Here is a 412625-nt window from a genome sequence, read left to right on the forward strand (position 1 = left end):
CCCCCGGCTGGGTCCCCGCGCCGCTTCTACCCCTGGGGCGCGGGCCGCGGCGTCCCCCCCCCCCCCCTCCCCCTCCCCCCCGCCCGCCGCGGCCGCCCCCCCCCCCGGCTGCCTTCAGCCCTGGATAAACGCCAGCAAATCGGCGTTCAAACGCTCCTTGTGCGTGTCGGTCAGGCCATGGGGCGCGCCCGGGTACACCAGCAGCTGGGCGCCCTTGACCAGGCGCGCCGAGGCGATACCGGCGGTTTCGATGGGCACGATCTGGTCGTCGTCACCGTGCACCACCAGGGTCGGGATATCGAACTTGAGCAAGTCTTCGGTGAAGTCGGTCTCGGAAAACGCCTGGATGCAGTCGTAGGCATTTTTATGCCCGGCAAGCATGCCCTGCATCCAGAACCAGTCGATGCGGCCCTGGGACACCTCGGCCCCCGGCCGGTTGAAACCGAAAAACGGCCCGCTGGCGAGGTCACGGTAGAGCTGCGAACGGTCCGCCAGCGAACCCTGGCGCAAGCCGTCGAAGACCTCGCGCGGCACGCCCTTGGGGTTGGCCTCGGTCTTGAGCATCAGCGGCGGCACCGAAGAAATCAGCCCGGCCTTGGCTACCCGCGCCGTACCGTGACGACCGATGTAACGCGCCACCTCGCCACCGCCGGTGGAGAAGCCCAGCAGCACGGCGTCCTGCAGGTCCAGCAGTTCGATCAGTTGCGCCAGATCGTCGGCATAGGTGTCCATGTCGTTGCCGTCCCACGGTTGGCTGGAGCGACCGTGGCCCCGGCGGTCGTGGGCGATCACCCGGTAGCCTCGGGACGCCAGGAACAGCATCTGCGCCTCCCAGCTGTCGGCGTTCAGGGGCCAGCCGTGGCTGAAGACCACGGGTTGGCCGCTGCCCCAATCCTTGTAGTAGATCTCGCTGCCATCGCGGGTGGTAAAGGTGCTCATGGTGGGATTCCTCGTGGGTGGGTCGGGCGAACAACAATCGGCGCCGAGCGCCGGGTCAATCGGGATCAGGCCGCAGGCGCACGGCAATCTGCGCCACGCGTTGGCCGAGGCAGGCCGCGGTGCGTCGGTCGGCCAGCGCCAGCGCCGCCTGGAGCGAGTGTTCGGGCAACGACTGGGCCATGGCGCCCAGGGAACAGCCTAGTCGGTTCAGGGACGAGCCTTCGCCGCCGGTGCCAGGCAGCAGGCCCAGGCCGACCCAGATCATCCCGTGCTGAGAGGCAAACACCGCCAGTTGCAGCAGGCTGTTGAGGGTGTCGCCGCTGAGGCTGTCGGCATGGGTGAACCCGGCCGCCAGCTTGTCGCGCCAGGGCTGGGCCAGATAGAAGGCGGCGGTGGCGTCCATAAACCCGCGAAACGGCGCCGACAGGCTGCCCATGCAGGTGGGCGCGCCGAAGATAATCGCGTCGGCGCGGTGCAGCTCGTCCCAGTGCTCCTGCACCTGCTCCACCGCGATCAGGCAGCCATGGCTCCCGGGCTGGCTCTCGACACCGGCCAACACCGCTTCGGCCAGGCTGCGGGTCCGGCCGTACGCGCTGTGATAGACAATCGCCACCCTGCTCATCCTGGCATCCTCGATGGCTGGCCCTGCCGGTTCCGGGCGCCCGGGCGACTCCGTGGCACGGCCTCTAATCCGCCAATGGTTGGGCTTGGGCCCGCGTCAACACGAGTTAAACGTTGTTAATTTTCTGGCCCCTGCGCCGCCAGCAGACGATCGGCAATGCCCCGTAAATCCGGCGCGCAACCGCTCTGCGACGCGCCCTGGAGGAAAATCGCCGGCGTGCAGCGGGCGCGGTCCTCGTTGCGCAGCGGGTAAAACCTGAGGAATATGCTCAGGTTCATCGCCAGTCAGCGCACTGCCCGCCTGGGTCGGGTGTGGCCGTGGGCTTCGCGAGCCGAAAAAGAGACCGCCCCATGAGTCAGTACAAGCCCCTTGCCAGCGACCAGGCCGTGCATTTCGGCCCCTATCGCATCCACCCGCAACAGCGCCTGGTGCTGGAATCCGGGCGTCCGCTGCGCCTGGGCAAGCGGGCGGTCGATATCCTGCTGATCCTGCTGGAACACGCGGGCAATGTGGTGAGCAAACAGGAACTGATCGCCCGTGTCTGGCCTAAAAGCGTCGTCGAGGACGGCAACCTGCGGGTGCACATGGCGGCCTTGCGCAAGGCCCTGGGCGATGGCCAGGCCGGCCAGCGCTACATCGTCACCGTGGCTCAGCGCGGCTACAGTTTTGTCGCCCCCCTGAGCATCGAACCGGCGCCCTGCCACAGCGCCCCCCTGCCCCATGCCAGCCTCGGCCACAACCTGCCGCTGCGACGCACGCGGATGATCGGGCGCCAGGCCTTGATCGACAGCCTGGTGCAACAGCTGCCGCAACAGCGTTTTATCACCCTGACCGGCGCCGGCGGCATCGGCAAGACCACCGTCGCCCTGCGCGTCGCCGAGTTGCTGATCGGCCATTACCGCGACGGCATCCGCCTGCTGGACCTGGCGCCGCTCAACGACCCGGCGCTGATCGTGCCCAACCTCGCGGCCCTGCTCGACCTCACCCCCCGTGACCAGGATCCGCTGGGAGGCATTGCCGAGCAGTTGCGCGAGCGGCAGATGCTGCTGGTGATCGACAATTGCGAGCACCTGCTCGATGCCATCGCCCTGATCAGCGAGACCCTGCTGCGCAGCGCCCCGCAATTGCACATCCTGACCACCAGCCGCGAAAGCCTGCGGGCCGAGGGCGAGTCTGTGCAGCGTCTGGATTCCCTGGCCTGCCCGCCGGCGACCGAACCCCCGGACCGCGCCCGGGCCCTCGGCTACCCGGCCCTGCAATTGCTGCTGGAACGGGCGCTGTCGAACCAGGAAACCTTCGAACTGAGCGACGCCGAGCTGCCCCTGGCCATCGAGGTCTGCCGTCGTCTGGACGGCATTCCCCTGGCCCTGGAACTGGCGGCGGCACAAATCGCCCGCTTTGGCCTGCCCGGGCTCCTGACCCAGTTGCAGGGGCGCTTTCGCCTGCTGACCCGTGGCCGCGACTGCAGCCTGCCGCGCCAGCAGACCTTGCGCGCCACCCTGGACTGGAGCTTCGCCCTGCTCACCCCCTGCGAACAGATCTGCCTACGGCGCCTGGCGCTGTTTCGCGGCAGCTTTACCCTGGAGTCGGCGGCGGCGGTGATTGGCGGCGAACACATCGCCCCCGGCGAGGTGCTGGGTTCGGTGACGCAGTTGGTGGCCAAGTCGTTGCTGAACGTGGAAGCCGGCGACGACGAGGTGGCGTACCGCCTGCTGGACACCACCCGCAGCTACGCCCGGGAGAAACTCGCCGCTGCCGCCGAGTTGTTCGCCACCCGCGAACGCCACGCCGCACGCTGCCTGGCCCTGATGAAACAGGCCGAACATGACTGGGAGCTGCTCCCCAGCGCACAGTGGATCAGCCGCTATGCACCACACCGCGAAGACATCCGCGCCGCGCTCGATTGGGGCCTGGGCCCCCACGGCCCGCAGATCCTGGCCATCCGCCTGACCGCCAGTGCCATGCCGCTGTGGCAGGAACTATCGTTGCTCAAGGAGCACGGGCTGTACGTGAGCAAGGCCCTGGCCCTGCTGGAGCAGTTCGCCACGCCCTGCCCGCGCCTGAACATCAGCCTGCAGCTGGCCATGGGCAGTTTTTCGTACCACACCCGCGGCGCCACCGCGCACACCCTTCAGGCCTTTGTCAGTGCCCGGGAATTGGCCGAACACTGCGCCGACCTGCTCGGCCAGCTCAAGGCCGTCTCGGGGCTGATGGCGGTCAACCTGTGCTGCGGCAACTACCGGCAGGCCCAGGAGCAGAGCCGGCACTTCGAGCGCCTGGGGCCCCACGAGGAACCGGTGCTGGCCCTCAGCGCCCAGCGCTTGCAGGTGCTGGCGCAGCATTTTGTCGGGGACCAGGTGCTGGCCCGGCACAACGCCGAACAGGTGATCCAGCGCATGGCCCAGAGTGGCCACCTCAATCGCTTTACCCACGGTTTTGGCGTGCAGTACGACCAGAGCGTGGCGTCCCTGACCATCCTCGCGCGGATCCTGTGGCTGCAAGGTTTTCCGGAGCAGGCCTGGCGCACCGCCAGCCAGGCGCTGGAACTGGCGTTGCAGATCAACCATGGCACCTCGATCTGCTACACCCTGGCCCTGTCCGGCTGCGTCATCGCCCATTACAACGGCGACGCGCCGACGGCCCGGGCCTTGCTCGAACTGCTGCTGCAACAGGCGCAGAAACACTCGGTGCGGCTGTTCCACACCTGGGGCCGGCACTATGCCCAGGTGCTGGAAGCAACCCCCGGCGGCGCCGACCCCGAAACTGCCGAGGGCGACGGGCTGATCCGCGACATCATGCTGACCCTGCGCCCCGAGGTGGTGGACGACGCCCTGCTGCAACGCGCCAACAGCGGTGCCGCCGGCTGGAGCGCACCGGAGATTCTGCGGGTACGGGCCGACAACCTGCTGAGCCAGGATTGCCCGCAACAGACCCGCAGCGCCGAAGGGGTATTGCTCGAGGCGCTGGCCGTGGCTCGGCGCCAGGGCGCCCTGGCCTGGGAGCTGCGCAGCGCCACCTCACTGGCGCGGCTGTGGCAGCAGCAGGGTCGCTACCAGCAGGCACGGGATGTGCTGGAGCCGATCTACGCGCGCTTCACTGAAGGTTTCGCCACCCCCGACCTGATGCAGGTGCGGCGCCTACTCGACGACCTGCAACGCCAGCTCGCGGCCTGAGACCCAACTCGGGCAGCCGATGTAATGGGCATAACGCTGCTGCAAATGCTGCAACTGCAACGGGTCATCGAGTTTGTCGCGGGCGTAGGCGCGGGTAGTGTTGAGCAACCGATAGCGCAGGGCACCCGGTCGCGGTTCCAGGCTCAACAGGGACTTGGCCGCCAGGCGGCTCAACAGGTGACTCAGGTCGGCGTGCTCCAGGGCGCTGCCGACCACGCTGCGCCTGACCGCTGCCGGGCTGAAGCCGCCGGGAAACAACGCCAGGTGCTGGAACAGCCACTGCTCGGGCAGGCTCAGGCGTTCATAACTCCAGTCCAGGGCGGCCTTCAGGGTCTGATGCCGCTCCACGGCCGTGCGCCGGCCCTTGCCCAACACCTGCAAGCCGTTCTCCAGCTGGGCCTGCAAGCCGTGGATGCCCAGCGCCGCGACCTGGGCCGCCGCCAATTCCAGGGCCAGGGGCAGGCCATCCAGACGCCGGCAGATATCGCGCAGGGCCAGCAGGTCCTGCTCGCGCAGGCAAAAGCCCTGCTGCCCGGCACGGGCCCGACTGACAAACAGCTGCACCGCCGGATAGGCCAGTGCCTGGTTCACGCTGCGCAGCGCCGACAGCGGTGGCAGCGCCAGCACCGGCACCGCCTGTGCCCACTCGGCGGCTATCCGCAGCGGCTCGCGGCTGCTCAGCAGCAGTGACACCTGGGGCGCCGCCTGCAACAGCGCCAGCACCAGGGCCCGGCACGGCGCCAGCAGGTGCTCGCAGCCGTCCAGCACCAACAGCATCTGCCGCGGGGCCAGTTGCCGGCACAGATCGCTCAGCGAACCTTCGGGTTCCAGGCTCAGCCCCAGGCCGTGCGCCAGGTGTTTGATCAGCGCCGCCGGTTCGCGCAGCGCTCCCAGGTCGACCCGCCAGGCGCCATCGCGACAGCGTGGCAAACGCAATTCGGCCAGGCGCAGGGCCAGGGTGCTCTTGCCGACCCCGGCCGGGCCGACCAGCGTCACCAGGCGCTGCCCCGACAGCCGCCGCAGCAGGCTGCCCAGCAGTTCCTCACGACCGATCACCGGGCTCAGCCGCGCCGGCAGGTTGTGCCGTGGGCCCGAAGGCGTCGGGTCGCTGGCCAGACTTTCGCCCGGGGCGCGGCCATACACCGGGGCCACAAAACAGTAGCCGCGCTGCGGCAGGTTGATGATGTAGTGCTGGCCGTCGCGGCCATCGGCCAGGGCCCGGCGCAACGCGGCGATGTGCACCCGCAGGTTGATCTCCTCGACCACGCTGTGCGGCCAGACCCGGGCGATCAGGGTGTCCTTGCTGACGAACTGGCCGGCGCACTCCACCAGCACCAGGAGAAGTTCCAGGGCCCGTCCGCCCAACGGCAGCGGCCGCCCCGCTTCACTGACCAGGCGTTGCTGGCGCTGCAGGGTGAAAGGCCCGAAACGCAGCACCGCGTCGGGGTCATGGGGTTCAAGGCGGTTCATGTCATGCACTGTGGCGCGAAATGACCTGGCCAGGCACAGCGTCCTCAATCGGCGGACGGGCCAGGCCAAGCTCTGCGCATCCTTTTCCAGAGGGCTCGACGCTATCTTGGCAGGCGCACATGGCAGGGCAATGCTGGCACGGGGAGCGACACGGACATCACGGTGCCCTGCACGGCCATCCGCTCCTCAACTGAACTGCTGGCGGTACTGGGTCGGGGTCAGGCCGAGTTTTTCACCGAACAGAAAGCGCATGTGCCGCACGCTGCCAAAGCCACTGCGAAAGGCCACCGTCTTCAGCGGCAGGTCGCTGCTTTCCAGCAGGCTGCGGGCGCGGTCGATGCGCGCGCTCTGCAAAAACTCCATGGGCGTCATCTGCACCTCGCGTGCAAAGACCCGGGCAAAATGCCGCGCGCTCATGGCCGCCAGGCTGGCCATGCGCTCGATGCTGAAGGCTTCTTCCAGGTGCTCCAGGACATGGTTCTGCACCCGGGTAATCGGCGAGTCCTGGGCCGCTACGGCCGCCACCAGCGGGCTGAACTGTGCCTGGCTGCCCTGGCGTTTCATCACCACCAGCAACACTTTGGCCACTTCCAGGGCGACCTTCTTGCCATGGTCCTGAGCGACGATGGACAGCGCCAGGTCGATGCCCGCCGTGACCCCGCCGGAGGTGATCAGCCGACGGTCCTGGAGGTAAATGTGATCGGTCTCGACCAGGGCCTTGGGGAAGCTTTTGCCCAGGCGTTCGGTGTAGTGCCAGTGGGTGGTCACGCGGTGGCCGTCGAGCAACCCGGCATGCCCCAGGATAAAGGCCCCGGTGCAGATCGAACCGTAGCGCCGGGCACGCTGCGGCGCCGATTCGAGCCAGGCCAGCAACGGCAGGTGCCGCTGGTTGTAGGCCCCCGGCCCGCCCGGCACCAGCAGCAGGTCATAGCTGTCCAGGGACTGCTCCAAAGGGTGGTCGGCATGCACCAGCACCCCGTTCGAGGCGCGCAGCGCCGTCCGCTCGGTGCCGATGGTCGAAATCCGGTAATGGTCGGCGTCGGGCAGGTAACGGTTGGCGATGGAAAACACCTCCAGGGGCCCGGCCATATCGAGCAGGAGGAAGTCCGGAAACAGCACCATAGCCACGGTTTTGATCACAAAGAAGGCACTCGTCGGAGGCAAAGCTTGCAGGCCTGGAATCAGGCCCGCGCATTATGGCGAAGGTCTCGCCCCGGGTGGAATATTCCGCAACTCGGGGGTAAATACCGCTCACCCACTGTCAACCCAAAAGCGACAGTCATTCAACTTTCAGGCGCTTTTTGAGCCGACCGGTAACCATTAACCTTCTTCTCAACGCCGGAGCCCTGCATCTCGCAGCCCCGCTCCCCTTCAGGAGAAGACCTTATGCTGACCCTTCGCAAAGCCTCGGACCGCGGCGCCGCCAACCATGGCTGGTTGAAGTCGTTCCACACGTTTTCCTTCGCCAACTACTGGAACCCAAAGGAACAGGGTTTTTCCGACCTGCTGGTGATCAATGACGACCGGGTCGCCGCCGGCAAGGGTTTCGGCCAGCACCCGCACCGCGACATGGAGATTTTCTCCTATGTGCTCGAAGGCGCCCTGGAACACAAGGACACCCTGGGCACCGGTTCGGTGATCCGTCCCGGCGATGTGCAATTGATGAGTGCCGGCAGCGGCGTGGCCCACAGCGAGTTCAACCACAGCTCGACCCGGCCGGTGCACTTCCTGCAGATCTGGATCGTGCCCCAGGTCAGCGGCGCCGAACCGCGTTATCAGCAGGAGCACTTCAGCGCGCAGCAAAAACGCGGACGCTTGCAGCTGATCATCTCCCCAGACGGGGCCAAGGGTTCGCTGCATGTGCGCCAGGACGCGCGGGTCTACGCCGGTCTGTTCGACGGCGCCGAAGCCGCCAGCCTGACCCTGGACGCCGAGCGCTACGCCTACATCCACGTGGCGCGCGGCAGTCTGACGGTCAATGGCCAGCGGTTGCAGGAAGGCGACGGCGCGCGGTTGCGCAATGAGCGGGAAATCCACCTCGACCAGGGCGAGGATGCCGAAGTCCTGGTATTCGACCTGCGACCTCAGGACCTGCCGCAATTGCCATGACCCACAGCAACCCGGCACGGGCGACGTCCCCTGCCGGGTTGCGTTGTGGCGTGGATCAGATCAGGCGCTGGATCTTCTGATGCTGCCAGACCCGTTTGTAGTAGGCGCTCTGCAACGCCAGCATGCACAAGTAGGTCACCGGGAAAGCCATCCACACACCCTCAAGGCCGAAGTGCGCGCTGAACAGATAGGCCGCCGGCACCTCGATCGCCAGAATGCAGAAAATCGAAATCGTCACCGGCATCAGCACCGTGCCGCTGGCGCGCATGATGCCGCCCACCACCGCCTGGAAGCCGAACACCAGCATGCTCCAGAGCATGATGTGCAACAGGTGCTGGGCCTGGGCCTGGGTTGCCGGGTCGGTGATGAACAGCCCAAGCAGCCAGTGGGACAACAGGTAACCCAGGAGCACCAGGCCGCCGGTCAGCCAGACGTTGATCAGCAACCCGGTGCGCAGGATCGGCCCGATACGTTCCAGGCGCCCGGCACCAATCGCCTGGGCGCCGAGGATCGAGGCGGTAATGGCAATCGACAACGCCGGGAACTGCACGTAGTTGACGATCTGCGTCACCGCACCATAGGCCGCCGTGGCCTGGGAACCGTGCTGGTTGACCAGGGCCAGGATCACCAGCTCCGACAGCGAGATCACCACCATCTGCAAGCCGGTCGGCAGGCCGATGCGCAGCACCTTGCCGAGGATGTTCAGGTCCAGGCGCATGGCCGCGAACAGCCCACGGTCCAGCGCCAGCACATGTCGCTTGCGGTTCAGGCGCCAGGCCAGGACCGCCATGGCCGCGATATTGCCCGCCAGGCCGGCCAACGCCGCACTCTGGATGCCCATGCTCGGCAACCCCAGCCAGCCGCGAATCAGCGCCGGGGTCAGGAGCAGGCCGACGCAGGTCGACACCACCAGGGCCAGCAGCGGCGACAGCGTGTCACTGACCCCACGCAGCAGTTGGGTGAACAGCACAAACACCAGCAGCAGCGGCATGGTCAGCATCATCACCCGGGCATAGGACACCGCGTCCTCCAGCACATCCGCCGGGGTGCCCAGGCCCTGCAAGGCTTCCCGGGCAAACAGGCTGCCCACCACCGCCGCCAGCAAACCGATGATCGCCCCCAGCAACAGGGTCGCACCGGCAATCGCCTTGACCGTGCCCGGCTCCCGCGCGCCCCAGGCCTGGCCGATCAGCACGCCGGCCCCGGCGCCAAGGCCGATCACCAGGGCAATAAAGAAAAACACGATGGGGAACATCCCCGAGACCGCCGCCAAGGCCTGGGTGCCGAGCATCTGGCCGATGTAAATGCTGTTCAGGGTGCCCGACATCGATTGCAGGAAGTTGGACAGCACCATCGGCGCGAGAAACGCCAGGTAGATCTTCCATAGCGGGCGTTGTGTGGGGGTTTGCATGGAGGGGGCAGGTCTCGGCGGCAAATGAGGGGCAGGCAGGAAGATTCTACGTCATGGGCGGTCAAGGGGCGGGACGAAACAGCCGGCAGCGGCACGTCCAGGGGGGACGGGCCACGGCTCGACTCAAGCCAGGCAGACGCGGCGCCTGGCGCAGCCCTCAGTGGTTATCCTGATACGCCGCCAGTGCCTGGCAAGTGCGACAGCGGAACAGGTAGGCCGTCGGGCCCTGGTGTTTATCCAGGGCATTGAAAAAACCTTCCCATTGCGGGCCGTTGGGCAGGCCGGTGGAATCCTGCACCGCGAGGATCGCTTCGGCCCCCAGTTCCAGCAGTTCGGCGTGACCGGCCTTGCCCAGAAACTGCGCACCGTCGCCGCAATGGGTCAGCCACTGCTCCTGCTGCCAGCCATTGAAGCCGGGGGTGCGCTGGCTGATTTCGTCCCGGACCTGTTCGTCGAGGTCATCGTCGTCGGGGCCGATGCTGTCTTCGTCGGTAAAGGTCACGGCGAATTTTTCATGGGCGCTGCCATCGGCAATGCACCAAGGGCAGAAGCTCTCTTCATACTCTTCCACCGCGAACACCGGGCCCACGTAGATCAAGCCTCGGGGCCGCTCACAACAGATGCAGCTGGCCTCGGACGGCTCGACGGAACCGCTGGCGACCGGGTCGGGGTGGTAATTGAAATGGGGCAGATTCATCTGGACAGCTCCTGGCTCAGGCGATTTCGCCCTGAAGCCTGCCATCAGTCGACGCAAGAGTCACTCGCCATCTTGTCCTGTACCGCTCACCGCGTTGTAGCTACCGCGCAGGCACGAGGCTGCGCTGACCGGCATGGGCGCTGTGTTGGGTCAGGTGCAGGTGCAGTGTTCCAGAGGGCCAGCGCAGCCTGCGGCAGCGGCTACAAGGGTGGGTGGAGGTCGGTGAGGTAGGCGATGGCGTTGCGGTATTTTTCCAGGCGCTGGAAGTCTTTTTCGGTGGGGTTGTGCAGGCGCGCCAGGTCGCTGTTTTCGGCCAGGTCCGCCAGTTTTACCACCCGTGCGATGGGGTCGCGGCCGGCACGTTCGACGAACAGCGGGTAGTCTTCGCCCTCGCGCTTGGTCAGGGCGTCAATGGCTGCCAGCACCGCCTGACTGAAGCCCTGTTCGCGCAATTCGTCGAGGGTCACCGGGGTGTCTTCCACCACGTCGTGCAACACCGCGGCCATGCGTTCCTCAAGCGTCGAGACACGCATCATGACCTTGAGCGGATGCAGGATATAGGGCGAACCGCCCTTGTCGAACTGGCCCTCGTGGGCCTGGGCGGCAATGGCGATGGCTCGCTCCAGTGTGCTCATGGGCTGACCCTTGCTGCGCGGGGCCGATGGCCGTGGGTGAGTACTGTGCCGGTGTTGTTCATGGATACCTCCTGTGATCCGCGGTGCTCGATCTTAAGCGCCCCGAGCCGTCTGCCGCTATCAATTGCGCGCCAGGGCCAGCAACAGATCGCCTTTGGCGCCCGCAGTTCCACCTGCTACATAAATTGTCTGCCCGCCCTACCGGTGATCGGATCCGTCGAGCCGCCCACGCAAGGCTTGACCCTGATCAAGTGCCGCCCGCGCCACAGGCGTAAATGATCAGCAACCCTTTCACTTTTCAGAGACTCGACCATGCCCAGCACCTCAAGCCTGCGCCCTGCCCCGCTGTCATTTCCGGCCCAACAGGGCCAGCACTGGATCGATCGCCTGAACGACGGCAGCCCGGTGCTGATCCGTCCGTTGCGCGCCCAGGACCGCGAGCGTGAAAAAGCCTTTATCGAAAACCTCTCGCCGCTGACCCGGCATCAGCGCTTTCTGGGTGAAGTGAAGGAAGTCGACGGCCGCCTGCTGGACCAGTTGATGGATGTCGGCACCCGGGAGCGAGTGGCCTTTGTCGCGCTGGTCCACGACAACGGCAGCCTGCGGGAGATCGGCATCAGCCGTTATGCCCAGGCCGGGGATGGCGCGGATGTCTGCGAGATCGCGGTGACCGTGGCCGATGACTGGCAACAACGCGGCCTCGGCGCGCTGTTGTTGCAGCACCTGATCGACGAAGCCCGCAGCAATGGTTTCAAACACCTGTACTCGGTGGACAGCGCCGCCAACCGCAGCATCCGCGAGCTGACCAGCGCCCTGGGCTTCAGCCACAGGACCGACCCGGACGACGCCACCCAGGTGATCCACAGCCTGGACCTGTAAGCCCCTGGAACCAGGGGCGCGGCTCAATGGATGCTCAGGTGGCGCACTTCGCAGGTGTCGACATCGATATGGCACAGGCGCCCCTCGCGGTCGAACAGCAGCCAGTGGGAATCACCCATGCGCAGGTGGGCGATGCTCTGTTGCGGCCAGGTCATGGTCGCCGCCAGGCGGTCGTCGCTGCGGCTGATAAAGTGCCAGCGCTGCTCGTGCTCGCCGACCAGGTAATCGATCAATAGCCACTTCTGGCTGGCAAACACCTGGGGCGGATGAAACAGGTCTTCGCCCAGGCCCGGCAGGTACCAGCTCTTGCGACTGCCGCCCATGGCCAGCACCAGGGTCGACTCGGCGCTGTCGCCGTCCTTGATCGAGCCCTGCAACACATCCCCGGAGGCCGTCAGCACCTGGAACTGGCCGACCTCGGTCAGCGGCGGCACATCATCGCGACCCTGCAAGCGTCGCCCCGGCAACCGGTAATGCCAGCGCTCGCTGCCGCGCTCCCCGGCATCCAGCAACAGGTACTCGTGTTCGGCGTCGCCGTTGATCCCCAACAGGCTGCCCGGCAGGTCGCTGACGTGCCACAAGGTCTCGAACCCGCGATCGACATCCACCACCCGCACCTGGCGCTCGGCGCCTATGGTCCAGGCGCAGCCATCGAAACTTCGGGAAAAATGCTCCATCACCAGCACCCCGAGGTCGATCACCCGACGCTGCACCAGGTCCAGCTTGCTCACGCGCCACACCGCATCGCGCCGGGCCAGCACCAGGGCCACCTGCCGGCTATGGCCCAGCACAATGTGCCAGGCCGGGGCCGCCAGACTGAACAGGGGCGCGCCGTGGCGATCGACCACCAGCGTCCCGGCTTCGCCCAAGGCCAGCAGGTAGCGCTCGTCGTCCAGCAGCACCGCATCGAAAATCACCCGGCTGCCGCTCTCCCCGGCCACCCATTCCAGGGTCGACAGGACCGAGTGCAGCGGTGTCGGTTTGGAGCGCTGCAACAGTTGGGTCGGCAGGTCAACGCGCAGCAGCTTGTCGCTGCTCAACTTGACCAGCAACTGCACCTGATGGGCGAGCAACGGGCCAAGGCCTTGCGCCACGTCGGCCAGCACTGCATGCACAATGGCCCCCGCCAGCCAGGCCAGGGAACCGCCATGGCTGCGGTGCTGCAACAGCGCCCGGACCAGCACCGCGCGCTCCTCGCAGCGCTGCGGGTCATCGCGCAGTTGCTGCACATAGTCGCGGTAGGTCTCCAGGGTGTCGGGCAGCAGGATCGCGCGCTTGACCAGGGCCGCTGCCGCCAGCCCGCCACCGGCGGCTTCGGCATCGAGCAACCAGCGGGCTGCGCGCTCCCGTTCATCCGGCAGGTTCCAGATCACCTCCACCGCCTGCAACCACAGGCCCTTGCTGGTCAGCGCCTCGGCCCATTCCAGGCGCAGTTTGTTGGCGATTTCCGGCCATTTGCCCTGAAGCATCAACACCGCTTCGTTGAAGGCATCGTCCCGGCGCGCCACCTGCAATGCCCGTGGCCAGTCATCGGCCAGGCACAGCAGGCGCACGATCAGTGGCGCCGACATGTCCCAGGCCAGGGCCAGTTCGGCGGCCTGGGTAAAGCGCTGGTGGCGCTCCAGATAATCCAGGGCCTCCTGGCGGGCGTGCAGCAGCTCGGCGAGCACAAACACCGCCTCTTCGATCCGCCCTTCCCGATCCAGGCGGGTAAAACTTTGCCGATACAGCTGCCGCAGATGGGCTTGCATGTCATCGGGAAACAACATCGCCCGACTCGCCCCACGGGCCTCCCCGAGCTTGAGTTCCTGGCGCCGTTCGGGGGTGCCGAAAGCCTGCTCGCCGGAGGGCTCGCCCCCCAGGGGGATCGCGTGACGCAGGGCTTCTTGCAAGTCGCCGCGCTCGAACATGTCGAGCATGCGCCGCAGATAGGCCGCCTGGCGCTTGCCGTACAGATCCCGCAGGCGCGAACCCAGGGTCAGGCGGCTCAGCCAGCGCCGCCACTGGGCCGGTTTGGCGCGCCCGGCCTGGGCCCGCTGGCGGATGCCCGGGGCGGCCGGCGCGGCGGCACTGGCCGGCGCCGACGGCGCCCAGCCCTGGCTGTTACGCCGCAGCAGCTTGCCCAGCAGCGCGAGCATGGCGGTGAACAGGATGGCACTGAGCACCAGGGCCAGGATCCAGCCGCCGAAATCGCCCGCCGACTTCAGCGGCTCCGGGCTCGCCGCGCTCGGCAGGCTGCTGGACCGATCGCGGATCCAGGGCTTGAGCCACGCCAACAGCCCCGCCAGGACCAGGCCCGCCAGCAGCAGTTTTTCCCAGAGCCCACCGATGCCGCCGATACCGCTGCCCGTCCGTGCGCCAGGACTGGCACCGGTGTTCGCGGGGCTCGCGGGGGCCTGCCGCCCCTCGCGCTGTTGTTGCTGCTGGCGCTCGATCATCGCCTGCATCACCGCGGCGCGCTCCGGGTCCGGCGCCGCCAGCGCAGGCCCGAGCACCTGCCGCAGGTCGGTTTCCACGGCGATGGGCTGCAATACCGGAGCCGGCAGCGCGACCACACAATCGAAGGTGTCGAGCAGCGGGTAGTCACCGACCTCCAGCCAGCGCCCGGGTTCGATCAACTGCCCGTCGCCAAGGTGCAAGGCCAGGACCTGGCTGCCGCGCACCAGCCACAGGTCGGCCGCCGGCAGCCGAGCGATTTCCCCGGCATCCAGCTGCGCCGAACACAGGGCTCGGCCGTGACGAATCAGGGGCCAGCCCAGCAGTGCCTCGCACAGCACCGATTGGGGGGCGGCAAAGCGCAGCAGATCGCCCTGGGCAAAGCGGTAGAGCCGCGCCCCGGCCTGCCAGTGGCTGAGGATCAGGCGCCGACGCTCGGGTTCCGGGCAGCGTTCGGCACTGAACCACAGGCCTTCGATGCGCTGCCGGCCACGCAACAGCGGATGGCGTATCGGCTCCAGGCCTGGCTCATGCATGGGCTGCATCCTTCTCGGGCGCCAGGTTACAGAACAGCTGCAGGCGCATTTTGCGCTGGCGCACCGAGTACACCAGCAGCTCGCGGGCGCCGGTCAGTACCGCGAGCAACCCGCTGATCGGGCAGAAACTGCTTTTGACCACCGGGTGGCTGGTGCTGAACAGCACCTCCTGGCGGCCCTCGAAGTACAGGGCAAAGGTCTGCTGGTCGGGGCCCATCAGCAGCATCGAACAGCTCTCGTCCTTGCGCACCAGGCCCAGCCCGCGCCAGCCCGGGGCCAGGCTGATCTGCTCGTGCGGGGCCGGGTAACTGGCCGGGGTCAGCAGGCGCCAGCTTTCACTGCCATTGTTCACCGTCAGCAAGGCACAGGCCCCGAAGCCGTGGCGCCAGGCGAAACCGGCGGCGATCAGCACCTGGCTGACGCCCTCGGCAGCGCCCACCACGAAGCGGTCAAGCCCGCCGCCATTGACCCCGGCGGTGTGGGCCTGCAACTGGCCACGCTCATTGCGGACATACACCAGGGTTTCGTGCTCGACCTTGGCCATGCCCAGCACCCGGTCGGCGAGGAAATGGGTCTTGCCCAGCTCTTGATCGGCGCGCAGCGGGTAGACCCGCATGGTCCAGAACGCCAAATGGCCTTGGGTATCGAGCAGGTACAGACGCCCGGCGTCGCGGCTGCGCAGCCAGGCGGTGGGCAGCAGGCTGGCGGTGCCCGGCGGGATCTTCAGCTGCTCGATACCCGGCCGTGGCACATTCACCAGCCCGGACATTTTCCAGAACACCAACTGCTGCTCATCGCTGAGCACCGCGCCAAAGGTGCGACTGAGAAAGGCCATGCTCAGCGGACTGCGACCGGCCGCCCAGAGGTGGCGACGGATCTCGATTTTCTTCTTCTGCTGCTCGGTGGGCAGCTTGATCACCACTGCGCCGGGCTGGCCCAGCAGCGCCAGGGCCACATAGTTGCCGGCACTGGAGATCACCGGTGGCAGGGTCAGGGCCACCCGTGGCGCGGCCTCGTCATGACGCACCGGGGCGGCTTGCACGCTGTCGAATTCGCCCCGCAGCAAACCCATGGCTGCTGCGTTGTCGGGCATTGGCAACTGCAACCGGGCACGCCCGGAACCCAGCACCTCGAAACTCAGGGCGCTGCCATCCAGGTCCCGCTGCACCTGTACCCGGTGGCTGCACAGCGGGTCGTTGGCGTCGATCGGCAGGCGTTGCCCCACCGCCCAGCATTCGCCCGCCGCCAGCTCCTGCTGCCCCAGCCATTCACTCCAGGCCTGCCAGTGCGCGGCGCTGACGCAGGCAAACACCCGCTGGTCCAGCAGGCGCTTGATCTGCGCCACCGAGTCCAGCTCGTACAGGCGCGGCGTGGCTTGCAGGATGCCCCAGCGAAACTGCGCGCCGGCTTCCCGCGCCCGACGCGCCAGGAGGATCAGCAGTGCCACATGCACCAGGCGCGAGGCACCCAGTTGCAATGGACCGGCATCAAACAGCACCACAATCAGCGCGTTGGCCTGATGCGCGCGGTACTGCGGGGCGACAAACAGATGCTCGCCACCGGCGGCCCGCCGCAGAAACTCATCGGGCACTTCCTCCGCCAGCAGCCATTCGCTGGACAACAGCCGCTCGTAGGGCCCTCGGCGTTGCAAGTCGCCCAAGCCGTCGGGCTCGGGCACACCATTTTGCTGGCGACCACGCAACGGCCCGAGCACCGGGTTGATCCGTCCCAGCAAATCGGCGAACCCGGGCAGCAGTTCGGGAGCGAACCAGCCTAGCCATTCGCTCCAGGGTTCCAGCGCTTGAGGTAATTGCATGTCAGGGCTCCGCCCAGTAGGCGGCGATTCGCGCCAGGTGTTGCGCGCTGACCGGCAGTTGTCGGTGCAGGGGGATCAGCGCCTTCGGCTGGTGCCAGAGCAGCAGCGGCGTCGATGAACAACGCGCCAGCAACGCCTGAGCCAGCAACGCTGGCGGCACGTCGGGCTGGTAGTGGGTCGGCAGCCAGAGCTGCGGAGCCTCAGGGTCGGGCGCGGCGTATTGCAGGCCTTCGATCCACGGCAGATCGGCCTCTTCGCCCAGCACCAGCAGTACCTGGGCATTGGCCGTCGCTTGCAGCCGCGCGGCCTGGGAGGCCGGCAGCTGTTGCAGTCGGGCGTGCAGGCGCCGGGCGACATCGCCCCAGGCCACCGCCGCGCGGGCGACAACCGGCTCGGCCCGGGGCTGCCAGTTCCAGCTCAATCCAGGCGCTTGCGTCATGCGCCGCCAGACAACTGGCTGGCCAATTGGCCCCGCAGGCCTTGCAACGGCTCGGGCAAGGTGGCGCTGTCGAAATTGGCGTCGATTTCCCGCAGCAGGCTTTCCACGGCGGCGTGATCGGCCAGCGGGCGCTGCAACAGTTCGAGGGCGGTTTCCTGCAGACGATTGACCCGCGACAGCGGCTGCAAGGTCGCCTCCTCCACCGCGCTGAACAGATGGCTGTTGCTCGACGCGGCAAACAGCTCGCGCAGCACTTCGCGCCCGCGTTGCTGGGTTTCCTGGGTCGGCAGCACGTAGAGCAGCGGCCACAGGTCGGCGTCGGTGGCCTGGGTGCGGCCGCTCAACAGCGCGGCGGCGGCGATCAGGCGCTGGGACTTGACGATGCGCCGGTCGGACAGGGCAATGCCCGCTTCGCGCAGACGGCGGATAGCCGTGGCCAGCAGTGGCCGCGCCTGGTCGAGGTCGACGCTTTTCAGCGCCTGGCTCAGGGTGTCGAGCTGGCTCAGCCCCAGCAATTGCTGAACCGGACGCTGCTCGGACTGCCAACCGCCGCTGAGCATGGCTTCGAGCTGGTTGTCCGGCACCGACTCGACAAACAGGTGCAGCAGGAAGCGGTCGCCGAACGCGGCCAGGGCCTCGTCGTCCGGCAGGCCGTTGGCGGCGCCGACACAGACCCGCAACGGGCACTGGATCTGGGTGTGGCCACGGCGGAAACGCCGCTCGTTGAGCACCCCGAGCAGGGTGTTGAGAATGGCCGTGGAGCCGAGGAACACCTCATCGAGAAACACGATATCGGCCTCGGGCAGCATGCCGCTGACATCGGTCTCGACCGTACCTTCACGCAGTTTTTTCAGGTCGACCGCGCCAAACAGCTCCGAAGGCTCGGTGAACCGGCCCAGCAGGTATTCGAAGTAGCGCCCGCCCATGGACTGGGCAACACGCCGCACCACGGCGCTTTTCGCAGTGCCCGGCGGGCCGATCACCAGCAGGTGCTCCTGGGCGACGGCGGCCAGCACAATCAGCTCGGCCAGTTGCTCACGGCCTACCAGGCCTTCAGTGGCGACCCGGACCGCGCTTCGAACCTGCGCCGCGGCGCTCTGCAATGAGGCGATCATCACTGTCTTCCCTGAAATCAAAGCGCAGGATTCTGCCTGATCCGCCCCTGATCGCAAAGCGCGCATTGCGCCGGGGCGTCGGGCGGCGCCTTATTCCAGATGGGCCCAGGTCATGCGGAACGAGGCACCGCCCCACTCCGAATCACCGACTTCGACATGCCCGCCATGGGATTGCGAGACCCGCCGCACCAGAGCCAGGCCCAGGCCAAAGCCGCCGGTGCGCCGATCGCGGCTGGCATCGAGGCGGGAAAAGGGTTCAAAGACCTTCTCCCGCCCATCGATCGGCACCCCGGGCCCGTCGTCGTTGACCCGCACTTCATAACCGTCGCCCTGGCGCACCAGCGACACCTCGACCCGCTGTTCGGCATAGCGAATCGCGTTGCGCAGCAGGTTGATCACGGCCCGCGCCATAAACCGTGGCTCGATGCGGATCGAATCGACCTGGCAGGTGCGAACCCGCAGTTGCACCCCGGCCGCCTCGGCCTCCAGGGCAACACTGCCCACCACACTGTCGAGCCAACTGTGGGCCTGGATATCTTCGCGCTTGATCACCGTGGCCCCGCGTTCGAGGCTGGCATAGGTCAGCAGCTCGGAGACCATTTCCTCCAGTTCGCCGAGGTCCGAGTACATATCGGCGATCAGCTCGCGGTTTTCCCGGGGGTCGGGTTGCTGCCGGAGCTGGTCGAGTTCAAAGGACAACCGGGCAATCGGCGTGCGCAGCTCGTGGGACACCGCGTTGGTCAGCTCGCGCTGGTTGGCGATCAGGCCCTCGATGCGCCCGGCCATGCGGTTGAAGTGCTCGGCCAGGTCACGGATGTTCGAGCGCCGCGACAGGTGCAGGCGCGTGCCCAGGTCGTTGTTGCCAAAACGCTCGGCGGCCAGCCGCAGCTGCTCCAGGTCCCGCCAGTGCGGGCGCACCCAGAAGTACAGGACGATGCCCACCAACGCGCCGAGCAAGGCATAGGCGGCGATGGTGTAGAGGATGGTCAGCGAGGGTTCTTCCGGCAGCTTGATGCTCAGCAGCTGCGGGCCGCCGTCAATGTTGGCGATGAACTCGGTGAAGGTCTGGCGCACCACCAGCTGGTTGCTGTCCAGCAGCGCCTGCTCCCGGGGGCTGAGGCCCAGTTCAGCGGCCTGCACCAGCTTCAATTGCAAGCCATAGTGCGGCTTGAGCTGTTCCAGTTGCTGCTCGCGCCCCTGGCTGTCGTAGGGCCGCAGTTTCTCCGTCAGGCTGTAGGCCGGGCCGCGCACCGCATCACGGTTATAGGCTTCCAGCGGGTCACTGAGCACCGTGGTGAAGATATGGTCGACCGCCGTGATGGCCCCGGCAAAACCAATGGCCAGGACAATGTACAAGCCCAGGAAAAGCCGCAGCATCTAAAGCTCCCACGCGAACGGATTGAACAGATAGCCCTTGCCCCAGATGGTCTTGATGCACAGCGGCTCGCGCGGGTTGTCCTTGAGCTTGGCCCGCAGCTTGCTGATATAGACGTCGACGCTGCGGTTGAGGCCGTCGAAGGCGATCCCGCGCATGCGGTTGAGAATGTCGTCCCGCGACAGGATCTTGCCCGCCGAGCTGGCCAGCAGCCACAGCAGTTCGAACTCCATGGTGGTCAGCTCGATCCCTTCGCCTTCAAGGCGCACTTCGCGGCAACTGCGATCGATGCTCAGGCTGCCGAACTCCAAGTTGCCGCGCGCCGGCGCCTCGGGCACCTGGCGCCGTTGCAGGGCGCGCAGGCGAGCCAGCAGCACCGGCGGCTTGATCGGCTTGATCACATAATCGTCGGCGCCGGACTCCAGCCCCAGGATGTGGTCCAGGTCATCTTCCTTGGCAGTGAGGATCACGATCGGGGTGTCGGACACCGCGCGGATTTCCCTGCACACGTGCAGCCCGCTCTGCCCCGGCAGCATCAGGTCGAGGACGACGATTTTCGGCTTGAACTCAAGGAACGCGGCCAACGCCACGTCGCCGCGATGCACGGTGCGGACTTCAAATCCGTGCTGGCACAGGAAGTGCGCGATCAGCCCGGCGAGCTTTTCGTCATCCTCCACCAGCAATACTTTGCCAAGACCCAGGTTATCCATAAGTACCCGTCTGCGACCCGCCCATTTTCAGTGCGCGCATTATAGGGCCCAACAGGTGAATCCACGGCTACGCCAATACGCAAAAACCGGCCATTGCGGCCGGCTTTGCGCGAACTTTCATTCTTTTAAGAGTTTTTTACAATTTGCCTGTTTTTTTACACGGACCCGATCCGTTTTACAGAGTAGGCACGCCGCTGTGGAAGCGGAACTCGACGTCCGGCGACTCGATCAGTTCCTGCTCCGCCGCGCGCACCCGCTCGATGACCTGGGCGATGTCCTTGGCGTCACCGTACTGGTAGGCCAGCTTCAGGTAACCCTGGAAGTGCCGGGCCTCGCTCTTGAGCAGGCCGAAATAGAACGTGCCCAACTCTTCGTCCAGGTGCGGCACCAGGGCCTCGAAACGCTCGCAGCTGCGAGCTTCGATAAAGGCCCCGACCACCAGGGTGTCCACCAGCTTTACCGGCTCGTGGCTGCGCACCACCTTGCGCAGGCCCGAGGCATAACGCCCGGCCGACAGCTGGCGCAGCTCGATCTTGCGCTTTTTCATCAGGCGCATGACCTGCTCGTGGTGCACCAGCTCTTCACGCGCCAGGCGCGACATCAGGTTGATCAGGTCGACATGGGAGTGGTACTTGGCGATCAGGCTCAGGGCGGTGCTGGCGGCCTTGAACTCGCAGTTCTTGTGGTCGATGAGCAGGGTTTCCTGATCCGCCAGCGCGGCCTGGACCCAGCCATCCGGGGTGCGGCAGCCGAGGAACTCGTGAATTTCCGGCAGGCTCATGGCTGCACTTCCAGCGGGGCAAAGGACTCACAAAGCAGGGCGGCGGCAATATCACGGGTCAATAACATGAGGCTCACGGACAAAAGGTTCACGGCGAAGGTCGCCGATTATACCGGCCGCGCCACAGACCACCAGTCGCGCCGCTTGATGTGCATCAACATCCTGCCCGGTGCGCAGCAACTATAGTTGTGCAGGCACGCCCTCATCCCTTCTGGAGATCCCGACATGCAAGCCATCCGCAGCATCCTGGTGGTTATCGAGCCCGAGCATTCCGAAAGCCTCGCGCTCAAGCGCGCCAAGCTGATCGCCGGGGTGACCCAGGCCCACCTGCACCTGCTGGTCTGCGATAAAAAGCACGAGCATTCGGCGCTGCTCAGCGTGCTCAAGAGCAGCCTGTCGAGCGAGGGCTACAGCGTGACCACCGAGCAGGCCTGGAATGACAGCCTGCACCAGACCATCATCGACGTGCAGCAGGCCGAGGGCTGTGGCCTGGTGATCAAGCAGCACTTTGCCGACAACCCGCTGAAAAAGGCCCTGCTCACCCCTGCCGACTGGAAGCTGCTGCGCTACTGCCCGACCCCGGTGCTGCTGGTCAAGACCTCCAAGCCCTGGGCCGGCCAAGTGATCCTGGCGGCCATCGACGTCGGCAACACCGACGGCGAACACCGCGCCCTGCACAACAGCATCGTCGACCACGGCTTCGACATCGCCAGCCTGGCCAAGGCCCGGCTGCATGTGATCAGCGCCCACCCCTCGCCCATGCTGTCGGCGGCCGACCCGGTGTTCCAGCTCAAGGAAACCATCGAGGCGCGCTACCGCGAGCAGTGCAAGGCGTTCCAGGCCGAATTCGATATCGACGACGCGCACCTGCATATCGAAGAAGGCCCGGCGGATGTGCTGATCCCCCACACCGCCCATCAGCTGCAGGCGGCGGTGACCATCATTGGCACCGTGGCGCGCACCGGGCTGTCGGGCGCCCTGATCGGCAATACCGCGGAAGTGGTGCTCGACTCTCTGGAAAGCGACGTGCTGGTGCTCAAGCCGCAGGAAATGATGGACCACCTGGAGGAGTTGGCGGCCAAGGGCTGAAAAGCCTGTTAGCGCGGGCACTGCGCTCTTGTGGCGAGGGAGCTTGCTCCCGCTCGGGCGCGCAGCGGCCGTAAATGAGGGCGCGGCGGTGGGTCAGGCAGCTTGACGTGACAGGGTTGGGGCCTGTTGCACAGGCCAGCGGGAGCAAGCTCCCTCGCCACAGCCCCCCCTCGCCACAGGTGTTCACTCAGGCGCCAAATGCGTCCTTGAGAAACCCCGGTGCGATGTAGCGCTGGTAGTGGGCTTCCGACAGCAGGAAGAATTCCCGATCAATGGCATCGCGCAGTTCCGGCAGGCTCCAGTCGCGGAACTCCGGCAGCAACACCATCCCGTAGGCATCCAGCTGGCTGATGACCCGCGCCCCACGGGCGATCAACTGGTAGGCCCAGCAGTATTGCGACTGGTGCGGCACAAAGCGGATCTTGCGCGCCTCCAGCTGCCCGCGCAGGCGCTGGGCGTCGAAAATCTCCAGTTTGCCGGCCATCACCTGCACCAGCAGCTGTTCCAGACGCAGCCACACCGCGCGTTTTTCTTCCTCGTTGTAGCCATTCCAGTGAATCACTTCATGGTGGAAGCGCTTGCAGCCACGGCACACCAAATCACCGTAGACAGTGGAGCAGAGGCCGACGCAGGGGGTCTTGATAGTCTGATTGGGCATAGGTAGGGAGTACGCGGAAAAGCAAAACAGGAGCGCATGTTAGCCCTTTGTCTAACATTGATCACCCCTCAAACTTCGGGGCCTAACTTACCTTTAAATTTTTTTTCCCGTAGAATCAGCCAGCCTTTTTAGGCGCCAATGTCCGTTTGAAGCTGTTTTCAAAGCGTCACGAGCACAGTCGTTCCTTCAGAACGGTGTTGGCGAAGGGTTTTTCCAGCGGGGAAAAGCCCAACGCCAACCCTCATCAGCTCCCCGTTCTGCAGGCGTAAAACTTTGAAAGCAGCTTCTGTAAGGAATTGTCGGTAATTCTGGCTAAGTGGCCCACAACGCCACGCAGCGCATGAGTACGGCAATTTCGGGATGAGCGTCCCGGACACCCATTTGGGACCACTGATGAGGGTAATACTGTGCTTGAAGCCTACCGCAAACATATCGAAGAGCGTGCAGCCCTGGGTATCGTTCCCCAGCCGCTTAACGCCGAACAAACCGCAGGCCTGGTCGAGCTGCTGAAAAATCCTCCGGCTGGCGAAGAAGAATTCCTCGTTGACCTGATCACCAACCGCATTCCACCAGGCGTTGACGAAGCTGCTTACGTCAAGGCCGGTTTCCTGTCTGCCCTGGCCAAGGGCGAAGCCACTTCCCCTCTGATCGACAAGAAACGCGCTGTTGAACTGCTCGGCACCATGCAAGGCGGCTACAACATCGTGACCCTGGTCGAACTGCTGGACGACGCCGAGCTGGCGCCGGTCGCTGCCGCCCAACTCAAGCACACCCTGCTGATGTTCGATGCGTTCCACGACGTGGCTGAAAAAGCCAAGGCCGGCAACCAGCACGCCAAAGCCGTGATCCAGTCCTGGGCCGACGGCGAGTGGTTCAAGAACCGCCCAACCCTGGCCGACAAGATCAGCCTGCGCGTGTTCAAGGTCACCGGCGAAACCAACACCGACGACCTGTCCCCTGCCCCGGATGCCTGGTCCCGCCCTGACATCCCGCTGCACGCCCTGGCCATGCTGAAAATGGCTCGCGAAGGCATCGTGCCGGACGAGCAAGGCAAGACCGGCCCGATGAAGCAGATCGAAGAAATGCGCGGCCAAGGCTTCCCGATCGCCTACGTCGGTGACGTGGTCGGTACCGGTTCGTCGCGTAAGTCGGCCACCAACTCCGTACTGTGGTTCTTCGGCGACGACGTTCCTTACGTGCCGAACAAACGCGCTGGCGGCTTCTGCTTCGGCAGCAAGATCGCTCCCATCTTCTACAACACCATGGAAGATGCCGGCGCACTGCCTATCGAGTTCGACGTTACCAACATGAACATGGGCGACGTGATCGACCTGTACCCCCATGCTGGCAAAGTCTGCAAACACGGCACCGATGAAGTCCTGACCACCTTCGAAATGAAGACCCCGGTCCTGTTGGACGAAGTTCGTGCCGGCGGCCGTATCCCGCTGATCATCGGCCGTGGCCTGACCGAGAAAGCCCGTACCGAACTGGGTCTGCCACCGTCGGACCTGTTCAAGAAGCCTGAAGCACCGGCTGAAAGCACCAAGGGTTTCACCCTGGCGCAGAAAATGGTCGGCAAGGCTTGCGGCGTAGCAGGCGTTCGTCCTGGTACTTACTGCGAACCGAAAATGACCACCGTCGGCTCCCAGGACACCACCGGTCCAATGACCCGTGACGAACTGAAAGACCTGGCGTGCCTGGGCTTCTCCACCGATCTGGTGATGCAGTCGTTCTGCCACACCGCGGCCTATCCAAAGCCGATCGACGTGACCACCCACCACACCCTGCCTGACTTCATCATGACTCGTGGCGGTGTATCGCTACGTCCAGGCGACGGCATCATCCACAGCTGGCTGAACCGCATGCTGCTGCCGGACACCGTCGGCACCGGTGGTGACTCCCACACCCGTTTCCCGATGGGCATCTCGTTCCCGGCCGGTTCCGGCCTGGTAGCGTTCGCCGCCGCCACGGGTGTTATGCCACTGGACATGCCGGAATCGATCCTGGTGCGCTTCAAGGGCGAAATGCAACCGGGTATCACCCTGCGTGACCTGGTTCACGCCATTCCTTACTACGCGATCCAGGCTGGCCTGCTGACCGTAGAAAAGAAAGGCAAGAAGAACGCCTTCTCCGGCCGCATCCTGGAAATCGAAGGCCTGGACAACCTGAGCATCGAACAAGCCTTCGAGCTGTCCGACGCCTCGGCCGAACGTTCGGCTGCCGGTTGCACCATCAAGCTGTCGAAAGAGTCGATCACCGAGTACCTGAGCTCCAACATCACCCTGCTGCGCTGGATGATCGGCGAAGGCTACGGCGATGCGCGGACCCTGGAACGTCGTGCTCAAGCGATGGAAGCCTGGATCGCCAACCCTGAGCTGATGGTGGCTGATGCCGACGCCGAATACGCCGAAGTCATCGAAATCGACCTGGCTGAAATCAAGGAGCCTGTGCTCTGCGCGCCGAACGACCCGGACGACGCCCGTCTGCTGTCCAGCGTTGCTGGCGAGAAGATCGACGAAGTGTTCATCGGTTCGTGCATGACCAACATCGGTCACTTCCGCGCTGCCGGTAAGCTGCTGGATCAGGTCAAGGGCCAGCTGCCAACCCGTCTGTGGCTGTCGCCGCCGACCAAGATGGACGCTCACCAACTGACCGAAGAAGGCTACTACGGCATCTACGGCAAGGCTGGCGCGCGCATGGAAATGCCGGGCTGCTCGCTGTGCATGGGTAACCAGGCACGCGTAGAGCCGAACTCGACCGTTGTGTCGACTTCGACCCGTAACTTCCCGAACCGTCTGGGTGATGGCGCGAACGTCTACCTGGCTTCGGCCGAGCTGGCGTCGGTGGCTTCGATCCTGGGTCGCCTGCCGACCGTCGAGGAGTACATGGAATACGCCGCTCAGATCAACACCATGGCCAGCGATGTGTATCGCTACCTGAGTTTTGACCAGATCGCCGAATTCCGTGAGGCTGCCGCGAATGCCAACATTCCGGTGATCCAAGCCTAACGTTGTAAAGCACTGAAGAACGCCGCGTATTCCACGATACGCGGCGTTTTTTTATGCCTGGGATTTGTCTTCAGCGGGCCGGATATTGAGCGCCGCCTGCACCGTGTCATCGACACTGGTGCCGCTGATCAGCACCCCGAGGGCCTCGGTCGAAGGCAGCGCAAGCAAGGCGGCCCGCGCCCTGTGCTTGACCCGGGCCAGGGCCAGGCCCTTGTGTTCCTGGCTGACCCGCAGAAAGAAATCGTCCAGGACCTCGATACTGGTGCCGTCCAGGTTGGGGGATTCCTCCAGGCTCAGCACCACGGTGTGCACCGGCGCCTCGGCATGCCGGATCAGCCGTAGCGCACCGCCCAGGATCCGTTCCGCGTTGGCAAAGAACAACGCCTCGCTCGGCCGCAGGATCAACACCCCGGGGACTTGCCGGGCCTGGGGATGGCGATTGAGGTCGACAAAATCATGCCCGCTGCCCAACTGCCCGAGAATCTGGATATCCGCCCCCGAAAGCTGGCGCAGCATCAGCACGATACTCACCCCGACCGCCATCAGCAGGCCGTCCAGCACCCCCAGCACCAACACCGCGGCCACCGCGCAGATCACCAGCAGCCGGTCGCGACGCCAGATGAAATAACGCCCCAGGGGCTCCAGACTCAGGCCTCGGCCCAGGGCGTGAATCACGATTGCCGCCAGCACCGGTTCCGGGGTCAGGGCGATATAGGGCAATACCGTCAGCACGATCACCAGCATCACCAGCGCCGCCGTCAGCCCCGCCAGACGCGAGGTGGCGCCGGCGGCTTCGTTGGCCGAGGTCGCGGAATAACCGGCGCCGACCGGCATCCCGTGAAACAGCCCCGAGAGCAGGTTGGACGCACCCAGGGCCAGCAGGTCGCGGTTGGACGACACCCGGTCGCCGTGCTTCAGGGCAAATGAGCTGATGGAGCCATAGGACTCGGCATACAGGATCATCACCATGGCAAAGCCCAGCTCCCCCAGGCGCAACCAGTCGGCAAACGGCAGCACCGGCAGGTTCGGCACTTCCAGCTTGAGTTCAATCACCCCGATCAGCTTGACCCCGTGGGCCTCGAGGTCCAGCCACTGCCCGGCGGCGATGCCGAGGATTACCACCAGCAACCCGCCCGGCAGGTAGCGAATCCGCCCGCACAGCCAAAGCACCAGCAACGCCGTGAGCGCCACGGCGCCGCCGGCCCAGTTCCACTGCGGCAGCTGCTCCAGCAACTGCGGCAGGAACCGCACCAGGTTGGGGTCCGTGAGGTGGACCCCGACCACGCTGGCCACCTGCTTCATGACGATGGTCAGGGCCAGGCCGAAGGCAAAACCGCGCAGCACCGGCTTGGCGATAAAGGCCGTGACCCCGCCCAGGCGGAACAATCCGGCCAGGACGAAGAAGCCGCCGGTCAACAGCACCAGCGCAAACGCCAGGCTCATGCGCAAGGCACTGTCACCGCCGGCCAGGGACAGGGTCGCCGCTGCCAGCACAGCCGCGGAAGAAGAGGTCGCGGAGACAATCGCAAACCGGCTGTTACCCAGCAGGCCATAACACAGCAGGCCGGCAAACAGGGCAATCACCCCAGCCTGGGGCGGCAAGGCGGCGATGCTCGAATAGGCAACCGCCTCGGGCAGTAACAGGCCGGCAATGGACAGGCCGGCCAGCAGGTCACGGGAGCGTTCCGGACGCTGGACAACAGGGAGTTCGGGAGACGGCAAGGCGATGCAATCCTGGAGGTCGATCGTGGCCCCCAAGCTTAGTCGCTATCGCGGCAAGACTCTTGATATCAATCAGATATCTCGGCGAGCGTGCCCATGTCGCGCCTTGTTCCGGGCAAAAAAAACCGCCCCGGGCGGCAACCCGGGGCGGTCAGTAGAGCGCGGCAGATCAGACGCTCAGGGAATACACCAGCGCCGAGATCGCCACCAGGCCGACCAGGGTCACGAAGACATTGGAAGCCTGACCGCGATAACGAGCCATGGCCGGCACCTTGTGGATGGCGTACATCGGCATCAGGAACAGGATCGTCGCGATCACCGGGCCGCCCATGGTCTCGATCATCGTCAGGATGCTCGGGTTGAGGGTCGCCACGGCCCAGCAGATCACCAGCATGAAAGCGGCGGTGACCCGGTCCAGGGTTTTCGATCCCGGGCGCCGGCCGCTCTTGCCGATCAGGCCCTTGAGGCCTTCACTGGCACCGATGTAGTGGCCGAGGAAGGACTTGGCAATGGCCACGAACGCAATCAACGGCGCGGCGAATTCGATGGTCGGGTTGTTGAAGTGGTTGGCCAGGTAGGACAGGATCGACAGGTTCTGGACCTTGGCTTCGGCCAGTTGCGCCGGCGACAGGGTCAGCACGCAACTGAAGACGAAGAACAGCACCATGCCCACCATCAACAGGTGGGCGCGGGACAGGATCTGCGAGCTGCGCTGTTCGGCGTGTTCGCCATAGCGGCGCTTCTGGTCCACGGCAAAGGCCGAGATGATCGGCGAATGGTTGAACGAGAACACCATCACCGGAATCGCCAGCCACAGGGTATGCAGGAAGGCCGAAGGCGCCGGGACATCGCTGACGGTGGCGAGGATGCCGCCATTCCAGTGCGGGATCAGGAACACCGCCAGGAACAGCAAGGCAACGATGAACGGATAGACCATCAGGCTCATGGCCTTGACGATCACCTGCTCGCCACAGCGCACCACCGCCAGCAGGCCGAAAATCAGCAGCAGGGCCAGGATCGCCCGGGGCGGCGGCGCGATGTGCAGCTGGTGGGTCATGAAGCTGTCGACGGTATTGGTCAGGGCCACGCTGTAGATCAGCAGGATCGGGAAGATCGCGAGGAAGTACAGGAGAGTGATCAATGCGCCGGCGGTGAGCCCGAAATGCTCTTCCACCACGTCAGTGATGTCCGCACCGTCACGCCCGGAAAGCACGAAGCGGGTCAGGCCCCGGTGGGCGTAGAAAGTCATGGGGAATGCCAGCAGCGCCAGGATCAGCAGCGGCCAGAAACCGCCCAGGCCCGCGTTGATGGGCAGAAACAGGGTACCCGCACCGATGGCGGTGCCGAACAGGCCCAGCATCCAGGTGGTGTCATGGCGATCCCAGCGACTGAGGGTCGTTGGGGCTGTCGCTTCAAAGCGTTGATCAACGCTATTGGCCTGATCATTCATCCGGTCGGATCTCCGCATTCCGGTCATTTGCCACTCGGCCAGGACGAGTCGGAAAACCCGACAGGCAGCGCCCTGGTCGAAACAGGGGCGCGATTGTCCGGGATTCGGTAACAGAAGCAAAGACTTAGCTGAGGAACGGTGTATTTGCCGGCATGGCTGTAGCCGCTGCCGACGGCTCGGCCCGCGTTCGGACGCTGGCCATCAGCAGCTACGTGTCCATACCTGACACCCCACGGCGCCCGCTCCGGCCAGCGCAGCCTCACGGGCTCGGCAGCGGCTACAGGGGCAGTGTGAATGGCGCGCGCGACGTTGACAGCCCTGGGGCGACGACGGCATGATCGGACCCCATGAATATTTACGCGCTCAACCCCACCTCCACCACCACGACTGCCTTCGGCGGGTCGGATGGTGGCTGCGAGAGTTGAATACAGCGCAGTGACACCAAGGCCCCGCCAGCGATGGACGGGGCCTTTTGTTTCTCCGTCCAGCTGGCTTTCAAGGAGAAACACCATGCCATCAGCCCAAGCCAAGCGCCCCGCCCTGCTGGTCGTCGACATGCAAGTCGGACTGTTCAACGGCCCGGACAAACCTTTCGAACGCGAACGCGTACTGGAAAACATCAACCAACTGATCCGCCGCGCCCGCCAGGCCGGCGTGCCGATCTTCGCCGTGCGCCACACCGGCCCGGCCGAGTCGCCCATTCATGCCGGCAGCCCATTGTGGCAGTTGCTGCCGACACTGGAGCTGGATGAGCAACACGACACCCTGTTCGACAAGACCCGCCCCAACTGCTTCTTCGGCACCGAACTGGCCGAGCGCCTGCACGCTGCCGACATCGGCCAACTGGTGATCGTCGGCATGAAGACTCAATACTGCATCGACAGCACCTGCCGCGCCGCCGCAGACCTGGGTTTTGCGCCCGTGCTGGTAGCCGATGCCCACACTTGCATGGACACTCCCGTGCTGACGGCCAAGGCGATCATCGATCACCACAACGCCACCCTCAACGGTGCCTTCGTACGCCTGGAAAACACCGTGGATATCGCGTTCTGACGTCACCCTGATCAGCCCGCCGCCCTGGCGGGCTTTTCCCCAAGACCTGATTGCGAGGCCTCTGGCCTGAACCTTTGCGCACCGACGGCGATTGCCAAAAGCCCCTCCAACCAGCACTCTTGAGCGCCCTGTCCTCCGCCTCAGGAACCCGCCATGCCCGCCACTGTTCTGGTCCTGGTTGAAACTATCAACGAATACTTGCCAATTCTCGAAGCCCAAGGCTTTCACCTGATCCTCGCACCCACGCCCAGTGAGCGCGCCCAAGCCATCAAGACCCATGCCGGGCAGATCAACGCCGTGCTGACCCGTGGTCCGCTGGGCCTGCATGCCGAAGAAATCGCCGCCTTGCCGCACCTGGAAATCATCTGCGTGATCGGTGCCGGTTATGAACAGGTCGACCTGCAGGCCGCCAGCAACCGCGGGATTGCCGTGACCAATGGCGCCGGAGTCAACGCCTCGTCGGTGGCCGACCATGCCCTGGCGCTGCTGCTGAGCCTGGTACGTGACATTCCCCGGGCCGATGCCGCTGTGCGCCGTGGCGAATGGCCCAAGGTCATGCGCCCGTCCCTGGCCGGCAAACGCCTGGGGATTCTCGGCCTGGGCGCGGTGGGCCTGGCCATCGCCAAACGCTGCGCCCTGGGCTTTGACATGAGCGTGAGCTACCACAACCGCCGGCCGCGCACCGACCTGCCCTACCACTATTGCGAAACCCCGGCCGAGCTGGCGCGCCAATCGGATTACCTGGTCATCGCCACCCCGGGCGGCACCGACACCCGGCAGTTGATCGACAAACAGGTGCTGGCGGCCCTCGGGCCCGATGGTTTTCTGGTGAACATCGCCCGCGCCAGCGTGGTCGATACCGCCGCCCTGCTGCACGCCCTGGAGCAGCGCAGCATCGCCGGCGCGGCCCTCGATGTGTTCGATCACGAGCCCCAGGTTCCCGAGGAGTTGAAGGTGCTGCACAACGTGGTGCTGACGCCCCATGTCTCCGGCCATTCGCCGGAAGCCGCCCGCGACACCGTGGAAATGGTCGGTAAAAACCTGCGGGCCTACTTCTCCGGCCAACCCTTGCTGACGCCCCTCACCCTGCCTGCGCCGAACTGAACTAGAGTCAGGCCTGGGGTTTTCAAACGCTTGTATCAAAAGCAATGATTGCCCGGCAACACGCTCACCTATAAAGGCCCGCCACGATTGTGGCGGCCCGGTGTGCGCATTAGATTAGCCAATAATCTCTGGCCTCCAGAATAAGCAGAAGGGATAAGCATGGCGCTTACTGACCAGTCCACCCGTACTCGTTCCGGCGAAGAACTTGATGCCAACCTGATCGATCCGTACCTCAAGGCGCATATTCCAGGCCTTAGCGGTACGCCGCAGATCAGCCAGTTTCCGGGCGGCGCTTCGAACCTCACCTACTTGCTGGAATACCCGGAACAGGAGTTCGTCCTGCGCCGCCCGCCCTTCGGCCACAAGGCCAAGTCGGCCCATGACATGGGCCGCGAGTACCGCATTCTCAATCAGCTCAAAGACGGTTTTCCCTACTGCCCAAAAGCCTATGTGCACTGCACCGATGAGTCGCTGATCGGCGCCGAGTTCTATGTGATGGAACGGGTCAAGGGCATCATCCTGCGCTCGGACCTGCCGCCGGAGCTGGGCCTGGACGCGAACCAGACCCAAGCCCTGTGCAAGAGCTTTATCGACAAGTTCGTCGAACTGCATCGCGTGGACTACAACGCCTGCGGCCTGGCCGACCTGGGCAAGCCCGAAGGCTATGTCAAACGCCAGATCGGCGGCTGGAGCGACCGCTACGAGAAAGCCCTGACCCCGGACGCGCCGAAATGGGAAGCGGTGAAAGCCTGGCTCAACGACAAGATGCCGGCCGACCACCCGACCTCGAGCATCGTGCATAACGACTACCGCTTCGACAACGTGATCCTCGACCCCGCCAACCCGATGCAGATCATCGGCGTGCTCGACTGGGAGCTGACCACCCTCGGCGATCCGCTGATGGACCTGGGCAACACCCTGGCCTACTGGATCGAAGCCGGCGACCCACCAGCAGTGCAACTGATGCGCCGGCAACCGAGCAACGCACCGGGCATGCTGACCCGCCAGCAGTTCGTCGATTACTACGCTGAGCGCTCAGGCATCGAGATCGGCAACTTCGACTTCTATTACACCTACGGCCTGTTCCGCCTGGCGGGCATCGTGCAGCAGATCTACTACCGCTTCTTCCACGGTCAGACCCAGGACAAACGCTTCGCGCAGTTCATTCACATGAACAAACTGCTGGAGCAGATGAGCCTGCAAGTCATCCAGAAATCCAGCCTCTGATGGCGCCCCTCGCCTACAACAAGGAATAACCATGTCCAAGACCCAGTTGTTCGACCTCGATGGCAAGATCGCTTTCGTTTCCGGCGCCAGCCGCGGTATCGGTGAAGCCATCGCCAAGCTTCTGGCCCAGCAAGGTGCCCACGTGATTGTGTCGAGCCGCAAGCTCGAAGGTTGCCAGCACGTGGCCGACGCCATCATTGCCGACGGCGGCAAGGCCACGGCGATTGCCTGCCATATCGGGGAAATGGAGCAGATCAGCCAGGTTTTCGCCGGCATTCGCGAGCAATTCGGGCGCCTGGACATCCTGGTCAACAACGCGGCCACCAACCCGCAGTTCTGCAACGTGCTGGACACCGACCTGGGCGCGTTCCAGAAAACCGTCGACGTGAACATTCGCGGCTATTTCTTCATGTCGGTGGAAGCCGGCAAGCTGATGCGCGACAACGGTGGCGGCAGCATCATCAACGTGGCGTCGATCAATGGCATATCGCCGGGGATCTTCCAGGGCATCTATTCGGTGACCAAGGCTGCGGTGATCAACATGACCAAGGTCTTCGCCAAGGAGTGCGCGCAGTTCGGCATCCGTTGCAACGCCCTGCTGCCGGGCCTGACCGACACCAAATTCGCCTCGGCCCTGGTTAAGAATGACGCCATCCTCAAGACCGCACTGGCGCAAATCCCCCTCAAGCGCGTGGCCGACCCCAGCGAAATGGCCGGCGCCGTGCTGTACCTGGCCAGCGATGCCTCCAGCTACACCACCGGCGTGGCCTTGAATGTGGATGGCGGGTTCCTTTCCTGAGTTCGTCTGCTGTCGGACGACACGACTCCATCTGAAAGACCATGGAGCCCGTTCCAGCCAGCGCAACCTAGCACTTGTAACCGCTGCCGCTAGGCTGCGCTGGCCTTCCCGAACAACCCAATCACACTGAACTGCAATGGCGCCTGTTGCGACCAGCGCAGCCTCGCGGGCTCGGCAGCGGTTACTGGCGCGTGTGAATTTTTATTCCACGGATTGCAATTAGCGAATATTTATTCCATAAATAGCCCTTCTTAAAATAAAAATTCTGAAGGGCGCGGCTATGCATGAGCTTGGAATTGGTCTGATCGGCACCGGCTTTATGGGCCGGGCCCACGCCTTGGCGTTTCGTCATGTAAGCGCGGTGTTCGAATTGCCCATGCGTCTGCACCTGGCCGCCCTGGCCGATGCCGATTGCCAGCGGGCCGAGCACTGCGCGGCGGCCTGGGGTTTTGAGCGGGCCCACGGCGACTGGCAGCAGTTGATCGCCAACCCCAAGGTGCACCTGGTGGCCATCACCACCCCCAACCACCTGCACTTCCCCATGGCGATGGCTGCGCTGGCGGCCGGCAAGGCGGTGTATTGCGAAAAGCCGCTGGCAGTCAGCGTCGAGCAGGCCGAACAGATGCAGCAGGCGGCCAAGGCTGCTGGCGTGGTGACTCGGGTCGGCTACAACTACCAGCACAACCCGATGATCGTCCGCGCTCGCGAGCTGATCGAGGGCGGCGAACTGGGGCAGTTGCTCAGCTTCCAGGGTGAGTTCAGCGAAGACTTCATGGCCGACCCGGCTTCGCCCTGGTCCTGGCGCTGCGACCCGCAGCACGCCGGCGGCGCCCTGGCCGACCTCGGCAGCCATCTGCTGGCCATGGCCCGCTACCTGATGGGCCCGGTCAGCGCCGTATGCGCCGACACCCAGACCGTGCACCGCCAGCGCCCGGCCAGCAACGGCAGCCAGGAACAACGGCCGATTGCCGTGGACGATCAGGCCCACGCCCTGTTGCGTTTCGCCAACGGCGCCCGGGGGACGTTCAGCAGCAGTTGGCTCAAGCATGGCTACAAAAACCACCTGAGCTTCGAGATCAGCGGCACTCGCGGCACCCTGGCCTTCGACCAGGAACGACTCAACGAACTGCGGCTGTACCGTGCCGGCGAAGCAGGGTTCCAGCGCCTGCTGGCCGGCCCCGACCTGCCCGGCTACGCCGCCTTCAGCCCCGCTCCCGGCCACCAGTTGGGTTACAACGAACTGAAGACCCTGGAGGTTCACGAGCTGCTGATGGCCGTGGCCGGCCAGGGCCTGGGCGGCACCGATTTCCAGGAGGCCTGGGAAGTCGAGCGCCTGGCCACGGCCATCCGCCTGGCGGCCCTGGAACAACGCTGGGTCAGCCTGCCATAGCGACCAACGTGGCTGCGGCTACAGGGGCAGCGCGGCCAGGCGTGCCGCCAGGTGCTTGGCCTGCAGGGCGACGTCGGTCACGGCGGTACTTTCCCACCACAGACCACGCAGTGGCGGACCCATGGCGAACAGGCGACTGGACACCTGCCCCTGGGCATCCAGCACCGCGCCACCGGGGTCGGCGGCAATCCCCAGGGCCAGCGGGCCGGGCTGGATCAGGCCCCGGGCCAGCAATTGCCGGGGCAGCGCGCGCGCCACCCGGCGCCAGTCGTATTCGATACCGCTGGAGTTGATCAGCGCATCACCCGGCACCTGGGTGGTGTGCGACTCCCCACGGCGGCGGATGCGAATTGCCAGGCGCCCATCCGCTCCAGGCTCCAGGCCCTGGAACGACGCCGCGTGGATCCGCAACCGGCCCTGCTCATGCAGGCGCGCCACCAGCTCGGCGCTCAAGGGTGGCGAGCGATGGTGATGGCTCTCCCACCAGGGCCGTACATGGCGCACGAACTGGCGGCGCTGGCGGTCGCTGGCCTGGCTCCACAGGCGGCCGATATGGGCACGCACCGTGTCCAAAGGTGCCTGCCAGTCAATCCCCTGGGCAATTGCCGCCCTACATTGACGGCGCAGCTCGCGCAGCAATTGCCGGGGGCTGCGAATACCCGGATCCCGGGCCAGGAAGTCTTCCCACACCGGCGGCTGGCGACGGACATGGGGCAACAGGCCATGGCGGGAAAACACCTCGATCGGCCCGCGATGCCCGGCCTGTTCCAGGGACACCACGGCATCGACCATGGTCAACCCGGAGCCGATGATCAGTACCCTCGCTTGCGGGTCCAGCCGGGCCATGGCCTGCACATCCCAGGGGTCCAGCGCCGCTGCATTCAAGCCACTGGATTCGGTCTGCGGCGTGCGCGCGGCGGGAAACATGCCGGTGGCCAGCACCCCATAGGCGCCTCGCAGTTGGCGTCCATCGGCCAGGGTCAGCAGCGTGCCGTCGGCATCGATCTCAAGGTCCACCACTTCGCCTCGGACATGGCGCACGGTCGATCCCTCGCGCGCGCCGAGCGCTTCGGCCTGGGCCAGCCATTGCTGGGCATACAGGCCGAAAAGGCCCCGTGGCGGAAACAACTCGCTGATCGGCACCCCTTGCTCGTGCGCCTCGGGCCAGCCGCCGTCCGCCAGGTAGCGGGTCAGCCATTGGGTCAGGTCATCGGCGTTGTCCGGGTCGACACTCATGCGCGCAGCATTGCCGTTCAGGGTATGGCCCAACTCCACCGCGCTGTAGGCCTCGCCGCGCCCCAGCTCGCTGCGCGACTCGAGCACCACCACCCGGCGCCGTCCCGGCAAGCGCAACAGCTGCCCGGCGAGCAAGGCTCCGCTGAGCCCGCCACCGACAATCAGGATATCGGCGCTGCCGGTCTCGGGGTGGGCCTGGGCGTTGTGTGGTTCGCTCATGGGGTTCTCACGTTCAGTGTTTACCTAGGTAGAAGTCATGCAGGTCGCCACGGGCCAGCAACTCGTCGGCGCTGCCCGACAGCACCACGCGCCCGGTGTCGAGCACGTAGGCGCTGGAAGCATATTTGAGCGCCACATTAATGTTTTGCTCGGCGATCAGAAAGCTCACCTGCGCCTCGCGATTGAGCTGGGCGACGATCTGGAAAATCTCCTGGACGATAATAGGCGCCAAACCCATGGACGGTTCGTCGAGCAGTACCAAAGTAGGACGGGTCATCAGCGCGCGGCCGATGGCGACCATCTGCTGTTCGCCGCCGGAGGTCAGGCCGGCCTGGGTCTTGCGTTTGGTTTTCAGGCGCGGGAACCAGGCGTAGATCCGCTCCAGGTCCTGGGCCAGTTCGCGCCGGCTCAGGCCCCGGACAAACCCGCCGCTGCGCAAGTTGTCTTCCACCGTCAACTGCGGGAACACATGGCGCCCCTCCAGCACATGGACCATGCCCTGGCGCACCCGGTGGCTGGGGTCGACGCCCGCAGTGTCGCGGCCGAGAAACTCGATGCTGCCCCGGCTGACCTCCGCGCGCTCGGCCCGCACCAGCCCGGAGATGGCCTTGAGCGTGGTGCTCTTGCCCGCGCCGTTGGCCCCGAGCAAGGCAACGATGCCGCCCCTGGGCACACTCAGGGAGACCCCGGCCACGGCCAGAATCGCGCCGTCGTAGATCACTTCAATGTCCCGGACCTGTAACAGCGGGTCGCTCGAAACGGCGCTGGCGGCGTGGCTCATGGCTTATTCATCCCCGGTGCAGGTGCGCGGCGTGAGGTTTTTTTCCTTGGCGAAGGCGGCCGACTTTTCGTCGATCAGCGGCCGCAGCAAAGCGCGATCGGCGGCGATCCATTCGCTGACCAGGGTCCACTGGCTGCCGTCCCACTGCTGCACCCGGGCCGAACCGCCGCCTTCGTGGTCACGGCAAGAGAGCTTGAGGTTCTGCATCAGACCCAGGTAACCCATGGCCTTGAGTCGCGCATCGTCGATATTCAGATGTTCCAGGCCCCAGCGCCCTTCCTCGCCGTTGAGTGGGCGCTTGCCGAACTTGCCCTGGGCGGTGCGGATCGCCTCCACCGCCACGGCGGCATTCACCAGCCCGGAGTTGTAGTAGACGCTGCCGAAGTTTTTCAGGTCCTTGAGATCACTCTTGCCCGGGTCGAGGATGGACTGCTTGAGGCGCTTGTGGATCTCGAAATCGCTGCCCGCCGGGTACGGGGTCAAGGCCAGGTAGCCCTTGGCCGCCGCGCCGGCCGGCAGTACGTCTTCGCTGGAACTGGCCCAGATATCGCCGACGATATGGTCCACCGGAAAGCCGAAGCGCGCCGCGGTCTTCACCGCCACCGGGGTCGACACGCCCCAGGTACGCAGGAACACCCAGTCCGGGTTCAACTGACGGACCTGCCGCCATTGCGCCGACTGCTCGTTGCCCGGATCGGCCACCGGGATCTGGATATTCTCGAAGCCGTATTTCTGCGCCAGCAATTTCAGCGGGCCGAGGGTTTCGCGGCCATAGGCCGAGTCGTGGTAGACGGTGGCGATCTTCTTGCCCTTGAGCTTGTCAAAGCCCCCTTCGCGCTGGGCGATGTAGTTCACCAGGGTCGAGGCTTCGCTGTAGAAGGTCAGCATCACCGGGAAGTTATAGGGGAACACCGTGCCGTCGGTGGCCTCGGTGCGCCCATAACCGAGGGTGATCAGCGGGATCTTGTCGACCTCCGCGCGCTCACTCAAGGCATAGGCCGCCGGTGCGCCGTTGGGCTGGTAGACCGCGACCGGCGCCCCATCCAGGCCTTTCTTGAAGCGCTCATAACATTCGATGCCCTTCTCTGCCGTCCATTCGGTCTCGCATTCCTGCCAGACCAGCTTGACCCCGTTGATCCCGCCTTCGACCTGATTGATGTAGTTCAGGTAGTCGATCATCCCCGCCCACACCTGCACGCCGCTGGAGGCATACGCCCCGACCCGGTAGGTGGCCAGGGGGAAAAACTGCTGGTCCGGCCCGGCCTGGGCCGCAGGCACCACACTGGCAAACGCCGCGAGCGCCAGGGCGGCGCGGGCCAGGCTGATTTTCAGGAAAGTCGCTCTCAAGGATGCACGCATAGTGGCTCTCTAACGAAATAGGGGTTGAACGGGGTGGGGTCAGAAGCGCAGCGGCCAGTGCGCCAGCCGTTGCCTGAAGTTGCCGAGCAGGCGGATCAGGCCCTCGGGCTCCTTGATCAGGAACACGATGATCAGCACGCCGAAGATGATTTTCTGCAGGTTCTGCAACTGCCCGGCATCCACCGCGCCGCCAAACAGCGCCTGCCCGGCGTGGCTGAGAAAGATCGGCAGCAGACTGATAAAGGCCGCGCCGACGAAGTTGCCGGCGAGACTGCCCATGCCGCCGATAATGATGATGAACAGGATCTGGAATGAGCGATTGATATCGAAGCTGCCGGCGCTGGCCGTGCCCAGGTAGGCAAAGGCCCAGAGCGCGCCGGCGATCCCCAGGTAGAACGAGCTGACGGCAAACGCCAGGCGCTTGTAGCGCACCACGCCGATGCCGATGACCGCGGCGGCGGTGTCCATGTCGCGGATCGCCATCCAGTTGCGGCCGATCTGGCTGTTCACCAGGTTGCGCGCCACCCAGGTCAGCAGCAGCACCGTGACCAAGGTCAGCAGGTAGCGCCCGACCGGAGTGTTGAGGTCATGGCCGAACAGGCTCAGGCTCGGCGCCGAGATGGTCCCCGATGAACCGTAGTTGTAGAACCAGGGGAATTTGACGAACAGCCACTCCAGGAAAAACTGCGCCGCCAGGGTGGTGACCATCAGGTAAAAACCCTTGATCCGCGAACTCGGCAGGCCGAACAACACCCCCACCACGGCGCTGATCAGGCCACCGCCCAGCAGCGCCAGCGGCAGCCCCAGCTCCGGCAGGCGCAGCAGGAAGCCGTAGGTGGCAAAGGCCCCGACCGCCATGAAACCCGCGGCCCCGACCGACGTCTGGCCGGTGTAGCCGGTGAGCAGGTTGAGCCCCAGGCCAGCCAGGGACAGCACCAGGAACGGAATCAGGATCGCGTTCAGCCAATAGTCGTTGCCCAGCAGCGGCACCGCGCCAAAGGCCAGCAGCAACAGGCCGATCAGGCCCCAGGGCAGGCGGCGCCGGACCAGCAGCACCGGCGCCGACGAATGCAACAGAGTCAGGGACATGAGTTCACACTCGCTCGATGGCGCGTTCGCCGAACAGGCCGGCGGGACGGATATAAAGGAAGGCCAGGGCCAGCGCGTAAGCGAACCAGGGGGTGATGCCGCCGCCGATCAGCGGGCCGATATAGACTTCGGCCAGGTTCTCGGCGGCGCCGACGATCAGCCCGCCGACAATCGCCCCGCCGATGGAGGTGAAGCCGCCGATGATCAGCACCGGCAAGGCCTTGAGCACCACCAGCGACAGCGAGAATTGCACCCCCTGGCGCGCGCCCCAGAGCAAGCCGGCCACCAGCCCGACCACCCCGGCCACCGCCCAGACGATCTGCCAGATGCGGTTGAGGTTGATGCCGATGGACAAGGCTGCGGTGGTGTCGTCGGCCACCGCCCGCAGCGACACGCCGATGCGGGTCTTGTTGAACAACAGCGCCAGCACGGTCACCAGCACGAGGGCGGTCGCCGCCGCGATCAGGTCGAACTGGCTGACCATCAACGGCCCGAGAAACAGCGGCACGTCGTCGATGCCCAGGTCCAGGGCCCGGACCTGTGAGCCCATCAGCCCCTGGGCCAGGCCCTCGATGATGAACGACAGGCCGAGGGTCGCCATGAACAGGGTGATCTGCGAACGGTTGACCAGCGGCCGCAGCACCAGGCGCTCGATCAGCAGGGCGCCGACAACCATCACCAGCACCGTCAGCAGCAAGGCCACGGCAAAGGGCACGCCCTGTTCGTGGAGGCTGACAAAGGTCAGCGCGGCGAACAGCAGCATGGCGCCCTGGGCGAAATTGAACACTCCGCTGGCCTTGTAGATCAGCACGAAGCCGATGGCCACCAGGGAATACATGGTGCCGGCCAGCAGGCCGCCGAGCAGGGTTTCGAGAAAGAAATTCATCAGTGCACCACTCCCAGGTAGGCCGCGATCACCTCCGGATTGGCCTGCACCTGGGCCGGGGTGCCGTCGCCGACCTTGCGTCCGTAATCGAGCACCACCACATGGTCGGACAGACCCATGACCACGCTCATGTCGTGCTCGATCAGGACCACGGTGGTGCCCAGGTCGCGGTTGATATCGGCGATAAAGCGCGCCATTTCCTGCTTCTCCTCGGCGTTCATCCCGGCCATGGGCTCATCAAGCAGCAACAGGCTGGGCTCGGCGATCAGCGCCCGCCCCAGCTCCACGCGCTTTTGCAGGCCGTAGGACAGGTTGCCCACCAGCACATCGCGCTGGGCCTGCAGTTCAAGAAATTCGAGGATGCCCTGGGCCCGCTGGCGGAACGCCTCGGCCTCGCGCCGCGCCCGGGGCAGTCCCAGGGCCTGCTCGATAAAGCTGACGCGCATGTGTCGCGAAAGCCCGGTGAGGATGTTGTCGATCACGCTCATCTTCTTGAACAGCGCGTTGTTTTGAAAGGTGCGGCCAATGCCACGGCGCGCGGCGCTCAGCGGGTCGATGCGCTTGAACGCCTGCTGGTTGAAGACGATGGCCCCGGCGTCGAAGCGGTACACGCCGTTCAACACATTGAGCAGGGAGCTTTTGCCGGCGCCGTTGGGGCCGATCAGGGCGCAGATCTCTCCCCGCCGGACGTCGAAGGACAGTTCATTGATCGCCTTGACCCCCTTGAACGACAGGGAAATGGCGCTGACCTGCAAGATGCAATCGGTTGGGCTCATGCGATGTTCCGTTTGAATTCGGCCAGCCAGGTCGGCGCCGAGGCTCGCGCGGCGTGGCTCGGGGCTTGCCAGATAAAGTCCAGGCGCTGGAAGCCGAGCAGGCGCCGCACGCGGTTTTTCAACAGCCGGGCCAGGCGGTGCTCGGGGTGGGCCAGCGCCCATTCGCAGAGTTGCCGGCGCCAGCTGAGGGGCGGCGCCAGGCGGTTTTCGACGTCGTCGGCCAGGTGTTGCAGGCGTTCGGCGGACAGCAGCAAGCCGCTGGGGGCCACGTCGCGGCGGTCGCGGCCGGCACTGCCACGGCTTTCGGGGAACGCCAGGCTGTGGCCACTGCTCAACCATTGTTCGAGCACCACCTTGAGCCCGTCCTGCCACTGGGTGCCCTCCTCGCTCCACAACTGCGCGGCGGCCACCGGCTGACGCCAGTAGACCTGGCGTTGCGGGGCTTCGCTGGCGCCGAGCAATGCAGCGAACTCCACCAGCGGTTGCGGTGCATCTGCCGGCAGGCGCGGCACCTGCTGGTTGCTGATCAGCACCAGTGGCGTTGGGGCGTGCTGCACCGCGGCCAGCCATTGCCGCAATTGCTGGCGCGAATGCACAAAGGCATGGCTCGGTTGCAAGCGCCACAAGGCCTGGCGCAGGGCCTCGGGGCCGAGCTCGTCGCCCAGGCTCAAGACCTGGGCGCCGATGCTCTGGGCCGCCAGGGCCAGCAGCAACAGGTTGGGTTCGAATGCACCGCTCAGGGCCAGCCGCGACTGCTCGCTGAAGCCCTGCTGGCGCAGGCCGTCGGCCAGGCGCTCGACATCGCGCAAGGCGTCGATCCAGCGCCAGGCATACCACTGGCCGTGACGCTTGTGGCGCAGCGCGGTTTGCAACGGGCTGACCTGGGCCCAGTGCCGCAGTTGCTCCAAGGCCTGGGGTAGGCTCAGCCGCCCGTCAGCGGCCAACGGCTCGGCAACGGGCGGACGTTTCAGTTCATGCACGCTCATGGGCTTACCTCGTATGGCTAAAGCGTGCGGTGGTCCGCTGGCTGGGGGTTGGGTGAATCAAAATCTGTGGCCGCTGCCCCTCAAGAGCAACGACCATCCGCCTGCTGCAGCCCTATGTGTTTTCTGCCGAGGCTCCTCAGGCAGTTTTTTGCGCGGCGGCGCGTTGGCCACCCAGGTCACGCCAGGCGCTGCCGGGGTGGATCTCGGGCAGGCGCGGGCCGGCGCCGAAGAGTTTTTCGCGCAGGGTGCCGGGGGCGTATTCGGTCTTGTACACGCCGCGCTTCTGCAACTCTGGCACCAGCAATTCCACGGCGTCGACAAAGGTCTCGTGGGTCAGGGCATATGCCAGGTTGAAGCCATCGACATCGGTGTCTTCGACCCATTCCTGCAACAGGTCGGCGACGGTCTCCGGGCTGCCGACGAACAACGGGCCAAAACCACCAATCCCCACCCAGTCCGCCAACTCATGGGGGGTCCAGACCTTGTTCGGGTCCGCCGTGGAAAACGCCTCGACCGCCGACTGGATGGCGTTGGTGTGCACATGTTTAAGCGGTTCATCGGGCTTGAACTGGCTGAAATCGATACCGGTCCAGCCCGAGATCAGGGCCATCGCCCCCTCATAGCTGACCCAGGATTTGTACTCTTCGAACTTGGCCTTGGCCTTGGCATCGGTCTCGCCGAGGATCACCGTCTGCAGGTTGAAAATCAGGATCTTCGACGGATCACGCCCGGCCTCGGCGGCGCGGCGGCGAATATCGGCCACGGTCTTTTTCAGCAGCACCTTGGACGGTGCGGCAACAAATACGCATTCGGCGTGCTCGGCGGCAAACTGCTTGCCCCGGCTCGACGCCCCGGCCTGGTACAGCACCGGCGTGCGCTGCGGCGAGGGCTCGCACAGGTGGATACCGGGAACCTGGAAGTGTTTCCCAAAATGCTGGATCTCGTGGATCTTGCTCGGGTCGCTGAAAATCCGCCGCTCGCGGTCACGCAGGATCGCCCCGTCTTCCCAACTTCCCTCCCAGAGCTTGTAGCAGACCTCCAGGTATTCTTCGGCAAAGTCATAACGCGCGTCGTGCTCGGTCTGGGTCTTCTGCCCCAGGTTCTTGGCCCCGCTTTCCAGGTAGGAGGTGACGATGTTCCAGCCGGCACGGCCCTTGGTCAGGTGGTCCAGGGTCGACAGACGCCGGGCGAAGGGATACGGGTGCTCGAACGACAGGGACGCGGTCAGGCCAAAACCCAGGTGCTCGGTCACCAGCGCCATCGGCGGGATCAGTTGCAACGGGTCGTTCACCGGAACCTGGGTCGCCTGGCGGATCGCCGCGTCACCGTTGCCGTTGTAGACGTCATAGATGCCCAGCACGTCGGCGATAAACAGACCGTCGAACTTGCCGCGTTCGAGAATCCTCGCCAGGTCGGTCCAGTATTCAAGGTCCTTGTATTGCCACGAGCGGTCGCGCGGGTGCGCCCACAGGCCCGGGGATTGATGGCCGACGCAGTTCATGTCGAAGGCGTTGAGGCGAATTTCACGGGACATCAAACAGCACTCCTGAGGCTCGGTGGCAGCACGCCATTGAGGCGGTAGTTGCCGATCAACTGATATTTCCAGCGCAGCGGATCGTTCAGAGCCGCCAACTGCGGGCTGCGTTGCCCGGTCAATTCGAATTCGGCGTTACTTGCGGCCAGCAGCGCTTCGGCACTGGCAATCGCCGCCTCGGCCTGGGCCACGCTGACCTCGGCCGGGTCCTGGGCGGCGTTGCGCAGGGCTTCGGCCCGTTCGTGCAAGGCCGCCGCGACTTCGATGCGGATCTGCAAGTCGCCGAAACGACTGATCACATAGGGGTCGTCGCTGGCCTTGGCCAGGCCGCTGCCAGCCCAGGGCTGGGCCTGCTCGCGGACGAACAGCAGGGTCTGCTGCAACAGCTGCCGGGCGCGTTCCAGGTCATTGCCGCTGCGGGCCAGGGACGGCTGGGCGGCAGCGGTTTGGGTCAGTGCATTCATGAGCGAAGTCCTTTTAATTCCAGGCGTGACGGGCTGGCTTGACGCCGTTGAGCAGGAAGTTGCCGATCAGGTGGTATTTCCAGCGCGCCGGGTCATGCAGGGTGTGGGTGCGCGCGTTGCGCCAGTAACGGTCGAGGTTGTATTTGCCGAGCACCGAGCGGGTCCCGGCCAGTTCGAATAACTTGCTGCTGGTGAGCAAGGCGCTTTCGGCCGACAGCACCTTGGCCTGGGCCACCACCACCGAGGCGTGAGCCACGCTGTCTTCATTGGGGTTGAGCAAGGCCTGGTCGATGGCGCGCCCGGCTTTTTCGAGGATCGCCTCGGTGCCGTGGACGCGCCATTCCAGGTCGCCGATGGCGGCGATGGTGAAAGGGTCCTGCCAGCCATGGTCCAGGCCGCTGTCGATCCAGGGCCGTGACTGGCGGGCGTAATGTTTGGTTTCTTCAAGGGCGCCGACGGCGATGCCGGTGTCCACGGCGGCCTGGATAATCTGCGAAATCGGCCCGTCGGCCGTGGGCTCATCGAAGGCGCGATGGGCCGGGATCACCGCGCTCAGCGGCACCCGTACCGCGTTCAGGGTCACGCCGCCGCTGGCGGTGGTGCGCTGGCCGAAGCCGTCCCAGCTGTCGATCACTGTCAGCCCGGGGTTGTCGCGCTCGATAAAGGCGATAAACGCCTGGTTCTGCTCGTTCACCGCCACCGCCGGCACGATATGGGCGAACAGCGCGCCGGTGCAGTAGAACTTCTCGCCGTCGATCTGCGCGCTGTCACCGTCGAAGCGGATCGTGGTTTCAAAGGCCCCGGCGTTTTTGCTCTTGGCTTCGGAGAAGGCATTGCCGAAGCGAACGCCCTGCAGCACCTTGCCGAAGTAGTAGCGCTTCTGCTCTTCGCTGGCGGTTTGCAGCAGGATGTCGAGCACGCCCAGGTGGTTCTGCGGGATCTGCCCCAGGGACGAGTCGACCGCGGAAATGATCTTGATCACTTCGGCCACCGTGACGTAGGACACCCCCGCGCCGCCGTATTCCCTGGGTATGGTGATGCCCCACAAGCCGCTCGCGGAAAACTCGTCGAGTTCGGCGACCGGCAGGCGCCGCTCGCGATCACGCACGCTGGCATCGACCGCAAAGCGCTCGGCCAGCTCCCGGGCGATGCTGATCGCCTCGGCGTCGGTGCGAATGATATGGGCGGTTCGAGTGGGTTGGGCAGAGGCTGTCATGGGCCGACTCCAAGTCCTGGATGAATGCGCCAGGCCCGTGGCGGACCTGTGTTTCAGGACTTATTGCAGAAGTCGTGCCGAAGTTTAAAAGCCTTGTTTATCAGCCTCTTAATCAACAATCAGAGAACTGGCATCAATTCAAAACAGGCAAAGTGTTCAAGCACTGTTGGCTGGCCAACAGTTGCCCTGGCGTCAGTTCAGACCACCACATTGCGCACGAAGCGCGTGGCCAGCGGGCCGTCGTTGCGATAGGCATGGGGCACGTGGCTGGCGAACATGAAGAACTCGCCGGTCTCGATCCGCCGCTCCGTATCACCCAGCACCAGGGTCAGGCAGCCTTCGAACACATAGATCTGTTCGCTCCAGCCTTCGGCATCGCATTGCGACTGATAGAGCTCGCCCGGCTCCAGACGCCACTCCCAGAGTTCCACCTCGCGGGTGGCCACGGCCTTGGCCAGCAACATCGCCGTGCTGCCGGGGATGGTCCCGGCCCAGGCCAGCTCATTGATACGGCTGGGGTCGTGCACTTCCGGGGCCTGGATCAGGTCGCTGAACGCGACCCCCAGGGCCGCGGCCACCCGGTCGAGGGTGCCCAGGCTGACGTTTTTCTCGCCGGCCTCGATGGCCACCAGCATCCGCCGGCTGACATCGGACTGTTCCGCGAGGACGCTCTGGCTCAGCCCGGCGGCGTGGCGCAGGCGGCGCACATTGAGGCTGACATGTTGCAGGACCGAAGCCCGCTGGCCGAATTCTTTGTGCACTATATTGCTCACTTAGAAGGATTGCGCAGTATACTGCCCGCATTTCGGCGCATTGTGCGTTCCACTCCCCCTGTACGCAAGGTCATGACTCCGGTGAACTCCCGCAAAACCTTCCTCAAGCTGAGCAAAGCCGAATGCGTGCTGGTGCTGATCACCATGATCTGGGGCGGCACCTTCCTGATGGTGCAGCACGCCATGACCGTGAGCGGGCCGATGTTTTTCGTCGGCCTGCGCTTTGCCGCTGGCGCAATCATCGTCGCGCTGTTTTCGGCCCGCAGCCTGCGGGGCCTGACCTGGTTCGAACTCAAGGCCGGGACTTTCATCGGCACCGCGATCATGCTCGGCTACGGCCTGCAAACCATCGGCCTGCAGACCATTCCCAGCAGCCAGTCGGCCTTTATCACCGCGCTCTACGTGCCCTTTGTACCGCTGCTGCAATGGCTGTTCATGGGCAAGCGCCCGGGGCTGATGCCGAGCATCGGCATCATGCTGGCCTTTACCGGGCTGATGCTGCTGTCGGGGCCCAACGGCGCTTCGCTGGATTTCAGCCCCGGGGAAATCGCCACCCTGATCAGCACCGTGGCCATTGCCGCAGAAATCATCCTGATCAGCAGCTACGCCGGCCAGGTCGATGTGCGCCGGGTCACCGTGGTGCAACTGGCGGCGACCTCATTGCTGGCGTTCCTGATGGTGGTGCCGACCCAGGAAAGCCTGCCGTCGTTTTCCTGGCTGCTGCTGGCCAGCGCCCTGGGCCTGGGCGCCGCCAGTGCGGCGATCCAGGTGGCGATGAACTGGGCACAGAAAAGCGTCTCGCCGACCCGCGCCACCCTGATCTACGCCGGCGAACCGGTCTGGGCCGGGCTGGTCGGACGCATCGCCGGCGAACGGCTGCCGGCCCTGGCCCTGGTCGGTGGTGCGCTGATCGTGGCGGCGGTGATCATCAGCGAGCTGAAAACCAGGGGCCGTGCCGAACCGGTGCCTGAGGCGGATGAGCAGGAGCAGACGCTGGAATCACGCCAGTAAGCACCCGGCTACTTGGGCAGGGAGCGCAGGATGGCGGTCAGGTCCTGGCGCGTGACCTGGCCGGCGCGCACGGCCTGGACGATATCGTCGCGGGTCATCGGGGGGCGCGGGATGGGTGCGTCCGGGTTGTCCAGGTCAACGTTGTACAGCCAGGTGGGCGCCCCCAGAGTGGGGCCGTGTTCCAGGTCCGCCGGCACCTCTTCATGGGCAAACGCGCCCTTGTGATAGAAGTACGCCAGGTAGCGGACGTGCCCTTCGGCAAAGCCGGTGTCCAGAAACAGCAGCGTGCCCGGCGGCATCGCATACACGTTGTCATCCTCCAGGGGCCCTTCGATCAGCAAGGGTTCAAGGGTCTTGATCTTCCGCATCCCCATGCTCGGCGAACTGGCGATAAAGCCGAACCACAGGTTGACGAGCAACCCCAGGATGATGACCAGCAGCACGATGATCAGGGTCTTGTGGCGCAAGGTAGTGGAAGTCATGGGGAGTCTGCAGGGTCCTTTGCAAGCCAGGGGTCGGCGCGGGCGCCACGATAACATTTGGCGATGGCCGCAGGTCACTGGCGGTGTCGGGTAAATGGCCACGGTTTTTGGGCAGGTGTCGGGTTTGTCCCCTACTTTGAAACCTGATGTAACTAGTTTTGTAGGATCCTGGCACAGCTTGACGTTTGGTGATCCGGGGTCCGGCACGTATCATTCGTCAGAATTCTCCGCAGATTAGAAGCCTATGTCCCTGATAGTTCTATTGCTTCTACCTTTTATTGGAAGCTGTGTAGCGGCCTTGTTGCCGCACAACGCACGTAACACCGAATCCCTGTTGGCCGGCCTTGTTGCCTTGGCCGGGACCATTCAAGTAGCCCTTTTATATCCCCAGATCGCCCATGGCGGCGTGATCCGCGAGGAGTTCATGTGGCTGCCCAGCCTGGGCCTGAACTTCGTCCTGCGCATGGACGGCTTTGCCTGGCTGTTCTCCATTCTGGTATTGGGCATCGGCACCCTGGTGTCGCTGTACGCCCGTTACTACATGTCGCCGGAAGACCCGGTGCCGCGCTTCTTTGCGTTTTTCCTGGCGTTCATGGGCGCCATGCTGGGCCTGGTGATTTCCGGCAACCTGATCCAGATCGTGTTCTTCTGGGAGCTGACCAGCCTCTTCTCGTTCCTGCTGATCGGCTATTGGCACCACCGCTCCGACGCCCGCCGTGGCGCCTACATGGCGCTGATGGTGACCGGCGCGGGCGGCTTGTGCCTGCTGGCGGGGGTCATGCTGCTCGGCCATGTCGTCGGCAGCTACGACCTGGATCAGGTACTGGCCGCCGGCGACCTGATTCGGGGCCATGCCCTGTACCCCATCCTATTGCCGCTTATCCTGATCGGCGCCCTGAGCAAAAGCGCACAATTCCCCTTCCACTTCTGGCTGCCCCACGCCATGGCCGCACCGACCCCGGTCTCGGCCTACCTGCACTCCGCGACCATGGTCAAGGCCGGGGTGTTCCTGCTGGCCAGGCTCTGGCCCGCGCTTTCCGGCAGTGAAGAATGGTTCTGGATCGTCGGCGGCGCCGGTGCCTGCACCCTGGTGCTGGGCGCGTATTGCGCGATGTTCCAGAACGATCTCAAGGGCCTGCTGGCCTACTCCACCATCAGCCACCTGGGCCTGATCACCCTGCTGCTGGGCCTGAACAGCCCGCTGGCCGCCGTGGCAGCGGTATTCCACATCCTTAACCACGCCACCTTCAAGGCCTCGCTGTTCATGGCCGCAGGGATCATCGACCACGAGAGCGGCACGCGGGATATCCGCAAGCTCAACGGCCTGGTCAAGCTGATGCCGTTCACCGCGACCCTGGCCATGGTGGCCAGCGCCTCCATGGCCGGTGTACCGCTGCTCAACGGTTTCCTGTCCAAGGAAATGTTCTTCGCCGAAACCGTGTTCATCAACTCCACCGCCTGGGTAGAAGCCGCCCTGCCGGTGATCGCCACCATCGCCGGGACCTTCAGCGTCGCCTATGCCCTGCGCTTTACCGTCGACGTGTTCTTCGGCGAGCCGGCCACCGACCTGCCCCACACCCCGCACGAGCCGCCGCGCTGGATGCGCGCGCCGGTGGAACTGCTGGTGTTCACCTGCCTGCTGGTGGGGATTTTCCCGGCGCAGATCGTCGGTCCGCTGCTGGCCGCTGCGGCCTTGCCGGTGGTGGGCGGGGTCCTGCCCGAGTACAGCCTGGCGATCTGGCACGGCCTGAATGCGCCGATGATCATGAGCCTGATCGCCATGTCCGGCGGCATCGTGCTTTACCTGCTGCTGCGCAAGCAGCTGCACCTGGGACGCTTCGCCTACCCGCCGCTGACCGGCGCGCTCAACGGCAAGCGCCTGTTCGAACGCAGCCTGGTGAGCATGATGCGCCTGGCCCGACGCCTGGAGCGGTGGATCAGCACCCGGCGCCTGCAGACCCAATTGTTCCTGCTGGTTTTGACCGCCGTGCTGCTGGGCCTGATCCCGATGCTCAACAGCAGCCTGACCTGGGGCGATCGGCCGAAGATCCCGGGCTCGATCGTGTTCGTCACCCTGTGGCTGCTGGCAATTGCCTGCGCCCTGGGCGCCGCCTGGCAAGCCAAGTATCACCGGCTGGCGGCCCTGACCATGGTCAGCGTCTGCGGCCTGATGACCTGCGTGACCTTCGTCTGGTTCTCGGCGCCGGACCTGGCCCTGACTCAACTGGTGGTCGAAGTGGTGACCACGGTCCTGATCCTGCTCGGCCTGCGCTGGCTGCCGCGGCGGATCGAAGACGTCTCGCCACTGCCCAGCAGCGTGCCCAAGGCGCGCATCCGCCGCCTGCGCGACCTGGCGCTGTCGACCGCCGTCGGCCTCGGCATGGCGGTGCTCTCCTACGCCATGCTGACGCGCCAGACACCGAATGACATTTCCTCGTTCTACCTCAGCCGCGCCTTGCCCGAGGGCGGTGGCAGCAATGTGGTGAACGTGATGCTGGTGGACTTCCGGGGCTTCGACACCCTGGGTGAAATCACCGTGCTGGTAGCCGTGGCCCTGACCGTGTTCGCCCTGCTGCGACGCTTCCGCCCGCCCAAGGAAAGCATGCAACTGCCGGCCCAGCAGCGCCTGCTGGCACCGGACGTGGTCACCGATCTGGTCAACCCGCGCCAGGCCAGCGATACCGCCCTGGGCTTCATGATGGTGCCGGCGGTACTGGTGCGCCTGCTGCTACCGGTGGCCCTTGTGGTGTCGTTCTACCTGTTCATGCGCGGGCACAATCAGCCGGGCGGCGGTTTCGTCGCCGGCCTGGTGATGTCGGTGGCGTTCATCCTGCAATACATGGTCGCCGGCACCCAATGGGTCGAGGCGCAGATGAGCCTGCGACCGTTGCGCTGGATGGGCACCGGGCTGCTGTTCGCCACGGTTACCGGCCTCGGGGCCATGGCCTTCGGCTATCCGTTCCTGACTACCCATACCCTGCACCTGAGCGTGCCGGTACTGGGTGATATCCATATCGCCAGCGCGCTGTTCTTCGACATCGGGGTCTACGCGGTGGTGGTCGGTTCGACCCTGCTGATCCTCACTGCCCTGGCGCACCAATCGGTGCGGGCCCACAAGCCGAGCCAGATCAAAGCCCTGCCCAAGCCTGGAGCCGCCTGATGGAAGAAGTCATCGCAATCGCCATCGGCGTCCTGGCCGCCTCCGGAGTCTGGCTGGTACTGCGCCCGCGGACCTTCCAGGTGGTGATGGGCCTGTGCCTGCTGTCCTACGGGGTCAACCTGTTTATCTTCAGCATGGGCAGCCTGTTCATCGGCAAGGAGCCGATCATCAAGGACGGCGTGCCCCAGGACCTGCTGCACTACACCGACCCGCTGCCCCAGGCGCTGGTCCTCACCGCTATCGTCATCAGTTTCGCCATGACCGCGCTGTTCCTGGTGGTGCTCCTGGCGTCGCGAGGCCTGACCGGCACCGACCACGTGGATGGCCGGGAGCCTAAAGAATGAACCTGATGCCGCACCTGATAGCCGCCCCCATCCTGCTGCCGTTGCTGACGGCCGCGATCATGCTGATGCTTGGCGAGAAACATCGCCCGCTCAAGGCCCGGATTAACCTGTTTTCAAGCATGGTCGGCCTGGGTATTTCCGTGCTCCTGCTGTACTGGACCCAGCAACAAGGCGTGCCCGGCTCGATCGGCGTGTACCTGCCGGGCAACTGGCAGGTGCCGTTCGGCATCGTGCTGGTGGTCGATCGCCTGTCAGCACTGATGCTGGTGCTGACCGGAATCATCGGCGTCAGCGCCCTGCTGTTCGCCATGGCTCGCTGGGACCGCGCCGGGGCCAGCTTCCACGCACTGTTCCAGATCCAGCTGATGGGCCTCTACGGGGCCTTCCTGACCGCCGACCTGTTCAACCTGTTCGTGTTTTTCGAAGTGCTGCTGGCGGCCTCCTACGGCTTGATGCTGCACGGTTCGGGGCGCGCCCGGGTCTCGTCGGGCTTGCACTACATCGCGATCAACCTCCTGGCGTCGTCGCTGTTCCTGATCGGCGCGGCGCTGATCTACGGCGTCACCGGAACCCTGAACATGGCCGACCTGGCGCTGAAGATCCCGCTGGTGCCGGAGGCCGACCGTGGCCTGCTGCATGCCGGCGCGGCAATCCTCGCCACCGCGTTCCTGGCCAAGGCCGGGATGTGGCCGCTGAACTTCTGGCTGGTGCCGGCCTACTCCTCGGCCAGCGCGCCGGTGGCGGCAATGTTCGCGATCATGACCAAGGTCGGCGTCTACACCCTGCTGCGCCTGTGGACCCTGCTGTTTTCCGGGCAGGCCGGCGCGTCGGCCTACTTTGGCGGCGAGTGGCTGATCTACGGCGGCATGGCGACAATTGCCTGCGCGGCCCTGGCGATTCTCGCCGCCCAGCGCCTGGAGCGCATGGCCAGCCTGAGCATCCTGGTCTCGGCCGGGATCCTGCTGTCGGCCGTAGGGTTCGCCCAGCCACAATTGATCGCCGGGGCGCTGGTGTACCTGGTCAGCTCCACCCTGGCCCTGAGTGCGCTGTTCCTGCTGGCGGAGTTGATCGAACGCTCGCGTTCGGCCAATGAAATCCCCCTGGAGGATGAAGTCGAAGTCCTGCCACGACCGCTGGAATCCCTGCAACCGCCACGGGGCACCAACCTCGATGATGAGCAAAAAGCCGTGGTCGGCCAGGTCATCCCCTGGACCATGGCCTTCCTCGGCCTGAGCTTTATCGCCTGCGCCCTGCTGATTATCGGCATGCCGCCACTGTCGGGGTTTATCGGCAAGCTCAGCCTGATCAGCGCCCTGCTCAACCCACAAGGCCTGGGCGTTGCCAGCGAGCAGCCGATCAGCCTCGCGGCCTGGGGCTTGCTGACGTTGCTGATTCTCTCGGGGCTGGCCTCGCTGATCGCCTTTTCCCGGGTTGGCATCCAGCGCTTCTGGACTCCCGAGGAGCGGCCTTCGCCCCTGCTGCGTCGTTTTGAATGCGTGCCGATCATCGCCCTGCTAGGGCTGAGCGTGCTGCTGACGTTCAAGGCCGAGCCGCTGCTGCGCTTCACCCAGGCCACCGCCGACAGCCTCAACAACCCGCAGCAATACGTGATGGCGGTGTTGGGCACCCGCGCCGTGCCCAGCCCTGAAGCCCGAGCCGCAGCGCTGGAGGTGCAGCCATGAAGCGCATCTTCCCCGCCCCCTGGCTGTCCCTGGCGCTGTGGCTGCTGTGGCTGCTGCTCAACCTGTCCCTGAGTCCGGGCAACCTGTTGCTGGGGGCGATCCTGGGTTTCGCCGCCCCCCTGCTGATGCGCCCGTTGCGGCCATTGCCAATCCGCATTCGCCGGCCCATGACCATCCTGCGCCTGTTCCTGCTGGTGGGCCGCGATGTGGTGCTGTCCAACCTGGCGGTGGCCTGGAGCGTGCTGAATGCAGGACGCCGGCCGCCACGCTCGAAGTTCGTCAAGATCCCCCTGGACCTGCGCGATGCCAACGGCCTGGCGGCGCTGTCGACCATCACCACGGTGGTGCCGGGCACGGTCTGGTCGGAGTTGTCCCTGGACCGCAGCATCCTGCTGCTGCACGTGTTCGACCTGGACGACGAAGAGCAATTCATCGAGCACTTCAAGACCGCCTATGAGCGGCCACTGATGGAGATCTTCGAATGAGCGCCCTCCTCTCCAATGCAATCCTGCTCAGCCTGTTCCTGTTTTCGGTGGCCATGGTCCTGACCCTGGTCCGCCTGTTCAAGGGCCCTTCGGCCCAGGACCGGGTCCTGGCCCTGGACTACCTGTACATCCTGGCGATGCTGATGATGCTGGTGCTGGGCATTCGCTACGCCAGTGATACCTACTTCGAGGCGGCGCTGCTGATCGCGCTGCTCGGGTTTGTCGGCTCCTTCGCCCTGGCGAAATTCCTTCTGCGTGGCGAGGTGATCGAATGAATGGCCTGGTTGAATTGTCGCCCTGGGTCGAGATCCCCGTGGCGATCCTGCTGGTGCTCAGCAGTCTGTTCGCCCTGATCGGCGCGGTGGGCATGCTGCGCATGAAGGACTATTTCCAGCGCATGCACCCCCCGGCGCTGGCCACCACTCTGGGCTCCTGGGCCGTGGCGCTGGCGTCGATCATCTACTTTTCGGCGCTCAAGTCCGGCCCGGTATTGCATGCCTGGCTGATCCCGATCCTGCTGGCGATCACCGTGCCGGTGACCACCCTGCTGCTGGCTCGCGCCGCGCTGTTTCGCAAGCGCATGGCCGGGCACGATGTACCGGCCGAAGTCAGCAGCAAGCGCAGCGAGAGCGGCAACTGAAGAGCGGTGGTGGCGCAACGGCAACCCCGCTGCCTCAGTTCCACGCCACCACCAGCAGGCCGGCCCCCAGCGCCACGCACAGCGGCGAATAGACCAGGCTGTCGAGCCGTGCGAAGCGCGACGGGCTGGGCTCCTTGAAGAAACCCACCAGGCTCGAATCGCCAATGGCCCGGGCGAACATCAACAGCGCAATTGCACTGATCAACCACTGCAACCACGGCTGGCCCAGCAGCGGCAGAAACAGCCCGACCCGCAGGCACACCAGCAGCGCAATCAACAACAACCCAAGGGCCACCAGCGCAGTGATCCATGCCGTCGGCCGGAACGCCGGCTGCCACTGGCCCGGTGCCGCACCCGCCACCTGGGGCACCACCGCCTCGCTGCCAAGCCGCCCGCCCAGGGCCCAGTACAGATGAACCAAGGCAATCAGGATCAAAACCGTGGCTGTTCCTTGCGCGACCAAAAGGCTCATGCTCAGACATCCCTGACAAAAATGTCGCTGAAGAATGGACCGCCCCGGACGTTTTTGTAAGTGCTTTCAGTCGCACCGATGGTAAAGTGCCGCCCCATGAAACTTGCCCGAACCGACCGCTCACTGCTGGCCTGGATGCTCTATTGCTGCGTCCTGTTCAACGTGTTCGCCTGCAGCATCGGTCACGGGCAAATGGTCGGCATGCAGCTCAACGGCATCGGCGGCCAGTTCTGTGCGGTCGACCCGCAGACCCAGGCACCGAGCCCCGTGAGCCCCGGCGATGAGTCGCTGCCGACCCTGTCCAAGGCCTTCGGTTGTCCGCTGTGCTCCAGTGGCGGCATGGGCCCGGCACTCAACTCCAGCCTGACCCTGGCGATCCTGCCGGAGCAGCACAGCCCGCCCCCGGCGCCGATCGCCAGCGCTGAAATCCCCACCCGTTTCCTCTGGCCCACGGCCCACCCGCGCGCCCCACCTGTCGCCTGACTCTTTCGCTCGACCACCTGCCCACCGCGCCAACGCGTGGCGTTCGGCCGTGGGCTGATTCCTAGCCAAGAATTCAGGATACATCGATGAAACACCTTCCTTTGCTGGCCGGCCTGTTCGGCTGCCTGTCCGCCAACGCCTGGGCGCAAGCCAGCCTCGACCTGGCCCCGATCACCATCGACGGCGAACAGGAGGCCGAACCGGGCCTGGCCCTCGACCAAGCCGGGGGCATCGCTTCGCGACTGGGCCTGAGCCTGCGGCAGACCCCGGCCTCGGTGGCCGTGGCCAATCGCAGCGATATGCAGCGCCACGGCGCGCGGACCTTCCAGGACGCGGCCAACAGCCTGCCCGGGGTCAATGCCAGCGCTCCGCCGGGCTTTGGCGGGTTTGTCTCCTACCGGGGTTTCAGCAACAGCCAGATCACCCAGATGTTCAACGGCATCAACGTCTCCAGCGGCCTGGCGCGGCCGGTGGATGCCTGGATCTACGACCGGGTCGAGTTGCTCGGTGGCCCGGCCTCCCTGGTCAATGGCGCAGGCTCGGTGGGCGGCTCGCTGAACTACGTGAGCAAACTGGCCAACCGCCAGGAACAGGCGGCCGAGGGCCGGATCAGCTACGCCACCTACGACACGACCCAGACCGCCTTCGGCCTCAACCATGCCCTCAGCGACGCGGGCGCCGAGGTCCAGCACTACGCGCGCCTGGACCTCAGCCACAACACCAGCAATGGCTATATCGACCGCCAGCAGGGCGATGCCTGGAGCCTGGCGTTTTCCCTGCTCAGCGACCTGACCCCGGACCTGTCCCACACCCTGGCCCTGGAGTACCAGGACGAGCATCAGGACAGCCCCTACTGGGGCACCCCGGTGCTCAACCCCAAGGCCGGCGAACTGAAGATCGACAAGCACAACCGCTTCAACAACTACAACGTCGCGGACGGCCGCTACGAGCAGCGCACGATCTGGGTGCGGTCGATCATCGACTACCGGATCAACGACAGCACCAGCCTGCGCAACACCCTCTACCACCTGGACAGCCAGCGCGATTACCGCAACCTCGAGACCTACCAATACAACGCCGACAACAGCCGGGTGAATCGCTCCACCGCCTATCAGGTGCGGCACCAGGGCGAGCAGAACGGCAACCAGTTCCAATTGCGCCACGAGGGCCAGCTGTTCGGCCTCGACAGCACCTGGTCCGGCGGCTTCGAGTACAAGGTCAACCGCACCACCAGTTCGCCGCTCAACGTCAAGGCCGCCAACAGTGTCGATCCCGATAACTACTTGCCCGGGCACTTCTATGACCTGCCACAGACCCGCCAGGGCTTTGTCGCCGACAAGACCAATGAGGTCACGACCCGGGCGCTGTTCGCCGAGAACCGCCTGGCGCTGACCGAACGCCTGGCGCTGGTGAGCGGCCTGCGCTACGACGCGATCGAACTGGACCTGACCAACCACCGTGAAGTCACGCCCAGCAACCCGCGTCATCTCACGCGACGCTGGGAGCCGGTCACCGGGCGCCTCGGCCTGACCTACCAGTTCATCCCCAGCGCCAACGTCTACGTGCTGTACAGCACGGCCGCCGAACAGCCCAATGGCACCCAGAACTTCGATGTGTCGACCGGCAAGCAATGGGAGATCGGCAGCAAATTCGACTACCTGGACGGCCGGGGCTCGGCCACGCTGGCGGCCTACCGCATCGAGCGCCAGGACTTTTCGGTGACCGACCCGCAGGATCCAAGCAACAGCATTGCGGTAGGCCAGCAGCGTTCGCGGGGCGTGGAACTGGCCAGCTCGCTGCACTTGAGCCCCAACCTGCTGCTGGAGGGCAACTTCGCCTGGGTCGATGCCCGGTATGACGAGTTCAACGAGAAAGATGCCGCCGGCAACGTGGTCTCGCGCAAGGGCAATACCCCGGTCAACGTGCCGGACCGGGTGGGAAACCTGTGGCTGACCTATGACCTGACAGCGCGCTGGCAAACCGGGGTCGATGCGCGTTACGTGGCCTCGGTGTTCGCCGACAACGCCAACACCCTTACCGTGCCGTCCTACACGCTGTATGGGAGCTTCCTGACCTACAAGGTCGACTCACATACCAGCGTCACCGGCCGCATACGCAACCTCACCAACCAGGTCTACGCCGAATACGCCCACGTCTCACCGGCCTACTACCTGGGCACCCCACGCACCTTTGAGCTGGCGGTGCAGACCCGCTTCTGAGCCACCACCGCCCTCTCACCGACCCGCCGCCGGCCTACAGCGCGGCGGCAACCTTGTCGGCAATGTCCTTGGGCAGCCAGGCGCGCCACAGGTCCGGGTGTTGCTTTAGGAACGCCTGGGCTGCCTGGCGCGGATCGCCGTGCTTTTCACTCATCTCGGCCAGGGCCTTGTTCAGGGGCTCGATGGGCAGGGTGACCTTGCTGAAGGTCTCGGCAATCTGCGGGTACTGCTGTTTGAAGGGCGCAGACACCCCAATCGACAGTTTCGAGGCCAGGGAACGGGTGGGCTTGGGATGGGGGTTGTCGGCGTCGGTCAGGGTCTTCCAGGCCTCGGCGTCGAAAGCCGGCTCTTCCAGCTGCACCAGCTTGAAGCGACCGATCAGTGGGGTCGGCGACCAGTAGTAGAACAGCACCGGTTTGCCACGGCGGATCGACGAGCTGATTTCCGCATCCAGGGCCGCGCCGGAGCCGCTGCGAAAATTCACATAGCTGTCGGCCAGGCCGTAAGCCTTGAGCTTCTGCTGGTTGACCACTTCCGAGGTCCAGCCGATGGGGCTATTGAGAAAGCGCCCCTTGTCCGGGCTCTCCGGGTCCTTGAACACGTCCTTGTAGCGCGGCAGGTCACTGACGCTGCGCAGGTCCGGCGCCAGAGGCTTGATGCCGCGGGCCGGGTCGCCCTTGATCACGTACTCCGGCACCCACCAGCCTTCGGTGGCCCCCTTGACCGTGTCGCCCAGGGCCAGGACCTTGCCCTCAGCCTCGGCCTTGACCCATACCGGGCTGCGTCCGGCCCACTCTTCGCCGATGACCTGGATATCGTTATTGGCCAGGGCGGTTTCCAGGGTAATGGTGGTGCCCGGCAGGGTGTCGGTGGGCAGGCCGTACCCGGTCTCGACCAGGGTGCGCAGGATCTCGGTGATCAGGCTGCCGCTTTCCCAGTTCAGGTCGGCGAAATGGATCGGCGCCTGCGCGGCCGTGGCTGGCAGCCCCAGCGTCGAGCCGAATGTGAACAACGTACCGACCAGCAGTGCTCGAAGTCCCTTCATGCCTGTGCACCCCGTGCTTTCACAGCATTAGCAGAATGGTCTTCCAGCACAGAGCCGGAAGCCTCTGAATATTCAGTCAACAGACTGTAGTAGAGGTTCCGGTTTTCGAAGCCTGGCGGCTATTTTTCGGCGGGGGCCTGCAACTGCTGGAGTTCCCGACGCACCATGCTGGCGTAGGGCGCCGGACGCAGGTTGTACAGTTGTGCCGCCACCCAGTTCAGCCAGGCGCCTTGCAGCACGGCCTTTTGCGCGAACAGGCGCTGGGCTTCGGCGCGGGCGAGTTCCTGGTGCTGCTGATGAAACTCGGCGCGACTGGCGCTCGTCACTCGCTGGCCTTGAAGGTCACCAGTTCACCCTTGCGCCATTTGGCGGCCTTGCCGGTCACGGCCTTCAGGGTCTTGGTCAGGCCTTCTTGCAGTTGTTCGTGGGCGGCGAACACCATGACCACGGTGTGACCTTCCTTGAACAGGATCCCGTGCCCGTCGGCGCTGGTCACAAAGGCGTATTCGCCCAGCCCGTAGACGGTGATCTTGATTTCACGAAACTTGATCTCGAACTTGCCGCCTTCGCGACTGGGCAACACCGCCGCGCGAAAATGATCGCCGACCTTGAGTTCCAGGCGCTGTTTATCGTCAACCACCAGGGCGGATTCGGTGTCGATTTCGGCAATGTAAATGCCTTCGGCGGTTTGCTCGGTGATGTACACAAAACGGGACTGAAACTGCTTCACCAGCTTTGCGCGCAAATCACCCAACACGAACAAAGCATGCATCTCAAGATTACTTACTGCCAAGGAAAGCTCCCCAACGCAAAAGATAAAGTGCCCCGCAGGAAAAACGGGCAGCACAAAAAAAGGCCAGAGCGGCGCTCTCGCCACAATGGTTCACACAAAAACCCGAGGTAGGCCGGACACGCCTTCAGCACCTGTCTGGATACAGACACGCCTGAAACACTGAAGGAGGTGACACTGAAGACCGGTAAACAGCACAGGCTCACAAAGGCGGTAAATAAGGCGATATCGCCTGGTGCCACGCCGATGGGAAGGCCCGGATCAAGCACTGATCACTGACCACAGGGGCAATTCTAGAGCAACTTTATGCCTTGCGACCATTCAAAGCGGCGGCAAAGGCCTGATCAAGGTATTAAAACGATCACCGGGTACGATTATTCAGGCCGCAGTACAAAGTGCCAAAACAATCAGTGGCGGGATTCTAACCATTGACCACGGCATCTGCATACATCCCTTGTCCTGGAAAGGTACTTGGAACATTCCCAAATCAAAGTAGGAGGATTCAACGCGAAACGACACTGAGTTAACTCAGCACTCCTGCGACAACAACTGCCATACTGCGCCGTTAACGAAAAACCAGCCAGCACGGCAAAGCTCCACCCGCACAATAATCTCCAAAGGAAGGCTCATCAGTGACGGAATTAGATATAGGCGAGTTCTTCATCCGTGGGGAATCCCGGGAAGTCGAAGGCGAGTTTCAAGCGGTTATCGTGATGCGTGCCAAACCCCCATTGACCACCGTGACCTTCCATCAGGTCGAGAAGGACCGCTGGTTCAAGACCTCGGAAACCGCCGCCGTTGCCGCCGTCGAGGCCGCCAGGGCATTGAAGCTGGCAGTCGACCAGGGAGCGCTGAAGTCCTGAGTGCAGCACACAGCCATCAAGGATCTGGCTGAACCACCGATACCCCGGCGAGCATCCATTTAAGAGCATCATGATGATCAACTTGAATCCACAGGCTCGCCTGCCCGCCCTGGCGCCGGCACCCGCCGCCAGCACCGCCGCCGCCCAAGCCGAAGACGATGAGCGCTCAGGCAACCTGTTTGGCACCCGGGCCAGCGCCGGCAATGAGCTGGACAACCTGCTGCTGGCGAAAAAAAAAGCACCTGCTGCGCCTGAAAAAACAGATCGAGCAACTGCAACAGAAACTGCGGCGGGCCACTGCCCGGCTGGCAATGGTCAAGGCTGCCCGATCCGGTTCCGAAGCCGGGCGGGCGATGCTGGTGTCCGCCGCCCGCGCTCAGGTCCTGGCCTTGACCAGCGCGCTGTCCATGGCCCAGACCGCCCTGTTTCAAGCTGAAAGCGCGATGATCGGCTCGGTCGACACCAGCGCCTGAATCGGCGCATCCAAACCTGCGGCCCTCACCGATCGAACTCCTGGCGCCCACCCGCCTCAGATGCACTGAATGCCTCTCGCCCGACCTAGGGCACTTTCAGCGCAAGGAGATCATCTATGGATACGCCAACCCACGACCTCACAGGATTGTTCGATCAACTCGGGCTGGACTCCGCACCCGCCGCCATCGACGGCTTCATCGCCCAGCACTCGCCCCTGGCCGAGGATCAGAAGCTGATCGACGCGCCCTTCTGGACCCCGCAACAGGCGGCATTTCTCAAGGAACAACTGCGTGAAGACGCCGACTGGGCCCGGGTGGTGGATGAGCTGAATCTGCGCCTGCACCAGCACAGCTGAGGCGCGGTCGATCAGCGCAGGCCCCGGCAGCTCATGCCGCCGGGGCGACTGCGGGGCTAAATCACGGTGACGGCGATGCTGTCGTTCTGCACCGTGATGTTCAGCGTGGAGTCCCAATCGCGCACCTCCACGGTGATGCTGATCTGCGTCGGCGCGGTGGTTTTGTACACCGTCAACGTCTGCAGACCACTGGCCACTGGCAGCGGCGCACCGAAGTTCGCCGCACCATTGAGCCCCCAGCGGGCCAGACCGAGTGTTACCGCCGTGGTGTTTTGCGCTTGTGCACCGCCGACAATATTGACTGTCACATTAGCAACCATCTTCAGTTCTCCATTGATAGTTAAAAAGCCACTCAGTTAATTCTGTACAACACTGTTTGGAGCTTGATCAATCACTCGCTAAAAACATTCAAGCTCTACGAATTGCTCAGTTCCAACTGCAAGCCGTCCTGACTCGCCTGAACTTCCCACTTCAGCGGCCAGTCACTGTCCTGGGTGACATAACTATTCCCCGGATAGACCACATTGAGCACAGTCGTCTGCGCAGTCACTCCGTTGCAGATCAAATCCAGAACTACATTGCCAGCCACGGGTACCGTATAAAGAACCACATTGGTTTGAGCGTTTATATTCACTGTAGCCAGAATGGCTGGCTGGTTGTGGAGCTTGATATCAACCCGCTGCGCGGCGGCAGTCGAATTTCTTGCTTCTATCACAATAACCATTTGATTTTCCTTGCAAATAGTCCATGAGCACGGCTTGTCCCGCCAGACAAAGGCTGCCGCTCGGGAGCCGCAGCGCTAGTCATGGCCGTGACCCACGCTAGCCATAATGTCGTTCCGCCACCATTACACGACATTACGCCTCTGTTACTTCACATCGCCCTGCTCATCCACGGCGGGAAACTGCAATTGATGTAATCGTTTGTAATTGCCGATAACAATGCCCGAAAGATACTTTCCTTTGGCGAACAACAGTTCCATCTCGAATAACAAACCCATGACTTCGAGACAAACTTCACGTTCTGCACACCTATAAGACTGGCCTGCTCATTGCAGGATCCATTCACAACACTGGCAGTTAAAACTCAAACTCAAAGGGCATTGAAATGAGCACTATCTACACCATCAACGTGACCAACAACTCGCAAACTGCGCAGAACTTTTTCTTCTTCCAATCACCCGCGGTCTATACCGGCGGTGGACTTGTCTATTCCAACAGCCTGTTCCAGTCACAACTGCAGCCCTACAGCACCTCCGGCTCGGTCCTGACGTTTCAAATGAACCAGCAATACTTTGCCGGCGCCCAGACCCAGACCACTCCCCCCACCATCGGTCATGTTTCCGGCGGGACCACCTCCAGCCAACCGATCAACCTCACACCTGCAAACACTCCCCCAGTCGGTAACGCCACCAACCTGAGCGTTTCACCGCTGGGCCTGACTCCTGCCTTCACCCAGACAGGCGTGCAGCCAGGTGCATTTCGCATCGTCGCACCGACCTACAACCCCAATACCACCGGCAACTTCAACATCGGCTCGGCCATCCAGAACGCCGCGGGCGGCCCCGCTACCGTGTCGAACTTTGTGGTGGCCCAGCCCAACCAGTTCGTCGATTGCCAGCCCATCCTGGTGTTCTACGTGCAGACCGGCAGCTACCAGGCCGGGACAGTGATCAACTTCTCCAGCGCCTCCACTCTCTCGGCCGCCTGCGACACCACCACCGGGCATACCACCTTCAACGTGACCTATAACATCGACGGCACCTGGACCATCAATCCTCAGTAAAACCACGCGCCTTCCGTTGGCGGCGTCCAGCAGCCCTGGCGCGCTCAAGCTGCTGGACTGCCCGCCAACACCGAGGAACAACCCTGGGTTATCCACCGATCGCCCGACCCGCTGTCAGGGTCAAACGCCAAGGAACGATCAATGAGCGCTGTGCAATACGCAATCTGGTTCATCAACAACTCGTCATCCAGCGGCAACGCGTGTGTGTATCAGGACTCGGCCAACGTCACGCTCAATAACGGTGATGGGTTTCAGACCCTGGCCTGGATGGTGATGGGGGCCAACCCGGGAACGCAGATCAAGTTCGTCTGGAGCCTGAGCTACGACTTGGTCTGGTTCGACTATGACAGCCCCCTGACCCAGCAAATCATTGCCGCGCCTCCCGGCAACCAGGTCACCCTCAGCCAGAACCAGTACGGCTATACGTTCTCCAAACCTAGCTCGGGAACCGCCGGGGCCCTGGTGATCAAGGCCGATGCGACGGTCGCACCGGTCAACAATGTGATCTGCGGCATCGGTCTGGATGGCGCCGGGACCTTTGGCGTAAAACCCCAACCCAATCAGGCGGGCACCTTCACCCCCTGCACCGGCCCGCTGACGTACTGGATCAGCTTCGGTTACAACGGTGCAACCAACGACGTCATCGTCCCTGAAGCCCTGAACCTGTCCCAACAGATCACCTTCCCCGCCGGCATCTACAACATGACCGCGTTCTATAACATCGACGGCACCTGGACCTTGAAAAGCGGCAGCCCGAGCCAGCCCGCCAGCATGGCCAAGGGTCAGCAGACCGGCCCGATCATTTACAACCCGGCCGAACAGGCGCGCCCCAATACCATGCAGGCCTAATGCCATATTTCCGCCATTTCAGATAAATCCTTACAACGCACAGAATTTTCTGAAACAGATTTGCAGCGGCTGAACTTCCATGGATACTCCGCTCGGGAACTTGTCTAAGCAGGGAGCTGAGCCATGGCCATTTTGTTGAATTCGTCGACGGGCGCATTGCACGCGCTCAAGTCTTGTCATGTATTCGGCCGACTCGCCCAGCGCTGTGACAGCCCACTGACCGCCATCGATATTTCCCTGCTGCACGCCACCGTTCGCTGGAGCTCCCAGCAGTGGTTGCTGACCGACCAGAGCCGCAACGGCTGCCTGCTCAACGAACAGCCCCTGACCCGACACCAACCGGTAGCCATCAAGCTCGGCGACGAAATCCGTTTCGGCATGCTCGATGCCACGCCCTGGCGTGTGGTCGACCTGGCTCCGCCCGCCGACCTGCTGATCCCCCTCGCGCCCCACGTGGAACCGCTCACCCTGCACAACTTCCTGGTGCTGTCCGACGAGGGGCCGCCCTACAGCTGCATTTACCGCACCCCCGACGGTTGCTGGATGCAGGAAACCAGCGACGGCGCGGTCCCGTTGCGCGATGGCGAGCTGCTGCATTTCGATCATCAGGACTGGCGCCTGTCGTACTCCAGCGAAGAGCAGAACACCCTGGTCAGCGCGCCGTCGTCCCTCAGCAGTTGCATGCGTTTCAAGACCAGCCTCGACGAAGAGCATGTGCAACTGACCCTGTTTCGCGGCGCGCAGAGCCTGGAGCTGGGGGAAAGGACCCATCATTACCTGCTGCTGTTGCTTGCCCGCCAGCGCCTGGCCGACGCCGCCCGGGGCTTCGACCTCCATACCCAGGGCTGGCTGGAGCTCGATGACCTGGTGGGCATGCTGGGCCTGGACAAGGCGCACCTGAACATCCAGGTGTTCCGCCTGCGCAAGCAGTTCCAGCAAGCGGTGTCCCAGGGGCTGATCGGCCAGGACTTTATCGAAAGGAGGCGCGGCGGCGTGCGCCTGGGCAGCGTGGCGATCGAGGTCTGGCGGGGCTCATCGCTCGAAGGTCGCTGGCAGCCGGCGACGAGCATGCACCTCCCCCCGACCTCGATGAGCATGTTCGGCCATGAACTCGATATCCCGGTCCTTTGATCTACCCGGCTATGAACTCACCGGCCTGCTCGGCAGCGGAGGCATGGCCTCGGTTTTCCGGGCGCGGCAGAACAGCACCGGGCAGTGGGTCGCGATCAAGCTGCTGCAACTGGACCCCGATGCCGCCGGCAGCCTGAGCGCCCCTCGGCTGACCCGCTTCGATCGCGAAACCGCACTTTGCGCGCGTCTGCACCACCCCCACATCGTGCGCCTGCTGGACAAGGGCACGCTGAATCGACACCTGTATTACGCGGTCTATGAATACCTGCCCGGTGAAACCCTGCGCGAATACATCCTGCGCCAGGGTGCGCTGTCGGCCGCCGAGGCGACCCAGATCATGCTGCAGGTCCTCGACGCCCTGGCCTGCGCCCACGCCCAGGGCATCGTGCACCGTGACCTGAAACCGCAGAACATCATGATCGATGCCGCCAACGCCAGGCCCAGCGCCACGCTGTTTGACTTCGGCATCGGCCTGGCCCTGGATGACGTACCCGCGCCGCTCGACGCCACGGACATCACGGGCACCCCCTCCTATAGCGCTCCGGAACAACTGCGGGGCGAGCCGGCCACGGCAAAGACCGACCTCTATGCCTGGGGCCTGCTGTTTATCGAATGCCTGACCGGGCGCTCGGCCTTTCACGGCGCGACGCTGGCCGAGATCTACCATGCCCAGCTCACGCCCCAGGACCTGCCCCTGCCGCCCGGGCTGGCGGGCCATCCCTGCAGGAGGTGTTGCGTGCGGCGCTGGCCAAGCAACCCCGAATTCGTGCCGGGGATGCCATCGGGCTTTACCAGCGCCTGGCGTCGGTCAACGTCGACAATCTGCTGCGCCCGATGACCCTGGCCGAACATGATCAGCCCGCTGCTCCCGATCACGAACGGACCTGGATCAACCCCAGCAGCCCCTCGCGCGCGCCCTTCGAAAAACGCCAGGTCACCGCCCTCTATTGCAGCCTCAGCCTGGGCCGCACCGGCTCGACCACGATTGACCTGGAGACGCTCGAAGCCCTGCAGCGTGAGCACCTTTCCACCTCGCTGGACATCGTCCAGCGCCTGGGTGGCCACGCCATGGGCGCGCTGGCCGCGGCCATGCTGTTTTACTTCGGCTACCCCAGGGTCAGCGACCGCAGTGGCCAGCACGCCGCTCGCGCCGCCCTCGAACTGATCGGCCAGACCCGGCGCCGGGCCCAGGCGCTGCGTGCGCAACACGGTGTGGTGCTGGAGATGTCGATCGCCATCCATGTCGGCGACGTGCTGCTGTGCGCCGACATGCAGCCCAGCCAGACCGCCGCCCGGGCCCAGGAGCTGCAACGCCGGGCCGCTCCCGGGCAGATCCGCCTCAGCCAGGATGCCCGGCTGGCCCTGGCCAGGTTTGTCGAGTGCAGCCAAGTGATGCCTCAGATGGCAAGCGACGCGCCGACCTACCTGCTGGTCAGGGAGCACGCCAGCGATGGTTTTTCCTTCCTCGATCACGGCATCGAGGCCATGGCCGGGCGCCAGGTTGAACTGCAGGCGCTGCAGGCCCTGTGGCGCAACACCCTGGCCGACGGCGGGCGGGCCATGCTGCTGTGTGGAGAAGCCGGCGTCGGTAAATCCAGGCTGCTGTTCGAATGGGCCGCCCTCGATGACGGCCTTATTCTGTCGAGCCTGTGCGAGCCGGAACAGCAACATGCGGCGCTGTATCCGGTGCTGCGCTGGGTGCGCCAGTATCTCGAACGCGGCACCAGCGCCCAGCCCCAAGACCGCGTCCAGCGCCTGCACCGCCATCTGGAGGAACTGGGCCTGGATGCCGATCACCTGAGCGTGCTGCTGTGCTCCTGGCTGGGCATCGGCGGCGCGCCCCAGCGGCCGGGTTTCTGGGAAAAACATTCGCCCGAACTGCAAAAGCAGATGCTGCTCGATGCCCTCGAACGCCTGCTGCTGTCCATCGGCGAGCGCCAGCCCCTGCGTCTGCTGCTGGAAGATACGCACTGGATCGACCCCAGCAGCGCGGCCTTCCTCGACCAGTTGCTGCCCAAGCTGCAAGGCACCGCCATCTGCCTGGTGATGACCGCGCGAACCGAGGAATCGCCGTGGATCCCCAGGGTCCCGAGCCTGCCCCTGAGCGGCCTGGATCGCGCCACCCTGGAACAGTTGCTGAGCCCCCTGCTGGGTGGCAAACAGATCGACGCCCAGGCCCTGCACAGCATCCATGAACACACGGCGGGGATTCCGCTCTACGTGCAGGAACTGGTGGCCTTCCTGCGCAGTCGCGGCGACCTGGTGCTGAACGGTGACACTTACCAGTTGGCCACTGCGCACCTGCGCGAGCTGTTGCCGGTGAGCCTGCGCGAGACCCTCGGCCACAGCCTGCACCGAGTCGGCGCGGCCAAGCACACCGCGCAACTGGCCGCCGCGCTGGGGCGTGAGTTCGACCCCGAGTTGCTGGCGCAGATTGCCCCGTGCGACGACGTGACCCTGCATGCCCACCTGCAGACTCTGCTCAGCGTGGGCCTGGTCTCGCGCTGCCGCCAGGTGGGCGATGCGCACTACATTTTCAAGCACGCGCTGCTGCGCACCGCGGCCTACGACAGCATGCCGCGCGCGGCCCGGGAACAGGCCCACGGGCGGATCGCCGCCGCTCTCGAAGCTCGCCTGTGCGCCAGTGGCCAGGGCGAACAGGGCGTGCTGGCGCACCATCACGCTGCCGCCGCCCAATATGAGCAGGCTCTGCACTGGAGCGGACAAGCCACCGAGCAAACCCTGCAACGGGCCTTGTATGACGCGGCCCTGGACCTGATCGCCGAGGCCGAACCCTGGCTCGAACAGCTGCCACGCTCCCGGCGCCAGGGCCCGGAACTGCGCCTCTATCGCCTCAAGATCAGCGCCTTGATGGCCCGCCATGGCTGGGCCAACGAGCGGGTGCGCAACACCGCGAACCGCGCCCATCAGTTGGCCCTGCGCTCGACCAACGCCGAGCACACCCCCGCCCTGCTCTGGTCGCTGGCGACCTACCACCATGTGGCCAGCCACCGCCGCGAAGTCCGGCAGATCGTCGCCCAGTTGTATAACCGCCAAAGCGCCTCCAGCGAGGAGCGCATCGCCGCCCTGGTGCTGGCCGGCAGCGCGGCCTGGATCGACGGCCACTACGGCCTGGCGCGCGAGCACCTGCAACAGGCCGTGGCGCTGCCCCGGTCATCCCAGCGCGTGGAACAGACCCTGTTGTACGGCCTGGACTGCGGCATCTGGGCGCAATCGGTGCTGGCCTGCGTCACCTGGTTTACCCACACCGACGACAGCCTGGCCCACGGTCTGGCCGCGGATGCCGTGCGCCAGGCCCGCGAGCTCGATCATGTGCCTTCCCTGGGCCTGGCCCTGATGTACCAGGCCTATATCCACCAGTACGCCGGCGACCTGCAGCAGACCGCACAGGTCTGCGGACAACTGGTGGAGCTGGCCACGACCTATGGCTTGCCGGCATACGGGGCCTACGGCGAATTGATTCAAAGCTGGACCCAGGCCTCCTTCGCCAGGGCCAGCCGCACCATCGACCAGTTGCGGCAACTGGGCTGCCTGCTGGGGCATACCTACTTCCACGGCTTGATGGCCGATATCCAGTCCCTCCAGGGCCACCAGGCCGAGGCCCTGAGCCTGTGCAACAGCGGCCTGGCGCTGTGCGACGAACTGGGCGAACGCTACTACCAGCCCGAACTGCTGCGTCTGAAAGCCCGGGTGCTGTCGCGCCAGGGGGCCCAGCGCAATGCCACGGAGATTGCCGACACCCTGCAACAGGCCTGCGCCCTGGCCGAACAGATGCAGATGTCGCGTTCCCGGCGCGATGCACAAAAGGACATGAGCAATTTGTTTCACTAACCGCGCTGCAAACAAGGAGTTGTCATGGAGCACAAGGTCTCAACGTCGGTATACGACGAATTTTTGCTGTACCGCGCCCAAGTCATTCGCGCCGTGGCCCTGGCCTGGCAGGACGAGGGCTTCAAGGCCGCACTCCGGGAAAACCCCCGGGCGGCGGTGCGCCAGTACCTGAACTATGAAATCCCCTTCGCCCTGGAAATCGACGTGATCTTCGACAACGCCGAGTTCCGTCCGGAAACCGTGGTCGACTGGCTGGTGAAGAAAACCGACCGCCTGCAACTGCACCTGCCCCCGGCGCCACCGGCGAATCAGCAGGCCGAGGCCCTGGCGGCCTACAACCTGCAGTTCCTGACCTTCCTGCAACCCCAGACCCGCTGAAGGAGCCACGCCATGCCACGCCTCAACGAAGTACCCAGCCAGGAAGTGCTGCTTGAATTCTCCGAAGTCTATTTGCGCGCCGTGGCCCTGTCCTGGGGTGACAACGACATCAGCGTGGCTTTCCGCCAGCTGTTTATCGAATCGCCGAAACAGGCCCTGATCGACTACTTCGGCTATATCGTGCCGTGGAACATCGACCTGGTGATTACCCCCTGCGACCCCAGCCAGGGCTGGAACGGCCGGGAGTGGTTGCTGCCGCCCAACCGCATGACCTTCAGCATCCCCGAGACGCCTGCGCTTGAGGAGCAGGCCATTGCGCTGGCGGCCTACAACGACGCCGGACCGATCTACCTGTTTACCTGCTGCTGAGGACCTTGCGTCATGCCGGATCAGATACGCCCGCAGGCACCACAGCCCTGCCCCAGAATCGCGCCAGGCTTTGCCTTGCATCGGCTGGACGACGACAGCCTGGTGGTGGTGAGTGAGTCCAGGCGCGCCCTGATCCGGCTCAAGGGTCTGGGGCTGGTAGCCCCCCTGATCGATGGGGGGCATACCGGCTCGCAGATCATTGATCAATTGGCGGGGCGTCTCGACGGCCCGCAAGTAGAAAGCATCCTGCAAGCACTGGCGCGCGCCGCCTACATCCAGCTGCACGCCCCGCCACAGAGCGACGAGGCCCGCGCCGAACAGGCCTTCTGGCGCCAGGCTTCGGGGCGGGATGGGGCGGCGCCACCGCTGAGCCAGGTCGATCTGGTGCGCACCGCCAGCGTCAGCCTGGAACGCCTCGAGCGGTGCCGGCAGGCCCTGCAATTGGCCGGGATCGAGGTGCAGGCAGACGCTGCACTGAAGCTGGTGCTGTGCGATGACTACCGCTGCCCCGAACTGCACAGGTTGTGCCGGCAGGCGCAACAGCAAGGCCGCCCCGTGCTACTGGCCAGGCCCAATGGCCTGACGCCAAGCATCGGGCCCTTTATCGAACTGCCGCAGAGCGCCTGCATCGATTGCCTGCGGTTCTGGATCGGCACCCAGAAGCCCCTGGAGACCTGGCTGGAACAGCAAGGGTCGCCGACCTATGCCCGCCCGCCGCTGACCTGCGGGCCGGCCAGTGAAATGGCGTGCCACGGGCTGTTGACCATGGCCATCGAACACTGGTTCAGCCAACAGGACGGCAGCCCCCGGCAGGCCTGGGACATCCTGTCGCTGGACACCCGAACCCTGCAGACACAGGCCCACACCCTGGTCAAACGCCCCCAGTGCCCAGGCTGCGGAACGCCCGACCTGATGACTCTCCAGGCCTGGCGCCAGCCTTGCCTGGAGGCCGCGCCCGGCCAGCGGCTCGAAGGCGGCTACCGCCATCAGCGCGCGCAGCGGACCTATGAGCGCTACCGGCATCTGGTCAGCCCCCTGACCGGGCCGATCTGCTACCTGCACACCATGCCCCGGCGGCATGACGGCCTGCGCCAGGTCTATGTGTCCGGCTACATGGTGCGCCCCGACCCACAGGCCCCGGGGCTGGCCATCGACAAGGTCTGCGCCGGCAAAGGCGCGACCGCCGAACAGGCCCGTACCAGCGCCCTGTGTGAGGCTCTGGAACGATTCAGCGGGGTCTATCAGGGCGATGAGGCCCGTACCCGGGCGCGCCAGGTGGACCTTGCCGAACCCAGCCTGGGCTTCAATCCGTTGCAGCAATTCAGTGAGCGGCAATTCGCCCGGCGCCAGCAAATCAACGCCGGCACCCGCGATGTCCGGCAACAGGTGCCCCTGCCCTGGGATCCCCGGACCGCCATCGACTGGACCCCGGCCTGGTCCCTGAGCCAGCAGCGCTGGTGCCAGGTGCCCCTGGCCTACTGCTATGCCCAGGCCCCGGAAGAGTCCGGGCTGGCGTTCGGCATCCACAACCCCAATGGCACCGCGGCCGGCACCAGTGTGGCGGAGGCGTTGCTCCAGGGCACCCTGGAGTTGGTGGAGCGGGATGCGACGGCCATCTGGTGGTACAACCGGCTGCAACGCCCGGGGCTCGACCTGGCCAGCTTCAACGACCCGTATTTCAACCAACTGGCGGCGGACTACGCGGGGCTCGGCTGGCAGCTCTGGGTCCTGGACCTGACCCACGACCTGGAAATACCGGTGTGCGCCGCCGTGGCCTGGCATCCCGAGGAAGACCGCCACGCCCTGGGCTTCGGCTGCCACCTCGATCCGCACCTGGCGGTGCAGCGCGCGCTGACCGAGGTCAACCAGCTGTTCGATCCGCTGGTGCGCGGTCCCGATCCCTGGAATCGCCAACTGCTGGCAGACGCCAGTTTTCTGCAACCCGTCGGCAGCCGTTCGGCCCGGGACTTCACCCAGACAGCAGCGCAATCCCTGGAACAGGCCTTGGACCACTGCCAGCGCGTGTTCGAACGGCAAGGCCTGGAATGGCTGATGGTGGACAAGACCCGTCCCGATCTCGGCTTGAATGTGGTGCAGGCCATCGTGCCCGGGCTGCGCCATTTCTGGCCGCGCTTCGCAGCCGGGCGCCTGTATGACGTGCCCTGCACCCTGGGTTGGCGAACCGCACCCATCGACGAGAGCGAGCTCAACCCGGCGCCGCTGTTTCTATAGCAGCGTCAAGGGCGGTTCGGCGACAGGATCAATGCAGGCGGGCAGGCTCGGCCGCTGCAAGTTGCGCCTGCCAGGCGGCGCGGCATTCCTCGGCCTCATCGCGGCTGGCGAACGCCGTACCGCGCTGCTCACCGTTGAGCAGGACCACCCAGCACACACTGCGCCCCAGGGCACGCAGGCTGGGCGGTACACCGCTGCCAATCATGACGGCGACATCGACTCTGCTGTGCATCGCATTCCCTCCGGAAGTAGTTAGCAGGCTAACGATGTTGGCCATGCTAATCATTTCCGGTCCCGGGAAACAGCCGCGTCCTGCACAGCTTTGTTGCAGCCGCGGCAACAATTACCGGCGCGGTGCGGCCTGCTCGGGTTTGTAGCCCAGGCGCAGGCCACCCCAGTGCCGCCCCTTGACCATGATCGGCACCGACAGGTCGTGCATCAGTTCGCCGGTGTCGCGGGTGTAGGTCTGTAGCAGCAGCGCCTGCTGATGGCTGCCACAGCGGATGCCGGTGCGGTCCTCGAACTTGCGCTTGGTGCGGTTATGCAGGGTGTCGACCTGGGGGTCGCCGGTCAGTGGCTGGGAAAACACCTGGTTGTGGGTGGGCACATAACCCTGAGGGGTGCAGGCGATGGCAAACACCAGACCGTCGTGGCGGGTCAGCAATGACTCCTGGATCGCCGGCAGCACCTGGTCGGTGTAGCGGTCGAAACGGGTCTGGTACTTGGCCGGTGCCGTGTTGGGGATCAGTTGGTAGCTGCGGTCGAACAAATCGTCGAGGGCAACCCGGTTGTGCTCCACATCGGTCTCGAACTGCTGCGCGATGCGGTTCGCCCCCTCCCGGGCCAGGTCGTAGACCCGCTGGTGATAATCGTCCAGGCCGACCTCGGCCAGGCGCTCGCTGATGGTTTCGGCCTGGCCTTCCATCTGCACCGCGGCGTCGGCCAGGCTGCGGGTCTGCTGGTCGCTGATGGCCAGGTCGCTGCGCATCTGCTCCACCGCATGGAACAGGCTGTCCAGCTGTTCGCGGTTGGTTTGCGCACCCCGGGCAATCTCGCTGACCTGGCCTTCGACCCCGGCCGCCAGGCGCGCGATGTCTTCCAGGTGTTGGCCGGTGTGCTCAACCTGCTCCACCCCAATGGTGAGGTCGGCGGACAGCTGGCGGATCTGCTCCACCACCTGGGCCGTGCGCTGTTGGATATCCGCCACCATCACCCCGACCTCGTCGGTGGCCGTAGCCGTGCGTCCGGCCAGGCCGCGCACTTCATCGGCCACCACCGCAAAGCCGCGGCCATGCTCGCCGGCCCGCGCCGCTTCGATGGCGGCGTTGAGCGCCAACAGATTGGTCTGGCTGGCAATCGACTGGATGACCAGGGTCACGCGCTGGATCTCTTCGCTGCGCTGGCTCAGGGCTTCGATCAATTCGCGGCTGGCATTGGCGCGCTGGCTGAGCTGGTGCATGCGGGTGATGGACTCGGCCAGCACGCTGCGGCCTTCGGCACTGCGCTCGTGGGCCTGACTGGCGGCGCCCAGGGCCTCGCGGCTGAGCTGAGAGGTGGCCTGCTCGGTCTGGATCATGACCTCGGCACTGCTGACAATCCGCGCCGCCGAATCGAGCTGGGATTGCAGTTTGCCTGCCAGCTGCTTCACCGAAAACGCCACGCCGGCGGCGGACAACGCGTTATGGCTGGTGCTGTAGGACAGGTCGCGGGTCAGCGCGGCCATGTCGCCCTGCTCGGCAGACACACTGGCCACGGGCACCTTGCGCGAGCGCAGGCGCGGCAACCAGATCACCAGCACCGCCAGTGGCAGGCACAGGTACAGCGGCCAGCCCCACAGGGCCAGGCCACTTAACAGCAGCATCAGGGCGATGCTCTGCAGAGTCGGCGCCCACCAGCGGCTGGCGGTGTCGGGTAGTTGAGCCGGTTGCGCAGCGGCAACCGATAGAGATCCGTCCCTTGTCACATTGATTACCCCGAGCAGTTTCTAATTGTTTGCAAGCATTAGACGATACTAGAACGCCATTATCCATGGTCCCTTAGTCGGGGGGGGTGCAGCAGGTCAATGGATGGGGTCAGTCAGTTGGCGGGGATTTTCGATGTCAGCAGCAATATCAAAATGATCCTATAACCGCTGCCGTCGGGCTGCGCTGACCCTGAGTGCGCTGTGGCGTGTCGGATACATGAGGAGGTTTGTGTAGCCGCTGCCGAGGCACGAGGCTGCGCTGACCCTGAGTGCGCTGTAGCGTGTCGGATACATGAGGAGGTTTGTGTAGCCGCTACCGAGGCACGAGGCTGCGCCGGCCGGGATGGACGCCGTGAGGGAGTCAGGTAAATGTGCGGTGTTTGGACGGGCCCGTGCAGCCTGCGGCAGCGGCCACAGGCCAAAGGCAAAAATCTGGGACTTGGCGCCGCCGGCGTAGCGGCGGCGCTGATGGCATCAGGCTTGGCGCTGGTGCTTGTCGATCTGCTCGTGGCGCTCTTGGGCTTCGATGCAGTACTTGGTGGTCGGGCTGATCAGCAGGCGCTTGAGGCCGATGGCCTCGCCGCTGTCGTCGCACCAGCCGAAGCTGTCGTCACCGATCCGACCCAGGGCCTGTTCGAGCTGCGGCAGCATGCGCTGGTCGCGGTCGATGGAGTTGACCAGCCAGGTGCGCTCTTCTTCGACCGAAGCGGCGTCGGCCGGGTCAGCCGGGGTGTCCAGGCTTTCAATGGCGATCCGGTTCTGCTCGATGCGCTCGTGGGTTTCCACCTTCATGGCTTGCAGCAGCTCAGTGAAAAAAGCCAGTTGCTCGGCATTCATGTAGTCATCCGCCGGCATGGCCAGCAACTTTTCCTTTGTCATTGATTTCTCTATAAAAAATACGTGCATTAAGGCGAATTAGGGAGCGTTCCGGTCGACCCTCTGGGGTCTCTGGAAAGGCGCCATACATTCCAAGCGCCACCCGGCACTCAATTTACGAGGGGCGGCAGTCTAAGGCCGGTTTGAGGCCTCAGCAACTGAAATGAGAGTCAATCTGTCCGACAAAGCGCCGAAAGCCCGCTATTGCGGGCTTTGTCGGTACAGATCGGAGTGCGTTTATAACAAAAAATTCCATCCTGAGGGGTCTTTTAGAAGACAAACGGCAGTGCCATTCGAGAAAAACCGGGCACTGCCCCCTGAAAAACCGCTTTTTCAGAACACCGTTTCGACCTTGACCCCGCCGATGACTGCCGAATCCACTTCGCGCACGCCGCCCGGATTTTTCACGTATTGCAGGTTCGGCCGTACCGTCAGCCACTGGGTGACGTGGACCCCGTAGTACAACTCCGAACTGTATTCACTGCGCTGCAACGGGATATAGCCGGGGTTGTCGTAATCGCCGATGCCGTTGACCTGGTTCTGCAACTGGGCGCGCTCGCGATAATCGCTGTTGGTGTGCACCCGGGCCACGCCAAAACCGATGGCGTCCTTCGGCCGTGCATCGAACGGCCCGTTGTACACCAGCCCGGCCTGGATGAAGTGGTCGACCTGATTGGTGTCCTTGTCATGCAGGGTCAGGTTGGCGAACAACGACAAGCCACGGCTGGCGTCCCCGGCATGCCGAGTCACCTGCTGCTGGGCCACCAGCCAGTAGCCGGACTTGCTGCCATGGGTGCGCAGGTCATTGCCGGTCAGAGGTTGCGGCTGGCCGTTGAGGTCCTTGAGCACGTCGTTGGCCTTGGCCGTGCTGTAGTAGTAACCGGCGCGGTACTCGCCGGGCAGACCGTTGACCTTGGGCGACCACACCACCTCCACCGGCAGGAGCGTGCCCTGGGTGCCACTGCCGTCGAGCTTGAAGCCATTGCCGGTCTCCAGGTTCGACGGGTTCTGGTTGTAGGCGCCGATCTGCACGAACCACTGCGGGTTGATGCTGTACCTGACCCGCCCGGCCAATTGGCTGACCGGCCAGTTGTACCAGATGCCCCCCGCCCAGTTGCCGACCTGGGAACCGCAGAAGGTCAGGCTCTGGAAGTCGCAGGGAAAGCTGTTGAAGTCTTCTCCGGGGCCGAAGCGACCGAGCTTCACGTCCAGCGCCCCGTCCTGCAAAAAGCCCTTGCTGAACCACAGCTGGGTCAAGCGCCAGGTCTGCCCACGACCATAGACTTCCTGGGACGAGGTGTAGCCGCCAACCCGCGGGTCGGCGATGCGGTCGTTGGTCAGGCTGCGGCCGTCGCGCTCGGTGATCGCCAGTTTGAACTGGGCATTCTCCAGGCCCATGGCCTTTTGCAGATCGACCTTGAGACCGAACACGAACTGCTCGGTCCAGCGCGCGGTCCGGTCGTCGTTGTAACCGCCCTTGAGGTTGCTGGCGAACTCGCCACCGTGCTCGAGCTGGACGTCGTAGCCTTTATTCAGCCACTCGGTTCGCAGGCCGCCCCAGTCGCCGGTCAGCCATTTCGAGTCGGCAGCGAACGCGTCCGCCGCCTGGCCGTGGTCGGCAAAACCGATGGCTGCCAGCAACAGGCAGGGGGAAAGGTAACGCGGGTCTTTTCTTGCGCCCATGGCAAAGCTCACCTCTATTTATTGTTGTTAAGGTTTTTTTGATGCGGGTTGTGGGGGTGCTGCGGGTATTGGCAGGTCTTCGGTCAGCCCGGGTCGATCGTGGCCGGACCGTGACCGGGGCCGGTGGCGACAAGGCGCGACACCGGCCCCGGCCCTTGCTGCACAGGGGCTGGTAAGCCAGCCGCGGTGCCTGTGGTCAAGGGCGCGATGTGAGCATCAGCGCTTGAGCTTGCGCTTGTTGCGGTACTGGTCGATGACCACCGCCACCACAATGATCAGGCCCTTGATGATGTCCTGGATGTAGGCATCGACCCCGACAAAGGTAAAGCCGCTGGCCATGACCCCGAGGATCAACGCGCCGATCACGGTGCCGGTGATGCGCCCGACCCCGCCGGCCAGGCTGGTGCCGCCGATCACTGCCGCGGCGATGGCGTCCAGTTCATAGGACATGCCCATCCCCGCCTGCCCGGTGGCGGCCCGTGCCGAGGCCACCACCCCGGCCAGGCCCGCCAGCAGCCCGGCGATGCTGTAGACGATCACCAGGTGACGCTTGACGTTGATCCCCGAGGTCCGCGCCGCCTGCATATTGCCGCCGATGGCGTAGGTGTACTTGCCGTACTTGGTGTAGCGCAGGGCGATGTGGAAGATCACCGCCACCACCAGGAAAATCACCACCGGCATCGCCCCGTGGCCGATGGCGGTGTAGGAGTCCGAGAGCATGCTCACCGGCTGGCCTTCGGTGTAGTAGCGGGCCAGGCCCCGGGCCGAAACCATCATGCCGAGGGTGGCAATAAAGGGAGGGATACCGGTGATGGCGATGATGCTGCCGTTGATCGCCCCCGCCAGCAGCCCGACCCCCAGCCCGGCGATCACCGGGATCCACACCGGCAGGTCGGTCAATGAGGGGAACACCGCCCGGGCAAAGTCCGAGGTCTGCGCCAGGCTGGCGGCGATCATCGCCGACAGCGCCAGCACCGAGCCGGACGACAGGTCGATGCCGGTGGTGATGATCACCTGGGTCACGCCGATGGCCAGCAGGCCGATGATCGACACCTGCAAGATCATCAGCACCAGGCGCTGGGAGTTCATCAGGAAGCTTTGATCACGCACGATCCAGCCGAACACTTCGAAGACCAGACCGATGCCGATCAGCACCAGGAAAATACTCAGCTCGGTCGGCAACCGACGACGCGCTCGGGTCGGCGCCGTGGCAGGTTTGTTTTCCAGTATCGCGTTCATAACCATTCACCTTTTATGTCCGTGGCCGACGGCGAACCACTGCGCCCTCGACCTCAATGCCTGTAAGAACTAGTGGACCAGGGCCATGCCCGAGGCCAGTTGCATGACACGTTCCTGAGTCGCTTCGGCACGGTCGAGGGTGCCCATCAGCTCGCCTTCGTGCATGACCATGACCCGGTCACTCATGCCCAGCACTTCGGGGAGTTCCGAGGAAATCATGATCACCGCCATGCCCTCGCTGGCGAGGAACGAGATCAGCCGATAGATCTCGGCCTTGGCCCCGACGTCGATGCCGCGGGTCGGCTCGTCGAGGATCAGGATCCGCGGGTTGGTCATCAGCCAGCGCGCCAGCAGGGCCTTTTGCTGATTGCCGCCCGACAGGGTGTCGATGCACTGCTCCAGCGACGGGGTCTTGACCCGCAGCTTCTGGCACATGTCCTCGCACAGGGCGCGCAAGGCCTTTTGCTGGACGAAACCACCGCCGGCGTAATGGGGCAGCACCGCCACCTCCATGTTTTCCAGGACCGACAGGCAGGGGAACAGGCCACTGAGCTTGCGATCCTCGGTCAGCAGGGCAAAGCCCTTCTCGATGGCCAGGTGCGGGTTGCCGATGCGCAATGGCTGGCCGTCGAGGCGGATTTCGCCGCCGTCGCTGGGGGTGATGCCGAACAGGGTTTCGGCGACGTTGGTCCGCCCCGAGCCCATCAGCCCGGCGATGCCGAGAATCTCCCCGGCGTGCAGGTCGAACGACACCCCGGCGAAGATCCCGTCCAGGCGCAGGTCGCGCACCGACAGCAGCAGATCGCCGATGGGCTTTTCCCGCACTGGGAACAACTGGCTCAGCTCGCGCCCGACCATCATCGAGATCAGGCTGTCGCCGTCCATGCTGTCGGCGCGTTGCAGGCCGATGTAGGCTCCGTCGCGAAACACCGCGACTTCATCGGCGATGGCGAACACTTCATTCATTTTGTGGGTGATATAGATGATGCCCTTACCCTGGGCCTTGAGGTCGGCAATGATCGAGAACAGGTGCGCCACCTCCTTGTCGGTGATGGCCGAGGTCGGCTCATCCATGATCAGCACATCGGAGTCGTAGGACACCGCCTTGGCAATCTCGACCATCTGCCGTTCGGCGATGCTCAGGTTGCCCACCTGCTCCTCGGGGTCGAGGTCGATGCGCAGGCGCTCCAGCAGCCGGGCGGTGCAGCGGTGCATCTCGCGGTGATCGATCATGTGCAGGCCGTTGAGTTGCTCACGGCCGATCCAGATATTTTCGGCGATGCTCATGTGCGGCATCAGGTTGAGTTCCTGGTGGATCATCGCGATCCCCGCCTGCAACGCCGCAAGCGGCGTGTCGAACACCACGGGCCGGCCCTTGAGCCGCAGCTCGCCGGCATCGGGCTGGTAAATGCCGGCGATGATTTTCATCAGGGTCGACTTGCCCGCACCGTTCTCGCCCATCAGCGCCAGCACCGTGCCCGGGCGCACCCGCAGCTGCACATCGGACAGGGCAATCACACCGGGAAAGCCCTTGCTGACGTTGATCACTTCCAGCAGGTAGGGTTCGTCCGTGGCCAGGGCGCCAGGCGGGATCGCCAGCGGCGCAGTGCTCACAGCAGTCGCGCGAGAGAACATGATCAGGTACTCCATCAGCCAGGCGGCCCGAGGCTGCCTGGCCGCTTATTGTTGTTATTGAACGGACGATGACGGTATCGATGCCCCGCCGCTCTGGCGCCGGGGCGAGGTCAGCGGCATTACTTGAACTGGTCGACGTTGTCCGGGGTGATCAGGCGATAAGGCACCCAGACAGCTTGTTCCACCGGCTCATGCTTGATCATCTTCACCGCGGTATCGATCGAGCCATCGGCCTGGCCCTTGGCATCCTGGAACACCGAGACCGTCAGGTCGCCCTTCTTCACCGCACGCAGGCCGTCGGGCGTACCGTCGACCCCGGCGATCAGCACGCTGCCCTTCTCCACCCCGGCCTGCTTGAGGGCCATGGAGGCGCCGATGGCCATTTCGTCGTTGTTGGAAACGATGGCGTCGAACTTGCGGCCCTGGGTCAGCCAGTCGTTGACCAGAGTCATGCCTTTATCCCGCAGCCAGATGCCGGTCTGTTCCTGGTCGACCTTGATCCCCGGGTACTTGGCCAGCACTTCCTTGACGCCCTTGGTGCGGTTGGTGGTGGAGTTGTTCGCCAGGTCGCCGAGGAGGATCACGATGTCGCCCTTGCCGCCCATCTTCTCGGCCAGGTACTGCATCTGCATCTGCCCCGCTTCCAGGTCGTTGGAGGCCACGGTGACCACGCCCTTGGGCAGCTTCAGGTCATCCGGGCGGCGGTTGACGTAGACCAGGGGAATGCCGGCCTTGACCGCCGCTTCGGTGATTTTCCGGGTGGCGGCGGTATCCACCGGGTTGACCACGATGGCATCGACTTTCTGGCTGATAAAACTTTCGACCTGGCTCAGTTGCTTGACCACGTCGCTGCGGGCGTCCTCGAACTGCAACTTGACCCCATCGGGCAGGGACTTGGCCTTGTGGTCCATGGACTCGCGCAGGTAGGTCAGCCAGGTGTCATCGAACTGCGACATGCTCACGCCGATCTTCAGGTCGGCAAAGGCCGCGCCGCTGCTCAGCATCAGTGACAGGGCCAGCGTGGCGAAACGGGTCTTGGTCTTCATGAAAGGTCTTTCTCCACATTCTTGTAGGTTTTATGGATAAGGCGCAGAAGCAACTCAGTGCGGCAGGCGCACGATGGGCGCGCCGGGAATGCAGCACACCAGCGCACCGTTGTGCTCGATGCACAACAGGCCGAAAAAATACTGGAACACAGAAAGGTGCACGGCCCGGGGCAGTTCGGGGTCGCTCGGAACATGGCTGGAGCGTGGCTGGGACGTGGAAGGCAGAACGTGCGACGCACTGTTGGAGGTTTTCATCGACGGCACCTGATTTGTTTTTGTTGGCAGGCTCTCCAGGAAATCAAGCAGTGCTTGAAGCCCATCGGAGCCTTCGATAGTCGGCAACCTGGAAATGACTTTATTGGAAAATAATTTCTATATCAACTCATTTTAGAATTTTATTCTAATTTTGTTCCGGGCTGGAAACCGTTGCCAATTCCACCACCTGGCGCCGCAGCCAGCTTAGTCGCGCGGCGTCCAGCACCTGGGTGGTGGCCAGCGCATCGGCGGGGTCCACGGGCAGTGCTGTCCCCTGTTCCAGCGCTTGCAACAGCTGCTGATAGAACTGATTCCAGGCCCCGCGTTCGGAGGTGATGCGCTCGCGTTCCTGGCCCTGCTCGAACCAGCCCCAGCGCCGATGCTCTTCGACACCCCAGCGCTCGCCTTCGGTTTTCGGCGAAAGACCGGCCACCAGCGCCTGTTCCTGGCCATCCAGGCCATCGACCGTGTAACAGCCGGCCGTGCCATTGACCCGAAAACGCGGCCCCTGGCTGTTTTGCAGGCAACTGCCGGCCAGATGGGAGACCACCCCGTTGACGTGGCTCAGGGACACAAAAAAGCCGTGGTCGACCTCCGGCTCCTCGGGGGTGTAGTGCAGCTCGGCATACACCCGCGCCACCGGCCCGAACAGTTGCAGCGCCTGATCCACCAGGTGGCTGCCCAGGTCCCGAAGGAAGCCGCCGCCACTGTCATTGCCCAGCGACTGCGGCGCGTAGCGTTCGACCTTGGATTCGAAGCGAGTGATCCGGCCCAGGGTTCCGGACTCGATCAGTTTGCGCACCGTGAGAAAGTCCGAGTCCCAGCGCCGGTTCATGTAAACGCTGAGGGGCACCTGGCGCGCGGCGGCGCTGTCGATCAGCAACGCCGCCTGTGGTGCATCGGTCGCGAAAGGCTTGTCACTGACCACCGCGATGCCGCGTTCGATCGCCTCCAGCACCAGCGCCGGGCGCCCTGCCAGCGGCGTCGAGACCACCAGCACATCGACTCCGGCCTCGGCCAGTTGGCCGATGCTGTCGAACGCCGCCAGGCCCGGGTGATCCTGGGCCAGCAACTGCCGGCGCTCGGCCGAACGGGTGACGACCCCGACAAACTGCGCGCCGGGCAAGCTGGCAATCAGCGGCGCATGAAAGTGACGACCGCCATGGCCGTATCCGACAAGACCTATACGCATACATCCTCCTGCTGGTGGGGCGGCGCGCCAGGGCCGCAAGAGCACATGCGGCCTGGCGCCTGCCGTTGGGTAGGGGTTGCGGTTTAGCGGCACAGCTCACTTTTGACGCGCTCAAGCATCATCAGGCTGGACTGATCGGGGCGGTCTTCCCAGGCGAACACCGAGACCGTGGCAATGCCATCAAAGCGGATCTCGCGCAGGGTGGAGAAGAAGGTTTCCCAATCCACTTCGCCCTGGCCGATGTCCAGGTGCTGGTGCACGGTAGCGTGCACGCCCGGGGGGTTGACGATGTAGCGCTGGCCCGACGAGGCCCGGTGGTTATAGGTGTCGGCAATGATCAGGTGCGCCAGTTTGTCGCCGGCGTACTTGAGCATCGGCGCGATATCGCCTTTGCCGTCGTCATAGAAGAAGGTGTGCGGCGCGGCGTAGACGTAGTTGATCCAGTCCCGGTCCAGGCCACGGATGATGTCCACCGCCTCATTGTTGCGCTCGCAGAAATCGTAGGGGTGCGCCTGGATATTGAGTTTGACGCCCTCACGTTCGAACTCCGGCATCAGCTCGTCCATGGAGCGCATGAACTGGTTCTCGCACACCAGGGCCTTGTCCGACTGGCCGGTGAACTCGCTGTTGACCAGCTCGCAGTCCATCTCGACGGCGATCTGGATCGCGCGTTTCCAGTTGCGCACCGCCGCCACCCGCAAGCCTTCATCGGCGCTGGCCCAGTGGTACATGGGCAACAGCGAGGAGAGCTTGACCCCGCTGTCGCTCAAGGCCTTGCGAAACTCCTTGATCCGCGCCCGGTCGACCCGTGGCGCCTTGTAGAACGGCATGAAGTCTTCCCGGGGCGACAGTTCGATGTACTCGTAGCCCAGTTCCGCTGCCTTGTCGGTCATCTGGTTCAAGGGCAGATGGCGATACATATATGGATCGAGTGCAATACGCATAGGGTGTTACTCCCTCAAAAATTGGCTCAACGGGCCCTGAATCCTCGGGCCGCGCGGACGCTGGCCATCCGCAGCGCCTTGCTGACACCTGACACTCCTACGGCGCCCACTCGGGCCTCGCGGAGCTCGACAGCGGCTACAGGGTGTGGGATTCGAGCTCCAGGGGTTCGTTTGGGATCGGGTATCAGCCATAAAACGCCGGGCGGTCCGGCAGGGTGATGTTGACGATTGCGCCGCTGCCCTGAGCCTCGACACAGGCATCGGCGGCCACCGCCGCGGCAAAGCCGTCCCAGGCCGAAGGGCCGCCGACCTTGCCGGCGCGCACGCCGTCGATAAAGGCCTGCAACTCGACGTCATAGGCGGCGATAAACCGGTCTTTCCAGTCCATCAGAATCGCGTTGGACAGTTTGGCGCCGCTGCGCAGTTGCACCTGGGACGGCTCCGGCAGGCGGGCGATACCGCTCTCCCCCACCACTTCGCACTGGATGTCGTAGCCGTACTGGCAGTTGACGAACACCTCGACGTCGATGCGCGTGCCTTTGGCGGTTTCCAACAACACGATCTGCGGGTCCTTGAGGTGCGCATGGGCCTTGCTGGTCTTGCGCGGGAACACCACCTGCACCGACACATAATCGTCGGCCAGCAACCAGCGCAGTACGTCCAGCTCGTGGATCAGGGTGTCGGTAATGGCCATGTCGGTCTTGTAGTTCTCGCCCACAGTCGGGTTGCGGTGGGCGCAGTGCAGCATCAACGGTTCGCCGATCTGGCCGCTGTCGATCACCGCCTTGAGTGCACGGTAACCCTGGTCATAAGGGCGCATGAAACCGACCTGCACCAGGCGCTTGCCGTGGGCCACCTCGGCTTCGACGATGCGGCGGCAGCCTGCCGCGGTCACCGCCAGCGGCTTCTCGCAGAACACTGGCTTGCCCGCGGCGATGGCCGCCAGCACGAACTCTTCATGGCTGGGGCCCCAGGAGGTCACCAGCAACGCCTCGACCTCCGGCGCGTTGATCAACCGGTGACCGTCGGGGTAGACCTCGGCGCCCAGGCCCAGGTCGGCCACGACCTTGGCCGCCTGCTGCAAATTGATGTCGGTGACGGCCACCACCTGGCTGTTGAGCAGGGTCTGGCTGCAACGGCGAATGTGATCCTGGCCAATGGCACCGGTGCCGATAACGCCCAGTTTTAACGAATGAGACGACGAAGACATGGCTACACTCCTGCGGTTGTTCAGTTCAGGGCAATCAGTACTGCCGGGCCTTGGCCAGGCGTTCGTTGAGGGTCTTGGCCACCGCGTCGGTGCGGGCGCTGGTGGAGACCTGGGCCACCCCTACCCGCCACCAGGACAGGTACTTGTGGATCATGGTCTTGGGCAGGACCTTGATATCGATCAGGGTCGACACAGTCTGGGTCAGGGCATCCGCCAGGGCCGCCTGCAATTGCTCCTCGGTGCTGACCTTGTAGGTCTTGCAGCCATAGGCCGCGGCGCTCATGGCAAAGTCCACCGGCACGAAGCCGCCGTCGAGCTTGCCGGTGTCCGGGTTGCGGAAACGGAACTCGGTGCCGAAGCTGTCCATGCCGTGTTCCATCTGCAGGTTGTTGATGCAACCGAAGGTCATGTTGTCCAGCAGCACCACATTGATCTTGTGCCGCTCCTGGATCGAGGTGACCAGCTCCGAGTGCAGCATCAGGTACGAGCCATCCCCCACCAGCGCATAGACCTCACGTTCGGGCTCGGCCAGCTTGACCCCCAGCGCCGCGCTGACCTCGTAGCCCATGCACGAATAGCCGTACTCCACGTGGTAGGTGTTGACCCCCTTGCTGCGCCAGCTGCGCTGCAGGTCGCCGGGCAAACTGCCGGCGGCGGCGACAATCACCGCATCGTCGGCCAGGGCCTGGTTGAGCACCCCCAGCACCCGGCTCTGGGTCAGGCAGGAGCCGGTCAGTTCGATAAATTCCCGCAGCACCGCCGGGTCCAGGTGGTCGTTGATTTCCGGGACGAAGCCGTCACTTTGGTAGTGCACCTGATAGACCCGATCCACCTCGGCCTCCAGTTGCGCCCTGGCGTCCTCGATCTGCCCGCCCCAGGCCGCCTGATAGTCGCTGCGCCCCAGGGCCTCGCTCAGTGCCTGCAAGCCGATCCGGGCATCGGCCAGCAGCTGCACGCCGTCCAGTTTCAGGGCATCGCAGGGGCTGATATTGAGGTTCAGAAACTGCACCTGAGGCTGCTTGAACAGGGATTTGGAGGCGGTGGTGAAGTCGCTGTAGCGGGTGCCGATGCCGATGATCAGGTCGGCTTCCGGCGCCAGCAGGTTGGCCGCCAGGCAGCCGGTCTCGCCGATGCCGCCGAGGTTCAGCGGGTGGCTGGAAAGCAGCGCGCTCTTGCCGGCCTGGGTCTCGGCGAATGGAATCCCGAAGCGCTCGGCAAATGCCTGCAAGGCCTGGTTGGCACCGGCGTACTTGACCCCGCCGCCACAGATGATCAGCGGCTTGCGCTTGCCCTGAAACACCGCCACGGCGTCGGCCAGCATGGCCTCGGTGGGCGGCCGGCGGTCGATGCGGTGCACGCGTTTTTGCAGGAAGTAGTCCGGGTAATCGTAGGCCTCGGCCTGCACATCCTGGGGCAAGGCCAGGGTCACCGCACCGGTTTCGGCGGGGTCGGTGAGCACGCGCATGGCGTGGATCGCCGCGCTCATCAACTGCTCGGGGCGGTTGATCCGGTCCCAATATTTGCTCACGGCCTTGAACGCATCGTTGGTGCTGATGCTCAGGTCATGGAACTGCTCGATCTGCTGCAACACCGGGTCCGGCTGGCGGCTGGCGTAGACATCCCCCGGGAGCAGCAGCAAGGGAATGCGGTTGGCGGTGGCCGTGGCGGCGGCGGTCAGCATATTGGCCGCGCCCGGGCCCACCGACGAACTGCAGGCATAGATCTTGCGCCGTAGGTGCTGCTTGGCAAAACCGATGGCGGCATGGGCCATGCCCTGCTCGTTGCGCCCCTGATGCACCAGCAGATCGCCGCTGTCCTGCTCCAGGGCCTGGCCCAGGCCGAGCACATTACCGTGGCCGAAAATGGTGAAGATCCCGGCGACGAACTTGCTCTGCACCCCATCGACCTCGACGTACTGGTTGTCGAGGAATTTCACCAGGGCCTGGGCCATGGTCAATCGTGTCGTACTCATGTCCGTTCCTTCCAAAGAAACCGAAAACCTGCTGTGTACGGTGCTCGGCCCGGCTCAGGCCAGGGCTTGGCGCAAATGGGTGATGCTGGCGCCGATGGCCTGCCGGATATCCGCCAGGCCATGCACGCTGTCGGCGAACGGTTCAAACGACAGGTAGCCGCGATAACCGCTGCTGAGCAGGGTGTCGATCTGCGCCGCGTTGCCGAGGATGTCCGCCTCGCCCACCAGCACCCGATGACCGTCGCGGATGCTGTTCAGCGGCGCCTGGGCATCCTCGACCCCGGAGATATGCACCAGCCCGGTCAGCTCGGGGAAGAACTCATGCTCGCTGGCCAAGTGATGGTGGAAGGTGTCGTGCACCAGGCGGAACACATCCAGGCCACCGATGGCGCGGATCGCGTCCACCGCCACCCGCTTGCGCCGCAGCGCGCACTCTTCAAAACCCAGGGGCTCGATAAAACCCAGCAGCCGGTGTTCCCGCAGGATCGGCGCCAGCTGGGTCAAGGCGGTGCGCAGGCCGGCGCTGCGTTCGGCCTCGCTACGCGGGTCGGCCGGGTCATTCAACGGGCACATCACCAGGCCTTCGGCGCCGCAATCGCGGGCATAGGCCGCCAGTTTCAGCACCTGTTCCCGGCGCTGGTCATTCCACACATCAAAGGGGTACAGGGCGTTGATCGACAGCACCTTGATGCCCTGGGCCGCGCACAGCTCGCGCACCTCCTGCGGCGGCGTGCCGTCTTCAATCTCGACCCCCTTGAGGTCATTGCGGATTTCGATCGCGTCGGCCTTGAGGCTGACCGCGAGGTTGATGAATTCAGGCAGGGACAAACGGGGTGCAACCATACGGTTCAAGGCGAAACGCAGGGGCTGGCTCATTCTTGTTCTCCGCAACGCAACGGTTTGATGTGAATTATTGGGCAGTCGGCATGCTGAATTCAGGGCCTTTGGCGATGCTGTCGGGCCAACGCTGCATCACACTTTTGTAGCGGCTGTAGAAGCGCATGCCTTCTTCGCCATAGGCATGGTGGTCGCCGAACAGCGAACGCTTCCAGCCGCCAAAGGAGTGCCAGGCCATGGGCACCGGAATCGGCACGTTGATGCCGACCATGCCGACCTTGATCGTGCGTGCAAAGGCCCGGGCCACACCGCCGTCGCGGGTGAAGCAGGACACGCCGTTGCCGAACTCGTGGGCATTGATCAAGGCCACCGCGCTGGCGAAATCCGCGACGCGGACGATGCCCAGCACCGGGCCGAAGATTTCCTCCTGGTAGATGCTCATCTGCGGGGTCACCCCATCGAACAGGGTGGCGCCGACGAAAAAGCCCTGCTCCGCCCCCGGCACCTTGAACTGGCGCCCGTCCACCAACAGCTGCGCGCCCTGGGCCACGCCCTGGTCGATAAAACCTTCAACCTTGGCCTTGTGCTGCGCAGTGACCAGCGGCCCCATGTCGCTGTCGCCCTGCATTCCGTTGCCGACCTTGAGCCGATCGATGCGCGGCAGCAGTTTGGCGATCAGCGCGTCGCCTACCTCGCCCACCGCCACCGCGATCGAAATCGCCATGCAGCGCTCGCCGGCCGAGCCGAACGCCGCACCGATCAGGGCGTCCGCCGCCAGGTCAAGGTCGGCGTCGGGCATCACGATCATGTGGTTCTTGGCCCCGCCCAGGGCCTGCACGCGCTTGCCTCGGGCACTGGCCTGCTGGTGGATGTACTCGGCAATCGGGGTCGAACCGACAAAGGAGATCGCCTCGATGTCCGGGTGTTGCAGCAGGCCATCCACCGCGGCCTTGTCGCCCTGCACCACATTGAATACGCCATCGGGCAAGCCGGCTTCAGTCAGCAGGCGAGCCATCAGCAGGCTGGCGGACGGGTCGCGTTCGGAGGGCTTGAGGATGAAGCAGTTACCCGTGACCAGGGCCATGGGGATCATCCACAGCGGCACCATCACCGGGAAGTTGAACGGGGTGACCCCGGCGCATACGCCCAGGGGCTGGCGCAGGTTCCAGTTATCGATACCGCCGCCGATGTTGTCGCTGAAATCGGTCTTGAGCAGGCTCGGTGCGCCACAGGCGTATTCGACAATCTCGATGCCACGGGTGACTTCGCCCATGGCGTCGGACAGCACCTTGCCGTGCTCGCGGGTGATGATCTGCGCCAGCTCGTGATGGTGACGGTCCAGCAGTTCCTTGAACTTGAACATCACCCGCGAACGGCGCAGTGCCGATTGCTCGGACCAGGCCGGGAACGCCCGGCGCGCCGACGCCACCGCCTGCTCCACGGTCTGCAGGCTGGCCAGGGCCACCTGGGCCTGGACCTCGCCGGTGGCCGGGTTGAACACCGGGCTCGAACGCTCGCCCTGGGTGTGAACCTGGCCGTCGATGTAATGACCTACTACCGGGGTATCGCTCATTGTTCTTGTGCTCCCTCAAGGGTTGAAAGGTTGGGCTCAGAGGTCCAGCAGCCAGCTGTGCCGGGGGTCGTTATGGAACTGCCAGACACGCTTGGGCCCGGCCATGACGTTGAGGTAATAGGACTCGTAGCCGTAGGGCACGCTGACCGGGTGATAACCCTTGGGCACCACCACCAGGTCGCTGTTTTCCACGGCCATGGCCTGGTCGATACTGCGGTCGTCGGTGTACACCCGCTGGAACACGAAGCCCTGGGGCGGATTGACCTGGTGGTAGTAGGTTTCCTCGAGAAAGCTCTGGTGCGGCAGGTCATCGGTGTCGTGCTTGTGCGGCGGGTAGCTGGAGGAATGCCCGGACGGCGTGCGCACCTCCACCACCAGCAGCGAGTGAGCCGGCTCGGTGTCCGGCAGGATGTCGCACACATAACGGGTGTTGGCACCCTTGCCACGCACGCTGCGCTTGCACTGTTCGGGACGAATCAGGCGCGGGGCAAAACGCTTGTCCGAGGCACCGGGGGCGGCGCAGACGGCGATCTGCACATCGCTCAGGGCGGTGACCTGGGCCTGGCTGCCGGGCGGCAGGTAGGCGGCGAACGGCGACTTGTCTTCAAATACCGACTGCCGATCCCCCAGGTTCTCCCAGGCGAACCCGCCCTGCCCTGGCGCTTCGCCCCGGATATCCACCCGGCCGCCGAGCAGCACCAGGCACAGCTCCTTGTCCCCGGCGCTGACCGGCAGGGTTTCGCCGAGGCTCAGGCGATAGGCGGCAAAACCGACGTAGGTCAGTTCGCCCTCCTGCAACTGGACCATGGTCCGGCCCTTGGCAGCACTCTTGACCAGCAGGCTCATCGCGCCACCCCCCGGCTGTGCTGCGCCGTGCCGAGCAAATGGCGCAGGGTTTCGTAGCCCTTCTTGGCGTAGGCATAGCTGGGGGCCACCGCCGGGTCCTGTTCCGCCTCGACCACCAGCCAGCCCTGGTAGTCGGCGTCCAGCAACACCTCCAGCAGCGCGGCAAAGTCGATGTCGCCATCGCCGGGCACGGTAAAGGTGCCGTTGATGATGCAGTCCGGGAAACTCCAGAGGTTATTGCGCGCCAACTGCACCACCGGCTTGCGCACGTCCTTGAAATGCACGTGGCACACGCGGTCGATGTGTTTGCGCAGCACCTCCAGCGGTTCGCCGCCGCCCATGTAGCAGTGGCCCGAATCGAACAGCAGGCCAACTTCACGGCCGGTCAGTTGCATCAACTGATCGATGTCGGCCGGGGATTCGACGTAGGCCCCCATATGGTGGTGATAGGCCAGGCGCACGCCCCGGGACAGGGTGAAGCGCGCCAGCTCGGTGAGCTTGTCGGCGTAGGCCTGCCAGGCCTGCTGGCTGTGAAAGCGCGGGCGCTCGACCAGGGCAATGCGCTGGCCCTGGATCGAGTCGGCGACTTCGCCATAGACCAGGACCTTGGCCCCGTTCTGCGCCAGCAGCTCGACATGGCTGGCAATGGCGTCGATCTCCTCGGCCGCCGAGCGCCGGGCCAACTGGCTTGAATACCAGCCCGAAACCAGCGCCAGGCCGTAGGGCCGCAGCACATCAGCGACGCCCTTGGCGTCCCTGGGGAACTTGCCGTTGAGCTCGAAGCCTTCGTAGCCGATCTCGCGGCCTTCGCTCAAGGCCGTGCTCAGCGGCGTTTCACCGCCCAGGGACGGCAAGTCGTCGTTGCTCCAGGAGATCGGGTTGATGCCAATTCTGATACTGGGCATGGCGCTACCTTTTATTGTTGTTCGTCAAAAAACGTTGAGCGGTTGGGCTGGAAATCGTCGTCCGTGGATCTGGAAAACAGCGCTGTTCATGCTGGCCAGCGCAGCCTTCGGCAGCGGCTACAGGGTTGGCTGATCAGGCGCTGCCGAGGAGCGAGGCTGCGCTGGCCCGAATGATCGCCGTTGATGCACCTGAAGCACTGGCGGTGTTCATCAGTCAGTCACGGGCCTGGCGCCAGGCGTCGATCAGTTCGACGAAGGTGGCCTGGACTTGCCGGATCAAGGTTTCATCGTCGATTTCCTGCGCCAGCCAGGCCCGGCTCGGCTCCTGGAAGATCGTGCGGCCCACGGCAAAACCACGGCAGGTGCGGCTCTGGCTGGCCTGGCGAAAGCCTTCGGCAAGGGTGGCCGCCGGGGCATTGAGGCCCAGGAGCACCACGCCACGGCAGTACGGGTCGCGTTCCTCGATCAGTTCGTCGAGCTGCTGCCACTGTTCGCGGCTCTGGGCTTCGATCTTCCACCAGGCGGGGAAGATGCCCAGGTTGTACAAGCGCTTGAGCGAGCGGTAGAGCACGTCCGGGTGGGCCGAAGGGTGGTCCTTGGGCGGGATCACTTCCAGCAGCAGTTCATGCCCGCTGACTTGCGCCGCCTGGTACAGGCCCTTGAGCTGGGCCTCCTGCTCCAGGCGCAGCAGCGGCTCGTCATCCGGGTGGTATTGCACCAGGCATTTGATGATCTGCTCCTGGGGCCAGGCAATGAGGTTGCTGCCAATCGAACGCCCGTGTTCAAAGGCCAGTGGCCGCGACCCCTGGACCTCCACCGGGCGCGCCACCCACCAGCCGCGACCGGTGGCGGCGTTCAGCGAATCCTGGCCGAAGCGCTGGTCGGCCAGCAGCCCGACATCGGCCTCGACGCCCTGCTCGCGCAGGTCGCTTTCAACCCGTTGCACGGCCTGGATAAACAACAGTTTCAGCTGGCTGATGGCGGCCGAGTCGCGGCCGTCTTTTTGCGCCAGCTCCAGCAACTGCCAGCGGTGATCGAAGGCGAAGATAAACAGCTGCTTCCAGTGTTTGCGCGGCACGCTGACCTGATGCAGGCGTTGCAGCACCGGGTCGCGGTCCGGCCGGGTAATCGGCACCGGGCTGTTGAACAGGTATTCCAGCTCGACCGGGGTTGGCATCGCCGGGGCGCAGGCATGGCGCGACACCACCAGGCCGCCGCAGGCATTGGCCAACTGCGAACAGCGCTCGTCGCTGGCATCCGCCAGCCAACCGCTGAGGAAGCCGGACATAAAGGCATCGCCGGCGCCGAGCACGTTCAGCACTTCCACCCGCACCCCGGGGTAGATCGCGCCGTCTTCCAGGCGCGCCGGGATCGCCCCGTGAATCACCGTGCAGCCTTGGGGGCCGAGCTTGAGCACCAGGGTCGCGGCGGTCAGGGAGCGCACGGTGCGCAGTGCCGTCAGCAGGTCTTCGCTGCCGCCGGCAATCAGGAACTCTTCTTCAGTGCCGACGATCAGGTCGAAGCGCGGCAGGATTTGCTGCACGTGCTGGCTGACCTGGTGGTCGGCGACAAACCGGGTTTCACCGTCGGCCTTGCCGGCCAGGCCCCAGAGCACCGGGCGATAGTCGATATCCAGTACCCGCTGGACCTGGTGTTTGTGCGCGTAATCCAGGGCCCGGACGCTGGCCTGGTACACGCCGTCGGTGGAGAAGTGGGTGCCGGTGATCAACAGCGCCTTGCTCGACGCGATAAAGGCTTCATCGATGTCTTCGGCGCGCAACGCCATGTCGGCGCAGTTCTCGCGGTAGAACACCAGGGGGAAGGTCTCGCGGTCCTTGAGGCCCAGCAGGACCATGGCGGTCAGGCGTTGCGGATCGACCTTGATCGCGCTGACATCACAGCCCTCGCGGGCCAGGGACTCCACCAGGAAACGCCCCATGTGGTCGTCCCCCACCCGGCTCAACATCGCCGATTTGAGGCCCAGGCGCGCGGTGCCGAAGGCGATGTTCGCCGACGAGCCGCCCAGGTACTTGGCGAAACTGCTGACATCCTCCAGCCGTGCACCCACCTGCTGTGCATAGAGGTCGACGCCCAGGCGTCCGAGGCAGATCAGATCCAATTGACGCCCACTGGCAAAACGAGTCTGGCCCATGCTGGCTCCTGTTATTTTTATCAGCCTGTGTTCGCCCTCTTGCCGGCACCGAACACTCTTGGTGGATGCAGACTAAAACGTCTGTCGGCGCCAATCAATATTTTTTCTATAAATTTTTTACATGGAATATTTTTTCCAATAAACTTTTCAAGCACCGCTCCAGAGGCCGTGCATCGATTCAGCAATCGGCCCGACGCCATCAGCCTCAAGATTTTCTGCGTGCCTAACCTGTAGACTGCGCACAGCCCACCTATTGTCAGGGGACGGATGCCCATGCCGGCCCTATAAGAACAAGCCAGAAGGATTTTCTATGTCCCGCACCGATCAGCCGGCGACTTCCGAGAGCGCGCCAGAGAGCGACCTCACCAGCCCACCGATCAATGCCGAGCGCCTGCTGCAGCTGATCACCAATGAATACGAAAGCCTGCCGCGCCAGCTCAAACGCATCGCCAGCTACATGAGCCAGCAGAGCGACCGGATCATGGTCGACCGCATCAGCGACATTGCCCGCGAGTGCGAAGTGCACCCGTCGGCCATCGTGCGTTTCTCCCAGCGCTTCGGCTTCAGTGGCTTCAGTGAAATGCAGGCACTGTTTCGCGAGGCCTACACCCACAAGACCACCCCGGTGCAGAACTACCAGCAGCGCATCCGCAGCATGATCGCCAACAAGTCGCAGAAGGCCAGTGGCGGCGACCTGGCGCGTGAATGCGTGAATGCCACCCTGTCCGGGATCGAGCGCCTGGGGCTGGAGCTCGACGATGCGGCGTTCGACAAGGCCGTGGACCTGGTGGTGAATGCCGACAACATCTACGTAGTCGGGGTGCGGCGCTCGTTCGCCGTGGCCGACTACCTGGTGTACAACCTGCAACACACCAACAAACGCATCCACCTGGTGTCGGGCCTGGGCGGCAGCTACCGCGAACAGATGCGCAGCATCCGCCCCAACGACCTGGTGATCGCCATCAGCTTCACCCCGTACGGCAAAGAGACCCAGCATTGCCTGCGCATTGCCCAGCACCACCAGGCCAAGACCCTGATCATCACCGACAGCAACCTCTCGCCCCTGGCCAAGCGCGCCAACGCGGTGTTGCTGGTGAATGAGGGCAGCTCGTTCGCCTTCCGCTCCCTGAGCGCCACCCTGTGCCTGTGCCAGGCGCTGTTTATCGCCGTGGCCTATCGCCTGGAATTGAAGGTGGATGAAATTCACGAACAGGTCGGCTTCGACGACTAGTACCGCTTTTTAGGGACCAACATGGACCTGCAACACAGCAAGGACGCCCTCACCCCGCAGGATATTGCCCAGGTCGAAGCACAGATCGGCTGCGAACTGCCGGCGCAACTGCGGGCGTTTTACCTGCAACACAACGGCGGGCACTGCCAGACCAACCTGTTTATGGATGAGGACGAGGGCTACAAGATCAACGAGTTCCTGCCCCTCAAATACGGGCGAAACACCCTGGAATCCACCTACCTGGGGGCCTTCCTCGACAACCCGCTGATGCCGCAGAACCTGGTGCCCTTCGCCGGCGATGCAGGCGGCGACTACTTCTGCTTCGCCACCGATGACGCGCAGGCGGGCGCGATCATTTTTTTCGAGTCCGAGTACTACGATGAGCCTGAACGCGCCCGGGTGTTCCTGGCGCCGTCGTTTTCAGCCTTTGTCGCGCAACTGATCGTCGACCCCGACTGAAACCGGCCCCGACTTACTGGGCACTGGCGATCATCGCGGCCCATTGCAGGTCGCTCAAGGCTCGCCCCTGAGCCGCCCCGCGCCCGCGAACCTGGCTCAGGGCCTGCTCGAAAAACACGCCGCGAATCGCCCCCTCCGAGGCAATGAACAGGCACGCCTCCTCCTGGGCCTGGCTCCATTTGATCTGTTTTTCGTCGCTGCTCAGGTCGCTGGTGTAGATGATGCTCAGCGCAGGCAAGGCCATGGTGATGGAAAACGCCTGTTCAAAGCCGTTGGGCTTACTCGCGGTTTCGGCCCAGGTCCCCAGGCTGACACCCAGCCACAACGCGGCCAGGGCCAAGGCGTTCAACTGCATAGTGCCTCCCAGTCAGTGGCTGCGTGATTGCGCCGCTTCGGCCAGCAGCATAGTCGTTCGCGCAATGTCAGCCGGGCCTGTCGACGCCTACTCGTAGATTTTCCCGCAGTACAAAAACACCGCGAAACGCTGCCAGGGCGACGCCTCGGCCAGGCCCTGGGAGGCGCCGACCCCGGTGGCCCGAGCCCAGGCGTTGGCGCCTTCGAGAAAGTCCGCAATGCTCAGGTTCTCCCAGGCCGGTGGCTGGCCCTGGGCCGCTGCCGCCGCATCCTGGAGCCGGTCTTGCAACAGCGCATCGACGAAGGCCATGAAGCTCTGTTCGTCGCACACCGCCTGTAAATACTCTTCAATCCCCATCACCACCCGCCTTGTCAGTTGTTCGGCTGCAACTCCAGCCCCTTGCGCAGCAACTCTTTGCGCAGCACCGGTCGATCCAGCACACGCACACCGTCCTGCGCCGGGCAATCTACCAGCAGCGCGAGTTTCTGCGAACTGCCGGCGCTGCCGGTCAGCAGGTAGCTCTTGTGCTCGCGAAGGCTGATCAGGTTGAGCAACCAGTCCTGGCCCTGGCGCCCCAGCACCTGCTCGATCTGCCGCCGTTGGAGCAGCAGTTGGCCAGCGTCCCACACCGTGAGCTGGGCGAAGGTGCGCGGCAGGTTGCTGATGGGGGCCATGATTTTCAGGTCCTTGAGCAACGCCTGCTCCAGCTGACCCTCAATCGCCTGTTGGCATTCGCCGAAATAGCTTCGCGCCCACTGCGAGTCGAGGCCGGCCAGCGCGGCCAGGGCGGCGTAGGCTTCGCGGTCGGCTTCGGTGCAGCTGTGGCCGGTAAAATTCAGGGTGTTGTCGAGGATCCCGGCAGCCAGCAAGGTGGCGCTCGCCGGGCTGATCGAGGCCAGCAGACCCGAGGCTTGCCAACGCTGGAACACCTGGGTGCAGGCGGCGCCGATCTGGCGGATATCGGCGCGCTGCGCCAGGCGCCGGTCCCAGAACTCCTCGAAGCCCGGGTGATGGTCGATGACCTCCACCACCCGCTCCAGGGCAACGATCGGGTCCAGGTGCAGGTGATTGGAAATATCCACCAGCACAAACTCGTCTTCAGGCCCGGGCACGTACGGGTCGAGCCCGGGGCCCAGGGTCCGCAGGCTGGCGGCCACACTTTCGTTGAGTGGCGCACTGCTCACCGCCCGGGCCGGCTGGCCCTGGAGGTTGAGCAATTCGGCGTAGGCAATGCAGCAGGCGTAGGCATCGATATCCAGATAGGCCGAGCCGGAAGTGACAATGATCATGACGTCCTTGTGGCGCAAACAGCCCGCGGGCCGGGCCGCCCACCCTGCCAGCCGCCCATGACAGTTTGATGACCTGTACCGCCTGGTATGCCTGACGGGTTTTGTGGTGTGGCGCAGGGGCAGCGCAAAGGCGCCGGGGATTGTCGGCAAGTGCCGCAAAATTTTCTCGGCCTGCCATGGCCAATCCCGGGCGCGAGCCGCTAAATTACCCGGCGGTCTCCCTCCCAGCGTTGTTTCGCACAAGGAAAATGCTCGATGAAACTGATCGGAATGCTCGACTCGCCCTACGTTCGCCGTGTCGCCATCAGCCTCAAGTGCCTGGATCTGCCCTTCGAACATGCCGCCGTGTCGGTATTCAGTACCTTCGAGCAGTTCCAGAAGATCAACCCGGTGGTCAAGGCGCCGACCCTGGTCTGCGACAACGGTGAAGTGCTGATGGATTCGACCCTGATCCTCGATTACCTCGAAGCCCTGGCCGGCCCGGAGCACAGCCTGATGCCGGCAGCCCTGGAGCCGCGTATCTCAGCGTTGCGGGTGATTGGCCTGGCGCTGGCGGCCTGCGAAAAATCGGTGCAGATCGTCTATGAAAAACAACTGCGCCCCGCCGACAAGCAGCACGCGCCCTGGCTGGAACGGGTGGGCGGCCAGTTGCAGGCCGCCTACCGCGAACTGGAGCAGGAGCTGCACAAACACCCCCTGCCCCAGGATGGCCAGCTCGATCAGGCGGGCATCACCCTGGCCGTGGCATGGGGTTTCACCCAGATGATGGTCGCCGATCAGCTCGACGCCTCCCAGTTTCCCAAGGTCCAGGCCTTCAGTGCCTACGCCGAGCAATTGCCGGCGTTCCTCAGCACCCCGGCCATCTGAGGCCTTCGTCGCCAGCAGCGGAAAAACCGCGCTGGCGAACCTCCCCTACTCCTGAGGCCTCAGGCCAGGACGGCCTCGGGCTGCGGCTCAGGTTGCAGATCAGGTTGCAGCTCGAAGCGGTCGGCCAGGAACGGCGTGATATCCAGCGGCAGCGGCTCGTCGTTCACCAGTTTGTCCAGCAGCACCCCAGTGATGGCCGAGGTCAGAATGCCGGTGCGAAAGTGCCCGCAGGCATTGAGGTAACCCTGGACCCCAGCCATCGGCCCGAGGATCGGCAGCTCATCCGGCGAACCCGGGCGCAAGCCGGCCCAGCAGCGTTTCAGGTTGACCTGGGCCAACTCCGGAATGCAGCGCACCGCCCCCTGCACCAGGCCGTTGATTTCCGGGTAGGTGGTAGTGACGTCGAAGCCTTTGTCTTCAGTGGTGCTGCCGATCAGGATCTCGCCGTTGTCCTTTTGCGCCATGTAGCAATCGCTGGTGGTCAAGCAGCCATTGAGCAACTTGGGCATGCGCTCGGTGAGCAGGATCTGGCCTTTCACCGGCTTGACCGGAATGCTCAGGCCCGTGGCCATCCGGCTCAGCTCGGCGGCCCAGGCACCGGTGGCGTTGATCAGGGTGTCGCAGTTGAACACCCCGGCCTCGTCGGTGCGCACGCCCCGGACCCGGGTGCCCTGGTGCAGCACGCCGGTGACGTTGGTGTTGAAGTACAGGTCGACGCCGTTCTGCCGCGCGCCCTCGGTGTAGGCATCGGCCAGGCGGAAGGGGTTGACCTGGTGATCGCAGAGAAACTCCAGGGCGCCCTGGGCCTCCAGGCTGACATTGGGCTCGGCCGCCCGCAGTGCCGCCTGGTCCAGCCAGCGCACCTGGTCGGCCAGGTGCGGGATGCAGCCGACGATGTGCTCGGCGTAGAGCCGGTCTTCATCGTCGTAGATCACGAACTTGAGGCCGGTCTCCTCGAACTTGAAATCCATCCCGTGCAAGCCCTTGAGCTCGCGGTGCAGCTGCGGGTACAGGGCGTTGGATTGCAGGGCAAAGTCGAAGAACGACTGCGGCAGGATATGCGGTGTACTGGAGTCGACCACCACCGCCGAGCCCGCGGCTTCGCGCTTGCGGTTGGCCGACATCATGCGAAAGAAAATCACCCCGCAGCCCAGCCCCACCGACTCGCCGATGGCCCACAGGCCGCCGGCCGAGGCGCGGGTCGCGTTACCCGGGCGCTTGGCGTCGATCAGCGCGACCTTGAGGTGCTTGCGCTTGGACAGTTGGTAGGCGCAGGAGGCGCCGATCACACCACCGCCGGCAATAATCACGTCGTAGAACTTACTCATGAGTCGAAGCATCCTTGCCAGATTGGGAAAACGCCGAGAACGGGATCGGGTCCAGGGGGAAGCGCGGGCGCAGCCAACCGACATCCTGGCGGCCGGTGGCCTGGCGCAGGCGGTCGCTGCAATAGCCGACGCACATCCGCCCCTGGCAATCACCCATGCTGACCCGGGTGCGCATTTTCAGGCTGGCCATGTCCTGCACGCCCTGGGACAGCGCCAGGTCGATGTCGCCCCGGGTCGCATGTTCGCAGCGGCAGATCACGGTATCGGCTGCGGGCAGGCTGGTCTGGCCACTGCCACGCTCGGTGTAGCGGTCGACGGCTACGCGAAACCGCACAATCGCCGCTAGTTTGTTGAGCAACACCTGGCGCCGCTGCAAGGCGGCTTCGGTGCCCAGCACGTCGCGCTGGACCAGGATCGACACCGCCGCAATCCGCCCGGCGAGCATGGCCGCCTCGCCACCGCGAATCCCGCCCATATCACCGGCCAGGTGAATGTGCTGTTCGCTGCTCTGCTGCCAGATATCGGCCGTGGCCCGCAGGTAGCCGTCATCGCTGAAGCCATGTTCCAGGCCCATCTGCTGACTGAGCTGGGTGCGCGGGATAAAACCGTAGCCCACCGCCAGGGTCTGGGCGGCCACCGCCTCGGCCCGGGCCAGGTCCGGCTGCCAATCGGCCGAATACGGCGCGACCAGCACGCTGCTCACCCCGCCCTCGCCCCGCGCTTCGACCACGCCCCATCCATAGCGCAGGCTGATGCGGTGCAGCTTGAGGTAGGCCAGCATGCTCAGGCCGTCGAGAAACAGCTGGGGCTTGTTCAGCAGGGCCAGGCTCTGCTTGGCGATCTTGCCGAAGGCGCTGGCCTCGTAGACCCCCGCCACCGCCACCCCGGCGGCATGCAGCTGGCAGGCCACCAGCGGCAGCAACGGACCGGTTCCGGCGATCACCACCGGCCCCTGGGGTTTGACCACACCGCTTTTGATCTGCAATTGCAAGCCGCCCAGCAACATCACCCCGGGCAGGGTCCAGCCGGGGAACGGCACGCTGCGCTCATGGCACCCGGCGGCCAGCAGCAATTGCGGGTAGGCCAGTTCGTACAGTTGCTCGTCGGCATCGAGCACCATCAATGAGCGTGTGGACTCAGCGCCGATCACCCGGCTGTTGAGGCGCACTTCGATCAGCGGCGCCTGGCGGGCAAAATCACCGTGCAACCGAGCCAGCACTTCGCAGTAGCGCGGGCCCAGGTAGTCCAGTTGCACCCCATCGCGCAGCGGGCCGCGATAGACCACCCCGCCCAGGCGCGACGCCTCGTCGATCAGGATGCTGCGCACCCCATGCTCCGCCAGCTCGATGGCCGCTGCCATGCCTGCCGGGCCACCGCCGACAATTACCGGGCACAGGCTCATAGCGCGTGCTCCGGCTGGTCGATACGGTTGACTGCGGTCTGCACCTGCATCCCCGGCCTGACCAGGGTCTGGCAGGCGCGGCGCTTGTGCCGGCCATCGATCTGCACCAGGCAGCAGTGGCACACGCCCATGCCGCAGTAGGCGCCGGCCAGTTGCCCATGATCGTTGCGCGCCACCTGGCGCAGGCCCAGCGACTGGATCACGCTGAGCACGGTTTCACCAATGGCCGCGCTTACCGGCTGGCCATTGAGGCTGATAGTCATGTCCGCCTGTGGCAGCGGCTGAATGTCGAAGGTGCGGTCTGTTGGACCCATGGGCGCGTTCATCCATGAAAATTAAAGGGGGATTGCCAGCCTCATGCCGTGCAATATCCTGCAGCTGCTCGCCCCAGCCGGCTTGCGGTCAGGATTCGCCAATGCGTCGCCGCTGAACATGCAGGGCTGAAGCGCACCCAATCTAGGAGGTTTTGCCCACACAAGTATTGATCTGCGCCAAGACACGGCGTTGCGAATCTGACGCATCTCCGACCATCCGTCGCCTCCCTGTAGCCGCTGCCAAGACTCGGGCCGCATTTGGACGCTGCCCGAATGGGCGCCGTGGAGTGTCAAGTGTCCCCAGAAGCCTTTCCCCACAAACAACAAGGCCGCAACTACGAAGGTAGCTGCGGCCCTGTTATCAGGCGGGTCAGGCCATCAGTGCATGAAGATGGCGATCAGGATAATCACCGGGATCGGCACACCGAGGAACCACAAGAGTAATGAGCGCATGGGAATTCTCCTTCAATCAGCGAACAGGGGTGGTCAGGTAGGCGTCGGTTTCGAGGTACACCACTGCATCCCGGCGGCGACCGCCAAAAGTGGCAGCCAGGCTGGCGAAGAAAGCACCGCACAGCAGGGCGACAAACATCCACAGCGACGTCCAGGCCGCGACTTTGGTGGCGGTGTCAGCTGCCTGCTTGGCGGCCAGCTTGGCTTCGTCCACGGCCGCACGGGTCTTGGCGAACACCTCGTCCACGCGGCGCTCGGCATCAGCCTGGGTCAGGTTGGTGCGCTGGGCCACCAGTTGCGCCAGGTAGCTGCGATCCTCAGGAGCCAGCTGCCCGTCGTTGCCCAAGGTGCGGACGAAGATCCGGGTCACGGTGCCACGGGCTGCGTCATCGCTGACGGCCACCGGGCGATCATCGCGGAACAGGCTGTCGACGAAATAGCCATAGTCATCGCCACTGGTTTTGCTGGCTGCACTGCCGGCTGCCTGAGTGGCCGCGCTGGCCGCTCCTGAAGCCACGCTGGCACCGGCCTGCACGCCACCGCTGACGATGCTGCTGACCGAACCGACCACCAGGGTCGCGGTCACCAGAGTGGCCACGGCCCAGGCCAGGAAGCCATGGGCGGTGTCACGGAAGTAGACCTCGTCACCGTGCATGTTGGCCCACTTCACCCGCAGGCGACCGGCGATGTAACCACCAAGGCCCGAGGCGAGGATCTGGGTCAACGCCAGCCAGACAATCGTGGAGATCCCCAGGCCCTTGGCACTGATGCCATGGTTGGCCCAGGGCGACACGGCCGAAAAGCCCAGGCCGAAGCCCAGCAGGATCAGAATCAGCGACAGGGCCGCAGCGGCCGCCGCACCGGCGAATATCGCGCCCCAGGACACACCCGAGCGGCTGCTCGACTCATCCACGGCAGGCAGATAGGTATCAGAGGATCTATTCATTGTTGTTCGGCTCCAGGCAGAAAAATGGTGTTACAAGTCTCGAAGGGAGAATTGCAGCCACCGTGCCAACCGAACCAACAAATAAAATTCTTTAAAAACAATTAGTTATAAAAAAAATGTTGGGCTGGAACCGTGCAATTTGCCGACCGCTGCGTTTACCGGCGGGCGTTCTGCACGGTGCCGCCCATTCATTTGGTCCGGTAATAGCGGTAGACATCGCGCAGCTTGCACCAGGCCAGCCACAGCATCAGCGCCAGGAACCATAGCATCAGCAACAGGCTACTCAGGGCGGTGGCTGGAGGGAGGTCCATGAAAACCAGAATGCCGATCAGCATGGCGCCGTAGGCGGAGCGGCGAAAGTTGAACTTCAACAGCAACGCCGGCAGCAAGACGGCGGCCACGCTTGTGATGAGGATTTTCATGATGAGGGTGATCAGCATCCTCTGGCCGATCGAGCTGCTCAGGTGCACGTGCTTCACGATGTAAGGCAGGAGCAACGAGAGGTGTACCGCCGCATTCAGCACCAGGCACACCAATAACAACAACCCGAGACTTTTTATCCATGGCCACACTTTCATCGGTTCAACCTTGAACGAGAGAAAAAAACCCGCGAATCATAACAGCCCCCTCCCCCGCTGGCCGGGATGAACGACGTGGAGTGCCAGGTAAATGCACGGCATTGCAGATCTGTAGCCGCTGCCGAGCTCCGCGAGGCTGCACTGGCCCGGGTGGGCGCCGTAGGAGTGCCAGGTGTAAGCACGGTGTCGCGGATGGCCAGCGGCCGAACGCGGCCCGGCCTGCGGCGGCTGCAGTGTCTTTGGCGCGTTGGGCTGGGCGGTAGCGGCAAGGGCCCTGCTGCCAACATGAAAGTTTTTTTAGGAACCTGGGCGCCGTTTCTTGGCAAAATGCCGGCCTGTGTCATGAATTCCTTATCAGGTAAGCCCAATGACCCGCATTCTGACCATCGAAGACGATGCCGTAACCGCCCGTGAGATCGTGGCCGAACTGAGCAGCCACGGGCTCGACGTGGATTGGGTCGACAACGGCCGCGAAGGCCTGGTGCGCGCGGTCAGCGGCGACTACGACCTGATCACCCTGGACCGCATGCTGCCCGAGCTCGACGGCCTGGCCATCGTCACCACCCTGCGCACCATTGGCGTGTCGACGCCGATCCTGATGATCAGCGCCCTCTCCGATGTCGACGAACGGGTACGCGGTCTACGCGCCGGCGGCGATGACTACCTGACCAAACCCTTCGCCTCGGACGAAATGGCGGCCCGGGTCGAAGTCCTGCTGCGGCGCAAAAGCACGGTTCGCGAATTCGAAACCTGCCTGCGGGTGGCTGACCTGGAGCTGAACCTGATCAGCCGCGAAGCCACCCGGGCCGAGCAACTGCTGAGCCTGTTGCCCACCGAATACAAACTGCTGGAATTCCTGATGCGCAACACCGGGCAGATCCTGTCGCGGATGATGATTTTCGAAGAGGTCTGGGGCTATCACTTCGACCCCGGCACCAACCTGATCGACGTGCACATCGGCCGCCTGCGTAAAAAGATCGATCCGCCCGGCATGACTCCGCTGATCCGCACGGTGCGAGGTTCGGGCTATGTCATTGCTGAACCCCTCTAAAGGCTGGCGCTCCTCCAGCAGCCGCCTGCTGGCGCTCTACAGCACGCTGTTCGTGGCCTGGAGCTGCCTGCTGCTGGGGGTCATGTACTACGAAGTCTCCGGCTACCTCGAAACCCTGGCCAAGCATTCGCTGATGCAGCGCCAGCATCTGTTCTCGCGTTTCCAGGGTGACCAGTTGGTGGAGGCCCTGACCACCAGCATGACCTTCGACATGCGCGCCATCGACGCCTATGGCCTGTTCGACGAACAACGCGGGCACTTGAGCGGGCCGATCCGCGAGATCCCCGACGACCTGCCGCTGGACGGGCAGATCCACGAACTCAAAGGCTGCATCGACTCCGACGACCCCGACCTGCCCCGCGACAGTTGCGATGCGGTGGCCACCCATACCCAGGACGGCCGCTGGCTGATCCTGGTGCGCGACAACGGCTCGTTGTTCGCGGTGAACCGGATCATCCTCCATGCGCTGCTCTGGGGCGTGTCACTGACCATCATTCCCGGCGTCGCCGGCTGGCACCTGCTGCGGCGGCGTCCGCTGCGCCGGATCCGCCAATTGCAGGCCAGCGCCGAAGCCATAGTCGCCGGCGACCTGACCCACCGCCTGCCCCTGTCCAACCGTCGCGACGAACTGGACATGCTGGCCGCCATCGTCAACGCCATGCTCGAACGCATCGAGCGCCTGATGCATGAGGTCAAAGGCGTGTGCGACAACATCGCCCATGACCTGCGCACCCCACTGACCCGCCTGCGTGCCCAGCTGTACCGGATCCAGCAGCAGGCCGCCGACGGCTCGCCCGAGGCATTGCAGATGGATCAGGTGCTGGCCGAGACCGATACGCTGATGGCGCGCTTTCGCGGGTTGCTGCGGATTTCCGAGCTGGAGGATCAGCAACGCCGATCCGGGTTCCTGGTGCTGGACCCGGTGCCGCTGCTGCATGAGCTGCACGATTTCTACCTGCCCCTGGCCGAGGAAGGCCAACTGACCCTGACCCTCGACGTGCCCGACAGCCTGCCTCGGCTGACCGGCGACCGCGCCCTGCTGTTCGAGGCCCTGGCCAACCTGCTGAGCAACTCGATCAAATTCACCCCGCCGGGGGGCGAGGTGATCCTGCGTGGCCTCGACGACGGCGGCAGCCCGCGCCTGGAGGTGCTCGACTCTGGCCCGGGTATTCCCCAGGCGGAGCGCAGCGCGGTGTTCCGGCGGTTCTACCGGGTCGACGACAGCAACACCCACGGCGGTTTCGGCCTTGGGCTGTCGATCGTCGCGGCCATCGTCAACCTGCACGGCTTCAAGCTCGAAGTCGGCAGCAGCGAACGCGGCGGTGCCCGCCTGTCCCTGGACTGCCGCCCCAACCTGATTGCCGACACCTGATCCGCCAGGGCCGCCCTGGCCGTGCCGAGACGGGTCGTACCTAAACTGGCGCAGCAGCTTCCCTGCCGGCTACAGGGTGCCGTCTTCGCAAGCACTGGCCAGGGCGGGTCGCTGGCCGAGGTGGTTGCTGTTCAGCTCGTAGCGCAACTCCTCGATCAGCGCCGCCACCTGCTCGGCGGTTCTCAGGTTCTGTAACTTGAGGCCGCTGACCACCAGGTCGACACGGCCGCTTTCACGGTCGTATAACCGCACGGTCAGCGAGGCTTCGCCATTGAGGCTGCAATCACAGGCCAGGGGCTGGAAATTGAGTTCCAGCTGCGCGCGCAACTGGCTGAGGCTGGTCATGTTCGACAACCTCAACGGCGTCGCAACAGCAGGCCGGCGAGAATGCCGAGCCCGGCCATGATGGCGAGGGTCGCCAGGGGTTTTTCCCGGACAAAATCCGTCGCGTGGTCCAGCGCCTCGCCATAGCTTTGCTGCATCTGGCCCACGACCTGACGCGTCGCGCCTGCGGCCTCCATCTGCGGATCGTCCATCAGTTCACCGACCGCGCCCTGGGCCCTGCCCGCGAGTTTGTCCACTGCACCTTTGATCTGTTCGCTGCGCATCTTGCATTCCTTTCGCTGTGAGAGGGGCAATGCCCGGAGGCATCGCTGACATACAGACTAAGAAACGCCGACCCGGCGCAGAAGCTCAATTTGCACCGGGCTAACTAGTGCATTTGCACCGGTCGCCTAGCCCTTGCGCCGCCGCTCTCCGGCGAACAGCCCGCGTTCGCGGGCCCAGACAATCGCCTCGCTGCGGCTGTGCACCGCCAGCTTGGAGTACACCGTGGCCACGTGATTGCGCACGGTGTTGGGCGCCAGTTGCAGGCGCGCGGCGATCTCCTTGTCGGCCAGGCCTTCGCAGATCAGCCCCAGCACATCGCGCTCGCGGGCCGTAAGGTCGGTGAAGGAGGCGCTGGCCCGCTGCGCCGGGCTGGTGCTTTTCATATTGGCCAGTTTTTCGATCAGGGTCTGGCTGAACCAGGAGGCGTCCTGCATCACTTCCTCGATCGCTGCGACCAGTTCCAGCTCGGTGCGCTTGCGCTCGGTGATGTCCATCAACACCAGCAGGTAACACGGGCTGTCCTGGATAATCACGGTGTCGGCCGAGACCACGCAATCGATCAGCTCCGCACCTTTCTTGCGCACCTTGAGCTCCAGCCCGGCGACGCTGCCGGCCTTTTCCAGGGCCGCGAACAGCTCGGCACAGGCCTTTCTGCCCTCGATAAAGCCGATCTCTTCCACGGTCTTGCCCAACAGTTCTTCGCTGGGATAACCGCTGGTGTCGAGGAAAGCTTCGTTGACATCCACCACCAGTTGGCTGTCGGCGCTGCAGACCATCGTCGGCACCGGCGTCAGGCGGAACGACTTGGCGAAGCGCTCCTCACTCTGGCGCAGCGCCACTTCGGCCTTGCGCCGCGGCTCCAGGTCCATGAAGGAAAACAGCATGCAGTCTTCGTCGTTGATATCCAGCGGTTGCCCGGCCACGATCACCAGCTTGCTGCCGCCTTCGGGCAGGCGCAGCTCGGCCTGCATCTGCGGGATGGTCGCGCCCTGGTTCAGGCGTTCGATGGCCAGGTCCTTGTTGTCGGCCTCTTCCAGCACATCCAGCTGGTACACGGAGCGCCCGATCACCTGTTCGCGAGCGTAGCCGGTCATCTCCAGGAAGCCCTGGTTGACCTTGATATAGCGCAGGTCGCTGAGGCGGCAGATCACTGCCGGCGCCGGGTTGGCATTGAAGGTTTTTTCAAAGCGCTGCTCGGCGCTGGCCCAGTCGGTGGCATCGCTGAGGATCAGCACCAGCGACTCCGGCGCTCCGGCCCGGTCGGTGAGAATCATGCTGCGGATGCGATGCACCCAGTGCCTCTCCTCGCCATCGATTTCGGTCCTGACCTCCACCACCACATCGCTGAACGTCTCGCCGGCGGCGACCCGGTTGATCGGGTAACTGTCTGCCGCCACCGGGTGGTTGTTGCGGTAGCGCAGGGCATAGCGCTCAGCATATTCGGCGGCATTGGCCCCCAGTTGACTGACGTCGCTGACCCCGTGCATGGCCAGGGCGGCCTGGTTGGCCCAGAGAATGGTCTGGTCGACCTCGATCAGAATCACCCCATCGGACAACCCGGAAATGATCTGCTGCAACTGGCGTCGGTTGGTTTCGGTGGCAAGTACGGCTTGGCTCATAGGGTCGTCTCCGGAAGTGAGCGGCGCGACGTCAGGGCGGGCCGGGACAGGATGCAAGATACGACCACAGCCCAACGCCATCGTGCCCAAAAAACCGCCCCTGTAGCCGCTGCCGAGCTGCGCTGGCCCTGATCGATGCCGTGGAGTGTCAGGTGCAATCGCGGCGCAGCAGCGGCTACGCCGGGGGCAGGCCCAGGGCTTTCAGGCGGCGGTAGAGGGTGCGTTCGCTCAGGCCCAGGCTCTGGGCCAGTTCGCTGCGCGGGCCGTCGAAGACTTCCAGGGCGTGGGCCAGGCGTTCCAAGTCCTTGCTGCGGCGTCGGCGGCTGATGGCTTCGGCGGGAGCCTGGGGCGGCGCAAGCGTGTCGCTGCGCAGTTCGCCGGGCAGGTCCTGGACGCGGATCACCCCGTCATCGCTGAACAGGCTCGCGCGCTCCAGGATATTGCGCAGCTCGCGGATATTGCCCGGGTAGGCATACACCCGCAGGCGCTCCATGGCCTGGGCGTCGACCCGTGGCACCGCGCCCGGGGCCAGGCGTTGCAGCAGGCTGTCGATCAGCAGCGGCAGGTCATCCCGACGCTCGCGCAGGGCCGGCAGACGAATCGGAAAGGCGCTGATGCGGTAATACAGATCCTGGCGAAAGGTCCCGGCGGCCACCATGTCCTTGAGCGGCTTGTGGGTCGCCGCCACCAGGCGAAAATCCGAATGCACGGTGCGCAAACTGCCCACCGGACGGAAGCTGCCGGACTCGATCAGCCGCAGCAACTTGACCTGCATCGCCAGCGGCACCTCGCCGATTTCATCGAGGAACAAGGTCCCGCCATGGGCCGCTTCGGCCAGGCCGATCTTGCGCTGCAAGGCCCCGGTGAACGCGCCCTTCTCGTAGCCGAACAGCTCGCTCTCCAGCAACGATTCGGTGAGTCCGGTGCAATCGACCACCACCAGCGGCCCGCTGGCGCGCGGGCTGCCGTCATGCAGGGCACGGGCGAACAGCTCTTTGCCGGTGCCCGACTCGCCCTGCAGCAACACCGGGATCGGCGCCGGCGCCGCCCGCAGCAACGCGCTCAAGGCCTCGTTGAAGGCCGGCGAACGCCCCACCAGCCCCTTGCGCTGGGGTTGCACCGAAGCCACGGCCAACGAATTGAGGCGCTCGACATAGGCCACCACCGCCCCGCTCTCACCAATGATCGGCCGCAACTCCACCTCCACGTGCTCCGGCCCCCGTGGCGTGTGGTGCACGTGCAGCATGCGCTCCGGCACCCGGCTGTCGTGGGCCTTGCGCATCGGGCAATGTTCGCCGGCCTGATCGCAGGGCACGGCAAATTGATGGGACACCCGGTAGCACTTGGCGCCGACATGGGGCCGCCCCTCCACGCCGAACTGGCGCTGGTAGGCGGTATTGGCGGCAATGATGTTGTACTGGGTATCGAGCACGATGGTCGGCTGCGGATCGTGCTCCAGGTAAGACACCAGGGCCGACATCCGGCTGCTGGCGAGGTCGCGGGGCGAGGTGGACATGGCAACTCCTGCGGGGGTGCGGCAGCTTAAAACACCGGGGCGGTTTCTGCCACTCACTGCCATCGACTGCCACCCAACTGCCAAAATAACTGGCAGTGACAGCTCGAAACGCCCTCCGTCTATGCTGCAAGCCATTGAATTGAATGAAACGGCGTGCCCATTCGGCCCTGGACGTTGGCACGGTTATTGACACCCCAAGGGACGACTGCCCGTTCCGGCCGGCGTCACTTCATCGTCTGGAGAGCAGCATGATCATCGGCACCACCCTGCGTGTAGAAGCCTTTTTCGACCGCGACACCTGGACCATCAGCTACCTGGTGATGGACCAGACGACCCGGCGCTGCGCCTTGATCGACAGCGTGCTCGACTACGACCCCAAGTCCGGGCGCACTCGCACCGAATCCGCCGACCGCCTGATCGAGCGGGTCCGCGAACTGGACGCCGAGGTCGAGTGGATCCTGGAAACCCACGTCCACGCCGACCACCTGTCTGCTGCGGCTTACCTCAAGCAGCGCCTGGGGGCCAAGGTCGCCATCGGCCAGCACATCACCCAGGTGCAGAAGGTGTTCGCCAGCCTGTTCAACGAGGGCCCGGCGTTCGCCCGCGATGGCAGCCAGTTCGACGTGCTGCTGGCCGACGGCGCCGAGTTCGCCATCGGCGGCCTCAGCGCCCGCGCCCTGCACACGCCGGGGCATACCCCGGCGTGCATGACCTACCTGGTGCAGGTCGGCGACGAGACCGTGGCCTTTGTTGGCGACACCCTGTTCATGCCCGACTACGGCACCGCACGCTGCGACTTCCCCGGGGCCGATGCGCGGACCCTGTACCGCTCCATCGGCAAGATCCTCGCCCTCCCGCCGCAGACCCGCCTGTTCATGTGCCACGACTACCTGCCCAACGGCCGCGAGTTGCAGTACATGACCACCGTGGCCGAGCAGCGCGCGCACAACATCCATATCCACCAGGGCATCGATGAAGAGTCCTTTGTCAGGATGCGCGAGGCCCGCGACGCCACCCTCGACATGCCGGTGCTGATCCTGCCCTCGGTGCAGGTCAACATGCGCAGCGGCCAACTGCCGGAGCCCGAGGACAACGGTGTGCGCTACCTGAAGATCCCGCTCAATTCCCTATAACTATTCCACTCCCCACGGAGACCTTGCCATGCGCCCTATTTCCACCCTGCAGCGGGCCGTCGACGGCAGCCACCAGGTACTGATCGTCGGCGGCGGTGCAGCGGGCATCGCCGCCGCATCGAGCCTGATGGCGCGCGACGCACAGCTTGACGTGGCGATCATCGACCCCGCCCCGCAGCACTATTACCAGCCCGGCTGGACCCTGGTCGGCGCCGGGGTGTTCAGCGCCCGGTCCACGGTGCGCAGCATGGCCTCGCTCATCCCCAAGGGGGTCAAGTGGATCCAGGCCGCGGTCAGCACCTTCGAGCCCGAGGCCAATGCCCTGGTGCTGGACAACGGCCAGGCCCTGGCTTACGACCAGTTGATCGTGTGCCCCGGCCTGAAGCTCGACTGGGACGCCATCGACGGTCTGAGCGCCACCCTGGGCAGCAACGGCGTGACCTCCAACTATCGCTACGACCTGGCGCCCTACACCTGGCAGCTGGTGCAACAACTCAAGCAGGGCCAGGCCCTGTTCACCCAGCCGCCGATGCCGATCAAGTGCGCCGGCGCGCCGCAAAAAGCCATGTACCTGTCGTGCGACCACTGGTTGCGCAACGGCCATCTGCCACGGATCAACACCCGCTTCATGAACGCCGGCGCGGTGCTGTTCGGGGTGCCGGACTACGTGCCGGCCCTGATGGAGTACGTGCACAAGTACGCGATCGACCTGGATTTCGGGCATAACCTGGTGGCGGTGGACGGCCCCGCCAAGCGCGCGACCTTTGTCCGAACCCTGGCCGATGGGCGCCAGGAACACCTGGAGCGCCGCTTTGACCTGTTGCATGTGGTGCCGCCGCAGACCGCCCCGGACTTTATCCGCAGCAGCCCCCTGGCCGATGCCGCGGGCTGGGTCGATGTCGACCCCTACAGCCTGCGCCACACGCGTTTTGCCAATATCCACGGCCTGGGCGATGCCACCAACACCAGCAACGCCAAAACCGCGGCCGCCGCGCGCAAGCAGGCGCCGGTGGTGGCCAACAACGTGCTGGTGGCCCTCAAGCGCCTGCAGCGCCTGGCGCAGTACGACGGTTATGGTTCCTGCCCACTGACGGTGGAACGGGGCAAGATCGTCCTCGCCGAATTCACCTACGGCGGCAAGCTCGCACCGAGCTTCGCCCCCTGGTTGCTGGATGGGCGCAAAGCCACGCGCCGCGCCTGGTGGTTGAAAGAGCGGATCCTGCCGCCGCTGTATTGGCGCGGCATGCTCAAGGGCCATGAATGGCTGGCCCGTCCGACCCTGAACACGGACACCCCGCCGGCATGAATGAAGTGACCTTGATCGGAGCCGGCCTGGGGCTGGTGATTGGCGCGATCCTGGCCTTGACCGGGGCTGGTGGCGGGATTCTTGCGGTGCCGTTGCTGGTGTTCGGCCTGGGCCTGAGCATGGTCGAGGCGGCGCCGGTCGGCCTGCTGGCGGTAGGCCTGGCGGCCAGCGTCGGCGCCCTGCTCGGCCTGCGCCAGGGCATCGTGCGTTATCGCGCGGCGGGGTTTGTCGCCGGCATCGGCATCCTGCTGACCCCCCTGGGGCTGTGGTTGGCCCATCGCTTGCCGAACGCCCCCCTGGCGCTGCTGTTTAGCCTGGTGCTGCTGTACGCCTGCGGGCGGATGTTGCTCAAGGCCAGCCGTGAACTGAAACACGGCCAGGCCGCACCGCGCCCGGCCTTTTTGCCCTGCGTGCTCAACCCGCAGCAAGGTCGCCTGCGCTGGACCCTGCCCTGTGCCCGCGCCCTGACGCTGACCGGGATGCTGTCGGGCCTGCTCTCCGGTTTGCTCGGGGTGGGCGGCGGGTTTGTGATCGTCCCGGCCCTGGGCCGCTACACCAACCTGGACAGCAAAAGCATCGTCGCCACCTCGCTGGCAGTGATCGCCCTGGTGTCGCTGGGCAGCGTGGTGACCGCCAGCGTCAGCGGGGTCATGCACTGGGCCGTGGGCGCGCCCTTTGCCTTGGGCGCGGTAGTGGGACTGGTCATGGGCCGACAAATGGCCAGCCATCTGGCCGGCCCGCGCCTGCAACAACTGTTCGCCATTACCGGCATGCTGGCGGCGCTGCTGCTGGCCTTCGGAGCCCTGGGGCTGTTGCCCCGTTGAGCCTATTTCGCCGGCAAGCCGGCGCCTACAAGGGAAATATTGACCTCTGCCGCTCGGGCACGCAGCCGACGACCATGGCCTGAACCTGGCTGCCGGGCGGCTGGCGGACTGGGTCGGCAGCGAGCAGAACTGAACAAGGGGCACGCGCCGCGGCTAGGCTACGGCCTTGCTGCTCACTCGACTCACCAGCACACGGAACAGCCCGCACAGCTTGCCGCCAGCTTCACCGCGCTTGCGTGTCCAGTGCATAAAACTCCTGCAGCTTGGCCTGCAGCAGTTTCTTGTCCGGCAGTTGGGTCCGATACTCGGCAATCAACGCCGGCGAAAGCGAACGGTTGAGGGCATATTCCACCACCTCGTCGTCCTTGCTGGCACAGAGCAACACTGCCAGGGCCGGGTTTTCGTGGGGTTTGCGCACTTGGCGATCCAGGGCCTCCAGGTAGAAATCCAGCTTGCCCAGATACTCCGGTTCGAAGCGCCCGACCTTGAGTTCAACGGCCACCAGGCAATTCAACCCACGATGGAACAGCAACAGATCCAGGGCAAAATCCCGCCCGCCAACCTGTAATGGATAGCCTGACGCGACAAAGCAGAAGTCCCGCCCCATCTCGATCAGAAAATCCTTGAGCTGGCGAACCAGCCCCTGATGCAGATCGGCTTCGCCATGCCCCTGGGCCAGATCGAGAAACTCCACCATGTAGGCATCCTTGAACACCTTCAGGGCCTCGGGATGAGTGTCTCTCAACGCGGCCGAGACGCTTGCCGGGCGGGTCAGCGTGCGTTCGAACAGGGCCGATTTGATCTGCCGTTCCAACTCTCGGGTCGACCACTGCTCCTGAAGTGCCATACGCAGATAAAACTCGCGCTCTTGCGCACATTTGCCTTGGGCAAGAATGATCAGGTTCTGGGTCCAGGGTAATTGTGTCAGCACTGCTGACACTTTCTCCTCCCCTCGATAGACCTCATAGAACTGACGCATGCGGAACAGGTTGCGCCGGGTAAAACCCCGCAGGCCCGGCTGTTGCCGCGCCAGGTAATCCGCCAAGTGCTGGACGACGCCATCCCCCCACTCCGCCGCCTCGATCTTGCGGCTGATATAGGCCCCGACCTGCCAATACAGTTCCACCAGTTCAGTGTTCACCGCTCGCACCGCCCGCTGCCGCGCGGCGGCGATCATCTGCGCCACTTCACCAAATGCCACATCGGTGGAGGTCATTGCCGCTTCAGTCTCTTGATTCATAACGCACGCCCGGTTTCAGGACACAGGCCCCTATCATCCAGTGGACCGCCATGAACTTGTAGTCAGCCTTGTCTATTTTCACTGAGCGAAATGTCCTGATTTCGGCGACGCAATCAGACCTGTCAGCCCGGCATGCACGCGAAGTCATGGGTACTGGCCACCTGCTTGCCCATGGCGTCATACAAGCGCGCCGACACCTCGGTCCCCAGGGACGATTCCACCAGCTTGTAATGCTCGCCGGCCTTGAAGCCGCTGTAGCTGATATGGCCGTCGCAGTCTTGCTGGTTGGAATCACCGACGTTCTCTTCAAACAGGGTCACGTCCAGGCGGTGGGTGCCGGGCTTGACCTGGAAATAGCGCCCATCGTCGATCTTCTGCCCATCCACGCGCTCGGCCAGCAGGTCATTGGGCGCCTCTTCTTGCAGGCCGATCCAGGCCTCGCTGGGGTCGGGCTGGGGCATGGGCCCGGCACACGCCGCCAACAACGCCACCAGGCTCAACATCGGGATCAGCAACAACGGTCTACGGGACATCACTAAACACCTCATCAATCATGGGCGCCGGCGCGAGCTGCGTCGGCTTCTGCGGCACGGCTACAGGCAGCTGAAGTCCGCGCTATGGGCCAGGGGCCGGCCCTGGGCATCCATCAATACGGCGCTGACTTCCTGGCCCTGGCTCGACTCCAGCAACTGGTAATGCTCGCCAGCCTTGAAGCCCGAGTAGTCCAGGCGCCCCTCGCATTCCGGCTGCGCCGAGTTGCCGTTGGCGCCTTGCAACAGCGCCATTTGCAGGCGGTGCGCGCCCGGACTCACCTGAAAGTAACGCCCATCCTCCAGGCGTTTGCCGTCGACACTGTCGGCCAGCAGATCGTTCGGCGACTCCTGGGCCAGCCCGATCCAGGCCTGGCTCGGATCGGCCTTGGGCAGCGGCCCGGCGCAAGCCGAAAGCAGGCCCACCAGGCCCAGCCCCGGCAGCAGCAACAGCGGTTTGAATGACATGACGCAACACCTCGCAAGTGAAAAAACAGTGCCCGGGACGAGCCGGATAACACGCCTCGCCGGATGCCTATCCAGCTTGTGGGCGTGCCCTGCCCTGAACAAATGAATCCACATGAAAGGATTTTCAGGCCGCGCTTAAATCTTCCTTCATCTTCACGAAAGCCGCGTGTTAGGTGGGTCGCCGCAGTCTGCCGAGGTTTGCAATCCCACTCCCTCGGAGGTTTTCGGCATGCTCGGGCTGGTCAAGACCGCACTGCTCAAGCCCTACACGTTTATCGTGCTGGCAATTTTCATCTGCATCATCGGGCCCATGGCGGCCCTGCGTACGCCCACCGATGTCTTCCCCGATATCGGCATCCCGGTAGTGGCGGTGGTCTGGCAGTACAACGGCCTGTCGCCCGAGGCCATGGCCGGGCGCGTGATCTACACCTACGAGCGCTCCCTGAGCACCACGGTCAACGACATCGAGCACATCGAATCCCAGTCCCTGCCGGGCATGGGTATCGTCAAGATCTTCTTCCAGCCCGGGGTGGATATCCGTACCGCCAATGCCCAGGTGACGGCGGTGTCACAAACCGTGCTCAAGCAGATGCCGCCGGGCATCACCCCGCCGCTGATCCTCAATTACAGCGCCTCGACGGTGCCGATCCTGCAAATGGCGTTTTCCAGCCCGACCCTGTCCGAGGCGAAGATCCGCGACCTGGTGCAGAACAATATCCGCCTGCCCCTCAGCTCCCTGCCCGGCCTGGCCATGCCCACGCCCATGGGCGGCAAGCAGCGCCAGATCACCCTCGACCTGGACCCCCAAGCCCTGGCGGCCAGAGGCCTGTCGGCGCAGGACGTGGGCAACGCCCTGGCGGCGCAGAACCAGATCATCCCGGTGGGCACCGCCAAACTGGGGAGCGATGAATACACGGTGCTGCTCAATAACAGCCCGCAAGCCATCGAGGAACTCAACGACCTGCCGATCAAGACCGTGGACGGCGCCCTGATCACCATCGGCCAGGTGGCCCACGTGCGCGACGGCTCGCCGCCGCAGACCAATATCGTGCGCGTGGATGGCCGGCGCGCCGTGCTGATGCCGGCCCTGAAGAATGGCAATATCTCCACCCTGTCGATTGTCGACGGCATTCGCGGGATGCTGCCGCGCATCAATGAAACCCTGCCGCCCTCGCTCAAGACTTCGCTGCTGGGGGACGCCTCGGTGTTCGTCAAACAGTCGGTGGGCAGCGTGGCCCAGGAAGGCATCATTGCCGCCCTGCTGACCAGCGCGATGATCCTGCTGTTTCTCGGCAGCTGGCGCTCGACCCTGATCATCGCCGCCTCGATTCCCCTGGCGGTGCTGGCGGCCATTGCCCTGCTGGCCCTCAGCGGCCAGACCCTGAATGTGATGACCCTGGGCGGCCTGGCCCTAGCGGTGGGGATCCTGGTGGACGATGCCACGGTGACCATCGAAAACATCAACTGGCACCTGGAACAGGGCAAGGCAGTCAAGGTGGCGATCCTCGACGGCGCCAGGCAGATCGTCGGCCCGGCCTTCGTCTCGCTGCTGTGCATCTGCATCGTTTTCGTACCGATGTTCCTGCTGCAAGGCATTGCCGGCTACCTGTTCCGGCCCATGGCCCTGGCGGTGATTTTCGCCATGGCCAGCTCGTTCATCCTCTCGCGGACCCTGGTGCCGACCCTGGCCATGTACCTGCTCAAGCCGCACACGCCGGAAGCAGGCCCCGGGCATCATCCGGAAGATGCTTTCATCAACCATCACGAAGGCGAGCAGCACGCCAAGCCGCGCAACGCCCTGGTGCGTGCCTTGCTGGCTTTCCAGCAGGGTTTCGAGCGGCGCTTCTCCAACGTGCGCGACACCTACCACGGCCTGCTGCACCTGGCCCTGGGCCGGCGCAAGACCTTCATCCTCGGCTTCCTCGCCTGTGTGCTGGCCTCGTTCGCCCTGTTGCCGAGCCTGGGCCAGGACTTCTTTCCGGCCACCGACGCCGGCGCCCTGGCGGTGCATGTGCGACTGCCCCTGGGCACGCGGATCGAGGAAAGCGCGGCGGCCTTCGACCGCATCGAAGCGCGGATCCGCGAAGTGATCCCGGCCGAGCAACTGGACAGCATCATCGACAACATCGGCATCCCTCTGAGCGGCATCGACATGGCCTACAGCAACAGCGGCACCATCGGCCCCCAGGACGGCGATATCCAGGTCACCCTCAAGCCCGGCCACGGCCCCACCGCCGACTACGTCAAACAGCTGCGCGAAGCCCTGCCGGAAAGCTTCCCCGGCAGCCACTTCGCCTTTTTGCCGGCGGACATCAGCAGCCAGATCCTCAACTTCGGCGCCCCGGCACCGCTGGACGTGAAAGTCTCCGGGCCCGACAACGCGGCCAATCGCGCCTTCGCCGTGGAACTGGAGCGGCGCCTGCAGCATGTGCCGGGCATTGCCGACCTGCGGATCCAGCAGTCCACCGGCTACCCGTCACTGCAAGTCAAGGTTGACCGCCTGCGGGCCAATGGCCTGGGGATCACCGAACGGGACGTGACCAACAGCATGGTGGCCTCCTTGGCCGGCAGTTCCCAGGTGGCGCCGACCTTCTGGCTCAACCCGAAAAATGGCGTGTCCTACTCCATCGTCGCCGCCACCCCGCAGTACCGCCTGGACAGCCTGCCGGCCCTGGAGGCGCTGCCGGTCACCGGCAGCAATGGCCAGTCGCAGATCCTCGGCGGCCTGGCGGATATCTCCCGGGTCGAGAGCCCGGCGGTGGTCAGCCACTACAACATCCAGCCGACCCTGGATCTGTATGCGAATGTCCAGGGCCGTGACCTCGGCGCCGTGGCCCATGACATGCAAAAGGTTCTGGACGACGCCGCCAGCCTGCGGCCCAAAGGTGCCACCGTCAGCCTGCACGGGCAGATCGACGCCCTGCACGAAGCCTTCAGCGGCCTGAGCCTGGGCCTGCTGGGGGCGGTGGTGCTGATCTACCTGCTGATCGTGGTCAACTTCCAGTCCTGGGTCGATCCGTTCGTGATCATCACCGCGCTGCCGGCGGCCCTGGCCGGGATCGTGTGGATGCTATTTCTCAGCGGCACCTCGTTGTCAGTGCCAGCCCTGACCGGCGCCATCCTGTGCATGGGGGTGGCCACCGCCAACTCGATCCTGGTGGTGAGCTTCTGCCGCGAGCGCCTGGCGGAGCACGGCGATGCCCTCAAGGCCGCCCTGGAAGCCGGCTACACGCGGTTTCGCCCGGTGTGCATGACCGCCCTGGCGATGATTATCGGCATGCTGCCCCTGGCCCTTTCCGAGGAACAGAACGCGCCCCTGGGCCGCGCGGTAATCGGCGGGCTGATCCTCGCCACCGTCGCCACCCTGATCTTTGTCCCCGTGGTCTTCAGCCTGGTCCACGGACGTCTCTCCCATCCCGCTGTTGCTGGAGAAAACACCCATGTCGCCTGAGCACACCCCTTCGCGCAAACGCCTGATGCTGCTGGGCATCGGCGGCCTGACCCTGGTCGCCCTGCTGGTGGCCAACGGTCTGGCCGCGCGCACCCGGCACGAGCAGGCCGTGACCGCCTGGACTGAAACCGCGGCTGTGCCGCAGGTGCTGGTATTGCAGCCGCAGCAGAATGTGCTCGGCGACACCCTGCGCCTGCCGGCGCACCTGGAAGCCTGGAGCAAGGCGCCGATCCACGCCCGGGTCAGCGGCTACCTGAAAGACTGGACCCAGGACATCGGAGCCAAGGTCACCGCCGGCCAGGTGCTGGCCCATATCGACAGCCCCGACCTGGACCAGCAAGTGGCTCAGACCCGGGCGCGGATGATCCAGGAACAGGCCAATGCGCGCCTGGCCCAGACCACCGCCGAGCGCTGGCAAAACCTCTTGGCCAGCCACTCGGTGTCGCGCCAGGAGGCCGATGAAAAGCGCTCCAATGCCGCAGCCGCCAAGGCCAACGCCGAGGCGGCCGGCGCCGACTATGCACGGCTTTCGGCACTGGAGGACTACAAGACCATCCGCGCACCGTTCGCCGGCACCATCACCGCGCGCCACACCGACATTGGCCAGTTGATCAAGGCCGACAACGACAGCGACCCGGAACTGTTCGACCTGGCCGACACCCACAAGCTGCGGCTGTATGTGCCGATCCCGCAGAACTACGCCAGCGTGATTCACCCCGGGCTGGTGGCCCAACTGACCGTGCCCGAGCACCCGGGCCAGCACTTCAGCGCACAACTGGTGGGCGACTCCACCGCCATCGATCCGCGCTCCGGCACCCTGCTGGCGCAGTTTGTCGCGGCCAACCCTGAAGGCGCCCTGATGCCCGGCGACTATGCCGAGGCGACCCTGGCGATCCCGGCCGACACCCATGGCGTCAGCATCCCGGCCAGCGCCCTGATCTTCCGCGCCGCGGGCACCCAGGTGGCGCTGATCGACAGCGCCCGGCACGTGCATCTGCGCAGCATCCATATCGGCCTCGACCTTGGGGAGCGCCTGGTGATCGACCAGGGCCTGACGCCCTTCGACCAGGTCATCGACAACCCGCCGGACGCCCTGCGTGAAGGCGATCTGGTGCAACTGGCGGACGCCGGAGGTACCCATGCGCCCAAGGCTTAAGCCCCTGGCTGTGCTGCTGTTGCTGGGGTTGCACGGCTGCTCGCTGGCGCCCCACTACCAGACGCCCACCGTCGACCTGCCGGCGCAGTTTCGCGAACAGACCGCGGACGGGCCCTGGCACCCGGCCCATGCGCCCCAGGCGCTGGCCGAACCCTGGTGGCGGCTGTACCAGGACCCGCGCCTGGACAACCTGCAGCAGCGCCTGCTCAAGGCCAACCCGGACCTCGCCGCCGCCCTCGCCCACTACGACGGCGCCCAGGCCTATGCCAGCCAACTGCATGCCGGATTGTTCCCGCAGATCAGCGCCAGTGCCCAACCCTTGCGCCAGCGTCAGTCCGACAGCCGACCGCTGCGGGGCAGCACCCAGCCGTCGATCTACAACAGCAACACGGCGGGGTTTTCCCTGAACTTCGACCTCGACCTGTGGGGGCGGATTCGCAATCAGGCCGCGGCCGGCGATGCCCAGGCCCAGGCCTCCGGCGATGACCTGGCGGCCGCGCGCCTGAGCCTGCAACAACAGTTGGCGAACCTCTATGTGCAGCTCGACGGCCTGGATGCCCAGAGCCGGATCTTGAGCAGCTCCCTCGAAGATTACGCCCAGGCCTTGCAACTGACCCGCGACCGCTACCAGGGGCAGATCGCCTCGGAACTGGACCTGACCCGGGCCCAGAGCCAACTGGCCAGCGCCGAGGCCGAACGGGACGAAGTGCGGGCGCAACGCAACCTCACCGAACACGCCATCGGTGAGCTGGTGGGCGAACCGGCCAGCACCTTCAGCCTCGCCCCCTCGTCACAATGGCTGAGCCTGCCGGCCATTCCCGCGCAACTGCCCAGCACCTTGTTGCAACGGCGGCCGGACATCGCGGCGGCAGAACGTCGGGTGTATGCGGCCAATGCCGGTATCGGCGTGGCGCGCGCGGCGTGGTACCCGGACTTCAGCCTGACCGGGCTGCTCGGTGGCCAGACCCAGGGCGTGGGGAATCTGCTGGCGGCGGGCAATCGTTACTGGGCGTTGGGGCCGTTGATCAACCTGCCGATCTTCGATGGCGGGCGGCTCAGCGCCAATGAGCGATTGGCCCATGCCGAGTTTGAAGAAGCGGCGGCTCATTACCGGAGCCGAGTGCTCGGGGCGGTGCGCGAGGTGGAGGACAACCTGGGACAATTGCGCGATTTGCGCCAGGAGGCGCTGGATCAGCAGGCGGCGGTCAATGCGGCCCAGCACACGCAGTTACTGGCCATGAACAGCTATCAAGCGGGGGCCGTCAGCTACCTGGATGTAGTGACAGCGCAGACCGCAGCCTTGCAGGCGCAACGGGGGTTGCAGGCGGTGCAAACGCGAGAGTTGCAGGCTAGCGTTGGATTGGTGGTGGCGTTGGGTGGCGGGTGGAAAAGCGGCTGAACCCAGCAGGGGTTATGTGTGCTGAGGAAGCTTTTTGTGGCGAGGGAGCTTGCTCCCGCCGGGCCGGGCTGGCGCTCCAGCGCGTAGCGGCCCCAAGACCTAGCGCCTCGGTTTTATGGGTGTACATATCCATTACTGCGGGCGTGGCGGCTATGGGTTCCGTTCTTACAGCGGGTCACTTTGGAACAGCCGGAATGCCGGCCCAGCCCAAAGTAACCAAAGGGCTCTTGCCCCACCACTCGGTGCCTCGCCTAGGCTCGGCATGCCCTCCGGCCGGCCTGGACTGGCACCTGCGCGTCCCCGCCCCTCCCCTAAATCACCGCGCCTTCACTGGCCAGCGCAGCCTGTGCCTCGGCAGCGGCCACAGGACTTGCCTGCCTTGCTTTTGCTTTTGCTTTTGCTTTGGCTGTTGACCTTGCTTTTGATCTTGATCCACCCGCCCCTTCGGCAGGCCGAGTGGAGGTGTTCATCAGGGGATTGGCGCGCAGCGCCCTTCGACGCAGTCGAAGACGTCGCTGGAAGCGATGCCCCCTGAGGGACGCCGGAACGAGGGAACCCGAGCGCAGCGAGTGGCCGTACGCTTGGGGCGAGACCTTTTGGGTACTTTTGGGGCGTTTGCCAAAAGTACCTCGCCGTAAGGGCGAAACCCTAAGCCGCCATCACCGCAGCAACGGATAAGCCCCCAAACCACCGGAAAGGCTAGGCCGACACAACCACTAAAACATCACGCCCAACACCCGGTTGCACCGCCCTGACAACCCCCCTATAGTTCGCCCTCGCGGCAAAATCCGCGAACGACCTTGGCCGGTCGAATATAGGAACGCATCAGCGTCCAAAACATCATTGCAGGCGCTTTTTTTGTGCCTGCAATTTTGTCTCATGGCGGCTGTGCGTGGGACACCTTCGGGTGTGCCGGTTTCCTATAGCCGGTCGGCCAACCCGCGTACAGTTGCCACCCTTAATTCGCTTGGCCGCGAAAGGTGGTAGCTCAATTTATAGGAGCTACACAGATGACTGACCATCACCCCTCCCATTTCACCCCCGTCGACACCCACGACACCGAACACCCAGTGTTCTACATCAACACCCAGGCCCCCCTGAGCGACCTCGCCAGCAGCGCCGCCCACCGCTTTACCGTAGTGCGCGACCTGATGGACAGCCTCTCCACCCTGCCATTAACAGACATCTCCGACTGCGACCTGACCCGCATCACCCGCAGCGTGCACCTGCTAACCCGGGAAGGTTGCGCAGTGCTGGAAATCATCCAATGGCGAGCAGCACAAGAAAGCTGACCCTCGACAAAAAAGCCCATCACCGCGCCTGTACCGGCCAGCGCAGCCGCCTACCTCGCCAGCGGCTACAGCACATATCAAAGCGCTTTAGGACTCCAGAGTTGCACCGCCCGCGCATCCACAGGCTTGGGCAAAAGTTTTTCCTGATAGAAAGCATCAGCAATTTTCTGCTGCTCACCCAAAGCATCAGGCTTCACCACTTCCACCTTGTAAGTGCGCCGACTGTTGGCCAACTCCACAGTCGGCGCATCAAGGTTGCCCCACAGCGGCCCCAGCAATTTCGCCGCGTCCGCCGGGTGCGCCTTGACCCAACTGCCGGTCTTCTGCAACTCGGCAAACACCTGGTTCAGCACCTCGGGATGGGCCTTGGCGTAATCATTGGAAGCCAGGTAATAGCGGCGATAACTGGCCAGGCCCTGGCCATCGTGCAGCACCCGCGCGCCCTGCTGGCGTTCGGCGCTGGCGACGAAGGGCTCCCAGGTGACCCAGGCGTCGACCTTGTGGGTCTCCAGGGCCGCGCGGCCATCGGCCGGAGTCAGGTACACCGGTTGAATATCGGCGAATGTCAGGCCAACGCTGCGCAGCGCCGCGATCAGCAGGTAATGGCTGCCCGCAGCCTTGGTCACCGCAATGCGCTTGCCCTTGAGTTCGGCCAGTGTCTTGAGGGTCGAGTCCTTGGGCACCACGATCGACTGCGCGGCCGGCGATGGGGTTTCGCTGGCGAAGTACGTGAGGTTGGCCCCCGCCGCCTGGGCGAATACCGGCACCGTGTCGGCAACGTCGGCGGAGATGTCGACGTTGCCCACGTTCAGCGATTCCGCCAGGGGTAAGCCGCTGGTGAACTCATGCCAGGTGACATTGACGCCCTGAGCCGCCAGTTGTTTTTCCAGGGTGCCCTGGGCCTTGAGCACCGCCAACAAGGTCGAGGATTTCTGGTAACCGATGCGCAGGTCGCTATCGGCCTGAGCATTGAGAGCCATGCCCAGCGCCAGGCCGGCCAGAGCGGTGATCGACAAACTACGACGCAAAGCAAAGGGCAGACGCATGGGGGCGGACCTTCTGGAGGACAGGAAAGTCGCTAAAAGCTAATCGATCTAACAAACGGAAAATAAATACTTTTTAAGAATTAGCTTAGGTTCGTGTGGCTGACGGGACCTAGCGATCACAGGGCGCCGAACCACCGTACTGAGTTTGCCGCAGGCAGAAGTAGCCATTTTTCTTCAGGGTCAGCGGAGCCACGGCACAGGGCAGCACCGCCTGATTGACCTCGATCGACACGCGCTCGCCCTGCAGCTCGTGCGCGTCCAGCCGGAGCTCGCAGCTGCCGGCCTGGTCGCCGCCCAAGTAGCCGATGGTGTTGATCACCCGGTTGTCCAACTTGATCACCAAGGGGTTCTGCGCCGCCGAACACGCGGTGATGCTGGGGTAACTGGCCTTGATGCGCAGATGGTTGTCATCGCCGGTGGCCGCAGGGACCAGGGGAATGAACAGCAGCGACATCAGATGGTGGGACGGCGCGGACGTCACCTTCACATAGAGCGGCTCGGGCCCGCAGGCCAGCTTGAACGAAGTGCCCTCGTTGTACTTGCCGGTGCTCGCGTCCTGCCAACCGCCGAGGCTGTCGGCCTTCCAGTCGTGGCCCCATTTGTAATCGATACAGCCACTCAGGCTCAGGGCCAGGGTCAGCCAAAGCGCCATCCTGTGCATAGTCGGCATCCAGTGCGGGAAATTTTGCCAGTGTACGGCAACCTGAAATATGTCGCCGCTGCCGATAGCCACGGATTGTTGAGGGCCTCGCGAGTTCGGCAGCGGCTACAGGTCAACCAACTGACACACCAAGGCGCTAATCATCACACCTTGGCGAGCCACCGAATTTCGTATTGCGCACGCAGAAATAGCGGCTCTTCTTCAGGGTTGCCGGGGCCACGGCGCAGGGCAGCACGGCGTGATTGACCTCGATCGACAACCGTTCACCCTGCGTCTCTTGCGGCAATATCAGGGCACACCGGTTATCACCGTACCCGGGTTCCAAGCGGATATCGCGAACCACACGGTTGTCCATCTTCAGGACCAAGGGGCTTTGTGTGAGCGAAGTGCAGGCTTTCAAATCAGGGTGCGTAACGCTGATTTGTACACGGTCGTCGCTGCTTGAGTTGGGAAGAAAGGGGATCATAAATATCGCGAAGATCAACCCTGAATCATTACGCCGCACGGATACGAGCAAAGGGCTGGATCCGCAGGATGCCTTGAGTGTGGCGCTTTCATCCGTATTCGGTAGGGTCGAGTCGGTCCAGCCGCCCGGCTGCTCGACTTTCCAACTGTGTCCCCACTTGTAATCAGTACAGCCACCCAGGCTCAACACCAGGGCAAACCCGATCGCCATCCTGCGCATATTCGGCATCCATTGCGAAAAATTTTGCCAGTGTACGGCAACCTGAAATATGTCGTCGCTGCCCGTCGCCATGGGCAGTGTTCGGAGGCTGGATTTCAGCGATTGAGGGCCAGCGCAGCCTTACGCGCTCGGCAGCGGCTACAGGTGAGTGCTGTAGCCGCTGCCGAAGGCTGCGCTGGCCATTGGCGGCGCCGTGGTGGGTCGGACGCCGTTGAGTGGTTGCATGGCGCTAGCCGCGGGTGCCGGCGATGGTGGCGGAGGCCGCCAGCATCGCGCGCAGCAGCACGGCGCAGCCGGCCGCAAGGTCATCAGGGGCAGCGTTTTCGATTTCGTTGTGGCTGATGCCGCCTTCGCAGGGCACGAAGATCATCCCCGCCGGACCCAGTTCGGCGACGAAGATCGCGTCGTGCCCGGCACCGCTGACGATGTCCATATGGGACAGGCCCAAGCCCTGGGCCGCGCCGCGTACCGCTTCGATGCAGTCCGGGTTGAAGTACAGCGGCGGGAAGTCGGCGGTGGGCGTCAGTTCAAAGCTCAGGCCATGCTCCTCGCAGGTGCTGTCGATCACTTGCCGCACCTGGTCGATCATCGAGTCCAGGCGCGCCGGTTCCAGGTGGCGGAAATCCAGGGTCATGCGCACCTCACCCGGGATCACGTTGCGCGAGCCGGGATAGGCTTGCAGGCAACCGACGGTGCCGCAGGCATGAGGTTGGTGCCCCAGGGCTGCGCGGTTGACGGCCGCAACCACCGCCGCCGCGCCGACCAGGGCGTCCTTGCGCAGGTGCATCGGGGTCGGTCCGGCGTGGGCTTCCACCCCGCGCAGCTTGAGGTCGAACCACTTCTGGCCGAGGGCGCCCATGACCACGCCGATGGTCTTGCGCTCGTCCTCGAGGATCGGCCCCTGCTCAATATGGGCCTCGAAATAGGCGCCCACCGGGTGCCCGCTGACCTTGCGCTGGCCGGCGTAGCCGATTGCGTTCAGGGCCTCACCGACGCTGACCCCGTCGACGTCGGTCTTGGCCAGGGTGTCCTCCAGGGTGAATTTCTCGGCGAACACCCCGGACCCCATCATGCACGGCGGGAAGCGCGAGCCTTCTTCGTTGGTCCACACCACCACTTCCAGCGGTGCCTCGGTTTCCAGCTTGAGGTCGTTGAGGGTGCGCAGCACTTCCACCCCGGCCAGCACACCGAAGCAGCCGTCGAACTTGCCGCCGGTGGGCTGGGTGTCGATATGGCTGCCGGTCATCACCGGGGGCAGCCCCGGGTTACGCCCGGGACGGCGGGCGAAGATGTTGCCGATGCCGTCCACCGTGACCGTGCAACCGGCCTCCTCGCACCATTTCACGAACAGGTCCCGGGCCTGGCGATCGAGGTCGGTCAGGGCCAGGCGACAGACCCCGCCCTTGACCGTGGCCCCGAGCCTGGCCAGTTCCATGAGCGACTGCCACAGGCGGTCGCGGTTGATGTGCTGATGGCTGGATTGCAGAACGTCGACGGCAGCGTTCATGGTGATCTCCTCAGGCTTTTTTCTGATTGTGTGGGGCGACCCGAACCCGGGCCGCCTGGGCTTCATGCATCACCGCGAGCCAACAGGTGCAGGCTCAAACCGGGGTCTTGGCGGCCACCACCTGGGCATTGCGCAGGCTGCACAGGCCGTAGTAGAGGATGCCGCCCAGGGCCGAACCGGTGAACCAGCCGTAGCTGTAGAACCAGCTGAATGCGTCGCTGCCCAGGGACAGCAGGGTCAGCACCACCGGCACGGCAAAGGCGATAAACCCGTTCCAGTTCCAGGCCGGGTACACGTCATCGCGGTACAGGCCGGCCAGGTCCAGGCGTTGTTTCTTGATGATGAAATAGTCCACCACCATGATCCCGGCAATCGGCCCCAGCAGGCTGGAATAGCCCAGCAGCCAATTGGAGTACACGGTTTCCAGACTGACGTCGGAGATCAGCAGGCCCAGCTTTTTCAGCAGTTCATGGGCCATCAGGGCCAGGCCCACCAGGCCGGTGAGCAGCACCGCCTTGGTGCGCCCGATCAGCTTCGGCGCCAGGTTCTGGAAGTCATTAGTCGGCGAGACGATGTTGGCCGCGGTGTTGGTGGACAAGGTGGCGATGATGATCAGCGCCATGGCCAGGGCCACCCAGCCCGGGCTCTGGATATGGCCGATCAGGCTCACCGGATCGGACACGGTCACGCCCACCAGTTTCACCGAGGCGGCGGTCATCACCACGCCCAGGGCGGCGAACAGGAACATGGTCAGCGGCAGGCCGAAAATCTGCCCGAGGATCTGGTCTTTCTGGCTTTTGGCGTAGCGGCTGAAGTCGGGAATGTTCAGCGACAGCGTGGCCCAGAACCCGACCATCGCCGTGAGCCCGGCCATGAAGTAACTGGTGACGCTGGCGCCTTCGGGACGCTTGGGCGGGATCGCCAGCAATTCGCTCAACGACACATTGGGCAGGGCCCACACCAGCAGGCCGATGCCCACCGCCACCAGCAGTGGCGCGGACAGGGTTTCCAGCCACTTGATCGACTCGGCCCCGCGCAGCACCACCCACAGGTTGAGGGTCCAGAAAATCATGAAGCCGATCACCTCGCCGGTGCCGCCCAGGGCCTTCCAGCCTTCGAAGATCGACCCCAGGAACAGGTGGATCGCCAACCCGCCGAACATGGTCTGGATGCCGAACCAGCCGCAGGCCACCAGGGCCCGGATCAGGCATGGCACGTTGGAGCCGATGATGCCGAACGACGAGCGCAGCAACACCGGGAACGGAATGCCGTACTTGGTGCCGGCGAAGGCGTTGAGGGTCAGGGGGATCAGCACGATGATGTTGGCCAGCAGGATCGCCAGCAGTGCCTCGCCGACGCTGAGGCCGAAATAGGCGGTCAGTACCCCGCCCAGGGTGTAGGTCGGCACGCAGATCGACATGCCGATCCACAGCGCGGTGATGTGCCATTTGTTCCAGGTGCGTTCATGGACCTTGGTCGGGGCGATGTCGTGGTTATAACGGGGGCTGTCGAGTACGTCGCTGCCGGCGTCCAGCTCATACAAGCCTGCGCGCTCGGTCACTTGGGATCTGTTCTGTTGCATGGCCGCTCCACTGTTCTTTTGATTATTTTTGCTCATCAGGCAGCTGGCGGACGGGACCGCAAGCCGGACGATGGCCGGAGAACTTACGACTTTTAGCGACCGGCCAACCTGTCAGCGGCGGCACTCAATAAGCGTGCCGGATTGTCCATTGACGGTGTTTGGCGACCGTTAAAATCCATGTAAACAACTGATGTTCATCAGTTTTATTCTTATTAACTATCACGTCCCGGGTACTTGCCTGTTCACTCAGGCTAACTGTTCGGCAAGTTGACCGCAGCGTCAGGACTCAAACTGGTGCACTGAAACTTATTGCACACTTTTGTTCAGGCCATAAGCCCCCTTCAAGCAGCTGATTTCACATAGGAAATCTTGACCATATTTCGATCCTGTCAAGTGCGTCAAAATGGTGAGGGGCTGCACCATTTTGCAGTTATTTGAATTTATTCGTTTAATTTCAATAACTTAATAGTGATATAAGCTTATAAAAAATAATCTTGCTCATTCCAGGAACACCAGCTAGTTTCTATTCCTGACACCGCTGACAGGAATAAACTTGCGCAGCACGGTCGATATAAAACACTTAGAACCGACATAAGTCGGTCATGCCTGCGAGGAACTCGGAATGTCTCTGTTGATCCGTGGCGCCACCGTTATTACCCATGATGAAAGTTATAAAGCCGATGTCTTGTGCGCCGACGGCGTGATCAAGGCCATCGGTAATAACCTGGATATTCCCGCCGGCGTCGACGTGCTCGACGGCAGCGGCCAATACTTGATGCCCGGCGGCATCGACCCCCACACCCACATGCAATTGCCCTTTATGGGCACCGTGGCCAGCGAAGACTTTTTCAGCGGCACGGCGGCGGGTCTGGCGGGGGGTACCACTTCGATCATCGACTTCGTGATTCCCAACCCCCAGCAGTCGTTGCTCGAAGCGTTCCATCAGTGGCGTGGCTGGGCCGAGAAGTCGGCATCCGACTACGGGTTTCACGTGGCCATTACCTGGTGGAGCGAACAGGTGCGCGAAGAAATGGCTGAGTTGGTGAGCCGGCACGGGGTCAACAGCTTCAAGCATTTCATGGCTTACAAGAACGCGATCATGGCTGCCGACGACACCCTGGTGGCGAGCTTCGAACGCTGCCTGGAACTGGGTGCGGTACCCACCGTGCATGCCGAGAACGGCGAGCTGGTGTATCACCTGCAACGCAAGCTGATGGCCCAGGGCATTACCGGCCCGGAAGCGCACCCGCTGTCGCGGCCCTCGCAGGTCGAAGGCGAAGCCGCCAGCCGCGCCATTCGCATCGCCGAAACCCTGGGCACGCCGCTGTACCTGGTGCACGTTTCGACCAAGGAAGCCCTCGACGAGATCACCTATGCCCGCAGCAAAGGCCAGCCGGTCTACGGTGAAGTGCTGGCCGGGCACCTGTTGCTCGACGACAGCGTGTACCGGCACCCAGACTGGCAGACCGCTGCCGGCTACGTGATGAGCCCGCCCTTCCGCCCTCGCGGCCACCAGGAGGCGCTGTGGCATGGGCTGCAATCGGGCAACCTGCATACCACCGCCACCGACCACTGCTGCTTCTGCGCCGAACAAAAGGCCGCCGGGCGCGACGACTTCAGCAAGATCCCCAACGGCACCGCCGGTATCGAAGACCGCATGGCCGTGCTCTGGGACGAAGGGGTCAATACCGGCCGCCTGTCGATGCAGGACTTTGTGGCCCTGACCTCCACCAACACCGCGAAAATCTTCAACCTCTACCCACGCAAGGGCGCGATCCGTGTCGGTGCCGATGCCGACCTGGTGCTCTGGGACCCGCAAGGCACCCGCACCATTTCCGCCAAGACCCACCACCAGCAGGTCGACTTCAACATCTTCGAAGGCAAGACCGTGCGCGGCGTGCCGAGCCACACCATCAGCCAGGGCAAGTTGCTGTGGGTCGACGGCGATCTGCGGGCCGAACGCGGCGCCGGGCGCTACGTGGAACGCCCACCCTACCCGGCGGTGTTCGACCTGTTGAGCAAGCGCGCCGAAGCCAGCAAGGCGACGGCCGTAGAGCGCTGAGGTCGCGCTGTGGTGGGGGGCCGTTGCTATTGCGGTTGCCGCGCAACCGAGCGGGAGCAAGCTCCCTCGCCACGGCGGCGCCCTCGCCACGATGAACGCGCTGACTACAGTGCGTTCGCCGGCCACTAAAAGCGTCTTTGCCACAGCGCTGTGAAAAAACAATGCCCGTCAGAGGCAATCGAGAAAAAACCGTGAGGCCTTAACCGTGATCAAGACCTTGAACCACTTGCCCCACCCCATCGCAGACAACGCCACCCTGGCCAGTCATTTCACCGACCTGGCGCCGCCGCTGAACGCGCGCCAGGCCCATCTGGAGGCGTCGCGCTGCCTGTATTGCTACGACGCACCTTGCGTCAATGCGTGCCCCAGCGAGATCGATATCCCGTCGTTCATCCGCAATATCCACACCGATAACGTCCAGGGTGCGGCGCAGAAAATCCTCTCGGCCAATATCCTCGGCGGCAGCTGCGCCCGGGTCTGCCCGACGGAAATCCTCTGCCAGCAGGCCTGCGTGCGCAACAACGCCCAGGAGTGCGCGCCGGTGCTGATCGGCCTGCTGCAACGCTATGCCGTGGACAACGCGCACTTCAGCCAGCACCCGTTCCAGCGCGCCGCGTCTACCGGCAAGCGCATTGCCGTGGTCGGCGCCGGCCCGGCGGGTCTGGCCTGCGCCCACCGCAGCGCCCTGCATGGGCACGAGGTGGTGATTTTCGAGGCCCGGGAAAAAGCCGGTGGCCTCAATGAATACGGAATCGCCAAATACAAGCTGGTGGATGACTTTGCCCAGCAGGAGCTGGAGTTTTTGCTGGGCATCGGCGGCATCGAAATCCGCCATGGGCACACGCTCGGTGACAACCTGAGCCTGACCGAGCTGCACCAGCAGTTCGACTCGGTGTTTCTCGGCCTGGGCCTGGCCGCCAGCAAACAGCTGGGGCTGGCCCATGAAGACGCGCCAGGCATGCTCGCCGCCACCGACTACATCCGCGAATTGCGCCAGGCCGATGACCTCGGCCAATTGCCGGTGGCTGACCGCTGCATCGTGCTCGGCGCCGGCAACACCGCCATCGATATGGCGGTGCAGATGGCGCGCCTCGGCGCGCGGGATGTGAACCTGGTGTATCGCCGTGGCCTCGAGGAAATGGGCGCCACCGAACACGAGCAGGACATCGCCAAGGCCAATCAGGTGCGTCTGCTGACCTGGGCCGCGCCGCAGGAGGTGCTGCTGGATGAACAGGGGCAAGTACGCGGCATGCGCTTCGCCCGTACCCGACTGGTGGAGGGCCGGTTGCAGACCACCGGCGAGACCTTTGAACTGGCCGCCGACGGGATTTTCAAGGCCATCGGCCAGGCCTTCGACGGCGCAGCCCTGAGCGACCCGCTGGCCCGGGAACTGAAGCGCGCGGGCGAGCGCATCCAGGTCGACGCCCAACTGCGCACCAGCATCCCCGGGGTCTATGCCGGCGGCGACTGCGTCAGCCTCGGCCAGGACCTCACCGTGCAGGCGGTGCAACACGGCAAGCTGGCCGCAGAAGCCATGCATGCCCAACTCATGCTCAATGTGGAGGCTGCGTAAATGGCCGATCTCTCGATTGTCTTCGCCGGCATCAAAGCCCCCAACCCATTCTGGCTGGCCTCGGCGCCCCCCACCGACAAGGCCTATAACGTGGTGCGCGCGTTCGAAGCCGGCTGGGGTGGCGTGGTCTGGAAAACCCTCGGGGAAGACCCGGCGGCGGTCAACGTCTCGTCGCGCTACTCGGCGCATTTCGGGCCCAACCGCGAGGTGATGGGCATCAACAATATCGAGCTGATCACTGACCGTTCCCTGGAAATCAACCTGCGGGAAATCACCCAGGTGAAAAAGGACTGGCCGGACCGGGCGCTGATTGTGTCGCTGATGGTGCCCTGCGTTGAAGAGTCGTGGAAACACATCCTGCCCCTGGTGGAGGCTACCGGCGCCGATGGCATCGAGCTGAATTTCGGCTGCCCCCACGGCATGCCGGAACGGGGCATGGGCGCGGCCGTGGGCCAGGTGCCGGAATACGTCGAGCAGGTGACCCGCTGGTGCAAGACCTATTGCTCGCTGCCGGTGATCGTCAAGCTCACGCCGAACATCACTGACATCCGACTCGCGGCGCGGGCGGCCCACCGTGGAGGAGCGGATGCGGTGTCGTTGATCAACACCATCAACTCCATCACCAGCGTCGACCTGGAACGCATGGTGGCCCACCCCATGGTCGGCAGCCAGAGCACCCACGGCGGCTATTGCGGTTCGGCGGTCAAGCCGATTGCGCTGAACATGGTCGCGGAAATTGCCCGTGACCCGCAGACCCGGGGGCTGCCGATCTGCGGCATTGGCGGCATTGGCAACTGGCGCGATGCGGCGGAATTTGTGGCCCTGGGCTGCGGGGCGGTGCAGGTGTGCACCGCGGCGATGCTGCATGGGTTTCGGATTGTCGAAGAGATGAAGGACGGACTGTCGCGGTGGATGGACAGCCAGGGCTACAGCAGCCTGCAGGAGTTCTCGGGCAAGGCCGTGGGCAACACCACTGACTGGAAGTACCTGGATATCAACTACCAGGTGATCGCCAAGATCGACCAGGCGGCGTGCATCGGTTGCGGGCGCTGCCACATCGCCTGCGAAGACACCTCGCACCAGGCCATCGCCAGCATCCGGCAGGCGGACGGCACCCATAAATATGAAGTGATCGACGACGAATGCGTGGGCTGCAACCTGTGCCAGATCACCTGCCCGGTGCAGGACTGCATCGAAATGGCCCCCCAGGAAACCGGCAAACCCTTCCTCGACTGGCTGCATGACCCGCGCAACCCGTATTGCGAAGCGGTGTGAGTATGCCAGCCTGAATCCACCTGACCCTCCACAGCGCCCACGCCGGCCAGTGCAACCTCGCAAGCTCGGCAGCGGCTACAACTGTAGCCGCTGCCGGAGGCTCGGGCCGCGTTCGGACGCTGGGCGTCAAAACCGTCCGACATCCACCTGATACTCCACGGCGCTCACACCGGCCAGCGCAACCTCGCGGGCTCGGCAGCGGCTACGGAGGCTTCAGGGTTCCAGGCCGATGCCGCGCAGGATGACGCTGGTGACGGTTTGCAGGGCGCGTTCGAATTGCATGTCGGAGAGTGGCTGGTGATCGTTGAGGATCATCACCTGGTGGTCGAAGTCGGCGTAGTGCTGGGTCGAGGCCCAGATCATGTACAGCAGGCTTGAAGGCTCCACCGGCAGGATGCGTTTGTCTTCGACCCACTGGCGGATTTTCGCTTCTTTCATTTTTGCCCAGTCATACAGGCTGGCATCCAGCGCTTCGCCGAGGGTCGGTGCGCCGTGGATGATTTCGTTGGCCCAGACTTTCGATCCGTAGGGCCGACTGCGGGAGTGGTTCATCTTGGCGCGGATGTAGCTGCTGAGGACCACCCGCGGGTCATCGAACATCTCGAAGCACAGGGCATCCTGTTTCCACACCTCCAGCAGGTCGAACAGCACTGCGCTGTACAGCTCGCTCTTGGTGCTGAAGTAGTAATGCAGGTTGGAGCGCGGCAGTTGCACCTCTTCGGCGATGTCGGCCATGGCCGTGCCGCCATAGCCCTTTTCAGCGAAGACTTTCTCGGCGGCGAGGAGGATTTTTTCAACGTTACTGCGGCGGATTTCGATCTTGTGATTGCCCATGAGGGCTCCCTGAAGACAACGTGGCTCAAGACTAGCATCCGCTCCAGAGCGGGGCGAGGTCTGCTCGGCCACGCAGCCGCCCCTCTCGCCACAACAGGCGAGATTGGGTAGGATCGCCCTCCCATTCATTGGCAGACGCTGCCGCAGTGCCCCGTCCAGACGTTAATTCGCGACCCGGGCACCCGCTCCTTCTGCACGAATGCCGGCCCTGCCCTGTCGCCGGCCATCTGTCCTGTTACCGATGGAACACTCATGACTATCCGCCCACGCAACGCTGCCGACGACCAGCCGCTTGCCGACCTGTGGCAGCGTTCGGTACGCGCCACCCACGACTTCCTCAGCGAAGACGATATCCAGTTGCTCTACCCCCTGGTGCGCGACGCCTACCTGCCAGCCCTCAAGACCTGGCTCTGGCAACACCCCGATGGCAGCCCGGGTGGTTTTATCGCCACCGCGGGTGACAAGGTGGAGATGCTGTTTATCGAACCGGCACAACGCGGCCAGGGCATCGGCCGCCAGTTGCTGGATTACGTGCGCGCCCGGCACCCGAGCCTCAGTGTCGACGTCAACCAGCAGAACCCCCAGGCTCACGGCTTTTATCGGCACTACGGTTTCGAAGAGATCGGCTGCTCGCCGACCGATGGCGAGGGCCGGCCCTTTCCGATCATCCATATGCGCCTGGCGCAGCGTTGAAAATCCACTGGCCGGCGTTTCATTCGCCGGCCGCTTCGTGCTCTATTGAGCACCCGTCGTCTTCCTCGAAGGTATCCCACGATGCTCCTGAAAAAACTCCTCACCACCAGCGCCCTGCTGGCTTCCCTGTTGGCCGCTTCCTCGGTGTTCGCCCACGCCCATCTACAAGCCAGCACCCCGGCCGCTGATAGTGTGGTGACGTCACCGCAGGCCTTGCGCCTGGTGTTCTCCGAAGGCGTCGAGGCCAGCTTCACCCAGGTCAGCCTGAGCCGGGACGGCGCGCCGGTGGCGCTCAATGGCCTGGCCACCGAAGGCGCGGACAAGAAGACCCTGGTGGTGACCCCGGCCGCCCCGCTGGCGGCAGGCACCTACAAGGTCGACTGGCACGCAGTGTCGGTCGACACCCATAAAAGCGCAGGCAGCTACAGCTTCAAGGTCGGTCAGTAATTCATGTCGAGCCTGCTGGTGCTGTGCCGGTTTGTGCACTTCACGATGGTGTTGATGCTGTTCGGGGCCTGGGTCTTTGGCCCCCTGCTGCTGGGCCGTGGTGATAGCCACCCGGTGCTGCATCGGCGCCTCGCTCGCATCAGCACCGGGCTGGCGACCCTGGCGCTGCTCAGTGGGGTCTGCTGGCTGCTGCTGATCACCGCCAGCATGGCCGATTCCTGGTCGGCGGCGCTGGACCCGGCAACCGTGCAATTGGTGCTGGGCAAGACCTTCTTTGGCCAGGTCTGGTCCTGGCACCTGCTGTTCAATGCCCTGCTGCTAGGGGTGCTGCTGAGCTCCCTGCGCACTCGTCTGCCGCTCAAGCTGAGCCTCGCCGCGCTGCTGTTGGCAACCCTGGCCCCGGTGGGCCACGGCGCCATGCTCGATGGGCTGGCGGGCCAGTTGCTGATCCTCAATCAGATCGTGCATTTGAGTTGCGTCGGGGTCTGGCTCGGCGGGCTGATGCTGTTGTCGTTACTGTTGCTGCAGCCGAACCCCACCGCGATGGAAGGGGTTCTAAGACGCTTCAGCGGCGTGGGTTACGCCCTGGTGGCGGGCTTGCTGCTCAGTGGCCTGATCAATGTCCGGGTGTTGACCGGGCACTGGTGGCCGACGCCGCTGTTCAGCGGCTTTGCCCTGATTCTGCTGATCAAGGCACTGCTGGTGTCGGCCATGCTGGGCCTGGCGCTGCTGCACCGCCTGCGCCTGCCTGGCTGCGACCAGCGCCTGGGGGCGTTGCGCAATAGCGTGCTGCTGGAGTGGCTGCTGGGGGTGGCGGCCGTGGCCGCCGTTTCCCTGTTGGGCACCCTGCCGCCGATGCAGGCGGTGTAGGCCGCGCAACCTGTTCACGCTCCCGGGGAGCTTTTAACGCTCCATGGGCCACGCGCAAACAGGTTCTCAGGGCGTGACCGAGGTATCGATACTCACCACCACCGACATCCCCGGGCGCAGGCGCTGGCTTTCGGCCTGGTCCGGGTCGACGGTGATGCGCACCGGCACCCGCTGGGCGATCTTGACGAAGTTGCCGGTGGCGTTATCGGCTTGCAGCAGGCTGAACTCCGAGCCGGTGGCTGGGGAAATCCGCTGCACCCGGCCGGTGAATTTGCGGTGGTTCAAGGCGTCCACGGTGAAACTCGCCGGCTGGCCGATGCGCACGCTGTCCATCTGGGTCTCTTTCATGTTGGCGATGATCCACAGCTGGTTCGGCACCAGCGCCATCAACTGCGCGCCGGAATTGACGTAGGCCCCCAGGCGCACGCCGATCTGGCCCAACTGGCCGTCGCGCGGCGCGAGGATCCGGGTGTTGGACAAGTCGATCCGCGCCAGTTGCACCGCCGCTTCGGCGCTGGCGACCGCCGCCTCCAGCGAGCCACGGTTGACGATCACCGTCTGCAGGTCCTGGCGCGCGATTTCCAGGGATGCCTGGGCCTGGGCCACGGCGGCGATGGTCTGGGCGTTGGCGGCGCGGGTCACGTCCAGCTCGCGCTGGGACACTGAGCCGTCGCTGACCAACGCCTGGTTGCGCCGCAGGTCGGCCGCGCTTTTTTGCGCCTGGGCCTGGCTGTCGGCCAGGGCCGCCTGGCGCAGCTTGATGGTGGCCTCGGCGCTGTTGCGCTGCTGCACCACATTGGCCAGGGCGGCTTTCTGCACCGCCAGTTGGGCCAGAGACTGATCCAGGCGCTGCTGGTAGATGCGGTCATCCAGGCGCACCAGCAGGTCGCCAGCCTTGACAAACTGGAAGTCCTGCACCGGCACTTCGAACACATAGCCGCTCAACTGCGGGCCGATGATGGTCACCTGACCACGCACCAGGGCGTTCTCGGTGGTTTCCACGGCGCTGCCGAACGGTGGCAACTGCCAGGCATAGAGCACGATCGCCACGCCGACAATGGCGATGGCGGCAAAGCCCAGGGACGAGATGATCCGCACCCGCAACGAGCGCGGCTCGGTCGCAGGGGTCGGGGTCGACGGCGGCGCCGTGCCTTCCGGGGTCGAGGCGATGGCATTGGTGGTCGTGGTGGTCGGTTCGCTCATGAAGAAGGGGCACCGTTGGGTTGAACGGGAGCCGGGCCGGCAGGCGCGGCGGCTTTGGTGGTGCTCATCAGCCACAGGCTGCGAATGAAGATCCAGATCATGGTCAGCACGGCAATCACCGCGATCAGCATGAACACATCGTTATAGGCCAGCACATTGGCTTCGCGGGTGGCGGCGGTGGCCAGGCTGCGAATGCCCTGCAGGGTGCGCTGGTCGGGATCGGCGATCACCCCGCCGACCGCCGAGCCGCCGCTTTGCACCCGTGCCAGGACCCGGGGGTCGAGCAGGGTCAGGTGCTCGACGATATGGCTGGAGTGGAACTTCTCGCGCACGATCTGGAAGGTGCCGAGCAAGGCGGCGCCAATCAGCCCGCCGAGGTTCTGGCAGATGCCGAACAGCACCGAGAAACTCACCAGGTTGCGCGGGTTGGTCAGCACGTTGCGGGTGCCCAGGACCATGGTCGGACCGAGGAAAAACGTGCCGCCGAAGGCCAGCAGGAACTGGCTGAAGTACATGTTGGCCGGGCGCGTCAGGTTGTTGGAGAAGCTGTCCATCACCGACCCCGTGGCCATCAGCGCCAGGGAAATGATCAGCGGCATCAGCAGATGCGCCGGGTTGATAGTCAGGGCGCTGGTGGCCAGCCCGGCGATGCTGCCCAGCAGCATCACGCCGTAGAGCATGCGCATCTGCTGGCTGCTCATGTTCAGCGCCTGCAGAAAGCCCACGGCACCGGTGGACTGCTCCGACAGCACCATGCGGATCAGTATCACCGCCAGGGCCAGGCGGATAATCGCCCCGCTGCCCAACCAGCGGGTCATCAGCATCGGGTTGCTGCGGTTATGTTCGATGCACAGGCCGGCCATGATCAGCACGATGGAACCGGCCGAGGCGACGCCGATCCACGGCGCTTCCAGCCACCAGTCAATGCGCCCCAGGGACAGCACCGCACACAGCAGCGCCACACCACTGGCCAGCAGGGCAAAGGTCAGGAAATCGAGTTTTTCAAAGGTCTTGAAGCGGTCGCCCGGCGGCAGTTTGAGCAGCAGCACACAGCCCAGTGACGTCAGGGCCAGGCCCAGTTCGAACAGGTACAACCCGCGCCATTCGGCAATTTGCAGCAAGTCTTCGGAAAACAGCCGGGCCAGGGGCAAGGCCAGTTGCGAAGTGCCCAGGCCCAGGACCAGGGCTTTGAGGCGCCACTTCGCGGGGAAGGCCTGGATCATGTAGTACAGGCCCAGGGAACTCAGGGCCGCGCCGACCATGCCGTGGGCCGCGCGCACGGCGATGGCCGAGTTCAGGTCGTTGACGAATAGATGGCCGAAGGTCACCAGGGCGTAGAGCACCAGGAACACCTCGGTAAAGGCCCGCAGACCGAATTGCTGGCGAAATTTCACCAGCAGCAGGTTCATCGAGACGTTGGTCATGACGTAGGCCGCGGGCAGCCAGGCCATTTCAGCGGTGGTCGCCCCGAGGGCGCCTTGCAGGTACGGCAGGTTGGCGATCACCAGGGAGTTGCCCAGGCCACCGGTCAGCGCCACCAGCAAGCCGACCAGGGCATACGCCAGGCGCTTGCGGTTGGAGTGCAGCGGTGTCGAGGGCGAGCCGGGCAAGCTGGGCTTTTCGTGGGGCTGCCAGTTGCGCGGGACGTAGTGATCCATTCAATGACCTTGTGCGGGCGTACGGTGACTCGATCAAGCCGGAAACTGCCAGGCAGTGTGCCGCAAAAGCACCGCGGGCTGGCAAGTACCTCGGCGTTTTTTTGTGGGGAGCGCTACAGATCGGCGCGTAGCCGCTGCCAAGGCACGAGGCTGCGCTGGCCATGGGTAGCGGCACTCCTTCAGGCACCCCTGCGAAACTCGGATTGGCCGTTGACAAGCCGCCACAGCGCCGTAAATAATCCGCCCATGTCGTACGACAACGTATGACAATGCCAACAATAACAATAAAACGGAGCCTCACCTGTGACGACACTCGCCCGTCTGTTTGCCCGTTCGCCCACGCCCCAGACCCTCGCCCTGTACAGCTGCGCCGCCCTGACCCTGGCCATGCCCCTGTGCAGCCAGGCTGAAGGTTTTCTCGATGACACCAAGGCCACGCTGAACCTGCGCAACGCCTACTTCAATCGCAACTTCACCAACCCCGCGTACCCCCAGGGCAAGGCCGAGGAATGGACCCAGAGCTTCATCCTCGACGCCAAGTCCGGGTTTACCCAGGGCACCGTCGGCTTCGGCCTGGACGTACTGGGGATGTACTCGGTCAAGCTCGACGGCGGCAAAGGCACCGGCGGCACCCAGTTGCTGCCCCTGGACCGTGACGGGCGTCCGGCCGACAACTTCGGCCGCCTGGGCGTGGCGCTCAAGGCCAAGCTGTCGCAAACCGAATTGAAGGTCGGGGAATGGATGCCGGTGTTGCCGATCCTGCGCTCCGACGATGGTCGCTCACTGCCGCAGACCTTCCGCGGCGGCCAGGTCACCTCCAGGGAAATCGACGGCCTGACGCTCTACGGCGGCCAGTTCCGCGGCAACAGCCCGCGCAACGACTCGAGCATGGAAGACATGTTCATGCAGGGTAAAACCGCTTTCACCTCGGACCGCTTCAACTTCGGCGGCGGCGAATACACCTTCAACGACAAGCGCACCCAGGTCGGCCTGTGGTATGCCGAGCTGACTGATATCTATCAGCAGCAGTACCTCAATCTGACCCACACCCAGCCCCTGGGCGACTGGACCCTGGGTGCCAACCTCGGTTACTTCATCGGCAAGGAAGACGGCAGTGCCCTGGCCGGCGACCTCGACAACAAGACCGCGTTCGCCCTGCTCTCGGCCAAATACGGCGGCAGCACCTTGTATGTCGGCCTGCAAAAGCTCACCGGCGACAGCGCCTGGATGCGGGTCAACGGCACCAGCGGCGGCACTCTGGCCAACGACAGTTACAACGCCAGTTACGACAACGCCCGGGAGAAATCCTGGCAACTGCGCCACGACTACAACTTCGCCGCCCTCGGCGTGCCCGGCCTGACCCTGATGAACCGCTACATCAGCGGCGACAACGTGCACACCGGGGCCATCACCGACGGCAAGGAATGGGGCCGCGAGTCGGAACTGGCCTACACCGTGCAGAGCGGTGCCTTGAAGAACCTCAACCTGAAATGGCGCAACGCAAGCATCCGCCGCGACTACAGCACCAACGAGTTCGACGAGAATCGGATATTCATCAGTTATCCGCTCTCCCTGCTCTAAAGCGCGGAAAGGTCGAGAAGAACAGCTGTAGCCACTACCGAGGAACGAGGCTGCGCTGGCCCTTGAGTACGCCGTCTTACATCCGGAAGAAATGCGGCGATTTCGAAGGCCAGCGTCCGAACGCAGCCCGAGCCTGCGGCAGCGGCTACAGCGGCGACCGGTAACAAAAGGCCACAGCTTTTTCGCGATCAGGCGTTGACAAAGGCCCCTTCAGATAACGAAACTCCGAAAAAGTCATACGACAACCTACAACAATTTCAAGCAACGATCATTGATCAGGGTTTTCCATGAACAGCACCCCCTCCCCGCGCAAACCCTTCAATCGCCTGCTACTCACCGGCGCCGCCGGCGGCCTGGGCAAGGTCCTGCGCGATAGCCTGCGGCCTTACGCTGAAGTCCTGCGGCTGTCGGACATCGGCGAAATGGCCCCGGCCGCCGGCCCCCAGGAAGAAGTGGTGCACTGCGACCTAGCAGACAAGCAGGCCGTGCATCAGTTGGTCGAAGGCGTCGACGCGATTCTGCACTTTGGCGGGGTCTCGGTGGAGCGGCCGTTCGAGGAGATTCTCGGGGCCAACATCTGCGGGGTCTTTCACATCTATGAAGCGGCGCGCCGCCATGGGGTGAAGCGCGTGATCTTCGCCAGTTCCAACCACGTGATCGGTTTCTACCAGCAGGACCAGAAGATCGACGCCCACTCCCCGCGCCGCCCGGACAGCTACTACGGCCTGTCCAAGTCCTATGGCGAAGACATGGCGAGTTTCTACTTCGACCGCTACGGCATCGAGACCGTAAGCATCCGCATCGGCTCCTCGTTCGCCGAACCGCAGAACCGCCGGATGATGAGCACCTGGCTCAGCTTCGGCGACCTCACCCAACTCCTCGAATGCGCGCTGTACACGCCGAATGTCGGCCACACCGTGGTCTATGGCGTGTCCGACAACCACAACGTCTGGTGGGACAACCACCTGGCCAGCGCCCTGGGGTACGCCCCCCGCGACAGCTCCGAAGTGTTCCGGGCCAAAGTCGAGGCCCTGCCGCTGCCGGCGGCCGACGACCCGGCGCGGATCTACCAGGGTGGCGCATTTGTCGCGTCCGGCCCGTTCGACGACTGATCCACAGCGCCACGCATTGCCCATAACGTCATCAAGGGAACTGAGCCGTCATGCAAGCAGAGTTGATTGTCGATGCACGCAATGCCGTGGGTGAAAGCCCGGTCTGGGTCGCCGAGGAACAGGCGCTGTACTGGGTGGATATTGCCGCCGGCGGCCTGCAACGCTGGAGCGCCCACAGCGGCCATGTCGATACCTGGACCGCCCCGCAAATGCTCGCCTGCATCGCCCGCCACAGCGACGGCGGCTGGGTGGCGGGGATGCAGAGCGGGTTCTTTCACCTGCACCCCCATAACGACGGCAGTCTCGACAGCGAGCCCTTGCCGAGCGTGGCCCACGCTCGCCCGGACATGCGCCTGAACGATGGGCGCTGTGATCGCCAGGGGCGCTTCTGGGCCGGGAGCATGGTCCTGGACATGGGCGCCAATGCCGCCGATGGCGCGCTGTATCGCTACCAGGCCGGTCAGGCAGGCCCGCTGGCAGCGCAACTGCAAGGCTTTATCGTGCCCAACGGCCTGGCCTTCAGCCCTGACGGGCAGACCATGTACCTCTCCGATTCCCATCCTTTAGTGCAAAAGATCTGGGCCTTCGATTACGACACCGACAGTGGCACCCCCTCCAATCGCCGGCTGTTCGTCGACATGCAGCGCTTTCTCGGGCGCCCGGATGGCGCGGCGGTGGACGCCGAAGGCTGTTACTGGATCTGCGCCAACGACGCCGGGCTGATTCACCGCTTTACCCCCGACGGCCGCCTGGATCGCTCCCTTACCGTACCGGTGAAGAAACCCAGCATGTGCGCCTTTGGTGGCAGCCGCCTGGACACCCTGTTCGTGACCTCGATCCGCCCCGGCAACGAGCCGGACCCACAGTCCCTGGCCGGAGGCGTGTTTGCCTTGAACCCGGGTGTCACGGGCCTGGTCGAGCCGCTGTTCAAGGGCCTGGCCGGCTGAACCCGGGCCAGGCACCGCACCCTCTTTTCCGCATCGCTGCTCTTTGAATAAAAACAACAAAACGGAGATCCACCATGAATTTCAAACGCACCTTGCTCGTCGTCGCCCTCCCCCTGGCCTTCAGCGTCTCGACCCTGGCCCAGGCCCTGGAAATCAAGTTCGCCGATATCCACCCCGCCGGCTACCCGACCGTGGTCGCTGAAGAAAACATGGGCAAGACCCTGGTCAAGGAGAGCAATGGCCAACTGACTTTCAAGATGTTCGCCGGCGGCGTGCTCGGCTCCGAGAAGGAAGTGATCGAACAGGCCCAGGTCGGGGCGATCCAGATGGCCCGGGTCAGCCTCGGCATCGTCGGCCCGGTGGTGCCGGACGTGAATGTGTTCAACATGCCGTTCGTGTTCCGCGACCAGGCCCATATGCGCAAGATCATCGACGGCGAGATCGGCCAGGAAATCCTCGACAAGATCACCCAGTCCGAATTCAACCTGGTGGCCCTGGCCTGGATGGACGGCGGCACGCGCAACCTCTACACCAAGAAGCCGGTGCGCAGCCTGGCCGACCTCAAGGGCATGAAGATCCGCGTGCAGGGCAACCCGATGTTCATCGAAACCATCAATGCCATGGGCGGCAACGGCATTGCCATGGACACCGGCGAGATCTTCAGCGCCCTGCAGACCGGGGTCATCGACGGCGCAGAAAACAACCCGCCCACCATGCTGGAACACAACCACTATCAGAATGCCAAGTTCTACAGCCTGACCGGGCACCTGATCCTCCCGGAACCCCTGGTGATGTCCAAGACCACCTGGAACAAGCTCACCCCCGAGCAGCAGACCCTGGTGACCAAGGCCGCCAAGGCCGCGCAGTTTGAAGAGCGCCAACTGTGGGATGCCAAGTCCGCCAGCAGCGAAGCCAAGCTCAAGGCCGCCGGGGTGGAATTTATCGTGGTCGACAAAAAGCCCTTCTATGACGCCACCGCCGACATTCGCCAGAAGTACGGCGCGCCCTACGCCGAGCTGATGACCCGCATCGAAGCCGTCGAATAACCCTGCGTCTCCTCTCATAGAAGGCCCTGTCTGCCCGTGGCCCAGCGCCCCGGGCCGGCCCGGTTACGGTGAAACCCGATGAAGAATCTGTTGCTGCGCCTCAATGACAAGCTCTATATGGCCTGCATCTGGGTCGCCGGGCTGTCGATCCTGGCGATCTCCCTGATCATCCCCTGGGGCGTGTTCGCCCGTTACATCCTCGGCACGGGCGCCAGCTGGCCGGAACCCACCGCCATCCTGCTGATGATGGTGTTCACTTTTATCGGCGCCGCTGCCAGTTATCGCGCCGGCGCCCATATGGCGGTGGCGATGCTCACCGACCGCCTGCCGACCGCGGTCAAGTCCGCGGCCTCGATCGTCGCGCAACTGTTGATGGCCACCATGTGCCTGTTCATGGCCATCTGGGGCACCAAGCTCTGCCTGTCGACCTGGAACCAGTTCATGAGCGCCCTGCCGACCCTGCGGGTGGGTATTACCTATATGCCGATCCCGGTGGGCGGGTTCCTGACCCTGATCTTTGTCCTGGAAAAACTCCTGTTGGGTGACCAGAGCCAGCGCCGCGTGGTGCGTTTCGACCTGGTCGAAGAAAACGAAGGGGCTGCATAAATGGACGCTCTGATCCTGTTGGGCAGTTTTATCGGCTTGATCCTGATCGGCATGCCGGTCGCCTATGCGTTGGGGCTGTCGGCGCTGATCGGCGCCTGGTGGATCGATATTCCGTTCCAGGCCCTGATGATCCAGGTGGCCGGGGGCGTCAACAAATTCTCGCTGCTGGCCATTCCATTCTTCGTCCTGGCCGGGGCGATCATGGCCGAGGGCGGTATGTCGCGGCGGCTGGTGGCGTTCGCCGGGGTGCTGGTGGGGTTCGTGCGTGGCGGGCTGTCGCTGGTCAACATCATGGCCTCGACCTTTTTCGGCGCGATCTCCGGCTCTTCGGTGGCCGACACCGCGTCGGTGGGCTCGGTGCTGATTCCGGAAATGGAGCGCCAGGGCTACCCCCGGGACTTCTCCACCGCCGTCACGGTCAGCGGTTCGGTGCAGGCCCTGCTGACCCCGCCCAGCCATAACTCGGTGCTCTACTCCCTGGCGGCCGGCGGCACGGTATCGATTGCGTCGCTGTTCATGGCCGGTATCGTGCCGGGGCTGCTGATGAGCGCGAGCCTGATGGTGCTGTGCCTGATCTTCGCCAAGAAGCGCAACTACCCCAAGGGCCAGGTGATCCCCCTCAGGCAGGCGCTGAAAATCTGCGGTGAAGCCCTGTGGGGCATGATGGCGATGGTGATCATCCTCGGCGGGATTCTGTCCGGGATCTTCACCGCCACCGAATCGGCGGCGATCGCTGTGCTGTGGGCGTTTTTCGTCACCATGTTCATCTACCGCGACTACAAATGGCGCGACCTGCCCAAGCTGATGCACCGCACGGTGCGCACCATTTCCATCGTGATGATCCTGATCGCCTTCGCCGCGAGCTTCGGCTACATCATGACCCTGATGCAGATCCCGGCGAAGATCACCACCGCGTTCCTGACCCTGTCGGACAACCGCTACGTGATCCTGATGTGCATCAACGTGATGTTGCTGCTGATCGGCACGGTGATGGACATGGCGCCGCTGATCCTGATCCTGACCCCGATTTTGCTGCCGGTGATTGTCGGTATCGGCGTCGACCCGGTGCAGTTCGGCATGATCATGCTGGTCAACCTGGGCATCGGCCTGATCACGCCGCCGGTGGGCTCGGTGCTGTTCGTCGGCTCGGCGGTGGGCAAGGTCAGTATCGAAAGCACGGTCAAGGCGCTGCTACCGTTCTACGGCATGCTGTTTCTGGTGCTGATGGCCGTGACCTACATCCCTGCGCTGTCGCTGTGGCTGCCAAGCCTGGTGCTGTAAACCACGGTCGCCGCCCGTCGAGGACGGGCGGCATTTGACCCTCAAACCCTTTGCCCTGGTGCCGCTGATGCTCCCCACCCTGCTCACCCTTGACGATGGAATCACCCGCCTGACCCTGGCTCCGGACATCGGCGCCAGCCTGGTCAACTGGAGCGTGTCTGCCAGCGGCCAGGCCCTGCTGCGCCACAGCGATGAAGCGGCACTGGCCAGTGGCCTGCCGGGCAAGCTCGGTGGCTACGCCCTGGCGCCCTGGTCGAACCGCATTGCCGAGGGCGGCTTCCAATGCCCCGACGGCTGGCTGGCCCTGGAGGCCAACACCCTGACCGACCCGCGGCCGATTCACGGCAGCGCCTGGCAGCAGCCCTGGCAGGTGCTGGAACAGCGGCCCGACCACGTGCTGCTGCAACTGGACAGCAGCACCCCCTTCGCCTACCGCGCCCGGCAGCGGATCCGTCTCGACCAGGGGCGCCTGAGCATCGAGCTGCAGGTCACCCACCTGGCTCCACAGCCCGCCTGGCATGGGCTGGGCCTGCACCCCTATTTCCCCCGCAGCGCCCATAGCCGCCTGCAGGCCCGGGCGCAGCAAGTGTGGCATTGCGATGAGTCGCGCCTGCCCACGCAATTGGCCGATCTGCCCGCATCCTGGGATTTTCGGCAGCCCCAGGGCCTGCCCGGGTCACTGGTGGACAACGGGTTCAGCGGCTGGGACGGCGAATGCCTGATCATCGAGCCAGAGGCAGGTTATCAACTGCACTGCCGGGCCAGCGGCTGTGATTACTTCCTGCTGTACTGCCCGCCCGGCAAGGATTTTTTCTGCTTCGAACCGGTCAGCCACCCGGTCAACGCCCACCACCTGCCCGGGCACCCGGGGCTGCGCCTGCTGGAGCAGGGGCAATCCATCGAACTGGGGTTCAGCCTGCACTATCAAACGCTGTAAACCATCGATGCCTTGACGCCATCGCCTCATGCACGGCAAATAGCGCTCTGGCCGCAACCCGGCGCAACCCGTGCACCTTGAGGAACCCCGCGCCATGAAGCCTTTGAGCTTTCGAAAAATGCATGCCAACGGCGATGACTTCGTGCTCCTCGACCTTCGCGGACGCCACCAGCCGATCAGCGCCGAGGTCGCCCGCCAGCTCGGCGACCGCCACCGTGGTATCGGCTTCAACCAATTGGCGGTGCTCAGCGACTGCGTTGAGGCCGACGCCCGACTGACCTTCTGGAATGCCGACGGCACCCCGCTCAGCACCTGCGGCAGTGCCACCCGCGGCGCGGCGGACCTGTTGATGCGGGAAACCGGCGCCACCTCCATCGAGCTGCAAACCGAACGCGGCCTCCAGCATTGTGAGCGCCTGGCCGATTATTCGGTGTCGGTGGAGATGGGCGTGCCCCTGTTCGACTGGCAGGACGTGCCCCTGGCGACCGAGCACGACACCCTGGCGCTGCCCATCGAAGGCACGCCAGCGGCGTGCAGCATGGGCAACCCCCATTGCAGCTTTTTTGTGAACGAGGTCGAGCAGATCGACCTGGCCCGCTTCGGCCCGCCCATGGAGCGGCATCCGCTGTTCCCGCAGAAGACCAATGTGCACCTGGTGCAGGTCATCGACCGCCAGACCATCCGCCTGCGCATCTGGGAGCGCAACGGCGCGATTCCATTGGGCTCGGGCTCGTGTTCCTGCGCGGCGGCGGTCAACGGCATCCGCCGCGGCTTGCTCGACAGCCCGGTCAAGGTGCTGTGCGATGGCGGGCCGGTGAGCGTGACCTGGGATGGCCAGGGCAAGGTGCAACTGGCGGGGGCGGTGGAGAGCGTGTTTTTCGGCACCCTGCTGCTGAATGCCCGGGAGCCGGCGTAATCCCGTTGAAGGCGGCAGGCCTTGACCTGCCGCCCGCCCGAGCGGCCTACATCCAGCCGAGCCACTTCCACCAGGTGGCGGCGAACACCAGCATCAGCAGGTAGCCGAGCAGGGTCACGATCAAGCCGACCTTGGCGAACTGGCGCGCGTTGAAGGTCTCGGTGCCCAGGCACACCATGTTCTGCGGGGCGTTGATCGGCAGGATAAACCCGTAGCTGACCACAAAGCCCAGGAGCATGGTCATGCCCAGGCGGTTGAACTCGCCGGGCAGGGTCTGCAACACCGCGATCAGGATCGGCAGCAGCGCCGAGGTCAGGGCCGTGGCACTGGCAAAGCCCAGGTGAATCAGGATCAGGAACGCGGCAAGAATCGCGAACACCGCCAGCGCGCCCACCTGATCGAGCCCGGTATGGGTCACCACCTGCCCGCCCAGCCATTGCCCGGCGTGGGTGGTGAGCAGCGCCGAACCCAGGCTGATGCCGACCCCGAACACAATCACCGTGCCCCAGGGAATCCGCGACTGCACGTCCTTCCAGGTCATGATGCCGATCCGTGGCAGCAGCAGGATCACCAGCCCGGCATAGGTGGTGGAGGTGGTGTCGAAACTGTGCAGCTTGCCCTCGGTGGCCCAGGCCAGCAGCAACAGCAGCGACACGCTCAGCAGGCGTTTCTGCGGGCCGGTCATGGGGCCGATGTCTACCAGGGACTGGGCCACCGCTTCCTTGCCACCGGGGATGCTGTCGGTTTCCGGCGGCAGCAGCTTGAGCACCACCCACACCAGCACCACGGACATGATCAGCGCCCAGGGCGCCCCGGCGATCAGCCAGTCGAGCCAGCTCACCCGCTCGCCGAGCATCTTGTCCATAAAGCCCACGGTCAGCAGGTTCTGTGCGGCGGCGGTCTGGATCCCGACGTTCCAGATACTGGTGCCCTGGGCCACCACGATCATCAGGCCGGCGGCGATATTGGAGCGCTTGTCGACGCCGAACGCGGCGATCACTCCCATCATGATCGGCACCACGCAGGCACTGCGCGCCGTGGCGCTGGGCACCAGCAGGCTGAGGAGGATGGTCACAGCGACCGCGCCCACCAGGATCAGCCGGGTGCTGGTGCCGACCCGGGTCAGGGTGATCAGGGCGATGCGCCGGTCGAGGCCGGTGTGGGTCATGGCGGCGGCAATGAACAGTGCGCCGGTGACCAGCGCCAGCGCCGAGTTGGAAAACCCGGTCAGCGCCAGGCTGATGGCCGCCGAACTGCCGTAGATCTGCGTCGGGTCCTGCAGGGTCGGCGCGGTGCCGATCAGGAATGCCATCAGCGAAGTGATCATGATTGCGCTGGCTTCGTACGACACCGCTTCGCTGATCCACACCACCACCGCGAAGGCGAGGATCGCCAGCATCCGCTGCCCCGCCACCGGCAGGTCGGCCGGCAGGGGCAGCAGCAACACCGTGACCATCGCCACCAGCGCGATCAACAGCCCAACCGGCAAGCGCACCGGGGTCTCGGGGGCTTGGGCAACAGGCGCATTCATGGGCGGGTCCTTTTCGAAATTGACAGCTTTACAGCATGCCTGAGCCGTCGGCGCAGGGCTTTGATAAAGGTCAAGCGCAAGGAAATGATCGGGCTTTAGGATCGAATAAAGCGCCCTTGACTGTCGCTTCGTTGAACGGACGCAAACGGAGAAATATTTTTTTACATATCTACAGATTTTTCACTTATTTGAGATCACAGTGACATCAGCACGACAAGGAGTCGAAAGCAGCGGTATCACTCCAACCAGCAGGTGCGTTTATGGTGACAAGAAATATTAGGCTGACTTCAAGGGCGCTGCTGAGCTTTGGCGCCATCTGTATGTTGTTGATCGGTATGGGGGCAATTGCACTGTGGAAGATGGGGCAGATACACGACGCAGCGGTCGACTTGCAATCCAACTGGCTGCCCAGCGTCAGGCAGGCCACGAAAATCGAATCGGCCACCCTGCGCGTGCGCCTGGAAACCCTGCACTACGTCACTGAAAATCCGGACCAGAAAGGCGCCTCGCGGGGCAAGCTCGACAGCCTCAAATCAACCCTGACCCAGGCCATCCGGGACTACGAGCCACTGGTCTCCAGCCCCGAAGAAAAAGCCAGCTACGAACGCGTCAAGCAAGGGGCCCAGGGCTACCTCGACAAACTCTCGATATTGATTGATTCCGGCACCCTCAACAGCGCCGAACAGGCCACCGCCTATGTCAACCAGGTCACGGTGCCGCTGGCCCTCGCCCTGCAAACCGCGGTCGATGAGCTGATTCAGGTCAACGAACGTGGGGCCGACCTCTCGGCAACCCTGGCCGGCGATCAGTTCAACACCGGCATCACCCTGACGGCAGCAATCATTATCGTCGCGATCCTGATGACCATCCTGATTGCCACCCTGTTCACCAAAAGCATCACCCACCCGGTGCGCCTGTTGCTGGCGACCACCCAGAAAATCGCCGAAGGCGACCTGCGTGCCCAGGTCGAGGTCAGCGGCCAGGATGAACTCACCGATTTGCAGAACTCGACCCAGGCCATGCTCGACAGCCTGAAATCGACCATCCGCCATATCGCCGACTCTTCGACCCAACTGGCCTCCGCAGCCGAGGAAATGAGCGCCATCACCCGCGAATCGAACGCCGGTATCCAGCAACAGAGCATGGAGACCGAACAGGCCGCCACCGCGGTCAACGAGATGACCGCCGCGGTCGAGGAAGTCGCCCGCAACGCGGTCTCCGCCTCACGCTCGACCCAGGACTCGGAACGCTCGGCAGGCCTGGGCAAGGAACGGGTCGACCAGACCATCCGCTCGATCGAAAAACTCACGGTTACCGTCGAAGGCACCCGGGTCGAGATGGCCGGCCTGGCGCAGCAGGCCCAGGACATCACCAAGGTGCTGGACGTGATTCGCGCCATTGCCGAACAGACCAACCTCCTGGCCCTCAACGCTGCGATCGAAGCCGCACGGGCCGGCGAACAGGGCCGCGGCTTCGCCGTGGTGGCGGATGAAGTGCGGGCCCTGGCCCATCGCACCCAGCTCTCGACCCAGGAAATCGAGCAAATGATCCAGGGCATCCAGGCCGGGTCGAGCAAAGCCATGCTGTCGATGCAGCAAAGCAGCCAGGACGCCAGCGAGACCCTGACCATTGCTCACGAGGCCGGCACCGCGATCACCCATATCGCCCATGCCATCAGCGAGATCAACGAACGCAACCTGATGATCGCCACCGCCTCGGAGGAACAGGCACAGGTGGCACGCTCGGTGGACCAGAACCTGATGAGCATCCGCGACCTCTCGATGCAGAGTTCGTCGGCTGCCAGCCAGACCTCGATCGCCAGCAGCGAGCTGTCCGGCCTGGCGGTCGGGCTAAACAAACTGGTGACACGGTTTTCCCTGTAATCCGCCGCGAAGGAGTCGCCGCGCAGTAAATTTTCCAGGGACAAGAACGACCTGCAGCTTTAGCAGTCAGTGATCAGGTGCCGGCCCTATACCCGGCGCCTGACGCTGGATGAAGGTGGGGGACGCACCATGCTCAAACTCATATCGATCTCGCAGTTGCAGATGGGCATGTACATCCATCAGTTCTGCGGCTCATGGCTCGACCACTCGTTCTGGAAGGCCGGTTTCGTACTCGACAGCCCCCAGGATTACCAACGCCTGCAACACTCGAACCTGACGCGCCTGTGGATCGACTCGGCCAAGGGCCGCGACCTGCTGGAGCAGCCTCCCCAGACGAGCCCGGACAGCCTGCCCCCCGGCACAGGGCCGGACTCCGCGCCAGCCACGACCCGGGTGGCCATGGGCGAGGAAATCCAGCGCGCCCTCAAGCTCTGCGCCCATTCGAAAAAAGCGGTGATGGCGATGTTCCAGGAAGTGCGCCTGGGCAATGCCATTGAAATGCAGCAGGCCGAGGCGCTGGTGAACAGTATCTCCGACTCCCTGCTGCGCCACCCCAATGCCCTGATCAGCCTGGCGCGCCTGAAAAGCGCCGATGATTACACCTACATGCACTCGGTGGCGGTGTGCGCGCTGATGATTGCCGTCTCGCGCCAACTGCAACTGCCTGCGGAACAGATTCGCCAGGCCGGTATCGCCGGCCTGCTGCACGATGTCGGCAAGCTGACCATCCCCGACAGCATCCTCAACAAGCCGGCCAAGCTCTCGGACAGCGAATTCGACCGGGTCAAGAATCACCCTGAAGCCGGGGGCCTGATCCTGCGTCAGTGCAACAGCGTCGATGCCCTGGTGCTCGACGTGTGCCTGCACCACCACGAAAAGATCGACGGCAGCGGGTATCCGCACCGCCTGGCGGGCGACCAGATCAGCCTGTTCGCCCAGATGGGCGCGGTGTGCGACGTGTATGACGCGGTGACCTCGAACCGCCCCTACAACCGGGGCTGGAACCCGGCCGAGGCGATCCACCGGATGTCGGGCTGGACCGGGCATTTCGACCAGCGGGTGTTCCAGGCTTTTGTCAAAAGTGTCGGTATCTACCCGGTGGGTTCCCTGGTGCGCCTGCAAAGCGGGAGGCTGGGGATTGTCCTGGAGCAGCATCCGAGCGCGCTGCTGACGCCGAAGATCAAGGTGTTCTTCTCCACCCGCTCGAACCTGCCGATTCCCCAGACCATCGTCGACCTGGCCCGGGCCCAGGGCCAGGAACGCATCATCGGCCGCGAAGCCCCCGAGGACTGGGACTTCAAGGACATCGACCAGCTCTGGACCGGGGTCAGCGCCTGACGCGGCTCAGGCCAGGGTCAGGCCGTTGGCCGGCAGCGGCAGCGCAGTTTTGTAGCGCACCTGCTTGAGGGCAAAGCTGGAGCGAATATTGGCCACGCCAGGGACTTTGGTCAGGAAGTCCATCATGAAGCGCTCCAGGGCCTGGATGGTCGGGACCAACACCCGGATCAGGTAGTCCGGGTCGCCGGCCATCAAGTAGCACTCCATCACCTCGGGGCGGTCGGAGATCGCCTCCTCGAACTGCTGCAGCGCCTCCTCCACCTGCTTCTCCAGGCTGACGTGGATAAACACATTGACGTGCAGCCCCAGCAGGTCGGCATCGAGCAGGGTCACTTGCTCGCGGATCAGCCCCAGCTCTTCCATGGCCTTGACCCGGTTGAAGCAGGGAGTCGGCGACAGGTTGACCGAACGGGCGAGGTCGGCGTTGGTAATGCGGGCATTCTCCTGAAGGCTGTTGAGAATGCCGATATCGGTACGATCCAGTTTACGCATGAGACAAAACAACCTGTTTTTTGTGGTTATGCAGATTTTTTATCTGCAAATAACCTAAAGCGCAATGAAACACAGATAAATATTCTCTTTGTCCCGGCCTATGATGTTTGTAGGACAAGATTTCCCCTACCCGGGGAATGACCGTCAGCTAGCGCGCCCAATACAAGAAATCCACAAGATCGAGCGTAGAAAGCCATGACCCAAGCGTATGAACCGCTACGCCTGCACGTTCCTGAACCCTCAGGCCGTCCCGGCTGCAAGACCGACTTCACCTACCTGCGCCTGAACGACGCAGGCCTGATGCGCAAACCCCCCATCGACGTAGAACCTGCCGAAACCGCGGACCTGGCCCGTGGCCTGATTCGTGTGCTCGACGATCAGGGCAACGCCCTGGGCGAATGGGCCCAGAACGTACCCGTGGAGATCCTGCGCAAGGGCATGCGTGCCATGCTCATGACGCGGATCTTCGATAACCGCATGGTGGTTGCCCAGCGCCAGAAAAAAATGTCGTTCTACATGCAGAGCCTTGGCGAGGAAGCCATCGGCAGCGCCCAGGCCCTGGCCCTGAACATCGACGACATGTGCTTCCCCACCTATCGCCAGCAAAGCATCCTGATGGCCCGCGAAGTACCTCTGGTGGACCTGATCTGCCAGCTGCTGTCCAACGAGCGCGATCCGCTCAAGGGCCGCCAGTTGCCGATCATGTACTCGGTACGCGATCACGGTTTCTTCACCATTTCCGGCAACCTGGCCACCCAGTTCGTTCAGGGCGTGGGCTGGGGCATGGCCTCGGCGATCAAGGGCGACACTAAAATCGCCTCGGCCTGGATCGGCGACGGCGCCACAGCTGAATCCGACTTCCACACCGCCTTGACCTTCGCCCACGTGTACCGCGCGCCGGTGATCCTCAACGTGGTCAACAACCAGTGGGCGATCTCGACCTTCCAGGCCATTGCCGGTGGCGAAGCGACCACCTTTGCCGGACGCGGCGTGGGTTGCGGCATCGCCTCCCTGCGGGTCGACGGCAACGATTTCATCGCGGTCTACGCCGCCTCCGCCTGGGCTGCCGAGCGCGCCCGGCGCAACCTCGGCCCGACCTTGATCGAGTGGGTCACCTACCGTGCCGGCCCGCACTCCACTTCCGATGATCCGTCCAAGTACCGGCCGGCCGATGACTGGAGCCACTTCCCCCTGGGCGACCCGATCGTGCGTCTCAAGCAGCACCTGATCCGCATCGGCCAGTGGTCGGAAGAAGAACACAGCGCCGTCAGCGCCGAACTGGAAGCCCAGGTGATCGCCGCGCAGAAAGAAGCCGAGCAGTACGGCACCCTCGCCGGCGGGCAGACGCCCAGCGCCGCGACCATGTTCGAGGATGTCTACAAGGACATGCCCGAGCACCTCAAGCGCCAACGCCAGCAACTGGGGATCTGACATGAACGATCACAACACCTCTATCCAGTTGGAAACCGCCATGACCACGACCACCATGACCATGATCCAGGCCCTGCGCTCGGCCATGGATGTGATGCTTGAGCGTGACGACAACGTCGTGGTGTTCGGCCAGGACGTGGGCTACTTCGGTGGCGTGTTCCGTTGCACCGAAGGCCTGCAGAACAAATACGGCACCTCGCGGGTGTTCGACGCCCCGATCTCCGAAAGCGGGATTGTCGGCGTGGCGGTGGGCATGGGTGCCTACGGCCTGCGTCCGGTGGCGGAAATCCAGTTTGCCGACTATGTGTACCCGGCCTCGGACCAGATCATCTCCGAAGCGGCGCGCCTGCGTTATCGCTCGGCCGGTGAGTTCACCGCGCCCCTGACCCTGCGCATGCCTTGCGGCGGCGGCATCTACGGCGGCCAGACCCACAGCCAGAGTATCGAGGCGGTGTTCACCCAGGTCTGCGGCCTGCGCACCGTGATGCCGTCCAACCCGTACGACGCCAAGGGCCTGTTGATCGCCTCGATCGAAAACGATGACCCGGTGATATTCCTCGAGCCCAAGCGCCTGTACAACGGTCCGTTCGACGGCCACCACGACCGCCCGGTAACCCCCTGGTCGAAACACCCGGCCGCGCAAGTCCCGGACGGCTACTACACGGTGCCGCTGGACGTCGCCGCCATCACCCGCCCAGGCAAGGATGTGACCATCCTCACCTACGGCACCACGGTCTATGTGTCGCAAGTGGCGGCCGAGGAAAGCGGGGTCGACGCTGAAGTCATCGACCTGCGCAGCCTGTGGCCGCTGGACCTGGAAACCATCGTCAATTCGGTGAAGAAAACCCGCCGCTGCGTGATCGTCCACGAAGCCACCCGCACCTGCGGTTTTGGTGCCGAGCTGGTGGCCCTGGTGCAGGAACACTGCTTCCACTACCTGGAAGCGCCGATCGAACGCGTCACCGGTTGGGACACCCCCTACCCGCACGCGCAAGAGTGGGCGTATTTCCCTGGCCCGTCCCGAGTGGGCGCGGCTTTGCATCGGGTCATGGAGGTCTGAATGGGCACGCACGTTATCAAGATGCCGGACATTGGCGAAGGCATCGCAGAAGTTGAACTCTCGGTCTGGCACGTGAAGGTGGGCGACCTGGTGGTCGAAGACCAGGTCCTGGCCGATGTCATGACCGACAAGGCGATGGTCGACATCCCCTCCCCGGTCCACGGCAAGGTGATTTCCCTGGGCGGTGTGCCCGGCGAAGTGATGGCGGTCGGCAGTATCCTGATCAGCATCGAAGTCGAGGGCGCGGGCAACTTCAAGGAGTCCAGCCAACCCGCGGTGCCTGCCAAGGCGCCAGCGGCTGAACAACCGGCGCCCCAGGCGGCGGCCCCTCAGGTGCAGGCCAAGCCAGCACCAGCACCCGCCAGTGCTGCCGTCAGCCGTGCCGCCGCCCCGGCACCGGTGGCCCGGGATGCCGACGAACGTCCGCTGGCTTCGCCGGCAGTGCGCAAACACGCGCTCGATGCCGGGATCCAGCTGCGCCTGGTCCAGGGCAGCGGCCCTGCCGGGCGCATCCTGCATGAAGACCTGGACGCCTATCTGGCCCAGGGTTCCCGTGCGGCCTCGACGCCGGCGGCGTATGCCCAGCGCCACGATGAAGAGCAGATCCCGGTGATCGGCATGCGCCGCAAGATCGCCCAGCGCATGCAGGACGCCACTCAGCGTGCCGCCCACTTCAGTTATGTCGAGGAAATCGACGTCACCGCCGTGGAAGAGCTGCGCGCCCACCTCAATGAAAAACACGGCGCCAGCCGCGGCAAGCTGACCTTGCTGCCGTTCCTGGTGCGAGCCATGGTCGTGGCCCTGCGTGACTTCCCGCAGATCAATGCGCGCTACGACGACGACGCCCAGGTCATCACCCGCCTCGGCGCGGTGCATGTCGGGGTCGCCACTCAGAGCGACATCGGCTTGATGGTGCCGGTGGTCAAGCATGCCGAGGCTCGCAGCCTGTGGGACAGCGCCGCGGAAATCGCGCGCCTGGCCAACGCCGCGCGCACCGGCAAGGCCGCCCGCGATGAGTTGTCCGGTTCGACCATTACCCTGACCAGCCTCGGCGCGTTGGGCGGAATTGTCAGCACACCGGTGCTGAACCTGCCGGAAGTGGCGATTGTCGGGGTCAACAAAATCGTTGAACGGCCCATGGTCATCAAGGGCCAGGTGGTGATTCGCAAGATGATGAACCTCTCCAGCTCGTTCGATCACCGGGTGGTCGACGGCATGGACGCGGCGCAATTCATCCAGGCCATTCGTGGCCTGCTCGAACAACCCGCCACCCTGTTTGTGGAGTAAGCAATGCAACAGACTCTAAACACCCGGCTGCTGATTATCGGCGGCGGCCCTGGCGGTTATGTGGCGGCGATTCGTGCCGGGCAGCTGGGCATATCGACCATCCTGGTCGAAGGCCAGGCGCTTGGCGGCACCTGCCTGAACATCGGTTGCATCCCGTCCAAGGCGCTGATTCATGTCGCCGAACAGTTCCACCAGACCCTGCACCACAGCCAGGGCTCGGCCCTGGGGATCAAGGTCGCGACGCCGACCCTGGACATCGGCCAGAGCGTGGAATGGAAAGACGGCATCGTCGATCGCCTGACCACCGGCGTCGCGGCCCTGCTGAAAAAGCACAAGGTGCAGGTGATCCAGGGCTGGGCCAAGGTGATCGACGGCAAGACCGTGGAGATCGAAGGCGCCAATACCCGTATCCAGTGCGAGCACCTGCTGCTGGCCACCGGCTCGAAAAGCGTCAATCTGCCGATGCTGCCGATCGGCGGGCCGATCATTTCCTCCACCGAAGCCCTGGCGCCCAAGGCGCTGCCCAAGCACCTGATCGTGGTCGGCGGCGGCTATATCGGCCTTGAACTGGGGATCGCCTACCGCAAGCTGGGCGCCGAGGTCAGCGTGGTCGAAGCCCAGGATCGGATCCTGCCGGCCTATGACACGGAACTGACCCAGCCGGTGGCCGACTCCCTGAAAAAGCTGGGGCTCAAGCTGTACCTCAAGCACAGCGTCGAAGGCTTCGATGCTGCGAAAAACACCCTGCAAGTGCGCGACCCGAATGGCGAAACCCTGCACCTGGACACCGACCAGGTACTGGTGGCGGTCGGCCGCAAACCCAACACCCAAGGCTGGAACCTGGAGGCGCTGAACCTGGAGATGAACGGCTCGTCGGTCAAGATCGACAACCGCTGCCAGACCAGCATGCGCAACGTCTGGGCCATCGGCGACCTCAGCGGCGAGCCGATGCTGGCCCACCGCGCCATGGCCCAGGGCGAAATGGTTGCCGAGCTGATTGCCGGTGAACACCGGGAATTCAACCCGGCCGCGATCCCGGCGGTGTGCTTCACCGATCCGGAACTGGTGGTGGTCGGCAAGACCCCGGACGAAGCCAAGGCCGCTGGCCTGGATTGCATCGTCTCGAGCTTCCCGTTCGCGGCCAACGGTCGGGCCATGACCCTGGAATCGAAAAGCGGCTTCGTGCGGGTGGTGGCGCGGCGCGACAATCACCTGATTCTCGGCTGGCAAGCGGTGGGCGTCGGCGTGTCCGAGCTGTCCACGGCCTTCGGCCAGTCCCTGGAAATGGGCGCGCGCCTGGAAGACATCGCCGGCACCATCCACGCCCACCCGACCCTGGGCGAGGCGGTGCAGGAAGCGGCGCTGCGGGCTTTGGGACATGCGCTGCATATGTAAGGGGCAGCGCTGCGCCGATTGAACACCGCACAGCACGCTGACATTCCTGTGGCGCCTATCCTGGCCAGCGCAGCCTGACGGCAGCGGCTAGGGGTCGGGATGGCCCAGGGCGGGAATTTGCTCCCGTATTCCGGACAATGGCGAAACGATTCATGAGCAAGCTACGTTTTTTTGCTCCCCTCCCATCGTCCGGGATGCGGTACACCCCCGGAATGCAGTATTGTTGTGCCCATCCAAAAAAACGTCAGAAACCTTGAGCCGTTCCGACGGTCGTCAAGTGATAGAGGGTGTCATGGGTAACGAAAGCATCAATTGGGACAAGCTGGGTTTTGACTACATCAAGACAGACAAGCGCTATCTGTCGCACTGGCGCAATGGCGAGTGGGACGCAGGCACCCTGACCGAAGATAACGTGCTGCACATCAGCGAAGGCTCCACAGCCCTTCACTATGGCCAGCAATGCTTCGAAGGCCTGAAGGCCTACCGCTGCAAGGACGGCTCGATCAACCTGTTCCGTCCCGACCAGAACGCCCTGCGCATGCAGCGCAGCTGCGCCCGTCTGCTGATGCCGCATGTTTCCACCGAACAGTTCGTCGAAGCCTGCAAGGCCGTGGTCAAGGCCAACGAGCGTTTCATTCCGCCTTACGGCACCGGCGGCGCGCTGTACCTGCGCCCGTTCGTGATCGGCGTGGGTGACAACATCGGCGTGCGCACTGCACCCGAGTTCATCTTCTCGATCTTCGCCATTCCGGTCGGCGCCTACTTCAAGGGCGGCCTGACCCCGCACAACTTCCTGATCTCCAGCTTCGACCGTGCGGCGCCTCAAGGCACTGGTGCGGCCAAGGTCGGTGGCAACTACGCCGCCAGCCTGATGCCAGGTTCGGAAGCCAAGAAGAAAAGCTTCGCCGACTGCATCTACCTGGACCCGATGACCCACTCCAAGATCGAAGAAGTCGGCTCGGCCAACTTCTTCGGGATCACCCACGACAACAAGTTCGTCACGCCGAAGTCGCCTTCGGTGCTGCCAGGCATCACCCGCCTGTCGCTGATCGAACTGGCCAAGAGCCGTCTGGGCCTGGAAGTGGTCGAGGGCGATGTGCTGATCGACAAACTGGCTGACTTCAAGGAAGCCGGTGCCTGCGGTACCGCCGCGGTGATCACGCCGATCGGAGGCATCGAATACAAAGACCAGCTGCACGTGTTCTACAGCGAAAGCGAAGTCGGCCCTGTGACCCAGAAGCTCTACAAAGAGCTGACCGGCGTGCAGACCGGCGACGTTGAAGCGCCAGAAGGCTGGATCGTCAAGGTCTGATTTGACGCTGTACCCAACAGGCCCGCCCTTCATCACTGAACGGCGGGCCTTTTTGGTTTTTGTTGCGGGGCAATGGCAACGATCTATATGATAAGCATTATCATTCATGACCTCCCCTGCCCCGGTATCTCCCCGCCATGCCTTCAAGCGCCCAAGTCAGTGCCTGCGATGTGACCGAGCTGTATCGGCAACAGCACCAATGGTTGAAAAACTGGCTACGCCTGCGGTTGAACTGCTCCCACAGCGCGGCGGACCTGGCCCAGGACACCTTCCTGCGCTTGTTGAACAAGCCTGAGCCGGTGGAGATCCAGGCCCCGCGCAGCTTTCTGGCCAAGGTCGCGAAAAGCGTGCTGAGCAATCACTACCGGCGGCAGAAACTGGAACGTGCCTATCTGCAAGCCTTGCAGGCGGTCCCGGAACAGTTGGTCCCCGATCTGGAAACCCAGGCCATCCTCCTCGAAACCCTGTTAGAACTGGACGCCGTGCTCGAACGCCTGGAGCTGCCGGTGCGCAAGGCGTTCCTCTGGTGCCAGCTCGATGGCCTGAGCCTTGGGGAAATTGCCGAGCGCCTGGAGGTTTCCGTGACGACGGTGAAGCGCTACATCGTCAAGGCGGGAGCCCTGTGCATCATGCTCGACGACAGCCTGGACCTGGTTTGAGCCCGCCGCTGCCCACCCGCGCCGGCGCCGAGGCCCAGCCGATTACCGCGGCCATCGCGGAACAGGCGATGCAATGGCAGCTCGACCTGCAGCAGCCGCCCATCAGCGAGGCCACCCTGACCGCCTGGCGCAACTGGCGCCAGGCCCATCCGCTGCACGAAAAAGCCTGGCTGCGGGCCGAAGCCTTTGCCCAGCGCATGGACCAGGTGCGCCAGCAAGGCCACAGCGCCCTGGCCAGCGCCACCCTGGGCCCGAGCCTGCGCCCCACCCTCAGCCGCCGCACTGCGCTCAAGCAATTGGGGGTGCTGCTGGCCGTCGGGGCCGGGGCCTGGAATGCCCGGGACCTGGCGCTGGTGCAGGACTGGAGCGCCGACTACAGCACCCGCGTCGGCCAGCAACGCCGCCTGACACTGGTCGACCAGACCCGGGTCCAGCTCAACACCGACAGCGCCATCAAGCTGCGCTTCGACCAGGACCTGCGCCGCATCAGCCTGCTGCGTGGGGAAATGCTGGTGACCCTCGACCGCCAGTCCGGCCTGCCGCCCCTCAGCGTGGACACCGCCGAGGGCCGCATCGAAACCGTGGCGGCTCGCTTCAATGTGCGCCAGGCCGCCGGCGTCACCCTGCTCGGGGTCTATGAGGGCAGCGTGCAGGTGCAACCGCGCAACCCGGGGCAGCCGGCCCTGACCCTGAACGCGGGCGAGCAGCTGCGCTTCGATCGCCAGGGCCTGCTCTCGCGGCAACCCCAGGGTGCGTCGCAGCCGGCCTGGAGCCAGGGCATGCTGGCGGCCCAGGGCCAACGCCTGGCGGACTTTCTCGAAGAACTGGGGCGCTATCGCCCCGGCCACCTGGGGTGCGATTCGAGTCTGGCCGACCTGCCGGTCTCGGGCACCTTTCCCCTGGCCGATACCGACCGTGTCCTGAATGCGGTGGCCGAGACCCTGCACCTGGAAGTCCGCCCCTTCACCCGCTATTGGGTGACCCTCAAGCCCCGCACCCTGGCCGGCTGACATTTATTTTGCTCAAGGGTGGTCCGATTTGCTCGCTCGCGAGACTTAACCCCCAGAACACTGACATTCATGGGGATCCACACATGCAACTCGTCGTACGCAAGGGCCGGGGCTGGCACGTTTCACTCAAGCAAAACCTGGCGGGCGCGGTCGCCCAGGGCCTGGCCTGCATGACCACCGCCAGCGTGGTGCTGCTGGCACCGACCTGGGTCCAGGCTGCCGAACAGGCGCAACAGGATTTCGACATCCCCGCCGGCAGCCTGGCGAGTGCCCTGACCCGCTTTGGCCAGACCGCCCATATCCTGCTGTCGTACCCCACGACCCTGACCGACGGCCAGCAGAGCGCCGGACTCAAAGGGCGTTTTGACATCGACTCAGGGCTGGCCCTGCTGCTCGCCGGCACCGGCCTGCAAGCGACTCGCGACGCCACGGGCAACTACTCGTTGCAGGCGCGCAAAGCCGGCGACAGCAGCCTGGAACTGGGCGCGGTGTCGATTTCCGGCAAGGCGCCGGGGTCGACCACCGAAGGCACCGGCGAGTACACCACCTACTCTTCCAGTAGCTCCACGCGCCTGAACCTGACACCCCGGGAAACCCCGCAATCGATCACGGTCATGACCCGCCAGCGCCTTGACGACCAGAACCTCAGCACCCTGACCGACACCCTGGAAGCCACCCCCGGGATCATCGTCACCCGCGACGGCCTGGGGGCGGAAACCGACAGCTACTGGTCCCGCGGCTTCGCCATCCAGAACTACGAGATCGACGGCGTGCCGACCAACACCCGCCTCGACAACTACTCCCAGAGCATGGCCATGTACGACCGGGTCGAAGTGGTGCGTGGCGCCACCGGCCTGATCAGCGGCATGGGCAACCCGTCGGCGACCATCAACCTGATCCGCAAGCGCCCGACCCGCGAGGCCCAGGCCAGCATCAGCGGCCAGGCCGGGACCTGGGATCGCTACGGCGGCGGCCTCGACGTCTCCGGTCCGCTCACCGACAGCGGCAATGTGCGCGGGCGCCTGGTGGCCGACTACAAGACCGAAAGCGCCTGGGTCGACCGCTTCAAGCAGCAGACACAACTGATGTACGGCATCAGCGAGTTCGACCTCAGCGAAGACACCCTGCTGACCCTGGGCTTCAGCTACCAGCGCACCGATGTCGACTCGCCGCTGCGCACCGGCCTGCCGACGCGCTTCAGCAGTGGCGAACGCACCGACTTCAGTCGCTCGACCAACACCTCGCCGACCTGGTCCTACAACGACCACCAGCAGACCAGCTACTTCGCCTCCATCGAACAGCAACTGGGCAACGGCTGGAGCGGCAAGGTGGAGTTCACCCACGCCGAGAACCAGTTCGACGAGCTGTTCAACTTCGCCATGGGTTCGGTCAACAAGGACGGCAGCGGCCTGACCCAACTGCCGGTGCGTTTCTCCGGCACCCCGCGCCAGGACAACCTCGACCTGTACCTCACCGGCCCCTTCAGCCTGTTCGGCCGCGAGCACGAGTTGATCGGCGGCGTGACCTTGTCCCAGTACAAGGAAAGCACCCCGAGCTGGGGCGGCTGGCGCTATGACTACGCCGGCTCACCGGCCGGCCCCATCGACAATCTGTTCGACTGGGATGGCCACTCGCCCAAGCCCAGCCAGAGCGTAAGCGGCAAGTCTTCGATCGATGAAAACCAGTACGCCGCCTACCTGACCTCGCGCCTGCGCCTGACCGATGACCTGAGCCTGATCCTCGGCAGCCGGGTGATCAATTGGAGCAGCGACACCTCCGACCGTCCATACGGCGGCGACGAAACCAAGGTCAAGCGCGAAGAAAACGGCGTGTTCATCCCTTACGCCGGGGTGGTCTACGACCTCGATGACACCTGGTCGGTGTACGCCAGCTACACCAGCATCTTCAACCCCCAGGCGTCCTGGGTGCGCAGCGAAGACAACAAGCCACTGGAGCCGATGCAAGGCAAGGGGTATGAGATCGGCGTCAAGGGCAGCCACTTCGACGGCCGCCTGAACTCCAGCCTGGCGCTGTACAAACTGCAGCAGGACAACCTGGCGATCTGGCAGCACGACAACGTCTACAGCGCCGAGCAGGACACCACCTCCAGGGGCGTGGAACTGGAGTTCAACGGCGAACTGGCCGAAGGCTGGCAGGCCTCCGCCGGCTACACCTACTCGGTCACCACCGACGCCGACGACCAGCGGATCGTCACCGGCCTGCCGCGCAACAGCTTCAAGACCTTCACCAGCTATCGCCTGCAAGGCCCGCTGGACAAGCTGACCGTGGGCGGCGGGGTCAACTGGCAGAGCAAGGTCGGCGGCGACCTGCACACCTTCACCCAGGGCAGCTACGCGGTGACCAACCTGATGGCGCGCTACGACATCAGCCGCAACCTCAGTGCCTCCCTTAACGTCAACAACCTGTTCGACCGCACCTACTACAGCAACGCCGGTTCCTACGGTAACTACGGCGCGCCGCGCAACCTGATGACCAGCTTCAAGTACAACTTCTGACCCGCAACGATCGGCAGCGCGCCCAGCGCGCCACCGGCCATTAAAAACCCGCCTTTCGCAGCTGCGATCGGCGGGTTTTTTATGCCGGCGTGGTCTCAGACCACGGTCAGTTGATGGTTGGCGAGCAAGGTGGCCAGGTCCGTGTGCACGTTCTGCAAGGTGGCCAGGGTGGCGCTGCTGTAGGTGCTGGCGCTGCCATCGCGGTCGATGCTGATCACGGTATTGGCCCCGCTCTGGGTCACTTGCAGGTAGTTGCCGATATTGCCGGCACCGGCGCCCAGGGTGGCGACGCCGCCCTGGTAGCTGGCGCTGCCATCGCCGCTGTAGCCCACCAGCAACGCATGCACGTCCAGGCGTTGGGTGCCGGCGGTGCCCTCCCAGGTGCCGACCTTGAAGCCATTGACGATATCGCTGCCATTGCCCCCGGTGTTGTTCGCCGAAGCCCCGGCCAGCACGTTGTACAGCAGGGTGTCGTGGCCGCCGTGGGTCAGGTTGAAGGTGTCGTTGCCACCCCGGCCCTCGAAGGTGTTGTCGCTGCCGCTGTCGGTGAAGGTGTCGTTGCCCGAGCCCCCGGCCAGGCCTTCGATGTTCTTGAAGGTGGCGGTGTTGAAGCCGGTGTTCTGCGCGGCCGCGTTGCTCAGGTCGATGGTCAGCGCAGTGCTGCCGGCCAGCTTGTAGTCGACGATGTCGGTGCCCAGCGTACTGTTCCAGACCGGGGTGCCGGCGATGGTTTCCCAACCGCCCGAGCCGCTGTAGGTGTTGGTGCCGGGCCCGGCAAAGAACGTGTCGTCATAGCCGCTGCCGACAAAGGTGCCGGTGGTGCTGTCGGTGCTGGCGTCGGCGGTCAATACATAGGCGTGGGTCGCCGCGCCAGGGGTCAGGCCGGTCCAGGTGCTGTTGACCGTGGTGCCCCCACCCAGCCCGGCGACCCCGGTGACGCTGCCCTCGCCGCCGTCGATGCCGACAATCGCCGCCTTGACCAGTACTGCGGTGTAGGTCATGGCCGGGTTCAGGCCATAGAAGTCGACGATGCCGCGGTCATCGGTGGTGCCGTAGCCGTACTGGCCATTGAGGATCCGCGTCTCCACCAGGGTGCCGCTGCTGTCGTAGAGGTTGACGGTCTGCGAGACGTAGGTGTTGTGCCCCGCCGGGTCTTCGATCTTCAGGTGCAGGCTGGTGCCGGCGGCGATCACGTTGGGGTTGACCACCAGTACGTCCTGGCCATTGGCGTTGATCAGCAGGTCCTGGGAGCCGTCGTAGTTGAAATCCGCGGCTACCGCACCGGTGATCGAGGTCGCCGTGGCGACGCTGCTCACACTCAGCAGGGTGCGGCTAAAGGTCGGCGCGGCGCCAATGCTGGCCGTGGTGTTCTGCCAGTACTCGTAGCTGGTCTGCAGTTTCAGAGTCGTACTGTCGGTCAGGTTGTCCTGGAACTCGAACACATCGAGCTTGCCGTCGCCATTCCAGTCGGTATTGAGGGTGACACCGCCGGCCAGGGTGCTGCTGGACAAGGTAGTGGCCAGGGTGAAGTTGCCCGCGCCGTCGCTGGTGTACACGCTGCTGGCGGTGCCCGCGGTACTGGTCTGCCCCAGGAACAGGTCGAGTTTGCCGTCACCGTTGAAATCGGCGACGTCCATGCTCTGGGTGCCGGGCGGGTAACTGGAGGTGTTACCGGCCGATGCGTTCACGTGGTAGAGCACGTTGGTGATGGTTTTCAGAGTGCCCGCCGCCGTGCTCGCGGCCAATGCCGAAACCAGGCCATTGCTGCTGGTCAGCAACACCGTGAGGTTGGTCACCGCACCGCCGAAGCCGCCCCAGAATTGCCCCAGCAGATCGACCCGGCCGTCGCCGTTAAGGTCGAACGCCCCTATGTCCTCGTTGATGTTGCCGTTGCTGGTGCTCCCGCTCAGCGGGTCGCTGGTACTCCCCAGGTCATAGCTGGTGAAGGTGCCGTTCTTGTTGTTGAGCTCGTAGACCCCGGAGTTGTCGGTGTACTTGTCGCCGCTGACGAGGTCGATGTAGCCGTCGTTGTTCAAATCGATACCGACCTGCCCGCCCCAAGAGATCAAGGTGCCATAGCTGTAGTTGAGCAGTGTGTAGCTGGCGCCGTTACCGTTGTTGATGAAGTCGTTGTTGCCCTGGGAGGTATTGGCTTGCTCGGTCATCACCGACAGGTTGCCGCTGCGGTTGATATCCAGCAGTTGCACGCTGCTGACCTTGCCCAGTTGCCCGGTGCCCGAGCCTTCGGTGTACAGCAGGGTGCCCCTGAAATTATTGATGTTGCTGCCATTGCTGGCGAGCTGGGTGTAGATGCTGGTGGCATTGAAGTAGTCGAACAGGCCGTCGTTATTGACGTCGCCCACGGCCATGCCCATGGCACTGATGTTCGAGGTTTCGCCGGTGACCGTGGTGGTGCCGGTGGGCGGCGACAATACCGTCAGTTCATTGGTGCTGTGGTCCTGGACCGCCACCGAGCCGTCACTGTTGAATATCGCCGCGACCACCTCATAGGTGCCGCTGGTCAGGGCATTGGCGTTGGGCACCTGGACGTACCAGGTGTTGTTGGTTGGGTCGACCACCACCGCCCCCGTGGCCGAGCTGTAGATGACGCCGTTGAGCATCACCTCCAGGTGCATGCCGCTGGCGAGCGCATAGGGGATGGTGCCGCTGATGATCGGCGTGCTGTCGAGGATGCTCTGGGTGTTGACCCCCACCGAGGCACCGGCACTCGAGGACGCCAGGAGCAACTGGTCGTTGCCCAGCAAGGTGGCAAGGTCGGTGACCACGCCGCTGAGGGTCAGCAGGATATTGGAGGCGCCGAAGGTGCCGCTGCCGGTCAGGTCGACCGACACATAACTGTTGCTCCCATCATTGCTGACGCTCAGGTAATTGTTCAGTGCTTGGGAGGCCGCATCGAGCACGAATTTGCCGCTGATGGCGTCCTTGTAGACATAGGCGGTGCCGATGTAGCCGGACAGCAGACCACTGAGGTCGATCACATCGGCGGTGGCGCTACTGACCAGATTACCGACCACAAAACCGCTGGCCAGGTCGCTGCCATTGCCGCCGGTGGCATTGCCGCCGGTGGCATTGCCGCTGTTGAGCAGGTTGTAGACCAGGGTGGCATGGCCGCCGGTGCTGCCGAGGACGAAGCTGTCGTTGCCGCCACGGCCCTCGAACAGGTTATTGACCAGGGCCGTGGTGCTGGCGGTGAAGGTGTCGTTACCTGAGCCGCCGCGAAGGCCCTCGATGCTGGTGAAGGTTGCGGTGTTGAAGCCGGTGCCCTGGGCCGTCAGGGTATTGAGGTTGACGTTGATTGCGGTACTGCCGGCCAGCATGAAGTCGACCACGTCCTCGCCACCGGTGGCGCTCCATACCGGCGTGCCGAAGCGCCCATTGCTCCAGCCGCCGGAGCCGTTGTAGCTATCGGTGCCGGCGGTGGCAAAAAAGGTGTCGTTGTAGCCGGTGCCGACGAAGTTGCCGTTGGCGTTGTTGCTGCCGGTCTCGGCCGACAGGACATAGGCGCTGGTGGCCGCGCCCGCGACCAGCCCGGTCCAGCTGGCGTTGACGCTCTCGATGCTGTTCCCTCCTTCGCTTGCCAGCCCGCCGACATCGGCCGATACGCCGCCCAGGTTGCGCAGCAGTACCAGGGTGTAGGTCTGGCTGGCGCTCAGGCCATAGAAGTTGACGATCGACGAGCTGTCATTGGTGTTGCTGCCCGACTGCGGGTTGATCATTTGCGTACCCACCAGCTTGCCGCTGGAGTCGTACAACTGCACGGTGTTGCCGTAGTAGGCGGTCAGGCCGTTGGCATCGAGGAGGCGTAGATGCAGGCTGGTGCCGTACTGCACCACGTTGGTGTTCTGAATCCAGCGGGCGCTGGTGTTGCCGGTGCTGAAGTAGAGCAGGTCCACCGCGCCATCCCAGTTGTAGTCGGCGGCAACCGCACCGCTGACGTTGCTGATGGCGGTGGCCAGGATGCTGGTGGCAAAGGCGGTACCGCTGCCGTTGTTGGTGTAGAGGTTGATCGACGACGAGGCTGCACCGATGTTCGGCAACTCGATCACGTCCATGGCGCCATCGTGGTTCCAGTCCACCGCCAGCGAGGCGCCACCGTTGAGGTTGTCGCCAAAGCCCAGGGGGCTGGCGCTCAGGCTGCCGGCCTGGTTGTTGAAGTACAGGCGGCTTTCGTTGGCGGTGGCCGTGGTGCCGTCCGAGCCGATCAGGCCGGAGTTGAGGTACAGATCCATGTAGCCGTCGCCATTGAAGTCGGCCCAGGTCATGGAAATGGTCTGGGAGTTCTCCACCGGGCTGGCAAACACACCGGCCAGGGTCGCGGTGACGCTGAGGCTGCCGGTGCCGCTGTTGCTCAGCACCACCAGGGTGTTGTTGCTGGCGTAGGCCGGGTTGTTCTGGTGGAACACCAGGTCGACCGTGCCGTTGTTGTTGATATCGACCCCCGACAGTTGCGAATACGGCTGGCCGGTAGTCGAAGAGGCGCCGCCGGTGGCTGGGGTCTGCACAAAGTTGCTGTCCTTGATCAGCACCCCGGCGTTGTTGACCAGCAGTTGCGAGTCGATGCCGCCGGACGCATTGGCATCCCCCGGAAGGGAGGAATCGCCATAGGCCAGGTCGATGTACCCGTCGCCGGTCTTATCATAGGCCACCACCGTACCGTGCCCGTCATAGACGCCGCCGCTGGCGCCACTGATCTGGAACGCGGTGTAGCTGCTGCCGTTGTAGGTCCAGGACTGCTGACCGTCGGTGTAATTGAAGTCGACGCCCAGCACATCCATGAAGCCGTCGCGGTTGTAGTCAACAAAGGTCACGTTGTTGACCGAGGTGGCGGTGGTGCCGCTGGCCAGGGAGGTGGCGCTGTAGCTGGTCAGCCCCGTGGAGTTGTACACCGACAGGTTGCTGTAGAACTCCCACAGGCCATTGGTACCCAGGGTATAGGCGGTGCCCTTATTTTCAGTGTCACCCGCGGTATTAGCGCCGCCCCAACCGGTGTTGGCCAGGGGCGCATGATCATTGGCGCTGACCACATCGACCTCGGTAGTGGCGCTCAAGCGCGAACGGTTGCCGGCCGCGTCCACCTGCATCAGGGCCAGGTGATAAGAGCCGGTCGCCAGGCCGCTGGCACTCAGGCTCCAGCTGCCATCGGCAGCCACCGTGGCGCTGCCGATCAGGCTGTCGATGCCTTCGGAGTAGACCCCGTCATTGTTTACGTCGTTGACCAGCAGCACCGTGTCGCCCGCACTGCCGGTGTGGCTTTGCGCGCTGGTAAAGGTCATGGATGTGTTGGTGGTGACATGGTCACCCGGCACCCCGCTGTCATAGGCACTGCCCAATGCGGGTGCCAGCAGGCTCTGCACCGGCGCGACGGTATCCACCGTGACCAGTTGCGAGGCGGTGACGCTGCCGATGTTGCCGGCCAGGTTGAAACTGCGCAGTTGATAGGTGACGGAACTGGCGTGGCTGATGGGGTCGAGGTAGCTCCAGGTATGGGTGCCGGTGTTGACCGTGGTGCTGTTCCAGGTGCTGCCGCCGTCGCTGCTGATCTGCAACACGTCGCTGGCCAGCAGCGTGCCGCTGTAGGTACCGGATACGGTAAGCGAGGTGTCGCGGGTCACCAGGTCACTGTTGGTGCCGCTGTTGGTGGTGCTGGCGGTGCCTGCGGCCAGCGCCGAGTTGGTGTCGGTACTGACACTGGACACGGCCAGGGCGGTGACGGCCGGGCCGGTGGTGGAAATCAGCACCGCCTGGGTTCCGGCGCTGCTGGCGTTGCCCGCGCTGTCGACCACCCGCGCCTCAAAGGTGTAGCTGCCGGCCGCCAGGGTATTGCCGGTGTTGTCCAACTGGTAGGTCGTGCCGCTGACCAGGGTTGCGTTCTGCCAGGTGCTGCCGCCGTTGAGCGAGATCTGCAGCGCCTCGCCACTGCCCAGGGTGCCGCTGAGCGTGGCGTTGACCAGCAAGGTCTGGTCATTGGTGATGAAGTCGCTGGCACTGGTGCCGGCATCCTGGCTGATGGCGCTGATGGTCGCGGTGGCGGTTGGCGCGACACTGTCGATCACCAGGCTTTGGGTCGCCAGGTTGCCGATATTGCCCGCAGCGTCGATCACCCGAGCCTGCACGCTGTAAGTGCCGTCGGCCATGCTGTTGGCGCTGTTGTTGAAGGTCCAGTTGGTGCCGGTGGTACTTGCGGCCTGCCAGGTGCTGCCGCCGTCGAGGCTGATCTGCACGCTTTCATTGGCCCCCAGGACCGCGCCCAGGCTGCCGTTGAACACCAGGCTGTGGCTGGCGGTGACAAAGTCGCTGCTGCTGGTGCCGCTGTCCGGGCTGACCGAGGTAATGAGAATGCTCTGGGCCGGCGCGCTGGTGTCGATGACCAGCGTCTGGTTGGCGGTCAGGCCAATGTTGCCGGCGGTATCGAACACCCGCACCTTGATGTTGTAGTTGCCATCGGGCAACGCGCTGCCGGTGTAGTCGTAGCTCCAGGTGGTGCCGGAAACGCTGGCCACCAGGTAGGTGCTGCCGCCATCGATACTGAACTGCACGCCCTCGCCCGCCGCCAGGGGCGCGCTGAGGGTGCCCTGGAACACCAGGGTGTTGTCGCGGGTGATGAAGTCGCTGGCACTGGCGCCGGTGTCGTTGGTGATCGACACGATGCTGGGGCTGGCAGTGGGCGCCACGGGGTCGACGATGACCGTCTGGCTGGCGCTGTTGCCCAGGTTGCCGGCGCTGTCGATGACCTGGGCAATCACGCTGTAGCTGCCGCTGGCCAGGCTGCTGGCGCTGTTGTCGTAACTCCAGGTGTTGCCGCTGACCAGCGCAGTGCGCCAGGTGCTGCCGCCATCCAGGCTGATGCGCACGCTTTCGCCACTGCCCAGGGCCGCGCCCAGGGTACCGCTGAACACCAGGGTGGTGTCGCTGGTGTTGAAGTCGCTGCTGCTGGTGCCGGTGTCCTGGTTGATGCTGACGATGGCGATGCTTTCGGTTGGCGCAATGGTGTCCACCACCAGCACCTGATTGGCAGTGGCGCCCTGGTTGCCGGCGCCGTCCACCACCCGTGCCTTGAGGTTGTAGACCCCATCGGCCAGCACGCTGGCGCTGTTGTCGTAACTCCAGGTGCTGCCGCTGACCGTGGTATTGAGCCAGGTGCTGCCGCCGTCCAGGCTGACCTGGGCAATATCGCCACTGGCCAGGGTGCTGCCCAGGGTGCCGCTGAGCACCAGGGTGTTGTCGCTGGTAATGAAGTCGCCGCTGGTGCCGGTGTCGCTGCTGACTGCGACGATGCTGATGGTTTCACTGGCCGCCGGCGCAGTGGTGTCCACCACCAGGGCGAAGCTGCCCGAGGTGGTGCCCTTGTTGCCGGCGCTGTCGGTAATCGCGGCGGTGTAGCTGTAGGCGCCTTCGGCCAGGGTGCCGAGCTGATAGGACCAGGTACTGCCGCTGACGCTGGCGTTGCCGAGCAAGGTGGCGCCCTGGTAGATCTGCACCAGGTCGCCGGCCTGCAGCCCGCTGACCACACCGTTGAGCTGCGGCGTGGTGTCGTTGGTGCTGCTGCCGCTGCCGAAGTTGCCGACTTGTTGCAGCACGTTATCGGTGTAATTGCTGATGGCAACGCTGTTGCCGCTGGTGGGCGCGCTGGTGTCGATCACCACCACCTGGGCGTTGCTCAGGCCGGGATTACCCGCCGTGTCCAGCACCCGGGCCTGGAAGCTGTAGCTGCCATCGGCCAGGACACTGGCGCTGTTGTCGTACTGGTAGGTGCTGCCACTGACCAGGCTCGCGGTGTGCCAGGTGCTGCCGTTGTCCAGAGAGATCTGCAGCGACTCGCCACTGCCCAGGCTGCCATTGAGGGTGGCGTTGACCAGCAGGGTGTTGTCGTTGGTGATGAAGTCGCTGGCGCTGGAGCCGCTGTCGTTGCTGATCGCGGTCACCGTGGCCGTGGCACTGGGCGCACTGGTGTCGATTTGCAGCCCGTGGCTGACCGGCACGCTGCTATTGCCGGCGCTGTCGATGATGCGCGCCTGCACCGTGTAGCTGCCGTCGGCCAGGACGCTGGCGCTGTTGTCGTAACTCCAGGTGCTGCCGCTGACCGTGGCGCCGACCCAGGTGCTGCCGCCATCCAGGCTCAGTTGCACGCCCTCGCCGCTGGCCAGGGCACTGCCCAGGGTGCCGCCAAAGTTCAGGCGGTTGGCCGAGGTAATGAAGTCGCTGCCGCTGACGCCGGTATCAGGGCTGAGGCTGTTCAGGGTGATGCTCTCGACCGGGGCCGTGCTGTCGATAACCACCGCCTGGCTGCTGGAGGTTCCGGGATTACCGGCGGCGTCCACCACCCGCGCCTGGAAGCTGTAGCTGCCATCGGCCAGGCTGACGCCGCTGTTGTCGTAGCGATAGGTGTTGCCGCTGAGCAGGCTCGCGGTGTGCCAGGTGCTGCCGTTGTCGGTGGAGATCTGCAACTGATCGCCGCTGCCCAGGGTCCCGGAGAGGTTGGCGTTGATCAGCAACGTGTGGTCGCTGGTGAGGTAGTCGCTGGAGCTGGAGCCCGTGTCGCTGGTGATTGCACTGATGCTGGCGGTGGCGCTGGGGGCCGTGGTGTCGATCACTACATTCTGGCTGCTGATCGCACCGATGTTGCCAGCCGCGTCGACGACGCGGGTCTGGAAGCTGTAGCTGCCATCCGTCAGGCTGGTGCCCGTGGCATCGTACTCATAGGTACTGCCGCTGAGCAGGCCACTGTTGTGCCAGGTCGCGCCGCCATCAATGGAAATCTGCAGCGATTCTCCAACCCCCAGGGTGCCGCTCAATGTGGCATCGACCAGCAGGGTGCTGTCGTTGGTGATGAAGTCCGTGGCGCTGCTGCCGCTGTCGTGGCTGATGGCACTGATGCTGCTGGTGGCGCTGGGCGCGCTGCTGTCGATCAGCAGGTTCTGACTGGCCTCCTGGCCGATATTGCCGGCGGTGTCCACCACCCGGGCGAGCAAGGTGTAGCTGCCATCGGCCATGGCATTGCCGCTGTTGTCATAACTCCAGCCTGTGCCGCTGACACTGGTACTGACCCAGGTCCCCCCGCCGTCGAGGCTCAATTGCACGCCCTCGCCCGCAGCCAATGCCGTGCCCAGGGTGCCACTGAAGACCAGGGTGTGATCGCTGGTAATGAAGTCGCTGGCGCTGCTGCCGGTGTCGCTGCTGACGGAGGTGATAGCGAGGGTTTCGCTGGCCGCCGGGGCCGTGGTGTCGATACGCAGGGTGTCGCTGGTGGTCTGCTCGACGTTGCCAAAATCGTCAATGATCCGGGCTTGCATGGCATAGCTGCCATCGGCCAGGGTCTGGGCCGTGTTGTCGTAGCTCCAACTGGTGCCGAGGCTGGTGCCGGTGTGCCAACTGGTTCCGCCGTCCAGGCTGACCTCCACATGCTGGTTGGCCGCCAGGGGCGAACCCAGGTCGCCGGAAATGATCAGCGTCGGGTCGTTGGTCACGAAGTCCTGATTGCTCAAGCCACTGTCATTGCTGATGGTGAGGATTTCGATCAGGTTGCCGCTGGCCGCGCTGCTGTCGATGACCACGGTCTGGGCCGCCAGGCTGCCGACGTTGCCGGCGGCGTCGATGACCCGGACAAATACGGTGTAGGTGTCGTCAGGCAACACATTGGCGGTGTTGTCGTAGGTCCAGCCCGCGCCATTGACCTCGGTAGCGTGCCAGGTGCTGCCGCCGTCGAGGCTGATCTGCACGCTCTCACCGGTGGGCAGGTTGGTGCTGAGGGTGCCGAAGAACATCAGCGTGCTGTCGTTGGTCTGGAAGTCGTTGCCGCTGATCCCGCTGTCCTGGGAGATCGAATCGATACTGACCAGCGCGGTCGGCGCGGTGGTGTCGACCACCAGGTTGTGGTTGGCAACCTGGCCGACGTTTCCGGCGGCATCCACCACCCGGGCCTGCAGGGTGTAGCTGCCATCGGCCAGGGTGCTGGCACTGTTGTCGTAGCTCCAGCTGCTGCCGCTGACGCTGGCGTTGAACCAGGTGCTGCCGCCATCCAGGCTCAGTTGCACGCCCTCGCCGCTGGCCAGGGGGGTGCCCAGGCTGCCGCTGATCAGCAAGGTGTTGTCGCTGGTGACAAAGTCGCTGCCACTGCTGCCGGTGTCGCCGCTGATGGCGGTAATTGCCAGGGTTTCACTGGCGCTTGGCGCCGTGGTGTCCAGGGTCAGACTGAAGTTGCCAGAAGCCGTACCGAGGTTGCCGGCGCTGTCGACGATCACCGCGTGATAGGTCGTGCTGCCTTCGGTCAGGCCGCTCAGTTGGTAGGTCCAGGTGCCAGCGCTGATGCTGGCGGTGCCGAGCAGGGTGCTGCCTTGGTAGACCTGCACGCTGTCGCCGCTGTTCAAGCCGCTGACCGTACCGTTGAGCAACGGCGTGCTGTCGTTGGTAAAGGTGCCGTCGCCGAAGCTGCCGACCTGGGGCGCAACATTGTCGGTGTAACTGACAATGGCCAGGCTGTTGCCGCTGGTAGGCGGCGTGGTATCGACCACCAGGGTCTGGCTGGCCAGGCTGCCGATATTGCCGGCCAGGTCTATCACCCGCGCCTGCAAGGCGTGGTTGCCATCGGCCAGGACATTGCCGGTGTTGTCGTAGCTCCACTGGGTGCCGCTGCTGCTGGCCGCCAGCCAGGTGCTGCCGCCGTCGAGGCTGATCTGTACCGACTCGCCGCTGCCCAGCGCCGAGCCCAGAGTGCCGCCGAGCACCAGGGTCGGGTCATTGGTGATGAAGTCACTGGCGCTGAGGCCCGTGTCCTGACTGACGGTGTCGATGCTGATACTGGCCGTCGGCACGCTGGTGTCGATCAGCACATCCTGGCTGCTGACCGGGCCTTTGTTGCCGGCGGCATCCAGGACCCAGGCCTGGGCATGGTAGGTGCCGTCGGCCAGGGCCGTGCCGGTCAGGTCCAGGCTCCAGGTGGTGCCGACCACAGTGGCGGTGGCCGGGTTGAGCCCGCCATTGAGCGCCAGTTGCACGGTCTCGCCAACGCCCAGAGGGGCACTCAGGGTGCCGCTGATCAGCAGCGTGTTGTCGTCGGTGATGAAGTCGCTGGCACTGGCCCCGGTGTCGCTGCTGATGCTGCCGATCACCAGCCCCTGGGTCGGCGCGCTGGTGTCCACCGTCAGGCTGAAGCTCGACGATTGGGTGCCGAGGTTGCCCGCCGCATCGCTGATGGCCGCGTGCAAGCTGTAGCTGCCCTGGGCCAGGGTCGGCAGGCCATAGGTCCAGACGCCACCGGTGACCGTGGCATTGCCCAGCAGCGTGGCGCCTTGATAGATCTGCACGCTGTCGCCGCTGTTCAGTCCGCTGACCGTGCCGTTGAGCAGCGGCGTGGTGTCGTTGGTGCTGCTGCCATCGCCGAAGTTGCCGACCTGGGGCGCTACGTCGTCGGTGTAACTGCTGATGCTGACGCTGTTGCCGGTCAATGGCGCGCCTGTGTCGATCACCACGGTCTGGCTGGCCAGCGGGCTGGTGTTGCCGGCGAGGTCGGTGACCCGTGCGGCAAACTGATAGGTACCGTCAGACAGGACCTGGCTGCTGTTGTCCAGGGCATAAGTGCTGCCGCTCACCAGGCTCGCCGTCTGCCAGGTGCTGCCGCCGTCCAGGCTGATCTGCACCTGTTCGTTGCTGGCCAGGGTACCGTTGAGGTGGGCGTTGATCACCAGGGTGTTGTCGGCGGTGATGAAATCGCTGGCACTGCTCCCGGTGTCGCCGCTGATGGCCGTGATGCTGGCCGTGGCGGTCGGCGCCAGGCTGTCGATCTGCACCAACTGGCTGGCGCTCTGGCCGATATTGCCGGCGCTGTCGATCACCTGCACCTGAATGCTGTAGCTGCCATCGGCCAGGTTCTGCGCGGTGTTGTCATAGCTCCAGTTGGTGCCACTGACGGTGGCGCTGCTCCAACTGACGCCACCGTCCAGGCTGATCCGTACCCCCTCTCCCGCCGTCAGTGGCGCCCCCAGGCTGCCGTTGAACAGCAGCAGGTGGTCATTGGTGATGAAGTCATTGCCGTTGTCGCCGCTGTCGCGGGTAATCGCCAGGATCGAAATGCTTTCACTGGCCGCTGGCGGCGTGGTGTCGACCACCAGGGTCTGGCTGGTGATTTGGCCGATATTGCCGGCCGTGTCGATCACCTGAACCTGCACTGCGTAAGTGCCATCGGCCAGGGTGTTGGCGCTGTTGTCATAACTCCAGGTGCTGCCGCTGGTGTTGGCGGTGACCCAGGTCACGCCGTTATCGAGGCTGATCTGCACCGATTCGTTGCTGGCCAGCGGCGCGCCGAGGCTGCCGTTGAACACCAGGGTTGGATCACTGGTATTGAAGTCTGTGGCACTGGCGCCGGTGTCGCTGTTGATCGCGGTGATGAGCACGGTTTCGCTGGCGCTGGGCGCGCTGCTGTCGATCACCAGGGCCTGGCTGGCGCTCTGACCGATATTGCCCGCCAGGTCGATCACCCGTACCTGCACCGTGTAATTGCCATCGGGCAACGATTGCCCGGTGCCGTCGTAACTCCAGCTGGTGCCGGAGACCTGGGCGTCATGCCAGGTGGCGCCGCCATCGGTACTCAGTTGCACGCCCTCGCCGTTGGGCAGTGTCAGGCCCAGGCTGCCGCGATACAGCAGGGTGTGATCGCTGGTGATGAAGTCGCTGGCGCTGGCGCCGGTATCGCGCGCGATCGAATCGATGCTCAGGGTCTCTCCCGCCAGCGGCGCGGTGCTGTCGATGACCACGCTCTGGCTGGCGCTCTGCCCGAGGTTGCCGGCGCTGTCGATCACCTGCACCTGCACACTGTAGGTGCCATCGGCCAGGGCATTGGCACTGTTGTCAAAACTCCACTGGGTGCCGCTGACACTGGCGCTCTGCCACGTGGCGCCACCGTCCAGGCTGATGCGCACGCCCTCGCCCACCGCCAGCGCCGTGCCCAGGTTGCCGTTGAACACCAGGCTATTGTCGCTGGTGATGAAGTCGCTATTGCTGATGCCGCTGTCGGTGGTGATCGAGGCCAGGGTGATGGTTTCACTGGCCAGCGGCGCGCGGGTATCGACCACCAGGCTCTGGCTGGCGGTCTGGCCGATATTGCCGGCGGTATCGATCACTTGGACCTGCACGCTGTACGTGCCATCGGCCAGGTTGTTCGCCGTATTGTCGTAGCTCCAGGAGTTGCCGCTGACCGTTGCGTCATGCCAGGTGCTGCCGCCGTCCAGGCTCAGGCGCACGCCCTCGCCCGCCGCCAGGCTGCTGCCGAGGTTGCCGTTGAACAACAGGGTGCTGTCGTTGGTGATGAAGTCGCTGCTACTGCTGCCGCTGTCGCTGCTGATCGAGGCGATGGTGATGGTCTCACCGGCCGCCGGTGGCGTGCTGTCGATCAGCACATTCTGGCTGGCGCGCTGGCCGATATTGCCGGCGCTATCGATGACCTGCACCTGCACGTTGTAGGTGCCGTCGGCCAGGGTATTGGCGCTGTTATCAAAACTCCAGGCGGTGCCACTGACGGCCGCCGCGTGCCAGGTGACGCCGCCGTCCAGGCTGATGCGCACCGACTCATCCGGACTCAGGGCCGCGCCCAGGCCACCGTTGAACACCAGGCTACTGTCGCTGGTGATGAAGTCGGAGGCACTGGCACCGGTGTCCGTGACGATCGAGATAATGGTGACCGTCTCGCTGGACGCCGGTGGCGTGGTGTCGATCACCAGCGCCTGGCTCGCGCTTTGACCGATATTGCCTGCCGTATCAACCACCTGAACCTGCACGGTGTAAGTGCCATCGGCCAGGGTGCTGGCGCTGTTGTCGTAGCTCCAGTTCGTGCCGCTGACCGTTGCGACTTGCCAGGAGGTTCCGCCATCCAGGCTGATACGCACGCCTTCATCCACCGCCAGGGCCGTGCCCAGGGTGCCGCTGAATATCAAGGTGTTGTCGCCGGTGATGAAGTCGCTGCTACTGCTCCCGGTATCGCTGGTAATCGATGCGATGGCGATGGTTTCACTGGCCGCCGGGGCGCTGCTGTCGATCACCAGGGGCTGGCTAGCGGTCTGGCCGATATTGCCGGCGCTGTCGATCACCCGCAGCTCAATGGTATAGGTGCCGTCAGGCAGCGGCTGGCCGATACCGTCATAGCTCCAACTGGCGCCGGAGAGCGTCGCGTCGTTCCAGGTGACGCCACCATCGACGCTCAGTTGCACACCCTCGCCACTGGGCAGCGCCGTGGCGAGATTGCCGAAGTAAAACAGACCGTGGTCGCTGGTAATGAAATCGCTGGCGCCGATCCCGGTGTCGAGGAAAATCCCGGCGATACTCACCGTCTCGCTGGCCGCTGGCGCCTGGGTATCGACCACCACCGTCTGGCTGGCGCTTTGGCCAAGGTTGCCGGCACTGTCGACCACCTGCACCAGCAGGTGGTAGGTGCCATCGGCAACCGCAATGGCGCTGTTGTCATAACTCCACTGGGTGCCACTGACAGCGGCCGCGTGCCAGGTCAGGCCGTTATCCAGGCTGAGGTAAACCCCCTCGCCCGCCGCCAGGGCCGTACCGAGGCTGCCACTGAGCACCAGGGTGTTATCACCGGTGATGAAGTCGCTGCTGCTGGCGCCGGTGTCGGTGGTGATGGCATCGATGCTGATGGTTTCACTGGCGACCGGAGGCGTGCTGTCGATCTGCACATTTTGGCTCGCACTCTGGCCGATATTGCCGGCGGTATCGATCACCTGCACCTGCACCGCATAAATGCCATCGGCCAGGGTGTTGCTGGTGTTGTCGTAGCTCCAGGCGGTGCCGCTGACCGCCGCGTCATGCCAGGTAGCGCCGCCGTCCAGGCTGATACGCACGCCCTCGCCCGCTGCCAGGGCAGTGCCCAGGGTGCCGTTGAGCACCAAGGTGTTGTCGCTGGTAATGAAGTCGCTGCTGCTGGCGCCGCTGTCGGTGGTGATGGCGTCGAGGCTGATGGTTTCACTGGCGCTGGGGGTCGAGGTGTCGATCACCACGGCCTGGGTGCCGGCCGGGCTGGGGTTGCCTGCCGCGTTGATGACCCGGGCTTCGAACAGGTAGCTGCCGTCGGCCAGGGGGCTGGCGGTATTGTCGAAGGCAAAGGTACTGCCGCTGACCAGCGCCGCGTCGTGCCAGGTGGCGCCGCCGTCCACCGAGATCTGCACCTTGTCGCCCAGGCCGGGGTTGAGTGTTCCGGTCAGGGTCGCGCTGACCACCAGGCTGGAGTCGCTGGTCAGGTAATCGCTGGTGCTGCTGCCGGTGTCCGAAGTCACGGCACTGATGGCGGCGGTCGCCGTCGGCAGCAAGGTGTCGACATAGGGTGCGCTGGTGGACGCGCTGCTATTGCCGGCGGCATCGGTGGCGATGGCGCTCAGGCTGCCGCTGATCTGCGGTGTGCCCGAGGTGGTGGTGTAATGCCCGGTCCCGTCGACCAGCGCGGTGCTGGTGCTGCCGTCGGGGTAAGTGATGGTCACCGAACTGCCCGCCTCCGCCGTGCCGGAAACGCTCAAGGTGCCGTCAGGATTGGCGCTGACACTCTGGCTCGGCGCCAGGGGTGGCGCAGTGTCGGTGTAGCCGGAGGTGGTGGAGGCACTGGTATTGCCTGCGGCATCGGTGGCACTGACCGCCACACTGCCGCTGGTTTGCGGCGTGCCCGAGGTGGTGCTGTAGTGGCCCGTGGCATCGACCAGGGCCGTGCCCGAGGTGCCATCGGGGTAGGTGACGCTGACCGTACTGCCGGGTTCCGCCGTACCGCTGACTGTCAGCGTGCCGTCCGGGTTGCTGGAGATACTTTCGACCGGTGCTAGTGGCGCGGTGGTATCGATATAGCTACTGGCGTCCGCGGCACTGGTATTACCCGCGGCATCGGTCGCGGTGACGCTTACCGTGCCGCTGGTCTGCACGGTACTGGAGCTGGTGCTGTAGTGCCCCGAGGCATCGACCAGCGCCGTGCCCGAGGTGCCATCGGGGTAAGTAACGTTTATCGTGCTGCCCGGTTCGCCGCTGCCGGCCACCGTCAGCGTGCCATCAGGATGGGTGGTGAGGGTCTGGCTGGGCGCTTGCGGCGCCGTGGTATCGGTATAGGCGCTGGTGGTCGGCGGGCTGGTATTGCCCGCCACATCGGTGGCGCTGACCGACACATTGCCGCTGCTTTGCGCCGTGGTCGAGGTGGCGCTGTAGTGCCCGGTGGCATCGACCAGCGCTGTACCCGAAGTGCCATCGGGGTAGGTGACGCTGACCGTGCTCCCAGCTTCCGCCGTACCGCTGACTGTCAGCGTGCCGTCCGGGTTGCTGGAGACGCCCTCGCTCGGTGCCTGTGGCGCAGTGGTGTCGGTATAGGTACTGACCGCTGCCGCGCTGGTATTACCGGCAGCATCGGTTGCGGTGACGCTCACCGCGCCGCTGGTCTGCACGGTACTGGAGCCGGTGCTGTAATGCCCGCTGGCATCGGCAACCACGGTGCTTGAACTGCCATCGGCGTAGGTCACCGTGACCGTACTGCCCGGCTCGGCGCTGCCGGAAACCGTCAGCGTGCCATCAGGATTGGTGGTGAGGGTCTGGCTAGGCATTTGTGGAGCGTTGGTATCGGTATAGACGCCGGTGCTCGGCGCACTGGCATTGCCCGCCGCATCTGTCGCGATAACGCTCACGCCACCGCTGCTCTGTACCGTGCTAGAGCTGGTGCTGTAATGCCCGGACGTATCGGCGACCACGCTGCTTGAGCTGCCATCGGCGTAGGTCACCGTCACTGTGCTGCCCGGCTCCGCAGTGCCGGTGATCGCCAGCGTGCCGTCGGGATTGGCCGTGATGGTTTGAGTCGGAGATTGCGGGGCCGTGGTGTCGGTATAGACGCTGGTGGTCGCGGCGCTGGTATTGCCCGCCGCATCCGTTGCTGTGGCGCTGACGCTGCCGCTGCTCTGCGCCGTGCTGGAACCGGTGCTGTAGTGCCCCGAGGCGTCGGCGACAACGGTGCTTGTACTGCCGTCGGCATAGGTCACCGTCACCGTGCTGCCCGGTTCCGCCGTGCCGCTTACCGTCAGCGTGCCGTCGGGGTTGGCCGTGACGGTTTCAGCCGGAGATTGCGGGGCGTTGGTATCGGTATAGACGCCGGTGCTCGGCCCACTGGCATTGCCCGCCGCATCTGTCGCGATAACGCTCACGCCACCGCTGCTCTGTACCGTGCTGGAGCTGGTGCTGTAGTGCCCGGACGTATCGGCAACCACGGTGCTTGAGCTGCCATCGGCGTAGGTCACCGTCACCGTGCTGCCCGGCTCCGCAGTGCCGGTCACCGCCAGCGTGCCGTCGGGGTTGGCAGCGATGGTTTGAGTCGGAACTTGCGGTGCGCTGGTATCGGTATAGGTGCTGACGTCCGTTGCGCTGGTATTGCCCGCCACATCGGTGGCACTGACCGACACATTGCCGCTGCTTTGCGGGGTGCTCGAGGTGGTGCTGTAGTGCCCCGAGGCATCGACCAGTGCCGTGCCCGACGTGCCATCGGGGTAGGTGACGTTTATCGTGCTGCCCGGTTCCCCGGTACCACTGACCGTCAGCGTGCCGTCCGGGTTGCTGGAAACGCTTTCAATCGGTGCTTGTGGCGCGGTGGTATCGGCATAGGTGCTGGCATCCGCTGCGCTGGTATTACCTGCGGCATCGGTCGCGGTGACACTCACCGTGCCGCTGGTCTGCACGGTACTGGAGCCGGTGCTGTAGTGCCCGGTGGCGTCGGCGACCACGGTGCTGGAACTGCCATCGGCATAGGTCACCGTCACCGTACTGCCCGGCTCGGCGCTGCCGGAAACCGTCAGCGTGCCATCAGGATGGGTGGTGAGGGTCTGGCTGGGCGCTTGCGGCGCCGTGGTGTCGACATAGGTACTGGTAGTCGCCGTGCTGCTATTGCCCGCCGCATCAGTCGCGGTGACGCTCACGCTGCCACTGCCTTGGACCGTGCTGGAACTGGTGCTGTAGTGCCCCGCCGCATCGGCGACCACGCTGCTTGAGCTGCCATCGGCGTAAGTCACCGTCACCGTGCTGCCCGGTTCTGCCGTGCCCATGACCGTCAGCGTGCCATCGGGGTTGGCCGTGAAAGTTTGAGTCGGAGATTGCGGGGCGCTGGTGTCGGTATAGGTGCCGGTGGTCGCGGTGCTGGTATTACCTGCCGCATCGGTACTGGTGGTGGTGACGCTGCCATTGCCTTGTACCGTACTGGAGCTGGCGCTGTAGTGCCCCGAGGCATCGGCAACCACGGTGCTTGAGCTGCCATCGGGGTAGGTCACCACCACTGTGCTGCCCGGTTCCGCGTGGCCGGTTACCGTCAGCGTGCCATTAGGGTTGGCCGTCACGGTTTCAGTCGCAGGTTGCGGAGCGACCGTGTCAGTGAAGACGCTGGTGGTCGCGGTGCTGGCGTTGCCCGACACATCGGTCGCGGTGACGCTCACGTTGCCGCTGCTTTGGACCGTGCTGGAACTGGTGCTGTAGTGCCCCGTGGCATCGGCGACCACGGTGCTTGAGCTGCCGTCGGCGTAGGTCACTTTCACCGTACTGCCAGGTTCTGCCGTGCCCGTGACCGTCAACGTGCCATCGGGGTTGGCGCTGACGGTTTGAGTGGGTGGTTGCGGCGCCGAGGTATCGACATAACCGGTGGTGGCCGAAGTGCTGCTATGGCCACTGCTGTCCGTGCTCTGCGCACTGACCGGGCCCGACGGCTGATTGGGCCCGGAGGTAACGCTGAAGTGGCCATCGCTGCCCACCAGCACGCTACTGGAACTGCCATCCGGGTAGGTCACCCGTACTGTGCTGCCGGCGGGCGCCGTACCAGCCACGGTCAACCCGCCGTCGGCATTGCCTTCCACACTGAACACAGGCGCCGCAAGGGGCTCCGGGCCCTGCGCTGCCGGGTGTTTGTTGCTGCTGGCATTACGCCCCGCGAGCGCGGCGGCACCGGCCCCGGCCAATGCCAGCCCACCGACGATCCAGGCCAGGGTCGACAGGTCGAAATGGGCGTAGACCAGCAACGGATCAATCGAGTCGATGGGCACAAATCGCGCGCTCACCAGGCCATCGTCGACCGACTCCATCTGCAACAACTGCTTGCCGTCCTGCAGCACCAGTTGGTTTTGCTGAGGCCCCTGGGTCGGGAAAAACCCGTGAACCTTGATCACCGCTCCGGATGCCAGGGTCAAGTTCAGGCTGTCGCCTTCACGCACCACTTGGTGCAGCTCACTGCGTTTGCCTGTCAGGCGGATAACCGACGGCCCGTGCAACGACACTTCCTGCCCGACCACCGACAGCTGTTTTTGAGTGGCTTTATCGATAATGGAAATTGACATGTCCACTGGATCTACCTCGTTGCAATAAGGGCTTAACAGCACTTGAAGTTGAGGTAAACGTAGCAACGGCGGCTGCACTATCACGGCGTACGTGACAATTGTTCACAAACAGGAAAACATCATGAAAGTTCGACAACTCCAACAACACCCGTCTTTTTTATACGAATCGACCATAAACTAAAGTTATCGAACAATAACCCATTCAAATAGATATAACCCAGCAGAACAACCCTCTTAAAAACACCAACAACAAAAAATAAATCAATAAAATTCAAATAGTTAATAAAATCAATCCGACCGGCATAACTCCACCGGATCAATTGTCAACAATTGACACACAACCCCATGCACGCTCAAACGAGGTGCTAGCCTCGGTCCGGCACATAAACCCACCGATCACTTACGAACCACGCTGAACATGCCGCTTCTCCAGGATACAAATACCGTAAATATCCGGACAACCTATTGAAAGTTATCTATTCCGCACCGTACCAAATCGATCACTTTCCTTATTAGCCGGCACCCGCAAGTGCATGTTTAGTTATTGACCAGGACATCGGAGCATATGCCCAGACTGCACTACTGGCCCCTCGGCTTATTACTCGCTAGTGTCTGCGATACGCCTGCCCAGGCAATACAAGCCAACCTGCCATGGTTGTCGCAGGGTCCCTCGAGGACGGTCCAGACACCAGGCGCGCAGGCGCTGGCGACCGAGCTGGGACAAGACGCCCCTGCCCTCCAACCCTTGACCTTCAACACGCTGCCAGCGGCGACCCTGGGCCTGTTCGAAGCTGTCGCCATCGCCGTCAGCCGTCACCCTTCGATCATTTCCGCGGTCAGTGCCATCGAGCAGCAGCAAGGCCAGGTCGATGTGGCCAGGGCCGGTTACTACCCCAAGGTCAATGCCGGGATGAACTCCGGGCGCGTCAACACCTATGGCTATGGCCAGGTGGCGACGGTGTCGCTGTCGCAGATGCTGCATGACTTCGGCAAGGTCGAGGGCTCGGTGACCCAGGCCCAGGGCCAGGTGTTCAAACAACAGGCGCTGCTGCTCAAGCAGGTCGACAGCATCGCCGGGCAGACCGCCGAGGCCATCCTTGAAGTGCATCGGCAACAGAGCCTGCTGCAGATCGCCCGGGACCAGGTGGTCGCGGTCGAGGATGTGCTGCAGCGGGTCAAGCTGCGGGCCGACTCCGGGCTGACGCCGCAGTCGGACTTCATCCAGGCCACCACGCGCCTGCAAAGCGCCCAGGCCAACAGCCAGCAAGTGGGCACCTCGCTCAATCAATGGCGGGCGCGCCTGAAAACCCTGGTTGGCGCCGCGCTGCCGGCCAGGGTCGCCGATTTGCCGCCGGACCTGGAGCGCCTGGCCCAACTCGACACCTCACCCGACTACGGCTTGCTGCCCGATGTGCTGGCCGCCGAGGCGGATCGCCGCTCGGCCTACGGGCAACTGCAAAACGCCAAGGCCCAGCGCTATCCAACCCTGGCCCTGGAGGCCACGGCGAACCAGGCCCTCAGCGGCACCAACCCGAACAACGGGATCCGCCACGGCAGCTACAACACCCTGACCCTGACCGGCTCCATGGCGTTATACGAAGGGGGGGCGATCTCGGCTCAGGTCCGAGGCGCCAACGCCGCCATCGAGCATGCCGAATCCACCATCAACGAAAGCCGCCTGACGGCCGAAGACGCCCTCCTGCGCGCCCATGAACTGGCAATCGGGGCCCGGGCCAGGCTCGGCATCCTCGCGCAACGCATGGCCAGCATGAGTGAAACCCGTGCGCTGTACCGCGAGCAGTACAGCGTCGGCACGCGCTCGGTGCTCGACCTGCTCAACGCCGAGCAGGAGGTCTACCAGGCCGCCGCCGACCAGGAAACCGCGCGCCATGATTTCTGGCTGGGCCTGATCACCTACATCGGCGCGGCTGGCCGCAGTCGCCAGGCCTATGGCCTGGACACCCCACCTACCGCACAGGGCGAAAACCACCCATGAACAACGCCGCAGCCTACCAACCCTGGCTCGAAGCCATGCTCAACATCGCCCGGTTCTACCGCATGGACGTCTCCGAAGAAACCGTGCGCGTCTCCCTCGCCTGGGAGCATGGCAACGACCCGGATGCGGTGCTGCGGCGCATGGCCGGGCAAATGGGTCTGATCTTGCGATTCGAGGCGTTCTCCGAGGCGGCGCTCGACCCCTGGCGCCTGCCACTGGCGGTGGAACTCGAGGACGGGCAGGTGGCGATCATCGACAAGGCCGACACCGCGGGCAATATCAGCGTGCTGAAAAGCGGCGAACAGGGTCTGTTCATCAACCTGCGGCTCGGCCAGTTGCGCGAGCGCGCCGTGCGGGTGGCGATCCTGCGCCCGGAATCGTCGGTTGACGACGCCCGGGTCGACGACTACATCAAGCCCTACCGCCCCGACTGGTTCTGGCGCATCGCCCTGCGTGACTGGAAGCGTTACGGCGACGTGCTGCTGGCGGCAACTGTGGCCAACATCCTGGCCCTGGCCGGGGTGATTTTTTCCATGCAGGTCTACGACCGCGTCATACCCGCCCAATCGGAACCGACCTTGTGGGTCCTGTTTATCGGGGTGCTGCTGGCGATCGGCTTCGAGTTCCTGTTGCGCATGGCCCGTTCGAAGGTCGCCGACATGATCGGCAAGCGCGCCGACCTGAAAATCACCGACCAGGTCTTCGGCCATGCCCTGCGCCTGCGCAACGATGTCCGCTCCAAGTCCACCGGGACCTTCATCGCGCAGATTCGCGAGCTGGAACAAGTGCGCGAACTGATCACCTCGACCACCCTCGGCGCCATCACCGACCTGCCCTTTGTCCTGTTGTTTTTGGTGATCCTCTACCTCACCGGCGGGCCCTTGGTGTACGTGGCCCTGGCCGCTCTGCCGCTGCTGATCCTGCCCGGGCTGCTGGTGCAGAAACCCCTGGCCCGGCTCTCGGCCGAGGGCATGCGCGAGGCGGCGCTGCGCAACGCCTTGCTGGTGGAAGCGGTGCAAGGCATCGAAGACATCAAGCTGCTGCGCGCCGAACCGCGCTTTCAGAATCAGTGGAACCAGATGCACGCCGTCGCAGCGGATATCGCCATCAAGCAACGGCACCTGACTAACATGCTGCTGACCTGGACCCAGGAGCTGCAAAGCCTGGTCTACGTCACGGTGCTGCTGGCGGGCTGCTACCTGGTGATGCGCGGCGAAATGACCACCGGCGCCCTGGTCGGTTCTTCGATCCTGGCCTCACGGATGATGGCGCCCCTGGCGCAGATTTCCGGGATCTTTGCCCGCTGGCAACAGGCCCGCGTCGCCCGCCAGGGCCTGGACGAACTGATGAAACGTCCGGTGGACCAGCCCGAACGCTCGCGGCGGGTGCACCGTCCCTTGCTGCGTGGGCGCTTCACCCTCAAGGACGTGCAGTTTCGCTACAGCGAAAAGGACAAGCAGCCGGCACTGGATATCCAGCACCTGAATATTCACGCCGGCGAGCGCGTGGCGATTCTCGGGCGCAATGGCGCCGGCAAATCGAGCCTGCTGCAATTGCTCGCCGGCCTGCACCTGCCGCAACAGGGGAACGTGGTCCTGGACGGCCTGGAACTGACCCAGATCGACCCGGCAGACGTACGCCGCGATATCGGCCTGCTGACCCAGAACTCGCGGCTGTTCTTTGGCTCGATCCGCGACAACCTGACCCTCGGCCGGCCCATGGCCAGCGACGCCGAAATCCTCCAGGCCCTGACCCTGAGCGGCGCCCTGGCACTGGTGCAATCCCAGGAAGGCGGCCTGGACTACCTGATCCTCGAAGGGGGCATCGGCCTTTCCGGTGGCCAGAAACAAGCCCTGCTCCTGGCCCGGACGCTGCTGCGCGAACCCAACACGCTGCTGCTCGACGAACCCACCGCGACCCTCGACGAAGTCAGCGAGCGCCAGGTACTGGAACAACTGAAGCCCTGGCTCGACGGCCGCACGCTGGTGGTGGCCACCCATCGCCTGGCGGTGCTGCAGTGGGTCGATCGGGTGCTGGTGATCGATGCCGGGCGCATCGTCATGGACGGCACCAAGGAACAGGTGCTGGCCCACTTCGGCAATCAATGACTGTCTTAACTTTCCCTGTGTGAGCGAACCTCTGCCATGCCTCATTCAATGCCGATCGGACCGCATCAGGTCGATCCCCCCAAACCCTTCCCACACGTCACCGACACCCTGCCGGCGGACGGCTTCAACCACTCCGAACAGGAGCTGCCGGGGGCTTCACGGTTGATCGCCTGCCTGGCGCTGGCGGTCCTGGCTTTCGGCCTGTGGGCCTGGTACTTCGAGATCGACGAGGTGTCCAGCGGCACCGGCAAAGTGATCGCCTCTTCCAAGGAGCAACTGATCCAGTCCCTGGAAGGCGGTGTGCTCGCCAGCTTGAGCGTGCAAGAGGGGCAGATCGTCAGCAAGGGCCAGGTACTGGCGCGCCTGGACCCGATCCGGGTCGAGTCGGCCGTGGAGGAAAGTGCCTCCCGCGGTCGCGCCGCCCAGGCCACCGCCGCGCGCCTGATGGCCGAGGTCAACGGCACGCCCTTGCAGTTCCCGCCGGAGGTCGTGGCCGACCCCAGCCTGGTCGCCGCCGAAACCGCGCTCTATCACTCGCGCCGCGAAAGCCTGGACAAATCCCTGGAGGGGCTCGACGAGGCCATGCACCTGATTCGCAGCGAACTGCAACTGACCGCGCCCCTGGTCGCCCAGGGAGCCGCCAGCGCTGTGGAGGTGCTGCGCCTGAAACGCCAACTCAACGAACTGCAAAACCACTACACCGACACCCAGAGCCAGTATCTGGTCAAGGCCCGCGAGGAACTGGCCAAGGCCAACGCCGAGATCGACGCCCAGGAATCAGTGACCCGCGGGCGCACCGACTCGCTGACCCGCCTGACCTTCACTTCGCCAGTGCGCGGGGTGATCAAAGACATCGAGATCAATACCATCGGCGGGGTCATCCCGCCCAATGGCCAGTTGATGCGGATCGTGCCCCTGGATGAACGCCTGCAAGTTGAAGTGCGCATTTCGCCCCGAGACATCGCGTATATCCATCCAGGGCAAGTGGCCAGCGTCAAAGTCTCGGCTTATGACTATTCGATTTATGGCGGGCTATCGGGAAAGGTCATATTTATCTCACCTGATACTTTGCAGGACGATGTACACCGCGATGTCTATTACTACCGGGTACACATATTGACCGACAGCGACTCCTTATTGGACAAGGCTGGCAGACCCTTACCCATAGTGCCCGGGATGATTGCCACGGTGGACATTCGTACCGGCAGGAAAAGCGTGCTCTCTTACTTGATCAAACCTTTCAACAAGGCCAAGGAGGCATTAAGGGAGCGCTAGGAATTTCAAACTTTTTGACATTTAACAGCAAGTAATTCTGAGCAATTGTCAACTTGCATAACAGCTGAAACGCAAACACATAACATGGAGTTAACCCCCTTAATACAGCGAACTCAAAAATGTTGGTCGAGGGTCAGTTCTGGCGAGTCCTGAAGATATTCATGCTGCAGACAGCCCATATCACGCATCACCTTGGAAATGCCTTATCCCCTCTCAAGCATGGTGTGCTTATCAGCTCACCGCCCCCTGTCACCGATGCCGAATTTGGGCCGCAACCGCGGGTTCCCGCCTTGGGCCCAGGCAATCCGCTGACGCTCGCGCCGTTACTTTCAACTCGCTGCGGCACCCACTCCAACCAGATCATCACCGGCTATGCCGGGCGCATGGGGCCGCCGCGACGTGAGGAAATGGGACCGATAAAACGTGAGCTGGAAGCCGCCAGGATACTCGCCCGCTCACCCGCTGCCGCCAACCTGCTCAACGTCCGTAAACAGGTGTGCGACGACGCCTTGAACCCTCCTTCAGCAACAAGCCGCCTGGCAGCGCCGCGCACGCCAAAACCCTGAAAAACATGACCTTTCAGGCATTGAGCGCTTCGAGCCGATAGCCGTAGCCATAGACCGTACTCAGTACCCAACCGTGCTCGGCCGTCAGCTTCAGTTTGCTGCGCACGCGGTAGATATGGGTATCGAGGGTCCGGGACGACAACACTTCATCGCGCATCCACAGGTGTTCATACAGATAGCTGCGCGACAAGGGCCGGCCCTGGTTACGAAACAGCAGCAACGCCAGGTTGAACTCGCGCAGGGTCAAGGCCACCGGGGTCCTGCCAACGCAGACCTGCCCCTCATGCACGTTGAAACGCAGATTGCCGAAGACCACCGCCCCCTCATCTCGGCCCTTGTCGCCCTGGCGCTGGCGCAACACGTTATTCAAGCGCGCGAGCAGCTCGGCCTGGCGGAAGGGTTTACTGATGTACTCGTCGGCGCCGGCGTTCAGGGCCTGGACCACGTCACGCTCAGCGCTGCGTGAGGTCACCATGATCACCGGGGGCTCGGGCCGCAGATGCTCCTTGATCCACAGCAGCACCTGCAAACCGCTGACTTCGGTGGCCTGCCAATCGAGGATGACCAGGTCAAAGGTCTCGCGCTTGAGCCGGCGCAGCAGATCCGGACTGTTGGAAAACGCGGTACAGAGTGGGGAACTACCGTCAGACAAACTGTAGGAACTCAGCGCCTCGCACAACCGCTCAAGCTCCAGCGGTTGATTATCGAGAATGGCAATGCGCATGACGTAATACTCCGGGTCGACAGAGTGGCACCAACTCAAGCTCGGACTAGTTAGAAATGCACTAACAATCGGTGAATGACTGACAACTAAAAACCGAACATGCCACTTATTAATCAATAAGACTTGTCTTATCAAGAGCTAAGATAGTTCTTATTCTTAATCCGCTAGTTGGTTACGGACAGCCCACGCACGATTAAATTATTATTTTCCCAATCAAGGCGAGGGGTGTTTTCATCATGCCAACTCAATGTCGCAGCGTAAACTTAAAGTTCAAAAACCACCAAAATCAACATAAGAAAACGGACTAACACGCCATTACACGACCCTTCAAAAACCGCACTAAGCCAACTTGCAAAAGGTGCTATTGCAGGAGTTAAAACCTGCCTGAATATCGGAACCCAGCGACCGAATCACGGTCTCAAACGCTGACCTGAAACAACGCCAGCACCTGCCTGAAACCCTCCACCAGCAACACCGCTGCCTTGGATACCGTCAGGGTGTAGACGAAGCTGGCGATCAACACGCACAGCTCGAACCAGACGAACATCCCCCAATTGCTGGCCCGCATCGGCCGCTGTGTCATCACCCATTCGACCTGGGCCCGTGGCAGCCGATAGACCAGCTCGAGGATGTTCAACTCGCGAAAATTCCTCAATACCGCGATCACCAGGGCCAACAGGATTGCCATGGCAAACACGCTAAAAAATACCTGTTCAAGGGGCCCGGCCCCCTGGCCATTGAAGCTGCGCAGGACTTCCAGGAAAAACACGCTGCCGATCGCCGACACCACCGGCACTACCACCCCGATGTAAATCAGCAACCCCAGGCACGCCACGGCAACGCTGGTGCCGTTGACACAAATCCTGATCACGGCCGCAAGAAAGCCCGGCGAAAACTTGGAATAGGCGCGGTGCGTCTCGATTACCAACAGTGGAATCAACGCCGTCAGCACCGCGACGCTGATATCCAGCACCTGCAAGCCGGTCTTGGGCAGCAACAGCGCCGCCAGGAAGGTGATGCCCCGACTGCCCACCCGCCACAGCATCTTGGCGTCATCACTCACCTGTTGCGACCAGAACGCCTCGGTAATGCCCTTGCCATCATCCATCGTCAATGCTGCTCCTGGTCCGTTTCAAAGGGTGTCTGGTTGCGCTGGGCCGATACGTTTACCCGGACGATTCGCCACCTGGCTGGCCTGCCCGTCGCGCTGCTTGCCGTGGCGCGCTTCGCTGATCAGCGAAGGGATCAACGGGCCTTCCGGCAGATTCTTCCAGAACCGCGCTGGCAAGTGACCCTGCATGACCTTGGGGTTGAGCCGCGCAGGATTGAAAATATGGCTGTAGTAGGCCAGCCACATTTCACCGCCGGGGTCTTGCACGCCTTGCGCCAGTTGCTGCCAGGCCACGGGACAGCGGCGCTGGTGAATCAGCGTCTGGCCGTCGTAATAGACGCCGTCCCGGGGGGTGGCGATCATCCAGCGATGGCGGCCCATGCGCCCGATAAAATGCTCGCTGGCGCTGGCCAGGATGTCATGGGCAGGCTCATGCCAGGCCACGTACTGCGGCTGTTCGGCAGTCGCCCCCTGCGCGCCCTCCGGCCCTGGCGGCACCTCGACAAATCGTACAAAGGCATGCAGGTGATGGGCCTCGCGGTCCACCTGCTTGATCCGCCGCTGCAATTCGCTGCCCAGGCGGTCGCCACTGAGCATGGCCGTGCGATCGCCGTGGCTGACCCGCCACAGCACCTCATACAGCAGGCTCCAGCGCTGCTCGCCGTGATAGCGCGCGGCGTGTTCCAGCAAGCCGAGCAAGGCCTTGGGTATACGCGCCTGCACCGGTCCCATGTGTGGCGGGTACGCTTCATCGGTGGCGAACAGGTCGGCCACTTGGGTCCCACACCAACTGACCCGGCTCGGGTCAATGCCGTGGCTGAGCAACCAGCGCGCTTGCTGGCGCCAGGTTTCGAACAGCTCGTCGCAGTCGAGGCAGATCATCCCCACAAGCCCATCTGTTGAGGTTGCGGACGCTCCCGCAACTGCTGGTAAAGCAGCGCGCTGCTGCTTTCGGCTTGCTGCGGGTGATAGTCGCTGGTGATAAAAAACGGCTTGGCCTTGCTCAGCACGCAGCGCATGCGCGCCAGGTCTTCGTAACGGATCCGCCGCTCGCGGCGCAACTCCACCAGGCGCTGGGTGGTGCGCAGGCCGATGCCGGGGATCCTGGCGATCAGCGCCGGCTCGGCGCGGTTCAGGTCCAGGGGGAACACGCTGCGGTGTTCCAGGGCCCAGGCCAGTTTCGGGTCCATGTCCAGCGCCAGGTGCCCCGGCCCCTTGAACAACTCATCGGCGCTAAAGCCGTAACTGCGCAACAGGAAGTCGGCCTGATACAGACGGTGCTCGCGCATCAGTGGCGGCGCGGCCAGGGGCACGCTTTTCGGGCTGTTGGGAATGGGGCTGAAAGCCGAGTAATACACCCGGCGCAAACGGAAATTGCCGTACAGCGCTTCGGCGCTGTGGAGGATGGTGCTGTCGTCGGTATCGTCGGCGCCGACGATCATCTGGGTGCTCTGCCCTGCCGGTGCGAAACGCGGCGCCCGGGGTTCGTTGAGCACCGTCTGCTCGCCGGTGTAGATGGTCTGCATGGCCTGCTTGATCGAGCCCAGCTGCTTCTCCGGAGCCAGGGTCTGCAGGCTCAGGTCGGTCGGCAACTCGATGTTCACGCTGAGACGATCGGCGTAGCGCCCGGCTTCGGCGATCAACAGCGGGTCGGCCTCGGGGATGGTTTTCAAATGGATATAACCGCGAAACTCGTGCTCTTCGCGCAGCAGCTTGGCCACCCGCACCAACTGCTCCATGGTGTAGTCCGCCGAGCGAATGATCCCCGAGCTGAGGAACAGCCCGCTCACGCAATTGCGCCGATAAAAGTCCAGGGTCAGGGTCACCACTTCCTCGGGGCTGAACCGCGCCCGGGGCACGTCGCTGGAACGACGGTTGACGCAGTACTGGCAGTCATAGAGGCAGAAATTGGTCAGCAGGATCTTCAACAGCGAAACGCAGCGCCCGTCCGGGGTATAGCTGTGGCAGATGCCCATGCCATTGGTCGAGCCCAGCCCTTCCTTGCCGGCGGAACTGCGCTTGGGCGCACCACTGCTGGCGCAGGACGCGTCGTACTTGGCGGCGTCGGCGAGGATGCTCAGCTTGTCGATCAGCTGCATGGCTAAACCCTATACTGTTTGCATATACAGTACAGAGTTGAACCTGTCCCGTTCAAGAGGCACGTGGACCTGGCTCGAAATAAACTGCGACCGATACCGGGAAAGCCCTGGAACCGGCCATGAATTTACTTAAGATACGCAGCCCCCCCAGAAAGGATTCCCTCAATGCGCTCCGCCCATCGCCTCTGGCTACTGGCTATTACGCTGTTCTCGGCCTTGCACGCCAACGCCGATCAAGACCCGCTCAAGCTCAGCGCCAGCCTTGCGGCCCGGGTCCAGGCCAACGCCGCCTGGCAGGCCCAGGCCAAAAAATGCCCGGCCGAATCCATGCCGGCGCGCGCCACCCTCCAGCCACTGCGAGCCGATCCCTGCCAGGGCCCGGGGCGCATGGAAAGCTGCCTGGCCCACTGCGAAACCGGCGACGCCAATGCCTGCTACTGGCTGGCCAATGGTTTGCAACCGGCCGGTGGCGCCAACGAGGGTTATGAGCCGCTGTACCAGCGGGCATGCAGCCTGGGCTTGGTCTCCGGGTGCACCAACCGCGCCGCCGGCATGCTCGCGGCGGATGCCGACAGCCCCGAGGCTCGCCAATGTGCAGTCCAGACCTTTGCTGGAGCCTGTGACCTCGACGACCCCTGGGCCTGCACCATGTACGGCTTCCACCTCAGTCGCGGGATCGGGGTCAAGGCCGACCTTGAGCTGGCGCTCAAGGTGCTACAAAAATCCTGCCGCTTCGGCCCGCAGGATCCGGCCTGCAGTGGCGCAGAAAAACTGCGCGAGGAGATTCTCCAGGCCCGGCGCGCTGCCGAATCCTGAACCGGCACCAGGTGCCGGCTGATACAGAACTGCCTGCGCCTGCTGACCGCCAGTGCAGTGTTGATGAAGGCGGTACTGGTTTTGCGGGCACGGTTCACGATAAGCGCCGTCGTTGATGGCTCAGGCTCCGCCCAAACTTGGCCACCCAGCCCCGGCTGCTACAACCGGCCCTGGCCCGCCAATGCGCGGCGAGCCAGGCGCTGCTGCAACCACTCATAACCGCTGACCAGCACGAGCCCCGCCAACACCAGCAACGAACCGAGAATAAAGTTCGACTCCAGGGGTTCGTCCAGCAGCCACACACCAAAGCCGACGCCAAACAGGGGGGTCATGAACGACAGCACCCCAAGGCGCGAGGCCAGGTAGCGACGCAACAGGCTGAACCACACCAGGAAACTGGCGAACGACACCAGCAGCACCTGGAAGGTCAGGCTGGCGAACACCATGGGCGTGAAATGCAGGGTGGTCTGCCCGGTCCACAGGGCCGCCAGCGACAGCCAGACAAAGGCGCCGAGCAACTGGTATTGCAGGGTCCGGGTCACGGGGCTGGCCGCCAGGCGCGAGCAGCGCACCACCACCGTGGTCGCGCCCCAGGCCACGCCGGCCAGCACCGCCAGCAAATCCCCGAGCCAGGTACTGGCGCCCTGGGCCGGGCCGGAGTGTCCGCTGAATGCCACCACCACCCCGGCGAAAGCCACGCCGATGCCCAGCCATTGCACGGCCTGGAGCCGCTCGGCAGGGAGTTTCCAGTGCAACCCGAGGGCGGCGAAGATCGGCGCGGTGTAGAGGAAAATCACCATGTGCGAGGCCGTGGTGTAGCGCAGGCCCTCGCCCACCAGCAGAAACTCCAGGGCGAACAGCCCCCCCACCAGCAACCCCGGGCGCCAGTGGCCCTCGCCCACGGCCAGGGTTTCCCCGCGCCAGCGCATCAAGGCCCCGACCAGCAACGCAGCGAGACCGGAGCGCAGGGCAATCTGCAGGATCGGCGCGATGTCGGGCGCCATGGCTTTCAACGAGACCTGCTGAAAACCCCAGACCGCGCACAGGCCGACCATCAACAGAGTGGCATTGGCATCGAGCGCTTGGCGATTGGCCATGGGGCGTCCTTGATTGGGGGGGAAGTGAGCTGGCATTGTCCGACTGACAGATTTGATTGATATAGTCTTTATCCGACAATCCATAACACTTATCCGCCAAGCAGGTGTTCCATGCGCCACACCGCCCAGCATTTGCGCATCCCACCCTTTACCGAGTCGCTGCCGGCGCCGATCTTCTTTCGCACCGAGTGCATGCCGGCCCAGGCCACCTACCCGCGTCACAGCCATGCCTGGGGTGAGTTCGTCTACTCCTACAGCGGCGTGATGGAAATCGAACTGGGCGATCACCATTACCTGGCGCCGCCCCAATACGGCATCTGGCTGCCGCCGAACGTCGAGCACGTCGGCTTCAACCGCCATGCGGCGTGCCATTGCTCGCTGTACCTGAGCGCCGAGCTGTGCGGCGCCCTGCCCAGCCGCCACTGCGCGCTGACCCTGAGCCCGCTGATCCTGGCGCTGCTCAACGACCTGCGCCGCGACCCGCCGAGCCAGCCCCAGACCGAGGAGCAGCAACGCCTGTTGCAGGTGCTGGTGGATAAACTGGCCCGAGCCTCATGCGCCGGCAGTTACCTGCCATCCTCCGACGACCCGCTGCTGGGCCCGGTGTTGCGTGCGCTGAAAGCCGCCCCTGGCGATCCGCGCTCGCTGCCACAGCTGGCCCGCGCCGCCAACACCACCGAGCGCACCTTGATGCGCCGTGCCCATCGCGACCTGGGCATGTCGCTGATCGAGTGGCGCCAACGCCTGAAAGTGGTGGAAGCCCTGGCCCTGCTGGAACAAGGCCAGACCGTGGAAACCATCGGCCTGGACCTGGGCTACAGCAGCGCCTCGGCCTTTATCAGCATGTTCCGCAAGATGATGGGCGCGACCCCGGACGAGTACCGAAAAAGCTACCTGCCGCCCTCATGAGGTGCGCCATGGCGGCGGTTTTTCTTATACTGCCCGCCCCCTTGATGCACAGGACTGCCCATGACTTCCAGCACGGATACGGTGGAGCGTTTTATCGCTTCCGGCCAAGACAGCTTCGATCAGGAACTGAGCTACAACGAGTATTACAACCAGCATCACCCGGCTATCACTCCACTCAGTCGCAAGCCGCCCCGGGACCTGCCCGAGGCCACCCTGCAGGCGTTTTATTACCACCTGCTGCTCAATGGCCTGACCCCGCCTGTGAGCAAGGACGCCCATTGGCCACTGCTGACCCAGGCCGCCGGGCAGGCCGCCGAGGTTCTGGAGCAACACGGATTTCCGCGCTGCCGCCTGAACCGCTGGGTCATGCGCCTGTTGTTTACCGGCGACGTGTCGTTGACGGGGTATACGCGCAAGCTGGCGCTGCTGACACAACTGCGGCGCTTCTCCCATCAGCCCGGGATGCTGAGCAAAAAAGCCAAGCTCAAGACCGAGTTCGCCGACGATCCCTGGCTGCATGGAGAAATCGCCGCCCTGCTACGCAGCCTGCCCCTGGCCGAGGTGGCCTTTGACAACCCGATGCTGAGCTGGAACCTGGACCTGATCGGCCTGGTGTTCGTGTTCCTGCTGGGGGCCGACGCCGATGCCCAGCGCCTGCTGGAGCAATGGTTCACCCAGCGTGCCGAGAGCATCGTTGATGTCCCCGGCTACCGGACCCGCGATCAGTTGCTGCGGCCGCTGGTGTGGACCCTGTTCCGCGTCAGCGAAACCGCCGACAGCGAGCAACTGACCCAGGCCCTGCTCAGCCGCTACGGCGACGCCTGGTGCCGGGACTACCAGCATCCCGGCTCCAACTGACGCCCAGGCTCGCTCCTGGGTGGCCCTTACCGCTGCACCTGCACCATCGAGCTGACCTGGACCCGCGCCTGCATGCGCTCGGCGCCGCCGCCACGGCGCATGCCGCGCACCGGACAGGCGTCGAGGTAGTCCAGGCCGAGCGCCAGTTTCAGATGGCGTTCGGGCCGGGTCAGGCGGTTGGTCACGTCGAAGCTGTACCAGCCATCGTCGAGCCAGGCCTCGGCCCAGGCGTGGCTGGCCAGGTGGCTTTCATCCTCGGTGCACAGGTAGCCCGAGACATAGCGCGCCGGGATTCCCAGGCTGCGAGCACAGGCGAGAAACGCATGGGTGTGGTCCTGGCACACCCCGACCCCGCCGGCAAAGGACTCGGCGGCGGTGCTGTCGACCGCCGTGGCCCCTGGGCTGTAAGGCATGTGGTCGGCCAGGGCGTGCATCAGGTCGGTGAGCGCCGCGCGATCACGGCGCGCACCGCAATGCTGCACAGCAAAGGCGCTCAAGGCGGTGTCGCACTGGGTCAGGTGGCTGCTGCGCAAAAACGGCAGCGGCGACTGGCTGTCAGGCTCGACCTCCCGGGAGCGGTCGATTTCCACTTCGCCATAGGCAGTGAGCACGATGGCGCCGTGGGGTTCGTCCAGGGTCAGCACATGCAGGATGTTGCCGTAGGGGTCGATCTGGCTGCGCACCAGGCGCGGCAATTCCAGGTGCCATTGCAGGATGCGTTGGCGCTGACTGTCCTGGGGCGTCAGGCGCAAAAACTGGATGCTGGTGCAGACCTCGTCGGCGTAGCTGTAGGTGGTGTCGTGACGGATGGACAGTTTCATACAACCTCCAGATAAGACTCGTGCACGGTCTGCCCCAGGTGGCGAACCCGGGCGATGAAATCGCTCAGCCACAGGTGCAGCCCCGAGGCCAGGATTTCGTCGATCCCGGTATAGCGCAGGCGTGCATTCAGCTCCGCCGCCAGGCGCTGGGCCGGGCGCCCGTTGGTGCCGGGCAGGCTGGCGAGAATGTGGTCCAGCTCTTCGATACAGGCGTGCAGCGAACGCGGCACATCGGCACGCAACAGCAGCATTTCCGAGACCTGTTCGGCATTCGGCGCATTGCGGTAGATCTCGTTGAACGCCTCGAACGACGACAGGGCTCGCAACAGGGCGCTCCACTGGTAATAGCCGCGGGCCGAGTTGTCGCTGACCTCCTCGGACTCTTCGCCGAACATTTCGTAGCGCGCGTCCAGCAGGCGCAAGGTGTTGTCGGCCCGCTCCAGGAAAGTCCCGAGGCGAATGAAGCAGTAGGCATCGTTGCGCATGATGGTGCCCGAGGTGGCGCCGCGAAACAGGTGCGAGCGTTCCTTGACCCACTCGCAGAAATGGCTGATGCCGTAGCGCCCCAGACCGTTGCTGGCGATGTTGCGCATTTCCAGCCAGGTGGCGTTGATGTTTTCCCACATGTCGGCGGTGATCCGCCCGCGCACCGCATGGGCGTTGCTGCGTGCCGCCCGCAGGCAGCTGAAGATGCTGCCGGGGTTGGTTTCATCGAGGGCAAAAAAATGCAGCATGCGCTCGGTATTGAGCTCACCGTAACGCTCGTTGTAATCGTCCAGAGTGCCGGCAGCCAGCAGCGACATCGCCAGTTCGGCGTGGCCGTCGCTGCGCCCGGCCTGGGGCATCAGCGAAAGCGAGTAACTGACCTCGAGCATGCGCGCCAGGTTCTCCGCGCGTTCCAGGTAACGGGACATCCAGTACAGATCGGAAGCGGTTCTTGAAAGCATGTGTCAGTCCTCCACTACCCAGGTGTCTTTGGTGCCGCCGCCCTGGGACGAGTTCACCACCAGCGAGCCTTCGCGCAAGGCCACGCGCGTCAGGCCACCGGGCACCAAACGGGTTTCGCTGCCCGACAGCACAAAGGGACGCAGGTCGATATGCCGCGGCGCGATGCCGTTTTCGACAAAGGTCGGGCAGGTCGACAGGCACAGGGTCGGCTGGGCGATATAGGCATGCGGGCGCGCCTTGAGCCGGGCGCGAAAATCCTCGATTTCCGCCGCCGTGGCCGCCGGCCCGACAAGCATGCCGTAGCCGCCGGAGCCCTGGGTTTCCTTGACCACCAGGTCCGGCAGGTTGGCCAGCACATGGGACAGTTCCGCCGGCTTGCGGCATTGCCAGGTGGGCACGTTCTTCAGCACCGGCTCTTCGCTGAGGTAGAAGCGGATCATCTCGTCGACATAGGGGTAGATCGACTTGTCGTCGGCGACCCCGGTGCCCACAGCATTGGCCAGCACCACATTGCCCGAGCGGTAGGCGGCGATCAGCCCGGGCACGCCGAGCATCGAATCGGGGTTGAACGACAACGGGTCGAGGAAGGCGTCGTCGAGGCGGCGGTAGATCACATCCACTGCCTGGGCGCCGGAGGTGGTGCGCATGAATACCCGGTCGTCACGCACAAACAGATCGGCGCCTTCCACCAGCTCCACGCCCATCTCGCGGGCCAGGAATGCATGCTCGAAATAGGCACTGTTGAAGCGCCCGGGGGTCAGCACGACCACCGTGGGGTTGTCCAGCGGGCAGGAGCTTTTCAGGGTTTCGAGCAGCAGGTTCGGGTAATGGTCGATGGGCGCCACCCGCTGCGCGGCGAACAGCTCCGGAAACAGGCGCATCATCATCTTGCGGTCTTCAAGCATGTAGCTGACGCCGCTGGGGGTGCGCAGGTTGTCTTCGAGCACGTAGTAACTGCCGTCGCCATCACGCACCAGGTCGACCCCGGAAATATGCGAATAGATATTGCGATGCAGATCCAGGCCCTGCATCGCCACCTGGTAACCCTCGTTGGCCAGGACTTGCTCGGCCGGGATGATGCCCTCCTTGAGAATGTGTTGCCCGTGATAGATATCGGCCAGGAACATGTTCAGCGCCTGGACCCGCTGGATACAGCCGCGCTCGACCGTCTGCCATTCACTGGCCTTGATGCTGCGCGGAATGATGTCGAACGGAATCAGCCGTTCGGTGCCCTGCTCGTCCCCGTACAAAGTGAAGGTGATGCCGGCGCGATGGAACAACAGGTCGGCTTCGCGCCGACGCTGGTCCAGCAACTCCAAGGGAGTGTCCGCCAGCCAGCGGGCAAACTCCTGATAATGTGGGCGGCAGCCACCACTCGCGTCATACATTTCATTAAAAAAAGCACGGGACATACCCCACTCCTCGCCGTGGTTTAAACGGCTTTTTATTTACGCTCTCTATTTCGATAAATCGGGCCTTGCGCTGTGCGGTCAGTACTGGGTTGTAAAGCACCTCATTGTGCGTTGCAGCTATCCGGGGACGATGCACACGCAGCACGGCGACGCGTGACGCGAACGTTGCGCTGGACTGTGTGCAGTTTTTTCGGCAAGGGCGGCAGCGCCAGGACAGGCAATGACGTCGTGACCTTGCTGATGGGTAAGAGGGGAATTTAAAGAAGACAACGGACCGGCACTCAGGCATTGGCATGCCCCCGGTCTCTTCAGGGCTTTTGCAATCGCTATGCCCAAATGCCGTGCCTTGGGGATTTTGCCGAGACGGCCCGCAATATCATCTATAAAGCGACATTTTTATTCACATATGAGACATGAACACCGATCTTCACTGAATCGGTTGAGCCGGCAACATCATCCCCACGGATCGCCCACCCCTGGAGCGACCGAAAAAAGTGCAGAAAGCGCGGCTGACGGTTTTTTTGCCCCTTAACCGGGACTTTTTTACCCAACTTGCCTGACCACCCGACGTAACCCTGGGCGCCCGGTGCTGAAAACAGCGGTACTGCACGCACCATCTGCGTCCGAAAAAGCGCAGCACCGCGGCAGTCACCGCTCTTTTCGCCCGTATCCCGGGCAAATGCGCTGTAACTGACTGAGCCGTGGCTACCCTCGTTGATACTGCTGCGTGGCCCCTATGGAGTTGGGGTATTGGCCGGGGGATCATCGGCGAAACGGCGGGCAATCTGCCGGTAACGGGTCACGGCAGAACAGCCAGCCAACACCGCTTCCATCCTGAAAAAGCCCTGTTGGCGCCCCCTGTACAGCGCGTGTTGAAACAGCTTGCAACATACCGCTTCACTGACCGGCGGCGAGCTGCTCGAGGATCAGTTGCACTGCCTCTTCCGGTAACAACTGGGCGCTGTCCAGACGCAATGGCGGCACAGTCCAGGGCTGGTAGTCATGCTCGCACACCGACTGCCAGCTCGCCGGCACCAGCCCCGGCACATCCAACTCCCGGCCTTGCACCCGGCGCCGGTGTTCATCGAGGTCGGAGCACAGCACCTCGATATCCAGCAGCCCTACTCCCTCGCCATCGGCGATCGCGCGCCAGGCCTCACGACTCTCGGCCAGCGGATTGACGCAGTCGGCGATCACCTGATTGCCCAGGGCCAGGTTGCTGCGGGCCAGGGCATTGGCAATGTCATAGCCAGTCTTGCCCACCTCGCGCATACCGTTGTCACGCAGCGCCTGCTCGATGTTGTCGATACGCAGGTAAGTGGCGCCCAGGCGCACGGCCAGCAAGCGGGCGATGGTGGTTTTACCAGTGCCGGGCAGGCCGCTGAAGACAATAAGCATGGGGGTTGCTCCTGGGACGGCTAAGCAGCATACGCAAACTAAAAGTGTCCATCACCCAGAGAGACGGCTGCCGGGGTGTCGCAGCGCCACCTGACGCTTTCTGCTCACGGCGCCGTCCGCGACTCACGATCCATCTCGGCCGGCCACTTCACCTTCGGTGCCAGGCGCAGGGCCAAGTTGTACCAGGGCACATCGTTAGGGTCGCGCGGTGGTCCTGGCGGTGGCAGGGCCGAGGGACCTTGCTGCATGTAAGTGCAGATATAGGCCCAGGCAAACTCATCGGCGCCCATGGTGCTTAGTGGAAAACGGTCGATGACTTTATTGGTGCCGGGCTCGACGATGGACAGGACCACGCCCCATTTGATGATGAGCGCGCCTTGGGCAGTGGCGCCGCGTTTTTTCCAGCGTTCGGCGCGGACTTGTGACCAGTCGTAGGCCACGGGGATAACGCGCCAACGTTCGAAAGGGTTCCACCAGCGGTAGTTGAAGTTGTAGGCGTAGATGCGTTGGCGGGCTCGGTTGAAACGCAGTGGTAGATCACGTGGTATTGATAAATCTAGCCTAATGGCTAGTAGAGAAATCCAAAAAGATACTAGGGTAGAAACTATGCCAATCAATAAAATTGATGGTTTTGTAGAGTGAATAAAAGAGAATGGCCCTATGGTTAACGTCACCAACCATAACAACATAATTAGCCCCATCCACAACATAATCCCTCTTGCCCGGAACGAGGCCCTAGGCAGTTCTAAATAATAATCACTCAAGTGATTGGACCCATTATTATCAAGTGAGGCTATGGCAGGCGGAGGTGCGTTTGGCAGTGGAAGATCCTCTTGCCAGCCAGAGCAAGGAGGGTTGAGATTAGGTGCGGTCAATTTCATATGTCCTTGCTTAATAGTCCAGTTTGTCATCTGTCAATTTCAAATGAGCAACGCCGAGCTCATCATTTTTTTCGGGCCAGTAAGAAACCTTTAGCAAAATCGCATGGATGCTGTGATTTACATTTAGTGCAATAGCTCCGCTGATTTCAAATGTTTGCGATACAGTATTTTGATTCAGTGCAGGAGTCGTCGTTTGCGGGTTGTAGTCCAAATTTCGTGAAGAGGACGACGGTAATAGTGGCCCATTTGACCCACCAGTCTGTCCGCATGCAATGGTACTTCCGCTATCGTCGCCAGGGCGATAGACCTCCAACTCCCACTGGTAGCGCGATGCGTTAGTATCATGGCCCGGAAGTCTAATTTTGTAGTCTAAATAGATACCAGATGGAATGTTCTCGCTATCGTAAACAACTCCAGTCTGGCCCGCTGCTTGTAGATCACTTTGTCTTTGAAAACGCACACTTATCGCTGCTTCAGCCGTCATGCCGAGCACTGCGGCATTTAAGGTGCCGATGGCATAATCCATATCATGAGGATGTTTCCATCGGCGATGCGTTTCGGGTAAACCCCATGTTGAATATCGTGCCCATAACTCAAGTGGTTGCGACTCAAGTTGTTTTGCCCATGTTGCAAGAGCGTATGCGGTTAGCCCAAGCGCAAGAGCTATGCCAATCGGGCCAAGTAGCGTTGCTTCAACTGCGAGTGCACCCATTGTGCCGGCTATTGCCGAACCAAAGGCCAAACTACTAGCAACTCCGTAGATTTGTGCTGCTTCACTGTCACCTCTTGATGAAGTCCGAAGTAATGCAAATATATATTGCGTTCCATCCATCACCCCCGCGACCGCAGCAATCGCCCCCCCATACTGCGCAATTCGCACCCCCATCATCACCGTCTGCACCTGACCTGCCACCCGCACCGTGGTCGTCAGCCCCGGCCGCAATAGCTGAGTCCCTACACCCGCAATCTCGACCCCCACCCCCATTACCCCGATGGACGACGACCACACCGCCGCCAGCGCCTCGGGATTGCCGCTGCCCGGGGTGTTGAGGAAGGTCTCAAAGTTTTTGCGCAGGCTGTCTTGCTGGAACCAGAGGCTGCCCAGGCCCAGCAGCAGGTCGGCGCCGGCAGGGGCTGCGGAGATAGCGGTATTGCGCATCCGTTGCATGGCGCCTCTGGCCAGCGCTTGGGCGTCGTCCATGCTGATAGCCAGCGTATGCAGCAGCCGGGTGCTGCCGCTGTGGAGCGTGGCGGCGCCGATGCTGATGCTGCGCAGCGCCTCTGTAACGTTGGTGCTGGCATTGGCCCGCAGTTTTTCCAGGCGGGCTTGCAGGTCTTGGGCGCTTTCCAGGGACCAGAGCATGACGTCGACCAATTTGCCGTGGTTGCCGGAGACGGCGATGGCAATGGCGCCGCTCACCACCATGGCGCGGATCTTTCGCTCTGCGGGTTTGCGAAATTTCTGGTCGAGTTGGGTGATGAATTGATCGGTGCGCTCTTGCATCGCCTCGTTGAGCAGGGATAGGTATTCGCCAAGCCTCAGGGACACCACAACCTGGGTCACCTGCTGGCCGGCGTAGCGCAGAAAGGCCGCGCTGTGCACATGGCCAATCAGCGTCTGGGTCTGTGCCGACAGCTGTTGCGTCAGGGCGTTACTGGCATTGGTGGTGGCCGCCAGTATCTGGCCGATGGCGTGCTTGACCGGCGCGATCATCAGCTCCTTGCCTTCGTGGGTGGCAATGATGCTTTTCAGGGTGTCGTAGAGCTTGCCCAGATCATCGCCCGCCAGCGCTGTTTTCAATTGGTCGAACAGTGCCTGGTCCTTGGCCAGCAAGGCCTGATAAAGCAGGCTCTGGCGGTCTTCGAGCAGGGTTTTCCAGAGGCGCTGGGTCGCGCCCAGGGTCTCGGTGTCTGGATGGATGACTTCGCTGGGGCCGCCCACTAGGCACAGGCTCATCATGCGAATAAAACCTTCTACGGAGCGTGTGGAGGTCACGCTGTAGTCATACCGGGCGGCGAGCTGGAATGGCGCGGCCTGGTATTCCCGGGCGTACAGCTCGCCCTCGCGGTCGATGGCCTGCTGCCAGGCCTTTTGCTCGGCCAGGTAGGCCCGTTCGAAACTCGCCCGTTGGGCTTCGTCGTACCGCTCTTCGAGCCGCTCGCGGGCCTCGGTCTGCTTGAGTCGGGTCCCGCGTTGGGTTTCGGCCTCGACATCGATGGGCGGCAGCGGTGCCCTGAGCCCTGCCGCGCTGTTGTTCCAACGGCGATGGTGTTCGTCCAGGGCCTTGGCCTCTTCGCTGGCCTCGGCAACCGCCCAGGCATCGCGCAGCTCCTTGATGCCGAGCAGTGCCTGGGAGGTGAAGAACTCGAAACGCCGCTTCGGCTCGGCGCGCCACTCCTGCAGGGCCCTGACCCCGCTTACCCGCTGGGCATTGCATTCCTGCACCCGGCCAATCGGGTCGGGCAGCACCACCGCCAGCACTCCCCCCTCCTGCAGGTTTTCCCGCTGAACCAAGTTCCGCACATGGCGTAAAAAGAGCCCACCTCGGTGATGGCGGCTGTAGAAGCCGTGGACGCTGACGAAGTCCCCGGGGTTGGCCTCCGAGTACTCCAGCACTTGAGTGATCTCGAGGTGTTGCTCGGTCATCACGGTGCCGACGCTGCTCGGGTTGTCGCGCGCCGCCTTCAGATCGAGCTTGTGGAATCGGCCGTCCAGCGCCGTACCGTCATCCGCCGTGCCACGCCGGTACTGATCCAGCACGCTCTCTGGCCATGGATCGTTGGCGAACGCAATCCACGCAGTCGAGTAGGTGTCGGCGTCGATATTGATAAAGGACGCACTGAAGTCGTGGTCCTGGGCGATGCAGGAAGGGCTCAGCGACCTCGGTTGTTCGCGCGGGACCTGGTAAGGGCGGAACTGGCGCAACGCACCTTCCGGCGTCACCTGGTAGGCCTGCCATTCTTTTTGGTCCAGCAGCACGTAGAGGTAGCCCTGACGAAGTATCCGCGGCTGGTCGAGGATCATCGGGATCGACGCCGGCCCCGAGCCGGACACGGGCGTCTTCTTGTGCATGGCAAAACGCGTTGGCGCATAGGCCGCCCGCAGCGGCAGGATCGGCAGGCCGGTGCGCTGGCAGGCATTGCAGGCCCCGGTGGGATTGGGCGCGGCTTCATTGATGGCAATGCCGAGGGCGGTGCTGGTGCTCATGAGTAGTTCTCCGCGCGGGGCAGGGAGGTCGCGATGTGGGTCCAGGCCGCGTCGTCATAGGCTTGGGCGATGCCGTGCTGGACGCCCGGGGCGCAGGGTTTTCTCGAGTGCGGGAATTTAGGAGGGAGAACACGCGGGGGGCTATAAGGGGAGTCTGAAACTCACCCTGGTCGGGAAGACAATGAACGGATGATGGGAGCGGCCCCTGGTTATCGCACCAGGGACCGCCCGCTGGCGCTTCATGGCCTCGTCGGCGATTCGCCGTGCATTTCCGACAAGGCCAAGCCCGCCTCGGGCAGTTGCAGGGCGAAGCGTGTCGACAGCTGCTTGCGCCCCTTGGTAGTCAGGGTCAGGGCGCGGCTGTCCAGGTCCTGGCTCAGCCACTGACATTGCAGTGCGTGTTGCAACAAGGCCGCGCCCAGGGCCCCACCCAGGTGCGGGCGGCGCATGCTCCAGTCCAGGCACGGGCAGGCAAAGCGTCGGCGCAAGGTCTTGAGCCCTTCGACCTCGATCCCCAGCCCCGCAAAGAACGCCTCGCCGGACGCGCTTAGGTGGTACTGCCGCGCGCTGTCTTGCAACTCCTGCAACCAACCGGCTTCGCACATCCGATCATGCAGCAGCACAGCCAGGGTGCCGGCCATGTGGTCGTAGCAGGTGCGGGCAAATTGCAGGCGGTCCGGGGTGCGCGGGCTGAAGCGCGGAGCGCTGTTGTGACCGATCACCATCAGGGCTTCCAGGGCCTGGGCCACGCGCGGGTCGGCCAGGCTGTAGTAACGGTGGCGGCCCTGCACTTGCAGGCGTACCAGCGACAGCTCCTTGAGCTTGCCCAGGTGCGCGCTGGCGGTGGAGGCGCTGACATCGGCCAGTGCCGCCAACTCGGTGCTGGTACGGGCATGGCCATCCATCAGCGCACAGAGCATTTTGGTGCGTGCCGGTTCGGCGATGGCTGCGGCCACCTGGGATACCGCGCTGTCGTGTTGTTGCGCACTCATGGTTCGCTCCGGAACGAAGGGTGATCGGCATCGGGAAGTGGATAGTAGCAAGGCGCGGTTTCCGTAGCCGCAGTTGCAGCCCCCCACTGAGAGCGCTGGGGGGAGGATGAGGTCTGGCTGCAACGGTGTCTGCCGAGGAACGGGTCATGAGCGCACTTCCAGGCAGATAGAAGCTCCACGGCCTAGCGGCGGATCCTGTCGAACATTGGTCTGGGATGTGCGCAAATCGGCTGAAAAAATGCACTTTCAGCCCATTCTGTCGGGGTGGCCTGTTTATGATGGGCCGCTGCCATCGACTAACCCTCAAGGAGGACAGGCCCCATGCCCTTTCAGGTTCGCGACGCGCTTTACGCCGACAGCCCGCGCATCAGCCAGATCGCCGCCCAGACCTTTGCCCTGGCCTGCCCGGCCAATACGCCGCCCGCGGAGATCACGGCCTTTATCCAGGACCAGTTGCAGGTAGAGCATTTCAATGCGGCCCTAGATGACCCGGAGCAACAGCTGCGGGTGTTGGTGCACCAGGGCCAGGTCATCGGCTACAGCCTGGTCAAACTGAGTCCGCAGGCCCTGGGTATCGCCGAGGCAGACCAGGTGCCAGAGTTGACCCGCTGCTACCTGGCGGCGGATTTTCACGGCAGCGGCGGCGCCCAGTACCTGTTGCAACAGACGCTGGAATCGCTCACCCAGCCCATTCGGCTGACGGTCAGCGAAGCCAACGCACGGGCGATCCGTTTCTACCAGCGCAATGGCTTTATCAACGTCGGTGAAACCACCTTCCAATGCGGCGCCGACCTACACCGCGACTGGGTCATGCTGCGCCAGCCACCCGCCACGGTCTGATCCGGCGCCAGGCGCGCACTGCGCCTACACCGGGGGCAGGTAATTGAGGTCGATGCCGGCGAGACTTGGCAGGTCGCCGATCAGGAAATCCCGCAGGCGGAGGATTTTCTCCCGGCGCGGGCCGGCCTTGGGCCAGACCAGGTAATAACCGTCCCCCGAGGCCACAGCGCTGTCGAATGGCAAGCCGACCTGGCCGTCACGAATGTCGTCGGCCACCAGGTGCAGGTCACCGATCGATACCCCGTGGCCGCGCATGGCCGCGCTGATGCCCTGATCGAGGGTGTCGAATACCTTGCCGCGATCCAGCCGTACCTGCTCCAGCCACCCTTGCGCTGCGAGCCAGCGCCGCCAATCGCGGCGGTCTGGCGAGGGATGGATCAATTGCGCTTCCTGCAAGCGCTGCAGGTTCCAGGGCGTGGTTGGCGCGGCTTCGGGGGCGCAGATCGGGATCAGCCATTCATCGAACAGCTTGCAGCCATCAACCCCGGCGCCGAACTGCCCGTTGCCCAGCAAAATCGCGCAATCGTAGGGCTCGGCCTGGAAATCCACCGCGTCCACATCCATCCACACACTGGCCAGTTGCACTTCCAGCTCAGGCTCGGCCTGCCTGAGGGTCTCCAGGGCGCGCAACAACCAGCGCATGGTCAGGGTCGACGGCGCCTTGAGCCGCAGTTGCAGGGCGTTGCCGCGAAACGGCAGGCAGGCCTCTTCGATAATCCGAAAACCCACCTTGAGTTCCTGGGCCAGGCGCTGGCCGGCATCGGTGAGCGTCACCTTGGGTCCCTTGCGCTCGAACAGGCGGCAATCGAGGGCGCTTTCCAGAGTGCGGATATGGCGGCTGATCGCGCTCTGGGTCAGTGCCAACTCGGCCCCGGCCTGGGTAAAGGAGCAGGTCCGGGCCGCCACCTCAAAGGCGCGCAGGGCATAAAGCGGAGGAATACGTTCGGCCATCAGCGGCTCCGACAATGATAAATACTCATGCAAGGTTACAGCTTTATCGGTTTTTAAACCCGCCGTCAGCCGGTCAAGCTGTGCCGGACCATGACGCATCGGCCGTTCGATGCACCTCTCACTCGTTACAAGGCGGGCCGTTCGTGCAACTCCAACTTTCCCTGGTGGGGCTTTATGTATTCAGCGTGCTGCTGCTGGTGGCGACACCGGGGCCGGTGGTGGCGCTGATCGTCAACACCAGCCTGCGGGCCGGTCCACGGCGCGCCGTGCTGACCGCCCTGGGCACCAACGCTGCGTCCTTGCTGCTGGCCCTGGTGGCGGTGCTGATTCTAGGCGGCAGCCTGAAGCTGGCGCCGTCCCTGCTCAACTGGGTGAGCCTGCTGGGCTGCTGTTTTATCGGTTACCTGGCATGGCAGGGGCTGCGCAGCCTGCGGGCGCCAGAGCGCTCCGCCAGCCCCGAGGGATCACGGCCGCAGCGGGCAGGCGGGAATCTGCTGCAAGGTTTTCTCGTGGGGGTTTCCAACCCCAAGGACATCCTGTTCTTTGTCTCGTTCTTTCCTCGGTTCATCCAGGTCAGCCCGTCGTTCAGCACCAGCGTGAGCGTGCTGATCGGGCTGTGGGTGGTGATCGATTTCGCGGTGCTGGCGGGCTATATCCTGCTTTCGCGTCACGCCCTCACGCTCAAGTACCAGCGGGCCGTGACCTGGGCTTCCAGCCTGGTGCTGCTGGTGGTGGCGCTGAGCGGGATCGCCTACTCGGCCCACGGGCTGTTGGCGCCCGACAATGCCTGAGGGCGCCGGGCGCGATTACAGGCTGCGGTACTCCAGGGTCAGGTGCGCCAACTCGTGCACCGCGGCCAGGCGCTGGCGCAACGCCTCGGCACTCAGCGACGGCTGGGCCAGGACGCTGACAATGGCCGCCCGCGCCTGGGGCCCGACCTGCCACACATGCAAATCGGTGATGCTGGCGTCCCCGCTCGACTCCACCAATTGCCGAATCTCTGCGGCCACCTGCTCGTCGCTGGCGTCGAGCAGCACGGCGGCGCTGGTCTTCATCAGGCTGTAGGCCCAGCGGGCGATCACCACCGCGCCGACGAGGCCCATCAGCGGGTCAAGCCAGACCCAACCCAGGTAACGCCCCGCAAGCAACGCGGCAATCGCCAGCACCGAAGTCAGGGCATCGGCCAGCACATGCACATAGGCCGAACGCAGGTTGTTGTCGTGATGGGCGTGGGCGTGTTCATGGGGATGGTCATGGGCATGTTCATGCCCGTGTCCGTGCTCCGCGTGCTGCCCATGCCCATGCTGGGTGTGATGGCCGCCCAGCAGCCAGGCGCTGAGGATATTCACCGCCAGCCCCGCCACCGCAATCAGTGTGGCCTCGGTAAAGGCCACCTGGGTCGGCTGGAACAGGCGCAGCAGCGACTCGGCAGCAATGCCCAGCGCCACCAGGCCCAGGATCATCGCCGAGGCAAAGCCTGCCAGGTCGCCGACCTTGCCGGTGCCGAAACTGAAACGCGCGCTGCCTGCATGGCGTCGGGCATAGCCGTAGGCCGCCGCCGCAATGCCCAGGGCGCCGGCGTGGGTCGCCATGTGCAGGCCATCGGCCAACAGGGCCATGGAGCCGGTGATATAGCCGGCGGCAATTTCGCCGACCATCATCACCAGGGTCAGCGCCACCACCCACAGGGTTCGGCGCGCGTTATCGTCGTGGCCGGCGCCGAGAAACAGGTGAGGATGAGAAAAATGCCGGGCTTGGGCTGCAATGCTCATGCGGGAGTCCCCTGTCAGGAATAGCGGCGGATGGCTTCGAGCAACTCGTCGACGCCCTTGGCCCGCTCTGCATCGCTGAGCTCGGGGTTGGCCACATGCTCCAGGGCATGGGCCTCGATGATCTCGCCCATCAACCCATTGATGGCGCCACGGGTCGCGGCCACCAGGTGCAGGGTCTTGGCGCATTCGGCGCCGGACTCCAGCGCCCGTTCCACGGCCTGGACCTGCCCGAGAATGCGCCGGACCCGTTTCAGCAGTTCATCTTTCTGTGCATGCGTGTGCGACATACCTATACCCCCTACCCCTATGTGGCGAGCATCTTCACCCCTGGCCGGCCAGCCTGGCAAGCATGCCGCCAAACATTTGGATGGGTGGCAACGCCTGCCCGTTATAGAGCAGCACGGCAATGGCAGGGTGGCCCACGGGCAATAGCCGCCCGGGCCACGGAGTGGAGGTAACTGCGGGTCGGATCAGTCGTCGCGGGTCAGCACTTCCAGCAATTCGATCTCGAAGATCAGATTGGAATGGGGCTTGATATGGGCCCCCATGGAGCGTTCACCGTAGGCCAGGTGCGCCGGTACCAGCAGCTTGCGCTGGCCGCCGACTTTCATCCCCATCAGGCCCTGGTCCCAGCCCTTGATCACCCGCCCGGTACCAATCACGCACTGGAATGGCTTGCCGCGCTCGTAGGAGGAATCGAAGCTCGTGCCATCTTCCAGAAAGCCCCGGTACTGGGTGGTGATCAACGCCCCCTTGACCACGGCCTTGCCGTCGCCCAACTGGGTATCGATCACCTGTAATTGGTCGCTCATCTGCTCGTTCATCATTGCCCCTCGTTCAACGCTCCCCGCCGCCGGGGAATGCGCGCAGGGTTTTCGCAGAATTGCTCGCGCTTGGCAAACCCCGCGACGCGCTGGCGACGTCCGGCCAGTGCCTCAGCGCTTGACCGGCGCCATGTCGAGGATCTTGCCGCTGGTGATTTCCACCAGCACGTATTGGTCCTTGATCTGCACCCACTGGCTTTGCTCCTGGGGTGCCTTCAGGCCTTTTTTCTTCCAGTCGTGGATGGCCGAAACCTCACGCTGATACAAGTCCGGGGCACGGTCGCCGACCACCAGTTCGCGCCCGTTGAAGGTCGAGGACACGCTTTTATCGGCGGCCTCCTGGGCCTGGGCCAGGGCACCATGGCAGACAGGCAGGCGGTCAGGGACAGGCAGGCAATCAGTGGTTTGACGATCATGAGGCACTCCAGAATTCAAGGCATACCCTGGGTCGGACCGCGGCGCGGGGAAATCATTCACAGCCCTTGCCGATGGACGTCGGGGCCAGCGCTCCGACGGCAAAAAGCGATCCCCAGGCGACCAACGCGGCGCGTGAAGAGAAAAAATTCGGTTACCATGCGCCCCACAAAAACCACCTGGATAAGGACATCACCATGGCTATTTCCACCCTCGTCGCCTTGGCCATTCTGGCCGTGCTGGTGATCGGTGCCATCAGCATCTACAACACCCTGGTCAACCGCCGCAATCGCTATCAGAACGCCTTCGCCCAGATCGAAGTCCAGCTCAAGCGCCGCTATGACCTGATCCCCAACCTGGTGGAAACCGCCAAGGGCTATCTCCAGCACGAGCGCGAAACCCTCGAAGCGGTGATCGCCGCGCGCAACACCGCCCTCGCCGGCCTCAAGGCGGTCGCGGCGCAACCGGGCAGCGCCCAGAGCATGGCGCAACTGGGCCAGGCCGAAGGGGCCCTGACCAGCGCCATGGGCCGCCTGAACGTGACCATGGAAGCCTACCCGGACCTCAAGGCCTCGCAGAACATGCAGCAATTGAGCGAAGAGCTGAGCAGCACCGAAAACAAACTGGCCTTCGCCCGCCAGGCCTACAACGACTCGGTCATGGCCTACAACAGCTATCGCCAGAGCTTCCCGCCGGTGCTGCTGGCCGGGGTCCTGGGCCATGGCAGCGACGCCAGCCTGCTGGAATTCGCCGACAGCGCGGCGATCCAGCAAGCGCCCAAGGTTGCGTTCTAACCCGCTTTCACCACGGACGGTCCGATGAATTTTTTTGAACACCAGGCCCGTGCCAAACGGCGCACCCTGCAGCTGGTACTGCTGATGACCCTGGCGGTGATCTCGCTGATCGCCGTCACCAGCGTGGTGCTGATCGTGGGTATGCAGCAGCTCCAGCAGGAAATGAAAATCGAGGCAGGCATCAACTGGCAAATGGTGCCGAGCATCGCCGCTCTGGTACTGGTGGTGGTCATCGGTGCCAGCCTGAGCAAGCACGCGCAATTGCGCGCCGGCGGCAAGGTGGTGGCCGAGCGGCTCGGCGGCCGCTTGATCAACCTCGAACCCCGGGGGCTGGAGGAGCAGCGACTGCTTAACGTGGTCGAAGAAATGGCCCTGGCGTCCGGCACCGCAGTGCCCCAGGTGTACGTGCTGCCGGATGCCGGGATCAACGCCTTCGCCGCCGGGCTCACGCCCCAGGACGCTGTGGTCGGGGTCACCCACGGGGCGATCATGGTCCTCAACCGCGATGAACTGCAGGGGGTCATCGCCCATGAATTCAGCCACATCTATAACGGCGACATGCGCCTCAATACCCGGCTGGTGGCGATCGTCCACGGCATCCTGGTGATCGGCCTGGTAGGCAATGTGATTGCCAGCGGCTCCAGCGCTCTCAATAGCAAGTCCGGGCGCAACCAGGCGGGGACCGTGGGATTGTTTATCGGCATGGCCCTGGTCCTGCTGGGGTCGGTGGGCACGTTTTTCGGCAATCGAATCAAGGGCGCCATCAGCCGCGAACGCGAGTTCCTCGCCGACGCCTCGGCGGTGCAGTTCACCCGCAACCCGACCGGCATCCTCGGCGCCCTGAAAAAGATCGGCGGCTACTCCGCCAGCTCCAAACTGGACGCCGCCCACGCCGCCGAATTCAGCCATCTCTACTTCAGCGAAGGCGCGACGCTATCCGCCAGCGGTGGCTCGGCGACCCACCCACCCCTGGGCGAACGCATTCGCCGGATCGAGCCGAGCTGGGACGGCAACTTCCCCAGCGTGGCCCTGGTCGAGCTGCCCGCCGCCAGCGGCAGCAGCGACCTCGATTTTTCCGAAGTGCTCAGCTCCCTGCCCAGCGTCGCCCCTGCGCCGGCGGCACTGGTGTTTGACCTGGCCGCCGTGCAGGCCTCGATTGCCACCATCGGCGCGCCGCAACAGGGCCACCTGCACGCGGCGCAACAGACCCTGGCCAGCCTCGACCCACGGCTCAAGGACAGCGCCCGCAGCAGCACCGGGGCCCAGGCCCTGGTCTACGGCCTGCTGCTGTCGCCAATCGCAACGGTCCGCGACCTGCAACGGCAACAGCTGGCCGGCAGCACCGACGCTGCGCTACGGGGCGCCGTCGACTCCCTGAGCCCGGCTCTGGAGCAGCTTGATCCGGGCCTGCGCCTGCCATTGCTGGACCTGGTCATCCCGGCCCTCAAGCAACTGGACAAGGGCGCACTGCAGGTCTTCATGGACAACCTCCGGCACCTGATCGAGGCCGACGCCAAGGTCGAGCTGCTGGAGTGGACCCTGTTGCGCATCGTGCAGCGCAATGTCGAAGGCCTGCCGGCCGCCGAGTCCAAATGGACCCTGGCCCAGTGCAGCGCTGAACTGGCGGTATTGCTCGGGGCCCTGGCCAACGCCGGCCAGGCCGCCCCGGAGCAGGCACGCCTGGCCCTGACCTGTGCCTGGGCCGAGCTGCCATTCGAGCGCCCGCAAGCAACTGAAACCGACCTTGAACACCTGGACCAGGCCCTGCTCCGCCTGCGCCAGCTGACACTGGAACAACGCCCGACGCTGCTCGGCGCCATGGCCCGCTGCATCGGATACGACGGCGAAGTGACAGTGGCCGAAGCCGAGCTGATGCGCACGGTGGCCGACCTGCTGGATTGCCCGATGCCACCCCTGCTCGCCCAGGCCCCGGCGCCCCATACTGCCGCTGCCCCCCAGGCCACGGCGTGAGCGGCCAACACTGCCGCACCTCCGGTGCCGAACGCCAGGCCCTCGACCTGCAACGACTGCGCAGCCTGATCGGCAAGCGCCTGGCCGGGCTGGACAACGAGCACTATTTTTTTGCCGGCGAGCGGGTCATGGATGACTGCGGCGACCTGCAATGGCGCTGCAGCGATGCCAGCCTGCTGTCGATGTTCCTGCTCAGCGACGGCGAAAGCGTCGGCACCGACCATCAGCCCCTGCACCTGACGCCCGCCTTCGAGCTGGACCCGGGGCAACGCTGCGAATGGCGTGCCGAAGACCTGCTGGCCACCCTCGGCGCCGGCCATCTGGCGGGTCAACTGATCACCGATGTTGCCGCGCTGTTCGATACATGGCCGCACCTGGACACAAGCATTCTCAGCGGCTTCATGGTCTGCTTTGAACACGGCGACTTCCTGGTCTATTACAACCAGGGCGACAACGCGGTGGCCCTGCTGAACCGCCTGCCGCCGGCGGCCGCAGAATTTACCAGTACCTGGCGCAGCCAGTTGTGACGCCAGCGGCCATCGATCGGTCGTAACCTTATCCCCCTATCCTGGGTCGCGCCCTGCTGGCCAAGGTCAACCAGCGCTGCCCATCCCCCGGAGTAAGCCCATGCCCCATGAAGGCAACCTGTTACAAGCCGCCGTCGTGTTTCTGTTCGCGGCGGTGCTGACCGTGCCCCTGGCCAAGCGCCTGCAACTGGGGGCGGTCCTGGGCTATCTGTTTGCCGGGGTGATCATCGGCCCGTCGGTGCTGGGGCTGATCGGCAATCCGCAGAGCGTCAGCCATATTTCCGAACTGGGGGTGGTGCTGCTGCTGTTCATCATTGGCCTGGAGCTGTCGCCGCGACGGCTATGGGTGATGCGCAAGGCGGTGTTCGGCGTCGGCCTGGCCCAGGTGCTGCTGACCGGGGTGGTGATCGGCAGCATGGCCCTGCTGGTGTTCGGCCAACCCCTGAACAGCGCCATCGTCCTCGGCCTGGGGCTGGCGTTGTCCTCCACTGCCTTCGGCCTGCAAAGCCTGGCCGAACGCAAGGAACTCAACAGCCCCCACGGGCGCCTGGCGTTTGCCATTCTGCTGTTCCAGGACATTGCCGCCATCCCGCTGATCGCCCTGGTACCGGCCCTGGCCGGCGGCGACCACCACACCAGCACCGCCCAGGACATCACCCACGGCCTGCAGGTGCTGGGCAGCATTGCAGTTGTGGTGGTTGGCGGGCGTTATCTGCTGCGCCCGGTGTTTCGCGTGGTGGCCGCCACCGGGCTGCCCGAGGTGTCCACCGCCACCGCGCTGCTGGTGGTCATCGGCACCGCCTGGCTGATGGATCTGGCCGGGGTGTCCATGGCCCTGGGCGCGTTCCTCGCCGGCCTGCTGCTGGCCGACTCGGAATACCGCCACGAACTGGAAGCCCAGATCGAACCGTTCAAAGGCTTGCTGCTGGGGCTGTTTTTCATCAGCGTCGGCATGGGGGCCAATATCAGCCTGCTGTTCAGCGCACCGCTGGCGGTGCTCGGGCTGACCCTGTTGCTGATCGGCCTCAAGCTGCCGTTGCTGTACGTGGTCGGGCGCCTGGCCGGGGGGCTCGGGCGCTTGAGCGCCGTGCGCCTGGGGGTGGTGCTGGCGGCGGGCGGCGAATTTGCGTTCGTGGTGTTCAAGATCGGCCGTGACCAGGGCCTGTTCGAGGCGCGGCTGTATGACCTGCTGGTGCTGACCATTACCTTGTCGATGGCCATGACCCCGTTGCTGTTGCTGGCCTGCTCGCGTCTGCTGGTGCCCAAGAGCAAGCCGGTGGAAGTGCCGGCGCACCTGCGGGACATCGACAGCGACGCGCCGCGGGTGGTGATCGCCGGCATGGGCCGCATGGGGCAAATTGTGGCGCGGATTCTCAAGGCGCAGAAAGTGCCGTTCGTGGCCCTCGACACTTCGGTGGAAACCATCGAACTGACCCGCAGCTTCGGCGGTATGCCGGTGTTCTACGGCGACCCGATGCGCCCCGAGATCCTCAATGCGGCCAAGGTCGGCGAGGCCGAGTTTTTCGTGATCGCCACCGATGACCCGGACACCAACATCCAGACCGCCGCCCTGGTGCGCAAGCTGTACCCGCACATGAAAATCATCGCCCGTGCCCGCAACCGCCAGCACGTGCACAAGCTGGTGGACCTGGGCGCCGAAGCGGTGCGCGAAACCTATTATTCGAGCCTGGAAATGAGCCGACGGACCCTGGTCGGCCTCGGTTTGAGCCAGGCCCAGGCCGACTCGCGCATCCAGCGTTTTACCCGCCACGACGAACAAGTGCTGCAAGCCCAGCACGCGGTGTACGACGACGCGGCCAAGGTACTGCAGACCGCCCAGGAGGCGCGCAATGAACTGGCGCGGCTGTTTGCCGCCGACCAGTTGGACGAGCAGGTCGAAAGCCCATTGCCGCCACCGCGTTAAACGCCCTGGCGTTGACTCCCGGGCAGCGCGGTGTCCGGGTTTGCAAGGGCTACGCCGCGCCACCTCTCTCCAGCCTGCGGCTCCTGACATAAACTGTCAGGGCCCTGCTGTAGAGTGCCCGGGCCTTGCCACTGAACGGATCTGCCGATGACCACCGCCGAGCAAAGCGCACCTGCGCTGAAAGAAATCTTCAACCAGCAACGCCTGGAACATATCGCCGACGAAATGCTGGCGGTGTATCCGGGGTTCGATCGCCGGGGGTTTCTCAAGCACGCGAGCCAGGGCCTGGCCGAGTTATCGGTGATGCAGCGCCTGGCCCGGGTCAGTGACAGCCTGCACAGCGTGCTGGCGCTGGACTACGAAACCAGCCTGGGGTTGCTGGAAGCCCTGGCGCCGCGCCTGGACAGCCGGTTTGTGTGCATGTTCCTGCCGCACTACGTGGCCAGTCATGGCACCCATGCCTTCGAGCGCTCGATGCAGGCGCTGAAGTTTTTCACCGGGTTCGGCTCCTCGGAATTTGCCATACGGCCTTTTCTGCGCAGCGACCCGCAGCGCACCCTGGCGCTGATGCAGCAGTGGGCGCTGGACCCGGATGAGCATGTGCGGCGCCTGGCCAGTGAAGGCAGCCGCCCGCGCCTGCCCTGGTCCTTTCGCCTGGAGCAGATCCAGGCCGACCCGACGCTGGCCGCGCCGATCCTCGACGCGCTCAAGGCCGACCCCAGCCTGTACGTGCGCAAATCGGTGGCCAACCACCTCAATGACATCACCAAGGATCACCCGAGCTGGGTCCTGGACCTGATCGAAGGCTGGCCCCTGGACAACCGCCACACCGCGTGGATTGCCCGGCATGCCCTGCGCAGCCTGATCAAGCAGGGCGACCGCCGGGCCCTGGCAATCATCGGCGCCGGTGCCCGGGCCGAGGTCGAGCTGCTGGACCTGCGGATCGAACCGCCGACCATTCGCCTGGGGGAGCGGGTGAATCTGTCCTTCACCCTGGCCTCGACGGCTGCCGCCAGCCAGAAGCTGGTGGTCGACTACGCCATCGATTACGTCAAGGCCTCGGACGCCACGTCGGCCAAGGTGTTCAAGCTCAAGGCGCTGACCCTCGCTGCCCATGCCCGCGAAACCCTGAGCCGCGCCCAGCACATCCGCGAACTGAGCACCCGCCGGCATTACGCCGGCAGCCACCGGGTGCACATCCTGGTCAATGGCGAATGCCTGGGCAGCACGCAATTTGAGTTGTTGGGGGAGGACTGAGCCGTGCGAGAACGTACGAACACCTGACACTCTGCGGCGTTTTAGAGGGCCCGCCAGCCTCGCGGGCTCGGCAGCGGCTACAGAGGTGGGGGCCAGGCGCGACGCAAGCGGTCAAAGGCGGGGTTGCCGGTGCGACGCGAGGGCACCGACTCCAGCGCCAAAGGGTGCAGGGTGCGCTTGACCATAGAGGTCGCCAGGTCCTGGCAAGGCCCCGCCTCGGGAAAGTTGCGCTCCAGGGTTGCAACCCGGTACCCGGCTCTTCGATCCCACTGGCTGAAGCGGACCACGGTACTCCCCTCGATAATCACCGCGCCTTCCCTGCGCTCATCATCAATAAAATAAAACGCCAGGGCGCCCTGGTTCGGTTGCTCCAGACCCCTGAGCCGTAGGTAGCACGCCAGCAGCGAAGTCAGGCGCAGGCCCTTGCCCAGTTCCAGGCCGGAGCCAAGGCGGCGCTCGGCATCAAAGTAGACCTTCAACAGCACACCCAGCTCACGCCCCTTGTGGGTGAGCACCGCCGGCTTTTCGTAAAGATGAAACTCCAGGGGTTCCCCCACCCGATCAAAGCCCCGGGCAAGCAGCTGTGTCGGGCTCAGCGCGGCAAGCTTCAGCAATCTGGGGCCAGCGTCGAATGCCCCTTGCACCAGGCCGGCGAACAGCGATTCAAACTCCATCTCAAGCCTCCTGCGCCAGGGTCATGGGCCGAGCCTCGCGCACGGCCCCGGCGTCGACACTCGACATCGCGCCCGAGTCGGCTCGGCAGACCCGGAACCCGCTCGCCCTCTCAAGGCGATCGGGCAAGCCGCGATGACGACTCATCCGCCATCCGCCGAGAGTTCCACCAGGTTGTCGTCACTCTCACCGCAGCCAAACCCGACAATCGAGTCACCCGTCCAGTGCACCTCGGTCATCGCCACGCAACTGTTGTAGAACTGCCCCTCCAGAGTCCCGTCGGCCCTGAACACCCGTACATAGCCACCGGTGTTGTACAACGACTGCGCGCCATCACCGGGCATGCCGATGCTGGGGATCCAGCGGCTCCAGCTGAACAGCCGGTACTTCTGGTAGTAGAACGCCTTGTTCGGGCTGTAGTCCGGCTTCTGATAGGTGTAGCCGTAATAGAAGGCGTAGTACCCCTGAAACGCCAGGAACACAGCGACCACGGCGCAGAGAATGCGGGTGCGTTTTTTCATCGAGCAGGTAAGTCCTTTTACAGAAAATGACTGGGCCTAAGCCCTGGGTACACCGAGCATGCGCAAGCAGGATTGGATGATGACGTCGGCCAGGGCCTGGCTGTCACCTTGACGGGCGGCGATCACATCGTCAGTGGCGCCATGCACCCCGGCATAGATCAGCGAGGCCACGATGCCGGGGTGCGACAGCGACCAGGTGCCGGCCTGCTGCCCACCTTCAAGGATGCCCTGCAGTTGGGTGAGGATCGCGCCCTTGTCCGGGTTGTCGCGGTCATGGTGGTGATGGTTGGTGTAGACGATGTCGTGAATCCGGTAGGTCGCCAGGTACGTGTCGACGCTGGCGCGGATCCAGCTCGACAGGCGTGCCACCCAATCGTCGGCGGCGCAGGCCTCGACCGCCTGCTCCAGGCGCTGGAGAAAATGCGCGGTGTAGCGCTCGCCAAGGGCCACCAGCATCTCGTTCTTCGAAGCAAAGTAGTGATAGAAGGTGCCCTTGGCGACCTGGGCCCGCTCGACGATTTCACTGATGGTGGTGGCTTCCACACCCTGGCTCAGGAACAGGCTTTCGGCGGCTGCCATCAGTTCGTCCAGGCGCACTTCGGCAGGTTTGGTTCGGGGGCGCGGCAGGTCTGGCGCCTGCTGTTCATCCCTGGTGCGTTTCACGGTCATCGGCGGGTCCGGCCTGGCAGACAAAGGTCGACAGTTTAGGGGAATCGCCGTGCGCTAGCGACAGCAGCGCACTTCATAACCAATTGACCGACGGTCAGTCGAATACTTATGATGCCGTCACTCACTTCCCTTCCCCCCTCCGGGAGTTGTCTCATGCAGCGTTATCGCCGCCCGGCCCTGGTGGCCGCCGCCTACCTCGGCACCTTCCTCGCGACACTGGATATCAGCATTGTCAACGTTGCCCTGCCGACCTTGCAGCACGCGCTGAACACCGACCTTGCCGGGTTGCAGTGGGTGGTCAATGCCTACGCCATCTGCCTGTCGGCCTTCATGCTGTCAGCCGGCCCCCTGGGCGATCGCTACGGTCACAAGCGCTGCTGGCTGATCGGCGTGGGGTTGTTCAGCATTGGCTCGGCACTCTGCGCCTGGGCCGGCGACCTGCCGCAATTGCTGGCCGGGCGCGCAGTGCAAGGGCTGGCCGGGGCGCTACTGATCCCCGGGGCGATGCCGATTCTCAGCCATGCCTTCCCCGACCCGAAGCAGCGCGCCCACGTGATTGGCGGCTGGTCGGCGTTCACTGCCATGGCCCTGATCCTGGGGCCGCTGGTGGGCGGCGTGCTGCTGGACTCGCTGGGCTGGCCGAGCATTTTCCTGATCAACCTGCCGCTCGGCTTGCTGGCCATCGTCCTGGGTTCCTGGGGTATCAGCGAACGCAAACACCCCGAGCACGCAGCACTCGATCCAGCCGGCCAGGTGCTCAGCGTGCTATGGCTGGGGGCGCTGACCTATGGCCTGATCGTCGCCGGAGATGAGGGCTTCAGCGGACCCACAGCCCTCACGGCCCTGGTCCTGGCTGGCGTGCTGCTGGTGCTGTTCGTGCTGGTGGAGCGCCGGGTCAAACGCCCTCTGGTGCCGGTGCAACTGCTGCGCCAGGGCCCGTTTGCCGTGGCCAACCTGGCCTCGTTCATGCTGGGGTTCTCCAGCTACAGCAGCCTGTTTTTCTTTTCGATTTTCCTGCAGCAGATCCAGGGCTGGTCGGCCTCGGAAACCGGGGTGCGCATGCTCCCGCAATTTATCGTCACCGGTTGTGTGTCGATGCTTTTCGGCCGCCTGGCGGGGCGCCTGCCGGTGCCGCAATTGATGATCATCGGCTATGGCCTGATTGGCCTGTCGATGTGCGCCATGAGCAGCTTCGACGCCCACACGCCCTACGGGTGGGTGGGCTCGCTGTTTGCGGTATTGGGCCTGGGCATGGGCCTGGCGGTCCCGGCGACCGGGCTCAGCGTGATGGCCACGGCGCCCGCGGAACGCGCGGGGATCGCCTCGGCCACCATGAACGCCCTGCGCCAGACCGGAATGAGCGTGGGCATTGCCCTTCTGGGCAGCCTGATGAGCGCCCAGGCGGTACGCCGGCTCAGTGAGTCGGCTCGGGCCAACGGCTTTACCGACGCCTTGCCGATGGCCCGGGCAGCGGTCAACCAGCACTATTTCCCCAGCCATTGCGGGTTGTTTGCCGAGCTCTACAGCAGCGCCATGAGCAGCGGATTTCGCCTGGCCATGCTGCTCGCCGGCGCCAGCAGCCTGATCGCCATGGGCCTGCTGCTGCACACCCACCGCCGCCAAGAACGACGTCCAACCTCCCCGTAGCCGCTGCGGCCAGGCACGGGCCGCGTGCAGACGCGGGCCCCAACCCGAGCCCGACAACCCAGCGCCGCCGCTGGCCCATTCAGCGCAACCTCCAGGTCAAAACCGGCAGCAGAAAGTCTGTGATTTAAACCACACAGCCACCGAGCGAAAGCTACCCTTGCAGGGCAACGCAACGAATCAGGACGATTCACCACAACAAGAATCCACACGAGGTCATGGATGCTGCCTGCCTTTGATCAATACGACTACATCGTGGTCGGTGCCGGCCCTGCCGGCTGCCTGCTGGCCAATCGCCTGTCGGCCAACCCGCAACACCGGGTCCTGCTGCTGGAAGCCGGTGGGCGCGATAACTACGCCTGGATCCATATCCCCGTCGGCTATCTGTTCTGCATCGGCAACCCGCGCACCGACTGGTGCTTCAAGACCGAGGCCGAACCCGGCCTGCAAGGGCGCAGCCTGAGCTACCCACGGGGCAAAGTGCTGGGCGGCTGTTCATCGATCAACGGCATGATTTACATGCGCGGCCAGGCCGGTGACTACGATGGCTGGGCAGCCGACGGCAACCCGGGCTGGAGCTGGCAGGAGGTGCTACCGCTGTTCAAGAAGAGCGAAAACCACTTCGCCGGGGCCTCGCCCTTGCACGGCGCCAGCGGTGAGTGGCGGGTCGAGCGCCAGCGCCTGTCGTGGCCGATACTCGACGCCTTTCGCGACGCCGCCGAGCAAAGCGGCATTCCTCGCATCGATGATTTCAACGGCGGCGACAATCAGGGCTGCGGCTACTTCCAGGTCAACCAGAAAGCCGGGGTGCGCTGGAACGCCGCCAAGGCCTTTCTCAAGCCGATTCGCCAGCGCCCCAACCTCACCGTGCTCACCGATATCGAGGTAGAACGGGTGCTGCTGGAAAACGGCCGTGCGGTGGCCGTCCGGGCACGATGCCAGGGCCGGCTGCACAACTTCAAGGCGCGCCGCGAGATCATCCTCTGTGCCGGTTCGATCGGTTCGCCATGCATTCTCCAGCGCTCGGGCATTGGCCCCGCGCCGCTCCTGCAACGCCTCGGCCTGGGGGTGGCCCACGAGCTGCCCGGGGTCGGTGCCAACCTGCAGGATCACCTGCAACTGCGGCTGATCTACAAGCTGGAAAACGCCCGCACCCTGAACCAGATCGCCGGCACGCTGTGGGGCAAGATGGGCATGGGCCTGCGCTACCTGTACGACCGCAGTGGCCCGCTGTCCATGGCCCCGAGCCAGCTTGGCGCGTTTGCCCGCTCCGGGCCGGAACAGACCTCGGCCAACCTCGAATACCACGTGCAACCGCTATCCCTGGAGCGCTTCGGCGAACCGCTGCATGCCTTCCCGGCGTTCACCGCCTCGGTCTGCGACCTGCGCCCGCAGAGTCGCGGCCAGGTGGCAATCAGCTCCCTGGACGCCGGCGCGGCCCCCGTGATCCAGCCCAATTACCTGAGCCATCCGCAAGACCTGCGAGTGGCAGCCGACGCCATCCGCCTGACCCGACGCATCGTCGCCGCTCCGGCCCTGCAAGCGTTCAAACCCAGCGAATACCTGCCCGGCGCCGAGCTGCAAAGCCAGGAGCAACTGCAGGAAGCCGCGGCGCGCATCGGCACCACCATCTTCCATCCGGTGGGCACCTGCCGCATGGGCCAGGATCGCCAGGCGGTGGTGGATGCCGAACTGCGGGTGCATGGCATCCCGGGGCTGCGCGTCGCCGACGCCTCGATCATGCCGCGCATCACCTCGGGCAACACCTGTTCACCCACCCTGATGATTGCCGAAAAAGCCGCCGAGCTAATTCTGGCCCCGGCCACCCGGAACATCAGCCAACAGCCGCAACTTGCCTGACCCGTACCAGCGGCTGACCGGCGAGCACGACCCGAAGCATGGAGCCCGGGCCGTGGAACAAATCGCCGGCACGCCGGCTCCTACCAAGAAGCTGTGACGCGCTAACCGCGCCGATACTGGCGTTGGCAGTGGAACAACAAAAATAATCACTGTGAGGGACACCTGTATGTCAGACCACGCTCAGCCCCTGAACCCGCCCCTGGCCGCCGCCACTGGCAAAGGCAGCCGCAAAGTCATCTTCGCCTCGTCCCTGGGGACGGTATTCGAGTGGTACGACTTTTTCCTGTATGGCGCCCTCGCGGCCGTCATCAGCAAGCAGTTCTTCGCCGGGGTCAACGACACTACGGCCTTTATCTTCGCGCTCATGGCGTTTGCCGCCGGCTTCGTGGTGCGCCCGTTCGGCGCGCTGGTGTTCGGGCGCCTGGGGGACATGATCGGGCGCAAATACACCTTCCTGGTCACCATCATCCTCATGGGGGTAGCGACCTTCGCCGTGGGCCTGCTCCCGACCTATTCGAGCATCGGCATCGCCGCACCGATCATCCTGGTGCTGCTGCGCATGCTCCAGGGCCTGGCATTGGGCGGTGAGTACGGCGGCGCCGCGACCTACGTCGCCGAGCACGCGCCGGCCGGCAAGCGCGGCTTTCACACCAGTTGGATTCAGTCCACCGCGACCCTCGGCCTGTTGCTGTCGCTGCTGGTGGTGCTGGGTTGCCGCTACTTCACCGGCGATCAGTTCGAAGTCTGGGGCTGGCGCCTGCCATTCCTGCTGTCGATCGTGCTGCTGGGGATTTCCACATGGATCCGCATGAGCCTGCACGAGTCGCCGGCCTTCCTCAGAATGAAAGAGCAAGGCCGCGCCAGCAAGGCGCCGATCCGCGAATCCTTCGGCAAATGGGAAAACCTCAAAGTGGTGCTGATCGCCCTGTTCAGCATCAATGCCGGGCAAGCGGTGACCTTCTACGCCGCACAGTTCTACGTGCTGTTCTTCCTCACCCAGTTCCTCAAGATGGACCCGGCCCTGGCCAATATGCTGTTGATCATCAGCGTGGTGATCGGCGCGCCGTTCTTCATCTTTTTCGGCTGGCTGTCGGACAAGGTCGGACGCAAGCCGGTGCTGATGGTCGGCCTGTTGCTGGCCACTGCGCTGTACTTTCCGATCTTCAAATCCCTGGCGCACTACGCCAACCCGGCCATCGACCAGGCCAGCCGCCAGGCACCGATCAGCGTGATCGCCGATCCGGCCACCTGCACCTTCCAGTTCGACCCGGTGGGCAAGGCCAAATTCGACAGCCCGTGCGACAAGGTCAAGACCTTCCTGGTCAAACAGGGCCTGCCCTACAGCAGCGTCGCCGCCCCGGCCGGGAGCTCGGTACAGGTCAGCGTCGGTGAGTTGAAGCTCGACGGTTTCGACGAAGCGGCCCTGCGCGGCGCGGTGACCCTGGCCGGCTACCCGCAACAGGCTGACGCACAGAACGTCAACAAAACCATGGTGGTGGTGCTGATCGTGGCTCTGATCCTGATCGCGGCCATGTGCTACGGGCCGCTGGCAGCGCTGATGGTCGAGCTGTTCCCGACCCGCATCCGCTACACCTCCATGTCCCTGCCCTATCACATCGGCAACGGCTGGTTCGGCGGCTTCCTGCCCACTGTGTCCTTTGCCCTGGTGGTCTACACCGGCGATATTTTCTACGGTCTGTGGTACCCGGTGCTGGTCACCGGGGTCAGCCTGGTCGTAGGGCTGATCTGCCTGCGGGAAACCAAGGATGTCGATATCGACAATAACTGAGGCCGTTTTGACGCCGCACCGGGCCAGGAGAACCTTGGCCTGGCCCGGCGTTTTTTTGCCTAGTACTTGGCCCTGAGGGCGAGGTTGAAGTTGCGCGGCTCGCCGTAGAAGTTCCAGTAATTGGTGTTGCCGGTGGTCTGGATGTACTTCTTGTCGAAGACGTTATCCAGGTTGTACTGCACTTCCAGATTCTGGTTGATCTCGTACACCGCGTGCAGGTTGGTGAGGGTGTAGGGATCCTGCTGGATCTTGAAGGACCTGCCGGCCTCGGTATAGGTCATGCTGCTCTGGGCATAGAAGCTGCCACCAACCCGGGCCTTGTTCAACACCCCCGGCAGGCGGTAGTCGGTGCTGACCTTGAACAGGTGACGTGGCGATGAGGCCGAAGAGTCCTCACCTTTCTGACTGCCGCCGATGTACTTGGACTGGGTGTAGGTGTAGCCGGCGGACAGGTTCCAATCAGCGCTCAAGGCTCCGTTCAGCTCCAGATCCAGGCCACGGCTGCGGACTTTGTCCGAAGCACGGTAGCAGCCGTTGGGCAAGGCCGGACACAGGGTTGCCGCTTCATTACCGTCAATCGCTTCGGCGCGGCCGGTCTGGTCGGTCTGGAACAGCGCCAGCGCCGAGGTCAGGCGCTTATCGAGGAATTCACCCTTGAGGCCGATCTCATAGTTGCTGCCGGTCATGGGGTCGAGGATCGAACCATCCACCCCGAGGTTGTTCTGCGGCTTGAAGATTTCGGTGTAGCTGGCGTAGGCCGAGAACTGTTGGTTGAGCTCCTGAACCAGGCCGGCATAGGGCGTGAACTGACGGTTTTTCGCGTAGTCGCTCTTGTTGCGTGTGGTGACCTGGGTCAGGTTTTCGCTCTTGAACCAGCTGACCCGGCTGCCGAGGATCAAGCGTGTGGAATCGCTCAGGCTGAAACGGCCGGCAGCGTATACCCCCTGCTGTTCCTGGGTGATGTTGTACTTCCATTTATTGACGCTCAGGGCCGTAGGCGCCGGCGGGTTGAAGGCACCCGGGTCGTTGACGTCAAAGACGTAGTTGTAGGTCAGGTCGTTGCCGCCGTGGTAGTCGAAGTCGTCGATCCGCGCATTGCTGCCCAGGATCAGTTCGTGCTGTTTGCCGAACAACTGAAACGGGCCGGTCAGGTAGCTGTCGACGCTGGTCTGGGTGTCGTTGTAGCGGAAATGACGGGGTTGCAGGCGAAAGCTGCTGTCGGTGTTGGCGACCTTGGTCGTGAAGTTGCCGAGGAAGTCGGACTTGGCCCAGGTCTGGTTGGCGGCCAACACCAGCTTCCAGTCGTTATCGAAGTCATGCTGGATATCACCGAACACCGTGGTGTTGCGCTTGTCGAGGTGGTTCCACTTGCCGGTCAGGGAAGTGGAGCGGGACAAGGGGTAAAACGCACCGTTTTCCTGGGTCGGCAGGCCGGACCAGTCGTAGCCGGAGTTGCGATCCTTCTGGTAGGTGAAACCCAGCGTCGCCATTGTCGAATCCGACAGGTCGGCTTCGACGATGGCGTAGAACACCTGGTTTTCTTTCTGCGCGGTGTCCAGGTAACTGTTGGCGTTGTTGTAACTGATCACCGTCCGCCCGCGCAGGGTGCCCGGCTCGTTGAGCGGCGACGACAGATCGAGCAGGGTGCGGTAGTCATCCCAGGAACCGACCGAGGTTTCCACCAGCACCTGAGGTTCGACAGTCGGGCGCTTGCGCACCAGGTTGATTGCCGCCGATGGGTTACCCGCCCCCTCCATCAGCCCCGTGGCGCCCCGCACGATCTCGACCCGATCGTAGATCTCGGTGGTCGGTTTGGCGATCGCATCCATCGAGTAAGCGTTGCTGATATTGGTGGGGATGCCGTCGATCTGCAGGGTCTCTACCAACTGCCCGCGGGCCATGTACATCGAACGCTCGGCGCCGTTCTTGAGCACGGTGATACCGGTGGCGTTCTGCAGCACGTCATCGAGGTTTTTCATGCCTTGGTCATCCATCCGCTGGCGGGTGACCACGGTGACCGACTGCGGGGTTTCACGCAGCGACAACGGCAGTTTGGTTGCGGTCGCCGAGCGCCCCGTGGTGTAGGAGTGGGTACCCTCGGTAGTCGCCCCCAAGGCACTGCCGTTGACCTGGGTCGCCTCCAGTTGCACGGCCCCGGCCGGCAGCGCCTGCAAGAACCAGGTGCCCTGGCTGCCGAGACTGGCCATCAGGCCGCTGCCGCTCAACAGGCGCTGGAGCGCCGAATCGACGGCAAATTGCCCCTGCAAAGCTGCCGTGCGCTTGTTTCTGACCAGCGCCGGATCAAACGACAAACTGATGGCCGCCTGCTCGGCAAACCGGTTCAAGCTGTCTTCAAGGCTGCCGGCTGGAACATCATAGGGGCGGGCCTGCACCGCATCAGCCGCCTGGACACAGAACGGGGCCGCCAGCAACACGGCGCCCGGGGTGAACAGAGCCACGCGCAGGGCGATTGCCAGGTGACTGCGGCGGGTTTTAATCGGGGTTACAGAACGGGACTTCAATGCAGCGCTCCTTACGATTGGCAGGTGTTATTCCTGTTTGTCGAAGGAGCGGAAAAAAGCCGTAAGTCTTTTTGATAATTATTCCTGTCTGCCTCTGTCGCGTCCGCTCAAGCCGCAACAATGCGCACCCAATAGCGAGTCCGGCGCTCGATACGCACCGGCAGCGACTGGCTCAACCCAGCCAGGGCGCGGTCGATGTCCTCAAGCTGGAACACCCCGGAAATGCGCAAATCGGCCACCGCCCCATCACACAGCAACCACCCCGTGCGATAGCGCCCCAACTCCTCGACCAACTGCTGCAGGCGCATCTGCCGCGCCACCACCGCACCTCGAGTCCAGGCACTGGCCTGCAACACGCTGCCCTGGACCTGCTCGACCCTGCCCGCACGGATCAGGCACTCGTTGCCAGCCGTGATCAGCGGCCCCCGGCCACTGGCCAGATGCACCGCCACTGTGCCCTCCTCCACGCTCAAGCGCGTGCATCCGGGCTCCTGGCGCACGTTGAACGCGGTACCGATCGCCTCCAGACGCGCCTCTGCAGTCTGAACGTAGAACGGCCGACGCCCCTGGAGCCCGTCGGTGTCGGCGCCGGTCCGGATGAATATCTCGCCTTCACGCAGGATAATCAGACGCCGCTCGGCACTGAACTCAGCGTCGGCGCGGCTATGGGTATTGAGTTGCAGCAGCGTGCCGTCGACCAGTTGAAAACGCTGGCGCTCGCCGGTACGGGTGACGTAGTCGGCGCTGGCCCCGCGCCAGGTCTGCTGGATCGCCACAGCCCCCAGCCCGCTGGCGCAGATCCCCAGCCCCAACAGCTTCAAGGCCTGGCGGCGGCTGTGGCTCGCCGCCGCGTTGGCCAGGGTGTCGCGCGCGAGCCCAGCAGTCAGTTGCGCGGCTAACCGAAAGCGCTGCTCGTTGACTTGCAAGGCTTGCCAGGCATTTTCGTGAGTGGGTTGCGCACGCCGCCACTGTTCGCAAGCGGCGTGCATGGCCGGGTCGGCCGCACCGGATTGCAGGCGCACCAGCCATTGGATCGCCTGGTCGAGCACCGCTTCGGGAATATCGTCCCGTGGCAATCCGCTCACATCAGGCCCCGAGCCAGATAGCAATGTCGGATCGCAGTGGCCATGTATTTCTCCACCGAACTTTGACTCACACCCAGGCGCTCGGCGATCTCCCGATACCCCAGGCCTTCAAGGCGCGAGAGCAGGAAGGCGGTACGCACTTTGGGGCTGAGGCCGTCGAGCAACGCGTCGATCTGGGTCAGGGTTTCCAGCAGGATCAGGCGCTCTTCAGGCGACGGATGTTCGGGCTCGGGGAGCAAGGCGATGGCATTGAGGTAGGCGCGCTCGATCTTCTGCCGCCGGAATCGATCAACCATCAAGCCCTGGGCAATACTGCTGAGCCAGGCTCTGGGCTGACGCAGTTCCGCGACCCGGTCGGGTTTGCCGAGCACGTAGAGAAAAGTGTCCTGGGCCATGTCCGCGGCGTTGTCGGTGTCGCGCAAGCGGCGGCGCAGCCAGGCGAACAGCCAGCCGTGATGATCGTGGTAAAGACGGCCGATGTCCTGATGCAACCTAAGCGGGCCGGGGGAAGATGGCGGCACTGGAACCCTCAGCTCATGGCAAGCGCGAAAATGCGGATAAGAATTGATCGCAATCATAGGCACTCGCCGCTGCGGACTCAAGGCATGTGTGTACCGATGCTGCCCATGCACAGGGCCCGACCTCTTGAACAATCCCGCCAGTTGCGCCACTGTCAGCGCACTTTTTTGGCTGATGGATCGCCTGCATGCCGTTTATTCTCCCTGCTGTCCTTGGACTGGTGCTGCTGGCGATGCTTTGGCGGCGCCAGAAAGCCCTGACTGCGCTGCGCCGCGAAGCCTATATCCGCAGTTTCACCTTGCCGCCCAGGTTGTTCGAACCGCTGCGCGCGCAGCACCCGCACCTGGACCTCAAGCACTGCCAGCTGGTGGCCCAGGGCTTGCGCCAGTTCTTCATGGCCTACCTCAAGAGCGGCCAGCGCTATGTGTCGATGCCGTCCCAGGTGGTCGACGATCTGTGGCATGAGTTCATCCTCCACACCCGGGACTACCAGGAATTCTGCGACAAGGCCTTCGGCCAATTCCTGCATCACACGCCGGCGGCGGTACTGGGCCAGGGCGCCGAGAAAAAAAGTGACATCGGTTTGCGCCGCTGTTGGTGGTTCGCCTGCCACGACGAGAACATCAACCCGAGCAAGGCCACGCGCCTGCCGTTGTTGTTCGCCCTCGATGCCAAGCTGAAAATCGCCAACGGCTTTCACTACGTGGTCGATTGCCAGTCGCTGCAGCGCGTGACCGAGAGCGGCGCCCAGACCACGATTGTCCATTGCGGCAGCGAGCTGTACAGCGTCAGCAGCGACAGCGATTCCGGCTCCAGCTTCGGCAGTGACGACTCCCGATTCGATGGTGACTCCGGCAGCAGTGATGGCGGAGGCGACAGCGGTGGTTGCGGAGGGGGCGGTTGCGGGGGCGGCGGCGGTGATTGAGCAATGGCCGCTGCAGTTTGATGAACGAACACCCAACGTGGCACGCGCTACGCTTTGAGAATCCATCTGCGCCCAAGGAGTCTTGCGATGAAAAAAATCCTTTCCCTCGTCACCCTGTTGCTTGTAGCCGGTGGTGCCCATGCCGAAGGCGTTCCCGCATTCAACGTCGACTGCCCGGGCAATCTGGCGGTCAGCGCCGACCAGGGCGGGCCGGTGTTGATCAATGGCAAGGAAGCCAAGACCCGTACCGTCAACGAGCGTTTTTTTGAAGCCAAGGCGGCGGACGTGACGATTTCCATCAGCCTCTCCGACGATGACTCGGTGATCGTGAGCTACACCGGCAAGCACGGCGCCAATGGCATCTGCACCTCGGTCGATGACTGACCCCTTTCCCCTCCACACCTGAACAGATGAGTGATCGATGGATATTGCTGGCATCCCTTTTGGCACCACCGACTGGTCCCATATCGAGCCCACCGAGCACCGCGGCGAGACCGGCTGCGCCTACTGGCGCACCCGGCAGTTTGGTGCGATCCGGGTGCGCATGATCGAGTACAGCGCGGGTTACCTTGCCGATCACTGGTGCTCCAAGGGCCATATCCTGTTTTGCCTGGAGGGCGAGTTGCACACTGAACTGGAGGACGGCCGGCAGTTTGTACTCAGCCCGGGCATGAGCTACCAGGTGGCCGACAACGCCGAACCCCATCGCTCGTTCACCGCGGTCGGCGCCAAGCTGTTCGTGGTCGACTGAGGCCTAGAACAACCCCAACTGCCCGCCGATCAGGGTGCTGAAATCATCCTGCACAAAGGGCAGGATCGCATCCGCCACCGGCTGCAATTGCCGGGTCACGTAGTGGTCGTAATCGATGGCGGCCTGGCGATTCTCCAGGGGCTCGGGGCCGGCCAGGGTGATCACGTAGCTGATCGAACCGCCATTCTGGTACTGCCGTGGACGGCCGTGCAGGTCGTTGTATTCATCCGCCAGGCGCGCGGCCCGCACATGGGGCGGGACGTTGCGTTCGTAGTCGTCGAGCCGGCGGCGCAGGCGCTTGCGATAGACCAACTGCTGATCCAGCTCGCCGGCCAGGGTACGCCGCACATAGTCGCGCACATAATCCTGATACGGCTGGCGGTGGAAGATCCGCTGGTAGAGCTCCTTCTGGAACTCCTGAGCCAGGGGCGACCAATCGGTGCGCACGGTTTCCAGGCCCTTGTACACCATCTCCTCGCGACCGTCGGCGTGCAGCACCAGGCCGGCGTAGCGCTTCTTGCTGCCCTCCTCGGCCCCACGGATGGTCGGCATCAGAAAGCGACTGAAGTGGGTTTCGAACTGCAACTCCAGGGCACTCTCCAGCCCGTACTCCTCACGCAGGTGATCGCACCACCACTGGTTGACCTGCTGCACCAGACCGCGGCCGATGCGCGTCGCGTCCTCCTCGGCATGGGCATGACCGAGCCAGACGAAGGTCGAGTCGGTGTCGCCGTAGATCACGGTGTGGCCCTGGGCCTCGATCAGTTCGCGGGTGCGGCGCATGATTTCGTGGCCGCGCAAGGTGATCGAAGACGCCAGCCGCGGATCGAAAAACCGGCAACCACTGGAGCCGAGCACGCCGTAGAAAGCGTTCATGATGATTTTCAGCGCCTGGGACAACGGCTGGTTGTGCTCGCGCTTGGCCTGCTCGCGGCCTTCGGAAACCCGGGTGACGATGGCCGGCAGGCAATGCCTTGAACGGGAGAACCGCGCGCCGCGAAATCCCGGCACCGACTCGTTGTCCCCGGGGTGGCGCAAGCCGTCCACCAGGCCCACCGGGTCGATCAGGAAACTGCGGATGATCGATGGGTACAGGCTCTTGTAGTCCAGCACCAGCACCGACTCGTAAAGCCCCGGCCGCGAGTCCATGACAAAGCCGCCGGGGCTGGCCTCCGGCGGGCGCTCACCCAGGTTCGGCGCAACAAATCCCTGGCGGTGCATCAGCGGCATGTACAGGTGGGTAAAGGCGGCGACCGAGCCGCCATTGCGGTCGGCGGGCAAACCGGTAACGGTGGCGCGCTCCAGGAGAAAAGTCAGCAGCTCGGTCTTGGCGAAAATCCGCGTCACCAACTCGCAGTCCTTGAGGTTGTAGCGGGCCAGGGCCGGTTTGTCCTCGGCGAACATGCGGTTGATTTCATCCATGCGCTGGTAGGGCGTGGAAATCGCCTTGCCCTCACCCAGCAGGGTCTGGGCCACGTTCTCCAAGCTGAAGGACGGAAAACTCCAGGTGGCCGAGCGCAGGGCCTCGATCCCATCGATGATCAGGCGCCCCGCCGCCGAAGCGAAGTAATGGGTGCGCGTACCGTGCTCGCGCCATTGCATCTCCTCGCCCCCACGCCCCAGGCGCAGCGGCACCGCCAGGCGCCGGGCATGTTCGTGCAGCACCCGCAGGTCGAACTGCACCAGGTTCCAGCCAATGATCGCGTCCGGGTCGTGCCGGGCCAGCCACTGGTTGAGCCGCTCGAGCAATTGCACGCGGTTGTCGCAAAACTCAAGGTCGAAGTCCACAGCGCTGTCGCTGTCCGTGGCACGCCCGAGCATGTACACCTGGCGCTGGCCACAGCCTTCGAGGGCGATGGAATACAGCTCGCCCTGCTCGCTGGTCTCGATGTCCAGGGACACCAGCTTCAGCGTCGGCCGGTATTGCGGGGCGGGTTTCATCTGCGCCTCGAGCAACAGGCCATTGGCGTCCGCCTGGCCGCCGAACCATACCGGCGCCGTAATGAAACGCTCCATCAGGTAGCGCTCCGGCGGACGGATATCGGCCTCGAACACATCGACACCGGCACGCCGCAGGGTCTTGTCGAGACGAATCAACTGATTGTGCTGCGGGCAATACAGGCCGAGCACCGGACGGTGCTGGAAGTCGCACAGCTCCAGGGGGCGCAACTCGACATCGGGGTCATCGACCAGCAGGCGCTGGGCCTGCTCACGCTGCTGCGCGGCAATGAACGCCACGGAATTCTGCACGGGCAGGCGGATCTGTCGGGGACCGTTGTCGGTCGCCAACCAGAATTCGACTTGCGTGCCTGCCGGCGTGTCACGCCAGTGCCGGGTCAGGACGAAGCCCTGCTGTAAATCCACCGCTGCAACCTCGAGAAGACGTTTTCAAGGGCGCGATTCTACCTGTCATCGCCTGCGATAGCCCGCGCCGGTGATGGCATTCCAGCTTTGTCGGACAATATGTAGTGCTCTAAAATTTTCACTACAAAACCGTTGACGAGGGGAATTTGCCCTTGCATGATGCAGACGTCTCCCCGATCGGGAGACGCGGCAAAGGTGTTATGAGCAAGCTCGTCTGACCGCCGAGCTGTGACCCGGATGTGTACTGCCCACAAGGCAGATTGATGAAACTGACCTGGCATGAACGTCCAGTACAAGGACGAGACGCTAGCGAGAACTCTTCAAGATGCTTGTGGCCGATGGCGGAAATATCGGCAGCTTCATCCAGGTTTGCGCTGCTTCTCCTCGTTGTGACGCTATTGCGTAGCAGTTAATCAAGGCAACTACACGCATCAGGCTCTGGGCCTTATCTGTATCCGACAGACACCCTCTGTCGCCCTGTTTCCGGTATCAGGGTTCAACTTACCGACGTAGCAACATGAATTAGCGACTCAACTAGATAGATCGATAAATGGTCAAGGGGCTTATAAAATGAATCTGAACAACCAACCCACTATTGATGAACTGGCTCACCTCTTTGCTAAGCAGAAGGACAGCCTGGACAGCCATATTCTGTGGATAGCCAAGTCAGGTCAGGTGCATATCGACTGCCTGTCGCCCCACACCCATGAACAAGAGTTCGACCAGCACCAACAGGACCTGGCGGCCCGCCTGAAGATGTACCGTCGCGGCCAGGGTTATGTCGGCAAGAAAGCTGCAGCAGACAAAGACTTCATCGGGCAGGTACTTGAAACCCTGAAGACTGAATGGCAATCGCTGCAGAACAAGTCGGAAGTTCGGGTTATCGATCGTTTCTGTTAAGTACAACTATCGAGCCTTTCCAGGCTGATATGACAAGGGGCCACTCGGCAAATGAGTGGCCCCTTTTTAATGGCTTGATTGTTTTTTAAGCACGTATCGAAGTTGCAGTCGTCACCCCGCCATCAACAGCGTTATCCGCTGCCTCCACCGCCCAACACCACATAAACCCACCTCGGCTTTGCTGAAAAATTCCCGGGCTGTTCGCTCGGTGCCTGATGGACTTGGTCACGACCTTGCCTGCCAACGCATAGGGCTCATTTCCCCACAGAATGGAAAGCTCGCCATGCAACGTTTTTCCCTCAATACCCTGGCCCTCGCCATGACCCTGGCCACCGCGTGCGGCACCTTGAACGCCGCCCCGCTGTTGGACCCCAGTCCACAGCTCGCGCCCTCCGCCACCCATGCGAACCCGGCCAACAGCTGGCTGGAGATCGACCAGGCCGCCTTCGAAGGCAACATCGCCAAACTCCAGCAGCGTCTCGCCGGCCGCAGCCAGCTGTGCGCGGTGATGAAAGCCGACGCCTATGGCACCGGCATCGGGTTATTGATTCCCTCGGCGATCCGCATGGGGGTGTCCTGCATCGGTATCGCCAGCAACGAAGAAGCCAGGGTCGCGCGGGCCCAGGGTTTTACCGGGCGCCTGATGCGCCTGCGCAGCGCCACCCTGGAAGAGATGGAAGGCGCCCTGAGCTACAACCTCGAAGAACTGGTGGGCAACCTGGAGGCGGCGAGGCAGATGAACGCCCTGGCCAATCGGCACGGGACAAAGCTGTCGGTGCACCTGGCCCTGAACTCGGCCGGCATGAGCCGCAACGGCCTGGAAATGAGCACGGTCGAGGGTAAGCGCCAGGCCGTGGCCATGACCCGGCTGGACCGGCTCCAGGTGGTGGGGATCATGACCCACTTCCCGGTCGAGGAACGAGAGGACGTGCTGCATGGCCTGGCGCTGTTCAAGGAGCAGTCGGCCTGGTTGATCGAGCACGCCCAACTGGACCGCAACCGCCTGACCCTGCATTGCGCCAATACCTTCACCACCCTTGAAGTGCCCGAAGGCTGGCTCGACATGGTGCGCCCGGGTGCCGCGCTGTACGGCTACCCGGTGGGTGGCCACCAGGAGTTCCAGCGGGTCATGCAGTTCAAGTCGCGGGTGGCGGCGGTCAACCCCTACCCGGCCGGCAGCACCATCAGCTACGACCGGACCTACACCCTGAGCAAGGACTCGCAGATCGCCAACATCCCGGTCGGTTATTCGGACGGCTACCGCCGAGGTTTTTCCAACAGGGCCTCGGTGCTGATCCATGGCCAACGCGCGCCGGTGATCGGCAAGATCACCATGAACACCCTGATGGTCGATGTCAGTGCCATCAAGGGCGTCCGGCCCGGCGACGAAGTGGTGCTGTATGGCAAGCAGGGTGATGAGGAAATCACCCAGGGCGAATTGGAGACCATCAACGGCGCCCTGCTGGCCGACCTGTACACGGTCTGGGGCAACTCCAACCCGAAAGTGCTGAAAGGACGCTAGGCAAAGTGCACCCTCGCGCCCCCTGCACAGTACCTTGACCCGCAGGGGCTGCGAGGGCGTGCTGGGGCACCATCAGCCCACGGGCCGCGCTTGCAGCCATTGGCTGAATAAGCGGGTCACGCGGGGCATGAACACATACACCACCAACAGCACGATGCTCAGGGTGATCAGCACATTGGCCTGGACATAACCACCCAGCCACGGCCACCCGGCGAACAGCGGTTTCCACAGCAGCGGCACAAGGAAGGTCAGCGGCAGGATCACCAGGAAGGTGACACAGGCCTGCTTCCAGCGCGGTGGCGGAGTCGGTGCACCGGATTCAGGCGGAGTGAACCAGAACTCGCGTTCGGCGTTGATCTCAGTCTGGTCGCCATCGGCCAGCAACGGCCGGGCCTGCTGCACCAGGTCGCGGCGATCGTCGGAATCCAGCCAATGCTGCAACTGCCCGGTGCTGGCAAAACGCAGCACACTGGTGAACAGCGCCAGCCCGGCGTGGTGTCCGCGCACCACATCAATGCCCAGGTGGCCCGGGTAGGTGTGGGCCTTGGCGATGATCTGGCGCAACCAGGTTTCGTACTCCTGGTCGCGGCCCTGCTTGATCCGGTGCCGCACCAGCAGCGTGACCACGCCATCGGCAAGTTCGATATCCATGAAAGACTCCAGCGGTAGATGACACTGCACACGCGTTTGGGCGCCACCCGGGCGCCCATCGCGGCCTGGCCTTACTTGACCTGACGCTGCGGCGCGCCGTGGACCATGGTGTAGGCGTAGTCCACGCCCATGCCGTAGGCGCCGCTGTGTTCCAGCACCAGGCCCATGACCGCGTCGTAGGTTTCCTTGTGCGCCCAGTCACGCTGGTATTCGAGCAACACTTGCTGCCAGGTCACCGGCACCGCGCCGGCCTGAATCATGCGCTGCACCGACATGTCGTGGGCTTCCTTGGTGGTACCGCCGGAAGCGTCGGTGACGATGTACACCTCATAGCCTTCGGCCAGGGCTTCCAGGGCCGGGAAGTTCAGGCAGACCTCGGTCCACAGCGCGGCCATGATCAGCTTCTTGCGCCCGGTGGCTTTCACCGCCTCGACCAGCGCCTTGTCTTCCCAGGAGTTCATCGAGGTGCGCTCGATGGGCTGCTGGTCCGGGAACACCGCCAGCAGTTCCGGCCAGATGTAGCCGCTGAAGCTCTGGGTTTCCACCGAGGTCAGGATGGTCGGCACGTTGAAGATCTTCGCCGCCTTGGCCAGGGCCACGGTGTTGTTTTTCAGGGTCTGGCGATCGATCGATTGCACGCCGAAGGACATCTGCGGCTGGTGGTCGATCAGGATCAGGGTGGAGTTGGACGGGTTGAGCAATTCACGAATGGACATGGCGCGTTCCTTTTGATGTCGGTGTGTTCGGTTCGATGAGTGAGCCGCGGCGTGCTTCGTGGAAGACTGTTTGCTGCCGGCTTGGTGGCTAATTTAGGCGCTCGACAAAAAAGGGACAATCCCACAAAATCGAGAATCATTGATTCTAAATAAGGGACAATCATGGACCGCATCGAATGCATGCGCGCCTTTGTCGTCACCGTCGGTGAAAACGGCTTTGCCGCTGCGGCCCGGGCGATGGACGTGCCGCGCTCGAAAGTCAGCAAGCAGATCCAGGCGCTGGAAGACGCCATCGGCGTGCAGTTGTTGCAGCGCACCACCCGCAGCCTGCACCTGACTGAAGCCGGCGCCGAGTACTACGACGCGGCACGCGAAGTCCTGGCCTCGCTGGATGAAGCCGAGCAGCGTGCCCGCGACGGCATCGGCGAATTGCGCGGCGTGCTGCGGGTCAACGCGCCAATGTCCTTTGGCTTGCGCCGGCTCGGGCGCCTGGTGCCGCTGTTCCATCAATTGCACCCGAACATCGAACTGCAACTGGTGCTCAGCGACCAACAGGTGGACCCGGTACGCGGCGGCTTCGATGTGACCATCCGCATCGCCAGCCTGCCGGACTCTTCGATGGTTGCCCGGCTGCTGGCGCCGGCGCCGAGGATCATGGTCGCCGCGCCGGCCTACCTGGCCCGCGCCGGCGTCCCCCAGGTGCCCCGCGACCTCAGCCAGCACCAGTGCCTGAACTATGGCTACCTGCAAAGCGGAGTCAGCCTGCAACTGAGCAACGGCAAGGACACCCAGCGCGTGACCGTGACCGGCCCGCTGCACGCCAATAACGGCGATCTGCTGGCCCAGGCCGCCGAGGCCGGAATGGGCATTGCGCTGTTGCCCAACTTTATCGTCGAGGACGCCCTGGCCGCCGGACGCCTGGTGCCCGTGCTGTGCGAATGGCAGGCACCGCCGATCACCATCAACGCGGTCTACCCTTCGGCGCGCCGGGTGCCGCAAAAGACCCGGGCCTTTATTGATTTCCTGGTGGAGCAGCTCGCGGAAAAACAGCCGGTGCCCTGACCGGCGATGAAATTCCGATCGGCAGCGAACGGCCTCCTACACTGAACAAGTAGCCCTCGCGAAACAGGAGCGCCGTGATGAAAATCTCCCCCAGGCTGGCTGTTTTCACTGTGCTCGGCACCCTGCTTTACCTGGGGTTGGCGATCATTGGCAGGGGCGGGTTTGCTGCATTCTTCGCCCACCCGGCGTTGTGGGTGTTGGTGCTGGCCACCCTGGCGATGACCGGCGCGACGTTTTTCAGCGAGGGCAACCTCAGCTCCGGCGAACGCGAAGACACCGGCAACCGCTGGGTGCTGCCCGCCTTTGCCGTGATCGGCCTGCTGCAGGCGTTCGTTCCCGCCTACAGCGACCGGCTGCACCTGTGGACATTCAATGAGGGCGATGTGCGCTGGGTAGGCGTGGTGCTGTTCGTCGCCGGTGGCGTTCTGCGGCTGTGGCCGGTGTTTGTGCTGGGCAAGCGTTTCAGCGGCCTGGTGGCGATCCAGCCCGGGCACCAGTTGGTGACCACCGGTCTCTACGCCACCCTGCGCAACCCCAGTTACCTCGGGCTGCTGATCAACTCCATCGGCTGGGCCCTGGCGTTTCGCTCCAGCCTCGGCCTGCTGCTGACCGCGCTGATGCTGGTGCCTCTGGTGGCCCGTATCCATGCCGAAGAGGCACTGCTGCGCCAGACATTCGGCAAGCGCTACAACGCTTATTGCGCCCACACCTGGCGCCTGATTCCGTGGGTCTACTGAACGCACCCGGCACACCGGCAAGCCGGATATTTCACCCTCTCCCCCTTGGCAGCACGGCCCGGCCCCGGTAAAACGGTGTGCCTGTGTTCAGCATTCCCCGACCTGAACCGACCACGAGACGCCTCGGCTGATGCAGCCCTGCCCCCTGCGAGACGCACCGCAAACCTTCGTGCAACTGGCCCAGCCCAGTGGTCGCAGCGTGGGCGTCGGGCTTGGCATCAAGAGTCGCCTGCTGGTCAACCTGCCCATGGCCCTGTGCCGTTCCCGCCTGCGTCATTCCTCGCGCCCTCCGGATCATCCGCAACACGCCTGATCGCCCTCCCGCGCCTCCTGTCTGGCAGCTCCCGTTACCCATTGGTCACGGTCGACGCCGATTGTCGCGGATAGCGCCTCAGGCCTGATTCGGCGGCCGGTTGCCCTGGGCATCGGTCGATTCCCTGTATTGCCGAGGATCACCCATGACTGCTATCCAGAACCCGCTGGCCGCCAGCCAGCGTTGCCCGTCCTACTACAGCGCCACCCTGAATGACCCCACCGCCTACCCCACCCTGCAAGGCCAGGTCGCGGTGGATGTCGTCATCATCGGCGGCGGTTTCACCGGAGTCGCCAGCGCCGTGGAGCTGGCGGAAAAAGGCCTGAAGGTCGCCATCGTCGAAAGCCACCGGATCGGCTGGGGCGCCAGCGGACGCAACGGCGGCCAGGTCACCGGCAGCCTTTCGGGCGACCAGGCGATGCGCAAACAGATGCGCGCCAAACTCGGTGCCGAGGTCGACGATTTCATCTGGCACCTGCGCTGGCGCGGGCACCAGATCATCCAGCAGCGAGTGGACAAATACGCCATCGCCTGCGACCTCAAGCACGGTCACCTGCACGCTGCCTACAAGCCCAGCCACCTGCCCGAGCTGCGGGCCGATCACGAGGAAGCCGTACGCCGCGGCCTGGGTGACCAGGTCAGCCTGCTGGACCGCGAGCAAGTGCGCAGCCTGCTTGGCAGCGAGCTGTACCACGGCGCATTGAAGAACACCCGCAACATGCACCTGCACCCGCTGAACCTGTGCCTGGGCGAGGCGCGCGCAGCCCACAGCCTGGGGGCGCTGATTTTCGAACACAGCCCGGTGCTGGAAATCATCCACGGTGCCCAGCCGGCAGTGATTACCGCACAGGGTCGGATCGACGCCAAGCAGGTGCTGCTGGCCGGCGACGTCTACCACAAACTGGAGCCGGGCCAGCTCAAGGGCAAGATCTTCCCCGCCATGGGCGGCATCGTCACCACCGAGCCCCTGGGCGACCTGGCGCAACGCCTGAACCCCGAGGACCTGGCGGTGTACGACTGCCGCTTCGTCCTCGACTACTACCGCATGACCGCCGACGGGCGCCTGCTGTTCGGCGGCGGCGCCAACTACAGCGGCAAGGACTCGCGGGACATCGCCGGCGAACTACGACCCTGCATCGAGCGCACCTTCCCGGCGCTCAAGGGCGTGGGCATCGATTTCCAGTGGAGCTGCGCCATGGGCATCGTGATCAACCGCATCCCGCAACTGGGCAAGCTCTCGGACAGCGTCTGGTACTGCCAGGGCTACTCCGGGCATGGCATCGCCACCAGCCACATAATGGGCGAGATCATGGCCCAGGCGATCACCGGGCAATTGGAGCACTACGACACCTTCGCCGCCTGCCGCCACATCCGCGTGCCCTTCGGCGACCAGTTGGGCAACCCGATGCTGGCCGCTGGCATGTGGTACTACCAGATGCTCGAACGCCTGCGCTGACGACGCGCTGCCCCCAGGGCCGGAGTCATCAAGCCGGGATCGCAGACGCTGCTTGATGACTCGCCCTGTTTTTCAGTAGGCTGCGCCCCGTCAAAGGCATGGATCGCCCCCACTGACGGGAGGTTCAGGCGCACCCTTCAACCTGCACCCGCCACTGGCCGGTGCCAAGCGAGCTCCCCCGTGACCCGAACCCTGGACCAGGCAACCATCGAGCGCATCAATCAGCACCTGATGCGGACCAGAAGGGGTGACGCGCTGGGCGCCTGGTTCAACTTGATCTTTTACCTGCCCCCCTGCCTGTTCGGTATTTACCTGCTCGACGGACCGCTGTTTGCCAAGGTAATCCTGGGTGGTTTTATCTGTTTCCTGGCCGTCGCCTGGTGCCTGGTCAAGCGCACGAACAATCAACAGCGGCCAGCCAGTGATGTCAGCGGCATCGAGGTGCAACAACTGGAGGGTTACTTTGACCGCCAGAGGGTCCGTACCAGCACGGGCCTCGATTACAAGTACAGCTTCGGCAACTACACCCTGCACTTGCTGACCTTGCCCGGGAGTTTTTTCAGCGGCGACGACCAGTTGAAACTCAACCGCCGCTACCGGGTCGATGCGCTGTATCTCACTGAACCGGTCGCCTACGAAAGCGGCTACTACCTGCTGCGGGAAACCTTTCAGGAAATCACCGACGACAGCGACCTTTCAGCCGAACAAAAAGCACAGGTCGCCGAGCGTGAAACGCGCATCAACCAACAACTCGAAGCCCAATACAAGCGCCTCTACCGTATCTACCAAAACCCTCAGGGCGAATTGGAAGCCATAGGCGAAGGTTTCAACTTCGCGGCGTTTTTTCTCGGCGTGTTGTGGTCGTTCTCCGCACGCGTCGACAGAGCCACCTGGATAGCCCTCGCGGCACTGGGCCTGGCCCTGTTCGCCGCGTGGGCTGACGACAACTACCACTGGTTAACCCTCTGCCTGTTTATCATCGCCGCAGTCTTTGGCGCGTGTGGCAACCTGTGGCGAGAAAAACAGGCCCGAGACAAAGGCTTTGTCGAGGTCGACAGCGTGCTGTCCTGCAACCCGGATCAGGCCAAGGTCGCCTATAAACGCAAGATCGAAGAAGCCCAGTGGCACGTGACCGACCTCACTCCCGAAGGGAGCCCACAAAAGCCCGAGGCTTGCACTCAATGAGCAGCCCCGTGACCCGAACCCTGGACGCGGCAACCATCGAGCGCATCAACAAGCAATTGCTGCGCAACAATTACACTGATGTGGGGGAAGTCGGGGTGGTGTCGACCATCGTCCTGATCCCCTGCCTGATCCTTTTATCGCTGATGGACGGGCCACTGTTTGCCAAGGTCATCCTCATCGCATTTCTCTGCGCCCTGGCCGGCGCCTGGTACCTGGTCAAGCGGGCCGAAGCCCAGGAGCGGCCAGCGCCTGATGTCAGCGGCCTCGAGGTGCAACAACTGGAGGGTTATTTTGACTGGCAGCTCGCACGTCTAGGCGGCAGGCCCATTTTCAAATACAACTTCGGCCCCCACCACCTGCATATGGAGACCTCGGCCGCGAGTTTCTTCCATGGCGACGAGCAGTTGAAACTCAACCGCCGCTATCGGGTCGATGCGGTGTTTATCACCGGCCGGAGCTGGTACGACACCGGCTACTACCTGCTGCGGGAAACCTTCCAGGAAATCACCGACGACAGCGATCTTTCAGCCAAGGAGAAAGGGCTGGTCGCCGCGCGTGAAAAACGCCTCAACAGCATGCTCGAGGCTCGATACAAGCGCCTCCACCGTGTCTATCAAAAACCCCAGGGCCAACTGGAAGCGATTGGCGACGGCATCAACTTCGCGGCGTGCCTGTTTGGCGTGTTCTGGTTGTTTTTCGTCGGTCTCTACGGTCTCGCCTGCATTGCCCTGATGGTGCTGGGGGTGGCCCTGTTCGCGGTGATAGCTGACCCTGACAGCCACTGGTTTGCCCTCGGCATGCTCAGCATCGCCGTCATCTTTGGCGCGTGTGGCAACCTGTGCCGAAAAATGCAGGTGCGGCGCAAGGGGTTCGTCGAAGTCGACAGCATCGTCTCCTGCAACCCGGATGAGGCCAAGGTCGCCTATAAACGCAAGATCGAAGAAGCCCAGTGGCACGCGCCCGTCCACAACCCCGAAGGAAATTCGCAATGAGCGCATCGACTTACCACGGCGGTTGCCTGTGTGGACGCATCCGATTCCAGGCCCGGGGGCCTGCCGAGAACCCGCACACCTGCTCCTGCAAATACTGCCAACGGCACACCGGTTCGCTGACCGCATCCTGGGTCGAGTTCCCCCGTGAGCGGGTAAGCTGGACCGGCCCGGGCGGCGCGCCCTCCACCTTCAGGTCATCGGACTACTCGAGCCGGGCTTTCTGCGCGAGCTGCGGCAGTTCCCTGGGTGCGATCGACGATGCGCCGACCATCGCCCTGCTGCTGGGCTGTTTCGATGACAACCAGCACCCGGCGCTGATGCCGACGGCTCACTCCTACAGCGATGAGCGCCCTACCTGGTGGCATGTCGGGGACAGGCCATGAGCGAAACCGGCCTGGAATCCGCAGAAAAAATCGCCTCGCTGATCTGGACCTGGTACGGCCAGGACGAGTGGCGAAAAATCATTCTGGTGGGTGAACTGGCGCCGACCCTGGTGTTTTTGAGCAGCGATGCCAACGCCCAGCAGCAAGACATCGGCTGTTGCGCCGAATGCAACCTGTGGTCGCACTTCCTCGAATACCTCGACACCTTTGTGCAACGCTTTCCCGCGCACCTGCAACCGCAGTTGTACCTGCTGCTGCGCAGGTTATTGAGCGCCTGCGAAGCCTTGAGCCCGGCCGCCTACGGCACCCTCGAGAGCAATGGCTTCGAAGACCCGCAATGGGCGCCGTTGCGCGAAATGGCCAGCGAAGCGCTCGAGCAGATGGGCTGGCCGGAGCTGGCCGAACACCTGCCCGCCCTGCGCAAATGGCCGGACTGAAACGCACCTTTTGATCGCCGGAGCCTGACATGAGCACACCCCAAGAACGCCTCTTCGCCCTGGCGCTGTACCACATGCGCCAGCAGCTGTCGCACAAGTTCGGCGCCTGCACCGACGGCGACCTGGGGGTCAGCCTCGCCGCCAACCTGGCGTATGCCCTGCACAACAACGCACTGGATGTACTCGAAGGCCGGGCCTTTGATATCGAACAGGCGCTGGAAAGAATCGAAGGCATCGACCGCCTCCTGGGCACCCGCGACTGCCGCCAACTGGCCGAGCAGATCCGCACCGACCTCGCCGCCCAAAAACCCGACACCCTGTAGCGTTGCGTAGCCGCTGCCGAGCAGCGCGAGGCGGCGCTGGCCCTCGAGGACGCCGTGGGGTGTCAGGTACATGAGGCGGTGTTGGTGAGGGCCAGCGTCCGAACGCGGCCCGAGCCTTCGGCAGCCGCTACAAACTGCTGTTCGGCGTGCGTGGCAGTTCGCGTTTGTGGGCGGTGTTGCGGTAGGCGGTTTCGATGAGGGTGCGGCTTGGTTCGGTCACCGGGCGTCCCATCAGGTAGGCATCGATCTCCTCGTAAGTGCAGCCGTAGGCCTGCTCATCGAGTTTGCCGGGGGCCAGTTCCTCGAGGTCGGCGGTCGGCGCCTTGCGCACCAGTTGCGTAGGCGCGCCGAGTGCATCGGCCAGCAACCGCACCTGGGTCTTGGTCAGGCCGGACAGCGGCGCCAGGTCACAGGCACCGTCCCCGAACTTGGTGAAGAACCCCATCAACGCCTCCGCCCCATGGTCAGTCCCCACCACCAGGCCCTGGCTGAAGTTGGCGATGGCGTACTGCGCCAGCATCCGTGCCCGGGCCTTGACGTTGCCCTTGGCGAAATCCGTCAGCTCAGCACTGGGCCGCAAGCCCTCGATCTGAATGCTCGCCATCAGCCCATCGACACAGGCCGCAATGTTGCTGGTGGTGATCAGGTCCGGCTGGATAAAGTCCAGGGACGCCTGGGCATCGCGCTCATCGGCCTGGGTCTTGTACGGCAGGCGCACCGCGATAAACCGAGCCTCGCCGCCCTCCCCACGCAGCTGCTCCACCGCCAGTTGGCACAGGCGCCCGGCGGTCAGCGAGTCCACCCCGCCGCTGATGCCCAGCACCAGCGCCTTGCAGCCGGAGCCGCGCAACACCGACTTGATAAACTCCACTCGCCGGCTGATTTCCTCCTGCTCGCCGCCCGCCACCAGTTGCCGATCGATGCCCAGCTCCAGGGCAATCCTGTCTTGCAATTGCGTGCTCATATCCAGCTCCCGTTACTGATTGTTCAGATCGACGTTGAACACCTGCGCCGCATAGCGCAGGAACGACACGTCCTCACAGACGTTCTTGATCGGGTCATCGGAGAACTTCACCACCGGCTCGCCGTGTACCCTCACCAGCTTCATCACGATGCTCAGCGGCTCGACGCCATCGACGTCGCAGGCCAGGCTGGTGCCCATGCCGAAACCGAACCGGGCCTTGCCCCGCACGTGACGCAGGATCGGCAGGCATTTCTCGAAGTTCAGGCCGTCGGAGAACATCAGGTCCTTGGTCCTGGCGTCGATACCCAGCTCTGCATAGCGCCCCAGCACTTTGTCGGCCCAGACGATGGGGTCTCCCGAATCCTGGCGCAAACCGTCGTACAGCTTGGCAAAGTACAGGTCGAAATCCTTGAGGAAAAAGTCGGTGCTGATGCAGTCGGTCAAGGCAATCCCCAAGCGGCCGCGGTACTCGTGCACCCAGTTCTCCAGCGCCGCATTCTGGCTCTCCCGCAAGCGGCCCAGTTGCTGGTGCACCATCAGCCATTGGTGAGCCATGGTGCCAATCAACGGCAGGTCGAACTCATAGGCCAGGTGCGCGTTGCTGGTGCCGACGAACACCCCGGGGAAGTCGCTGCGCATCACATTGACTACTTCGCGCTGGGCCCGGAACGACAGGCGCCGACGGGTCGAGAAATCCGAAACCCGCAACTCGGCGAGTTCTTCGCGGCTGGCGTTTTTTTCCAGCCATTCGAATTTCTGGTACAGCTTGCGGGTGACATCGGCCAGCTCCACATCCGGGTATTTGTCCCGGTTGCGCAACTCGCTGACCATCGCCAGCACCGGCTGCTCGAACATGATGCAGTGCAGCATCGGCCCGCGAACCCGGATATTCAGCTGGCCGTCGACCTCCGAGACATGGATGTAGCGCAGGTTGAAGCGAAACAGACCGAGGAACTGTTCGAAGTCCGGCGTCAGGTACTCGCGAAAGCGCTTGTTGAACAGAAAGCGTTGCTCACCTTCGCGCATCTGCAGGCCGGCGAGCTTTTCCAGCTCTTCGCGGATCTCCGGGATCAAGTGCCCGAGCCGCTCCTTGGAGCGCACGATAAACAGGTACTCGACTTCGACATTGGGGTGCTGGTGCAACACTGCCTGCATCATGGTGAAGGTGTAGTAATCAGTGTCCAGCAGGCTCTGGATGACGCCGTTGCTGCGATCGAATGCACTTTCCATGGTGGTTCCTTATGCGCTTGCCAGTTCGGCGGTCTGTTCACGGGTCTCGCCCATCGAGATACCCGCTTGCTGCATGTCACGAATGGCCTGTTCGGCGCCCGGCTCGCTGATGGCGCGACAGGCCGGCAAGTGGATGATCACCTTGAACCCGGCGGCGGCCAGTTGCAGGGCGGTGGTCTTGACGCAGAAGTCCAGGGCCAGGCCGCCGACTATCACCTGGGCCACACCCTGGCTGCGCAGGTACTCGATGACCCCGGTGGACAGCTTGCCGTGCAGGTCGTGGTAGCAGGCGCCGTAGGGGTGCAGGTCGGGTTCCACGCCCTTCCACACGAAGTAGTCGTAGTCATAGGGCGTCGGCAGCTCGTCCAGCAGGGTGAACCCCTCGGTGCCGGGAACACAGTGGCTGACCCAGGTAATGTCGGCATGTTCCAGGCCAGTGGGCTGGAGCATCTGCGAGTGCTCGGCCACGACCCACGGTGCTTGCGGGCTGTGGGCATCCTTGCTGCCGACCCGCAGGCCGGCCAGGCTCGCCATGAAGTTCAGTTCGCCGCCGATGCGATCGCCACCGGCTACCGGCAGCTCGTCAGGGCACAGCGGGGTGAAGCTCTTTTGTGCATCGACATCGAAGGAAGCGGTTTTCAGGGTTGAAGCGTTCATGGCGGGTCTCTCCTCTGCATGGAACATAAGGTACACGTCATGTACTTTCATATCAACAGTTCGCGCCAACTATTTTTCATGCCGCTCACAACCGAGCATTGATTATCCAATACATGGGGCAACCTGAGGCATATCCCTTTGCAAAATTCGATGCTAAGGTACACGTCATGTACCAGCAGAGAGAGAGCCCACGATGTACGAGATAGCCCTTTATGGCGGTGCGTTCAATCCGCCCCATGCCGGCCATGCCCAAGTCATGGTCCAAGCCTCGCATCAGGCACGCCGGGTGCTGGTGGCGCCCAGCTTCCGCCATCCTTACGGCAAGCGCATGGCCGATTTCGAGCTGCGCATGAATTGGCTGCAAGCCATCGTGGCCCATGTGCAAAGCCGTTGTGCTGCCGAGGTCAGGGTGAGCCGCATCGAGCAACAGCTGGCGCGCGACGTTGAAGGCGCGATCTACAGCTACACCCTGCTCGATCGCCTGGCCGCCGGCCTCGACATCCCCGACAAGCAGATCGCGCTGGTGGTGGGCGAAGACGTGCAGGCCCTGTTGCCCAGCTTCTACCGCGGCGCCGAATTGCTGCAGCGGTTTTCCGTGCTCTGCGTCGGGGAACAGATCGGCGTACGCAGCACCGCCATGCGTGAACGCCTGGCCCAGGGTGAAAGCTTGCCCAGCCACTGGATGGCACCGGGCATGGATCCGCTAAACTACGGCCTCTACGCCGCCCACGGGAACTGACATGCAAGACCGCACCACCAAACAAAGCGCCTACCTGCACACCATCGACCTGTGTGTATTGCGCTACTGCCGGGACACCCAGGCGCTGGAAATCCTCCTCAACAAACGTGATGGCGAACCCTTCGCCGGGCACTGGGCCCTGCCCGGGATCGTGGTCAACGGCGACGTCGTCGACCTGAGCCTGGAGGACGCCGTGGAACGCCTGCGCGCCTCGAGCAAAGTCGACATGCCCCTGGCCTGGATCGAACAGGTCGGCACTGTCGGCGACGCCTTTCGCGACCCCCGCTGCTGGTCGTCCTCGACCTTTTACCTGGCCATCGTCAGCGACCCGGTGCCGCTGGCCGAGCACCAGGTATTCCAGCCCCTGAACGAGGTGGCCAGCGCCAGCTTCAAACTGCCCTTCGACCACAACCGCCTGGTGGCCGCGGTGCAGGAACGCCTGCTGTCGAAGTCGCTCTACAGCAGCCTGCCACTGATGTTTCTCGGCAACGAGTTCAGCGCCCCGGAAGCAGTGAGCATCTTTTCCCTGGTGCTGGCTCGCCCGGTACTGAAAACCAGCATCCGCCAACGCTTGCTGAAGATGAGTGAAGCCGGCCACCTGGCAGAAACCGGACGCAAGAAAAGCGGCGACGGTGGCCGCCCGCAAGCCACCCTGGCCAACCTCAAGCCTGCCCAGCTGTACCTTTTTGATCGCTGCTTTCTGGAGTAATACCGCGCATGAAGCCCGCTGACGAAACCCTGCTGCAAACCCCGTATTTCAAGGTCGTGCGTGAAAACGGCTACTTCATCATCAAGGAACCCCAGGCGGTGAATGGCGTGGTCGCCGTGCCGACCCTGGCCGATGGCCGCCTGATGCTGGCCCACCTCAAGCGCCGGGCCATCGGCGGCATGTCCCTGGAGTTTCCCCGGGGCGCCATCGACCCGGGCGAAAGCCCGCGTGACGCCGCCGTCCGCGAACTGCTGGAAGAAACCGGTTGGCAGGCCCGGGAGGTCAAGGACCTGGGTCTGTTGCACAGCAACACCTCGCTGATCGCCAGTGCGGTCGCGGTGTGCCAGGTGTTGATCGACGACCAGACTGCCGGCGACACCGACGGCGAAGTGGATGAGTTGCTGTGGGTGACCCGCCAGGAGCTGATGCGCCTGATTGCCAGCGGCAAGATCACCGACGGCCATACCCTGTCGGCGGCCATGCTGCTGCTCGCCAGCGAGTCGGTCCAAGAACCTGTTCACGATCGAGCGAGCGACGCTCAAGGAAGCCATCTTTAACGCCCCATGAGCCAAGTGCAGCGGATCGTGAACCGGTGCTAAGGCGCCCTACCCCACTTCTCTAGGGCAAACTCGACGAAACTGCGCAGCTTGGGCAACCGGTAGCGGTCCTGGGCGTACAGCAGGTGGGTCGCGCGCCGGGGCAGTTGGTAGCCCTGCAGCACCGCCACCAGCCGTCCCTGCTCCAGGTCTTCCTGGACCAGGGCGTCGGGCAGCATCACCACCCCCAGCCCGGCGCGGGCCGCCTGATACAAGCCGGCCGACGAGTTGATCACCAGCGAGCCGGACACCGGCACCAGCACCTCGCCTTCGGGTCCGCTCAGCGGCCACTGGCGGGCTGTGGAACTCCACTCATCCCCGGCCGGATAGGCGAATGCCAGGCAATTGTGCTGCTGCAGATCGCCAGGCGTCTGCGGCGTACCGCAGCGTCGCAGGTAGTCCGGGGCGGCGCAAATGGTCAGGGTGTAGTCCTGCAGCGGCCGGGCGATCAGCGCCGATGGCTCGAGATTGCCCAGGCGGATCGCCACGTCGAAGCCACTGTCGATCAAATCGTGGCGCTGGTTGGCCAGCACCACGTCGACCTTGACCTGCGGGCAGCGCTGCAAGAACTCGCTGAGGGCCGGCGCCAGGCGTTCGGTGCCGAAGGTCAGTGGCGCGGTGATGCGCAAGATCCCCGCCGGCTCGCCCTGGGCCTGCTCGGCCAGGCGTTCGGAGTCGGCCACCAGCCCCAGCACCGCGAGGCAGCGCTGGTAGTAATCGGCGCCGAACTCGGTAAGCCGTTGGCGGCGTGTGGTGCGGTTGAGCAGGCTGACGCCCAGGCGCTCTTCCAGTGCCCGCACGTGGTTGCCGACCATGGTCGTCGACAGCCCGCACTCATTCGCAGCAGCCGTCATGCTGCCGCTCTCCACTACCTTGACGTACACCGACATCGCCAGGAACACATCCATTATCAAGCCCTGATTGAAGATCATTAAAGGTTTAGCGCGTTTATCCATCACTGGTGGCCAAAGATACTGGAAAACCCCCACCCGAGATGGAGTTTCAGCCCATGCCCGCCACCAGCCTGATGCACACCTACCAACCCCAGCCCCTGAGTTTCATCAGAGGGCTGGGCACCCGTCTCTGGGATCAGGCCGGCCGCGAATACCTGGATGCGGTGGCGGGCGTCGCGGTGACCGGTGTCGGCCACTCCCACCCGAAGCTGGTCCAGGCCATCAGCGAACAGGCCGGCTTGCTGCTGCACACCTCCAACCTCTACACCATCGACTGGCAGCAACAACTGGCGCAAAAGCTCACCGCCCTGGCCGGCATGGAGCGCGCGTTCTTCAACAATTCCGGGGCCGAGGCCAATGAAACCGCGCTCAAGCTGGCGCGCCTGCACGCCTGGAACAAAGGCATCCAGCAGCCCCTGGTGGTGGTCATGGAAAACGCCTTCCACGGGCGCACCCTGGGCACCCTGTCAGCCAGCGACGGGCCTGCGGTGCGCCTGGGGTTCGGCTGCCTTCCGGGGGATTTCATCAAGGTGCGGTTCGGCGACATCGTCGCCCTGGAACACATCGCCAGCGAATACGGGCAACGCATCAGCGCCGTGCTGATGGAGCCGATCCAGGGTGAAAGCGGTGTGCAACTGCCGCCGCCGGGTTACCTCAAGGCGGTCCGCGCTTTGTGCCATCGGCGCGACTGGTTGCTGATGCTGGATGAGATCCAGACCGGTATCGGTCGCACCGGCCACTGGTTCGCCTGCCAGCATGAACAGGTGGTGCCGGATGTGATGACTCTGGCCAAGGGCCTGGGCAACGGCATTCCCATCGGCGCCTGCCTGGCCCGGGGCAAGGCCGCGCAACTGTTCACCCCCGGCAGCCACGGCAGCACCTTTGGCGGCAATCCCCTGGCGTGCCGGGTGGCCTGCACCGTACTGCAGATCATCGAGGAACAGGGCCTGCTGGCCAACGCCCGGCGCCAGGGCGAGCAACTGCTGCAACGCTTGCGCAATGAACTCAGGACCCATCCGGAGGTGCTTGAGGTGCGCGGCCTGGGGCTGATGATCGGCATCGAACTCAAGCGCCCGCAGCCTGACCTGGTGGGGCTCGCGGCCCGCGAACAAGGCCTGCTGATCAATGTCACCCGGGGCCAGACCATCCGTTTGCTGCCGCCCCTGGTGATCGATGCCGACGAGGTGGAACTGATCGTCCAGGGCCTGTGCCGGGCTCTGGGTCGAGCCTGAGCACGGCGCCTTACCTGGATTGCAGCACCGCCTCCCCGGCCTTGGCCGGCAGGCGCAAAGTGCCCAGCAACGCCAGCAAGGCGATCAGCGCAACCCACAGAAAGCTCAGCTGAAAATCCGCCGTGGCGGCCTGCCCATCATTGCCATGGGCAGTCATCGCCAGACGCAGCAGCAAGGCACCGATGGCCACCCCCAGGCCCATGCTCAGCTGGAAAAACATACTGAACAGGGTCGAGGCATCGCTCATCTGCACCTTGGGCACATCGGCAAATCCCAGGGTGTTGAACGCGGTGAACTGCATCGAGCGGGACAAGCCGCCGACAAACAGGATCAACATAATCAGCGGCCACCCCATGCGCGGCTCCAGCCAGGCGCAGGCGGCAATCGCCAAGGCGCCGAGAATGCCGTTGACCAGCAGCACCGGACGAAACCCCCAGCGCTGCATCACCGCCGTGGTGAAGGGTTTCATCGCCAGGTTGCCGGCAAACACCGCCAGCACCAGCAGCCCGGCATCCAGCGCCGAAAGGCCGAACCCGAGCTGGAACATCAGCGGCAACAGAAACGGCAAGGTGCTGATGGCGATGCGAAACAGCGAACCGCTGAACAGGCTGACACCAAAGGTGCGCACCCCGATCACCGCCAGGTGCAACAGCGGCTCTTCACGGCGGCGCATATGGGCCCAGGCCAGGGCCGCCAGCAGCAGCCCGGCACCGGCCAGGATCAGCCCCGGCCACCACTGGGCGCGCCCCAGGCCGAGCAGCTCGACCCCATACAGAATCGCCGCACAGGCGCCGCCCACCAGCACAAAGCCAGCCAGGTCGAAGCGGCGCGAACGAAGCTCGTCGCGCCTGGGCAACAGCACCAGGGCGGCGATCAGGGCCAGCAGGCCGAGGGGCAGATTGAGGTAAAAGATCCAGGGCCAGGAGGCATGGGTGACGATCAACCCGCCCAGCGGCGGCCCCAGGATCGGCGCCACCAGTCCCGGCCAGGTAATGAATGAAATCGCCCGCACCAGGTCCTTCTTTTCAGTGACCCGCAACACCGCCAGGCGCCCCACCGGGACCATCATCGCGCCGCTGATGCCTTGCAGCACCCGGGCCGCGACAAAGGTCTGCAGGCTGTCGCTCAAGCCACACAGCAGGGACGAGACACTGAACAGGACGATGGCCGAACCGAAAACCCAGCGCGAACCAAAGCGATCGGCCAGCCAGCCACTGATGGGGATAAACACCGCGAGCGCCAGCATGTAGGCGCTCATGCCGATGTTCAGGTCCACGGCGGCCACGCCAAAGGTGCGGGCCATGTCCGGCAGAGCGGTGGCGATCACCGTGGCGTCGAGGTTTTCCATGAAAAAGGTTACCGCCACCAGCAGGGCGATCAGGGTGGAGCGGCTTGAAGACATGGGAGGCGGTACCCGGCCAGAGAAACGAGTGGCCTAAGGTACCCGATGGGGTTGGTTGCCGGTCAAGGGGCGCACGGCCTCGCCCCTGCCCGCGTTTGGCGTTCAGTCATCCAGGGGCTTGGCCGGGCCCGCCGGTTTCGCGGCCTTGCCCGCCTTGCCGGCGTGGGTCGGCTTGGCTTCGGGTTCCGGCGCTGGCGCGGGGGCAGCGGCTTCTTTTTCCGCCATGGGCATCTGGTCGATGGTGGCGAAGACTTCCTTGAGTTCAATGGCGCCGGAGTGTTCGAGCTTCTTCTCGCCGTCCTTGCCCACCAGGATCACCTTGGTCTGGGCCCCCGCCCCAAGCTTGAGGCTGCGGATCAGGGCCATGGTGGATTGCGGATCGAGGTCCTTGCCGTCGCGCTGGCCCATGGTGTTGATCACCGTGTAGAGCACCATGTTGCGTTCGGTAAAGGCCTGGCGATTGGCCGGCTCGTCCAGCGACTTCTTCAGGCTCATCAGTGTCGGATCGACGCTGCTGGGGGCGATGACTATCAGCGGGCGCGCCTTGCCCAACTCCTGGGCCAGCGGGCCGTCATTGTCGGCGGCCAGCAGGGGACCGGCGACAGCAAGCAGGGTTGCGAGGGTCAATGACCGAATGAACATGCGTCTCTCCTGTTGATTTTCCACGTTCTAATGATTGCGCATTGCGGGAAAAGGTCCAGGCCGCGACTCAAAATCTGACATTTTAATCGGCCAAAAGCGCCTTCCCGGCCTGAATCGACGGCAGCGCCTGGCCCACGAAATCGATAAACGCGCGCACTGCCGGGGCCATCTGCCGCTGGCTGAAGTAATACAGATAGAACCCGGGAAACGCCGGCGTCCAGTCGGCCAGCAGGTGCACCAGCCGCCCCTGCTCCACCAGGGCCTGGACCTGATGGGCGAATACATAGGCGATACCGGCCCCCGCCAGCACGATCGGGGTCAGCAGTTGCGGATCACTGACCACCAGGGCGCCCTCCACCGCCACTTGCAATGAGCGGCCACGCTTTTCGAACTCCCAGCGATAGACGCTGTTATCGGTCGGCCAGCGGTAGGACAGGCACTGATGCCCGCGCAGGTCCTGGGGAGTGCGCGGTGTGCCATGGCGCTGCAGATAGCCGGGGGCGGCCACCACCATCATCCGCAGCTCACCGCTCAGGCTCAGGGCGTGCATGTCCTGCTCCAGGCACTCGCCCAGGCGGATGCCGATATCAAAGCCGCCGGCGACGATGTCCACCAGGCGATCGTCGACCTCCACATCCAGGCTGATCAGCGGATGGGCCTGCATAAACCCGGCCAGCAGCGGCGCCAGGTAATGCACCGCGGCGTCCCGGGTGCTGTTGATTCGCACCCTGCCGGCCGGCACAGCGTGGGCTGCGCCCATGGCCGTCGCTACCGCCGCATCGATATCGGCCAGGGCCGGCCGCAGCCGATCCAGCAGGCCACTGCCGATCTCGGTCAGGCTCACGCTGCGCGTGGTTCGGTTCAACAGACGGGCGCCGAGACGCTCCTCCAGATGACGGATGGTCTGGCTCAGCGCCGAGGCCGAAACGCCCAGATGGGCCGCCGCACGGGCGAAGTTGCCCTGCTCGGCGACTGCGACGAATGCCCGCAGCTCGGCATGTTCACTGCCACGCATTATGTATCTCCAGCTTAATAAGCCATGGCGATACTACGGCATTCTCTAATCAATCCAAGGGTGAAATCCTGGCGCTTCCGCTATCTATCGAGGAGCTCCAGGACCATGGGCAGGTTTGAAGGGAAACGCATTCTGATTACCGGCGGCACCCGCGGCATGGGCCACGCCGCCGCCCAAAGCATCATTGCCGAAGACGGAGAAGCCTGGGTCACCGGGGTCGATCCACAGCGGGTGGAAGCCGTTGCCGCAACCTTGGGCGCCCATGGCCGAGCCCTGCGCAACGACGCCGCAGCCGCCGACACCGGCCAGGCACTGGCGAACTGGGTGGCCGGCGCCGGCTTGCTCGACGGCCTGTGGCTGAATGCCGGTTACGCCGAACTGGGGCCGCTGGAACAGGTTGACGCCCAGGCGTTCGACCGCATGCTGGCGACCAATGTACGCGGCCCGGCCTTGCAGTTGGCGGCCCTGTTGCCGCTGCTCAAGCCAGGGGCGTCGGTACTGGTAAGCGCCTCCAGCTCCGCCTACGAAGCCGCCGCCATGGCCAGCCTGTACGCCGCCAGCAAAGGCGCGCTGGTGTCCATGGCTCGCTGCTGGGCCAGTGCCTTGAGCACACGGCGGATTCGGGTGAACGTACTGCTGCCAGGGCCCATCGCCACCGGCTTTCGTGATTTTCTCGGTCCCCAGGCGCAGCAGGACTTTGATCGACACATCACCCGCCAGGTGCCGCTCGGACGCATGGGCAGCGCCGATGAAGCGGCAGCGGTGGCGTTGTTCCTGCTGTCCGATGCCGCCTCGTTCGTCACCGGCAGCCAGTACCCGGTGGATGGCGGGCTGATGATGCGCTGAGCGCCCGTTACTGCAACTGCCACTCCAGCCCTTTGAAGCCGGTCAACCGGTATTCACCGGCCTGCGGCTTGAGGGTGCGCAGCAACTCGTCGAGGCTCGCCGGCGTCAGGGTCAGGGTCAGCAACTGGTCTTCGATCTGCAACTGGTCCTGTTCCCCGGCCACGAAACGCAGTTGCCAGTCGGCCCCCGCCACCAGGAACGGCTTGCCGAATGGCAGGCGCAATGGCAACAGGGCCAGCAGTTCATCGGCTTGGCGCGCCGCCAGGGTGATGCGGGTCTGGGTCGAGCGCAGCAGGCGTTCCTGCTGGGTCACTTGCAGCAGGTCGGTGTACAGGTAGCCGCTGGCGGATCCGTCGCGGCTCAGGCCTTCGGCAATCTGCTGGCGAACCTGGCCCCGGTCGAGCAGCGACTCACGCTCAAGATCGGTGATCCAGAGCGGCATATAAGGCAGCAGAACATCCAGTAGCTTGTGGGTTCGCCAGCGCTTGGCGGCCTGCTCTTCGTCATCGGTCAGGCCCACCACCTGCAGGAACTTCAGGCTGCCATTGGCGGTGTCCAACTCGGGCAATTGCGGGTCGCTGATAAAAGCCATGGAGCAGATCTGCGTCGGCTGGTCGCGAGCAATCGGACCGTTGGCCGGCATCCAGTCGCCATCACGGAACACATTGCCGCTGCCGAATACGTAGCGCGCCAGGTTCTGCAAAAAGTTCATCGCCCAGGTCGGCGGATGGGCTTCATCCGCGGTGCAGGCCAAGCGAAAGGTCAGCTCGAAACCAAAGCCGCTGGTCTGCGCATTATCGTTTTCCTTGGCGTACAGCTCGGAAAAGCCGTAGGTGATGAAGTGCCAATGGGGCAGCGGCTCTAGGTTCTTGTAGACGCTGATGCCGTCCAACGGATCATTGCCGCCGAGGCTATAGGAAATGATGGTGCCGAAATGCTGGGGTTCCTGGCCGGGATACAGCGCTTCCAGGCGCTGGGAAATCCCGTCCCAGCCCACGGTCGATGGCAGCTCGTCTTGCTCGAGGGGGGTGTCGGACATCATGTCGCTCCTTGGGGTCGATCGTACGGGTCCGCCTATTGACGGCATCGACGGTGAAAAGTGCCGGCAATCTTAACCTGCGGCCCCAGGGTCGAGCACGGGCGTGTCCCAACAACTCGCGCATATCGACCCGAACCCGGCCACCCATAAAGTAAACAATTGCATTACCCGAGCACCACAAGAGTGCAACACAACTGTGCAACGCCCATGAACAACTCACGAACGGTAATTGCCAACAATTGCCAGGGAAAGTTGCTGTTCAATCAATAAAGACTGACTCAGCTCAATCGCTTCATTTCAAACTTTTGTTAATCGAAGTTCCTCCTCCAGTGCCAGCCGCCAATTGCCTGACGCCAGAGAATACGCACCATTCACACGCCTGACCCGACACTTGCGGCGCGGAATAAACCACGCGACTAAACAAGCCGATTGGCACTCCTTATATAAGCCCGATACAGCGTCAAACTGGCTTGTTCTATAAGCATCGGCCGCTCTATAGTGCGCGCTGCATAAAAAAACCCGTTCAAGAAGTGGCCGCGCAAGGACCGCACTGCACTTCCTGAAACAGTCCGCGGCTGCCTGGATATTTCGCAATGAAACCTGCCTCCCCATGATCCCGTTATTGGTCTGTGATGATTCGAGCATGGCCAGGAAGCAGGTGCTGCGAACCCTGCCCAGCGAATGGCGAGTGTCCGTCACCCAGGCCTGCAACGGCCAGGAGGGGCTTGAGGCATTGCGCCAGGGGCTGGGCCAGGTGGTGCTGCTGGACCTGACCATGCCGGTGATGGATGGCTATCAGTTGTTGAGCGCGGTCCAGGCCGAAGGCATCGAGGCGCAGATCATTGTGATCTCCGGTGATGTGCAGGAAGAAGCCATTCGCCGGGCCCGCGAACTGGGCGCCCGGGCCTTCCTGAAAAAGCCCTTCGACCCGGACCAGTTGCGCGCGCTGCTCAGCGAACTGCGCCTGCTCGACGGCACGGTCCAGGTCCCGGCCCTGGCGCCCTCCCCAGCCCCGCAAGTGACCTTTCGCGACGCGTTCCGCGAAACGGTCAACGTATCCATGGGCTACGCCGCGGCGCTGATCGCCAAGGTGCTCGAAGTGTTCGTGCACCTGCCGATTCCCCACGTCAATGTGCTCGAAGCCGGCGAGCTGCAGATGCTGCTGGCCGACGCCAACCGCGCCCAGCAACTGACCGCCATTTGCCAGAGCTACATCGGCAGTGGCATCGCCGGCGAGGCCTTGCTGATGTTCTATGACTCGGAGGTCGCCGACATCGCCAAGCTGATGGAACACGGCACCGCCGAGTACCAGGAAATGGAAGTGCTGATCGACCTCTCCAGCGTCCTGATCGGCGCCTGCCTGAGCAGCATCGCCGACCAGCTGGATGTGTTCTTTTCCGTCGGCCACCCGCAGGTGCTGGGGGAGCAGACCTCGATCGATGAATTGATCCGCCTCAATCAGCAACGCTGGGCCAAGACCCAGGCCGTGGAAATCAGCTACAGCCTCGAAGAACAGAACATCCACTTCGACCTGTTGCTGCTGTTCACCGAAGGCTCCATGGAGCTGCTGGAGCAAAAACTTTCCTACCTGATGAGCTGAGCCCATGCGCAACCGAATGGATTTTAGTGAGCTGCACTGGCTGCTGGCGATCGTCCAGAGCATTGACGTCGGCATCGTGGTCCTGGACCTCGAATGCCAGGTCCAGGTGTGGAACAGCTTTATGGAGAACCGCTCCGGGGTGCAGTCCAAGGACGCCATCGACCGCTCGTTCTTCGAGCTGTTTCCCGAGGTCGACCAGGAGTGGTTCAGCCGCAAGCTCGGCCGGGTGGTGGCCCTGGGTACCCCGGCCTTCACCATCTGGAAGCAGCGTCCGTACCTGGTGCGATTCAAGAACTACCAGCCAATCACCGGCCAGGGCGAGTTCATGTTCCAGAACACCACCCTGCTGCCGCTGCGCTCGTCCAACAGCGAAATCCACCACGTGTGCCTGGTGATCTATGACGTCACCGATGTGGCGATCAACAGCCAGGCCCTGCAAGGCGCCAATGCCCAGTTGCAGCACCTGTCGCGTACCGACCACCTGACCCAGCTCTACAACCGTGGACACTGGGAGCAGAGCGTGGAGTTGGCCTACCAGCGGCAGAGCCACGGCATGTCCCTGGTGATGCTCGACATCGATCACTTCAAGTCGATCAATGATCGCTACGGCCACCCCGCCGGCGACGCCGTGATCCGCCAGGTCTCGACCCTGATCCGCCAGCACGTGCGCGCAGGTGACGTGGCCGGGCGCTATGGTGGCGAAGAGTTCGCCCTGCTCCTGCCCCACACCGACCATGACGGCGCCTGCAAACTGGCCGAGCGCCTGCGCCAGGCGGTCGAGCACCAGGAAGTCATCCATCAGGGCCAGAGCATCCGCTTCACCATCAGCCTCGGTGTCGCCAGCCTCGACCGCCCGACCCAGGACCACCGCTGCCTGATCGGCTGGGCCGACCAGGCGCTGTACGCCTCGAAACATGCCGGACGCAATCGGGTGTCCAGCTACACGGGCTGACTCCGGGCGCCAAGTGCGGCGCCGGGCTAAAAAAAAGCCCGGGCTGCGGATATAGTGCGCCAGCTCGCGGTCCACATTGGCTGCATCAATGCGACCTCTCCCCTGAATTGCCGGAACAAGGAGTCCTCTGGCCATGGCCGATCCTCGAACAGCCTCCCCTCAACAGCAGTGGCACAACGCCGTACTGCAATACACCCGCGCCATCAACCAATACGTGCAAGACGGCATGGCCCAAGGCTGGGACGGGCTCGAAGAGCCGACACTGCCGGAAACCGAACACCTGCTGAATGCCTGGCAAGCCGCCCTCGAAACCCTCAACCAGCAACCCCGGGATGCCGCCGCATTCGCCGCCTGGCGTGAAGAGTGGCCGCCGGCGCACTTCCCGCTGCATTCGCGCCTGGAGCAGGAGGGCCGCTCGATCCCGGCCCTGGCACTGCTGGACGACGGCACCCTGCTGGCACGCATCGGCGCGCCCTATGAAGGCGGGCATGTGGTGCATATCGACGGGCAGCACATTGAAAAGGTCAGCCAGGGCGAGTTCTTCGGACGTTGCCCGCAGCGCCGATTCTTTGCCTGGTCGGTACCCAGCGGCGTGCGTGTCACCGACGGCTGGAATGGCCCGCAAGTGGCCGAATTTCCCTGGCCCACCGGGCGTGAAGGCTTGCCGGACAGCCTGGTACTGGAAGAAGAGGCGCAAATACTGCCCAGCGCGCTGATCCCCTTCCCCGATGGCCAGCGGGTGCTGCTGGTGAGTTCGGACGGGATCTTCGTGCTGCACGCCGAAGGCGCCACCCGGGTCCTGCGGCGCCCGGAAGAACTCGACAAAGACCTGGCCGACGGTGTCGCCCCCGATGACCTGGCCGTGGGCCTGTCCATGGAGCACGGGGCGATCTCCCCTGACGGCCAGTGGATCGCCATCGGCGAACAGTGCGGGCATCACCTGGTGCTCAACGCCCAGCTGGAGGTGGTGGCCGAGGTCGGCCCGGCCGGTGAATACCCGCACTTCGCGATGTTCAACCAGGCCGGCGACCGACTGATCCTCAACGCCTGCCACTTCTACAACGGCGGCACCCTGGGGGTGGCGGTGGCTGATCTGCCGGGCCTGCGCACCGACTTTTACAGCGATGACCCCCGTACCCCGGTGTTGCAGGAAGGTGCCCGGGTCTATGCCGGCGCGGCCCGCCACGATGAGCTCATCGTCGGCGACGCCTACGGCTACCTGCGCGCCTTCAGTGAAACCGGCGAGGAGCGCTGGCAGCACTATGTCGGCTCGTCCTTTAGCGCGATGGACATCAGCCCCGACGGCAAGACCCTGGTGGCGGCCACCTGCGCCGGGATCATCGTGCAGATCGACCTGGACGCCGGGCGCCCGCAATGGCAGATCGGCACCGGCGATCACCACGAAGTGCGGCGCTGGATGTTCTGGAAGAGTTTCGCCAAACCCCTGGTCTGCTAAGCCTCGGCCGGCGCGCGGGGGTTGCCGCCCGCGTGCCGGAACAAGGGCGCCCTACAGGGTGTAGGCAATCCCCATCTGCACCGTACGCGGCGCGCCCGGGTAGGCGTAGACGTTGCCGAAGGCACCTTCGTCATAGTCGGCGTTGAACAGGTTCTTCACGTCCAGGTTCAGGCGCACGTGCTGGTTGAGCTTGTAGTAGCTGAGCAGGTCGAACACCCGGTAGCTGTCCATGCTGAAGGCGTTGGCCGCGGTCTGCCCGGCGCGCTCGGCGACGTACTTGGCTCCCAGCCCCAGGCCCAGGCCCTTGAGCCCGCCGTCCTGAAACTCGTAGACATTGAGCAGGCTGAAGCTGTTGCGCGGAATGTTCAGCAGGCGGGTTCCCGAGGCCAGGCGGTTGTCTTTGGTGACCTCGGCGTCGACATAGGCGTAGCCACCGATCATCCGCCACTCCGGGGTCAGGTTGCCGGCCACGTTCAGGTCCAGGCCACGACTGCGCACTTCGCCGGCGGCGACGCTGAACGTCGAATCCACCGGATCGGCCGTGAGCACGTTGCGCTTTTCAATCTGGTAGAGCGCCGCATCCACACTCAACTGGCGCTCCAGGGCTTCCCACTTGACCCCCACTTCATAAGACTTGCCCTCCTCCGGCTTGAAGCCGCCACCGGTACGCGCCGCGCCGGTGTTCGGCTTGAAGGAACGCGCGGCGTCGGCATACACCGCCACGGTCGGCGTCAGGTTGTAGAGCAGGCCGGCGCGCGGGGTCACCGCGTTGTCGCTGTTGGTCCAGCTCGGCGTGCCGGCCAGGTAGCTGTCGTAGTCATGTTCGAAACGCTCGAAACGCGCCCCCACCAGCGCCTTGAGGTTCTCGGTCAGGCTCACTTGGTCCTGGATGAAGGCGGCGTAGGTCTTGAGGTTTTCCTGGTCATGGGTGGTGGTGCGGGTCAGCGCCGGACGGGCCTGGCCGTAGACCGGATCGAAGATATCGATGGGGTAACTGATGCCGCCCGCGGAGCGCTGGATGATCGACTGGTAATCGTAGTCTTCGTACTCGACGCCAGTGAGCAGGGTGTGCTCGAAACCCGCCAGGGAGAAATGCCCGGTGAGGTTCAACTGGTAGTCGCGGTCACGCCACTCCAGCTTGCGGTAGTTGAAGTTGCGCCCCAGGGTGCGCCCGTCGGCGGCAATGCCATTGGCCTCGATGCCGTTGCCGGCCAGCGAGCCGTCGAGGATCTGCGCACCGCCACCCAGGGTCCAGTCGTCGTTGAGGAAATGCTCGAAGCGCAGCTGGCCCATATTGTTGTCGTTGTGCAGCTTGCCGATGTCCTTCTCGCCAAAGAAGGTCTCGCGCGAGGCCACGCCGATCTGCGCCGGATAGCGGGTGACGCCGCGATCCAGGGGCGCATTGTTGCGCATGAAGTCCCCCTCGAAGGTGATTTTGGTGCGGTCGTCGACCTGCCAGCTGAGCACCGGGGTCACGCCGTAACGCTCGGTCTCCACATGATCGCGGAAGGTGTCGCCGCCCTCGCCGATGACATTCAGGCGGTAAGCGAAACGCCCTTCCTGGTCCAGCGGCCCCGAGGCGTCCAGGGTGCCACGACGCATGCCCTGGTCGCTGAGCTGGCTGCCCAGGGTCACCGCCGTCTCTTTCAGCGGCTGCTTGGATACCACATTGAAGGTGCCGCCCGGGTCGCCACGACCATAGAGCATGGTGGCCGGGCCGCGCAGCACTTCCAGGCGCTCGATGGTGTTGGCGTCGGGCATGTTCGGGTAGCCGCGGTTGATCGGGAAGCCGTTGCGGTAGAACTCGCCGGTGGTAAAGCCGCGCACAGTGAAGGTGGTCAGGCCCTGGCCGCCGAAATTGTTCGCCCGGCCCACGCCGCCGGCGTAGTCCAGGGCATCCTGCAGGCGCGTGGCGCCGAGGTCTTCCACGGCGTCGCGGGTGACCACGCTGATGGACTGCGGGGTTTCATGAATCGAGGTGTCGGTGCGGGTGGCGCTGGCGGAACGGGTGGCGCGATAACCCTGGACCGGACCCTGGGCCTGCTCTTCGGTGGTGCCGTTGATATCAATCGCCTGCAGCTCGATTGTCGACCTATCAGTGGCTGCCGATTCAGCCCAGGCGGCCTGGGAAATGGCTTGGATCACACACAGAGAAACCAGAGTTCGACGCATCAACGGACTGCCCTTAAAGAGATGCCGGGCACAACAGGAGCCCGACAAGAATTGGTATCGAATATTATCAATACTCATTCTCAGTTGATACTTTTTATGGTTACTTTGTCCTACAAAAATACCGTTGTGCCATCACTCGAACCCTGATATCGCGCGCCTGCCAAGACCGCTGGCGAGCGTGTCTTGCGCGGCGTCTCAGGCGTTCCCGGCAGAGAACCAGGCCTCGATTTTGAGGTTTTCCGGATCGTTGATGGCGGCCAGGTACTCGTCGAGGGTGACTTCACCGACACAGGCCCGGGCCCCGGGTTGCGGCACGTAGCCGTCGAGCAGTTTGCGGGTCAGGGCCACGGCGGCGCAGCTGGGAATCTGCGGTCCCTTGTCGTTGGCGGCGGTCAGTTGTGCGGTCATGGACAGGGGTTGGCCGTCGACGCCCTGCCCCTGAACGTCGATATACATCGCGCTCTGGCCGTCGCCGAGTTTTTCGAACCACAGGCCGCACCGGTAGAGCCGGGCCGCCCAGGCTTGGGTCGAACGCACCAGCCCGAACCGCACCGCCTGGGCCAGCAGCGCATTGGCCAGGCCGGCGATCTTCAGCCCGGCGCCGGCCTTGAACACCAGGGTGTGGGCGCCGTAGCGCTCGGCGAACAGGTCCAGGTCCGGCACGTCGACGTTGGCCAGCAAGCGGCTGCCCAGGTACGGCATCTTGCGCAGGGTCAGGCCCTGCCAGGCGATCACCGGGTACGGTCGGCCGTCCTTGAGTTGCTGGATCGGCTTGCCGGCATAGGCCAACACGCCTTCGATGGTCGACAGGCCGGGCATTTTCGCCGAGGAGGAAATACCGTGTTCGATGCGTTCGATACGGGCAAAGCGCGCCCGATGCTGGTCGATGATCGCCGCCGCCAGGGTCGGCACCGAGCTGCAGCCGCTGAGCAGCGTGACCCCGGCCTCGCGCGCCGCCTGGTCCAGCACGCCGATGCCGCCGACAAAGGTCCGGCAGTCGGCCAGGTCGCAGTAATTGACCCCGGCCTCGATACAGCCCCGAGCCACGGTGTAGGGCTGGCCCTGGAAGGGCCCGCCGGTATGGATCACCAGCTCGATGCCCAGGCTGCCCAGGGCCGCCGTGAACTGGGGCCCCATGGCATCGCCGCACCAGCTGCTGCAATCCTGGGCGCCTTGCTCGCGCAGTTCGTCGAGCTGTTGCGCTAGCTTTTGCCGGTTGCGCCCCGCACTCACCAGGCTCACGCCCGGCATCTGGCCCAGATGACGGCAGACGATGCTGCCGAAATTTCCGTAACCACCGATCACCATTACCTTCAACATCATCTATGACTTCCTTGCATCAGTGGCTCAGACGGTCCCTTTTCTGGCTTGGGGGCCGGCGCGCGGGAGCTTCCCCGATTTATCCGGCAGGGGCAAGCACAGTAGCCCTCCCGGGCCGGAAAGTGCCCGTTTTTAGCCCGGAAAAATCCGACTGACCTACAAACCAAGAAAAAAATCCAATGCCGCTGCGGCATAATGCTATGCAAACTCGTCATCATCCCGACTTTAAGAGCGTGATAGCCTTCCGCTCCTCTGTGGCTTCGTACAACAAACCTGCCTGTTCGCTTCGAACACCCGCGCAGGATAAAGAAGCCTTGTACATGCTTGCTTCGATCTTCTCTGCCCAGCTCAGCGTTTCACTCTGGGTCTATCCACTACAGACCTTCAGGAAAACCGACAGCAAATATTGACTCGGCCCTAGTGTCGGCACCTTTTCGTTTCAAATTCGGAGCTGTTATGTCCAGGCTTTCCCATCAAGATCTGCGCCGCGCCTTCCGTGAACTCATGGCCTCCAACGCCTGCTACCACACCGCTTCAGTCTTCGACCCGATGTCCGCGCGAATCGCCGCCGACCTGGGTTTTGAAGTGGGGATTCTCGGTGGTTCGGTCGCCTCGCTGCAGGTCCTGGCCGCACCCGACTTTGCCCTGATCACCCTCAGCGAATTTGCCGAACAGGCCACCCGCATCGGCCGCGTCGCCCAACTGCCGGTACTCGCCGACGCCGACCACGGCTATGGCAACGCCCTCAACGTGATGCGCACCGTGGTGGAACTGGAGCGTGCCGGCATCGCCGCCCTGACCATCGAAGACACCCTGCTGCCGGCCCAATTCGGCCGTAAGTCCACCGACCTGATCTCGGTCGCCGAGGGCGTGGGCAAGATCCGTGCGGCACTGGAAGCCCGGGTCGACCCGGAGCTGTCGATCATCGCCCGGACCAACGCGGCGATCCTGCCGATCCAGGAAATCATCAGCCGCACCCAGCATTACCAACGGGCAGGCGCGGATGCCATCTGCATGGTCGGCGTGCGTGACTTCGAACAACTGGAGCAGATCAGCGAACACCTGACTGTGCCGCTGATGCTGGTGACCTACGGCAACCCGGCCCTGCGCGACGACGCACGCCTGGCCGAACTCGGTGTGCGCATTGCAGTCGACGGCCACGCCGCCTACTTCGCCGCGATCAAGGCCACTTACGATTGCCTGCGCGAACAGCGCCAGATCTTCACCCAGGCCTCGGACCTGAGCGCAACGGAACTGGCGCACACCTACACCCAGCCCGAGGACTACATCGTCTGGGCCAAGGAGTACATGAGCGTCAAGGAGTAATCAGCGGGCCATTGCCTTGCCGAGTGCACCCTCGACACAATCGACAATCTGGCCAATGGTCCAGGGCTTGCGGATAAACGTCACCGGCTGACGAACCCCGGAACTCTCCGGCGTTTCGTAGCCGGACATCACCACCACCGGCATCGCCGGCCAGTGTTCCCCCACCAGGTTGGCCAGGCTCGCACCGTTGAGCCGGCCGGGCATGGTGATATCCGTCAGCAGCAGGCACACGTCATCGGCGTGCTGTTGAAGAAAATCCCACGCCAGGTCGGCACTGGCGCACGCCTGGGTGGCAAACCCTTCGTCCTGCAGAATCTCGCACAGGAACTCCAGCACCGTCGGCTCGTCCTCCACGATCAGGATCAATCGGCGGGCGGTATCGGCGCGGGTGGACGAGGCTGGATTCATGAGGTTGTTGCTCCCTGACTGCATGGACGACTGAGCGGATGAACGACGCTATCTGCTCTTATGAGCCACGACCGGCGCAGAAATTCATTCTTGATTGTCTGGATTGATACGGCACTGACCAGCGCCCAATGATGCCATTGTGCCATTTAGCCGGCAAAGGCTTCAGCACCCGCGCTTCGCCGCCCTCTCTTCTGGCACACTGCGTGCCGCGGCGCATTTCCCTTCCCGGCGAAAAACGCTATACCGAAGTGAGATCCGCCGCGCGACAGATCCCGCGCCGAAGTTTGCTTTCGCGCACCGCCACCGGAGAAAATCCCCGGTGCACGCGGTCAGATTGGATGTGCAACTTTTTTCGCCATCGGCCCCAGCCGGCCCGGTGGCTCCGCTTTCAGGGAATTTTAGAATGCCCCCAAGACAAGTCATCAACGCCTCGGTCAGCCCCAAAGGCAGCCTGGAAACACTCTCCCAACGCGAAGTCCAGCAATTGAGCGCAGCGGGTTCAGGCAGTATCTACACCCTTTTTCGCCAGTGCGCCCTGGCCATCCTCAATACCGGCGCCCACGTCGACAACGCCAAGACCATCCTCGACGCCTATCACGATTTTGAAGTGCGTATTCACCAGCAGGATCGCGGTGTGCGCCTGGAGCTGCTGAACGCGCCCGCCGATGCATTCGTCGACGGCGAAATGATTGCCAGCACCCGGGAAATGCTGTTCAGCGCCCTGCGCGACATCGTCTACACCGAGAACGAACTGGACAGCCAGCGCATCGACCTGAGCGACTCCCAGGGCATCACCGACTACGTGTTCCACCTGCTGCGCAACGCGCGCACCCTGCGTCCCGGCGTCGAGCCGAAGATGGTGGTGTGCTGGGGCGGCCACTCGATCAATACCGACGAATACAAGTACACCAAGAAGGTCGGCCACGAACTGGGCCTGCGCAAACTGGACATCTGCACCGGCTGCGGCCCGGGCGTGATGAAGGGCCCGATGAAGGGCGCCACCATCGCCCACGCCAAGCAGCGCATGAGCGGCGGCCGCTATCTGGGCCTGACCGAGCCGGGCATCATCGCTGCCGAGGCACCGAACCCGATCGTCAATGAACTGGTGATCCTGCCGGATATCGAGAAGCGCCTGGAAGCCTTCGTCCGCGTCGGACACGGCATCATCATCTTCCCCGGTGGCGCCGGCACCGCTGAAGAGTTCCTGTACCTGCTGGGCATCCTGATGCACCCGGACAACCGCGACCTGCCGTTCCCGGTCATCCTCACCGGCCCGAAAAGCGCCGCAGCCTACCTCGAACAACTGCACGCCTTCGTCGGCGCGACCCTGGGCGATGCCGCCCAGCGCCACTATGAAATCATCATCGACAACCCGGCCGAAGTGGCCCGGCAGATGACCGAAGGGCTCAAGCAGGTCAAACAGTTCCGTCGCGAGCGCAACGATGCGTTCCACTTCAACTGGTTGCTGAAGATCGACGAAAGCCTGCAACGTCCCTTCGACCCGACCCACGCCAACATGGCCGAACTGCAACTGAGCCTTGATCTGCCGCCCCATGAACTGGCAGCCAACCTGCGCCGCGCGTTTTCCGGGATTGTCGCCGGCAACGTCAAGGACAAAGGCATCCGCCTGATTGAGGAGCAAGGCCCGTACAGCATCCACGGCGACCCTGCGATCATGCAGCCGCTGGACAGACTGCTTAAAGCCTTCGTCGAGCAGCACCGGATGAAACTGCCCGGCGGCGCGGCGTATGTGCCGTGCTATCGAGTGGTGAGCTGAGACTGACTGCGCGCTGCCCCTGACCGGGCCAGCGAATCAACAGAGACGCCATGCCCTTTAAGCGGGACATGGCGTTTTTTACCTTGTGGCGAGGGGCAGTGCTGACCCGGTCCCCGCGCCAAACCACCCCTCTTTCACCTGCAACCTCCCGCACGCCCCGGCTCACCCTGTATATTCGCCGCGGCGCTGACGCCAGGGACCCGGATCAGAAAAAAAGGAGTCACGATGTTCTTCCGATTTGCCGCCGATGGGCTGGTGCTGTTTCACCTGCTGTTCATTCTGTTCGTGCTGTTCGGCGGGCTGCTGGTGCTCAAGTGGCGCGGCGTGATGTGGCTGCATTTGCCGGCGGCGGCCTGGGGTGTGGCGGTGGAGGTGTTTCACCTGACTTGCCCGCTGACCCGCTGGGAAAACCTGCTGCGCCATTACGCCGGGCAGGAGGGGTATGCCGATGGGTTTATCGAGCACTACCTGATCCCGCTGATTTACCCGGCCGGGCTGACCAATGGCATGCAGTTGGTGATGGGCAGCGTGGTGCTGCTGATCAACCTGCTGGTCTACCTGCGCCTGGCTCGCCAGTGGCAACTGCACAGAGCGGCTTAGGCCTCGACAGTGACCTGGCCGGCACTGGCACGCTCGTAGGCTTCGCCCATGATGCGCCAGGTCGCCGGGTCGGCAGGAATCAGGTGCTCGATACGCAAGGAGGCCACGGTGATATCCAGCGGCATGCCAAAGGTGGTGAAGGTCGACAGAAAGCGCAACTCGCCCACTGTCGACGCCACTCGGGTCAGCAACAGCGGAGCCGACGGGCTGGCGCTCGAAGCCGGATCGACCTCGGCAGCCGAAGGCAGGCTCGTCAGCAGCGCAGCCAGGGCCGGACAATTGAGCGCCTCGCGGGATGCACGCTGCCAGGCGACCTGACGGATTTCATCGGCATTGAGCAAGTGGTCACCCAGGCCGCCGGGCTCAAGCAACGTGCGCAGCAGGTTGAACTCGCCCGGGGCCGCACTCGCGGGCAACCCCACCAACCCGAACAGCACCCCGGTCGCGGCATTCGCCGCCAGCACCTGCCAGGCGCTGTCGAGCACAATGGCCGGGGCCGGATTGTTGGCGTGCAGCAAGTGCATCAGCGCGCTGTGCACCGCCTGCATATTCGGATCAGCCAGGGGCAAGGCCTCGTAGCGCGGCGCATAGCCGGCGGCGAGAAAGGCCGCGTTGCACTCTTCCAGGGGCGTGTCCAGGGCGGTCAGCAGGGCATGCAGCATCGCCGGGCTGGGCTTGGCGCGGCCAGTTTCGACGCAGCTTAAATGCCGCTGGGAAATTCCCGATTGCAGGGCCAGCTCCAGCTGGCTGAGGCGCGCCCGCTGGCGCAGGCGGCGCAGTTGCGCACCGACCGGTTGCTGAGGATCAAGGAGTTTTAGCATGGCGCGACTCTGGCAGCTGGTCGCGGGCGTGTCTATGACCTGGGAGGTCATTGAGTGTCGGCGCGCACCCCGGCTAGCCTGTGCTCACCCTTCGCCACGCCAGCCTTGAACCATGAAGAACCTCGTATTCATCACCTGCCTGAGCCTGTTCTTCGGCCATGAACTGGACGCCGTCAGCCAGGCCGAATGGCGACTGTTGTATGGCTTGCGCGAGCTGCAGGCAGACAGCGCCCGGGAACTGTTCGTGGCGCTGCATGTGCCCTTACTGGGCCTGGTGCTGTGGCTGGGCTGGCACCCGGCAAGGCGCTGGCGCGAATCCAGCCGCAGGCTGCTGGCCGGTTTTGCCGTGGTGCACGCTGGCCTGCACTTCAACCTGCGCCTGCACCCGCTCTACAGCTTCGATTCAGTGCTGTCGCAACTGCTGATTTTCGGCTGCGCGGCCATGGCAGCGCTGTACCTGCTGCTGACTCTCATGGATCGCCTCTCGACCCACCGCCGCCCCCTGACCGCACAAGGAAAGTGAAATGCGCCGCCCCACCCTCGCCCTCGTCACCCTGCTGGCCTTCAGCGCCTACACCCTCTTCACCCTGGCAACCGCCGAGCAGTCGCTGCTGCAATTCGGCCTGCAGCTGATGTCACGCCCCGACACCGCCCAGGTGGTGATCGACCTGTACCTGATGGCGCTGCTGGCCGGCATATGGATGCTGCGCGATGCCCGGGCCCGGGGCCGCTCAATGAGCAGCGTGCTGCCGTACCTGGCGCTGACGGCGCTGTTCGTGTCCATCGGCCCGTTGCTGTACCTGGTGGTCAATGGCGGGCACAAGGGACGCTGAAAACCCGGCGTGGCGAATCAAGGTGCTGCGCAGTTACCATGGGCGCCCTTACAGCGCCACGCACGGATGCAGCTTGTGCGGCAGGCGATTCATTGATTGATCTGCACGAGCGCCCCGACCTTGTCCCACCTATTGGCAAAAGCCGCCGAGAGCGGCAACCTTCCTGCCCTGCTGCGCCTGCTCGAAGGCGGCGCGGACCTTGAATGGACCCACAAGGGCACCGGCCGCACGGCCTTGCTCAGCGCAGTCATCGCCGAGCAATGGGAAGCGACCGTGGCCCTGCTCGATCGCGGCGCCCATATCGACCATCAATGCACAGCCCTGGGCTACAGCGCCCTGGCCTGGGCCAGCCATGCAGGCAACGCCTCCCTGGCCACGCTGCTGATCGAACGCGGCGCCGCCCTCGACCTGGCGTCCCCGGAACTCAAACGCACGGCGCTGATGTGCGCCGCGCAGGCCGGCCATCCCGCCTTGGTCGCGCTGCTGCTGGATGCCGGCGCCAATCCGCAGCTGCTGGATTTCAAGCAGCAAAGCGCCTGGTCCCTGGCCCAGGACAAAGGCCACCAGGCGGTGCTGCAACGCCTGGAGCAAGCCGGGCTTGGCGCGCCGCCTGCGCCTGCGCCCACCCCGGTCCTGCCGTGGCCGGACCCGGTCGATGACCGCACCGATCCGATCAGCGTCGTGCGCGGCTACACCCTGGCCATGCACGCCTGGGAACAACGGGGCAACGCCCTGAGCGCAGCCGACCCCGGGCATGGCAGCGATGGCAGTTTCTGGGCCGCACAGGAGCAGATCGTCGAGCGTTTTTGCACCCAGCGCCAGCGTGTCTACAAACATCATTCCCACGGCTGGCCCACCACCTACGCGCCCGAGGATCAGTTGCTGGCGTGTGACCCGCTGTCGGCCAACCAGACGGCGGTCATCATCCGCGATCCGGCCGAACGCAGCCTGTGCTACGAGCACCGCTTCCTGCTCAAGCGCACGGCCGGGCAATGGCGCATCGACAGCGTGAAACGCCGCCTGGCCGGCACCGAGAAATGGCAATCGAGCATTCTGTAGCGCCCTGCGCGCCCCTTTCCCCCCAGGACCTGAAACATGAAATATGACGACGCCGCCTGGCACTACGAAGGCGATTATCCCAAGGACCTGCCGGACACCGCAGCCGCGACCCATATCGGTATGTTCCTGGCCTGGATGCTGCTCAACGGTTTGGCCAGCGAGGAATTGCTGGAGGATGCCGACAGTGACATCGACGACCTGCAGGCGCGGCGCATCAGCGGGCCGGCCTTTGTACGACGGGTATTGGACGAGAAGCTCACCGATCAGGAATTCAGCGAGCAAGGCAACGCCTTTACCCTTGCCTATTACAAAGGCCTGGATAATGACAGCCGCTACATCGACGACTACTTCCAGGTGTTCGAGGTCGACGAGGCGTCGCTGTATGGCGTCGAAGACAGTTGGGAAAACTACGAGCGCCTGGCACCGCTGATGGATGCCCGCTTCGCGGCCTGGAAGGCGCAAGGCCAGCCGCTGTATATCGTTTGAAAGCCCGCGTTCGAATCAAGCCCCGGCGCCTTTGACAGCGTCGGGGCATCAACCCTGCGGCGGCGGGTCAGACCGCGCTCAAGTGCTCATAGAGAATGGTGCCGCCGACGATCATCAACACGATCCCGCCAAGGATCTCGGCGCGCTTGCCCACCAGGCTGCCCAGTACACGCCCGAGCAGGGTGCCCAGGGTCACCATCACCATGGTTGCCAGGCCGATGGCCGCAGCGGCCACCAGGATATTGACCTCGACAAAGGCCAGGCCCACGCCCACCGCCAATGCGTCGATGCTGGTGGCCACGGCGGTGACGGCCAGTACCCAGAACGAGTGCTGGGTCGACTTTTCGACTTCCTGTTCGTCGTCAGGCTTGAGGCCGGCATAGATCATGTGCAGGCCCAGACCCAGCAGCAGGACGAAGGCGATCCAGTGATCCCACTCGGTGACATAGCTGCTGGCGGCCTGGCCGATGGCCCAGCCGATCACGGGGGTGATGGCTTCGATCACACCGAAGATCAGGCCGGTGCGCAGGGCTTCGCTGAAACGGGGTTTGTTGAGGCTGGAGCCTTTGCCGATGGCCGCCGCAAACGCGTCGGTGGACATGGCAAACGCCAGGAAGATAAGGGCTACTGCATTCACGGTTATGTACCAGTCGGGCGTGAGTCAACGACATAGCCCTGCGCGCCCGACTTCAGCACAGGTATGTCGTTGGTCTCGCCAATCCCGACGGATGCTGTGGCCACGGCAGGTTGCCGAGAATGTTGACCAACAGCGCCATCACTCACGTGACGGCCGGCTACTCCCCAAAGAGGTTGCGGAGAATACCAGCCATGCGTGAAAAAAACGTGAAAGTGTTTTTCAGGCTGTTGCAGGCTCGCCCAGAGGGCTGGCGAACCGGGTCACCGGCCCTGCCCTACTGCAGCCCCTGCCCCGGGTTTGGCTCGGCGGCGAGGCCCAGGTGCTCCTGGACAAAACGGGCAGCCTGGCGGGTCATCTGATCCAGTTGCCGATCGCGTTTTTTCTCGGCCTCGAGCATGGCCTTCCTGCCGTGCTGCGCCAGCAGGTAACTGTGAATCTGCCGCACCTCCAGCGAGCTGTAGATCGGCGCCACGTCCAGCACCGGCAGCAAGCCTTCAGTGCTGTGGTCGCGGGTATTCATCAACACCTGGGGGCCGCGGGTGCCCAGCACCTGAAACCCCAGCGCCTCGAAATACGGAACCTTGGCAACGCTGCAGGCCAGCTCCGCGTGGGGGTAGCGCGCGAGCATCTGCGCCAGCATGGCCCGGGCAATACCCTGGCGCCGATGGCGGGCGTGCACGGCCATATAGGGCACTGCGCAAGCCTGCGGATCGTCCTTGACCGGCAGGCACAGCAGGAAGCCCAGCACCGTCTCGGGCTGCTCCGGGTCCAGGGCCACGATCAGCTCGACGGCCATGCCGCGCGAGCCGTCCATGGCCGCCAGGTACAGGTGTACCTCGTAGCCGACGCCGTATTGATACAGGTTGTAGAGGGGGTTGCTGGGGGTGATGGCGAGCAGGCTGATATCGCTCAGGTAGTCCACCACCATTTGCAGGATCTGGCTGTTGACCGACTCGGGAGGCGGGGCTTGGAAAAGGCTGATAGTGCACATCGAACGTCTGACTCCGGGGGTTGAGGCGTGCCCGCCGCCACAAGGGGCGGCGCCGGGCCGGCCCATCATAACCCGAGCGCGGCCCAGGGCATGCCGCGGCAATCGGTTCGCGGCTTGCAGGCATTTGTGCAAAAGCGCTTTGCATTCCTGGCGATAACCTCGGCCGCGAGGGCGTCTTAGACTGGCCGCCGGTGCAATTCGCACCGTCTCCGGGAGCGACAGGTGCAGCACATTTTCGACATCAACTGGGCCCTTTGGCTTTCGACCATGGCCCCACTGACCCTCAGCGCCGGCCCCGGCAACCTGATGGTCGCGACCTCCGGCGCGCAGAGTGGCGCACGCCGCTCCCTGGGTTTTATCGCCGGGCTCGACCTGTGTTATTTCCTGCTGGCACTGCTGGTGGGGCTGGGGCTGTCCCACAGCCTGATGAACCAGCCGCAGTTGCTGTGGCTGCTGCGGGTCGCGGGCAGCCTGTACATCCTCTGGCTCGGCCTGCGCTTGTTGTGGCGTGCACTGCCCGCTCCGGGGGCCGAGGCCCGGCAACTGCGCTGGCGTGACGGAGTCATGGTGCAGCTAGGCAATGTGCAGGGCATGGTCATGCTGCTGGTGATGTTCTCGACCTTCATGCCCAGCGGTGACAGCCGCAGCATCGCCCTGGTGCTGGCCCTCAGCGCGGCGCTGATCAGCCTCAACTTCTGCGCGCACCTGATTTGGGTCTCCATGGGCTCGAGCGTGCAACGCCTGCTGCGCACCCGGCCGCGATTGCTGGTGGCCCAGAACAGGCTATTCGGTCTGATGCTGATGGCAGTGGCGGTCTGGATCTTTATGCGCAGCGGGACCCACTGAGGGGCACGATCAAGGCCGCGGCGCCAGGCTGCGCTGGAACTGCGCCACCAGGTGCTCCACCACCCGGTCCACACGCTCCAGGCCCTGGGTCGCCAGGTTGCGCAGCAACCAGATATCGGCGCCCTGGGGCGGCAGGTCATCCAATACCGGATGCAAGCCCTCGCCCTGCCCGACATAGGCCGGCAACGCCGCGATGCCGAGGTTGGCCTGCACCGCCTTGAGCTGGGCCGTGAGGTTGGCGGTGCGCATCCAGGGTGTCTGCCCGCCGCTGATCTGCTCCAGCCATTGCGCCAGCGGCATATGGGCCATGGCCGTGCTCCAGCCGATCAGCGAGTGCTGCGCCAACTCGGCCGCCGAACCCGGCACCCCGTGCCGCGCGGCATAGGCCGGGGAACAGAACAACCCCTGGGCCAGCCACCCCACCCGGCGCAGGGTGAAGTTGCCCTGGTCCGGACGGTGCAGGCGCACGATGACATCGCTGTGGCTTTGCGTGAGTTTTGCCGAGGACGCGCTGTTGCTGAAGTCGAAACTGATCTGCGGGTACTGCTGACGAAACTCATCGAGCCCCGGAATGATCAGGTGGGTGCCCATCAACTCCGGACAATCGATACGCACCTGCCCGGCCAGGCCCGCGCCGGGTTGCGCCAGCTGGCGCTCGATCAGGCGAAAACGCTCCTCGGTCTCCAGGGCCAGGGGCACCAGCGCCGCCCCGGCTTCGCTGAGGAAATAACCATTGGTTTTCTTCACGAACAGGGTGCGGCCCAGGGCCTGTTCGAGGGCGGCGATCCTGCGCGCAACGGTCGAGGCCGAGACCTTGAGCATCGCTCCCGCGTCGGTGAGGCTGCCGGATTGTGCAACGGCAATGAAACACTTCAGATCATCCCAGTTCACTGTTTTACACGCCCCAAAACCCATCCTGTGGCGGGCGATCTTATGCGAATTCACCCAATGACCCAGCAGCTTTTTCCACGGCCCCTCAGCGGCTGGGCCGGGCACGGTGCCCACATCCGCCGTCATGGCGTGCGAAGGCCTTCTATGCTGTGTGCTCGAACTTATGGATCGCTGCCTCCCTCCCTACAGGATCGCCACCGATGAAAACCTTGGGTTATGCCGCACAAAACGCCGGGGCGCCGCTTGCGCCCTTCAACTTCCAGCGCCGCGCACTGCGGCCCAACGATGTGGCGATGCAGATCCTGTATTGCGGGGTCTGCCATTCCGATCTGCACCAGGCCCGCAACGATTGGGGCGCCAGCCGCTACCCCATGGTCCCGGGTCACGAGATTGTCGGTCGGGTGACGGCGGTCGGGGCCGAGGTCACGCGCTACAAGGTCGGTGATGCGGTCGCCGTAGGCTGCATGGTCGACTCTTGCCAGGAGTGCGACCAATGCCGCAAGGGCGAAGAGCAAATGTGCCGCGAGCACAACACCCAGACCTACAACGGCGTTGACCGCATCAGCAAGGAAGCGACCCAGGGCGGCTACTCCAAGCACCTGGTGGTCCGCGAAGAGTTTGTGCTGCGGGTGCCGGATGGCCTGGACCTGTCCAAGGCCGCGCCGCTGTTGTGCGCCGGGATCACTACCTACTCGCCGCTGCGCACCTGGAATGTCGGCCCCGGCAGCCGGGTCGGCGTCATCGGCCTCGGCGGCCTGGGGCATATGGCGGTCAAGCTGGCCGTGGGCCTGGGGGCGATTGTCAGCGTGCTCAGCCGCAGTGCCGACAAGACCGCCGACGCCCTGGCCCTGGGCGCCGACCGCTTGATCGTGTCCAGCGATCCGGCGGCCATGGCCAAGGCCCAGTCGAGCTTCGACCTGATCATCGACACCATCCCGGTACGCCACGACGTATCGCCGTACATGCCGCTGCTGGACGTGGACTGCACCCTGGTGATCGTCGGCCAGGTCGGCCCGATCGATGAACAACTGACCCTGCCCATGCTGCTGGGTCGGCGGCGGCTGGCCGGGTCGCCCATCGGCGGGATCGCCCAGACCCAGGAAATGCTCGATTTCTGCGCGCGCAAAAACATCCTGCCGGACTGCGAGATGATCGCCATGCAAGACATCAACCACGCCTTCGAACGCATGGAGCGCGCCGATGTGCGCTACCGCTTCGTGATCGACATGGCGTCCCTGGCGGCCCCGGCCGAAGCCTGAGTCGCTGGCCTCAAGCCGCCCGTCGCTTGCGCGCCGGGCGGCTTTTTTGCGCCTGACGACCCCATGAGCAGTCAAAAATCTTCGCCGATCACGAGCCGAAAAACCCTGAAACCTATGCCTTGAAGGCCTGCGAGGACAGATCGGCGATCATCTGCGGTCCGGGTCAAGTACCTGGCTAATAACGCGACTGAAGGTCGCCTTGACAATGTACGATTACTTTCGTACAAATGGAGGCCAACATGGAAAGAGGCTTCAGACAAGCAAAGCGCGACCTGATCGCGGCATTGCAAACCGGCAACTATCTGCACGCGGTGCGTGGTTCGATTGAGGTCAAGAACCTGCTGACCACCGCCTAAGTCTCGGTGCCGGAGCTGATCGAGATCATCGAGCAATGCACGGGCCGGCATCACAGCAGCAGCCCGCACCATGCAGCGCCGCAAATCGAGGTCCATGTGCTGGCCAGAAGGCCGTGGTACATCAAGTTCTATTTCATCGAACCGGATGCCTGGTTTATCAGCGTCCACCAGTGAGGGCAGCCCATGAAACTTCTCTTCGAAGGCGATCACGGCCAGGCGCTGTGCGAGCCATGCCAACAACTGGTCGCCACGACCTATGTCCGTCGTGACGTGCCATTCAGTGACGGCCATGGCGAGGCCAAGGATATTCTGGTGGGGGTCTGCCAGGTGTGTGACACGGTGGTGGCCATCCCTGCCCAGTCCACGCCGGCGATCAAGGAGTCACGCAAACTGCCGCAGACCTCGATCGAGGCGCGCCTGCCGGCGATCTACCTCGATGCCCTGGATGCCGCGATGCATTCGGTCACCGCAGAGGCCGGCGTGCATATTCGCAAGCTGTTCTTCAGCTACTACTTCCACGAACTGGCAGGGCACGTGGCCACCGCCGCCGCGAACTTGCAACGGGTGCACGAAGCCTTCAGCCAAGCCCTCGCCGAGCAGCTCGGCGCACGCCAGCTGCCGCCTTCGCCGTCGATGAAGCGCTTGTCGATGAAGGTCAATCCCCATGTGGCCGAGGACTTTACCCGGCTGTTGCAGGCCACCCGCATGAGCCAGACCGAGTTGCTCAAATCGGTGATCTCGCAGATCCAGGCCGACGTACTCGAAGCCAGAAATCCCAGCGTCATCGACGCGTTGCAACGGCTGACCCGGGTCGCCCTGTAACCATCAGGGCCCAATCGGCCGGGGTGTTGTTGGCCCTTGGCCGACTCGCCCAGTCACGTTCACACGCCTGCGCCAGCCCGCGCTTCGCGAACAAAATACTGCTCGATCACCGGCCCGCCCCACTGCTGGCCCGTCTCTTCACGGGCCAGGGTAAACCCGCAGTCTTCATAGAGTTTGCGCGCCACATCCAGGCCCTTGAAGGTCCACAGGCGAGTCCGGGCGAACCCCCAGCCGTCACAAAAATCCATGGCCTCTGCCAGCAGGCGTTTGCCGGCGCCCCGCCCTCGCGCCGCTTCGTCGAGAATAAAACAGCGCAACGTCGCCTGGTTGTCTTCGCCTTCACCGTCGATGGCGATCGAGCCGACAATCCTTTCGCCGTCCATCGCCGCCCAGACCTGGTTGCGCGGGTTGTGCAGACGCCCCATCAACTCGGCCATATCGGTGGCCACCAGGCTTTCAAATGGCTGGCCGAACCGAGCATGGTCGGCGTAATAGCGGGCGTGCATTTCAACGATGCGGCCGATGATCCCGGGCTGATAGCCCGCAACAATCCGCAGAGGCGCCAGCACCGCTGCCGAGGCGCCCAGGCGCTGGGTTTGCAGAGCGCTGGCATAGTGGGCCAGGCCTGCACCGACGGTTTGTTGCTGCTCCGGGCCCAGGTGGGCGATGGCGTTGCCCACCTGCCCGGCAGCAAAGCGATCGATGGCGCGCACGGTCTTGCGCCCCCGCGCCGTGAGCCGCAATGGCTTGGCGCGCCCGTCCTGGGTGCTGGTCAGTTCCTCGATCTCGCCGGCGTCGATCAGTTTGCGCACCATGCGGCTGACGCTGGATTTTTCCAGGCCCAGCAATTGCGCCAGCTCCGCACCGGTCAGGGCCCCGTGCTGGCCCAACTCCACCAGGCTGTGCACCGCCGAGGGCGGATAGTCGGTGGCGGCCAGGGTCGCATTCATAAAGCCAAGCTCACGCACCATCAGGCGTGAGGCCGAACGAATCTGCTGAATCAGCGCAACGGGAGATGAGCTCATGGCCAGGCCCTCGAAATCCGCGAAAACATAGTTGTATCGCGCAACCATAATCCCGTCAATCGGCGCTTGACCCGCTGCGCCTCGACCTCAGTCCGAAAACACCTCGAACATCAATTGCCGCAGCCAGCGATTGGCCGGGGCCTTGGGATATTTGGCGGGCCAGAACAGGTTGATGACAATTTCCGGCAACGCCACCGGCGTGTGGCAGCCCGGCGTGATCGGCGTGCTGGCGATGCTGGTGTTCAGCGGGGCTTTTGTTTTCGCCGGCCAAGGCGATTAATATCGCGGCCGGTCCAGGCCCGGTTCGCGGGCTGGTGGCCGACCTGATTGATCACCCCTTTGCCCAAGAGGCCCAATGCAACTGATTCCCTGGTCTTACGCCTGCCCTGAAGGTTTTACCCTGCGCGGCTGGCGTTGCCCGCCTTCGGGCAAACCGCTGTTGCACTTTCTCCACGGCAACGGCTTTTGCTCCCTGGCCTACCGGCCGATGCTGGCGCTCCTGGCCGAGTCCTTCGACCTGTGGCTGTGCGATATCCAGGGCCATGGCGAAACCGAACATGGCGGCCGCTTTGTTGGCTGGAACCGCAGCGCCGAGCTGGCCGCCGACGCGTTCGAAGCCGGCATCGCGGCCTATGGCGATGTGCCGCGCCATGCCTTGGGCCACAGCTTCGGCGGTGTGCTGACCTGCCTGATCGTGGCGCAGCGACCGCAGCTGTTTGCCAGGGCGGTGATGCTCGATCCGGTGATCTTCCCGCCGTCGATGCTGCGCATGCTCGGCGCGCTGTCGCTGGTGGGCCTCAACCGCCGTCACGCCCTGGCGCGCAAGGCCGCGGCGCGCCGTCACAGCTGGCCGGACCGCGCCACCGCAAGCACCGCACTGGCCAATCGGGGGATCTTCAAGGGCTGGTGCGACGAAGCGCTGCAGGCTTATGTCGAGCACGGGCTGAAAGACGTTGCCCACGGCGTGACCTTGAGGTGCCTGCCGGAACGGGAGGTCGATATCTACAGCTCGTTCCCACGCCGGCTGTGGCAGTCCCTGCGTGCCGTGCAGACCCCGAGCCTGGTGCTGCACGGCCGCGACAGCTACCCCTATGTGGCGCATTCGGTCAGGCGCTGGGCCGCGCTCAACCCGCACCTGCGGACCCAGGTCATCGACGGGCAGCACTGCTTCATGCAGGAAAACCCGGCAGCCAGCGCCCAGGCCGTCAGGCACTTTCTGCTCGAAGAGAACGCCTGACGCCGCCAGCGCAAAGCCCCATCAGGCGTCCTGGATCACGCCCTTGAGCACATTTTTGAAATGCTCGATCTGCCCCGGGGCGAACTGACTGAAGACCTTGTCCTGCTGCTCCTGGGCAATGCTCCACAAGCCTTCGGTTTCATCGATGCCTTTGGCCGTCAGGCGCACCCGGCCGCCGTCGTCACTCACCAGGCCCTTGCGCCGCAGGTTGGCCACCGCCTCCTCGATCTCGCGAATCGGCATGGCGACTTCCCGTTGCAGGTCGGCCAGGTCCAGCCCGGCATCGCTCTCCAGCACCATCAACATGCGCGCCTCGCTGGTGCGCAGGCCGGTGGACAATTGCCGAGGCTGGTAACTGGCCTGGTAGGCCCGCAGCGCCTGGGTCATCAGGTAATACAAGTTGTGGCTCAGGCGCCCCTGGAAGTGGCTGCTGGGCAACTGCCCTTCTTCGCGCCGGGTCATGCGGGTGTGGGGCAATACCATGGAGTAGGCGCCCTGGTGATAGAGCAACGGCGAGCGGCCGAAATCATCAAAGGCCACCACCTTGCCGATCATGATCCAGTGATCGCCGCTATCGACCTGCTGGTACTTTTCACAGTGAAAACGCGCTGCGCAATCGGCCAGCACCGGCGCGCCACCGGCACCGGCGTCGAATGCGATCTCGGCAAAGCGGTCTTCCCGGGGCCGGGCGAAGTTGTTCGAGGTGTCGATCTGGTCGGCCGCCAGCACGTTCACCGCAAAATGGCTGGCGGCCTCGAACACCTCATGGCTGCTGGAGCGCTTGTCGATGCTCCACAACACCAGGGGTGGGTCCAGGGACACCGAATTGAAGCTGTTGGCGGTCACCCCGACCCGGCGCCCATCTTCGGCCGCGGCCGTGACCACGGTAACGCCGGTGGCAAAGTTGCCCAGGGCCCGGCGAAAGGCGCGGGTGTCGAAGGCGATTTCAGAAAGGTCAGGCATGCAAGACTCCTGGGCCGGCGCAGTGGTCGGCCTCGATTTGTTGTTATGTGCAAGGGCTGCCCGCAGCGGGGCGGATCAAACCATGGTCGGGTCGGGCTCCAGGCCCATCAGCTCGCGACCGAGAATTTGCGCGCACACGTCATAGTCGGTGTAGGCATGGGCACCGGTCAGGTGGGCGTCGCGAAACAGCCGTTGCAGCTCGTTGCTCTCGAACCAGGCACCGCCACCCGCCGCTTCCATCAACCGATCCACGGCCTGGATGCACATCTTGGTCGCGTAGCCCTGGTTGGTGCGCCAGAAGGCCAGGGTCTCGCGGCTCGGGTACTCATGGCGCGCGCTGTGGTCGGCGTGTTCTTCCCAGGTCTTTTCCAGGAAGGCCCGCGCCGCCGCCACCTGGTGGGTGGACTCGGCGAGGCGCATCAGGGCCGGCGTCGCGGCCCCCACGGCAGCGCCGGTGTAGGCGCGCACGCGGTTGCGGGTTTTCTCGCGGAACACCTCGAGCATGCGCTCGGCCACCCCCAGGCTGACGGTGGAGAAGCCGCTGGCGAAATAAGGGCGATACGGTGAATAGAAAATCTTGCTGTCGGGGTACAGGCCAAAGCCGCCGGAGGTGCCCTCCATCATGTCCCGGGCTTTCTGGATGCGGTGCTCGGGAACAAACGCCTGGTCGATGATCAGGGTCTTGCTGCCGCTGCCGCGCATGCCCACCGCGTACCAGTCATCGCGGATCTGGTAGTCGCTGCGCGGCAGCACGGCAAAGCAATAGTCCTGGGTGCCTTCGGCGTTCTTGCGCCGGAATCCGACAATCGCCCACTCGGCGTGGTCGCAACCGCTGCTCCAGCCCATCTCGCCACTGAATGTCACCCCACCCTCGACTTCCTCGGTACGGCCGAAGGGCGCGATGCTGCTGCTGGCCGTGGCGTCGGGGTCGTCGCCCCAGATTTCCTGCTGGGTTCTGGCCGGGAACATCGCCAACTGATGGCTGTGGGTGCAGAGCAGGCTCATGGCCCAGGAGGTGCTGGCGCAGGAGCCCGCCAGCAGGGCGATGCAGTCGGCGAACTGAGGCAGGGAAATTTCCATCCCGCCGAATTTCTTCGGCTGGAAGGCGCGGTGCATGCCGATGCTTTTCAGCAGCGCGATGTTCTCGGCGGGCAGCGTGCGGTCCTGTTCCGCCCGAAAGGCGTTGGCGGCAATGGCGGGCAAGATCGACTTCAGGTCTTCAAGCAGCGGGTTGGGCTTTTTCATGGACTGACTCTTTTATTATTGGCGTCTGCTGATCTCGCCTCAGCGCGTCGTGCAAGGCAGCCGACAGCGGAGCAATGGCGAAGATCAATGATCTGTGCCGAGTCAGTATGGGTAAGCGCAGGGCGATGAAAAATGCACGTTCCACCTGGAAGATTGCACTTTTCATAGGCAGGAGCCTGGCGCGAGCCGCCGTCCATTGCAGACGGCGGCCGAGGTCGAAAAGGACCTCAGGCCTGCTCCCCCGAAGCGTTGCGCAGTTGCTCTGCAGGCCTTACTCCACGTAGCGCAGCCACAGGTACGTCCGCCCGAGCACGGCCTGGGCCACGGTGTCTGCCAGCCCTTCGCGCTGCTCATCGGTGACGTTGTACAGCGCGCAAAAATCCGCGGCGACGGCGCGGGCGGTCTCCGGGTCGGCAGCGGTGGCCCGAAGAAACCCGAGGTAGGCCGCGCCGACCCCGATCAGTTGATAACCATGGTGCTGCGCCAGATGGCGCGCCACCGCGAAGTTGTGCACCGGCCCCAGGTCGCAGCTGAAGTATCCGTTGGGAAAGGCCGCCAGGGCCTCGCAGGCTTGCGCGACCGGCACCACCAGGGCCGAAAGCGGTTGATCGAGCAGCGCCAGCGGCTCCTGCTGATAGCCGACCCACTCCGCCAGCCCCTGGGCATCCAGGGTCAAGCCATGGCTACAGGCGTCGCTGAACGACGCCCCGGCGGTGAGTGCGGCGAAGTTGCGCACACAGATCGGGAACTCGGCCTTGGTGGTCATAAAGCCCACGTACTCGCCGTCCTCAAAGCACTCGGGCGGCAGGCCCGCGAGGTCGAGTTCGGTCACCTGGTCGAGGTCGATACTCTGGCGCGCATGGCCCGAGGTGTAACGGGCCTGGGGCAAATCATCCAGCGACACCAGCGGCCGGCAGCCCGGGTGCCTGGCGAGGATCTGTGCGCAGGCCGCGAACAGCTCGTCGATATGGGTCATGGTGCTCAAGCGGTACTCGTCGCACAGCCCTTCGGAGGGGTTGCCCGGGGCGGCATTGCCGCAAAACTGCATGTCCATCGGATCGTCCTGTTCTCAATGTGATCGCCCACTCGGGGCTGGAGGGTGATACCGGCGCGCTTCAGCCGCGCAACAGGCGCTTGCGCGCCAAACGTTGCTGCCAGTTGCCGGCGTTGGACCGGGCGCATTGCTCTTCGTTGTCGAACTGCACATGGGCGGCCACCGCACTGACCTGCACCTGGGCCGCATCCAGGGCCTGGGCCGTCAGCTCGACCAGCCGTGCGCCCTGCCCGTCGGCCAGGGCCTGGTCCTGGCTGGCCTGGGTGTCGAACACCCACAGCACCAGCAGGCTGGAGGCGAATGCCGCGTAATCGACCTTGTGGGTCAACCAGCAAAAACCCGGCACTTCAGCCTTGGCGGTTTCGCAGGCCTCGGTCAGGGTCGCTGCCAGGTGCCGTTCGGTGCGGGCCTGCTCGCGCTTGCTCAAGAGCATGGGTCGGTCCTTGAAGGGCAAAAAAAGACGCCAATCATACCCGAGCTTCCGACCATGGCGACGCCAGAGGCCGATTGCGGAGGTGATCCCGGGCCGGTTACTATTGCGAACGATTCACACTCACACCTGGAAAGCCAACCGGTGCAACCAACTTCAACCAGCAAGCTGGGGTTCTTTTTCAGCGACCATCACCGGTGGCTGCTGAAGCATATCCACAAGCGCCTGCGCAACCGCGCGGACGCCGAGGACACGGCTGCCGATACCTTCTGCCAACTGCTGGCGGCCCAGGTCGACCCCGATAGCATCGAGCAGCCGCGGGCCTACCTGTCGACCATCGCGCGCCGGCTGATGTTCGATCGGCACCGGCGGCGGCAGCTGGAGCTGGCCTACCTGGAGCGCCTGTCACTGCTGCCCGAGCCGCTGGCGCCCTCCCCCGAGGAACAACTGCTGCTGCTCGAAGCCCTGGTGACCATCGACCGCGTCCTCGACGGCTTGCCGCACGTGGTCAAGGCCACTTTCCTCTACAGCCAACTGGACGGCCTGAGCTACGTGGCCATCGCGCAAAAGCTCGGGCTCTCGGAGCGCACCGTCAGCCGCTATATGAAGCAGGCCCTGTGCCAGTGCTACCTCAGCGAACTGACGCCATGAGCAAGGTGCGCCTGGACCCGGCCGCCGAACAAGCCATTGACTGGATGGTGCGCCTGCGCGCTGGCACCGCCGACAGTCGGCTGCAGGAGCGCTTCACCCTGTGGCTGAACGCCGACCCGAGCCATGCCCAGGCCTGGGAACGCTTGCAGCAGCGACTCGGCGGCGCCTATCAGACGGTGCGCAGCCTGGATCGGCGCCTGCCGGGCCAGGCCGGTGAGGCGCGCCAGGTCCTGCTCCAGCCCCAGGGTTCACGACGCGACGTGCTGCGCGCAATGGCCGGCCTGGGGCTGCTCGGGGGTGGCCTGTGGCTGGGGGCTCGCAGCCCGCTGGGCGACTCATTGCTGGCCGATTTGCACGCCGGCCGCGGCCAGCGCCAGGACTTCACCCTGGCCGACGGCAGCCGCCTGAGCCTGAATGCCGACAGTGCCGTGGACCTGCGTTTCGACGCCCGGCAACGGCTGGTGATCCTGCGCCATGGCGAACTGGTGATCCAGGTCGCGCCCGACCCGCAACGGCCCCTGCGGGTACGCACCGCCCAAGGCGAAGTGCAGGCCCTGGGCACACGTTTTCTGGTCAACCAGGAAGCCGCGGCCAGCCGCGTGGTGGTGCTTGAGCACTCGGTGCGTGTGCAGTTGTTCGGTGGCGCCGAACGCACGCTGCAACAAGGCCAGGCGGCCCTGCTCTACCCGGACCGCATCGCTCCCCTGAACGACGACCAGCGCTACCGCGCCGACTGGCTCAGCGGTCGGCTCAACGTGCTGGATGACTCCCTGGACCACGTGGTGGAGGCCTTGCGTCCCTACAGCCGAGGGTTTGTCCGGGTCGCCCCCGAGGTGCGCAACCTGCGGGTGCAAGGGGTATTCCCGCTCAACGATCCGGATCGGGCGCTGTTGGCCATGACCGAGACCCTGCCGATCCGGGTCGATCGCTACGGTCCGTGGCTGACCCTGATTCGCGGTAAGTGACGCGAAAACTATTTTTTGAAAATCTTTCTTATTTGTGTCTGGTTTTCATTTCTCGTCCCACCTATCTCCTGACGAGTTCAAACAATCAGGAGAATGCCGTGCTCAACCCTTGGCCTAAAGCCCTTTGCGTCGCCGTTGCCCTGGCGACCCTGGTCAGCCCTGCCCTGGCGCAGGAACAACGCTTGCCGTTCAACCTGCCGGCCGGCCCGCTGGCGGCCACGCTGAATGCCATCGCCAGCCAGAGCGGGCGCATTGTGTCCCTGGAACCGGCGCTGGTGCAGGGCAAGCAGGCCTCGGCCGTGATCGGCCAGATGAGCCCCGACCAGGCCATGCACACCGCACTGACGGGCACTGGGCTGCAACTACGGGTGACCGAACAGGGCAACTTCAGTGTCGAACCGGCTGCCGACAGCGCTACCAGCCTGCAACTGGGGGCGACCCACATCGTCGAACACAGCGTGGACGACCCCAGCATCACCGAAGGCTCGGGTTCCTATGCGGCCAAGGCCGTGACCATCGGCAAGGGCAGCCATAGCCTCAAGGAAATCCCGCAGTCGATCAGCGTCATGACCCGCAAGCAAATGGATGACCAGGGCCTGACCGACCTCAAGGACGCGGCCAACCAGACCACCGGCCTGGTGGGCGTGCAGGGCATCGGCAAGGGCATGATCCTGACCTCCCGCGGCTTCCAGATCGATGATTGGCAATACGACGGCGTGCCGATCCCGCGCAATATCTACGCCCTGGGCAACTGGGCGACCCAGGACCTGATTTTCTTCGACCGCATGGAAGTCCTGCGCGGCGCCTCGGGCCTGCTGCAAGGCACTGGCAGCCCAGGCGGCGCGATCAACCTGGTGCGCAAGCGCGGCCAGGCCAAGCCCACCGTGACCCTCACCGGCAAGGCCGGCTCCTGGGACCACTACGGCCTGCAACTGGACGCCGGCGGCCCGTTGAACGACAGCGGCACCGTACGCGGCCGCATGGTGGCCGATGAAGACCAGAGCCATTCGTTTATCGACTACGAGTGGAGCAAGACCCACTCGCTGTACGGCTCGCTGGACTTCGACCTGAGCGACGCCACCACCCTGGGCCTGGCCGTCAGCCGCACCGAGGCCGAGGCTCGGCCCATGGTGCGTGGCCTGCCGCGCTTTACCGACGGCAGCCCGTTGAACCTGCCGCGTTCCACCTACAGCGGCGCCACCTGGAACCATTCGCAGATCAATGTCACCACGCTGCAGGCCGATATCGAGCATCACTTCAACGACGACTGGGCCCTCAAGGTCGGTGCCGTGCGCATGAGCGAAGACAATGAATCGACCCACCAGCGAGTGCAATCCACGGCTCAAGGACTCAAGGCGGACGGCACCGGCATGACCTATGCCGACTGGTACACCGATTTCAACCACGAGAAGTTTGGCCTCGACATGAACCTCACCGGTCGCTTCGAAGCCTTGTCCATGGCCCAGGAAATCACCCTGGGCGGCAACTACTCCAAGCTGACTACCGACGACCGTTACGCCAGGACCTTCAACAACAGCAGCGATAGCGTCTTCGACATCGACCACCACCGCCCCGCAGTCAGTTTCGGCGGGCTGCTGGAAACCGCGGGCGGCCGCGCCACTTACGCCGAGTACGAAGTCCGGCAGAAAGGCCTGTACGGCAGCTGGCGGGTCAAGCCCATCGATCGCCTGACCCTGGTCCTGGGTTCGCGGGTCAGCTGGTTTGACTACTCCTACAAAGACGCCAACGAGCAGGCCATCACCCACGCCTACACCGTCAACGAACCGAGCACCATGACCGAAACCGGCGAGGTCACCCCCTACGCCGGCGTGGTCTACGACCTGAGCCAGGAATGGGCGGTATACGCCAGCTACACCGACGTTTTCGAGCCACAGACCGCGCGTACCGCCAGCGGCACCGCACTCAAGCCGGTGATCGGCAGTAACTATGAAGTCGGCCTCAAGGGCGAGCTGCTGGATGGCCGGGTCAACACCTCGGTGGCGCTGTTTCGCTACGACCAGGAAAACCGCGCCATCGAAGACCCCAACACCAATGGCGCCTGCGGCGGCGGCAACTGCTCCGTGGCGTCGGGCAAGGTCCGCAGCCAGGGGGTGGAAGCGGAGATCAGCGGCGAGGTGCTCGATGGCCTGCAACTGTCCGCCGGCTACACCTACAACACCACCAAGTACCTCGCAGACCCGCAAAACAAAGGCAAGGTGTTCAGCACCTGGACGCCCAAGCACATGCTGCGGGTCTGGGGCGACTATCAGTTCAGCGGCGACTGGAGCCGGGTCAGCACCGGCCTGGGCTTTACCAGCCAGAGCCACACCCTGGGTTATGAACGCACCTTCGACGTGCCGGGCAGCACCCTTTGGAACGCCCGCCTGGCCTACCAGTTGAGCCCGGAAGTGGGCCTGGCGCTGAACGCCAACAACCTGTTCGACAAGCACTACTACGTACCCGGCTACAACCAGCTCAATGGCAGCAACAGCTTCGGCGACCCGCGCAATTTCATGCTCAGCGTGAAGTACACCCCGCAGTTCTAAGCATCTGTTCACGCTCTGACGGGCGAGGCTCAGGCATTGTTGACGCCCCATGAGCCAAGCGCAGCAGAGCGTGAACAGGCTCCAGGCCCTCGCCCCCGGCCGGGGTAATGGCAGGCGTCGAGTCGCCCCGGTCCTGTGGTGCGCGCGTGATCTGAACGCGCGAGCACCACTTCCCGTCGAAAGGATCGTGCCGACCCCGTAGACTTGCACGCCCTGATCGTCGCCGAGCGACGTCGCCACTGGCCTGGAGTGCCCATGATTGACCCCGCCGAAACCCTGCTCGAACTCATCACCAGCCATGGCCTGGAGTGCGCCACCGAGGACGAGTGGGTCCTGCCCTATGGCGAGCTGCCCGCGATCCGCGCCAATTGGTATCCCCAGGAGACCCTAGGGCGCCTGTCGATCGATGTGCTAGTTGAAGCCGGCGTGCTGATCAATGAAAGTTTTGCAGGCCTGGGCGAGGGCGAAAAAGGCCTGGCCGATGCCTGGGCCAACTTTATGCGCAACTCGTTGCATGTGTTGCTGTCAGCCTTCTGGGACCAGACCGATGAAGAGCAGGTGCAACGTGCGGACATCACGGTCGCCGGCCAACCCCATCGGCTGTACCTGGGCAACATTGGCGTGCGGACCTCAGCCGGGGTCGAGGTCTCGCCGCCCCCAATGCTGTTCGACCTGATCCAGCGCACCCTTGAACAGCAGACCAGCGCCAGCCGGGTAACGGCGTGCCGGGTGCTCTATGTCAATGTGAAGGGCGAGCCGACGTACGAGGCGCTGCTCAACAACCAGCCGTGGCCCCAGGCCCTGGAGGCGCTGCAACAGGCGCAGTGGCCGGAAACCGAAGGCTTCTACAGCTTCCGCCATTTTGCGCTGTGCATTGCACAATGATCTGAGCCAGCACGGTAGCCGCTGCCGAGCAAGGCGAGGCTGCGCTGACCGTCCCCAGCGCAGCCCCTGCCCCTGATATGCCCCGACGCCCTCGGCGGACCAGCGTCCAGCCTGCGCCAGCGGCTACGCCGGTTCGCAGGCCCTGGGCGATTAAGCTGGTAATGATAGGGATTCTCATTAGAATACCGCCGGTCATGCAGATGACGCATCAGGTCATGGGGGCAGAGGGTCATGGACACCGGGGACAATCAGCAAGAACTCAGCGTGCTGTTTATCGATCAGCGCGGGGCGTTGATTCGCATGCTGTCGCGGGTGGTCGGCTGCGCCAGCCTGGCCGAGGACCTGGCCCAGGAAACCTACCTCAAGGTGGCCAAGGCCCTGGGCACCCGGCCCATCGAACACCTGCGGCCGTTTCTGTACCAGACCGCCCAGTACCTGGCGTTCGACCACCTGCGCAACCAGCGCAGCAAGCGCCGCTTCGAATGCTCCTACAGCGATGAAGATCGGGTTGCCGAAGTTCCCACCACGGCTCCGGGCCCGGAAAGCCACGCCCAGGGCCAGCAGCAATTACAGCGTTTCCAGCAGGTGCTCGGGACCCTGCCCAAACGCCAGCAACAAATCCTCGTTTTGCATAAACTCCAGGGCCTGGCGCAAAGCGAGATTGCCCAGCGCCTGCAGGTTTCCCTGAGCACCGTGGAAAAAGACCTGCGCCACGCCCTTGAGGCCTGCCTCAAAGCCACCGACCTGCAGAGCCCCCATGACTGAACAGCGCCCCCATGCCCCGCCCAGCGCAGCGCTGCGAGCACAGGCCAGCCACTGGTTCAGCCAACGCGAGGCCATGGCCCACAACCCGCTGCTGCGTCAACGCTTCGAACAGTGGCACGCAGCCGACCCGCAACATGCCGCGGCCTATGCCGAGCTGCAAGCCCTGTGGAATGCCAGCGCGTTCGAGCAGGCCCTGCAACACCTGGCCCTCGACCTGGAACTGCCTCCGGCCCGCCCCCGGGTGCGCCACCACCGCCGTTGGCTGGCCAGCGCAGCGACGCTGGTGTTGATGCTGGGCGCCGGCTGGATGGCCGATGTGCCCCTGCGCCTGCAAGCCGATCACCTGACCGCCGTGGCCCAGGTGCAGCGCCTGGAGCTGGCCGACGGCTCCCATGTCGTGCTCGGGGGCGACAGCGCCATCAGCACCGAGATCAACGACAGACAGCGCCACATCCGCCTGTTGCGCGGCGAGTTGTACGTCGAAGCCTTCCACGACACCACGCGCCCGCTGACCATCGAGGCCGGCGAATCCACAGTGACCGTGGTCGGCACCCAGTTCAGCGTCAGTCGTCGTGAACAAGGGGTGACGGTGGCGGTGCGTGAAGGCCGGGTGCGCTTTGCCAATCACGGCGGCCAGCAGGCGCTGTTGCAGGCCGGCAACTGGCAGCAACTCAGGGACGGGCAGCTGCAAGCCTTGAACCTTGAGGGCGGCGAACGGCAGATGGCCTGGGTCAATGGCCGCCTGTCCTTCCAGGACCGGCCCCTGGCCGAGGTGCTGGGGGAGCTGCGGCACTATTACCCGGCGCCGATCCTGGTGCTCGACGACCGCGTAGCCCAGAGCCGGGTCAGCGGCAATTACCAGCTGGACGACCCGCTGGCGGTCGCCCAGGCCTTGAGCAAGGTGGCCTCGGCTCAACTCACCCGCCTGCCGGGTGGAATCCTGGTGATCCGCTGAAAAAGCCGGTCGTGAAATTCCTGAAAAAAGTTTTACGGCTTTGGTGATGCCAACCCGTCAAGGAGTTTGCTTTTGCAAATAATTCTTATTAGCACGGTGTCCGCATGCACTTCCCAACACTCAAGCCCAGCTACGCCACCTCCACTTTGGCCCTGGCCATCTGCCTGGCCTGCGCCCAGGCTGCGGCCGTCGAGCCGGCGACCGCCACCTCGGACGATCAGGTGCTCAGCACCCATGCCTTCGCCATTGCCCGCCAGCCGCTGGCCAATGCCCTCGACCAGTTGAGCGAGCAGAGCGGGCTGCAGATTGCCTATGCGTCAGGCATGGCCCAGGGCATCGAGTCGCCGGGGGTCAATGGCCGCATGAGCACCCAGCAGGCCCTGCAAGAACTGCTGGCCGGCAGCCGCCTGGGCTTTGAGCGCAATGGCCCGAATGCGGTGCTGCTGACCCCCCTGCCCGAAGGCAGCGGCAGCCTGGAACTGGGCGCCACCAACATCGTCAGCAACCAGCTGGGCACCGTCACCGAGGGCAGCGGCTCCTACACCCCCGGCACCATCGCCACCGCCACCCGGCTGGTGCTCACGCCCCGGCAAACCCCGCAGTCGATCACCGTGATCACCCGTCAGCACATGGACGACTTCGGCCTCAACAACGTCGACGACGTGATGCGCCACACCCCGGGCATCACCGTCTCGGCCTTCGACAGCGACCGCACCAACTACTACGCCCGCGGTTTCTCGATCAACAATTTCCAGTACGACGGGATTCCTTCCACCGTGCGCAACGTGGCCTACTCGGCGGGCAACACCCTGAGCGACATGGCGATCTACGACCGGGTCGAGGTGCTCAAGGGCGCCACCGGCCTGCTCAGCGGCGCTGGCTCCCTGGGCGCCACCATCAACCTGGTGCGCAAGAAGCCCAGTGCCGATTTCCAGGGCCACGCCACCCTGGGCATGGGCTCCTGGGACAACTACCGCAGCGAGCTGGACCTGGGCGGCCCCCTGACCGAAACCGGCAATGTCCGCGGGCGTGCCGTGGCGGCCTATCAGGACAAGAACTCGTTCATGGACCACTACTCGCGCAACAGCTCGGTGTACTACGGCATCCTTGAATTCGACCTCTCGCCCGACACCCTGCTGACCGTCGGCGGCGACTACCAGGACACCAACCCCAAGGGCTCCAGCTGGTCCGGCAGCTTCCCGCTGATCAACTCCAGCGGCGGGCACAACGAAGTCTCGCGCTCGTTCAACAACGCCACCGACTGGAGCCGCTGGGAGCAATACACTCGCACCGCCTTCGCCACCCTGGAGCACGACCTGGGCGATGGCTGGATCACCAAGCTGCAACTGGACCACAAGATCAACGGCTACCACGCGGTGCTCGGCTCGATCCAGGGCGACCTGCCCAATGCCGACGGCACGGCCAAGATCACCCCGGGCAAATACATCGGCGAAACCACCAGCGACTCCGGCGACCTGTATGTCAGCGGCCCGTTCACCCTGTTCGGACGCGAACACGAACTGGTGCTCGGTGGCTCCATCGGCACCTCGCACTGGACCGGCAAGAGCTACTGGGACGTCACCTACCAAAACGGCAACGTGGTGGATTTCAACCACTGGAACGGCAAACTCGCGGAGCCGGACTGGGGCCCGCTGCAATACCGCATCGACGAAGTGGTGCGCCAGACCGGGGCCTACATGAGCACCCGGCTCAACCTCAGCGACGACCTGAAACTGCTGCTGGGCGGGCGCGTGGTCAATTACCACCTGACCGGCCTGACCCCGTCCTACCGCGAGTCGGGGCGCTTCGTGCCTTACGTCGGTGCGGTCTATGACCTCAACGACACCTATTCGCTGTATGCCAGCTACACCGACATCTTCATGCCCCAGGAAAGCTGGAACAAAGACCGCAACGACAAGATCCTCGAGCCCGACGAAGGGCAGAACTACGAACTGGGCCTCAAGGGCGAGTATTTCGAAGGCCGCCTCAACACCAGCCTGGCCTATTTCGAGATCCACGAAACCAACCGCGCGATGCCCGACGACGACTACAACAACCTGCGGCCCCAGCCGACCAACTACGCGTTCAAGGGCACCAAGGCCACGACCAAGGGCTATGAGCTGGAGCTTTCCGGCGAACTGACCCCGAACTGGCAGGTCCAGGCCGGCTACACCCACAAGGTCGTGCGCGACGAGAACGACGCCAAGATTTCCACCTTCGAACCAGAAGACCAGGTCAGCCTCTACACCAGCTACAAATTGCGCGGCCGCCTGGACGGCTTGACCGTGGGCGGTGGCGTGCGCTGGCAGAGCGTGGGCTGGCAGCCGATCTACAACGCGCCACTGGGCAAGTACGAAGATGTGTCCCAGGACGCCTACTGGCTGGTGGACCTGATGACCCGCTACCAGATCAGCAAAAACCTCTCGGCGACCCTCAACGTCAACAACATCTTCGACAAGTCGTACTACACCAACATCGGCTTCTATAACTCCGCCGCCTACGGCGAGCCGCGCAATTTCATGCTCAGCACCCGCTGGGACTTCTGAAGGCCCGGCTCGCCCTCAGCGACTCCACGCCTGCCGCTGCAAACGGTACAGCCGCACCGGCCGGGCGTGGAATTCCAGCGCCTCGAACTCGCTGAAACCGACCTTCTCGGCCACCCGCTGCGAGGCGCCGTGGGCCGGCTCGATAATCGCCACCAAGGACTCGACCTGCCCGGCGGCAAACACGTGATCGATCACGCCCCGCGCCGCCTCGGACGCCAGCCCCCGGTTCCAGTAGCGGGTGGCCAGGCGATAACCCAGCCCGGCCTCCTCGACCCCGGCCACGGTTTCCGGGGCCACTCCGCAAAATCCCACCAACTCGGTGCTTGCCTTGTCTTCCAGGGCCCAGGGGCCCATGCCATGGCTCGCATAACACCCCAGGCACCAATCGATAAACTGCGCCGTGGCCTGCTCATCGCACACGCCACGGATCGAATACTGCATCACCTGCGGGTCACTCAGAATCGCGGTCAATGCCGGCAGGTCATGGTGCGACAGCGAGCGGACGATCAATCTCGGGGTTTCAAAAACAGGCACAGTGGGCTCCTTGTGCACCAGGTCGGTGGGGGGCAAAGACTAGCAACTTCAGGCTGCATTGGCCGACCCCGGCGTTGCACAAACAGCCAGGCCCGTCGGTATCCGGCGCCCGGCCCGCTCAGTGCCAGTCGCGCAGGCAATGCATGCATTGCCGGGCGCGCCAGGTTCGCAACGGCCCGGCGCAAAATGCGCAGAAGGCGACTTTGACCCGGCAGGTGGGCTGCATGCGATGGTCGTAGTACTGGGTCAGGGTCGGCAAATCCACCCCTTCCCATTCGATAATCTTGGCCAGCACCGCGTCCCGGCCCTGGTCCAGAAAAGCGCCGATGGCGGAAAACGTCTGCACCGAAGGGCAGTAAGCGGTGATCTGCTGGCCGCAGCGATCGCAGGTACGCTGGCCGTAATCGCGGGTCATCCCGCCTTGTCCGACGCCTGGTAACACCGCCTCGCCCTCACTGCAAACCGTAGGAATAGATCCCGAGGTCGTTGCTGTTGTACCAGTTGCCCTTGGCCCAGATCACCCGGTCCTCGGCCCCCTGGAAACCCAGGGTGCCCAGATAGCCGTCGATGGCCAAACGCTGCCAGGACTGACCCCAATCCTTGGAGTAGAAGGTCGCGCTGGCGGAAATGCTGGCGTCCGACCACCCGTAAAGCCAGCGCGGCGGCCGGTGTTCGCTCCAGGTGTTGACCACCAGGCTGTTGCGTCCGACCCAGAAGTTGCCGCCCCGCAGGTGACTGTCCGAGGCCAGGGGCGCAAACACACTGGGCAGCTCGCTCAGCACGCGCCAGGCAAAGGTGGTGGTGTCCAGCTCGGCCACCCGATCGCGGCTCCCGGTCCCCTGGTCGATCACGCCGACGATCCGGCCGGCGCCGTTATCTTCCAGGGCGTCGACGTACAGGCCGTCTTCGCGCTGCAGCGACGTCACCTGCCAGTGCCCGCCGCTGCGTTGTAACTGGGCGCGGGTGGTGACAGTGGCCGCGATGTGGTCGCTGACGCCGTCCGGGTGGCTGCCCCAGAAACGTTGGGAAACCCAGAGCACCGCGCGCTGGGCATCGAGCTGCACGACATGGTTGCGGATCTCGCCATAGGGGTCGCCGCTGTGCCACTCCCGCACTTCGGGCCGCGTACCGTGGGCGTACTCGGCGGGCACCAGCAGCGACTCGGCGGCGACGATGGGCGTGCTGCTGGCCCCGCGATCGGCCGAGTAGAACAGCCCGGTGGCAATGGCACCGGGGCGGTCGGTGCCATCTTCGTTGTCCAGGCCGCTGGGGGTGCCCAGGGCCCAGATCTCATCCGGGCCATGGAAATACGGCCTGAGGTTCTCAGCCAGTGATTCGACCTGGGGAAACAGCCCCTGGCGCAGCCAGGTCCAGCTTTTGCCCTGATCGTCGCTGCGCAGGACCACGGTCTGGCTGATTGCATCGTCGCGGCCAGCGGTCTGCGGCCGTTTCAGGCCGGTCAGCAGAAACACACTGCTGCCGTCCGGGCTGGCCACCAGGCACGCCACCTCGCCGACCTGGGCAATTCGCTGAAACTGCCCGTTGGCGTCGAGCCGGGAGATAAAGGAAACCTCCTTTTCGCGGGGCTGCATCAAACTCGCAAAAGCCCCCGAGCCCTCCTCTTCCTGGGGCTCGCCGACCTTGCCGTAGACCAGCGCATCCAGGTCGAGCGCCTCGGGTGCAGCCGGCAACAGGTTGGAGCGCGCCTCAACCCGCCCCACCAGCCAGGTGCCCTGGGGCGTGGCGACCACGCCGGTGCAGTACTGGGTCATGGCGCGCTGCTGGGGGTCCTGCACGCGGCCCAGGGTTTGCCGGTCGGGGCTGGCGCCGCCCAGCTCAAGCCTGGCGCTGACGAGCATCCACACGTACCACAGCGCCGCGGCGCCGATCAGCACGACAGACAGGGTGACCAACAGTTTTGATCGAGGCATGGGGCGTCCGTATCCAGGGGGGGGATGCCGAGGGTGGGGTCTCGGTCGAGTCAGGGCCGGTCAATATTCACGGCGCATCGGATGATAGGCCCCAAGCGCCACGGACGCGATCTGTCTTCAGCGAAATTGCGACCTGCTCGCCGATTCCCCGCGCGGATTCGTGGCGCAATCAGCCGGTAGGCTGGCGGGCCGCCTGTCCGCCGCGCTGATTATTTGCAGGCATGGGCAGCGCCAGGCCAATCGAACAATTATCATCCCCGACTCAAGGGCGCTCAGCGCGAACGCGCGACTCGCCGGCCCCGGCTCAAGGCCGAGGCAACCCTTTCCAAAAACAACAAGGTGCATCCATGGACGATCTCCCCCTGCAAGACAGCGCCGCGCCTGAAGGCGTCTGCTACGGCTGCGGCAGCAGCAACCCCCACGGGCTGCACATCAAGAGCCACTGGCACGAGGACGGGGTGCACGTGCTGGCCGAACATACCCCCGAAGCCAAATATTGCGGCTGGCCCGACCTGGTGTATGGCGGGCTGATTGCGATGCTGGTGGACTGCCATTCGAACTGGACCGCCATGGCTTACCACTACCGTGCGCAAAACCGTGAGCCCGGCAGCCTGCCGCGCATCGACTGCGTCACCGGCAACCTGGGCATCAAGTTCATCAAGCCGACGCCGATGGGCGTCGCCCTGACCTTGCGCGCCCGGGTCGACGGCCCGGTCGGGCGCAAGAGCCGGGTGATCTGCGAGGTCTACGCCGGCGACGTGCTGACGGCCATCGGCGACTCGGTGTTCGTGCGGGTCGATACCAACCAGTTGGCGGCAAACGCCCATGGCCGGGAGGAGTGAGGCGCGGTCAGTGCCGGCTCACCAGTCGCGCGGGCTGATCAGCTCTTCAATGTCGGCATCGAAACCGTAGGCCGTGGCAATCGCCGCGACGTCGGCGCCGATGCACTCACGGGCGACGGTTTCGATCTCACTGCCTTGCTCGTCGAACGCTTCGGCGAGGCTGTTGAACTGCTCGGTGGTGGCGTGAGTGAGGGCGTACAAGGCGTCCAGGTCCTTCGGGGCCTGGGCTTCGATGCTGGCGCACAGGGCCGCCAGCAGTTGCTGGCCCTTGGCGACCAGGTGCGGCGGGTAGTACGAGTCCCCGGCCATCTCGGCCAGGAACGGATAGTGCTGCAGTGCCGGGTTGCTGATGCTCATGGCGGGCGCCTCTCCCTGGAGTTGAAACAGTACGGTCAAAGGGTGCCGGCGCACGTTAAACGCCCGGCTCCGTCCTGCCAAGAAAATAAGCGCCGTAACGCCCTCACAACTGCCCGAACGTGGCGATCAGATGATCCATCACCACCCGCACCGCCGGTGTTTTACGGATATCGGCGTGCACCGACAGCCACAACGTGCGCGTCAGCGGCGCGGCATCGACCTGGAGCCGGACCAGTTGCTCGTCCGCATCGCCCAGCAGGCAGGGCAACAGCCCCAGGCCGAGCCCGGATTTCACCGCCTGGTACTGGGTCTGCACATCGTTGCTGCGCAGCACAAAGGGTCGCGCGCCCGCGACGTCCTGTAGCCAGCGCTGCTGGGCAATGTGCTCCAGGCTGCGCTCGAAACCGATAAACACCCAGTCCTCGGGCGCGGTGCCGGCATGGCCCACATGCCCATAAAGGGCCAATGGCAACTGGCCCACCTTGCGCACGACACGGCCTTGCGCCTCGGGCCGCACCAGGCCCAGCGACAGGTCGGCCTCGCCCCGTTCAAGGGACGCCAGGGCCGGGGTCGCACTGAGCACCACCTGCAATTGCGGGTGGCTGCAACGCAAGCGCGCCAGGCTGGGGGCGATCACCAGGGACGCCAGGAGTGGCAGCGCGCTGATCACCACCGTGCCGCAAATGCCCGGGCCCTGGCCGCGCACATGCCGCTGCACATCGTTGGCGATAACGGCCATCGGCGCCGCCGCCCGCACCAGGGCCAGCCCCTGTTCGGTGAGCCGGGTGCTGCGCGGCAAGCGGTCGATCAACTTGAGCCCGGTACCGGACTCAAGGCTCGCCACCCGCCGGCTGACGGTGGTGTGATCAACCCCCAGCGCCTGTGCTGCCGCGGACAGCGAGCCGTGTTCGGCCACCGCCAGAAAATACTGAAGATCCTGCCAGTTCAACATGGCTGCATTTGCGCACGCTTGGTCTGCGTTTTCACGGGATTCACCGGATCCAGAGGTTTGAGAAGATGCGGCTCTGATGACTTGAGGAGCACCACGATGCTGAATTTATTCTATGCCGCCGGCGCCAGTTCCATGGCCGCGCATATTCTGCTGCATGAAGCCGGCGTGCCGTTTCGCGCCGAGCGGGTCGACCTGGCCAGCAAGACCTGGGCCCAGGGCGACTACCACCTGATCAATCCGAAATCCTGCGTGCCCGCACTGACCCTGGACGACGGCGACCGGTTGACGGAGTGCCTGGCCATCCTGACCTGGATCGCCGACCAGGCCCCCGAGAAAAACCTGCTGGCAGCCGCCGGCGAGCGGCGACGTTATCACGAACTGGAATGGCTCAGCTTTATCGCCACCGACCTGCACAAAAACTTCATCACCCCCGAGCGCCACAACGGGGTCGCCGCCAACTTCCTGTCCAGGACCGCCGAGGGCCAGGCCCAGACGCGGGTCCATGTGGCGCCGCGCCTGGCCTATGTCGACCGGCATCTGCAGGGCCGGCAGTTCCTGATGGGCGATGCCTTCACCGCGCCGGACGCGTACCTGTTCGTGATGCTGACCTGGGCCCGGCGCATCGGCCTGGATCTGGCGCCCTGGGCCCACCTCCAGGCCTTCGCCGCCCGGGTGGCCGCCAGGAGCTCGGTGCAGCAGACCGTCGCCGTCGAGGGGCCGCCTCATTCTTTGCACGTGGCGGGTGACACGTGCGTCTGATCGTCTAGGGTAAATAGGCCGTCCCCCCTCCCCCGACCCAGAGCGCACCGCCATGACCCGAGACCTTCTGGTTCTGATTGAATTGGCGCCACCCAGCCTTGCCCGCCTCGAGGCGGCGGGCTTCACCCTGCACCTGGCGCTCACTGCCCGGGAGCGGGCCCAGGCCATCAGGACCCTGGGGCCGAAGGTCCAGGGCGTATTGACCAACGGCTCCACCGGGCTTGCCGCGGCGGAAATCGAGGCACTGCCGAAGCTGGGCATCATCTGTGCCCAGGGCGCCGGTTATGAACAGATCGATCTGCCCGCCGCCCGCGCACGCGGGATCCAGGTCAGTCACGGCCCGGGGACCAACGATGAGTCGGTGGCCGACCATGCCATCGCGCTGCTGATGGCCCTGGTGCGCGGCATTGTCCAGGCCGACGCGGCGGTGCGCCACGGCCTGTGGAGCCAATCGCGCCAGCCGCGGCCGCTGCTGTCGCGCAAGAACCTGGGGATCCTCGGCCTGGGCAATATCGGCCAGCAGATTGCCCGGCGCGGCGCCGGCGGGTTCGCCATGGCAGTGGCCTATCACAGCCGGCATCCACGGCCGGATTCAACCTTGCAGTACTTCCCGACGCCGCAGGCGCTGGCGGCCTGGGCCGACTTCCTGATCGTCGCCACCCCCGGCGGTGCCGGGACCTTGCACCTGGTGGATGCGGCAGTGCTGCAGGCCCTGGGGCCGGAGGGTTACCTGGTCAACATCGCCCGGGGCAGCGTGGTCGACAGCAGCGCCCTGGCCCAGGCCCTGCGGCAGCGGCAGATTGCCGGCGCGGCCCTGGATGTGGTCGAAGGCGAACCCGAAGTACCGAGCTCGCTGCTGGGCCTGGATAACCTGATCCTGACCCCGCACATCGCCGGGCGCTCGCCCGAGGCGGTCAGCGCCACCCTGCATTTGGTGATCGACAACCTGGAGGCGTTTTTTGCCGGTCGGCCGTTGCTGACGCCGGTGCCGGAGCAGGTTCAGCCCGGGTAGAAATGCCGCACCGCCAGGGCCGGGATTTCCATGGCGACGTCCCACAGCTTCGCGTCCAGTTCGACGCTGATCAACTCGTGCTCGTCATCGCTGAGCAGCCCCGGAATGTCCCACAGTTCCTTGAGTTGCGGATGGCCATCGAGGTGATCGATCAGTTGCCGCTGGCGGCTCACCAGCTCCCGGGTGCGCTCGGCGCCAATGGCCTGCAAGGCCGCCACGGCCAGGTCGTAGGTCTGGTCGCCCCAATTGCAGAAAAACTGCAGAAAACCGCCGTTGTAGCCATCGGCCTCCAGGCGCCAGAGGGCGACGATCGCCTGATCCTTGGCACTCACCTGGTCCAGGTGCCACTCCAGGGCATGCAAACGCCCCAGGGCCTGGTTGCACAGGTGCTCCCAGATCCAGTCGATGCCATCGATGGTCACGCCGTCGGTAGCCAGGCGCGGCCAAACCACCGAAGTGCCCTCGTCAATAATCTGAAAATCGGCGCGCTGTGCGGCGCTGGCTTCTCGCAAGCGGTCGAAACGGGTCAGGTGCTGGCGCAATTCCAGGCCATCGGCCCAGCCCACGCAGAGCATGGTGTCGTCGAAGGTGATGCGGGTGATGGGGTTGTGGGGCATAAGGCAAATCCTGACGGGCATTGAAGGGGCTGTGGTGACGGGGTTGAGCGCGGGTACTATAGCGAGGCCCCAAGGGGCAGGCGCCTCTCGGATAGGCGCGCACCAGGCGGCCATGGCGGCGCGCCGAAGGAGAATCGCACACGGGCCGGCCCTGTGTCTGGAGACTGCAATGTATTGGAACCAACCGAACTTCGAAGGGCTGCTGACGCTGGCGGCGCACTTTGAGGCCCAGCCCGGACTGCAAGCGCTGGCGCAGTATTGCCGCATGCGCGAAAAAGGCCTGCGGCGTGAAGCGTTCAGCGCGCTGGAACAGTTCCTCGCGAGCGCATCGTCGTTCGACACCGCCACCCAGCGTGCTCTGGCCGTGGACATTTTCGAAGCCAACGCCCGGACCCACGAGGCGCATCATCTCCTGAACCAGCCGCTGATGAGCCGGTTCCTGCTGCCCACGCTCCAGGCCTGGGTCGACGAGCAACCCAACGCCCAGGTGCCGTTGCGCTGGCTCGGCTTGCAGCGCAATGAGCATGAACTGCTGCTCAGAGCCCTGGCCCTGAATCCGGCCGATACTCCGGTGCGCATGCGCCTGATCGACCATCACTTGTCCAGCGCCGACCATGCCACCCACCACCTCGATGAAAGCCATTTCATCGGCGAGGTCCAGTACGCGCTGGATGAGCTGGCCCGCGCCCAGGCCCTGATAACCGGCGCCACCGAGCCCGAGCGCTTGCAGCACCTGCACACCGAACTGCTGGCGTACCAGGACCTGATCGCCGACTGGATCGCCTACTCCAGGGCGCCGAGCGGCAGCTTCCCCCAGTGGTGCGCCGATCAGGGGCGCACCTACACCTACCCCGCCAAGTACTACTACCGCTGAGGCGCCCTACCCGGCACTCAGGCCGCGCAAGACGTGCAGCACGTGCTGGGTCGAGCGCTCGATGTCCTGGTCGCGGTGGGCGATTCCCAGTTGCCGCCAGAGCAAGGGCTGCAAGGGCCGCATGGCAATCCGGGTGTCCGGCAGCGGCGTGCTGGCCTCGTGGGGCAACAACGTGGCGCCGTAGCCGGCCGCCACCAGGCTCTTGATCGCATCGTTGTAGTTGAGCTGGATCCGCGGCGTGGGCTGGGCCGCGCTGCTGGCGAACCAATCCGCGGTCAGGCGCGCCAGGCGGGTGCTGTGGTCATTCAGAATCAACGGCTGGGTGCACAGCCATTCGGGGGTGACCACGGCCGGCAATTCCCAGCGCGCCGGCAGAAAGGCCATGACCGGGTCCCGGCGCCAGGGCTCGATCAGCAAGCCCTTGACCGCGGTCTGCGGCAGCGCCACCAGGCCGATTTCCAATGAGCCCGCGGCCAGTTCCTGCAAGCTTTCCTGGGAGGTCAGGACCCGCACCTGCACGTCGATATCCGGGTGGCACTGGCTCAGGGTTTCCAGGGCCTGGGGCAGCAACTGGGCGATGGCCCCGGTGGAGGCCCCCAGGCGTACCCGGCCACTGAGGCCCTGGATCTGCCGCTCCACTTCCTGTAACGCCTGCTCGGCATCGGCCAGCAGCCGGCGCGCGCGCTCCACCAGGGTGGCGCCGATCACCGACGGCTGGACCTGCCCCCGGGTGCGCGACAGCAGCTTGCCCCCCAGCCGCGCCTCAAGGTCGGCGATATGCAGGCTGACAGTGGGCGGCGCCAGGTTCAGCACCCGCGCCGCTTCGGCAAAGGAACCCAGGTCGGCAATCGCCACCAGGGTGCGCAGCCGGTCGAGGCTGATCTCACGCATGACCTGCTCCTCATTCAGAAAAACTGAATCTTATCGTTATTAAATTCAACTTTTCCTATCTTACTCGCTGACTGACCATGGGCGCCTCTTCTCTCCACTGTCCGAGAACCCCATGAGCACTCCCCTGGTATTTATCGACGGCGACCAAGGCACCACCGGTTTGCAGATCCAGCAACGCCTGCACTCGCGCCGCGATCTGCAGCTGGTGACCCTGGCGCCTGAGCACCGCAAGGACCCGCAGCACCGCGCCGAGGCGATCAACGCCTGCGACATCGCCCTGCTGTGCCTGCCCGACGCCGCCGCGCGCGACGCCGTGGCCTCGATTGCAAACCCGGCGGTGCGCGTGATCGATGCCAGCTCGGCCCACCGCACGCATCCGGACTGGACCTACGGGTTCGCCGAAATGCACCCGCAACAGGCGCAGCGCATTGCCCGCTCGCGGCGGGTCAGCAACCCCGGCTGCTACCCCACTGGCGCCATTGCCCTGCTGCGTCCGCTGATCGAGGCAGGGCTGCTGCCCCGGGATTACCCGGTCACGATCAATGCGGTGTCGGGTTATTCCGGCCAGGGCCGGGCCGGCGTCGAGGCCTATGAAGGACCGAACGCGGCCCAGGCCACGCCGTTCCAGGTCTACGGCGTGCAACTGACCCACAAGCACGTGCCGGAGATCGAGCAACACAGCGGCCTCAGCCAGAGGCCACTGTTCGTGCCGGCCTACGGTGCGTTTCGCCAGGGCATTGTGCTGACCATCCCTCTGCAACTGCGGTTGCTGGCACCGGGAGTCGACGCCCGGCACTTGCAGGCCTGCCTGGATACCTACTACGCCGAGACACGCCACGTGCAGGTGCTGCCCGCTGCCGAGGCGCAGGCCTTGACCCACCTCGATCCCCAGGCGCTGAACGGCACCGACGATGTGCGGCTGATGGTCTGCGGCGACGAACAGAGCGGCCAGGTGGTGCTGGCGGCGGTGTTCGACAACCTGGGCAAGGGCGCGGCTGGCGCGGCAGTGCAGAACCTGGATTTGATGCTGGGCGCGCTTTGATCGGCTCCGGCGTGCGCTTGTCGGCGCACGCCGGACGGGCAAAAAATACCCGCGTCATCGATCCGGCTGCTATTGTGCCGCGCTGTAAAAATCAGCCGCATGACTGTGAGGAAATGGACGTTGAGTAATGACGAAAAAATGACCGGGGATCTGTTCGAAGTCGATAAACGCCTGGCACTCAAGCCGGTGGTGGACTTCAACACCTATCTGCGTACAGCGTTCGGCAACGGCCCTTGCACCTGCAGCCGCTGCCTGGCCAGCGCCGGCGACGAAACCGGTTACGAGCACGCGCACAGCTTTAACTTCGACGGGCAGCAGGCCAACCGCCGCTTTGCCTCCACCGCCGGCAGCGACGTGTTGCAGGCCCTGAAGAAGGCCTGGTTGTCCTACACCAAAGCCGAGCTGGAAGTCAGCGGCGAACTGGCCCTGGACACGGTCAAGGAATTTGTCCAACCCGAGCTGCACAAGCGCCTCAAGCCCTTGTTCGTGGCCAGTGGCCTAGTCAAGGACGTGGATGGCAGCCTGCAGTTGCAGGCCCAGGCCGCCGCCTGATCCGCTTGGCATGGGCGGCGCCGTGACTCTGCGCCGCGAGGCGCAAAGCTGAGGCAAAAAAGGCCGATGCAGCGCCTGCTGCCAGGGCAGTCAGGGCTGCAATCCGCGCACGGCCTAGACCGGAGAAATGGTCGCCAGCATCCCGATCAGGATGGTTAAAGCCAGAAATCCACCGAGGAACATCGCCATCTTGAACATTGGGCATCCTAAATTATCAGTGCGGGTGACGGCGGCTGCGAGGCCGCGAAAGTTCGCGCTAGTGTGAGGCGATGGCTGTACTGATTACAGACGCAGATAGCCCGCAAAAATACGGATCAGATTGAAAAATACGGATCAGGCCGCAGACAAAACGCCGTCGATCAACCAGGGAGTGATCAGCCACCGATGAAAATCTACCTCGACGATGAGCGCCAGACCCCCGAGGGCTGGGTGCGGACCTACTGGCCGGACGAAGTCATCGCGCTGCTCAAGGCCGGCGGCGTGACCGAGATCAGCCTCGACCATGACCTGGGGGATGATGAGCGGGGCACCGGCTACGACGTGATCCTGTGGATCGAGGAAGCTGTGGCCCTCGACGGTTTTTGCCCACCGCTGATTCACGTGCATTCCGCCAACGCCTCGGCCGTGGAAAAAATGCGTGCCGGCGTCGGCTCGATTCTGCGTCTGGCCAAACAGAACTGAAGGCCCGCGAGGTTTCTCCAATGCGCTACCGCTCATGAGCAGCATCCTGTATGGGTTCATCCATTGCTTCAGCCGCGCGGAAGACGCTCAAGCCCATAACCAGGCGGTGCTCGACCGTTTGCCGGTATCCGGCGCACGGCTGACCAGGCCGCTCTTCGCCCTGACGCCGAACGCACGAGGCCAGTGCTACTAAGGCCATCTGCTGCATTTCGCCGCCTATTACAAGGACGCCTGGCGTTTCGAGGATGACTGGCTGGTTGAGTTCGAAAGCCTGCTGCAACAGCTGTTCTGGGACAGCGCCGAAGTGATCCACACCTACAGCGGCGAACGCCGCAGCTGGCAATCGCCAGGCACCCAGGCGCACCCCGGCGCCTGCGCGCTAACCGTCCAGCACCGGCAACGGTTCGCCTCCTATCACCCGCCGGACGCGAGCTAAATAGCAGGCGGGCGCCTGCGAGCCTAGATGGGCCCCAGGCGCTGACGCAGAAAGGCCAAGGCGCCCTGGAACAAGGGATGCCACTGCGCAGACGGCTCACTGGCCAGGGGATGCCAAAAGAATCTGAATTTATGGCCACCGTCGTCTGCGGCAAAGTGCGTCCAGGTGTCAGGCAGGTCAGGTGCAACCCGACACTGATGGAACGCCCAGCGCTGGCCGGTCTGGGGGGCAACCCAGAGTCCCAGGTCAGCGATCACTTCGCCCTTTATCCCCGCCTCTTCCGCCAGCTCCCGGACCGCCGCGACCGCACTGGCTTCGCCCGGTTCGAGGCTGCCCTTGACCAGCTGCAAGCCCGCCAGGGGGTGGGCAAAGGCCAGGACCTGCAACGCCGCGGCATGCCGCAGCACCACGGGGCAGGCTTTATCTATTCGTGACATGCACACCTCAAGCCCGCGCCCCATCCCGATCCAGACCGCGCTGCACGAACCACGACAGCGGCAGCGTCAGCAGCAAGGTCGCCGCCAGCAGCATCACCGCATCCGGCACACCGGTCAGGTCGCCCAGCCTGCCAAACAGCACCGGTGCCAGCGCCCCGCCGCCGATGGTGCCGGTGTAGAAAATCGCGAACGCCTGCTCGCGCTTGCCGGCGCCCGCCAGGTCCGGCACCGCGCCGTACAGCACCGACGAGGTGCCATTGAGCGCCAGCCCGAGCAACGGCAGCATCAGCATCAGGCCAAACAGCGGCAGGTACACCGCGAGCACGATCAACAGCGCGGTGCTGAACTCGGTGAGCCACACGGTTTTCATCATGCCGATGCGCGCCCCCAGGTAACCGCACAGCAACTTGCCGAAGGCACCGCCGACAAACAGCAGGGTCAGCGCCAGCCCGATGCCCGCGGTGCCGGCACCCTTGGCTTGCAGCAAAAATGGCAGGAAGGTCAGGAAACCCATGCGCACCGCACTGTCCAGGGTGCCGGTGAGAATCAGCGCCCGCAGCCCGCTGGCCGAGCCCTGGCCGACGACCGCCTTCGGCACCTTGGCCGCCATGGAGGACGTGGCCGCCCGGGACGGAATCAGCCACCACAACAGGCCGGCGGCAGCCAGGCCCAGCAGGCCCATCAGCGTGACGCTCGCGCGCCAGCTGAGCACCGTCAGCAACAGGCCGACCAGGCCCGGGATCAGGGTCTTGCCGATGTCGCCGGCGAAGTTGTATTGCGACAACGCTTGCTTGACCCCACCGCCCGCTTCATGGGTATCGGTGATCAGCGACGACGCCAGGGGGTGCTGGGTACTCGCCCCCAGCCCGCCCAGCAGCAAGGCCAGGAACAACACGCTCAAGCCCCCGGCCTGCCCCGCCAGCAGATAGGCCAGACCGGCCAGGGCCGTGCCGCCCACCAGCATCCGCTCACGGCCCCAACGTCGCGCCGCGCGACTGGCCAGCAACTGAAAGCCGGCCATCATCCCCGAGTAGGCACCGCGCAACAGCCCGACCTGGGCGAAGCTCAGGCCGAATTGCGCCTGCCAGATCGGCAGCAGGACATAGATCAGATCAGTGAGACCATCGTGCACCGCGTGGGCACCGCAGCCGGCGAACAATGAGCGGCGACGCACCGCTGCATCCGTGGAGGGCGGCTCGCCGGCAGCGACCTGGGCTTGGGAATTATTCATGGCGGGGAAGCGCTGTATTGAAAGGGCTGCGGCATTAAATCAGTAAATATCGACCCTCGCCTAGATCGGCCGATGGTCTTTGCTGGGCCTGCGCGCGGAGAAATAAAGCGCGCGGGTGGTTGATCTCTGCTGCCGTGTCTGCCAAGTTTCGGCCATGAATTTTCAACGCCCAGCTGTACACCGCCTGATTATTACCACCGCTGACCAGTCGGTGGGATAGCGCTTTAATCAGCACCAGACCCGCCTCCCCAGGCGGGTTTTTCATTCCTGCCTGGCCCGGCGTCCACCCCAGGAGAGCAAGCATGAACAGCACCCAGCACCTGTTGCAGCAAACCATCGAAGCCGCCGACCGGGCGATCAACGCCGAAGACTTCGACGCCCTGATGGACTTCTACGCCGACGACGCCACCCTGGTGGTCAAGCCTGGCCTCAACGTCACCGGCAAAGAAGCTATCCGCCGGGCGTTTGTCGCCATCGCCGAGCACTTCAACCACAGCATCCACGTGACCCAGGGCCAGATGCAGGTGATCGAAGGCGGCGACGTGGCGCTGGTGATCATGGAAACCCTGCTGCACACCACCGACCCGGCAGGGGCCAGCAGCGAAATCACCCGGCGCGCCACCTATGTGTTCCGCCACATCGCGGGCCGGTGGCTGTGCGTGGTCGACAACTCCTACGGCACCGACCTGCTGGGCGGAGAAAGCAGCCCAAGCGACGCTCTCTGACTGAGGGTTGTCGATACAGCTGCGCGGGCTGTCCACGTAGCTGTATCGGTAACTCCGTCAGTCGCAGCGTGCGGCCGACCTGATGCTCCCCTTATACGATTGCAGCCACCGCCCCGGCGGGCTGTCCGCCTCGCGAGCATCTCGCTCCTGAATCGCCCATGTAAAGCGAGCTTTACATCCGCACAAAACTGCATAATCATGTAAAGGACGTTTTACATACAGGAGTACACGGATGAAACGCTACTACTACGAAATGGCCGCCTCCCTGGGCCTCTATGCGCTGGCATTGGTCAGTTCGCTGATCCTGCTGCGGCGCCCCGAGGACTTCAGCATGGCGCTGCGCATCATCATCACCCTGACCCCGGTGGTGCCGGCCGGGCTGATGTGCTGGGCGATCGTGCGCCAGTTGCGGCGCCTGGACGAAATGCACCTGCGGATCCAGTTCGAAGCCCTGGGCTTTGCCTTTGCCGCCTCCGCGCTGCTGACCTTCAGCTATGGGTTTCTGGAAAATGTCGGTTTCCCGCACATCTCCTGGCTGTGGGTATGGCCGGTAATGGGCGTGATGTGGATGGTAGGCCTGCGCCTCGCCAGCCATCGCTATCAATGAAAAACCAACTCAAGGAACTGCGCGCCGAGCGCAAGTGGTCACAGGCCGACCTGGCCGAACTGCTGGATGTCTCGCGGCAAACCATCAACTCCATCGAAAACGGCCGCTACGATCCGAGCCTGCCATTGGCGTTCCAGATTGCACGGGTATTTCAGTTGCCGATCGAAACTATTTTCGATGATGGCTTTCAGAGTCAGGATTGATTTTGCCCGCGGGCCTAAACTGCCCACCGCTACAGGATCAACGCGCTCAACCTTCGTTGAGCGCACCTCGCCCCCGCAAGGACGCCACACCCCATGAAAACCCTCGCCAACCTGGCTTTCGATTACATCTGGCACCTGATGTTTACCGACGACGACTACCTCGACCCGGACTTCGCCATCCGCCTGCAGGAGTCCATGCCCGACTACTTCGCGATCATGTCCGACGCGGAAAAAGCCGCGCTGGCGCAAGTCGCCGAAGAAACCCAGGCACGCCTGCTCGCGCCCCCCGACGAACACGGCTATTCCCCACGCAGCCTGGTGACGGCCGATCAAAAGCAGTTTTTGCAGGACCTGATCTCCGGCGAGTTTTTTACCCAGTTCGATTGAACGCCATCAACGGTTGCGCCGTCCGGAATAGGCACCACGATCCATCGCAGGATAGTGAGCGGTTGCAAGGGACTGCGCAGCGTCACGGGCTCGGCAGCGGCTACGGGTCTTCTGTAGCCGCTGCCGTAGGCTTGATCCTCAGCGTTGCCCCGGATCCGCCTGCACCAGGTGCCGCCAAGGGAAGACATCCCGGGCGAAATGGCTGACATAGCCACCATGGGTCGCCTGTACCACCTGGAATTGCAGATTCGGCCGCAAGGCGTTGAGGGCCTGCAACTGCTCCAGGCTCAAGCAACTGTTGCGCAGCACCAGGACTCGCAGCACGTCGCAGACCGGGCTGGCAAACAATGCCTGATAGGACGAAAAGCGGGTCACCAGGCCATCCTCGCGCACGTCGGCCCAGGTACTTTGCAGTTCGGTGGATTCGGTGAAGTCGAGCAACCGCAGATTGGGCAGATTGCTCGAGGCTGCCAGGTTGTCGATGAATTGCTGGGTGTCGAAATTACCGCCGATCCGCAACGTCGCCAACTGCGGCAACGGCACCTGGAAAAAATCGCGGTTGGGCGAGTTGGGCAGCACCAGCTGGGTCAGGTTCGGCGCCTTGGCGCAAAAGCGCGCGACTTCGCCACCCTCCTCCATGATGCTGCCGGCGCGCTGGATCAGTGACGCGTTATGGTGCTGCGGCTCGGTCGGGCTGATGACCAGGGAGCGCAACGCGGGAAAGCGCACATCGCTGTTGAGCAAGGACGTGAATTCCCATTCACGGGTGCCATTGGCGCCCGAGTCGGGGCCGGTGAAGGTCAGGGACACCAGGGTATCCGCCACCTCTTGTCGGCTCAGGCACTCCAGCGTCCAGAACAGGGGCTCGTCATACACCTCGCCATAAAACTCGACGTGCAGCCCACCGTGCAGCGGAGCCAGGGCCAGGTATTGCAGGGTGCCGACGTAAAGCGGTGTGTCGTGGCGGGCAAAATCGGCCTCCAGTTCTTCGGCGGCAGCCACCGTGAATTGATGGATTCGCTGCTGCAATTGCAGAAGTTGCTGATAACCGCGAGTCGCAAGCTGAGCTGACATTTTCAGGGCTCCTGTGTGATCGGTGACGGCCTTCGCCTCAGTACGCTTCGCCTTCGTCGCCCTCGACCCGGGCACCGAGGGCGCGGGCAATGTCCTTGGCCTTGATGATCAGTTCATCGTCATGCACAAACGAAATGCGCCCGCGGCGATAGTCGAACAGGTACTCATCACCGCTCACCGGAGACCGCCAGGACGCCGCATCGGTCTCACCGAGAACGATGGTTTCACCGGTGCGAGGGTTGATTCCGACCAGTTGCTCCTGCAGCTCCAGCGAGGGGTCGGCGGCACATAGCGCGTGCCACTCTTGCAGACTGATCTCGCCCGCGTCGGCGGTTCTGAGGATATGAATTTCGTAGGCCATCGAGGGGTCGTCCTTGGGTCGGCGCGGGTGGGCGGAGAATAACTGGCGGCGACATTAGCAGAAAGCAGCCGCTCTGCGAGCCTCTGGCCCGCCCCCGCGAAGTCGACCAATGGTCAGCCAAACAGCGAAATAGCGAACGATTGCTAATTGCGTTATCAGGCAGCGAACGCATAAGATGAGAACGATTTTCAATAACAACCCCCTGGGGCAGGACCCGATCCACGATGCACACGAGAGACACCCTGAATTCCTCTGAAGTGGACCTGCTCTATCGCTCCCACCATTCCTGGCTCACGACCTGGTTGCGCCGTCGCGTCGGCTGCCATGCCAATGCCGCGGACCTGGCCCAGGACACCTTTGTGCGCCTGCTCAAGGCGAGCCATGCGCACCCGCTCAAGGAGCCCCGGGCGTACCTGAGCAGCATCGCTCGCGGGCTGATGATCGATCAGTACCGGCGCCGTGCCCTGGAGCAGGCCTACCTCGAAAGCCTGGCGCTGATGCCGCCCAGCGAAGCGCCGTCGGAAGAACAGCGCTGGGTGATCCTCGACACCCTGGAGCGTCTCGATCAACTGCTGATGCTGCTCAAGCCACGAGTGCGCCAGGTGTTCCTGCATGCCCAACTCGATGACATGAGCTGCAAGACCATCGCCGAGCACCTGGGCATCTCCCGCGCCACCGTCGAGCGCGACCTGGCCAAGGCCATGGCAACCTGCTACCGGTGGCGCTATGCACAGTCCTGAAATCAGCCCGGGCCAGGCCCACGTCGAACAGGCCATCGAATGGCTGGTGCAACGGCGCTACAACCCACCCAGCGCCGAAACCGAACAAGGGTTCCAGCACTGGTTGCAGCAGCACCCGCATAACGCCCTGGCCTGGACCCAGGTCGAGGCCATGTGCGATGAGTTCAGCGGTCTGCCCCGCGACCTCAGCCGGCGTACCCTGGAAGGCACCCAGCGCCACCACACCAGCCACCACACCAGCCGCCGACACAGCCTCAAGCTGCTGGGCGTGCTGTGCGCCGTCGGCAGCCTGGGCTGGGTCGGACGCGAACAGCTCGGGCTGCCCTCGTTGCTGGCCGACCGTCACACCGCCACCGGCGAGCGCCGCACCTACCACACCGCCGACGGTGCAAAAATCCAGCTCAACACCGCCAGCGCCATCGACCTGCGCTTTGACAAACAGTTGCGCAACCTGAGCCTGGTCCAGGGCGAAGTGGCGATCGACACCGGCAAGGATCCGCGTCCGTTGCGGGTGATCACCCGCGACGGCATGCTCCAGGCCCTGAACGCCCACCTGCTGGTGCGCCAACGGGGCGAAGACACGGTACTCGCCGTGCGTCGCGGCGATGTGATGCTGTATGCCGCCAGCGGCCGCGCCCTACGCATAGCCGCCCCCGGCGAACAGTTGCTGCTCAGCGCCAGCGGCCAGGTGCGGCCGGCGATCACCCATGGCGATCCCTGGGGCTGGAGCGAAGGCGTGCTGAGCGTGCAGCAGATGCCACTGGGCGAGTTCATCGCCGAACTCTCGCGTTATCGCCCGGGCTTGCTGCGCTGCGCCGAAGAGGTCGCCAGGGTGAAGGTGTCCGGCACCTATCAACTGGCCGACACCGACCAGATCCTCGCCCTGATCGCGAAAACCCTGCCGGTCCGGGTCGACTACCGCACCCGCTATTGGGTCAGTGTTTCAGCGAGTTGAAATTTTTCACAGATAAATGAGGTACTTTCTCATTCGCGTTCGGCCTGTAGGAATAAAGGCAATTTTCGCCCCCTTCTTCCGCAGGAGTTCCGAATGATTCACCCAAGCGTTGCTCAACCCGACCCGCTGCAGCGTGCCATTCGTGGCGCCCTGTTCGGCCTGGCCATGGCCAGCGCCGGTCTGCCCGCGCTGGCACGTGCCGAGCAACCCGCAACCGCGCAACAGGCCCGCACCTGGAACATCGCCCCCGGTCCCCTGGACCAGGCCCTGGAACAACTGGCGCGCCAGGGCGGGCTGAACCTGTCCTATGACGCCGCGAGCCTGCAAGGCAAACAGACCCGCGGCGTCAGCGGCGCCCACGACAGTGCCCAGGCGCTGTCGCTGCTGTTGCAGGGCAGTGGCGTGCAGATCCAGCAGCAGTCGGCCAACAGCTTTATCCTCGTGCCGGCCACCACCAGCGGCGGCGCCCTGGAACTGGGCGCGACCACCATCTCCAGCGAACTCCTGGGCGCCACCACCGAGCACTCCGGCTCCTACACCACCGGCGCCGTGACCATCGGCAAGATGCCGCAAACCCTGCGCCACACGCCGCAATCGGTATCGGTGCTGACCCGCCAGCGCCTGGACGACCAGAACATCACCAACCTGACGAGCATGATGGAGCAGACCCCGGGCATCGTCGTCGACTACACCGACAGCGAGCGGGTCACCTACTACTCGCGCGGCTACCAGATCGACGCCATCCAGTACGACGGCGCCACCGTGGTCCAGGGCAGCGGCGGCGGTTCGTTTATCCAGAGCGACTCGGCGATCATCGACCGCGCCGAAATCCTGCGCGGCGCCACCGGCATGCTGCGTGGCGCGGGCAACCCGTCGGGTACGGTGAACCTGGTGCGCAAGCGCCCCACTCGCGACTTCCAGGCCTCGGCCACGGTCACTGCCGGCTCCTGGGATGCGCAACGCTACGTCGCCGACCTCTCCGGCCCGCTCACCGACAACGGCGCAATCCGGGGACGGATGATTGCCGTGCACGACGACAAGGACTCGTTCCAGGACAGCCGCATGGAACGCAAGAACGTGTTCTACGGCGCCCTGGCCGCCGACCTCGACGAGCGCACCACCTTCACCACCGGCATCGAATACACCGAGCTTGAGGCCACGGGGTCCTGGGGCGGCCTGCCGGCCAACTTCGACGGCTCGCCGCTGAAGCTGTCGCGCAGCACTTACCTGGGCGCCGACTGGAACCGCTGGAACCGCAGCAACCTGCAGACCTTTGGCGAGCTGGAGCACAACTTCGACAACGACTGGACCCTCAAGCTGTCGGCCACCCGCACCCAGTTCGAGCTGGACGACAACGGCTTCAAGCAGACCTATTTCACCCGCGCCAGCACCACCAACCCCTACCTGATGAACTACCAGGTCACCGAAGGCGACGGCGGCGAAAGCCAGCAGACCAACCTCAGCGCCACCCTCAACGGCCCCTTCGAACTGCTGGGCCGCGAGCACGAGCTGATGGTCGGTGTCGAACGCATCCGCAACGACTCCTATGCCTCGGCCACCAACTTCGTCACCTCCGGGGTCTTCGACATCCGCCAGTGGGACCCGAAAACCAGCCTGGCCGAGCCCTCGATCAATATCACCGCGCACCCGGTGCGCACCCGCACCACCCAGGAAGCGGCCCACGCCACCTGGCGCATTTCCCTGGCCGACCCGCTGACCGCAATCATCGGCGCGCGCCTGAACTGGTACGACTACGAGCAGGAAAACAACACCAAGAGTTCCGGCCAATACAGTGTCGATCAGCAAGTGGTGCCTTACGCGGCGCTGATCTACGACCTGAACCGGAACTTCAGCCTGTACGGCAGCTACACCGAAATCTTCAACCCGCAAAGCGCCACCGACGCCGCCGGCTCAGTGCTCGAACCAGTCACCGGCGAAGCCTATGAAATGGGGCTCAAGGGCGAGTTCTACGGCGGCCGCCTGAACACCTCGCTCGCGGTGTTCCGCATCAACCAGGTGGGCAATGCCCTGGACGACCTGAGCAGTCCCAACCCCTGCCCGCCCAACTACACCGCCGGTTATTGCAAGGTCGCCGCCGGCAAGAACCGCAGCGACGGCGTCGAGCTGGAAGTGTCCGGCGAAGTGCTGCCCGGCTGGCAGGTCAGCGGCGGCTACACCTACACCACCACCGAGTACCTCAAGGACACCGTCGGCAACACCGGTAACGTCCTGCGCTCCACCGACCCCAAGCGCCAGTTGAAGCTGTTCTCCAGCTACCGCCTGCCGGGGGAATACGCTGCCTGGACCGTCGGTGGCGGGGTCAGCGCACAAAGCGACATCTACTCGCGCAACGGCAGCGCCGAGGCCACTCAAAGCGGCTATGCGGTGTACAACGCGCTGCTGGGCTACCGCTTCAACGAGCAGTACTCGCTGCAACTCAACGCCAACAATATCTTCGACAAGCACTACTACAAGAAGGTGGCCGCGACCGCGACCGGTTACTACTACGGCGACCCGCGCAACGTCGCAGTGACCCTGCGCGGCACCTTCTAAAACCGTTGGCACCGGTGGCCGGACGCGAACCGCGTCTGCCGCCGGCCCATGGCCGCCGTGCCGAAAGCGGCCTCATCCCATCAGAATCAGGACCGCAGCACGATCCCTGGCACGCTGGTCGCCTCGCCTGCCGGCTCGGCCGTGGCCATCCGCTCGAACAGGTAACGCGCCGGTGGCTTGCCGAGGGCTTTGCGAAACATGGTGACAAAACCGCTCGCACTCTCGTAGCCAAGCTCCAGGGCCACGCTCTGCACGCTGTCGCCCCGGGTCAGGCGCTGCAAGGCCAGGATGATGTGCAACTGCCGGCGCCAGCGGCCGAAGCTCATGCCGACCTGCTGTATCAGCAGCCGGCTCATGCTGCGCTCGCTCAGGCCAATGCGCTTGGCCCAATCGCCGAGGGTCGCCTTGCAAGACGGGTCGGCCAGAAGCAGTTGCGCCAGCTGGCGCAGCCGCCGGTCCTGGGGCATCGGCAGGTGCAGGTCTTCGACCGGGGCCTCGCACAACTCGTCGAGCAAGGTGCCGATCAGGCGCGCCTCCCGGCCCTGGGTCGGATACAACTGGGGAAAGCCCGCGGCCTTGAGCAGCAACTCGCGCAGCAGCGGCGACACCGAGATCGTGCAGCAGGCCTGGGGCAGGCCGGCGACCGCAGCGGGCTCGACGAACAGGCAATAGCAGTGGGTCTCACCCGAGCCGCGTACCGAATGCTCCAGCCCGCCAGGGATCCAGACCGCGCAGTGCGGGGGCACGATCCACACCCCACCGTCCACCTCGCACTTGAGCACGCCCCGCAGCGAATACAGCAACTGAGCCTTGCGATGCCGATGGCTGGCGTGCTCCCAGTCCCTGGACACCAGGGACGCACTCAGGGCACTGACCGGGCGCGGGATGTTGTCCACGTCCCAGGACGGTGCCAGGTCAGGGGAAACCATGATGACCACGAACGAAGCACCTCATCTTGAGAACCATGGGTTTGGCCGAAGCGAAAAATATCGTGCGAGGGTTGCTCAATCTCGTCAAGCACCCGCGCCCGGCGCTTATCGAGCGCGCCAGTCACGCAGCAACTGGATGAAGTGCCGGGCCGCTTCCGAGAGCGGGCGATCGGTGGGTGTGGTCAAGCCTACCGGGGCCCGCAGCAGCGGACTGGCAAACGGCAGCGCGCGGACCACGCCCAGGCGCAGGTCAAGGTCGACCACCCCGCGCTGCACGAACCAGACCGCGTCGTAATCCTGCAGGTAGACCCGGGAAAAGGTTTCGCTCAGGGATTCGAGCATCTGGAAGCCACTCGCGGCGCCGCTGGATAGCAGGAAATTATCCACGCTGATGCGCACCAGGGTGCCTTGGGGCGAGGCCAGCAGCACATAGGGCAGCAGGTCATCCAGCACCAGGTGTTCCCGTTTGGCCAGGGGATGGTCGTGGCGAACCACCAGCAGCAGGTCTTCTTCGTACAGCGCTTCAAAGGCCACGCCGAGCATGTCGCGACCAATCAGGCGCCCGACGATCAGGTCGATGTCATGGGTGCGCAACTTGCCCACCAGAAAATCGTAGACCCCGGACAGCACCTGGATCCGCACCTGGGGATAGCGCTCGCGCATCTGCGCCACCACCGGCGCCAGCATGTAGCCGGCCGCCGTGGGCAACGCCCCGACCCGCAGCAGTTGCGGGGCCTGGGTGTCGACCCGGGTCGGGTCCATGGCCTGGTTGAAACTGGCCAGGGTCTGCGCCGCGTGTTTATGGAAGGCCTCCCCGGCTTCGGTGAAGCGCACCCCCTTGCGCCCCCGCACCAGCAACTGCACCCCTAACTCCTGTTCGAGCTCCTTGAGGCTCTTGGACACGGCGGAAAGGGTGATGTGCAGCAGTTTCGAGGCGGTGACCAGGCTGCCGGAGCTGACTACGGCGGTAAAGACACGCAGATGACGCAGGTTGATCGAGGATTGGCTCACGGCGAGAACACACCTTTTTAGTCAACCCACAGGTTAATTAACAGAGGATTTTATATCAATTTAATCAACCAAATCTTTGATTTAGCATGCCTCCTGACTTCACCGACTGACCTTGCGAGGACCCGTTCCATGACCCACCCCGAGCCGCGACTAGGCGCCTCCAGCGCGTCCCTGCCCAGCCTCAGCCCCGAGGCGCTGGCAGACGAACTGGCCCGCCTGGGTTACCAGGGGGTCGAGTGGCGCGTGGCAGATACCCGCCCGCTCGACCCGAGCCAACCCTGGAACGCCCGCAGCAACAACCGCTGCACCATCGCTCCCAACGCTGCGGCGATCGAGGGCATCCAGCGCCATTGCCAGGCCCTGGGCCTCAAGGTGTTTGGCCTCAGCCCTTACCTGACCGTGGGCGACCTTGACCAGACCCTGCGCATGATCGACCTCGCCGCCCTCGCCGATCAGGCCCGGCTACGGCTGTGGGCCCCCGGCTATGAAGGCGAACGCTACCCCGAGGCCTACGCCCGGATGCGCCGCTTCCTCGACCAGATCCTGCCGCGGGCCCAGGCCCAGGGCGTGCGCCTGGTGCTGGAGGTGCATCAGCGCACCATCTGCTCCAGCCCATCCCTGGCCATGCGCGTGGCCGAACACTACCCGCACCAGCACCTGGGCATCATTTATGACATCGGCAACCTGGCCATCGAGGGCCGCGAGGATGTGCAGTTGTCCCTGGACCTGATGGGCCCGCACCTGGCCCATGTCCAGATCAAAAACGTCGCCTACCGCCCCCTCGGCCCGGGCCAGGGCTGGCAGTGGGACTGGTGCCCACCCGACGCAGGAGTGCTGCCGTTGCAGGCGATGCTCGCCACCCTGCGCGCCAGTGGCTTCAGCGACTGGGTGTCGATCGAGGACTTTTCAAGCACCTACAGCGACCTGCAGAAACTGTCGCGCAACCGGGCCCTGGTCCGGCACTACATGGGGCTCGACAACGAGCCCGCCGTCTCTTCCCGCCACGAGGCCATCAGCCAATGAACAGCCCCCACACTCACCGCCGCGTGGCCCTGGTCACCGGTGCCGCCGGCGAACTGGGCCGCGCCATTTGCACGCGCCTGTGCCGCGACGGCCTGGACCTGGTCGCCGTGGACCTGAACCTGGATGCCGCCCAGGGACTGCTGCGAACCCTGCACCTGGAGCCGGGCCAGCGCGCCCTGGCGATTCAGGCCGACCTCGGCGATGAGTCGTCGATCGTCGCCATGGTCGCCCAGGCCGGCGCCGCATTCGGTCGCATCGATGTGGTGGTGAACAATGCGGCGGTCAACCACCGGGGCTCGATCTACGACTTCGACGTCGCCCAATGGGACCACATGCTGGCGGTGAACCTGCGCGGCCCGGCCCTGCTGTGCCAGAAGGTCGCGCCGTACTGGCAGGCCCAGGCCAGCGGCCGGGTGATCAATATCGTCTCGCGCTGCTGGGTCGCCGGCGGCCCGCCCGCCTACGTCGCGTGCAAGGCCGGGCTGGTGGGCCTGACCCGCTCCATGGCCAGGGAGCTGGCGCCGCACAACGTGACGGTCAATGCCATCGCCCCGGGGCTGTTGCCCTCGGCCTTTACCCTCGATGGGCGCGATGCCGAGAGCTTCCAGCGCATGGCCGACAGCTCCATCGGCGACACCCCGCTCAAGCGCCTGACCACCCCCGAGGATATCGCCAACACCACCTCGTTCCTGGCTTCCAGCGACGCTGCGTTCATTACCGCCGAAGTCATTCATGTCTGCGGCGGCAGCCAGCTGGCGCCCTTCGGCACCCGCTGAGCAGCACATGGTTCAACCACCACAATCACAATAAAGGTTGCTTATGAATACCCCTCAACCCGACAACCGGAGCATGGCCCGCCGGGCCGCCTTCGGCAGTTTTCTCGGCAGCGTGGTCGAGTATTACGACTTCTTCATTTACGGCTCGGCGGCGGCGCTGGTCTTCAACAAAATCTTCTTCCCGTCCGATGACCCCATGGCCGGCACCCTGGCGGCACTTGCCACCTTTGGCGTCGGCTACATCGCCCGGCCCATCGGCGCGCTGCTGTTCGGGCACCTGGGGGATCGCCTCGGGCGCAAGCAGGTGCTGATGATGACCCTGCTGTTGATGGGCCTGGCGACCTTCACCATCGGCCTGCTGCCGACCCACGCCAGCATCGGCGCCTGGGCCCCGGCGTTGCTGGTGCTGTGCCGGTTGCTGCAAGGCCTGTCCGCCGGAGGCGAACAGGTCGGGGCCAGCCTGCTGACCATGGAACACGCACCCGGCAAGAACAAGGCGTTCTACACCAGCTGGTTGATCAACGGCGCCTCTATGGGCTCGATCCTCGCCACGTCGGTGTTTATCCCGCTGTCGATGCTGTCTGAAGAACAGCTGCTGGCCTGGGGATGGCGCATCCCGTTCCTGCTGAGCGCGGTGATGGTGGCGATTACCTGGATCATCCGCCGTGGGGTGGATGAGAGCCCCGAGTTCATGGCGAAAAAACACGACGCTTCGCAGATTCCGGTGCTGGAGATGTTCAGCAAGGAATGGCGCGCCTTTGTCGTGGTGTTCTGTTGCGCCCTGATCTGCTCGGTGTCGTCGCTGGTGATTATCTTCGGCCTGTCCTGGGCCACCAATAACCAGCAGGTGGACCGCGCGTCCATGCTCTCGGCGATTGCCGCCAGCCAGGTCGTGGCCCTGGTCTGCCAACCGCTGTTCGGCCTGCTGGCGGACCGGATCGGCAAGAAGCGCATTTTCGCCGCGGGGTCCCTGGCCTGCTGCGCCGGGGTGTTCCTGTTCCTGTGGTCGATCACCACCGGCCAGATCGGGCTGATCATCTTCAGCACCGTGTTGCTCAAAGGCATCGTCTACAGCGCCCCCAATGCCCTGTGGCCGTCCTTCTACGCGGAGATGTTCAGCATTCGCGTGCGCTACACCGGCGTCGGCCTGGCCACCCAGTTGAGCTTTATCGTTGCCGGCTTCTCGCCAAGCGTGTGTTATGCGCTGCTCGGCGACGGCCATGCCTGGCTGCCCGTGGGCTACTTCATCGGTGGCCTGGCCCTAGTGGCCGCAATCGCTGCCCTGCTTTCACGCCCGGCCAGCGAACCTGCCGCCGAGCGCCCGCACGCAGCGCTCGCCCAGCGCGCCTGATCCCCTACCTGCGGGTACTGCGCGATTGCCGTGCCCGCCCCCACCTCGGAGACACCGCCATGCCCTTTGCCCTGATCGCCCACGACTATGACGATGCCCTGGAACGCCGCATGGCCTGCCGCGAACAGCATCTGCAGCGCCTGCAACAGCTCGCCGACCAGGGCCGACTGCTCGGCGGCGGCGTACTGCTGGACCCCCAAGGCAAAATGATCGGCTCCAACGTGCACCTGGGTTTTGCCCGGCGCGCGGAACTGGACCAATGGCTTGAGGACGAGCCCTACATCACGCAACGGGTCTGGGAAACCGTGGAAATCCTCGAGATCAGGCTGCTGAATCTGCCGCCCCGGGCTTAAGCGGGAAGCGCTCGGGCGGCAGGCCCTGACCAATGTCGGCAAGCCGCTGCCACCTGCTCGCCCAGCGCCCAGGCCACGCCCTTGCCGGGCAAGGCTGCGCCGCCATGGCCCGAGTTTTGCTGAGCTCCACGGATACCAACCAGGGAGCACCACCATGATCGGAAGCAGTTCATTTTCATTGCCGGCTGTCGACGCCCTCAGAAAGTCGCTGGAAAACGGCACCCTCAAGGCCGGCAGGATCGAGGTCGCCAACGCCACGCCGCAACTCCAGGCCCAACTCGACGCCAGCTTTCTCGACAGCCAGAAAGCCACGGCCGAGATGACCGCCCGTTACCGCGCCAACCCCAGCTGGGCGACCTTCGATCCCAGCAGCAACAAGGTCGAACTGCCCGACGTGCAGTCCCTCGGCAAAAGCGACGCCACCCATATCGCCAACGGCTTGCAGTACCTGCTGGAGATCGGGCGCCTGGAGGGCAAGACCCTGAGCGCGAAAAACGGCGATCTGGCGACGGACAGCCTGGCGCAGTATCAGGACTGGCTGCAGGCCCGGATCGGCGTCAACGCCCAGGCCTGATCGCCTTAGAACCGGGCTTGCAGCCCCACCCGCAGGGTGCGTCCGGGCGCCGGCATGAAACTTTGCGCCAGCGGGTCCAGGTAATAGCGGTCGGTCAGGTTTTGCAGCGAGACATTGAGCTGGGCGTGCTCCTGCAACTTGTAGTTGAGGAACAGATCGAACAGCGCCACTTCGCGGTAGTTCAGCTGTGGCGTGGTGGCGCCGGTCTGCCACGGTTTGTCGGCGGTCACCGTGGGCCCCGAGGTGTAAGTGATGCGGGTGCCCAGGGTCAGGCTCTGGTCGAAGAAGCGCAGGCCGGTGGTCAGGTTGCCGGCGAAGCGCGGCGGGTTCTGGGTGTTGGTGTAGGAGCCCATGAAACTGCCCGGGGTGCAGTTCGGCGTGTCGCTGGTTTTCTGGTAGGGGTTAGCGGTGGCGCGCAGGGTGGCGGCGAAGGCCGCGTCGCAGGTTTCGGTCTTCAGGTAGTAGGTGGATGACAGGTCGGCAAATACCCGGCCGGCGTCGTAGTGGGTCTGCAGTTCCAGGCCGCTGGTTTTATAGCTGTCGGTGTTGCTGAAGCGCATCAGGCCCCACAGGCCCGGGCTCGGGTCGTAGTAGCGGGTGATGTAGTTCTTGATGCTGTTGTTGAAGTAGGCCAGCTTGATCGCCGCCGAGTCGTCATCGAACAGCAAGCCTTTTTGCAGGGTGCTGGCACCGATCTCCCAGTTGCTCGAGCGCTCGGGTTTCAGGCCCTTGCCGGGGGTCGTCTGCTGCACGCCGTGACCGGTTTCGAACAACGAAGGCATGCGAATACCCTGGGTGTAGGAGGCATAGACGAAGGTGTCCGGCAGCACTTCGATGTTGATGCCGAAGGCCGGGGCAAAGGCGCCGCCACTGTTGCTGTCCTTGCCGGAATAGTTATAACCGCTGACCACGCTGCCCACTTGAGCGTCGCCGACGTCGGTATCGGTCGCGCCGTATTGGTTATAGGGCGTGCCCTCGAACGGGTAGTTGGTGTTGTTGAAGACGATCCCGTTGTTCAGGCGAGGGTCGGTGGCGTCGGTGTACAGGCCGTTCTGGTCCGGGAACCACATCAGGTAGCCATAGTCACCGGGCTTGTTGACCGTCACGTACTTGTGCTCGCGCACCTCCTTGCGCGCCGTCGCCTGGGCGACCTGATCCTTGCTGCGAAAATGGGTGTATCGCCCGCCCCCCCACAGTGTCAGTTGGTCCAGTGGCTTGTACTCCAGCTTGCCGTTGAAGCTGAACTCCTGCCGGGAACCCTCGCGCAAGCTGCGGTTGGCGTTGATATCGTCCTGGGTGGTGAGCACGCCCTTCTGCGGGCGCAGCTCCTCCAGCTGGAACGAGCCGCCCAGGTCCAGTTTCAAGTCGCCGTAACCGGTCTCGAACCGCGAGGTGTTGGCCAGGCCACCGCCCGTGCGGCGGTTGGCCTGGCGGCTCCAGGCGCGGTCGGTACGAAAAGCCTGGGAGGCCGGTGCCGACCATGAGGTCAACTGGCTGGTTTGCGCGTCGGTCATCCACAGGTCGGCAGTCAGGTCCACCAACGGGTTGCCCGAGGGCAGGTAGTTGTAGCGCGCGGTGTAGGTGTCGATCTTGGTATGGCCCAGGGGGTACTGATAAATGCCGCCGGTGCCGAAGCGGAAAATATCCGAAGGCATGATCTCGCCGATGCGTCCGTCATAGCGGCGATAACCGAAATCGAAGGTGTGGTCGTCCGCCGGGCGGATCGTGGTCTTGAGCAGGAACGACTCGGTCTCGGCCGACGAGTTCAGCACCTCTTCGCCAGCGTTGTAGGTGGTGGCCACGCTGGTTTCTTCCTGGTCATAACGGTCAAAGGTGCGGTAGCGGTCCTGGCCCTTTTTGCCGGAGAAATAGTTGCCCTGCTTGCGGTGGGCATAGGCTGCCACCACGTCGAACCGTTCATGGGAATAGGCGAACGCGGCGCTGCCGGCCTGCGCCTCGGAGCCAAACAGGCCGCCCCGGCTCTGGTGCGGTTCCGAGTACAGGTCTTCGGTCCGGGAGTGCGGGTCACGGGAGGCCGGGGCCACGCCGTTGTTCCAGACGTCACCCTTGAGGCGCAGGCCGATGTTCTGGCCGTCCTTGAGGATGTCGCCGACGCCCAGGGTGCGCATCTTCACCGTGCCGCCGATGGCGCTGGAGGTCAGGCTCGGGCCCTTGTCGATGCTGATGTCGCTGATCATGTCCGGGTCGATGTAGCTGCGCTGCTGGGTGCCGGCATAACCGCGATACACATCCAGCGCCTGCTGCGAACCGTCCACCGTCACCGCCACCCGGCTCTGGCCCTGGATCCCGCGGATATTCACATCCAGGCCGCCGCCATTGCGGCTGTCGCCCACCTGGACCCCGGGCTGGCCCTTGAGCACATCCCCCACCGAGACCACACCAAAGCGCTGCATGTCTTCGCCGGAGATGTACACCGACGAGCGCGGCGCCCGGTAGACCTCGGCCTGCTCGGGGTTTTCACCCTTGACCTGCTGCGCCGGCAGCACCACCGCGCCCTGCCCCTGGCCAACGCGCAAGGCATAGCCGCCATCGGCCTGGCGCTGATAGCTCAGGCCGGTCCCGCTCAACAGTTGGGTCAAGCCCGCCTCCGGGTTGAAATCCCCGTGCAGCCCGGGGCTGGTCTTGCCCGCCGTGAGCAGCGCGCTGCCGGCCATGCTGATGCCGGCCTCGGCGCCAAACCGCGACAACACCTGATCCAGCGGGCCGGCCTCGATGCTGTAGTGCTGGCGCTCGGCAGCGGCGAACGCCGCCACGCTGTACAGCGGCTGCACACTGAGGAAAAGCACGCCAAGGGTGTGAGTGCACAAGGCACGGGCGGGGAAAATCATGCAGGGCTCCTAGGGGTCGAGACCCACCTGTTTCGGTGGGTAATACCTAAAGGCCAAAGCACATCTGAAAAACTATCGTCCCGACGAAAAAAAAGTTTCAGGCCGGCACCACCGTCACCCAATAACGGGTCCGGCGCTCGATACGCACCGGCAGCGCCAGGGCCACCAACGCCAGTGCGGCATCGGTGTCGTCCAGTTGAAAACTGCCGGTCACGCGCAAGGCCGCGACCTCGGCACGGCAACGCAAAATGCCTGGGCGGTAGCGCGACAGCTCCGCCAGCAACTGGTCCAGACGCATGCGCTCGGCAGGCAAGATGCCCCGCAGCCAGGCCTGCGCCAGGACCGTATCGACGGGGCTTGGCGTAGCGACGCCCCGGCCGTCGACCCGGGTTTGCCAACCGGCGTGCAGCGGCACCGGCGCCGAATGATGGCGCGCACTGACCTGCACCAACCCGCGCAGCACCCTGACCTGGGTGCCCTGCCGATCCTGGCGCAACAGCAGATGGGCGCCATGGCTGTAGAGCACCGCGTCCTCGCTCAGCAGTTGCAGCGAAGCCGACGCAGCCGGCATAGCCAGGGCCATTTCGCCCTCGACCAACTGCACCCTGCGCTGCGTTGCGCTCAACTCCAGGTTCACCGCACTGGCAGTGTTCAACCACAGCGCGCCACCATCCGCCAGCGCCCAGCGTCGCCGCTCGCCGATACGGGTGCGGCAGGTCGCCAGCGCCGACCGCACCAGGGTCGACTCCGCCCCCTGCCAGCCAACCCCGCCCAGCAGCCCCAGGGCCAGCAGGCACTTGAGCACTTGCCGGCGGCGCTGCGGATCGGCCCCGGCCGCCTCCAGCGCTTGGCGCGCCGTGGCATCGCCCAGCAGATTCGCCCCCGGCTGCAACATGAGCGGCAAACTGCTGACCCGCTGCCAGGCGTATTCATGTTCGGCACTCGCCTGCCGCCACTGCTCCAGTGCCTGTTGATCGGCAGTGCCCATCAGTCCGGATTGCATGCGCACCATCCAATCGATGGCGCAATCGCGCACCCGGGGATCAACCACCGCCTCACTCATTCGAAACGGCTCGCATAACAGACACTGAACGCCTTGCCCATGGCCCGCTGCACCTGCGCGACGGTCAGGCTCAACTGCGCGGCGATCTGCGGGTAGGTCAAACCGTCGAGCTGGGACAAAAAGAAAATCTGCCGCACCCGCATCGACAACCCCACCAGCAACGAATCGAGCTGCAACAGGGTCTCGATCATCAAATGCCGCTCTTCCGGCGACGGCTCGTACGCCTCCGGCCGTGCGGCCAACGCCTCCAGATACGCCTTCTCGATGGCCTGGCGTCGCCAGCGATTGATCAGCAAGCCATTGGCAATGGTCGCCAGGAACGCCATGGGCTGGCGCAATTCACGCACATCCTCCTGGGAGCGCAACACGCGGATAAAGGTGTCGTGAGCCAAATCCTCGGCATCGGCACTGTGCCCCAACCGCCGATGCAACCACCCCCGCAGCCAGCCGTGATGGTTCACATACAACTGGGCGACGGGGGAGAAAAGGCTGTTGTCGTGCATGGGAGATTCGCATTAATGATAATGCTTCTCATTTTATGGTTTGCGGGTGGGGATTGTATAGAGCGCTGAAACAAAGCCCTGCCCGCCGTTGAAAAGGTGCCGCTCACTGCCGTCACCCTCGGCTCGGAGCTCAAGGCTCGCGGGGGCTGATGATGAGTGGGAAATGCCGCCACCATTGCCTGCCTCACGCTTAGTCATTTTCGTGACCAGGTCGAGCCGGCAATGATCCGATCCACTCATCATCAACACGGCAATTCCGGCTGATTTAACTGTCGCCCCGCAGCGCCCCTCTGAAACCGTCAATAGCCAAACAGCGACTTGTTCTCCAGGTACTCGTCAAACCCCAACTCCCCCCACTCACGCCCGTTACCCGACTGCTTATAGCCGCCAAACGGCGCGGCCTGGTCGGCGCGGGCGCCATTGAGATGGACCATGCCGGTGCGCAATTGCCGCGCAACCCCGCGGCTGCGTTCGAGGCTGGTAGAGGTGACGTAGCCTGACAAGCCATAAGGGCTGTCGTTGGCGATGGCTATTGCCTCGGCTTCACTGTCGTACGGCATGATTGCCAGGACCGGGCCGAAGATTTCTTCCCGGGCCACCAGCATGTCCGGGATGACGTCGGCAAATACCGTCGGCTGCACGTAGTAGCCACGCTCCACCCCTTGTGGTCGTCCCAACCCTCCGGCGATCAAGCGCGAACCCTCGGCGATGGCCTGGGCGATCATGGCCTGTACCCGTTCGAATTGCAGGGCATTGGCCACGGGACCGATGGCGGAGGTCGGGTGACTGTCGTCGAAGCACACCTGGGCCAGCACTTCCCGGACGATATCAATCACCGCCGGTTGCTGCGCGCGCGGTACCAGCAGGCGTGTTGGCGCATTGCACGACTGGCCGCTGTTGCGGATACAGGCCTGTACCCCGTGGCGCACCGCGCTAGGCAGGTAGGCGTCGTCGAGCAGGATATTTGCCGATTTGCCGCCCAGTTCCTGGGACACTCGCTTCACTGTATCGGCCGCCGCCTTGGCCACGGCGATGCCGGCGCGGGTCGAGCCGGTAAACGACACCATATCCACCTCGGCATGGCTGGCCAGCGCAGCGCCAACCCCCGGCCCATTGCCGTGGACCAGGTTGAACACCCCCTTCGGCACCCCGGCCTCATGCAGGATTTGCGCGACGATATGCGCTGACAACGGCGCACACTCACTGGGCTTGAGTACGACGGTGCAGCCCACTGCCAGGGCGGGTGCGAGCTTGCAGGTGAGTTGATTGAGGGGCCAGTTCCAGGGGGTGATCAGGGCGCACACGCCGATAGGCTCACGCACCACCAGCGTCTGGCCCAGGCGCCGTTCGAAGCGGTACTCGCGCAGCACTTCCAGCGCCTGCGCCAGGTGGCCCAGGCCTGCCGGGACATGAGCGCTTCGGGCCAGGGACAGCGGCGCGCCCATCTCCAGATGAACCGCCTCGATCAACGCCTCGCTGTGGCGTTTGTAGGCTTCGATGATGCGCTGCAGCAAGTCGATACGTGCCTCGAGCGAACTCGCGGCGAACGCCGGAAAAGCCCGCCGGGCCGCTCCGAGCGCACGGTCTACATCGTGCGCGTCGCCCAGGATGATGCGCGCAACCCCTTGCTCGGTGGACGGATTGATCACCGTCTCGACGGTTTCGCCGTGGGGTTTGACCCAGGCGCCGTCAATGTAGAACTCAAACAAATCGGACATACCCTCGACTCCCTTCAGGCCACCTGATTCAAGGCAGCCGCCAAGGTGTCGAACACCTGGGCGATCTCCTGCTGGCTGATCACCAACGGCGGTGAAATCACGATGGTGTCACCCGAACCGCGCACCAGCACGCCGTGCTCAAAGCACCACTGCGCAACGTCACTGCCACGCGCGCCGGCGGCACCGGGGCGCGGCTCGAGTTCGACGGCGCACAGCAAACCGATGGTGCGTACGTCCAGCACCGGCCCCACACCCCGCAGCGCCAGCGCGGCCGACTGCCAGAGCCCGCTGACCGCGCTGACGTGTTGATTGATGCCCAGTTCGCGATGCACCTCGATGGTCGCCAACCCGGCCGCACACGCCAGCGGATGCGCCGAATAGGTATAGCCGTGCATCAGCTCGATGACATTCGCCGGCCCGGCCATGAACGCTTCGTATACCGCACCGCTGACCAGCACGCCGCCCATGGGCACGGCGCCGTTGGTCAGGCCTTTGGCGGTGGTGATCAGGTCTGGCGTTACGCCCAATGCCTGGGCGGCGAAGCTTTCGCCGACGCGGCCAAAACCGGTGATCACTTCGTCGAAAATCAGCAGCACGCCGTGCCGGCTGCAGATCTCGCGCAAGCGTTGCAGATAGCCCTGGGGCGGCGGGTACACCCCGCCGGAGCCGGTCACCGGTTCGACGATCACGGCGGCCACAGTGCTCGGATCCTGAATGTCCAACAGTTGGGTCAGCGCGTCGGCGTAATGGACGCCCTGCTGCGGTTGCCCCGCGCTGAAACGCATACTCGCGTCGTAAGGCAGCGGCAGGTGTGACACCTCGCCCAGCAACGGACCGAAGTCACGCTTCTGCCGGCCGATACCCGACACCGACAGCCCGCCGAAACCCATGCCGTGATAGCCCTTGGCACGCCCGATAAACTTGGTACGGCGGCTGTCGCCGCGGGCCTGGTGATAGGCCCGGGCAATCTTCAACGCGGTGTCGACAGCCTCGGAACCTGAGTTGGTAAAAAACACCTGTTGCATGCCGGCCGGGCTGATGTCGATCAGGCGCTCGGCCATCTCCAGGGCGTGGGGGTGGCTCATCTTGAATGACGAAACAAAGTCCAGGCGCCCCGCCGCCTCGCGAATGGCCTCGACGATTTTCGGCTGACCATGTCCGGCATTGACGCACCAGAGCCCGGCCATTGCATCGAGTACACGACGCCCATCGGTGGTGGTGTAGTACATGCCGTCAGCACTGACGAACATCATCGGTTGCTGTTGGAACTGGCGCATCGGGGTAAACGGTGCCCAGAACGCGCCACACTCGGCACCTGTCGGGTTGGAAATATCGTTCATAGCGACTCCTGCAAAGCGGTTCTTGGATGGCCGGTCAGCGTCGGGCGCTGCAACGGGCCTGCGTTAACGTTGACGCTGCGGTCCACGTACAACATGCCGCGCTCGATACGGCAGCTGACACGGTCACAAAACGCCATCTCGACAAACTGCCAGGTCATGCTCAATGCCCCGTCGTCGGTCCAGCGCGCCTGCGCCACCACCGGGGTGAGCTCGGGCTGGTATTGGTGATGCAAATAATGGCCGGTCATGCTGGTCTGGCTTTCGATGCCGTCGGCCAGGCCGGCGCGAATGCAGTGGGTGCCACGGGGGTCGGTGAGGTAGAAGTCGCAATGGTCAGTACCCAGCACCAAGCGTATTTCGCTGACGTGATCGTCGTTGGCCTCCATCACAAATGTGCCGTTGAACTCGGCATGACGCGGCGAAGTCGACGCCCCTGAAAGGGACGGCCGCCGCTGGCTTGCCAACAACGCCGCCAAATCGGCATCCGCCGCGCCGTCGGCGGGCACGCCCAGCGCCGGCAACAGGTGTTCCCAGAGCAGGCTGTGCAAGCGCCGCTCGCCCAAGGGCAGCCCGGCGGTAAACGCAATCACCGCGTTGTGGCGTGGCAAGACGATGCACTGCTGGCCAAATACCCCGGAGGCGTAGTAACCACCGTGCAGGGTCATCCACCACTGGTAGCCGTAGCCTTCACGGCGCGTGACACCGGCGTCGCTCGAGTCGCGGCCCTGGTAGCGCTTGCCGTCGAAGGCGCCCATCCATACATCATCGACATGCCCACGGGTGGCTTCGGCCACCCACTCCCGTGACAGCAACTGCTGCCCTTCCCAGTGGCCTTGTTGCAAATGCAGCACACCGAACTTGAGCAAGTCCTCGGTGCTGCAACTCAGGCCATTGCCGCCCGTGTTGAAGCCGCCAGGTGCCAGGTCCCATTTGATGGTCCCCATGGCCATGGGTTGGAAAATACGTGCGTTGCACAACTCAAAGGCCGTCTGGCCGCTGACCACGCTGACAATCGCCGAGAGCATGAAACTCGAGGCACTGCTGTAGATAAACTGCTGCCCCGGTGGGTCTTCAACCGGTTCATCGAGGAACAGCTTGACCCAGCTTTCACTGCGCCCACGCCAGGCCCCGCCGGAAATGCCCTGGCGATGGCCGGTGCGCATGGTCAGCAAATCGCGCACGGTCATGGCTGCCAGATTGGCGCTGATCGGTGACGGGCAATCTGCGGCAAAAAAATCCACCACCTTGGCCTCCAGCGACAGCACGCCGTCATCCACCAACAGCCCGATGGCCATGGATACCCAGCTCTTGGTGACTGAATGCTGAACATGCAAGCGTTCGGCGCGATACGGCGCCCAAAACGCTTCGGCCACCACCGCACCGTCGCGGTACAGCATGAAACTGTGGAGCTCCAGGCCCGCAGCGTTCACCGCCTCAATGAAATCGCTCACGCCACGCGCCGATACGCGCTGGTGGCTGGGCAGTGCCCGCCGCAACGGCAAACTCGTCATCTGATCTATCCCCTCATTTCCACTGCCTTGGCGGGCAACAGGCTGACCCGGCTGCCCGCCGTTACTGCTACCAGAGCGCCACGGTGTAACCCAGGATCACTCGGTTCTCGTTGGTGTCACGGGTGAAGTTGCTGGTGGCGCTGGCGTTCTGCCAACGCACAGACACATCCTTGAACGTGCCGCTTTGCACCACGTAGCCGAGGCTGAAATCGCGCTCCCACTCGCGCCCTTCGCCCTTGAAGCCGATGACCTTGGCGTTGTCGCCCTTGGCGTAACGCGTCGAGAACAGCAGGCCCGGCAGGCCCAGCGAGGCAAAGTCATAGTCATAGCGGGCATGCCACACGCGCTCGCCGGTCTGGGAGAAGTTGGCCAGTTGGTACTCGGTGAACAGGTAGGTGTTAGTGCCGTCCACGTAGGTGAACGGCGTCGAGCCGTACTGTGCCTGGTAACCGCCGCTGAGGTTGTGGCCATAGAGGCTGTAGCCGATACGGGTACTCAACGCACGGTTATCCACCTTGCCGGCCAGGCCCGCAGCGTCTTCACTGGCGTTGAAGTAACGGATGTCGGTCTTGAACGTACCGGGGCCCCACTTGAAGCTGTTTTTCAAGCCCAGGTAGTGCTGTTGGTAGAGGCTTTCCAGTTGCGCGTACTGATAGGTCACGAGCGTGGTTGGCGTGAGCTTGTACTCGCCGCCGGCGTAGCGGAACTCATCACTTTTGGCGCTGCTTTTGTAGGCACCGTACTGGCTGGTAAGACCCATGTCCTCGTAGTGGGTCGAGTCGCGCTGCTTGACCTGGTCCAGTTGGCCCACGGTCAGGGTCAGCTTGTCGATGTCTTTGGAGGTGAGCGCGGTGCCACTGAAACTCTGGGGGAACAGACGGCTGAGGTTGGGTTGCAGGGTCGGCAGGTCCGGCACCATGTAGCCCACTCGCAGCTCGCTCTGGGCCATGCGCGCCTTACCGGTGATGCCGAGTTTGGAGTAATTGTCATGGGCGCGGCGTGCGTAGCTGGGAGAGCCCGGCTCGGCCACGCTGGAGCGCGCCAGCAGCCCGGTGCCGGAGTTATCCGGGCTCGAGTCGAGTTTCACGCCCAGCATGCCCACCGCGTCCAGGCCAAACCCCAGCGTACCGTCGGTAAAGCCCGATTCGAGGTTGAGAATAAACCCCTGCGCCCATTCGGCGCGCTTGTTCTGCCCGCTGGACTCGCGGTAGTCGCGGTTGAAGTAATAGTTCTTCAATTCAAGCGAGGCCTTGCTGTCGGCGACAAAGTCGGCCTGGGCAAACAAGGGCATGAAACCGACGCCCATGACGCTGGCACTGGTGACAACTTTGTTGATGCGGTTATTCATGTGGAGGTTCCTGGCAGACAGGTTGAGTGGGGTTGTTTTTGTTTTCTTCGGCCATGGCTTCGCCCGCTTCGCCAATCACCGATTGACGAAGGTTTGGGTTTCAAAACATGGCCTGGGGTGCAGCAGTACCTAAATCACACCGGCGCGGAGGCGGTAACTGCCATCCGCACGTTTCTCCAAGGGGCTGGCCGCTGCGAGCAGCCGCCGGGTATAGGGATGTTGCGGGCTGTCGAAAAGGGTGTCGCGCGGCCCCATCTCAACCACTTCGCCCTGGTTCATCACCGCCACGCGATGAGCGATGCGCTCCACGGCCGACAGGTCGTGGGAGATGAACAGGCAGGCGAACCCGTACTGGCGTTGCAAGCGCTCGAACAACTCAAGAATCTGTTTTTGAATGGTCATGTCCAGTGCCGAAATCGGCTCGTCGGCAATCACCAGCTTGGGTCGCCTGACCAGCGCCCGGCCAATCGCCACGCGCTGGCGCTGGCCACCGGAGAGTTGATGGGCAAAGCGCTCACGGAACTGCTCGGGCAGGCCGACGTCGACCAGGGCCTCGGTGACCCGCTGGCGTTTTTGCGCGGCCGTCAGCCCCGGCTCATGGCGCAGCGGCTCGGCAATGATCTGGCCGACGGTCATGCGCGGATCCAGGGACGAATACGGGTCCTGGAATATCATCTGGCATTGCAGGCGGTGTGCCCGGTTGGCGGCCTTGAGGATATCCACGCCCTGGAACAGGATGGCCCCGGCGCAGGGCGTGACCAACCCGACCACTGCCCGCCCAAGGGTGGTTTTACCCGAACCGCTGCCACCGACCAGGGCCAAGGTCTCGCCCGGTGCGATGCTCAGGTTCACCGAATGCACCACGCGCTTGGGCACGCTGCGGCCCCAGAAACTGCGCGGCCCCGGGTGTTCGATGCACACATCCCGGACCTGCAACAACGCGTGGTCGGCGGCCGGCAATGGCACCAGCTCGCCGCGCCGTGGCAGCGCTTCAAGCAACTGCCGGGTGTAGTCGGCCTTCGGCGCGAACAGGATGTCTTCGATACGGCCCTGCTCCACCGCCTTGCCTGCACGCATCACCACCACCTTGTGGGCATAACGCGCCACCAGGGACAAGTCGTGGCTGATGAACAAAATCGCCGTGCCTTGCTCGCGCGTCAGCTCCAGCATCAACTCGATCACGTCCAGTTGTGCCAGGCAATCGAGCGCCGTGGTGGGCTCGTCGGCGATCAGCAGCGCCGGACGCAGCAACATCACCGAGGCCAGCATGATGCGTTGGCGCATGCCGCCGGAGAACTGATGCGGGTAGGACCCCAGGCATTTCTCGGCATCCTTGATCCCGATGCGTTGCAGCATGGCGCTGCAGCGCTCGCGGATCGTCGCCGCATCCAGTGTGGTATGCAGTTTGAGCGCCTCGCTCATCTGCCGGCCAATCGTCAGCGCGGGGTTGAGCGAGACCATTGGTTCCTGGAACACCATGCCGATCCGCGCACCGCGCACTTCACGCATCGCCTTGGCATTGCCGCTGTCCAGCGGTTCGCCCTGGAACATGATGCGCCCACCACACACCTGCATCGGCGCCGGCAGCAAGCCAATGGCAGCGCGTGCGGCCATGGTCTTGCCGCTGCCCGATTCGCCGACCAGCGCGACGATCTCGCCAGGGGCCATGGTGAAGCTGAAATCATCGACGGCCAGCGGACCGTCCGCACCGACGCGAATCTGTAGATTTTCAACGGCCAGTAATGGCACTGGAACGCTCATGCTCATTTCCTCATGCGCGGGTCGAGACGATCACGCAAGGCATCGCCGAACAGATTGATAGCCAGCAACGTCAGGCTGATAAAAATGCCCGGGAAGATCCCCAGCCACGGTGCCGTCGAGATGTAGGTGCGGCTCGCCGAGAGCATGCTGCCCCAGGTCGCGGCCGGCGGCGGTACGCCCAGGCCAAGGAAGCTCAGCGCACTCTCCGAGAGCAACGCCCAGCCGAACATGCTGGTGCCCAGCACGCACAGCGGCGCCAGGCAGTTAGGGGTGATATGGCGGAACATGGTGTACAGCTCGGAGTTGCCGATCACCCGAGACGCCTCGATGAACTCCAGCTCACGCAACGACAACACACTGCCTCGCACCACCCGCACCACTGACGGGGTATAGGCAATGCCCAGGGCGAGCACGATGCCGTACTGGCTGGCACCAACGATTGCCATGATGCCCAGGGCCATGAGAATGCCCGGAAACGCCAGCAGGGCATCGTTGAGCATCATCAGCACGCGGTCGGTCCAGCCACGCAGGTAGCCAGCAAGCATACCGATTACCGTGCCGCAGATAACCGCCACGCTCACCGAGAGCAGGCTGATCCACAGGCTGGTGCGTGCACCAATGATCAATCGGCTGAACACGTCACGGCCGAATTCATCGGTGCCCAGCCAGTGCACAGTATTGGGCGCGTGCAGACGCGACAACAGGTCCAGCTTGAGCGGGTCAAAAGGTGTCCACACCACGCCGAGCAATGCCAGCAATACCAGTGCCGCGAGCAGGCTGCCGCCGATCAACGCATTCAACGGCGGGTAACGCCAGGCACGTCGCGGCTGGGCATCCAGCCCTGTGGGCAAGGCAGGAGTCTTGAGGTTCATAGCTTCACCCTTGGATCGAACAGCGGATACAACAGATCCACCAACAGGTTGACCAACACGTAGATGCAGGTGACCAGCAGCAGGCAACCCTGCAGCACCGGGTAGTCACGGGAGAAGATCGAATCGACCATCAGGCGGCCAATACCGGGCAAGGTGAACACGGTTTCCAGTACCGCAATACCGCCGAGCAAATTGCCGAGAATCAGGCCAATCAAGGTCCAGGTGGGCGCAAACGCGTTGCGCAGAGCGTGTTTCCACAGCACCGCTCCCTCCGACAACCCCTTGGCCCGCGCATGGGCGATGTACTCCAGGCGCAGCACTTCGATGGTGCTGGCCCGCGCCATCCGCGCAATCGCGCCGAACTCCACCAGGGTCAGGGTGATGATCGGCAGCACCACATAGGTCAGCGCTTTCATCGGGTCGCTGGCAAAGCCGACGTAACCGATCACCGGCAACCAGCCGAGCTGAATGCCAAACACATAGAGCAACAACAAGCCCAACCAAAAACTCGGCACCGACAGCAGCAAGGTCGCCGTAGCCACCAGTCCCAAGTCCAGCGCGCTGTTTTGCTTCCAGGCCGCGAGCAAACCCACCGGCACCGCGAGCAGGGTCGCCAGTAACACTGCGACGAGCACCACTGTGGCGCTGACGCTGAAGCGTTCGATCAGCAACTCCACTACCGGCTGGCGGCTGCTGATGGACATCCCGAGATCGCCACTGAGTACCGATTTGATCCAGATCAGGTACTGGGTCACCACCGAGTGGTCCAACCCCAGGCTGCTGCGCATGTCGGCGAGGCTTTGCGGGTCGGCCATATCACCCAGCATCAGCAACGCCGGGTCGCCGGGGATCAGGCGAATCAAGGCAAATACAATTACCGAGATCAACAGCAGGGTCGGCACCGCCATGCCGAGCCTGTGCAATATGAATCGAAACATAGCGGTACGCCTTACTTGGAAGTGTCGGCCAGCTTCACGCCCCACAGGCGCGGTTTGGCAACGGGCCAGGAGCGATAACCTTCAACGCGCTTGCCCATGGCGCCTATGGCGGTGCCGTTGTAAATGACCACCATCGGTACATCCTTGAGCATCAAGGTGTGCAGCTTGTCGAACAGCGGCTGGCGCTTGGCGGGGTCAACTTCACGCTGGGCCTCGCGCAATATCGCCAAGGCTTCGGGGTTGTCCCAGACCTTGCGCGGCTCTTTCTGCTTGTCGCCAATCACTGATTCGTAGCTCTGCGCCGCATCGAAACGCCCCGAGTAGGAGAACGACATCATCTGGTAGCTGCCGGTCTGGTAGCGCTCCAGCTGCGTGCCCCACTCCAGGGTTTCCATCTCGATATTCAGCCCCGCTGCCTGAGTCATGGCCTGGCTGAGCAAACCCATGTCGAACATCTGCGGGTAGCGCTTGTTGACCAGCATGCGGATTTTTTCGCCGCCGTAACCGGCCTCTTTCAACAGGCGCCGCGCCTCATCGAGGTTGTAGCTGTAGCCCTGGTGCGCGGTGTCGTCGTAGTACGGGCTGGCGGTGGGGATGACTGAGTTGTTGACCACCGACAAGCCATCGGACAAGGCCGCCACCATCTGCGCGTAATCCAGGGACAACGCCACCGCGCGACGAATGCGCACGTCCTTGAGCAACGGGTCACGGGTCTGAAACAGCAGGCCGCTGATGGTCATGATCGGGCTGACCTGGATCTGCAGATTCTTGACCTGCTTGAGTTGCGCGGCGTCCATCGCCGTCACGTCCGGAAGCAGATCGACGCCACCCGAGAGCAGTGCGGCCTTGGCCGAGGCCGAATCAGGGATCACCTCGAAACGCACCTTGTCGACAAACGCCTGCTTGTTGCCGGTGTACCCGTCCGCCTCGGCCTCGGCACGCGGCGTGTATTCCTTGAAGCGATCCAGTTCGACGTACTGGCCCTTCTGCCATTTGCCCAGGGTGAACGGCCCGGTGCCAATCGGCGCACGCCAACTGCCATCGGCGGCCAGCGAGTCCGGGTGCAGGATGCCGCTGCCGGCGCAATCCGGGCGAGCCATCGCGGCGAGAAACAAGCCGTTGGCCTGGTCCAGCGTGAACACCACGGTTTTCGGGTCAGGGGTGGCGACATCGACAATCTTGGCAGCACCACGCCCGTCGAACTCCGCCAGGCAACGCCATTGGGTCTTGGGGTCCAGGTAGCGCTGCCAGGTCCATTGCACATCCTTGGCCGTCAACAGCTGGCCATTCTGGAAGTGCACGCCGTCTCGCAGGCTGAAGGTGTAGCGCAGGCCATCTGGCGATATCGCGACGGCACTGGCCAGCATCGGCGCGATGCTGGTGTCTTCGCGATACGCAACCAACCCTTCGACGATATGCATCATCACCGCATCGGTATTGTCGTCACGGTTGACGCCCGGGTCGGTGCTGCGGATATCACCATTGAGACCCACGCTGATGACCTTGTCTTGCGCGACGGCCATGGAAAAGGTGCACGCCGACATCGCGACGGCCAGGGCCGTCTTTACGTAACTATTCACGGGAGAAAGACTCCTTGAAGAAATTTTCCGGTCAGTGGCGAGGGCCAAGGCAGGACCGGCATCAGAATGAGTGAATCCTTGGTTATTGTTATACGGCCTGTTCTGAGTGCATCTACCAACGGTGTATCAGCCAAGGCTGCGCTTGCGGCGCAACACCTTGGCGAAGAAGTCCTGGGCAGCCGGCATGGCCTTGATGCCCTGATGAGCGACGTTGGGCAGCAGGTCGAAGTGCACGTGCACGCCGGCGGCTTCGAAACTCGCCTTCAAGCTGGCCAGGCGCTCCGGGCGCGTGCGTCCGGCCGCGTTGGCACCGGCCATGTAGTGCTTGCCCCCTTCGCGGTGGGTGATTTCCCAGGTTTCGAGGTCTGAATCGCCGACCACCATGTGCACCGGCAGTTGCTGCAAGGCTTGCAGGTTCAACGGTTTGCCAAAGCGCGTCGCGAAGTCCCGCACGCCGACCCACCAGTCCTGCTCGGCGTCCAGCAAGGTCACCGAGCCCGGCGCACCGATGGACGCCGCCCAGAGTTTCTCCGGGTGCAGGTAGCAGAACCGGTGGGTGAATTGCCCGCCGCCGGAATAGCCGAACAGCGCAAAGGTATCGAAGCGCCGCCCGTAGCGCTTGCCGACGCTGGCGATCATGTCGAGCAACACCTGGTCGTAACGGATATCGCCCTCGACCAGTTGCTTGTAGCCATCGCCATTGCTGTCACCCAGCACGCCGACCGGGAACAGCGGCGACAGGATCACACAATCGTTCCAGCGGCCAAACTCCGCGAAGCCATTGCGATAAATCTCCATCGCACGGGTCGAGCCGTGCAGCGACACCACCAGGTCCACTGGCCGGGAGCTGTCTTCGATGGTTTCAGGCACATAGAGGGTGTAGGCAAAACGGCTGTCCTCGTGGTGCGAGTACACCGTGGTAGCGCCGAGGTGATACACGTTTTTGGCCGCACGCAAGGCCGCGTCGATGGGGTTGGTGTCTGGATGGGTATCTGGATTGCTCATGGAAAGTTCGCCGAGTCAGTTCGGACTTGAGTATTGGCCGGGCGCTATAAAAAGAAAAACTAATTAAACTTTAGCCTGAGCAAACAAAACCTTTACGATCACGCCCTACCCCTGGTTGCGAGTTGACCCATGAGCAACATTCGCTTTTTCAAGACGTTTATCGCCGTCGCCGAGTACGGCAGCTTTGCCGCCGCTGCCGACCGCGTGGCACTGACCAACGCCGCCGTCGGCCAACAAATGCGCGCACTCGAAGAAGAAATGCGCCGCCCGCTGTTCGACCGCAGTCAGCGGCAGATCAAGCTGAGCCGCGACGGCGTGTTATTGCTGCCCAAGGCCAAGCGCCTGCTGGCGGACTACGAACAAATGATCGCCGAAGCCCCCGATGGCGAGGCCATGGAGGGCGAAGTGTCGATCGGCGGCATCACCTCTGGCATGGGCCTGCTCGCCAATTGCCTGGTGCAACTGAAAAAACTGCACCCCCGGATCTCGGTCAACCTGATGACCGCCCGTTCCGACGAAGTGGTCAACCTGGTGCAGGCCGCCAAACTCGACGCCGCGCTGCTGATCGAGACTGCGCGGCAAAACTTCAGTGGTTTGAGCTGGACCCTGCTCTACAACGAACCCATCGTCATGCTCGCCAATGCCACGCAGACCGCCGGCATCAACGACGCGGTGGAGTTGCTGAGAACCCAGCCGTTTATTCGCTACGACAGGTCCACGGCAGTGGGTCGCAAGGTGCAGTCGATCATCAAGAGTGAATCGGTAGAACCGCTGGAGATTCTGGAGCTGAACTCGATCATCGGAATCGCCGATCTGGTGCGCCAGCAAGTCGGGGTGGCGATTGTGCCGCTGCTGAAAAATTTCGACTGGCACAAAGACCCAAGCCTGCGGGTGCTGCCATTGCCGGGCGACCTGGCAGTACGCCGGGTGGGGATATTGGAACAAGGCACCAAAAGTGCGATTACCGGGGAAATTCGCAAGTTGCTGATGTCGGCGGTGTCCCAGTAATTCTTCCTTGGTGTGGTCATGCCGTGAACTGCGCCCCTGTCCCTCTGGAAGAACGTCCCGCACTTGCCAAGCAAGCACCTTTCGCCCCTGAACAGACATTCGTCAACGCCCGTTCAGGGTTAAAAGCCGCCTGTTCCGCTATTGCAGCGGAACGTACACATCTGTTTGCCATTGATCCTGAGGTGTCTCGGGGTAGGCGCTCAGGTAGTGGAAGAACAGCGGATGATCACGCAGTTCCTCGCCACTGGCCGGGAGCCAATCGCGGTAAATCGGATAGATCGTTTCGCCGATGTGATCCGGCGACCCGGTGTGTCGCACCACGACGCAGCGACCGGCCGGAATGACCATTTCGTGCACGCCGAACTCATTCGGCGCCACGGCCTCGTGAATCTCGCCGCAGATTGCGAAGCGGAATGCGTGGGCAGGTGTCGTATCGGGGTTGTTGTAGGGAATGCCAAAGGTGCGACTCGATGCCACCGGCGACTGTCCGCTCTGCATACGCCATTTGATGAACCTGCCCACGCTCTCATTGACCAGCCCGGCGGGTCCGCAGTGCTCAAGCGCTGCGACTGTGACTTCAGGGAAATCTACGATTCGTACTTGCATGATGATCGTCCTAGAAAAGTGAGGGATGGCTAAGACCGCATTCCAGACCTGCCAGTTCGGTTCCTTCCTGAACGCGCTGGGCGTCATACCGAACGCCCTTCTGAACGCCCTGCAAAATGCCTCGGGACTTTCAAAGCCGGCACCAAGCGCGGCCTCCAGTACCGAGTGATCCGCAGCGGCGGCCAGGCGATGTGCCGCGCGCCTTAGTCGCATCAGTTGCACATAACGTGAGACAGGCACGCCAACGAACGCGGTGAATTGCCGATGGAAGTGAAACGCCGAAAAGTTCGCCACCTGGCTCAACGTCTTCACCGACAGGTCACCTTCAAGATTGGCGTCAATGTAGGCGAGTACGGCGTTGAAGCGTGTTGTGTAAGCGAAATGGATCGGCATGTCTGACACTGGAAAAGCTCCTGGAAGTTCGGTCGCCAATAGAGTCGTCTATCGCCGCATCAACACGCCTAGCCGCGTTTGCTCAAGCTACGTTTGGGGTTGGGCCGTGATGCCTGTGTCTGGCCGGCGGGTCGCTGAAGCACGCCGCACCTCATTCCACTGTCTGCAACCATTTGAGCAGATCCATTTCCAGGCTGCCCTGCTTGAGCGCTGCGGGAGAGAACAGGCAATAGCGCGAGCCATCCTCGACAAATCCCAGCGGTGCGGCCAAGACACCGCTCTGAACATCATCGCGCACCAGATGCCACGGACCGATGGCAACCCCCAGGCCCGCGACCGCCGCCTGGATGCTGAAATAGAAGTGCTCGAAAGACTGCCTCTGCGCCACGCAAAGACTGAGTCCACTTGCACCGGCCCACTCCTGCCAGGCGTCAGGCCTGCTGGCGGTCTGCAGCAATGGCGCCGTGGGGCTCAGGCTCTTTCTGGCTTTGCCAAACCATTGGCCGACCTTTTCGGGCCGACATACAGGGCCAACCCTTTCAGTGAACAGTGTCTCGGCATGGTAGGTGGGCGGCCGAGGAAAATCGTCGCGGCGAATGGCCAGGTCTATGCCCTGGTCAAACGAAAAACAACCACCGCCGGCTACCAGGTGGATGTCCTGCCCTTGATGTCTTTGTTGGAAGTCGCTCCATCGAGGGATCAACCAGCGCATCAACAACGTTGGCTCGCACGACAGGACAAGCACCCGAGTACGCCGGGCTTCGGTGCGTATCTCGCGAACTGCCTGGCTCATTATCCCGAGCCCCTCACTCACTGCGTTCGCCAGGCGCTTTCCCGCGTGCGTCAAATAGACCCTACGGCTGCGGCGCTCGAACAGATCAACGCCCAGGTCCTCTTCAAGCACACGTACGGCACGGCTGATGGCGCCGGGCGTCAGGTGCAGTTCGCGGGCGGCGCGGGCAAAGCTCTCGAAGCGTCCGGCTGACTCGAAGCAACGCAATGCCAGCAGAGAAGGCATTCGCGCCTCACCGATTCGTGAGCTTGAGTCATCATTTTCATCAGAAATCATCGTTAGTGCCCAGGAATATGATCTGTAAACATTGCTTTCCATCATAACAACGCAAGGGCTCAGCATGAGCGAATGGATAGCAGTGATCACCATTACCTTACTCGCCTGCATCAGCCCGGGGCCAGACTTCGCCATGGTTTCACGCAACGGATTGCTGCTGTCTCGCCGGGCTGGCTTGCTGACCGCAGTGGGAATTGGCACGGGGGTTCTGGTCCACGTTTGCTACACACTGCTCGGGCTGGGGTGGGTCCTGCAGCAGACGCCCTGGCTGTTCAATGCGCTCAAGCTCGCGGGTGCTGCTTACCTGGTCTACCTGGGAATCAAGATGATCCGTTCCGGGCCGGCGAGCGAACAGCCAAACGTACCGCCACCGGCAATCTCGGATCTGGCCGCCCTGCGCACGGGGTTTCTCACCAACGCGTTGAACCCCAAAACATCGATCTTCATCGTCAGCCTGTTCATGGGCGTAGTACGACCGGATACCGCGATGACGGTGCAAGTGGCATACGGTCTGTTCATCGCGAGTGCGCACATAGCCTGGTTCAGCCTGGTCGCGCTGTGCTTCTCAAGCGGAAAAATGCGCGAGACGTTGATGGCATCACGGCAATGGATTGACCGAGGGTTTGGCGGCCTGCTTGTGAGCTTCGGCATATTCCTGACCATCACTCAGCGTTCCGCTTGAGTGGCCTCGGCCCTTGAGCAGAGACAACGCCCTGTTGCCCAACTAACGGCACTCTGTCGTGAGCATGAATGTACTCATCACTGCAAAACCGCCGCCTGCTACACTCCCGCCCCCGAACCCACCTGAAGATGACCACGGGTTCTGGTCGCCCATTGAAAGGACTCTCTAATGAATAAGGTGCTATTCAGCCTTCTCGCCTCAACACTGGCCATGTCGCTCAACACTGCCCATGCCGCTTCCGTTGCCGAAGTCTTTACCGGCGACATGTTGGGCACCAATCAGCGTTACTTTGAATCGGTAGCCGGCATTCCCCGGGAGTCCAACGGCAACGATCACCATTTCAAAGTCCAGGGTTGTGACATCACCGCCACGGTCGAAGGCGGCAAAGTCAGCAAGCTGCGCCTGGAACTGACGCCAAAATGCCAGGCTGACTTGACCCAGTTCGTCGACACCTACGCTCCCGCTCCAGGCAAACCCCTCACCGTCGGTGCATTTACCGCCTCGTCCGGTGGTGGCCTGAGCTTCTCCGCCGACTGCCTGAGCATGTGCGGCAATGCCGCAGATCCTTCGGTCTACGCCCACTGGGAAGGCCCCCATGCCGTCGGATTCAGAGAAGTCCTGCTGGAGGTGGTCCTGGTATCGGATGCAGCGCTTGACGCCTCCGGCCAGTGGGAGTCTCACATGCGCAAGGCCGAAGGCGATGACTACGTGATGGAAACGCGCTTCAACTGCGACCAGAAATACGCCTCCATCGCGCAGAAGGCCTTTGAAAACGTGCCGGTCACTGCCGTCACCATCGGCTCGGAGCTCAAAGCGCCCGGGTGCTGATGATCAGCGGAACATATCGGGCCCTCGCCGGAGGTGGACAGCACCCGGCGGGGCTTTCCGGGTTGGTGTGGATCAAGCCGTAACGCATTTTATCCGCCCTGACTAAACCACCTATTCAAACGCTACATCTACAAAGGGCGGCGGGCACCCAACGGGTGTGCCCGGCAATCAGCCTCGCTCCAATCACAAGAGCGAGCTCACGCCGAGCCCCCCTTAGCCGCCCTGAAAAAATCTCGACCGTGGATTCACCTCAGTCATCCACACCCCCTATTCCTCCCCCACCCAATACCAAACGCCACCGCTCTGCGGCATCACCTCCCCCGACTCAAAATACTCGCGCGTCTCAGTCTCCAGCGGCGCAAACCAATACCCCGTCCGACTACAGGCCTGGCCCGCCGGCAAAGGCGCCACCCGCCCCGCATCAACTGGCCGAACATCCCTGGCGTAGGCCACCAGGTCCCGGGGATAGACCATCGACTCAATCGCGCCGTCATCGATCCCATACAGAAACGCCACCGCCGCCGCCTCCAGCGCCCAGTACCCGCAGTAGCTGCCCTCATCCCCTTGCAGGTGGCTGTCGTGCCAGGGCGCCTGCTCGAACGCCGGGTACCAGGCGTCGCAGTATTGCTGCAACAGCGTGGCGGCCTGGGTCGGGTCTTCTTCATAAATGGCCTGGACCAGCGGGGTGTAGAGGTCGTGATACCAACGATCGACGTCATAGCGCTCAGGCAGCAGCTTGCACAGCAAGTCTTCGTAGAGGGTGTCGTCGCCGGCGTAACCGGCGGGGTCGATCAGGGCGACAAAGCGCTGCAGCAGGTCGGTGCGGTGCAGCAGGATGCACAGGCTGAAGACCTGGACGCACTCTTCGTACTGGTCGAGCCAGTCGTCGATGGTCAGCGGGGTGATGTTGGGGATGCCCTGATAAATCGCCAATTGCCGCTGCAGCCCTTCGTAGCTGTCGACCAAGGTTTCCAGCAAGGGGATCAAGGATTCGATGGCATCACCCGCGGTGTAGCGGATGAGGATTTCCTTGAAGATCAGCTTTTGGAAATAGCGGGCCCTGACGGACTTTTCCTGGGCCTCGGAGTCGGCCTGGAAGGTGTTTTCTTCAAAGAAGCACACGCTCTTGCGGTAGTTGATAAAGAAGTTGTCGAAGCGTGCTGCGCTCAAGAATGTTTGTCTTTTGTCCGTGATCACCGGTCTTCCCTGCTAAACGTGGCTGCGATTGGCCGGCGGCACGCTATCAAAGCATCAGTCACGCTGTCCACGGGTCACGCACCAGGCGACAGGGACATGGCCTGGTTGACAAGCCCCTGCGCGCCGCCCTTTCATACTCCCCGTTCGCGCTGGTAGCGACTTTCCAGCGCCAGGCCAGATAAGGATCAATCCATGGCAGTGCAAAAAAAGGGCAAGTACTGGTACGGCACCAGCGCCCACGACACCGAGGCCGAGGTGCTCAGGTACAGCACGCGCAACCGCTACCCGGCCACTGGCTTCCGGCATGCGGCGTGCCCCTGCGGCAGCCAGGCATTCCGCCTTGCCAGCGATGAAAACGCCGGTGCCGCCCGCCGCACTTGCACCCAGTGCGGTACCGAACACTGGATGGGCGACAGCGAGCTCTATGCCAGCGAGGCCGAGTTGGAAAGCCACGAGTGCATCTGCGACGGCGATGCGTTCCATCTGCTGTCAGCCGTGGCGCTCTACCCGCAAAGCAATGATGTGCGCTGGTACTACATCGGCTGCTACTGCCCGAACTGCCACTTGGTGGGTGTGTTCGCCGACTGGAAATGCGAGGCCGGCGAAGCACAGGCCTTTTTGGCCAATACCTGACCCAGGCGTTGGCGGCCAGCGCGTGTATCGACACAGCAATGGACCTTCTGCCGCCAACCCCGATCAGCGAACGATCCCAGCCCCGGAATCTGCCAAAGACCGCTTTACTGCACCGCGTGCCGCCAGGTAAAAAGGCCGTCGATGCAGTCCCACACCCTCACGCCAAACATTGAATGTGGAGCCTTACATGGATACTTACCCCACTGGAACCCATCTGGTTGTCGGTCGAGGCGTGTACACCCACCACGGGATTTACGTCGGTAGAAAGCGTGTAATCCATTATTCCGGCATGGCCTCGGGCATCGACAAGGGCTGCATCGAGTCCACCAGCCTTGCGGCGTTCTGCCAGGACAAGAAACCGCGGATCAGAACCTACAAGAAAACCTATTTCAGCGGCCCCGCCATTTGCCGGCGTGCGCGCTCCCGACTGGGTGAAGATCAGTACAACATCCTGTTCAACAACTGCGAGCACTTTGCCAATTGGTGCGTCACCGACCTGCACAGCAGCGCGCAGGTCGAGGCCGCGAGCATGCGTGTCGGCGCGGCGCTGGCCTCGCAGCTGTTTACACGCAAAGCCGCCGAGGATGCGGCGAAGCAGGCAGTAACCTCATTGGCCGCCAAGGGGACAACGGCCGCTGCGCGCAATCTGATTACCGGGCAAGCGAGCAAAACCATCGCCAATCAGGCTGCTCGCTCCCTGGTCGGCCAAACCCTGGCCAGGGGCGCTGTAGGCACCGCAACCGGCCTGATCGGCACGGGCGGCGTTTCCGGCCTGGCTGCCACAGGACTTGGCGCAGCAGGCATTGCCAGCGGCGCGGCGCTCGCCCCGGCCGTTGCAACCATTGCGCTGGCGGCGGGCGCGGCCTACGCGGCCGGTCGACTCTGGGATTGGTTGGTGGATTGAACGCGGGCGGTGCCCGCTGCCGAATTGGGTGGTTGAATAGGCGGCTTTTTTCAGAACCCGCACCGAGGGCAGCACCCCCTCACCCCAGGTGCCCCTCATTAAGGACGATGCATGTCACTGATCTCGCAACGTGTAGCGCTCGCACGCCATGGAGCCAACGATAAAGTCATTTGCCGGATGCCCTCGGGCTGGGCGGTCATGGGCGATGTGCAGTTCCTGCCGGGCTATTGCCTGCTGTTGCCCGACCCGGTCGTCGCCAGCCTGAACGACCTGAGCATCGAGGCCCGCACCGCCTATCTGCTGGACATGGCGCGCATGGGGGACGCGGTGTTGGCGGCCACCGGCGCCCTGCGCATGAACTATGAAATCCTCGGCAACTCCGAGCCCGAACTGCATTGCCATATTTTCCCCCGATACGCCTCGGAGCCGGAACAGAAGCGCAAGATGCCGGCCTGGTTCTACGACTGGAAAACCGCCATTCCCTACGCCGAGGAAACCCACGGCGACTTGCGCAAGCAAATCGCCCACCTGCTGCAAGCGTCGAACCCAAGCGCCTGAGCAGTCTGCTCGGCCCTCACCCTGCCCGACTGAACGGCGCAGTGACCCGCCCCGCCAAGGTGATTACAATCGCCGGCTTTTTTGCAGCAAGGACCGGCTCATGCAACGCATCTTGATTTTGGGCAACTCCGGCAGCGGCAAATCGACCCTGGCGCGAACATTGGGCGCGCGCCTGGGCCTTCCCGTGGTGCACCTGGATACGCTGTTCTGGGAGGCCGGCTGGGTCGAACCGGATGCCGAGACATTTCGCACCCGGGTCCGCCAGGCGGTGGCGGCGGACGCCTGGGTGTGTGAAGGCAACTATGCGCGACGCACCTTCGACCTGCGGCTGCCCCGCGCCGACCTGATCATCTGGCTCGACACGCCGCGCCTGACCTGCTGGCGTCGGGTGCTGTTGCGCAGCCTGTTGAACCGCCCGCGGTCCGATCTTCCAGCGGGCTGCAGCGAGAAGCTGGACCGGGAGTTCCTGGGCTTTCTGAATTACGTGTGGAATTTTGATCGGCGCCAACGGCCCGGGATCGAAGCCGCGCGCCAGGCCATCGGCCCAGGCATTCCGGTGGTTCGCCTGCGGGGTACCCGGCAGATTCGCCAGTACCTGGCGGGCCTGCCCAGCCGTGCCTCGTCGACGGCCACCGCGAATCGCTGAAACGCCCTGGGTACCGGGCCTGGACCCGTTCCGCAGGCGTGCCGCACGGGTTGTACACAAAAAACGGTTAAAGATTTACCCCGCTCGGGCCGACATAACAGTGATAGCACTTGGCCACGCAGTTTATTTTTCGGCCATTTGCGCTGCCCTCCCCGCTGATGGTTGTCGTCATGAAAATAAAAAATAAGCTCGTGCTTGCGTTCGTCTCAGTCGCCTTTATCCCGGTCAGCCTGGTGGCGCTGATTTCCGTGCTCAACACCCGGACCCAGGCGGTGGATCAATTCATCGATGGCAGCACCCGGGAAATTCGCCAGATTGACGGCAATATCCGGCAGTTTTTCGACGCCAGCCAGCAGAACGTCGATCAGATGGCGGCCGATCCTGTATACACCTCGGTGGCCAGCCTGAAGGACTACCAGGCCGCCGATGCCGCCAGCCAGCCCCTGCCTGAAGCGGCCCGACAGGTCATCGAGCAGTTTGCGCGCTTTGGCAAGACCCACCCGGCGGCGGCGATCCTGTCCATCGGCCTGGAGGACGGCACCTACGCCAAATGGCCGGACGACCCGCAACTGGCCAAGTACGACCCGCGTGCACGTCCATGGTACAAGGCCGCCATGGCCAGCCCGGGGCAAACCGTGCGCACCCCCGCCTATTACTACGACAAGGACGATGTGGCCCTGGTCGGCACCGCCCGGGCCCTGCTCGACAACGCCGGCAAAGCCAAGGGCGTGTTCGTGGTCAGCGTTTCCCTGAAAAACCTCACGGAACTGGTCAAGAGCATCAAGCTCGGCGAAAGCGGCTACGTGATGCTGATCGAAGACGGCACCGTGCTGGTCGACCCGCGCGACGCCAAGCACAGCTTCAAGCAGCTCAAGGACCTGGGCGCGCCCTATGCGCACCTGGCGGCCACCCCGCAGGGCTCCACCGAGGTGGAAATCGATGGCGTGCGCTACATGGCCAATATCTGGACGTCACCGGGCCTGGGCTGGCGCTACATCGGCCTGATCGAGTACAGCGAAGTCATGGCTGCGGCGACGCGCATGACCTACCTCACCGCCATTATCGTGGTGGTGCTGGCACTGATCTTCGCCCTGCTGGCGGCGGCGTTCTCCAAAGTCATCGTCAAGCCCATCGGCCAGGTCAGCACCGGCTTGCAGTCCATCGCCCAGGGCGAGGGCGACCTGCGCCGGGACCTGGTGGTCCAGGGCAAGGACGAAACCGCGGAACTGGCCGGCTGGTTCAACAAGTTCCTGGCCGCCATCCGCCAACTGATCCAGCACATCGGCGCCGCCTCGACCAATCTGCAGGATGCGTCCCGGGTCAACAGCGAGGTGGCCCACAACATGAACGACGCCGCCGGGCGTCAGCGTGAGGCGGTGGAGCTGGTGTCCACGGCCTTCAACGAAATGGTCGCCACCGCCAACGAAGTGGCCCGCTCGTGCAGCAATGCCGCCGAATCCGCCGAGAGCGGGCACCGTCGGGTGGCCGAGGGCAAACAGCAGATCGAGCTGACCACGGAAAACGTCAACCGCCTGGGCAGCCGCCTGACCGAGTCGTCCCAGGCCATGGTCGAGCTGGAAGCCGGTAGCCGCAGCATCAACCAGATCCTCGGCACCATCCGCGCCATCGCCGAACAGACCAACCTGCTGGCCCTGAACGCGGCCATCGAGGCCGCCCGCGCCGGCGATCAAGGGCGCGGCTTTGCGGTGGTGGCCGACGAGGTGCGGGCCCTGGCCAAGCGCACCTCCGACTCCACCGGGGAAATCGACCAACTGCTGGGCACCCTCGGCAGCAAGACCCAGGAAGTCTCGCAGAAGATGGAAAGCTGCCTCGACCTGTCCCGCGCCAGCGTGTCGTCCATCGAAAATGCCCGTGACAGCTTTGAAGGCATCCAGCTGTCGGTCAATGAAATCAGGGACCAGAACCTGCAAATCTCCGCCGCCGCCGAGGAACAGCACAGCGTTGCCGAAGAGATCAACCGGCACATCCAGCAGATCTACGACGAAGCGCGACTGGTGGAAACCCTGGCCCATTCGGCGCAGGAAGATTCGGGTCGGCTGTCGCAACTCTCGGAAGAGTTGAATGGCCTGGTGGGGCGGTTCAAGTCGTAGGTTGCCCTTCCCCCTGTCACCGGCGGGTGCTGCAAAACGTGCCTGATCATCAGGCATCGGTTGCAGGGCCGCCGGGTCCTCCTGCTGAACGCCTGCGAACGCAAGCCATGTAACTCAGCACAGATTTCGTCCGTCATATTCCTGTTGCGCGATCCCCAGCTCTCGCCCCATGCCGCCCATTCCCTGGGCCGACATAGGCGCAGAGCCTGGAAACCGGCTCGCCTGCGCATGATTTCCAGCAGCCGAACCGAGGCCTGAAGTGCTCATGCCTCGGATTATGCGCCGCTGTTCAAGGCCTACTGAAAGCGCCCGGCAGCGGCAGTAAAAAGCGAATTTTCAAGGAGCAACACATGGGTTTTCTCACGGGCAAACGCGTTCTGATCGTCGGTGTCGCCAGCAAGTTATCCATTGCATCGGGCATTGCCGCGGCCATGCATCGCGAAGGCGCCGAGCTGGCCTTCACCTACCAGAACGAAAAGCTTCGCGGGCGCGTGGAGGAGTTCGCCACTGAGTGGGGCTCCAACCCGGGGCTGTGCTTCCCCTGCGATGTGGCCAGCGATGAGGAGATCGCCCAGGTCTTCGAAAAGCTGGGCCAGCAATGGGATGCACTGGACTGCATCGTGCACTCGGTGGGCTTTGCGCCTGGCGACCAGTTGGACGGCGACTTCACCGAAGCCACCACCCGCGATGGCTTCCGCATTGCCCACGACATCAGCGCCTACAGCTTTATCGCCCTGGCGAAGGCCGGGCGGCCGATGATGAAGGGCCGTAACGGCAGCCTGTTGACCCTGTCTTACCTGGGCGCCGAGCGCACCATGCCCAACTACAACGTCATGGGCATGGCCAAGGCCAGCCTGGAAGCCGGCGTGCGCTACCTGGCCGGCAGCCTCGGCCCGGAAGGCACCCGCGTCAACGCGGTATCGGCGGGACCGATCCGCACCCTCGCCGCTTCCGGGATCAAGAACTTCCGCAAAATGCTCGCCGCCAACGAAGCGCAAACGCCTCTGCGGCGCAATGTGACCATCGAAGAAGTCGGCAACGCCGGTGCCTTCCTCTGCTCGGACCTGGCCTCGGGTATCAGCGGGGAAATCATGTACGTGGATGGCGGGTTCAACACCACGGCCATGGGCAACCTGGACGATTGACCCAAGGGATGTGCCGCTTCAGGTGGAAGCGGCATTCCCGTCAGGCACGTGGCATGCCTGATCGCGCGCGGTGCCTGGATTGAGGGCGCCGGGCGCCCCAGCGGGAGCAAGCTCCCTCGCCACAGAAGCCCTGCCCAACCCTACCTAGAAGTTCGCCGGCGTATTCGCGCTGATGATTTCCGCCTCATCCTGCCCGATATTGCGAAACCTGTGGGGCAAGGTGGTGGGGAAGTAATAGCCATCCCCCGGATTCAATATGCTGACCTGGCCATCGACGGTGAGCTCGACGGTGCCACGGGTGACAAGACCACACTCCTCGCCTTCGGCATGCACGATCGGTTCTTCGCCGGAGCTGGCGCCGGGGGCGTATTGCTCCCGCAGAAAGCGCATCTGGCGGCTGGGGATCGGTGCGCCCACCAACAGCAGGCGCAGGCCGTCGCGGCCCAGGTCGGGCTGTTCGTTGGCGCGGAAGATGTATTGGTGTTCCCGTGGCGGCTGGTCGAAGGTGAAAAAGTCCGCCAGGGACATGGGGATGCTTTCCAGCAGCTTTTTCAGGGAGCTGACGGAGGGGCTGACGCGATTCTGTTCGATCAGGGAGATGGTGGCGTTGGTCACGCCGCTACGACGGGCCAGCTCGCGCTGGGAGAGTTTGTAGCTTTCGCGAACGAGTTTGAGTCGGGTGCCCGTGTCCATAACAGCCTTATGTGAGAGGAACTTAAGGGTATTTTGCGGCGGTTGGGTCGCGAACTTCGCGATTTGGCTGCCCCTGGAGCCTGAAAGGCGGCTATTTAAACATGTTTGACACAGGTGCTGTAAAGACTGGCGATGAGGGGAATGACGGGGGAATTTCGGGCTGGGTTGGCGCGGGCTACAGCCCCCTGAAACCCTGCCTTTTTGTGGTGAGGGAGCTTGCTCCCGCTCGGCCGCGCAGCGGTCGTCAATCAGGCGCTCGGGTTGTTTGGATTGATCGCGGTCGCCCGGTTTGGGAGGGTTGTGCCCTCCAGCGGGAGCAAGCTCCCTCGCCACAGGAAGCGCTCAGCACTGGAGGGCGGCGGCGTCAGATACCGAAGCGGTCGCGCAGGGCGTAGTAGGCGGCGCCCATGGCCGTCAGCGGGGCCTGAAAGGTACGGCCGCCGAACATCGGCATGTGCGGTAGGGAGGCAAAGGCGTCGAAGCGTTCGGCGTCACCACGGATCACTTCGCTGATCAGCTTGCCCGCCAAATGCGAACAGGTGACGCCGTGCCCGCTGTAGCCCTGCATGTAGTAGGCGTTCTTTTCGATACGGCCAAACTGCGGCATGCGCGACATGGTCAGCAGGAAGTTGCCGGTCCAGCGGTAGTCGATCTTGACGTCTTTCAGCTGCGGGAAGGTCTTGAGGATCTTCGGCCGGATCAGTTGCTCGATGTCGTCCGGCTCGCGGGCGCCGTAGACCACGCCACCGCCATACAGCAACCGGTTGTCAGCGGTCAGGCGGTAGTAGTCAAGCAGGTAGTTGCAGTCTTCGACGCAGTAATTGTTAGTGATCAGGCTGCGCGCGACTTTTTCCGACAGCGGCTCGGTGACCACGATCTGCGAACCGCAAGGCATGCTTTTGCGGGTCACCCGTGGGTCGAGGTTTTGCGGCAGGTAGGCATTGCCGGCGATCAGCAGGTACTTGGCCCGGACCACGCCCTTGGCCGTACGCACCACGTTGGGTTCGCCGTAGGTGATTTCCTCGGCCGCCGATTGCTCGAAGATCTTGCCGCCCAGGCCGATGATGGCGCTGGCTTCACCCAGGGCCAGGTTCAGCGGGTGGACGTGGCCGCCCTGCTTGTCCAGCAGGCCGCCAACGTAGTTGTCACAGCCCACTTCACGCGCCATGTCCTTGGCATCGAGCAGTTGCAGATTGCGGTTGCCGTAGCGCTCCCAGCTGCTTTTCTGTTCAGCCAGGCCCTTGAGCTGCTTTTTGTTCAGCGCGGCGAAGATCCCGCCCGGGCGGTAGTCGCACTGGATGTCGTAGTGCTGGATACGCTGGCGAATGATATCGGCGCCTTCGAACATCATGCTGCCGAGGATTTCGGCGCTCTTTTCACCGTAGCGCTGTTCGATCACATCCACGTCACGGCTGTAGGAGTTGACCAGTTGCCCGCCGTTGCGCCCGCTGGCGCCGAAGCCGACCTTGGCCGCTTCGAGCACGGTGACGCTGTAGCCGGCTTCAGCCAGGAACAGCGCCGACGACAGGCCGGTATAACCGGCGCCAATCACACAGACATCGCACTCCACCAGCTCTTCAAGCACGGGGAAGTCGCCGGTGTGGTTGCGGGTCGCGGCGTAGTAGCTGTTTACATGAGGTTGCATGGTTCGGACTCCCGGGCGACTGGCCGGCGCAGGCCGGCAATCGCCGTTGTTATTAGGGCTTAGAGCTTGATCCAGGTGGCTTTGAGCTCGGTGTACTTGTCAAAGGCGTGCAGCGACTTGTCGCGGCCATTGCCCGACTGCTTGAAGCCGCCGAACGGCGCGGTCATGTCGCCGCCGTCATACTGGTTGACCCACACGCTGCCGGCGCGCAGGCCCCGGGCGAAGCGGTGGGCGCGGCTGAGGTTGGCGGTCCACACCGCAGCCGCCAGGCCGAAGATGCTGTCGTTGGCGATCGCCAGCGCTTCTTCTTCGGTGTCGAAGCTGATCAGCGACAACACCGGGCCGAAGATTTCTTCGCGGGCGATGGTCATGGCGTTGGTCACACCGTCGAAAATCGTCGGCTCCACGTACTGCCCGCCCGTGTCCTGCAGGGTGCGCTGGCCGCCGACCAATAGCTGGGCGCCCTGCTCCTTGCCGATCTCGATATAGCGCAACACGTTGTCCAGTTGCCGCTGATCGACCACCGCGCCGACCTTGGTCGCCGGGTCCAGGGGGTGCCCCGGCTTCCAGGCCTGGAGCGCTTGCACCAGTAACGGAATAAATGCCTCGCGGATCGAGCGCTGCACCAGCAGCCGCGAACCGGCCACGCAGACTTCGCCCTGGTTGAAGGCGATCCCGGCCGCTGCCGCTTCTGCTGCGGCGCGCAGGTCCGGAGCATCGGCGAACACCACGTTGGGGCTCTTGCCGCCAGCCTCCAGCCACACCCGCTTCATATTGCTCTGGCCGGAATACGCCAGCAGTTGCTTGGCCACCCCGGTGGAACCGGTAAAGGCCAGCACGTCCACATCCATATGCAGGGCCAGGGCCTTGCCGACGGTGTGGCCGTAGCCCGGCAGCACGTTGAACACGCCCGGGGGAATGCCGGCCTCGAGTGCCAGCCGGGCCAGGCGAATGGCGGTCAACGGCGATTTTTCCGAAGGCTTGAGGATGAACGAGTTACCCGCCGCCAGGGCCGGAGCGAACTTCCAGCTGGCCATGATCATCGGGAAATTCCACGGCACGATGGCTGCCACCACGCCGCAGGGTTCCCGCGTGATCAGGCCCAACTGGTCGTGGGGCGTGGGCGCCACTTCGTCGTAGAGCTTGTCGATGGCCTCGGCGCTCCAGCGGATCGCGTTGGCGGTGGCCGGCACGTCGATGGCCATGGAATCGCCGATCGGCTTGCCCATGTCCAGGGTTTCCAGGAGCGCCAGTTCTTCCTGATTCTCGAGGATCAGCTCGGCGAACCGGAGCAGCACCCGCTTGCGCGCCGCCGGGGCCTGCAAGCGCCAGACCCCGGATTCGAACGCCCGGCGTGCAGCGTCCACCGCCGCGTCGGCGTCGGCGGTATCGGTGCTGGCGACCCGGGCCAGAAACCGCCCGTCCACCGGGCTGATGCTGTCAAAGGTCTCGCCGCTTTCGGCCCAGCGGTACTCGCCGTCGATAAAGGCCCGGCCTTCAAGGCTCAGGGACTGGAAGTGCTGCTCCCAGTCATTGCGATGCTTGGTCATATGCAGTGCTCAACGCAAAAAGTGGGAGGGCCGTCAGACCGTGTGCAGGTACCAGTTGTACTCAAGGTCGGAAATCGAATTCTCGAACTCGGCCAGCTCACTTTCCTTGCACGCCACAAACACGTCGATGTACAGCGGGTCGATGTACCTGGCCATGACTTCGCTGTCGTCCAGCTCGCGCAGGGCGTCACGCAGGTTGTTGGGCAGGCTTTGCTCGTTCTGCTCGTAGGAGTTGCCTTCGACCGGCGCCCCCGGCTCGATCTTGTTGGTCAGGCCATGGTGAATACCGGCCAGTACCGAGGCCATCAGCAGATAGGGGTTGGCGTCGGCGCCGGCCACTCGGTGCTCTATGCGCACGGCATCCGCCGAACCGGTCGGCACGCGCACAGCCACGGTGCGGTTGTCGATGCCCCAGCTCGGCGAGTTCGGCACATAGAACTGCGCGCCGAAACGGCGGTAGGAGTTGACGTTGGGGCAGAGGAACGCCATCTGCGCCGGCAGGGTTTCCAGCACGCCGCCGATGGCGTGGCGCAGGGCGTCGTTGGTCTCGGGGTCTTCGCTGGCGAAGATGTTGTTGCCCTTTTTGTCGAGGATCGAGATGTGCACGTGCAAGCCATTACCGGCCTGGCCCGGGTAGGGCTTGGCCATAAAGGTGGTGTCCATCTCGTGGTCGTAGGCGATGTTTTTCACCAGGCGCTTGAGCAGTACCGCGTAGTCGCAGGCCTTGATCGGGTCGCTGACGTGGTGCAGGTTGACCTCGAACTGCGCCGGGGCGCTTTCCTTGACGATGGCGTCGGCGGGGATGCCCTGCTCTTTCGCGCCTTCAAGGATGTCTTGCAGGCAATCGACGTATTCGTCGAGGTCATCGATCAGGTAGACCTGGGTCGAATGCGGGCGTTTGCCGGAGATGGGCGAGCGCGGCGCTTGCGGGCGACCGTTCACGTTGTCCTGGTCGATCAGGTAGAACTCCAGCTCGAACGCGGCGCAGATAGTCAGGCCCAGTTCGTCGAACTTGCTCACCACCTGACGCAGCACTTCCCGCGGGTCGGCGAAGAACGGCTGGCCTTCGAGTTCATGCATGGTCATTAACAGCTGCGCGGTGGGGCGCTTCTGCCAGGGCTCGATGCTCAGGGTGTCCGGGATCGGGTAGCAGATGCGGTCGGAGTCGCCGATGTCCAGGCCCAGGCCGGTGCTTTCCACGGTGGAGCCGTTGATGTCCAGGGCGAACAACGAGGCCGGGAGGTTGATGCCTTTTTCGTACACCTTGTGCAGCGCGGTGCGTTCGATGCGCTTGCCGCGCACCACGCCGTTCATGTCTGCAATCAGCAGATCGACGTACAGGACCTCAGGGTGTTTTTTCAGAAAGGCGTTGGCTTCGTTGAGCTGAACGGCACGCAGTGGGACCGACATGATGCACCTATTGTGTTAATTATTATGTTCAAAGCTGTTTCGTGACAGCAGTCAATCCGAAAGACAAAGTGAAGTCAATAGCGAACACCTGGGGTGTTTCGTTAATTATATTGACACCAATCAGGCCGATACAGGGCGCACACCCCGTTAATCAGCCTGATCACGCCATGCGGTGTTTATAATTTTTTACAGGAAAGTTGTTAATTAAAATCAACGAGGATAAGCTCTGGAAAAACTCGTTCCAGCGTGAATTTCGAGGTGATAAAAATGGCACTCAAGCCATTGATCGGTGTTACTGCGTGCGTCAAAGAGATTGGCCTGCACCCCTACCATGTCAGCGGCGACAAGTACTTGCGTGCTGTCAGCGTCGCGGCCCTGGGGTTGCCGGTGATCATCCCTTCCCTGGCGGACCTCTGCGAGATCAAGGATCTGCTGCGCTACGTCGATGGCCTGCTGTTTACCGGCTCGCCATCCAATGTCGAACCCTTCCACTATCAAGGCACTCCCAGCGCGCCGGGCACCGCCCATGACCCGCAGCGCGACGCCACCACCCTGCCCCTGTTGCGGGCGGCGGTAGAGGCCGGCGTGCCGGTCCTCGGTATCTGCCGTGGCTTCCAGGAAATGAACGTGGCCTTTGGCGGCAGCCTGCACCAGAAGGTGCATGAACTGCCGGGCTATATGGACCACCGCGAAGCCGACGACCCGCGCCTTGAAGTCCAGTACGCCCCGGCGCACCCGGTGGCGATCCAGCCCGGCGGTGCGTTCGAGGCCATGGGCCTGGCCGGCGAGATCCAGGTCAACTCGATCCACAGCCAGGGCATCGACCGCCTGGGCGATGGCCTGCGGGTCGAGGCCGTGGCCCCGGATGGCCTGATCGAAGCCGTTTCCGTGGAGCACAGCCAGGCGTTTGCCTTCGGCGTGCAGTGGCACCCGGAATGGCAGGTCCTGTCGAACCCGGCCTACCTGAGCATTTTCCAGGCCTTTGGCGATGCCTGCCGGCACCGTGCCGCGCAGCGTCAGCGCCTTTAACCCAAGGCAGCCCGCACAGGGTTGCAAGCACCCGAGTCACCGATTGACACGCCCTGCCCACCCGGCGCGCGCACTTCCGTGCGCCCGTCGTGCGGCGTGAACGGCAACACCTGAACAACAACAAGCAAGGCCAGGCAGCCAGGACGGCGGCGCCGAATAAACCTGCACAGCACTGACGGTGCAGGTTTGCAATCAACCTTATTAAGTCAGGCCGCATTGGCCCGACGACCTGTTGGGAGTTTCACATGGCAAACGCCTCCAGCATTTATCGCAAGGCTCTGGAAGGTCATCAGCAACCACAAAAGGTGCTGGTGAAGATCGACCGCGTGACCAAGAAGTTCGATGAAACCGTGGCCGTGGACGATGTGTCCCTGGAGATCCACCAGGGCGAGATCTTCGCCCTGCTGGGCGGCTCCGGTTCCGGCAAGTCCACCCTGCTGCGCATGCTCGCCGGTTTCGAACGGCCCACCGAAGGCCGCATCCTGCTGGATGGCGTGGACATCACCGATATGCCGCCCTATGAGCGGCCGATCAACATGATGTTCCAGTCCTATGCCCTGTTCCCGCACATGACCGTGGCCCAGAACATCGCCTTCGGCCTCAAGCAGGATCGCCTGCCGGCCAGCGAGATCGAGGCCCGGGTCGAGGAAATGCTCAAGCTGGTGCACATGACCCAGTACGCCCGGCGCAAACCCCACCAGCTCTCCGGCGGCCAGCGCCAGCGCGTGGCCCTGGCCCGCTCCCTGGCCAAGCGCCCGAAACTGCTGCTGCTCGACGAACCCATGGGCGCCCTGGATAAAAAGCTGCGCTCGCAGATGCAACTGGAGCTGGTGGAGATCATCGAACGCGTGGGCGTGACCTGCGTGATGGTGACCCACGATCAGGAAGAGGCCATGACCATGGCCCAGCGCATCGCCATCATGCACCTGGGCTGGATCGCCCAGATCGGCAGCCCGGTGGACATCTACGAAGCCCCGGTGAGCCGTCTGGTGTGCGAGTTCATCGGCAACGTGAATGCCTTCGACGGCACCGTGGTCGAAGACCTCGAAGGCCACGCCATCATCCACTGCCCCGAGCTGGAACAGCCGATCTACGTCGGCCACGGAGTCAGCACCTCGGTGCAGGACAAGTCGGTGACCTACGCCATCCGCCCGGAAAAAATGCTGGTCAGCACCGTCAAACCCGAGAACAGTTACAACTGGTCCCAGGGCAAGGTGCATGACATCGCCTACCTCGGCGGCCACTCGGTGTTCTACGTCGAGCTGCCCAGCGGCAAGATCGTCCAGTCGTTCATGGCCAACGCCGAACGCCGTGGCGCCCGGCCGACCTGGGACGACACGGTGTACGTGTGGTGGGAAGACGACAGCGGCGTGGTACTGCGGGCATGAGTACTTCGACCATGAGCACTTTCAATCAGGCGTTGATCCGTGTGCTGCCCAGCGGTCGCAAGCTGGTGATCGGCATTCCCTTCCTCTGGCTGTTCCTGTTTTTCATGCTGCCGTTCTTCCTGGTGATGAAAATCAGCTTCTCAGAAGCGGCGGTGGCGATTCCGCCCTACTCGGAGATCTACAGCTTCGTCGACCAGAAACTCCAGGTGCTGCTGAACCTGGGCAACTACAGCCTGCTGGGCGCCGACGAGTTGTACATCTCGGCCTACCTGGGCTCGTTGAAGATTGCCCTGCTCAGCACCCTGATGTGCCTGGCGATCGGCTTTCCCATGGCCTATGCGATTTCCAAGGCGCGCAAGGAAGCGCAAAACGTGTTGCTGCTGCTGATCATGATGCCGACCTGGACCGCGATCCTGATCCGCGTCTACGCCTGGATGGGCATCCTCAGCAACAACGGCCTGCTCAACGCCTTCCTGATGTGGAGCGGCCTGACCTCGAGCCCGATCGAAATCCTCAACACCAACACCGCGGTGTACATCGGCGTGGTCTACGCCTACCTGCCGTTCATGGTGCTGCCGCTGTACGCCAACCTGGTCAAGCACGACCAGAGCCTGCTGGAAGCGGCTTCGGACCTGGGCTCGAGCAACTTCAACAACTTCTGGAAAATCACCGTGCCCCTGGCCAAGAACGGCATCGTTGCCGGGTGCATGCTGGTGTTCATCCCGGTGGTCGGCGAGTTCGTGATCCCGGAACTGCTGGGCGGCCCGGAAACCCTGATGATCGGCCGCGTGCTGTGGCAGGAGTTCTTCAATAACCGCGACTGGCCGGTGGCGTCCGCCCTGGCGGTGGTGATGCTGGCGATCCTGATTATTCCCATCCTGCTGTTCAACCGCAGCCAGGCCAAAGAAATGGAGGCACGGGCATGAAGCGTTTCAGTTTTTCGACCCTGATGCTGGTGCTCGGCTTGTTGTTCATCTACCTGCCGATGCTGATTCTGGTGATCTACTCGTTCAACGCCTCCAAGCTGGTGACGGTCTGGGGCGGCTGGTCGTTCAAGTGGTACCTGGGCCTGCTCGACAACACCCAACTGATGGGCTCGGTGGCGCGCTCCCTGGAGATTGCCTGCTACACCGCCGTGGCCGCCGTGGCCCTGGGCACCCTCGCCGCCTTCGTGCTGACCCGGGTCACCCGCTTCAAGGGCCGGACCCTGTTCGGCGGCCTGGTGACGGCGCCCCTGGTGATGCCCGAAGTGATCACCGGCCTGTCGCTGTTGTTGCTGTTCGTGGCCATGGCACAGATGATCGGCTGGCCCATGGAACGCGGCCTGGTGACCATCTGGATCGCCCACACCACGTTCTGCGCCGCCTATGTTGCGGTAGTGGTCTCGGCACGCCTGCGGGAGCTGGACCTGTCCATCGAAGAAGCCGCCATGGACCTCGGTGCGCGGCCATTCAAGGTGTTTTTCCTGATCACAATCCCTATGATCGCGCCCTCGCTCGCGGCAGGCGGCATGATGTCGTTCGCCTTGTCCCTGGATGACCTGGTGCTGGCCAGTTTCGTTTCCGGGCCCGGCTCCACCACCCTGCCGATGGAGGTGTTCTCCGCCGTGCGCCTGGGGGTCAAGCCGGAGATCAACGCCGTGGCCAGCCTGATTCTGCTGGCGGTGTCCCTGGTGACCTTCATGGTCTGGTACTTCAGCCGCAAGGCCGAAGCCAACCGCAAGCGGGCGATCCAGGAAGCCATGGAGCAGACCACCAGCGAAACCTGGCAGGCGCAACCCAAGCAGCCACAACGAACGCCAGCGACGGCCTAGGCCGTCGCGTTTTACCCCACAACAAGAAATGGAGTTGGATGCATGAAAAGGTTTGGCAGGACTCTGCTCACACTGTCCCTGTTGGGCGCCATGGCTGGCGGCGCCCAGGCCGACGACAAGGTGCTGCGCGTCTATAACTGGTCGGACTACATCGCCCCCGACACCCTGAAAAAGTTCGAGGCCGAGACGGGCATCCACGTCACCTACGACGTTTTCGACAGCAATGAAACCCTGGAAGCGCGGCTGCTGGCCGGCAAGTCGGGCTACGACATCGTGGTCCCGTCCAACAGCTTCCTGGCCAAGCAGATCAAGGCCGGGGTCTACCAGCCCCTGGACAAGTCCAAGCTGCCCAACTGGAAGAACCTGAACCCGGTGCTGCTGAAAAACGCCGCCGCCAGCGACCCCGACAACGCCCATGCCTTCCCGTACATGTGGGGCTCGATCGGCATCGGCTACAACCCGGAAAAAGTCCGCCAGGCATTGGGCACCGACGCGCCGCTGAACTCCTGGGACCTGCTGTTCAAACCCGAGAACGCCGAGAAGCTCAAGGCCTGCGGCATCAGCTTCCTCGACTCGCCGACCGAAATGCTGCCCGCGGCCCTGCACTACCTGGGTTTCCCGGTGAACTCCCAGGACAAACAGCAGATCGCCCAGGCTCAGGACGTGTTCATGAAGATCCGCCCTTCGGTGGCGTACTTCCATTCGTCCAAGTACATCTCGGACCTGGCCAACGGTAATATCTGCGTGGCCGTGGGCTACTCCGGCGACGTACTGCAAGCCCGCGCCCGGGCTGAAGAAGCCAACAACGGGGTGAAGATCGACTACAGCATTCCCAAAGAAGGCGCCGGCAGCTTCTACGACATGGTGGCCATCCCCCGGGACGCGAGCAACGTCGACAACGCCTATGCCTTCATGAACTTTCTGATGCGCCCGGACATCATCGCCGAGGTCACCAACAGCGTCGGCTACAGCAACGCCAACGCGGCGGCCACGCCCCTGGTGGACGAAGCGATCCGCAACGACCCGGCGTCCTACCCGCCTCAGGAAGTGCTCGCCACCCTGTACGCGATCCCCGACCAGCCCATCACCGTGCAGCGCCTGATGACCCGTGGCTGGACCAAGGTCAAGCTCGGCAAATAACCCCGGCGCGCCAGCACTCGGCGCGCCCCTCACTTCCGTTCCCGTCGCGCCTTACCACCGCGACCTTTGCTGCGAACGGCTTCACCCGGCCCCCCTCGGTTGGGGTGAACCCCTTGGCGCCTTCACCGCCCGCGTGAAAACCACTGCGTTTTCACACGGTCTGTCAGGGCGCCTTTTTTGCGTTCAACTGACACTGCCCAGCCGCGCGCGCCGCCAGGGAGCGAAGGTCAGGACACTGAACAGCGCCAGCCCGCAGACGCTCAAGCCGCCGTACAGCATCACCCAGCCAAAGCCATGGGCCAGGGCCGCCTGCGCCGAACCGCCGGCCAGCCACGGCAAGCCCTCAAGCGCACCCTGGCCGGCGGCGATCTGCTCCGCCCAAAGGTGCACTTGCCCGGCATCCAGCACGCCGCTCAGGTGACGCTGCAGATAGGCGCCGACCCCGGCCACCAGGATCAGGCCCATCAAGGCGATATTCAGCGCCAGGGAAATCATCCGCGCGCTCATGTCGATGCCCGAGGCCATGCCCGCACGCTCGGCAGGCACCGAACCGGTGGTGGTGTTGGTGACCGGGGTATTGGTGATGCCCAGGCCGATCCCCGCCAGCAAGGCGCCGGGCAGTATCGCCAGGTCATTGACCGCCGCCCACTGGCTGGCACCGTACATCGCCACAAACCCCAGGCCGATGCAGGACAACCCCAGGGGGATCACCCGGCCGGGTTCGAAGCGCAGGGCCAGGCGCTCGCCCACCGGAGGAAAGACCAGGGTCGGCAAGGTATAGGCCAGCAGCGCCAGGCCGCTGTGCAGGCTGTCGTAGCCCAGGGCGCTGTGAAAGTAGATCGGCAGGTAGATCATGAAGGGCCAGAAACTGAAGTTCATGCCCATGGACCCCAGCAACGCCCCGCAGAAGCGACGGTTGCGCAACACCTCCCGCTCGAACATCGGTTGCGGGCTGCGGCGCTCGGCGCGGACAAAGGCGGCGCAACAGGCCAGGGTTGCCAGGACCATGAGCACGGTGCCGGGGCGGCTCAGGCTCGAGCCCTGGGTCAGGAGAAACGCCAGGCCGAACACCGCCAGGGACAGCAGCACAATCCCCGCGCCATCCAGCTTGCCGGCCCGGGCCTGGCGCGATTCCTCCACCCCGCCCAAAGCCAGCCCCAGGGTCAGCAGCGCCAGAGGCCCGTGCACCAGGAAGATCCATGGCCAACTGGACAGCGCCAGGATAACCCCGCCGATGATCGGCCCAAACCCCAGGCCGATGCCAAACACCATGCCCCAGGCCGCGAAGGCCCGGCTGCGCTCCCGTCCCTGGCGAAACTGCTGGGACAGGATCGCCACCTGGGTGATCAGCATCGCGCCACCGGCCAGCCCCTGAAGCGCTCGACCGGCAATCAGCAGGTTCACGTCCTGCGCCAGGCCGCAGAGCAACGAGGCCAGGCCAAAGGCCAGGATGCTCAGCACAAACACCCGCTTGCGCCCGAAGCGGTCGGCCAGGGCACCGGTGGCCATCAGCACCACGGTGCAGGCGATGGTGTAGGCGTTCATGATCCATTGCAGGTCCTTGAAATCACCCTGCAGGCGGCTTTCCAGGGCCGGGAGAATCACCGGCACGCTGGAGATTTCCAGGCCGAACATCAGCGCGGCCAGGCAGACCGCTGCCAGGGCCAGTGGGTTGGATGAAGGAGATGGTGACATCGAGTGGTTTCCAGAAAGAGGGTCGGCAGGTTTCAGCCGCTGGCGACTGCGGGCTCAAGTCTGGGCAAGCCCGCTTGATGACGGAAATGATTAAATTTTGTAGGATCCAGTAATTCCCATCATGAATGGCAGCCTGTCTTGAATATCGATCCCACCCTGCTGCGGGCCTTGGTTGCGGTCCATGAATGCGGCGGCTTCACCCGCGCCGGCAAACGCCTGAACCTCACCCAGTCGGCAGTCAGCCATCAGATCCGCCGCCTGGAAGAGCAACTGGGCCAACCCCTGCTGCTGCGCACCACCCGGCGCCTGAGCCTGACCGAAGACGGCCAGGACGTGCTGCAGCACGCGCAGCAGATCCTTGCCTCCCTGGATGCCCTGGCGCGGCGCTTCCAGCCTTCGCGACTGGGCGGCGTGGTGCGCTTCGGCGTCCCCGAAACCTTTATGGGCGAGCGTCTGCCGCCGCTGCTTTGCCAGTTCTCCCGGGCCTTTCCCGAGGTGCGCCTGGACGTCAGCGTCGGCACCTACCTCGACCTGCGCAAAATGCTCAAGGCCGGGGAACTGGACCTGGCGGTGGTGCTCTCGGAGACGGGGCGGCGGGACAGCGGCGAAGTGCTGCGCAGTGCCCGCTTCGTCTGGGTCGCCGCCGAGCACTTCGACCTGGCCCCGGGGGCCTCCCTGCCCCTGGCCCTGGCGCCGGCACCCTGCGTCAACCGGCAGATCGGCCTCGACGCCCTGGGCGCAAGCGCCGGCAGCTGGCACCTGGCGTTCAGCTCGCCCAGCCAGGAAGGCATTCGCAATGCGGTGCTCGCCGGCCTCGGGGTGACCGTGCAAATGGCCAGCGACCTGCGCCCGGGCCTGCGCATTGTCGACGGCGAATACGGTCTGCCGACGCTGCCCGGGGCGCGCTTCCTGCTGGCCTGGAGCAGCGGCGAGAAGAGCGCGGCGGCCGAGGCGTTCGGCCAGTTGCTGGTGCACAACGCCGAGCCCCAGGCCCGAGGCATATCGGTGGCGAGGGAGATTGCGCCCTAGCCCGCGCAAGCTGCCAGTCCACAGAAGTGGTATTTTTCCCCGCGTCTGCCATGGCTAAGGGGCATGAAGCCCGAAGCCGCCATTTTTCAGGGAGCCGTACCGATGAAGTCACCCGTTCACCCTTGCCCGCTGCCCAGTGACTCCAGCATCGCCGCCCTCGCCCCCGGCGCGACTTTCATCGATTGCCGCCAGACCCTGGCGACTGATCCCGAACGCACCGCCATGCGCCATGTGCTGAACCTGATGAGCCAGACGCCGGCCTGGATCGACCACCTGATGAGCCTGCGCAACCGCGTGGTGCAGCTGTTCGGCCTCAAGGACCTGGGGCGCCTGACCCGTATCGACCTGTCCCGCCCCGACGAGGATTACCAGCCCGGCGACCGGGTCGGCATCTTCACCCTGATCTCCCAGCGCCCCGACGAGGTGCTGGTGGTGGACCGCGACAAGCATCTGGATGTGCACCTGTCGCTGAACCTTCTGCCACTGACCGCCGATGGCCAACGGCCGGTGGTGCTGTCCACCGTGGTGCACCCGCACAACTGGCTGGGGCGCCTGTACATGCTGCCGGTGGCGCCGTTTCACCGGATCATCGCGCCTATAACCCTGTCCGCCATCAATCGCCGCTGAACCTCCCTGTCCAAGGATTTTTGCCGTGCATACACCCGATTTCGATGTTGTTGTCGTAGGCCTGGGCGCCATGGGCGCCGCCACCCTCTACCAACTGGCCAAGCGCGGGGTGAAGGTGCTCGGCATCGACCGGTTCACCCCGCCCCACGACCTGGGTTCCAGCCATGGCGACACGCGCATCACCCGCCAGGCGGTGGGCGAAGGCGCGGCCTATGTGCCGCTGGCGATACGCTCGCAGCAGATCTGGCGCGAGCTGGAAAACGAGCTGGATGTGCAGCTGTTCGAACAGTGCGGGGTGCTGGTGATGACCTCCAGCGCCACCGCGCCCGCCGCTGACAGCGCCGCGGACTTCACCGAACACAGCATCGAGCTGGCGCGGCGCAACGGCATCGAGCATGAGGTGCTGGACGCGGCGCAGATTCGCCAGCGGTTCCCGCAGTTCGCGCCGATCCACGACAGTGCCCTGGGCTACTTCGAGCCCGGCGGCGGTTATGTGCGCCCCGAACGTTGCATCGAGGCACAACTGACCCGCGCCCAAGCCCTCGGGGCGACCTGGATCGGCGGCGAAACAGTGACGGCGCTGGCCAACGAAGACGGCCTGGTGCGGATCACCAGCCAAGGCCGCAGCGTGACGGCGGGCAAGGCCATTGTCTGTGCCGGCATGTGGTCGAGCGAACTGCTGGGGGCACCGTTCGACCAGTTGCTGCGGGTCTGCCGGCAAACCCTGTACTGGTTCAAGCTCGCCCAACCGACGCCCTTCGCCCCGCGCTCGCCGAGTTTTATCATCCACGGCGCCAGCGAGGCCGAGACCTGCTACGGCTTCCCGCCGGTACCCGGGGAAGGCAGCATGAAAATCGCCACCGAGCAGTACAGCGCCACCTCGCTGCCGGACACCCTGGATCGCCAGGTCAGCAGCGCCGAGGCCGAGCAGATGTACCGCCATCTGGTGGCGGTCAATTTCACCGGGGTCACCCCGCAGTTGGTGAAGTCGGCGGTCTGCGCCTACACCGTGACCCCGGATTCGGGCTTTATCATCGACCAGCACCCGCGCCTGGCCAATGTCACGGTGGTCAGCGCCTGCTCCGGGCATGGCTTCAAGCACTCGGCGGCCATCGGCGAAGCCCTGGCTCAACGCTGTGTCGATGGCCGCAGCGATGTCGACCTGAGCGCCTTCAGCTTGCAGCGCTTCAGCAGCGGGCAGGCGCTATGAGCGGCTAAAAGCGCCGATCTTTGGGCTATTGGGCAAAAACAGCCTGGGTACGGCGTTTTTTCGTGTTTGGGCGACGTATTCAACCTTGCCGGTTGGGCCAGTCTCTACGATTCTGTAGGAACCCCTGCGGGCGATGCGTCGTCGTCCCAGGCACAACAACAGGAGCGCCCCATGAAGAGCGTCGCGCAAGTACTCAAGCTGAAGGCCCAACACAACCAGAAAGTCCACACCATCGCGCCCCACCAGATGGTGCTGGAGGCCCTGATGCTGATGGCGGAAAAAAACGTCGGCGCCCTGCCGGTCCTGGAAAACGGCGTGGTCGTGGGGGTCATCAGTGAGCGCGACTACGCGCGCAAACTGGTGTTACACGGGCGGTCCTCGGTTGGCACCCCAGTCAGCGCAATCATGAGTTCGCCGGTGATCACCGTGGACTCGCACCAGAGCGTAGAGACCTGCATGGGCATCATGACCGACAGCCATCTGCGGCACTTGCCGGTGGTGGAGAACGGGCAGTTGCTGGGCCTGCTGTCCATCGGCGACCTGGTCAAGGAAGCCATCGCCGAACAGGCCGACCTGATCCGCCAGTTGGAGCAATACATCCGTGGCGAATAGCCCGTAGCCCCTGCCCAAGTCTCGGGCTGCGCTCGGACGTTGGCCCTGATCGATGCCGAAGATGCACCTGACACACCTCCGGCGTCCTCCAGGGCCAGCGCAGCCTCGTGCCTCGGCAGCGGCTACAACCGTATGACGTAGGGCGTCGTTTAACAGCCTGAAACAGTTAATCCCCCCGATTCACCCGTTCAGCGCCTGTGCCCTGTCTGCGCGCCAGGGCTTGCAGCGCGCGGCATGCAGGCCACTTGCATCCCCGGCGAAGCATTCGCCAACACCTGCGTGGCCGGGAATATCCCCCATTTGCCCTCGTAGCCCGGTAACATCGCGCACACTTTTATGACCACTTAATGACTGGAACCCTCTTTGTGAATTTCATTCGTCACGGGTTGCAACACCCCCGCGCCGCGCTTATCGCCCTGATCGGCTGGGTGCTGGTCCTGCCCCTGGTCCTGCGCGCCGTGCTGGGCTGGTCCGAACCCCTGGGCTACGTCTCCGACCTGGCCATCGGCAGCCTGCTGGTGGTCACGCTGCATCGCCGGCCCTGGTGGCTGGCGCTGCCGGTGCTGCTGGTGTGGAGCCTGTTTACCCTGTCCACCGCCGAGCTGGTCACCGCTGTCGGCCGGTTGCCGACGCCGGCAGACCTGCACTACCTGATCGACCCGCAATTCCTGGGCAACTCCACCGGCGGCGGCATGTCCCAGCCCTGGATCGGCGTCGCCCTGCTCCTGGCCCTGGGCCTGTGGCTGGCCACCCGCTGGGCCGGCCGGGCCCATGCCGCCCCGCCCTTGCCGCGCTACAGCGGCTGCGTGCCGGTGCTGCTGTTGATCGCCCATTGGGGCACCCAGAACCTGCAGCCGTCCGAGGCTGACCAGTGGCGCCTGTTCAACCTGCCCCATCAACTGCTGGCCGCCGGTGTCGGTGAACTCCAGACCCGCGCCGAAGACTGGCTCGAAGGCGATATCGCCGATATCCCTCCACAGATGGCCGGGCTGACCCAGCTCGACCTGCAAGGGGAAAAACTGCTGGCGGCCCCTGGCCGGGCACGCAACGTATTGATCATTGCCCTGGAAGGCATCCCCGGGGCCTACATCGGCGCCAATCGCCAGGCGCTGCACAGCAGCTACCAGGAAAACCTCATGCCCAACCTCAGCCGCTGGGCCGAGCGCGGCATGAACACCCCGGACTACGTGCTGCACACCCACCAGACCATTCGCGGCCTGTACGCCATGCTCTGCGGCGACTACGACAAACTCGACAACGGCACGCCCAAGGGTGTGGAAATGCTCACCCAGAGCGAGCGCAACCAGGCCTGCCTGCCGGCCCAACTGCGCAAGAACGGCTTCGCCACCCACTACCTGCAGGGTGCGGGCCTGCGGTTCATGGCCAAGGACCAGATCATGCCGCATATCGGCTTTGCCGCGACCCACGGCCTGGAGTGGTTCAAGAACGACAACTACCTGGAATTTCCCTGGGGCAAGGACGACAAGGCCTTTTTCGAAGGCGCCCTGGATTACGTCGGCCAGCTGAAAAAACAGAAAAAGCCCTGGATGCTGACGCTGCTCACCGTCGGCACCCACCAGCCCTACTCCGCCCCCGACGACTACCTGCAACGCTACGACAGCCCCAAGCAGGCCGCCGTGGGTTACCTGGATGACGCCCTGGAACAGTTCCTCAGCGGCCTGGAACGCAAAGGCGTGCTCAAGGACACCCTGGTGGTGATCACCTCGGACGAATCCCACGGCATCGACGGCGTACGCCTGGCCTCTTCCTGGGGGTTCAACCTGACCCTGGCACCGGAGCAGGCGCAACTGCCGAGGATCAAGTCCGGGGTCTACGGGCATGTGGACCTGAGCGCATCGATCCTCGACTACTTCGCCTTGCCGGTGCCCTCCGCCCTCAGCGGCCGTTCGCTGTTTCGCGAGTACAGCAGCGGGCGCGAGATCATGTCCTACACCAACGGCAAGCTGCGTTACCACGATGGCCTGGGCACCCTGACCGAGTGCGACTTCCAGCAGCGCTGCCGCTACTACGCCAGCCCCGGCTTTATCGCCGAGCGCGCCACCCTGCTGGGGCAGTACGGCGGCCAGCGCGCGCGCCTGATCAGCGCCCGGGCCACGGCCCTGGACGGCACCCTGCTGCGCACGCCGTTGAACCAGCACTACCAGTTCGGCAGCCCGGCGGTGATCCCGTTGCAGGCGCAGATCAAGGATGACTGGGCCGACAACCTGATCGGCGCCCAGTACCTGGAAATGCCCAAGGGCTCGCAGACCAGCGTGCGCCTCAAGGTGCGCTCCCTGGACCCGCAACAGAACGCCTACATCCTGCTCAAGGCCAAGGAACTGGAGCAGGATGTGCAACTGGGCCTGCCGGACGGCGAGATGCTGGTGACTCCGGACCAGCCCCTGGAACTGGACTTCCGCTTCGCCAACCCGGAGTCGCGCAAAGCGTTCTCCTTCCACCTGCTGGGCTATGGCCATGGCGCCATTGAAGTCAGTGATTTCAGCGTGGTGACCGAAGTGCCCGGGCAGGAAGAAGCCCTGGACGATGTGCCGGACGACCACGTCGCCCAATCCAGTTGAGCCGCCGCCGTTGCCGCGCACCTCGACGCCGCGGCAACGGCATCACCACCTCGCCTCAACCCCTGCCGCTACAGTGCTGCGAGCGCGCCCTGCGCCAGCTGCCGCCCCCACCGTTACCTGCTGAAACAACTGCGCCGGCCATTCCGGCGATTAAAATTACCTGTACATGAAACTTTTTTTGTACAGCTTAAGTCCGACCGTTGATGTCATTTAAATATCAATAAGCCATCACTCGGCGCCCGCTGTGGCAAGCGCCTGTGACTTCTTCGGCCAACGGTTCAGGAACCACCTCCCATGTTTTCCAATCTGAGCATTTCGCAAAAGCTGTATGCAGGTTTCGGCCTGGTCCTGCTGATTATCCTGGTCCTGGTGCTCTCGGCGTTGCGCGGCTTCGATCAGGTCAGCAGCAGCGTCAAAAGCAACATCCACAGCTACGAAGTGATGAACGAATCCGGGTCCCTGCTACGCAGCCTGATCAATATCGAAACCGGCGTGCGCGGTTTTGCCCTGAGCGGCCAGGAGAGTTTCCTGCAACCCTTGCAGGACGGTGAAAAAGCCTTCGCCGAGTATTACGCCCGCATCAAGAGCAGCACCGCCGACAACCCGGCGCAGCAGTCGCGCCTGGAGCGCATCAAGGTCCTGCACGATCAGTGGATGCAGGACGATATCCAGAGCCACCTCAACCTGCGGCGTGCGGTGACCGCCGGCACCCAGCCGCTGTCGGCGCTGCTCGAGCAGATCGCCGCCGGCCGCGACAAGGCCAAGATGGATGGCATGCGCCAGCTGATCAGTGAACTGCGCGACGACGAACGAGCACTGCTGGAGAGCCGCTCCACCGCCATGGTCGAGGCCAAGCGCTCGGCTCTGGTGATCCTGATCGGCGGCGGCCTGGCTGCGGCAGTCCTGGCGCTGCTGGTGGCCTGGTCGCTGTCGTCGAACCTGGTGGGGCGCATCCGCCAGGCGGTGGACGTGGCCAAGGCGATTGCCGACGGGCGCCTGGACAGCAGCATCGCCAGCAGCGGCAAGGATGAAGTCAGCAACCTGCTCAGCGCCTTCGCCGTGATGCAGGAACGCCTGCGGAGCATGATCACCGGCATCAAGCAAGGCGCCGATCAGTTGGTGGTCGCGTCCCAGAGTATCTCCAGTGCCTCGACCCAGCTCTCGGCGTCGGCCCATGAACAATCCCACTCGGCCTCGTCCATGGCGGCCACGGTGGAAGAACTGACGGTCAGCATCAACCACGTGGCCGACAACGCCGGCGAAGCCCACGCCATGTCCAGCGACTCGGGGCGCCAGTCCGAGGAAGGCGGCAGCGTGATCCAGGACACCCTGGCCAGCATGCGTCTGATTGCCGACACGGTGCAGTCCTCGGCAACCCAGATCGCTGAACTGGACCAGCACTCCGAGCAGATTTCCAGCATCGTCAGTGTGATCAAGGGCATCGCCGAGCAGACCAACCTGCTGGCCCTCAACGCCGCCATCGAGGCCGCCCGCGCCGGCGAACAGGGCCGCGGGTTCGCCGTGGTGGCCGACGAAGTGCGGCTGCTGGCGCAACGCACCGCCAACTCGACCCAGGAAATCACCGAGATGATCAAGAAAATCCAGGTCGGCACCCGGGATGCCGTCACTCAGATGGACGTGGGGGTGGAGCAGGTGAAGACCGGGGTCGAACTGGCGCAGCAGGCCGGGGAAGCCATCGTCAATATCCGCCAGTCTTCAGGCAGCGTGGTGCGGGTGGTGGATCAGATCTCCCTGGCCCTGCGCGAACAGACCGCCGCCAGCCAGGACGTGGCGCGCAACGTCGAGCGCATCGCCCAGATGTCCCAACAGAACAGCCAGGCCGTGGAGGAAACCACCGCGACCGCGCGCTCGCTGCAGCAGTTGGCACAGAACCTCGAACAGCAGGTGAATGTGTTCCGCCTGTAAACCCGCCGGACCCAGCGCTTCACGCAGGTGAAGCGCTATGTCAGATCCACCTGGGGTCGATTTTCCCGGACCAGGCCAGCAGCGCCGCCAGCAGGAAAAAACTGCCACAGGCGGTTTCGACCTTCTGCTCCACGGCCGGCGCCGTGCGGTAGCAGTGACCGACAAAGCAGCCCTGCTGAAAGTCGCCCCCACGAATGATCGCCGCCAGTTGCGCCTCGGCTTGCAGGCGCATGGCCTCGCCATCGGCCGCCGTGGCCGCCAGCCCGAGCAGGGCCAGGGAGGCCATGGCCGCCGCGCAGGGATCATCCGCACCCTGGGGTTCATACAACCGATTGACCGGCCCGGCCAACGCCCGGCTGCGCAACCAGTACGCGGCCGCGCGCTGGGCATCGGCAGTGAATGGCGCGCCGTAAAGCTCGGCCCCCACCCCCAGGCCGAGCATGGCCCAGGCCTGGCCCCGGGACCAATTGCCGGGCGCATCACCAGCCTGCCACTGCCCCTGGACGAAGCGCCCATGGCTGCTCCAGGCACCGTCCGGCCCGGCACAGGCCCGAAACGAACTGTGCAGTTGCTGGCGCCCCAGGCCCAGGGAGCGTGGCTCGGCGTCCATGGCAAACAGGTGCAGGGTCGCGGCCAACGGGTCGATACTCAGACTCTGATCACCCTGTTCGCCACCGCCCATGTCGCGCCCCAGGGGAATGGCCCCCAGCAACGGATTGAAGGCCTGGGCCAAACGCTGGCTCGCCTGGCGTGCCAGCTCGGCAGCGGGCTCGCTGCCCAGCAGGCTCGCGCCAAGTCCGGCGCCGTACCAGAAAATCAGGCTGCGGTGATGGGTGTCGCTGTCGAGCTTGTCGGCCAGGCGCTGGCTGATCTGCTCGGCCTGTTGCCGATCCTGGTCCGCGGCGCGGCAATAGGCGCGCAGCCACCACAGGCCGGCCCAGAAACCGCCCAGCCAGGAACCGCCGGCGGAGACTTTCCAGGGCTGGTCGAGGCCCCGGCAATACAACGGGAAGCCCTCGCCACAGGCGGCGTCGATCAGCTCCAGGCGCGCCAGCAACTGGTCGATGGCGCGCTGCACTTCCGCCGATTGCAGCGGCGCCTGGGTGCGGCTCAAGGCGTTCATTCGACAGCCCTCAGCAGCGGCTTGGCCGCCACTACCGGTGCACGCCGATGGCGTTGCCGAGCGCGGTACAGCAGCAGGCTCAGTACGCCTCCGAGCAGCAGCACCCCAATCAGCGCCAGCCAGGCATCGGCGAAGCCCAGGGACCCGCGCAACAGTTGCCCGAACAACACCGGGCCCAGGGCGAAACCGCCAAAGAAGCCCACCGAGAGCATGCCTGCCGCCGGTGCCGGGCTGCCGAAACCCGGGTCGCGCAACACCATGCTCATGGCGATGGCATTGGTCGCCACCGCCGTCAGGCCCATGCCCAGGGCGCCGGCCCACAGCAACCAGTGGCGCTCCGGGGTGGCCAGGGAGGTCAGCCACAACGCCACCCCCGACAGCAGCAACAGCGCGAGCAATAACCAGGACTCATCGGCCATGCGCGCGCCCAGCGGGGTCAGGCAGGTGCGGGCGACGATGCCCATCACCCCGAAGCCGGCGATCAAGCCGCCGATCAGGCCCGGGCTCATGCCTTGGCGGGTGGCGAACACCCCGAGAAAGGTCACGAACGACGACAGCACGATGCCCACGCACAGCTGCACGCTCATCAGCAGCGCCAGGCGTCCATTGGGCCGGTGCAGGGCCAGGCTCATGGGCTTGGCCTGGTGCGCGCGCGGGGCCACGCGCGGCCCCAGGACCGCCAGGAGCAAGGCCGGCACCAGCATGGTGGCCAGGGCCCCGCGCCAGCCCAGGCCCAAGGCCAGGCCCGGTAGCAGCAGGCCGGCGAACAGCGCCGAAACCTGGACCCCGGATTGCTTCAGGCCGACCACCGAGGCCTTGTCCCGGGGGGCGACACGCTCGGCGATCAACAGGTTGGTCGCCGGGTTGGCCAGGGCCTGGGCAATGCCGCAGACCGCCAGCGCCAGGACCACCCCGGCAAACCCCGGCAGGCTCGCCAGCAACGCATACGCACCCGCCGTGGCCCAGAACAGCCAGGCCAGGGCACGCCGGGTACCCAGGCGATTGACCAGCGGCCCGGCCCACAGCGACAGCAGCGCGGCAAAACCAAAGGCACTCATGATCAACCAGCCGAGCCAGTGGGTCGGCACGCCGAGGTCGGCCACCAGCAACGGGCCCAGGGTGCCGACGGCGTAGAAGATCAGCATCGGCAGGGCCATGGCGGCGGTCAGTACCAGCCGCAACCCACCGCCGCGCGCCGTATTGCCCTCGCTCATCGTGGGACTCCCACCGGCCGTGATGGCCAGTCGAAATCCAGCCCCGCCTCGCCGCAATTGTCCAGCAGTTGCCGGCCCACGGCGCTGATCAGGGCATCGTCGGTGCCGTCGAGGATATGGGTGGTGCGCGCAGTGCGATAAATGCCCGACAGCGGCGACAGCTCACTCAGGCCCTCGGCGCCCATGATCTGGATCGCCGAGTCGGCCGCCATGCTCAGGGCCTGGGAAGCCGCGACCTTGGCGATATTGACTTCGACGCTGTTGGCCACCCCGGCATCGTATTTATCGGCGGCGTCCTGCAACAGCGCACGGGCGCTGGCGATGGCCTGGTAGACCTGGAACACCCGCTGCCGCGCCAGTTGCTTGTCCCCCAGCCGCGCCTGCTCGCCGCGCGGCGAATGGATGCGCGCGCACATCAGGTCGAAGCAGCGCTGGGCCAGGCCCAGCCAGTGCACTGAGCGCAGCACCCGCCCCAGGCGCAAGCGCTCCTGCATCAGCGCCAGGCCCTGCCCCGCCTGCCCCAGCACATGGCTGGGGGGCAGCTTGACCTGATCGAAGAGCAACTCGCCCTGGCCGCAAAACCGCCCGAGGATCGACAGCGGCCGCACCACGCCAAACCCCGGGGCATCGCTGGGCACCAGCAACATCGACAATGCCCCTTCCAGCGGCCCCTCGGCAGTGCGGGCGATCACCGTGACCAGCGCTGCACGCTCGGCGCGGCAGATAAACCACTTGCGCCCGCTCAGCAGCCAATGGCCATCGACCCACTGCGCGCGGCTGCTCATGGTCGCCGGGATCGAACCAATGCTGTCGGGCTCGGACATGCCGTAGCTGGACACCATCGACCCCGCCGCCAGGGGCGCGAGAAAGCGCCGGCGGATGTCTTCGCTGGCATGCCGGGTGAGCATGTGCAGGTCCAGGGTCGCGTCGTCACCGAAGATCGCCGGAGCGTATTCCGAGCGCCCTTCCTGCTCGGCCACCGCCAGGTAGCTGCGCAGGCTGCTGACCCGTCCGCCCAGGGCCTGGGGGTAGAAGCTGCCCCACAACCCCGCGGCCCGGGCCGCGGCGCTCAGCTCGGCCATGCGCCGCGCCGCCTGGCGCGGCTCACCGGCCAGTTCGGCTTCATGGGGCAGGATCCGCTCATCGACAAACTGCCGGACCTGCCGCGCCAGTTCGGCGCTGTCCTGGGGGGCGGCGACCGCCAGTGCACTCAACATGCGATGCCCGCCCCGCTTTCGAGAAACGCCACTTCGGCGGCCAGGGATTTCTTGTCGATCTTGCCCGCCGGGGTCAGCGGCAGTTGACGGTAGAAGCGCAGGTATTCCGGCAGTTTGTTGACCTCCAGCCCCTGCTCGCGCAGGTAGTCGGTCAGCTCCGTCAGGGAGAAACGCGGCGCACCGTCGCGCAGGGTCACGCAGATGCACACGCGCTGGCCCAAGTCCGGATCGGGCACCGGGACGCAGGCCACGCTGACCACATCCGGGTGGCCGGTGGCCAGGGTTTCGATCTGCACCGGGCTGATATTGGCCCCGCCACGGATGATGATGTCCTTCTTGCGCCCGGACAGAATCAGGTAGCCATCGGCGTCGATGTAGCCCAGGTCGCCGGTGTTGACCCAGCCTTCGGCGTCCCGGTATTGGGCGTCGAGTTCCGGGGCGTTGACGTACTGCATCGGGCTCAGCGGCCCCCGGGCCTTGATTTCGCCAATGCTGCCCTGGGGCAGTTCCTGGCCGTGTTCGTCGAAGATCTTGATCGCGCAGACCGCCGGGTTAGGCCGGCCGACGCTGTAGAACACCACGTCCAGGGCATCGTCCAGGGTGTTATGGCAGTTCACCCCGTCCGCCGAGCCGTAGAGGCTGATAAAGCCGCAGCCGAAGGCCTCGACACAACGGCGCACGGTGACCTCGTCGATCAGCGACCCGCCGCAGATCAGGCCCAGCAGGCTCGACTTGTCGACCTCGGCCAGGCGCGCATCGGCGGCGATGCGCTGGAGCATGGTCGGCACCCCGAGGATATGGGTCGGCCGCAACTGCTCGATGGCCTCGATGGCCGCGCCGACATCGAACTGCGACAGCAGCGCAATCGAACCGCCGAGCCAGGACAGGCTGCCAAAGGTCGCGGTGGAGCCGAACGACGATCCCAGCGGCACCAGGTACAGGCCACGGAAAGTCGCACCCTCGGGGTGGATGCGTTGCAGGAAACGGCCGCGACCGCCCACCAGCGCGTTGTGCGAATAAGCCACGAGCTTGGGTTCCGACTCGGTGCCGGACGACACCAGCAGGCGCACCGGGGAATTGGCACAGACCGTCGGCAATTGCGCGTCGCTCAGGGGCTCGGCCTTGAGCATCGACTCCAGGCTCAGCCAGCCGGCACGGGCCTCGCCCTCGACAATCAGCACCCGCAGCGACAACAGGGTCGGGCGCAGCGCTTCGATCACCTGGCACAGGTCGATCCCGGCGTACTCGGCGGGGACGATCACCGCCCGCGCATCGCAGCGGCGCACCAGGGCCTGGATATCCAGGCTGCCACGGCCCGGCGGGAATGGCGCGACCACCGCCCCCAGGGCAGCGGCGGCGAGGTCGATGGCGCAACTGCGCCAGCTGTTGGTCAGTTGGTAGGCCACCACATCACCGGCGACGATGCCCGAGGCGCGCAGGCTGGCGGCCATGCGCAGCGCCGCGTCATGCAGCTCGCCATAGCTGAGGGTGCCTTCGGCGCAGAGCACTGCGGGTTTGTGCGGCTCGCGCAGGGCGTGCTCGCGGAACAGTTGATACACCGAACGATTGGGGTAGGTGCCGTCGGATTCCCAGACACGGCGTACATCGGCGGGGACCAGATCAATAATGCCTGCGTTATTCATCGAAAACTCCAGTGAGCGTTGACCGAGGTATAGGAATTCACGCTTAAACACGTCTTCAATCGCCCGTCTTCAGCCAGCTGCGACAGGTCTTGTACGACCACGGAGGTCGGGATGTCGGCGTCGCCCAGCACCTGTTGCCAGGTAGCAGCGGATTGCGACGCCAGGGCACTGCGCAACGCTGCGTCCTGCCCTGGCGGGCCGGCGCTGAGGTCGCAGTCGAGCATTCGTGCCAGGCGCTGGAGCTGCTCCGGGGTCTGGCAGTCGATGGCCAGCAGCCCGTCCAGGGTCGGGTACAGGCCCTTGAGCACTGAGTCCGGCGCCGGTTCGGCCTGCAACAGCGGTTCGCACAACAGGTTGGCGGCGCCCAGCAGCGAGCTATCGACACGCACCGCCTGGCCACTGAGGGCACGCTGGAGCAAGGCGGCGGTGACGCCCTGGGCCGCGACCACGCCACCCAGCACATCGAGTACGGTGAACAGCGAACCGCCCGGGGTGGCCGAGGCCTGGCCGATGCACTCGCCTACACCCGACCAGGCCTGGACCATGAAGTCGGTGCCCGGCAAGGGTTCGCCCGGACGGTCATGGCCCCAGCCACCGGCATAGGCGTACACCAGGCCCGGATTGATCCGCGCCAGGTCGGCGCGGTCCAGGCCCAGCTCGGCGGCCTTGCCCGGCGCCCAGTTGTGCAGGAACACCGCGGCGTTGCGGACCCGCTCAAACAACTCTTCACGGCCGGCCGCCGACTTGATGTCCAGCTCGCGCACCTGCTTGAGGCGGTTGAGCGCATCAAAGCGCACCGATACCCCATCGACACAGGGCGCCATGGAGCGCAACGGGTCGCCGCCAGGCAGTTCGATGCGCACCACCTCGGCCCCGAGCATGGCCAGCAAGTGGCCGGCCAGCGGGCCTTGAATCCGACGGCAGGATTCGATCACCGTCAGCCCGCTCAAGGGCAAGCCGCCCTGGGCCAGGGCCGGCCAGCCGGCGTCACTGCCAAGGCCGGCGCTGAAGGACCAGGGGCCCTGGCTGCGCTGGCGTGACAGATCGGTATCGGTGGCGCGCTGTTGCAGGCTGCGCAACGGGCATACGGCCATGCCGCTCAAGGCGCACAAGGCCTCGATGCGGGCCATCGACAAGCGCGACAGCGCCTGGCGAAACGCCGGCGGCATGGGCGCGATGGCCTTGGCATAGCGCAGCAGAAAAGCCTTCCAGCCCTGCCCCGCCAGCTCGCCGTCGATGCCCACGGCGGACCAGAAGCGGCGCCAGGGTTCGGCGTCGAGGGTTTCCAGTTCGAAGTGCAGGCCGTCGGCCGAGACAAAGGGCGGGCGATTCTTGGCGCAGGTGGCGCCCGGCAGCAGGTGCTCGGCCTCGGCGCCGGCCGTGGCACCCGCCAGGTATTGGCCGATGCCCAGCACCCCGGCCGCCGCCATCGAGCTGTGCACCTCACGCCACTCACCACCGCGCAACTGGCCCAGGGCGGCGGCGAAGGCACCTTGCAAGGCCAGGCTGGCGCTGAGGTTGGCCACATAGTCCAGCCCCAGCCCCTGGGCCTTGCCACTGGCCCGACCGTGCACTGACATCAAGCCGCAGGCGGCCTGCAGCGTATGTTCACTGAACGCCTGGGAGCGGCCATCAGGCCAGGCGTGAACCAGGGCCTGCACCGGTTGCAGGTCAGGATGGCGCAAGGTGAAACCCAACCCCTGCTGCGCCGGATCGGCATGGGTGATGTGTGGCGCAAGGCCCAGCGCCGTCGCTTGATAGCGCAGTGACGCTGCCAGCGGGGCGAACCCGGTGGCCGATGGAGCAAAGCCGCCGCTGAGGGTGCAGCCCTGTAAGAGAGGAGACATAAGACAGACGCCAGAGTGATTGCATGCCACTGCGCGATGGCCTCGGGTGAGGTATGCCGCGCAGGCCCGGAGGGTTCGGCGTACCTCAGCCGCCGGCCACGGCCGGGAGGATGGTGATGGCGTCGCCCGGCTTGAGCGCGGTGGCCAGGTTGTCGGCAAAACGGATGTCATCGTCGTTGACGTAGATGTTGACGAAACGGTGCACCTGGCCATCGCCGATCAGGCGTTCCTTGACCCCTGGATAGTCGCGCTCCAAGTGTTCGATAACTTCCAGAACAGTAGTGCCTTGAACTTCGACACGCTTTTTATCGTGGGTAAAAGTGCGCAACAAAGTGGGCACGTTGACGGAAATCGACATACAGAACTCCCCGAGCTTTATACAGCCCGTTATTAATAAGTTGATCGTTAGTTAAAGTTGGCCAGTCGTGGATTTAGCGAACGATATAAATACTTTCTTCAGTCACTTTGTTATCGATTATTCGAAAACTGCGGATCGGCGCTTCAGTGTCCGCCAGGGTTGAAATAATCACGTAGTGCACGCTCGGGTCGCCGGCGTAACGCACATCGTCGGCACTCGGATACGCCACGCTGGCGGTGTGCGAGTGGTAGATCACCCGACATTCCTCGTCGCGCTCATCCAACTCGCGCCAGACCCGCAGCTGCTGCTTCGGGTCGAAGCTGAAGAAGGTCGGCGAACGCGAGGCGTTGTCCATGGCGATCAGGCGTTCGGCGGTTTTCTCCCCCAGCGGCGCGGCGATGATGCCGCAGGTTTCCAGGGGGTGATCTCGCCGCGCCTGCTCCAGCATGGCCTCCAGCAGACCGGCACGAAGACTCAACATCTCGGCTCCCCAGTCCGACTCAGTAGGACGGCAACGATGGCTCGACATCACGCACCCAGGCCAGCACCCCGCCGTCCAGGTTGCGCACGTTGCTGAACCCACGCTGCTGCAATTCCAGCAACACCGCCTTGGAGCGCATCCCGGACTTGCAGTGCAGCACCAGGTTGGCGTGCTTGCCGAAGCGGGTCTCGATCAGCTCGGCGAGCTTGGGGCCCTTGGGCAGATGCTGGGCGCCCTGGATCCGCACGATGTCCCACTCGGTGCGTTCACGCACATCGATCAACAGCACGTCCTGGCCGCTTTCGCGCAGTTGGTGCAGTTCGCGGGCGCTGATCGAAGGGATGTCCGAAGGCTGCACGCCGACCGGCGCGGTCAGGCCGCAAAAGGCCTGGTAGTCGCTCAGGGCCTCGATAGGCCGGCGGTTGGGCAAGCGTCGCAGGGGCATTTGCCGGTAAGACATTTCCAGGGCGTCGTAGACCATCAGGCGGCCCAGCAGGCTCTCGCCAATGCCGGTGATCAGCTTGATCGCCTCGGTGGCCATGATCGCGCCGATGGAGGCGCAGAGAATCCCCAGCACCCCGCCTTCGGAGCACGAAGGCGCGAGTTCCGGCGGTGGCGGCTCGGGATACAGGTCGCGGTAGTTGAGGCCGACGCCGCCCGGGGCGTTTTCCCAGAACACCGAGGCCTGGCCTTCGAAGCGGAAGATCGAGCCCCAGACATAGGGCCGATTGGCCAGGACGCAGGCGTCGTTGACCAGGTAGCGGGTGGCGAAGTTGTCGGTGCCGTCGAGGATCAGGTCGTACTGGCTGAACAGCTCGACCGCGCTTTCCGGCTCCAGGCGCTGGTCGTAGACCTGGACCTGGACATGGGGGTTGAGATCGTGGATCGCGGCGGCCGCACTGTCGACCTTGAGCTGGCCAACCGTGGCCACCCGGTGGATCACCTGGCGTTGCAGGTTGGACTCGTCCACCCGGTCGAAATCGATGATGCCCAGGGTGCCGATACCGGCCGCGGCCAGGTACAACAGCGCCGGCGAACCCAGGCCGCCGGCACCAATCACTAGCACTTTGCTGCTCTTGAGCCGACGCTGGCCATCAAGGCCGACATCAGGGATCAGCAAGTGGCGGCTATAACGGGTTATTTCTTCGTTACTTAAGTTCGCTGTAGGTTCTACAAGTGCAGGAAGTTTCATAAGTAATACCTGTTTATGAATGCAATCGATTCTCAACTAGCAACTTGGATTAAGCAATTCAACCACCGGCGTTTTTCATATTCGAAGGGGACGAATTCGTATTCAATCGAACATCGGGCGCAACTTTCCGGCCGGTGCCCGGCCCTCTTCCGCGGGCCGGCCGCCTGCGCGATTAATCAGGCGAGAAAGGTCGACATGTCCTTGCACACGGCACTGAAGGCTTCGACAAAATGCCGCGCCTCGGCGTCGTTGAGCACCAGCGGCGGCTGGATGCGCATCACCCGGTTGTTGTTGGCGGTGACGAAGGTCAGCACCCCATGCTCGCGGGACAGCTTGCTGACAAAGCGCAGCACGAACATCTCCTCGAAGTTCTTCTCGACCTCGCTGATGGCTTCCTCGATATGCCGCTTGGCCTTGCCCGAGAGCATGCGGTAGGTGCCCGCCGCGTTGCCCGGGATACGGCTGGCGAACTCGCGGACAAAGGCCTCGACCCCACCGTCGAAGCTGTATTGGAACTCGATGGCGATCATCAGCCCCACGCCGCGCACCTCGCGGATAAACGGGTAGCCGCTGACCGCCTCGCGCAGGGCCTCCTTGAGCTGGCCGCCGACCCGGGCGGCATTGCCGGCCAGGTCCTGGTCGGCGATCACATCCAGGGTGACCAGGGCCGAGGCCGAGGCGAAGTTGCCGCCGCCGAAGGTCGAGGTGTGCAAGGCAAAGGTGTCGATGCTGCCGTAGGCGCGGTCCCAGAGCTGGGCGCTGGACAGCGTGGCGCCAATGGGCACGGCGCCGCCGGACAAGGATTTGGAGAGCACCATGATGTCCGGCACCACCTGTTCCCACTCACAGGCGAACAGCTTGCCGGTGCGGCCGAGGCCGGTCTGGATCTCGTCGAGAATCATCAGGCAATCGTGGGCATCGCACAGCGCACGCACCTGCTTCAGGTAGCCTGGCGGCGGCAGGATCACCCCGCCCTCGCCCTGGATCGGCTCCAGGATAAAGGCCCCGACATCGCCCTGGCCCAAGGCGGCTTCCAGTGCATCGAGGTCGCCGAAGGGGATCGAATCGCAGCGCGACAGCAGCGGCTTGAACGGGTCGCGGTGCTTGTCGCGACCGGTCACCGACAGCGCGCCCAGGGTCTTGCCGTGGTAACCGTTATCGCAGTACAGCACCCGCGGCCGTTGCATCGCGGCCATGGCCAATTTCAATGCGGCCTCGATCGCCTCGGTGCCGGAGTTGCTGAAGAACACCCGCTCCAGATTGCCCGGCGCCAATTCGCTCAGGCGCTGTGCCAGGAGGCTGGTCTGCAGCGGCACCGAGACGTACTGGACGAAGGTCGGGTGCTGCTGTTGCAGGTAGTCCTGCAACGCCTGGTTGACCCGGGGGTGGTTGTGCCCGGTGTTCAGGCAGCCGTAGCCGGCGACGAAATCCAGGTAGCGTCCGCCGTCCAGATCAGTCAGCCAGCAACCGCTGCCATGGGTGAACACGCGCTCGATATGGTTGAACTGGTAGAACTCGCGCAGCACCGGGTTGATGTGCTCGCCAAAGCAACGCAGGGCTTCGGCGCGCAGGGCCGCCGGCTGATCGATGGGGGTGGCCGCCACGCTGCGGCGATGGAAACGGCGCAGGGCCTGGAAGTCTTCCTCGCGCAGGCGCTCGCCATAGGAGGCCATGGGCGACGGCGAAAAACCATGCAGCTCGGCGATGCGGCCGATTTCCAGGACCCGCTCCTCGGGCAGTTCGCGGCCAATGGAGAACGCTTCGGCTCGGCCCTCCAGGGCCAGCACCAGGGTTTCCGCCAGGCAGCCGTTGAGGAACTTCTTGGGTGCCAGGCCCAGGGTCTCGGTGCCGAAACGCAGGGCTTCACTGGCCGACACCAGGCCACCGTCGATGATCAGGATGTCCTTGCGGTCGTGCCGGTACGGCAGCACATCGCGGGGCAGCGCGGCGTCCACCACCACCGAGCCCGGGGCCAGGCGGTACGGGTCGATGACCCCGCCGCTGGAGGTGGCGGCGACGTAGAAACGCAGCTCGTCGTAGCAGCTGTCGATGTCCGAGGTCAGGCGCACCTGGCCGTGCATTTCTGCCGGCAGGTAGGCCAGGCTTTCACGTCCCTGCTCGGCGCTGCCCCGGTGCACCAGGCGCAGACGGCAGCCGTCGCGGGCCAGGAGCTTGGCGATCACCAGGGCAATCGAACCCGGGTAACCGACCACCGCCACCTCAGCCTCGTCCGGCGCCACTTCCAGGCGCGCCATGGCCTCCAGCACGTTCTTGTAGGCGGCATAGGCGGTCAGGGAGTTGCCGGTGGTCACCGCCACGCCGCTGCGGTCCAGGGTCTGCAAGCCACGGTTGCCGACAATCGCGGTAAAGCCCCCCAGGCCCACCAGTTGCGCGCCCTGCTGTTGCAGGCTGTGCACGCCTTCGAGCACCCGGCCGGCAATGGTGCGCGGCTGGCTGAGCATCTGCTCGGCGGTCAGTGGCAGGTAATGCAGGATACCTTCGCAGGTGGCGCCGGTGGCACTGACGATGCGCCCGAAATCGGCGAACGGCACCAGGTTGCGCGGCTGCCACAGGTGAGGCTGATAGCCGCGATCCTGCTCGGCCAGGGTGCGGTCCAGCAGATCAATGATCTTGACCTGGCGTTGCAGGGCAATGGAGGTCGGGTGAGCGATAAAACCGAATTTCATGGTGGGTTGTCCTTGGTGCTGACTCATTGACGGTTCCAGGCGGTTTCGGAGACCAGGCTCAAGCCGTCGCCTTCCGAGTTATGGGCCAGCAACACGTCGAAAATATTCAATTGGCCGGGGCGCGTCAGGGCGCTGCGCAGGGCTGCTTCGTCGAAACGCACCAGGCGCTCGCGGTGCACGCTGATGGCACCAACCTGCTGCAGCGGCGCGGCCTGGAGCGCGCGGTGGGTGATGGTCACTTGCTGCGCGCCGTTGTGGGCATAGCGCTTGTCGAGGTAGGTCTGGATCAGCGAGAGCATGCCGTTGGTGAGGTAGAACAGGCTGACGTTGCGTGCGCTGGCCGTCGGGTCCCGAGACAGGCCTTCGGCCAGGCGCGTCTCGATGTCCGGCACCAGGGCCCGGGCGCCGTCACCGACAAAGGCCAGCACATTGCGCTCGCCGGTGATGGCGATATAGGGCAAGGCCATCAACCCGTCGCCCATCAGCGCGCGGCCATACCAGCCGGAGAACCCGGGGTCGGTGCGCGGCACGTTGCGTACCGCGGAGATCCCGCAACGGCCGACGTCGTAGACCCCGGTGTAGCGATAGCCCTGCTGCTCGATCAGCTCGCGCACCAGTTGCCCCAGGCGCTGGAAGAAGTAGTTGGAGGTCATCGGCAGGGTTTCGATGTGGTCGGCCGCCACGCTCTCGCTGCTGCGGGCCATGGCCTGCAACTTGTCGCGGCGCAGCTGGAGAATCTGTGGCTCGACCTGCAGGCCGCCCTCGATATGGTCGAGGAACACATCCAACGGCACATCCAGGGCCAGGTCGGTGAACGGCGACAGGTGACGCGGCTCATGGTTGACCTGGACCACCCGCAACTGGCGCTTGAGCTTGCCCTCGGAAAACGGCGTGGAGGCCTGGTCGACCTTGCCCTTGAGGAAAAACACGCAGTGCTCCTGGGGCCCGTTGAGTTCGTGCTCGGTGTGCACGAAGCGATACACCCGGCGACTGAAGCCATACAGCGACAGCGGCCCCAGGTACTCGGCCACCGGCCGGCCCTGGTGATAGGGGCCGATGCTGCCGGGCTGGGTGATGCTGTCGGCCAGGCCGATGGCGCCGCGTTCGGCCAGGGCATGCACGCGCAGGCGTTGTTCGGCGCTGAGCTTGCCGCACTGCCAGAGCAGGTGCAGCGGCTGGTGGTTGATCAGGTCCAGGGCCTGGTCCAGGGCCGCACGCTGGCCAGGCTCGAGAACCCGGGCCAAGGGCGCCGCGGGCTCCGGCAGGCGCACATCCAACGGCACCTGGGGCCGCGATTCGAGCACGCCCTGGGTGGCCAGGATAAACACCGGCTCGGCCCGCTCGGCGAGCATGGCGAAGGCTTCTTCCAGGCGGGCGCCGATCTCCTCGACCTTGCGGATAAACACCTGGCGCAAGCCCCGCGCCTCGATCACCCGCCGCCCGTCGTTGTCCACGTCCTGGGTACCCTGGAACGCGTACCACACGCTGTCCGGGCTGTCGGCGCAGATGATCAGCCCCGGCGCGCCCAGGCGCTTGAGGTTGGCCAGGGTGCCGCGAAACTCGTCGATCATCCCCGAGGTCACGGTGATCACATAGGCCCGGCCAAACAGCTGCCAGCCGGCCATGGCACTCACGGCCAGGCTGTGTTCGTTGCACCCGCCCAGGCAACGGATGCCGCTGCCGGCGACGTTGTCCTGCATCGACTGGATCAGCCCGGCGACCATGGAGCCGGTGTAGGAATGAAAGTCCCAGCGCTCCTGCCAGCGGCTGCGCATAAAGCGCGTGACCTCAGTGGCCAGGCTGACCGAGAGCAAGGGGCCGCTGATGGAGCGCGCCAGCAGCCGGTTGAAGTGGGCGTGCTCCAGGTGATCGAGGACGATCCGCAGCAGGTCGGCGCGGCGCGCTGCACGGTCCTCCCCCGCCACCCGCAGATGACGGTTGCCGCCAATGCGGTTCATCCACCCCGGCAGCGCCGGCAAGGCGCAATACAACAGCGCCGAATGGGGTGACAGGCGCGATTCGGGCGCGGCTTCGATCAGCTCGTCGAAGGGGTCCTCGGCACCGGCCTCGGCCTGGTGCCCGAGGTCGAGAATGAACAGCTCGTTGGACAGCGGCGGATTCTGGCAACGCAAGTGCTCTTGTGCCGCCCGTGGCGAGTCGAAGGTCAGCAGCCACAGATCGGGCAAGGCCGCGCTGTTCGCCGGGTTGCCTTGCAGATAGCGCCGGGCCTGGACCATCAGGGTTTCCAGCACCGCCTCACTGTGGGGACGGGGCCCGAGGGCACGGTGCATGGCTTCGCAATCGGCACTGGCCAGCGGCCAATCCGCGGCGTTGGCCGGTGGCTGCAAGCCGGCCTGCAACTGCTCGATGACAAATGCCACGTCTTCGATCAGAGGCTGAGCCTGGGTAATCAGACAGATACCTAAAGTAGCCTTCATGGACTCATCCCTATTAAGTCGAACTTACGCTTGAGAACCTGTCCACGAGTTGCTGCGCTTAGCTCATGCGGCGTTGAAAATGGCTTCGAAAATGCTCATTTAGCGGCCTAAACTCCGCTTCCTCAGCCATTTTTGCCTTGCCTGAGCGTCACTCGCTAAATCGTCAACAGGTTCCGAGTGGCTGACGGGGGTGGCTCAAGCCCCGTCAGCCGGAACCCGGTGGGGCGCCGACTGCCTTGTCGGGTTGCCCATACACCCCGGCCGTGGCCTGGGTAATCGAATGCCGTGCGGCCAGTGCCAGGCCGCATACGCCGACCATCGCCAGCGACAGGCCGGCGAGCATGCCCAGCGCGCCGCTGCGGTCGAGCAAGACCCCGGCACCGATCGGCACCAGCAGCCGGGTCAGCACAAACAGGCTGGCCTGCAGGCCGTAGTCGGCGGCCTGGCGGTTCTGACGCGAGAAAAACATCATCAAGCCGAAGACCAGGGTCGACACTGCGCCCATGGCGCAGGCCAGCAAAAACGCGGCGAACACTAGCCACGGCAACGAGGCCTGGAGACCAAGCGCGGCGGTCAGGACCAGCAACGCGCCCAGGGCGAAGACCATGAACCAGGGGATCGCCCGGCCCGGGCCCAGGCGCCGCACCAGGCGCCCGCCCAGCAGGCTGGCCAGGGCCCCGACCACGCCGCCGCCGATCCCGGCGACCCACGCCACCTGCTGCACCGGCATGCCCTGGTCGAGCAGCAGCGGCTTGAGGTACAGCCAGGCGGCGCCGACAAAGGGAAAGCTGCTGAGCAGGACCCAGGTCCAGAGCCGGGCCCCCGGCTGGCTGAAGTAACCCGACCAGTCCGTCAGCGAGGGCCGCACCGGCTGCGGCTGATCGGCGTCGCTGGCGCTTTCGCGCAGCAGGCCCAGGGGCAGCAGCGCCAGCAGCAGACCGCCGGCCATCAACAGGAACGGCGCCTGCCATCCCCAGCGGTTCTGCACCAGCAGCATCACCCCGGCGCCGACAATGGCCCCCAGGAACAGCGCCGCCGAACGGATGCCACCGGCACGGATCTGCTGCGCCTGGGGCAGCAACTTGATTGCCAGGGCGTTCACCGGAATATCGGCCCAGGTCGCCAGGACCCCGGCCACGAACGCCAGGCCGAACAGGTACAGGCGATGGGTATTGATCGCCTGCTGGCTGACCACCACCAGCAACAGCGCCAGCAACAGGCACAACACCCAGGCCCAGGCCCGGTAGTGGCCGCGCACCGAGCGATAGCGCTGCACGGGCAGCGCCAGCAGGAACTTGAACACCGCCGGCAGACCGGCCAGCTGGAACAGGCCGATATCGGTGCCCGACCAGCCGTGCTCGCGCATCACCAGCGGCAGCCCCAGCAGCAGGTAGATGCTGGGCACCGCGAGCACGAAGTTGAGCCAGCCGAACATCAGTTGCAGGCGCCAAGCGCGAGCAGTCGACAGCGGGCTCATGACGGACTCCGGCGCGCCACCTGGACCGCCACCGGGGCCACGGCAAACGCCACTTCGGCATGACTGTCGATGGCCTCGAAGCCGGCCTGTTCCAGGGCTTCAACCAGACCGCCGGCGGGGGTCAGTTGGCGCCCGAGCATCTGCATCGACAGGTAGTAAGGCATGACCCGACGCGCCTGTTGCGGGTCCTCGGGGATCTCGGCATGGGCACTGACCAGCACCCCGCCGGGGCGCAAGGCGGCGTGGATTTTTTTCAGGGTGGCCGCCAGGTCCGGCACGAAATGCAGCACCGAGGAACACCAGATCAGGTCGTAGCCCTCGCCGATCGGGTCGCTCGCCAGGTCGCCGCCACGCACCGTCAGCCGCTGCTCCAGGCCGGCCAGGCGAATGTTGTCGGCGGCCACGCTGACGGTCTGGGCAAAGTCGAACACCTCGCCACACAGCAGCGGGTTGTCGCGGGCCAGGGCTATCGCCACCAGCCCCGGGCCACCGCCCAGGTCGAGCATGCGCCGGGCCCCGGGGAACTCCGGAATCTGCGCCATCAGGCGCAACGCCAGGTCGACGGTGACCGCGCGCTGCTCCTGGGCGATCTGCAGGCGGGCGGCGCTGGTCCAGTTGTCGATGGTGGTCGCCACGTCCGGCGCCTGGCCACTGGGACGGCCGGCCCGGACCTGATCCCCAAGCTGCCCGGCAAAATGCCGCAACCCGCGCAGGCGAAAGCTCCAGGCATCGCCGCAGTAGTCCGGCGCCTCGGGCCGCAGGTAATCGCTGGCCACCGAGGTGTTGTGGTACTGCGGCGGCTGGCTGTCATCGCGGTTCAGCAGTTCCATGCTCCACAGAGTGTCGAGCCAGTAACCGGTGTTGGCCGGGTCCAGTTGCAGCTGGCGGGCGATCGACTGCGCAGAGGCCGGTAGGTGCAGCAGGTTGAACAGCTTCCACTCCAGGGCGATGCGCAGGGCATCGGCGCGCACGGCGGCCAATGTCAGGTCCCAATAAGGTTGCAGCGGGTGCGGGGTTGCCAGGTTGACGCCATTCATAATTCGCAGCTCACAGTTCATAGCTCACACGCAGGCCGATTTCCCGGGGCGGGCTGTAGACCCGCGCGGTGCCGTTCAAATAGCCGACCGCGTCGTAACGCTTGTCGGCGGCGTTTTTTACATAGGCGCTGATGCCGTAGTGGCTGAAGTCGTACCCGGCGTTGAGGTCGATCAGGCCGTAGCCGCCACGGCTGTATTGGTTGGCCGAGTCGAGGTAGGTCTTGCCCACGGCGCTCACGCCGCCCTGGGCCCACCAGCCCTGGGGCGCGTCGTAGCGCAGGCTGAGGTGGCCGGTCAGGTCCGGGGCGTAGGGGTTGCGATTGCCCTGGTAGTCGTTGCTGCCCTCGCGAAAGCTCTGGAAGCGGGTGCGGTTCAGGCCCACGGCGCTGACCAGCCGCCAGTTGTCGGCGAGCAGGTATTCGGCTTCCAGGTCCAGGCCGGTGGAGCGCGCCGAGGCGGCGTTGGTGATGTACACCACCCCCGGCTGGATCATTTGCTGCACCTGCATGTCGCGCACGTCCATCCAGTACAGCGCCGCCGAGTAGCGCAGGCGCTTGTCGTCCATCCAGCCCTTGGCGCCGACCTCGTAGGTCTTGACCTTTTCCGGGTCATAGCCCGGGTAGTTGGCAGCACTGGAAAACGCGTTGAAGCCGCCGGCGCGAAAACCCTCGGAGTAGCTGCCATAGAGGTAGGCATCAGGCTGCCATTCGTATTGCAGCGCCGCCTTGGGGGTCAGGCGTTGCCATTGATCGCTCTGACGGCTGCCGATGGCCGGGTCGATATGCACCTTGTCCTGCTCGGCACGGGCACCCAGGGTCAGGGTCCAGCGCTCGGCCAGGGGCATCACCCACTGGCCGAACAACGCCGTGGTATTGCCCCCCAGTTGCACATCGGTCCGGGTCAGGCGCAGGGGCAGTTTCTGCTGGTACGACAGGTCGTGGTCATCGCGATCGGCGTAGGCCCCCAACAGCCACTGGCTGTCACGCCACTGGCCTTCCAGGCGGAACTCCTGGGACAGGGTGTTCATGTGGTAGTCGCGACGCAGGTGAAACAGGTCGGCCGGCATGAAGTCGGTGTCTTGCTGGACCCGGTCGTAGAAGTCGTTGCGCGCAGTGATCGAGCGCAGCTTGAGCCCTGAGTCGAACTCATGCAGCACGTCCAGGGACAGGCTGCGTCCGCTGGAGTGGTTCCAGCTCGGGGTGCCGGAACGCACCTCGCGCCGCGAGGCATTGACCGCGCCCCATAATGAAGCGCCGTCGCGATAGTCCTGGCGGCTGTAGCGCAGGTTGACGTCGGTGTTCAGGCTCGGGGTCCAGCGCAGCACCATGCGTGCACTGTGGCGCTCGCGGTCATCGGCCTGGCCGCCCCGGTAACCGTCGTCGATAAAACCGTCCTGTTCCAGCCATTGCCCGGACACCCCGGCGTACAAGGTATCGGGCACCAGCGCGGTGCTGGCGTCGGCGCTCAGGGTGCGCTGGTCGCGGCTGCCGGTGCCGGCTTCGATCCGCGCGTAGGGTTCGGCGCCGGGCTGGCGGGTGCGGATACTCAGCACCCCGGCCTCGGCGTTGCGCCCATAAAGGGTGGACTGCGGGCCGCGCAGGATTTCTACCTGCTCCACCCCCAGCAGGTTGTGGTCGAAGCCCTGGCCCATCAGGGTCGGCACACCATCGACCAGCATCAGCATCGATGAGGAAAACGCCGTGGGGCTGGAGGTCAGGCCGCGCACCACCGGCAGGTTGGTGCCGGACTGGCCGAAAGGCTGAAAGGTGAATCCCGGGGTCACACGAGCCAGGCGCTCCAGGTCGTCGATGCCGCCCTTGCGCAAGTCTTCGGCGTTGAGCACCGAGAGGCTGGCCGGAACCTGTTCCTGGGTCTGTTCGATCTTGTTTGCGGTGACCCGAACCGGCGCCAGCTCGGTCTGTGCCGCCACACTGGCGACCCCACCCAGCCAGCAGCCGACCCACAGCGTATAACCGCCGGCTTTCAACACATGCTTGCTCATCGTGCTCCCCATCAATGAATCAGCGCCCGCTTCGTCCTGGCGATAGCAGTTGCCGTGGAAACATGCTATTCATTAATGCGAATGCTTATCATGTGTGTTCGTATGGATTCTGGATCAATCCATATGCGAGCCGGAGCCAACTCAAGGGAGGACAGCAAAAGTGGCGGCCTTACAAAGGATTTCCCAGTCGTATCGAGTCGCGTCAACGCACTCGCGGCTGGTCAGCAACGATGCCTGCGGCTGGATGCGCCATCAGTTGCCCCACGAACTGGGCGAGTGCTATTCCGAACGTTTCTCCCTGGAGGACGACCTGATGGTGGTGCGTTCGCGCTACCGCCCCACCCGCAACCTGATCGAAGAAACCGTAAGCCCGCACAACCGCCACATGCTGGTGATCACCTACGGCATCCAGGGCGACTCCGGCTACAAGGGCGCCGACGGATCAGCCGTGGTGTTCCGCGCCGGTCACACCACCATCACCTCGTTCCAGTCGAGCCTCGGCGAGCGCTGCTACGAGGCAGGGGCCACGGTTTCGCAACTGCGCCTGTTGATCGGTGAACACACCCTGTGCAAGTACCTTGGCGAGCAGCGCACCCGGCAATTGCTGGGTAACGGCAACGTGCGCCAGCTGGGCTTCGCCAAGACCTCGGCCACCAGCATCTGCCACGCCACGGCCCTGACGCGCTACCTCAACCAGGGGGCAAGCGACACCCTGGAGCTGCACATCCACACCCTCAGCCTGCTGTCCGAACAGCTCAAACTGCTGAGCCCACCGAGCACGTCGGAAAACCTGCAATTTGCCGCCGCCGATATCGAGAAGCTGGAACGGGTGCGCGAGATCATGATCGAGCAGATGGACCAGCCGCTGACCATTCCCTACCTGTGTGCCGCGGTCGGGCTCAACGAGTTCAAGCTCAAGGAAGGCCTGCACCACCGTTTCAATTCCACCCCCCATCGCATGCTCCATGAGCTGCGCATGCGCAAGGCCTACACCCTGCTGGAAAGCGGCTGCCAGGTGGCGCAGGCGGCGTATCAGGTGGGCTACAAGTTCCCCAACAACTTCAGCGCGGCCTTTACCCGATTCTTCGGCAAGCCGCCCAAGTCGGTGTTCGGCAAGCGCCGCTGAGCGCAACGGCGCGGCAGGCGCCTGGAACGCCAGGGCAATCAGCCGCCGCTGCATAAAAAACTGGCCTGGCGCCGCGTTTGCGTTTATTCCTGGGTACCGCTCAGCGCGCCTCCGTACCCGGGCCTCCAGCATGATCGACAGCCAAACTCGCAACGCCCTCGACTCCCTGGCCCGGGTGATGGCCGGGCAACCCTTTGTGGTGCTCACCGGTGCTGGCATCAGCACCCCCTCGGGCATTCCCGACTACCGCGACAACGACGGTGTGCGCCGTGGACGCCAGCCGATGATGTACCAGGAATTCCTCGCCCGGGCCGAAGCCCGCCGCCGCTACTGGGCCCGCGCCATGCTCGGCTGGCCACGGGTGCGCCAGGCCCGGCCGAACGCCGCCCACTCGGCCCTGGCCACCCTTCAGGAGCGTGGGCAGATCGCCGGGCTGATCACCCAGAACGTCGACAGCCTGCACCACCAGGCCGGCAGCCCCCAGGCCATCGAACTGCATGGCAGCCTGCACCGGGTGCGGTGCCTGGACTGCGGGCAAACCAGCGAGCGCCAGCTGATCCAGGAGGTGATGGAGCAGCAGAACCCCTACCTGGCCGGAGTCGATGCCATCCAGGCGCCGGATGGCGACACCCTGCTCGACCCGGCCTTCGAGTCGCGCTTCCAGGTGCCGCAATGCCCCCATTGCGCCGGCGAACGGCTGAAGCCGGATGTGGTGTTCTTTGGCGAAAACGTCGCCCCGGCCACCGCCGCTCAGGCCATGCAGGCAGTGCAACAGAGCGCGGGGTTGCTGGTGGTGGGGTCGTCGCTGATGGCCTACTCGGCGTATCGCCTGTGCCTGAATATCGTCGAGCAGCACAAGCCGCTGATCGCCATCAACTTCGGCAGGACCCGTGCCGACGAGCTGTTGCAGATGAAGATCGCCACCCCTTGCGAGGTGTTGCTGCCGCTGCTGGTGGAGCGCCTGGCGTGAGTGCCTGGTGACGCTCTGCTCAGGCGAGGTTGAACATGGCCTCGCCCAGGCGCGCATCGCGCAAGGTATCGAACAGTGCCTGGGCCGCCGCCGACAACTCGTGCCCGGGTTTGGTCAGTATGCCAATCGCCCGCTCCACCACCGGGTCGCCGAGGGTGATGCAGTGCGCGCCCAGCTCGCGCATCTGCCCGGCGCACAAGGCCGGCACCGCACTCACCCCCAGGCCACTGGCGACCATGCGTCCCACGGTCGCCAACTGGTGGCTTTCAAATTCCACCGGCAGCGGCATGCCCCGGGCGCGCAGGTGCTCTTCAAGCATGACCCGCACCGTGGACGGCCGCTGCAAGGTGATAAAGGGCTGCTGCAACAGGCTCTGCCAATCGATCTCGCTGCGCCGGGCCAGCTCCGAATCGCTGGGCACCACCGCAATAAAGCGGTCGATGTACAGCGGCGTGAACTCCAGGGACGAACTGTCTTGCGGTTCGAAGGCCACGCCCAACTCCACCTGGCGGTCGCGGACCATCTCCAGCACCTGCTCGTTGATCACGTCATTGACCGTGACATTGACCTTGGGATACCGGGCGCGAAACGCCTTGAGAATCGGCGGCAGCAGGTTGCCGGCAAACGATGGCATCGCCGCCAGGGTCACGCGCCCGCGTTGCAGGGTGAAGCGTTGGCGCAGGTCATCCTCGGCGTTATCCCAGTCGGCGATCAGGCGCCGGGCCAGGGGCACCAGGGCCTCGCCTTCCGGGGTCAGGGCCACGTTGCGCGTATTACGGGTGAACAACCGCCCCCCCAGCCCCTCCTCCAGGGCCTTGATGGTCAGGCTCAACGCCGACTGCGACAAATGCAGACGTTCACATGCCAGGGCAAAGCTCAGGCTGTGGGCAACAGCCAGAAAAGCCCGAATCTGTTTAACGGTCATCGGCAGCTCCAGAGGAGCAGCGGCAAGCTATAAGCTGCAGGCTGCAAGGGAAAAGCGGGATGTGAGTGGCTGTTGCTCGCAGCTTGCCGCGAGTAACTCGCCGCTTATTGTGCTGCTTTCTAAATCAATGCCCCTTAAAAAACAACTTAACAAATCAATCCAGCGGCGCAACACTGCTTCCCCATACGGCTAGCCAGCCGCCGACAAATAACAAAAGAGGATGGTCCAATGGCAGGTTTCGACAAGCGCGTGGCGTCTTATGCAGAAGCCCTTGAAGGTCTGGAAGACGGCATGACCGTACTCGCCGGCGGCTTTGGCCTGTGCGGCATTCCGGAAAACCTGATCGCCGAGATCAAGCGTCGCGGCACCCGCGACCTGACGGTGGTTTCCAATAACTGCGGGGTCGACGGTTTCGGCCTCGGCGTGCTGCTTGAGGATCGGCAGATCAGCAAGGTCATCGCCTCCTACGTCGGGGAAAACGCCCTGTTCGAGAAGCAGTTGCTCAGCGGCGAAATCGAAGTGGTGCTCACTCCCCAAGGCACCCTGGCGGAAAAAATGCGCGCCGGCGGCGCCGGTATTCCGGCCTTCTTCACCGCCACCGGGGTCGGCACTCCGGTCGCCGACGGCAAGGAAACCCGTGAATTCAACGGCCGCCCCTATCTGATGGAAGAGTCCATTACCGGCGATTTCGCCATCGTCAAAGGCTGGAAGGCCGACCACTTCGGCAACGTGGTGTACCGCCACACGGCGCAGAACTTCAACCCGCTGGCGGCCACCGCCGGCAAGATCACCGTGGTCGAGGTCGAAGAGATCGTTGAACCGGGCGAGCTGGACCCGACGCAGATCCACACCCCTGGCATCTACGTCGACCGGGTCATCTGCGGCACGTTCGAGAAGCGCATCGAACAGCGCACCGTGCGCAAGTGAACCCACGCCTCCAGCCTCAAGAATAAAAGGACAACCCTCATGGCTCTTACCCGCGAACAAATGGCTCAACGCGTCGCCCGCGAAATGCAGGACGGCTACTACGTCAACCTCGGCATCGGCATTCCGACCCTGGTGGCCAACTACATCCCCGAAGGCATGGAAGTCATGCTGCAATCGGAAAACGGCCTGCTGGGCATGGGCGCCTTCCCCACCGAGGCCGAAGTCGACGCCGACATGATCAACGCCGGCAAACAGACGGTCACCGCCCGCACCGGCGCCTCGATCTTTTCTTCCGCCGAGTCGTTTGCGATGATCCGCGGCGGCCATATCGACCTCACCGTGCTGGGTGCCTTTGAAGTGGACGTCGAGGGCAACATCGCCTCGTGGATGATCCCCGGCAAACTGGTCAAGGGCATGGGCGGCGCCATGGACCTGGTGGCCGGTGCGGAGAACATCATCGTCACCATGACCCACGCCTCCAAGGACGGCGAGTCGAAACTGCTGGCCCGCTGCAGCCTGCCGCTGACCGGCGCCAAATGCATCAAACGCGTCCTGACGGACCTGGCCTACCTGGAAATCGAAAACGGCGCCTTTATCCTCAAGGAACGCGCGCCCGGGGTCAGCGTCGAGGAAATCGTCAGCAAGACCGCCGGCAAGCTGATCGTGCCGGACCATGTACCTGAAATGCAGTTCGCCTGAGGAGGATCAATTCCATGCAAGACGTCGTAATCGTTGCCGCCACCCGTACCGCCGTGGGCAGTTTCCAGGGCTCGCTGGCCAGTATCAGCGCCGTGGATCTGGGCGCCGCCGTCATCCGCCAGTTGCTGGCCCAGACCGGCCTCGACGGGGCCCAGGTCGATGAAGTGATCATGGGCCAGGTGCTCACCGCCGGCGCCGGCCAGAACCCGGCGCGCCAGGCCGCGATCAAGGCCGGCCTGCCCCACGCCGTACCGGCCATGACCCTGAACAAAGTCTGCGGTTCGGGCCTCAAGGCCCTGCACCTGGCAGCCCAGGCCATTCGCTGCGGCGATGCCGAGGTGATCATTGCCGGCGGCCAGGAAAACATGAGCCTGTCCAACTACGTGCTGCCCGGCGCCCGCACCGGCCTGCGCATGGGCCACAGTCAGATGATCGACACCATGATCAGCGACGGCCTGTGGGATGCCTTCAACGACTACCACATGGGCATCACCGCCGAGAACCTGGTGGACAAATACGCCATCAGCCGCGAAGCCCAGGACGCTTTCGCCGCCGCCTCCCAGCAAAAAGCCATCGCCGCCATCGAGGGCGGGCGTTTTGTCGATGAGATCACGCCGATCCTGATTCCCCAGCGCAAGGGCGACCCGGTGGCCTTCGCCACCGACGAACAACCCCGTGCCGGCACCACCGCCGAAGCCCTGGCCAAGCTCAAGCCGGCCTTCAAGAAAGACGGCTCGGTGACCGCCGGCAACGCTTCGTCGCTGAACGACGGTGCCGCGGCGGTCATCCTGATGAGCGCGGCCAAGGCCAAGGCCCTGGGCTTGCCGGTATTGGCAAAAATCGCCGCCTACGCCAACGCCGGTGTCGACCCGGCCATCATGGGCATCGGCCCGGTCTCGGCCACCCGCCGCTGCCTGGACAAAGCCGGCTGGACCCTGCAACAGCTGGACCTGATCGAAGCCAACGAAGCCTTCGCCGCCCAGGCCCTGGCCGTGGGCAAAGAGCTGGAGTGGGACCCGAGCAAGGTCAACGTCAACGGCGGCGCCATCGCCATCGGCCACCCGATCGGTGCGTCGGGCTGCCGAGTGCTGGTGACCCTGCTCCACGAAATGATCAAGCGCGACGCCAAAAAAGGCCTGGCCACCCTGTGCATCGGCGGCGGCCAAGGCGTAGCCCTGGCCATCGAACGCTAACCACCGCTGGCGAGGGGCTTCCCCCTCGCCACACCCCCTCTTCCCTCGCCACAATCCAACCGCTGCCGCGCCACGAGACTTCACTAACCTCGGCATTTCGGCTATTCAAAAAATGGGCTGCTGTCAGAGCGGAACTTAAAGCCGCAGCACCTGCTGCAATGGATATGTACACCAGGGTTTACGAGCGCTGCGCACTCGAGCGGGAGCAAGCTCCCTCGCCACAAGGTGGTGTGAAACCCAGGAAGCCGCTGGCGAAAATAGGCAGCGCGATAGGCCAGGAAGTAATGAGTTGTTGCGTAGGGCCAGCGCAGCCTCGGCAGCGGCGACAGAGCGCGGCACCAGGCCGGCCGGAAGGCCGCCGTCTTGCCCTTGATTTTGATGTTGATCTGAAGCGCCCCGTTAAACCACGATGGCCGAACGCAGGCAGTGAGCCGGAGCGAGGGCATGCCGAGCCTTGGCGAGGCACCGAGTGGTGGGGCAAGAGCGTTTTGCTTACTTTTGCGCTCCTCTCAAAAGTGAGCCGCCGTAAGGGCGGAACCATTACCCGCCACACCCGCAAAAATGGATATGTACACCAGGGTTTTCGAGCGCTACGCACTCGAGCGGGAGCAAGCTCCCTCGCCACAAGGTGGGGTGAAACCCAGGGAGCCGCTGGCGAAAATAGGCAGCACGATAGGCCAGGAAGTAATGAGTTGTTGCGTAGGGCCAGCGCAGCCTCGGCAGCGGCTACAGAGCGCGGCACCAGGCCGGCCGGAAGGCCGCCGTCTTGCCCTTGATTTTGATTTTGATCTGAAGCGCCCCGTTAAACCACGATGGCCGAGCGCAGGCAGTGAGCCGTGGGCAACCCGGCAGGACGCCGGGTTAGCCGCACTGGGCCAGGGATGGCCCATTGCGGCGGCCCACGGCTCAATGCCGGAGCGAGGGCATGCCGAGCCTGGGCGAGGCACCGAGTGGTGGGGCAAGAGCGTTTTGCTTACTTTTGCGCTCCTCTCAAAAGTGAGCCGCCGTAAGGGCGGAACCATTACCCGCCACACCCGCAAAAATGGATATGTACACCAGGGCTTACGAGCGCTACGCACTCGAGCGGGAGCAAGCTCCCTCGCCACAGGTGCTGTGAAACCCTGGGATACGCCGGGTAGAAGTGGGTTGTTGCATAGAGCCAGCGCAGCCTCGCAGGCTCGGCAGCGGCTACAGGGCTACAGGGCCTACAGCGGATTGCAGGTGTGCACAATCGCCTTCAACTGCTCATCCAGACGCACCGCCTCTTCCCGCAATGACTGGCAGAACCCCTCGACAAAACTCGACGACGGTCGATAGTCCGGGCGAATCAGCATCACCCGGTACGGAATCGACCACTGCAACGGACGAATCGCCAAACCCCGGCCGGCTTCGGCCATGGCGGTCAGCGGGTTGATGATCGCCACTCCCAGCTGCTCGCGAACCATGGCGCAGACTGACGCGGCATTGGTGGTTTCGATGACCACCCGACGGTCCACCGCGCCCTGTCGAAAGCGCTCGTCGAGGGTCTGGCGGTAAATATCCAGGCCGGCCAGGTTGATGAAATCGACACCGCGAAAATCCTCCATCTGCAGCAGCGGCCTGGCCAGCAACGGGTGACCGTCAGGCAGCACGCACACCATGTCAGCGCAAAACAGCAACTCGCCCTGTGTGCCCCGGGGCACATGCTGGTTTTCGGTCAACCCCAGGTCGTGGCGCTGGGCGCTCAGGGACTCTTCCAGCAACGGCGATTCCTGGGCGCTGATATTCAGGCCGATGCCCGCGTGCTGGTGCTGGAAATGCTTGAACACCCGCGGCAGCAGGGTCTGGGAGAACAGCGGCAGGCAGGTGATGCTCAACTGGCCGTGTTCGAAACGGCGGATCGATTGCGCCACGCTGTTGATCCGCTCCAGGCCGACATAGGCCCGCTCCACCTCTTCCAGCAGCATCAGTGCCTGGGCCGTGGCCAGCAGGCGCCCGCCCTCGCGATCAAACAACTTGAGCCCGGACAGCGCTTCAAGCCGCGCCAGCTCGCGGCTGACCGTGGGTTGCGAAGTGAACAGCAGGCGCGCGGCACCGGTGACACTGCCGGCCTGCATGATGGCGCGGAACACTTCGATGTGTCGCAGGGACATGCCCATCCTGGTTCTCCGTTGAGCAAAACCCATATCAAAACTGAATCGATGGACAAAGAATAGATATTTTATTGAATACACACAGCTCGGCATCATGCAGCTCTCTTTCATGCCGCAGATGAACCCGTCCATGCCGATCCCTTTCGCTTTCCCGCAACTGACCGCCGCCGCCCGCCAGTACGGCACCCCGCTGTGGTGCTACGACGCCGCGACGATCAAAGCACGCATCGCCCAGCTGCAAGCCTTCGACGTGGTGCGCTATGCGCAGAAAGCCTCGTCCAACCTGAGCATCCTGCGCCTGATCCGCGAAGCCGGGGTCCAGGTCGACGCCGTGTCCCTGGGGGAAATCGAACGTGCCCTGCTGGCCGGCTTCAGCCCGGCAGGCGACCCGGCGGGGATCGTCTTTACCTGCGACCTGTTCGACCAGGCCACCTTGCAGCGGGTGGTCGAGCTCAAGATCGAGGTCAACGCCGGTTCCATCGACATGCTGCGCCAATTGGGCCAGCGCTCGCCCGGGCATCGGGTGTGGCTGCGGATCAACCCGGGCTTCGGCCACGGCCATAGCCGCAAGACCAATACCGGCGGCGAGAACAGCAAACACGGGATCTGGCACGAACAGATGGGAGAGGCCCTGGCGGTGATTCGCCAATACGGCCTGCACCTGGTGGGGCTGCATATGCACATTGGTTCGGGGGTGGATTACGACCACCTGGAACAAGTGGGCGCGGCCATGGTGGCGGCGGTGAAGTCCCTGGACCATGACATCGAGGCCTTTTCCATCGGCGGCGGTCTGTCCACGCCGTACCGTGCCGACGACGAGCCGGTGGACGTGCAGCGCTACGCCAACGCCTGGCGCCAGGCCCGCGAGCAGATCGAAGCCTACCTCGGCCACGGCGTGCGCATGGAAATCGAGCCGGGGCGTTTCCTGCTGGCCGAGTCGGGCTGCCTGGTGGCCGAGGTGCGTGCGGTGAAAACTGCCGGCAACCATCACTTCGTGCTGGCCGACACCGGCTTCAACGACCTGATGCGCCCGGCCATGTACGGCGCCTACCACGCCATGACCCTGCTCGACGGCAACGGCCAACCCCTGGAGCGTCCACTGCAACCCACAGTGGTCGGCGGGCCGTTGTGCGAGTCCGGCGATATCTTCACCCAGGACGACGAAGCCCTGACCCCCCACCTGCTGCCCCGGGCCGAAGTCGGCGACCTGCTGGTGATCCACGACACCGGCGCCTACGGCGCCAGCATGTCGTCGAACTACAACAGCCGGCCGCTGCTGCCGGAAGTGCTGTTCGAAAACGGCACCACCCACCTCATCCGCCGCCGCCAACCCCTGGCCGACCTGCTGCAACTGGAAATCGGCCTGTAGCCGGTAGCCGCTGCCGCCAGGCTCGGGCCGCGTTCGGACGCTGGCCCTCGAGGGCGCCGTGGGGTTTCAGGTGAGGTGATAGCCCGCGAGAACAGCGTGGGCTTTCAGCTAACTGAATGGCATTGCGCAGGCACGGTACGGCCTTCGGCAAATGCCGTCAGGACTTCGCCCTGCATGCGATAGCGCACCCACTCGGGTTGGGGTTGGGCGCCGATGGATTGATAGAAGCCGATGGCCGGTTCGTTCCAGTCCAGCACGCTCCACTCGAACCTGCCGCAACCCTGGGCGCAGGCTTCGCGCGCCAGGTACTGGAGCATCTGCCGACCGGCGCCGCTGCCCCGATGTTGCGGCGTGATGTACAGGTCCTCCAGGTACAACCCCGGCTGCCCGAGCCAGGTTGAATAGCTGAAAAAATACACCGCGAAACCGATCACCTGCTCACCGCGCAGGCACATCAATGCCTTGGCCGCGCCCCCGTCGGCAAACAGCGTGCGCTGGATGTCCTCGACGCTGGCGATCACTTCGTGGCGAGCGCGTTCGTAATCGGCCAGTTCGGTGATGAGCGCGAGGATTTGCCCGGCATCGGCCGGTTGGGCGGTTCGGATCTGAAGTTCCAAGAGGGTGCATCCGTAAAAAGTCAGGAGCACCGATGCTAAAGCCCGCCATAGAATGCATGTAGTGCAACTTATTCAGCTCAAAGTGAAGACTATGCATTCCATTCTTCGACGTCTCGATCTCAACCTGCTGCTGGCGTTCGACGCCCTGTACCGCCACCGCAGCGTGACCCGCGCGGCCAATGAGCTTTCCATCAGCGCCTCGGCGTTCAGCCATGCCCTGGGACGGCTGCGCGACGCCCTCAACGATGAGCTGTTCATTCGCCAGGGCAATCGCATGCACCCGACCCAGCGTGCCGATCAACTGGCCACGGCGGTCGGCGCCAGCCTCAAGCTGCTGGGCGATCAACTGGCCGAGTGGGAACCCTTCGACCCGGCCACCAGCCAGCGCACCTTTGTCTTCGCCGCCAGTGACTACACCGCCTTCGCCCTGCTGCCGGGCTTGATCCGGCAACTGCAGAGCAGTGCGCCGGGGTTATGCCTGCGGGTGGTGTATTCCGATCGCAAGGTGTCCATCGAAGACCTGGCCTCGGGGCGGATCGACTTTGCCCTGGGCTACAGCGAAGACCGCGACACGTTGCCGGCCGGCATCCACAGCGAGGACTGGTTGCAGGACGACTACGTGCTGATCGCCAGCCAGCGCCATCCACGCATCCAGGGGCCTCCCGAGCTTTCGGCGTACCTGGCTGAACGGCATGTGGTGATCACGCCCTGGGGCGAAACCCTGGGAGTGGTTGACCATGTGTTGCAGGCCATGGGCCTGCAACGCCAGGTGGCATTGCAACTGCCGGCCGTCATGGTCGCGCCGTTCATCATCGCCGACAGCGAGTGGCTGATGACCCTCCCGCGCCCGGCCGCCGTGGCGCTGCAAGCCGCCGCCGGGATTGCCCTGTATCCGCCGCCGTTCAAGATTGCGCCCTATCGGCTCAAGCTCTACAGCCACAGCAAATATGCCCGCAGCGATGCCCATCAGTGGATGAGCGCACAGCTCAAGACGCTGTTCGCGGCGCAACGCTGCGCCGCGAACCCGGGCTGACCCCTAGCGCTGCCCCTGGCTCAGGTTCGACAGGCGCCCGGAAAGCGCCTGCATCGCCTCGCTGACTTTATCCAGGGCCTGGGCGTCGCGGGCGTTGTCTTCGCTGATGCCGTGGATACGCACCGCCAGTTCGTTGATTTCCTGGGTCACGTGGCTCTGCTGTTGCGCGGCGACGGCAATCTGCTGCGCGCGCTGGGAGATGTCGTCGAAACTGGTGACCGTGCTGGACAAGGCATCCGCCGCCCCCGCCGCTTCGCCCACCGCTTGCCGGGTGCGCGACTCGCCGGCCTGGATCGCCTCGACGGCCTGGCGCGAGGCCTGCTGCAAGGTGCCGATCATGCCGCTGATTTCATTGGCCGAACTCTGGGTCCTGCCGGCCAGGGTCCGCACCTCATCGGCCACCACCGCAAAACCGCGGCCCTGCTCACCGGCCCGGGCGGCCTCGATGGCGGCGTTGAGCGCCAGCAGGTTGGTCTGCTCGGAAATGGCCTTGATCACGTCCAGCACCGCACCCACCTGCTGGCTGTCCTGCTCCAGGCGCTGCATGACGGCGGCCGCCGCAGCCATCTCCGTGGACAGCTGCTGGATCGACTGGCTGTTGGCAGCCACGCGCTGCTGGCCGTCCTGCACCACCACCAGCGACTGGCGCGCAGTGTCGGCGCAGTTGTTGGTGTTCTGCGCCACTTCCAGGGCGCTGGAAGACATCTCGGTAATGGCCGTGGCCAGTTGGGTATTTTCCTGGCGTTGCTGCTCGGCGCGACGGGCCAGAGTGCTGCTCAGGTCCCCCAGGCGCCCGGCTTCGCTCTGCAGGCGCTGTGCCTCGCTGGCAATGTCCTGGAGCATCTGCCGCAGTTGCCCGGCGTAGCGGTTGACGGCGCCGCGCAGGGCGCCGATTTCATCCGCCCGCTCTACATGCAGCTCGGCGCTGCTGCTGGCCTGGCCGCTGCCCAGGGCGTCGATCTGCTGGGTGGTTTCTTCCAGTTGCTTGATAAATTTGCGCCCGCCGAGCCAGGCCAGAAACAGCAGCAACGCCAGCAGCGGCAACAGGAACAACAGAATCTCGGCGGTCAGCGCCCGGGCCAGGCCGGTGACCCGGGTTTCCGGCGTCACCAGGCCGATGGTCCAGCCGGTGTCGGGCATGGAAAACAGGCTGACCCGACTGGCCTGCTGCAAGCGCCCGTCATCGTCCAGGTCCAGGCTGCGCACTTCGCCCGGGCGCCCTTTGGCCTGCGCTAAAACCTGGGCCACCGGTTGCAACCAGGGCTGCTGTTTGCTCAACGCGTCAAAACCCAGCATGCCGCTCGCACTCTGCGGCGCATCGGGGAAATACAGCACGTTGCCCGCCTGGTCCACGGCAAAGGCGTAGCCGCCGGTGACCGCGCCCTGCTCCTTGAGAAACCGCGCCAGGTCTTCCAGGCGCAAATCCACCGTGGCCACCCCGGCGAACGCCCCGCCCTGGCGATACGGCACACTGCAAGTGGTCATCGGCACGTGGGTCACCGGGTCCTGATAGGCCTCGGACCACAGGCAGCGCCCCAGGGCACTGTTGCGCGCGCCGCTGTACCAGGCCTCCTGCTGATAGGCCGGGCTGCTGGCGGCGTTGTAGTCATCGGAATACACCAGTTGCCCGGCATCGCTGCGGGCCCAGAAGAAACTGCGGCGCTCGACCCCGGCGCTGAAGGCCCCCGGCTCCGGCCAGATCCCGCCGCCGGCAATCGCCTTGTCGCCCTGGTGGTCAATCACATTGGGCAAGGTGCCCATGTACAGCGGCGTCTCCCTGGGCAGCCCTTCCACCAGGTGCGCCATGCTCGCGGTCACGCCTTCGATGCCCGCCAGTTGCAAGGCCAGCTGGCGGACGATGGCGCTGCCGGTCTGCTCGATCAGCGCCGAACTGGCGGCCACCACCCGGGGCTGGCCGCGCAGGGTCATCACCGCAAAGACCGCCAGGGCCGTGCACAACAACAGCATCAGGCTGCCCAAGGTCAAACGCTGAGACAGACGAACGGGTAGCAAGGCCATGGTGAACTCCGGGTAAAAGGCTCTGGATCGATGTCGGCCGCGTGGCAGCCGGGCGTGGGGCCCAGGTCGCGGCACTGGAAGCGGCAGGCGCAGCCCCTGGCCAAAGCCGGGAGGTGCGAATGAAAAAAGCGCCTCTGACACGCCACAAACAATGTCACATTGACATCAATCAAAGTCAAAGGCATTACCGTTCAGGGCATGGGCGCCCCCAGCAGGAAATTGCCCTGGCCCTGGTCCGCCGTGTCCAGGCTGCGCACCGGCGCCTCGTCCTTGAGGTTGACCCCGGACAACTGCCGGCGCCAGGCCTCGCGCATCAGGTACAGCAGTTTGTAGGCGGCCATGGCGTAGCTCATGCCCTCCAGGCGCACATTGGAAATGCAGTTGCGCGCGGCGTCGTTCAGGCCCACGCGCGGGGCGAAGGTGAAGTACAGGCCCAGGCTGTCCGGCGAGCTGAGGCCGGGGCGTTCGCCGATCAGGATCACCACCATCCGCGCCCCCAGCAGTTCGGCCACTTCATCGGCGATCGCCACCCGCCCCTGCTGCACCAGCACCACCGGCGCCAGGCTCCAGCCTTCGGCGGCGGCCAGTTCATCGATGCGTTCCAGCATGGGCAGGCTGTGGCGCTGCACCGCCAGTGAGGACAAGCCATCGGCCACCACCAGCGCCAGATCGAACCCCTGGGGATGGGCCTGTCCCCATTCGCGCAGTTGCCCGGCCGACGCCGTGCACAGGCGCCGCCCGAGGTCCGGCCGTTGCAGGTAGATATGCCGGTCGGGCGCCGAGCTGTGCACGCTCAGGGTCTCGCGCTGGCGGGCCGCCAGGCGCTCGGCCAGGGCCTCGGGCTCGAACGGCAGGTGCACCGCGTCCCGGGCCTGGGCGTGGGCGAACTGGAAATCCAGCTGGGCCCCGGTGGGCAGGCTGGTGCCGGCATGGCCCAGGGCAATGCGCGCCGAGGTCAGGCCGCGCAATTGACGCCAGGCGCTGCCGTGGGCCGGTGAAGTATCGCGGGCACTCATGGCCGCTCCTTAAGTGAGTCGCGCCAGGGCCTGACGGAACAGCGGCGGCACGCCCTGGCCCAGATGCAGGCCGCTGTCGTCGTGGCGCAGGATGTCCATGCGCGCCAGCCACGCCTCGAACTCCGGGGCCGTGCGCAGGCCCAGGGTCTTGCGCGCGTACAGGGCGTCGTGGAAGGACGTGGTCTGGTAATTGAGCATGATGTCGTCGGAACCGGGGATGCCCATGATGAAGTTGATCCCGGCCACCCCCAGCAGGGTCAGCAGGGTGTCCATATCGTCCTGGTCGGCTTCGGCGTGGTTGGTGTAGCAGATGTCGCAGCCCATGGGCACGCCCAGCAGCTTGCCGCAGAAGTGATCCTCCAGGCCCGCGCGCAGGATCTGCTTGCCGTTGTACAGGTACTCGGGGCCGATAAAACCGACCACGGTGTTGACCAGGAACGGGTTGAAATGCCGGGCCACGGCGTAGGCCCGGGTTTCGCAGGTCTGCTGGTCGACGCCGTGATGGGCGTTGGCCGACAGCGCACTGCCCTGCCCGGTCTCGAAGTACATCAGGTTGTTGCCCAGGGTCCCGCGATTCAGGCTCAAGCCGGCCTCGTGGCCTTCACGCAGGATTTCCAGGCTGATGCCGAAGCTGCTGTTGGCCGCTTCGGTGCCGGCGATGGACTGGAACACCAGGTCCAGGGGCACGCCTTTCTCGATGGCCGCCACCGACGAGGTGACGTGGGTCAGCACGCAGGACTGGGTGGGAATCTCGTAATGGCGGATGACCCCGTCGAGCATCTTCAGCAATTCGCTGATGGCGCTGATGCTGTCGGTGGCCGGGTTGATGCCGATCATGGCGTCGCCGTTGCCGTACAGCAGGCCGTCGAGCACGCTGGCGGCGATGCCCGCCGGGTCGTCGGTGGGATGGTTGGGTTGCAGGCGGGTCGACATCCGCCCACGCAGGCCCACGGTGTTGCGAAAGCGCGTGACCACACGGATCTTCTGCGCCACCAGCACCAGGTCCTGCACACGCATGATCTTCGACACCGCGGCGGCCATTTCCGGGGTCAGACCCGGGGCCAGGGCCCGGAGGCTGGCCTCGGTGGCCTCGTCCCCCAGCAGCCAGTCGCGAAAGCCGCCCACGGTCAGGTGGCTGACCGGGACAAAGGCCGCCAGGTCATGGCTGTCCATGATCAGCCGGGTCACTTCATCGCTTTCGTAGGGGATCAGCGCCTCGTTGAGAAAGCGCTTGAGCGGCACATCGGCCAGGGCCATCTGCGCCGCCGCCCGTTCGGCGTCGCTGGCGGCCGCGACCCCGGCCAGGAAATCCCCGGAGCGCGCGGGCGTGGCCTTGGCCATCAGCTCGCGCAGGTGCTCAAAACGCCAGGTCATGCCACCGATGCTGTGGGCGAAGCTCATACAGGACCTCCGTTATCAGGCCGCCGGCAGCGCGACCGCACCGCGAGCGCGCACCACTTTGCAGAACAGCGCACCCAGTGCCATCAGGCACAGGAAGATCGCGCAGATCAGCGGGTTGAACCAGACCATCGCCACCAGGCAGACCACCGCCAGCACCAGGGCAATCGCCGGCACCACCGGGTAGCCCGGGGCGCGGAAGGTGCGCTCCAGGTTGGGCTCGCTCTTACGCAGCTTGAACAGGCTGAGCATGCTGACGATGTACATCACGATCGCGCCGAACACCGACATGGTGATCATGGCGGCGGTCAGAGTCATGCCTTGCAGGTTGACCAGGCCATCGCTGAGGATCGCCGCGATGCCCACCACGCCGCCGGCGATGATCGCCCGGTGCGGGGTCTGGAAACGCGAGAGCTTGGCCAGGCTCGCCGGCAGGAAACCGGCCCGGGCCAGGGCAAAGAACTGCCGCGAGTAGCCGAGAATGATCCCGTGGAAACTCGCCACCAGGCCGAACAGGCCGATCCACACCAGCATGTGCATCCAGTTCGAATTGTTGCCGACCACCGCTTTCATGGCCTGGGGCAGCGGGTCGTTGATGTTGGCCAGGGTCCGCCAGTCGCCGACGCCGCCGGCAAAGATCATCACGCCAATGGCCAGAACCACCAGGGTCAGGATGCCCGCCACATAGGCCCGGGGAATCGTGCGTTTGGGGTCCTTGGCTTCTTCGGCGGCCATGGCCGCGCCTTCGATGGCGAGGAAGAACCAGATGGCAAAGGGGATCGCCGCGAACATGCCGCTGATCGCCGGCAGGCCGAAGGTATCGGAGCCGGACCAGCCGCCGAGCACGAAGTTACTGAAGCTGAAACCTGGTGCAACCACGCCCATGAATACCAGCAACTCGGCCACGGCCAGCACCGTGACCACCAGTTCGAAGGTCGCGGCGATACTCACCCCGAGAATGTTCAGGGTCATGAACACGAAGTAGGCGCCAATCGCCGCCACCTTCGGGTCCAGGGTCGGGTATTGCACATTCAGGTAGGCGCCGATGGCCATGGCGATGGCCGGTGGCGCAAAGACGAATTCGATGAGTGTTGCCAGGCCGGCAATCATCCCGCCGGTGACGCCAAATGCTCGCAGGCTGTAGGCGAACGGGCCGCCGGCGTTGGGAATGGCGGTGGTCAGCTCGGTGAAGCTGAAGATAAAGCAGGTGTACATCACCGCCACCATCAGTGTGGTGACCAGAAAGCCCAAGGTGCCCGCCGTGCCCCAGCCGTAACTCCAGCCGAAGTACTCGCCGGAAATCACCAGGCCGACGGCCAGCCCCCACAGATGCAGGGTGCCCAATGTAGGTTTGAGTTGTGTAACGGTCATGATCGTGCACCCCGGAAGCCAAGCGACGGTATTTGCCTGGAGTCGAGAATAGTCACAGCGACGGCGCCAAGGCTTGACCCGGGAACGCCGCTTTTGTCGTCTGCGGTCAAGTTTTCAGCGGCGTGCGGCCTGATGCTGCACGGCGGCGCACAAATCTGGCGCAACGCATCAAATCAGGTCACCGACGCCCCCTGTGCGCTGCCACCGATCACCCCAATCGGGCCCCGGGAGCCTGGGCGCTATTGAGTCGCGAAGTAGCAAAGCGCTGTGCACCGGACCGGCCCAGCCCGAGCACCTATGCCTCGCAGCAACCGTCTGCAACCCTTGCGCTCAAGCAGCGCCAGCCCTGGGCGGAATGCGGTAGCGCAACGTCAGACGTAACAAGGTATGACAATTGCTTGAATTATTTTCATACACACCATGACGGTCCTTCATCTCCATGTTCCAGAGCCTGCTTTCGCCCTCACCGTTGAACGCCTCGGGCACCAGCAATCGTGGAGTCTTGTCGGCCGCTGCCAATGGCCTGGACGGCTTTATCGTGCAGCATGGCGGGGACCTGGACCGGGTCTTCGGCCGCTCGGGGATCGACCCCGAGCAACTATTGCACCCGACCCTGAGCCTGCCGTTGCCCAACTACTGCCGGGTGCTGGAAGAAGCCGCCCGGCAAACCGAGTGCGACAACTTCGGCCTGCGCTATGGCCAGCAGTTCCAGCCTCAGGCCCTGGGCCTGCTGGGCTATATCGGCCTGTGCTCGGCGACCCTGGAAGAGGCCCTGGTCAACTTCGCCGCCGCCTTCCCCTTTCACCAGCACAGCACCCTGATCCAGCTGGTGGACCAGGGCGACTGTTACCGCTTTGACTATCAGGTGCGCCACGGCGCCATCAGCGAACGGCGCCAGGACGCCGAATTGACCATGGGCATGGCCACCAACCTGGTGCGTCATGTGCTGGGGGCGGACTGGGCGCCGCGCGAAGTGTGCTTCGAACATGCCAAGCCCCAGGACTGGCACGAGCACCGCGAGGCCTTTCGCAGCGATGTGCGCTTTGGCCAGGCCTGCAACTCGGTGCTGATTCCCAAGCACGAGCTGTACGCCAAGGCCATGCCCGGCAGCGACCCGATGCTGCTGATGTTGATCAAGGATGCAATTCGCCAGTTGGGCGACGGCGGGCGCGAGGTCAGCCTGCTGGATCAGGCGCGCCAGGCGATCCTCGCCACCCTGCACCTGGGGGAACCGTCACTGGATGAACTGGCCCGGCGCCTGGAGCTGTCGGAGTGGACCTTGCAGCGCAAGCTGCGCGACTGCGGCCTGAGCTTCACCCAACTGGTGGACCAGATCCGCCAGGAGTCGGCGATGAACCACCTGCAACAACAGAACCTCAGCGTGACCCAGCTCGCCTCCCTGCTCGGCTATTCGGAAACCAGCGCCTTCTCACGGGCGTTCAAGCGCTGGTTCGGCCTCAGCCCCAAGCAGTGGCGCAGCGCGGCCCACGCCTGACACGGGGCTGTCAGTGGTCCTGGCGGGTCATGTAGCGGTCGAAGTTCTCGATGTAGTCGGTCAGGTTCTCTTCCATCATCAAGCGGAATTCCTCGACGAAATAATCCACCGCCTGCTGCTTGGCCGCCGCCAGTTCCTCGGCATTGCGGCACCCGCAGGCGCTGACCCAGGCACTGAAACGCGAGTTGGCGTACATCAGTGAAGCGCTGGTCTTGCCACGGCTGCTGTCGGCGATCTGGGTGTTGGCCAGTTCGATAATGGCGTCCGCGCGGTTGTAGAAATCCTGATCCGTTTCGTTAGCCGTCTGGTTGGCCGCTTCGTCAGTCATAGGGGCGTTCCTCATCAATGGGCGGAAAAAAGCGCGCCAGTATAAAGAGGTTTAGCGCCCGGGGCCGAGGGCTTTCTCGGACGCTGCGCAGGTGCCCGCTGACAACTGGCGCAGGCTGGCGGCCAGCAGCCGCTCACTGTGGCCCTGGGACAGCACCGGGCTGTTATCCGCCGCCTGCTGCGCCTGCGCAAGATAGGCCTCGGCCTGTTGCCGGCGCCCCTCAAGCAGCGCGCGCAAGGCCTGGCAACGTGGGCGCAGCCAGGGCGCGTACCAATCGGCAACGGCGCTCAGGCCGCTGTCATTCAAGGGTGTCGCATCCTGCTGCTCGCAGGCTTGGCAAAAGGCCAACTCGGCGCGCAATAACTCGATCAAGGCGCTCATGCCGTGCAATTGTCCGGCCCGGGCCTTGAGCAACCCGTCCAGCTCCTGGCTCATCTGCGCCGCTGCTGGCCAGTCGCCGCGATCCTGCGCGGCATTTAGCCGGTAGCTGAAGGCCATCAAGGGTTCGGGCATGGCGCCCTGGTCCAACAACTGAAGATCGGCCACCGGCAGTTGCCCGCTGGGCACCCCGGCCACCGTCAAGGCGGTGAGGCGCGCCTGGGCCAATGCCGCACTCTGGTCATCGCGATGCCGATACCAGGCGATCAGGAGCATGCCGTCGCTGGGCATCACGTGCCACGACGGCAGCAGATTCGCCAGGCCCATGCTGAGGTTGATGGCGGCGAACGCGAGGCAGATCGCCCCAACCACCGAGGATGCGTACAAGCCCAACCCCAGGGCCAGCAGCCCGACCACCAGATTCGATAGCGGCCCCATCACGGCCACCAGCATCCACTGCGAGCGCCAGGGACGCTGCGGATTAGTCGCCGGAATGACATAGCCGCCCAGGCGATTGCGCTTGAGCTGGGGCGACCAGCGCACCCGCCAGCCACGCCGCTGCACCTGTATCTCCAGCGCCGCGATACGCACCAGCAACACCGGCATTCCCGCCAGCCGGGCCCCCAGGTAATGCCCGCCCTCATGCACCACCAGACCGATGATCCCCAGCACAGTGGCCAGGGCCATGGCCAGGAACGGCTGCAGCCCTGACTTTATGCCGAAGCCCAGGATCAGCGCGGCGATAAACCAGCCACTGATCGATATCAGGCGCTGCAGGAGATTGAGCACTCTGTTCAGGGCCTTGAGCCCCTTGCTGCCTTGCATCGCGCGCGTCCTTGAGTGTAAAGCCGATGGTCATCCAGGCGCGCAGCCTGCCAGTTTCCGCCCTGGCGATTCAAGCGCCGATTGCCGCTGGCCGCCTGCGACGCAGGCGGTGCAATCAGGCGCTGGGCCGGCACTCCACCAGCAACAGGTTTTCGGCCTGCTGCCGGCATTCGATGCGCACCGGCAAAAAGCGCTCGATCACGGCCAGGTTGCTGCGCAGATGATCGCTCATGCGCGGCGTGGTAAAGCTGCCGCCCCCGGCCAGGGCCATCGGCAGCAGCAACTGGTCGGCCAGGTGTTCGGCCACGGCCGCTTCGCTGTGCAGCCATTCGCGAGCCTGGTCGACGACCCGGTCCGCCACGGTCTCGGCGCGCACGCTGGTCTGGCCAAAAGCACTGAAGACCTCAGTGAGGTGCTCAAAGGCGAACTCCAGCAACAGCACATTGCCGGGGCCGTGCTCCTGGTCGATCTGGCTCACCTGCAACTGCTCGGCAGCGAACCCCAGGCGCTTGGCGACCCGATCCAGCTCGCGCTCGGCCACGCGCCACGGCACGCCGGCAATCAAGGCCGTGGCCCGTTGCTCAAGCAGCTTTCCACGCTGGGGCAGGTGCAAAGGCTGCAACGACGAAGGCTGGACGAACAGGGTCAGTTCGCCACCGCCCGCGGGCACAAAACCGTGCCGCAGCAGTTGCAGCTCGACCTGCGCGCCCATGCGCCGCAGCAGCGGCAGCCAGGCCCGCTCCAGGGTATCGCTGGGAGGCGCCATCGGGTTGTGGGTGCCACCGCTGATGGTCACCCGGCTGGGTTGCGACGCATGGAGCAAGGCCGGTAGCAACGTCTGCAACACCAGGGTGCAGCTGCCGGCGCTGCCGATGGCGAAACGGTAGTCGCCACCGCGAATCGCCCCGGGTTCGAACGTCAACTGCTGCGAACCCAGCTCGGCCCCTTCGACCCGGGCCTGGCACACCTCGGCCGCCGCCAGCACCGAGGTCAGGTGCTGACGCAACAGCCCCGGCTTGCTGCGCCTGGCGCGAATATTCTTAATCCGCAGCCCACGGCCGGTCACCATCGACAAGCTCAAGGCGCTGCGCAATACCTGCCCGCCGCCGATGGCGCCGTCTATTTCAATCACATCCTGTTTCATCACCATTCCTCAGGCGTAGTGGCCAACCATCTGTCTCAGGTAGGCATCCAGCACGCTGTTGTCTTCTTGGGTGCGGGGCAGCTTGGGCACCGCACGCGCCAATTCCGTTTCGATAAACCGATGCAGGACTGGGCGTCGTGGGCCATAGGTGGCCTCATCGGCGTTGCGCTTGAGCACCAGCAGCTCGGCCACTTCCGCCAGCAGCGCCGGATCGTCGACGGTGCCCAGCAGGTCGTCGAAGGTCATCGGCGGCCGGCCACGGCCCTGGTCGATCCAGCGCACGGCGAGCAACGGCCGCAGCACGTAGAAGTACTTTTTCAGGCGCACGCTGTCGCCTTGCAGGTAGCCGCGAAAATTCTTCCTGGCCATCGACAGGTAATGGCTGCGGGCCGCCGGCGGGCTGTAGAAGGCTTCGGCCAACTCCCGCAGGCGCAGGGTGGCGACGCTTTCGCTGCGGTACACCAGGGGCGAGTCAAGCCATTCGAGCAGGGTCGGGTTGGACTTGCGCAACAGCCCGAGGGTCTTGCGCAGCTCCCAGCCGCTGACGTCCAGTTCGTCGTCCAGGGGGCGTTCGATCACGTCCCGCGGGGTGTCGACCTGGATAAACCACTCGGGCTTTTCCACGTACACAAAACGCACGTCATAGTCGCTGTCGGTGGAGGCAAAACCCCAGGCGCGGCTGCCCGATTCACAGGCATACAGCACCTTGACGTTGCGCTCGCGCTCGATGCGTTCCAGCTCTTGCAGCACCCGCTCGCGCATCGCGGCGTCGAGGGGGTGGCGCTGTTCGAAATCCATGTTGCTCTTCCTTTAATCAGTCGCGCTGGCGACCAGGGCACTGAGGGTCCGGCGCCGAGGGTTCCACACCGTCATGCACCAGATCCCCCACCACTCCAGGCCGCTGGCGAAATAGTCGCTCCAGGGCGGATTGTCGTCGCCGTCCTGCCAGTCGAGGACAAAGCCGTCGACCCAATTGATCACCTGCACCCCCTCTGCGGCTTCCAGGCCCAGCAGGTTGCACCACTCGTGAAACAGTGCCCGGGCCTCCTCTTCCCCACCCTTGAACCGGGTGCCATAGGGCGGCCGGCGAAAGCCGTGGTAGAGCTCCAGCGGTTCCTGGGGCGCCTCCTCGACCCGCAACAAACGCTGCACCTGCTCCGCCGCCAGGGGCGTGGCCTGGGCCCGATGCTGTTCCCAGGTCATGCTGGGCGGCGGACGATGAGCGTATTCCGGGTTCTGGATCAAGGCCCGGTGCCACTCCAACTGGCCGTGCATCAGGTGCTCATGCAACTGCTGCAAGGCCTGGCGATGCAGGGCCTCGTCCACCCGGGTTTCGGCCTCGGGCGCCAGCAGCACGAACTCGAAGACGCAACCGGCCGCGTCCATGCGATTTCGCAGCGAGGCGCAATGGGCCTGCTCGATGCCCTGCAGCAGGGTTGTCTGTCTGATCACGCTCAATCCTTTTCTAACGCAGGCGGCTGACCGTGCCGGGGCTCAGTTCAGCGGCCTCTTCCATTGTCTGCAGTTGTTGCAGCAACGCCTCGCGCAACGCCTTGGGCGTATGCGCGTCGGCCAGGGTGACACGGCCCCGGCACCAGCCCTGGACACAGGTCAACCAATAGGCCTGATCCGCTCCCGCCCGGGCATGACGCTGCAGCAGGTACTGCAACTGATAACCCCGGGGCCACAGCGTCATCAGGGCCGCCCGGCGTTGTGCCGGCAACCCTTGCCAGCCCGCATCCAGGCGCTGGCGCAGCGGCTCGTCGAGGTCCCGCCAGGGTTGTTCGCGCAACAGCTCCACCGCCCGCGTGAAGACCTTGTCCGACTCATCGTCCAAGGCTGCCAGCTGCTGCTCCAGGCCGCGCTCGCCCAGGGCCTCCAGTGCTTGCAGACGCACCGACGCCAAGGGCGATTGCAGGGCCAGGCACAGCAGCGGCTCGGCCGCCGGCTCATTCAGCTCCCGGGCCAGGCCCGCCAGCCCCAGCCATTCACGGCGCGAAGCCGGCGCCGGCAGGGCCAGCCGTGCCAGCAATACCTGACGCGCCTCCACCTGCCATTGCGGCGCCGCCCAGCGGGCCAGGCACCGCATGGCTGCCGAATCATCCAGCAGGGCTCGTTGCAGGTACGCCTGTGGCGCCTGCACCAAACCGAGCAACCGGCGCAGGGCCTTGACCCGGACACTGGCGCCCCGGGTGTGCAGGGCGAACTCCAGCAACGGCACGGCCTGCTCCAGGGGCAATGCCGCGCAGGCTTCCACCGCCAATTGGCGCACCATCATGTCGCGGTGGACCAGGGCCCGACGGATCAGCACCTCAGGTTGCGCCGTGGCCTCGTGCAGCAAGCCGAACAAAAAGCGCGCCGGCTTGCCTTGCAGGCTGACGAACGCCGCTTCGACCTCGGCCCGCACCTCGGGCGCCTGAAGCACCGCACGCGCCGCAGTCAGGGTCGCCAGGTGATCCACCCGCTGCTTGTCGCCCAGGGCGATCAACGGCCCCAGCGCCTGCAACAGCAGGCCGACGTACTCCCGGCGCAGGTAGGGCTCGACCGCCGCGGCGGCCAGTTGCCGAACCTGCGGCACCCAGTCATTGAGGCGCAGCAGCAACGCCGCCAGAGCCTGGGCCGAGGGCCGCTGGCCCAGGGCCCGGACCGCCACTTCGCGCACATACCCCCAACGGAACTGACTCAGGGCACTCCAGCCCTGGTGATCGTCCGGGCCTTGCAGCGCGGCGATCAGTTCGTCGAGCTGATCGGCTTCATAGGGCCGCTGCTGCCATGACTGGCTGCGCAGCTGCTTGAGTTGGGTGATGCAATCCATGTTCTTATCCCTTGACGCACACCACCTGACGCAAGGTGTGCAGCACTTCCACCAGCTCGCGCTGGGCGTGCATGACTTGATCGATGTCCTTGTAGGCCATCGGTATTTCATCAATTACATCGGCGTCCTTGCGGCACTCCACATGGGCCGTGGCGCGGATCTGGTCCTCGAGGGTGAAGGTGTTCTTGGCCCGGGTCCGGCTCATGGTGCGACCGGCACCGTGGCTGCAGGAACAAAAGGCTTCCTCGTTACCCAGGCCACGCACAATGAAACTCTTGGCGCCCATGGACCCTGGAATGATCCCCAGTTCGCCCTTCTTCGCCGACACCGCGCCCTTGCGGGTCACCAGCACCTCTTCACCAAAGTGCCGCTCTTTCTGCACGTAGTTGTGGTGGCAGTTGACCGCTTCCAGCGCCACTTCGAACGGTTTGCTGATCACCTGGCGCGTCGCCTTGATCACCGCCAGCATCATCAGCTCGCGGTTTTGCCGGGCGAAATCCTGAGCCCAACCCACGGCCTCGACATAGTCGTCGAAGTGCTGGCTGCCTTCCTCGAAGTACGCCAGGTCACGGTCCGGCAAGTTGGCGATATGTTGGCGCATATCGGCCTGGGCCAGGTGGATAAACAGGTTACCGATGGCATTCCCTACCCCACGGGAACCGCTGTGAAGCATAAACCAGACCCGGTTCGCCTCATCCAGGCACACCTCGATGAAGTGGTTACCACCCCCCAGGGTTCCCAGGTGCTTGCGGTTGTTGCTGTTGGCCAGCGCCGGGTACTTGTCGGTGATGGCCTTGAACCGTGGATCGAGCGCCGCCCAGGCCTGGTCGGCCTGCTGCGGAATCTCCCCCCAGGCGCCTTTATCGCGGCCGCTGCGGGGCGAGGTCCGGCCATGGGGCACGGCCTGCTCGATGGCGCTACGCAGACCCAGCAGGTTATCCGGCAGGTCGGCGGCGGTCAGCGAGGTGCGCGCGGCGATCATTCCGCAACCGATATCGACCCCGACCGCCGCCGGGATGATCGCGCCCTGGGTCGGGATCACGCTACCAATGGTCGACCCCTTACCCAGGTGCACATCGGGCATCACCGCCAGGTGCTTGAAGATGAACGGCATCTGCGCGGTGTTCATCAATTGCTGCTTGGCTTCGCTTTCCACAGGCACGCCCTGGGTCCACATCTTGATCGGCTTACCGTTGGCCACTTCCAGCAATTGATAGGTTTTGTGTTCCATGTTCTCGACTCTTTTCCGTGGGCCGGCGATCCGGCACAAATTTTTCAGACGCTTCGTTCAATCAGTCAGGCAAACCACTGCAAGCCGAAGCCCGCATAAACGGCGACAAGGGTCAGGTGAAACATTGCAGCACGCTCTACCGTTGAGCTAGCGCCGTGAGGCGCACGGGAGTCGAACCCGTTACCACGCTGTTCTGTAGTTCCACCGGCATTCGCCGGGTCAATCGATAAAACCTGCAAGCCGGGGCCTGCTGGCAGCGACAAGGGGACAGGCACATTTGCTCTACCGACTGAGCTACCCGTTGCCGGGGCGGGGCTCGAACCCGCGACACAATGGAGTACCTGTGGCATTCGCTGCCTCCCGCCGAGGCGGGTCAAAAGGTGCGACGACAAGGGTGTGTGGAAACAGTGGTTGGTGTTCTGCCCCTTGAACTACGGCGGTCTTTCAACCACCGGCGGGAGTCGAACCCGCATCACGAACCTGGGATGTAGTTCCACAAGCATTCGTCGCATAAAACCGCAAATAGGTGGCACGACAAAAGGTGTGACTGAGTAGCCGGAATCGAACCGGCGTATCCATGATGTACAGCCACGGGCATTCGTGCCTTCAGTGCGTGTGACAAGGGTTTGGCGAGACGCCGTCAATGTAGTCCCGCCGGCATTCACACACGCCGAAAATCAATTTCTGTTGCGCCCGCCGGGTCAGCGGCGGACGACTGTTGTTGCCACGATCAGAGCTGCATCGCTTCGATAGCTTCGACCCAGTGCCGCGCACCGTAGTGGCCGGCGGTGAACTGGGCGATCACATCGAACACCGCATCACTGAAGCCGCCGACGTTGAGGATATCCTCGCGGTCCGCTGCCTGGGTGGTGGCGCCGGGTTGCATATCGATGCACACCAGCCGCGCTTGCGGGTTGATCTTCTTGATCCGCGCCCATTGCTGCATCGTCGCGCTGGCACCACGGCGCCGGGCGTCAATCCATGACTCGTTGTCCGAGACCAGGATCAGGGTATCGACCTTGGCCTTGGTATCGGCCAGCCTGGCCAGGGGCGCCGAGCAGTTGGTCCCGCCACCGCCGATGGCCGCCAGTTTCTGTGCATTGCTCATCACGCTGTCGCGAGGGTTGAGCGAGATATCCACCACCTGCACTTCAAACGGCATCACCCGCGCCGCCGGTTGCTTGCGCAGCACCGCTGCCGCCACCAGCGCCGCAACATCGATGCAACGCACCGCCGTGCTGGCTCCCGGACGATAACCGGTGACCGGGCTGTGCATCGAACCCGAGACATCCGGGCACACCACCACTGCACCTTGCAGCGCCGGCACGTTGGCCAGCGACAGCTCGAGGGCATCCTGCAACGCCTCGCGCACCACCAGCGGCACATCGTCGCCGGCCATGCGGTAGGCCGCCAGCAACTGGTACGGGTAGACCCGGGCCTTGGCCACCGCCTCGGCATCCGCCAGGCGCGCCGCCACATACTCGGCGCAACCGGCCACCTGGAACGCACCGTTGCGCGCCAGGGTGTTGAGGTTCATGCGCAGCGCCTGCCAGCCCATGTTCCGCGCCTGGGCCACCCATTGTTCCGGGCTCAGGGTCTGGTTGCTCAGCAACTGAAACGGCACCTGCGGTATCTGTGTGCTGGCCCCGCTGCGAAACATCAGCAGCGAACGGGTCAGCTCCGGCAGCGCCGCAATATCCACCGGCTTGCCGATCAGCCAGGCGAAAAACGCTGCACGCCAGGCTTCCTTGGGTTTGGGGTGAACCATCTTCACCACATCCGCCAGCGACGGCTGGTTGCCCACCGAGGCTTGCAACAGCTGGTATTCGCTGGCGCTGTTCAACCAGTTCTGCACCAGCCGCTTGGGCTGCGAGCCCAGGGATTTGCGCCCGGTGGCCCCGCTGCGCAGGATCTGCACGAAGTTGCGCAGCATCTTGCCGTTGTCCACCACCTGCTCGAACAACTCCGGCACCAGGGCCGAACGTTGTGCGGTCAGGGCCGAGAGCATCAGCGCCGGCATGTCCTTCATGTGCCCTTTGCGTCGGGCATACAGCGCGGCCTTGGCCACATAGCGGCTGTCGAGTTCGGCCACCAGTTGCAGCACGTCGGCCAGTTGGCTTTCGGCCGAGGCGTAAAAGGTCTGGTTCAGGCAACCGGTCACTGCCAGTTGTGCCAGCTTGTGCTTGGCACTGTAGGCGTAGGCCGGGGCCTGGGCCGCGTTCAAGGTGTCGCAGGCTGGCAGGGTTGCCGGTTGGCTGTTGAACAGCTTGAAGTTGGCCATCTTGGCGTCTCGCTCTGTTGTCTCGTTCGTTGCTAGAGATATTGCAGAGCACGTGCCAGGTTTGTTTTTTTGGCTGAAATTATTTTTAACTTATTTATTTATATAGCTTTATTTTTACAAAAGAATTTAAACAGTGTTTTAGGCAAGCGTAATACCCTGGATTTATTTATCCTTTCATATCGCCTTTTATCCGAGGATATAAACATGCTCGCCAAGCGCACGGTCGCCATCGGCTTTATCGGCTCCAACCTCGACCGCGTCGGCAAGGGCGCCAATCGCTGGAGCCATTGGCGGCCCAGCGTCGGCCTGTGCCAGCAGGACGACCTGCTGCTGGATCGCCTGGACCTGATCCACGGCACCGAAGCCCGCGACCTCGGCCTGGCCGAACGGGTGCGCGAGGATATCCGCCAGGTCTCGCCGCTGACCGAGGTGCGCCTGCACCCCATGGAGCTGCGCAACCCCTGGGACTTCGAAGAGGTCTACGGCGCGCTGCACGACTTCACCACCGACTACCCGTTCGACACCGAGCACGAGGACTACCTGGTGCACATCACCACCGGGACCCACGTGGCGCAGATCTGCTGGTTCCTGCTGACCGAGGCCCGCTACCTGCCGGCGCGGCTGATCCAGACCTCCCCGTCCCGCCGGCGCAACCTCGACGAGCAGGCCACCGGCACCTACGCGCTGATAGATCTGGACCTGTCGCGCTACGACCGCATCGCCTCGCGTTTTGCCCACAAGCGCCTGGAGGGCCTGGCGTTTCTCAAGTCCGGGATCGCCACGCGCAACAGCGCGTTCAACCGCTCCATCGAGCAGATCGAACGGGTCGCGGTGCGCTCCAAGGCGCCGATGCTGCTGATTGGCCCGACCGGCGCCGGCAAGTCGTTCCTGGCGCGCCGCATCTACGAACTCAAGCGCAGCCGGCATCAGGTCGAGGGGCGCTTTGTCGAGGTCAACTGCGCCACCCTGCGCGGCGACGGCGCCATGTCGACCTTGTTCGGGCATATCAAGGGCGCCTTTACCGGGGCGCAGAATGCCCGCGACGGCCTGTTGCGGGCGGCGGATGGCGGCATGCTGTTCCTGGATGAAATCGGCGAACTAGGGGCCGACGAGCAGGCGATGCTGCTCAAGGCCATCGAGGAAAAACGCTTCTTCCCCATGGGCGCGGACCAGGAGGTGGCAAGTGACTTTCTGGTGATCGCCGGCACCCACCGCGACTTGCGCGGGCGGGTGGCCGAGGGCCTGTTTCGCGAAGACCTGTATGCGCGGATCAACCTCTGGACCTTCGACCTGCCAGGGCTGGCCGGACGCCGTGAAGACATCGAGCCGAACATCGATTTCGAGCTGGAGCGCCATGCCCGCGAACAAGGGCGCCTGGTGCGCTTCAACCTCGAAGCGCGGCGCCGCTACCTGGCCTTTGCCAGCTCCGGGGAGGCGGCCTGGCTGGGCAACTTTCGCGAGCTGTCGGCGTCGATCACGCGCATGGCAACCCTGGCCGACAGCGGCCGCATCGACGAAGCCCAGGTCGCGGAGGAAATCCAGCGCCTGCGCTATGCCTGGGGCCTGACCCAGGAACACGACGACCTGGCGCCGCTGCTGGCGGACGAGCTGCAACTGGACCTGTTCGACCGCCTGCAACTCAAGGCCGTGATCGGCGTCTGCCGCCAGGCCGGCAGCCTCTCTGCCGCCGGCCGCCAGCTGTTCGGCGTCTCCCGCCAAGCCAAAGCCACCCCCAACGACGCCGACCGCCTGCGCAAATACCTGGCCCGCTTCGACATCGACTGGAAAAAAATCAGCGAAACCCAGCCCTGAACCCGTAGCCGAGCCTATCGGCAGCCGCTACAGAGGTACGGCGAACACCGCGTTGGCGCGGGCGACGGGGCGATCGCCGACGTGCAGGCTGACGGTGGCGAACGCCATTTGCCGACCGCGTTTGGAGTGTTCCAGGCGCACGTCGATCCACTCCCCGACCCGCACCGCGCCAAGGTAGTCGAGGGTCATGCTGGCGGTGATCAGCGGCAACGGCGGATCGCTGGAGAACGCCATGGCGTAGCCCATGCCAATGTCCGCCAGGGTGGCGATGATGCCACCGTGCACCGTGCCGCGACCATTGGCGTGGCGTTGATCGGCGCGCAGGCCGATCTCCAGTTGCAGGCCACTGCCTCGGCTATAGACCGGGCCGATCAGCTCCAGTAACGGGCTGCTGCGCGACAGCGGGCTGTAACCGTGGGGAATGTCCGGGGCGTCCATGGGCTGAATCCTTTAAAAAGAGGTGCCTGATATGTAGTGCACCCAGGCTCCGCTGCCCAGCTGTATCAGGACGGCAAATCAAACCCGATAAGCCAGACGAAAGCCCTTCCCAACCTATCGATCAGCGGTAAGATGCGCGCCAGAAAAAACGCCACGACCCACGATCTCAAGGAACGACCATGCACCACCCGGATGGCAAATCCACCACCCTGCGCCGCCTCGCCCTCGTCCTGCTGAGCAGCCTGACCCTGAGCGCCTGCTCCGGCGGTGGCGACTCCTCGTCAGCCGAACTCGCCGGCGCCCGAGGCAAGGCTGGCGCCCTGCTCGCCTACGAACACCAACTGACCCTGTCGCTGCCCGCCGACCTGGTGTCCGCCCGCCTCACCGCCACCCGTGAAGCCTGCGAAAACGCCCAGTTCGGGGCCTGCAACGTGCTGCGCATCGAAAACGGCAAGTACCGCTCCCAAGTGATTGTGCGCATCGTCCCCGACGGTGTGGAGCCCCTCGTCAAGCTCGCCTCCCAGGGCGCGCAACTGGCCGAACGAGTGACCACCGCCGAAGACCTGGCCGACGCCGTCGCCGACGTCCAACGCCAGCAGGAACGCCTCAAGGCACAACAAAAACGCCTCGACGAACTGGCCGCGCGCCGCGATATCACCGTCAGCGACCTGATTGCCCTGAGCAAGGAACAGGCCGCCATCGAAAACGACCTGCAAGCCCTGGCCCAGGCCGCCGCCGGACAGCAACGACGCCTGGACACCAACCGCCTGACCCTGAACTTCGAACCCACCGACAGCAGCGAAGGCATGTCCAACCTGCGCCAGGCCTTCAGCAACATCCTCGGCAACCTGGCAGACGGCACCGCCAGCGCAGTGGAAAAAATCAGCCACGCACTGCCCTTCGTAATCCTGGCCTTCCCCCTGGCGCTGATCTGGGTCTGGCTGTGGCGCAAGTTTGTGCGTCGACGTAGTTGAGAGTGAGGTGCGAGCCTGTGGCAGTGGTTACAGAGCGGAGATCGCCTGTAGCCACTGCCGAGGCACGAGGCTGCGCTGGTCAGTAAAAGGACGGGACGCGCAGGTATCGATCCAGGCCGGCCGGAGGGCCGCCGCCTTGCTCTTGATGTTGATCTGCAGCGCCCCGTTAAACCACGATGGCCGAACGCAGGCAGTGAGCCGTGGGCAACCCGGCAGGACGCCCGGTTAGCCGCGCTGGGCCAAGGATGGCCCATCGC

Annotated in this window: 362 protein-coding genes and 3 pseudogenes; 176 read left to right on the plus strand and 189 right to left on the minus strand. The window is 64.3% G+C overall.

From position 1 onward, the window contains the following. Window positions 1–114: 114 nt before the first annotated feature. Both ACOZJV_RS05870 and ACOZJV_RS05875 read right to left on the minus strand, forming a co-directional pair. Window positions 115–939: an alpha/beta fold hydrolase gene (locus ACOZJV_RS05870; protein ID WP_078471406.1), complete on the minus strand. Its 825-nt coding sequence runs from the start codon at window positions 937–939 to the stop codon at window positions 115–117. Between the two features lie 55 nt (window positions 940–994). Next, a complete protein-coding gene (locus ACOZJV_RS05875) occupies window positions 995–1561 on the minus strand; it encodes a flavodoxin family protein (RefSeq protein ID WP_421547072.1) in 567 nt (188 codons plus the stop codon). Between the two features lie 350 nt (window positions 1562–1911). On the opposite strand from ACOZJV_RS05875, the gene ACOZJV_RS05880 reads away from it, so the two are divergent. Then, window positions 1912–4734 (plus strand): ATP-binding protein, encoded by a 2823-nt coding sequence (locus ACOZJV_RS05880; protein ID WP_421547073.1) that lies wholly within the window; start codon window positions 1912–1914, stop codon window positions 4732–4734. On the opposite strand, the gene ACOZJV_RS05885 is transcribed toward ACOZJV_RS05880, so the two are convergent. Then, window positions 4699–6204 (minus strand): ATP-binding protein, encoded by a 1506-nt coding sequence (locus tag ACOZJV_RS05885; protein ID WP_421547074.1) that lies wholly within the window; start codon window positions 6202–6204, stop codon window positions 4699–4701. The two genes, ACOZJV_RS05880 and ACOZJV_RS05885, sit on opposite strands and share 36 nt — an antisense overlap. 186 nt (window positions 6205–6390) lie before the next feature. Further along, on the minus strand, window positions 6391–7341 hold the full coding sequence (locus ACOZJV_RS05890) for a GlxA family transcriptional regulator (RefSeq protein WP_421547587.1): 951 nt from the start codon (window positions 7339–7341) through the stop codon (window positions 6391–6393). 249 nt (window positions 7342–7590) lie between these two features. Between ACOZJV_RS05890 and ACOZJV_RS05895 the strand changes: the two genes are divergently transcribed. After that, window positions 7591–8313, plus strand: a complete 723-nt coding sequence (locus tag ACOZJV_RS05895) for a pirin family protein (protein ID WP_201130659.1) — start codon at window positions 7591–7593, stop codon at window positions 8311–8313. A 55-nt stretch (window positions 8314–8368) separates the two neighbouring features. On the opposite strand, the gene ACOZJV_RS05900 is transcribed toward ACOZJV_RS05895, so the two are convergent. The 3 genes from ACOZJV_RS05900 to ACOZJV_RS05910 form a co-directional block, all read right to left on the minus strand. After that, window positions 8369–9724: an MATE family efflux transporter gene (locus ACOZJV_RS05900; protein ID WP_078471411.1), complete on the minus strand. Its 1356-nt coding sequence runs from the start codon at window positions 9722–9724 to the stop codon at window positions 8369–8371. A 157-nt stretch (window positions 9725–9881) separates the two neighbouring features. Continuing rightward, window positions 9882–10421, minus strand: coding sequence for a CbrC family protein (locus tag ACOZJV_RS05905; protein ID WP_201130657.1), 540 nt, complete (start codon window positions 10419–10421; stop codon window positions 9882–9884). 200 nt (window positions 10422–10621) lie between these two features. Then, window positions 10622–11056, minus strand: coding sequence for an HD domain-containing protein (locus tag ACOZJV_RS05910; protein ID WP_078471413.1), 435 nt, complete (start codon window positions 11054–11056; stop codon window positions 10622–10624). 312 nt (window positions 11057–11368) lie between these two features. Between ACOZJV_RS05910 and ACOZJV_RS05915 the strand changes: the two genes are divergently transcribed. Beyond that, a complete protein-coding gene (locus ACOZJV_RS05915; RefSeq protein WP_078471415.1) occupies window positions 11369–11935 on the plus strand; it encodes a GNAT family N-acetyltransferase in 567 nt (188 codons plus the stop codon). 23 nt (window positions 11936–11958) lie between these two features. Here ACOZJV_RS05915 and ACOZJV_RS05920 read toward each other — a convergent pair whose 3' ends face one another. The 7 genes from ACOZJV_RS05920 to ACOZJV_RS05950 form a co-directional block, all read right to left on the minus strand. Continuing rightward, complete coding sequence (locus ACOZJV_RS05920; RefSeq protein ID WP_421547075.1) at window positions 11959–14907, minus strand: bpX6 domain-containing protein; 2949 nt, start codon at window positions 14905–14907, stop codon at window positions 11959–11961. After that, window positions 14900–16723, minus strand: coding sequence for a hypothetical protein (locus tag ACOZJV_RS05925; RefSeq protein WP_421547076.1), 1824 nt, complete (start codon window positions 16721–16723; stop codon window positions 14900–14902). The genes ACOZJV_RS05920 and ACOZJV_RS05925 overlap by 8 nt, the downstream gene beginning before the upstream one ends. A 1-nt stretch (window position 16724) precedes the next feature. Continuing rightward, window positions 16725–17162, minus strand: coding sequence for a hypothetical protein (locus ACOZJV_RS05930; protein WP_421547077.1), 438 nt, complete (start codon window positions 17160–17162; stop codon window positions 16725–16727). After that, window positions 17159–18277 (minus strand): AAA family ATPase, encoded by a 1119-nt coding sequence (locus ACOZJV_RS05935; RefSeq protein WP_421547078.1) that lies wholly within the window; start codon window positions 18275–18277, stop codon window positions 17159–17161. Before ACOZJV_RS05935 ends, ACOZJV_RS05930 begins: the two co-directional genes overlap by 4 nt. A 90-nt stretch (window positions 18278–18367) precedes the next feature. Beyond that, on the minus strand, window positions 18368–19654 hold the full coding sequence (locus ACOZJV_RS05940; RefSeq protein WP_421547079.1) for an ATP-binding protein: 1287 nt from the start codon (window positions 19652–19654) through the stop codon (window positions 18368–18370). Continuing rightward, window positions 19655–20362: a winged helix-turn-helix domain-containing protein gene (locus tag ACOZJV_RS05945; protein WP_078471421.1), complete on the minus strand. Its 708-nt coding sequence runs from the start codon at window positions 20360–20362 to the stop codon at window positions 19655–19657. Between the two features lie 175 nt (window positions 20363–20537). Continuing rightward, window positions 20538–21143 (minus strand): tRNA-(ms[2]io[6]A)-hydroxylase, encoded by a 606-nt coding sequence (locus ACOZJV_RS05950; protein ID WP_078471422.1) that lies wholly within the window; start codon window positions 21141–21143, stop codon window positions 20538–20540. Window positions 21144–21368: 225 nt separating this feature from the next. On the opposite strand from ACOZJV_RS05950, the gene ACOZJV_RS05955 reads away from it, so the two are divergent. Next, window positions 21369–22232, plus strand: coding sequence for a universal stress protein (locus ACOZJV_RS05955; RefSeq protein WP_078471423.1), 864 nt, complete (start codon window positions 21369–21371; stop codon window positions 22230–22232). Window positions 22233–22419: 187 nt separating this feature from the next. Here ACOZJV_RS05955 and ACOZJV_RS05960 read toward each other — a convergent pair whose 3' ends face one another. Further along, window positions 22420–22890, minus strand: a complete 471-nt coding sequence (locus tag ACOZJV_RS05960) for a DUF1289 domain-containing protein (protein WP_078471424.1) — start codon at window positions 22888–22890, stop codon at window positions 22420–22422. A 407-nt stretch (window positions 22891–23297) separates the two neighbouring features. Between ACOZJV_RS05960 and acnB the strand changes: the two genes are divergently transcribed. Beyond that, window positions 23298–25898 (plus strand): bifunctional aconitate hydratase 2/2-methylisocitrate dehydratase, encoded by a 2601-nt coding sequence (gene acnB, locus ACOZJV_RS05965; protein ID WP_078471425.1) that lies wholly within the window; start codon window positions 23298–23300, stop codon window positions 25896–25898. A 51-nt stretch (window positions 25899–25949) separates the two neighbouring features. Here acnB and ACOZJV_RS05970 read toward each other — a convergent pair whose 3' ends face one another. Next, entirely contained in the window at window positions 25950–27620 is a 1671-nt protein-coding gene (locus ACOZJV_RS05970) for a SulP family inorganic anion transporter (protein ID WP_421547080.1), read from the minus strand. A gap of 169 nt (window positions 27621–27789) precedes the next feature. Beyond that, window positions 27790–29070, minus strand: coding sequence for a serine/threonine transporter (locus tag ACOZJV_RS05975; protein ID WP_421547081.1), 1281 nt, complete (start codon window positions 29068–29070; stop codon window positions 27790–27792). A 510-nt stretch (window positions 29071–29580) separates the two neighbouring features. Between ACOZJV_RS05975 and ACOZJV_RS05980 the strand changes: the two genes are divergently transcribed. The 5 genes from ACOZJV_RS05980 to ACOZJV_RS06000 all read left to right on the plus strand — a co-directional run bounded on the left by ACOZJV_RS05980 (window position 29581) and on the right by ACOZJV_RS06000 (window position 34643). Continuing rightward, on the plus strand, window positions 29581–30123 hold the full coding sequence (locus ACOZJV_RS05980) for a cysteine hydrolase family protein (RefSeq protein ID WP_078471427.1): 543 nt from the start codon (window positions 29581–29583) through the stop codon (window positions 30121–30123). A gap of 153 nt (window positions 30124–30276) precedes the next feature. Then, the gene (locus ACOZJV_RS05985; protein ID WP_421547082.1) at window positions 30277–31227 is read left to right on the plus strand and encodes a 2-hydroxyacid dehydrogenase; all 951 of its coding nucleotides are present in this window, start codon (window positions 30277–30279) and stop codon (window positions 31225–31227) included. Between the two features lie 159 nt (window positions 31228–31386). Continuing rightward, entirely contained in the window at window positions 31387–32454 is a 1068-nt protein-coding gene (locus ACOZJV_RS05990) for a phosphotransferase family protein (RefSeq protein ID WP_078471429.1), read from the plus strand. A 31-nt stretch (window positions 32455–32485) separates the two neighbouring features. Next, the gene (locus tag ACOZJV_RS05995) at window positions 32486–33253 is read left to right on the plus strand and encodes an SDR family oxidoreductase (RefSeq protein WP_020300650.1); all 768 of its coding nucleotides are present in this window, start codon (window positions 32486–32488) and stop codon (window positions 33251–33253) included. 280 nt (window positions 33254–33533) lie between these two features. Beyond that, window positions 33534–34643 (plus strand): Gfo/Idh/MocA family protein, encoded by a 1110-nt coding sequence (locus ACOZJV_RS06000; RefSeq protein ID WP_421547083.1) that lies wholly within the window; start codon window positions 33534–33536, stop codon window positions 34641–34643. An 18-nt stretch (window positions 34644–34661) separates the two neighbouring features. On the opposite strand, the gene ACOZJV_RS06005 is transcribed toward ACOZJV_RS06000, so the two are convergent. From ACOZJV_RS06005 to ACOZJV_RS06055, 11 genes are all read right to left on the minus strand, one after another. Beyond that, a complete protein-coding gene (locus tag ACOZJV_RS06005) occupies window positions 34662–36098 on the minus strand; it encodes an FAD/NAD(P)-binding protein (RefSeq protein ID WP_421547084.1) in 1437 nt (478 codons plus the stop codon). Window positions 36099–36111: 13 nt separating this feature from the next. Next, window positions 36112–36879 carry an ABC transporter ATP-binding protein gene (locus ACOZJV_RS06010; RefSeq protein ID WP_020300647.1) on the minus strand — a complete coding sequence of 256 codons (768 nt, stop codon included), beginning with the start codon at window positions 36877–36879 and terminating at the stop codon, window positions 36112–36114. 3 nt (window positions 36880–36882) lie between these two features. Further along, the gene (locus tag ACOZJV_RS06015) at window positions 36883–38238 is read right to left on the minus strand and encodes an ABC transporter substrate-binding protein (protein WP_421547085.1); all 1356 of its coding nucleotides are present in this window, start codon (window positions 38236–38238) and stop codon (window positions 36883–36885) included. Window positions 38239–38277: 39 nt separating this feature from the next. Continuing rightward, window positions 38278–39327: a branched-chain amino acid ABC transporter permease gene (locus tag ACOZJV_RS06020; protein WP_421547086.1), complete on the minus strand. Its 1050-nt coding sequence runs from the start codon at window positions 39325–39327 to the stop codon at window positions 38278–38280. 4 nt (window positions 39328–39331) lie between these two features. Then, on the minus strand, window positions 39332–40213 hold the full coding sequence (locus ACOZJV_RS06025) for a branched-chain amino acid ABC transporter permease (protein ID WP_078471434.1): 882 nt from the start codon (window positions 40211–40213) through the stop codon (window positions 39332–39334). After that, window positions 40213–40989 carry an ABC transporter ATP-binding protein gene (locus ACOZJV_RS06030; RefSeq protein WP_201130644.1) on the minus strand — a complete coding sequence of 259 codons (777 nt, stop codon included), beginning with the start codon at window positions 40987–40989 and terminating at the stop codon, window positions 40213–40215. The genes ACOZJV_RS06025 and ACOZJV_RS06030 overlap by 1 nt, the downstream gene beginning before the upstream one ends. After that, the gene (locus ACOZJV_RS06035) at window positions 40986–41975 is read right to left on the minus strand and encodes an AMP-binding protein (RefSeq protein ID WP_421547087.1); all 990 of its coding nucleotides are present in this window, start codon (window positions 41973–41975) and stop codon (window positions 40986–40988) included. The genes ACOZJV_RS06030 and ACOZJV_RS06035 overlap by 4 nt, the downstream gene beginning before the upstream one ends. A gap of 136 nt (window positions 41976–42111) precedes the next feature. Next, window positions 42112–43509 (minus strand): LLM class flavin-dependent oxidoreductase, encoded by a 1398-nt coding sequence (locus ACOZJV_RS06040; RefSeq protein WP_020300641.1) that lies wholly within the window; start codon window positions 43507–43509, stop codon window positions 42112–42114. Further along, window positions 43509–43973, minus strand: a complete 465-nt coding sequence (locus ACOZJV_RS06045) for an acyl-CoA dehydrogenase (RefSeq protein ID WP_020300640.1) — start codon at window positions 43971–43973, stop codon at window positions 43509–43511. Before ACOZJV_RS06045 ends, ACOZJV_RS06040 begins: the two co-directional genes overlap by 1 nt. Window positions 43974–43986: 13 nt before the next feature. Beyond that, a complete protein-coding gene (locus ACOZJV_RS06050; protein ID WP_421547088.1) occupies window positions 43987–45189 on the minus strand; it encodes an SfnB family sulfur acquisition oxidoreductase in 1203 nt (400 codons plus the stop codon). Window positions 45190–45386: 197 nt separating this feature from the next. Continuing rightward, complete coding sequence (locus ACOZJV_RS06055) at window positions 45387–45950, minus strand: helix-turn-helix domain-containing protein (RefSeq protein ID WP_421547089.1); 564 nt, start codon at window positions 45948–45950, stop codon at window positions 45387–45389. Here ACOZJV_RS06055 and ACOZJV_RS06060 point away from each other — a divergent pair. Further along, a complete protein-coding gene (locus tag ACOZJV_RS06060; protein WP_102047923.1) occupies window positions 45945–46973 on the plus strand; it encodes a DMT family transporter in 1029 nt (342 codons plus the stop codon). The two genes, ACOZJV_RS06055 and ACOZJV_RS06060, sit on opposite strands and share 6 nt — an antisense overlap. An 8-nt stretch (window positions 46974–46981) precedes the next feature. Here ACOZJV_RS06060 and ACOZJV_RS06065 read toward each other — a convergent pair whose 3' ends face one another. After that, complete coding sequence (locus ACOZJV_RS06065) at window positions 46982–47455, minus strand: hypothetical protein (RefSeq protein ID WP_421547090.1); 474 nt, start codon at window positions 47453–47455, stop codon at window positions 46982–46984. A gap of 244 nt (window positions 47456–47699) precedes the next feature. Here ACOZJV_RS06065 and ACOZJV_RS06070 point away from each other — a divergent pair, with 244 nt between their 5' ends. Genes ACOZJV_RS06070 through ACOZJV_RS06095 form a run of 6 tightly spaced genes read left to right on the plus strand, consistent with a single transcriptional unit; the run spans window position 47700 to window position 53766 of the window. Then, window positions 47700–50615, plus strand: a complete 2916-nt coding sequence (locus tag ACOZJV_RS06070; protein ID WP_421547091.1) for a monovalent cation/H+ antiporter subunit A — start codon at window positions 47700–47702, stop codon at window positions 50613–50615. Next, on the plus strand, window positions 50615–50959 hold the full coding sequence (locus tag ACOZJV_RS06075; RefSeq protein ID WP_003202835.1) for a Na+/H+ antiporter subunit C: 345 nt from the start codon (window positions 50615–50617) through the stop codon (window positions 50957–50959). Before ACOZJV_RS06070 ends, ACOZJV_RS06075 begins: the two co-directional genes overlap by 1 nt. Then, window positions 50956–52641, plus strand: coding sequence for a monovalent cation/H+ antiporter subunit D (locus tag ACOZJV_RS06080; protein WP_421547092.1), 1686 nt, complete (start codon window positions 50956–50958; stop codon window positions 52639–52641). Before ACOZJV_RS06075 ends, ACOZJV_RS06080 begins: the two co-directional genes overlap by 4 nt. After that, window positions 52638–53126 (plus strand): Na+/H+ antiporter subunit E, encoded by a 489-nt coding sequence (locus tag ACOZJV_RS06085; RefSeq protein WP_078471442.1) that lies wholly within the window; start codon window positions 52638–52640, stop codon window positions 53124–53126. The genes ACOZJV_RS06080 and ACOZJV_RS06085 overlap by 4 nt, the downstream gene beginning before the upstream one ends. Continuing rightward, on the plus strand, window positions 53123–53401 hold the full coding sequence (locus tag ACOZJV_RS06090; protein ID WP_078471443.1) for a K+/H+ antiporter subunit F: 279 nt from the start codon (window positions 53123–53125) through the stop codon (window positions 53399–53401). Before ACOZJV_RS06085 ends, ACOZJV_RS06090 begins: the two co-directional genes overlap by 4 nt. Then, the gene (locus ACOZJV_RS06095; RefSeq protein ID WP_020300631.1) at window positions 53398–53766 is read left to right on the plus strand and encodes a Na+/H+ antiporter subunit G; all 369 of its coding nucleotides are present in this window, start codon (window positions 53398–53400) and stop codon (window positions 53764–53766) included. Before ACOZJV_RS06090 ends, ACOZJV_RS06095 begins: the two co-directional genes overlap by 4 nt. 34 nt (window positions 53767–53800) lie before the next feature. Here the strand turns inward: ACOZJV_RS06095 and ACOZJV_RS06100 are convergent, their stop codons facing one another. Beyond that, window positions 53801–54238, minus strand: coding sequence for a DUF3995 domain-containing protein (locus tag ACOZJV_RS06100; protein WP_201130639.1), 438 nt, complete (start codon window positions 54236–54238; stop codon window positions 53801–53803). Window positions 54239–54334: 96 nt separating this feature from the next. On the opposite strand from ACOZJV_RS06100, the gene ACOZJV_RS06105 reads away from it, so the two are divergent. Further along, window positions 54335–54721 carry a DUF2946 domain-containing protein gene (locus ACOZJV_RS06105; protein ID WP_201130638.1) on the plus strand — a complete coding sequence of 129 codons (387 nt, stop codon included), beginning with the start codon at window positions 54335–54337 and terminating at the stop codon, window positions 54719–54721. Window positions 54722–54807: 86 nt separating this feature from the next. After that, a complete protein-coding gene (locus ACOZJV_RS06110) occupies window positions 54808–56940 on the plus strand; it encodes a TonB-dependent receptor (protein ID WP_421547093.1) in 2133 nt (710 codons plus the stop codon). Between the two features lie 34 nt (window positions 56941–56974). Here ACOZJV_RS06110 and ACOZJV_RS06115 read toward each other — a convergent pair whose 3' ends face one another. The 3 genes from ACOZJV_RS06115 to ACOZJV_RS06125 all read right to left on the minus strand — a co-directional run bounded on the left by ACOZJV_RS06115 (window position 56975) and on the right by ACOZJV_RS06125 (window position 58778). Next, window positions 56975–57985, minus strand: coding sequence for an ABC transporter substrate-binding protein (locus ACOZJV_RS06115; RefSeq protein WP_421547094.1), 1011 nt, complete (start codon window positions 57983–57985; stop codon window positions 56975–56977). Between the two features lie 119 nt (window positions 57986–58104). Further along, a complete protein-coding gene (locus ACOZJV_RS06120; RefSeq protein ID WP_078471448.1) occupies window positions 58105–58311 on the minus strand; it encodes a hypothetical protein in 207 nt (68 codons plus the stop codon). Next, the gene (locus ACOZJV_RS06125; RefSeq protein WP_371106562.1) at window positions 58308–58778 is read right to left on the minus strand and encodes a hypothetical protein; all 471 of its coding nucleotides are present in this window, start codon (window positions 58776–58778) and stop codon (window positions 58308–58310) included. The genes ACOZJV_RS06120 and ACOZJV_RS06125 overlap by 4 nt, the downstream gene beginning before the upstream one ends. A gap of 629 nt (window positions 58779–59407) precedes the next feature. On the opposite strand from ACOZJV_RS06125, the gene ACOZJV_RS06130 reads away from it, so the two are divergent. The 3 genes from ACOZJV_RS06130 to ACOZJV_RS06140 all read left to right on the plus strand — a co-directional run bounded on the left by ACOZJV_RS06130 (window position 59408) and on the right by ACOZJV_RS06140 (window position 60467). Beyond that, window positions 59408–59638 carry a hypothetical protein gene (locus ACOZJV_RS06130; RefSeq protein WP_201130635.1) on the plus strand — a complete coding sequence of 77 codons (231 nt, stop codon included), beginning with the start codon at window positions 59408–59410 and terminating at the stop codon, window positions 59636–59638. A gap of 203 nt (window positions 59639–59841) precedes the next feature. Then, the gene (locus ACOZJV_RS06135; protein WP_421547095.1) at window positions 59842–60111 is read left to right on the plus strand and encodes a hypothetical protein; all 270 of its coding nucleotides are present in this window, start codon (window positions 59842–59844) and stop codon (window positions 60109–60111) included. Between the two features lie 116 nt (window positions 60112–60227). Next, window positions 60228–60467 carry a DUF2789 domain-containing protein gene (locus tag ACOZJV_RS06140; protein ID WP_078471451.1) on the plus strand — a complete coding sequence of 80 codons (240 nt, stop codon included), beginning with the start codon at window positions 60228–60230 and terminating at the stop codon, window positions 60465–60467. Window positions 60468–60523: 56 nt separating this feature from the next. Here ACOZJV_RS06140 and ACOZJV_RS06145 read toward each other — a convergent pair whose 3' ends face one another. Both ACOZJV_RS06145 and ACOZJV_RS06150 read right to left on the minus strand, forming a co-directional pair. Further along, on the minus strand, window positions 60524–60787 hold the full coding sequence (locus tag ACOZJV_RS06145) for a hypothetical protein (RefSeq protein ID WP_078471452.1): 264 nt from the start codon (window positions 60785–60787) through the stop codon (window positions 60524–60526). 95 nt (window positions 60788–60882) lie between these two features. Next, complete coding sequence (locus ACOZJV_RS06150) at window positions 60883–61191, minus strand: hypothetical protein (RefSeq protein WP_421547096.1); 309 nt, start codon at window positions 61189–61191, stop codon at window positions 60883–60885. Between the two features lie 383 nt (window positions 61192–61574). On the opposite strand from ACOZJV_RS06150, the gene ACOZJV_RS06155 reads away from it, so the two are divergent. From ACOZJV_RS06155 to ACOZJV_RS06190, 8 genes are all read left to right on the plus strand, one after another. Beyond that, on the plus strand, window positions 61575–62252 hold the full coding sequence (locus ACOZJV_RS06155) for a hypothetical protein (protein ID WP_078471454.1): 678 nt from the start codon (window positions 61575–61577) through the stop codon (window positions 62250–62252). Between the two features lie 141 nt (window positions 62253–62393). Further along, window positions 62394–63101 carry a hypothetical protein gene (locus ACOZJV_RS06160; protein ID WP_421547097.1) on the plus strand — a complete coding sequence of 236 codons (708 nt, stop codon included), beginning with the start codon at window positions 62394–62396 and terminating at the stop codon, window positions 63099–63101. A gap of 123 nt (window positions 63102–63224) precedes the next feature. Next, the gene (locus tag ACOZJV_RS06165; protein WP_201130630.1) at window positions 63225–64232 is read left to right on the plus strand and encodes an FHA domain-containing protein; all 1008 of its coding nucleotides are present in this window, start codon (window positions 63225–63227) and stop codon (window positions 64230–64232) included. Then, on the plus strand, window positions 64207–65070 hold the full coding sequence (locus ACOZJV_RS06170; protein WP_421547098.1) for a serine/threonine-protein kinase: 864 nt from the start codon (window positions 64207–64209) through the stop codon (window positions 65068–65070). Before ACOZJV_RS06165 ends, ACOZJV_RS06170 begins: the two co-directional genes overlap by 26 nt. Next, window positions 64965–68084, plus strand: coding sequence for a TOMM system kinase/cyclase fusion protein (locus ACOZJV_RS06175; RefSeq protein WP_421547099.1), 3120 nt, complete (start codon window positions 64965–64967; stop codon window positions 68082–68084). Before ACOZJV_RS06170 ends, ACOZJV_RS06175 begins: the two co-directional genes overlap by 106 nt. A gap of 24 nt (window positions 68085–68108) precedes the next feature. Continuing rightward, window positions 68109–68462, plus strand: a complete 354-nt coding sequence (locus tag ACOZJV_RS06180) for a BMA_0021/BMA_0022 family TOMM bacteriocin (RefSeq protein ID WP_201130628.1) — start codon at window positions 68109–68111, stop codon at window positions 68460–68462. Between the two features lie 12 nt (window positions 68463–68474). Then, window positions 68475–68831, plus strand: coding sequence for a BMA_0021/BMA_0022 family TOMM bacteriocin (locus ACOZJV_RS06185; RefSeq protein ID WP_201130627.1), 357 nt, complete (start codon window positions 68475–68477; stop codon window positions 68829–68831). Between the two features lie 12 nt (window positions 68832–68843). Next, window positions 68844–71063 carry a TOMM precursor leader peptide-binding protein gene (locus ACOZJV_RS06190; RefSeq protein WP_421547100.1) on the plus strand — a complete coding sequence of 740 codons (2220 nt, stop codon included), beginning with the start codon at window positions 68844–68846 and terminating at the stop codon, window positions 71061–71063. 28 nt (window positions 71064–71091) lie between these two features. Here ACOZJV_RS06190 and ACOZJV_RS06195 read toward each other — a convergent pair whose 3' ends face one another. The 16 genes from ACOZJV_RS06195 to iolE form a co-directional block, all read right to left on the minus strand. Further along, window positions 71092–71295: a hypothetical protein gene (locus tag ACOZJV_RS06195; protein ID WP_078471461.1), complete on the minus strand. Its 204-nt coding sequence runs from the start codon at window positions 71293–71295 to the stop codon at window positions 71092–71094. Window positions 71296–71406: 111 nt separating this feature from the next. Next, window positions 71407–72924: a methyl-accepting chemotaxis protein gene (locus ACOZJV_RS06200; protein WP_242487463.1), complete on the minus strand. Its 1518-nt coding sequence runs from the start codon at window positions 72922–72924 to the stop codon at window positions 71407–71409. 576 nt (window positions 72925–73500) lie between these two features. Beyond that, a complete protein-coding gene (locus ACOZJV_RS06205) occupies window positions 73501–73905 on the minus strand; it encodes a TraR/DksA family transcriptional regulator (RefSeq protein ID WP_020300610.1) in 405 nt (134 codons plus the stop codon). Between the two features lie 330 nt (window positions 73906–74235). Then, complete coding sequence (locus ACOZJV_RS06210; RefSeq protein WP_201130624.1) at window positions 74236–75585, minus strand: carbohydrate porin; 1350 nt, start codon at window positions 75583–75585, stop codon at window positions 74236–74238. Window positions 75586–75801: 216 nt separating this feature from the next. After that, entirely contained in the window at window positions 75802–76824 is a 1023-nt protein-coding gene (locus ACOZJV_RS06215; RefSeq protein WP_020300609.1) for an ABC transporter permease, read from the minus strand. 69 nt (window positions 76825–76893) lie between these two features. Next, window positions 76894–78459, minus strand: coding sequence for a sugar ABC transporter ATP-binding protein (locus ACOZJV_RS06220; RefSeq protein WP_201130623.1), 1566 nt, complete (start codon window positions 78457–78459; stop codon window positions 76894–76896). A 119-nt stretch (window positions 78460–78578) separates the two neighbouring features. After that, a complete protein-coding gene (locus ACOZJV_RS06225) occupies window positions 78579–79505 on the minus strand; it encodes a sugar ABC transporter substrate-binding protein (protein ID WP_421547101.1) in 927 nt (308 codons plus the stop codon). Between the two features lie 54 nt (window positions 79506–79559). Then, window positions 79560–79760 (minus strand): hypothetical protein, encoded by a 201-nt coding sequence (locus tag ACOZJV_RS06230; RefSeq protein WP_078471465.1) that lies wholly within the window; start codon window positions 79758–79760, stop codon window positions 79560–79562. Between the two features lie 145 nt (window positions 79761–79905). Further along, on the minus strand, window positions 79906–80952 hold the full coding sequence (locus ACOZJV_RS06235; RefSeq protein WP_201130622.1) for a Gfo/Idh/MocA family protein: 1047 nt from the start codon (window positions 80950–80952) through the stop codon (window positions 79906–79908). 83 nt (window positions 80953–81035) lie between these two features. Further along, a complete protein-coding gene (locus ACOZJV_RS06240; protein ID WP_078471467.1) occupies window positions 81036–81896 on the minus strand; it encodes a sugar phosphate isomerase/epimerase family protein in 861 nt (286 codons plus the stop codon). A 184-nt stretch (window positions 81897–82080) separates the two neighbouring features. After that, entirely contained in the window at window positions 82081–83106 is a 1026-nt protein-coding gene (locus tag ACOZJV_RS06245; RefSeq protein WP_078471468.1) for a Gfo/Idh/MocA family protein, read from the minus strand. Window positions 83107–83140: 34 nt separating this feature from the next. Continuing rightward, complete coding sequence (gene iolD, locus ACOZJV_RS06250) at window positions 83141–85078, minus strand: 3D-(3,5/4)-trihydroxycyclohexane-1,2-dione acylhydrolase (decyclizing) (protein ID WP_421547102.1); 1938 nt, start codon at window positions 85076–85078, stop codon at window positions 83141–83143. 54 nt (window positions 85079–85132) lie between these two features. Further along, the gene (locus ACOZJV_RS06255) at window positions 85133–85954 is read right to left on the minus strand and encodes a TIM barrel protein (RefSeq protein WP_201130619.1); all 822 of its coding nucleotides are present in this window, start codon (window positions 85952–85954) and stop codon (window positions 85133–85135) included. A 34-nt stretch (window positions 85955–85988) separates the two neighbouring features. Further along, complete coding sequence (locus tag ACOZJV_RS06260; RefSeq protein WP_421547103.1) at window positions 85989–87488, minus strand: CoA-acylating methylmalonate-semialdehyde dehydrogenase; 1500 nt, start codon at window positions 87486–87488, stop codon at window positions 85989–85991. Window positions 87489–87524: 36 nt separating this feature from the next. Further along, complete coding sequence (iolB, locus tag ACOZJV_RS06265; protein WP_421547104.1) at window positions 87525–88334, minus strand: 5-deoxy-glucuronate isomerase; 810 nt, start codon at window positions 88332–88334, stop codon at window positions 87525–87527. Further along, complete coding sequence (iolE, locus tag ACOZJV_RS06270; protein ID WP_421547105.1) at window positions 88331–89239, minus strand: myo-inosose-2 dehydratase; 909 nt, start codon at window positions 89237–89239, stop codon at window positions 88331–88333. The genes iolB and iolE overlap by 4 nt, the downstream gene beginning before the upstream one ends. Between iolE and ACOZJV_RS06275 the strand changes: the two genes are divergently transcribed. Further along, window positions 89217–89372 carry a hypothetical protein gene (locus tag ACOZJV_RS06275; protein WP_421547106.1) on the plus strand — a complete coding sequence of 52 codons (156 nt, stop codon included), beginning with the start codon at window positions 89217–89219 and terminating at the stop codon, window positions 89370–89372. The two genes, iolE and ACOZJV_RS06275, sit on opposite strands and share 23 nt — an antisense overlap. Before the next feature lie 81 nt (window positions 89373–89453). On the opposite strand, the gene ACOZJV_RS06280 is transcribed toward ACOZJV_RS06275, so the two are convergent. Further along, window positions 89454–91391: a bifunctional 5-dehydro-2-deoxygluconokinase/5-dehydro-2-deoxyphosphogluconate aldolase gene (locus ACOZJV_RS06280; protein ID WP_421547107.1), complete on the minus strand. Its 1938-nt coding sequence runs from the start codon at window positions 91389–91391 to the stop codon at window positions 89454–89456. A gap of 310 nt (window positions 91392–91701) precedes the next feature. On the opposite strand from ACOZJV_RS06280, the gene ACOZJV_RS06285 reads away from it, so the two are divergent. Together ACOZJV_RS06285 and ACOZJV_RS06290 are read left to right on the plus strand one after the other, a co-directional pair. After that, the gene (locus tag ACOZJV_RS06285) at window positions 91702–92622 is read left to right on the plus strand and encodes a MurR/RpiR family transcriptional regulator (protein ID WP_078471475.1); all 921 of its coding nucleotides are present in this window, start codon (window positions 91702–91704) and stop codon (window positions 92620–92622) included. 21 nt (window positions 92623–92643) lie between these two features. Beyond that, complete coding sequence (locus ACOZJV_RS06290; protein WP_421547108.1) at window positions 92644–93081, plus strand: SMI1/KNR4 family protein; 438 nt, start codon at window positions 92644–92646, stop codon at window positions 93079–93081. Window positions 93082–93094: 13 nt separating this feature from the next. Here ACOZJV_RS06290 and ACOZJV_RS06295 read toward each other — a convergent pair whose 3' ends face one another. From ACOZJV_RS06295 to ACOZJV_RS06305, 3 genes are all read right to left on the minus strand, one after another. Next, a complete protein-coding gene (locus tag ACOZJV_RS06295; RefSeq protein WP_421547109.1) occupies window positions 93095–93436 on the minus strand; it encodes a DUF2388 domain-containing protein in 342 nt (113 codons plus the stop codon). Window positions 93437–93523: 87 nt separating this feature from the next. Beyond that, window positions 93524–93793: a DUF7660 family protein gene (locus ACOZJV_RS06300; RefSeq protein WP_421547110.1), complete on the minus strand. Its 270-nt coding sequence runs from the start codon at window positions 93791–93793 to the stop codon at window positions 93524–93526. A 14-nt stretch (window positions 93794–93807) separates the two neighbouring features. Then, the gene (locus ACOZJV_RS06305) at window positions 93808–94725 is read right to left on the minus strand and encodes a DHH family phosphoesterase (RefSeq protein WP_421547111.1); all 918 of its coding nucleotides are present in this window, start codon (window positions 94723–94725) and stop codon (window positions 93808–93810) included. 255 nt (window positions 94726–94980) lie between these two features. Here ACOZJV_RS06305 and ACOZJV_RS06310 point away from each other — a divergent pair, with 255 nt between their 5' ends. Beyond that, window positions 94981–95592 carry a glutathione S-transferase gene (locus ACOZJV_RS06310; RefSeq protein ID WP_078471480.1) on the plus strand — a complete coding sequence of 204 codons (612 nt, stop codon included), beginning with the start codon at window positions 94981–94983 and terminating at the stop codon, window positions 95590–95592. Window positions 95593–95651: 59 nt separating this feature from the next. Here the strand turns inward: ACOZJV_RS06310 and hcnC are convergent, their stop codons facing one another. The 5 genes from hcnC to ACOZJV_RS06335 form a co-directional block, all read right to left on the minus strand. Further along, window positions 95652–96920, minus strand: a complete 1269-nt coding sequence (gene hcnC, locus ACOZJV_RS06315) for a cyanide-forming glycine dehydrogenase subunit HcnC (RefSeq protein WP_421547112.1) — start codon at window positions 96918–96920, stop codon at window positions 95652–95654. Further along, entirely contained in the window at window positions 96913–98322 is a 1410-nt protein-coding gene (hcnB, locus tag ACOZJV_RS06320; protein ID WP_078471482.1) for a cyanide-forming glycine dehydrogenase subunit HcnB, read from the minus strand. The genes hcnC and hcnB overlap by 8 nt, the downstream gene beginning before the upstream one ends. Continuing rightward, entirely contained in the window at window positions 98319–98636 is a 318-nt protein-coding gene (gene hcnA, locus ACOZJV_RS06325; protein ID WP_078471483.1) for a cyanide-forming glycine dehydrogenase subunit HcnA, read from the minus strand. The genes hcnB and hcnA overlap by 4 nt, the downstream gene beginning before the upstream one ends. Before the next feature lie 469 nt (window positions 98637–99105). Further along, the gene (locus ACOZJV_RS06330; protein WP_201130609.1) at window positions 99106–100035 is read right to left on the minus strand and encodes a hypothetical protein; all 930 of its coding nucleotides are present in this window, start codon (window positions 100033–100035) and stop codon (window positions 99106–99108) included. 188 nt (window positions 100036–100223) lie between these two features. Continuing rightward, a complete protein-coding gene (locus ACOZJV_RS06335; RefSeq protein ID WP_421547113.1) occupies window positions 100224–100613 on the minus strand; it encodes a hypothetical protein in 390 nt (129 codons plus the stop codon). Window positions 100614–100980: 367 nt separating this feature from the next. On the opposite strand from ACOZJV_RS06335, the gene ACOZJV_RS06340 reads away from it, so the two are divergent. Both ACOZJV_RS06340 and ACOZJV_RS06345 read left to right on the plus strand, forming a co-directional pair. Beyond that, the gene (locus tag ACOZJV_RS06340; RefSeq protein WP_020300587.1) at window positions 100981–101664 is read left to right on the plus strand and encodes a response regulator transcription factor; all 684 of its coding nucleotides are present in this window, start codon (window positions 100981–100983) and stop codon (window positions 101662–101664) included. Beyond that, window positions 101642–103036 carry a sensor histidine kinase gene (locus tag ACOZJV_RS06345; RefSeq protein WP_078471486.1) on the plus strand — a complete coding sequence of 465 codons (1395 nt, stop codon included), beginning with the start codon at window positions 101642–101644 and terminating at the stop codon, window positions 103034–103036. Before ACOZJV_RS06340 ends, ACOZJV_RS06345 begins: the two co-directional genes overlap by 23 nt. Window positions 103037–103105: 69 nt before the next feature. On the opposite strand, the gene ACOZJV_RS06350 is transcribed toward ACOZJV_RS06345, so the two are convergent. The 4 genes from ACOZJV_RS06350 to ACOZJV_RS06365 all read right to left on the minus strand — a co-directional run bounded on the left by ACOZJV_RS06350 (window position 103106) and on the right by ACOZJV_RS06365 (window position 106780). After that, the gene (locus tag ACOZJV_RS06350) at window positions 103106–103381 is read right to left on the minus strand and encodes a DUF1652 domain-containing protein (RefSeq protein ID WP_421547114.1); all 276 of its coding nucleotides are present in this window, start codon (window positions 103379–103381) and stop codon (window positions 103106–103108) included. An 11-nt stretch (window positions 103382–103392) separates the two neighbouring features. Further along, window positions 103393–103644: a CsbD family protein gene (locus tag ACOZJV_RS06355; protein WP_421547115.1), complete on the minus strand. Its 252-nt coding sequence runs from the start codon at window positions 103642–103644 to the stop codon at window positions 103393–103395. Between the two features lie 126 nt (window positions 103645–103770). Continuing rightward, window positions 103771–105264, minus strand: coding sequence for a helix-turn-helix transcriptional regulator (locus ACOZJV_RS06360; RefSeq protein ID WP_421547116.1), 1494 nt, complete (start codon window positions 105262–105264; stop codon window positions 103771–103773). A gap of 175 nt (window positions 105265–105439) precedes the next feature. Further along, on the minus strand, window positions 105440–106780 hold the full coding sequence (locus ACOZJV_RS06365) for a sigma-54 interaction domain-containing protein (protein ID WP_421547117.1): 1341 nt from the start codon (window positions 106778–106780) through the stop codon (window positions 105440–105442). A gap of 248 nt (window positions 106781–107028) precedes the next feature. Here ACOZJV_RS06365 and ACOZJV_RS06370 point away from each other — a divergent pair, with 248 nt between their 5' ends. From ACOZJV_RS06370 to ACOZJV_RS06380, 3 genes are read left to right on the plus strand one after another with little or no spacing between them, the layout of a single operon-like run. Continuing rightward, the gene (locus ACOZJV_RS06370; RefSeq protein ID WP_078471491.1) at window positions 107029–107913 is read left to right on the plus strand and encodes an MBL fold metallo-hydrolase; all 885 of its coding nucleotides are present in this window, start codon (window positions 107029–107031) and stop codon (window positions 107911–107913) included. Between the two features lie 28 nt (window positions 107914–107941). Further along, the gene (locus ACOZJV_RS06375; protein WP_421547118.1) at window positions 107942–109219 is read left to right on the plus strand and encodes an NAD(P)/FAD-dependent oxidoreductase; all 1278 of its coding nucleotides are present in this window, start codon (window positions 107942–107944) and stop codon (window positions 109217–109219) included. Continuing rightward, the gene (locus tag ACOZJV_RS06380) at window positions 109216–110043 is read left to right on the plus strand and encodes a sulfite exporter TauE/SafE family protein (protein ID WP_078471493.1); all 828 of its coding nucleotides are present in this window, start codon (window positions 109216–109218) and stop codon (window positions 110041–110043) included. The genes ACOZJV_RS06375 and ACOZJV_RS06380 overlap by 4 nt, the downstream gene beginning before the upstream one ends. 223 nt (window positions 110044–110266) lie before the next feature. On the opposite strand, the gene ACOZJV_RS06385 is transcribed toward ACOZJV_RS06380, so the two are convergent. The 3 genes from ACOZJV_RS06385 to ACOZJV_RS06395 all read right to left on the minus strand — a co-directional run bounded on the left by ACOZJV_RS06385 (window position 110267) and on the right by ACOZJV_RS06395 (window position 112281). Continuing rightward, window positions 110267–111283: a PDDEXK nuclease domain-containing protein gene (locus ACOZJV_RS06385; protein WP_421547119.1), complete on the minus strand. Its 1017-nt coding sequence runs from the start codon at window positions 111281–111283 to the stop codon at window positions 110267–110269. Window positions 111284–111405: 122 nt separating this feature from the next. Next, window positions 111406–111816 carry a hypothetical protein gene (locus ACOZJV_RS06390; RefSeq protein WP_421547120.1) on the minus strand — a complete coding sequence of 137 codons (411 nt, stop codon included), beginning with the start codon at window positions 111814–111816 and terminating at the stop codon, window positions 111406–111408. 60 nt (window positions 111817–111876) lie between these two features. Continuing rightward, window positions 111877–112281, minus strand: coding sequence for a hypothetical protein (locus ACOZJV_RS06395; protein ID WP_078471496.1), 405 nt, complete (start codon window positions 112279–112281; stop codon window positions 111877–111879). 229 nt (window positions 112282–112510) lie between these two features. On the opposite strand from ACOZJV_RS06395, the gene ACOZJV_RS06400 reads away from it, so the two are divergent. From ACOZJV_RS06400 to ACOZJV_RS06415, 4 genes are all read left to right on the plus strand, one after another. Next, the gene (locus ACOZJV_RS06400) at window positions 112511–115732 is read left to right on the plus strand and encodes an efflux RND transporter permease subunit (RefSeq protein WP_421547121.1); all 3222 of its coding nucleotides are present in this window, start codon (window positions 112511–112513) and stop codon (window positions 115730–115732) included. Continuing rightward, the gene (locus ACOZJV_RS06405; RefSeq protein WP_421547122.1) at window positions 115722–116888 is read left to right on the plus strand and encodes an efflux RND transporter periplasmic adaptor subunit; all 1167 of its coding nucleotides are present in this window, start codon (window positions 115722–115724) and stop codon (window positions 116886–116888) included. Before ACOZJV_RS06400 ends, ACOZJV_RS06405 begins: the two co-directional genes overlap by 11 nt. Continuing rightward, a complete protein-coding gene (locus ACOZJV_RS06410) occupies window positions 116872–118287 on the plus strand; it encodes an efflux transporter outer membrane subunit (protein ID WP_421547123.1) in 1416 nt (471 codons plus the stop codon). Before ACOZJV_RS06405 ends, ACOZJV_RS06410 begins: the two co-directional genes overlap by 17 nt. Before the next feature lie 1010 nt (window positions 118288–119297). Next, the gene (locus tag ACOZJV_RS06415) at window positions 119298–119579 is read left to right on the plus strand and encodes a hypothetical protein (protein ID WP_421547124.1); all 282 of its coding nucleotides are present in this window, start codon (window positions 119298–119300) and stop codon (window positions 119577–119579) included. 77 nt (window positions 119580–119656) lie between these two features. Here the strand turns inward: ACOZJV_RS06415 and ACOZJV_RS06420 are convergent, their stop codons facing one another. The 5 genes from ACOZJV_RS06420 to ACOZJV_RS06440 form a co-directional block, all read right to left on the minus strand. Further along, window positions 119657–120625 (minus strand): aliphatic sulfonate ABC transporter substrate-binding protein, encoded by a 969-nt coding sequence (locus tag ACOZJV_RS06420; RefSeq protein ID WP_421547125.1) that lies wholly within the window; start codon window positions 120623–120625, stop codon window positions 119657–119659. Between the two features lie 109 nt (window positions 120626–120734). Next, complete coding sequence (locus tag ACOZJV_RS06425; RefSeq protein WP_421547126.1) at window positions 120735–121286, minus strand: hypothetical protein; 552 nt, start codon at window positions 121284–121286, stop codon at window positions 120735–120737. Between the two features lie 136 nt (window positions 121287–121422). Beyond that, window positions 121423–122043: a hypothetical protein gene (locus tag ACOZJV_RS06430; protein WP_421547127.1), complete on the minus strand. Its 621-nt coding sequence runs from the start codon at window positions 122041–122043 to the stop codon at window positions 121423–121425. Between the two features lie 157 nt (window positions 122044–122200). Further along, window positions 122201–123478 (minus strand): Zn-dependent hydrolase, encoded by a 1278-nt coding sequence (locus ACOZJV_RS06435; protein ID WP_201130596.1) that lies wholly within the window; start codon window positions 123476–123478, stop codon window positions 122201–122203. A 94-nt stretch (window positions 123479–123572) separates the two neighbouring features. Then, the gene (locus ACOZJV_RS06440) at window positions 123573–125060 is read right to left on the minus strand and encodes an NCS1 family nucleobase:cation symporter-1 (protein ID WP_078471505.1); all 1488 of its coding nucleotides are present in this window, start codon (window positions 125058–125060) and stop codon (window positions 123573–123575) included. 622 nt (window positions 125061–125682) lie between these two features. On the opposite strand from ACOZJV_RS06440, the gene hydA reads away from it, so the two are divergent. From hydA to preA, 3 genes are all read left to right on the plus strand, one after another. Then, a complete protein-coding gene (gene hydA, locus ACOZJV_RS06445) occupies window positions 125683–127122 on the plus strand; it encodes a dihydropyrimidinase (protein ID WP_201130594.1) in 1440 nt (479 codons plus the stop codon). A gap of 205 nt (window positions 127123–127327) precedes the next feature. Continuing rightward, a complete protein-coding gene (locus ACOZJV_RS06450) occupies window positions 127328–128695 on the plus strand; it encodes an NAD(P)-dependent oxidoreductase (protein WP_421547128.1) in 1368 nt (455 codons plus the stop codon). Further along, a complete protein-coding gene (gene preA, locus ACOZJV_RS06455; protein ID WP_078471508.1) occupies window positions 128696–129970 on the plus strand; it encodes an NAD-dependent dihydropyrimidine dehydrogenase subunit PreA in 1275 nt (424 codons plus the stop codon). It abuts the gene before it with no gap. 213 nt (window positions 129971–130183) lie between these two features. On the opposite strand, the gene ACOZJV_RS06460 is transcribed toward preA, so the two are convergent. Then, the gene (locus tag ACOZJV_RS06460; protein WP_020300563.1) at window positions 130184–130804 is read right to left on the minus strand and encodes a TetR/AcrR family transcriptional regulator; all 621 of its coding nucleotides are present in this window, start codon (window positions 130802–130804) and stop codon (window positions 130184–130186) included. Between the two features lie 252 nt (window positions 130805–131056). Between ACOZJV_RS06460 and ACOZJV_RS06465 the strand changes: the two genes are divergently transcribed. From ACOZJV_RS06465 to copD, 3 genes are all read left to right on the plus strand, one after another. Beyond that, window positions 131057–131497, plus strand: a complete 441-nt coding sequence (locus tag ACOZJV_RS06465) for a GNAT family N-acetyltransferase (RefSeq protein WP_421547129.1) — start codon at window positions 131057–131059, stop codon at window positions 131495–131497. A gap of 81 nt (window positions 131498–131578) precedes the next feature. Continuing rightward, a complete protein-coding gene (copC, locus tag ACOZJV_RS06470) occupies window positions 131579–131944 on the plus strand; it encodes a copper homeostasis periplasmic binding protein CopC (RefSeq protein ID WP_201130591.1) in 366 nt (121 codons plus the stop codon). Between the two features lie 3 nt (window positions 131945–131947). Then, a complete protein-coding gene (copD, locus tag ACOZJV_RS06475; protein ID WP_421547130.1) occupies window positions 131948–132814 on the plus strand; it encodes a copper homeostasis membrane protein CopD in 867 nt (288 codons plus the stop codon). Between the two features lie 66 nt (window positions 132815–132880). Here the strand turns inward: copD and ACOZJV_RS06480 are convergent, their stop codons facing one another. Continuing rightward, the gene (locus tag ACOZJV_RS06480) at window positions 132881–134017 is read right to left on the minus strand and encodes an HlyD family secretion protein (protein WP_421547131.1); all 1137 of its coding nucleotides are present in this window, start codon (window positions 134015–134017) and stop codon (window positions 132881–132883) included. Further along, window positions 134014–135675, minus strand: a complete 1662-nt coding sequence (locus tag ACOZJV_RS06485; RefSeq protein ID WP_201130589.1) for an MFS transporter — start codon at window positions 135673–135675, stop codon at window positions 134014–134016. Before ACOZJV_RS06485 ends, ACOZJV_RS06480 begins: the two co-directional genes overlap by 4 nt. Window positions 135676–135978: 303 nt before the next feature. Here ACOZJV_RS06485 and ACOZJV_RS06490 point away from each other — a divergent pair, with 303 nt between their 5' ends. The 8 genes from ACOZJV_RS06490 to dapF all read left to right on the plus strand — a co-directional run bounded on the left by ACOZJV_RS06490 (window position 135979) and on the right by dapF (window position 144101). After that, on the plus strand, window positions 135979–137256 hold the full coding sequence (locus tag ACOZJV_RS06490) for an OprD family porin (RefSeq protein ID WP_102047924.1): 1278 nt from the start codon (window positions 135979–135981) through the stop codon (window positions 137254–137256). A 287-nt stretch (window positions 137257–137543) separates the two neighbouring features. Next, window positions 137544–138368 carry an NAD-dependent epimerase/dehydratase family protein gene (locus ACOZJV_RS06495; RefSeq protein WP_421547132.1) on the plus strand — a complete coding sequence of 275 codons (825 nt, stop codon included), beginning with the start codon at window positions 137544–137546 and terminating at the stop codon, window positions 138366–138368. Window positions 138369–138418: 50 nt separating this feature from the next. Then, the gene (locus ACOZJV_RS06500; protein WP_421547133.1) at window positions 138419–139315 is read left to right on the plus strand and encodes an SMP-30/gluconolactonase/LRE family protein; all 897 of its coding nucleotides are present in this window, start codon (window positions 138419–138421) and stop codon (window positions 139313–139315) included. A 74-nt stretch (window positions 139316–139389) separates the two neighbouring features. Beyond that, window positions 139390–140361 carry a TRAP transporter substrate-binding protein gene (locus ACOZJV_RS06505; protein ID WP_020300553.1) on the plus strand — a complete coding sequence of 324 codons (972 nt, stop codon included), beginning with the start codon at window positions 139390–139392 and terminating at the stop codon, window positions 140359–140361. 78 nt (window positions 140362–140439) lie between these two features. Further along, window positions 140440–140967: a TRAP transporter small permease gene (locus ACOZJV_RS06510; RefSeq protein WP_421547134.1), complete on the plus strand. Its 528-nt coding sequence runs from the start codon at window positions 140440–140442 to the stop codon at window positions 140965–140967. After that, the gene (locus ACOZJV_RS06515; RefSeq protein WP_078471518.1) at window positions 140968–142248 is read left to right on the plus strand and encodes a TRAP transporter large permease; all 1281 of its coding nucleotides are present in this window, start codon (window positions 140968–140970) and stop codon (window positions 142246–142248) included. It abuts the gene before it with no gap. A 67-nt stretch (window positions 142249–142315) separates the two neighbouring features. After that, a complete protein-coding gene (locus ACOZJV_RS06520; RefSeq protein WP_421547588.1) occupies window positions 142316–143185 on the plus strand; it encodes an aldose 1-epimerase in 870 nt (289 codons plus the stop codon). Between the two features lie 94 nt (window positions 143186–143279). Continuing rightward, the gene (dapF, locus tag ACOZJV_RS06525) at window positions 143280–144101 is read left to right on the plus strand and encodes a diaminopimelate epimerase (protein WP_421547135.1); all 822 of its coding nucleotides are present in this window, start codon (window positions 143280–143282) and stop codon (window positions 144099–144101) included. Window positions 144102–144147: 46 nt separating this feature from the next. Here dapF and ACOZJV_RS06530 read toward each other — a convergent pair whose 3' ends face one another. Next, window positions 144148–145632, minus strand: coding sequence for a DASS family sodium-coupled anion symporter (locus ACOZJV_RS06530; protein WP_421547136.1), 1485 nt, complete (start codon window positions 145630–145632; stop codon window positions 144148–144150). Between the two features lie 260 nt (window positions 145633–145892). On the opposite strand from ACOZJV_RS06530, the gene ACOZJV_RS06535 reads away from it, so the two are divergent. After that, a complete protein-coding gene (locus ACOZJV_RS06535; RefSeq protein ID WP_421547137.1) occupies window positions 145893–147515 on the plus strand; it encodes a HAMP domain-containing methyl-accepting chemotaxis protein in 1623 nt (540 codons plus the stop codon). A gap of 129 nt (window positions 147516–147644) precedes the next feature. Beyond that, the gene (locus tag ACOZJV_RS06540; protein WP_421547138.1) at window positions 147645–148853 is read left to right on the plus strand and encodes an HD-GYP domain-containing protein; all 1209 of its coding nucleotides are present in this window, start codon (window positions 147645–147647) and stop codon (window positions 148851–148853) included. A gap of 6 nt (window positions 148854–148859) precedes the next feature. On the opposite strand, the gene bkdR is transcribed toward ACOZJV_RS06540, so the two are convergent. Continuing rightward, a complete protein-coding gene (gene bkdR / locus ACOZJV_RS06545; protein WP_078471523.1) occupies window positions 148860–149345 on the minus strand; it encodes a Bkd operon transcriptional regulator BkdR in 486 nt (161 codons plus the stop codon). Window positions 149346–149540: 195 nt separating this feature from the next. Between bkdR and ACOZJV_RS06550 the strand changes: the two genes are divergently transcribed. From ACOZJV_RS06550 to ACOZJV_RS06585, 8 genes are all read left to right on the plus strand, one after another. Continuing rightward, window positions 149541–150776, plus strand: coding sequence for a 3-methyl-2-oxobutanoate dehydrogenase (2-methylpropanoyl-transferring) subunit alpha (locus tag ACOZJV_RS06550; protein ID WP_078471524.1), 1236 nt, complete (start codon window positions 149541–149543; stop codon window positions 150774–150776). Between the two features lies 1 nt (window position 150777). Continuing rightward, window positions 150778–151836: an alpha-ketoacid dehydrogenase subunit beta gene (locus ACOZJV_RS06555; RefSeq protein WP_078471525.1), complete on the plus strand. Its 1059-nt coding sequence runs from the start codon at window positions 150778–150780 to the stop codon at window positions 151834–151836. Next, the gene (locus tag ACOZJV_RS06560) at window positions 151837–153123 is read left to right on the plus strand and encodes a dihydrolipoamide acetyltransferase family protein (protein WP_421547139.1); all 1287 of its coding nucleotides are present in this window, start codon (window positions 151837–151839) and stop codon (window positions 153121–153123) included. A 3-nt stretch (window positions 153124–153126) separates the two neighbouring features. Then, complete coding sequence (lpdA, locus tag ACOZJV_RS06565) at window positions 153127–154518, plus strand: dihydrolipoyl dehydrogenase (protein WP_421547140.1); 1392 nt, start codon at window positions 153127–153129, stop codon at window positions 154516–154518. A 292-nt stretch (window positions 154519–154810) separates the two neighbouring features. Next, window positions 154811–155830 carry a branched-chain amino acid aminotransferase gene (locus ACOZJV_RS06570; protein ID WP_020298764.1) on the plus strand — a complete coding sequence of 340 codons (1020 nt, stop codon included), beginning with the start codon at window positions 154811–154813 and terminating at the stop codon, window positions 155828–155830. Window positions 155831–155967: 137 nt separating this feature from the next. Then, window positions 155968–156489 (plus strand): sigma-70 family RNA polymerase sigma factor, encoded by a 522-nt coding sequence (locus tag ACOZJV_RS06575; protein ID WP_421547141.1) that lies wholly within the window; start codon window positions 155968–155970, stop codon window positions 156487–156489. Next, window positions 156486–157499: a FecR domain-containing protein gene (locus ACOZJV_RS06580; protein WP_078471529.1), complete on the plus strand. Its 1014-nt coding sequence runs from the start codon at window positions 156486–156488 to the stop codon at window positions 157497–157499. Before ACOZJV_RS06575 ends, ACOZJV_RS06580 begins: the two co-directional genes overlap by 4 nt. Window positions 157500–157582: 83 nt before the next feature. Further along, window positions 157583–160015: a TonB-dependent siderophore receptor gene (locus ACOZJV_RS06585; protein ID WP_421547142.1), complete on the plus strand. Its 2433-nt coding sequence runs from the start codon at window positions 157583–157585 to the stop codon at window positions 160013–160015. A 95-nt stretch (window positions 160016–160110) separates the two neighbouring features. Here ACOZJV_RS06585 and ACOZJV_RS06590 read toward each other — a convergent pair whose 3' ends face one another. Continuing rightward, window positions 160111–179358, minus strand: a complete 19248-nt coding sequence (locus ACOZJV_RS06590; protein ID WP_421547143.1) for an Ig-like domain-containing protein — start codon at window positions 179356–179358, stop codon at window positions 160111–160113. A gap of 745 nt (window positions 179359–180103) precedes the next feature. On the opposite strand from ACOZJV_RS06590, the gene ACOZJV_RS06595 reads away from it, so the two are divergent. From ACOZJV_RS06595 to ACOZJV_RS06610, 4 genes are all read left to right on the plus strand, one after another. Continuing rightward, entirely contained in the window at window positions 180104–181354 is a 1251-nt protein-coding gene (locus ACOZJV_RS06595) for a TolC family outer membrane protein (protein WP_421547144.1), read from the plus strand. After that, complete coding sequence (locus ACOZJV_RS06600) at window positions 181351–183462, plus strand: type I secretion system permease/ATPase (RefSeq protein ID WP_421547145.1); 2112 nt, start codon at window positions 181351–181353, stop codon at window positions 183460–183462. Before ACOZJV_RS06595 ends, ACOZJV_RS06600 begins: the two co-directional genes overlap by 4 nt. Window positions 183463–183510: 48 nt before the next feature. Continuing rightward, window positions 183511–184737: an HlyD family efflux transporter periplasmic adaptor subunit gene (locus tag ACOZJV_RS06605; RefSeq protein ID WP_421547589.1), complete on the plus strand. Its 1227-nt coding sequence runs from the start codon at window positions 183511–183513 to the stop codon at window positions 184735–184737. 119 nt (window positions 184738–184856) lie between these two features. Beyond that, window positions 184857–185303, plus strand: coding sequence for a hypothetical protein (locus ACOZJV_RS06610; RefSeq protein WP_421547146.1), 447 nt, complete (start codon window positions 184857–184859; stop codon window positions 185301–185303). Between the two features lie 13 nt (window positions 185304–185316). Here ACOZJV_RS06610 and ACOZJV_RS06615 read toward each other — a convergent pair whose 3' ends face one another. The 4 genes from ACOZJV_RS06615 to ACOZJV_RS06630 all read right to left on the minus strand — a co-directional run bounded on the left by ACOZJV_RS06615 (window position 185317) and on the right by ACOZJV_RS06630 (window position 189237). After that, on the minus strand, window positions 185317–186027 hold the full coding sequence (locus ACOZJV_RS06615) for a response regulator transcription factor (RefSeq protein ID WP_421547147.1): 711 nt from the start codon (window positions 186025–186027) through the stop codon (window positions 185317–185319). 418 nt (window positions 186028–186445) lie between these two features. After that, complete coding sequence (locus ACOZJV_RS06620; RefSeq protein WP_421547148.1) at window positions 186446–187135, minus strand: hypothetical protein; 690 nt, start codon at window positions 187133–187135, stop codon at window positions 186446–186448. Between the two features lie 24 nt (window positions 187136–187159). Next, complete coding sequence (locus ACOZJV_RS06625) at window positions 187160–188020, minus strand: TIGR03915 family putative DNA repair protein (RefSeq protein ID WP_421547149.1); 861 nt, start codon at window positions 188018–188020, stop codon at window positions 187160–187162. Beyond that, on the minus strand, window positions 188017–189237 hold the full coding sequence (locus ACOZJV_RS06630) for a putative DNA modification/repair radical SAM protein (RefSeq protein ID WP_078471538.1): 1221 nt from the start codon (window positions 189235–189237) through the stop codon (window positions 188017–188019). The genes ACOZJV_RS06625 and ACOZJV_RS06630 overlap by 4 nt, the downstream gene beginning before the upstream one ends. A gap of 165 nt (window positions 189238–189402) precedes the next feature. Here ACOZJV_RS06630 and ACOZJV_RS06635 point away from each other — a divergent pair, with 165 nt between their 5' ends. Next, window positions 189403–190053: a sel1 repeat family protein gene (locus ACOZJV_RS06635; protein ID WP_421547150.1), complete on the plus strand. Its 651-nt coding sequence runs from the start codon at window positions 189403–189405 to the stop codon at window positions 190051–190053. A gap of 158 nt (window positions 190054–190211) precedes the next feature. Here the strand turns inward: ACOZJV_RS06635 and ACOZJV_RS06640 are convergent, their stop codons facing one another. Then, window positions 190212–191150 carry a DMT family transporter gene (locus tag ACOZJV_RS06640; protein ID WP_078471540.1) on the minus strand — a complete coding sequence of 313 codons (939 nt, stop codon included), beginning with the start codon at window positions 191148–191150 and terminating at the stop codon, window positions 190212–190214. A 111-nt stretch (window positions 191151–191261) separates the two neighbouring features. On the opposite strand from ACOZJV_RS06640, the gene ACOZJV_RS06645 reads away from it, so the two are divergent. Beyond that, a complete protein-coding gene (locus ACOZJV_RS06645; protein ID WP_421547151.1) occupies window positions 191262–192059 on the plus strand; it encodes a helix-turn-helix domain-containing protein in 798 nt (265 codons plus the stop codon). Between the two features lie 60 nt (window positions 192060–192119). After that, window positions 192120–192917 carry a hypothetical protein gene (locus ACOZJV_RS06650; RefSeq protein ID WP_421547152.1) on the plus strand — a complete coding sequence of 266 codons (798 nt, stop codon included), beginning with the start codon at window positions 192120–192122 and terminating at the stop codon, window positions 192915–192917. Between the two features lie 26 nt (window positions 192918–192943). Here the strand turns inward: ACOZJV_RS06650 and ACOZJV_RS06655 are convergent, their stop codons facing one another. From ACOZJV_RS06655 to ACOZJV_RS06685, 7 genes are all read right to left on the minus strand, one after another. Next, on the minus strand, window positions 192944–193738 hold the full coding sequence (locus ACOZJV_RS06655) for a transglutaminase family protein (protein WP_421547153.1): 795 nt from the start codon (window positions 193736–193738) through the stop codon (window positions 192944–192946). Further along, window positions 193735–194685 carry an alpha-E domain-containing protein gene (locus ACOZJV_RS06660; RefSeq protein WP_020298781.1) on the minus strand — a complete coding sequence of 317 codons (951 nt, stop codon included), beginning with the start codon at window positions 194683–194685 and terminating at the stop codon, window positions 193735–193737. Before ACOZJV_RS06660 ends, ACOZJV_RS06655 begins: the two co-directional genes overlap by 4 nt. A 3-nt stretch (window positions 194686–194688) precedes the next feature. Next, on the minus strand, window positions 194689–196098 hold the full coding sequence (locus tag ACOZJV_RS06665) for a circularly permuted type 2 ATP-grasp protein (protein WP_020298782.1): 1410 nt from the start codon (window positions 196096–196098) through the stop codon (window positions 194689–194691). Between the two features lie 897 nt (window positions 196099–196995). Continuing rightward, window positions 196996–197496 (minus strand): AAA family ATPase, encoded by a 501-nt coding sequence (locus tag ACOZJV_RS06670; protein WP_421547154.1) that lies wholly within the window; start codon window positions 197494–197496, stop codon window positions 196996–196998. 104 nt (window positions 197497–197600) lie between these two features. After that, window positions 197601–198377, minus strand: a complete 777-nt coding sequence (locus tag ACOZJV_RS06675) for a DUF6708 domain-containing protein (RefSeq protein WP_421547155.1) — start codon at window positions 198375–198377, stop codon at window positions 197601–197603. 10 nt (window positions 198378–198387) lie between these two features. Then, window positions 198388–201585 carry a T6SS effector BTH_I2691 family protein gene (locus ACOZJV_RS06680; protein ID WP_421547156.1) on the minus strand — a complete coding sequence of 1066 codons (3198 nt, stop codon included), beginning with the start codon at window positions 201583–201585 and terminating at the stop codon, window positions 198388–198390. A 239-nt stretch (window positions 201586–201824) separates the two neighbouring features. Continuing rightward, a complete protein-coding gene (locus ACOZJV_RS06685) occupies window positions 201825–202577 on the minus strand; it encodes an ArsR/SmtB family transcription factor (RefSeq protein ID WP_078472516.1) in 753 nt (250 codons plus the stop codon). Window positions 202578–202898: 321 nt separating this feature from the next. Here ACOZJV_RS06685 and ACOZJV_RS06690 point away from each other — a divergent pair, with 321 nt between their 5' ends. Then, window positions 202899–203417 (plus strand): GNAT family N-acetyltransferase, encoded by a 519-nt coding sequence (locus ACOZJV_RS06690; protein ID WP_078472517.1) that lies wholly within the window; start codon window positions 202899–202901, stop codon window positions 203415–203417. A gap of 24 nt (window positions 203418–203441) precedes the next feature. Here the strand turns inward: ACOZJV_RS06690 and ACOZJV_RS06695 are convergent, their stop codons facing one another. Continuing rightward, window positions 203442–204368 (minus strand): LysR substrate-binding domain-containing protein, encoded by a 927-nt coding sequence (locus tag ACOZJV_RS06695; protein WP_421547157.1) that lies wholly within the window; start codon window positions 204366–204368, stop codon window positions 203442–203444. A gap of 143 nt (window positions 204369–204511) precedes the next feature. Between ACOZJV_RS06695 and ACOZJV_RS06700 the strand changes: the two genes are divergently transcribed. Then, window positions 204512–205159, plus strand: a complete 648-nt coding sequence (locus tag ACOZJV_RS06700) for a LysE family translocator (protein WP_078472518.1) — start codon at window positions 204512–204514, stop codon at window positions 205157–205159. Between the two features lie 15 nt (window positions 205160–205174). Here ACOZJV_RS06700 and dmeF read toward each other — a convergent pair whose 3' ends face one another. The 4 genes from dmeF to ACOZJV_RS06720 form a co-directional block, all read right to left on the minus strand. Continuing rightward, window positions 205175–206140, minus strand: a complete 966-nt coding sequence (dmeF, locus tag ACOZJV_RS06705) for a CDF family Co(II)/Ni(II) efflux transporter DmeF (protein WP_421547158.1) — start codon at window positions 206138–206140, stop codon at window positions 205175–205177. A gap of 14 nt (window positions 206141–206154) precedes the next feature. Continuing rightward, window positions 206155–206427, minus strand: coding sequence for a metal/formaldehyde-sensitive transcriptional repressor (locus tag ACOZJV_RS06710; RefSeq protein ID WP_020298789.1), 273 nt, complete (start codon window positions 206425–206427; stop codon window positions 206155–206157). A gap of 183 nt (window positions 206428–206610) precedes the next feature. Next, entirely contained in the window at window positions 206611–206952 is a 342-nt protein-coding gene (locus tag ACOZJV_RS06715; RefSeq protein WP_078472728.1) for an FKBP-type peptidyl-prolyl cis-trans isomerase, read from the minus strand. Window positions 206953–207075: 123 nt separating this feature from the next. Further along, entirely contained in the window at window positions 207076–207387 is a 312-nt protein-coding gene (locus ACOZJV_RS06720; RefSeq protein WP_421547159.1) for an RcnB family protein, read from the minus strand. Between the two features lie 188 nt (window positions 207388–207575). On the opposite strand from ACOZJV_RS06720, the gene ACOZJV_RS06725 reads away from it, so the two are divergent. The 5 genes from ACOZJV_RS06725 (at window position 207576) to ACOZJV_RS06745 (ending at window position 213851) form a co-directional block, all read left to right on the plus strand. Then, window positions 207576–208172 carry a LemA family protein gene (locus ACOZJV_RS06725; RefSeq protein WP_020298791.1) on the plus strand — a complete coding sequence of 199 codons (597 nt, stop codon included), beginning with the start codon at window positions 207576–207578 and terminating at the stop codon, window positions 208170–208172. Between the two features lie 24 nt (window positions 208173–208196). Next, window positions 208197–210143 carry a M48 family metallopeptidase gene (locus tag ACOZJV_RS06730; RefSeq protein WP_421547160.1) on the plus strand — a complete coding sequence of 649 codons (1947 nt, stop codon included), beginning with the start codon at window positions 208197–208199 and terminating at the stop codon, window positions 210141–210143. Then, complete coding sequence (locus ACOZJV_RS06735; protein ID WP_421547161.1) at window positions 210140–210670, plus strand: hypothetical protein; 531 nt, start codon at window positions 210140–210142, stop codon at window positions 210668–210670. The genes ACOZJV_RS06730 and ACOZJV_RS06735 overlap by 4 nt, the downstream gene beginning before the upstream one ends. A gap of 100 nt (window positions 210671–210770) precedes the next feature. Continuing rightward, complete coding sequence (locus ACOZJV_RS06740) at window positions 210771–212594, plus strand: monovalent cation:proton antiporter-2 (CPA2) family protein (protein WP_201130558.1); 1824 nt, start codon at window positions 210771–210773, stop codon at window positions 212592–212594. A gap of 147 nt (window positions 212595–212741) precedes the next feature. Then, window positions 212742–213851: a DNA alkylation repair protein gene (locus tag ACOZJV_RS06745; RefSeq protein ID WP_421547162.1), complete on the plus strand. Its 1110-nt coding sequence runs from the start codon at window positions 212742–212744 to the stop codon at window positions 213849–213851. 77 nt (window positions 213852–213928) lie between these two features. Here ACOZJV_RS06745 and ACOZJV_RS06750 read toward each other — a convergent pair whose 3' ends face one another. The 3 genes from ACOZJV_RS06750 to ACOZJV_RS06760 all read right to left on the minus strand — a co-directional run bounded on the left by ACOZJV_RS06750 (window position 213929) and on the right by ACOZJV_RS06760 (window position 215713). Continuing rightward, the gene (locus ACOZJV_RS06750) at window positions 213929–214525 is read right to left on the minus strand and encodes a hypothetical protein (RefSeq protein WP_421547163.1); all 597 of its coding nucleotides are present in this window, start codon (window positions 214523–214525) and stop codon (window positions 213929–213931) included. A 141-nt stretch (window positions 214526–214666) separates the two neighbouring features. After that, window positions 214667–215044 carry a hypothetical protein gene (locus ACOZJV_RS06755; RefSeq protein WP_078472526.1) on the minus strand — a complete coding sequence of 126 codons (378 nt, stop codon included), beginning with the start codon at window positions 215042–215044 and terminating at the stop codon, window positions 214667–214669. 36 nt (window positions 215045–215080) lie between these two features. Next, window positions 215081–215713, minus strand: coding sequence for a TetR/AcrR family transcriptional regulator (locus ACOZJV_RS06760; protein WP_078472527.1), 633 nt, complete (start codon window positions 215711–215713; stop codon window positions 215081–215083). A 153-nt stretch (window positions 215714–215866) separates the two neighbouring features. Between ACOZJV_RS06760 and ACOZJV_RS06765 the strand changes: the two genes are divergently transcribed. The 3 genes from ACOZJV_RS06765 to ACOZJV_RS06775 all read left to right on the plus strand — a co-directional run bounded on the left by ACOZJV_RS06765 (window position 215867) and on the right by ACOZJV_RS06775 (window position 221006). After that, window positions 215867–217360, plus strand: coding sequence for an MFS transporter (locus ACOZJV_RS06765; protein WP_421547164.1), 1494 nt, complete (start codon window positions 215867–215869; stop codon window positions 217358–217360). 219 nt (window positions 217361–217579) lie between these two features. Then, window positions 217580–219217: a GMC family oxidoreductase gene (locus ACOZJV_RS06770; RefSeq protein WP_421547165.1), complete on the plus strand. Its 1638-nt coding sequence runs from the start codon at window positions 217580–217582 to the stop codon at window positions 219215–219217. A 166-nt stretch (window positions 219218–219383) separates the two neighbouring features. Continuing rightward, window positions 219384–221006: an MFS transporter gene (locus ACOZJV_RS06775; protein WP_078472530.1), complete on the plus strand. Its 1623-nt coding sequence runs from the start codon at window positions 219384–219386 to the stop codon at window positions 221004–221006. A gap of 59 nt (window positions 221007–221065) precedes the next feature. Here ACOZJV_RS06775 and ACOZJV_RS06780 read toward each other — a convergent pair whose 3' ends face one another. The 3 genes from ACOZJV_RS06780 to ACOZJV_RS06790 form a co-directional block, all read right to left on the minus strand. Then, window positions 221066–223528, minus strand: coding sequence for a TonB-dependent siderophore receptor (locus ACOZJV_RS06780; protein ID WP_421547166.1), 2463 nt, complete (start codon window positions 223526–223528; stop codon window positions 221066–221068). A gap of 107 nt (window positions 223529–223635) precedes the next feature. Continuing rightward, window positions 223636–224613, minus strand: coding sequence for a FecR domain-containing protein (locus tag ACOZJV_RS06785; protein ID WP_078472532.1), 978 nt, complete (start codon window positions 224611–224613; stop codon window positions 223636–223638). Beyond that, entirely contained in the window at window positions 224610–225134 is a 525-nt protein-coding gene (locus ACOZJV_RS06790; RefSeq protein ID WP_238596197.1) for a sigma-70 family RNA polymerase sigma factor, read from the minus strand. The genes ACOZJV_RS06785 and ACOZJV_RS06790 overlap by 4 nt, the downstream gene beginning before the upstream one ends. A 185-nt stretch (window positions 225135–225319) precedes the next feature. Here ACOZJV_RS06790 and ACOZJV_RS06795 point away from each other — a divergent pair, with 185 nt between their 5' ends. The 3 genes from ACOZJV_RS06795 (at window position 225320) to ACOZJV_RS06805 (ending at window position 226808) form a co-directional block, all read left to right on the plus strand. After that, window positions 225320–226057 (plus strand): glycine-rich domain-containing protein, encoded by a 738-nt coding sequence (locus tag ACOZJV_RS06795; protein WP_201130550.1) that lies wholly within the window; start codon window positions 225320–225322, stop codon window positions 226055–226057. Between the two features lie 87 nt (window positions 226058–226144). Beyond that, window positions 226145–226441 carry a hypothetical protein gene (locus ACOZJV_RS06800; RefSeq protein ID WP_201130549.1) on the plus strand — a complete coding sequence of 99 codons (297 nt, stop codon included), beginning with the start codon at window positions 226145–226147 and terminating at the stop codon, window positions 226439–226441. Between the two features lie 37 nt (window positions 226442–226478). Then, on the plus strand, window positions 226479–226808 hold the full coding sequence (locus ACOZJV_RS06805; protein WP_421547167.1) for a DHCW motif cupin fold protein: 330 nt from the start codon (window positions 226479–226481) through the stop codon (window positions 226806–226808). 3 nt (window positions 226809–226811) lie between these two features. Here the strand turns inward: ACOZJV_RS06805 and ACOZJV_RS06810 are convergent, their stop codons facing one another. Beyond that, the gene (locus tag ACOZJV_RS06810; RefSeq protein WP_421547168.1) at window positions 226812–229172 is read right to left on the minus strand and encodes a DNA polymerase II; all 2361 of its coding nucleotides are present in this window, start codon (window positions 229170–229172) and stop codon (window positions 226812–226814) included. A 570-nt stretch (window positions 229173–229742) separates the two neighbouring features. On the opposite strand from ACOZJV_RS06810, the gene ACOZJV_RS06815 reads away from it, so the two are divergent. Together ACOZJV_RS06815 and alr are read left to right on the plus strand one after the other, a co-directional pair. After that, window positions 229743–230072 (plus strand): hypothetical protein, encoded by a 330-nt coding sequence (locus tag ACOZJV_RS06815; RefSeq protein WP_020298805.1) that lies wholly within the window; start codon window positions 229743–229745, stop codon window positions 230070–230072. A 283-nt stretch (window positions 230073–230355) separates the two neighbouring features. After that, window positions 230356–231594, plus strand: coding sequence for an alanine racemase (gene alr / locus ACOZJV_RS06820; protein WP_421547169.1), 1239 nt, complete (start codon window positions 230356–230358; stop codon window positions 231592–231594). Window positions 231595–231666: 72 nt separating this feature from the next. Here alr and ACOZJV_RS06825 read toward each other — a convergent pair whose 3' ends face one another. Further along, window positions 231667–232245, minus strand: a complete 579-nt coding sequence (locus ACOZJV_RS06825) for an antibiotic biosynthesis monooxygenase (protein ID WP_421547170.1) — start codon at window positions 232243–232245, stop codon at window positions 231667–231669. Window positions 232246–232316: 71 nt separating this feature from the next. After that, entirely contained in the window at window positions 232317–232961 is a 645-nt protein-coding gene (locus tag ACOZJV_RS06830) for a hydrolase (protein ID WP_020298808.1), read from the minus strand. Window positions 232962–233123: 162 nt separating this feature from the next. Here ACOZJV_RS06830 and ACOZJV_RS06835 point away from each other — a divergent pair, with 162 nt between their 5' ends. From ACOZJV_RS06835 to ACOZJV_RS06875, 9 genes are all read left to right on the plus strand, one after another. Then, complete coding sequence (locus ACOZJV_RS06835) at window positions 233124–234023, plus strand: LysR substrate-binding domain-containing protein (protein ID WP_421547171.1); 900 nt, start codon at window positions 233124–233126, stop codon at window positions 234021–234023. Window positions 234024–234100: 77 nt separating this feature from the next. After that, entirely contained in the window at window positions 234101–234760 is a 660-nt protein-coding gene (locus ACOZJV_RS06840; protein WP_421547172.1) for a methyltransferase family protein, read from the plus strand. 130 nt (window positions 234761–234890) lie between these two features. After that, window positions 234891–235073 carry a hypothetical protein gene (locus ACOZJV_RS06845; protein ID WP_078472542.1) on the plus strand — a complete coding sequence of 61 codons (183 nt, stop codon included), beginning with the start codon at window positions 234891–234893 and terminating at the stop codon, window positions 235071–235073. Between the two features lie 145 nt (window positions 235074–235218). Further along, window positions 235219–236529: an NAD(P)/FAD-dependent oxidoreductase gene (locus tag ACOZJV_RS06850; protein WP_421547173.1), complete on the plus strand. Its 1311-nt coding sequence runs from the start codon at window positions 235219–235221 to the stop codon at window positions 236527–236529. Between the two features lie 180 nt (window positions 236530–236709). Further along, the gene (locus tag ACOZJV_RS06855) at window positions 236710–237714 is read left to right on the plus strand and encodes a DUF2628 domain-containing protein (protein ID WP_201130541.1); all 1005 of its coding nucleotides are present in this window, start codon (window positions 236710–236712) and stop codon (window positions 237712–237714) included. An 8-nt stretch (window positions 237715–237722) separates the two neighbouring features. Further along, window positions 237723–238706 (plus strand): DUF2628 domain-containing protein, encoded by a 984-nt coding sequence (locus ACOZJV_RS06860; RefSeq protein WP_421547174.1) that lies wholly within the window; start codon window positions 237723–237725, stop codon window positions 238704–238706. After that, window positions 238703–239089 (plus strand): GFA family protein, encoded by a 387-nt coding sequence (locus ACOZJV_RS06865; RefSeq protein ID WP_201130539.1) that lies wholly within the window; start codon window positions 238703–238705, stop codon window positions 239087–239089. Before ACOZJV_RS06860 ends, ACOZJV_RS06865 begins: the two co-directional genes overlap by 4 nt. After that, window positions 239086–239526, plus strand: a complete 441-nt coding sequence (locus ACOZJV_RS06870; RefSeq protein WP_421547175.1) for a hypothetical protein — start codon at window positions 239086–239088, stop codon at window positions 239524–239526. The genes ACOZJV_RS06865 and ACOZJV_RS06870 overlap by 4 nt, the downstream gene beginning before the upstream one ends. Window positions 239527–239555: 29 nt before the next feature. Then, complete coding sequence (locus tag ACOZJV_RS06875) at window positions 239556–239849, plus strand: hypothetical protein (RefSeq protein WP_078472548.1); 294 nt, start codon at window positions 239556–239558, stop codon at window positions 239847–239849. Between the two features lie 127 nt (window positions 239850–239976). Here the strand turns inward: ACOZJV_RS06875 and nadE are convergent, their stop codons facing one another. Genes nadE through ACOZJV_RS06890 form a run of 3 tightly spaced genes read right to left on the minus strand, consistent with a single transcriptional unit; the run spans window position 239977 to window position 242700 of the window. After that, the gene (nadE, locus tag ACOZJV_RS06880) at window positions 239977–240813 is read right to left on the minus strand and encodes an ammonia-dependent NAD(+) synthetase (protein WP_421547176.1); all 837 of its coding nucleotides are present in this window, start codon (window positions 240811–240813) and stop codon (window positions 239977–239979) included. 12 nt (window positions 240814–240825) lie between these two features. Next, a complete protein-coding gene (gene pncB / locus ACOZJV_RS06885) occupies window positions 240826–242043 on the minus strand; it encodes a nicotinate phosphoribosyltransferase (RefSeq protein ID WP_020298819.1) in 1218 nt (405 codons plus the stop codon). 9 nt (window positions 242044–242052) lie between these two features. Continuing rightward, entirely contained in the window at window positions 242053–242700 is a 648-nt protein-coding gene (locus ACOZJV_RS06890; protein ID WP_078472550.1) for a nicotinamidase, read from the minus strand. A 193-nt stretch (window positions 242701–242893) separates the two neighbouring features. On the opposite strand from ACOZJV_RS06890, the gene ACOZJV_RS06895 reads away from it, so the two are divergent. From ACOZJV_RS06895 to ACOZJV_RS06905, 3 genes are read left to right on the plus strand one after another with little or no spacing between them, the layout of a single operon-like run. After that, entirely contained in the window at window positions 242894–243439 is a 546-nt protein-coding gene (locus ACOZJV_RS06895; RefSeq protein ID WP_421547177.1) for an adenylyltransferase/cytidyltransferase family protein, read from the plus strand. 1 nt (window position 243440) lies between these two features. Next, window positions 243441–244148 carry an NUDIX hydrolase gene (locus ACOZJV_RS06900; protein WP_201130536.1) on the plus strand — a complete coding sequence of 236 codons (708 nt, stop codon included), beginning with the start codon at window positions 243441–243443 and terminating at the stop codon, window positions 244146–244148. 8 nt (window positions 244149–244156) lie between these two features. Next, the gene (locus tag ACOZJV_RS06905) at window positions 244157–244705 is read left to right on the plus strand and encodes an NUDIX hydrolase (protein WP_421547178.1); all 549 of its coding nucleotides are present in this window, start codon (window positions 244157–244159) and stop codon (window positions 244703–244705) included. A gap of 38 nt (window positions 244706–244743) precedes the next feature. On the opposite strand, the gene ACOZJV_RS06910 is transcribed toward ACOZJV_RS06905, so the two are convergent. Beyond that, window positions 244744–245652 carry a LysR family transcriptional regulator gene (locus tag ACOZJV_RS06910; protein ID WP_078472729.1) on the minus strand — a complete coding sequence of 303 codons (909 nt, stop codon included), beginning with the start codon at window positions 245650–245652 and terminating at the stop codon, window positions 244744–244746. A 101-nt stretch (window positions 245653–245753) separates the two neighbouring features. On the opposite strand from ACOZJV_RS06910, the gene ACOZJV_RS06915 reads away from it, so the two are divergent. Next, window positions 245754–246929 (plus strand): aspartate aminotransferase family protein, encoded by a 1176-nt coding sequence (locus ACOZJV_RS06915; RefSeq protein ID WP_421547179.1) that lies wholly within the window; start codon window positions 245754–245756, stop codon window positions 246927–246929. Window positions 246930–246939: 10 nt separating this feature from the next. On the opposite strand, the gene ACOZJV_RS06920 is transcribed toward ACOZJV_RS06915, so the two are convergent. From ACOZJV_RS06920 to ACOZJV_RS06930, 3 genes are all read right to left on the minus strand, one after another. Then, complete coding sequence (locus tag ACOZJV_RS06920) at window positions 246940–248331, minus strand: MFS transporter (protein ID WP_421547180.1); 1392 nt, start codon at window positions 248329–248331, stop codon at window positions 246940–246942. A 102-nt stretch (window positions 248332–248433) separates the two neighbouring features. Then, on the minus strand, window positions 248434–248973 hold the full coding sequence (locus ACOZJV_RS06925; RefSeq protein ID WP_078472556.1) for a DUF4174 domain-containing protein: 540 nt from the start codon (window positions 248971–248973) through the stop codon (window positions 248434–248436). A gap of 82 nt (window positions 248974–249055) precedes the next feature. Beyond that, a complete protein-coding gene (locus ACOZJV_RS06930) occupies window positions 249056–249988 on the minus strand; it encodes a LysR family transcriptional regulator (RefSeq protein WP_078472557.1) in 933 nt (310 codons plus the stop codon). Window positions 249989–250093: 105 nt separating this feature from the next. Between ACOZJV_RS06930 and ACOZJV_RS06935 the strand changes: the two genes are divergently transcribed. Next, window positions 250094–250834, plus strand: a complete 741-nt coding sequence (locus ACOZJV_RS06935; protein WP_421547181.1) for an SDR family oxidoreductase — start codon at window positions 250094–250096, stop codon at window positions 250832–250834. 7 nt (window positions 250835–250841) lie between these two features. Here the strand turns inward: ACOZJV_RS06935 and ACOZJV_RS06940 are convergent, their stop codons facing one another. Next, the gene (locus tag ACOZJV_RS06940) at window positions 250842–251873 is read right to left on the minus strand and encodes a suppressor of fused domain protein (RefSeq protein ID WP_421547182.1); all 1032 of its coding nucleotides are present in this window, start codon (window positions 251871–251873) and stop codon (window positions 250842–250844) included. A gap of 610 nt (window positions 251874–252483) precedes the next feature. Between ACOZJV_RS06940 and ACOZJV_RS06945 the strand changes: the two genes are divergently transcribed. The 3 genes from ACOZJV_RS06945 (at window position 252484) to ACOZJV_RS06955 (ending at window position 255881) form a co-directional block, all read left to right on the plus strand. Beyond that, entirely contained in the window at window positions 252484–253473 is a 990-nt protein-coding gene (locus tag ACOZJV_RS06945) for a response regulator (RefSeq protein ID WP_201130532.1), read from the plus strand. A 4-nt stretch (window positions 253474–253477) separates the two neighbouring features. Further along, window positions 253478–254425 (plus strand): sensor domain-containing diguanylate cyclase, encoded by a 948-nt coding sequence (locus ACOZJV_RS06950; RefSeq protein ID WP_078472561.1) that lies wholly within the window; start codon window positions 253478–253480, stop codon window positions 254423–254425. 133 nt (window positions 254426–254558) lie between these two features. Further along, window positions 254559–255881, plus strand: a complete 1323-nt coding sequence (locus ACOZJV_RS06955; RefSeq protein WP_421547183.1) for a hypothetical protein — start codon at window positions 254559–254561, stop codon at window positions 255879–255881. Window positions 255882–255932: 51 nt separating this feature from the next. On the opposite strand, the gene ACOZJV_RS06960 is transcribed toward ACOZJV_RS06955, so the two are convergent. Continuing rightward, on the minus strand, window positions 255933–258053 hold the full coding sequence (locus ACOZJV_RS06960; RefSeq protein ID WP_201130530.1) for a TonB-dependent siderophore receptor: 2121 nt from the start codon (window positions 258051–258053) through the stop codon (window positions 255933–255935). Window positions 258054–258248: 195 nt separating this feature from the next. Then, window positions 258249–259376 (minus strand): saccharopine dehydrogenase family protein, encoded by a 1128-nt coding sequence (locus ACOZJV_RS06965; protein ID WP_421547184.1) that lies wholly within the window; start codon window positions 259374–259376, stop codon window positions 258249–258251. A gap of 453 nt (window positions 259377–259829) precedes the next feature. Between ACOZJV_RS06965 and ACOZJV_RS06970 the strand changes: the two genes are divergently transcribed. Continuing rightward, on the plus strand, window positions 259830–260699 hold the full coding sequence (locus ACOZJV_RS06970) for an isocitrate lyase/PEP mutase family protein (protein WP_020298836.1): 870 nt from the start codon (window positions 259830–259832) through the stop codon (window positions 260697–260699). Here the strand turns inward: ACOZJV_RS06970 and ACOZJV_RS06975 are convergent, their stop codons facing one another. Then, window positions 260700–261107 carry a response regulator gene (locus tag ACOZJV_RS06975; protein WP_421547185.1) on the minus strand — a complete coding sequence of 136 codons (408 nt, stop codon included), beginning with the start codon at window positions 261105–261107 and terminating at the stop codon, window positions 260700–260702. 403 nt (window positions 261108–261510) lie between these two features. Between ACOZJV_RS06975 and ppnN the strand changes: the two genes are divergently transcribed. Together ppnN and ACOZJV_RS06985 are read left to right on the plus strand one after the other, a co-directional pair. Beyond that, window positions 261511–262884, plus strand: coding sequence for a nucleotide 5'-monophosphate nucleosidase PpnN (gene ppnN / locus ACOZJV_RS06980; RefSeq protein ID WP_078472566.1), 1374 nt, complete (start codon window positions 261511–261513; stop codon window positions 262882–262884). 225 nt (window positions 262885–263109) lie between these two features. Next, a complete protein-coding gene (locus ACOZJV_RS06985; RefSeq protein WP_421547186.1) occupies window positions 263110–263484 on the plus strand; it encodes a DUF2784 domain-containing protein in 375 nt (124 codons plus the stop codon). Here the strand turns inward: ACOZJV_RS06985 and ACOZJV_RS06990 are convergent. Further along, window positions 263481–264305: a helix-turn-helix domain-containing protein gene (locus ACOZJV_RS06990; RefSeq protein ID WP_421547187.1), complete on the minus strand. Its 825-nt coding sequence runs from the start codon at window positions 264303–264305 to the stop codon at window positions 263481–263483. The two genes, ACOZJV_RS06985 and ACOZJV_RS06990, sit on opposite strands and share 4 nt — an antisense overlap. A 112-nt stretch (window positions 264306–264417) precedes the next feature. Here ACOZJV_RS06990 and ACOZJV_RS06995 point away from each other — a divergent pair, with 112 nt between their 5' ends. From ACOZJV_RS06995 to ACOZJV_RS07010, 4 genes are all read left to right on the plus strand, one after another. Next, window positions 264418–264828, plus strand: a complete 411-nt coding sequence (locus ACOZJV_RS06995; RefSeq protein WP_421547188.1) for a DUF6713 family protein — start codon at window positions 264418–264420, stop codon at window positions 264826–264828. A gap of 1 nt (window position 264829) precedes the next feature. Next, complete coding sequence (locus tag ACOZJV_RS07000) at window positions 264830–265138, plus strand: DUF2834 domain-containing protein (RefSeq protein ID WP_078472570.1); 309 nt, start codon at window positions 264830–264832, stop codon at window positions 265136–265138. A 120-nt stretch (window positions 265139–265258) separates the two neighbouring features. Further along, window positions 265259–266197 carry an ankyrin repeat domain-containing protein gene (locus ACOZJV_RS07005; RefSeq protein ID WP_421547189.1) on the plus strand — a complete coding sequence of 313 codons (939 nt, stop codon included), beginning with the start codon at window positions 265259–265261 and terminating at the stop codon, window positions 266195–266197. Between the two features lie 36 nt (window positions 266198–266233). Continuing rightward, window positions 266234–266683: a hypothetical protein gene (locus tag ACOZJV_RS07010; protein ID WP_421547190.1), complete on the plus strand. Its 450-nt coding sequence runs from the start codon at window positions 266234–266236 to the stop codon at window positions 266681–266683. A gap of 67 nt (window positions 266684–266750) precedes the next feature. On the opposite strand, the gene mntP is transcribed toward ACOZJV_RS07010, so the two are convergent. Further along, complete coding sequence (mntP, locus tag ACOZJV_RS07015) at window positions 266751–267320, minus strand: manganese efflux pump MntP (protein WP_421547191.1); 570 nt, start codon at window positions 267318–267320, stop codon at window positions 266751–266753. Window positions 267321–267594: 274 nt separating this feature from the next. Further along, window positions 267595–268311, minus strand: a complete 717-nt coding sequence (locus tag ACOZJV_RS07020; RefSeq protein WP_421547192.1) for a GNAT family N-acetyltransferase — start codon at window positions 268309–268311, stop codon at window positions 267595–267597. A 222-nt stretch (window positions 268312–268533) separates the two neighbouring features. Between ACOZJV_RS07020 and ACOZJV_RS07025 the strand changes: the two genes are divergently transcribed. Next, the gene (locus ACOZJV_RS07025) at window positions 268534–269157 is read left to right on the plus strand and encodes a LysE family transporter (protein ID WP_201130521.1); all 624 of its coding nucleotides are present in this window, start codon (window positions 268534–268536) and stop codon (window positions 269155–269157) included. Between the two features lie 9 nt (window positions 269158–269166). Here ACOZJV_RS07025 and ACOZJV_RS07030 read toward each other — a convergent pair whose 3' ends face one another. Further along, the gene (locus tag ACOZJV_RS07030) at window positions 269167–270048 is read right to left on the minus strand and encodes a LysR substrate-binding domain-containing protein (protein WP_201130520.1); all 882 of its coding nucleotides are present in this window, start codon (window positions 270046–270048) and stop codon (window positions 269167–269169) included. A 200-nt stretch (window positions 270049–270248) separates the two neighbouring features. Between ACOZJV_RS07030 and ACOZJV_RS07035 the strand changes: the two genes are divergently transcribed. The 3 genes from ACOZJV_RS07035 to ACOZJV_RS07045 all read left to right on the plus strand — a co-directional run bounded on the left by ACOZJV_RS07035 (window position 270249) and on the right by ACOZJV_RS07045 (window position 272485). Further along, window positions 270249–271307 (plus strand): NAD(P)-dependent alcohol dehydrogenase, encoded by a 1059-nt coding sequence (locus ACOZJV_RS07035; protein ID WP_078472575.1) that lies wholly within the window; start codon window positions 270249–270251, stop codon window positions 271305–271307. Between the two features lie 362 nt (window positions 271308–271669). Next, window positions 271670–271837 (plus strand): hypothetical protein, encoded by a 168-nt coding sequence (locus ACOZJV_RS07040; protein ID WP_421547193.1) that lies wholly within the window; start codon window positions 271670–271672, stop codon window positions 271835–271837. Window positions 271838–271846: 9 nt separating this feature from the next. Further along, entirely contained in the window at window positions 271847–272485 is a 639-nt protein-coding gene (locus tag ACOZJV_RS07045) for a hypothetical protein (RefSeq protein WP_421547194.1), read from the plus strand. Window positions 272486–272544: 59 nt separating this feature from the next. Here the strand turns inward: ACOZJV_RS07045 and ACOZJV_RS07050 are convergent, their stop codons facing one another. Together ACOZJV_RS07050 and ACOZJV_RS07055 are read right to left on the minus strand one after the other, a co-directional pair. Beyond that, window positions 272545–273510 carry a bifunctional helix-turn-helix transcriptional regulator/GNAT family N-acetyltransferase gene (locus ACOZJV_RS07050; protein ID WP_421547195.1) on the minus strand — a complete coding sequence of 322 codons (966 nt, stop codon included), beginning with the start codon at window positions 273508–273510 and terminating at the stop codon, window positions 272545–272547. Between the two features lie 87 nt (window positions 273511–273597). Continuing rightward, a pseudogene (locus ACOZJV_RS07055) lies at window positions 273598–273708 on the minus strand (LysR family transcriptional regulator); the annotation flags it as partial. 157 nt (window positions 273709–273865) lie between these two features. On the opposite strand from ACOZJV_RS07055, the gene ACOZJV_RS07060 reads away from it, so the two are divergent. Continuing rightward, complete coding sequence (locus ACOZJV_RS07060; protein ID WP_201130516.1) at window positions 273866–274747, plus strand: alpha/beta fold hydrolase; 882 nt, start codon at window positions 273866–273868, stop codon at window positions 274745–274747. A gap of 21 nt (window positions 274748–274768) precedes the next feature. Here ACOZJV_RS07060 and ACOZJV_RS07065 read toward each other — a convergent pair whose 3' ends face one another. The 4 genes from ACOZJV_RS07065 to ACOZJV_RS07080 all read right to left on the minus strand — a co-directional run bounded on the left by ACOZJV_RS07065 (window position 274769) and on the right by ACOZJV_RS07080 (window position 278442). After that, window positions 274769–275710 (minus strand): p-hydroxyphenylacetate 3-hydroxylase reductase component, encoded by a 942-nt coding sequence (locus ACOZJV_RS07065; RefSeq protein ID WP_421547196.1) that lies wholly within the window; start codon window positions 275708–275710, stop codon window positions 274769–274771. A gap of 75 nt (window positions 275711–275785) precedes the next feature. After that, complete coding sequence (locus ACOZJV_RS07070; protein WP_421547197.1) at window positions 275786–276955, minus strand: p-hydroxyphenylacetate 3-hydroxylase oxygenase component; 1170 nt, start codon at window positions 276953–276955, stop codon at window positions 275786–275788. Between the two features lie 271 nt (window positions 276956–277226). Continuing rightward, on the minus strand, window positions 277227–278009 hold the full coding sequence (locus tag ACOZJV_RS07075; protein ID WP_421547198.1) for a hypothetical protein: 783 nt from the start codon (window positions 278007–278009) through the stop codon (window positions 277227–277229). A 61-nt stretch (window positions 278010–278070) separates the two neighbouring features. Then, on the minus strand, window positions 278071–278442 hold the full coding sequence (locus tag ACOZJV_RS07080; protein ID WP_421547199.1) for a hypothetical protein: 372 nt from the start codon (window positions 278440–278442) through the stop codon (window positions 278071–278073). Between the two features lie 141 nt (window positions 278443–278583). On the opposite strand from ACOZJV_RS07080, the gene ACOZJV_RS07085 reads away from it, so the two are divergent. The 7 genes from ACOZJV_RS07085 (at window position 278584) to ACOZJV_RS07115 (ending at window position 287752) form a co-directional block, all read left to right on the plus strand. After that, window positions 278584–279090, plus strand: a complete 507-nt coding sequence (locus tag ACOZJV_RS07085; RefSeq protein WP_421547200.1) for a sigma-70 family RNA polymerase sigma factor — start codon at window positions 278584–278586, stop codon at window positions 279088–279090. Next, window positions 279087–280055 (plus strand): FecR family protein, encoded by a 969-nt coding sequence (locus ACOZJV_RS07090; RefSeq protein WP_201130512.1) that lies wholly within the window; start codon window positions 279087–279089, stop codon window positions 280053–280055. The genes ACOZJV_RS07085 and ACOZJV_RS07090 overlap by 4 nt, the downstream gene beginning before the upstream one ends. Window positions 280056–280153: 98 nt before the next feature. Then, a complete protein-coding gene (locus tag ACOZJV_RS07095; RefSeq protein ID WP_421547201.1) occupies window positions 280154–282601 on the plus strand; it encodes a TonB-dependent siderophore receptor in 2448 nt (815 codons plus the stop codon). Between the two features lie 255 nt (window positions 282602–282856). After that, window positions 282857–283486 carry a DUF6348 family protein gene (locus ACOZJV_RS07100; protein WP_421547202.1) on the plus strand — a complete coding sequence of 210 codons (630 nt, stop codon included), beginning with the start codon at window positions 282857–282859 and terminating at the stop codon, window positions 283484–283486. Window positions 283487–283717: 231 nt separating this feature from the next. Further along, window positions 283718–284251 carry an RNA polymerase sigma factor gene (locus ACOZJV_RS07105; protein ID WP_078472585.1) on the plus strand — a complete coding sequence of 178 codons (534 nt, stop codon included), beginning with the start codon at window positions 283718–283720 and terminating at the stop codon, window positions 284249–284251. Beyond that, complete coding sequence (locus tag ACOZJV_RS07110; RefSeq protein WP_421547203.1) at window positions 284244–285206, plus strand: FecR family protein; 963 nt, start codon at window positions 284244–284246, stop codon at window positions 285204–285206. The genes ACOZJV_RS07105 and ACOZJV_RS07110 overlap by 8 nt, the downstream gene beginning before the upstream one ends. 104 nt (window positions 285207–285310) lie before the next feature. Continuing rightward, on the plus strand, window positions 285311–287752 hold the full coding sequence (locus ACOZJV_RS07115) for a TonB-dependent siderophore receptor (RefSeq protein ID WP_421547204.1): 2442 nt from the start codon (window positions 285311–285313) through the stop codon (window positions 287750–287752). 15 nt (window positions 287753–287767) lie between these two features. Here ACOZJV_RS07115 and ACOZJV_RS07120 read toward each other — a convergent pair whose 3' ends face one another. The 3 genes from ACOZJV_RS07120 to ACOZJV_RS07130 all read right to left on the minus strand — a co-directional run bounded on the left by ACOZJV_RS07120 (window position 287768) and on the right by ACOZJV_RS07130 (window position 290217). After that, complete coding sequence (locus ACOZJV_RS07120; protein ID WP_078472588.1) at window positions 287768–288286, minus strand: GNAT family N-acetyltransferase; 519 nt, start codon at window positions 288284–288286, stop codon at window positions 287768–287770. A gap of 118 nt (window positions 288287–288404) precedes the next feature. Further along, complete coding sequence (locus ACOZJV_RS07125; RefSeq protein ID WP_078472589.1) at window positions 288405–288701, minus strand: hypothetical protein; 297 nt, start codon at window positions 288699–288701, stop codon at window positions 288405–288407. 37 nt (window positions 288702–288738) lie between these two features. Then, window positions 288739–290217: a hypothetical protein gene (locus tag ACOZJV_RS07130; protein ID WP_078472590.1), complete on the minus strand. Its 1479-nt coding sequence runs from the start codon at window positions 290215–290217 to the stop codon at window positions 288739–288741. Between the two features lie 347 nt (window positions 290218–290564). Between ACOZJV_RS07130 and ACOZJV_RS07135 the strand changes: the two genes are divergently transcribed. Continuing rightward, window positions 290565–291059 (plus strand): PaaI family thioesterase, encoded by a 495-nt coding sequence (locus ACOZJV_RS07135; RefSeq protein WP_421547205.1) that lies wholly within the window; start codon window positions 290565–290567, stop codon window positions 291057–291059. An 18-nt stretch (window positions 291060–291077) separates the two neighbouring features. On the opposite strand, the gene ACOZJV_RS07140 is transcribed toward ACOZJV_RS07135, so the two are convergent. Continuing rightward, window positions 291078–291416, minus strand: coding sequence for a DUF5713 family protein (locus ACOZJV_RS07140; protein WP_078472592.1), 339 nt, complete (start codon window positions 291414–291416; stop codon window positions 291078–291080). Between the two features lie 103 nt (window positions 291417–291519). Further along, entirely contained in the window at window positions 291520–292368 is an 849-nt protein-coding gene (locus tag ACOZJV_RS07145; protein WP_421547206.1) for a LysR family transcriptional regulator, read from the minus strand. Window positions 292369–292464: 96 nt separating this feature from the next. Between ACOZJV_RS07145 and ACOZJV_RS07150 the strand changes: the two genes are divergently transcribed. Then, complete coding sequence (locus tag ACOZJV_RS07150; RefSeq protein WP_078472594.1) at window positions 292465–293127, plus strand: glutathione binding-like protein; 663 nt, start codon at window positions 292465–292467, stop codon at window positions 293125–293127. 52 nt (window positions 293128–293179) lie between these two features. Then, a complete protein-coding gene (locus tag ACOZJV_RS07155) occupies window positions 293180–294139 on the plus strand; it encodes a 2-hydroxyacid dehydrogenase (RefSeq protein ID WP_421547207.1) in 960 nt (319 codons plus the stop codon). On the opposite strand, the gene ACOZJV_RS07160 is transcribed toward ACOZJV_RS07155, so the two are convergent. Then, window positions 294127–294756, minus strand: a complete 630-nt coding sequence (locus tag ACOZJV_RS07160; RefSeq protein WP_421547208.1) for a DMP19 family protein — start codon at window positions 294754–294756, stop codon at window positions 294127–294129. The genes ACOZJV_RS07155 and ACOZJV_RS07160 overlap by 13 nt on opposite strands. Window positions 294757–294925: 169 nt before the next feature. Between ACOZJV_RS07160 and ACOZJV_RS07165 the strand changes: the two genes are divergently transcribed. Further along, the gene (locus tag ACOZJV_RS07165) at window positions 294926–295630 is read left to right on the plus strand and encodes a hypothetical protein (RefSeq protein WP_201130502.1); all 705 of its coding nucleotides are present in this window, start codon (window positions 294926–294928) and stop codon (window positions 295628–295630) included. A 6-nt stretch (window positions 295631–295636) separates the two neighbouring features. Here the strand turns inward: ACOZJV_RS07165 and ACOZJV_RS07170 are convergent, their stop codons facing one another. Continuing rightward, window positions 295637–296521, minus strand: a complete 885-nt coding sequence (locus ACOZJV_RS07170) for a LysR family transcriptional regulator (protein WP_421547209.1) — start codon at window positions 296519–296521, stop codon at window positions 295637–295639. A gap of 112 nt (window positions 296522–296633) precedes the next feature. Here ACOZJV_RS07170 and argC point away from each other — a divergent pair, with 112 nt between their 5' ends. From argC to ACOZJV_RS07190, 4 genes are all read left to right on the plus strand, one after another. Beyond that, window positions 296634–297563 carry an N-acetyl-gamma-glutamyl-phosphate reductase gene (argC, locus tag ACOZJV_RS07175; protein ID WP_421547210.1) on the plus strand — a complete coding sequence of 310 codons (930 nt, stop codon included), beginning with the start codon at window positions 296634–296636 and terminating at the stop codon, window positions 297561–297563. A gap of 120 nt (window positions 297564–297683) precedes the next feature. Further along, the gene (locus ACOZJV_RS07180) at window positions 297684–298115 is read left to right on the plus strand and encodes a hypothetical protein (RefSeq protein ID WP_078472600.1); all 432 of its coding nucleotides are present in this window, start codon (window positions 297684–297686) and stop codon (window positions 298113–298115) included. Between the two features lie 384 nt (window positions 298116–298499). Then, window positions 298500–298796: a cyclic-phosphate processing receiver domain-containing protein gene (locus ACOZJV_RS07185; protein ID WP_078472601.1), complete on the plus strand. Its 297-nt coding sequence runs from the start codon at window positions 298500–298502 to the stop codon at window positions 298794–298796. 34 nt (window positions 298797–298830) lie between these two features. Further along, window positions 298831–298989: a hypothetical protein gene (locus ACOZJV_RS07190; protein ID WP_421547211.1), complete on the plus strand. Its 159-nt coding sequence runs from the start codon at window positions 298831–298833 to the stop codon at window positions 298987–298989. A gap of 266 nt (window positions 298990–299255) precedes the next feature. Here ACOZJV_RS07190 and ACOZJV_RS07195 read toward each other — a convergent pair whose 3' ends face one another. Genes ACOZJV_RS07195 through ACOZJV_RS07205 form a run of 3 tightly spaced genes read right to left on the minus strand, consistent with a single transcriptional unit; the run spans window position 299256 to window position 301204 of the window. After that, window positions 299256–299669: an NUDIX hydrolase gene (locus ACOZJV_RS07195; RefSeq protein ID WP_421547212.1), complete on the minus strand. Its 414-nt coding sequence runs from the start codon at window positions 299667–299669 to the stop codon at window positions 299256–299258. Between the two features lie 7 nt (window positions 299670–299676). After that, window positions 299677–300900, minus strand: a complete 1224-nt coding sequence (locus tag ACOZJV_RS07200; protein WP_421547213.1) for an MFS transporter — start codon at window positions 300898–300900, stop codon at window positions 299677–299679. A gap of 34 nt (window positions 300901–300934) precedes the next feature. Then, window positions 300935–301204, minus strand: coding sequence for a hypothetical protein (locus ACOZJV_RS07205; RefSeq protein ID WP_421547214.1), 270 nt, complete (start codon window positions 301202–301204; stop codon window positions 300935–300937). Here ACOZJV_RS07205 and ACOZJV_RS07210 point away from each other — a divergent pair. The 4 genes from ACOZJV_RS07210 (at window position 301203) to ACOZJV_RS07225 (ending at window position 302822) form a co-directional block, all read left to right on the plus strand. Then, window positions 301203–301625: a YybH family protein gene (locus ACOZJV_RS07210; RefSeq protein ID WP_421547215.1), complete on the plus strand. Its 423-nt coding sequence runs from the start codon at window positions 301203–301205 to the stop codon at window positions 301623–301625. The genes ACOZJV_RS07205 and ACOZJV_RS07210 overlap by 2 nt on opposite strands. A gap of 232 nt (window positions 301626–301857) precedes the next feature. Next, window positions 301858–302232: a hypothetical protein gene (locus ACOZJV_RS07215; RefSeq protein ID WP_078472606.1), complete on the plus strand. Its 375-nt coding sequence runs from the start codon at window positions 301858–301860 to the stop codon at window positions 302230–302232. Beyond that, complete coding sequence (locus ACOZJV_RS07220; RefSeq protein WP_078472607.1) at window positions 302229–302435, plus strand: helix-turn-helix transcriptional regulator; 207 nt, start codon at window positions 302229–302231, stop codon at window positions 302433–302435. Before ACOZJV_RS07215 ends, ACOZJV_RS07220 begins: the two co-directional genes overlap by 4 nt. A 93-nt stretch (window positions 302436–302528) precedes the next feature. Continuing rightward, window positions 302529–302822: a hypothetical protein gene (locus ACOZJV_RS07225; RefSeq protein WP_020298197.1), complete on the plus strand. Its 294-nt coding sequence runs from the start codon at window positions 302529–302531 to the stop codon at window positions 302820–302822. A gap of 138 nt (window positions 302823–302960) precedes the next feature. Here ACOZJV_RS07225 and ACOZJV_RS07230 read toward each other — a convergent pair whose 3' ends face one another. Together ACOZJV_RS07230 and ACOZJV_RS07235 are read right to left on the minus strand one after the other, a co-directional pair. Beyond that, the gene (locus ACOZJV_RS07230) at window positions 302961–303896 is read right to left on the minus strand and encodes a hypothetical protein (RefSeq protein WP_078472608.1); all 936 of its coding nucleotides are present in this window, start codon (window positions 303894–303896) and stop codon (window positions 302961–302963) included. Window positions 303897–303933: 37 nt separating this feature from the next. Then, complete coding sequence (locus tag ACOZJV_RS07235; protein ID WP_078472609.1) at window positions 303934–304257, minus strand: hypothetical protein; 324 nt, start codon at window positions 304255–304257, stop codon at window positions 303934–303936. Between the two features lie 224 nt (window positions 304258–304481). Between ACOZJV_RS07235 and ACOZJV_RS07240 the strand changes: the two genes are divergently transcribed. The 3 genes from ACOZJV_RS07240 (at window position 304482) to ACOZJV_RS07250 (ending at window position 308505) form a co-directional block, all read left to right on the plus strand. Beyond that, the gene (locus tag ACOZJV_RS07240) at window positions 304482–304997 is read left to right on the plus strand and encodes a sigma-70 family RNA polymerase sigma factor (RefSeq protein ID WP_078472610.1); all 516 of its coding nucleotides are present in this window, start codon (window positions 304482–304484) and stop codon (window positions 304995–304997) included. Continuing rightward, window positions 304984–305952 carry a FecR domain-containing protein gene (locus ACOZJV_RS07245; RefSeq protein ID WP_421547216.1) on the plus strand — a complete coding sequence of 323 codons (969 nt, stop codon included), beginning with the start codon at window positions 304984–304986 and terminating at the stop codon, window positions 305950–305952. The genes ACOZJV_RS07240 and ACOZJV_RS07245 overlap by 14 nt, the downstream gene beginning before the upstream one ends. Window positions 305953–306045: 93 nt before the next feature. Continuing rightward, window positions 306046–308505, plus strand: coding sequence for a TonB-dependent siderophore receptor (locus tag ACOZJV_RS07250; RefSeq protein ID WP_078472612.1), 2460 nt, complete (start codon window positions 306046–306048; stop codon window positions 308503–308505). Between the two features lie 86 nt (window positions 308506–308591). On the opposite strand, the gene ACOZJV_RS07255 is transcribed toward ACOZJV_RS07250, so the two are convergent. Both ACOZJV_RS07255 and ACOZJV_RS07260 read right to left on the minus strand, forming a co-directional pair. After that, window positions 308592–309434 carry an AraC family transcriptional regulator gene (locus ACOZJV_RS07255; RefSeq protein ID WP_421547217.1) on the minus strand — a complete coding sequence of 281 codons (843 nt, stop codon included), beginning with the start codon at window positions 309432–309434 and terminating at the stop codon, window positions 308592–308594. 105 nt (window positions 309435–309539) lie between these two features. After that, window positions 309540–310445 carry a LysR substrate-binding domain-containing protein gene (locus tag ACOZJV_RS07260; protein WP_078472613.1) on the minus strand — a complete coding sequence of 302 codons (906 nt, stop codon included), beginning with the start codon at window positions 310443–310445 and terminating at the stop codon, window positions 309540–309542. A 129-nt stretch (window positions 310446–310574) separates the two neighbouring features. Here ACOZJV_RS07260 and ACOZJV_RS07265 point away from each other — a divergent pair, with 129 nt between their 5' ends. From ACOZJV_RS07265 to ACOZJV_RS07285, 5 genes are all read left to right on the plus strand, one after another. Beyond that, window positions 310575–311468: a sugar phosphate isomerase/epimerase family protein gene (locus ACOZJV_RS07265; protein WP_421547218.1), complete on the plus strand. Its 894-nt coding sequence runs from the start codon at window positions 310575–310577 to the stop codon at window positions 311466–311468. Beyond that, the gene (locus ACOZJV_RS07270) at window positions 311465–312244 is read left to right on the plus strand and encodes an SDR family NAD(P)-dependent oxidoreductase (protein ID WP_078472615.1); all 780 of its coding nucleotides are present in this window, start codon (window positions 311465–311467) and stop codon (window positions 312242–312244) included. The genes ACOZJV_RS07265 and ACOZJV_RS07270 overlap by 4 nt, the downstream gene beginning before the upstream one ends. A 43-nt stretch (window positions 312245–312287) precedes the next feature. Further along, the gene (locus tag ACOZJV_RS07275) at window positions 312288–313595 is read left to right on the plus strand and encodes an MFS transporter (RefSeq protein ID WP_421547219.1); all 1308 of its coding nucleotides are present in this window, start codon (window positions 312288–312290) and stop codon (window positions 313593–313595) included. A 59-nt stretch (window positions 313596–313654) separates the two neighbouring features. Then, a complete protein-coding gene (locus ACOZJV_RS07280; RefSeq protein WP_078472616.1) occupies window positions 313655–313948 on the plus strand; it encodes a YciI family protein in 294 nt (97 codons plus the stop codon). A gap of 154 nt (window positions 313949–314102) precedes the next feature. After that, window positions 314103–314522, plus strand: a complete 420-nt coding sequence (locus tag ACOZJV_RS07285; protein ID WP_078472617.1) for a hypothetical protein — start codon at window positions 314103–314105, stop codon at window positions 314520–314522. 5 nt (window positions 314523–314527) lie between these two features. Here ACOZJV_RS07285 and ACOZJV_RS07290 read toward each other — a convergent pair whose 3' ends face one another. The 12 genes from ACOZJV_RS07290 to ACOZJV_RS07345 form a co-directional block, all read right to left on the minus strand. Further along, a complete protein-coding gene (locus tag ACOZJV_RS07290; RefSeq protein ID WP_201130490.1) occupies window positions 314528–317371 on the minus strand; it encodes a TonB-dependent receptor in 2844 nt (947 codons plus the stop codon). Between the two features lie 97 nt (window positions 317372–317468). Further along, window positions 317469–318434 carry a DUF4880 domain-containing protein gene (locus tag ACOZJV_RS07295; RefSeq protein ID WP_421547220.1) on the minus strand — a complete coding sequence of 322 codons (966 nt, stop codon included), beginning with the start codon at window positions 318432–318434 and terminating at the stop codon, window positions 317469–317471. After that, window positions 318431–318937: a sigma-70 family RNA polymerase sigma factor gene (locus ACOZJV_RS07300; protein ID WP_020298211.1), complete on the minus strand. Its 507-nt coding sequence runs from the start codon at window positions 318935–318937 to the stop codon at window positions 318431–318433. Before ACOZJV_RS07300 ends, ACOZJV_RS07295 begins: the two co-directional genes overlap by 4 nt. Window positions 318938–319236: 299 nt before the next feature. Continuing rightward, on the minus strand, window positions 319237–320655 hold the full coding sequence (locus ACOZJV_RS07305) for an aldehyde dehydrogenase family protein (protein ID WP_421547221.1): 1419 nt from the start codon (window positions 320653–320655) through the stop codon (window positions 319237–319239). 14 nt (window positions 320656–320669) lie between these two features. Continuing rightward, the gene (locus ACOZJV_RS07310) at window positions 320670–321995 is read right to left on the minus strand and encodes an aminotransferase class III-fold pyridoxal phosphate-dependent enzyme (protein WP_421547222.1); all 1326 of its coding nucleotides are present in this window, start codon (window positions 321993–321995) and stop codon (window positions 320670–320672) included. Further along, complete coding sequence (locus tag ACOZJV_RS07315; RefSeq protein WP_421547223.1) at window positions 321992–323506, minus strand: serine hydrolase domain-containing protein; 1515 nt, start codon at window positions 323504–323506, stop codon at window positions 321992–321994. Before ACOZJV_RS07315 ends, ACOZJV_RS07310 begins: the two co-directional genes overlap by 4 nt. A 67-nt stretch (window positions 323507–323573) precedes the next feature. Continuing rightward, entirely contained in the window at window positions 323574–324854 is a 1281-nt protein-coding gene (locus tag ACOZJV_RS07320) for an OprD family porin (protein WP_421547224.1), read from the minus strand. 129 nt (window positions 324855–324983) lie between these two features. Next, entirely contained in the window at window positions 324984–326615 is a 1632-nt protein-coding gene (locus tag ACOZJV_RS07325) for an ABC transporter ATP-binding protein (RefSeq protein ID WP_421547225.1), read from the minus strand. Window positions 326616–326617: 2 nt separating this feature from the next. Beyond that, entirely contained in the window at window positions 326618–327487 is an 870-nt protein-coding gene (locus ACOZJV_RS07330) for an ABC transporter permease (protein WP_421547226.1), read from the minus strand. Next, window positions 327484–328425: an ABC transporter permease gene (locus ACOZJV_RS07335; protein ID WP_078472627.1), complete on the minus strand. Its 942-nt coding sequence runs from the start codon at window positions 328423–328425 to the stop codon at window positions 327484–327486. The genes ACOZJV_RS07330 and ACOZJV_RS07335 overlap by 4 nt, the downstream gene beginning before the upstream one ends. Before the next feature lie 11 nt (window positions 328426–328436). Beyond that, a complete protein-coding gene (locus ACOZJV_RS07340) occupies window positions 328437–330005 on the minus strand; it encodes an ABC transporter substrate-binding protein (RefSeq protein ID WP_421547227.1) in 1569 nt (522 codons plus the stop codon). A 126-nt stretch (window positions 330006–330131) separates the two neighbouring features. After that, window positions 330132–331010: a poly(aspartic acid) hydrolase gene (locus ACOZJV_RS07345; RefSeq protein ID WP_020298222.1), complete on the minus strand. Its 879-nt coding sequence runs from the start codon at window positions 331008–331010 to the stop codon at window positions 330132–330134. Window positions 331011–331139: 129 nt separating this feature from the next. Here ACOZJV_RS07345 and ACOZJV_RS07350 point away from each other — a divergent pair, with 129 nt between their 5' ends. Next, entirely contained in the window at window positions 331140–332018 is an 879-nt protein-coding gene (locus ACOZJV_RS07350) for a LysR family transcriptional regulator (RefSeq protein WP_020298223.1), read from the plus strand. 138 nt (window positions 332019–332156) lie between these two features. Here ACOZJV_RS07350 and ACOZJV_RS07355 read toward each other — a convergent pair whose 3' ends face one another. Further along, window positions 332157–333026 carry an AraC family transcriptional regulator gene (locus ACOZJV_RS07355; protein WP_421547228.1) on the minus strand — a complete coding sequence of 290 codons (870 nt, stop codon included), beginning with the start codon at window positions 333024–333026 and terminating at the stop codon, window positions 332157–332159. Window positions 333027–333168: 142 nt separating this feature from the next. After that, entirely contained in the window at window positions 333169–334086 is a 918-nt protein-coding gene (locus ACOZJV_RS07360) for a LysR family transcriptional regulator (protein WP_421547229.1), read from the minus strand. A 64-nt stretch (window positions 334087–334150) separates the two neighbouring features. On the opposite strand from ACOZJV_RS07360, the gene ACOZJV_RS07365 reads away from it, so the two are divergent. Next, window positions 334151–334768, plus strand: a complete 618-nt coding sequence (locus ACOZJV_RS07365) for a LysE family translocator (RefSeq protein ID WP_421547230.1) — start codon at window positions 334151–334153, stop codon at window positions 334766–334768. A gap of 168 nt (window positions 334769–334936) precedes the next feature. Further along, window positions 334937–335596: a hypothetical protein gene (locus ACOZJV_RS07370; protein WP_421547231.1), complete on the plus strand. Its 660-nt coding sequence runs from the start codon at window positions 334937–334939 to the stop codon at window positions 335594–335596. Window positions 335597–335863: 267 nt separating this feature from the next. Here the strand turns inward: ACOZJV_RS07370 and ACOZJV_RS07375 are convergent, their stop codons facing one another. Then, window positions 335864–336793 (minus strand): PoNe immunity protein domain-containing protein, encoded by a 930-nt coding sequence (locus ACOZJV_RS07375; RefSeq protein ID WP_421547232.1) that lies wholly within the window; start codon window positions 336791–336793, stop codon window positions 335864–335866. Between the two features lie 192 nt (window positions 336794–336985). On the opposite strand from ACOZJV_RS07375, the gene ACOZJV_RS07380 reads away from it, so the two are divergent. From ACOZJV_RS07380 to fabI, 7 genes and pseudogenes are all read left to right on the plus strand, one after another. Then, entirely contained in the window at window positions 336986–337426 is a 441-nt protein-coding gene (locus ACOZJV_RS07380) for a hypothetical protein (RefSeq protein ID WP_421547233.1), read from the plus strand. Window positions 337427–337613: 187 nt separating this feature from the next. After that, window positions 337614–338330: a lecithin retinol acyltransferase family protein gene (locus ACOZJV_RS07385; protein WP_078472635.1), complete on the plus strand. Its 717-nt coding sequence runs from the start codon at window positions 337614–337616 to the stop codon at window positions 338328–338330. A 111-nt stretch (window positions 338331–338441) separates the two neighbouring features. Further along, on the plus strand, window positions 338442–338888 hold the full coding sequence (locus ACOZJV_RS07390) for an HIT family protein (RefSeq protein WP_078472636.1): 447 nt from the start codon (window positions 338442–338444) through the stop codon (window positions 338886–338888). A gap of 100 nt (window positions 338889–338988) precedes the next feature. Continuing rightward, window positions 338989–339534, plus strand: a complete 546-nt coding sequence (locus ACOZJV_RS07395) for an AAA family ATPase (protein ID WP_421547234.1) — start codon at window positions 338989–338991, stop codon at window positions 339532–339534. 170 nt (window positions 339535–339704) lie between these two features. Further along, window positions 339705–340790: pseudogene (locus ACOZJV_RS07400) on the plus strand (cache domain-containing protein); the annotation flags it as partial. 87 nt (window positions 340791–340877) lie between these two features. Then, a complete protein-coding gene (locus ACOZJV_RS07405; protein ID WP_421547590.1) occupies window positions 340878–341645 on the plus strand; it encodes a methyl-accepting chemotaxis protein in 768 nt (255 codons plus the stop codon). Window positions 341646–341995: 350 nt separating this feature from the next. After that, on the plus strand, window positions 341996–342790 hold the full coding sequence (fabI, locus tag ACOZJV_RS07410; protein WP_078472638.1) for an enoyl-ACP reductase FabI: 795 nt from the start codon (window positions 341996–341998) through the stop codon (window positions 342788–342790). Window positions 342791–342934: 144 nt separating this feature from the next. On the opposite strand, the gene ACOZJV_RS07415 is transcribed toward fabI, so the two are convergent. The 4 genes from ACOZJV_RS07415 to ACOZJV_RS07430 form a co-directional block, all read right to left on the minus strand. Beyond that, window positions 342935–343483 carry a cupin domain-containing protein gene (locus tag ACOZJV_RS07415; RefSeq protein ID WP_078472639.1) on the minus strand — a complete coding sequence of 183 codons (549 nt, stop codon included), beginning with the start codon at window positions 343481–343483 and terminating at the stop codon, window positions 342935–342937. A gap of 364 nt (window positions 343484–343847) precedes the next feature. Beyond that, on the minus strand, window positions 343848–345128 hold the full coding sequence (locus ACOZJV_RS07420) for an NAD(P)/FAD-dependent oxidoreductase (protein ID WP_078472640.1): 1281 nt from the start codon (window positions 345126–345128) through the stop codon (window positions 343848–343850). Between the two features lie 59 nt (window positions 345129–345187). After that, complete coding sequence (locus ACOZJV_RS07425; protein ID WP_421547235.1) at window positions 345188–346678, minus strand: aldehyde dehydrogenase; 1491 nt, start codon at window positions 346676–346678, stop codon at window positions 345188–345190. A 33-nt stretch (window positions 346679–346711) separates the two neighbouring features. Next, window positions 346712–348088 carry a glutamine synthetase family protein gene (locus ACOZJV_RS07430; RefSeq protein ID WP_078472642.1) on the minus strand — a complete coding sequence of 459 codons (1377 nt, stop codon included), beginning with the start codon at window positions 348086–348088 and terminating at the stop codon, window positions 346712–346714. A 267-nt stretch (window positions 348089–348355) separates the two neighbouring features. Here ACOZJV_RS07430 and ACOZJV_RS07435 point away from each other — a divergent pair, with 267 nt between their 5' ends. The 5 genes from ACOZJV_RS07435 (at window position 348356) to ACOZJV_RS07455 (ending at window position 353458) form a co-directional block, all read left to right on the plus strand. Then, the gene (locus tag ACOZJV_RS07435) at window positions 348356–349117 is read left to right on the plus strand and encodes a gamma-glutamyl-gamma-aminobutyrate hydrolase family protein (protein WP_078472643.1); all 762 of its coding nucleotides are present in this window, start codon (window positions 348356–348358) and stop codon (window positions 349115–349117) included. Between the two features lie 245 nt (window positions 349118–349362). Beyond that, window positions 349363–350505, plus strand: a complete 1143-nt coding sequence (gene potA / locus ACOZJV_RS07440) for a polyamine ABC transporter ATP-binding protein (protein ID WP_078472644.1) — start codon at window positions 349363–349365, stop codon at window positions 350503–350505. Window positions 350506–350549: 44 nt separating this feature from the next. Then, entirely contained in the window at window positions 350550–351431 is an 882-nt protein-coding gene (locus tag ACOZJV_RS07445; RefSeq protein WP_161955769.1) for an ABC transporter permease subunit, read from the plus strand. Beyond that, a complete protein-coding gene (locus ACOZJV_RS07450; RefSeq protein ID WP_421547236.1) occupies window positions 351428–352318 on the plus strand; it encodes an ABC transporter permease subunit in 891 nt (296 codons plus the stop codon). Before ACOZJV_RS07445 ends, ACOZJV_RS07450 begins: the two co-directional genes overlap by 4 nt. A 42-nt stretch (window positions 352319–352360) precedes the next feature. After that, entirely contained in the window at window positions 352361–353458 is a 1098-nt protein-coding gene (locus tag ACOZJV_RS07455; protein WP_078472646.1) for a polyamine ABC transporter substrate-binding protein, read from the plus strand. A gap of 183 nt (window positions 353459–353641) precedes the next feature. Here ACOZJV_RS07455 and ACOZJV_RS07460 read toward each other — a convergent pair whose 3' ends face one another. After that, window positions 353642–355153, minus strand: a complete 1512-nt coding sequence (locus tag ACOZJV_RS07460) for an MFS transporter (protein ID WP_421547237.1) — start codon at window positions 355151–355153, stop codon at window positions 353642–353644. 138 nt (window positions 355154–355291) lie between these two features. Here ACOZJV_RS07460 and ACOZJV_RS07465 point away from each other — a divergent pair, with 138 nt between their 5' ends. The 6 genes from ACOZJV_RS07465 to ACOZJV_RS07490 all read left to right on the plus strand — a co-directional run bounded on the left by ACOZJV_RS07465 (window position 355292) and on the right by ACOZJV_RS07490 (window position 363136). Next, a complete protein-coding gene (locus ACOZJV_RS07465) occupies window positions 355292–356182 on the plus strand; it encodes a LysR family transcriptional regulator (RefSeq protein WP_201130473.1) in 891 nt (296 codons plus the stop codon). 102 nt (window positions 356183–356284) lie between these two features. After that, window positions 356285–356809 carry a DUF2867 domain-containing protein gene (locus ACOZJV_RS07470; protein ID WP_201130472.1) on the plus strand — a complete coding sequence of 175 codons (525 nt, stop codon included), beginning with the start codon at window positions 356285–356287 and terminating at the stop codon, window positions 356807–356809. Between the two features lie 25 nt (window positions 356810–356834). Then, window positions 356835–358019 carry an N-methyl-L-tryptophan oxidase gene (solA, locus tag ACOZJV_RS07475; RefSeq protein WP_421547238.1) on the plus strand — a complete coding sequence of 395 codons (1185 nt, stop codon included), beginning with the start codon at window positions 356835–356837 and terminating at the stop codon, window positions 358017–358019. Between the two features lie 171 nt (window positions 358020–358190). Continuing rightward, window positions 358191–358631, plus strand: a complete 441-nt coding sequence (locus ACOZJV_RS07480; RefSeq protein WP_078472650.1) for a CBS domain-containing protein — start codon at window positions 358191–358193, stop codon at window positions 358629–358631. Window positions 358632–358978: 347 nt separating this feature from the next. Next, a complete protein-coding gene (locus ACOZJV_RS07485; protein ID WP_421547239.1) occupies window positions 358979–361210 on the plus strand; it encodes an LTA synthase family protein in 2232 nt (743 codons plus the stop codon). A 294-nt stretch (window positions 361211–361504) separates the two neighbouring features. Beyond that, window positions 361505–363136 carry a methyl-accepting chemotaxis protein gene (locus ACOZJV_RS07490; protein ID WP_078472652.1) on the plus strand — a complete coding sequence of 544 codons (1632 nt, stop codon included), beginning with the start codon at window positions 361505–361507 and terminating at the stop codon, window positions 363134–363136. A 40-nt stretch (window positions 363137–363176) separates the two neighbouring features. Here the strand turns inward: ACOZJV_RS07490 and ACOZJV_RS07495 are convergent, their stop codons facing one another. The 13 genes from ACOZJV_RS07495 to ACOZJV_RS07555 all read right to left on the minus strand — a co-directional run bounded on the left by ACOZJV_RS07495 (window position 363177) and on the right by ACOZJV_RS07555 (window position 381852). Then, window positions 363177–364259 carry a glucuronyl hydrolase gene (locus ACOZJV_RS07495; RefSeq protein WP_421547240.1) on the minus strand — a complete coding sequence of 361 codons (1083 nt, stop codon included), beginning with the start codon at window positions 364257–364259 and terminating at the stop codon, window positions 363177–363179. After that, on the minus strand, window positions 364256–365473 hold the full coding sequence (locus tag ACOZJV_RS07500; RefSeq protein ID WP_421547241.1) for an MFS transporter: 1218 nt from the start codon (window positions 365471–365473) through the stop codon (window positions 364256–364258). The genes ACOZJV_RS07495 and ACOZJV_RS07500 overlap by 4 nt, the downstream gene beginning before the upstream one ends. Beyond that, a complete protein-coding gene (locus ACOZJV_RS07505) occupies window positions 365470–366690 on the minus strand; it encodes an acyl-CoA dehydrogenase family protein (RefSeq protein WP_421547242.1) in 1221 nt (406 codons plus the stop codon). Before ACOZJV_RS07505 ends, ACOZJV_RS07500 begins: the two co-directional genes overlap by 4 nt. Next, complete coding sequence (locus ACOZJV_RS07510; RefSeq protein ID WP_020296669.1) at window positions 366684–368333, minus strand: class I adenylate-forming enzyme family protein; 1650 nt, start codon at window positions 368331–368333, stop codon at window positions 366684–366686. The genes ACOZJV_RS07505 and ACOZJV_RS07510 overlap by 7 nt, the downstream gene beginning before the upstream one ends. Beyond that, window positions 368330–370180, minus strand: a complete 1851-nt coding sequence (locus ACOZJV_RS07515) for a CoA transferase (RefSeq protein WP_421547243.1) — start codon at window positions 370178–370180, stop codon at window positions 368330–368332. Before ACOZJV_RS07515 ends, ACOZJV_RS07510 begins: the two co-directional genes overlap by 4 nt. An 85-nt stretch (window positions 370181–370265) precedes the next feature. Continuing rightward, window positions 370266–370538 carry a MoaD family protein gene (locus tag ACOZJV_RS07520; RefSeq protein ID WP_078472658.1) on the minus strand — a complete coding sequence of 91 codons (273 nt, stop codon included), beginning with the start codon at window positions 370536–370538 and terminating at the stop codon, window positions 370266–370268. A gap of 73 nt (window positions 370539–370611) precedes the next feature. Then, window positions 370612–371019, minus strand: a complete 408-nt coding sequence (locus ACOZJV_RS07525) for a Mov34/MPN/PAD-1 family protein (protein WP_421547244.1) — start codon at window positions 371017–371019, stop codon at window positions 370612–370614. A gap of 19 nt (window positions 371020–371038) precedes the next feature. Next, window positions 371039–372211, minus strand: a complete 1173-nt coding sequence (gene moeB, locus ACOZJV_RS07530; protein WP_421547245.1) for a molybdopterin-synthase adenylyltransferase MoeB — start codon at window positions 372209–372211, stop codon at window positions 371039–371041. Window positions 372212–372387: 176 nt separating this feature from the next. Continuing rightward, entirely contained in the window at window positions 372388–374898 is a 2511-nt protein-coding gene (locus ACOZJV_RS07535) for an aminotransferase class III-fold pyridoxal phosphate-dependent enzyme (RefSeq protein WP_421547246.1), read from the minus strand. 23 nt (window positions 374899–374921) lie between these two features. After that, window positions 374922–377336: a decarboxylase gene (locus tag ACOZJV_RS07540; RefSeq protein ID WP_078472662.1), complete on the minus strand. Its 2415-nt coding sequence runs from the start codon at window positions 377334–377336 to the stop codon at window positions 374922–374924. Window positions 377337–377541: 205 nt separating this feature from the next. Then, window positions 377542–378813, minus strand: a complete 1272-nt coding sequence (locus ACOZJV_RS07545) for an MFS transporter (protein WP_201130461.1) — start codon at window positions 378811–378813, stop codon at window positions 377542–377544. Beyond that, window positions 378810–379850, minus strand: coding sequence for a methyltransferase (locus tag ACOZJV_RS07550; RefSeq protein WP_201130460.1), 1041 nt, complete (start codon window positions 379848–379850; stop codon window positions 378810–378812). The genes ACOZJV_RS07545 and ACOZJV_RS07550 overlap by 4 nt, the downstream gene beginning before the upstream one ends. 10 nt (window positions 379851–379860) lie before the next feature. Next, window positions 379861–381852 carry a TonB-dependent receptor gene (locus ACOZJV_RS07555; protein ID WP_421547247.1) on the minus strand — a complete coding sequence of 664 codons (1992 nt, stop codon included), beginning with the start codon at window positions 381850–381852 and terminating at the stop codon, window positions 379861–379863. A 160-nt stretch (window positions 381853–382012) separates the two neighbouring features. Here ACOZJV_RS07555 and ACOZJV_RS07560 point away from each other — a divergent pair, with 160 nt between their 5' ends. Together ACOZJV_RS07560 and ACOZJV_RS07565 are read left to right on the plus strand one after the other, a co-directional pair. Beyond that, on the plus strand, window positions 382013–382978 hold the full coding sequence (locus ACOZJV_RS07560; RefSeq protein WP_178102989.1) for a helix-turn-helix domain-containing protein: 966 nt from the start codon (window positions 382013–382015) through the stop codon (window positions 382976–382978). Between the two features lie 130 nt (window positions 382979–383108). Further along, complete coding sequence (locus ACOZJV_RS07565; RefSeq protein ID WP_201130457.1) at window positions 383109–383948, plus strand: NAD-dependent protein deacetylase; 840 nt, start codon at window positions 383109–383111, stop codon at window positions 383946–383948. Between the two features lie 19 nt (window positions 383949–383967). Here the strand turns inward: ACOZJV_RS07565 and ACOZJV_RS07570 are convergent, their stop codons facing one another. Continuing rightward, entirely contained in the window at window positions 383968–384873 is a 906-nt protein-coding gene (locus ACOZJV_RS07570) for a LysR substrate-binding domain-containing protein (RefSeq protein ID WP_421547248.1), read from the minus strand. 228 nt (window positions 384874–385101) lie between these two features. On the opposite strand from ACOZJV_RS07570, the gene ACOZJV_RS07575 reads away from it, so the two are divergent. Genes ACOZJV_RS07575 through ACOZJV_RS07585 form a run of 3 tightly spaced genes read left to right on the plus strand, consistent with a single transcriptional unit; the run spans window position 385102 to window position 387692 of the window. After that, complete coding sequence (locus ACOZJV_RS07575) at window positions 385102–385800, plus strand: CoA transferase subunit A (RefSeq protein ID WP_020300220.1); 699 nt, start codon at window positions 385102–385104, stop codon at window positions 385798–385800. A 39-nt stretch (window positions 385801–385839) separates the two neighbouring features. Further along, window positions 385840–386499, plus strand: a complete 660-nt coding sequence (locus tag ACOZJV_RS07580; RefSeq protein WP_020300219.1) for a CoA transferase subunit B — start codon at window positions 385840–385842, stop codon at window positions 386497–386499. A gap of 14 nt (window positions 386500–386513) precedes the next feature. After that, on the plus strand, window positions 386514–387692 hold the full coding sequence (locus tag ACOZJV_RS07585) for an acetyl-CoA C-acetyltransferase (RefSeq protein ID WP_078472669.1): 1179 nt from the start codon (window positions 386514–386516) through the stop codon (window positions 387690–387692). 1205 nt (window positions 387693–388897) lie between these two features. Here the strand turns inward: ACOZJV_RS07585 and ACOZJV_RS07590 are convergent. After that, on the minus strand, window positions 388898–389830 hold the full coding sequence (locus ACOZJV_RS07590; protein WP_421547249.1) for a LysR family transcriptional regulator: 933 nt from the start codon (window positions 389828–389830) through the stop codon (window positions 388898–388900). Window positions 389831–389954: 124 nt separating this feature from the next. On the opposite strand from ACOZJV_RS07590, the gene lysA reads away from it, so the two are divergent. Continuing rightward, entirely contained in the window at window positions 389955–391193 is a 1239-nt protein-coding gene (lysA, locus tag ACOZJV_RS07595; protein WP_078472742.1) for a diaminopimelate decarboxylase, read from the plus strand. A 104-nt stretch (window positions 391194–391297) separates the two neighbouring features. On the opposite strand, the gene ACOZJV_RS07600 is transcribed toward lysA, so the two are convergent. Beyond that, window positions 391298–391810: a GNAT family N-acetyltransferase gene (locus ACOZJV_RS07600; RefSeq protein ID WP_078472710.1), complete on the minus strand. Its 513-nt coding sequence runs from the start codon at window positions 391808–391810 to the stop codon at window positions 391298–391300. 91 nt (window positions 391811–391901) lie between these two features. On the opposite strand from ACOZJV_RS07600, the gene ACOZJV_RS07605 reads away from it, so the two are divergent. Further along, window positions 391902–392843, plus strand: a complete 942-nt coding sequence (locus ACOZJV_RS07605; RefSeq protein ID WP_078472743.1) for a LysR family transcriptional regulator — start codon at window positions 391902–391904, stop codon at window positions 392841–392843. 3 nt (window positions 392844–392846) lie between these two features. Here the strand turns inward: ACOZJV_RS07605 and ACOZJV_RS07610 are convergent, their stop codons facing one another. The 5 genes and pseudogenes from ACOZJV_RS07610 to eat all read right to left on the minus strand — a co-directional run bounded on the left by ACOZJV_RS07610 (window position 392847) and on the right by eat (window position 398650). Then, a complete protein-coding gene (locus ACOZJV_RS07610; RefSeq protein ID WP_421547591.1) occupies window positions 392847–393983 on the minus strand; it encodes a methyl-accepting chemotaxis protein in 1137 nt (378 codons plus the stop codon). Then, window positions 393969–394862: pseudogene (locus ACOZJV_RS07615) on the minus strand (PDC sensor domain-containing protein); the annotation flags it as partial. The pseudogene ACOZJV_RS07615 and the gene ACOZJV_RS07610, both read right to left, overlap by 15 nt. Before the next feature lie 191 nt (window positions 394863–395053). Beyond that, window positions 395054–395878, minus strand: a complete 825-nt coding sequence (gene eutC / locus ACOZJV_RS07620) for an ethanolamine ammonia-lyase subunit EutC (protein ID WP_421547250.1) — start codon at window positions 395876–395878, stop codon at window positions 395054–395056. Between the two features lie 9 nt (window positions 395879–395887). Then, window positions 395888–397279, minus strand: a complete 1392-nt coding sequence (locus tag ACOZJV_RS07625; protein ID WP_421547251.1) for an ethanolamine ammonia-lyase subunit EutB — start codon at window positions 397277–397279, stop codon at window positions 395888–395890. Window positions 397280–397294: 15 nt separating this feature from the next. Then, a complete protein-coding gene (gene eat / locus ACOZJV_RS07630; RefSeq protein WP_078472713.1) occupies window positions 397295–398650 on the minus strand; it encodes an ethanolamine permease in 1356 nt (451 codons plus the stop codon). A 436-nt stretch (window positions 398651–399086) separates the two neighbouring features. Here eat and qhpR point away from each other — a divergent pair, with 436 nt between their 5' ends. Next, the gene (gene qhpR / locus ACOZJV_RS07635) at window positions 399087–400142 is read left to right on the plus strand and encodes an AraC-like transcriptional regulator QhpR (protein WP_421547252.1); all 1056 of its coding nucleotides are present in this window, start codon (window positions 399087–399089) and stop codon (window positions 400140–400142) included. Between the two features lie 10 nt (window positions 400143–400152). Here the strand turns inward: qhpR and ACOZJV_RS07640 are convergent, their stop codons facing one another. The 8 genes from ACOZJV_RS07640 to ACOZJV_RS07675 all read right to left on the minus strand — a co-directional run bounded on the left by ACOZJV_RS07640 (window position 400153) and on the right by ACOZJV_RS07675 (window position 409144). Beyond that, complete coding sequence (locus ACOZJV_RS07640; RefSeq protein ID WP_078472715.1) at window positions 400153–400470, minus strand: DUF3144 domain-containing protein; 318 nt, start codon at window positions 400468–400470, stop codon at window positions 400153–400155. A gap of 51 nt (window positions 400471–400521) precedes the next feature. Further along, complete coding sequence (locus ACOZJV_RS07645; protein WP_421547253.1) at window positions 400522–401673, minus strand: M50 family metallopeptidase; 1152 nt, start codon at window positions 401671–401673, stop codon at window positions 400522–400524. A gap of 115 nt (window positions 401674–401788) precedes the next feature. Beyond that, entirely contained in the window at window positions 401789–402817 is a 1029-nt protein-coding gene (gene rtcA, locus ACOZJV_RS07650; protein WP_201130449.1) for an RNA 3'-terminal phosphate cyclase, read from the minus strand. Window positions 402818–402826: 9 nt separating this feature from the next. After that, on the minus strand, window positions 402827–403615 hold the full coding sequence (locus ACOZJV_RS07655; protein WP_421547254.1) for a nucleotidyltransferase domain-containing protein: 789 nt from the start codon (window positions 403613–403615) through the stop codon (window positions 402827–402829). Between the two features lie 12 nt (window positions 403616–403627). After that, entirely contained in the window at window positions 403628–404269 is a 642-nt protein-coding gene (locus ACOZJV_RS07660; protein ID WP_201130447.1) for a hypothetical protein, read from the minus strand. A 13-nt stretch (window positions 404270–404282) separates the two neighbouring features. Then, window positions 404283–405632 carry a PBS lyase gene (locus tag ACOZJV_RS07665; protein ID WP_078472721.1) on the minus strand — a complete coding sequence of 450 codons (1350 nt, stop codon included), beginning with the start codon at window positions 405630–405632 and terminating at the stop codon, window positions 404283–404285. Window positions 405633–405636: 4 nt separating this feature from the next. Beyond that, window positions 405637–406863, minus strand: a complete 1227-nt coding sequence (locus ACOZJV_RS07670) for an RtcB family protein (RefSeq protein WP_201130446.1) — start codon at window positions 406861–406863, stop codon at window positions 405637–405639. Window positions 406864–407593: 730 nt separating this feature from the next. Next, complete coding sequence (locus ACOZJV_RS07675; RefSeq protein WP_421547255.1) at window positions 407594–409144, minus strand: RNA-binding protein; 1551 nt, start codon at window positions 409142–409144, stop codon at window positions 407594–407596. A gap of 204 nt (window positions 409145–409348) precedes the next feature. Between ACOZJV_RS07675 and rtcR the strand changes: the two genes are divergently transcribed. Beyond that, entirely contained in the window at window positions 409349–410956 is a 1608-nt protein-coding gene (gene rtcR, locus ACOZJV_RS07680) for an RNA repair transcriptional activator RtcR (RefSeq protein ID WP_421547256.1), read from the plus strand. Between the two features lie 27 nt (window positions 410957–410983). Here the strand turns inward: rtcR and ACOZJV_RS07685 are convergent, their stop codons facing one another. After that, window positions 410984–411394: a PaaI family thioesterase gene (locus ACOZJV_RS07685; RefSeq protein WP_078472725.1), complete on the minus strand. Its 411-nt coding sequence runs from the start codon at window positions 411392–411394 to the stop codon at window positions 410984–410986. A 179-nt stretch (window positions 411395–411573) separates the two neighbouring features. On the opposite strand from ACOZJV_RS07685, the gene ACOZJV_RS07690 reads away from it, so the two are divergent. Further along, a complete protein-coding gene (locus ACOZJV_RS07690; RefSeq protein WP_421547257.1) occupies window positions 411574–412368 on the plus strand; it encodes a DUF4349 domain-containing protein in 795 nt (264 codons plus the stop codon). Window positions 412369–412625: the final 257 nt, after the last annotated feature.

The sequence above is a fragment of the Pseudomonas sp. QD4 genome (assembly GCF_049199125.1).
GTDB lineage: Bacteria > Pseudomonadota > Gammaproteobacteria > Pseudomonadales > Pseudomonadaceae > Aquipseudomonas.

Bases quoted from the DNA above. Each gene is read 5' to 3' on its own strand.
- ACOZJV_RS06040 (WP_020300641.1), bottom strand. From the start codon at position 43,509: ATGTCCCGTGAAATTCGCCTCAACGCCTTCGACATGAACTGCGTCGGC.
- ACOZJV_RS07065 (WP_421547196.1), bottom strand. From the start codon at position 275,710: ATGCCTGACCTTTCTGAAATCGCCTTCGACACCCGCGCCTTTCGCCGG.
- ACOZJV_RS06635 (WP_421547150.1), top strand. From the start codon at position 189,403: ATGCGCTCCGCCCATCGCCTCTGGCTACTGGCTATTACGCTGTTCTCG.
- ACOZJV_RS06290 (WP_421547108.1), top strand. From the start codon at position 92,644: ATGGACCTGCAACACAGCAAGGACGCCCTCACCCCGCAGGATATTGCC.
- ACOZJV_RS05885 (WP_421547074.1), bottom strand. From the start codon at position 6,204: ATGAACCGCCTTGAACCCCATGACCCCGACGCGGTGCTGCGTTTCGGG.
- ACOZJV_RS07090 (WP_201130512.1), top strand. From the start codon at position 279,087: ATGAGCAAGGTGCGCCTGGACCCGGCCGCCGAACAAGCCATTGACTGG.
- hydA (WP_201130594.1), top strand. From the start codon at position 125,683: ATGTCTCTGTTGATCCGTGGCGCCACCGTTATTACCCATGATGAAAGT.
- ACOZJV_RS06090 (WP_078471443.1), top strand. From the start codon at position 53,123: ATGAGCGCCCTCCTCTCCAATGCAATCCTGCTCAGCCTGTTCCTGTTT.
- ACOZJV_RS07675 (WP_421547255.1), bottom strand. From the start codon at position 409,144: ATGGCCAACTTCAAGCTGTTCAACAGCCAACCGGCAACCCTGCCAGCC.
- ACOZJV_RS06590 (WP_421547143.1), bottom strand. From the start codon at position 179,358: ATGTCAATTTCCATTATCGATAAAGCCACTCAAAAACAGCTGTCGGTG.
- ACOZJV_RS06400 (WP_421547121.1), top strand. From the start codon at position 112,511: ATGCTCGGGCTGGTCAAGACCGCACTGCTCAAGCCCTACACGTTTATC.
- nadE (WP_421547176.1), bottom strand. From the start codon at position 240,813: ATGAGCACGCAATTGCAAGACAGGATTGCCCTGGAGCTGGGCATCGAT.
- ACOZJV_RS06105 (WP_201130638.1), top strand. From the start codon at position 54,335: ATGAAACTTGCCCGAACCGACCGCTCACTGCTGGCCTGGATGCTCTAT.
- ACOZJV_RS05910 (WP_078471413.1), bottom strand. From the start codon at position 11,056: ATGAGCACACTGGAGCGAGCCATCGCCATTGCCGCCCAGGCCCACGAG.
- ACOZJV_RS06500 (WP_421547133.1), top strand. From the start codon at position 138,419: ATGCAAGCAGAGTTGATTGTCGATGCACGCAATGCCGTGGGTGAAAGC.
- ACOZJV_RS07540 (WP_078472662.1), bottom strand. From the start codon at position 377,336: ATGAAGGCTACTTTAGGTATCTGTCTGATTACCCAGGCTCAGCCTCTG.
- ACOZJV_RS06255 (WP_201130619.1), bottom strand. From the start codon at position 85,954: ATGAGCCAGCCCCTGCGTTTCGCCTTGAACCGTATGGTTGCACCCCGT.
- ACOZJV_RS07310 (WP_421547222.1), bottom strand. From the start codon at position 321,995: ATGAACGATATTTCCAACCCGACAGGTGCCGAGTGTGGCGCGTTCTGG.
- ACOZJV_RS06215 (WP_020300609.1), bottom strand. From the start codon at position 76,824: ATGAACGCGATACTGGAAAACAAACCTGCCACGGCGCCGACCCGAGCG.
- ACOZJV_RS06745 (WP_421547162.1), top strand. From the start codon at position 212,742: ATGACCACCGCCGAGCAAAGCGCACCTGCGCTGAAAGAAATCTTCAAC.
- ACOZJV_RS06035 (WP_421547087.1), bottom strand. From the start codon at position 41,975: ATGAGCGTGCATGAACTGAAACGTCCGCCCGTTGCCGAGCCGTTGGCC.
- ACOZJV_RS07370 (WP_421547231.1), top strand. From the start codon at position 334,937: ATGAATAAGGTGCTATTCAGCCTTCTCGCCTCAACACTGGCCATGTCG.
- qhpR (WP_421547252.1), top strand. From the start codon at position 399,087: ATGTTCCAGAGCCTGCTTTCGCCCTCACCGTTGAACGCCTCGGGCACC.
- ACOZJV_RS06760 (WP_078472527.1), bottom strand. From the start codon at position 215,713: ATGACCGTGAAACGCACCAGGGATGAACAGCAGGCGCCAGACCTGCCG.
- ACOZJV_RS06390 (WP_421547120.1), bottom strand. From the start codon at position 111,816: ATGTCCCGTAGACCGTTGTTGCTGATCCCGATGTTGAGCCTGGTGGCG.
- ACOZJV_RS07235 (WP_078472609.1), bottom strand. From the start codon at position 304,257: ATGGCCTACGAAATTCATATCCTCAGAACCGCCGACGCGGGCGAGATC.
- ACOZJV_RS07210 (WP_421547215.1), top strand. From the start codon at position 301,203: ATGAACAGCACCCAGCACCTGTTGCAGCAAACCATCGAAGCCGCCGAC.
- rtcA (WP_201130449.1), bottom strand. From the start codon at position 402,817: ATGAAACAGGATGTGATTGAAATAGACGGCGCCATCGGCGGCGGGCAG.
- ACOZJV_RS07275 (WP_421547219.1), top strand. From the start codon at position 312,288: ATGAATACCCCTCAACCCGACAACCGGAGCATGGCCCGCCGGGCCGCC.
- eutC (WP_421547250.1), bottom strand. From the start codon at position 395,878: ATGAGTGCCCGCGATACTTCACCGGCCCACGGCAGCGCCTGGCGTCAA.
- ACOZJV_RS07480 (WP_078472650.1), top strand. From the start codon at position 358,191: ATGAAGAGCGTCGCGCAAGTACTCAAGCTGAAGGCCCAACACAACCAG.
- ACOZJV_RS05990 (WP_078471429.1), top strand. From the start codon at position 31,387: ATGGCGCTTACTGACCAGTCCACCCGTACTCGTTCCGGCGAAGAACTT.
- ACOZJV_RS06695 (WP_421547157.1), bottom strand. From the start codon at position 204,368: ATGGCCGAACGTATTCCTCCGCTTTATGCCCTGCGCGCCTTTGAGGTG.
- ACOZJV_RS06340 (WP_020300587.1), top strand. From the start codon at position 100,981: ATGACCCGCATTCTGACCATCGAAGACGATGCCGTAACCGCCCGTGAG.
- ACOZJV_RS07420 (WP_078472640.1), bottom strand. From the start codon at position 345,128: ATGCAACCTCATGTAAACAGCTACTACGCCGCGACCCGCAACCACACC.
- ACOZJV_RS07610 (WP_421547591.1), bottom strand. From the start codon at position 393,983: ATGCCCGACACCGGCTGGACCATCGGCCTGGTGACGCCGGAAACCCGG.
- ACOZJV_RS06920 (WP_421547180.1), bottom strand. From the start codon at position 248,331: ATGTCTTCAAGCCGCTCCACCCTGATCGCCCTGCTGGTGGCGGTAACC.
- ACOZJV_RS07575 (WP_020300220.1), top strand. From the start codon at position 385,102: ATGGCAGGTTTCGACAAGCGCGTGGCGTCTTATGCAGAAGCCCTTGAA.
- ACOZJV_RS06910 (WP_078472729.1), bottom strand. From the start codon at position 245,652: ATGGATGTGTTCCTGGCGATGTCGGTGTACGTCAAGGTAGTGGAGAGC.
- preA (WP_078471508.1), top strand. From the start codon at position 128,696: ATGGCCGATCTCTCGATTGTCTTCGCCGGCATCAAAGCCCCCAACCCA.
- ACOZJV_RS07535 (WP_421547246.1), bottom strand. From the start codon at position 374,898: ATGAAATTCGGTTTTATCGCTCACCCGACCTCCATTGCCCTGCAACGC.
- lpdA (WP_421547140.1), top strand. From the start codon at position 153,127: ATGCAACAGACTCTAAACACCCGGCTGCTGATTATCGGCGGCGGCCCT.
- ACOZJV_RS06220 (WP_201130623.1), bottom strand. From the start codon at position 78,459: ATGTTCTCTCGCGCGACTGCTGTGAGCACTGCGCCGCTGGCGATCCCG.
- ACOZJV_RS07160 (WP_421547208.1), bottom strand. From the start codon at position 294,756: ATGCCCCACAACCCCATCACCCGCATCACCTTCGACGACACCATGCTC.
- ACOZJV_RS06425 (WP_421547126.1), bottom strand. From the start codon at position 121,286: ATGCACAGGATGGCGCTTTGGCTGACCCTGGCCCTGAGCCTGAGTGGC.
- ACOZJV_RS06770 (WP_421547165.1), top strand. From the start codon at position 217,580: ATGCTGCCTGCCTTTGATCAATACGACTACATCGTGGTCGGTGCCGGC.
- ACOZJV_RS06645 (WP_421547151.1), top strand. From the start codon at position 191,262: ATGCGCCACACCGCCCAGCATTTGCGCATCCCACCCTTTACCGAGTCG.
- ACOZJV_RS06970 (WP_020298836.1), top strand. From the start codon at position 259,830: ATGTCCAGGCTTTCCCATCAAGATCTGCGCCGCGCCTTCCGTGAACTC.
- ACOZJV_RS05920 (WP_421547075.1), bottom strand. From the start codon at position 14,907: ATGCATGAGCCAGGCCTGGAGCCGATACGCCATCCGCTGTTGCGTGGC.
- ACOZJV_RS07555 (WP_421547247.1), bottom strand. From the start codon at position 381,852: ATGAGCAAGCATGTGTTGAAAGCCGGCGGTTATACGCTGTGGGTCGGC.
- ACOZJV_RS05925 (WP_421547076.1), bottom strand. From the start codon at position 16,723: ATGCAATTACCTCAAGCGCTGGAACCCTGGAGCGAATGGCTAGGCTGG.
- ACOZJV_RS06085 (WP_078471442.1), top strand. From the start codon at position 52,638: ATGAAGCGCATCTTCCCCGCCCCCTGGCTGTCCCTGGCGCTGTGGCTG.
- ACOZJV_RS06660 (WP_020298781.1), bottom strand. From the start codon at position 194,685: ATGCTTTCAAGAACCGCTTCCGATCTGTACTGGATGTCCCGTTACCTG.
- ACOZJV_RS07515 (WP_421547243.1), bottom strand. From the start codon at position 370,180: ATGTCTCCTCTCTTACAGGGCTGCACCCTCAGCGGCGGCTTTGCTCCA.
- ACOZJV_RS07185 (WP_078472601.1), top strand. From the start codon at position 298,500: ATGAAAATCTACCTCGACGATGAGCGCCAGACCCCCGAGGGCTGGGTG.
- ACOZJV_RS06260 (WP_421547103.1), bottom strand. From the start codon at position 87,488: ATGAGCGATACCCCGGTAGTAGGTCATTACATCGACGGCCAGGTTCAC.
- ACOZJV_RS07035 (WP_078472575.1), top strand. From the start codon at position 270,249: ATGAAAACCTTGGGTTATGCCGCACAAAACGCCGGGGCGCCGCTTGCG.
- ACOZJV_RS06185 (WP_201130627.1), top strand. From the start codon at position 68,475: ATGCCACGCCTCAACGAAGTACCCAGCCAGGAAGTGCTGCTTGAATTC.
- ACOZJV_RS06960 (WP_201130530.1), bottom strand. From the start codon at position 258,053: ATGCGTCGAACTCTGGTTTCTCTGTGTGTGATCCAAGCCATTTCCCAG.
- ACOZJV_RS07270 (WP_078472615.1), top strand. From the start codon at position 311,465: ATGAACAGCCCCCACACTCACCGCCGCGTGGCCCTGGTCACCGGTGCC.
- ACOZJV_RS07505 (WP_421547242.1), bottom strand. From the start codon at position 366,690: ATGTTGAGTGCACTGGCGGTCGCCGCCCCCCAGGACAGCGCCGAACTG.
- ACOZJV_RS07525 (WP_421547244.1), bottom strand. From the start codon at position 371,019: ATGTTGAGTCTTCGTGCCGGTCTGCTGGAGGCCATGCTGGAGCAGGCG.
- ACOZJV_RS06625 (WP_421547149.1), bottom strand. From the start codon at position 188,020: ATGATCTGCCTCGACTGCGACGAGCTGTTCGAAACCTGGCGCCAGCAA.
- ACOZJV_RS05935 (WP_421547078.1), bottom strand. From the start codon at position 18,277: ATGATCGCCTCATTGCAGAGCGCCGCGGCGCAGGTTCGAAGCGCGGTC.
- ACOZJV_RS06965 (WP_421547184.1), bottom strand. From the start codon at position 259,376: ATGATGTTGAAGGTAATGGTGATCGGTGGTTACGGAAATTTCGGCAGC.
- ACOZJV_RS07100 (WP_421547202.1), top strand. From the start codon at position 282,857: ATGATTGACCCCGCCGAAACCCTGCTCGAACTCATCACCAGCCATGGC.
- ACOZJV_RS06145 (WP_078471452.1), bottom strand. From the start codon at position 60,787: ATGGTTGCTAATGTGACAGTCAATATTGTCGGCGGTGCACAAGCGCAA.
- ACOZJV_RS06070 (WP_421547091.1), top strand. From the start codon at position 47,700: ATGTCCCTGATAGTTCTATTGCTTCTACCTTTTATTGGAAGCTGTGTA.
- ACOZJV_RS06840 (WP_421547172.1), top strand. From the start codon at position 234,101: ATGAAAATCTCCCCCAGGCTGGCTGTTTTCACTGTGCTCGGCACCCTG.
- ACOZJV_RS07060 (WP_201130516.1), top strand. From the start codon at position 273,866: ATGCAACTGATTCCCTGGTCTTACGCCTGCCCTGAAGGTTTTACCCTG.
- ACOZJV_RS07255 (WP_421547217.1), bottom strand. From the start codon at position 309,434: ATGGTTTCCCCTGACCTGGCACCGTCCTGGGACGTGGACAACATCCCG.
- ACOZJV_RS06275 (WP_421547106.1), top strand. From the start codon at position 89,217: ATGCCAATTCTGATACTGGGCATGGCGCTACCTTTTATTGTTGTTCGT.
- ACOZJV_RS07460 (WP_421547237.1), bottom strand. From the start codon at position 355,153: ATGTCACCATCTCCTTCATCCAACCCACTGGCCCTGGCAGCGGTCTGC.
- ACOZJV_RS07430 (WP_078472642.1), bottom strand. From the start codon at position 348,088: ATGTCGGTCCCACTGCGTGCCGTTCAGCTCAACGAAGCCAACGCCTTT.
- ACOZJV_RS06975 (WP_421547185.1), bottom strand. From the start codon at position 261,107: ATGAATCCAGCCTCGTCCACCCGCGCCGATACCGCCCGCCGATTGATC.
- ACOZJV_RS06715 (WP_078472728.1), bottom strand. From the start codon at position 206,952: ATGAGCGACCAATTACAGGTGATCGATACCCAGTTGGGCGACGGCAAG.
- copC (WP_201130591.1), top strand. From the start codon at position 131,579: ATGCTCCTGAAAAAACTCCTCACCACCAGCGCCCTGCTGGCTTCCCTG.
- ACOZJV_RS06665 (WP_020298782.1), bottom strand. From the start codon at position 196,098: ATGTCCCGTGCTTTTTTTAATGAAATGTATGACGCGAGTGGTGGCTGC.
- ACOZJV_RS06195 (WP_078471461.1), bottom strand. From the start codon at position 71,295: ATGCACAGCAGAGTCGATGTCGCCGTCATGATTGGCAGCGGTGTACCG.
- ACOZJV_RS07500 (WP_421547241.1), bottom strand. From the start codon at position 365,473: ATGAGCGAGGGCAATACGGCGCGCGGCGGTGGGTTGCGGCTGGTACTG.
- ACOZJV_RS07145 (WP_421547206.1), bottom strand. From the start codon at position 292,368: ATGTTGAACTGGCAGGATCTTCAGTATTTTCTGGCGGTGGCCGAACAC.
- hcnB (WP_078471482.1), bottom strand. From the start codon at position 98,322: ATGAGCCTGTGCCCGGTAATTGTCGGCGGTGGCCCGGCAGGCATGGCA.
- ACOZJV_RS06615 (WP_421547147.1), bottom strand. From the start codon at position 186,027: ATGCGCATTGCCATTCTCGATAATCAACCGCTGGAGCTTGAGCGGTTG.
- ACOZJV_RS06100 (WP_201130639.1), bottom strand. From the start codon at position 54,238: ATGAGCCTTTTGGTCGCGCAAGGAACAGCCACGGTTTTGATCCTGATT.
- ACOZJV_RS07625 (WP_421547251.1), bottom strand. From the start codon at position 397,279: ATGAGCTTCGCCCACAGCATCGGTGGCATGACCTGGCGTTTTGAGCAC.
- ACOZJV_RS06170 (WP_421547098.1), top strand. From the start codon at position 64,207: ATGAACTCGATATCCCGGTCCTTTGATCTACCCGGCTATGAACTCACC.
- ACOZJV_RS06380 (WP_078471493.1), top strand. From the start codon at position 109,216: ATGAATGAAGTGACCTTGATCGGAGCCGGCCTGGGGCTGGTGATTGGC.
- ACOZJV_RS07080 (WP_421547199.1), bottom strand. From the start codon at position 278,442: ATGCTCTTGAGCAAGCGCGAGCAGGCCCGCACCGAACGGCACCTGGCA.
- ACOZJV_RS06800 (WP_201130549.1), top strand. From the start codon at position 226,145: ATGAAAAAAATCCTTTCCCTCGTCACCCTGTTGCTTGTAGCCGGTGGT.
- lysA (WP_078472742.1), top strand. From the start codon at position 389,955: ATGCCGATCCCTTTCGCTTTCCCGCAACTGACCGCCGCCGCCCGCCAG.
- ACOZJV_RS07435 (WP_078472643.1), top strand. From the start codon at position 348,356: ATGGCACTCAAGCCATTGATCGGTGTTACTGCGTGCGTCAAAGAGATT.
- ACOZJV_RS05950 (WP_078471422.1), bottom strand. From the start codon at position 21,143: ATGAGCCTGCCGGAAATTCACGAGTTCCTCGGCTGCCGCACCCCGGAT.
- ACOZJV_RS06900 (WP_201130536.1), top strand. From the start codon at position 243,441: ATGCAAGACCGCACCACCAAACAAAGCGCCTACCTGCACACCATCGAC.
- ACOZJV_RS07335 (WP_078472627.1), bottom strand. From the start codon at position 328,425: ATGTTTCGATTCATATTGCACAGGCTCGGCATGGCGGTGCCGACCCTG.
- ACOZJV_RS06560 (WP_421547139.1), top strand. From the start codon at position 151,837: ATGGGCACGCACGTTATCAAGATGCCGGACATTGGCGAAGGCATCGCA.
- ACOZJV_RS06200 (WP_242487463.1), bottom strand. From the start codon at position 72,924: ATGCTGCTGTTAAGTGGCCTGGCCCTGTGGGGCTGGCCGCTGTACCTG.
- ACOZJV_RS06620 (WP_421547148.1), bottom strand. From the start codon at position 187,135: ATGGATGATGGCAAGGGCATTACCGAGGCGTTCTGGTCGCAACAGGTG.
- ACOZJV_RS05985 (WP_421547082.1), top strand. From the start codon at position 30,277: ATGCCCGCCACTGTTCTGGTCCTGGTTGAAACTATCAACGAATACTTG.
- ACOZJV_RS06150 (WP_421547096.1), bottom strand. From the start codon at position 61,191: ATGGTTATTGTGATAGAAGCAAGAAATTCGACTGCCGCCGCGCAGCGG.
- ACOZJV_RS07645 (WP_421547253.1), bottom strand. From the start codon at position 401,673: ATGCAAGGCAGCAAGGGGCTCAAGGCCCTGAACAGAGTGCTCAATCTC.
- ACOZJV_RS05905 (WP_201130657.1), bottom strand. From the start codon at position 10,421: ATGAATCTGCCCCATTTCAATTACCACCCCGACCCGGTCGCCAGCGGT.
- ACOZJV_RS06710 (WP_020298789.1), bottom strand. From the start codon at position 206,427: ATGTCGCACACGCATGCACAGAAAGATGAACTGCTGAAACGGGTCCGG.
- ACOZJV_RS06095 (WP_020300631.1), top strand. From the start codon at position 53,398: ATGAATGGCCTGGTTGAATTGTCGCCCTGGGTCGAGATCCCCGTGGCG.
- ACOZJV_RS07150 (WP_078472594.1), top strand. From the start codon at position 292,465: ATGCTGAATTTATTCTATGCCGCCGGCGCCAGTTCCATGGCCGCGCAT.
- ACOZJV_RS06940 (WP_421547182.1), bottom strand. From the start codon at position 251,873: ATGTCCGACACCCCCCTCGAGCAAGACGAGCTGCCATCGACCGTGGGC.
- ACOZJV_RS07045 (WP_421547194.1), top strand. From the start codon at position 271,847: ATGAAACTTCTCTTCGAAGGCGATCACGGCCAGGCGCTGTGCGAGCCA.
- ACOZJV_RS07655 (WP_421547254.1), bottom strand. From the start codon at position 403,615: ATGGATTTCGAACAGCGCCACCCCCTCGACGCCGCGATGCGCGAGCGG.
- ACOZJV_RS06510 (WP_421547134.1), top strand. From the start codon at position 140,440: ATGAAGAATCTGTTGCTGCGCCTCAATGACAAGCTCTATATGGCCTGC.
- iolD (WP_421547102.1), bottom strand. From the start codon at position 85,078: ATGAGTACGACACGATTGACCATGGCCCAGGCCCTGGTGAAATTCCTC.
- ACOZJV_RS06240 (WP_078471467.1), bottom strand. From the start codon at position 81,896: ATGCGTATTGCACTCGATCCATATATGTATCGCCATCTGCCCTTGAAC.
- ACOZJV_RS05945 (WP_078471421.1), bottom strand. From the start codon at position 20,362: ATGGATAACCTGGGTCTTGGCAAAGTATTGCTGGTGGAGGATGACGAA.
- ACOZJV_RS07545 (WP_201130461.1), bottom strand. From the start codon at position 378,813: ATGAGCCCGCTGTCGACTGCTCGCGCTTGGCGCCTGCAACTGATGTTC.
- ACOZJV_RS06465 (WP_421547129.1), top strand. From the start codon at position 131,057: ATGACTATCCGCCCACGCAACGCTGCCGACGACCAGCCGCTTGCCGAC.
- ACOZJV_RS06180 (WP_201130628.1), top strand. From the start codon at position 68,109: ATGGAGCACAAGGTCTCAACGTCGGTATACGACGAATTTTTGCTGTAC.
- ACOZJV_RS05880 (WP_421547073.1), top strand. From the start codon at position 1,912: ATGAGTCAGTACAAGCCCCTTGCCAGCGACCAGGCCGTGCATTTCGGC.
- ACOZJV_RS06890 (WP_078472550.1), bottom strand. From the start codon at position 242,700: ATGAACGCTTCAACCCTGAAAACCGCTTCCTTCGATGTCGATGCACAA.
- ACOZJV_RS06050 (WP_421547088.1), bottom strand. From the start codon at position 45,189: ATGACAGCCTCTGCCCAACCCACTCGAACCGCCCATATCATTCGCACC.
- ACOZJV_RS07105 (WP_078472585.1), top strand. From the start codon at position 283,718: ATGGACACCGGGGACAATCAGCAAGAACTCAGCGTGCTGTTTATCGAT.
- hcnA (WP_078471483.1), bottom strand. From the start codon at position 98,636: ATGGGTCCAACAGACCGCACCTTCGACATTCAGCCGCTGCCACAGGCG.
- ACOZJV_RS06670 (WP_421547154.1), bottom strand. From the start codon at position 197,496: ATGCTTATTGTCTTCAGCGGCCTGCCCGGCACTGGTAAAACCACCATC.
- moeB (WP_421547245.1), bottom strand. From the start codon at position 372,211: ATGAAACTTCCTGCACTTGTAGAACCTACAGCGAACTTAAGTAACGAA.
- ACOZJV_RS07450 (WP_421547236.1), top strand. From the start codon at position 351,428: ATGAAGCGTTTCAGTTTTTCGACCCTGATGCTGGTGCTCGGCTTGTTG.
- ACOZJV_RS06160 (WP_421547097.1), top strand. From the start codon at position 62,394: ATGAGCGCTGTGCAATACGCAATCTGGTTCATCAACAACTCGTCATCC.
- ACOZJV_RS06875 (WP_078472548.1), top strand. From the start codon at position 239,556: ATGAGCACACCCCAAGAACGCCTCTTCGCCCTGGCGCTGTACCACATG.
- bkdR (WP_078471523.1), bottom strand. From the start codon at position 149,345: ATGCGTAAACTGGATCGTACCGATATCGGCATTCTCAACAGCCTTCAG.
- ACOZJV_RS07670 (WP_201130446.1), bottom strand. From the start codon at position 406,863: ATGGAACACAAAACCTATCAATTGCTGGAAGTGGCCAACGGTAAGCCG.
- iolE (WP_421547105.1), bottom strand. From the start codon at position 89,239: ATGCCCAGTATCAGAATTGGCATCAACCCGATCTCCTGGAGCAACGAC.
- ACOZJV_RS06135 (WP_421547095.1), top strand. From the start codon at position 59,842: ATGAGCTGGACAACCTGCTGCTGGCGAAAAAAAAAGCACCTGCTGCGC.
- ACOZJV_RS07330 (WP_421547226.1), bottom strand. From the start codon at position 327,487: ATGAACCTCAAGACTCCTGCCTTGCCCACAGGGCTGGATGCCCAGCCG.
- ACOZJV_RS07205 (WP_421547214.1), bottom strand. From the start codon at position 301,204: ATGCTTGCTCTCCTGGGGTGGACGCCGGGCCAGGCAGGAATGAAAAAC.
- ACOZJV_RS06430 (WP_421547127.1), bottom strand. From the start codon at position 122,043: ATGGCGACGGGCAGCGACGACATATTTCAGGTTGCCGTACACTGGCAA.
- dmeF (WP_421547158.1), bottom strand. From the start codon at position 206,140: ATGAGCATTGCAGCCCAAGCCCGGCATTTTTCTCATCCTCACCTGTTT.
- ACOZJV_RS07075 (WP_421547198.1), bottom strand. From the start codon at position 278,009: ATGGACATGCAGTTTTGCGGCAATGCCGCCCCGGGCAACCCCTCCGAA.
- ACOZJV_RS07315 (WP_421547223.1), bottom strand. From the start codon at position 323,506: ATGACGAGTTTGCCGTTGCGGCGGGCACTGCCCAGCCACCAGCGCGTA.
- ACOZJV_RS06330 (WP_201130609.1), bottom strand. From the start codon at position 100,035: ATGAATAGATCCTCTGATACCTATCTGCCTGCCGTGGATGAGTCGAGC.
- ACOZJV_RS07155 (WP_421547207.1), top strand. From the start codon at position 293,180: ATGACCCGAGACCTTCTGGTTCTGATTGAATTGGCGCCACCCAGCCTT.
- ACOZJV_RS07020 (WP_421547192.1), bottom strand. From the start codon at position 268,311: ATGTGCACTATCAGCCTTTTCCAAGCCCCGCCTCCCGAGTCGGTCAAC.
- ACOZJV_RS07135 (WP_421547205.1), top strand. From the start codon at position 290,565: ATGGACGATCTCCCCCTGCAAGACAGCGCCGCGCCTGAAGGCGTCTGC.
- ACOZJV_RS07365 (WP_421547230.1), top strand. From the start codon at position 334,151: ATGAGCGAATGGATAGCAGTGATCACCATTACCTTACTCGCCTGCATC.
- ACOZJV_RS07165 (WP_201130502.1), top strand. From the start codon at position 294,926: ATGTATTGGAACCAACCGAACTTCGAAGGGCTGCTGACGCTGGCGGCG.
- ACOZJV_RS06985 (WP_421547186.1), top strand. From the start codon at position 263,110: ATGTTCTTCCGATTTGCCGCCGATGGGCTGGTGCTGTTTCACCTGCTG.
- ACOZJV_RS06515 (WP_078471518.1), top strand. From the start codon at position 140,968: ATGGACGCTCTGATCCTGTTGGGCAGTTTTATCGGCTTGATCCTGATC.
- ACOZJV_RS06945 (WP_201130532.1), top strand. From the start codon at position 252,484: ATGATCCCGTTATTGGTCTGTGATGATTCGAGCATGGCCAGGAAGCAG.
- ACOZJV_RS07510 (WP_020296669.1), bottom strand. From the start codon at position 368,333: ATGAATAACGCAGGCATTATTGATCTGGTCCCCGCCGATGTACGCCGT.
- ACOZJV_RS06540 (WP_421547138.1), top strand. From the start codon at position 147,645: ATGCTCAAACTCATATCGATCTCGCAGTTGCAGATGGGCATGTACATC.
- ACOZJV_RS06495 (WP_421547132.1), top strand. From the start codon at position 137,544: ATGAACAGCACCCCCTCCCCGCGCAAACCCTTCAATCGCCTGCTACTC.
- ACOZJV_RS06440 (WP_078471505.1), bottom strand. From the start codon at position 125,060: ATGCAACAGAACAGATCCCAAGTGACCGAGCGCGCAGGCTTGTATGAG.
- ACOZJV_RS06030 (WP_201130644.1), bottom strand. From the start codon at position 40,989: ATGAGCCCAACCGATTGCATCTTGCAGGTCAGCGCCATTTCCCTGTCG.
- ACOZJV_RS07125 (WP_078472589.1), bottom strand. From the start codon at position 288,701: ATGACCCGCGATTACGGCCAGCGTACCTGCGATCGCTGCGGCCAGCAG.
- ACOZJV_RS06405 (WP_421547122.1), top strand. From the start codon at position 115,722: ATGTCGCCTGAGCACACCCCTTCGCGCAAACGCCTGATGCTGCTGGGC.
- ACOZJV_RS06555 (WP_078471525.1), top strand. From the start codon at position 150,778: ATGAACGATCACAACACCTCTATCCAGTTGGAAACCGCCATGACCACG.
- ACOZJV_RS06115 (WP_421547094.1), bottom strand. From the start codon at position 57,985: ATGAAGGGACTTCGAGCACTGCTGGTCGGTACGTTGTTCACATTCGGC.
- ACOZJV_RS07320 (WP_421547224.1), bottom strand. From the start codon at position 324,854: ATGAATAACCGCATCAACAAAGTTGTCACCAGTGCCAGCGTCATGGGC.
- ACOZJV_RS06245 (WP_078471468.1), bottom strand. From the start codon at position 83,106: ATGTCTTCGTCGTCTCATTCGTTAAAACTGGGCGTTATCGGCACCGGT.
- potA (WP_078472644.1), top strand. From the start codon at position 349,363: ATGGCAAACGCCTCCAGCATTTATCGCAAGGCTCTGGAAGGTCATCAG.
- ACOZJV_RS06350 (WP_421547114.1), bottom strand. From the start codon at position 103,381: ATGACCAGCCTCAGCCAGTTGCGCGCGCAGCTGGAACTCAATTTCCAG.
- ACOZJV_RS07640 (WP_078472715.1), bottom strand. From the start codon at position 400,470: ATGACTGACGAAGCGGCCAACCAGACGGCTAACGAAACGGATCAGGAT.
- ACOZJV_RS06655 (WP_421547153.1), bottom strand. From the start codon at position 193,738: ATGAAACTGTCCATCCGTCACGACACCACCTACAGCTACGCCGACGAG.
- ACOZJV_RS06825 (WP_421547170.1), bottom strand. From the start codon at position 232,245: ATGGATATCGAACTTGCCGATGGCGTGGTCACGCTGCTGGTGCGGCAC.
- ACOZJV_RS06895 (WP_421547177.1), top strand. From the start codon at position 242,894: ATGTACGAGATAGCCCTTTATGGCGGTGCGTTCAATCCGCCCCATGCC.
- ACOZJV_RS06955 (WP_421547183.1), top strand. From the start codon at position 254,559: ATGGCCGATCCTCGAACAGCCTCCCCTCAACAGCAGTGGCACAACGCC.
- ACOZJV_RS05940 (WP_421547079.1), bottom strand. From the start codon at position 19,654: ATGCTGCGGCTTTTCCTGGGCTTGTACATTGTCCTGGCCATTGGTTTT.
- ACOZJV_RS07490 (WP_078472652.1), top strand. From the start codon at position 361,505: ATGTTTTCCAATCTGAGCATTTCGCAAAAGCTGTATGCAGGTTTCGGC.
- ACOZJV_RS05955 (WP_078471423.1), top strand. From the start codon at position 21,369: ATGCAAGCCATCCGCAGCATCCTGGTGGTTATCGAGCCCGAGCATTCC.
- ACOZJV_RS07570 (WP_421547248.1), bottom strand. From the start codon at position 384,873: ATGACCGTTAAACAGATTCGGGCTTTTCTGGCTGTTGCCCACAGCCTG.
- ACOZJV_RS07115 (WP_421547204.1), top strand. From the start codon at position 285,311: ATGCACTTCCCAACACTCAAGCCCAGCTACGCCACCTCCACTTTGGCC.
- ACOZJV_RS07495 (WP_421547240.1), bottom strand. From the start codon at position 364,259: ATGAACGCCTTGAGCCGCACCCAGGCGCCGCTGCAATCGGCGGAAGTG.
- ACOZJV_RS05975 (WP_421547081.1), bottom strand. From the start codon at position 29,070: ATGAATGATCAGGCCAATAGCGTTGATCAACGCTTTGAAGCGACAGCC.
- ACOZJV_RS05995 (WP_020300650.1), top strand. From the start codon at position 32,486: ATGTCCAAGACCCAGTTGTTCGACCTCGATGGCAAGATCGCTTTCGTT.
- ACOZJV_RS06815 (WP_020298805.1), top strand. From the start codon at position 229,743: ATGAATCTGAACAACCAACCCACTATTGATGAACTGGCTCACCTCTTT.
- ACOZJV_RS07665 (WP_078472721.1), bottom strand. From the start codon at position 405,632: ATGGATTGCATCACCCAACTCAAGCAGCTGCGCAGCCAGTCATGGCAG.
- ACOZJV_RS06235 (WP_201130622.1), bottom strand. From the start codon at position 80,952: ATGCGTATAGGTCTTGTCGGATACGGCCATGGCGGTCGTCACTTTCAT.
- ACOZJV_RS06845 (WP_078472542.1), top strand. From the start codon at position 234,891: ATGCAGCCCTGCCCCCTGCGAGACGCACCGCAAACCTTCGTGCAACTG.
- ACOZJV_RS06650 (WP_421547152.1), top strand. From the start codon at position 192,120: ATGACTTCCAGCACGGATACGGTGGAGCGTTTTATCGCTTCCGGCCAA.
- dapF (WP_421547135.1), top strand. From the start codon at position 143,280: ATGAAGCCTTTGAGCTTTCGAAAAATGCATGCCAACGGCGATGACTTC.
- ACOZJV_RS07200 (WP_421547213.1), bottom strand. From the start codon at position 300,900: ATGAATAATTCCCAAGCCCAGGTCGCTGCCGGCGAGCCGCCCTCCACG.
- ACOZJV_RS07050 (WP_421547195.1), bottom strand. From the start codon at position 273,510: ATGAGCTCATCTCCCGTTGCGCTGATTCAGCAGATTCGTTCGGCCTCA.
- hcnC (WP_421547112.1), bottom strand. From the start codon at position 96,920: ATGAGTAAGTTCTACGACGTGATTATTGCCGGCGGTGGTGTGATCGGC.
- ACOZJV_RS06010 (WP_020300647.1), bottom strand. From the start codon at position 36,879: ATGAGCCACGCCGCCAGCGCCGTTTCGAGCGACCCGCTGTTACAGGTC.
- ACOZJV_RS06395 (WP_078471496.1), bottom strand. From the start codon at position 112,281: ATGTCATTCAAACCGCTGTTGCTGCTGCCGGGGCTGGGCCTGGTGGGC.
- ACOZJV_RS06905 (WP_421547178.1), top strand. From the start codon at position 244,157: ATGAAGCCCGCTGACGAAACCCTGCTGCAAACCCCGTATTTCAAGGTC.
- ACOZJV_RS06295 (WP_421547109.1), bottom strand. From the start codon at position 93,436: ATGCAGTTGAACGCCTTGGCCCTGGCCGCGTTGTGGCTGGGTGTCAGC.
- ACOZJV_RS07690 (WP_421547257.1), top strand. From the start codon at position 411,574: ATGCACCACCCGGATGGCAAATCCACCACCCTGCGCCGCCTCGCCCTC.
- ACOZJV_RS07285 (WP_078472617.1), top strand. From the start codon at position 314,103: ATGATCGGAAGCAGTTCATTTTCATTGCCGGCTGTCGACGCCCTCAGA.
- iolB (WP_421547104.1), bottom strand. From the start codon at position 88,334: ATGAGCCTGCTGGTCAAGAGTGCTGCCAAGGGCCGGACCATGGTCCAG.
- ACOZJV_RS07415 (WP_078472639.1), bottom strand. From the start codon at position 343,483: ATGGACACGGGCACCCGACTCAAACTCGTTCGCGAAAGCTACAAACTC.
- ACOZJV_RS07565 (WP_201130457.1), top strand. From the start codon at position 383,109: ATGATCGACAGCCAAACTCGCAACGCCCTCGACTCCCTGGCCCGGGTG.
- ACOZJV_RS06850 (WP_421547173.1), top strand. From the start codon at position 235,219: ATGACTGCTATCCAGAACCCGCTGGCCGCCAGCCAGCGTTGCCCGTCC.
- ACOZJV_RS07455 (WP_078472646.1), top strand. From the start codon at position 352,361: ATGAAAAGGTTTGGCAGGACTCTGCTCACACTGTCCCTGTTGGGCGCC.
- ACOZJV_RS07225 (WP_020298197.1), top strand. From the start codon at position 302,529: ATGAAAACCCTCGCCAACCTGGCTTTCGATTACATCTGGCACCTGATG.
- ACOZJV_RS07405 (WP_421547590.1), top strand. From the start codon at position 340,878: ATGAACGACGCCGCCGGGCGTCAGCGTGAGGCGGTGGAGCTGGTGTCC.
- ACOZJV_RS07010 (WP_421547190.1), top strand. From the start codon at position 266,234: ATGAAATATGACGACGCCGCCTGGCACTACGAAGGCGATTATCCCAAG.
- ACOZJV_RS05900 (WP_078471411.1), bottom strand. From the start codon at position 9,724: ATGCAAACCCCCACACAACGCCCGCTATGGAAGATCTACCTGGCGTTT.
- ACOZJV_RS07305 (WP_421547221.1), bottom strand. From the start codon at position 320,655: ATGTCCGATTTGTTTGAGTTCTACATTGACGGCGCCTGGGTCAAACCC.
- ACOZJV_RS07215 (WP_078472606.1), top strand. From the start codon at position 301,858: ATGAAACGCTACTACTACGAAATGGCCGCCTCCCTGGGCCTCTATGCG.
- ACOZJV_RS06375 (WP_421547118.1), top strand. From the start codon at position 107,942: ATGCGCCCTATTTCCACCCTGCAGCGGGCCGTCGACGGCAGCCACCAG.
- ACOZJV_RS06005 (WP_421547084.1), bottom strand. From the start codon at position 36,098: ATGAGCGAACCACACAACGCCCAGGCCCACCCCGAGACCGGCAGCGCC.
- ACOZJV_RS06950 (WP_078472561.1), top strand. From the start codon at position 253,478: ATGCGCAACCGAATGGATTTTAGTGAGCTGCACTGGCTGCTGGCGATC.
- ACOZJV_RS06925 (WP_078472556.1), bottom strand. From the start codon at position 248,973: ATGTTCATTCGGTCATTGACCCTCGCAACCCTGCTTGCTGTCGCCGGT.
- ACOZJV_RS06210 (WP_201130624.1), bottom strand. From the start codon at position 75,585: ATGGGCGCAAGAAAAGACCCGCGTTACCTTTCCCCCTGCCTGTTGCTG.
- ACOZJV_RS06830 (WP_020298808.1), bottom strand. From the start codon at position 232,961: ATGTCCATTCGTGAATTGCTCAACCCGTCCAACTCCACCCTGATCCTG.
- ACOZJV_RS07220 (WP_078472607.1), top strand. From the start codon at position 302,229: ATGAAAAACCAACTCAAGGAACTGCGCGCCGAGCGCAAGTGGTCACAG.
- ACOZJV_RS06605 (WP_421547589.1), top strand. From the start codon at position 183,511: ATGCCGATCGGACCGCATCAGGTCGATCCCCCCAAACCCTTCCCACAC.
- ACOZJV_RS05870 (WP_078471406.1), bottom strand. From the start codon at position 939: ATGAGCACCTTTACCACCCGCGATGGCAGCGAGATCTACTACAAGGAT.
- ACOZJV_RS06690 (WP_078472517.1), top strand. From the start codon at position 202,899: ATGCCCTTTCAGGTTCGCGACGCGCTTTACGCCGACAGCCCGCGCATC.
- ACOZJV_RS06460 (WP_020300563.1), bottom strand. From the start codon at position 130,804: ATGGGCAATCACAAGATCGAAATCCGCCGCAGTAACGTTGAAAAAATC.
- ACOZJV_RS06485 (WP_201130589.1), bottom strand. From the start codon at position 135,675: ATGGATCACTACGTCCCGCGCAACTGGCAGCCCCACGAAAAGCCCAGC.
- ACOZJV_RS06355 (WP_421547115.1), bottom strand. From the start codon at position 103,644: ATGCGCAGCGAACAGATCAAAGGTGCAGTGGACAAACTCGCGGGCAGG.
- ACOZJV_RS06345 (WP_078471486.1), top strand. From the start codon at position 101,642: ATGTCATTGCTGAACCCCTCTAAAGGCTGGCGCTCCTCCAGCAGCCGC.
- ACOZJV_RS06630 (WP_078471538.1), bottom strand. From the start codon at position 189,237: ATGCAGCTGATCGACAAGCTGAGCATCCTCGCCGACGCCGCCAAGTAC.
- ACOZJV_RS07520 (WP_078472658.1), bottom strand. From the start codon at position 370,538: ATGTCGATTTCCGTCAACGTGCCCACTTTGTTGCGCACTTTTACCCAC.
- ACOZJV_RS07110 (WP_421547203.1), top strand. From the start codon at position 284,244: ATGACTGAACAGCGCCCCCATGCCCCGCCCAGCGCAGCGCTGCGAGCA.
- ACOZJV_RS06505 (WP_020300553.1), top strand. From the start codon at position 139,390: ATGAATTTCAAACGCACCTTGCTCGTCGTCGCCCTCCCCCTGGCCTTC.
- ACOZJV_RS06435 (WP_201130596.1), bottom strand. From the start codon at position 123,478: ATGAACGCTGCCGTCGACGTTCTGCAATCCAGCCATCAGCACATCAAC.
- ACOZJV_RS06165 (WP_201130630.1), top strand. From the start codon at position 63,225: ATGGCCATTTTGTTGAATTCGTCGACGGGCGCATTGCACGCGCTCAAG.
- ACOZJV_RS06280 (WP_421547107.1), bottom strand. From the start codon at position 91,391: ATGGGCCAGACTCGTTTTGCCAGTGGGCGTCAATTGGATCTGATCTGC.
- ACOZJV_RS07280 (WP_078472616.1), top strand. From the start codon at position 313,655: ATGCCCTTTGCCCTGATCGCCCACGACTATGACGATGCCCTGGAACGC.
- ACOZJV_RS05895 (WP_201130659.1), top strand. From the start codon at position 7,591: ATGCTGACCCTTCGCAAAGCCTCGGACCGCGGCGCCGCCAACCATGGC.
- ACOZJV_RS06915 (WP_421547179.1), top strand. From the start codon at position 245,754: ATGCCCGCCACCAGCCTGATGCACACCTACCAACCCCAGCCCCTGAGT.
- ACOZJV_RS06480 (WP_421547131.1), bottom strand. From the start codon at position 134,017: ATGAGCGAACCGACCACCACGACCACCAATGCCATCGCCTCGACCCCG.
- ACOZJV_RS06570 (WP_020298764.1), top strand. From the start codon at position 154,811: ATGGGTAACGAAAGCATCAATTGGGACAAGCTGGGTTTTGACTACATC.
- ACOZJV_RS06190 (WP_421547100.1), top strand. From the start codon at position 68,844: ATGCCGGATCAGATACGCCCGCAGGCACCACAGCCCTGCCCCAGAATC.
- ACOZJV_RS06155 (WP_078471454.1), top strand. From the start codon at position 61,575: ATGAGCACTATCTACACCATCAACGTGACCAACAACTCGCAAACTGCG.
- ACOZJV_RS06740 (WP_201130558.1), top strand. From the start codon at position 210,771: ATGCCCCATGAAGGCAACCTGTTACAAGCCGCCGTCGTGTTTCTGTTC.
- ACOZJV_RS07240 (WP_078472610.1), top strand. From the start codon at position 304,482: ATGCACACGAGAGACACCCTGAATTCCTCTGAAGTGGACCTGCTCTAT.
- ACOZJV_RS05960 (WP_078471424.1), bottom strand. From the start codon at position 22,890: ATGCCCAATCAGACTATCAAGACCCCCTGCGTCGGCCTCTGCTCCACT.
- ACOZJV_RS06750 (WP_421547163.1), bottom strand. From the start codon at position 214,525: ATGGAGTTTGAATCGCTGTTCGCCGGCCTGGTGCAAGGGGCATTCGAC.
- ACOZJV_RS06020 (WP_421547086.1), bottom strand. From the start codon at position 39,327: ATGTCCCTGACTCTGTTGCATTCGTCGGCGCCGGTGCTGCTGGTCCGG.
- ACOZJV_RS07295 (WP_421547220.1), bottom strand. From the start codon at position 318,434: ATGAGTGAGGCGGTGGTTGATCCCCGGGTGCGCGATTGCGCCATCGAT.
- ACOZJV_RS06535 (WP_421547137.1), top strand. From the start codon at position 145,893: ATGGTGACAAGAAATATTAGGCTGACTTCAAGGGCGCTGCTGAGCTTT.
- ACOZJV_RS06775 (WP_078472530.1), top strand. From the start codon at position 219,384: ATGTCAGACCACGCTCAGCCCCTGAACCCGCCCCTGGCCGCCGCCACT.
- ACOZJV_RS07470 (WP_201130472.1), top strand. From the start codon at position 356,285: ATGAAGTCACCCGTTCACCCTTGCCCGCTGCCCAGTGACTCCAGCATC.
- ACOZJV_RS06065 (WP_421547090.1), bottom strand. From the start codon at position 47,455: ATGACTTCCACTACCTTGCGCCACAAGACCCTGATCATCGTGCTGCTG.
- ACOZJV_RS07425 (WP_421547235.1), bottom strand. From the start codon at position 346,678: ATGACCAAGCATCGCAATGACTGGGAGCAGCACTTCCAGTCCCTGAGC.
- ACOZJV_RS06870 (WP_421547175.1), top strand. From the start codon at position 239,086: ATGAGCGAAACCGGCCTGGAATCCGCAGAAAAAATCGCCTCGCTGATC.
- ACOZJV_RS06805 (WP_421547167.1), top strand. From the start codon at position 226,479: ATGGATATTGCTGGCATCCCTTTTGGCACCACCGACTGGTCCCATATC.
- ACOZJV_RS06680 (WP_421547156.1), bottom strand. From the start codon at position 201,585: ATGAGCACCAGCACCGCCCTCGGCATTGCCATCAATGAAGCCGCGCCC.
- ACOZJV_RS07580 (WP_020300219.1), top strand. From the start codon at position 385,840: ATGGCTCTTACCCGCGAACAAATGGCTCAACGCGTCGCCCGCGAAATG.
- ACOZJV_RS05875 (WP_421547072.1), bottom strand. From the start codon at position 1,561: ATGAGCAGGGTGGCGATTGTCTATCACAGCGCGTACGGCCGGACCCGC.
- ACOZJV_RS07250 (WP_078472612.1), top strand. From the start codon at position 306,046: ATGATTCACCCAAGCGTTGCTCAACCCGACCCGCTGCAGCGTGCCATT.
- ACOZJV_RS05930 (WP_421547077.1), bottom strand. From the start codon at position 17,162: ATGACGCAAGCGCCTGGATTGAGCTGGAACTGGCAGCCCCGGGCCGAG.
- ACOZJV_RS07325 (WP_421547225.1), bottom strand. From the start codon at position 326,615: ATGAGCGTTCCAGTGCCATTACTGGCCGTTGAAAATCTACAGATTCGC.
- rtcR (WP_421547256.1), top strand. From the start codon at position 409,349: ATGCTCGCCAAGCGCACGGTCGCCATCGGCTTTATCGGCTCCAACCTC.
- ACOZJV_RS06300 (WP_421547110.1), bottom strand. From the start codon at position 93,793: ATGGGGATTGAAGAGTATTTACAGGCGGTGTGCGACGAACAGAGCTTC.
- alr (WP_421547169.1), top strand. From the start codon at position 230,356: ATGCAACGTTTTTCCCTCAATACCCTGGCCCTCGCCATGACCCTGGCC.
- ACOZJV_RS06230 (WP_078471465.1), bottom strand. From the start codon at position 79,760: ATGAAAACCTCCAACAGTGCGTCGCACGTTCTGCCTTCCACGTCCCAG.
- ACOZJV_RS06225 (WP_421547101.1), bottom strand. From the start codon at position 79,505: ATGAAGACCAAGACCCGTTTCGCCACGCTGGCCCTGTCACTGATGCTG.
- ACOZJV_RS07290 (WP_201130490.1), bottom strand. From the start codon at position 317,371: ATGATTTTCCCCGCCCGTGCCTTGTGCACTCACACCCTTGGCGTGCTT.
- ACOZJV_RS06335 (WP_421547113.1), bottom strand. From the start codon at position 100,613: ATGAAAGTGTGGCCATGGATAAAAAGTCTCGGGTTGTTGTTATTGGTG.
- ACOZJV_RS06730 (WP_421547160.1), top strand. From the start codon at position 208,197: ATGAATTTTTTTGAACACCAGGCCCGTGCCAAACGGCGCACCCTGCAG.
- ACOZJV_RS06995 (WP_421547188.1), top strand. From the start codon at position 264,418: ATGAAGAACCTCGTATTCATCACCTGCCTGAGCCTGTTCTTCGGCCAT.
- ACOZJV_RS07130 (WP_078472590.1), bottom strand. From the start codon at position 290,217: ATGCCTCGATCAAAACTGTTGGTCACCCTGTCTGTCGTGCTGATCGGC.
- ACOZJV_RS06045 (WP_020300640.1), bottom strand. From the start codon at position 43,973: ATGAATGCACTGACCCAAACCGCTGCCGCCCAGCCGTCCCTGGCCCGC.
- ACOZJV_RS05915 (WP_078471415.1), top strand. From the start codon at position 11,369: ATGCCCAGCACCTCAAGCCTGCGCCCTGCCCCGCTGTCATTTCCGGCC.
- ACOZJV_RS06305 (WP_421547111.1), bottom strand. From the start codon at position 94,725: ATGATCATTGTCACTTCCGGCTCGGCCTATCTGGATATCGATGCCTAC.
- ACOZJV_RS07590 (WP_421547249.1), bottom strand. From the start codon at position 389,830: ATGGGCATGTCCCTGCGACACATCGAAGTGTTCCGCGCCATCATGCAG.
- ACOZJV_RS06725 (WP_020298791.1), top strand. From the start codon at position 207,576: ATGGCTATTTCCACCCTCGTCGCCTTGGCCATTCTGGCCGTGCTGGTG.
- ACOZJV_RS06310 (WP_078471480.1), top strand. From the start codon at position 94,981: ATGAAACTGATCGGAATGCTCGACTCGCCCTACGTTCGCCGTGTCGCC.
- ppnN (WP_078472566.1), top strand. From the start codon at position 261,511: ATGCCCCCAAGACAAGTCATCAACGCCTCGGTCAGCCCCAAAGGCAGC.
- ACOZJV_RS06370 (WP_078471491.1), top strand. From the start codon at position 107,029: ATGATCATCGGCACCACCCTGCGTGTAGAAGCCTTTTTCGACCGCGAC.
- ACOZJV_RS06285 (WP_078471475.1), top strand. From the start codon at position 91,702: ATGTCCCGCACCGATCAGCCGGCGACTTCCGAGAGCGCGCCAGAGAGC.
- ACOZJV_RS06575 (WP_421547141.1), top strand. From the start codon at position 155,968: ATGCCTTCAAGCGCCCAAGTCAGTGCCTGCGATGTGACCGAGCTGTAT.
- ACOZJV_RS06835 (WP_421547171.1), top strand. From the start codon at position 233,124: ATGGACCGCATCGAATGCATGCGCGCCTTTGTCGTCACCGTCGGTGAA.
- ACOZJV_RS07395 (WP_421547234.1), top strand. From the start codon at position 338,989: ATGCAACGCATCTTGATTTTGGGCAACTCCGGCAGCGGCAAATCGACC.
- ACOZJV_RS07265 (WP_421547218.1), top strand. From the start codon at position 310,575: ATGACCCACCCCGAGCCGCGACTAGGCGCCTCCAGCGCGTCCCTGCCC.
- ACOZJV_RS05980 (WP_078471427.1), top strand. From the start codon at position 29,581: ATGCCATCAGCCCAAGCCAAGCGCCCCGCCCTGCTGGTCGTCGACATG.
- ACOZJV_RS06610 (WP_421547146.1), top strand. From the start codon at position 184,857: ATGTTGGTCGAGGGTCAGTTCTGGCGAGTCCTGAAGATATTCATGCTG.
- copD (WP_421547130.1), top strand. From the start codon at position 131,948: ATGTCGAGCCTGCTGGTGCTGTGCCGGTTTGTGCACTTCACGATGGTG.
- ACOZJV_RS06640 (WP_078471540.1), bottom strand. From the start codon at position 191,150: ATGGCCAATCGCCAAGCGCTCGATGCCAATGCCACTCTGTTGATGGTC.
- ACOZJV_RS07300 (WP_020298211.1), bottom strand. From the start codon at position 318,937: ATGCACGACAACAGCCTTTTCTCCCCCGTCGCCCAGTTGTATGTGAAC.
- ACOZJV_RS07345 (WP_020298222.1), bottom strand. From the start codon at position 331,010: ATGAGCAATCCAGATACCCATCCAGACACCAACCCCATCGACGCGGCC.
- ACOZJV_RS06755 (WP_078472526.1), bottom strand. From the start codon at position 215,044: ATGAAAAAACGCACCCGCATTCTCTGCGCCGTGGTCGCTGTGTTCCTG.
- ACOZJV_RS07230 (WP_078472608.1), bottom strand. From the start codon at position 303,896: ATGTCAGCTCAGCTTGCGACTCGCGGTTATCAGCAACTTCTGCAATTG.
- ACOZJV_RS07550 (WP_201130460.1), bottom strand. From the start codon at position 379,850: ATGAATGGCGTCAACCTGGCAACCCCGCACCCGCTGCAACCTTATTGG.
- ACOZJV_RS07605 (WP_078472743.1), top strand. From the start codon at position 391,902: ATGCATTCCATTCTTCGACGTCTCGATCTCAACCTGCTGCTGGCGTTC.
- ACOZJV_RS06365 (WP_421547117.1), bottom strand. From the start codon at position 106,780: ATGTCCACCTCGCCCCGCGACCTCGCCAGCAGCCGGATGTCGGCCCTG.
- ACOZJV_RS07140 (WP_078472592.1), bottom strand. From the start codon at position 291,416: ATGAGCATCAGCAACCCGGCACTGCAGCACTATCCGTTCCTGGCCGAG.
- ACOZJV_RS06385 (WP_421547119.1), bottom strand. From the start codon at position 111,283: ATGAATCAAGAGACTGAAGCGGCAATGACCTCCACCGATGTGGCATTT.
- pncB (WP_020298819.1), bottom strand. From the start codon at position 242,043: ATGGAAAGTGCATTCGATCGCAGCAACGGCGTCATCCAGAGCCTGCTG.
- ACOZJV_RS06360 (WP_421547116.1), bottom strand. From the start codon at position 105,264: ATGAGCCAAGCCGTACTTGCCACCGAAACCAACCGACGCCAGTTGCAG.
- argC (WP_421547210.1), top strand. From the start codon at position 296,634: ATGAGCACTCCCCTGGTATTTATCGACGGCGACCAAGGCACCACCGGT.
- ACOZJV_RS06110 (WP_421547093.1), top strand. From the start codon at position 54,808: ATGAAACACCTTCCTTTGCTGGCCGGCCTGTTCGGCTGCCTGTCCGCC.
- ACOZJV_RS06930 (WP_078472557.1), bottom strand. From the start codon at position 249,988: ATGCGTGGCAGTGAACATGCCGAGCTGCGGGCATTCGTCGCAGTCGCC.
- ACOZJV_RS06080 (WP_421547092.1), top strand. From the start codon at position 50,956: ATGAACCTGATGCCGCACCTGATAGCCGCCCCCATCCTGCTGCCGTTG.
- ACOZJV_RS06140 (WP_078471451.1), top strand. From the start codon at position 60,228: ATGGATACGCCAACCCACGACCTCACAGGATTGTTCGATCAACTCGGG.
- ACOZJV_RS07390 (WP_078472636.1), top strand. From the start codon at position 338,442: ATGTCACTGATCTCGCAACGTGTAGCGCTCGCACGCCATGGAGCCAAC.
- ACOZJV_RS06550 (WP_078471524.1), top strand. From the start codon at position 149,541: ATGACCCAAGCGTATGAACCGCTACGCCTGCACGTTCCTGAACCCTCA.
- ACOZJV_RS07585 (WP_078472669.1), top strand. From the start codon at position 386,514: ATGCAAGACGTCGTAATCGTTGCCGCCACCCGTACCGCCGTGGGCAGT.
- ACOZJV_RS06600 (WP_421547145.1), top strand. From the start codon at position 181,351: ATGAACAACGCCGCAGCCTACCAACCCTGGCTCGAAGCCATGCTCAAC.
- ACOZJV_RS06520 (WP_421547588.1), top strand. From the start codon at position 142,316: ATGCTCCCCACCCTGCTCACCCTTGACGATGGAATCACCCGCCTGACC.
- ACOZJV_RS07190 (WP_421547211.1), top strand. From the start codon at position 298,831: ATGAGCAGCATCCTGTATGGGTTCATCCATTGCTTCAGCCGCGCGGAA.
- ACOZJV_RS07685 (WP_078472725.1), bottom strand. From the start codon at position 411,394: ATGGACGCCCCGGACATTCCCCACGGTTACAGCCCGCTGTCGCGCAGC.
- ACOZJV_RS06410 (WP_421547123.1), top strand. From the start codon at position 116,872: ATGCGCCCAAGGCTTAAGCCCCTGGCTGTGCTGCTGTTGCTGGGGTTG.
- ACOZJV_RS06205 (WP_020300610.1), bottom strand. From the start codon at position 73,905: ATGACAAAGGAAAAGTTGCTGGCCATGCCGGCGGATGACTACATGAAT.
- ACOZJV_RS07000 (WP_078472570.1), top strand. From the start codon at position 264,830: ATGCGCCGCCCCACCCTCGCCCTCGTCACCCTGCTGGCCTTCAGCGCC.
- ACOZJV_RS06530 (WP_421547136.1), bottom strand. From the start codon at position 145,632: ATGAATGCGCCTGTTGCCCAAGCCCCCGAGACCCCGGTGCGCTTGCCG.
- ACOZJV_RS07350 (WP_020298223.1), top strand. From the start codon at position 331,140: ATGAGCAACATTCGCTTTTTCAAGACGTTTATCGCCGTCGCCGAGTAC.
- ACOZJV_RS07195 (WP_421547212.1), bottom strand. From the start codon at position 299,669: ATGTCACGAATAGATAAAGCCTGCCCCGTGGTGCTGCGGCATGCCGCG.
- ACOZJV_RS07170 (WP_421547209.1), bottom strand. From the start codon at position 296,521: ATGCGTGAGATCAGCCTCGACCGGCTGCGCACCCTGGTGGCGATTGCC.
- ACOZJV_RS06685 (WP_078472516.1), bottom strand. From the start codon at position 202,577: ATGAGTGCGCAACAACACGACAGCGCGGTATCCCAGGTGGCCGCAGCC.
- ACOZJV_RS06015 (WP_421547085.1), bottom strand. From the start codon at position 38,238: ATGCGTGCATCCTTGAGAGCGACTTTCCTGAAAATCAGCCTGGCCCGC.
- ACOZJV_RS06935 (WP_421547181.1), top strand. From the start codon at position 250,094: ATGGGCAGGTTTGAAGGGAAACGCATTCTGATTACCGGCGGCACCCGC.
- ACOZJV_RS07070 (WP_421547197.1), bottom strand. From the start codon at position 276,955: ATGAAAAAGCCCAACCCGCTGCTTGAAGACCTGAAGTCGATCTTGCCC.
- ACOZJV_RS06585 (WP_421547142.1), top strand. From the start codon at position 157,583: ATGCAACTCGTCGTACGCAAGGGCCGGGGCTGGCACGTTTCACTCAAG.
- ACOZJV_RS06025 (WP_078471434.1), bottom strand. From the start codon at position 40,213: ATGAATTTCTTTCTCGAAACCCTGCTCGGCGGCCTGCTGGCCGGCACC.
- ACOZJV_RS06000 (WP_421547083.1), top strand. From the start codon at position 33,534: ATGCATGAGCTTGGAATTGGTCTGATCGGCACCGGCTTTATGGGCCGG.
- ACOZJV_RS06420 (WP_421547125.1), bottom strand. From the start codon at position 120,625: ATGCGTCTGCCCTTTGCTTTGCGTCGTAGTTTGTCGATCACCGCTCTG.
- ACOZJV_RS07360 (WP_421547229.1), bottom strand. From the start codon at position 334,086: ATGATTTCTGATGAAAATGATGACTCAAGCTCACGAATCGGTGAGGCG.
- ACOZJV_RS06075 (WP_003202835.1), top strand. From the start codon at position 50,615: ATGGAAGAAGTCATCGCAATCGCCATCGGCGTCCTGGCCGCCTCCGGA.
- ACOZJV_RS06865 (WP_201130539.1), top strand. From the start codon at position 238,703: ATGAGCGCATCGACTTACCACGGCGGTTGCCTGTGTGGACGCATCCGA.
- ACOZJV_RS06990 (WP_421547187.1), bottom strand. From the start codon at position 264,305: ATGCTAAAACTCCTTGATCCTCAGCAACCGGTCGGTGCGCAACTGCGC.
- ACOZJV_RS07245 (WP_421547216.1), top strand. From the start codon at position 304,984: ATGCACAGTCCTGAAATCAGCCCGGGCCAGGCCCACGTCGAACAGGCC.
- ACOZJV_RS06765 (WP_421547164.1), top strand. From the start codon at position 215,867: ATGCAGCGTTATCGCCGCCCGGCCCTGGTGGCCGCCGCCTACCTCGGC.
- ACOZJV_RS07380 (WP_421547233.1), top strand. From the start codon at position 336,986: ATGGCAGTGCAAAAAAAGGGCAAGTACTGGTACGGCACCAGCGCCCAC.
- ACOZJV_RS07485 (WP_421547239.1), top strand. From the start codon at position 358,979: ATGACTGGAACCCTCTTTGTGAATTTCATTCGTCACGGGTTGCAACAC.
- ACOZJV_RS06675 (WP_421547155.1), bottom strand. From the start codon at position 198,377: ATGAAATTGACCGCACCTAATCTCAACCCTCCTTGCTCTGGCTGGCAA.
- ACOZJV_RS06795 (WP_201130550.1), top strand. From the start codon at position 225,320: ATGCCGTTTATTCTCCCTGCTGTCCTTGGACTGGTGCTGCTGGCGATG.
- fabI (WP_078472638.1), top strand. From the start codon at position 341,996: ATGGGTTTTCTCACGGGCAAACGCGTTCTGATCGTCGGTGTCGCCAGC.
- ACOZJV_RS07385 (WP_078472635.1), top strand. From the start codon at position 337,614: ATGGATACTTACCCCACTGGAACCCATCTGGTTGTCGGTCGAGGCGTG.
- ACOZJV_RS06415 (WP_421547124.1), top strand. From the start codon at position 119,298: ATGACTGACCATCACCCCTCCCATTTCACCCCCGTCGACACCCACGAC.